General features: G+C 71.1%; 367 protein-coding genes, 13 tRNA genes, 3 rRNA genes, 1 other RNA gene, 5 pseudogenes and 1 riboswitch (2 of these 390 running past the window's edge). Of the genes and pseudogenes, 214 read left to right on the top strand and 175 right to left on the bottom strand.

Going from position 1 to position 461,373, the window contains the following annotated elements; translation table 11 throughout:
• The 3 genes and pseudogenes from B6G06_RS10205 to B6G06_RS10040 form a co-directional block, all read right to left on the bottom strand.
• Window positions 1–653: the 5' portion of a zinc transporter gene (locus tag B6G06_RS10205; protein WP_164505188.1), read on the bottom strand. Its footprint begins 187 nt before the window's first position; the window shows 653 of its 840 coding nt (coding positions 1–653); its start codon is at window positions 651–653; its stop codon lies off the left edge, out of view.
• Window positions 650–1,024 (bottom strand): annotated as a pseudogene (locus tag B6G06_RS10035) (DUF6318 family protein); the annotation flags it as partial. The pseudogene B6G06_RS10035 and the gene B6G06_RS10205, both read right to left, overlap by 4 nt.
• Window positions 1,025–1,036: 12 nt before the next feature.
• A complete protein-coding gene (locus B6G06_RS10040) occupies window positions 1,037–1,381 on the bottom strand; it encodes a hypothetical protein (RefSeq protein WP_125898883.1) in 345 nt (114 codons plus the stop codon).
• Between the two features lie 280 nt (window positions 1,382–1,661).
• On the opposite strand from B6G06_RS10040, the gene B6G06_RS03495 reads away from it, so the two are divergent.
• From B6G06_RS03495 to B6G06_RS03540, 9 genes are all read left to right on the top strand, one after another.
• Window positions 1,662–2,441 carry an SseB family protein gene (locus B6G06_RS03495; protein ID WP_080463519.1) on the top strand — a complete coding sequence of 260 codons (780 nt, stop codon included), beginning with the start codon at window positions 1,662–1,664 and terminating at the stop codon, window positions 2,439–2,441.
• Window positions 2,442–3,647: 1,206 nt separating this feature from the next.
• The gene (gene infC / locus B6G06_RS03505; RefSeq protein WP_268237226.1) at window positions 3,648–4,469 is read left to right on the top strand and encodes a translation initiation factor IF-3; all 822 of its coding nucleotides are present in this window, start codon (window positions 3,648–3,650) and stop codon (window positions 4,467–4,469) included.
• Window positions 4,470–4,559: 90 nt separating this feature from the next.
• A complete protein-coding gene (rpmI, locus tag B6G06_RS03510) occupies window positions 4,560–4,754 on the top strand; it encodes a 50S ribosomal protein L35 (RefSeq protein ID WP_073452087.1) in 195 nt (64 codons plus the stop codon).
• Window positions 4,755–4,781: 27 nt separating this feature from the next.
• The gene (gene rplT, locus B6G06_RS03515) at window positions 4,782–5,162 is read left to right on the top strand and encodes a 50S ribosomal protein L20 (RefSeq protein ID WP_080463514.1); all 381 of its coding nucleotides are present in this window, start codon (window positions 4,782–4,784) and stop codon (window positions 5,160–5,162) included.
• 105 nt (window positions 5,163–5,267) lie between these two features.
• On the top strand, window positions 5,268–6,209 hold the full coding sequence (locus B6G06_RS03520) for a TrmH family RNA methyltransferase (RefSeq protein WP_081170991.1): 942 nt from the start codon (window positions 5,268–5,270) through the stop codon (window positions 6,207–6,209).
• Window positions 6,210–6,359: 150 nt separating this feature from the next.
• Entirely contained in the window at window positions 6,360–7,085 is a 726-nt protein-coding gene (locus B6G06_RS03525) for an amino acid ABC transporter ATP-binding protein (protein ID WP_081172184.1), read from the top strand.
• Window positions 7,086–7,154: 69 nt separating this feature from the next.
• Complete coding sequence (locus tag B6G06_RS03530; RefSeq protein WP_081170993.1) at window positions 7,155–8,150, top strand: glutamate ABC transporter substrate-binding protein; 996 nt, start codon at window positions 7,155–7,157, stop codon at window positions 8,148–8,150.
• 94 nt (window positions 8,151–8,244) lie between these two features.
• Window positions 8,245–8,901, top strand: a complete 657-nt coding sequence (locus B6G06_RS03535; RefSeq protein ID WP_081170995.1) for an amino acid ABC transporter permease — start codon at window positions 8,245–8,247, stop codon at window positions 8,899–8,901.
• Window positions 8,898–9,767: an amino acid ABC transporter permease gene (locus B6G06_RS03540; protein ID WP_080463506.1), complete on the top strand. Its 870-nt coding sequence runs from the start codon at window positions 8,898–8,900 to the stop codon at window positions 9,765–9,767. Before B6G06_RS03535 ends, B6G06_RS03540 begins: the two co-directional genes overlap by 4 nt.
• Before the next feature lie 49 nt (window positions 9,768–9,816).
• Here B6G06_RS03540 and B6G06_RS03545 read toward each other — a convergent pair whose 3' ends face one another.
• Window positions 9,817–10,743: an alpha/beta fold hydrolase gene (locus B6G06_RS03545; RefSeq protein WP_158082843.1), complete on the bottom strand. Its 927-nt coding sequence runs from the start codon at window positions 10,741–10,743 to the stop codon at window positions 9,817–9,819.
• Window positions 10,744–10,957: 214 nt separating this feature from the next.
• On the opposite strand from B6G06_RS03545, the gene pheS reads away from it, so the two are divergent.
• The 28 genes from pheS (at window position 10,958) to B6G06_RS03685 (ending at window position 46,372) form a co-directional block, all read left to right on the top strand.
• On the top strand, window positions 10,958–12,052 hold the full coding sequence (gene pheS / locus B6G06_RS03550) for a phenylalanine--tRNA ligase subunit alpha (protein ID WP_080463505.1): 1,095 nt from the start codon (window positions 10,958–10,960) through the stop codon (window positions 12,050–12,052).
• Between the two features lies 1 nt (window position 12,053).
• Window positions 12,054–14,711, top strand: coding sequence for a phenylalanine--tRNA ligase subunit beta (pheT, locus tag B6G06_RS03555; protein ID WP_081170997.1), 2,658 nt, complete (start codon window positions 12,054–12,056; stop codon window positions 14,709–14,711).
• Between the two features lie 65 nt (window positions 14,712–14,776).
• Entirely contained in the window at window positions 14,777–15,271 is a 495-nt protein-coding gene (locus B6G06_RS03560; protein WP_080463503.1) for a flavodoxin domain-containing protein, read from the top strand.
• Between the two features lie 70 nt (window positions 15,272–15,341).
• Complete coding sequence (argC, locus tag B6G06_RS03565; protein WP_081170999.1) at window positions 15,342–16,451, top strand: N-acetyl-gamma-glutamyl-phosphate reductase; 1,110 nt, start codon at window positions 15,342–15,344, stop codon at window positions 16,449–16,451.
• Window positions 16,448–17,617 (top strand): bifunctional glutamate N-acetyltransferase/amino-acid acetyltransferase ArgJ, encoded by a 1,170-nt coding sequence (gene argJ / locus B6G06_RS03570; RefSeq protein WP_081171001.1) that lies wholly within the window; start codon window positions 16,448–16,450, stop codon window positions 17,615–17,617. The genes argC and argJ overlap by 4 nt, the downstream gene beginning before the upstream one ends.
• A gap of 9 nt (window positions 17,618–17,626) precedes the next feature.
• Complete coding sequence (gene argB / locus B6G06_RS03575) at window positions 17,627–18,559, top strand: acetylglutamate kinase (protein ID WP_081171003.1); 933 nt, start codon at window positions 17,627–17,629, stop codon at window positions 18,557–18,559.
• Window positions 18,556–19,839: an acetylornithine transaminase gene (locus tag B6G06_RS03580; protein WP_080463499.1), complete on the top strand. Its 1,284-nt coding sequence runs from the start codon at window positions 18,556–18,558 to the stop codon at window positions 19,837–19,839. The genes argB and B6G06_RS03580 overlap by 4 nt, the downstream gene beginning before the upstream one ends.
• A 4-nt stretch (window positions 19,840–19,843) precedes the next feature.
• Window positions 19,844–20,437, top strand: a complete 594-nt coding sequence (locus tag B6G06_RS03585) for an arginine repressor (protein WP_080463498.1) — start codon at window positions 19,844–19,846, stop codon at window positions 20,435–20,437.
• A 108-nt stretch (window positions 20,438–20,545) separates the two neighbouring features.
• Window positions 20,546–21,769 carry an argininosuccinate synthase gene (locus B6G06_RS03590; RefSeq protein ID WP_081171005.1) on the top strand — a complete coding sequence of 408 codons (1,224 nt, stop codon included), beginning with the start codon at window positions 20,546–20,548 and terminating at the stop codon, window positions 21,767–21,769.
• 166 nt (window positions 21,770–21,935) lie between these two features.
• Complete coding sequence (locus B6G06_RS03595) at window positions 21,936–23,282, top strand: O-antigen ligase family protein (protein WP_081171007.1); 1,347 nt, start codon at window positions 21,936–21,938, stop codon at window positions 23,280–23,282.
• Entirely contained in the window at window positions 23,283–24,818 is a 1,536-nt protein-coding gene (argH, locus tag B6G06_RS03600) for an argininosuccinate lyase (RefSeq protein ID WP_205635467.1), read from the top strand.
• A 1-nt stretch (window position 24,819) separates the two neighbouring features.
• Window positions 24,820–25,548 carry a DNA-3-methyladenine glycosylase gene (locus B6G06_RS03605; RefSeq protein ID WP_081172190.1) on the top strand — a complete coding sequence of 243 codons (729 nt, stop codon included), beginning with the start codon at window positions 24,820–24,822 and terminating at the stop codon, window positions 25,546–25,548.
• The gene (locus B6G06_RS03610; protein ID WP_081171009.1) at window positions 25,548–25,925 is read left to right on the top strand and encodes a hypothetical protein; all 378 of its coding nucleotides are present in this window, start codon (window positions 25,548–25,550) and stop codon (window positions 25,923–25,925) included. Before B6G06_RS03605 ends, B6G06_RS03610 begins: the two co-directional genes overlap by 1 nt.
• 214 nt (window positions 25,926–26,139) lie before the next feature.
• Entirely contained in the window at window positions 26,140–27,402 is a 1,263-nt protein-coding gene (gene tyrS / locus B6G06_RS03615) for a tyrosine--tRNA ligase (protein WP_080463494.1), read from the top strand.
• A gap of 611 nt (window positions 27,403–28,013) precedes the next feature.
• Window positions 28,014–29,557, top strand: a 16S ribosomal RNA gene (locus B6G06_RS03620).
• A gap of 339 nt (window positions 29,558–29,896) precedes the next feature.
• Window positions 29,897–33,090 (top strand): 23S ribosomal RNA (locus tag B6G06_RS03625).
• A gap of 229 nt (window positions 33,091–33,319) precedes the next feature.
• A 5S ribosomal RNA gene (rrf, locus tag B6G06_RS03630) occupies window positions 33,320–33,438 on the top strand.
• The 16S, 23S and 5S rRNA genes sit together here, the layout of an rRNA operon.
• Window positions 33,439–33,926: 488 nt before the next feature.
• Complete coding sequence (locus B6G06_RS10725) at window positions 33,927–35,252, top strand: tetratricopeptide repeat protein (RefSeq protein WP_420807198.1); 1,326 nt, start codon at window positions 33,927–33,929, stop codon at window positions 35,250–35,252.
• A complete protein-coding gene (locus tag B6G06_RS03640; RefSeq protein ID WP_081171011.1) occupies window positions 35,249–36,310 on the top strand; it encodes an HAD-IIA family hydrolase in 1,062 nt (353 codons plus the stop codon). Before B6G06_RS10725 ends, B6G06_RS03640 begins: the two co-directional genes overlap by 4 nt.
• Window positions 36,311–36,323: 13 nt before the next feature.
• Window positions 36,324–36,554 (top strand): hypothetical protein, encoded by a 231-nt coding sequence (locus tag B6G06_RS03645; protein WP_080463301.1) that lies wholly within the window; start codon window positions 36,324–36,326, stop codon window positions 36,552–36,554.
• Window positions 36,555–36,562: 8 nt separating this feature from the next.
• Window positions 36,563–37,411, top strand: a complete 849-nt coding sequence (locus B6G06_RS03650) for a TlyA family RNA methyltransferase (protein ID WP_080463300.1) — start codon at window positions 36,563–36,565, stop codon at window positions 37,409–37,411.
• A 71-nt stretch (window positions 37,412–37,482) separates the two neighbouring features.
• Window positions 37,483–38,349: an NAD kinase gene (locus B6G06_RS03655; protein WP_080463309.1), complete on the top strand. Its 867-nt coding sequence runs from the start codon at window positions 37,483–37,485 to the stop codon at window positions 38,347–38,349.
• Window positions 38,346–40,175: a DNA repair protein RecN gene (recN, locus tag B6G06_RS03660; protein WP_081171013.1), complete on the top strand. Its 1,830-nt coding sequence runs from the start codon at window positions 38,346–38,348 to the stop codon at window positions 40,173–40,175. Before B6G06_RS03655 ends, recN begins: the two co-directional genes overlap by 4 nt.
• Complete coding sequence (gene steA, locus B6G06_RS03665) at window positions 40,172–41,374, top strand: putative cytokinetic ring protein SteA (RefSeq protein ID WP_080463298.1); 1,203 nt, start codon at window positions 40,172–40,174, stop codon at window positions 41,372–41,374. The genes recN and steA overlap by 4 nt, the downstream gene beginning before the upstream one ends.
• A 45-nt stretch (window positions 41,375–41,419) precedes the next feature.
• Window positions 41,420–42,349, top strand: coding sequence for a copper transporter (locus B6G06_RS03670; RefSeq protein WP_080463297.1), 930 nt, complete (start codon window positions 41,420–41,422; stop codon window positions 42,347–42,349).
• 224 nt (window positions 42,350–42,573) lie between these two features.
• Window positions 42,574–43,533 carry a hypothetical protein gene (locus tag B6G06_RS03675; RefSeq protein ID WP_081171015.1) on the top strand — a complete coding sequence of 320 codons (960 nt, stop codon included), beginning with the start codon at window positions 42,574–42,576 and terminating at the stop codon, window positions 43,531–43,533.
• Window positions 43,530–45,239: a murein biosynthesis integral membrane protein MurJ gene (gene murJ / locus B6G06_RS03680; protein WP_081171017.1), complete on the top strand. Its 1,710-nt coding sequence runs from the start codon at window positions 43,530–43,532 to the stop codon at window positions 45,237–45,239. Before B6G06_RS03675 ends, murJ begins: the two co-directional genes overlap by 4 nt.
• 5 nt (window positions 45,240–45,244) lie before the next feature.
• Window positions 45,245–46,372 carry a glycosyltransferase gene (locus B6G06_RS03685; protein WP_240494097.1) on the top strand — a complete coding sequence of 376 codons (1,128 nt, stop codon included), beginning with the start codon at window positions 45,245–45,247 and terminating at the stop codon, window positions 46,370–46,372.
• Here the strand turns inward: B6G06_RS03685 and B6G06_RS03690 are convergent.
• Window positions 46,369–47,223 (bottom strand): inositol monophosphatase family protein, encoded by an 855-nt coding sequence (locus tag B6G06_RS03690; RefSeq protein WP_081171021.1) that lies wholly within the window; start codon window positions 47,221–47,223, stop codon window positions 46,369–46,371. The two genes, B6G06_RS03685 and B6G06_RS03690, sit on opposite strands and share 4 nt — an antisense overlap.
• A gap of 148 nt (window positions 47,224–47,371) precedes the next feature.
• Here B6G06_RS03690 and B6G06_RS03695 point away from each other — a divergent pair, with 148 nt between their 5' ends.
• The 8 genes from B6G06_RS03695 (at window position 47,372) to B6G06_RS03730 (ending at window position 54,914) form a co-directional block, all read left to right on the top strand.
• On the top strand, window positions 47,372–48,055 hold the full coding sequence (locus B6G06_RS03695; protein WP_125898884.1) for an NUDIX domain-containing protein: 684 nt from the start codon (window positions 47,372–47,374) through the stop codon (window positions 48,053–48,055).
• 235 nt (window positions 48,056–48,290) lie between these two features.
• Window positions 48,291–49,049, top strand: a complete 759-nt coding sequence (locus tag B6G06_RS03700; protein WP_080463292.1) for a helix-turn-helix transcriptional regulator — start codon at window positions 48,291–48,293, stop codon at window positions 49,047–49,049.
• On the top strand, window positions 49,046–50,485 hold the full coding sequence (sufB, locus tag B6G06_RS03705) for a Fe-S cluster assembly protein SufB (RefSeq protein ID WP_073453461.1): 1,440 nt from the start codon (window positions 49,046–49,048) through the stop codon (window positions 50,483–50,485). The genes B6G06_RS03700 and sufB overlap by 4 nt, the downstream gene beginning before the upstream one ends.
• Before the next feature lie 48 nt (window positions 50,486–50,533).
• Complete coding sequence (gene sufD / locus B6G06_RS03710) at window positions 50,534–51,784, top strand: Fe-S cluster assembly protein SufD (protein ID WP_080463291.1); 1,251 nt, start codon at window positions 50,534–50,536, stop codon at window positions 51,782–51,784.
• 70 nt (window positions 51,785–51,854) lie between these two features.
• Entirely contained in the window at window positions 51,855–52,604 is a 750-nt protein-coding gene (sufC, locus tag B6G06_RS03715) for a Fe-S cluster assembly ATPase SufC (RefSeq protein ID WP_080463290.1), read from the top strand.
• Between the two features lie 7 nt (window positions 52,605–52,611).
• The gene (locus B6G06_RS03720; RefSeq protein WP_081171025.1) at window positions 52,612–53,976 is read left to right on the top strand and encodes an aminotransferase class V-fold PLP-dependent enzyme; all 1,365 of its coding nucleotides are present in this window, start codon (window positions 52,612–52,614) and stop codon (window positions 53,974–53,976) included.
• A 5-nt stretch (window positions 53,977–53,981) separates the two neighbouring features.
• Window positions 53,982–54,491 (top strand): Fe-S cluster assembly sulfur transfer protein SufU, encoded by a 510-nt coding sequence (gene sufU / locus B6G06_RS03725; protein ID WP_081171027.1) that lies wholly within the window; start codon window positions 53,982–53,984, stop codon window positions 54,489–54,491.
• Window positions 54,492–54,524: 33 nt separating this feature from the next.
• Window positions 54,525–54,914 carry a metal-sulfur cluster assembly factor gene (locus B6G06_RS03730; RefSeq protein ID WP_080463307.1) on the top strand — a complete coding sequence of 130 codons (390 nt, stop codon included), beginning with the start codon at window positions 54,525–54,527 and terminating at the stop codon, window positions 54,912–54,914.
• A gap of 362 nt (window positions 54,915–55,276) precedes the next feature.
• Here the strand turns inward: B6G06_RS03730 and B6G06_RS03735 are convergent, their stop codons facing one another.
• Complete coding sequence (locus B6G06_RS03735) at window positions 55,277–55,456, bottom strand: DUF488 family protein (RefSeq protein ID WP_240494098.1); 180 nt, start codon at window positions 55,454–55,456, stop codon at window positions 55,277–55,279.
• Window positions 55,457–55,479: 23 nt separating this feature from the next.
• Between B6G06_RS03735 and B6G06_RS10210 the strand changes: the two genes are divergently transcribed.
• A complete protein-coding gene (locus tag B6G06_RS10210) occupies window positions 55,480–55,623 on the top strand; it encodes a hypothetical protein (protein ID WP_164505189.1) in 144 nt (47 codons plus the stop codon).
• 59 nt (window positions 55,624–55,682) lie between these two features.
• Here the strand turns inward: B6G06_RS10210 and ypfJ are convergent, their stop codons facing one another.
• Window positions 55,683–56,591 (bottom strand): KPN_02809 family neutral zinc metallopeptidase, encoded by a 909-nt coding sequence (gene ypfJ, locus B6G06_RS03740; RefSeq protein WP_081171029.1) that lies wholly within the window; start codon window positions 56,589–56,591, stop codon window positions 55,683–55,685.
• Between the two features lie 92 nt (window positions 56,592–56,683).
• On the opposite strand from ypfJ, the gene B6G06_RS03745 reads away from it, so the two are divergent.
• A complete protein-coding gene (locus B6G06_RS03745; protein WP_081171031.1) occupies window positions 56,684–57,739 on the top strand; it encodes a quinone-dependent dihydroorotate dehydrogenase in 1,056 nt (351 codons plus the stop codon).
• Window positions 57,740–57,795: 56 nt separating this feature from the next.
• On the opposite strand, the gene B6G06_RS03750 is transcribed toward B6G06_RS03745, so the two are convergent.
• Both B6G06_RS03750 and B6G06_RS03755 read right to left on the bottom strand, forming a co-directional pair.
• On the bottom strand, window positions 57,796–58,809 hold the full coding sequence (locus B6G06_RS03750) for an aldo/keto reductase family protein (RefSeq protein WP_080463285.1): 1,014 nt from the start codon (window positions 58,807–58,809) through the stop codon (window positions 57,796–57,798).
• A 74-nt stretch (window positions 58,810–58,883) separates the two neighbouring features.
• The gene (locus tag B6G06_RS03755) at window positions 58,884–59,495 is read right to left on the bottom strand and encodes a DUF3043 domain-containing protein (RefSeq protein ID WP_080463284.1); all 612 of its coding nucleotides are present in this window, start codon (window positions 59,493–59,495) and stop codon (window positions 58,884–58,886) included.
• Between the two features lie 19 nt (window positions 59,496–59,514).
• Here B6G06_RS03755 and B6G06_RS03760 point away from each other — a divergent pair, with 19 nt between their 5' ends.
• Both B6G06_RS03760 and B6G06_RS03765 read left to right on the top strand, forming a co-directional pair.
• Window positions 59,515–60,903: a dipeptidase gene (locus B6G06_RS03760; RefSeq protein ID WP_081171033.1), complete on the top strand. Its 1,389-nt coding sequence runs from the start codon at window positions 59,515–59,517 to the stop codon at window positions 60,901–60,903.
• Window positions 60,900–62,111: a glycerate kinase gene (locus tag B6G06_RS03765; protein WP_081171035.1), complete on the top strand. Its 1,212-nt coding sequence runs from the start codon at window positions 60,900–60,902 to the stop codon at window positions 62,109–62,111. Before B6G06_RS03760 ends, B6G06_RS03765 begins: the two co-directional genes overlap by 4 nt.
• Before the next feature lie 29 nt (window positions 62,112–62,140).
• Here the strand turns inward: B6G06_RS03765 and B6G06_RS03770 are convergent, their stop codons facing one another.
• A complete protein-coding gene (locus tag B6G06_RS03770) occupies window positions 62,141–63,166 on the bottom strand; it encodes a LacI family DNA-binding transcriptional regulator (protein ID WP_080463281.1) in 1,026 nt (341 codons plus the stop codon).
• A 213-nt stretch (window positions 63,167–63,379) separates the two neighbouring features.
• Window positions 63,380–64,606: an alpha-amylase family protein gene (locus tag B6G06_RS03775; protein WP_164505190.1), complete on the bottom strand. Its 1,227-nt coding sequence runs from the start codon at window positions 64,604–64,606 to the stop codon at window positions 63,380–63,382.
• A gap of 266 nt (window positions 64,607–64,872) precedes the next feature.
• Here B6G06_RS03775 and B6G06_RS03780 point away from each other — a divergent pair, with 266 nt between their 5' ends.
• The 8 genes from B6G06_RS03780 (at window position 64,873) to B6G06_RS03815 (ending at window position 74,386) form a co-directional block, all read left to right on the top strand.
• Entirely contained in the window at window positions 64,873–66,201 is a 1,329-nt protein-coding gene (locus tag B6G06_RS03780) for a deoxyguanosinetriphosphate triphosphohydrolase (protein WP_229657925.1), read from the top strand.
• 96 nt (window positions 66,202–66,297) lie between these two features.
• Window positions 66,298–68,292 carry a DNA primase gene (gene dnaG / locus B6G06_RS03785; protein WP_081171037.1) on the top strand — a complete coding sequence of 665 codons (1,995 nt, stop codon included), beginning with the start codon at window positions 66,298–66,300 and terminating at the stop codon, window positions 68,290–68,292.
• On the top strand, window positions 68,289–68,903 hold the full coding sequence (locus B6G06_RS03790; RefSeq protein ID WP_081171039.1) for a hypothetical protein: 615 nt from the start codon (window positions 68,289–68,291) through the stop codon (window positions 68,901–68,903). Before dnaG ends, B6G06_RS03790 begins: the two co-directional genes overlap by 4 nt.
• A 91-nt stretch (window positions 68,904–68,994) precedes the next feature.
• A tRNA-Asn gene (locus B6G06_RS03795) sits at window positions 68,995–69,066 on the top strand.
• Window positions 69,067–69,714: 648 nt separating this feature from the next.
• Entirely contained in the window at window positions 69,715–71,727 is a 2,013-nt protein-coding gene (locus tag B6G06_RS03800; protein ID WP_081171041.1) for a DUF1800 family protein, read from the top strand.
• Window positions 71,728–71,744: 17 nt separating this feature from the next.
• Window positions 71,745–73,208, top strand: coding sequence for a DUF1501 domain-containing protein (locus B6G06_RS03805; RefSeq protein WP_081171043.1), 1,464 nt, complete (start codon window positions 71,745–71,747; stop codon window positions 73,206–73,208).
• Window positions 73,209–73,238: 30 nt separating this feature from the next.
• Window positions 73,239–73,730 (top strand): peptide deformylase, encoded by a 492-nt coding sequence (locus tag B6G06_RS03810; protein ID WP_081171045.1) that lies wholly within the window; start codon window positions 73,239–73,241, stop codon window positions 73,728–73,730.
• Between the two features lie 155 nt (window positions 73,731–73,885).
• Window positions 73,886–74,386 (top strand): DUF3145 domain-containing protein, encoded by a 501-nt coding sequence (locus tag B6G06_RS03815; RefSeq protein WP_080463275.1) that lies wholly within the window; start codon window positions 73,886–73,888, stop codon window positions 74,384–74,386.
• 11 nt (window positions 74,387–74,397) lie between these two features.
• On the opposite strand, the gene B6G06_RS03820 is transcribed toward B6G06_RS03815, so the two are convergent.
• The 3 genes from B6G06_RS03820 to B6G06_RS03830 all read right to left on the bottom strand — a co-directional run bounded on the left by B6G06_RS03820 (window position 74,398) and on the right by B6G06_RS03830 (window position 77,262).
• Window positions 74,398–75,681 (bottom strand): beta-ketoacyl-[acyl-carrier-protein] synthase family protein, encoded by a 1,284-nt coding sequence (locus B6G06_RS03820; protein WP_081171047.1) that lies wholly within the window; start codon window positions 75,679–75,681, stop codon window positions 74,398–74,400.
• Window positions 75,682–75,684: 3 nt separating this feature from the next.
• Entirely contained in the window at window positions 75,685–75,942 is a 258-nt protein-coding gene (locus B6G06_RS03825) for an acyl carrier protein (protein ID WP_080463273.1), read from the bottom strand.
• Window positions 75,943–76,044: 102 nt separating this feature from the next.
• Window positions 76,045–77,262: a PucR family transcriptional regulator gene (locus tag B6G06_RS03830; protein ID WP_080463272.1), complete on the bottom strand. Its 1,218-nt coding sequence runs from the start codon at window positions 77,260–77,262 to the stop codon at window positions 76,045–76,047.
• A gap of 122 nt (window positions 77,263–77,384) precedes the next feature.
• Here B6G06_RS03830 and aspA point away from each other — a divergent pair, with 122 nt between their 5' ends.
• A complete protein-coding gene (gene aspA, locus B6G06_RS03835) occupies window positions 77,385–78,881 on the top strand; it encodes an aspartate ammonia-lyase (RefSeq protein ID WP_081172192.1) in 1,497 nt (498 codons plus the stop codon).
• 99 nt (window positions 78,882–78,980) lie between these two features.
• Here the strand turns inward: aspA and aceE are convergent, their stop codons facing one another.
• Window positions 78,981–81,740, bottom strand: a complete 2,760-nt coding sequence (aceE, locus tag B6G06_RS03840) for a pyruvate dehydrogenase (acetyl-transferring), homodimeric type (protein ID WP_081171049.1) — start codon at window positions 81,738–81,740, stop codon at window positions 78,981–78,983.
• Between the two features lie 352 nt (window positions 81,741–82,092).
• On the opposite strand from aceE, the gene B6G06_RS03845 reads away from it, so the two are divergent.
• From B6G06_RS03845 to B6G06_RS03855, 3 genes are all read left to right on the top strand, one after another.
• Window positions 82,093–82,497 (top strand): DUF3052 family protein, encoded by a 405-nt coding sequence (locus B6G06_RS03845; protein ID WP_080463270.1) that lies wholly within the window; start codon window positions 82,093–82,095, stop codon window positions 82,495–82,497.
• Window positions 82,498–82,553: 56 nt separating this feature from the next.
• Window positions 82,554–82,626 (top strand) — tRNA-Val (locus B6G06_RS03850).
• Window positions 82,627–82,805: 179 nt separating this feature from the next.
• Window positions 82,806–83,501: a YdcF family protein gene (locus B6G06_RS03855; protein ID WP_164505191.1), complete on the top strand. Its 696-nt coding sequence runs from the start codon at window positions 82,806–82,808 to the stop codon at window positions 83,499–83,501.
• A gap of 99 nt (window positions 83,502–83,600) precedes the next feature.
• On the opposite strand, the pseudogene B6G06_RS10470 reads toward B6G06_RS03855, so the two are convergent.
• Window positions 83,601–83,781 (bottom strand): annotated as a pseudogene (locus B6G06_RS10470) (aminotransferase class I/II-fold pyridoxal phosphate-dependent enzyme); the annotation flags it as partial.
• A gap of 221 nt (window positions 83,782–84,002) precedes the next feature.
• On the opposite strand from B6G06_RS10470, the gene B6G06_RS03865 reads away from it, so the two are divergent.
• Together B6G06_RS03865 and B6G06_RS03870 are read left to right on the top strand one after the other, a co-directional pair.
• Window positions 84,003–84,093: transfer RNA gene (locus B6G06_RS03865), tRNA-Ile, on the top strand.
• A 42-nt stretch (window positions 84,094–84,135) separates the two neighbouring features.
• Window positions 84,136–84,220, top strand: a tRNA-Leu gene (locus B6G06_RS03870).
• Between the two features lie 435 nt (window positions 84,221–84,655).
• Here the strand turns inward: B6G06_RS03870 and B6G06_RS03875 are convergent.
• Window positions 84,656–85,252, bottom strand: coding sequence for a DM13 domain-containing protein (locus tag B6G06_RS03875; RefSeq protein ID WP_080463266.1), 597 nt, complete (start codon window positions 85,250–85,252; stop codon window positions 84,656–84,658).
• 401 nt (window positions 85,253–85,653) lie between these two features.
• Between B6G06_RS03875 and B6G06_RS03880 the strand changes: the two genes are divergently transcribed.
• Together B6G06_RS03880 and B6G06_RS03885 are read left to right on the top strand one after the other, a co-directional pair.
• Window positions 85,654–86,550, top strand: coding sequence for a Nif3-like dinuclear metal center hexameric protein (locus B6G06_RS03880; protein WP_081171052.1), 897 nt, complete (start codon window positions 85,654–85,656; stop codon window positions 86,548–86,550).
• Window positions 86,551–86,592: 42 nt separating this feature from the next.
• Window positions 86,593–87,327, top strand: coding sequence for a zinc ribbon domain-containing protein (locus B6G06_RS03885; protein WP_080463264.1), 735 nt, complete (start codon window positions 86,593–86,595; stop codon window positions 87,325–87,327).
• An 81-nt stretch (window positions 87,328–87,408) separates the two neighbouring features.
• Here B6G06_RS03885 and B6G06_RS03890 read toward each other — a convergent pair whose 3' ends face one another.
• Entirely contained in the window at window positions 87,409–88,203 is a 795-nt protein-coding gene (locus B6G06_RS03890; RefSeq protein ID WP_081172194.1) for a YaaA family protein, read from the bottom strand.
• A 65-nt stretch (window positions 88,204–88,268) separates the two neighbouring features.
• Between B6G06_RS03890 and rnpB the strand changes: the two genes are divergently transcribed.
• Window positions 88,269–88,661, top strand: an RNA gene (gene rnpB / locus B6G06_RS03895) — RNase P RNA component class A.
• A 144-nt stretch (window positions 88,662–88,805) separates the two neighbouring features.
• Here the strand turns inward: rnpB and B6G06_RS10615 are convergent.
• A complete protein-coding gene (locus tag B6G06_RS10615) occupies window positions 88,806–89,939 on the bottom strand; it encodes a hypothetical protein (RefSeq protein ID WP_081171054.1) in 1,134 nt (377 codons plus the stop codon).
• Between the two features lie 230 nt (window positions 89,940–90,169).
• Window positions 90,170–91,078 (bottom strand): type I methionyl aminopeptidase, encoded by a 909-nt coding sequence (map, locus tag B6G06_RS03905; RefSeq protein WP_080463261.1) that lies wholly within the window; start codon window positions 91,076–91,078, stop codon window positions 90,170–90,172.
• Between the two features lie 121 nt (window positions 91,079–91,199).
• On the opposite strand from map, the gene B6G06_RS03910 reads away from it, so the two are divergent.
• Complete coding sequence (locus tag B6G06_RS03910) at window positions 91,200–91,925, top strand: histidine phosphatase family protein (RefSeq protein ID WP_080463260.1); 726 nt, start codon at window positions 91,200–91,202, stop codon at window positions 91,923–91,925.
• A gap of 58 nt (window positions 91,926–91,983) precedes the next feature.
• Here the strand turns inward: B6G06_RS03910 and panB are convergent, their stop codons facing one another.
• Window positions 91,984–92,832: a 3-methyl-2-oxobutanoate hydroxymethyltransferase gene (gene panB, locus B6G06_RS03915; protein WP_081171056.1), complete on the bottom strand. Its 849-nt coding sequence runs from the start codon at window positions 92,830–92,832 to the stop codon at window positions 91,984–91,986.
• A 157-nt stretch (window positions 92,833–92,989) separates the two neighbouring features.
• Between panB and glnA (B6G06_RS03920) the strand changes: the two genes are divergently transcribed.
• The 3 genes from glnA (B6G06_RS03920) (at window position 92,990) to B6G06_RS03930 (ending at window position 98,609) form a co-directional block, all read left to right on the top strand.
• Complete coding sequence (gene glnA, locus B6G06_RS03920) at window positions 92,990–94,321, top strand: type I glutamate--ammonia ligase (RefSeq protein WP_080463258.1); 1,332 nt, start codon at window positions 92,990–92,992, stop codon at window positions 94,319–94,321.
• 43 nt (window positions 94,322–94,364) lie between these two features.
• Window positions 94,365–97,832, top strand: coding sequence for a bifunctional [glutamine synthetase] adenylyltransferase/[glutamine synthetase]-adenylyl-L-tyrosine phosphorylase (locus B6G06_RS03925; protein ID WP_081171058.1), 3,468 nt, complete (start codon window positions 94,365–94,367; stop codon window positions 97,830–97,832).
• A 90-nt stretch (window positions 97,833–97,922) separates the two neighbouring features.
• Window positions 97,923–98,609, top strand: coding sequence for a histidine phosphatase family protein (locus B6G06_RS03930; protein WP_080463256.1), 687 nt, complete (start codon window positions 97,923–97,925; stop codon window positions 98,607–98,609).
• 196 nt (window positions 98,610–98,805) lie between these two features.
• On the opposite strand, the gene B6G06_RS03935 is transcribed toward B6G06_RS03930, so the two are convergent.
• The 7 genes from B6G06_RS03935 to lipB form a co-directional block, all read right to left on the bottom strand.
• Window positions 98,806–99,618, bottom strand: coding sequence for an amino acid ABC transporter ATP-binding protein (locus B6G06_RS03935; RefSeq protein ID WP_081171060.1), 813 nt, complete (start codon window positions 99,616–99,618; stop codon window positions 98,806–98,808).
• A complete protein-coding gene (locus B6G06_RS03940; RefSeq protein WP_081171062.1) occupies window positions 99,615–100,598 on the bottom strand; it encodes an amino acid ABC transporter permease in 984 nt (327 codons plus the stop codon). Before B6G06_RS03940 ends, B6G06_RS03935 begins: the two co-directional genes overlap by 4 nt.
• Window positions 100,599–100,603: 5 nt before the next feature.
• Window positions 100,604–101,533: an ABC transporter substrate-binding protein gene (locus B6G06_RS03945; protein ID WP_081171064.1), complete on the bottom strand. Its 930-nt coding sequence runs from the start codon at window positions 101,531–101,533 to the stop codon at window positions 100,604–100,606.
• A 127-nt stretch (window positions 101,534–101,660) separates the two neighbouring features.
• On the bottom strand, window positions 101,661–103,085 hold the full coding sequence (gene glnA, locus B6G06_RS03950; RefSeq protein WP_080463252.1) for a type I glutamate--ammonia ligase: 1,425 nt from the start codon (window positions 103,083–103,085) through the stop codon (window positions 101,661–101,663).
• Between the two features lie 160 nt (window positions 103,086–103,245).
• Window positions 103,246–103,968 carry a DUF4191 domain-containing protein gene (locus B6G06_RS03955; RefSeq protein ID WP_081171066.1) on the bottom strand — a complete coding sequence of 241 codons (723 nt, stop codon included), beginning with the start codon at window positions 103,966–103,968 and terminating at the stop codon, window positions 103,246–103,248.
• A 106-nt stretch (window positions 103,969–104,074) separates the two neighbouring features.
• Window positions 104,075–105,142: a lipoyl synthase gene (gene lipA / locus B6G06_RS03960; RefSeq protein ID WP_080463250.1), complete on the bottom strand. Its 1,068-nt coding sequence runs from the start codon at window positions 105,140–105,142 to the stop codon at window positions 104,075–104,077.
• A gap of 105 nt (window positions 105,143–105,247) precedes the next feature.
• On the bottom strand, window positions 105,248–105,946 hold the full coding sequence (lipB, locus tag B6G06_RS03965; RefSeq protein WP_081171068.1) for a lipoyl(octanoyl) transferase LipB: 699 nt from the start codon (window positions 105,944–105,946) through the stop codon (window positions 105,248–105,250).
• A gap of 188 nt (window positions 105,947–106,134) precedes the next feature.
• Between lipB and B6G06_RS03970 the strand changes: the two genes are divergently transcribed.
• Window positions 106,135–107,619, top strand: a complete 1,485-nt coding sequence (locus B6G06_RS03970) for a protein kinase domain-containing protein (RefSeq protein WP_080463248.1) — start codon at window positions 106,135–106,137, stop codon at window positions 107,617–107,619.
• 96 nt (window positions 107,620–107,715) lie between these two features.
• On the opposite strand, the gene sucB is transcribed toward B6G06_RS03970, so the two are convergent.
• The 3 genes from sucB to B6G06_RS03985 form a co-directional block, all read right to left on the bottom strand.
• Entirely contained in the window at window positions 107,716–109,395 is a 1,680-nt protein-coding gene (sucB, locus tag B6G06_RS03975) for a 2-oxoglutarate dehydrogenase, E2 component, dihydrolipoamide succinyltransferase (protein ID WP_081171071.1), read from the bottom strand.
• Window positions 109,396–109,457: 62 nt separating this feature from the next.
• A complete protein-coding gene (gene lpdA, locus B6G06_RS03980) occupies window positions 109,458–110,831 on the bottom strand; it encodes a dihydrolipoyl dehydrogenase (RefSeq protein WP_080463409.1) in 1,374 nt (457 codons plus the stop codon).
• Window positions 110,832–110,983: 152 nt separating this feature from the next.
• Window positions 110,984–112,528 (bottom strand): leucyl aminopeptidase, encoded by a 1,545-nt coding sequence (locus tag B6G06_RS03985; RefSeq protein WP_080463410.1) that lies wholly within the window; start codon window positions 112,526–112,528, stop codon window positions 110,984–110,986.
• A 201-nt stretch (window positions 112,529–112,729) separates the two neighbouring features.
• Here B6G06_RS03985 and B6G06_RS03990 point away from each other — a divergent pair, with 201 nt between their 5' ends.
• Window positions 112,730–113,248, top strand: coding sequence for a hypothetical protein (locus tag B6G06_RS03990; RefSeq protein ID WP_080463411.1), 519 nt, complete (start codon window positions 112,730–112,732; stop codon window positions 113,246–113,248).
• Between the two features lie 229 nt (window positions 113,249–113,477).
• On the opposite strand, the gene B6G06_RS03995 is transcribed toward B6G06_RS03990, so the two are convergent.
• On the bottom strand, window positions 113,478–115,490 hold the full coding sequence (locus tag B6G06_RS03995; protein WP_080463412.1) for an alpha/beta hydrolase family protein: 2,013 nt from the start codon (window positions 115,488–115,490) through the stop codon (window positions 113,478–113,480).
• 256 nt (window positions 115,491–115,746) lie between these two features.
• On the opposite strand from B6G06_RS03995, the gene dxs reads away from it, so the two are divergent.
• From dxs to B6G06_RS04020, 5 genes are all read left to right on the top strand, one after another.
• Window positions 115,747–117,792 carry a 1-deoxy-D-xylulose-5-phosphate synthase gene (gene dxs / locus B6G06_RS04000; protein ID WP_080463413.1) on the top strand — a complete coding sequence of 682 codons (2,046 nt, stop codon included), beginning with the start codon at window positions 115,747–115,749 and terminating at the stop codon, window positions 117,790–117,792.
• Between the two features lie 410 nt (window positions 117,793–118,202).
• Window positions 118,203–120,320 (top strand): pyruvate formate lyase family protein, encoded by a 2,118-nt coding sequence (locus B6G06_RS04005; RefSeq protein ID WP_081171073.1) that lies wholly within the window; start codon window positions 118,203–118,205, stop codon window positions 120,318–120,320.
• A 67-nt stretch (window positions 120,321–120,387) separates the two neighbouring features.
• Window positions 120,388–120,633, top strand: a complete 246-nt coding sequence (gene grcA2, locus B6G06_RS04010; protein ID WP_080463415.1) for an autonomous glycyl radical cofactor GrcA2 — start codon at window positions 120,388–120,390, stop codon at window positions 120,631–120,633.
• Between the two features lie 22 nt (window positions 120,634–120,655).
• Window positions 120,656–121,534 carry a pyruvate formate-lyase-activating protein gene (gene pflA, locus B6G06_RS04015; RefSeq protein WP_080463416.1) on the top strand — a complete coding sequence of 293 codons (879 nt, stop codon included), beginning with the start codon at window positions 120,656–120,658 and terminating at the stop codon, window positions 121,532–121,534.
• Window positions 121,535–121,851: 317 nt separating this feature from the next.
• Entirely contained in the window at window positions 121,852–122,232 is a 381-nt protein-coding gene (locus B6G06_RS04020) for a hypothetical protein (protein ID WP_188640718.1), read from the top strand.
• Here B6G06_RS04020 and B6G06_RS04025 read toward each other — a convergent pair.
• The 5 genes from B6G06_RS04025 to glgX form a co-directional block, all read right to left on the bottom strand.
• Window positions 122,229–123,470, bottom strand: a complete 1,242-nt coding sequence (locus B6G06_RS04025) for an HRDC domain-containing protein (protein WP_240494100.1) — start codon at window positions 123,468–123,470, stop codon at window positions 122,229–122,231. The two genes, B6G06_RS04020 and B6G06_RS04025, sit on opposite strands and share 4 nt — an antisense overlap.
• 44 nt (window positions 123,471–123,514) lie before the next feature.
• The gene (locus B6G06_RS04030) at window positions 123,515–124,120 is read right to left on the bottom strand and encodes a DUF3000 domain-containing protein (protein WP_080463417.1); all 606 of its coding nucleotides are present in this window, start codon (window positions 124,118–124,120) and stop codon (window positions 123,515–123,517) included.
• Window positions 124,121–124,721: 601 nt separating this feature from the next.
• On the bottom strand, window positions 124,722–126,533 hold the full coding sequence (gene treZ, locus B6G06_RS04035) for a malto-oligosyltrehalose trehalohydrolase (protein ID WP_081171075.1): 1,812 nt from the start codon (window positions 126,531–126,533) through the stop codon (window positions 124,722–124,724).
• Window positions 126,530–129,214, bottom strand: coding sequence for a malto-oligosyltrehalose synthase (gene treY / locus B6G06_RS04040; RefSeq protein ID WP_081171077.1), 2,685 nt, complete (start codon window positions 129,212–129,214; stop codon window positions 126,530–126,532). The genes treZ and treY overlap by 4 nt, the downstream gene beginning before the upstream one ends.
• Window positions 129,215–129,287: 73 nt before the next feature.
• Window positions 129,288–131,627, bottom strand: a complete 2,340-nt coding sequence (gene glgX / locus B6G06_RS04045) for a glycogen debranching protein GlgX (RefSeq protein ID WP_164505193.1) — start codon at window positions 131,625–131,627, stop codon at window positions 129,288–129,290.
• Between the two features lie 165 nt (window positions 131,628–131,792).
• Between glgX and B6G06_RS04050 the strand changes: the two genes are divergently transcribed.
• The 21 genes from B6G06_RS04050 (at window position 131,793) to B6G06_RS04150 (ending at window position 152,885) form a co-directional block, all read left to right on the top strand.
• A tRNA-Gly gene (locus tag B6G06_RS04050) sits at window positions 131,793–131,865 on the top strand.
• A 1-nt stretch (window position 131,866) separates the two neighbouring features.
• Window positions 131,867–131,938 (top strand) — tRNA-Val (locus B6G06_RS04055).
• Between the two features lie 271 nt (window positions 131,939–132,209).
• Window positions 132,210–133,448 (top strand): carboxylate--amine ligase, encoded by a 1,239-nt coding sequence (locus B6G06_RS04060; protein ID WP_081171081.1) that lies wholly within the window; start codon window positions 132,210–132,212, stop codon window positions 133,446–133,448.
• A gap of 88 nt (window positions 133,449–133,536) precedes the next feature.
• On the top strand, window positions 133,537–134,601 hold the full coding sequence (locus B6G06_RS04065; protein ID WP_080463422.1) for a lipid II:glycine glycyltransferase FemX: 1,065 nt from the start codon (window positions 133,537–133,539) through the stop codon (window positions 134,599–134,601).
• A 156-nt stretch (window positions 134,602–134,757) separates the two neighbouring features.
• A complete protein-coding gene (gene thrS, locus B6G06_RS04070) occupies window positions 134,758–136,815 on the top strand; it encodes a threonine--tRNA ligase (RefSeq protein ID WP_081171083.1) in 2,058 nt (685 codons plus the stop codon).
• Complete coding sequence (locus B6G06_RS04075; protein ID WP_081171085.1) at window positions 136,808–137,410, top strand: HIT family protein; 603 nt, start codon at window positions 136,808–136,810, stop codon at window positions 137,408–137,410. The genes thrS and B6G06_RS04075 overlap by 8 nt, the downstream gene beginning before the upstream one ends.
• 56 nt (window positions 137,411–137,466) lie before the next feature.
• Window positions 137,467–138,117: a phosphatidylinositol phosphate synthase gene (pgsA, locus tag B6G06_RS04080; RefSeq protein ID WP_081171087.1), complete on the top strand. Its 651-nt coding sequence runs from the start codon at window positions 137,467–137,469 to the stop codon at window positions 138,115–138,117.
• Window positions 138,114–139,115, top strand: a complete 1,002-nt coding sequence (locus tag B6G06_RS04085) for a phosphatidylinositol mannoside acyltransferase (RefSeq protein ID WP_080463426.1) — start codon at window positions 138,114–138,116, stop codon at window positions 139,113–139,115. The genes pgsA and B6G06_RS04085 overlap by 4 nt, the downstream gene beginning before the upstream one ends.
• Window positions 139,112–140,293 (top strand): glycosyltransferase family 4 protein, encoded by a 1,182-nt coding sequence (locus B6G06_RS04090; RefSeq protein WP_081171089.1) that lies wholly within the window; start codon window positions 139,112–139,114, stop codon window positions 140,291–140,293. Before B6G06_RS04085 ends, B6G06_RS04090 begins: the two co-directional genes overlap by 4 nt.
• A 12-nt stretch (window positions 140,294–140,305) precedes the next feature.
• Window positions 140,306–140,947 (top strand): hypothetical protein, encoded by a 642-nt coding sequence (locus tag B6G06_RS04095; RefSeq protein WP_081171091.1) that lies wholly within the window; start codon window positions 140,306–140,308, stop codon window positions 140,945–140,947.
• Window positions 140,944–142,140, top strand: a complete 1,197-nt coding sequence (locus tag B6G06_RS04100; RefSeq protein WP_080463429.1) for a PrsW family intramembrane metalloprotease — start codon at window positions 140,944–140,946, stop codon at window positions 142,138–142,140. Before B6G06_RS04095 ends, B6G06_RS04100 begins: the two co-directional genes overlap by 4 nt.
• 33 nt (window positions 142,141–142,173) lie before the next feature.
• On the top strand, window positions 142,174–142,818 hold the full coding sequence (locus tag B6G06_RS04105; RefSeq protein WP_080463430.1) for an NUDIX hydrolase: 645 nt from the start codon (window positions 142,174–142,176) through the stop codon (window positions 142,816–142,818).
• A 126-nt stretch (window positions 142,819–142,944) separates the two neighbouring features.
• Complete coding sequence (locus B6G06_RS04110; RefSeq protein WP_080463431.1) at window positions 142,945–143,709, top strand: YebC/PmpR family DNA-binding transcriptional regulator; 765 nt, start codon at window positions 142,945–142,947, stop codon at window positions 143,707–143,709.
• A gap of 80 nt (window positions 143,710–143,789) precedes the next feature.
• The gene (locus B6G06_RS04115; RefSeq protein ID WP_080463432.1) at window positions 143,790–144,392 is read left to right on the top strand and encodes a crossover junction endodeoxyribonuclease RuvC; all 603 of its coding nucleotides are present in this window, start codon (window positions 143,790–143,792) and stop codon (window positions 144,390–144,392) included.
• A gap of 67 nt (window positions 144,393–144,459) precedes the next feature.
• Window positions 144,460–145,101, top strand: a complete 642-nt coding sequence (ruvA, locus tag B6G06_RS04120) for a Holliday junction branch migration protein RuvA (RefSeq protein ID WP_081171093.1) — start codon at window positions 144,460–144,462, stop codon at window positions 145,099–145,101.
• A gap of 4 nt (window positions 145,102–145,105) precedes the next feature.
• On the top strand, window positions 145,106–146,125 hold the full coding sequence (gene ruvB, locus B6G06_RS04125; RefSeq protein ID WP_080463448.1) for a Holliday junction branch migration DNA helicase RuvB: 1,020 nt from the start codon (window positions 145,106–145,108) through the stop codon (window positions 146,123–146,125).
• 250 nt (window positions 146,126–146,375) lie between these two features.
• Entirely contained in the window at window positions 146,376–146,732 is a 357-nt protein-coding gene (locus B6G06_RS04130) for a preprotein translocase subunit YajC (protein ID WP_081171095.1), read from the top strand.
• 106 nt (window positions 146,733–146,838) lie between these two features.
• A complete protein-coding gene (secD, locus tag B6G06_RS04135) occupies window positions 146,839–148,779 on the top strand; it encodes a protein translocase subunit SecD (RefSeq protein ID WP_081171097.1) in 1,941 nt (646 codons plus the stop codon).
• On the top strand, window positions 148,776–149,879 hold the full coding sequence (gene secF, locus B6G06_RS04140; protein ID WP_081171099.1) for a protein translocase subunit SecF: 1,104 nt from the start codon (window positions 148,776–148,778) through the stop codon (window positions 149,877–149,879). The genes secD and secF overlap by 4 nt, the downstream gene beginning before the upstream one ends.
• A complete protein-coding gene (locus tag B6G06_RS04145; RefSeq protein ID WP_080463437.1) occupies window positions 149,876–150,421 on the top strand; it encodes an adenine phosphoribosyltransferase in 546 nt (181 codons plus the stop codon). The genes secF and B6G06_RS04145 overlap by 4 nt, the downstream gene beginning before the upstream one ends.
• Before the next feature lie 136 nt (window positions 150,422–150,557).
• Complete coding sequence (locus tag B6G06_RS04150; RefSeq protein ID WP_081171101.1) at window positions 150,558–152,885, top strand: RelA/SpoT family protein; 2,328 nt, start codon at window positions 150,558–150,560, stop codon at window positions 152,883–152,885.
• On the opposite strand, the gene B6G06_RS04155 is transcribed toward B6G06_RS04150, so the two are convergent.
• The gene (locus tag B6G06_RS04155; protein WP_188640716.1) at window positions 152,859–153,530 is read right to left on the bottom strand and encodes a hypothetical protein; all 672 of its coding nucleotides are present in this window, start codon (window positions 153,528–153,530) and stop codon (window positions 152,859–152,861) included. The two genes, B6G06_RS04150 and B6G06_RS04155, sit on opposite strands and share 27 nt — an antisense overlap.
• Window positions 153,531–153,698: 168 nt before the next feature.
• Complete coding sequence (locus B6G06_RS04160) at window positions 153,699–155,306, bottom strand: DUF349 domain-containing protein (protein WP_081171103.1); 1,608 nt, start codon at window positions 155,304–155,306, stop codon at window positions 153,699–153,701.
• 469 nt (window positions 155,307–155,775) lie between these two features.
• Here B6G06_RS04160 and B6G06_RS04165 point away from each other — a divergent pair, with 469 nt between their 5' ends.
• The 6 genes from B6G06_RS04165 to B6G06_RS04190 all read left to right on the top strand — a co-directional run bounded on the left by B6G06_RS04165 (window position 155,776) and on the right by B6G06_RS04190 (window position 162,884).
• Window positions 155,776–156,354, top strand: coding sequence for a hypothetical protein (locus tag B6G06_RS04165; RefSeq protein ID WP_080463440.1), 579 nt, complete (start codon window positions 155,776–155,778; stop codon window positions 156,352–156,354).
• 58 nt (window positions 156,355–156,412) lie between these two features.
• Entirely contained in the window at window positions 156,413–157,039 is a 627-nt protein-coding gene (locus tag B6G06_RS04170) for an RES family NAD+ phosphorylase (RefSeq protein ID WP_205635469.1), read from the top strand.
• Between the two features lie 86 nt (window positions 157,040–157,125).
• Window positions 157,126–157,953, top strand: a complete 828-nt coding sequence (locus B6G06_RS04175) for an MBL fold metallo-hydrolase (protein WP_081171107.1) — start codon at window positions 157,126–157,128, stop codon at window positions 157,951–157,953.
• A gap of 34 nt (window positions 157,954–157,987) precedes the next feature.
• On the top strand, window positions 157,988–159,391 hold the full coding sequence (gene hisS / locus B6G06_RS04180; RefSeq protein ID WP_080463443.1) for a histidine--tRNA ligase: 1,404 nt from the start codon (window positions 157,988–157,990) through the stop codon (window positions 159,389–159,391).
• Window positions 159,392–159,399: 8 nt separating this feature from the next.
• Window positions 159,400–161,208, top strand: a complete 1,809-nt coding sequence (locus B6G06_RS04185) for a dynamin family protein (RefSeq protein WP_081171109.1) — start codon at window positions 159,400–159,402, stop codon at window positions 161,206–161,208.
• Window positions 161,205–162,884: a GTPase gene (locus B6G06_RS04190; protein WP_081171111.1), complete on the top strand. Its 1,680-nt coding sequence runs from the start codon at window positions 161,205–161,207 to the stop codon at window positions 162,882–162,884. Before B6G06_RS04185 ends, B6G06_RS04190 begins: the two co-directional genes overlap by 4 nt.
• A gap of 127 nt (window positions 162,885–163,011) precedes the next feature.
• Here B6G06_RS04190 and B6G06_RS04195 read toward each other — a convergent pair whose 3' ends face one another.
• Entirely contained in the window at window positions 163,012–165,471 is a 2,460-nt protein-coding gene (locus B6G06_RS04195; protein WP_081171113.1) for a DEAD/DEAH box helicase, read from the bottom strand.
• Between the two features lie 672 nt (window positions 165,472–166,143).
• On the opposite strand from B6G06_RS04195, the gene B6G06_RS10485 reads away from it, so the two are divergent.
• From B6G06_RS10485 to aspS, 3 genes are all read left to right on the top strand, one after another.
• The gene (locus B6G06_RS10485; RefSeq protein ID WP_240494101.1) at window positions 166,144–168,033 is read left to right on the top strand and encodes a hypothetical protein; all 1,890 of its coding nucleotides are present in this window, start codon (window positions 166,144–166,146) and stop codon (window positions 168,031–168,033) included.
• 11 nt (window positions 168,034–168,044) lie between these two features.
• On the top strand, window positions 168,045–168,845 hold the full coding sequence (locus B6G06_RS04205) for a DNA-directed RNA polymerase II (RefSeq protein ID WP_205635470.1): 801 nt from the start codon (window positions 168,045–168,047) through the stop codon (window positions 168,843–168,845).
• A gap of 103 nt (window positions 168,846–168,948) precedes the next feature.
• Entirely contained in the window at window positions 168,949–170,724 is a 1,776-nt protein-coding gene (gene aspS / locus B6G06_RS04210; protein ID WP_081171115.1) for an aspartate--tRNA ligase, read from the top strand.
• Between the two features lie 93 nt (window positions 170,725–170,817).
• Here the strand turns inward: aspS and B6G06_RS04215 are convergent, their stop codons facing one another.
• Window positions 170,818–171,141: a hypothetical protein gene (locus B6G06_RS04215; protein ID WP_081171117.1), complete on the bottom strand. Its 324-nt coding sequence runs from the start codon at window positions 171,139–171,141 to the stop codon at window positions 170,818–170,820.
• The gene (locus B6G06_RS04220) at window positions 171,125–171,439 is read right to left on the bottom strand and encodes an ArsR/SmtB family transcription factor (protein WP_080463400.1); all 315 of its coding nucleotides are present in this window, start codon (window positions 171,437–171,439) and stop codon (window positions 171,125–171,127) included. Before B6G06_RS04220 ends, B6G06_RS04215 begins: the two co-directional genes overlap by 17 nt.
• 116 nt (window positions 171,440–171,555) lie before the next feature.
• Between B6G06_RS04220 and B6G06_RS04225 the strand changes: the two genes are divergently transcribed.
• Window positions 171,556–172,173, top strand: a complete 618-nt coding sequence (locus B6G06_RS04225; RefSeq protein ID WP_080463407.1) for an L-threonylcarbamoyladenylate synthase — start codon at window positions 171,556–171,558, stop codon at window positions 172,171–172,173.
• Here the strand turns inward: B6G06_RS04225 and B6G06_RS04230 are convergent.
• Window positions 172,150–174,672 (bottom strand): MMPL family transporter, encoded by a 2,523-nt coding sequence (locus B6G06_RS04230; RefSeq protein WP_081171119.1) that lies wholly within the window; start codon window positions 174,670–174,672, stop codon window positions 172,150–172,152. The genes B6G06_RS04225 and B6G06_RS04230 overlap by 24 nt on opposite strands.
• Before the next feature lie 73 nt (window positions 174,673–174,745).
• Here B6G06_RS04230 and B6G06_RS04235 point away from each other — a divergent pair, with 73 nt between their 5' ends.
• The 31 genes from B6G06_RS04235 (at window position 174,746) to rpe (ending at window position 210,962) form a co-directional block, all read left to right on the top strand.
• The gene (locus B6G06_RS04235) at window positions 174,746–176,131 is read left to right on the top strand and encodes a replication-associated recombination protein A (protein WP_081171121.1); all 1,386 of its coding nucleotides are present in this window, start codon (window positions 174,746–174,748) and stop codon (window positions 176,129–176,131) included.
• A complete protein-coding gene (locus tag B6G06_RS04240) occupies window positions 176,131–176,970 on the top strand; it encodes a sulfite exporter TauE/SafE family protein (protein ID WP_081171123.1) in 840 nt (279 codons plus the stop codon). Before B6G06_RS04235 ends, B6G06_RS04240 begins: the two co-directional genes overlap by 1 nt.
• A 214-nt stretch (window positions 176,971–177,184) precedes the next feature.
• A complete protein-coding gene (gene rpsD, locus B6G06_RS04245) occupies window positions 177,185–177,808 on the top strand; it encodes a 30S ribosomal protein S4 (RefSeq protein WP_080463396.1) in 624 nt (207 codons plus the stop codon).
• Between the two features lie 219 nt (window positions 177,809–178,027).
• Window positions 178,028–180,742 (top strand): alanine--tRNA ligase, encoded by a 2,715-nt coding sequence (alaS, locus tag B6G06_RS04250; protein ID WP_081171125.1) that lies wholly within the window; start codon window positions 178,028–178,030, stop codon window positions 180,740–180,742.
• Window positions 180,743–180,756: 14 nt separating this feature from the next.
• A complete protein-coding gene (gene ruvX, locus B6G06_RS04255; RefSeq protein WP_080463394.1) occupies window positions 180,757–181,233 on the top strand; it encodes a Holliday junction resolvase RuvX in 477 nt (158 codons plus the stop codon).
• The gene (mltG, locus tag B6G06_RS04260) at window positions 181,230–182,450 is read left to right on the top strand and encodes an endolytic transglycosylase MltG (RefSeq protein ID WP_080463393.1); all 1,221 of its coding nucleotides are present in this window, start codon (window positions 181,230–181,232) and stop codon (window positions 182,448–182,450) included. Before ruvX ends, mltG begins: the two co-directional genes overlap by 4 nt.
• Before the next feature lie 52 nt (window positions 182,451–182,502).
• On the top strand, window positions 182,503–183,477 hold the full coding sequence (locus tag B6G06_RS04265; RefSeq protein WP_080463392.1) for a shikimate dehydrogenase: 975 nt from the start codon (window positions 182,503–182,505) through the stop codon (window positions 183,475–183,477).
• A gap of 39 nt (window positions 183,478–183,516) precedes the next feature.
• Entirely contained in the window at window positions 183,517–184,743 is a 1,227-nt protein-coding gene (aroC, locus tag B6G06_RS04270; RefSeq protein WP_080463391.1) for a chorismate synthase, read from the top strand.
• A gap of 64 nt (window positions 184,744–184,807) precedes the next feature.
• Complete coding sequence (gene aroB / locus B6G06_RS04275; RefSeq protein WP_080463390.1) at window positions 184,808–186,682, top strand: 3-dehydroquinate synthase; 1,875 nt, start codon at window positions 184,808–184,810, stop codon at window positions 186,680–186,682.
• Window positions 186,679–187,227 carry a shikimate kinase gene (locus tag B6G06_RS04280; RefSeq protein ID WP_081171127.1) on the top strand — a complete coding sequence of 183 codons (549 nt, stop codon included), beginning with the start codon at window positions 186,679–186,681 and terminating at the stop codon, window positions 187,225–187,227. Before aroB ends, B6G06_RS04280 begins: the two co-directional genes overlap by 4 nt.
• 10 nt (window positions 187,228–187,237) lie before the next feature.
• Window positions 187,238–187,918 (top strand): FMN-binding negative transcriptional regulator, encoded by a 681-nt coding sequence (locus B6G06_RS04285; protein ID WP_080463388.1) that lies wholly within the window; start codon window positions 187,238–187,240, stop codon window positions 187,916–187,918.
• An 81-nt stretch (window positions 187,919–187,999) separates the two neighbouring features.
• Entirely contained in the window at window positions 188,000–188,563 is a 564-nt protein-coding gene (efp, locus tag B6G06_RS04290) for an elongation factor P (protein WP_080463387.1), read from the top strand.
• Between the two features lie 62 nt (window positions 188,564–188,625).
• Entirely contained in the window at window positions 188,626–189,147 is a 522-nt protein-coding gene (nusB, locus tag B6G06_RS04295) for a transcription antitermination factor NusB (protein WP_229657936.1), read from the top strand.
• Between the two features lie 60 nt (window positions 189,148–189,207).
• Window positions 189,208–190,065 (top strand): SDR family oxidoreductase, encoded by an 858-nt coding sequence (locus tag B6G06_RS04300; RefSeq protein ID WP_081171129.1) that lies wholly within the window; start codon window positions 189,208–189,210, stop codon window positions 190,063–190,065.
• Between the two features lie 175 nt (window positions 190,066–190,240).
• A complete protein-coding gene (pyrR, locus tag B6G06_RS04305) occupies window positions 190,241–190,876 on the top strand; it encodes a bifunctional pyr operon transcriptional regulator/uracil phosphoribosyltransferase PyrR (RefSeq protein ID WP_080463385.1) in 636 nt (211 codons plus the stop codon).
• Window positions 190,873–191,877 carry an aspartate carbamoyltransferase catalytic subunit gene (locus B6G06_RS04310; RefSeq protein WP_080463384.1) on the top strand — a complete coding sequence of 335 codons (1,005 nt, stop codon included), beginning with the start codon at window positions 190,873–190,875 and terminating at the stop codon, window positions 191,875–191,877. Before pyrR ends, B6G06_RS04310 begins: the two co-directional genes overlap by 4 nt.
• Entirely contained in the window at window positions 191,874–193,178 is a 1,305-nt protein-coding gene (locus tag B6G06_RS04315) for a dihydroorotase (RefSeq protein ID WP_081171131.1), read from the top strand. Before B6G06_RS04310 ends, B6G06_RS04315 begins: the two co-directional genes overlap by 4 nt.
• Before the next feature lie 144 nt (window positions 193,179–193,322).
• The gene (gene carA, locus B6G06_RS04320) at window positions 193,323–194,648 is read left to right on the top strand and encodes a glutamine-hydrolyzing carbamoyl-phosphate synthase small subunit (protein ID WP_081171133.1); all 1,326 of its coding nucleotides are present in this window, start codon (window positions 193,323–193,325) and stop codon (window positions 194,646–194,648) included.
• Window position 194,649: 1 nt separating this feature from the next.
• Entirely contained in the window at window positions 194,650–197,994 is a 3,345-nt protein-coding gene (gene carB, locus B6G06_RS04325; RefSeq protein WP_081171135.1) for a carbamoyl-phosphate synthase large subunit, read from the top strand.
• 9 nt (window positions 197,995–198,003) lie between these two features.
• On the top strand, window positions 198,004–198,954 hold the full coding sequence (pyrF, locus tag B6G06_RS04330) for an orotidine-5'-phosphate decarboxylase (protein ID WP_268237215.1): 951 nt from the start codon (window positions 198,004–198,006) through the stop codon (window positions 198,952–198,954).
• A 208-nt stretch (window positions 198,955–199,162) separates the two neighbouring features.
• Complete coding sequence (gene mihF, locus B6G06_RS04335) at window positions 199,163–199,474, top strand: integration host factor, actinobacterial type (RefSeq protein WP_080463380.1); 312 nt, start codon at window positions 199,163–199,165, stop codon at window positions 199,472–199,474.
• A 309-nt stretch (window positions 199,475–199,783) separates the two neighbouring features.
• Window positions 199,784–200,386 (top strand): guanylate kinase, encoded by a 603-nt coding sequence (gene gmk / locus B6G06_RS04340; protein WP_240494102.1) that lies wholly within the window; start codon window positions 199,784–199,786, stop codon window positions 200,384–200,386.
• Between the two features lie 286 nt (window positions 200,387–200,672).
• Window positions 200,673–201,074: a DNA-directed RNA polymerase subunit omega gene (gene rpoZ, locus B6G06_RS04345; protein ID WP_080463379.1), complete on the top strand. Its 402-nt coding sequence runs from the start codon at window positions 200,673–200,675 to the stop codon at window positions 201,072–201,074.
• Between the two features lie 12 nt (window positions 201,075–201,086).
• Window positions 201,087–202,478 (top strand): bifunctional phosphopantothenoylcysteine decarboxylase/phosphopantothenate--cysteine ligase CoaBC, encoded by a 1,392-nt coding sequence (gene coaBC / locus B6G06_RS04350; protein ID WP_081171137.1) that lies wholly within the window; start codon window positions 201,087–201,089, stop codon window positions 202,476–202,478.
• Window positions 202,479–202,571: 93 nt separating this feature from the next.
• The gene (metK, locus tag B6G06_RS04355; RefSeq protein ID WP_080463377.1) at window positions 202,572–203,774 is read left to right on the top strand and encodes a methionine adenosyltransferase; all 1,203 of its coding nucleotides are present in this window, start codon (window positions 202,572–202,574) and stop codon (window positions 203,772–203,774) included.
• A gap of 39 nt (window positions 203,775–203,813) precedes the next feature.
• Window positions 203,814–205,871: a primosomal protein N' family DNA-binding protein gene (locus B6G06_RS04360; RefSeq protein ID WP_164505196.1), complete on the top strand. Its 2,058-nt coding sequence runs from the start codon at window positions 203,814–203,816 to the stop codon at window positions 205,869–205,871.
• A 259-nt stretch (window positions 205,872–206,130) separates the two neighbouring features.
• Window positions 206,131–206,643 carry an excalibur calcium-binding domain-containing protein gene (locus tag B6G06_RS10490; RefSeq protein ID WP_164505197.1) on the top strand — a complete coding sequence of 171 codons (513 nt, stop codon included), beginning with the start codon at window positions 206,131–206,133 and terminating at the stop codon, window positions 206,641–206,643.
• A 185-nt stretch (window positions 206,644–206,828) separates the two neighbouring features.
• Entirely contained in the window at window positions 206,829–207,614 is a 786-nt protein-coding gene (locus B6G06_RS04370; RefSeq protein ID WP_081171139.1) for an HAD family hydrolase, read from the top strand.
• 10 nt (window positions 207,615–207,624) lie between these two features.
• Window positions 207,625–208,620: a methionyl-tRNA formyltransferase gene (gene fmt / locus B6G06_RS04375; protein WP_081171141.1), complete on the top strand. Its 996-nt coding sequence runs from the start codon at window positions 207,625–207,627 to the stop codon at window positions 208,618–208,620.
• Window positions 208,620–210,230 (top strand): RsmB/NOP family class I SAM-dependent RNA methyltransferase, encoded by a 1,611-nt coding sequence (locus B6G06_RS04380; protein ID WP_081171143.1) that lies wholly within the window; start codon window positions 208,620–208,622, stop codon window positions 210,228–210,230. Before fmt ends, B6G06_RS04380 begins: the two co-directional genes overlap by 1 nt.
• Before the next feature lie 54 nt (window positions 210,231–210,284).
• Window positions 210,285–210,962 (top strand): ribulose-phosphate 3-epimerase, encoded by a 678-nt coding sequence (gene rpe, locus B6G06_RS04385; RefSeq protein ID WP_081171145.1) that lies wholly within the window; start codon window positions 210,285–210,287, stop codon window positions 210,960–210,962.
• Between the two features lie 139 nt (window positions 210,963–211,101).
• Here the strand turns inward: rpe and B6G06_RS10620 are convergent, their stop codons facing one another.
• Window positions 211,102–211,230 carry a hypothetical protein gene (locus tag B6G06_RS10620; RefSeq protein WP_276205820.1) on the bottom strand — a complete coding sequence of 43 codons (129 nt, stop codon included), beginning with the start codon at window positions 211,228–211,230 and terminating at the stop codon, window positions 211,102–211,104.
• A gap of 395 nt (window positions 211,231–211,625) precedes the next feature.
• Between B6G06_RS10620 and B6G06_RS10055 the strand changes: the two genes are divergently transcribed.
• Both B6G06_RS10055 and B6G06_RS10215 read left to right on the top strand, forming a co-directional pair.
• Window positions 211,626–212,054 carry a hypothetical protein gene (locus tag B6G06_RS10055; protein WP_125898886.1) on the top strand — a complete coding sequence of 143 codons (429 nt, stop codon included), beginning with the start codon at window positions 211,626–211,628 and terminating at the stop codon, window positions 212,052–212,054.
• A gap of 9 nt (window positions 212,055–212,063) precedes the next feature.
• The gene (locus B6G06_RS10215; protein WP_158082839.1) at window positions 212,064–212,207 is read left to right on the top strand and encodes a flavoprotein; all 144 of its coding nucleotides are present in this window, start codon (window positions 212,064–212,066) and stop codon (window positions 212,205–212,207) included.
• Between the two features lie 271 nt (window positions 212,208–212,478).
• On the opposite strand, the gene B6G06_RS04395 is transcribed toward B6G06_RS10215, so the two are convergent.
• Window positions 212,479–212,841 (bottom strand): hypothetical protein, encoded by a 363-nt coding sequence (locus tag B6G06_RS04395; protein ID WP_198939985.1) that lies wholly within the window; start codon window positions 212,839–212,841, stop codon window positions 212,479–212,481.
• Between the two features lie 413 nt (window positions 212,842–213,254).
• Here B6G06_RS04395 and B6G06_RS04400 point away from each other — a divergent pair, with 413 nt between their 5' ends.
• From B6G06_RS04400 to B6G06_RS04425, 6 genes are all read left to right on the top strand, one after another.
• The gene (locus tag B6G06_RS04400) at window positions 213,255–215,135 is read left to right on the top strand and encodes an ATP-binding protein (protein ID WP_080463369.1); all 1,881 of its coding nucleotides are present in this window, start codon (window positions 213,255–213,257) and stop codon (window positions 215,133–215,135) included.
• Between the two features lie 69 nt (window positions 215,136–215,204).
• On the top strand, window positions 215,205–216,773 hold the full coding sequence (locus tag B6G06_RS04405) for an acyl-CoA carboxylase subunit beta (RefSeq protein WP_373284821.1): 1,569 nt from the start codon (window positions 215,205–215,207) through the stop codon (window positions 216,771–216,773).
• Between the two features lie 116 nt (window positions 216,774–216,889).
• On the top strand, window positions 216,890–226,354 hold the full coding sequence (locus B6G06_RS04410) for a type I polyketide synthase (RefSeq protein WP_081171147.1): 9,465 nt from the start codon (window positions 216,890–216,892) through the stop codon (window positions 226,352–226,354).
• A 176-nt stretch (window positions 226,355–226,530) separates the two neighbouring features.
• Window positions 226,531–228,015, top strand: a complete 1,485-nt coding sequence (putP, locus tag B6G06_RS04415; protein WP_081172204.1) for a sodium/proline symporter PutP — start codon at window positions 226,531–226,533, stop codon at window positions 228,013–228,015.
• Complete coding sequence (locus B6G06_RS04420; RefSeq protein ID WP_420807199.1) at window positions 228,008–228,568, top strand: holo-ACP synthase; 561 nt, start codon at window positions 228,008–228,010, stop codon at window positions 228,566–228,568. Before putP ends, B6G06_RS04420 begins: the two co-directional genes overlap by 8 nt.
• A 96-nt stretch (window positions 228,569–228,664) precedes the next feature.
• Window positions 228,665–229,258, top strand: coding sequence for an isochorismatase family protein (locus B6G06_RS04425; protein ID WP_080462615.1), 594 nt, complete (start codon window positions 228,665–228,667; stop codon window positions 229,256–229,258).
• Here the strand turns inward: B6G06_RS04425 and B6G06_RS04430 are convergent.
• On the bottom strand, window positions 229,238–230,179 hold the full coding sequence (locus B6G06_RS04430; RefSeq protein WP_081171149.1) for a DMT family transporter: 942 nt from the start codon (window positions 230,177–230,179) through the stop codon (window positions 229,238–229,240). The genes B6G06_RS04425 and B6G06_RS04430 overlap by 21 nt on opposite strands.
• 192 nt (window positions 230,180–230,371) lie before the next feature.
• Window positions 230,372–230,513, top strand: a riboswitch (FMN riboswitch).
• 128 nt (window positions 230,514–230,641) lie between these two features.
• Here B6G06_RS04430 and B6G06_RS04435 point away from each other — a divergent pair.
• Window positions 230,642–231,481, top strand: a complete 840-nt coding sequence (locus tag B6G06_RS04435; protein ID WP_081171151.1) for an ABC transporter permease — start codon at window positions 230,642–230,644, stop codon at window positions 231,479–231,481.
• A gap of 62 nt (window positions 231,482–231,543) precedes the next feature.
• Window positions 231,544–232,611 carry an ABC transporter substrate-binding protein gene (locus B6G06_RS04440; protein WP_081171153.1) on the top strand — a complete coding sequence of 356 codons (1,068 nt, stop codon included), beginning with the start codon at window positions 231,544–231,546 and terminating at the stop codon, window positions 232,609–232,611.
• A 102-nt stretch (window positions 232,612–232,713) separates the two neighbouring features.
• Here the strand turns inward: B6G06_RS04440 and hisG are convergent, their stop codons facing one another.
• The 4 genes from hisG to B6G06_RS04460 all read right to left on the bottom strand — a co-directional run bounded on the left by hisG (window position 232,714) and on the right by B6G06_RS04460 (window position 236,091).
• The gene (gene hisG, locus B6G06_RS04445) at window positions 232,714–233,559 is read right to left on the bottom strand and encodes an ATP phosphoribosyltransferase (protein WP_080462619.1); all 846 of its coding nucleotides are present in this window, start codon (window positions 233,557–233,559) and stop codon (window positions 232,714–232,716) included.
• 17 nt (window positions 233,560–233,576) lie between these two features.
• Window positions 233,577–233,840: a phosphoribosyl-ATP diphosphatase gene (locus tag B6G06_RS04450; RefSeq protein ID WP_080462620.1), complete on the bottom strand. Its 264-nt coding sequence runs from the start codon at window positions 233,838–233,840 to the stop codon at window positions 233,577–233,579.
• Window positions 233,841–233,956: 116 nt separating this feature from the next.
• A complete protein-coding gene (locus B6G06_RS04455) occupies window positions 233,957–235,138 on the bottom strand; it encodes a DUF3866 family protein (protein ID WP_080462621.1) in 1,182 nt (393 codons plus the stop codon).
• Between the two features lie 104 nt (window positions 235,139–235,242).
• Window positions 235,243–236,091, bottom strand: coding sequence for an alpha/beta fold hydrolase (locus tag B6G06_RS04460; protein ID WP_081171155.1), 849 nt, complete (start codon window positions 236,089–236,091; stop codon window positions 235,243–235,245).
• A 425-nt stretch (window positions 236,092–236,516) separates the two neighbouring features.
• On the opposite strand from B6G06_RS04460, the gene B6G06_RS04465 reads away from it, so the two are divergent.
• The 9 genes from B6G06_RS04465 to B6G06_RS04505 all read left to right on the top strand — a co-directional run bounded on the left by B6G06_RS04465 (window position 236,517) and on the right by B6G06_RS04505 (window position 247,875).
• Window positions 236,517–237,488, top strand: a complete 972-nt coding sequence (locus tag B6G06_RS04465) for a helix-turn-helix transcriptional regulator (RefSeq protein WP_081171157.1) — start codon at window positions 236,517–236,519, stop codon at window positions 237,486–237,488.
• 1 nt (window position 237,489) lies between these two features.
• Window positions 237,490–238,542 (top strand): helix-turn-helix transcriptional regulator, encoded by a 1,053-nt coding sequence (locus tag B6G06_RS04470; RefSeq protein ID WP_081171159.1) that lies wholly within the window; start codon window positions 237,490–237,492, stop codon window positions 238,540–238,542.
• A gap of 86 nt (window positions 238,543–238,628) precedes the next feature.
• A complete protein-coding gene (gene tatA / locus B6G06_RS04475) occupies window positions 238,629–238,892 on the top strand; it encodes a Sec-independent protein translocase subunit TatA (RefSeq protein ID WP_081171161.1) in 264 nt (87 codons plus the stop codon).
• An 89-nt stretch (window positions 238,893–238,981) separates the two neighbouring features.
• On the top strand, window positions 238,982–239,845 hold the full coding sequence (gene tatC, locus B6G06_RS04480) for a twin-arginine translocase subunit TatC (RefSeq protein WP_081171163.1): 864 nt from the start codon (window positions 238,982–238,984) through the stop codon (window positions 239,843–239,845).
• Window positions 239,846–239,863: 18 nt separating this feature from the next.
• Window positions 239,864–242,821, top strand: coding sequence for a DEAD/DEAH box helicase (locus tag B6G06_RS04485; protein WP_081172208.1), 2,958 nt, complete (start codon window positions 239,864–239,866; stop codon window positions 242,819–242,821).
• A gap of 53 nt (window positions 242,822–242,874) precedes the next feature.
• Window positions 242,875–244,524: an apolipoprotein N-acyltransferase gene (gene lnt / locus B6G06_RS04490; protein WP_081171165.1), complete on the top strand. Its 1,650-nt coding sequence runs from the start codon at window positions 242,875–242,877 to the stop codon at window positions 244,522–244,524.
• Window positions 244,521–245,285: a polyprenol monophosphomannose synthase gene (locus B6G06_RS04495; RefSeq protein ID WP_081171167.1), complete on the top strand. Its 765-nt coding sequence runs from the start codon at window positions 244,521–244,523 to the stop codon at window positions 245,283–245,285. Before lnt ends, B6G06_RS04495 begins: the two co-directional genes overlap by 4 nt.
• A 197-nt stretch (window positions 245,286–245,482) precedes the next feature.
• Window positions 245,483–246,301 (top strand): PTS sugar transporter subunit IIAB, encoded by an 819-nt coding sequence (locus B6G06_RS04500; protein WP_081171170.1) that lies wholly within the window; start codon window positions 245,483–245,485, stop codon window positions 246,299–246,301.
• A 14-nt stretch (window positions 246,302–246,315) separates the two neighbouring features.
• Window positions 246,316–247,875 (top strand): PTS ascorbate transporter subunit IIC, encoded by a 1,560-nt coding sequence (locus B6G06_RS04505; RefSeq protein ID WP_080462630.1) that lies wholly within the window; start codon window positions 246,316–246,318, stop codon window positions 247,873–247,875.
• Between the two features lie 213 nt (window positions 247,876–248,088).
• Here B6G06_RS04505 and B6G06_RS04510 read toward each other — a convergent pair whose 3' ends face one another.
• A complete protein-coding gene (locus B6G06_RS04510) occupies window positions 248,089–248,445 on the bottom strand; it encodes an RNA polymerase-binding protein RbpA (protein WP_080462631.1) in 357 nt (118 codons plus the stop codon).
• Window positions 248,446–248,667: 222 nt separating this feature from the next.
• On the opposite strand from B6G06_RS04510, the gene B6G06_RS04515 reads away from it, so the two are divergent.
• Window positions 248,668–249,291, top strand: a complete 624-nt coding sequence (locus tag B6G06_RS04515) for a hypothetical protein (protein ID WP_081171172.1) — start codon at window positions 248,668–248,670, stop codon at window positions 249,289–249,291.
• Here B6G06_RS04515 and B6G06_RS04520 read toward each other — a convergent pair.
• Complete coding sequence (locus tag B6G06_RS04520; protein WP_081171174.1) at window positions 249,288–251,768, bottom strand: ATP-binding cassette domain-containing protein; 2,481 nt, start codon at window positions 251,766–251,768, stop codon at window positions 249,288–249,290. The two genes, B6G06_RS04515 and B6G06_RS04520, sit on opposite strands and share 4 nt — an antisense overlap.
• Before the next feature lie 120 nt (window positions 251,769–251,888).
• Window positions 251,889–252,266, bottom strand: coding sequence for a hypothetical protein (locus B6G06_RS04525; protein WP_081171176.1), 378 nt, complete (start codon window positions 252,264–252,266; stop codon window positions 251,889–251,891).
• Window positions 252,267–252,482: 216 nt separating this feature from the next.
• Between B6G06_RS04525 and B6G06_RS04530 the strand changes: the two genes are divergently transcribed.
• Together B6G06_RS04530 and B6G06_RS04535 are read left to right on the top strand one after the other, a co-directional pair.
• A complete protein-coding gene (locus B6G06_RS04530) occupies window positions 252,483–253,187 on the top strand; it encodes an SGNH/GDSL hydrolase family protein (RefSeq protein ID WP_081171178.1) in 705 nt (234 codons plus the stop codon).
• A gap of 68 nt (window positions 253,188–253,255) precedes the next feature.
• A complete protein-coding gene (locus B6G06_RS04535) occupies window positions 253,256–254,263 on the top strand; it encodes a LacI family DNA-binding transcriptional regulator (protein ID WP_081171180.1) in 1,008 nt (335 codons plus the stop codon).
• Window positions 254,264–254,392: 129 nt separating this feature from the next.
• Here the strand turns inward: B6G06_RS04535 and B6G06_RS04540 are convergent, their stop codons facing one another.
• Window positions 254,393–256,408, bottom strand: coding sequence for a sucrose-specific PTS transporter subunit IIBC (locus tag B6G06_RS04540; protein ID WP_205635479.1), 2,016 nt, complete (start codon window positions 256,406–256,408; stop codon window positions 254,393–254,395).
• Between the two features lie 347 nt (window positions 256,409–256,755).
• Here B6G06_RS04540 and B6G06_RS04545 point away from each other — a divergent pair, with 347 nt between their 5' ends.
• Entirely contained in the window at window positions 256,756–258,384 is a 1,629-nt protein-coding gene (locus B6G06_RS04545) for an Hsp70 family protein (protein WP_080462638.1), read from the top strand.
• Between the two features lie 156 nt (window positions 258,385–258,540).
• On the opposite strand, the gene B6G06_RS04550 is transcribed toward B6G06_RS04545, so the two are convergent.
• The 5 genes from B6G06_RS04550 to gndA all read right to left on the bottom strand — a co-directional run bounded on the left by B6G06_RS04550 (window position 258,541) and on the right by gndA (window position 262,885).
• Complete coding sequence (locus B6G06_RS04550; RefSeq protein ID WP_080462795.1) at window positions 258,541–259,056, bottom strand: MerR family transcriptional regulator; 516 nt, start codon at window positions 259,054–259,056, stop codon at window positions 258,541–258,543.
• 364 nt (window positions 259,057–259,420) lie between these two features.
• Complete coding sequence (locus B6G06_RS04555) at window positions 259,421–259,891, bottom strand: DUF151 domain-containing protein (protein WP_080462639.1); 471 nt, start codon at window positions 259,889–259,891, stop codon at window positions 259,421–259,423.
• 116 nt (window positions 259,892–260,007) lie between these two features.
• On the bottom strand, window positions 260,008–260,658 hold the full coding sequence (gene ftsR, locus B6G06_RS04560) for a transcriptional regulator FtsR (RefSeq protein ID WP_081171184.1): 651 nt from the start codon (window positions 260,656–260,658) through the stop codon (window positions 260,008–260,010).
• 89 nt (window positions 260,659–260,747) lie between these two features.
• On the bottom strand, window positions 260,748–261,191 hold the full coding sequence (locus tag B6G06_RS04565; RefSeq protein WP_080462796.1) for an FHA domain-containing protein: 444 nt from the start codon (window positions 261,189–261,191) through the stop codon (window positions 260,748–260,750).
• 218 nt (window positions 261,192–261,409) lie between these two features.
• Window positions 261,410–262,885 (bottom strand): NADP-dependent phosphogluconate dehydrogenase, encoded by a 1,476-nt coding sequence (gene gndA, locus B6G06_RS04570; protein ID WP_080462641.1) that lies wholly within the window; start codon window positions 262,883–262,885, stop codon window positions 261,410–261,412.
• A 228-nt stretch (window positions 262,886–263,113) separates the two neighbouring features.
• Between gndA and zwf the strand changes: the two genes are divergently transcribed.
• The 7 genes from zwf to B6G06_RS04605 all read left to right on the top strand — a co-directional run bounded on the left by zwf (window position 263,114) and on the right by B6G06_RS04605 (window position 270,184).
• Window positions 263,114–264,685 carry a glucose-6-phosphate dehydrogenase gene (gene zwf, locus B6G06_RS04575; protein WP_080462642.1) on the top strand — a complete coding sequence of 524 codons (1,572 nt, stop codon included), beginning with the start codon at window positions 263,114–263,116 and terminating at the stop codon, window positions 264,683–264,685.
• Window positions 264,682–265,683, top strand: a complete 1,002-nt coding sequence (locus tag B6G06_RS04580) for a glucose-6-phosphate dehydrogenase assembly protein OpcA (RefSeq protein WP_080462643.1) — start codon at window positions 264,682–264,684, stop codon at window positions 265,681–265,683. The genes zwf and B6G06_RS04580 overlap by 4 nt, the downstream gene beginning before the upstream one ends.
• Window positions 265,680–266,477 carry a 6-phosphogluconolactonase gene (pgl, locus tag B6G06_RS04585; protein ID WP_081171186.1) on the top strand — a complete coding sequence of 266 codons (798 nt, stop codon included), beginning with the start codon at window positions 265,680–265,682 and terminating at the stop codon, window positions 266,475–266,477. Before B6G06_RS04580 ends, pgl begins: the two co-directional genes overlap by 4 nt.
• Before the next feature lie 44 nt (window positions 266,478–266,521).
• A complete protein-coding gene (locus tag B6G06_RS04590) occupies window positions 266,522–267,445 on the top strand; it encodes an aldo/keto reductase (RefSeq protein ID WP_081171188.1) in 924 nt (307 codons plus the stop codon).
• A gap of 79 nt (window positions 267,446–267,524) precedes the next feature.
• A complete protein-coding gene (locus B6G06_RS04595) occupies window positions 267,525–268,571 on the top strand; it encodes an HNH endonuclease family protein (protein ID WP_081171190.1) in 1,047 nt (348 codons plus the stop codon).
• A gap of 127 nt (window positions 268,572–268,698) precedes the next feature.
• Entirely contained in the window at window positions 268,699–269,124 is a 426-nt protein-coding gene (locus tag B6G06_RS04600; RefSeq protein ID WP_229657934.1) for an RNA-binding S4 domain-containing protein, read from the top strand.
• A gap of 1 nt (window position 269,125) precedes the next feature.
• A complete protein-coding gene (locus tag B6G06_RS04605; RefSeq protein ID WP_229657918.1) occupies window positions 269,126–270,184 on the top strand; it encodes an alpha/beta hydrolase in 1,059 nt (352 codons plus the stop codon).
• Window positions 270,185–270,226: 42 nt separating this feature from the next.
• Here the strand turns inward: B6G06_RS04605 and B6G06_RS04610 are convergent, their stop codons facing one another.
• The 4 genes from B6G06_RS04610 to B6G06_RS04620 all read right to left on the bottom strand — a co-directional run bounded on the left by B6G06_RS04610 (window position 270,227) and on the right by B6G06_RS04620 (window position 273,850).
• Entirely contained in the window at window positions 270,227–271,099 is an 873-nt protein-coding gene (locus tag B6G06_RS04610) for an HAD-IIB family hydrolase (protein ID WP_081172210.1), read from the bottom strand.
• 8 nt (window positions 271,100–271,107) lie between these two features.
• The gene (locus B6G06_RS10625) at window positions 271,108–271,215 is read right to left on the bottom strand and encodes a type II toxin-antitoxin system VapC family toxin (protein ID WP_164505198.1); all 108 of its coding nucleotides are present in this window, start codon (window positions 271,213–271,215) and stop codon (window positions 271,108–271,110) included.
• A gap of 146 nt (window positions 271,216–271,361) precedes the next feature.
• Window positions 271,362–273,143, bottom strand: coding sequence for an MDR family MFS transporter (locus B6G06_RS04615; RefSeq protein WP_081171192.1), 1,782 nt, complete (start codon window positions 273,141–273,143; stop codon window positions 271,362–271,364).
• Window positions 273,140–273,850, bottom strand: a complete 711-nt coding sequence (locus B6G06_RS04620; RefSeq protein ID WP_158082825.1) for a TetR family transcriptional regulator — start codon at window positions 273,848–273,850, stop codon at window positions 273,140–273,142. The genes B6G06_RS04615 and B6G06_RS04620 overlap by 4 nt, the downstream gene beginning before the upstream one ends.
• A 134-nt stretch (window positions 273,851–273,984) precedes the next feature.
• Here B6G06_RS04620 and B6G06_RS04625 point away from each other — a divergent pair, with 134 nt between their 5' ends.
• Both B6G06_RS04625 and B6G06_RS04630 read left to right on the top strand, forming a co-directional pair.
• Window positions 273,985–274,221: a hypothetical protein gene (locus B6G06_RS04625; RefSeq protein WP_080462650.1), complete on the top strand. Its 237-nt coding sequence runs from the start codon at window positions 273,985–273,987 to the stop codon at window positions 274,219–274,221.
• Between the two features lie 13 nt (window positions 274,222–274,234).
• A complete protein-coding gene (locus B6G06_RS04630; RefSeq protein ID WP_081171194.1) occupies window positions 274,235–276,703 on the top strand; it encodes a glycoside hydrolase family 31 protein in 2,469 nt (822 codons plus the stop codon).
• A gap of 687 nt (window positions 276,704–277,390) precedes the next feature.
• Here the strand turns inward: B6G06_RS04630 and B6G06_RS04635 are convergent.
• Complete coding sequence (locus tag B6G06_RS04635) at window positions 277,391–277,987, bottom strand: ATP-dependent nuclease (RefSeq protein ID WP_081171196.1); 597 nt, start codon at window positions 277,985–277,987, stop codon at window positions 277,391–277,393.
• Between the two features lie 581 nt (window positions 277,988–278,568).
• Between B6G06_RS04635 and B6G06_RS10730 the strand changes: the two are divergent.
• Both B6G06_RS10730 and B6G06_RS04640 read left to right on the top strand, forming a co-directional pair.
• Window positions 278,569–278,733, top strand: a pseudogene (locus B6G06_RS10730) (recombinase family protein); the annotation flags it as partial.
• Window positions 278,734–278,791: 58 nt separating this feature from the next.
• Window positions 278,792–279,763 carry a hypothetical protein gene (locus B6G06_RS04640; protein ID WP_240494103.1) on the top strand — a complete coding sequence of 324 codons (972 nt, stop codon included), beginning with the start codon at window positions 278,792–278,794 and terminating at the stop codon, window positions 279,761–279,763.
• Here B6G06_RS04640 and B6G06_RS04645 read toward each other — a convergent pair.
• From B6G06_RS04645 to rapZ, 17 genes are all read right to left on the bottom strand, one after another.
• Window positions 279,726–279,802: transfer RNA gene (locus tag B6G06_RS04645), tRNA-Pro, on the bottom strand. The genes B6G06_RS04640 and B6G06_RS04645 overlap by 38 nt on opposite strands.
• Window positions 279,803–279,991: 189 nt before the next feature.
• The gene (locus tag B6G06_RS04650; protein ID WP_240494104.1) at window positions 279,992–281,086 is read right to left on the bottom strand and encodes a ThiF family adenylyltransferase; all 1,095 of its coding nucleotides are present in this window, start codon (window positions 281,084–281,086) and stop codon (window positions 279,992–279,994) included.
• 104 nt (window positions 281,087–281,190) lie between these two features.
• Window positions 281,191–282,846 (bottom strand): glucose-6-phosphate isomerase, encoded by a 1,656-nt coding sequence (gene pgi / locus B6G06_RS04655; protein WP_080462655.1) that lies wholly within the window; start codon window positions 282,844–282,846, stop codon window positions 281,191–281,193.
• A gap of 222 nt (window positions 282,847–283,068) precedes the next feature.
• Entirely contained in the window at window positions 283,069–285,252 is a 2,184-nt protein-coding gene (gene der / locus B6G06_RS04660) for a bifunctional cytidylate kinase/GTPase Der (RefSeq protein WP_081171200.1), read from the bottom strand.
• 313 nt (window positions 285,253–285,565) lie between these two features.
• Complete coding sequence (locus tag B6G06_RS04665; RefSeq protein WP_081171202.1) at window positions 285,566–286,801, bottom strand: prephenate dehydrogenase; 1,236 nt, start codon at window positions 286,799–286,801, stop codon at window positions 285,566–285,568.
• On the bottom strand, window positions 286,798–287,835 hold the full coding sequence (locus tag B6G06_RS04670; protein WP_081171204.1) for a pseudouridine synthase: 1,038 nt from the start codon (window positions 287,833–287,835) through the stop codon (window positions 286,798–286,800). Before B6G06_RS04670 ends, B6G06_RS04665 begins: the two co-directional genes overlap by 4 nt.
• The gene (gene scpB, locus B6G06_RS04675) at window positions 287,832–288,482 is read right to left on the bottom strand and encodes an SMC-Scp complex subunit ScpB (protein ID WP_081171206.1); all 651 of its coding nucleotides are present in this window, start codon (window positions 288,480–288,482) and stop codon (window positions 287,832–287,834) included. The genes B6G06_RS04670 and scpB overlap by 4 nt, the downstream gene beginning before the upstream one ends.
• The gene (locus B6G06_RS04680; protein WP_125898949.1) at window positions 288,479–289,342 is read right to left on the bottom strand and encodes a segregation and condensation protein A; all 864 of its coding nucleotides are present in this window, start codon (window positions 289,340–289,342) and stop codon (window positions 288,479–288,481) included. The genes scpB and B6G06_RS04680 overlap by 4 nt, the downstream gene beginning before the upstream one ends.
• A 34-nt stretch (window positions 289,343–289,376) precedes the next feature.
• Window positions 289,377–290,240: a ParA family protein gene (locus B6G06_RS04685; RefSeq protein ID WP_080462800.1), complete on the bottom strand. Its 864-nt coding sequence runs from the start codon at window positions 290,238–290,240 to the stop codon at window positions 289,377–289,379.
• A gap of 44 nt (window positions 290,241–290,284) precedes the next feature.
• Window positions 290,285–291,292, bottom strand: coding sequence for a site-specific tyrosine recombinase XerD (locus B6G06_RS04690; RefSeq protein WP_229657916.1), 1,008 nt, complete (start codon window positions 291,290–291,292; stop codon window positions 290,285–290,287).
• A 17-nt stretch (window positions 291,293–291,309) separates the two neighbouring features.
• Window positions 291,310–291,552 (bottom strand): preprotein translocase subunit SecG, encoded by a 243-nt coding sequence (gene secG / locus B6G06_RS04695; RefSeq protein ID WP_080462799.1) that lies wholly within the window; start codon window positions 291,550–291,552, stop codon window positions 291,310–291,312.
• A 225-nt stretch (window positions 291,553–291,777) separates the two neighbouring features.
• On the bottom strand, window positions 291,778–292,560 hold the full coding sequence (gene tpiA / locus B6G06_RS04700) for a triose-phosphate isomerase (RefSeq protein WP_080462661.1): 783 nt from the start codon (window positions 292,558–292,560) through the stop codon (window positions 291,778–291,780).
• 49 nt (window positions 292,561–292,609) lie between these two features.
• Complete coding sequence (locus B6G06_RS04705) at window positions 292,610–293,803, bottom strand: phosphoglycerate kinase (RefSeq protein WP_080462662.1); 1,194 nt, start codon at window positions 293,801–293,803, stop codon at window positions 292,610–292,612.
• A gap of 161 nt (window positions 293,804–293,964) precedes the next feature.
• Entirely contained in the window at window positions 293,965–294,972 is a 1,008-nt protein-coding gene (gene gap, locus B6G06_RS04710; RefSeq protein WP_081171211.1) for a type I glyceraldehyde-3-phosphate dehydrogenase, read from the bottom strand.
• A 269-nt stretch (window positions 294,973–295,241) separates the two neighbouring features.
• Window positions 295,242–296,222, bottom strand: coding sequence for a DNA-binding protein WhiA (whiA, locus tag B6G06_RS04715; RefSeq protein WP_081171213.1), 981 nt, complete (start codon window positions 296,220–296,222; stop codon window positions 295,242–295,244).
• Window positions 296,223–296,275: 53 nt separating this feature from the next.
• Window positions 296,276–297,283, bottom strand: a complete 1,008-nt coding sequence (locus tag B6G06_RS04720) for a gluconeogenesis factor YvcK family protein (RefSeq protein WP_081171215.1) — start codon at window positions 297,281–297,283, stop codon at window positions 296,276–296,278.
• A gap of 3 nt (window positions 297,284–297,286) precedes the next feature.
• Window positions 297,287–298,291 (bottom strand): RNase adapter RapZ, encoded by a 1,005-nt coding sequence (gene rapZ, locus B6G06_RS04725; protein ID WP_188640712.1) that lies wholly within the window; start codon window positions 298,289–298,291, stop codon window positions 297,287–297,289.
• Between the two features lie 139 nt (window positions 298,292–298,430).
• Between rapZ and purT the strand changes: the two genes are divergently transcribed.
• Entirely contained in the window at window positions 298,431–299,774 is a 1,344-nt protein-coding gene (gene purT, locus B6G06_RS04730; RefSeq protein ID WP_240494105.1) for a formate-dependent phosphoribosylglycinamide formyltransferase, read from the top strand.
• A 28-nt stretch (window positions 299,775–299,802) separates the two neighbouring features.
• Here purT and B6G06_RS04735 read toward each other — a convergent pair whose 3' ends face one another.
• From B6G06_RS04735 to B6G06_RS04745, 3 genes are all read right to left on the bottom strand, one after another.
• Window positions 299,803–300,651, bottom strand: a complete 849-nt coding sequence (locus tag B6G06_RS04735) for a PRD domain-containing protein (protein WP_080462803.1) — start codon at window positions 300,649–300,651, stop codon at window positions 299,803–299,805.
• 162 nt (window positions 300,652–300,813) lie between these two features.
• Window positions 300,814–302,253, bottom strand: coding sequence for a glycoside hydrolase family 1 protein (locus B6G06_RS04740; protein WP_080462666.1), 1,440 nt, complete (start codon window positions 302,251–302,253; stop codon window positions 300,814–300,816).
• 52 nt (window positions 302,254–302,305) lie between these two features.
• Window positions 302,306–304,198, bottom strand: a complete 1,893-nt coding sequence (locus tag B6G06_RS04745; RefSeq protein WP_081171217.1) for a beta-glucoside-specific PTS transporter subunit IIABC — start codon at window positions 304,196–304,198, stop codon at window positions 302,306–302,308.
• Between the two features lie 389 nt (window positions 304,199–304,587).
• Here B6G06_RS04745 and B6G06_RS10495 point away from each other — a divergent pair.
• Window positions 304,588–304,722: pseudogene (locus B6G06_RS10495) on the top strand (Cof-type HAD-IIB family hydrolase); the annotation flags it as partial.
• Between the two features lie 191 nt (window positions 304,723–304,913).
• On the opposite strand, the gene uvrC reads toward B6G06_RS10495, so the two are convergent.
• From uvrC to B6G06_RS04770, 4 genes are all read right to left on the bottom strand, one after another.
• Window positions 304,914–307,091: an excinuclease ABC subunit UvrC gene (gene uvrC / locus B6G06_RS04755; protein ID WP_080462668.1), complete on the bottom strand. Its 2,178-nt coding sequence runs from the start codon at window positions 307,089–307,091 to the stop codon at window positions 304,914–304,916.
• A 77-nt stretch (window positions 307,092–307,168) separates the two neighbouring features.
• Window positions 307,169–307,240, bottom strand: a tRNA-Val gene (locus tag B6G06_RS04760).
• A 1-nt stretch (window position 307,241) separates the two neighbouring features.
• Window positions 307,242–307,312 (bottom strand) — tRNA-Cys (locus tag B6G06_RS04765).
• A 40-nt stretch (window positions 307,313–307,352) separates the two neighbouring features.
• Window positions 307,353–307,425, bottom strand: a tRNA-Gly gene (locus B6G06_RS04770).
• A 158-nt stretch (window positions 307,426–307,583) separates the two neighbouring features.
• Between B6G06_RS04770 and B6G06_RS04775 the strand changes: the two genes are divergently transcribed.
• Window positions 307,584–307,659: transfer RNA gene (locus B6G06_RS04775), tRNA-Val, on the top strand.
• 113 nt (window positions 307,660–307,772) lie between these two features.
• Here the strand turns inward: B6G06_RS04775 and B6G06_RS04780 are convergent.
• The 3 genes from B6G06_RS04780 to pdxS form a co-directional block, all read right to left on the bottom strand.
• A complete protein-coding gene (locus B6G06_RS04780; protein WP_080462669.1) occupies window positions 307,773–309,149 on the bottom strand; it encodes a UTP--glucose-1-phosphate uridylyltransferase in 1,377 nt (458 codons plus the stop codon).
• 103 nt (window positions 309,150–309,252) lie between these two features.
• A complete protein-coding gene (gene pdxT, locus B6G06_RS04785; RefSeq protein WP_240494106.1) occupies window positions 309,253–309,813 on the bottom strand; it encodes a pyridoxal 5'-phosphate synthase glutaminase subunit PdxT in 561 nt (186 codons plus the stop codon).
• Window positions 309,810–310,745 (bottom strand): pyridoxal 5'-phosphate synthase lyase subunit PdxS, encoded by a 936-nt coding sequence (gene pdxS / locus B6G06_RS04790; RefSeq protein ID WP_167370990.1) that lies wholly within the window; start codon window positions 310,743–310,745, stop codon window positions 309,810–309,812. The genes pdxT and pdxS overlap by 4 nt, the downstream gene beginning before the upstream one ends.
• An 81-nt stretch (window positions 310,746–310,826) precedes the next feature.
• On the opposite strand from pdxS, the gene pdxR reads away from it, so the two are divergent.
• Entirely contained in the window at window positions 310,827–312,260 is a 1,434-nt protein-coding gene (gene pdxR, locus B6G06_RS04795; RefSeq protein ID WP_081171221.1) for a MocR-like pyridoxine biosynthesis transcription factor PdxR, read from the top strand.
• Window positions 312,261–312,289: 29 nt separating this feature from the next.
• On the opposite strand, the gene uvrA is transcribed toward pdxR, so the two are convergent.
• Window positions 312,290–315,136, bottom strand: a complete 2,847-nt coding sequence (uvrA, locus tag B6G06_RS04800) for an excinuclease ABC subunit UvrA (RefSeq protein WP_081171223.1) — start codon at window positions 315,134–315,136, stop codon at window positions 312,290–312,292.
• 110 nt (window positions 315,137–315,246) lie between these two features.
• Between uvrA and B6G06_RS04805 the strand changes: the two genes are divergently transcribed.
• Window positions 315,247–315,531, top strand: coding sequence for a YciI family protein (locus B6G06_RS04805; RefSeq protein WP_080462673.1), 285 nt, complete (start codon window positions 315,247–315,249; stop codon window positions 315,529–315,531).
• A 214-nt stretch (window positions 315,532–315,745) separates the two neighbouring features.
• Here B6G06_RS04805 and B6G06_RS04810 read toward each other — a convergent pair whose 3' ends face one another.
• From B6G06_RS04810 to polA, 10 genes are all read right to left on the bottom strand, one after another.
• Window positions 315,746–318,247 carry an HAD-IC family P-type ATPase gene (locus tag B6G06_RS04810; RefSeq protein WP_081171226.1) on the bottom strand — a complete coding sequence of 834 codons (2,502 nt, stop codon included), beginning with the start codon at window positions 318,245–318,247 and terminating at the stop codon, window positions 315,746–315,748.
• Window positions 318,184–319,221, bottom strand: coding sequence for a TerC family protein (locus B6G06_RS04815; RefSeq protein WP_080462675.1), 1,038 nt, complete (start codon window positions 319,219–319,221; stop codon window positions 318,184–318,186). Before B6G06_RS04815 ends, B6G06_RS04810 begins: the two co-directional genes overlap by 64 nt.
• A 551-nt stretch (window positions 319,222–319,772) precedes the next feature.
• A complete protein-coding gene (locus B6G06_RS04820; RefSeq protein WP_081171228.1) occupies window positions 319,773–321,368 on the bottom strand; it encodes a glycosyltransferase family protein in 1,596 nt (531 codons plus the stop codon).
• Window positions 321,365–322,894, bottom strand: a complete 1,530-nt coding sequence (locus B6G06_RS04825) for a glycosyltransferase family 2 protein (RefSeq protein WP_240494018.1) — start codon at window positions 322,892–322,894, stop codon at window positions 321,365–321,367. Before B6G06_RS04825 ends, B6G06_RS04820 begins: the two co-directional genes overlap by 4 nt.
• Window positions 322,882–323,493, bottom strand: a complete 612-nt coding sequence (locus B6G06_RS04830) for a hypothetical protein (RefSeq protein ID WP_229657912.1) — start codon at window positions 323,491–323,493, stop codon at window positions 322,882–322,884. Before B6G06_RS04830 ends, B6G06_RS04825 begins: the two co-directional genes overlap by 13 nt.
• A gap of 218 nt (window positions 323,494–323,711) precedes the next feature.
• Complete coding sequence (uvrB, locus tag B6G06_RS04835; RefSeq protein WP_080462677.1) at window positions 323,712–325,808, bottom strand: excinuclease ABC subunit UvrB; 2,097 nt, start codon at window positions 325,806–325,808, stop codon at window positions 323,712–323,714.
• A 132-nt stretch (window positions 325,809–325,940) separates the two neighbouring features.
• Window positions 325,941–326,819 carry a dephospho-CoA kinase gene (coaE, locus tag B6G06_RS04840; RefSeq protein WP_095532486.1) on the bottom strand — a complete coding sequence of 293 codons (879 nt, stop codon included), beginning with the start codon at window positions 326,817–326,819 and terminating at the stop codon, window positions 325,941–325,943.
• Window positions 326,803–328,545 carry a hypothetical protein gene (locus tag B6G06_RS04845; protein WP_229657911.1) on the bottom strand — a complete coding sequence of 581 codons (1,743 nt, stop codon included), beginning with the start codon at window positions 328,543–328,545 and terminating at the stop codon, window positions 326,803–326,805. The genes coaE and B6G06_RS04845 overlap by 17 nt, the downstream gene beginning before the upstream one ends.
• Before the next feature lie 176 nt (window positions 328,546–328,721).
• Window positions 328,722–330,173, bottom strand: coding sequence for a 30S ribosomal protein S1 (rpsA, locus tag B6G06_RS04850; RefSeq protein ID WP_073451858.1), 1,452 nt, complete (start codon window positions 330,171–330,173; stop codon window positions 328,722–328,724).
• Window positions 330,174–330,410: 237 nt separating this feature from the next.
• Complete coding sequence (gene polA / locus B6G06_RS04855) at window positions 330,411–333,197, bottom strand: DNA polymerase I (protein ID WP_080462680.1); 2,787 nt, start codon at window positions 333,195–333,197, stop codon at window positions 330,411–330,413.
• Between the two features lie 204 nt (window positions 333,198–333,401).
• Between polA and B6G06_RS04860 the strand changes: the two genes are divergently transcribed.
• Window positions 333,402–333,830, top strand: coding sequence for a PaaI family thioesterase (locus B6G06_RS04860; RefSeq protein ID WP_308421829.1), 429 nt, complete (start codon window positions 333,402–333,404; stop codon window positions 333,828–333,830).
• Window positions 333,831–333,948: 118 nt separating this feature from the next.
• Here B6G06_RS04860 and B6G06_RS04865 read toward each other — a convergent pair whose 3' ends face one another.
• A complete protein-coding gene (locus tag B6G06_RS04865; protein ID WP_080462808.1) occupies window positions 333,949–334,593 on the bottom strand; it encodes an ANTAR domain-containing response regulator in 645 nt (214 codons plus the stop codon).
• Between the two features lie 111 nt (window positions 334,594–334,704).
• Between B6G06_RS04865 and B6G06_RS04870 the strand changes: the two genes are divergently transcribed.
• Window positions 334,705–334,778: transfer RNA gene (locus B6G06_RS04870), tRNA-Leu, on the top strand.
• A gap of 147 nt (window positions 334,779–334,925) precedes the next feature.
• On the opposite strand, the gene pyk is transcribed toward B6G06_RS04870, so the two are convergent.
• The 16 genes from pyk to B6G06_RS04950 all read right to left on the bottom strand — a co-directional run bounded on the left by pyk (window position 334,926) and on the right by B6G06_RS04950 (window position 353,168).
• On the bottom strand, window positions 334,926–336,356 hold the full coding sequence (gene pyk / locus B6G06_RS04875) for a pyruvate kinase (protein ID WP_080462681.1): 1,431 nt from the start codon (window positions 336,354–336,356) through the stop codon (window positions 334,926–334,928).
• A 20-nt stretch (window positions 336,357–336,376) separates the two neighbouring features.
• The gene (gene lgt, locus B6G06_RS04880; protein WP_081171230.1) at window positions 336,377–337,318 is read right to left on the bottom strand and encodes a prolipoprotein diacylglyceryl transferase; all 942 of its coding nucleotides are present in this window, start codon (window positions 337,316–337,318) and stop codon (window positions 336,377–336,379) included.
• On the bottom strand, window positions 337,319–338,143 hold the full coding sequence (locus tag B6G06_RS04885; protein WP_080462683.1) for an indole-3-glycerol phosphate synthase TrpC: 825 nt from the start codon (window positions 338,141–338,143) through the stop codon (window positions 337,319–337,321). It lies immediately after the preceding gene.
• 160 nt (window positions 338,144–338,303) lie between these two features.
• A complete protein-coding gene (locus tag B6G06_RS04890; protein WP_081171232.1) occupies window positions 338,304–340,295 on the bottom strand; it encodes an OPT family oligopeptide transporter in 1,992 nt (663 codons plus the stop codon).
• 113 nt (window positions 340,296–340,408) lie between these two features.
• Window positions 340,409–340,804, bottom strand: coding sequence for a phosphoribosyl-AMP cyclohydrolase (hisI, locus tag B6G06_RS04895; RefSeq protein ID WP_095532487.1), 396 nt, complete (start codon window positions 340,802–340,804; stop codon window positions 340,409–340,411).
• Between the two features lie 208 nt (window positions 340,805–341,012).
• Complete coding sequence (locus B6G06_RS04900; RefSeq protein ID WP_080462685.1) at window positions 341,013–341,330, bottom strand: DUF2752 domain-containing protein; 318 nt, start codon at window positions 341,328–341,330, stop codon at window positions 341,013–341,015.
• 139 nt (window positions 341,331–341,469) lie between these two features.
• On the bottom strand, window positions 341,470–341,853 hold the full coding sequence (locus B6G06_RS04905; protein ID WP_229657910.1) for a DUF4190 domain-containing protein: 384 nt from the start codon (window positions 341,851–341,853) through the stop codon (window positions 341,470–341,472).
• Between the two features lie 138 nt (window positions 341,854–341,991).
• Window positions 341,992–342,762, bottom strand: coding sequence for an imidazole glycerol phosphate synthase subunit HisF (gene hisF / locus B6G06_RS04910; RefSeq protein WP_081171234.1), 771 nt, complete (start codon window positions 342,760–342,762; stop codon window positions 341,992–341,994).
• Between the two features lie 40 nt (window positions 342,763–342,802).
• Window positions 342,803–344,254, bottom strand: coding sequence for a hypothetical protein (locus B6G06_RS04915; protein WP_081171236.1), 1,452 nt, complete (start codon window positions 344,252–344,254; stop codon window positions 342,803–342,805).
• Window positions 344,251–345,723 (bottom strand): Pup--protein ligase, encoded by a 1,473-nt coding sequence (gene pafA, locus B6G06_RS04920; protein ID WP_081171238.1) that lies wholly within the window; start codon window positions 345,721–345,723, stop codon window positions 344,251–344,253. Before pafA ends, B6G06_RS04915 begins: the two co-directional genes overlap by 4 nt.
• Window positions 345,724–345,912: a ubiquitin-like protein Pup gene (locus B6G06_RS04925; RefSeq protein WP_080462689.1), complete on the bottom strand. Its 189-nt coding sequence runs from the start codon at window positions 345,910–345,912 to the stop codon at window positions 345,724–345,726.
• A 58-nt stretch (window positions 345,913–345,970) separates the two neighbouring features.
• Entirely contained in the window at window positions 345,971–347,701 is a 1,731-nt protein-coding gene (locus B6G06_RS04930) for a proteasome accessory factor PafA2 family protein (RefSeq protein WP_081171241.1), read from the bottom strand.
• Entirely contained in the window at window positions 347,698–349,422 is a 1,725-nt protein-coding gene (arc, locus tag B6G06_RS04935) for a proteasome ATPase (RefSeq protein ID WP_081171243.1), read from the bottom strand. Before arc ends, B6G06_RS04930 begins: the two co-directional genes overlap by 4 nt.
• Window positions 349,415–350,518 (bottom strand): tRNA (adenine-N1)-methyltransferase, encoded by a 1,104-nt coding sequence (locus tag B6G06_RS04940; protein ID WP_080462692.1) that lies wholly within the window; start codon window positions 350,516–350,518, stop codon window positions 349,415–349,417. Before B6G06_RS04940 ends, arc begins: the two co-directional genes overlap by 8 nt.
• Before the next feature lie 270 nt (window positions 350,519–350,788).
• On the bottom strand, window positions 350,789–352,024 hold the full coding sequence (locus B6G06_RS04945; protein WP_081171245.1) for a multidrug effflux MFS transporter: 1,236 nt from the start codon (window positions 352,022–352,024) through the stop codon (window positions 350,789–350,791).
• Between the two features lie 34 nt (window positions 352,025–352,058).
• Window positions 352,059–353,168: a site-2 protease family protein gene (locus tag B6G06_RS04950; protein WP_164505199.1), complete on the bottom strand. Its 1,110-nt coding sequence runs from the start codon at window positions 353,166–353,168 to the stop codon at window positions 352,059–352,061.
• A 424-nt stretch (window positions 353,169–353,592) separates the two neighbouring features.
• Between B6G06_RS04950 and B6G06_RS04955 the strand changes: the two genes are divergently transcribed.
• The 4 genes from B6G06_RS04955 (at window position 353,593) to B6G06_RS04970 (ending at window position 357,598) form a co-directional block, all read left to right on the top strand.
• Window positions 353,593–354,552: a RecB family exonuclease gene (locus B6G06_RS04955; protein ID WP_081171249.1), complete on the top strand. Its 960-nt coding sequence runs from the start codon at window positions 353,593–353,595 to the stop codon at window positions 354,550–354,552.
• A 476-nt stretch (window positions 354,553–355,028) separates the two neighbouring features.
• Complete coding sequence (locus B6G06_RS04960; protein WP_081171251.1) at window positions 355,029–356,138, top strand: YeeE/YedE family protein; 1,110 nt, start codon at window positions 355,029–355,031, stop codon at window positions 356,136–356,138.
• A 70-nt stretch (window positions 356,139–356,208) separates the two neighbouring features.
• A complete protein-coding gene (locus B6G06_RS04965) occupies window positions 356,209–356,430 on the top strand; it encodes a sulfurtransferase TusA family protein (protein ID WP_073451823.1) in 222 nt (73 codons plus the stop codon).
• A 187-nt stretch (window positions 356,431–356,617) separates the two neighbouring features.
• The gene (locus tag B6G06_RS04970) at window positions 356,618–357,598 is read left to right on the top strand and encodes an aldo/keto reductase (protein ID WP_080462698.1); all 981 of its coding nucleotides are present in this window, start codon (window positions 356,618–356,620) and stop codon (window positions 357,596–357,598) included.
• A 32-nt stretch (window positions 357,599–357,630) separates the two neighbouring features.
• Here B6G06_RS04970 and B6G06_RS04975 read toward each other — a convergent pair whose 3' ends face one another.
• The 4 genes from B6G06_RS04975 to B6G06_RS04990 all read right to left on the bottom strand — a co-directional run bounded on the left by B6G06_RS04975 (window position 357,631) and on the right by B6G06_RS04990 (window position 361,672).
• Window positions 357,631–357,930, bottom strand: a complete 300-nt coding sequence (locus B6G06_RS04975) for a DNA primase (protein WP_080462699.1) — start codon at window positions 357,928–357,930, stop codon at window positions 357,631–357,633.
• A gap of 109 nt (window positions 357,931–358,039) precedes the next feature.
• Entirely contained in the window at window positions 358,040–359,134 is a 1,095-nt protein-coding gene (locus B6G06_RS04980) for an NAD(P)/FAD-dependent oxidoreductase (RefSeq protein WP_080462700.1), read from the bottom strand.
• A gap of 110 nt (window positions 359,135–359,244) precedes the next feature.
• Window positions 359,245–360,381 carry a GNAT family N-acetyltransferase gene (locus B6G06_RS04985; protein WP_081171253.1) on the bottom strand — a complete coding sequence of 379 codons (1,137 nt, stop codon included), beginning with the start codon at window positions 360,379–360,381 and terminating at the stop codon, window positions 359,245–359,247.
• A 13-nt stretch (window positions 360,382–360,394) separates the two neighbouring features.
• Window positions 360,395–361,672 (bottom strand): MFS transporter, encoded by a 1,278-nt coding sequence (locus B6G06_RS04990; protein WP_420807203.1) that lies wholly within the window; start codon window positions 361,670–361,672, stop codon window positions 360,395–360,397.
• A gap of 128 nt (window positions 361,673–361,800) precedes the next feature.
• Between B6G06_RS04990 and B6G06_RS04995 the strand changes: the two genes are divergently transcribed.
• The gene (locus tag B6G06_RS04995) at window positions 361,801–362,352 is read left to right on the top strand and encodes a DUF805 domain-containing protein (protein ID WP_125898890.1); all 552 of its coding nucleotides are present in this window, start codon (window positions 361,801–361,803) and stop codon (window positions 362,350–362,352) included.
• Between the two features lie 197 nt (window positions 362,353–362,549).
• On the opposite strand, the gene B6G06_RS05000 is transcribed toward B6G06_RS04995, so the two are convergent.
• Both B6G06_RS05000 and B6G06_RS05005 read right to left on the bottom strand, forming a co-directional pair.
• Window positions 362,550–362,637 (bottom strand) — tRNA-Leu (locus B6G06_RS05000).
• A 137-nt stretch (window positions 362,638–362,774) separates the two neighbouring features.
• Complete coding sequence (locus B6G06_RS05005; protein ID WP_080462704.1) at window positions 362,775–363,656, bottom strand: D-hexose-6-phosphate mutarotase; 882 nt, start codon at window positions 363,654–363,656, stop codon at window positions 362,775–362,777.
• 56 nt (window positions 363,657–363,712) lie between these two features.
• Between B6G06_RS05005 and B6G06_RS05010 the strand changes: the two genes are divergently transcribed.
• Window positions 363,713–365,086 (top strand): AI-2E family transporter, encoded by a 1,374-nt coding sequence (locus B6G06_RS05010; RefSeq protein WP_081171260.1) that lies wholly within the window; start codon window positions 363,713–363,715, stop codon window positions 365,084–365,086.
• A 53-nt stretch (window positions 365,087–365,139) separates the two neighbouring features.
• On the opposite strand, the gene B6G06_RS05015 is transcribed toward B6G06_RS05010, so the two are convergent.
• On the bottom strand, window positions 365,140–368,463 hold the full coding sequence (locus B6G06_RS05015) for an error-prone DNA polymerase (protein ID WP_205635480.1): 3,324 nt from the start codon (window positions 368,461–368,463) through the stop codon (window positions 365,140–365,142).
• Between the two features lie 196 nt (window positions 368,464–368,659).
• On the opposite strand from B6G06_RS05015, the gene B6G06_RS05020 reads away from it, so the two are divergent.
• On the top strand, window positions 368,660–370,144 hold the full coding sequence (locus B6G06_RS05020; protein WP_081171264.1) for an amino acid permease: 1,485 nt from the start codon (window positions 368,660–368,662) through the stop codon (window positions 370,142–370,144).
• Window positions 370,145–370,249: 105 nt separating this feature from the next.
• Window positions 370,250–370,984 carry a phosphatase PAP2 family protein gene (locus B6G06_RS05025; RefSeq protein WP_125898891.1) on the top strand — a complete coding sequence of 245 codons (735 nt, stop codon included), beginning with the start codon at window positions 370,250–370,252 and terminating at the stop codon, window positions 370,982–370,984.
• A gap of 31 nt (window positions 370,985–371,015) precedes the next feature.
• On the opposite strand, the gene B6G06_RS05030 is transcribed toward B6G06_RS05025, so the two are convergent.
• The 3 genes and pseudogenes from B6G06_RS05030 to B6G06_RS05035 all read right to left on the bottom strand — a co-directional run bounded on the left by B6G06_RS05030 (window position 371,016) and on the right by B6G06_RS05035 (window position 373,157).
• The gene (locus B6G06_RS05030; protein ID WP_338025844.1) at window positions 371,016–372,386 is read right to left on the bottom strand and encodes a DNA polymerase Y family protein; all 1,371 of its coding nucleotides are present in this window, start codon (window positions 372,384–372,386) and stop codon (window positions 371,016–371,018) included.
• A 97-nt stretch (window positions 372,387–372,483) separates the two neighbouring features.
• Window positions 372,484–372,705, bottom strand: a pseudogene (locus B6G06_RS10690) (DNA polymerase Y family protein); the annotation flags it as partial.
• Window positions 372,702–373,157, bottom strand: coding sequence for a hypothetical protein (locus B6G06_RS05035; RefSeq protein WP_081171268.1), 456 nt, complete (start codon window positions 373,155–373,157; stop codon window positions 372,702–372,704). The pseudogene B6G06_RS10690 and the gene B6G06_RS05035, both read right to left, overlap by 4 nt.
• A gap of 530 nt (window positions 373,158–373,687) precedes the next feature.
• Between B6G06_RS05035 and B6G06_RS05040 the strand changes: the two genes are divergently transcribed.
• Window positions 373,688–374,263: a YbhB/YbcL family Raf kinase inhibitor-like protein gene (locus B6G06_RS05040; protein WP_081171270.1), complete on the top strand. Its 576-nt coding sequence runs from the start codon at window positions 373,688–373,690 to the stop codon at window positions 374,261–374,263.
• Complete coding sequence (locus B6G06_RS05045) at window positions 374,260–375,147, top strand: SDR family oxidoreductase (protein WP_240494020.1); 888 nt, start codon at window positions 374,260–374,262, stop codon at window positions 375,145–375,147. Before B6G06_RS05040 ends, B6G06_RS05045 begins: the two co-directional genes overlap by 4 nt.
• A gap of 21 nt (window positions 375,148–375,168) precedes the next feature.
• Here B6G06_RS05045 and B6G06_RS05050 read toward each other — a convergent pair whose 3' ends face one another.
• The 4 genes from B6G06_RS05050 to B6G06_RS05065 all read right to left on the bottom strand — a co-directional run bounded on the left by B6G06_RS05050 (window position 375,169) and on the right by B6G06_RS05065 (window position 382,212).
• Window positions 375,169–375,627: a tRNA (cytidine(34)-2'-O)-methyltransferase gene (locus B6G06_RS05050; RefSeq protein WP_080462712.1), complete on the bottom strand. Its 459-nt coding sequence runs from the start codon at window positions 375,625–375,627 to the stop codon at window positions 375,169–375,171.
• 144 nt (window positions 375,628–375,771) lie between these two features.
• Entirely contained in the window at window positions 375,772–378,456 is a 2,685-nt protein-coding gene (gene acnA / locus B6G06_RS05055) for an aconitate hydratase AcnA (protein WP_081171272.1), read from the bottom strand.
• A gap of 226 nt (window positions 378,457–378,682) precedes the next feature.
• Window positions 378,683–380,110 carry a class I SAM-dependent RNA methyltransferase gene (locus B6G06_RS05060; protein WP_240494122.1) on the bottom strand — a complete coding sequence of 476 codons (1,428 nt, stop codon included), beginning with the start codon at window positions 380,108–380,110 and terminating at the stop codon, window positions 378,683–378,685.
• A 5-nt stretch (window positions 380,111–380,115) separates the two neighbouring features.
• Window positions 380,116–382,212 (bottom strand): APC family permease, encoded by a 2,097-nt coding sequence (locus B6G06_RS05065; RefSeq protein WP_081171276.1) that lies wholly within the window; start codon window positions 382,210–382,212, stop codon window positions 380,116–380,118.
• A 58-nt stretch (window positions 382,213–382,270) separates the two neighbouring features.
• Here B6G06_RS05065 and B6G06_RS05070 point away from each other — a divergent pair, with 58 nt between their 5' ends.
• Together B6G06_RS05070 and B6G06_RS05075 are read left to right on the top strand one after the other, a co-directional pair.
• Entirely contained in the window at window positions 382,271–382,936 is a 666-nt protein-coding gene (locus tag B6G06_RS05070) for a potassium channel family protein (protein ID WP_081171278.1), read from the top strand.
• 3 nt (window positions 382,937–382,939) lie between these two features.
• Window positions 382,940–383,605, top strand: a complete 666-nt coding sequence (locus B6G06_RS05075) for a potassium channel family protein (protein WP_081171280.1) — start codon at window positions 382,940–382,942, stop codon at window positions 383,603–383,605.
• Between the two features lie 35 nt (window positions 383,606–383,640).
• Here B6G06_RS05075 and B6G06_RS05080 read toward each other — a convergent pair whose 3' ends face one another.
• The 4 genes from B6G06_RS05080 to B6G06_RS05095 are packed head-to-tail and all read right to left on the bottom strand — an operon-like array spanning window position 383,641 to window position 385,814.
• The gene (locus tag B6G06_RS05080; RefSeq protein ID WP_081171282.1) at window positions 383,641–384,348 is read right to left on the bottom strand and encodes a DUF3159 domain-containing protein; all 708 of its coding nucleotides are present in this window, start codon (window positions 384,346–384,348) and stop codon (window positions 383,641–383,643) included.
• Window positions 384,345–384,731 (bottom strand): OB-fold nucleic acid binding domain-containing protein, encoded by a 387-nt coding sequence (locus B6G06_RS05085; RefSeq protein ID WP_080462719.1) that lies wholly within the window; start codon window positions 384,729–384,731, stop codon window positions 384,345–384,347. The genes B6G06_RS05080 and B6G06_RS05085 overlap by 4 nt, the downstream gene beginning before the upstream one ends.
• On the bottom strand, window positions 384,728–385,447 hold the full coding sequence (locus B6G06_RS05090) for a DUF3710 domain-containing protein (RefSeq protein WP_080462720.1): 720 nt from the start codon (window positions 385,445–385,447) through the stop codon (window positions 384,728–384,730). Before B6G06_RS05090 ends, B6G06_RS05085 begins: the two co-directional genes overlap by 4 nt.
• A gap of 58 nt (window positions 385,448–385,505) precedes the next feature.
• A complete protein-coding gene (locus B6G06_RS05095) occupies window positions 385,506–385,814 on the bottom strand; it encodes a DUF4193 domain-containing protein (RefSeq protein ID WP_017178468.1) in 309 nt (102 codons plus the stop codon).
• 268 nt (window positions 385,815–386,082) lie between these two features.
• Between B6G06_RS05095 and sepH the strand changes: the two genes are divergently transcribed.
• Entirely contained in the window at window positions 386,083–387,291 is a 1,209-nt protein-coding gene (sepH, locus tag B6G06_RS05100; RefSeq protein WP_080462721.1) for a septation protein SepH, read from the top strand.
• A gap of 28 nt (window positions 387,292–387,319) precedes the next feature.
• On the opposite strand, the gene B6G06_RS05105 is transcribed toward sepH, so the two are convergent.
• Window positions 387,320–388,624, bottom strand: coding sequence for an alkaline phosphatase family protein (locus B6G06_RS05105; protein WP_080462722.1), 1,305 nt, complete (start codon window positions 388,622–388,624; stop codon window positions 387,320–387,322).
• Window positions 388,625–388,694: 70 nt separating this feature from the next.
• Between B6G06_RS05105 and B6G06_RS05110 the strand changes: the two genes are divergently transcribed.
• Genes B6G06_RS05110 through B6G06_RS05125 form a run of 3 tightly spaced genes read left to right on the top strand, consistent with a single transcriptional unit; the run spans window position 388,695 to window position 392,315 of the window.
• Window positions 388,695–391,199 carry a DNA gyrase/topoisomerase IV subunit A gene (locus tag B6G06_RS05110; protein ID WP_081171284.1) on the top strand — a complete coding sequence of 835 codons (2,505 nt, stop codon included), beginning with the start codon at window positions 388,695–388,697 and terminating at the stop codon, window positions 391,197–391,199.
• Between the two features lie 26 nt (window positions 391,200–391,225).
• Window positions 391,226–391,876, top strand: coding sequence for an amidohydrolase family protein (locus B6G06_RS05120; RefSeq protein ID WP_125898892.1), 651 nt, complete (start codon window positions 391,226–391,228; stop codon window positions 391,874–391,876).
• Window positions 391,818–392,315, top strand: a complete 498-nt coding sequence (locus B6G06_RS05125; RefSeq protein WP_081171290.1) for an amidohydrolase family protein — start codon at window positions 391,818–391,820, stop codon at window positions 392,313–392,315. The genes B6G06_RS05120 and B6G06_RS05125 overlap by 59 nt, the downstream gene beginning before the upstream one ends.
• Window positions 392,316–392,330: 15 nt before the next feature.
• Here B6G06_RS05125 and B6G06_RS05130 read toward each other — a convergent pair whose 3' ends face one another.
• Window positions 392,331–393,374, bottom strand: coding sequence for a GNAT family N-acetyltransferase (locus B6G06_RS05130; protein ID WP_081171292.1), 1,044 nt, complete (start codon window positions 393,372–393,374; stop codon window positions 392,331–392,333).
• Window positions 393,375–393,624: 250 nt separating this feature from the next.
• The gene (locus tag B6G06_RS05135; RefSeq protein ID WP_081171295.1) at window positions 393,625–395,877 is read right to left on the bottom strand and encodes a DNA gyrase/topoisomerase IV subunit B; all 2,253 of its coding nucleotides are present in this window, start codon (window positions 395,875–395,877) and stop codon (window positions 393,625–393,627) included.
• A 721-nt stretch (window positions 395,878–396,598) separates the two neighbouring features.
• Here B6G06_RS05135 and B6G06_RS05140 point away from each other — a divergent pair.
• Complete coding sequence (locus tag B6G06_RS05140; RefSeq protein ID WP_080462726.1) at window positions 396,599–396,862, top strand: DUF7455 domain-containing protein; 264 nt, start codon at window positions 396,599–396,601, stop codon at window positions 396,860–396,862.
• Window positions 396,863–397,160: 298 nt separating this feature from the next.
• Here the strand turns inward: B6G06_RS05140 and B6G06_RS05145 are convergent, their stop codons facing one another.
• Both B6G06_RS05145 and B6G06_RS05150 read right to left on the bottom strand, forming a co-directional pair.
• Entirely contained in the window at window positions 397,161–397,664 is a 504-nt protein-coding gene (locus tag B6G06_RS05145; protein ID WP_205635440.1) for a hypothetical protein, read from the bottom strand.
• 93 nt (window positions 397,665–397,757) lie between these two features.
• Window positions 397,758–399,386: an RNA polymerase sigma factor gene (locus B6G06_RS05150; RefSeq protein ID WP_081171297.1), complete on the bottom strand. Its 1,629-nt coding sequence runs from the start codon at window positions 399,384–399,386 to the stop codon at window positions 397,758–397,760.
• Window positions 399,387–399,652: 266 nt separating this feature from the next.
• On the opposite strand from B6G06_RS05150, the gene B6G06_RS05155 reads away from it, so the two are divergent.
• On the top strand, window positions 399,653–400,804 hold the full coding sequence (locus tag B6G06_RS05155) for a polyprenyl synthetase family protein (RefSeq protein ID WP_081171299.1): 1,152 nt from the start codon (window positions 399,653–399,655) through the stop codon (window positions 400,802–400,804).
• 66 nt (window positions 400,805–400,870) lie between these two features.
• Window positions 400,871–403,012, top strand: coding sequence for a Stk1 family PASTA domain-containing Ser/Thr kinase (locus tag B6G06_RS05160; protein WP_080462729.1), 2,142 nt, complete (start codon window positions 400,871–400,873; stop codon window positions 403,010–403,012).
• 82 nt (window positions 403,013–403,094) lie between these two features.
• On the opposite strand, the gene B6G06_RS10630 is transcribed toward B6G06_RS05160, so the two are convergent.
• From B6G06_RS10630 to B6G06_RS05175, 3 genes are all read right to left on the bottom strand, one after another.
• Window positions 403,095–406,379, bottom strand: a complete 3,285-nt coding sequence (locus B6G06_RS10630) for a hypothetical protein (protein ID WP_081171301.1) — start codon at window positions 406,377–406,379, stop codon at window positions 403,095–403,097.
• A 90-nt stretch (window positions 406,380–406,469) separates the two neighbouring features.
• Window positions 406,470–407,834, bottom strand: coding sequence for a class II 3-deoxy-7-phosphoheptulonate synthase (locus B6G06_RS05170; RefSeq protein WP_081171303.1), 1,365 nt, complete (start codon window positions 407,832–407,834; stop codon window positions 406,470–406,472).
• Between the two features lie 447 nt (window positions 407,835–408,281).
• A complete protein-coding gene (locus tag B6G06_RS05175) occupies window positions 408,282–409,511 on the bottom strand; it encodes a pyrophosphate--fructose-6-phosphate 1-phosphotransferase (RefSeq protein WP_081171305.1) in 1,230 nt (409 codons plus the stop codon).
• A gap of 203 nt (window positions 409,512–409,714) precedes the next feature.
• Between B6G06_RS05175 and B6G06_RS05180 the strand changes: the two genes are divergently transcribed.
• Window positions 409,715–409,963, top strand: a complete 249-nt coding sequence (locus B6G06_RS05180) for a hypothetical protein (RefSeq protein WP_081171307.1) — start codon at window positions 409,715–409,717, stop codon at window positions 409,961–409,963.
• An 18-nt stretch (window positions 409,964–409,981) separates the two neighbouring features.
• On the opposite strand, the gene B6G06_RS05185 is transcribed toward B6G06_RS05180, so the two are convergent.
• Window positions 409,982–410,851, bottom strand: a complete 870-nt coding sequence (locus tag B6G06_RS05185) for a lysophospholipid acyltransferase family protein (RefSeq protein WP_081171309.1) — start codon at window positions 410,849–410,851, stop codon at window positions 409,982–409,984.
• Window positions 410,852–411,060: 209 nt separating this feature from the next.
• Between B6G06_RS05185 and B6G06_RS05190 the strand changes: the two genes are divergently transcribed.
• A complete protein-coding gene (locus B6G06_RS05190) occupies window positions 411,061–412,695 on the top strand; it encodes a DEDD exonuclease domain-containing protein (RefSeq protein WP_240494124.1) in 1,635 nt (544 codons plus the stop codon).
• A 63-nt stretch (window positions 412,696–412,758) separates the two neighbouring features.
• On the opposite strand, the gene B6G06_RS05195 is transcribed toward B6G06_RS05190, so the two are convergent.
• On the bottom strand, window positions 412,759–413,211 hold the full coding sequence (locus tag B6G06_RS05195; protein ID WP_081171313.1) for a hypothetical protein: 453 nt from the start codon (window positions 413,209–413,211) through the stop codon (window positions 412,759–412,761).
• Window positions 413,212–413,396: 185 nt separating this feature from the next.
• Here B6G06_RS05195 and B6G06_RS05200 point away from each other — a divergent pair, with 185 nt between their 5' ends.
• Window positions 413,397–414,023: a superoxide dismutase gene (locus tag B6G06_RS05200; protein ID WP_080462737.1), complete on the top strand. Its 627-nt coding sequence runs from the start codon at window positions 413,397–413,399 to the stop codon at window positions 414,021–414,023.
• A 132-nt stretch (window positions 414,024–414,155) separates the two neighbouring features.
• On the opposite strand, the gene B6G06_RS05205 is transcribed toward B6G06_RS05200, so the two are convergent.
• The 3 genes from B6G06_RS05205 to B6G06_RS05215 form a co-directional block, all read right to left on the bottom strand.
• Window positions 414,156–415,178 carry an FKBP-type peptidyl-prolyl cis-trans isomerase gene (locus B6G06_RS05205; protein ID WP_081171315.1) on the bottom strand — a complete coding sequence of 341 codons (1,023 nt, stop codon included), beginning with the start codon at window positions 415,176–415,178 and terminating at the stop codon, window positions 414,156–414,158.
• 70 nt (window positions 415,179–415,248) lie between these two features.
• Window positions 415,249–415,656: a HesB/IscA family protein gene (locus tag B6G06_RS05210; protein ID WP_081171317.1), complete on the bottom strand. Its 408-nt coding sequence runs from the start codon at window positions 415,654–415,656 to the stop codon at window positions 415,249–415,251.
• 143 nt (window positions 415,657–415,799) lie between these two features.
• Complete coding sequence (locus B6G06_RS05215) at window positions 415,800–417,458, bottom strand: ABC-F family ATP-binding cassette domain-containing protein (protein ID WP_205635441.1); 1,659 nt, start codon at window positions 417,456–417,458, stop codon at window positions 415,800–415,802.
• 269 nt (window positions 417,459–417,727) lie between these two features.
• Between B6G06_RS05215 and B6G06_RS05220 the strand changes: the two genes are divergently transcribed.
• Window positions 417,728–419,824, top strand: coding sequence for a glucose PTS transporter subunit IIA (locus B6G06_RS05220; protein ID WP_081171321.1), 2,097 nt, complete (start codon window positions 417,728–417,730; stop codon window positions 419,822–419,824).
• A 137-nt stretch (window positions 419,825–419,961) separates the two neighbouring features.
• Here B6G06_RS05220 and B6G06_RS05225 read toward each other — a convergent pair whose 3' ends face one another.
• The 4 genes from B6G06_RS05225 to B6G06_RS05240 form a co-directional block, all read right to left on the bottom strand.
• Window positions 419,962–420,831 carry a TrmH family RNA methyltransferase gene (locus B6G06_RS05225; protein ID WP_081171323.1) on the bottom strand — a complete coding sequence of 290 codons (870 nt, stop codon included), beginning with the start codon at window positions 420,829–420,831 and terminating at the stop codon, window positions 419,962–419,964.
• Between the two features lie 144 nt (window positions 420,832–420,975).
• The gene (locus B6G06_RS05230; RefSeq protein ID WP_080462743.1) at window positions 420,976–422,136 is read right to left on the bottom strand and encodes an SPFH domain-containing protein; all 1,161 of its coding nucleotides are present in this window, start codon (window positions 422,134–422,136) and stop codon (window positions 420,976–420,978) included.
• A gap of 68 nt (window positions 422,137–422,204) precedes the next feature.
• Window positions 422,205–422,645: an NfeD family protein gene (locus tag B6G06_RS05235; protein ID WP_080462744.1), complete on the bottom strand. Its 441-nt coding sequence runs from the start codon at window positions 422,643–422,645 to the stop codon at window positions 422,205–422,207.
• Window positions 422,646–422,744: 99 nt separating this feature from the next.
• Entirely contained in the window at window positions 422,745–423,563 is an 819-nt protein-coding gene (locus tag B6G06_RS05240; RefSeq protein WP_081171325.1) for an ABC transporter ATP-binding protein, read from the bottom strand.
• A 168-nt stretch (window positions 423,564–423,731) separates the two neighbouring features.
• On the opposite strand from B6G06_RS05240, the gene B6G06_RS05245 reads away from it, so the two are divergent.
• Window positions 423,732–424,481 (top strand): hypothetical protein, encoded by a 750-nt coding sequence (locus B6G06_RS05245; protein WP_080462746.1) that lies wholly within the window; start codon window positions 423,732–423,734, stop codon window positions 424,479–424,481.
• Between the two features lie 65 nt (window positions 424,482–424,546).
• Here the strand turns inward: B6G06_RS05245 and glgA are convergent, their stop codons facing one another.
• Window positions 424,547–425,776: a glycogen synthase gene (gene glgA / locus B6G06_RS05250; protein ID WP_080462813.1), complete on the bottom strand. Its 1,230-nt coding sequence runs from the start codon at window positions 425,774–425,776 to the stop codon at window positions 424,547–424,549.
• A gap of 219 nt (window positions 425,777–425,995) precedes the next feature.
• On the opposite strand from glgA, the gene glgC reads away from it, so the two are divergent.
• Together glgC and serB are read left to right on the top strand one after the other, a co-directional pair.
• Window positions 425,996–427,240, top strand: coding sequence for a glucose-1-phosphate adenylyltransferase (gene glgC / locus B6G06_RS05255; protein ID WP_080462747.1), 1,245 nt, complete (start codon window positions 425,996–425,998; stop codon window positions 427,238–427,240).
• A gap of 91 nt (window positions 427,241–427,331) precedes the next feature.
• On the top strand, window positions 427,332–427,964 hold the full coding sequence (serB, locus tag B6G06_RS05260; RefSeq protein ID WP_080462748.1) for a phosphoserine phosphatase SerB: 633 nt from the start codon (window positions 427,332–427,334) through the stop codon (window positions 427,962–427,964).
• Between the two features lie 713 nt (window positions 427,965–428,677).
• Here the strand turns inward: serB and B6G06_RS05265 are convergent.
• From B6G06_RS05265 to B6G06_RS05275, 3 genes are all read right to left on the bottom strand, one after another.
• Window positions 428,678–430,546, bottom strand: a complete 1,869-nt coding sequence (locus tag B6G06_RS05265; protein ID WP_081171327.1) for an ABC transporter ATP-binding protein — start codon at window positions 430,544–430,546, stop codon at window positions 428,678–428,680.
• Window positions 430,547–431,086: 540 nt separating this feature from the next.
• A complete protein-coding gene (locus tag B6G06_RS05270; RefSeq protein WP_080462750.1) occupies window positions 431,087–431,629 on the bottom strand; it encodes a SixA phosphatase family protein in 543 nt (180 codons plus the stop codon).
• A 66-nt stretch (window positions 431,630–431,695) separates the two neighbouring features.
• Complete coding sequence (locus tag B6G06_RS05275; RefSeq protein WP_081171329.1) at window positions 431,696–432,550, bottom strand: SDR family oxidoreductase; 855 nt, start codon at window positions 432,548–432,550, stop codon at window positions 431,696–431,698.
• A 90-nt stretch (window positions 432,551–432,640) separates the two neighbouring features.
• Between B6G06_RS05275 and dusB the strand changes: the two genes are divergently transcribed.
• The gene (dusB, locus tag B6G06_RS05280; protein WP_080462752.1) at window positions 432,641–433,909 is read left to right on the top strand and encodes a tRNA dihydrouridine synthase DusB; all 1,269 of its coding nucleotides are present in this window, start codon (window positions 432,641–432,643) and stop codon (window positions 433,907–433,909) included.
• Here the strand turns inward: dusB and B6G06_RS05285 are convergent.
• Window positions 433,861–435,186 carry a YibE/F family protein gene (locus B6G06_RS05285; protein WP_081171331.1) on the bottom strand — a complete coding sequence of 442 codons (1,326 nt, stop codon included), beginning with the start codon at window positions 435,184–435,186 and terminating at the stop codon, window positions 433,861–433,863. The genes dusB and B6G06_RS05285 overlap by 49 nt on opposite strands.
• Before the next feature lie 11 nt (window positions 435,187–435,197).
• A complete protein-coding gene (locus B6G06_RS05290) occupies window positions 435,198–436,589 on the bottom strand; it encodes a glycine--tRNA ligase (RefSeq protein WP_081171333.1) in 1,392 nt (463 codons plus the stop codon).
• Window positions 436,590–436,859: 270 nt separating this feature from the next.
• Here B6G06_RS05290 and B6G06_RS05295 point away from each other — a divergent pair, with 270 nt between their 5' ends.
• The 4 genes from B6G06_RS05295 to B6G06_RS05310 all read left to right on the top strand — a co-directional run bounded on the left by B6G06_RS05295 (window position 436,860) and on the right by B6G06_RS05310 (window position 439,617).
• A complete protein-coding gene (locus B6G06_RS05295) occupies window positions 436,860–437,321 on the top strand; it encodes a Fur family transcriptional regulator (protein WP_080462755.1) in 462 nt (153 codons plus the stop codon).
• A gap of 126 nt (window positions 437,322–437,447) precedes the next feature.
• Entirely contained in the window at window positions 437,448–437,669 is a 222-nt protein-coding gene (locus B6G06_RS05300; RefSeq protein ID WP_205635442.1) for a hypothetical protein, read from the top strand.
• Entirely contained in the window at window positions 437,632–438,474 is an 843-nt protein-coding gene (locus B6G06_RS05305; RefSeq protein WP_081171337.1) for a glutamine amidotransferase-related protein, read from the top strand. Before B6G06_RS05300 ends, B6G06_RS05305 begins: the two co-directional genes overlap by 38 nt.
• Before the next feature lie 12 nt (window positions 438,475–438,486).
• Window positions 438,487–439,617 carry a carboxylate-amine ligase gene (locus B6G06_RS05310; RefSeq protein WP_080462757.1) on the top strand — a complete coding sequence of 377 codons (1,131 nt, stop codon included), beginning with the start codon at window positions 438,487–438,489 and terminating at the stop codon, window positions 439,615–439,617.
• Between the two features lie 20 nt (window positions 439,618–439,637).
• Here the strand turns inward: B6G06_RS05310 and uppS are convergent, their stop codons facing one another.
• The 13 genes from uppS to B6G06_RS05375 all read right to left on the bottom strand — a co-directional run bounded on the left by uppS (window position 439,638) and on the right by B6G06_RS05375 (window position 455,621).
• Window positions 439,638–440,456 carry a polyprenyl diphosphate synthase gene (uppS, locus tag B6G06_RS05315; protein WP_081171339.1) on the bottom strand — a complete coding sequence of 273 codons (819 nt, stop codon included), beginning with the start codon at window positions 440,454–440,456 and terminating at the stop codon, window positions 439,638–439,640.
• 1 nt (window position 440,457) lies between these two features.
• Complete coding sequence (gene recO / locus B6G06_RS05320) at window positions 440,458–441,204, bottom strand: DNA repair protein RecO (protein WP_081171341.1); 747 nt, start codon at window positions 441,202–441,204, stop codon at window positions 440,458–440,460.
• Between the two features lie 90 nt (window positions 441,205–441,294).
• Window positions 441,295–443,085: a 2-isopropylmalate synthase gene (gene leuA / locus B6G06_RS05325; protein ID WP_080462760.1), complete on the bottom strand. Its 1,791-nt coding sequence runs from the start codon at window positions 443,083–443,085 to the stop codon at window positions 441,295–441,297.
• A gap of 403 nt (window positions 443,086–443,488) precedes the next feature.
• Window positions 443,489–447,040: a proline dehydrogenase family protein gene (locus B6G06_RS05330; RefSeq protein ID WP_081171343.1), complete on the bottom strand. Its 3,552-nt coding sequence runs from the start codon at window positions 447,038–447,040 to the stop codon at window positions 443,489–443,491.
• 161 nt (window positions 447,041–447,201) lie between these two features.
• Window positions 447,202–448,350: a GTPase Era gene (gene era / locus B6G06_RS05335; RefSeq protein WP_081171345.1), complete on the bottom strand. Its 1,149-nt coding sequence runs from the start codon at window positions 448,348–448,350 to the stop codon at window positions 447,202–447,204.
• On the bottom strand, window positions 448,347–449,639 hold the full coding sequence (locus B6G06_RS05340; RefSeq protein WP_080462763.1) for a hemolysin family protein: 1,293 nt from the start codon (window positions 449,637–449,639) through the stop codon (window positions 448,347–448,349). The genes era and B6G06_RS05340 overlap by 4 nt, the downstream gene beginning before the upstream one ends.
• Window positions 449,636–450,094, bottom strand: a complete 459-nt coding sequence (gene ybeY, locus B6G06_RS05345) for an rRNA maturation RNase YbeY (RefSeq protein WP_080462764.1) — start codon at window positions 450,092–450,094, stop codon at window positions 449,636–449,638. The genes B6G06_RS05340 and ybeY overlap by 4 nt, the downstream gene beginning before the upstream one ends.
• A complete protein-coding gene (locus tag B6G06_RS05350; protein WP_081171347.1) occupies window positions 450,091–451,302 on the bottom strand; it encodes a PhoH family protein in 1,212 nt (403 codons plus the stop codon). Before B6G06_RS05350 ends, ybeY begins: the two co-directional genes overlap by 4 nt.
• A 216-nt stretch (window positions 451,303–451,518) precedes the next feature.
• Window positions 451,519–452,388 carry an EamA family transporter gene (locus tag B6G06_RS05355; RefSeq protein WP_081171349.1) on the bottom strand — a complete coding sequence of 290 codons (870 nt, stop codon included), beginning with the start codon at window positions 452,386–452,388 and terminating at the stop codon, window positions 451,519–451,521.
• A 135-nt stretch (window positions 452,389–452,523) separates the two neighbouring features.
• A complete protein-coding gene (locus B6G06_RS05360; RefSeq protein WP_081171351.1) occupies window positions 452,524–453,270 on the bottom strand; it encodes an ABC transporter permease in 747 nt (248 codons plus the stop codon).
• Window positions 453,267–454,064 (bottom strand): ABC transporter ATP-binding protein, encoded by a 798-nt coding sequence (locus B6G06_RS05365; RefSeq protein WP_198939977.1) that lies wholly within the window; start codon window positions 454,062–454,064, stop codon window positions 453,267–453,269. The genes B6G06_RS05360 and B6G06_RS05365 overlap by 4 nt, the downstream gene beginning before the upstream one ends.
• 67 nt (window positions 454,065–454,131) lie before the next feature.
• Window positions 454,132–454,746, bottom strand: coding sequence for a TetR/AcrR family transcriptional regulator (locus tag B6G06_RS05370; protein ID WP_081171353.1), 615 nt, complete (start codon window positions 454,744–454,746; stop codon window positions 454,132–454,134).
• Between the two features lie 86 nt (window positions 454,747–454,832).
• Window positions 454,833–455,621, bottom strand: coding sequence for a 16S rRNA (uracil(1498)-N(3))-methyltransferase (locus tag B6G06_RS05375; RefSeq protein ID WP_080462770.1), 789 nt, complete (start codon window positions 455,619–455,621; stop codon window positions 454,833–454,835).
• A gap of 50 nt (window positions 455,622–455,671) precedes the next feature.
• Between B6G06_RS05375 and B6G06_RS05380 the strand changes: the two genes are divergently transcribed.
• On the top strand, window positions 455,672–456,439 hold the full coding sequence (locus B6G06_RS05380; RefSeq protein WP_080462771.1) for a YggS family pyridoxal phosphate-dependent enzyme: 768 nt from the start codon (window positions 455,672–455,674) through the stop codon (window positions 456,437–456,439).
• Between the two features lie 39 nt (window positions 456,440–456,478).
• Here the strand turns inward: B6G06_RS05380 and dnaJ are convergent, their stop codons facing one another.
• Both dnaJ and hrcA read right to left on the bottom strand, forming a co-directional pair.
• Entirely contained in the window at window positions 456,479–457,594 is a 1,116-nt protein-coding gene (dnaJ, locus tag B6G06_RS05385) for a molecular chaperone DnaJ (RefSeq protein ID WP_080462772.1), read from the bottom strand.
• Between the two features lie 68 nt (window positions 457,595–457,662).
• A complete protein-coding gene (gene hrcA / locus B6G06_RS05390) occupies window positions 457,663–458,727 on the bottom strand; it encodes a heat-inducible transcriptional repressor HrcA (RefSeq protein WP_081171355.1) in 1,065 nt (354 codons plus the stop codon).
• A 108-nt stretch (window positions 458,728–458,835) separates the two neighbouring features.
• Between hrcA and B6G06_RS05395 the strand changes: the two genes are divergently transcribed.
• Together B6G06_RS05395 and B6G06_RS05400 are read left to right on the top strand one after the other, a co-directional pair.
• On the top strand, window positions 458,836–459,891 hold the full coding sequence (locus B6G06_RS05395) for a DUF3097 domain-containing protein (RefSeq protein WP_080462774.1): 1,056 nt from the start codon (window positions 458,836–458,838) through the stop codon (window positions 459,889–459,891).
• 130 nt (window positions 459,892–460,021) lie between these two features.
• Window positions 460,022–461,373, top strand: partial view of an MFS transporter gene (locus B6G06_RS05400; protein WP_080462775.1) — the 5' portion only. Its footprint extends 43 nt past the window's final position; the window shows 1,352 of its 1,395 coding nt (coding positions 1–1,352); its start codon is at window positions 460,022–460,024; its stop codon lies beyond the right edge, outside the window.

Consider the following 461,373-nt stretch of genomic DNA (forward strand, 5'->3'; position numbering starts at 1 on the left):
GTGTATTGGTGGGTGATGGTGTGGTTGGGGTAGGGGTGTCCGGGGTCGGTGGTGGTTGTGGTGGTGTTGTCTCCCCAGTTCCAGGTGTAGGTGGTGGGGGTGGCTTCGATGTCGATGGTGGTGTTGGCTATGGTGGTGGTTAGTGTGCGGGTGGCGGGGTTGGTGTGGGCGATCAGGGGCATGTGGAGCAAGATGGTGTTCCCGGGTGGTTGTAGGGTGATGCCTGAGCCGTCGACGATGAGGGTGGCTATGTCGTGGGCGGTGATGATCAGTGGTGGCGGTGTCGTGGTGGCCGGGTCGGGTGCGGGTGCTGTGGGGCGTGTGGGGGTTGGTTGGAAGCGGCATGCACCGGTGTCGTTGCCTTGGGGGTCCTGCCCATCGCAGATGAAATCGCCTTCGATGGGCGCGCTCTGGGGTTGGGCGGCCGAGACCACCACCTGCCCCCCACCCCCGCTGCCTGATGGCGAAGAACCACCCCCAACCGGAATTGCTTTAATTACAGATTGCTGGAGAATGATGCTCTCATCACTTGCCCGCCCGGTTATCTCGCCTATTTGCTCGGGAGAGTAGGTGTCACCTGTGTCGCCCGTAACAAAACTTCCAACACCGGCGGAAATGATTGCAAGCGATGTAACGAAGACCGATATAATCATTCCACCGACACCCCTTTAATCACCCATCCGCCGCCCACATATTTCATGGCAACGAACATTGAAATGGTTTCTTGAGATTTCTCGACAACCTCTCCATTTCCTTTGATGACAGTGGACGCCTCGGCATCCACCTTCCCTTTGATCCCCGAGTATTCTTTTCCTTCATCCGGCGGAATGTAACTCAAGTCATGAAGAGTGATAGTCCAGGGGTTGGCCCATCCTCCGTCTTTGTGGAGTTTGGTGGCGTCGTCGATGGTGGATCGGCAGAAGACGCAGCCTTCTTCGCTCATGGCTGCTAGGTCGGTGGTGTCGCCGGTGACGAAGGCATGCCGGTACAGGGTGAAGAAGTATGCCACTGAGCTAGCGGCGCCTTGTTGGGTGTTCTAGGTGGCTTCGGTGGGTTTGACTGGTTTGGGTGCGGCCAGGGCGGTGGCGCGTTGGGCTTGTAGTTCGGGGCTGAGCGAGGCCGGCGCGCTGGTGGTTGGTGCCGCAGTGGTGGTGGTTGGTGCCGTGGTGGTGGTGAGGTGGGTGGGTGGGGTTCCACCGGTCTCAGGCGGGGCGGGGGTCTTGGCGCAGGCCGCCAACAGCCCCGACGCCAGGGCGCCGCACGCCAGCAGGACCAGGGCGATACAGCGGCGGACGTCGCTGGGACGGCGGCGGCGCCATCGAGGCTCTGCGACGCCGGTGGTGCGGATCGGTGAGTGGGAGGATGCGGGTGCGGGGGTCATGGGCTCTGGGACCTTCCGGCCAAGGAGGAACGGACATGGACCAGGGTGGTGGTTCGAGGCCCCAGGTCGGCCCCAACGACAGCAGCATCGCCGTCGAACCCCAACCCTAAAACCCCACCCACCCCCACCACCAGAGCCCACCACCAACCTGTGGAAAACCCCCACCCACCCCACCCAGCAACCAACAACCAACCCCACCCCTCACAACAACCGGTCTCGCGATTAGGATGAGGTGTGAAGGATCTGAATAGCGCGGAAGGACGTGGAAGGAATGACCGGCATGAATACTGAGGATCCCGTTCCGGTCGATCCGCAACTCGCATCGGCGCTGGCCGCGCGCGCCAAAATGGAGCGGCTCCTCGCCGCCCCCACGCCCTTCGCGAATGACGACGGCTCGCCGATCCCCGAGGTGACCGCCGCCATCACGGCCACCGGCCTACCGCGCCACGAGTACATGCACGGAGTTGTCGCCGCCCTGACCGCCACGCGAGTCATCGTTCCCGTTGCCGCTCACGCGCTCACCGACTCTACCGGCGCCGCCACCTCCCATGCTGTCCACGCCAACGACGCCAGCCGCGACGCCGCCACCCTGGCCGTCGACCTGCCCGACGGCCACATCGCCCTGCCCGTCTTCACCTCCGCAGCCGCCATGAGCGCCTGGCGCGATGATGTGCGCCCCGTCCCCGTCGACCCCCATCGTGCCGCCGCCGTCGCCTGCGAGCACACCGATCAGCTCTGGGTCCTCGACCCCGGAACCCTCGATCTGCGCGTGCCCCGGCCCGCCGTCGTCGCGCTCGCCGGGGGAGAGGACTGGATTCCCTCCTGGGCCTCCGACGTCATCCAGTCCGAGGTCCGTGCCCAACTGGAGACAGTCGACGGCGTCACCGGTGTCGCATTCGCGCCCGGCGAGACCTCCGAACTGCGGGTCTTCATCCGTGTGGACGCCAGCCAGGGCATGCCCGCCGTCGCCGCCGCACTCGACGGCTGTCAGCGCATCATGGTCAATCCCGCCTGGGGCGAGCTCATCGACACCATCGAGCTCTGCCCCATCCCCGCCTGACGCCTCATCGGTGGCCCCGCGCCCGTCTCATTCTCTGGGACGAGGCGCGCTCGATCATCGCTTGCTGAGAACACGCCATGATCCCGTTCATCGCGAGGCCGCGCGCGTCTGCCCAGGCGTCGCGGCGCGACGGCACCGAGCCTCTTATCCGGGCCCGCGACCTTCGACCTCGCCCCCGGTGAGGTCCTTGCACTCGTCGGTCTCAACAGCGCCGGCAAATCGACGCCTGGCGCGCACCTGCTGCGGGCTCTTGCGCCCCCTGGGCGGTGAGATCGAGGTCATGGGGCGGCGCCCGGACCCGCGTCGGGCCTCCTTCCACGCGGCTGTGGCCGGAGACCTGGGCGAGGAGTCGTTCTTCCCGACGCTCAGTGCGGCCGAGCGCCTCCATCTCGTCTGCTGCGGGCACGGCGCCGCGGCCCCGGGCAAGCGTGGTCGAGGTGCTCAGCGAGGGCGTCCTATGAGGCGGATGCTCGCCCCCGTCGAGGGAGGGTTCGACGGCGCCTCCTCCCTCGGCCTCGATGATCCCGCTCTCCTCCCCGATGGCGCCGCCCTGCTCGGGGTACCGCCCTGCTCGGCTCGGGCGCGGGCCTGGCCGTCCTCGCCTCCGCCCTCGCGTCGCTACGGCACCGGACGGCATCGGCCGGTGCGTCAGTGCTCCTGGGCTCCATGTGCCGGGCCATCGTCCTCGTGTCCTGGAGCCTGGTACGACGATGCACGCATCCTCGACGCCGTGGCCGTTCCCTAGGTGCGCACGTCTGCTTGCTGTTCCTGGACACGCGCTCCCTGGGCAGGGTCTTCGCTGCGCCGCCGCGCCGGCCATCCCCATTGTCCTGGCGCTGCAGGCCTTCGTGACCGCTTTCGCGGTGGTCTGGGGCATGAGCGTGGAGGAATAGCCCGAGTGAGCAGGACCACGTGGATCTCTTGGTATCGCGCCGCTCCCGGCCTGGGATGTCCGCGTGCGCTCTGGTAGCCTCAGTGGTTGACCGGCCGGGGTCCATCCCCGGCGCGCAAGCGGAGCCATCCCACCTGGGTCCCGTCAAGGGGCCGGGTTCGTACCGAGGGCATGTCCTCGGCGCTGACGCGTGTCCGCGCGTCGGCATGCTTGTACGAGCATATGAGGCCTCCGCTGGCGATGCGCAGCGGGGGCCTTTCCCGTTGCCACGGAATCCGAACAAGGAGTGAGGAATAGCCATCAGCGAGCCCCGTATCAACGAACGGATCCGCGTCCCCGAGGTGCGCTTGGTCGGCCCCAGTGGCGAGCAGGTCGGCGTGGTCCGCGTGGAGGACGCCCTTCGACTGGCCGAGGAAGCCGGTCTCGATCTCGTCGAGGTCGCCCCTGATGCGCGCCCCCCGGTGTGCAAGCTCATGGACTACGGCAAGTTCAAGTACGAGTCGGCCATGAAGGCGCGCGACGCCCGGCGCAACCAGGCGAACACGCAGCTCAAGGAGATCCAGTTCCGGCCCAAGATCGACGAGCACGACTACGCCACCAAGATGGGGCACGTGCGCCGATTCCTCGAGGGCGGGGACAAGGTCAAGTGCATCGTCCGCTTCCGCGGCCGTGAGCAGTCCCGCCCAGAGCTCGGCGTGCGCCTGCTGGCCAAGGTCGCCGAGGAGGTCGGCGAGCTCGCCACCATTGAGTCCCATCCGCGCCAGGATGGCCGCCAGATGGTCATGGTGCTGGCCCCCACCCGCAAGAAGGCGGAGGTCAAGTCCGATCAGCGGCGCCGTCGTGAGGAGGCCCGCGCCTCCCGCCGCGCCGAGAAGCACGCCGCCAAGGCCGCCCAGACCGCCGCTCAGGCGGCCTCGGCCACCCAGGTGACTGAGGTCCCCGCCACGAAGCCGACCGCTGCCAAGGCGCCTGCGGTCAAGCCCTCCGCCAAGGCGGTCGAGCCCACGGCCGCGCCCAAACCGGCCGCTGCCAAGCCTGCGGCTCCCGCCAAAGCCCCCGCGGTCAAACCGGCTGCTCCGGCGAAGCCCAAGGCGCCGGCCAAGCCGAAGGCCCCGGCGAAGCCCACCGAGGCCTGAGGCCTTACCCGACCCACCCCCCCGGCCATAGCCGGTGGGGTCCGCAGCCCGGGACCAGCCGGTCACCGAGCCGACAAGAGGAAACCGACAATGCCGAAGAACAAGACGCACTCCGGTGCCAAGAAGCGCTTCCGGGTCACCGGCAGCGGCAAGCTCATGCGCGAGCAGGCCAACAAGCGCCACCTGCTCGAGGTCAAGTCCTCGCGCCGCAAGCGCAAGCTGTCCACGGACCAGCCGGTCGCCCCCGCCGACCTTCGCCAGGTCAAGAAGCTGCTCGGTCGCTGACCGGCCCAACGTCTGAAGGAGACACACATGGCACGTGTGAAGAGGGCTGTCAACGCCCACAAGAAGCGTCGTTCTGTTCTTGAGAAGGCCTCGGGCTACCGCGGCCAGCGCTCCCGCCTCTACCGCAAGGCGAAGGAGCAGGTCACTCACTCCGGCGTCTACGCCTTCCGTGACCGCCGCGCGCGCAAGGGCGACTTCCGCCGCCTGTGGATCCAGCGCATCAACGCCGGCGCCCGCGCCGAGGGAATGACCTACAACCGCTTCATCCAGGGCCTCGGCCTGGCCGGCGTGGAGGTCGACCGCCGCATGCTCGCCGAGCTGGCCGTCAACGAGCCCGCCGCCTTCAAGGCGCTCGTCGAGACCGCTCGCAAGGCGCTTCCCAAGAACGTCAACGCCCCCAAGGCCTGATCTCTCGCATTCCGCCGACGGCGCCGCCGCCCTCCCCGCGAGGGCGGCGGCGCCGTCGTCCACTCATACGCTGGTCGTGCCCGGGGCTCCCGTAGGCTTGCCGTCATGACGCCCGCGACGCCCATCGACCATGACGACGTCCCGCAGCTCCTCGCCAATCCGACGGCTACGAGGGTCGCTCGCATTGCCGGGCTCGCCCGCAGACAGGCCCGCTCCAAGCACGGGCGATTCCTCGTCGAGGGCCCCCAGGGGGTGCGCGAGGCGGTCCGCTGGGCGCCGGAGCGGGTCCTGGACCTCTACATGACCGAGGCCGCCGCCAGTCGTCACCCCGAGATCTGGGCCGAGGCCAAGGCGGCGGGACTCTATCGGCACCTGACGACCGCAGAGGTCATGGCCGCGATGTCGGCCGATGCCCAGGGAGTACTCGCCGTCGCCGCAATGGGGGAGAGCAACGGTGCCGACGCCCTGACGGGAGCCCTTGAGGGCACGCGCCTCGTCGCGGTGCTCACCGGGGCCCAGGACCCCGGCAACGCGGGCACGATCATCCGCGCCGCCGACGCCGCGGGCGCCGACGCCGTCATCCTCCTGCGCGGCAGTGTGGAGGCCACCTCCCCGAAGGTCGTGCGCTCGACGGCGGGGAGCCTCTTCCACCTACCCGTCATCACCGGCGTCGGCCTGGAGGAGGCCGTGAAGGCCCTGCGCGCGGCGGGCCTGACGATCCTGGTCGCCGACAGCCGTGGGGAGACCGACCTCTTCGAGGCCGAGGCCTCGGCGGCCTGCGGTGGGCTGTTGTCCGCCCCGAGCGCCTGGCTACTCGGCAATGAGGCCCACGGGTTCGCCCCGGAGGTCCTGAACCGCGCGGACGCCGTCATCTCCATCCCGATCCTCGGGAGGGCCGAGTCCCTCAACGTCGCCACCGCGGCAGCCCTCTGCCTCTACGCCTCCGCCCGCGCTCAGCGGGCCTACCCGCCTCCGCCCGCGCTCGACAGCGCCCGCAGCCCTATCGCGCCTGTCCGCTCCGTGGACTGCGGGAGGCCCCGGGAATGATCCGGGGCAGGGTGACGTTGTCCCTGCTCGCGAGCGCGCAGCCCGCAGCCTCCGCACCGCCCCGAGAACGAGGTCAGCGTGACAGCACCCACGGACACCGGCGCCGAGCCCTCCAGCGCGGAGACAGGCTCCGGCCCCGACGCACCCCTCATCCGCATCATCGGCGTCACCAAGCGCTTCGGCGACTTCACCGCGCTTGACGACGTCTCCCTGGACATCCACCGGGGCGAGGTGGTCGCCGTCGTCGGCGCCTCGGGCTCGGGCAAGTCCACCCTGTGCCGCACCATCAACCGCCTCGAGACCATCGATGCCGGCACCATCGAGATCAACGGCGAGCTGCTCCCGCAGGAGGGCAGGGACCTGGCCCGGCTGCGCGCCGAGGTCGGCATGGTCTTCCAGTCCTTCAACCTCTTCGGCCACCGCACCGTCCTGGACAACATCACGCTGGCCCCCATCAAGGTGCGCCGCATGGACCGCGCCGATGCCGAGGCCCGCGCCCACGAGCTCCTGGCGCGAGTGGGCCTGGCCGACCAGGCCAGCAAGCGTCCCTCCCAGCTCTCCGGCGGCCAGGCCCAGCGCGTGGCCATCGCCCGCGCCCTGGCCATGGATCCCGTCGCCATGCTCTTCGATGAGCCCACCTCCGCACTCGATCCAGAGATGATCAACGAGGTCCTCGACGTCATCCGCGATCTGGCCACCTCCGGCATGACGATGCTCGTCGTCACCCATGAGATGGGCTTCGCCCGATCCGTGGCGGACCGTGTCGTCTTCATGGATGCCGGGCGGATCGTCGAGCAGTCCAGCCCGGAGGAGTTCTTCTCCTCCCCGCACACCGACCGCGCCCGCGACTTCCTCGCCAAGATCCTCACCCACTGACCACCGCTGCCGCTGCAGCCCGACCACCGCCCCCGCACCACTGGCACGCCACCGACGAAAGGCCCTCCCATGACCCGACCCACCCCGTCCGCCCCGATCCTCGTGCCCTCGCGCCGCGCCCTCCTCACCTCGGCAGGGGGCCTGGGCATCGCCGTGGCCCTCGCGGCCTGCTCTGACACCGGCGCCGACGGCAAGGCCGTGGCCTCCTCCACCGCCGACGCCGCCTACAACACGCTTATCAACTCCGGTCCGCTCGCCCCCGACGACGCTGTCTCCGCCTCCACCTGGGCCTCCGCCATCAAGAAGGCCGGCAAGCTCCGAATCGGCGGGTCCAAGACAGCTCGGGTTTTCTCCATCGAAGACCCCACCACCCACAGGCTCACCGGATTCGACGCCGCCATCGGCCAGGTGCTTGCCCGCTACATCATCGGCGGCGACGACGCGGCCTCCCTCGTGGAGATCACCCAGGCCACTTCCGACACCCGTGAGACGCTGCTGACCAACAGCACTGTCGATGTCGTCATCGCCACCTACACGATCACCGAGGAGCGCGCCCAGAAGATCGACTTCGCCGGCCCCTACTACTCCTCCGGCCAGTCCGTGGCCGTCCTCAAGGACCGCACCGACATCGCCTCCGTCACCGACCTGGCGGGCAAGACTGTCGCCGTCCAGTCTGGATCGTCCTCCCAGGCCGCCCTCGCCGAGGCGTGCCCCGATGCCAAGCCGACACCCTTCGACGACAACTCCGCCTGCCTGTCGGCCCTGCAGACCAAGCAGGTGGACGCCTACGTCGTCGACGAGTCCCTCCTGCTGGCCGCTGCCGAGAACAGCACCGACATCACGATCGTCGGCCAGCCCTTCACCGAGGACCCCTACGGCCTCGGACTGCCCAAGGACTCCGACGCCGCAGCCTTCGTCAACGGCTTCCTGTCCACGATCGAGTCCGACGGCACCTGGGCCAGGATCTGGCAGGAGACCATCGGCGCCATCATCGGCGGCGACGTCCCCCAGCCCCCGGCCATCGGCTCCGTGCCCGGCGCGCAGGCACCCGCCCCCGCCGCTTGACCCATCCCGGGCGCGCTGCCTGATCCGCCCCGGGCGCGCGCTGTCGCCGCGACGCTCCGGGCGCCGCAGCGGGGCAGGGAAAGGAGAGCAGCCTGTGCGCGTCATCCTCGACAACCTCGGCCTGATCGGCGAGGGGCTGAGGACCACCCTCATCATCGCGCTCCTCGCCTACGCCGGGGCGCTCGTCGTCGGCACGATCGTCGCCGTCTTCCGGGTCGGCCCGATCCCGCCGCTGCGCGCGCTCGGCGCCGCCTGGGTAGCGGTGTCCTGCAACATCCCCACGCTGTGCCTCATGATCCTCGCCGCCTTCGCGGCCCCGCGCGCGGGGGTGCCCATCAACCTCTTCGGGGCGGCGGTGCTCGCCATTGTGTTCTCCGCCTCAGGGTTTGTCTGCGAGGCCGTGCGCAGCGGCATCAACTCCGTCCCGCGCGGCCAGATCGAGGCAGCGCGCGCCCTGGGCATGCGCTTCGGGGGGATCATCGGCCAGGTGGTTCTTCCCCAGGCACTCGCGCGCGTCATTCAGCCGCTGGTCAACATCCTCATCTCCTGCCTCATCGGGTCCTCGCTCACCGCGGCCATCGGGGTCAGGGAGCTCACCAGCGTCACCCAGCAGCTCAACCTGGAGTACGCCGAGGCCGTCGTCTGCTTCCTGGTGTCCGGTCTCATCTACCTGGCCCTGGCCTTCGCGGCCACGCGCGTCGGCCACGCCCTGGAACGCCGCCTCGAGGCCACGAGGGGGGTGAGCGCATGACGGCACTGACGGCCATCACCGGCCGCCTGGCGGACAGGGCACCCGACTCCCGGCGGGGGCGCGCTGCCGGGGACGCCGCCCTCCTCTTCGACGCCCCCGGCCCGCGCGGCCGGGTGCGTATCCTCATCGTCTCACTCGTGGTCGCCGTTCTCCTGATCGCCATCGTCGTGGCGGGGCTCCACCAGCTCTCCAGCGCCGGTCAGCTCGACTACGTCAAATGGCGCTACTTCCTGGGCCAGTCGATCGTGAACTACCTAGGCGAGGCGATCCTTAAGACGCTGCGCGCTGCGGGAATCGCCGCCGTGCTGTCCTTCCCGATCGGCATCGCGCTGGGGTGGGCGCGGATGGCCCGCTCCACGGCGCTGCGCGGCGCCGTCGGCCTGTGGATCGACGCGATGCGCGCCATCCCCATGCTCCTCCTCGTCTACTTCTTCCTCCTGGCCGTGCCCCGCTGGGGTCCCACTCTGCCGTCGATGTGGATGCTCGTGGTCCCCATCGTCATGTGCACATCCGCGACGACGGCGGAGGTCTTCCGCTCTGGCGTGCGCTCCCTGGACGCCGGCCAGTCCGAGGCGGCGGTCGCCCTGGGGCTCAGCTCGGGGCAGACGATGCGCCTCGTCCTCGCCCCCCAGGCGCTGCGACTCATGCTGCCCACCCTGATCACCCAGATGGTCACGATCCTCAAGGACACATCCCTGGGATACGTGGTCGCCTACGGAGAGCTCATGCACGCCACCAAGGTGCTCACCAACGCGGCGGGATTCGACGTCTACCTGCCCGCCTACGTCGTCGTCGCCCTCATCTACGTCGTCATCAACTGGCTGCTGTCCGCCGCCGCGCGCCGCATTGAGGCCCGCAGCCGCTGACCGCTCGGCAGCCGCCCCCCCCGAGCGCGCCGGGAAGGGACCGGCGTTCTCACGCTTCCTGAGCGGTCCCCGACCCGGAGTCGGACCCGTCATTCGCGGACCAGAAGGCTGTGAGCGCCTCCAGCAGCGCGGAGGGATTCTCCAGCTGCGCGGAGTGGGCGGCGTCGGGGATAAGCGTGAAGGACGCGCCGAGCCTCTTGGCCCAGGGCTCGTACCACTGCACCGGCCACATCGTGTCATTCGCGCCGACGACGACGCTCAGCGGCAGCCCGGTGGCGCGCAGTCGCTCGGTCATGTCAGGGAAGCGCGCCACGATCCTCGCGATCCCCCGCAGGCCCGCCAAGGGGGTGGCCAGGGCCCGCAGGCGCAGCACCTCCAGATGCGAGCTCCCCTGGGGCTCCTTGGGCATCCCGGGGTGGATGAGGCGGTGCGCGATCCTCGCGCCGAGAGGGCCGTACAGCAGGCGCATCCCGTGCATCATCCACATGCGGGGCCCGGGCCTGGGGCCTGAGGAGAAGATGGTGAGGGTGCGGAAGAGCGTCGGGTCGGCGATGGCCGTCGCCCGGGCGATGATCCCGCCGAAGCTGTGCCCCACGAGGTGCACCGGGACGTCCTCGGCCCCGAAGGACCTGGCGACGGCGAGGGCGTCCTCCACGTAGTCCTCGATCCGGTACTCGCGGGTGCGCTTGGGAGCCGAAGAGTCCGCCTGGCCGCGCTGGGAGTACGCCAGGGCGGTGTAACCGGCGTCCTGGACCATGGGCAGGAAGGAGGAGAAGTCCTCCTTCGAGCCGGTGAAGCCGGGGATGAAGATCACGCGCACGGGCTCGGCGCCGCCCTCCTCAGCGGGAGCCACCTGGGCGAGGGTCGCGGTGAGCATGCCCGCCGGCGCGGGGATCGCGAGTATCCGCAGGTCCTCGTCGAGGGGCTCCGGTCCGAAGGGGGCGTGCGGGAGCGCACCGGCGATAGGCGTGAGCATGCGCGAGAGCCTACTGGCCGCAGCATGTGGACTCACGCAGGACCGGTCCCAGTGTCCGGCGGGGCTCGGGGGCGGGACGGATTCGTCCCCGTCGAGCCGGGGCACTACCCTGGGCCCAGCACCAGCGGCCACGCCGTCGGGCGCGCTCGCGCGCGATCCCGGTACCCCAGGCGGTGCCGCGCCGCACTGGACCTTTCGAGGAAGGCGCCCGCATATGAATGACGCAGCCGCCGCGACCGGCGCACTGTCCCCACTCGACGCCGACGGCATCAGCGCCGTCGTCGAGCAGGGCCTGGCAGCCATCGCCGCCGCCGACTCCCTGCCGGCGCTCAAGGAGGCGCGACTGGCCTACACCGGTGACGCCTCCGCGCTTGTGGCCGCCAACCGCGGCATCGGCGCCCTGCCCAAAGAGGACAAGCCCACCGCCGGCAAGCTGCTCGGCGCCGCCCGGGGTCGGCTGAGCGCCGCCCTCGCCGCGCGGACCGCGGAGCTCGAGGCCGCCGCCGAGGCGGACATGCTCGCCACCGAGACCGTTGACGTCACCATCCCCACGGACCGCGGCCCGCTCGGCTCACGCCACCCGCTGGACGTCCTCATGGACGAGGTCTCCGACTTTTTCGCCGCCATGGGCTGGACCATCGCCGAGGGGCCGGAGGTCGAGCACGAGTGGTTTGACTTCGACGCCCTCAACTTCGACGCCGACCACCCCGCCCGCCAGATGCAGGACACCTTCTACATCGACGGCGCTTCCGTGGGCGCCGCCGCCGGCGAGCCCTCGAACCTCGTCATGCGCACCCACACCTCCCCGGTGCAGGCCCACGTCATGCTCACCTCCGAGCCCCCCATCTACGTCGCCTGCCCCGGCAAGGTCTTCCGCTCCGACGAGCTCGACGCCACCCACACCCCCGTCTTCCACCAGGTCGAGGGCCTGGCCGTGGACAAGGGCCTGACCATGGCCCACCTCAAGGGCACCCTCGACCACTTCGCCCGCGCCATGTTCGGCCCCGATGCCCGCACACGCCTGCGCCCCTCCTTCTTCCCCTTCACCGAGCCCAGCGCCGAGATGGACCTGTGGTTCCCGCAGAAGAAGGGCGGGCCCGGCTGGATCGAGTGGGGCGGCTGCGGCATGGTCAACCCCAATGTGCTCATCGCCTGCGGCATCGACCCCGAGGTCTACACCGGCTTCGCCTTCGGCATGGGCCTGGAGCGCACCCTCATGCTGCGCCACGGCATCGCCGACATGCATGACATCGTCGAGGGGGACATCCGCTTCTCCCAGCAGTTCGGAACCACCGGAAAGGGCCACTGACATGCCGTACGTCCCCCTGGAGTGGCTGCGCGAGCACGTCGACGTCCCCACCTCCACCACCGCCGAGGAGCTTGCCTCCGCCCTCGTGCGCGTCGGCCTGGAGGAGGAGCGGATCGTCCCTCCCGCCATTACCGGCCCCCTCGTCGTCGGCAAGGTCCTCACCCGCGAGGCCAAGGAGCAGTCCAACGGCAAGGTCATCAACTACTGCCGCGTGGACGTCGGCCCCGAGCACAATGACGCCCCCGGTACCGGCAAGGAGCCCTCGGAACTGCCCAGCCGCGGCATCGTCTGCGGCGCCCATAACTTCGAGGTCGGGGACAGTGTGGTCGTCTCCCTGCCCGGCGCCGTCCTGCCCGGTGACTTCGCCATCGCCGCTCGCAAGACCTATGGCCACGTCTCCGACGGCATGATCTGCTCTGCCCGGGAGCTGGGCATCGGGGAGGACCACGACGGCATCATCGTCCTGGACCAGTGGCTCGCCGCCCACGGGCATGACGGCGAGGAGCCTCCCGCTCCCGGCACCGATGCCCTGCCCCTGCTCGGTCTGGGGGAGGAGGTCCTGGAGATCAACATCACCCCGGACCGCGGCTACTGCTTCTCCATGCGCGGAGTCGCCCGCGAGTACTCCCACGCCACTGGTGCGCGCTTTCGTGACCCCGCCGACGGCGCCGACACGACCCTGTTCCCGCACGGCCTCGCCGAGGCGAGCGAGGACGGCTTCCCCGTCGTCGTCGCCGAGGACACCCACCCGATCCACGGCCGTGCGGGCTGCGACCGCTACGTGGCGCGCCTCGTCACCGGCATCGACCCCGCCGCGCCGTCCCCGAAGTGGATGGTCGACCGCCTCACCGCCGCCGGCATGCGCCCCATCAGTCTGGCCGTCGATGTGACCAACTACGTCATGCTCGACCTGGGCCAACCCCTCCACGCCTTCGACGCCGACAAGCTCGTCGCCCCGATCGTCGTGCGCCGTGCCAGGGCGGGGGAGTCCCTTACCTTCCTCGATGAGGTCACCCGCGCCCTCGACCCCGAGGACCTCGTCATCTCCGACTCCGACGGCGGGCAGGGCGCGCGCCCCCTCGTCCTGGCCGGGGTCTTCGGCGGCGCCGACACCGAGATCGACGCCTCCACACGCAACGTGCTCATCGAGGCCGCCCACTTCGACGCCGTGTCCATCGCCCGTTCCTCGCGGCGCCACAAGCTGCCCACCGAGTCCGCCAAGCGCAACGAGCGCGGCGTGGACACCGCCCTGGCCGCCGTCGCCGCCCAGAGGGCCGTCGACCTGCTCGTCGAGTACGGCGGCGGCAGCGCCGAGCCCGTGGCCACCGATGTGGACCGCACCAGCGCTCCCGAGCCGATCGTCATCCGCGCCGACGCCGCGGAGCGGCTCACGGGCGTTGCCTACGGCACCGCGCGGGTCACCGAGCTGCTCGAGATGATCGGCTGCGCTGTCGCCCCCGCAGGCACCGATGGCGCCGGCCGCGAGCTCCTCGCCGTCACGCGCCCCACCTGGCGCCCCGACCTCGTGGGCGCCGCCCACTTCGCCGAGGAGGTGGCCCGTCTCGACGGCTATGACGCGATCCCCGCGATCGTGCCCACCGCTCCCGCCGGGCTGGGCCTGACTCCCCGGCAGAAGGCGCGGCGCGACGCCGTCGCCGCCCTCGCGCACGCCGGCCTCACCCAGGTCCTCTCCTACCCCTTCATCGGCGATGCCCACGACCGCCTCGGAATCCCGGCGGCCGATCCGCGCCGCCGAGCGGCCCGGCTGGTCAACCCCCTGGCCGAGGATGCCCCCGCGCTGCGCACCTCGATCCTCGACACCCTCGTGGATACCGCCCGGCGCAACATCTCCCGCGGCCTGCCCGATGTCGCCGTCTTCGAGATCGGGGCCGTCACCCGTCCCGCGGGGACCGCGCCCGCACCGATCATCGGCGTGGACCGGCGCCCCACCGACGATGAGCTCGCCGCCCTCGAGGCCGGCATCCCCGACCAGCCGCTCCACATCGGTGCCGTCCTGGCAGGGGACCGCCAGCGCGCCGGCGTGCTCGGCGCCGCCCGCCCCTGGGACTGGGCCGACGCCGTGGAGACCGTGCGCACCGTCGCCCGCGCCGTGGGCCTGGGGCTGGAGGCCGCCGCGCCCGCCGCTCCCATCGCCCCCTGGCACCCCGGGCGCATCGCCGAGCTCCGCCTGCCGCCGATCAGGGCCGGCAGGGAGGTCATCCCCGGTCAGGTCGTCGCGCACGCCGGCGAGCTGCACCCCCGGGTGGCGCGCGCCCTCGGCCTGCCCGAGCGCTCCTGTGCCGTGGAGATCGACCTCGACGCCCTCCTCGACGCCGCCGAGGACCGAGGCGCCCTCCAGGTGAGCGCGATCTCGACCTTCCCTGCCGCCAAGGAGGACATCGCGCTGGTTGTCGACGAATCCGTCACCGCCTCCCAGGTGGAGGCGATCATCCGCGCCACCGCCAAGGACTTGGCTGAGGACGTGCGCCTCTTCGACGTCTTCCGCGGTGAGCAGCTGGGCGAGGAGCGCAAGTCGCTCGCCTTCTCCCTGCGCCTGCGAGCCGCCGACCGCACCTTGACGGCCGAGGACACCGCCAGCATCCGCAAGCGGATCATCAAGCGTGCCGCCAAGGCCCTGGGCGCCGAGCTGCGCGCCTGAGGCCCTGCGAATTCACGGCCTGGAGTCCCAGCGTGATCCCTCTCTTTCGTGCTTGACTTTCCGTCATGACCATCCTCCTGACTTCCTCGTCCCGCCACGGCACCACCGACTCGATCGCCGGCGTCATCGCCCAGCGTTTGCGCGAGGCGGGTCTCGACGTCGATGAGGCGCGTCCGGAGGAGGTGACCAGCGTCGAGGGGTATGACGCCTTCGTGCTGGGCAGCGCGATCTACATGACGCGCTGGACCGAGCAGGCCACCGACTTCACGCGCCGCTTCCGCGAGGAGCTGTCCGCCCATCCTGTGTGGGCTTTCTCCGTGGGCCTGTCCGGGGTGGACAAGGGCGAGGTGAGCGACCCGCTCCGCATCGGGCCGGTGCTCCTGTCCCTCAAGGCGCGCGAGCATGTGACCTTCTCCGGGCGCTTCGACCCGGCTCAGCTCAACCTCCGCGAACGCACCATCGCCAGGATGGGCGGCGCCTCCGAGGGCGACTTCCGCGACTGGGGCGCCGTGTGCGCCTTCGCCGACTCCATCGCCTCGACACTGCGCGGCCGGGCCTGAGGGAGTCCCGTTCCACGAGACCCCGGCCTCGCCATGTGCATTTCTATGCAATGGCGTGTATGGTTCACGTATGACGTGGACAGCAGCGGTCGTGGGCGCAACCGGATACGCCGGTGGCGAGGTCCTCAGGCTCCTCGCCGCGCACCCCGAGATCGAGATCGGCGCCGTGACCGCCAACTCCTCGGCTGGGGCGCATCTTGGGCAGATCCAGTCCCACCTGCCCGAGCTGGCGATAAGGGAGGTCGAGCCCACCGAGGCCGGGCGCCTGGCCGAGCATGACATTGTCATCCTCGCCCTCCCGCACGGGGCCTCCGGGCAGGTCACCGCCGCCATTGAGGATGCCGCCCGGGCCTCGGGTCGCTCCCCGATCCTCCTCGACTGCGGCGCTGACCACCGCCTCACCTCGGCTGCGGCCTGGGAGCACTACTACGGCGGTCCCTTCGCCGAGCCCTGGACCTACGGCATGCCCGAGCTCCTCCACGCCGGTGAGACCAGTCCCGCCGCCCAGCGCGCCGCGCTGAGCGCCGCCACGCGCATCGCCGTTCCCGGATGCAACGTCACTGCCGTCACCCTCGCCGCCCAGCCCGGTGCTGCGGCCGGCCTTATCGACACCTCCTCGCTCACCGCAGTCCTCGCGGTCGGCTACTCCGGGGCGGGAAAGTCCCTCAAGCCCCATCTCACCGCCGCCGAGGCCCTCGGCTCCGCCCAGGCCTACGCCGTGGGCGGCACCCACCGCCACATCCCGGAGATCGTCCAGAACCTCCAGGTAGCCGGCCTTCCCGCGGGAACCACGCGCCTATCCTTCACCCCGGTGCTCGTGCCCATGAGCCGGGGGATCCTCGCCACAGTCATCGCCCCTCTGACCGCGCTCGCCCTCGGCGCCGACGCCCCCCAGGCCCGCCTGCGCGAGACCTGGATCGACGCCTACGGTTTGGGCGGCGACGGCGAGGCCCTCATCCACATCCTGCCCGAGGGCGTGTGGCCCACCACCGGCTCCGTCCTCGGCTCCGGCCTCGCCTACGTGCAGGTCGCCGTCGACGTCGCGGCCGGGGTGGCAACGATGATGTGCGCCATCGATAACCTCGGCAAGGGGACCGCCTCGGCCGCCATCCAGTCCCTCAACCTCGCCCTGGGTCTGCCCGAGACCACGGGCGTCATCATGCGAGGAGTAGCGCCGTGAGCATCACCGCCGCCAAGGGATTCCGTGCCACGGGAGTCAAGGCCGGGCTCAAGGCCTCGGGGAATCCCGACCTCGCCCTCGTCGTCAATGACGGCCCGCTGGCGGTCGCCGCCGGGGTGTTCACCACCAATCGAGTGGTCGCCGCGCCCGTGTCCTGGTCCCGTCAGGCCCTGGCCGCCGGTCCCGCGGCGCGCGCCGTCATCCTCAACTCCGGGTCCGCCAACGCCTGCACCGGTGAGCGCGGGACCGCCGATGCCGCCGCCACCGCCGCCCATGTGGCGGGGCTCCTCGGCTGCGACCCCACGGACGTCCTCGTGTGCTCCACCGGAGTCATCGGCGAGCCCATCGACATGGGCTCCCTGCTCCCCGGCGCGGACACCGCGCTCGCCGCCCTGGCCGCCACGCCCGAGGCCGGCCACGAGGCCGCCGTCGCCATCATGACCACCGACACCGTCCCCAAGGAGGCCGCGGCCGCCCGCGACGGATGGACCATCGGCGGCATGATCAAGGGCGTGGGCATGCTCGCCCCCGGGCTGGCCACCATGCTCTGCGTGCTCACCACCGACGCCGTCGTCGAGCCCGGAACCGCTCAGGCCACCCTGGCCTCGGCCGCCGCGCGCACCGTCAACCGCATCAACTCCGACGGCTGCATGTCGACCAACGACACCGTCCTCCTCCTGGCCTCAGGGGCCTCCGGGATCACCCCGACGGACGCCGAGCTCGCCGACGCCGTCCACGAGGTCCTGGGCGCTCTGGGCCGCAGGCTCGTCGCCGACGCCGAGGGCGCCACTCACGACATCGCCATCACCGTGCTGGGCGCGGCCAGCGAGGAGGCGGCCGAGGCCGCGGCTCGCACAGTCTCGGCCTCCAACCTGCTCAAATGCGCTGTCGCCGGCGAGGACCCCAACTGGGGACGCGTCCTGTCGCAGCTCGGGACCGTTCCCGAGCAGGTATGCCCCTTCAACCCCGACGAGGTGGATGTGACCATCAACGGCGTCACCGTCTTCCGCCATGGCGGCCCGGGCGAGTCCCGGGACTGCGTGGACATGCGCCCCCGGGAGACCCGGATCGATATCGACCTGGGGGCGGGATCGGCCCGGGCGACCGTCTGGACCAATGACCTCACCCACGGCTACGTCACCATCAACGCCGACTACACCACCTGAGCATCCGCGATGAGTATCGAGACATCCCAGATCAGCCCTCAGATCAAGGCCGAGGTTCTCCTCGAGGCCGTGCCATGGCTGCGCAGCTACAAGGGCGTCACCATGGTCATCAAGTACGGCGGCAACGCCATGATCGATGAGGATCTCAAGCGGGCCTTCGCCCAAGACATCCTCTTCCTCCACCAGGTCGGCGTGCGGCCCGTCGTCGTCCACGGCGGCGGTCCCCAGATCAACGAGATGCTGGGCCGCCTCGGCATCGAGTCGGAGTTTCGCGGCGGGTTGCGCGTGACCACTCCGGAGGTCATGGACGTGGTCCGCATGGTGCTCACCGGCTCGGTCCAGCGCGAGCTCGTCTCCCTGCTCAACCTCGACGGGTCCGCCGCCGTGGGTATCTCCGGGGAGGACGGAGGCCTCCTGCGCGCCAGCCAGCGCTCCGCCACCGTCGACGGAGCCAGCGTGGACGTTGGTCTCGTCGGCGACGTCGTCGAGGTCAGCCCCCAGCCGATCATCGACCTGCTCGACCAGGGCCGTATTCCCGTCATCTCGTCCGTGGCGCCGCTGGTGACCGACTCGGCGACCGTCCTCAATGTCAACGCGGATACCGCCGCCGCCGCCATCGCCATCGCGCTGAGGGCCCGCTCACTGGTCATGCTCACCGACGTCGAGGGCCTTTACGCCGCATGGCCGGACCGCTCATCGCTCGTCCCCTTCATCTCCGCCCGCGCCCTGGAGGAGATGCTCCCCAGCCTCGCCAGCGGCATGATCCCCAAGATGGAGGCCTGCCTGCGGGCCGTGCGCGGGGGAGTGGGACAGGCCCATGTCATCGACGGGCGCCAGGCGCACTCCATGCTCCTGGAGATCGTCACCGATGAGGGAGTGGGCACCGTCATTCACCCGGGGGACAGCCCCGTACCACCACTCGACGGAGGGAAGCGGCTATGACCGAGGCGACCACCACCGCGCCGGAGAGCGCCGGCAGCAATGCCGAGTGGCGCGACCGCTACGCCAGTGCCGTCATGAACACCTTCGGCACGCCCTCGCGCGTCCTCGTGCGGGGCAGCGGGATGAGGGTCTGGGACGCCGACGGCGCCGAGTACCTCGACCTGCTTGCCGGCATCGCCGTCAACTGCCTCGGTCACGCCCACCCGGCGGTCGTCGATGCCGTGAGCACCCAGTTGGCCACACTGGGGCACGTCTCCAACTTCTTCACCACCCCCGCCCAGGTCCGCCTGGCCGAGGAGCTCATCACCCTGTCCCTCCCGGGCGCCGAGCCCGGTGCCTCCCGGGTCTTCCTGGCCAACTCCGGCACCGAGGCCAACGAGGGGGCGCTCAAGATCGCCCGCCGCCACGGCTCCTCCTCCCGGCCCCGCGTCCTCGCCCTCGAGCAGGCCTTCCACGGGCGCACCATGGGCGCGCTCGCCATGACCCACAAGGCCGCCTACCGCGAGCCCTTCGAGCCCCTTCCCGGGGGCATCGAGTTCGTGCCCGTCGGGGACGTGAGCGCCCTGAGGGATGCCATGGGGCCCGATGTCGCCGCCCTCATCGTCGAGCCCATCCAGGGCGAGGCCGGCGTGCGCCCCCTGCCCGACGGCTACCTCGAGGCCGCCCGCGCCCTGACCCGCGACGCCGGTGCCCTGCTCATCATCGATGAGGTCCAGACCGGCATGGGCCGCGCGGGCGCCTGGATGGCTCACCACATCCTGGCCCCCGGCATCGTCCCCGACGTCGTCACCCTGGCCAAGGGCCTGGGCGGCGGGATGCCGATCGGCGCGGTGGTGGCCACCGGCCAGGCGGCCGAGCTCCTCGGCCCAGGCCAGCACGGCACCACCTTCGGCGGCAACCCGGTGTCGGCCAGCGCCGCCCTGGCCGTGATCGATACCCTGCGCTCCGAGGGCCTCCTGGCGCGTGCGGCCAGCCTTGGCGAGCGCTGGGCGGCGGAGCTCGCCAAGGTGCCCGGCGTCACCGCCGCGCGCGGACTGGGACTGCTCATCGGCGTCGCCCTCGACCCCGCGGTCGGGCCCGCCTCTGGAATCGCCGAGGACCTCGCTCGGGCCGGGTTCATCGTCAACGCCCCCCGGGACGACACCTTGCGCCTGGCGCCGCCCCTCATCCTGTCCGATGAGGACGCCGACGCCTTCACGACCGAGCTCTCGGCCCTCCTCGCCGCACGCCTGGCGAGCGCCTCCGAGGGCGCCGCGACGACTGCGGGGAGCCATGACTGAGCGCATGAGCGATCCGGGCGCATCCGCGACCAGGGCCGATCCCTCCGCCCAAGCCGTTCCAGCGGCGCCGGCCACGAAGGCCGCCAGACACGCCCTCATCCGTCAGATCCTGGGCCATTCCCGGATCCGATCCCAGGCCGAGCTGCGCGAGGCCCTCGCCGGGCGGAGCGTGAGCACCACCCAGGCCACCCTGTCCCGGGACCTCGTCGAGTTGCGCGCCACGAAGATCCGGACCTGCGACGGCGCGCTCGTCTACGCTGTCCCCGAGGCCGGGGCGCCCGGGCAAATGCGCGCGGCGCAGGCGGTGGCCGAGGGCGCGGATGAGAACGACCTGAGCCCCTACACGACGCCCCGGCTGGCCCGTTGGTGCGCCGACCTGCTGGTGACGGCCGAGTGGTCCGGCGGCCAGCTCGTGCTGCGCACCCCGGCCGCCTCGGCCCAGCTGCTGGCCAGCGCCGTCGACGACTCGATGCTTCCCGGGGTCCTGGGCTGCATCGCCGGAGACGACACCGTCCTGGTCATCACCCGCTCCGAGGAGATCGCGGCCCGCGTGGCCACGCATCTGCTCGCCCTGGCCGACCCAGCGGGAAGACGCTGACGGCCGATCCCCGCCCCGACCACCCAAAGGAGCGCCACGCCCTGCCCGGGCGCTCCCTCCAACCGACAGGCCGGCCCGCCGGCGCAACCCCTCCTATGGAGATCCCTCATGAACAAGAACACTGATCGCGTCGTCCTGGCCTACTCCGGCGGGCTGGACACCTCAGTCGCCATCGGCTGGATCGCAGAGCAGACCGGCCGAGAGGTGGTCACCGTCTCGGTCGACGTCGGGCAGGGCGGCGAGGACCTCGATGTCATCCGTCAGCGCGCGCTCGACTGCGGCGCTGTCGAGGCCTATATCGCCGACGCCCGCGACGAGTTCGCCACCGACTACTGCATGCCGGCGCTCAAGGCCAACGCGCTCTACGAGGGAGCCTACCCGCTCGTATCCGCCCTGTCCCGGCCGGTCATCGCCAAGCACCTCGTGCGCGCCGCCCGCGAGTTCGGCGCCTCGACGGTGGCGCACGGCTGCACCGGGAAGGGCAACGACCAGGTCCGCTTCGAGGTCGCCATCACCTCCATGGCACCGGATATGGACTGCCTGTCCCCGGTGCGCGACCTCGCCCTGACGCGCGATGTCGCCATCGAGTACGCCGAGAAGCACAGCCTCCCCATCGAGACCACCAAGCACAACCCCTTCTCCATCGACCAGAACGTGTGGGGGCGCGCCGTCGAGACCGGCTTCCTGGAGGACCTGTGGAACGCCCCGACGAAGGACGTCTACACCTACACCGATGACCCCACCTACCCGCCGCTGCCCGACGAGGTCATCATCACCTTCAAGGAGGGCCTGCCCGTGGCGATCGACGGCGCGGCCGTCACCCCGCTCCAGGCCATCCAGGAGCTCAACCGCAGGGGAGGGGCCCAGGGGATCGGTCGCATCGACATGGTCGAGGACCGCCTCGTGGGTATCAAGTCCCGGGAGATCTATGAGGCGCCCGGCGCCGTCATCCTCATCGAGGCCCACCGGGCCCTGGAGGCCGTCACCCTCGAGCGCCTCCAGCGCCGCTACAAGCGCCAGATCGAGCAAACCTGGGGCGAGCTCGTCTACGAGGCGCAGTGGTACTCGCCGCTCAAGCGCTCCCTGGACGCCTTCATCGAGGACACCCAGCACTACGTCAGCGGGGATATCCGAATGGTCCTCCATGGCGGGCGCGCCACCGTCAACGGGCGCCGCAGCGAGAGCGGGCTCTACGACTTCAACCTGGCCACCTACGACTCGGGCGATACCTTCGACCAGTCCTCATCCCGGGGCTTCATCGAGATCTACGGCATGCAGCCCAAGCTCGCCGCCGCCAGGGCCGAGCGCCTCGGCGAGGGCGAGGGCTTCTGATCCCGGTGGGCGGCGCGCGGCCAGCGCCTTCGCGCGCCACTGGTCGCGCGCGGCCCATCGGGCCGCGCTGGGGCGCCATGTGGGACTAACATCTGAGGAGCTCCGTCGTCTGGCATCGCCCGCGGGAGCACCGACGGAGCAGGACCGACAGACACGGATGACAAAAATGCAGCGTGAGGAGATCGACGCCCCCGCGGGGCGCGCCCATGGGCGCTCAGTCATCCCCGGCCTCGCCGTGTGGGCCTTCTTCCTGACCTTCTCCGGGCAGGGCATCCGCAACGTCGTGGGCTGGACGCCCTTCGGCATCATTGCGGCGATCAGTGGGATCGCGCTGTACGCGGCCTTCCGCCTCGAGGGGCACCGGATCGTATGGCGCGCGTTGCCCCCCGCGACATGTGCCTACTGCCTATGGTGCGTGGCCAGCATCGCCTGGACCCAGTTCCCCAATGAGACCCTCCTCGCCTCCGCCCTCATGGTGGCGACCACTGCGGCCGGCATCCTCCTGGCCTGCGCGCTCTCGCTGCGCCAGCTCACGGTCGCCCTGGGGCGCTCCCTCGAGGCCACGATCGCACTGAGCCTGGCGCTCGAGACCTACGTGGCGCTCGTCCTCAAGCACCCTCTCATCCCCCTCTACATGCGGGGATGGGAGAGCGTGCCCATCTCCTATTTCTGGAGCGAGAACCGACTGCTCCAGGGAGGCCCGATCCAGGGGATCGTCGGCAACCGCAATCCGCTGGCCTTCATCGCCCTGCTCGCCCTCATCTGCGTGGTCGTGCGATGGAGGGATCAGCAGATCAGCCGCTCCCACCTCATCGTGTGGTCCTCGCTCTCGGTGCTCACGCTGGTCCTGACCCGCTCGGCCACGGTGACGGTCGCGGCGGTGATCTGCGCGATCCTCGCCGTGGTGCTGTGGTGGCTGCGGCACGTGCCCCGGGAGCAGCGCTACCAGGCGATCCTGCGCACCGCCGCGGCCTGCCTGCTGATCGGCCTGATGGCGCTCCTCTTCCGCCACGACCTGGCCATGCTGCTCAACCGCAGCCCGGACATGTCGGGCCGGGCGATCATCTGGGAGCGCGTCATCGACCTGTGGAAGCAGCACTCCATCCTGGGATGGGGATGGGTCATGTACTGGCAGCCCTGGCTCCCGGTGTTCCAGACGCTCGTCGTCCGCCCCGACGGCACCCCGACCATGAGCGCGCACAACGCCTATCTCGAGGCGCTGTTCCAAACGGGTATCGTCGGATTCATCCTCATCGTGGCCGTCGTCCTGCTGCTCCTCGTGCGCACCGGACGGCTGGCCCTGCTCTACCTCGATTCCGCGCCCTCGGTGCTGCTGCCCCTCCTCGTCTCCGCCGCGCTGGCGATCCAGGCCCTGACTGAGTCCCGCCTGCTGTCCGAGGGCAACTGGATGGTCGCCTGCGCCATCGGCACCTGGTTGGGACTGCACCGCCTCACCGTCAAGGAGGCCGGACGGCCCAGCCGGACCAGGATCGGGGAGGACCCCCGCCGGTGAATGCGTCATGATGGGGTCATGACGTCTCCGCTCGACCGCATTCCCGACGCCGCAGATGCCGCCGCCTTCAGGAGCCCCCCGGAGGGCCGGGGCGCTATCAGCCTGTGGGGCGGGCGCTTCACCGGTGGCCCCGCCCAGGCGCTGGCGGCGCTGAGTGTATCCACCCACTTCGACTGGCGACTGGCCCGCTACGACATCGCCGGCTCGCGCGCGCACGCCCGCGCGCTGGCGGGCGCGGGCTTGCTCGACGACGACCAGCTCACCGGCATGCTCGATGCCCTCGACCGCCTGGAGGACGACGTCGTCAGCGGGGCCTTCACCCCGACGCCGGCGGACGAGGACGTCCACACGGCCCTCGAGCGCGGCCTTATGGAGCGCGCCGGTGAGGACCTCGGTGGGCGCCTGAGGGCGGGGCGCTCGCGCAACGACCAGATCGCCACGCTCATCCGCATGTACCTGCGCGACCAGGCCCGCCACGTCGCCGGACTCGTCCTCGATGTCGTCGACGCCCTCGTCGACCAGGCCGCCGCCGCCGGTGAGGCGATCATGCCGGGCCGCACCCACATGCAGCACGCCCAGCCCGTGCTCGTCGCCCACCACCTGCTGGCCCACGCCTGGCCGCTCATGCGCGACGTCGAGCGCCTGGAGGACTGGGACGCCCGTGCCGCGGTGAGCCCTTACGGCTCCGGCGCCCTGGCCGGCAACACGCTGGGGATGGACCCCGACGCCGTCGCCGCCGACCTCGGCTTCGACGCCTCGGTGGAGAACTCCATCGACGGCACGGCGGCCCGCGACGTCGTCGCGGAGATGAGCTTCATCCTGGCGATGACGGCGGTGGATATCTCGCGCCTGAGCGAGGAGATCATCATCTGGAACACCAAGGAGTTCGGATTCGTCACCCTCGACGACTCCTACTCCACGGGATCGTCGATCATGCCGCAGAAGAAGAACCCGGACGTGGCCGAGCTCGCCCGCGGCAAGGCGGGTCGCCTCATCGGAGACCTTGCCGGCCTGCTCGCCACCCTCAAGGCCCTGCCCCTGGCCTACGATCGCGACCTGCAGGAGGACAAGGAGCCGGTCTTCGACGCCCTCGACACCCTCGCGGTGCTCCTGCCGGCCGTGTCCGGGATGGTCGCCACCATGCGCCTGGACACCGCGCGCATGGCCGAGCTCGCCCCCCAGGGCTTCTCCCTGGCCACCGACGTCGCCGAGTGGCTGGTCAAGGAGGGTGTGCCCTTCCGCGAGGCTCACGAGATCTCGGGGGCCTGCGTGCGTGAGTGCGAGACGCGCGGCATGGAGCTGTGGGATCTGAGCGACGAGGACTTCGCGGCTATCGACGCGCGCCTGAATCCGGGCGTGCGCGAGATCCTGACCGCCGCCGGCTCGGTGGCGGCGCGCCGGGGCCACGGCGGGACCGCGCCCGTGCGCGTCGTCGAGCAGCTGGCACGCGCCATTGAGCGCTCGGCCGAGCTGCGGGTCTTCTCCTGGGAGGGCTCCCTGCTCGATGGGCCTGACGGCGCGGGGCCTGAGGACTGACATGCCCTCCGCACCGGACGGGCCCTCCGAGTCCGCGGCCCCCGAGGGCAGCGGACGGGGGATCGGCCTGGCCGAGGAGACGCGGCGCCTGCTGGCCCTTGACTGCCTGGAGGCGGCCCCGCAGCTCCTGGGGGCGGTCATCTCCGCCACCGACTCCGCGGGAACCGTCTCGGTGCGCCTGACTGAGGTCGAGGCCTACCGGGGTGAGCAGGATCCCGGCTCCCACGCCTACCGGGGGCCCACCGCCCGCAACGCCTCGATGTTTTGCGCGGGCGGTGTCATCTACGTCTACTTCACCTACGGCATGCACCACTGCGTCAACGTCGTCACCGGGCCCGAGGGCGTGTCCCGTGCCGTGCTGCTGCGTGGCGGTGAGGTGGTGGAGGGACTTGAGCTCGCCCGATCGCGCCGGCCGGCCGCCCGCAGCGACCGGGACCTGGCCCGTGGGCCCGCGCGCCTGTGCCGGGCGCTGGGACTTTCGCTCGACGACGACGGCGTCGCGCTGGGTGCGCCGGGCTCTCGCGTGAGCCTGGCGCTGGCCGAGCCCGGCACTGCTCCGGCGCCGGACGCTGTCCGCACGGGGGCGCGCACGGGGGTGTCGGGCCCCGGCGGCGACGGCAGGCTCTACCCGTGGCGCTTCTGGATCGACGGCGAGCCCACCGTCTCGCCCTACAGGGCGGCCGCACCCAGGCGAGCCAGGCGAGGGGGAGCCTCGCCGGGAGGGCTGTGATGCCCGGGGACTACTGGAACCACAACACGGTCCTCCACAATGAGCTCGCCGCCCGACGCCGCTGTCGGGGGCTGGAGGCCGGGCTGGAGCGCCTGGCGGGGCTCGTGGCGCCCGGCGGACGGCTCACGGTTGTCGGGCTCGCCGCGAGCGCGAGCGTCTGGGACTGGATCGTCTCGGGGCTGAGCCTCCTGTCGATCCCGATGGCGGGCCGACTCCACGGCGAGACGCGGGACATCGGCGTGCCCGTCGCGAGGCTCCGCGAGTCGCTGGCGGAGGTCCGCCGGGCGGCGGCGCTGATCCTCCCGGGGGCACGGGTGCGGCGCCGCTTCTACGACCGCTACACCCTCACCTGGGACCGGCCCGGAGGGCGCTCGTGACCGTCTCCAGAGCCCGGCCAATGCCGGTCCGACGCGTGCTCGAGCGCCTGCGCTGGGAGAGTACGGGCCCAGGATCGGCCTGGTTCCGGAGCGCTGAGCCGGATGGGGGCCTGAGCGGCTCCGCCAACGTGGCAGACTAGCGCCGCCGAGGCGCGCGCCCGGCGCCGCCGCCCCCATCCGAGGCCGGCTCAGACCCATGGAAGGCAACAGGACCGTGACCGACATCCTGGACGAGTTGCAGTGGCGTGGGCTCATCGCCCAGCACACAGACATCGACGCGCTCCGCGCTGCGCTCACCGAGGGCCGGATCACCTTCTATTGCGGTTTCGATCCCACCGCGCCGTCGCTCCACCACGGGCACCTCGTGGCCGTCAAGGTCATGCGCCACCTCCAGATGGCCGGGCACCACCCCCTCGCGCTCGTCGGCGGTGCCACCGGACTGGTGGGAGATCCCCGCGACAAGGGCGAGCGCGCCCTCAACACCCCAGAGGTCGTGGCCGGGTGGGCGCGCTCCCTGCAATCCCAGCTCGAGAACCTCCTGGACTTCGAGGGTGCCAACCCCGCCCGTATCGTCAACAACCTCGACTGGACCGCCGAGCTGACCGCCATCGGCCTGCTGCGCGACCTCGGCAAGTACTTCCGCATGGGGACCATGCTCTCCAAAGACATCGTCGCGCGCCGCCTGGCCAGCGAGGAGGGCATCTCCTACACCGAGTTCAGCTACCAGATCCTCCAGGCCAACGACTACCTCGAGCTCTTCCGCCGCTACGGTTGCACCCTCGAGGTCGGCGGGAACGACCAGTGGGGCAACCTCGTGGGCGGCATGGACCTCATCCACAAGGTCGAGGGCGCATCCGTCCACGTCATGACCAACCCGCTCATCACCAAGTCCGACGGCACGAAGTTCGGCAAGACCGAGGGCGGCGCCATCTGGCTCAATCCCGAGATGCTCAGCCCCTACGCCTTCTACCAGTTCTGGCTCCACGTGGACGATGACGACGTCGTGCGCTTCCTCAAGGTCTTCACCTTCCTGGACCGCGCGGAGATCGAGTGCCTCGAAGCGACCGTCGCCGATAACCCCAAGGCGCGCGAGGCCCAGCGGGCGCTCGCCCGCGAGGTCACGCGCTGGGTCCATGGCGAGGAGGCGCTCGTGCGGGCCGAGGCGGCCACGGCGGCGCTCTGGGGCCGGGGCGATCTGGCCGGGATCGACGAGGCGACCATGGCGGCGGCCACGGCGGACCTGCCTGGCTCGGATCTGGTCGTGGGAGAGTCGACGATCGTTGATCTCCTCGTCGGCGCCGGGCTGGAGAAGGGGCGCGGCGCGGCACGCCGGACCATCGCCGCAGGCGGCGCCTACCTCAACAACGTCAAGGTCACCGACGAGGATCTCGTGGTGACCGAGGCCGATCTGCTCGCCGGGGGAGTGGTCCTCGTGCGCAAGGGGCGCAGGACGCTCTCAGTGGCGCGGAGCAAGTGACGAGGAGACTCGCGAGCGCCTATCTGAAGCCCTCTGATCTGCGAGAAGTCGGTGGCAGCGCCTATGTGATCACCGTCACCGACTTGTTATTTGACGACGCGGCGAGCGCTACGTAATCTACTCCTCGGCCAAACGCGGCGCCGAGATTTTCTCGGGGTCGAATGGCTGGAACTGAACAGGGGGTGCGAGATCGGGATCACCGGTCCTTGGTTTGATCTGAGGCGCTCCATTCTGTAATGTTTCCTTCGCGCCTTCTTGTGGTGGTGGCCCTTGTTGTGGGGTTGTTGTTGTGGGGTGGGTGTGTTGTTTGAGAACTCGATAGTGTGTCATGCTTGTTTATGTCATTTTTTGGCCTGTCTGGGTGCTTGATTTTTTTGGTTGGGTGTCTTGGGTGGGTTGTGCTGTGGTGGTTGGCTTGTGCTGTTGCCTGTTTTGGGTGGTGGTGTGGGTTGGTTGCTGTGGCTTTTTTTGTTTGGCCTGTGCTGTTGCCTGTTTTTGGGTGGTGGTGTGGGTTGGGCCTGGTTTGTTTTTTCTGGGCTTGGCTTATGGGATGGATGCGCTTGGTCTGCCTTGTGTTTGGGGTGGGTTGGGTGTGTTTGTTTTGTGGGTTTTGTTTGGAGAGTTTGATCCTGGCTCAGGACGAACGCTGGCGGCGTGCTTAACACATGCAAGTCGAACGGTGAAGCCCTGGCTTTTGTTGGGGTGGATGAGTGGCGAACGGGTGAGTAACACGTGAGTAACCTGCCCCCTTCTTCTGGATACCGCCACGAAAGTGGTGTTAATACGGGATATTCTGGCTCTGTCGCATGGTGGGGTTGGGAAAGGTCTTTTGTCTGGTGGGGGATGGGCTCGCGGCCTATCAGCTTGTTGGTGGGGTGATGGCCTACCAAGGCTTTGACGGGTAGCCGGCCTGAGAGGGTGGACGGCCACACTGGGACTGAGACACGGCCCAGACTCCTACGGGAGGCAGCAGTGGGGGATATTGCACAATGGGCGGAAGCCTGATGCAGCGACGCCGCGTGAGGGATGGAGGCCTTCGGGTTGTGAACCTCTTTCGCTAGTGAAGAAGGCCTGCTTTTTTGGGTGGGTTGACGGTAGCTGGATAAGAAGCGCCGGCTAACTACGTGCCAGCAGCCGCGGTAATACGTAGGGCGCGAGCGTTGTCCGGAATTATTGGGCGTAAAGGGCTTGTAGGCGGTTGGTCGCGTCTGCCGTGAAATCCTCTGGCTTAACTGGGGGCGTGCGGTGGGTACGGGCCGGCTTGAGTGCGGTAGGGGAGACTGGAATTCCTGGTGTAGCGGTGGAATGCGCAGATATCAGGAGGAACACCGGTGGCGAAGGCGGGTCTCTGGGCCGTTACTGACGCTGAGGAGCGAAAGCGTGGGGAGCGAACAGGATTAGATACCCTGGTAGTCCATGCTGTAAACGTTGGGCACTAGGTGTGGGGGGCCTTTCCGGGTTTTCCGCGCCGTAGCTAACGCATTAAGTGCCCCGCCTGGGGAGTACGGCCGCAAGGCTAAAACTCAAAGGAATTGACGGGGGCCCGCACAAGCGGCGGAGCATGCGGATTAATTCGATGCAACGCGAAGAACCTTACCAAGGCTTGACATGTCGGTGTTGGTCGCGGAGACGTGGCTTCCCTGCTTTTGTGGGGCGCCGTCACAGGTGGTGCATGGTTGTCGTCAGCTCGTGTCGTGAGATGTTGGGTTAAGTCCCGCAACGAGCGCAACCCCTGTCCCGTGTTGCCAGCGCGTTATGGCGGGGACTCGCGGGAGACTGCCGGGGTCAACTCGGAGGAGGGTGGGGATGACGTCAAATCATCATGCCCCTTATGTCTTGGGCTTCACGCATGCTACAATGGCCGGTACAGAGGGTTGCGATGCCGTGAGGCGGGGCGAATCCCTTAAAGCCGGTCTCAGTTCGGATCGGTGTCTGCAACTCGACACCGTGAAGTTGGAGTCGCTAGTAATCGCGGATCAGCAACGCCGCGGTGAATACGTTCTCGGGCCTTGTACACACCGCCCGTCACGTCATGAAAGTCGGCAACACCCGAAGCCCGTGGCCTTATGGGGAGCGGTCGAAGGTGGGGCTGGTGATTGGGACGAAGTCGTAACAAGGTAGCCGTACCGGAAGGTGCGGCTGGATCACCTCCTTTCTAAGGAGTTTTTGGCCTCTCGTTTGTTATTGCCTGGTCGTGGTTGGCTGGGTTCGGGGGGTTGGGTGATGTGGGTGAGTGTGGCGCGCTATCGGGGTTCTGGGGCGGCATGCCGTTCCCTTTTGTGGGCCTGATGCTGGCTTGTCTCCCTTTGGTTGGGGGGTGGGTTGGTGTGTGGGTGGGTTGGTTGTGAACTGTATAGTGGGCGCGAGCATCTGCATGGTTCCGTGTTTGCTGTTTTCTTGGTGGGTTCTGGCCTGGTTTGGGTTGGGGTTTGCTGAGGGGGTGGTGTGCGGGGCTGTGTGTGATTTCGTTTGTTTTTGCTCTGTGTGTTTTGTGTGTTGTTTGTTTTTATGGGCGTTCGGTGGATGCCTTGGCATCAGGGGCCGATGAAGGACGTGGTGGCCTGCGATAAGCCTCGGGGAGCCGGCTAGCGGGCTGTGATCCGAGGGTTTCCGAATGGGGGGACCCGGCCGGGGTCATGCCCGGTCACCTGCGCTTGAATTTCATAGGGCGTGGGGGGTGACGCGGGGAAGTGAAACATCTCAGTACCCGCAGGAGAGGATATTCCGTGAGTAGTGGCGAGCGAAAGCGGATGATGGTTAAACCGTGGTCGTGTGATTACCCGGCAGGGGTTGCGGTTGCGGGGTTGTGGGGCATCGCCGTTCTCGTTTCTGCCGGAGCGGGGCGCAGTGAGAAAGCTTGTCTGGTAGCCGAACCTCCTGGGAAGGGGGGCCGTAGTGGGTGATAGCCCCGTAGGCGGAACTGGTGGGCCTGTGTGTGTGGTGTTCCCGAGTAGCACGGGGCCCGTGGAATCCTGTGTGAATCTGCCGAGACCACTCGGTTGCCTGAATACTTCCTGATGACCGATAGCGGATGAGTACCGTGAGGGAATGGTGAAAAGTACCCCGGGAGGGGAGTGAAAGAGTACCTGAAACCGGGCGCCTACGAGCCGTCAGGGCCCTTTTTTGGGGTGATGGCGTGCCTATTGAAGAATGAGCCTGCGAGTCAGTGGCGTGTCGCGAGGCTAACCCGTGTGGGGGAGTCGTAGCGAGAGCGAGTCCGAATTGAGGGCGTTTTAGTGGCGCGTCCTGGACCCGAAGCGGGGTGATCTACCCATGGCCAGGTTGAAGCACGTGTAAGAGCGTGTGGAGGACCGAACCCACCTCAGTTGAAAATGGGGGGGATGAGCTGTGGGTAGGGGTGAAAGGCCAATCAAACTCCGTGATAGCTGGTTCTCCCCGAAATGCATTTAGGTGCAGCGTCTCGTGTTGCCCGGCGGAGGTAGAGCTACTGGGTGGCTGATGGGCCCCACAGGGTTACTGACGTCAGCCAAACTCCGAATGCCGTTCGGGTGTGAGCGGGGCAGTGAGACGGCGGGGGATAAGCTCCGTCGTCGAGAGGGAAACAGCCCAGATCGCCGGCTAAGGCCCCTAAGCGCGTGCTAAGTGGGAAAGGATGTGCGGTCGCGCAGACAACCAGGAGGTTGGCTTAGAAGCAGCCATCCTTGAAAGAGTGCGTAATAGCTCACTGGTCAAGTGATCGTGCGCCGACAATGTAGCGGGGCTCAAGCACGCCGCCGAAGCCGCGGACCCGTCGCGTTTGTTCCTTTCCTTCCTTGTCCCTTTTTGGGCGGGTTGGGCAGGGGTGGCGGGTGGTAGGGGAGCGTCCTGCGCCGGGTGAAGCCTCGGGGTGACCCAGGGGTGGATGGCGTGGGAGTGAGAATGCAGGCATGAGTAGCGATACTAGGGTGAGAAGCCCTAGCGCCGAATGACCAAGGGTTCCAGGGCCAGGCTAGTCCGCCCTGGGTGAGTCGGGACCTAAGGCGAGGCCGACAGGCGTAGTCGATGGATGACGGGTTGATATTCCCGTACCGGTGTAGCACCGTCCATGCTGACGTGCGGGTGCTGACCCACGCCGCTGCTCACGTTGACTTGTGCTGGGGGCTTTCGGGTTCCTGGTGTGGGTTGTGGGTGGTGGTCTGGGGACCCTCCGTGCTGGTAGGCAAGCGCATTAACAGGGGTGACGCGCAGTGGTAGCCTCGCGGGCCTGATGGCTTGGCCCGTTCAAGCGTGCGGCCCGGTCCCTAGGTAAATCCGGGGGCTGCCTGCCCTGTGGGGTGGGAGGGTGAGGCGTGATGGTGACCCCGCTTTTTGGTGGGGGATAGTAGGGTGATCCTGTGGCGCCGAGAAAAGCCCCGGCGCGAGGTGCGAGCCGCCCGTACCCTAAACCGACACAGGTGGTCGGGCAGAGTATGCCTAGGCGCACGAGTGAATCATGGTGAAGGAACTCGGCAAAATGCCCCCGTAACTTCGGGAGAAGGGGGGCCTGAACCCTGAGACGGCTTGCCCGTTGGGGGGGAGGGTCGCAGAGACCAGGGGGGAGCGACTGTTTACTAAAAACACAGGTCCGTGCGAAGCCGCAAGGCGATGTATACGGACTGACGCCTGCCCGGTGCTGGAAGGTTAAGAGGATCTGTCAGCCCCTTTTTTTGGGGTGAAGCGGTGAATTCAAGCCCCAGTAAACGGCGGTGGTAACTATAACCATCCTAAGGTAGCGAAATTCCTTGTCGGGTAAGTTCCGACCTGCACGAATGGCGTAACGACTTCCCCGCTGTCTCCACCATGAGCTCGGCGAAATTGCAGTACGAGTAAAGATGCTCGTTTCGCGCAGAAGGACGGAAAGACCCCGGGACCTTTACTATAGCTTGGTATTGGCGTCCGCTATGGCTTGTGCAGGATAGGTGGGAGACTGTGAGGCCGTCACGCTAGTGGTGGTGGAGTCGTTGTTGAAATACCACTCTGGCCATGGCGTGCGCCTGAACCTGGGCCCGTGATCCGGGTCAGGGACAGTGCCTGGTGGGTAGTTTAACTGGGGCGGTTGCCTCCTAAAGTGTAACGGAGGCGCTCAAAGGTTCCCTCAGCCTGGTCGGCAACCAGGTGTTGAGTGCAAGTGCACAAGGGAGCTTGACTGTGAGACCGACGGGTCGAGCAGGTGCGAAAGCAGGAACTAGTGATCCGGCGATCCCGTGTGGGTGGGTCGTCGCTCAACGGATAAAAGGTACCCCGGGGATAACAGGCTGATCCTGCCCAAGAGTCCATATCGACGGCATGGTTTGGCACCTCGATGTCGGCTCGTCGCATCCTGGGGCTGGAGCAGGTCCCAAGGGTTGGGCTGTTCGCCCATTAAAGCGGTACGCGAGCTGGGTTTAGAACGTCGTGAGACAGTTCGGTCCCTATCCTCTGCGCGCGCAGGATACTTGAGAAGGCCTGTCCCTAGTACGAGAGGACCGGGACGGACGAACCTCTGGTGTGCCAGTTGTCCCGCCAGGGGCACGGCTGGTTGGCTACGTTCGGGACGGGTAACCGCTGAAAGCATCTAAGCGGGAAACCATCTTCAAGATGAGGTATCCATGCCCCTTTTTTTGGGGGGTGGGAGGTCCCCAGTGGATTACTGGGTTGATAGGCCAGGGGTGGAAAGCCTGTAAGGGCTATTGAGCTGACTGGTACTAATCGGCCGATACAATCAACATATTTAGCGCGCTGGCTTGTTCTTGCTTGTTTCCTTGTTGTGGGGCGGGTAGGGATGGTTGGTGCGTGTGCGGAGTTGTTTAGAATACGGCGGCGCGCCCACTATGCGGTTCATGACCAGCCCACAGCCCCCTCTTGTGTTTGTCCTCATGTTTTGTGTGGGGGTTGGGGGGTGGGTGATGTGAGCCTGTCTGCCATGGTGACTTGGTGGGTGGGTGGTGTATAGAGACGTCCCGGTGGTCATAGCGGGGGAGCCACGCCCGGTTTTCCTTTCCGAACCCGGAAGCTAAGACCCCCAGCGCCGATGGTACTGTCCTTGTTAAGGGGCGGGAGAGTAGGACACTGCCGGGTACTTGCTTGGAAGAGAGCAGGGAGACCCCCTGCGCGCCCGTAAGGGTGTGTTGGTGGGGTCTCTCTGTTCTCTTTCTTGTTTTTTGTGTTGTTGTTTTGTTCTCCCACACCCACCCACCCACACACGCACACACGCACACACGCACACACGCACACGCGCCCTTCGCGGCATCACCCCACCCGCCCGCCCGGGGGGCGCCTTCCCCCTCGGCGAGCCGTCTGACCCCCCCGGGGCGCCTCGCACCGGAGAAAACACCGCGCCCTCATCCACGCGGCTCACAGGACACACCACCACTGCCCGCGCAGGCCCGCACCGCACACGCGAGCCCAGATCGCCCCCCCCCCACACCCAGCCACCACACCACAGCAAGCACCAACCCGACGAATCTCACCCACCCCCATGCCGTGGTGGTACATGGGGCCTGAGTAGGCTTGAGCCAGAAGGACTGCGTGATTCCCCGAGGCAGTCGGCCACAGGAAGAAGGACCATGGCTCACGACAGGGCGTATGACAGGAACGACGGCGCTCGACGATCCGGTGGCGCGCGCGGCGACCGCCACGGCTTCGGCACTCGAGGTGGCAACCGCTCCGGTGGTGGGAGCCGACAGCACCGCTCTTACCGGCAGGATGACCGTTCCGGTGATTACCGGGGCGGCGGTGGCCGCGATGGCGGCTATCGCGGTCACGACTACGGTGAGCGCTCCGAGCGCCGCCCCTACGGGTCCCGCGATGATCGTCGCGGCGGCTCCGGGGGCTCCCGGGGCGGTCGCCTCGGCGGGGACCGCCGCAATGGCCGCCCCGGTGCGCGCGATGCCCGTCCTCTCCAGCGCAACCGGATTCCCGAGCCCCGCGTGCCCGCCGACGTCGAGCCCGCGCAGCTCGAGGCCTCCGCGAGGCGCGAGCTGCGCGCCCTCGGGCGCTCGAACGCGGAGAACGTCGCCAGGCACCTGGTGATGGTTCAGCGCCTTGTCGAGACCGACCCCGCTGCGGCCTACGAGCACGCCCGCTACGCCGCCTCCCACGCAGGCAGGATCGCCGTCGTCCGCGAGGCCGCGGGGATCGCCGCCTACCTCTCCGAGCACTACTCCGATGCCCTGCGCGACATCCGCGCCGCCCGCCGACTGTCCGGCCTCGACCTCCACCGCGCCATCGAGGCCGACTGCGAGCGGGCCCTCGGTCGCTATAACCAGGCCCTCAAGGCGGCCGCGGAGGCCGACCCCAAGCAGCTCGATGACGTCGAGGAGGCCGAGATCGCCATGGTCGTCTCCGGCATCCGCCACGAGATGGGCCAGGACGAGCTCGGGCTCGTCGTCATCGAGGACGCGATCCGCCTCTTCCGCGGGGACCGGGAGACGCTGCGCCGCCTCCACTCCGTACGAGCCGACCGCCTCGAGGACCTCGGGCGCGCACAGGAGGCCGACGCCATTCGCGAGCGCATCGGGGAGGCCCCCGAGCCTGCCGAGCCGGGCGTCGAGGTCTACGACGTCGAGGAGGAGTCCGAGGAGGAGCGGGCGGCCCAGGCCGCCGGAGCTGACGAGCCCGAGTCGGCCGACTGCCCCGAGCAGGACGAAAGGCTCGCCGAGGCCCTGACCGATGACATCGATGCCTCCGAAGACTCAGATGACTCGGAGCCCGGCGACGTCGCCAAGAGCACCAGCGAGCACGCCTCCGGGGGCCTCAGCTCCCCCCGCGGCGCCGACGTCATCGAGGACGAGCTCATCGAGCACCTCCAGTCCCACGGCATCCCCGCCGACGCGGGTACTGATCCAGCTCAGGACTCCGACGGCGCCCACAGCGAGGAGGCCCGAGCATGAGCTCCGCACCCCTGCCTCCGGGCCTCCTGGGGAGCGCCTCCCCCCTGGCCAGCGCCTACGATGGGGCCCTGCTCGACCTCGACGGCGTCTGCTTCGCCGGCGAGGCCCGCGTTCCGCACGCCGCCGACTCCGTCAACGCGGCGCGGGCCGTGGGCATGCGACTCAGCTTCGTCACCAACAACGCCTCGCGGGCGCCGCGCACCGTCGTCGACAAGCTGCGCGCCAACGGCATCCAGGCGGAGCCCGGCGAGGTCTTCAGCGCCGCCATGGACGCGGCCGTCATGCTCACCGAGCACCTCGCCCGGGGCTCGCTGTGCCTCGTCGTCGGTGGCGACGGCGTGCGCCAGGCGCTCCTCGACGAGGGCTTCACTCTCACCGACACCGCCGCGGACCGTCCGGCCGCCGTCGTCCAGGGCTGGGACTCCGCCGTCGACTGGGCCATGCTCTCCGAGGGCCTCTACGCGATCACGGCCGGGGCCCTGCACGTGGCCACCAACCTCGATGCCACCCTGCCCACCGAACGCGGCTTCGCCCTGGGCAACGGCAGCCTCGTGGCGGCCATCGCCCACGCCTCCGGCAAGGAGCCCTTGGCCGGGGGCAAGCCCTTCCCCGGTATCTACGAGCGCGCCCTGGCCCGCAGCGGCGCCACGAGCCCGATCGCCGTGGGGGACCGGCTCAACACCGACCACGTCGGGGCCCGCACCGCGGGGATCCCCGGTCTCCACGTGCTCACCGGGGTGAGCACTGCCCGCGACGTCATCCTCGCCGACCCCGCCGAGCGCCCCGCCTTCCTCCACACCGACCTGCGCGGTCTCATCGAGGCTCACCCCGAGCCCATGAGCGACGGGGCCTGGTGGAGCGTCGGTCGGGAGCGCGCGCGCGTGAGCGGCGGTCGCCTCGAGCTCGCCGGGGCCGGCCCCCTCGAGCGCCCTGCCACCGTGACCCTCGACGCCTATCGGGCTCTCGCCGCCGCTGCCTGGGCCGGCGCCGACGCCACTGGCGGCTCCCGGGCGGGCGCCCAGGTGCTCGGCCTGCCCGAGATCACCGTCGCGCCGTGAACGGATATCCCCGATGAGCACCGAGCGCCAGCCAGGCCCGGTCCCCGGGCCCAACGAGGCGATCCCCGCCGCGCCATTGCCCGGCCCCGGCCGCGAGCAGCGCCTCGCCGCGGCCTCCCAGGAGGGCGTCGGCGCTGCGGAGCGGCTCGATGCGCTCGCCGATGAGCCGCTGGAGGCGCGGGCCAGGGGCCTGGCGGACCTCGCCGAGGACCTCCGCTCCGCCCTGCGGCTGGCCGAGAGCTGAGGCTGCTCATGGCACGGCTCATCCGCATCGACTCCGAGCTCGTCCGGCGTGGCGTCGCCCGCTCGCGCGCCCATGCCGCCCAGCTCATCACCGACGGCCGCGTCACCCTCGACGGCGCCCTCGTGACCAAGCCCGCCCGTCAGGTCGACCCCGCGCAGGCCATTGAGATCGTGACGCCCAGTGGGGACGACTACGTCTCGAGAGGCGCCCATAAGCTCGCCGGCGCCCTCGACGCCCTTGAGGCCAGGGGTCTCGCCCCGGCGGTGGCGGGGCGCCGCTGCCTGGATGCCGGAGCCTCCACCGGCGGCTTCACAGATGTGCTCCTTCGGCGCGGTGCTGTCAGCGTCGTCGCCGTCGACGTCGGCTACGGCCAGCTCGCCTGGTCCCTCCGATCCGACCCCCGCGTGCGGGTCCTGGATCGTACGAACGTGCGCACCCTCGAGCCCGCCGCCGTCGCCCCAGCGCCCGGGCTCGTGGTGGGCGACCTGTCTTTCATCTCCCTGACTCTCGTCCTGGAACCGCTCCTGCGGGCCTCGGCCGACGACGCCGACCTCCTCCTCATGGTCAAACCCCAGTTCGAGATCGGCAAGGAGAGGCTCGGGCACGGGGGAGTGGTCCGCGACCCCGCGCTGCGCCTCGAGACGATCCTCACCGTCGCCGGGCGCGCCCACTCCCTGGGCCTCGGCATCGACGCCATCACCGCCTCGCCGTTGCCGGGCCCCTCGGGTAATGTCGAGTACTTTCTGTCCATGCATGCGGGTAGTGCCGGGAGTGGCGCCGACCTCACCGGCGATGCCCTGATCGCCGAGGCCGGGCGCGCCGTCGCCGAGGGCCCCGACGGCAGGGGCGCCAGATGAGGGAGGACGAGCAGCTGATGACCGCACCGACAGCGCCGGATCAGCGGCGCGACCACAGGATCACGCGCGTCATGGTGGTCCGGCGCGACGTCAACGACCAGCCCGTCCCGCCCGGGCAGCGGCGCTCCGCCTCCACGGCCACGGCCGGGGCGCGCGCCGAGGCGGCCCTGCGCGACCATGGCGTCGAATGCGTCGACCACCGCTTCCTGGGGGACATCGACCTCGTGCTCGTCCTGGGCGGGGACGGCACGATCCTGCGCGCCAGCCAGATCGCCCGAGACAAGGACGTGCCCCTCGTGGGCATCAACACCGGTCACGTCGGCTTCCTCGCCGAGGCGAACCCCGACGCCGTCGAGCACGTCGTGGCCGAGCTCGTCGCCGGGCGGTACACCGTCGAGGAGCGCATGACCCTGGAGGTGACCGTCGAGAGCCCCGAAGGGGCGATCCAGCACGGCTGGGCCCTCAACGAGGCTGCCTTGGAGAAGCGCGACCGCGCGCGCATGCTCGAGCTCGCCATCGGCGTCGACGGGCAGGCCGTCTCCTCCTTCGGCTGCGACGGCCTGGTCATCTCCACCCCCACCGGCTCGACCGCCTACGCCTTCTCCCTGGGCGGGCCCATCATCTGGCCCGAGGTCGAGGCCCTCCTCCTGGCCCCCATGGCCGCCCATGCGCTGTTCACCCGCCCCCTCGTCGTGGCACCGACATCCTGCCTGGAGGTCATCATCGACTCCACAGGCTTCGACGGTGCCGAGATCTGGTGCGACGGGCGCCGCAGCCTCGATGTCGTCGCGGGCAGTCGCATCCGCGTCACCCGCGGGAAGCGCCCCGTGCGCCTGGCCCGGCTCAACGACGCCCCCTTCTCGCGCAGGCTCGTGCGCAAATTCGATCTGCCCGTGCAGGGATGGCGGGCGGCCAGCGAGAACGGGTTGGGCCATTGATCGAGTCCCTGAGCATCGAGGACCTGGGAATCATCGAATCCGCTGAACTGCGCTTCGGTCCCGGTCTGACCGCGCTGACAGGCGAGACCGGGGCCGGTAAGACCATGGTGCTCACCTCCCTCGGCCTGCTCCTGGGCCAGCGCGCCGGGGCCTCGGTCGTGCGCACCGGCGCCCGGCGGGCCCTCGTCGAGGGCGTCTTCCTCACCGACCCCGACTCGCCGGCCGGACGCCGCGCCGCCGAGGCCGGTGCCGAGCTCGACGACGACCTGCTCATCGCCACGCGCGCCGTGCCCGCCGAGGGCCGCTCACGGGCCCATCTCGGGGGGCGCTCGGTACCCTCATCCGTTCTGGCCGAGGTGGGGTCGCGACTCGTGGCCGTCCACGGACAGGCCGATCAGTTGCGCCTGCGCTCCGCCGCCGCCCAGCGCGCCGCCCTGGACTCCCTCGGCGGGTCCGAGCACGCCGCCCTGTGCCGGCGCTACGCCCACGCCTACCGGCAGCGGGCGCGCGCTGCCGAGGAGCTGGCGCAGTGGCGGGCCGGGGCCCAAGCGCGCGCTGAGGAGGCCGCCCGCCTGCGCGCCTGGCTGGAGGCCATCGAGGCTGCCGCCCCCGCTCCCGGGGAGGACAGCGCCCTGGAGGCCGAGGCCGGCCGCCTGGAGCACGCCGAGGACCTGCGCCTGGCCGCGACCGCCGCGGCCGCGGCTCTGACCGCCGATGCCGATCCGGCCGCGGGCGGTTCGGAGGCCGTCGACGTCGCCTCCCTCATCGCTGCCGCCGGGCGCGCCCTGGCCGGCGTCGACGGCCTCGACCCCGCCTTGACCGAGCTCGCGGCCAGGGTCCGCCAGCTCGGCATCCTCAGCGCCGACATCGGTGCCGACCTCGGCTCCTACCTCTCCGGCCTCGACGCCGACCCCGCGCGCCTGGCCTGGGTCAATCAGCGCCGTGCCGAGCTGACCCGCCTGTGCCGTGAGACCGGTGGTGCCGCGGAGCAGATCGACGGTGTCGACGCTCTCCTGAAGTGGGGGCGGGGCGCCGCCGACCGCCTCGCCCGCATCGACGGGCCCTCCGACGGCGCAGAGGAGCTCCGACAGGCACTCACGGAGGCCCAGGCCGAGCTCGAGGCCACCGCCGCTGAGCTGAGCGCCGCCCGGGCCGGCCTGGCCGAGCGGCTCCAGGAGTCCGTCACCGTCGAGCTCGAGGGCCTGCGGATGAGCGGGGCCAGGCTCGTTGTCGGTCTCGAGGCGCTTGACGAGCCCGGGCCCACCGGCGCTGAGTCGGTCTCCCTGCTGCTGTCACCGCATCCCGGCGCGACCCCCATGCCGCTGGGCAAGGGGGCCTCCGGCGGAGAGCTCTCCCGGATCATGCTGGCCCTGGAGGTCGTCCTCGCCGACGCCACCATGACCGAGCCCGCCCTCGGCGCGCAGGACGGCGGCGCGGCACCGGATCGGGAACACGCCCGCACCTTCGTGTTCGACGAGATCGACGCCGGCGTCGGCGGGAAGGCCGCGCGCGAGATCGGGCGGCGACTGGCCCGACTGGCCCGCGGCCACCAGGTCATCGTCGTCACTCACCTGGCACAGGTGGCCGCCTGGGCCGACACCCACCTCGTCGTCCACAAGGAGACCCCGGCAGGCGGCGGCGCACCGGACGGCGCTGATCACCCCGGCGACGCGAGGATCACGCGCACGCGGGTCACCCGTGTCTCAGGGGGTGAGCGCGAGCGCGAGCTGGCGCGGATGCTGTCCGGCCACGACGATTCCGAGGCGGCCCTGCGGCACGCCGCGGAACTCCTGGCAGAGGCCTCCATGGCAGAATCGAGCGCGTGAGGTTCCCGTTCCACAAGCACTCGCCCCCGGACGACCGGCCAGTCGGCGTCGTCCGCGTCGATGCCCGTACTAAGGACCTGGTCAAGCGCCTCAACCCGGGTGATATCGCCGTCATCAACCACTCGGACCTGGACCGGGTGGCCGCCGAGTCCCTCGTGGAGAAGCGGCCCGCCGCAGTGCTCAACGCCTCGCCGTCCGTCTCCGGCCGATACCCGAACCTCGGTCCCGGGATCCTCGTGGATGCCGGAATCCCCCTCATCGATGGCCTGGGCGCTGACATCATGCGCCTGCGCGAGGGCGATCGGATCATCGTCGCCGACGGCGCCGTGCGTCTCGAGGGCGAGGACGCGATCATCGCTGAGGGGACCGTGCAGACTCCCGGGAGCGTGGAGGCCTCCATGGAGGTGGCCAAGGAGGGCCTGGCCGTCCAGCTCGAGGCCTTCGCCGCCAACACTATGGAGTACATGAAGCGCGAGCGCGACCTGCTGCTCAACGGGATCGGCATGCCCGAGATCCGCACCTCCATGGCGGGCAAGCATGTGCTGGTCGTCGTGCGCGGCTACTCCTACAAGGAGGATCTCAAGGCCCTGCGCTCCTACATCCGCGACTGCAAGCCGGTCATCATCGGCGTCGACGGCGGGGCCGATGCCGTCATCGAGGCCGGGTTCAAACCCACCATGATCGTGGGCGACATGGACTCCGTCTCGGACAGGGCGCTGCGCAGCGGCGCGGAGATCGTCGTCCACGCCTACCGCGACGGGCGCGCCCCCGGCCTTGCCCGAGTGGAGGCCCTCGGCGTCGACCACGTGGTGTTCTCGGCCACGGGCACCAGCGAGGACATCGCCATGCTCATGGCCGATGAGGCCGACGCCGAGCTCATCGTCGCCCTGGGCACTCACGCCACTCTCCTGGAGTTCCTCGACAAGGGCAGGGCCGGCATGTCCTCCACCTTCCTGACCCGTCTCAAGGTCGGGGGACGCCTCATCGACGCCAAAGGCGTCTCGCGGCTCTACCGCACCCGTATCTCCAGCTGGCACCTGTTCTTCCTGGCCGTGGCGGGGCTGTTCGCCCTATGGGCGGCGCTCCAGTCCACCCCCGCCGGTCAGACCTTCTTCGGCCTCTTCGGCGCCACCTGGGATGATTTCATCAACTTCCTGAGGTCGCTCGTGGGCCTGTCCCCGAGAACCCCGTCCCTGTGACGATCCGCCCCCGCGCTATTCGTCGATGCACGCAAGGAACGCAACATGATCGACTTCCGCTACCACCTGGTCTCCCTGATCTCGGTCTTCGTCGCCCTGGCCGTCGGTATCGTCCTGGGCGCGGGCCCCCTGCAGAATTCCTTGGGGAATGCCCTGCACAACCAGGTGGAGTCGCTGCGCGAGGACCGCAATGCCACGCACGCCCAGTTGGAGACCACATCGGCGGCCCTCAACGATCGCGACGCCTACATCACCGCGGCCGCGGCCTCCTACTTGCCCGGCACGCTGAGCGGCCGCAGTGTCGCCATCGTGGCCCTGCCCGACGCCCAGGACGAGGACGTCGAGCTCGTCATCTCCCAGATCGCGGTCGCGGGCGGCACGACCACCGGCCGCGTGACGCTGACCTCGGTGTGGACGGATCCCAGCCGGGAGTCATTCCGCTCAGCCTACTCGGGCCAGTTCGCCGGCAACCTGGATGAGGCCGTATCCAAGGACTCCAGCGGGATCCTGGGCGAGGGCCTGGCCAAGGCCCTGACCGTGGACGACTCCAGCGCCATCGCGCTGCGCGACCTGCTCACCGCCTCGGACACGCCTCTCATGAGCGTCAACTCCCAGCTCACGACCAAGGCCGACGCCGTGGTGGTCGTAGGGCCGCGCTCGGCCCAGGCCGACGCCGCGGGAGCCACCCCGACTCCCGGCGCCGATGCCACCGGCAAGGCCTGGGCGGCGGCGCTCACCGGTGTGGCCGCGGGAGCGCCCGCCGTCATCGTCGGCGGGGCCGACGACGAGCGCGACATCATCGCCGTCATGCGCGAGAACAGGGCCAAGGCGACGACGATCGACTCTGTGGGCCAGGCGAGCGCCGCCGTCTCCGTGCCACTGGCCATCGCCGCCGTCTTGGGCGGGGCCCAAGGCTCCTACGGCTTCGATGACGGTGCCGGCACCATCATGCCCCCCATCCCCGCCAAGGGGTGAACTGCGGAGCGAACGTTCCCGCGATCGACGCGCAGCAACGCCCCGGTCCACCTCAGCCCCGAGCTCATCAGGGGTTCGCTCGACCTGACCATCATCATCGCCCTGTGTGCGGGATGGTCGGCCAGCAGGGCGACAGCTCGCGCGGCGGACACCTGGCCGCCCTGAGCCTCCCGGGACCCGCCAATGCGTCGGCGGCGCGATCTCCGGCCGGTAGCCTGGGACTCATGACCGCCGTACCGCTCCAGAGAGGCAGCCGCCGCCACCCGAGCCGTCCTCGCCGCGCGACCTCACCTGCCCGCCAGGCGCTCATCGCCGCGACGAGCGGCCTTGCCTGGAGCACCGGGGCCTCCGCGCTCCTGCGAGCCCTGCCCAGGTGGAGGCGGCTCGAGCGCTCCAATTTCCACGGGCGCACGGTCTCACTGCGAGGAGGCATCGCCAGCGCCATCGGTGCCACTGCGGTGGCCGGGTGCGCAGGCGCGCTCGCTCGTCCGAACGCGCTCACTGCCCGCCCCGGTGCGGCCGCCGTCATCGCCGCCTCCGCCGGAGGCACCGCCGGACTCATCGACGATCTCGACGCCGGCGCCCACGACGGCGATGCCCCCGCCAAGGGCCTGGCCGGCCACCTCGGAGCCCTCGCCCGCGGCCGCGTCACCACAGGCGCCCTCAAGATCGCCATCATCGGCTCCGGCGCGCTCGTCGGCGGCGTCCTCCTCGCCAGGCACCGGGCCCCGGCCGCCCCCGCCGCCCGGCCGCGCGCGCTCGTCGCCGACGCCGCAGTGAGCGCCATCGTCATCGGCGCCTGGGCCAACGTCCACAACCTCCTCGACCTGCGCCCCGGGCGCGCCCTCAAGGCCAGCGCGCTTATCTCGGCCCCCCTTCTCGCCTGGCCGGGTCAGGCGGCGGCCCCCACCCGCATCCTGGCCGCCGGTGCCCTCGGGGTCGCCGCCGCATCCGCGCCCGAGGACCTCGGCGAGCGCACCATGCTCGGCGACACCGGCGCCAACTCCCTCGGCGCCCTCGTCGGCGCCGCCCTCGCCGCCGCCCCCTCACGAGCCTTCCGCCATGGGGCGGCGGTCGCCGGCGCCGCCCTCATCCTGGCCAGCGAGCGCGTCTCCTTCTCACGCGTCATCGACTCCTCCCCGGCCCTCGCCGCGCTGGACGCCCTGGGACGCCGGGACCAATGACGGACAAGACCGCCGATGCGCGAGCCGAGGGCGGGACCAACGGGGCGCAGCGAGGCCTGGCGACCGTCGTCGGCGGCGTCGCAGGACTCACCCTCATCTCCCGTGCGCTCGGATTCCTGCGCTGGATCGTGCAGGCCGCGACCGTCGGCACAGGTGCCGTCGCCGGGGCCTACGCCACCGCCAACCAGATCCCCAACGTCCTGTACGAGGTCGTCGTCGGCGGGGCCCTGGCCGCCACCATCGTCCCCCTCCTGGCCGGCGCCGTCATGGCGGGTGACCGCGAGACGGTCTCCCGAACCGCCTCCGCGATGCTCAGCACGGTCCTGGTCATCCTCGTGCCCCTGGGTATCCTCCTCGCCGTCCTCGCCGACCCCATCGCCGAGCTCTTCCCCACCTCAGTCGACGCCGACCCCGGCCTCCAAACGCGACTCGTCGCCGACTTCCTGCGCATGTTCGCCCTCCAAGTGCCGCTCTACGGCATCGGCGTCGTCCTGACCGGCATCCTCCAGGCACACCGGCGCTTCGCCTGGCCCGCCCTCACTCCGATCCTGTCCAGCCTCGTCGTCATGACCGCCTACGCCCTCTACGGCGCCATCACCCCCGAGGGAGCGGGCCAGTGGACGAGCAGCGCCGACCCCGCGGGGCTGCTCGTCCTCGGCTGGGGGACCACGCTCGGCGTGGCCGCCCTCAGCCTTCCCCTCCTCATCCCCGCCTCCCGCCTCGATATCGACCTGCGGCTCACGCTCCGCCTCGACGCCGCCACCCGCCGGCGCGCTTGGGGCCTGGCCACCGCCGGCATCACCGCCCTGGTCGCCCAGCAGGCCTTCATGCTCCTCGTGCCCGTCCTCGCCCGCTCCGGGGGAGTCAGCGGCACCATCGCCGTCTACCAGTACACGCAGGCCATCTGGGTACTGCCATACGCCGTGCTCGTCGTTCCCGTGGCCACCGTCCTCTACCCGAGGATCGCGGGCCTGCTCGCAGAGGGCGCCGCCATCCCACCGGCCTCGGCCCCCGCCAGGGCCGGGGCGAGCGCGGTCGTGCCGGGCAGGTGCGAGGGGAGCCCGCGCGAGGAGGCCCTGAGGCTGTGCGGTGACTCCACCGCCCTCGTCACCAGCGTCTCCCTGGCCGGCATGGCGATGCTCCTGGCAGCGAGCGCCGGGGCCGAGGCGTTCTTCGCGCTCCTGACCGACGACGTGCGAGGGATGTCCGCCGCCCTGGTCTCCTTCGCCCCCGGCATTGTTGGCTTCGGCCTCATCCACCAGATCACCCGCATCCTCTTCGCCGCTGGTCGCGCGCGCTGGGCCGCCCACGCCACCGCGCTGGGCTGGGCTGTGGCGGCGGTCCTGTCCACGACCGCCGTGCGGTTGCTCGCCCCGGGCGGCGCAGACGGCCCCGCCACGCTGAAGGCACTCGGCATCGGCACCAGCATCGGCATGACGATCGCGGGCATCGGCCTTCTGGCGGGCCTGGCCCGCTGCCTGGAAGCCTCGGTGCTGCGCCCCATCGCCCGGGTCATCCTGGCCGGGGCCCCGGTCGCGGCCGCCTCCGGGTGGGCCGGGCGGGCACTCAGCCAGATGACCGGCGCGCCCTGGTCCCAGATCCTGCTCTCCGGTATCTGGGCCCTCCTGGCCGCCCTCGCCACTATCACCGCCGCGCACATCGTCTGCCCCCCAGCCCTGGGAGCGCTGCGCTGGGGGAGGAGATGAGCGGGATGACTGGGATTGCTGGGATGCGGCCCATGCGCATCGTCGAGGTCAGTGGGAGCGCCGCCGGGGGAGTGCGTGCCCACCTCGGCCAGTGCTCCCGGGCCCTCAGCGGCGCCGACCACGAGGTGATCGTCGCCGCGCCGATGGAGGTCCTGGAGGGCCTCGATACCGGGGACGCCCGCCGAGCCGTCCTCGAGATCGGGCCCCGGCCCGCGCTCGCCGACCACTTGGCGGTGCGCCGCCTGGCGGCCATTGCTCGGGGCGCCGACGTCGTCCACGCCCACGGCCTGCGCGCGGGCTCGGTGGCTGCCCTCGCCCTCGGTCGGCGCCGGAGCGGGCGGGCGCGCCTGGTCGTCACTCTTCACAACCTCCCCGTCGGCGGGCGCCTCACCCGGCTCGTGGGGGATCGCCTCGAATCGCTCGTGGCCAGGCGGGCCGATGCCGTGCTCGGCGTCAGCCCCGACCTCGTCGGACGGGCCCGCGCCCGCGGGGCGGCCAGTGCCCTGCTCGCCATCATCCCCGCGCCTGAGGAGGCTGTGGGAGACGCTGACAGGAACCCTGGGGCAGGGCACCGAGGCGCGGCCGAGGCGGGAGCGGGCGGCGGCCCCATCATCCTGACTGTGGCCCGCCTGGCCCCTCAGAAGGGCCTCGACCTCCTACTCGATGCCGCCTCGATCCTCGCCCGGCGGGCTGAGGGGGATGGCGCGCCGCTCACCTGGCTCGTCGCGGGGGAGGGGCCCGAACGCCCGGCTCTGCAGACCCGCATCGACGCTGAGCGCCTGCCCGTGACCCTGCTCGGGCGGCGCGAGGATGCCCTTGCGCTCATGTCCTCTGCCGACGCCGTCGTCCAGACCAGCCTGTGGGAGGGACAGCCGTTGACCATCCAGGAGGCGCTGAGGGCGGGCGCCGCCATTATCGCCACCGATGTGGGGGGCACGGGCGTCACGGCGCGCGGGGGCGCCATCCTGGTGGCGCCCGAGGCCCGCGCCATCGCCGACGCCATCGGCCGACTCCTGGATGACCCCGCCGCTCGGCGGGAGTGGAGGGGCCGGGCGCGCGCCGCCGCGGCCGGGCTGCCCACCTCAGCGGACCTGCTCGCGCAGTTGAGCGCCGTCCTGGCCCCGGGCGCCTAGACCCAGGGCGCGGGATCGCCGGTCCCGTTCTCGGCGTCGCGGGCCTGCGCCAGGAGTTCCAGGATGCGGGCGTGCGCCGTCGGTGTCGCCGCGAGCACTGATCCGGCGCGGCGCGCGTCCAGGGCGGAGCCGTCCACCCGGGTGACGAGCGCGCCCGTCTCCTGGGCGAGGAGGACCGCCGCCGCCATGTCCCAGGGCTTGAGGCCGCCGTGCAGGAAGGCCACTGCCCCGCCCCTGGCCACCTCGGCGATCTCCAGGGCGGCCGAGCCGTAGGCGCGAGCCGCCAGCGCGGCGCTCACAACGCCGTCGGCCCCGGGCACGCCTCTGAGCGAGTTGAACGGGACGATCGCCGCGCCCCGCTCCAGCGCCAGGTCCGGTGCCATGGGAATCGGCTCATCGTCACGGCCATCGCCGGCCGCCCGGAGCGGGCCCACCCGAGCCCCCCGCCCCGCGATCGCCGTCATGAGGCGGCCTGCCACGGGATCGGCGAGGGCCGCGATCACCGGGGCGCCGCCGTCGACCAGGGCGAGCGAGACCGCCCAGTCGCGGTGCGTGGCCACGTAGTTCGTCGTGCCGTCGATCGGGTCGACCACCCAGGCCGGGCCCGTGCGCTCCTCGAAGCCCTCGACGCGGTGCTCCTCCTCGCCATGCAGGGGGATGGCGGTAGGCGCGAGGCACTCGGCGATGATCCGCTCCGCGCCGCGATCCACTTGGGTGACCAGGTCCTTGTCATGCTGCTTGGTCTCGACCCGCAGCTCAGCGCCCGGATCGAGGGCGAAGGCGGCCGCGGCGAGGACCGCCTCGCGGGCCGTGCCCAGCAGAAGGTCCAGATCCAGTCCCCTGGTGCTCATCGCTCCTCCTCGTCCCTCCTCGTGCGCATCCGCGGTCCCGATCCTATCCCCAGCGAGACCGGTCTCGATCCTGATAACGACCGGTCTCGCTCGTGGGCGGGGCGGGGGCACAATGGGGGAGCTGACCGTAGTCCCGATGGAGGCTCAGATGACCCGCCAGAACAACGCCGCATGCGGCCCCGCCGACGAGCGCGACACCCGGGAGGTGCTGAGCGCCCAGCGCGTATGGACCGGCCCCATCTGCGCCGTCGACGATGAGATGATCCGCCTGTCCCCGGGCGCCCCCGAGCCCATCCGCCGCCAGACCATCGCCCACCACGACGCCGTCAGCATCATCGCTCTGCGGGAGGGCGAGGAGTCCTCCCAACCCGACGGCGCGGCCGAGATCCTCATGGTCCGCCAGTACCGCCACCCCGTGCGGGCCGCTCTGTGGGAGATCCCCGCCGGCCTGCTCGACCTCCCCGAGGAGGACCCGGTCATCGCCGCCGCCCGCGAGCTCGCCGAGGAGACCGACCACGCCGCTGAGCGCTGGGAGACACTCATCGACTTCTACGCCTCGCCCGGATTCACCACCGAGGGCGTGCGCTGCTTCCTCGCCCGGGGCCTGTTCCCGATCCCCGTCGAGGAGCGCACCGAGCGCGAGGCCGAGGAGGCCGAGTTCGAGCCCACCTGGTTCCGCTTCGACGAGGTGCTCGACGCCGTCATGGGCGGGCGGCTCCACAACCCCTCCACTGTCGCGGGGGTCCTCGCGGCCGAGTGCGCCCGGAAGCGCGGCTACGAGGGACTGCGCCCCGCTGATGCCCCCTGGATGCGCAGCCCCGAGAGCATGTGACGCGCGTAGGACCTCAGGCCCTCGCGCGGCAAGGGATGAAGACTCCTGGTTCAGGTGGCCGGGCGTGCGCCATGCCACGTGGCGCCACGGCGTCATCAAGTTGCGCTGTTCCAATTTAGGCACAAGGATGATGCTTAAAATGGGTGCCAGGCCGACGGCGCCCCCGGGCGCTCCGGTGGCGCCCGCGCGCATTGCGAGGGACGGGAGAGGGGGAAGTGTGAGTCCTATAAGTCCGATGAGCCCGAATCCGACCGGCCCGGGCGCTCCCGCAGATGACGAGTCCACCCGCGTCAAGGTCCTCGATCTCATCATTGAGAAGGGGCCCGTCTCCGCCGCCCAGCTCGCCGCCATTCTCCACCTCACGCCCGCAGCCGTGCGCCGCCACATCACAGCCCTGGAGGACAACGGCCAGATCGCCGTCCACACCCCCACGGGTGTGGGCAAGCGCGGCCGCGGGCGCCCCGCGCGCCACTACGTCGCCACGGCGTCGGCGCGCTCGAATCTCGGCGAGGGCTACTCCGACCTCGCCGCCCGGGCCCTCAGCTACCTGTCGCAGGTCGCGGGGGACAAGGCCGTCGGCTCCTTCGCCGCCTCCCGCGGCCGGGACCTCGAGCGCCGCTACATGCGCATCGTCGAGGCCGCGGGCAAGGACCCGGCCGACCGCGCCATGGCCCTGGCCGATGCCCTCTCCGCGGACGGGTACGCCGCCACCATCCGCGACGTCGGCGACGGCACCTTCGCCGTCCAGCTCTGCCAGGGCCACTGCCCGGTGCGCGATGTCGCCGGGCAGTTCCACGAGCTGTGCGATGCCGAGACCCAGGCCTTCTCCCGCCTGCTCGGCGTGCCCGTCCAGCGCCTGGCCACCCTGGCCGGGGGAGACCACGTGTGCACCACGCACGTGCCCATCGTCATGCCCGCTCTGCGCAAGCGCGCCGCGCGGGCCATTGCTCACACGCGGGGCAGCCGGCCCCAGCGAACGGAAGGAACCCGATGACGTCAACCATGACCGAGCCAGCCACGCGCAGCGACGACGAGATCATCGACTCGATCCCGGCGTCCTACGACTTCGGCTGGCACGACTCCGACGAGGCCGGCGCCAACGCCAAGCGCGGTCTCGACGAGCAAGTGGTCCGGGAGATCTCCGCGATCAAGGGCGAGCCCGAGTGGATGCTCGCCAAGCGCCTCAAGGCCTACGAGACCTTCGAGCGCAAGCCCATGCCCACCTGGGGCGTGGACCTGTCCCAGCTCGACATGGACGCCGTGAAGTACTACGTGCGCTCCACGGATCGGCCCGCCAACTCCTGGGACGACCTGCCCGAGGACATCAGGAACACCTACGATCGCATCGGCATCCCCGAGGCCGAGCGCGAGCGGCTCGTCGCCGGCGTCGCCGCCCAGTACGAGTCCGAGGTCGTCTACCACCAGATCCGCGGCGACCTGGAGGAGCAAGGCGTCATCTTCGTCGACACCGACACCGCCGTGCGCGAGTACCCCGAGCTCGTTCGCGAGTACTTCGGCACCGTCGTGCCCGCCGGCGACAACAAGTTCGCCGCCCTCAACACGGCCGTGTGGTCCGGGGGGTCCTTCATCTACGTTCCCAAGGGCGTGCGCGTGGAGATCCCGCTCCAGGCCTACTTCCGCATCAACACCGAGAACATGGGCCAGTTCGAGCGCACGCTCATCATCGCCGACGAGGACTCCTACGTCCATTACGTCGAGGGCTGCACCGCCCCGATCTACTCCACCGACTCCCTGCACTCGGCGATCGTGGAGATCGTGGTGAAGAAGAACGCCCGCGTGCGCTACACGACCATCCAGAACTGGTCCAACAACGTCTACAACCTCGTCACCCAGCGCGCCACCTGCGCCGAGGGCGCCACCATGGAATGGGTCGACGGCAACATCGGCTCCAAGCGCAACATGAAGTACCCGGCCGTCTTCCTCATGGGCCCCCACGCCCGCGGCGAGGCCCTGTCCATCGCCTTCGCCGGCGAGGGCCAGCACCAGGACACCGGCGCCAAGATGGTCCACATGGCGCCGCACACCTCGAGCCACATCGTCTCGAAGTCCATCGCCCGCCACGGCGGCCGCTCCGCCTACCGGGGCCTGGTGCAGATCATGAAGAACGCGCGCCACTCCAAGTCCAACGTGCTGTGCGACGCCCTGCTGGTCGACGAGATCTCCCGCTCCGACACCTACCCGTACGTGGACGTGCGCACCGACGACGTCGAGATGGGCCACGAGGCGACCGTCTCCAAGGTCAGCGCGGACCAGCTCTTCTACCTCATGCAGCGCGGGCTGACCGAGACCGAGGCGATGGCCACCATCGTGCGCGGCTTCGTCGAGCCCATCGCCCGCGAGCTGCCCATGGAGTACGCCCTCGAGCTCAACCGCCTCATCGAGCTCCAGATGGAGAACTCGGTCGGCTGACGGTTCCGCCGCACCGAGCCCATCACCCACCCCGATCAGGAGCACGACATGACCGACTTGCGCACCGACCACTCGCGCGCCACCACCCAGGGCGCCCACAGCCACGGCGGCGCCCCTCTGCCCCGCTACGTGGCCTCCCGGGCCGACCGCCCCACCTCCTTCGACCCGGCGGACATCCCCGTGCCCCGAGGCCGCGAGGAGGAGTGGCGCTTCACCCCGATCAAGCGCTTCGCCCCCCTGTTCGATCTCGACGCGGTCGCCTCCGGGACCCGAGCCGGGGTCGTGGCCACCGGCGTCGACGCCCCCGATGGCGTCGTCGTCGAGGGGCTCGGCCGGGACGACGCGCGCCTCGGCGGTGTCGGCGAGCCCGTGGATCGCACCGGCGTCGTCGCCTGGGCGGCCTTCTCCACCGCCACCGCCATCACTCTGACGGCGGGCGCCCGCCTCGAGCGCGCCGCGCGAGTGGCGATACGGGGCGATGACGCCGAGCTGGCCAGCCCCAGCGCCCAGCACCTGCTCATCACCGCCGAGCCCGGCTCCACCGGCACCGTCATCCTCGACCACACCGGCACCGCCGCCCTGACCCAGACGGTGGAGATCGTTGTCGCCGACGGCGCGGACCTCACCGTCGTCTCGGTCCAGGGATGGGATGACGCCGCCGTCCACGCCTCCAATCACCGTGCGCGCGTCGAGGGGCGCGGCGCGCTCAAGCACGTCGTCGTCTCGCTGGGCGGGGACACGCGCATCGCCCCCGACCTCGGTTTCAGCGGCGAGGGCGGGCGCATCGACGCCTACGGCGTCTACTTCACCGACGCCGGCCAGCACCAGGAGCACCGCCCCTACGTGGCCCACACCGAGCCGCACTGCTACTCCCGCGTCACCTACAAGGGCGCCCTCCAGGGCGACGGCGCCCACGCCGTGTGGGTGGGGGACTGCCTCATCGGGGCCGGGGCGCACGGCACCGACACCTACGAGCTCAACCGCAACCTCGTGCTCACCCCGGGCGCCAAGGCCGATTCCATCCCCAACCTGGAGATCGAGAACGGCAATATCGAGGGCGCGGGCCATGCCTCGGCCACTGGCCGCTTCGACGACATCCAGCTGTTCTACCTGCGAGCCCGCGGCATCTCCGAGCACGAGGCGCGCCGGCTCGTGGTACTGGGCTTCTTCAACGAGATCGTCTCCGAGATCGGCGTGCCCGAGGTTGAGGAGCGCCTCATGACCGCCATCGAGCACGAGCTCGAGCTCACCGGCCTCATCTCGGCGGGCCCCGGCGCCCCAGCCGACGAGCGGCCGTGAGCGCCCGTCCCCGAACAACCCCGCGCAAGCCGCACGTCCACCAGGCATCAGAAGGCAGCAGAACAAACTCATGAGCACCCTCGAGATCACCAACCTCCACGTCCAGGTCTCCACCAACGACGGCCCCAAGCCCATTCTCAAGGGCGTCGACCTGGCCATCGCCTCCGACGAGATCCACGCGATCATGGGTCCCAACGGCTCGGGCAAGTCCACCCTGGCCTACTCCATCGCGGGCCATCCCGACTACGAGGTCACCGATGGCCAGGTCCTCCTCGACGGCGAGGACCTGCTGTCCCTGAGCGTGGACGAGCGCGCCCGCGCGGGCCTCTTCCTGGCCATGCAGTACCCCGTGGAGGTCCCGGGCGTGTCCGTGGCCAACTTCCTGCGCACCGCCAAGACCGCGATCGACGGCCAGGCCCCCAAGGTGCGCCAGTGGGTCGGCGAGGTCGGCTCCGCCATGGAGCGCCTGCGCATGGACCCCTCCTTCAACCAGCGCGACGTCAACGCCGGCTTCTCCGGGGGTGAGAAGAAGCGCTTCGAGATCCTCCAGATGGAGCTGTTGAGGCCGCGATTCGCCGTCCTGGACGAGACCGACTCCGGCCTCGACGTCGACGCGCTGCGCATCGTCTCCGAGGGCGTCAACCGCCTGCACGACTCCTCCGACGCCGGATTCCTCCTCATCACGCACTACACGCGGATCCTGCGCTACATCAAGCCCGACTTCGTCCACGTGTTCGTCGACGGCCGCGTGGCCGAGCAGGGCGGCCCCGACCTGGCCGACCGGCTCGAGGAAGAGGGCTACGACCGCTACCTCAAGTGAGCCGACTGTGAGCGCCCCCACACCGACCGAGTCCCCCGCCGCCGAGCCGCTGAGTGCGGTGGAGGTGGCCCGCGCCCGCAAGGACTTCCCCTACCTGGAGCGCCTCGCGCGCAATGGGCGCGAGCTCGCCTACCTCGACTGGGCCGCGACAGCGCAGAAGCCGCGGTGCGTGCTGGATGCCGAGTCCGTGTTCTACAGGATGAGCAACGGCGCGGCCGGGCGCTCCACCTACCAGCTCGCCGATGAGGCCACCGCCTCCCTGGAAGACGCCCGCGAGGCGATCGCCGCCTTCGTGGGCGCCCGGGCCGGCCAGCTCGTCTTCACGAAGAACGCCACTGAGGCGATCAACCTCGTGGCCCTGGCCATTGGGCATGCCAGTCTCGCCCGCCCCGCCGCCGGGGGGCCCGGCGCGGCCCCTGAGACCGACCCCGCGCGCCGGCTCGCCCTCGGCCCTGAGGACGAGATCGTCGTCACCCGGGCCGAGCACCACGCCAACCTCGTGCCCTGGCAGGAGCTCGCCGCCCGCACCGGCGCCGCCCTGCGCTGGCTCGATCTCGACGACGCCGGCCGCATCGACCTGGCCACCCTCGACGTCATCACCGGACGCACGCGGGTCCTCGCCCTCGGCCATGCCTCCAATGTCACCGGCGCCATAGCGCCCCTGGACCCCATCCTCGCCGCCGCCCGGGCCGCTGGCCGTGCCGGGGGCCGTGAGCCGGTCGTCGTGCTCGACACCTGCCAGACCGCGCCGCATATGCCCCTCGACTTCGCCGCGCTGGCCGCGGCCGGCGTCGACGCGATGGCGCTGTCCAGCCACAAGATGTGCGGTCCCACCGGCGTGGGCGCGCTCGTGGCCACCGAGGAGCTCCTCGACGCGATGCCACCCGTCCTCACCGGCGGCTCCATGATCGAGGTCGTCACCATGGAGTCCTCCACCTACATGCCGCCTCCGGCGCGCTTCGAGGCCGGCAGCCAGCCCCTCGCCCAGGCTGCGGGCTGGCGCGCCGCCATCGACTACCTCGGGATCCTGGGCATGGACCGCCTGCGCGCCCGTGAGGCCGAGCTCACCGCCCATGCGCTGGACGGCATGAGGCGCGTTCCCGGCCTGCGGATCATCGGGCCCGACGACGACGCCGACCGCTTCGGCGTCATCGCCTTCACCATCGAGGGGGTCCATCCGCACGACGTGGGCCAGGTGCTCGATGCCGCCGGTGTCGCTGTGCGCACCGGCCACCACTGCGCCCAGCCGATCCACGCGCATTTCGGTATTCACGCCTCCTCGCGCCTGTCCTTCGGCCCGACGACCACCATTGAGGAGATCGATCGCTTCCTCGAGGCCGTGGCCGGTGTCCAGTCCTATTTTCTGAGGTGATGGCTATGAATGAACTCGACCAGCTCTACCAGCAGGTCATCCTCGACCACTCCCGCGAGCGGCACGGCGAGGGCCTGCCCGCCGATCCCTCCGCCTTCAGTCACCAGGTGAACCCCACCTGCGGGGACGAGGTGGACCTGGGGCTGAGAGTCGAGGATGGGCGCCTGGTGTCCGTGGGCTGGAAGGGCGAGGGCTGCTCGATCTCCCAGGCCTCGATCTCGATCATGCACGACCTCATCGATGGCGCTGACCTGACGACGGTCGCCAGGCTCTCCCAGGGCTTTGATGAGCTCATGCACTCGCGCGGGCGGGGCGTCGACGGCGCGATCCTCGATGATCTGGAGGACGCCGCCGCCCTGGAGGGCGTCTCGAAGTACCCCAATCGCGTCAAATGCGCGCTCCTGGGCTGGATGGCCCTCAAGGATGCGCTCGCTCAGGCGGGGATCGCCCTGCCCGCCGTCGAGGACCGACTCGCGGCGCCGAGCGGGCCGTGCGAAGAATGCGCCCCGCGCTGACCACCCGACCCCGGATACCTCCCAGGAATGATCATGACCGACCACCCGACCACTGCCGAGTCCACCACCGCTCACCCGATGGCCGCCCAGCACTCGCCCGCCCCCATCCCGTCCGGCGTGGACGTCGCCGCCATCGAGGAGGCGCTGCGCGACGTCATCGATCCCGAGCTCGGGATCAACGTCGTGGACCTGGGCCTCCTCTACGGCGTCTCCTTCGACCCTGACGGGACGGTTGTTCTCGATATGACTCTGACGACCGCGGCCTGCCCGCTCACCGATGTCATCGAGGAGCAGGCCCAGCAGACCCTCGCCCTCATCGCCGACAAGGTGCGCATCCAGTGGGTGTGGCTGCCGCCGTGGGGCCCGGACAAGATCACCCCCGAGGGCCGCGAGCAGCTGCGCGCCCTCGGCTTCAACGTCTGATCCGTAGCCTCGAGACCGGTCGAAAATAGCATCGAGACCGGTTCACTCGGGCACGGCGGTCGTTGATTCACCGGGGCGGTGGTTCCCATCGCGCCCCAGGCCCTGGCGCTCTCGACCCGGCCGCCGACGAGCGTTCCGCTGCTTGCAGCCTCCATGAGGAAACTGCGGATGGCGGCGCTGCGGGCGCGCGACCTCTGCTCCCAAGCCGGCCCGCGCCGGACCAGGACCGATCCCGGGGCCGTCTTAGGGCCGGCGCAGTATCGCGCCTGGCTACGGTAGCCGCGGGTCGGGCGCCCCGATGACCGCCTCGCGCAGGACACGCGCATGCGTCCGCGCGTGGTCATAACCCGCGAAGAGCATCGTCAGCCTTCCCGCAGCGCCAACGCGCGCAGATGCGCCACGGCGCCCCGAGCGGCCGTCTCGTCGGTCAGCTCGGCCCGGTATGCCTCCACGAACTCCGGCCACGGCAGGCCCCCGGAGTGGAAGGCCCGGCGCAGCCCGGTCGACGGCGCCGACTGCTCCTCGGGCGGGTCACCGTCCATGTACCGGGGAGAGGGCGACGCGGATGGTGGCGTCCACCGCTTTCATCGTTATCGCGGAGAAGCCGCTGGGCAACCTCGTGCGCCAGGACTTCGGCCCCTACCTCGTGGCGACGGGAGCGACCTTCGGCGTGATGCTGAGCCGCGTCATCAAGCACTGGGAGCGCTGAGCGCGGTCAGGGCGGCTCGGCCCCGCCGCCCGGGATCCGCCACCTTGCCCTGAGGGCACTCAGAGCTGGGAGGCGTCGACGGCGAAGGTGTTGCAGGCGCTGAGGTCGCCCTGCTCCAGGCCCGTCTTGAACCAGCGCACACGGGACTCGGAGGAGCCGTGCGTCCAGGAGTCCGAGTCGACGCCGGCCCCGGAGCGCTGCTGGATGTGGTCGTCGCCCACGGCGGAGGCGGCGTCGAGGGCGGTCTGGATCTCCTCGTCGCCGGGCTTGTTGAGGAAGGGCTTGCCGGTCTCGGGGTCGATGGTCGTGGAGGCGTAGTGGACCCAGGTGCCGGCGTAGCAGTCCGCCTGGAGCTCGGTGCGCACGGAGTCGGAGTCGGCGCCGGTGCCGGAGCGGTCGGTCTTGCTCATCGTGCCCTGGAGGTTCTGGATGTGGTGACCGAACTCGTGGGCGACGATGTACTCCTCGGCCAGGGGCGTGTCATTGGCGCCGAGCTGGGACTCCATGTCGGAGAAGAAGGACATGTCGAGGTAGACGGTGGAGTCGCCGGGGCAGTAGAAGGGGCCGACGGCGCTGCTGGCGGACCCGCAGGCGGTGGAGACCTGGTTGCCGTTCCACAGGACGAAGTCGGGCTTGGCGTAGGCGCGCCCATCCTGGGCGGGCAACTGCTCGCCCCATACCGCGTCCAGGGACTCGGCGGTGGCCACCATGCGGCACTGCGTATACGTGTTGGCGGCCTCGCCAGTGGTGCACATCGAGGTGTCGATCGATGATGAGCCCGTCTGGGCGGCGCCCCCGCCGCCGTCCTGGCTCACCAGGCCGGTCAGGTCCACGCCGGTGAGCTGGGAGAGCAGCATGACGGCGATGACCGCGACCACGGATCCGCCGCCGATGGCGGCGCCGCGGCGCCCCGTCGATCGTGTCGAGACCCGATCGGGGTCGAGCTCGATGCCAGAGTTGAAGGACACGGTTCCTCCGATGCGGTGCGGGAGCCGGACGACTGGTCCTCCGGCGCGGGACGGCACCAAGAGTACCGGTAGAGCCCGGGTAGGCTGGCCACGTGCTCTACGACCTGCTGTACAAGACCGTGCTGACGCGAATCGATCCTGAGGTCATCCACGACATCTGCATGGATGCGATCGAGGTCACCGGGCGCGTTCCCATCGTGCGGGACGTCGTGCGCCAGATGTGGGGGCGCCGCCCGAGCCTGCCCGTGCCCAGCGCCTCCCAGGGCGGCCCCTTCGCCCGCCCGGTTCCCGGGATCCTGGGCCTGGCCGCGGGCATGGACAAGGAGGGCAGGGCCGTCGAGGGCCTGGACATGCTTGGTTTCGGCTTCGTCGAGGTCGGCACGTTCACCGCCCGCGCCCAGCCCGGCAACGACAAGCCCCGCATGTGGCGCTACCCCGAGATGCGCGCGATCCGCAACCGCATGGGATTCAACAACGACGGCGCCGATGAGGCCGCCCGCCGCCTGCGCGCCCTGCGCTCGACGCCGCGGGGTCGCTCGATCGTCGTGGGCGCCAATATCGGCAAGACCAAGGCCACTGAGCTCGAGGACGCGGTCGAGGACTACCGCTACTCGGCCTCCCGGGTGGCCCGCTGGGCCGACTACCTCGTCGTCAACGTCTCCAGCCCCAACACCCCCGGCCTGCGCAGCCTGCAGAGCGTGGAGTCCCTCAGGCCGATCCTCATCGCCGTGCGCGAGGCCGGGGACGCCGCCGCGCGCAGGCGCGTGCCGCTCCTGGTCAAGATCGCCCCGGACCTGGCCGACGAGGACATCGACGCCGTCGCCGACCTCATCCGCGAACTGGAGCTCGACGGCGTGGTGGCCACCAACACCACCATTGCCCATGACCTGGGCGAGGGGGGCCTGTCCGGCTCGCCGCTGCTGCCCCGGGCCCTGGAGGTGGTGCGCCGTCTGCGCGCGCGACTGGGGGAGGGGCCCACGATCATCGGCGTCGGCGGCATCTCCTCGATCATGGACGCCGAACTCATGCTCGAGGCAGGTGCCGACCTCCTCCAGGCCTACTCGGCCTTCATCTACAACGGCCCGGCCTGGCCCGGCCGCATCAACCGCGCCCTGGCCGTCTCCCACGCCCGCCGCCCCGTGCGCTGAGGCGTCTTCTCCCACCGGAGGGGAGCGGGGGCGGCGCACGGGACTTGTTGGCCCGATCAGGCCGGGCGCGGATTGGGGGAGACGGTGCGGGTCCGGGCCGGATCGCGCATGATGACGTCGCCGAGCGCTGCGTCGATCGCCTTCATGATCGACTCATCCAGGACGACTCCGGAGGCCCTCACCGTGTCCCTCAGCTGCTCGGGGCACGAGGCTCCCACGATGGCCGCCGAGATGGCGGGGTTCTGCAGGACCCAGGCGATGGCGAGCTGGGGCATGGTCAGGCCCGCCTCCTCGGCCACGCCTCGCAGTGCCTGGACAGCGGTGAGGACCTCGGGGCGCATCCACCTCGAGATCATGTCCTTGCCACCCCTGCCATCCGTGGCGCGCGAGCCCGCGGGCGGCTCGGCGCCCGGCAGGTACTTGCCGGACAGGACTCCCTGAGCCATGGGGGAGAAGACGATCTGCCCGAGCCCCAGCTCGGTGGAGGCGGGGATGACCTCGCCCTCGATGACCCGCCACAGCGCGGAGTACTGGGGCTGGTTGGACACCAGGCGGAAGCCCATCTGAGAGGCCAGCCCCTGGCCAGCGCGGATCTGCTCGGCCGTCCACTCCGAGACCCCGATGTAGAGGGCCTTGCCCGCGCGGACCACGTCCGCGAAGGCCTGCATCGTCTCCTCCAGCGGGGTCTCGTAGTCGTAGCGGTGCGCCTGGTAGAGGTCGACGTAGTCCACCCCGAGGCGCCTCAGCGAGCCGTTGATGCCCTCCATGATGTGCTTGCGGGACAGCCCCACGTCATTGGGGCCCTTCGGGCCGATGGGCCAGTAGACCTTCGTGAAGATCTCCAGGGACTCCCGGCGCTGCCCGGACAGGGCGCGCCCGAGGACCTCCTCGGCGGCGGTGTTGGCGTAGACGTCGGCGGTGTCGAAGCTCGTGATCCCCAGGTCCAGCGCGGTATGAACGCAGTCGATCGCAGTGTCGGCCTCGACCTGCGAGCCGTGGGTGAGCCAGTTGCCGTAGGCGATCTCGGTGATCTTCAGTCCAGATGAGCCCAAGTGGCGGTAGGTGACCATGCGTCGACACTAGCCCGGGGGCGCGCCGCGGCGGAAGGACTCTTGCGCCGATGGCGAACTGAGCCGGCGCGTCATCACTCCGGGTACTGGCGGCGGGACACCTGCGGCCTGGGCTGGCGCATGCGGCGCATGGAGACGCAGCGGGACATGACGTACCAGAAGATCCGGCCCTGGGACGACCAGGCCTCGCGGCCGAACTTGGTGTCGAGGCGGCGGCGCAGGATGAGCCAGCAGGCGATGACGTCGAGAATCATGATGAACGTCAGCGCGTACAGGCCGAGCATCAGCCACAGCATGAGCTGCTGCATCGACTGCCCGAAAAGGCTCAGGATGACAACGGCGAAGGCCACGGGGATGAAGAACTCGCCTATGGAAAAGCGGGCGTCGACGTAGTCGCGGACGTAGCGCTTGACCGGTCCCTTGTCCCGTGAGGGGAGGTAGCGCTCATCCCCTGTCTCCATCGCCAGGCGCTGGCGCTGCCACGCCTCGTCCCTTCTCGCCCGGGCCTCGCGCTTGGCGGCCTTCCGGTCCGTGGGCACCACCGGGTGCAGGCGCCTGGCCTGGGCATCCCTGCGCTTGGGGGTGGGGCGGCCCTTGCGCCCGGCCTTGGACGGCGTCGTCTCGGGCTCGGGAGCGGGAGCCTCGTCCTTCTTGAAGAGCTTCACCGGCTCAGGGTAACGGCTCATCCGCGATACCCTGCAAACCATGATCGCAGTCGACTCGATCCGCGCCGCGGTGCGCGATGCTTTCCCCACTATCGTCTCCGACCTGACTGATCTCGTGGCCATCCCCTCGGTCTCGGCGGCCAGCCACGACCAGGCCCAGGTGCTCCGCTCCGCCGAGCACGTGGCCTCCCTCCTGCGCGATGCCGGGCTGGAGGCCGAGGTGACCAGCGTGGACTGCCCCGACGGCACGCCCGGACGCCCCGCGGTCCTCGCCCACGCCGATGGCCCCGCCGGCTCCCCGCGCGTGCTCATCTACTCCCACCACGACGTCCAGCCCGTCGGCGACCCCTCCGCCTGGCAGCAGGCCGACCCCTTCGTCGCCGAGCGGAGGGGGGAGCGCCTCTTCGGGCGAGGGACCTCCGACGACGGTGCGGGCGTCGTCACGCACCCCCACGCCCTGCGGATCCTGCGCGAGCTCGGCGGCGGGCAGCTGCCCTGCTCCGTCACCGTGTACATCGAGGGCGAGGAGGAGGTCGGCTCGCCGTCCTTCGAGGCCTTCCTCGCCGCCCACCGCGACCGGCTCGACGCCGATGTCATCATCGTGGCCGACTCCTCGAACTGGAGGGTCGGGGTCCCGGCGCTCACCACCTCGCTGCGAGGCGTCGTCCAGGTCGATGCCCGCATCGACGTGCTCGACCACGCCCTGCACTCGGGCCAGTACGGCGGTCCCGTCCTCGACGCCGTGACCACCATGTGCCGACTCGTGGCCACGCTCCACGACGACGCGGGCGACGTCGCCGTCCCCGGCCTGGTCAGTGAGTCGGCCGCCGCCCCCGACTTCCCCGAGTACACCGAGGAGGACTTCCGCGCCGACGCCGGCGTGCTGCCCGGCGTCGAGCTCATCGGCACCGGGGACCTCACCGCTCGACTGTGGACCAAGCCGACCATCACCGTCATCGGCATGGACGTCACGCCCCTGGAGCGCTCCGGCAACGTGCTCGCCCCCTCGTGCACCGGTCGGATCTCCATGCGCATCGCCCCCGGGCAGGACCCCGACTCGGCGATCGAGGCGCTCACCTCCCACCTGGCGTCCCACGTGCCCTTCGGCGCTCGCCTGACCGTCACCGGGCGCGAGGCCGGCCCCGCGTTCCACGGCTCCTCGGACACCCCCGCCGGCCGCGCCGCCCATTGGGCCCTGACCACCGGATTCGGAGTTGAGGCCGTCGACATCGGCCAGGGCGGCTCCATCCCCTTCATCGCCACTCTCCAGTCCACGTTCCCGGGCGCTCAGGTCCTGGTCACCGGCGTCGAGGACCCGGACACCCGCGCGCACAGCGAGGACGAGTCGATGCACCTGGGGGACCTGGAGCGCATCGTCGTCTCCGAGGCCCTCCTCCTGGCGCGCCTGGGCGGTGCCATCGAGGCATGAGGGTCCTCCTCGCCCCGGGGCCGATGAGCCCCGAGCCCGGCGGCGCACCCATCACCGAGCTCGGACTGGGCGCCCGCGACGTCGCCGAGGCCCTGGCCCGCGGATGGTCACGCGCCCGCCCGGACGATGCCCTCGCGCTCCTGCCGATCCCCGACGGCGGCCCCGGGCTCACCACCGTGATCCGGCCGAGCGCCGTCGAGAGCCGGACCATCCTCCAAGCCCCGGGACCTCTGGGAGGCACGAGGCAGGCTGATCTCCTCCGTCTCGCTCCCGCGGGCGGCGCGGGCACGGGACCCGCCGCCCCGAGCACCACATGGATCCTCGACGCCGCGAGCATCGCCCCCGTCCCCGCCGATCGCCATGAGGCGGGCCGCGAGGCGGAGCACGGCAGCACACGGGGCTTCGGCGAGGCCCTGCGCCAGGCTCTGGAGCGCGCCCACCAGGGCGACGTGCTCATCGTCGGGCTCGCGCGCACCGCCGCGCACGACGGCGGCGCCGGGTTGCTCGACGCCCTCGGCGGGCCCGAGCGGGCCCGTAGCCGGATGTCCGGGCGCAGCATCATTCTCGCCCTTGCCGACACCCTGCCCCTGGGCGGCATGAGCGGGGCGGGGGAGGGGCTGACCGCCCTCACCGGCATCGCCCCGACTGTGGCGCAGGACCTCGACCGCCGGGCCTGCTCCCATGCCTCGGCGCTCATCTCCGCTCTCGCCAGCGATCATCCCGCCCCCAGGTTGCTGCTCGACCCGACTGCGGGTGGAGGGGCGAGTCCCGGGGGCAGCCATGATGGGCGGCTGCGCCCCTCGGCCTGGGGAACGGGCGCCGGGGGAGGGGCCGCAATGATCCTGCGGGCGCTCGGGGCCCGGGCCCTGCCGGGCGCCCGCGTGGCGGCGGGACTCCTGGGCCTCGGGGCCGCCGCGGAGGAGGCCGACCTGCTCGTCACGGCCGTCGGGGAGGCCTACGGCATCCTGGCCGATTCGGTGGCCGAGGCGGTCGGCGCGGCGGCCTCGCGCCTCGCCCTGCCCGCCATTCTCGTGGCGGGACTCTCGGCCGTTCCCCGCGGTGAGCTCGCTGGGGTGGGCATCGTCTCCCAGTACGCGCTCGCCCCAGCGGGGGCGAGCGGTGAGCGGTGGTTCGACGGTGGCGCCCCCGGGATTGCCCGGGGCCTGGAGGGCATGGGGGAGCGCCTGGCGCGCACGTGGTCCCGCTGAGCCCCGGAGCGCGGGGAGGCGCCGTCGCCTCAGCGCAGCACGGCGATCCCAGGGGCCATGGCGGTCGAGCCCCGCACAATGAGGTCGGGGATGAAGGTCATCTCCGCGTCCACGGGCTTCTCACCGTTGATGGCGGCCAGTAACGTGGACACGGCCGCGCGGCAGATGGCCTCCACCGGCTGGCGGACCGTTGTCAGCGGCGGATGCGTCATCGCCAGGAGGGGGGAGTCGTCGTAGCCGATGACGGAGATGTCCGTGGGGACCTCGCGGCCGGTGGACTGGATCCCCTTGATCGCGCCCAGCGCCATCATGTCCGACCCGCAGATGATGCCGGTGCATCCCTGCTCCGCCAGGGCGGTTCCCGCCGTCGCCCCGCCCTCATAGGTGTACAGGCTTTCCGCGATCCGAAGGTCCTCGCCCGGGCAGCAGGCCCGCATGGCGTCCTCGTAGCCGGCGCGCTTGCGCACGGCGGGGACCATGCGCGCGGGACCGGTGGCGAATCCGATCTTCCGGTGCCCGAGATTGGCCAGGTGCTCCACAGCCATCCTCGCGGCGGCACGATCATCGGTGGTGAACCCGGGCGCCTTGATCATGGGCGCGTTGCCGTTGAGCGTCACCAGGGGCACGCCCCGGGATCGCAGCCTCTGGTACCGGGTGACACTGCCCGTTGTGTCGGCGTGCCGCCCGGAGACGAACACGATGCCGGACACGCCCCGCTCCACGAGCATCTCGATGTACTCGTCCTCGCTGACCCCGCCGGGTGTCTGGGTGCACAGCACCGGGGTGTGCCCGCTGGGGGTGAGCAGCTGCTCGATCTCCTGGGCGAAGCGCGGGAAGATCGGGTTGCTGAGCTCGGGGACGATGAGGCCGACGAGGCCGCGGGAACGGTTGTCCACCGACTCGGGGCGCTCGTAGCCCAGCACGTCGAGCGCAGCGAGCACCTGCCGCCGGGTCTCGTCGGCCACGTTCGACTTGCCGTTGAGGACGCGGGAGACGGTCGCCGTCGAGACACCGGCCTGCTCGGCGATGTCCGTCAGCGTGATGCGCTGCGCCACTGCTACCCCTTCGCGGATGGGTGATCGGCCTGAGCCGATGCTTGGTTTCTGGGATGACTCTACGTCCCGTTGGCCCGGGGATGCTCACGATTCGGCGCCGCCCGCCGAGATGAGGACCGCCCGTGGAACCGGCGGGCGGGGGAGCTGGGGAGGATGACGGACCCGCTCGCCATGCCGTGGGGCGGAAGTCGTGGACTAGGGCGGCGGGCTGGCTCAGGCGACGGTGTCCGCCACGCACCACACCGTGGTCGTGGGGGGCACGATGAGGCGACCATCAGTATGTGCGAGCTCATGCGAGGCGAGCAGCACCTCGGCGTGCTCCGGGAGGCCGATCGAGGTGCTGGTGGTGTTGGTCAGGACGAGCATGTCCCGGACCAGGATCGACAGGGCGTCATCCGGGCACCACTCCATCCCGGAGACGAAGGCCATGGGGGCGTGGGGGAGCTGCCTCTCCCGCCGCAGATGGGAGGCGTGGCGGACGGTTGCCACCGGGGAGCCGAGCAGATCGCCCTGCTCGTCGGCAAGACGAGTGACCTCCTGGAGGAGCGACATCGGGCTGTCGTCCTTGTCATCGTCGAGGATGCCGACCTCGTCCCCCTGGCGGAGGTACACCGCTCCCGGCAGTGCCAGCATGAGCGTCTGGAGCGCGGTTCCACGGCGCAGGCGCGTGGCGCGGTCCGTGACGAACCAGCGGCGGTCGTCACTCGGTTCGAGATCAGGGTGATAGCGGTACGGGGGCATGACGCGCCAGGCGGGCGGGGCGCCGAAGCGCTCGTACTCCTCCAGCGAGGCCTTCAGATGCCGGGCGATTGAGTCGGCGTCCCAGCGCGTGAGGAAGAGCCTGTCATTGCGCAGATGGTGGAACCAGTCCTTCTGCAGGTGGTGGCGCAGGCTGTCCCCGTACTCCGCGGTCACGTCCGCGCCGAGGATGCCATCAGGGGTTGAGGAGCTCACGAGCATGAGCAGTTCCGCGCAGGTCCGGCTCAGTAGGTCGAGATCGGTCTCCTGACTGACCTCCGGTGGGAGGATCGCGCCCAGATCGATGCCGTCGACGCCGGCGTCGATGAAGCCCTCCGCTCGCTCGATGAGCCCGGGGCCCAGGGCCTCATGACCGGCTGTCAGCGGGTTGTCGTCATGCGCGTGCCGACCGGTGACCGGCCCCAGGGCTCCCGAGAGCCTGGCGATGACCCGCAGACCCCTGAGATGGGCGGCCTCGGAGAAGCGGCGGAGGTCCTCCAATCCGGGGTCCTTCAGCCCGAGGAGGCTGGGGCGCACGAGGATGCCGTCGGAGCCGAGCGACTGGGCATGGTCCAGCAGGCCGACGGCCCTGTCATGATCGACCTGGCCGACCACCGGGGCGTTGATCTCGTAGATCTGGGCGCCTCTCCACCAATCGCGATCACCGCTCTGGGGACGATGGACCAGGGTTGTCGTCGTCATGACAGCCGGCTTCCTTCCGCCGAGCGCGAGCGCGGCATCGACCCGGCAGCGCGCCAAGGATAGAATTAGATCGTAAGGAGAGGGCCCGTCGGGGATCGGGATGCCTCGGGTGCACCGACCATACCAATGCCGAGCCCTTGGCGCAGGTCGTCCCGATCTCTCCTGGCAGGAGTCTTGTCACATGCTCATCGGCGCGCTGCCCGCCGCGGGCACACCGCGCCCCGACTGGCTCGAACCCCGCACCGGGGGTGCGCTACCTTGGGTGGATGACCCCGCCAGCACGCAGCGATGACAGCGGCCCCCTGCTACCGGCCCCCGCCGGCGCAGTGGGCTACAGCCATGAGGATGCCGAGCGCTTCTGGCCGGAGCGGGCGAAGAACCCCCAGCGCACCCCCTTCGAGCGCGACCGCGCCCGCGTGCTGCACTCCTCCGCCCTGCGCCGCCTGGGAGCCAAGACGCAGGTGCTCGGCCCCGCCTCGGATGATTTCGTGCGCACCCGTCTCACCCACTCCCTGGAGGTCGCGCAGGTGGGCCGGGCGCTCGGGCAGGAGCTCGGCTGCGATCCCGACGTCGTCGACGCCGCTTGCCTCTCCCATGATCTGGGCCACCCGCCGTACGGGCACAACGGGGAGAGGGCCCTCGACGAGGTGGCCCGCTCCATCGGCGGTTTCGAGGGCAACGCCCAGACCTTCCGCATCCTGACCCGCCTGGAGCCCAAAACCGTCGATGCCACCGGGCGCGGCCTGGGGGTCAACCTCACCCGCGCCAGTCTCGACGCCGTCGCCAAGTACCCCTGGGCCAGGGGGGAGGGGCCTGGTGGGCCGGAGGGGAAGAGCGCTCGGAAGTACTCCGTCTACGACACCGACCGGGAGGTCTTCGAGTGGATGCGCGCGGGCGCCCCGGCCGGGCGGCGCTGTATCGAGGCGCAGATCATGGACCTGGCCGACGACATCGGCTACTCGGTTCATGACGTCGAGGACGCCGTGGCGCTGGGGCGCATGGACCCGGGGTCCCTCGACCGCCCCGGTGAGATCGACGGCATCATTGGTGCCACACGGGCCTGGTATGGCCCCGCCTTCAGTGCCGATGAGCTCGGTGCCGCCTGGGAGCGCTTGGCCGGGGCCCCGTACTGGATCGACTCCTACGACCATGGCATCGCCGACGCCGCGGCCCTCAAGAACCTCACGAGCCAGCTCATCGGCCGCTTCGTCGGCGCCGTGGCCGCGGCCACCAGGCAGGTGGCCGGCGATGGCCCGCTGACCCGCTACGCCGCGGATCTCGTCATCCCCGCCTCCACGGCCGCCGAGATCCTCGTCCTCAAGGGCGCCGCCGTCCGCTACGTCATGGCCCCCCGGGAGCACGAGCGCGTCTACCTCATCCAGCGCACCGAGATCTTCGACCTGGCCGATGCCCTCCTGGAGTCGGGGGACAAGCACCTCGACCCGATCTTCGCCGGACTCTGGCGGGCCGCGGACGACGACGCCGGGCGCGCCCGGGCGGTCATCGACCAAATCGCCTCGCTGACCGACACCTCCGCCCGCGCCTGGCATGCCCGCATCTGCGGGCTGCTCTCCGAGATCCCCGATGGGCTGTGAGCGCGAGGAGCGCGCGGCCCGGGATCCGCCGCGCCTCCATCCCCGCCCCCGCGCGCCCGGTCCGTTGCCGTCAAGGCCCGGACGTAGGATGACGCCATGGCGGGACTGATCAAGCGCGAGGACATCGACGCGGTGCGCGAGCGCGCCCGGATCGATGAGGTCGTCGCCGAACACGTCACCCTCAAACCCGCCGGTGTCGGCTCGCTCAAGGGCCTGTGCCCCTTCCACGACGAGCGCACCCCCTCCTTCCACGTCCGCCCCCAGGTGGGCATGTACCACTGCTTCGGCTGCGGCGAGGGTGGGGATGTCATCTCCTTCGTCCAGAAGATCAACCATCTGCCCTTCACCGAGGCCGTCGAGTACCTCGCGGGGAGGGTCGGCGTCCAACTGCGCTACGAGGAGGGCGGCGGACAGGTGCGCCGGGGCGTCGAGCCCGGCACCCGGCAGCGCCTCCTGGACGCCAACCGTCTCGCCGAGGCCTGGTTCGTCGAGCAGCTCGCCAGCCCCGCCGCCCAGCACGGTCGGGACTTCCTCACCTCGCGGGGCTTCGACCGCCTCGCCGCCGAGCGCTTCGGCGTCGGCTACGCCCCCGCCGGTTGGGACAACCTCGCTCGCCGCCTGCGCGACGCCGGGTACACCGAGGCCGAGCTCGTGGAATCCGGCCTGTGCTCCCAAGGGGGGCAGGACGGCCGCCGCGTCTACGACCGCTTTCGCGACCGCCTCATCTGGCCCATCCGCGACGTCACCGGTGCGACGCTCGGCTTCGGGGCCCGTCGCCTGTCCGACGAGGACAAGGGCCCCAAGTACCTCAACACCCCGGAGACGGCCATCTACCACAAGGCCCAGGTCCTCTACGGCCTCGACCTCGCCAAGCGGGACATCGCCCGCGAGCGCTCGATCGTCGTCGTCGAGGGGTACACGGACGTCATGGCCGCCCACCTGTCCGGCGTGCCCACCGCCGTGGCCACCTGCGGCACCGCCTTCGGCAGTGAGCACGTGCGGATCGTGCGCCGCCTGCTGGGGGATATCGCCGATCCCTCCGCGGGCGTCATCTCCGGCAACCGGGTGCGTGGCGGTGAGATCATCTTCACCTTCGACGGTGACGCCGCGGGTCAGAAGGCTGCCATGCGAGCCTATGCGGAGGACCAGCACTTCGCCGCCCAGACCTTCGTCGCCGTCGACCCCCACGGCTACGATCCCTGCGACCTGCGCATGGCAGAGGGCGACGAGGCCATTCAGCGCCTGCTGTCCCGGCGCATCCCCCTGTTCGAGTTCGTCATCCGCACCTCCCTGGGCAGCGTCAACCTGGACACCGCCGAGGGGCGTGTGACCGGGCTGCGGGCCGCGGCGCCCGTGGTCGCCGGGATCCGCGACCGGGCCCTGCGCCGCGAGTACACGCGGCGCCTAGCCGGCTGGGTCGGCATGCCCGACGATGAGGCCCGCGCCGCCGTGCGCGCCTACGAGGGCCGCGCCCGGCGCATCGAGGATCCGCCCCCAGAGGACGGCGGGCAGCCGGCCACGGCGGCGCGCCCGGGACTTCCCACGGCGGATGACCCCGTGGTCGCTCTGGAGCGCCAGGCCCTGGAGGTCATCCTGCAGATGCCGCTCGTCGCCGAGCGGGCGGGCGCCGACGACATCACCCCGGCCTCCTTCACCCTCCCCATCCACCGCGCAGTTTTCGAGGCCGTGCAGGCCGCGGGCGGCACCATCGCAGTGCCGGGTCTCGTCGAGAGCGCCAGCGTCGCCGGCATGGAGCCGCGCGAGGCCCAGTCCCGTGCGATCCGCCACTGGATCGACCTCGTGCGCGGCGGGGCCATCGCCTCTGTCGACTCCGCCATCACCGAGCTCGTTGTCGCCCCACTGCCGCTGCCCGCGCCGCGCGGCAAATCACCTGAGCTCGACGCCGAGGCGGTGCGCCGCTACGCCGAGGGGGTGCTCGCCGCCCAGGTGCGGCTCGATATCAATCGCCGCCTGGCCGAGCTACGTGCTCGGCACCGGCGCATGAGCCCCGAGGACGAGGGCTACCGGGATCTCTTCGAGGCGATCACCGGCCTGGAGCGCCGCCGCCTGCGGATCGGGCAGCGCGCATGAGCTCAGCGCGCTGGCCCCGATCCCATGGGCGCGATGAGGAGGAGCGGCGGCGCCGGCGGCGCTGGCGCCGCAGGGGACTCACGCCCGCCAGCCTGCCCGCTCCCTGCCGGGCCAATCTGCCGGCGGGCAGGCTCCTGGGGGCCGTGCCGATCGATGAGTCGGGGGAGTCCTGGGCCGTCGCCATGGCAAGCGGGCTGGTCATCGTGTCGACCGACGCCCTGGCCGCCGACCACCCCTGGGAGCGAATCGACAAGGGCTCCTGGGACGCCGAGGCCCGTGCCTTCACCCTCACGCTCTCCGACGCCCCCGAGCGGTGCCTATCCCTCACGGTCCCCGCCCGGATCCAGCAGGGGGGCGCGGCCCGCCCCGTCGCCGTCGACCGCTTCGCCCGAGCGCTGCGCCAGCGCGTGGAGGCCTCTCTCGTCCACCTCGTCACCAGGATCCTGCCCAGCGGCGCCCAGGCGAGGGTCACTATCAGACGGGGCGCGGACGGGGCCCTCTCCGCCGTCGCCTCCCCGGAGCCCGCTAGTGCGGCGACGGCGGAGGACCGCGCCGAGCTCGAGGCTCTTCTACGGGAGGCCTGCGACAGTGTGGGTCTGGACACACGCTGACTTTGCCTTGCTCTGGCGCGCATTCACGGGCGCGGCGCGATTCGACGCCCCGGCTCGGGGTTGCTAGAGTTCAATCCGCGCTCAGCGCCTTTCCCGCGTAGCTCAATGGCAGAGCATCCGACTGTTAATCGGACGGTTGCTGGTTCGAGTCCAGCCGCGGGAGCCCATAGGGCCCCGGTCCCAAGGACCGGGGCCCTTCGCGTCGTCCTCTTCGGCGGGCCGAGGGCCTGCGTGACTGTCGGGACTGGCTGGCGAGTCGTCCACGGGCGCCTGGAGACCGTCTCAGGCTCTGCCAGGGCCGGTGCGCCGTGCCGCCACTGCGCTGCGCGGGCTTCATCCTGGGCGTCGTTTGACCGCTGAGGGCAGTGCTTGGCGCTCTGTGGCATCGGTGGGCCGTTGAGAGCATCGCGGGGAGCGCTGCCCTGGGCGTCCCAGTGCTGCTCACGATGAGTGGCGAGCGGGCGCCGCGACCCGTCCTATCAGCCCGCTGGCCGAACTGCGGGAGCGAAGGATGCGCTTCACACCTCTATGAGTCATCCCCCACCCATGTGATCGTCTCCCCTGCTCGCCGGGATGCGGAAGTGCAGGTGAGAGCGCCAGTGCGCGCGTGAGACCACTGCCTATCTGGTGGTTTGGTCGATGGAACCTGAAAAATAACTGATCAAAGCGCTAGTGAGGGTGGTCTAACATGGGGAGCACGACCCAGTGGTGCTGGACGGCGGTGAGGGAGGAGGCTCTCCGCCACTGACCGGCGTCATGACGACACAGGAGGGAACTCGTGCCTCGAGCCGAAAGCCCGGGCGAGAATCCGATGAGCGATGGCCCCGCTCCAGCCGGCCCCCGTCACGTGGGAGGCAGTACCGCCCGCCTCCTCGGATCGCGGCGCGTTGCGCTGAGCGCGGCGGCGGTCGGCGCGGTTGGCGGGCTCAGCGCCCTGCTGCGGGACGGCGGCCCGGGGGGTGATGCGTTCTCCACGCCCACCGGCGGGCCGGCTCCGGGCGAGGGCGGCCCCCTGGCTCTGCCGGACTGCCTCATGCGGACCGTGGCCGGGGGCAACGAGGGGGACACCGGCGACACCAGTCCGGACTCCTCCGCTGCGGGCAGCGGGGCGAATGGCGGCGATGGCGCCGGCGGGGCGCAGGGCGCGGGCAGCGCCCCCGACGGCCCCGGGGCGTCCGACGGCGGCGCTCAGGCCCCCTCAACGGCCCGGGGCGGCACGGGCGGCGCCGACCGGGGCGCCGCGAGCGGAGCCAACATCGGCGAGGCCCCGGCTTCCTCCGGCAGTGGGAGCGTTCCGGAGATGGCCAAAACCGATGCCCTCGATGTCTACCGCAAGGCTCCGGGAACAGTGGACCTCGTGGCCTGCTCCGAGCTCGCCCCCGGACTCCAGCTGCGCACCTCCTCGGCATGGCACCTCGCCAGACGCGCCTCCATCGCCGCCACCGCCGAGATCGTCTCCGATATCGAGTCGATGGGCGCCACCGCCTGGATCGAGGGGCAGTTGGCCCCCGAGGGCATTGATGACACCTACGCCGAGAGCCTGGTCTCACGTCACTACGGGTGGTCCCAGCTCTCCGCCCTCGAGATCAAGCAGATCACCGGCGACCACTCCGCCAAGGCCTCGCCGTCGGTCATCAACGCCGCCCTGACCCGGATGCGCTTCGGCAACAGGGTCCTGGCCGAGTCCGTCGTCGAGCTGATGGCGGACCACGTCTACGTCCCGATCCACGGCAAGGGAGAGCCCTTCATCACGGAGTTCGACGTCCTGCTGCGCAAGCACGCGCTGGGCCGCTACGCCGATTTCCTCTACGCTGCGGTGACCAGTGCCGCCCTCCTGCGCGAGCTGGACAACACCGCTTCCACTAAGAACAACCCCAACGAGAACCTGGGGCGCGAGCTCCTGGAGCTCTACACCGTGGGGCGCGACTCCTACTCGGAGGACGACGTCAAGGTCTCCACCCGTATCCTGACCGGCAACGGCAATGACTGGTCCACCATGGGCTACGCCTACCGGTCGGAGGACCACGCCGTCGGGAGCGTCGACGTGCTGGGCTTCTCCGACGCCAACACGGACGCCTCCGCCGGTCAGGACATGCTCAAGCGCTATGTCGAGCATCTGTGCCACCTGCGGCCCACCGCGCTCAGGCTCGCCAAGAGGATCGCTCGCCGCTACATCGCCGATGAGCCCTCCGACGCCGCCGTGGAGGCGATCGCAAAGGCCTACTTGGACAATGACACATCCATCGCCTCCGCCGTCAAGGCCGCGCTCACTCATCCCGACTTCGCCGCCTCGGTGGGCAAGAAGTGGCGCCGCCCTACGGAGTTCTACATGACGATCGCCCGAGCCGCGCACGCCCAGGTCGCCGTCGCGCATGGGGACGTCAACGCCGGCGACTACTTCAACCTGGGCTCCTACGGCTGGCTCATCAAGGAGGCCGGCCACGAGCCCCGGATGTACGGGAGCGTGGACGGCTACCCGGATACCGCTGAGTTCTGGATGTCCGCGGGGACCACCATGGCCCTGTGGAACGGCGCCCAGAACGCCGTCGACGGCGATAAGAAGGAGTCGGGCAGGACCGACTGGCCCACGGCGCTGTCCATCACCGCCGGCCAGCCCGCGCTGGAGACGGCGCGGCGCATCAGTTGGCACCTGACGGGCTACGCCTGGACCGACACCGAGCTCTCCGGCGTCGCCGAGGTGCTCGCCGGCCTGCCCGGCACCGGCTCCGCGGACACGTGGACCGTCACTGACAAGAACCTCACTGCCTTCGCCGAGCACGCGGTCCGCCTGTGCTTCTGCAGCCCTTACGCCTTCCTGCGCTGAGAGGAGACGGGACAATCATGGAGCGCTCAGAGCCCGGGACCCGCAAGACCCGCTTCACCCAGGGCGCCTCCCTCATGAGGGAGGACATCGTCACCCCCATGCACCATCACGACGAGGCCCAGGACGCGCTCCTGGTCGACGTCGATGGGCAGACCAAGCACATGACCGGCTGCCAGGCCGACGACTACGTCACCGAGAAGTACGATCTGCCCGAGCTCACCGAGGTCGACCACGTCGACGGCGGCCCCACGAATGTCAAGCGCCGCCATATCCTGGCCGGCGCGGCCGCCGGCTTCGGCGCGCTGCTGACGACCACCTCCGTGCCCCGCTACTCCTTCGCGGCCCCCTCGGGCGACGGCGGAAGCGAGCTGCTCGTCTGCGTGTTCATGCGCGGTGGCTTCGACGGCCTGTCCGCCGTCGTCCCCCTCAACGACCCCGCCTACTACGCGGCCCGGTCCACGATCGCCGTGCGCGCCGAGCAGACGATGCCCCTCGACTCCACCTGGGGCCTCAACAGCCACATGAAGTCCCTCAAGCCGATCTGGGACGCCGGGGAGATGGCCATCATCCAGGGCTCGGGCTCGCCGGACGTCTCCCGCTCGCACTTCACCGACCAGGTCACGGTGGAGCGGGCCGCCCCGGCATCGGTCCGCTCGGGCTGGCTCGGCCGACACCTCCAGACCAAGTCGACGAATACGGGGACCTTCCGGGGCGTCGCCATCGGGACCTCCACGGTCTTCTCCCTGACCACCAACAACCTCGATACCCTGGCGGTGTCCTCCATCGACGAGTTCGACCTGCGGGTCTGGGGCGGAGACGACATGAAGTCCCGAGTCCGGCGGGCCCTGGACGAGATGTACGGGGGCGCCGGGGGAGAGGTCCAGCGCTGTGCGCAGTCGGCCTTCAACGCGGCGAGCACCCTTCAGCAGGTCCGCTCCTCCTACCCCCAGACCTCGAGCGCCGGCTACCCGGACTCCGACTGGGGCAGGGGGCTGGCGGAGATCGCCCGCATGGCCAAGGCCGGGGTGGGCATGGAGGTCGCCTGCATCGACATCGGGGATTGGGACATGCACTCCGGCCTGGGCCAGGCCGCCGACGAGCAGGCATGGTTCTCCCGGCGCGCCCGCGACTTCGCCGACGGCCTGGCGGCCTTCCGCAAGGACCTGGGGGACAAGTGGGAGACGACGACGATCGTCACCATGAGCGAGTTCGGCAGGCGCGTCGCGGAAAACGGCTCAGGCGGACTCGACCACGGTCAGGGCAACACGATGTTCGTCATGGGTGGGGGAGTCAAGGGCGGCCGCGTCCTGGGCACGGTCCCGAGCCTGGTGGAGTCGAACCTCTCCCTGGGGGACGTCCCGATCACCCTGGACTACCGCCAGGCGCTGTCCGAGATCGTGTCGAACAGGCTCGGCAACAAGGCCTCCGTGGGAGAGGTCTTCCCCGGCTTCACCCCTGGGACCCCGCTGGGCATCGTCTGAGGGACTCATCGGCCGTGAGAGGATGGGCGCATGGCATATCGCGACATCCGCATCATCGGCGACCCGGTCCTGCGCACGGAGTGCGCCTGGATCACTGACATCGACGACTCCGTGAAGTCTCTTGTGGAGGACCTCCTTGAGACGGTGGATGAGGATGGTCGCGCGGGCCTGGCCGCCAACCAGATCGGTGTCGGCCTGCGGGCCTTCTCATGGAACATCGACGGCGAGATCGGCTACATCCTCAACCCCCGTCTCGATGAGCTCATCTGGGACGAGTACCAGGATGGCGACGAGGGCTGCCTGTCCGTGCCGGGCCTGTGGTTCCCCACCAAGCGCGCGTGGTACGCGCGTGCCGCGGGCATCGACCTCGATGGCAAGGAGATCGTCGTCGAGGGGGAGGCGCTCATGGGCCGCTGCCTGCAGCACGAGTGCGACCATCTCGAGGGTCACCTCTACCTGGACCGCCTGGACCGCAAGAACCGGGCGCGTGCCATGAAGCAGCTGCGCGAGCAGGGGCTGTGAGCCCGATGCTCCCCGCGGGCGAGGCGCCTTGAGCGCGGGCCCGCATCCTGGCATGATTCAAGAGCACGCCGCGTGCCTCATGATGACCGCCCCTGAATCACTTGGCGAGATCGTTGGGGAAGACGACCCTCGACCAATCCAGGAGGCTGTTGATCGTGAACGGTGGTCACACCCGCGGTGTACTTTTCGTGCACTCCGCCCCCCGGGCGCTGTGCCCGCATATCGTCTGGGCGGCTCAGAACGCCCTGGGCACCGAGCTCCACCTCGACTGGACCGAGCAGCCTGCCGCTCCTGGCATGATGCGCGCTGAGACCAGCTGGGTGGGGCGGGTAGGCATGGGCGCGGTCCTCGCCTCCGCCCTGCGGGGGTGGGCCAATCTGCGCTACGAGGTGACGGAGGAGGCCAGTCCCGGCTCCGACGGCGGGCGCTGGTCGCACACTCCGGACCTCGGGATCTTCCATGCCCAGACCGATGTCCACGGCAATGTCGTCGTCCCCGAGGACCGCATCCGCGCCGCCCTCCAGTACGCCTCCCAGCCCGAGGCCATGAGGCGGCACCTCGACCTTGCCCTGGGGCAGGCCTGGGACGACGAGCTCGAGCCCTTCCGCTACGCCGGTTCCGGCGCCCCCGTGCGCTGGCTTCACCGGGTTGGCTGAGGGGTTCGAGGTCAGGGCCGGCGCAACACGAGGGCGGCGTTGTGCCCGCCGAACCCGAAGGAGGTCGACGCGGCGCTGCCCAGCCCCGGCGCCTCGCGGCCATCCGGGCCGACGACGTCGAGCCCCAGGTCCGCGATCTCAGGGTCGATCCCGCCGGGTAGGAGCGTGGGCGGCAGGAACCCGTCGACGATCGCCATGGCGGCCAGCACCGCCTCCAGGCCACCAGCGCCACCGAGCAGGTGCCCGGTGGCTGATTTCGTGGCGCTGAGCGCCGCTCCGGGGGCGACTCGAGCGATCATCCGCGCCTCGACGAGGTCACCCGCGGGTGTGGAGGTGGCATGGGCGTTGATGTGGCCGAGCTCGTCCGGGATGAGGCCGGCTTGGGCCAGGGCCTGGCGCAGGGCGCGCTCCTGCTGAGCGCCGGTGGGGTCGGGTCGCGCGACATCCATGGCATCAGCGGTGATCGCACTGCCGGCGAGATGGACGAGCGGCTGCGCGCCCCGCGCATGCGCGTGCGCGGCGGACTCCAGGACGACCACGCCGGCCCCCTCGCCCAGGACGAATCCATCGCGGTCCGCCGCCAGGGGGCGCGAGGCTCCGGCGGGGTTGTTGTTGCGAGTGGAAAGGGCCCGCATGGCGGCGAAGGCGGCAACGGTCATGGGGTGCAGCGCGGCGTCTGCGCCCCCGGCCAGCACTATGTCGGCGCGGCCCAGGGCGATGAGGTCGGCGCCGTGGGCAATCGCCTCGGCGCCGGAGGCGCAGGCGGACACGGGGGAGTGGATGCCCGCTCTCGCCCCGAGCTCGATGCCGACGGCGACCGCCGGGGCGTTGGGCATGAGCGCGGGCACCGCCGTGGGCGCCACCCTGCGGGGGCCCCGCTCCCGCAGCGTGTCCCAGGTCTCCATGACGGAGAGCACCGGGCCCATTCCGGGCGAGATGGACACCGCTAGCCGCTCCTGGTCGACCTCGGGGGAGCCCGCCTGGGCCCAGGCCTCGCGCGAGGCGATGAGCGCCAGTTGGCTGGCGCGGTCGAGTCGGCGCAGTTCCCGGGGCCCCAGGACCTCGGCGGGTTCGACGGCCAGGGGAGCGGCGATGCGCACCGGCAGCCCCATCCCCTCCGCCCAGTCCTGGGTGATCGCCCGGACGGCGCACGCGCCCGAGCGCAGCGCGCGCCAGGTGCTCGCCACGTCCCCGCCCAGCGGCGTGGTGGCGCCCAGACCGGTGATGACGACCTCCCGATCCGGGTCCTGCCCCAGCAGTTGGCCGACTGGGCGACGGTGCTCCTCACCGGGCACGGGTCAGGCCTTGCGCGCCATGACGTGCTCGGCGAGGGCGCCCACGGTCGGCAGTGCGGGGATGAGCGAGTCCTCGAGGGTGACCCCGAGGCGCTCCTCGACCCGCGTGGCGATGGTGAGCAGCCCCAGGGAGTCGATGTCGAGGTCCCCGGCGAAACTCGAGTCGCTGGAGACCAGCTCGGGCGCCACGCAGGCCTCCTCGGCGGTGAACTCGATGACGACGCTCAGGATGTCGGTGGCCTGCTCGGTGTTGTTGGTCATGGTGGTCTCCTTGCGTGGGTCGGGGGCGGCATGCGCCGCCGGGTGGGCAACAGTGGTGGGGTGTGGAGCGTCTGGGACCTCGGGCCGTGTGCCGGAGCGGTCTTAGAGGCGCGAGGCGGCGGCGAGCCGACCGACGAGCACCGCCATGTGGAGCATGAGTCCATCGCGAGGATTCGTGGCGTCCCAGCCGACCTGCTCGCTTACCCTCCCCAGCCGGTAGCGGACCGTGTTGGCGTGGACGAACAGGGCGCGGGCCGTCGCCTCCAGGCTCCCGCCGAGCGCCAGGTAGGTGGCGACGGTCTCCTCGAAGGGATCACCCATGGCGTGGAGCGGTTCGTGGACGAGTGCGAGGATCTGCTCATGGGCGAGTTCGTCGCCGGACAGCAGGCGCTCGGGGAGGAGGTCATCGGCGCGCACGGGATTGGGGGCCTCGGCCCAGCCCGGCAGCGCCCGCAGCCCGGCCAACGCCGAGCGCAGGGAGAGCCCCGCGTCATCGACCTCGGCCACCACGGGGCCCACCACGGTCGGGCCATCGAGGGACGCGGCGATCTCCATGGCGATCTCATCGACGCCGCGTTCGGTGCGACCCTCGCGGAGGGGATGGCTGTACTGGCTGTGCTGACCGGCAGGTCCGGTGGGCGCCTCGGGGGAGGCGCCCAGGATGATGATGACCGAGTCCCCGCGCACCGAGACGAGGCAGTCCTCGGCCTGGGTCCGGCAGGTGTGACGCAGGCGGGAGGTGGCGATCGCGTCCAACGCCGTTCTCGACGCGATGGCGACGACGGGGCCGCGATGGGTCCAGCCGGCCGAGCCGGCGCGCGTGGCCGCCTCCGCGGGGGTGCCGTGGAGCATGGAGTCCACGGCGACCGACTCGAGGCGGGCGTCCCATGCGCCGCGGGCCTCGGCGGCGCGGGCGTAGACCTCCGCCGCGGCGAAGCCGACGTCGCGGCCGAAGGTGAGCACGAGGATGCGGACGGTGTCATGGTCCTCGGTGGGAACCGCCTGGGGCGCCTCCTCGACGACGACGTCGAGAACGGTGCGCACGAGGTCGAGGGTCTGCCCCAGGGTGATCGTGCCGGTGAGGGTCGCGGGGGCGACGGAGAAGATCTGGGAGGGCTTCGCCGCGCTCTCGGGCTCCTCGACGGAGTCGACGAACATGGTGACTCCCAGGTGGGAGACATTCTCGATCTGCTTGCGCGATGCCTCGGGAAGCGTGCGGTACCAGGGATGGGCGGCGCTGATGCGGTCGAGGGAGTGCTCGATGATCGTGTTCTGCGCCCGTCGGAGGGCCGCGACAGACGCCTCGCTCAACTCGTCCATGATCAAATGCTACCCAGTGCGAGGCCGCCAGGGATAATGTAGGGCACTCAAATGAGGCGTGATGGGGCGGGGAAAACGGGACCCACGCCGTCGGCCTTGAGATCCTGATGGAGGACATGGACATGCGACCGGCGACTCGTACCGAGGTGGATCTCCTGGGATCGCGAGAGGTGCCCCTCGACGCCTACTGGGGCATCCACACGCTGCGGGCCATGGAGAACTTCCAGATCTCCGGGACCACCATCGGCGATGTCCCCGAGCTCATCCGGGGCATGGTCCAGGTCAAGAAGGCCTCCGCCCTGGCCAACGCCGAGTTGGGAACCCTGGCACCCGAGCTCGCGGAGGCCATCTTGTGGGCATGCGATGAGATTCTCGTGGGCGGCCGGTGCATGGACCAGTTCCCGGTCGATGTCTTCCAGGGCGGCGCGGGAACCAGCCTCAACATGAACACCAACGAGGTCGTGGCGAACCTCGCCCTGGAGCGCCTGGGCTACGCCAAGGGCCGCTACGACGTCGTCAACCCCAACGACCACGTCAACAAGTCCCAGTCGACGAACGACGCCTACCCCACCGGCTTCCGCCTCGGCCTCTACCAGGCGGTGGCCGGGATGGAGGCGGACCTGTGCGACCTCATCGACGCCTTCCTCGATAAGTCCCGCCAGTTCCACGACGTCCTCAAGATGGGGCGCACCCAGCTCCAGGACGCGGTCCCCATGAGCCTGGGGCAGGAGTTCAAGGCCTTCGCTGTCCTGCTCGACGAGGAGATCACGCGCCTCATGCACAACAGCGCCCTCCTCCTGGAGGTCAACCTGGGGGCCACCGCCATCGGCACCGGCCTCAACACGCCCCCCGGCTACCCTGCGACCGCCGTGCGCCACCTCAAAGAGGTCACGGGCCTGCCGGTCTCCGGGGCCCAGAACCTCCTGGAGGCCACGAGTGACACCGGCGCCTATGTGTCCATGCACGCCACGATCAAGCGCCTGGCGGTCAAGCTCTCCAAGATCTGCAACGATCTGCGGCTGCTCTCCTCAGGGCCGCGCGCCGGCCTGGCGGAGATCCGCCTGCCCGAGCGCCAGGCGGGCTCATCCATCATGCCCGCGAAGGTCAACCCCGTCATCCCGGAGGTGGTCAACCAGATCTGCTTCAAGGTGATCGGCAACGACCTCACGGTGACCATGGCCGCCGAGGCCGGCCAGCTCCAGCTCAACGTCATGGAGCCCGTCATCGGGCAGGCGGCCTTCGAGTCCATCCACCTGCTGCGCCGGGCCATGCGCATCCTGCGAGACCTGTGCGTCGTGGGCATCGAGGCCGATGAGGAGGTCTGCCGGCGCAACGTGCTCGATTCGATCGGCATCGTCACCTACCTCAACGAGGTGATCGGTCACCACAACGGGGACCTCGTGGGCCGCGAGTGCGCGCGGTCGGGGCGCTCCGTGCGCGAGGTCGTCCTGGAGATGGGCCTGCTGGAGGAGTCGGTTCTCGACGAGCTCCTCAGCGCGGAGAACCTGCTGCGCCCCAAGTACCGGGATGCCCAGCACTACTCGGGCGCGGATCCCTCTATCGCCGCTGTCGGGGTCTCCGAGGCGGGAGAGGGCGCCAGGGTCCCGCAGGAGGCCTGAGCCCCGCGCGGGCCGGGCCCCCGGACTCCTCGGCTGACGCGAGGGGCCCGGCTGGTGATCGTCACCAGCCGGGCCCCTCGCGTTGGTCGGGCACCGCGCTCAGACGTCGCCGCCGTCCGATCCGGAGGTGCCCGCATTGACATTGGTCAGGTCGTAGCGGGCGATGGCCTGGGCGACCACATCGCGCTCGAGCTTGCCCTCATCGGCCAGTGCCTGCAGCGCCTTGACGACCACGGAGGCCGAGTCGATGAGGAAGAAGCGGCGCGCAGCCGGCCGGGTCTCGGAGAAGCCGAAGCCGTCGGCCCCCAGGGTGTGGTAGCTGCCCGGGACCCACTTGCGGATCTGGTCGGCGACGAGGTGGTCGTAGTCGCTCGTGGCGATGAAGGGGCCCTGCGCCGCCTGGAGGCGGGAGGTCACGAAGGGAACCCGCTGGTCGCCGGTGGGGTTGAGGAAGTTCTCCCTCTCGGCGGCCAGAGCGTCGCGGCGCAGCTCGTTCCAGGACGTCACGGACCAGGTGGAGGCGCGCACGCCCCAATCCTCGGCGAGCACTCGGCGGGCCTCCTCGATCCAGGGCAGTCCCACGCCGGAGGCGAGGAGCTGGACCTCGGGGCCATCGCCGTCGGCGGGGCCGGACAGGCGGTGGATGCCCTTGATGATGCCCTCGACGTCCACGTCCTCGGGCTCCGCCGGTTGGCTGATCGGCTCGTTGTACACGGTGAGGTAGTACATGACGTCGCGGTTGCGCCCGGTCTCGGGCCCGTACCAGCGCTCGAGGGCGTCGCGCACGATGTGCCGGATCTCGTAGGCGTAGCCGGGGTCGTAGGTGACGACGGCCTCGTTCGTGGCCGAGATGAGTGGCGAGTGTCCGTCCATGTGCTGGGTGCCCTCGCCGGCCAGCGTGGTGCGACCGGCGGTGGCTCCCATGATGAAGCCGCGCGTGAGCTGGTCACCGGCGGCCCAGAACTGGTCCGCGGTGCGCTGGAAGCCGAACATCGAGTAGAAGATGTACACCGGGATCATCGGCTCGCCATGGGTGGCGTAGCTGGTGCCCACCACCTGGAACAGCGCGGCGGAGCCCGCTTCGTTGATACCGGTGTGCATGATCTGGCCGTCCGTGGACTCGCGGTAGGACAGCATCATCTCCGCGTCCACGGGCGTGTAGTTCTGGCCCTGGGTGTTGAAGATCTTCTTCGTGGGGAAGAGGGACTCCAGGCCGAAGGTGCGCGACTCGTCAGGGATGATGGGCACGATGCGCCGACCGATGCCGTCCTCCTTGATGAGCTCCTTGAGCAGCTGGACGAAGGCCATGGTGCTGGCCACCTCGCGCTTGCCCGAGCCGCCCTTGAGGACGTCGTAGGGGCGGTCACCGGGCAGCTGGATCTGCCTGGGGGCGTCGCGGCGCTCGGGGAGGAACCCACCGAGCTGGTTCCGGCGGTCCATCATGTAGAGCAGGGCCGGGTCATCCGCAGCGGGCCGGTAGTAGGGGGGCATCTTCGGGTTGGCCTCGAGCTGCTCGTCCGTGATCGGGATGTGCAGACGGTCGCGCAGGCCCTTGAGGTCGTCCAGGGTCAGCTTCTTCATTTGGTGGGTGGCGTTGCGGCCCGCGAAGTGAGAGCCGAGCAGGTAGCCCTTGACCGTGTGCGCCAGGATGACCGTGGGCTGCCCCTTGTGCTCTGTGGCGGCCTTGTAGGCGGCGTACATCTTGCGGTAGTCGTTGCCGCCGCGCTGGAGGGCCCAGATCTCCTCATCCGTCCAGTCCTTGACCAGGGCGGCGGTGCGCGGGTCGCGGCCGAAGAAGTGCTTGCGGACATAGGCGCCGTCGTTGGCCTTGAAGGTCTGGTAGTCGCCGTCGAGCGTCTCCATCATGAGGTGCTCCAGGGCGTGGTCCTTGTCCGCGGCGAGGAGCTGGTCCCAGCCGCGTCCCCACAGGACCTTGATGACGTTCCACCCGGCGCCCTTGAAGGAGGCCTCGAGCTCCTGGACGATCTTCCCGTTGCCGCGCACCGGGCCGTCGAGGCGCTGGAGGTTGCAGTTGATGACGAAGGTGAGGTTGTCGAGCTGCTGGCTGGCGGCGAGCTGCAGCATGCCGCGCGACTCGGGCTCGTCCATCTCACCGTCGCCCAGGAACGCCCAGGTGCGCTGCTGGCTGGTGTCCTTGATGCCGGCTCCCGCGAGGTAGCGGTCGAACCAGGCCTGGTAGATCGCCTCGGCCGGGCCCAGGCCCATGGAGACCGTGGGGTACTCCCAGAAGTCCTCCATGCGGCGCGGGTGCGGGTAGGAGGGCAGGCCGCGGCCCTTGCCGCGCGCCGGGTGGGAGACCTCCTGGCGGAAGCCGTCGAGGTCGTCTTCGCTCAGGCGGCCCTCGATGTAGGCACGGGCGTAGTTGCCGGGGGAGGCGTGGCCCTGGAAGAAGATGTGGTCCCCGCCGCCGGGGTGGTCCTTGCCGCGGAAGAAGTGGTTGAAGCCGACCTCGTAGAGGGTCGCGGTGGAGGCGTAGGAGGAGATGTGCCCGCCGACGCCGACCCCCGGGCGCTGGGCGCGGGTGACCATGACGGCGGCGTTCCAGCGCAGCCAGCGGCGGTAGGTGCGCTCCATCGACTCATCGCCGGGGAAGTAGGGCTCATCCTCCACGGGGATGGTGTTGACGTAGGGAGTGGTGGTCTGCCCCGGGACCGTGACGTTCTTCTTGCGGGCCTCGGCGAGCATCGACAGCAGGATGAAGCGCGCGCGGGGGGCGCCCTTCTCCGCGATGAGGGCGTCGAGGGACTCGCGCCACTCCTGGGTCTCCTCGGGATCGTTGTCGTTGACCTTGGTCAGGAGGCCGTCGATGAGGGGTGTGGCATCGCTGGTGGGGCTCACGGAATCCTCTTCCTTGCGTCGTTCCGATGGATTGGAGGGCGCTGGCGAGCTGGGTGGCCCGGCGTCGCTCCTGCGCGCCCGGTGACCCGGTCCGCCGCGAGCCCAGGGTCGGCCCGCGTCCTGTTGGGCTCTAATCTACGGCGTTCGAAGGCGCATCAGGACGGCCAAGGGGGAAAGAAGTCCCAAGCGACCTGTGAGGTCAGGCACGTGGTGCGGCACCGTCGGGGGCGTCGCGGCGCGCCGAGGAACGGACAGGCGCTTGCGCGGGCGGCCCTCATGCGGTGGGCTATGCACAGGTTCCACAGGGGGACCGTAGCAGGGGCGCTGAGCCCGGAAGGACGGTAGAGGGATAGTGGCGAGCGCAGCGGGCGGGGCTTTCGGCTTCGCCTCCGGTCTCATCATCCAGGAGTTCGGGTATGACGACGATGTCGACCCCGCCCTGAGGCAGGCCGCCGAGGCTCTCACTGGCACGGAGCTGGTGGACGAGGACTACGAGGACGTGGCCGACTCCGCCATCGTGTGGTGGCGCGCCGACGACGGCGACATCGACGATCTGACGGACCTGCTCGTTGACGCGCAGGCCAACCTCGACGGCGATGGGATCATCTGGGTGCTCACGCCCAAGGCGCGCACGGCGGGCGCCGTGGCGGCGGCCGATATCGAGGAGGCGGCGGCGACGGCGGGCATGCACGCCACGTCGACGGCCTCGATGGGTGACGCCTGGAGCGGCACCCGGGTCTCCAGCCGGCGCCGCTGAGGCACTTGCGGCGGCTGACCCCATCTGGGTGCTCTTCGCGCGGGGAGCGCCCCACTGGACCTGTAGCTCAGTTGGTAGAGCAACGCGCTTACACCGCGTCGGTCGTCGGTTCGAGTCCGGCCGGGTCCACAGACGAGCCGGCGCGGGGCCCATCACCTCCTGACCCGCAGCGGCCCGCCCTGACGAGGGGGTGGGCTCCTGGGCGCTCACGCGGTGGTCGGTCAGGTGGTGCCGGCGGCCCGCAGGTCCTGGCGCCAATGTCCTCCACATCGCTTGCGCGTGCGCGCGAGGCTCCGCAGGATGGGGCTGTGGGAGACCAGTGGCGCCGTCATGTGCTGGCCGCCGTGCGCGCGCTGCGCCGGCTCGATGGGCACGGCGCGGGGCACAGGAGGATCGTCGTCGTCCTCGGGCACGCCGATGCCGGGCCGAGCGCGGGTGGCGCCAACAGGCGCCGCGCCAGGGCCGCCGTCGCCGCCCTGCGCCCGGGGGACCTGCTCATCTGCTCCGGAGGCGCCGTCGTCGGCGAGCGCCCCGAGGCGGAGATGCTCGCCGAGCACGCCCGCGGCCTCGGTTGGCGGGGAGCCACCTGGACTGAGACCGCCTCGCGCTCCACCTGGGAGAACATCGGCGCCCTGCCACCTCTGATCGAGGCCGCGGGCGGAGACGGCCCCATCATCCTCGTCTCCGATCCCCTTCACGCCGCCAAGGCCGGGCTCATCGCCAGGCGCCGGTTCCCGGCCCTCGCGCGCCGGCTCGCCCCCATGCCCCCGCGCGTCGCCGCCCTGGCGCGCCCCGGACCGGTGCGCACGGTGCTGGCCGCCGCAGACCTCGCTCTGACCTCCGCCCTCCCCGCCTGGGCGCCGCGCTCGGCCACGGGGGCAGCCGGGATCCGCGCCCTGCCCGGTGCCGTGGCGGGGCAATGGCGGTGCCGGCGCCCCTGCCAGCTCCCACGTAGGCGCGAGAGCGGCGCGGCGATGGAGCGGGGGAGGCAGGGGAGACAATGACCAGCATGACCAGGACCAACACCGGGGAATCCGATGAGGCCGGTGCGGACATGTCCACCGACCCCGGGCCGCCCGCCGATGGGCACGGCATCAGCCCGGGGGCGCGGAGGCGCATAGGAAGAAGGTGATCGCCAGGTTCTCCGCCGCCTGGACGGGACCCTCGGGCAGGACCGTCCAGCAGAGCCGCCAGCCCGTCATGCCGAAGTGCTTCGAGAAGCTGGAGATGATGACGGCCCCGGGCGTGCTCCAGGACGGTGCGCGCGGGCCGACCGTCGGTGTCGTCGGCACGAGGACGCAGTGGTCCCGGCGGCATCCACGGGCTCCCGGTTGCAGGGGTAGGGCGGGTCCGCGATATCGCCTCCCTCAGGGCCTCGATGAGTGCGCCGGTGTGCCTCGCCGCAGCGTGGGACGACGGCCCGGAGCGACTGGCCCGCTCATCCGCATGTGGATACGGCGTCATGACTGGTAGCCTCGCTCAGGTGCGGGCCCCGCCCGCCGCCGGCCCCCATAGCTCAGCGGTTAGAGCAGCGAGCTTATACCTCGTCCGTGCCTGATAAGCACAAGGTCCCGGGTTCGAATCCCGGTGGGGGTACAGCACCGCGTTCAGGGCCCGCGGGCCCTGAACGCGGTGCCCGCCCCCGTGGTGGAACCGGTAGACACAGCGGCCTTAAAAGCCGATGCCGCGAGGCGTGCGGGTTCGAGTCCCGCCGGGGGCACCACGGTGCTCGTATACGAACCCGCATCGTCGTACGGGGCGGGCTGCTCCTCAGGTCGTGCGGCCTCTTGGCCGGAAGCGCTCCAGGCCTTCCAGGGCATCCGCGGACCGCTGATAGAACCGCGGAGCTCGCCACCGGGGTGTCGCCAATGGCTGGGAGGTGCTTGAAGCGGCCCGCGGATGCTCAGGACGGGGCCGGCCCTCCGATGCTGTCGGAGTGGAGAAATCGGCGGGCGCCTCGCCCGTAGTTCCCGGGGCAACGGAAGCGATGTCGATCCCGCTGCCGTGGGCAGGCCGGCGGCCCGGTGGCCCCGGAGCGACCGGTGGAATCCCAACGATCGCCGTCGGCCTCCTCTTCCGGATCCATATCCACGCCAGCAGGATCGATGCTTGGGGGGGCGATGGCCCGGCGCCGAGCAGATCCCCGCCCCGCGCGTTCCTATGCGGCGCTCAGCTTGGCGGCGCCGAAGGAGACATTGAAGTCATCGCACCACAGGACCACGCTCGTCCACGCGCTCGGGTCCGTCCCCGCGGGCAGGTCGTAGACCTGGTTGCCAAGATTTCCCTTGATCGGCCCCACATCCAGGTGCTCGTAGTCCCCGGCCGTGAACCAGCCGTCCATGCCCTCGATCACCGGTCCGGCGCTCAGCCATACCCGCACGTCCGGGCCGTTCGACGTCGCGAGGTTCTCCAGCACCAGCTGGTGCGAGCCATCCGGGTTGCGCAGGATGCGCGCCGTCCCAGTCGTCGAGTGCTCGTGGGAGATGAACGAACCGCTCGCCACCTGAACGGGCCCCTGCGGTGCGGGCGCGTCGGTGGCGCCGCCGGCGCCATCCGCTCCCATCGCCTCACCGGAGGGTGCCTGGGGCGTTGCTGGCGTCGTCGCCGCCGAGAAGGCGGGGATCCTATCGTTCACGGTCTGGTCGATGAACAGCAGCCACGGCTTGAACACGGCCAGGGCGATCCCAGTGGCGGCCAGGAAGACCACGGCCAGGGAGACCACAAGGCGCTTGTGGCCGGACAGGAAGCGGGGCATGTCGATAACTCCTCGGAATGATGAGGCCCAGTGCCGTGTTCTGGGCGTCGATACGGCTCGCCCGAACAACATGTCCGCACTCCGGAATTATTGCCACTGGACGTATGGCTCTCCTCACGCCTCGCGATGACCTGCCGGGTTCCGCCGCTCCCCTGGGGGACCGAGTCGTCGCCCGCGCGGTGCGAGGCGTAAACGCCGCGCCGGTGGTCCAGGCCGGTAGCCACCAGCCCCACGAACAGTGGGCGAGTTCGCGCGGGCCCCGACCGCGCTGCGCGTCCATCGTTGTGATCGCGGGATCGGGCGCGTGCGCGCCATCGTCCATGACGAAGACCTCGTCGTGCCGGAGCGCGCGCCCGTCCCGCAAGACGCCCGCCCCGGCGCCGTGCCGCTAGCCTTGCCGCATGATCGAATCGCCGCTCCACCCGCGACCCTCCGCCGGGGAGGCCTCCTCGGCCGCTGAGGAGCTGACCGTCGCCGACGTCGTCGCCCTCGTCGAGGCCGCCGCCCCGTCCCGCCTGGCCGAGTCCTGGGACTCCAACGGGCTCATCTGCGGGGACCCCGAGGCTCCCGTGGCCTCGATCCTGCTCGCCGTGGACCCCGTCGCCTCTGTCGTCGACGAGGCCATTGAGCGCGGCGCCGACATGATCATCACCCACCACCCCCTCTACCTGCGCGGTACCGACCGCGTGGCCGCGACCGACCCCAAGGGCCGTGTCGTCCACCGCCTCATCCGCAGCGGCATCGCCCTGCTCAACGCCCATACGAGCCTCGATGCCGCCCACGGCGGCATCGCTGCGGCGCTGGCCGCCTCTATCGGCCTGCTGGGCGCGGTCCCGCTGGAGCCCAGCCCCGCCGACCCCGCCCAGGGCATTGGGCGCATCGGCTCCCTGCCGGTGCCCACCCGCCTGCGCGACTTCGCCGACGCCGTCGCCGCCGCCCTGCCCGATTCGCCCCCCGGCATCCTCGTGGGCGGAGACCTGGACGCCACCGTGGAGACCATCGCCGTCTCCGGGGGAGCGGGCGACTCCCTCCTGGCGCGCGCCCGCGAGGCCGGCGCGGACGTCTTCCTCACCGCCGACCTGCGCCACCACCCCGCCAGCGAGCATCTGGAAACCGGGCGCCCCTACCTCATCTGCGGCACCCACTGGGCCACCGAGTGGGTAGGCCTGCCCCCGCTCGCCCAGCGGCTGGCCACTGCCGCCGAGTACGGCGGACGTAGACTCTCCACGCATGTTTCCACGATCTGCACCGACCCCTGGGCCCTGCGCCTGAATACTGGCCCCGCGCCAGTGAGATAACCCCAGCCCCTTTTCACCCCTCGACGACCGGAAGGACATCCCGTGACCAGTGCCCCCCTCGCCGAGCAGCGGCTCCTCATCGATCTGCAGGATATCGACGCCACTCTCGCAAGGCTCGCGCACGAGCGGCGCGCGCTGCCCGTCCTGGCCCGCATCGAGACGACCATCGCCCGTCTCAAGGACAACAAGCGCGCAGCCCTGCTGGCCACCGCAGCCCTTGCGGAGGCCAAGAGGGGAGCCACCCACGCCGAGGACGAGGTCGGGCAGGTCGTCCGACGCGCCGCTGCCCTGCGCGAGCGCCTGGCCGCGGGAGGCGACGCCGCCCGGGACCTGGCCGCCATCCAAGGGGAGATCGATCAGCTCGGCCGGCGCCAGAGCGTTCTCGAGGACGCCCAGATCGCCGCCATGGAGGCCCTCGAAGCGGCCCAGGCCGAATCGGACCGGCTCGCCGATGAGGAGCGGGCCATCCGCGCCGCGGGCCGGGAGCTGACTGCCGAGCGCGACGCCGGGTTCACCCGGATCGATGAGGAGACCGAGCGCCTGTGCGCCCGGCGCGATGAGCTCGCCGGCACCATCTCACCTGCCCTGCTCGCCGACTACGACGCCGTGCGCGCCGCGACCGGGGGCCTCGGCGTCCTCGCCCTCCACGGGCACCGCCTCGAGGGCGGCTCCGTCGAGCTCAGTCCCGCCGAGCTCGCCCGCATCGACGCCGCGCCGGCCGACGCCGTCATCCACGCCGAGGAGAACGACGTCATCCTCGTGCGCATGGATATCTGAGCCGGCCCGGTTCCCGCAGGGCCCATGGCTCCGGGGCCCGGAGCGGATCAGGGTGCCGTCGGCCCGCCCACCAGGCGGGGCTCAGGCCAGGACGAGGGTCAGGTCACGGCGCCCCGAGTGATCCGGGGCGGACAATTCAGCGTCCGCCACGCCCTCCAGGCCGGCGCCCGCCTCGGCCACGCCGTTCGCCGTCGATGGCGAACGGCCGGCGGCGCGCAGGGCGATGAGCTCCCCGGCCAGCAGGCCCCGCATGTGCTTGGCATGGTGGGAGACCACTTGACGCCGGCCCTGACGGATCCGGACCGCCCGGATGCGAAGCAGCTCTCCGCCCCAGGAGCGAGCAGGTTGCCAGGCCCCGGCATAGGCGGAGGAACGGGCATCGATGACGAGCCCCGCCTCCTCGGCGATCGGGCCGAGAACCGCGGCGAGCTCCCGCTTCCAGAAACCGTTGAGCCTCCCGCATCCCGGTAGGGAGGCGCCCATCGCCAGGCGGTGGGCAGGCAGCCGGTCCGTGGCCCGCACGGCGCCCCACAGGCCCGAGAGGATGACCACATGGCGCGACAGCGCCTCGGCCTCGCCCGGCGTGCCCGCCCCGCCGAGGCGCGCGGCCTCGTAGAGGACGCCCGTGTACAGCTCATGGGCGGGCGCGCACGGGGCCTCTTCCAGGACGAGGTTGAGAGCTGCGTCCGCAGCGGAGCGCGGGCCCAGGCCGAGGATAGCTGCGGCATCCGGGGCGGTGCTCATGCGGGACAGCTCATCCATGACCTCGCGGCGTGCGGTGGTGAGTCGGTCGGCCGCGAGCAGGGAGGCGAGGTCGAGGCGGGGCCCGGAGACGGGAGGGGTCTTGCCCTCGCTGGGAGGCAGGAGGATGAGCACACGCACATGCTAGACAATCGAGGTGCTCTGGAGGTTTCCTCCGGCGGCTATGCTGGGCGTGCGGACGAGCCGACCGGGCGGCCGCGGTACCCCAAGGGAGTCTACGCACTCTCTGCGGGATCGAGGAACGTCCGGGCTCCACAGAGCAGGGCGGTTGCCAACAGCAACCCGGGGCGACCCGCGGGACAGTGCCACAGAGAGAAGACCGCCGCCAGGCCACTGGCGGTCAGGGTGAAAGGGTGGGGTAAGAGCCCACCAGCGCGCCGGGTGACCGGCGCGGCTCGGCAAACCCCGCCCGGAGCAAGACCGCGCAGCAGGCGCCCGAGGGCTGCTCGCCCGAGCCTGCGGGTAGGTCGCGTGAGGCCGTCGGCGACGGCGGTCCAAGATGGATGGTCGCCACCGCCCGGTCCGGCAACGGCGGGCGGCAACAGAACCCGGCGTACAGGTCGGCTCGTCCGCGCCTCGTCCTTCCGCCCCGGCAAACGCCGCTGGCGGAGGAGAGAAGAGAGAAACATGGTGGGCCCCTCCCGATCCGGGAGGAGCCCACCACGCTCGTCATGCTCAGATGGTCGTCGATTCTCAGGCCGACCGCGCGCTGGAGGTCACTTCGCCTTGATGTAGCCCTCGTCGACGCCGGTGAACGCGGTGACCGCGAAGACGCCCTGGTTGACGGCGCTCTGGTCGATGAGGAAGGTGACGTAGCCACTGGCCTTGCCGCCATCGCGGGGCATGGCCTGCTGGATCAACTCGCCCTTGTCGCTGTAGTTCTCCGTAGCGGAGGTGGTGGTGCCGTTGTGGACGAAGTCCATCTTGAAGGTGTACTCCTCGTACTGGCCCTTGCCGTGGTACGTGATCTCGACCGGGACCCGGATGTACACCTGGCCGGCGCCGGGCTCCTTGTAGCTGTAGCTGCTCATGGAGCTCTTGGCGGCGTCATTCGCATTCCAGTTCACGTCGCCGACAGTCACATCGAGGCTCGCGTTGGGATCTTTGTAGTCGTTCTTGGAGGCGTGGAAGGTCAACGGGCCCGTCGTCGTGTCCTTGGGGTTGTCCATCGAGGTGCCCTCGGTCCCCGCTGCCGGCTTGGCCGAACCGGAGGGCGCGGAGGACGACGCCTTAGGAGCTGGCGGCTCGGGCTCGTCCTCGGCGGGCTTCGGGTCGGACTTGGCCGCCGTCGAGGTCTGCGTGCCGCCGCCGGCGTCATCGCCGCCGGCGAAGGCCCAGGTGAGGCCGCCGATGAGCGCGATCACCAGAACACCGATGAGCGTGAAGAACCACCACTGCTTGTAGACGGGCTTGGCCGCACCGCCGCCGCCGGGCACGTCCACCGGCTGCCAGCCGGCGGCGGGGGCGGGCTGGCCCTGGCCGTGGAATGGGGTGGGGGCCTGGGCGTAGCTCATCTCCGCGGCATAGGGGCTGCCGGGAGCCGAGGAGCCCATCGGGGCGGGCAGCCCGGTGGAGGCGTAGTCCGCGGATGGCGCGGAGGCCGACTGGCCGGTCGGGTCGGCCACGGGACCCGACCGGCCAGTCTGGACCACCTGGGTCGGGGCCCAGGCGGGGTCCGAGGTGCCGGGGCCGGAGGCCGAGACGGGGGAGGCATCGTCCGAGTCCTCGACCCAGAGCTGCCAACCCTCGGGAGCCGGACCCCATGCGGGGTCAGGCTGCCACCCGGCGGGCGGGACGAAGCCCTCTGGCGGGGCGGGCCAGTTCGGCGGTGGGTTGAAGCGAAGAGCCATTGGAACCTCCGGGAGTGGGTATGTTAGTGAAGGAGCTGGGGCACATCTCCGCGGCGAGAGCTCGCCTTGTCCGTGCCATAACTGATAAATCGAATCTACACCGAAAAGCCGACACGGCGGGTACCGGATCGGCGCCGCGTGCGGGGCACCCTTACCCGGGCACTGCTCCCCGTGCGCGACCCTGCTTGATCCGCGGCCGGACGCGGCGGCGAGGCGCCCGCCAGGGCGGCTCAGGGCAGGGTGAGGATATCCGCGCCATCCTCGGTGACCACGAGCGTGTGCTCGAACTGGGCGGTGCGCGAGCGGTCCCGGGTGACCACCGTCCAGCCGTCCTCCCACTGGTCCCACTCGATGCCACCCAGGGTGAGCATCGGCTCGATGGTGAAGACCATGCCCGGCTCCATGACGGTGTCGTAGCGGGGGGCGGAGTCGTAGTGCGGGATGATGAGCCCCGAGTGGAAGGCCTCGCCGACGCCGTGGCCCGTGTAGTCGCGCACGACGCCGTAGTCGAAGCGCTTGGCGTAGGCCTCGATGACCCGCCCGATGATGTTGACCTCGCGGCCCGGGCGGACGGCCTTGATCCCCCGCTCCATGGAGGTCCGGGTGCGCTCGATGAGCAGGCGCGTCTCCTCATCCACCTCGCCGACGGCGTAGGTGGCGTTCGTGTCGCCGTGGACGCCGTCGACGTAGGCGGTGACGTCCAGGTTGATGAGGTCGCCCTCGTCCAGCGCCGTCGAGTCGGGGATGCCATGGCAGATCACCTCGTTGATCGAGGTGCAGATCGACTTCGGGAAGCCCATGTAACCCAGGCAGGACGGGTAGGCGCCGTGGTCGCACAGATACTCGTGGGCGATACGGTCCAGTTCATCGGTGGTCACGCCCGGCGCGATCGCTGCCGCAGCGGCCTGCATGGCCCGCGCCGCGATCCTGCCCGCCGCCCGGATGCGCTCAACGGTCTCGGGGGACTTGATGTCCGAGGCCGTCACCCTCTCGGGCCCATCGTGGAACATGTACTCGGGGCGGGCGATCGACTCGGGCACGTCGCGCCGGGGCCCGACGATGCCGGGCACGAGGGTTCCGCGCGGCGCCCGATCGGCGCCGGAGCGATGGGGGGATCCAGGGGGCGTCGGAGCAGTCATGCCCACAGCATAGGAGCCGGGCAGTGGGCGCACAGCCCGCTCGTCTCCCCTCCCGGATGCGCGCGATCCGACCCGTCCCAAGCGCCCCCTCCCGGGCGGTGGTGTGACCTACGATGTGACCATGGCAAAGATCCACTTCGTGCGCCACGGCCGCACTGTCCTCAATGAGCAGCACCGCACCCAGGGCTCAGCGGACTCGCCCCTGACCCCTTCGGGGCGCGAGGGCGCCGCGATGGCCCGCGACTTCCTGGCCGGCTACCCCCTCACCCGTGTCTACCTCAGCCCCCTGGGGCGGGTCGTCGAGACCACGGACATCCTCACCGAGGGCCGCGAGCTCCCGCGCACCATCCTCACCGGGCTGCGCGAATACGACTACGGGATCTACGACGGCGGCCCCGACCCCGAGATGATCGCCGCCCTGCCCACGCGCACGCTGCTGCCCGGGGTCCTGTCCGGCCGCTTCGAGGGGGCGCCCGAGGGCATCAGCGCCACCGACTACCTGCGCGACATCGATGGCGCCCTTGCCCGCATCCTGGCCGATCTGCGGGCCGATGCCGATGCCGGCAAGAGCGACGCCGAGGCGCTGGCGGTCTCCCACGGCATGACGATCATGACGATCATGGCCCGCTGGATCGGCCTGGAGGTCTACTCCAAGGCGCCCATGGCCAACTGCGCCATCACCACTGTCGAGGTCGACCCGACGGTCCCCGGCGGCTCCCCCCGCCTCCTGGATTGGGCCCTCGACCCCGGCAATCAGGGCGTGACTTTCCCGACCGAGGACATGAGCGGCGTCTTCGACGGCGTCGACATCGTTCCCATCGACTTCACCCGGCCCGAGGGGCTGTGAGCCGCGGCCGGCGCTCGTCGCGGCGAGCGCCGGCCGTCACTGCGCGCCCCTGGCACGATCAGGAGGCGAAGCTCTCCTCGGCGCTGGGGAAGGATCCGTCGCGCACCGCGGCGTTGAAGTCCTCGGCGGCCTGGCGCAGGGCGGCACCCACCTCGCCGAACGCGCGGGCGAAGCGGGGCTTCCAGTCCGTCATCCCCGCCATATCGGTCCACACGAGCACTTGCGCGTCGCAGCCCGCCCCTGCGCCGATGCCGATCGTGGGAACGTCGAGAGCCCTGGTGACGGCTGCGGCGAGGTCCTGCGGCACCATCTCCAGAACGAGGGCAATCGCCCCAGCGCCCGCCAGGGCGGAGGCGTCCGCCAGCAGCGCCTGGGAGGCGGCCTCGCCGCGCCCCTGGACGCGGAAGCCGCCGAGCATGTTCACCGATTGCGGGGTGAAGCCCAGGTGCCCCACGACCGGGATCCCCGCCTCGCTGAGCGCGCGGACCGTCGCCGCACGCGGCGCGCCGCCCTCCAGCTTGACCGCGTTGGCCCCGGCCTTGACCAGCCGGGTGGCCGACTCCAAGGCCTGAGCGGGCCCCGCCTCATAGGTGCCGAAGGGCAGATCGGCGACGACGAGCGCGCGCGTCGTCGCCGTGGCCACGGCCCGCGTCGCCACGGCCATCTCATCGAGGCTCACCGGCAGCGTGGAGCCGTGGCCGAGCATGACATTGCCGATCGAGTCGCCGACCAGGAGCATGTCCGTGCCCGCTGCATCGAGGATCGACGCAGTCACGGCGTCATAGGCGGTGAGCATGGTCAGGCGCTCGCCCCCGGCCTTCGCGGCCGCGAGGTGGTGGACGCGCACCGGCTTGCCGGCCGGCGGCAGGGCGCTCGGGGGAGCGTAGGAGGAGTCCGTGCTTGCCATGATTCCAGCCTAGCCGCCACCACAGGGCCCTTCACGCCGCCCGCCGGCCCGCCCGCGACCCGCGCGCCGAAACCCGGCCGACTCCCGCTCCCGATAGAGTCGGGGCGTCCCGGTACCGCCGTCGGGATCCGAGCGCTGATCAGAGATGAGGAGCAGCATGGACAAGCAGCAGGAGTACGTGCTCCGCGCGATCGAGGAGCGGGATGTCCGCTTCGTTCGACTGTGGTTCACCGATGTTCTCGGCCAGCTCAAGTCCGTGGCCATCGCGCCGGCCGAGGTCGAGGCCGCCTTCGAGGAGGGCATCGGCTTCGACGGCTCCACCATCGAGGGCCTCACCCGCGTCTACGAGTCCGACATGCTCCTGAGCCCCGACCCCTCCACCTTCCAGATGCTGCCCTGGCGCAATGACCGCGACCGCGTCGCGCGCATGTTCTGCTCCGTGCTTACGCCCGACGGCGAGCCCGCCCGCACTGACCCGCGCGCCGTCCTCGAGCGCCAGCTCGCGCGCGTCGCCGACGCCGGATTCACCTGCTACATCCACCCCGAGATCGAGTTCTACCTCGTCAACCGCGACGAGCGGGGCCGCATCACCCCCACCGACGACGCCGGCTACTTCGACCACGTCCCCGGCGGCACCGCCCATGACTTCCGTCGCCGCGCCATCCTCATGCTCGAGCAGATGGGCATTTCCGTGGAGTTCTCCCATCACGAGGGGGGCCTGGGCCAGAACGAGATCGACCTGCGCTTCGCCGATGCCCTGTCGATGGCTGACAACATCATGACCTTCCGCGCCGTCATCGAGGAGGTCGCCATCCAGGAGGGCTGCATCGCGACCTTCATGCCCAAGCCCTTCGTCGGCCAGCCCGGCAGCGGCATGCACACGCACTTCTCCCTATTCGAGGGCGACCACAACGCCTTCTACGATCCCGCCGGCCAATACCAACTCTCCGCCACCGGTCGCGCCTTCATCGCCGGGATACTGCGTCACGCCAAGGAGATCACCGCGATCACCAACCAGTACGTCAATTCCTACAAGCGCCTGTGGGGCGGGGACGAGGCCCCGAGCTACGTGTGTTGGGGCCACAACAACCGCTCCGCCCTCGTGCGCGTCCCCATGCACAAGCCCGGCAAGGCGCAGGCCGTGCGCGTCGAGTACCGCTCCCTCGACCCCGCCGCCAACCCCTACCTCGCCTTCGCCACCATCCTCGCCGCGGGCATGAAGGGCATTGAGGAGGGATATGACCTGCCCGCCGAGACCGAGGACGACGTGTGGGCCCTGACCGACGGCGAGCGCGACGCCCTGGGCATCGAGGCTCTGCCCACATCCCTCAAGCGGGCGGTATCCGCGATGAGCGGCTCCGACCTCGTGGCGGATACCCTGGGGGAGGACACCTTCGAGTACTTCCAGCGCAACAAGAGGCATGAGTACCAGGCCTACGACGCCCAGGTCACCGACTTCGAGATCGGCCAGTTCTTCCGCCGCGCCTGAGGCGGGCCGACGCCCGGGAGCGAGGCGCAGGAGGGATGAGCTCATGGCCAGCGAGAGTCGGCGCGCCGGCGGCATGACCCCGCTCATGGGACTGCCATCGCCCAGCCCGCGCCGCAGGCTTCTCGGCGCCGGCTTCGCCGAGCCCGACCGCGCCCTGCGGGCCCTGGAGGACCGGGCGCTCGCGGAGCTCATCAGCCGCGCGAGTGGGGAAGCCGCCGAGGCGAGGGGCCGTCTCATCGACGCCCTGGGCGACACCGCTGACCCCGATCTGGCCCTGCTCTCGCTCCTGCGCCTGGCCGCGGTGCTTGCCCAGGAGGACGACCCGACCGCCGCCAACGGCCTCATCGCGGCCCTGCGCGCCGTCGTCGGCGAGCCCGTCCGGGAAGGGGCGGGTGGGGGTTCCCGGGCCCACGCCGATCGGCTGCTCGCGGTCCTCGGGGCGTCCCAGGCGCTCGGCGATTTCCTCGTCTCCCACCCCGATCACCTCGACGCCCTGAGTCCCGAGCGCGCCTGGAACGCGCCCGGCCGTCCCGACGCCTCCCTCCTCCTCGTCGATGCCGCGCGCGAGGCCCTCGCTGCTCACGCGGGAGCCGATCCCCTCGCCTCGGCCGGCCCCGCCGATCCCGCGGCGATCGAAGCGGCCACCGCTGCGATGCGCCGCGCCTACTACGATCGGCTGCTCGCGATCGCCGCCGACGACCTCGTCTCAACCGCCCCCGCCGCCCACGTGGGCGTCGTCGGTGCCGCGATGGCCGACCTGGCCGACGCCGCCCTCGAGGCCGCCCTCCTCATCGCCCGCGCGGGTGTGGGGGCGGATGCGCGCAGGGTCGCCTTCGCCGTCATCGCCATGGGCAAGGCCGGCGGGCGCGAGCTCAACTACATCTCCGACGTCGATGTCATTCATGTCGTCGGACCCGCCGCCGCCGTCGCCGGGACCGCCGAGGAGCCCGGCGAGGCCGAGCTCGTGCGCCTGGGTACCGAGATCGCTGGTCACCTGCACCGTGCCACCTCCGCCTCTGGGAGCGAGCCCTCCTTGTGGCCCCTGGACACAGGGCTGCGCCCCGAGGGGAAGGATGGCGCCCTCGTGCGCACCCTCGCCTCGCACGTGGCCTACTACGAGCGCTGGGCCTCCTCCTGGGAGTTCCAGGCGCTCCTCAAGGCGCGAGCCGCCGCGGGGGACCCGGTGCTCGGCCGCGCCTACGAGGAGGCCATTGCCCCCTTCATCTGGTCGGCGAGCTCGCGGCCCCATTTCGTCGACGACGCCCGTGCCATGCGCCGCCGGGTGGAGTACGAGTCCCAGCGGATGGGGGAGGACAGGCGCATCAAGCTCGGCCCCGGTGGCCTGCGGGACGTTGAGTTCACCGTCCAACTCCTCCAACTCGTCCACGGGCGCGCCGACGCCGAGTTGCGGGTGCGCTCCACGCTCGACGCGCTGGCGGCGCTGTCCGTGGGCGGGTACGTGGGCCGCGATGACGCCCTCGCGCTCGACGAGGGCTACCGGGAGCTGCGACTCCTGGAGCACCGCGCCCAGCTGCACCGGCTGCGCCGCACCCACGACCTGCCCGAGCGCGACGCCGATCTGCGCCGCATCGGCCGGGGGATCGGCATCCCCGAGCCCGGCGACCTCCGCACCGCCTTCCGGGCCCGTCGCCGGCAGGTGCGCGCCCTCCACGAGGAGATCTACTACCGGCCCCTTCTGGGCGCCGCCGCGGCCCTGTCCGCTGACGAGATGCGGCTCAGCCCGCAGGCCGCCCGGGACCGGCTGGCCGCCGTCGGCTACCTCGACCCCGACGGCGCTCTGCGGCACATCCAGGCCCTCACCGAGGGCATCAGCCGCCGCGCCGCTATCCAGCGCCAGCTCCTGCCGGTCATCATCGGGTGGATCGGCGAGGGCCCGGACCCGGACAACGGGCTGCTCGGCTTCCGGCGCCTCTCCGACGACATCGGCACCTCCCACTGGTACCTGGCACTGCTGCGGGACTCGCCCGTGGCCGCCCAGCGCCTGTGCCAGGTGGTCTCCGGGGCCCGATGGACCACGGACCGCCTCGCCGAGCGTCCGGAGGCCGTCGCCTGGCTGGACGACGATGCCGAGCTCGCCCCGCGCAGCGGCGAGCAGTTGCGCGAGGAGATCACCAGGATCCTCGCCCGTCGCGGCCTCGAGGGGGCCACGCCCGCCCAGGCGGAGGCGCGCAGCGCCGAGGCCGTGCGCAGGATCCTGGGCGTGCGCACCCGCGAGCTGCTGCGGGCGGCCCTGGCCGACTCCCTCGACGGCGTCAACCCGGCCCGCACAGCCCGCATCCTGACCAGCACCACGGATGCCGTCATCGATGGCGCCCTGCGGGCCGCGATCAGGCTCGTCGTCGCCCAGCGCGGACAGCAGGGGGGGGACGGCGGGAGTGGCGGCCAGACCGCCTCGCTGGCCCGGCACTCCGTCATCGCCATGGGGCGGCTCGGAGGGGAGGAGACCACCTACGCCTCGGACGCCGATGTCATCTTCCTCCACGCCCCGCGTCCCGGGGCTGATGAGCGCGCTGCCGCCCGCGAGGCCGACGAGGTGGCCCGTGCCACGATGCGCCTGCTCGTCTCAGGCCCGCACCCGCTCGCGATCGACGCGGGCCTGAGGCCCGAGGGGCGCCAGGGCGCGCTCAGCCGGTCGTTGGCCTCAGCCGCCGAGTACTACGGCTCGTGGTCGGCGGTGTGGGAGCGCCAGGCGCTGTTGCGGGCTAGGGCCTGCGCGGGGGATACGGCGCTGGGCGAGGAGTTCCTGGCCCTCGTCGCCCCCCTGCGATGGTCCGTCGATGGTCTGGGGGAGGAGGAGTTGCGCCAGATCCGCAGGCTCAAGGCCCGCATGGAGGCCGAGCGCCTGCCGCGGGGCGCCGACCCCGCCCGGCACCTCAAGCTCGGCCCCGGGGGTCTTTCCGACGTCGAATGGGTGGCGCAGGTCCTCCAGCTCGCCCACGCCCACGAGGTTCGTGCCCTGCGCACAACCTCCACCCTCGAGGCGCTCATGGCGGCCGCCGAGGCCGAGCTGCTACCAGTCGATGACGCCGGCGTTCTCATGAGCGCCTGGATCCTGGCCACCCGCATCCGGGCCGCCACGGTGCTCGGCGTGGGCCGCGACTCCGGCGCGCGGGTGGACATCCTGCCCTCCGACGAGCGGGGCATCCGGCTGGTCGGCAGGCTCCTGGGGCTCGCCAGCGGCAGCGAGCGGGACCTGGAGGACCTCTACCGGCGCAGTGCCCGCCACGCTCGCGCCGTTGTCGAACGCGTGCTGCGCTCGGCCGGAGGGGGACCAGGGCTGCCGGATCAGCTGGAGCAGCAGGGCCAGCCGAGCCGACGGGGATCGGCGCTCGCGCGGCCCACCGCCCCCGGCCCGGCGGGCGCGACGCTGTCGGGTCAGGTCGGCCGAGCAGGTCAGACCGTGACTCCCGAGAGGGCATCGTCGTCCCGCTCGACCTGCCCGCGGTGGCGCATCCCCCGCCGCAATGCCGGGCCGTACCCGTGGTCCTGAGCGGCCCTCGGCACGCCCGGGATGGCCTGAAGGGGCTCAGGATGACTCGGAGGCGGTCTCGGTGAGCACCGGCGCTGGCAGGATAAGGCCGTGAAACTCATCCTCGTGCGCCACGGGCGCACCATCGCCAATGTCATGCAGGCCCTCGATACGGCTTTCCCCGGCCAGCCCCTCGACGAGAACGGGCGCGAGCAGGCCGCCACTATCCCGGGAAGACTGGAGGACGCGGGGCTCCTGGCGGGTCTCTCCTCACTATGGGTCTCCCCGATCCTGCGGGCGCGCCAGACCATGGAACCGGTCGAGCGGGCCACGGGGCTGCGGGCAACGATCCTGCCGGGGCTGCGCGAAGCCCTCGCGGGTGATCTGGAGATGGCCACGGATGAGCGGTCGGTGGCCTGCTATGTGGATACGACACGCGCATGGATGGCGGGCAGGCTGGGCGCGCGCATCCCGGGCTCCCTGGAGGACGGCCTCGACACGATTGCGCGCTTCGACGGCGCTGTGCGTGCCATCGCGGAGCACTCGGCCCATGAGGCCCCCGAGGGCGGGCAGGATGAGCGGGGCGGGGGAGCGGCGCTGCTCGTCTCCCACGGCACGGTGCTGCGCCTGTGGGCCGCGCTGCGCGCAGCGCCGGGAAGCGGCGCCGATCCGCTGTGGGTCGCGGAGCACCCGCTGCGCAACACCGGCATCGCGGTGGCCGAGGGCGATCCCGATGCCGGCTGGTGCCTCCTCGACTGGAATGACGGTGCGTGGAGGGGCGGCACCGGCTCCGCGTGACGCGCGGGTGGGGGACCGGGCGCCATGGGCCCGCTGTTGCGCCCTCGTCCCCGTCTTACCGTCTCGGCCCGGTATTGCGCCCTCGAACTGCGAGAATGAGGGCGCAATACCGGGCCGAGACGGTATTTGGGGGCTGAGACCGTTTCCGCGGTCCGAGGGCGCAACGGCCGGGAGTGCTCCGCGCTCGGGGAGCCCGCTACAACACGGAGGACAGAAATGCCCGGGTGCGCTCGTTGGCGGGGCGGTCGAGGACCTCGGCGGGCACCCCCCGCTCCACGACTACGCCACCGTCCATGAACAGCAGTTGATCGCCGACCTCGCGGGCGAAGCCCATCTCGTGAGTGACGACCACCATCGTCATCCCGTCCCGGGCCAGGTCCTTCATGACGGCCAGGACCTCACCGACGAGCTCGGGGTCGAGCGCGGAGGTGGGCTCGTCGAAGAGCATGAGCTCGGGATCCATGGCGAGCGCCCGGGCTATGGCGACGCGCTGCTGCTGACCGCCGGAGAGCTGTGAGGGGTAGTGATCCATCCGCTCGGCAAGGCCCACGCGCTCAAGCAGCTCGGCGGCCCGCTTGCGGGCCTGCTCCTTGGGAGTCTTCTTGACGTGGACGGGCGCCTCCATGACGTTCTGGATCGCCGTCATATGGGGGAACAGGTTGAACCGTTGGAAAACCATGCCGATCTTGGCGCGCTGTGCCGCCCGCTGCTTGTCCGACAAGGAGTGCAGTACGGGCTTGCCGTCGCGGCCGGGGGCCTCCCGCATGCCGATGAGCTCGCCATCGACCCACACGCGCCCGGCATCGATGGACTCCAACTCGTTGATGCAGCGCAGCAGTGTGGACTTGCCTGAGCCCGAAGGCCCCACGAGCACCGTGACGGTGCCCGCCGGGACGGTGAGGTCGATGCCGCGCAGCACGTGGAGCTCGTCGAAGAACTTGTGGAGACCGGAGACGCGGACCTTGGGCTCCGTCGCCGGGGCGGCCTGCTGGGGAGGTGACTGGCTCACGGGGTGACCTCCATGAAGGGATCGGCCTTGGTGGTGTGGGCGTCGAGGATGGCCTGCTGGCGCGCCGACAGGCGGCGCCGCTTGCCACCGGCCCCCGGGCGCGAGGAATCGAAGCCGCGCCCGTAGTAGCGCTCCAGGTAGTGCTGGCCCACCATGAGGATCGAAGTGATGATGATGTACCACAGCGCTGCCACGATGAGCAGCGGGATCGTCTGGTAGGTGCGCGAGGCGTAGGAGTTCGTTACGAAGGTCAGGTCCAGAGTGAAGGGCACCGCGAGGACCAGGGACGTCGTCTTGAGCATCGAGATCGTCTCATTGCCCGTGGGCGGCACGATCACCCGCATCGCCTGAGGCAGGATGATCCGGCGCAGGATCTGGCCCTTGCTCATCCCCAGGGCGCCGGCGGCCTCGGCCTGGCCCGGGTCCACGCTGCCCAGCCCGGAGCGCACGATCTCAGACAGGTACGCGCCCTCGTTGATGCCCAGGCCCAGCACTGCGGCCACGAAGGGGGTGAACACGGCATTCGTCTGGAAGGTGAGCAACTCGGGGCCGAAGGGGACGCCGAGGCTCAGGTGCTGGTATAGGGCGGACAGAGCACCCCAGAAGACCAGCTGGGTGTAGATCGGCGTGCCGCGGAAGAACCACAGGTAGGCTACGGCGACGCCACGCAGCACCGGGTTGGTGGACTGACGCATGATCGCCGTCGTCACCGCGAGGGTGATGCCGATGAGCATGGCCAGGAACGTCAGGAGGATCGTCCACCCGACGGCGCGGATGACGTGGACCTCCCGGAAGAAGAACCAGACGCGGTCCCAGCGGAAACTCTCGTTGGTGACCAGCGAGTGCGCGAGCATCGAGCCGAGGACCACGACGACCGCGGCGCTGATCCACGTCCCCGGCCGGGGCACCGGGCGCGGGTGGTTGAGGACGACGGCGTCGCTCTCGGAACTGGTCAGGGCGTTGTTCTCTGCGGCCGTCATATGGGTCACTCCGATACGGCTGGGTTGAGGGTGGCACTCGAGAGAGCCGCGTCCTCGACGCCCCAACTCTCGAGGATATCCGCGAGGATGCCCTCATCCATGAGGTACTGGAGCGCGGCCTGGATCGCGGCACAGGTCTGGGAGTTCTTCTGCAGGACCACGCCCTGGGGCGCGGCGTTCTCCACCTCCCCGATGGTCTCGACGGCGCCGTCCGTGGTCTCGACGGCGTAGCCGGCGACCGTGGAGTCCGAGTAGGTGGCGTCCAGGGTGTTGCCGACGAGAGCGGAGGTTGTCTCAGCCTGCTTGTCGTAGGAGCGGATGTCGATGGCGTCCTGGCCCGCGGCCGCGCAGGCCTGGGAGTCGGCCTCCAGGGCATCGGCCTGGGCCGTGCCCGTCTGGACGCCCACGACCTTGCCGCACAGGTTGAGGTGGTCGGAGACGTCGAGGCCCTTGGGGTTGCCCTTGACCACGTTGAACTGGCTGCCGACCTGGACGTACTGGATCATATCCACGTTCTGCATGCGCTCATTGGTGATGGAGAACGAGGAGATGCCCGCGTCGTACTCGGTGCCCACCTTGGCGATGATCGAGTCGAAGGAGGCGGAGTGCATCGTGGCGTCGACGCCGAGGACCTTCCCAAGGGCCTGGGCGAGATCGGCGTCGTATCCGATCGGCTTGCCGTCGGCGTCCAGGAACTCGGCGGGGGCGTAGTCCGTGGCGGCGCCGATATCGAGCCTGCCGTCGGCGCCGAGCGCCCCGGCGGGCAGGAGGGCGGCGATATCGTCCTGCTTGGTGATGCTCGAGACGTCGTAGCCCTGGGTCTTGGCCTTGGCGGACCCGGTGGCGAGGTCGTTGGCGTTCGTGCAGGCAGACAGGCCGGCGGCCAGGCCGATTGCGGCGATGGCTGCGATGGCCCGGGTGGGGGTGGTGCGCATGGGACGGCTCCTCGGGGTAGATGACCGTGGCCCACTCTATCCACTCCGGTGCATATCTATTGCATGGAGTGAGTATTGCGCGTGTCACGGCCGGGGGCGGGCGCCCATACGCCCGCCCCCGCCTGCTTCACATGTCGTAGTACAACTCGAACTCGTAGGGGTTCGGGCGGGCCCGAAGCGGATCGATCTCGTTGGACCGCTTGTAGTCGATCCAGGTCTCGATGAGATCGGGGGTGAAGACATCGCCCTCGGTGAGGTAGTCGTGGTCGGCCTCCAGGGCCTCCAGGGCGGCGTCGAGCGTGCAGGGCAGCTTCTCGATGTCGAAGTACTCCTCGGGGGCGAGCTCGTAGAGGTCCTTGTCGATGGGCTCGCGCGGCTCGATCCGGTTGCGGATGCCATCGATTCCGGCCATGAGGACGGCGGAGAAGCACAGATAGGGGTTCGCCGACGGGTCCGGGACCCGGTACTCCACGCGCTTGGCCTTCGGTGAGGAGCCGGTGACGGGGATGCGGATGCACGCCGAGCGGTTGCGCGCCGAGTAGACCAGGTTGACGGGCGCTTCGAAACCGGGGACGAGCCGGTGGTAGGAGTTGACCGACGGGTTGGTGAACGCCAGCAGGCTCGGGGCGTGGGCGAGGATGCCGCCGATGTACCAGCGGGCGACGTCGGAGAGCTGGCCGTAGCCGCGCTCGTCGAAGAACAGGGGGCGCCCGTCCTTCCACAGGGAGTGGTGGCAGTGCATACCCGATCCCGCCGCGCCGAAGAGCGGCTTGGGCATGAAGGTGGCGGACTTGCCCGCCCCCCAGGCGACGTTCTTGATGACGTACTTGAACTTCATCATGTCGTCGCCGGCGGTCAGCAGTGGGGCGAAGCGGTAGTTGATCTCCTGCTGGCCGCCGGTGCCCACCTCGTGGTGGGCGCGCTCGATGTCCAGGCCCGTCTCCAGGCAGACCCGCACCATCTCATCGCGCAGGTCCGCCATCTGATCGGTGGGGGAGACCGGGAAGTAGCCGCCCTGGAAGGCGACCTTGTAGCCCTGGTTCCCGCCGGGCTCCTCGCGCCCGGAGTTCCAGGAGGCCTCGTCGGAGTCGACGGCGTAGAAGGCGCCCTGGGGAGTGGAGGCGAAGCGCACGGAGTCGAAGAGGTAGAACTCGGCCTCGGCGCCGATGAAGCAGGTGTCGGCGATGCCGGTGGAGCGCAAGTAGTCCTCGGCCTTGGCGGCGATGGAGCGGGGATCGCGTGAGAAGACCTCGTCGGTGAAGGGGTCGACGATCGAGAAGTTGATGATGAGGGTCTTGCGCGCGCGGAAAGGATCGAGGAACGCCGTCGTGACATCGGGGATGAGCTTCATATCCGACTCGTGGATAGCGGTGAAACCGCGGATCGAGGAGCCGTCGAACATGAGGCCGTCAGTGAGGGCGTCAGACTTGAACGCCGCCGCCGGGATCGTGAAGTGCTGCATGATGCCGGGAAGATCGCAGAAGCGCACATCGACGAGCTCGACCCCTTCCCGCTCGATGTACTCCAGTGCCTCGGCGGCGTCCTTGAACATGGGTTTGCTCCTCGACGATCGTTGGTTCCGCTGCGGGTGCGGCAGGTGATGAGCCTAGGCGCGCGGCGATGACGCGGCGGTGCCGCGCGTGTGTCCCTGGTGTTTCGGCCGAGGCGCCCTCGTTGGCCGTCAGCGCTCTGGGGCCGCGGCCGCGCCCGGCTCAGCGGCCGCGCAGGGCCCGGCGGTCCGGGCGGACTTTGGATGGATCGATGCCCTTGGGGATCGGCAGGCCCTTGGTCCCCAGGGAGGATAGGCGCTTGGAGACCTGGGAGATCTCGGAGTCCGTCAGGCGGGTCGGCTTGGTGGGCAGTTTGCGCAGCGCGGCCGACAACTCGCCGAGGCGGACCTGGCCCTCATCGGTGCCGATGTTGATGACGTGGAGGGGGACCGTGGACAGGATGCGGTTGATCTTCTTGCGCTCATCGGTCACCAGTCGCTGCGTGCGGCCCGTGGGGCCCTCCACGACGAGCACGATGCCAGGGCGGCCCACCAGGCGCCAGATGACGTCCTGGGTCTTGGGATTGATGGCGACCGGCTGCTCCTCCAGATACCAGCCCCTGCCGACCTGGTCGAGCACGGCCTTGGCCGCGCCGGGGACGCCCTCGATCTGGGAGTAGGAGGCCCGGCGCACCGTCCACGACAGCAGGATCATGTCGAGGAGGAAGGCGAGCATGATCCCGAGGATCACCCAGTACCAGACCGCCATCCCGGTGCCCAGGGCGATCGCGATCGACAGGAGGATCGAGGCGGCGGCGGTGCCGATCAGCGCCCAACCGATCCACGGGTAGGTGCGCCGCGAGATGGTGTAGGCGTCCTTGAGGTTCTGGGCGTAGGCGGCCAGGCGGCGCTTCTTCTTGGGCTGGGTGCTTCGGGCTGTGCTCACGGTGAACAGGATAGACGACGCCGCAGGCGCGGCCCGGTGGTAAATCGATCCTCGGCCGTGTCTTGCGGCCCCGGGGCCCGGCGCCCGCGCGGGGCGGATGACCGGTTCAGGAGGCGGCGGCCAGAGCGGGGGAGGGGGCGAGGAGCGCGCTGGCCTCCTGGCGCGCGGTCGTCGGCTCGGTGAGGGAGCGCAGGTGCTCGGGCACCTCCCAGCCGCGCTTGACCACGGCCCTGCCCCACAGCATCCCGGCGCGGTAGGAGGAGCGGACCATCGGCCCGCTCATGACAGCGGCGAAGCCCATCTCCTCTGCCAGCGAGGACAGCTCGATGAACTCCTGCGGCTTGACCCAGCGGTCGATGGGGTGGTGGAGCTTGGAGGGGCGCAGGTACTGCGTGATCGTCAAGATGTCGCAGCGCGCCTCGACGAGCGCCGCCATCGCCTCCTCGATCTCCTCGAGGGTCTCGCCCATGCCCAGGATGAGGTTCGACTTGGTCACCAGGCCCGCCTCGGAGGCCGAGCGGATGACGTCCAGGCTGCGCTCGTAGGAGAATGCGGGGCGGATGCGCTTGTGGATACGCGGGACCGTCTCCACGTTGTGGCCCAGGACCTCCGGGCGCGAGGAGTAGACCTCGGCGAGGGCGCCCGGGTCCCCCTTGAAGTCGGGGATGAGCAGCTCGACGCCGGTGGTCGGGGAGAGCTCGTGGATCTGCCGGCAGGTCTCGGCGTAGAGCCAGGCGCCGCCGTCGGGCCGGTCATCGCGGGCCACGCCGGTGACCGTGGCGTAGCGCAGCTCCATCTCCTTGATGGAGGCCGCCACGCGCCGGGGCTCGTCGACGTCGTACTCCGTGGGGCGGCCAGTGGCGATGTCGCAGAAGTCGCAGCGACGGGTGCAGATCTCCCCGCCCACGAGGAAGGTCGCCTCGCGGTCGTTCCAGCACTCGTAGATATTGGGGCAGTTCGCTTCGGCGCACACGGTGTGCAGGTTCTTCTCGCGCACCAGGCCGCGCACATCCTCATATGTTTCGGAGACGACGGCCCTGGTGCGCAGCCACGAGGGTTTGGACTCGATGGGCGTCTCGGCGTTGCGGGCCTCGACGCGCAGCAGCCTGCGGCCCTCGGGGGCGACGGCTGTGCCTGCCCTGGATGTGGCCTTGGGGGCGATCGTGTCTACCACGGGCTCTCCTTCTGAGTGCATTCGCGCGAGCCCTGACAGTGTATTGCCCCACGCGACGTTATGGGACTGAGGGCCTATGTGATTCTCCAGCCAGCGTCTCCGCGCTCAATCTGCTCGCAGCGGGGCGAGATGGTCCTCGAGGGCGGCGACGACGCCGTCGGCGAGCGCGCCCGCCGCGAGCGCGCCCGGCGGCCTGCCGACCTCGGCGGCGATGGAGGTGACCCCGGCGTCGTCGATACCGCAGGGGATGATCCGATCCAGGGCGAAGGCATCGAGATCCGGGCTGACGTTGAGCCCGATCCCGTGCTTCGTGACGCCTCTCGCCACGCGCACGCCGAGAGCGCAGATTTTCCGCTCCGCCCGGAAGAAGGGCCCTCGGGGATCGTCTGGGCGGCCCGGTGCCCATACGCCCGAGCGCCCCTCGATGCGCGTCGAGGGGATCCCGAGCTCTGCGCAGACATCCATGACCGCGGCCTCCAGCGCGCGCACGTACTTGATGACGTCGATGGGCTCGGCCAGGCGCACGATCGGGTAGACGGTCAGTTGCCCCGGCCCGTGCCAGGTCACCTTGCCCCCGCGGTCGACGTTGACCACGGGCACTCGATCCGGGCCCGCGATGTCCCCCTTCGGGCGCTCCCAGGAATGCGTGCGGCGCCCCACCGTGTACACCGGCTCGTGCTCCAGGGCGATGATCGTCGAGCGCCGCCTCCCGGAGACGACGGCGGCGTGGACGGCGTCCTGGAGGCGCGCCCCCTCGCCATAGGGGACGAGGCGCTCGCCCAGATCAATGTCCAGGCGGTCCATGGGGAGCGTCGGGGCGCTGGCTGTCATGTGCTGCACGGGCCCACAGTAGGCCACGGGCAGCGGCGGGGCTGCGTGCGGGCCATGGGCCAGGAGTCGCTGGGACGGCCGTCGGCGTCAACATCCGATGAGTTATCCACAGATTCTCCAGGCTACTTCCGCCGAGCTCCGCAGCCGCTGACCATGGGGCCATGAGGACTGCATCACCCACTACCGCGCCGACACGGCGTCGCGCGTCGCTGCTGGCTCCGCGGCGGCGGGCCCGGAGCGAGGACGGCGGCCCCTCGCGGGGCCCGGGAGGGATCACGGACGCCGAGTCGAGCGCCCTGGCCAAGAGGGGGATCTCCCTCGGCGAGGCGCTGGGGAGGAACGGGCGGGCCGACGGCTGCCCCATCCGGGGCGTGGACGGCGAGGGGCGTGACGTTGTCGTGCGGGTCATCGAGCGGCCGGAGCGGGGCACGCGCGCCATGCGCCGCCTGGCGGCGCTGAGGAGCCTGCGGCACAGCGGCATCGCGAGGATCCGCTCCCTCGTGCCACTGGCCGGAGGGCGACTGGCCGTCGTCACCGATCTCATCGATGGGGCCGACCTCGCCGTCGTCCTCGGGTCACGGGGTCGCCTGGGCAGTGGGGAGAGCGCCGCGCTCCTCGACGCAGTGGGCTCGGCCCTGGCCGCCCTCCACGACGAGGGGCTGGTCCATGGGGATGTGTCCGCGGCGAATGTCATGATCGCCTCCTCAGGGGCTCCAGTGCTCATCGACCTGCTCGGCGGGATCATGGAGATGGGCACGCAGGGCACCGCCGCCCCGGAGCGACTGGCGGGAGGGGCCGCGACACCGTCGTCCGACGTGTACTCCCTGGCCGCCCTCGTCCTGGAGTGCCAGGGGGCCGATTCCGCCTCGCGGGAGGAGGCCGCGTCGCTGCTTGCCGACGCCCTCCGGGAGGATGCGAGGGCGCGACCCACCGCGCGGGACCTGGCCGCCCGTGCCCCGCAGCTCGGATGGCCCGAGGCGATCGACCTGCCCGAGGGCGCCCGCCTGGCCTCGGGGGCGCTGCGCTCGGCGGCGCGCACCCCCACTAGGGTGGTTCCGTCGCGGAGGTCCCTCGGTCCCGGCGAGGTCGGGCGCCTCTCGCGCGGCCGGCTCGCCACAGCTCTGGCCATTGGGGGAGCCGTCCTCGCGCTGGGGGCCGCTGGGATCATGGCCTGGGCGGAGAGAGACGATGATGCCGGCAGTGCCGCCCCGGCCTCCTCCGCCGGCCCGGGGGCCGCGCCTGCGAGCGCGGGGGATGAGTCCCTGGAGGACATCGTCACCGGTCTGGTGAGGGCGCGGGACTTCGCTCTGGTCTCCGGCGATGCCGCAGCGCTCGCCCTGACTTCCGTCGAGGGCTCGCCCGCCGCGCGCGCCGACACCGAGCTGCTGGCCTCCCTTCTGGGCGGCGACGAGCGGGTGGCGGGACTGACGACTTCGGTGACCGGCGTGAGCGAGTTGGCGGGCGCTTCCTGCCCTAACCGGCAGTGGGAGGGAGCCAGGTGCGCCCGGGTGTCCCTGCATCAGGGGCCCACCACCTGGACGGATGACGACGGCGCGCATGAGGCACCCGCCCCGCAGGCTCGCGAAGTGGTCCTCGTCCTCGTTCCTGGTCCGTGGCGCGTTGCCGAGGTTCTGGAGGCCGGGTGACCCGGCGGGATCGCGGCGGAACGCCGGCGGGGGTGGACCCGCGCGGTGGTGCGGGTCCGCCCCCGCCGAAGAGGCGATCAAAGCGGTCTCAGAGCCTCACAGGCCGAGCTCGCCGGCGAAGTCGCCGTCCTCGAGGCGCTTCTTGACGGTCATGAGGTAGCGCGCGGCGTCGGCCCCGTCCACCAGGCGGTGGTCGTAGGACAGGGCCAGGTAGCACACGGAACGGATCGCAATAACCTCGTAGCCATCAGCGTCCTTGATGACGCGCGGCTGTTTGACGATCGCGCCCAGTCCCAGGATCGCGACCTCGGGCTGGTTGATGATCGGGGTGTCGAACAGGGCACCACCGGAGCCGGTATTGGTGATGGTGAAGGTGGAGCCGGAGAGCTCGTCCGGGTTCACCTTGTTGTCACGGGTGCGGGCGGCCAGGTCGTTGATGCGCTTGGCCAGGCCCGGGATATTGAGGTCCCCGGCGTTCTTGACCACGGGGACGAGCAGGCCGCGCGGGGTGTCCACGGCGATGCCGACGTGCTCGGCATCGTGATAGGTGACCTCCTTGCCGTTGATGGATGCGTTCACCTTCGGGTGGGCCTTGAGGGCCTCGGTGGCGGCCTGCACGAAGAAGGGCAGGAAGGTGAGCTTCGTGCCGTTAGCGGCCAGGAACGCGTCCTTCGCCTTGGCGCGCAGCGCGGCGACGCGGGTGACGTCCACCTCGACGACCGTGGTCAGCTGGGCGGAGGTCTGCAGCGAGTCGATCATGCGCTCGGAGATGACCTGGCGCAGGCGGCTCATCTTCTCGGTCTTGCCGCGCAGCGCGGTGTCCGCGGCGGGCTCGGCCGACGGCGCCGCGGCGGGGGCCGGCGCGGCAGTGGAAGCCGACTGGGCGGCGGCCGCCCTGGCCGCGGCCTCCTCGGCCGCCTTGGCAGCGGTCAGCACGTCCTCCTTGCGGATACGGCCTCCCACACCGGTGCCGGTCACCTGGGTCAGGTCGACGCCCTTCTCGCGAGCGAGCTTGCGCACGATCGGGGTGACGTAGCCCGCCGCGGCCACGGCCACGGCCGACGGGGCCGCCGGTGCGGATGCCTCGCCGGTGGGTGCGGCGGTGGGAGCCGGGGTAGCCGGCGCGGGAGCCGCTGGGGCGGCCGCCTGGGGCGCCGGGGTCGCTTCGGGGGCGGGGGCGGAGCCGGCCTCGGAGGGCTCTCCGATGATGGCCAGGACGGTGCCGACCTCGACGGTCTCGTCCTCGGGGACGCGGATCTCGAGCAGGACGCCGGAGGCGGGGGCGGGGACCTCGGTGTCGACCTTGTCGGTGGCGACCTCGACCAGGGGCTCGTCGGCGGTGACGGACTCGCCCACGGCCTTGAGCCAGGAGGAGACTGTGCCCTCGGTGACGGACTCGCCCAGAGCGGGCATGGTCACCTCGGTGCCCTCGCCGGTGGGTGCGGCGGTGGGAGCCGGGGTAGCCGGCGCGGGAGCCGCTGGGGCGGCCGCCTGGGGCGCCGGGGTCGCTTCGGGGGCGGGGGCGGAGCCGGCCTCGGAGGGCTCTCCGATGATGGCCAGGACGGTGCCGACCTCGACGGTCTCGTCCTCGGGGACGCGGATCTCGAGCAGGACGCCGGAGGCGGGGGCGGGGACCTCGGTGTCGACCTTGTCGGTGGCGACCTCGACCAGGGGCTCGTCGGCGGTGACGGACTCGCCCACGGCCTTGAGCCAGGAGGAGACTGTGCCCTCGGTGACGGACTCGCCCAGAGCGGGCATCTTGACGGATTCAGACATGAGTGGACTCTTTCCTTGGGGATTCTCGGCAGGACCTACGTGGGGCGCGGGCCCTCGGTGGATCAGCTGTGGTTGTGCAGCGGCTTCCCGGCCAGGGCCATGGCGGCCTCGCCGAGGGTCTCGTTCTGGGTGGGATGGGCGTGGACGAGCGAGGCGACGTCGTCGGCGTCGGCCTCCCAGGAGACCATGAGCTGGCCCTCGCCGACCTGCTCGCCCATGCGGGCGCCGATGGCGTGGAAGCCGAGGATGGGGCCATCCTTGAGGGACACGAGCTTGACGAAGCCCTGCGTGCCCAGGATCTGGCTCTTGGCGTTGCCGGCGACGTTGAACTCGGCCGTGGTGACCGCCTCCTCGCCGTGGAGCTCCTTGGCCGCGGCCTCGGTGAGGCCCACGGAGGCGATCTCGGGTTCGCAGAAGGTCACCTTGGGGACGAGGACGTCGTCGACCGGGGTGGGGTCGAGGCCGGCAATCTTCTCGGCCACGACGATGCCCTGGGCGAAGCCGCGGTGGGCGAGTTGGACGCCGGGGACGATGTCGCCCACCGCCCACACGCCGGGGACGTTAGTACGGCCGTACTCGTCGGCGAGCACGAATCCGCGGTCCATCGACACCCCGACCTCCTCGTAGCCGAGGTTCGCGGTGGCCGGGCCGCGGCCCACGGCGATGAGCAGGACCTCGGCGTAGTAGGTGGTGCCGTCGGCGGCGCGCACGGTGACGGAGTCCTCATGGCGCTCGACGGACTCGAACATCGTCGAGGTGCGGAAGGCGATCTTGCGCTTGCGGAAGGCGCGCTCCAACTGCTTGGAGATCGCCTCGTCCTCGTTGGGGACCAGGCGGGGCAGTCCCTCGATGATCGTGACCTGGCAGCCGAGCGAGGCCCATGCGGAGGCGAACTCGACGCCGATGACGCCACCGCCCAGGATGACCGCCGAAGCGGGGACGTGGTCGAGCTCGAGGGCCTGCTCGCTGGTCATCACCGGGCCGGAGATCTCCTGGCCGATGTCCTTGGAGTAGGAGCCGGAGGCGAGGATGACGTTCTTGCCGGTGATGCGGCGGCCGTCGACCTCGACGGCGTCAGGGGCCACGAGGCGGCCCCAGCCCTGGATGAGGTCGATTCCCCTGGAGGCGACGAGGCCCTGCAGGCCCTTGTACATGCGCGAGATGATGCCGTCCTTGTAGGTCTTGACGGCGGGCATGTCGATGCCCTCCAGGGCGGCGCGGATGCCGAGGGCGGAGGCCTCCCTGACTGTGTCAGCGGTCTCGGCGGCGTGGAGGATGGCCTTGGTGGGCACGCAGCCGCGGTGGAGACATGTGCCGCCCACCTTGTCGGCCTCGATGAGCGCGACCTTCAATCCGAGCTGGGCCCCGCGAAGCGCGGCCGCGTACCCGCCCGAACCGGCGCCCAGGATGACCATGTCGTAGACGGTGTCTGTCACAGAATCTCTCCTCGATGGTGAGTTGTCCGAGTCGCCCACCGCTCAGGTGGGCGGTTGGTCCCGCACGACATTGTGTCACCCGTGCAGGGGAGGCAGGCATCGAAATGACGTGCCGATCGGGGACGGGAGTCCTATATCGCCTGTGAGTCCACTCACTTGGAGGCCGCTCGGAGGTAGGCCAGGAGGGTGGCCACGCCGTGGCCCGTCCCACCCGTGGGAGTGGCGCCCCACGGGGCGCGCTCGTTGAAGGCGGGGCCGGCGATGTCCAGGTGGGCCCAGGGAGTGGAGCCGACGAACTCGCGCAGGAAGAGCCCGGCCGTGAGCATGCCCCCGGCCCGGCTGCCGACCACGGCATTGCGTAGCGCGGCGTACGGACTGTCGAGGCCCGGGCGCAGCTGCTCTGGCAGCGGCATGGGCCAGAACGACTCGCCGGCGCCGGCCGCAGCGCGGGCGACGGCGTCGCGGACGGTCGGTGTCCCCATGACCCCGGAGACATGATCGCCCAGGGCCACGATCTGCGCGCCGGTGAGCGTGGCGACGTCGAGTACCGCGTCCGGGGAGTCCTCGACCGCCCGGGCCAGGGCATCGGCCATGACGAGCCGGCCCTCGGCGTCGGTGTTGGTCACTTCCACCGTGGTGCCGCCGCGCATGGTGATGATGTCGCTGGGGCGCTGCGCGCAGGGGCCGGGCATGTTCTCCGCCAAGGCGAGCCACGCGGTGACGCGCACCGGCAGCTCGAGCCGAGCGGCGGCCAGCACGGCGCCGAGGACGGTGGCCGCGCCGGCCATGTCGGACTTCATCTCCGGCATCGAGGCGGGGGGCTTGAGTGACAGGCCGCCGGAGTCGAAAGTGATGCCCTTGCCGACCAGGGCCACGTGGGCGCGCGCGCCGCTGGGCGCCCACTCGAGACGCACGAGGCGGGGAGGATTGGCCGCGCCCTGGCCGACAGCGAGGATCCCGCCGAAGCCCTGCTCCGCCAGCTCCCGCTCATCGAGCGCGTCCACCCCGATTCCCGCCGAGCGCGCCGCCGAGGCGGCGCGCTCGGCCAGGGCCTCGGGGACCAGGCGGTTCGGGGGCTCGTTGACGAGGTCGCGCGTCAGGGCGACGGCCTCACCCAGCGTCACGGCCCTGGTCCGGGCCTCCTCGGCCCGCGCCCCGCCCGCCAGCGGCGAGGAGATGGTGATCGCCGCCAAGGGCTCGGTGGGCGCGGGGACCCGGCCCCTCCAGGCGTAGGCGCCCGTCATCGCGCCTTCGGCGACGGCGGTCAGATCGGCGGCCTCGGTGCTTGGCAGCGCGAGGACGGCGCGCTCCACTCCCGCCAGCTCGCGGGCGGCGCGTCCTGCTGCGCGCGACAGCACGCTGGCGCGCGTGAGGCCCAGGGCCGCCGCGTCGTGATCGGCGCTCTCGGCCAGGGCGAGGCCCCGCCCAGTGCCGACCACCAGGATCGTCCGCGCGCTGATCGCCCGGTCGGCGGGCGCGGCGATGGCGGAGGGGATCCTCACCACTGCGTCGAGCGAGCCGGAGAAGCCGAGGGAGGGAAGCGCCGCCTCCACGGCGCTGACATCGATCCCCTCCAGGCAGGCACCAGTGCGCAGGATGCCGGTAGCGCCTCCATCGGAGGGCGGGGCCGCGGCGAGGACGAGGACATCGGCGTCGATCCGCGCCGCGGGGGCCTGGATGATCTCGAGAGTGCTCATGGAGGGAGATGGTATGCCCGGTGGTACCGTCATGATGCCGGAGGAGTCCCGTGCCGCGGCAGCTCCGTGGACGCTGCCCGGCGACGCGCTTCCGGCATTCAGCAATGGGTCGGGCCGGTCGGACGAGATCGGGGCCCGCGCCGCCCGGAGCGGCGCGCGAGCACGCCGCGGGCCCGACGCCGATGAGCCAGAAGGAGCAGCATGGACGATCGCCCCGAGGTCCGATCGACGGAGGACCGTCGTCGGCCCGCGCGAGGCCTGAGCCGTATTCTCGTGGGTGTCACGGCGGTCTTCGGCCTGGTGGTACTCTGCCCCGCTGTCGTCTCCCTCATCCGGCATCCCGCTCAGGCGCCCGTCCTGGACGCGATCGACGCCGTCGCCGGAGCCCTCTACCTCATGCTCGCAGTGTGCATGGCCCACAACGGCCGCCGCATGCGGATGATCGGGTGGGTCTGCCTGGGCGGACTGCTCGCCGGCGCGATGCTGCTGGGACTGCTGACCATCACCGGCACCGCGCCCGAGCTCGAGGCCTCCTTCCTCGCCCACGGGGGGCGCGGGCACGGATACCTCCCCCTCGTCCTGCCGATTACGGCGGCGATCTGGATGTGGATGAGCGATCCCCGCCGCATCGTCGTCCATGCCGAGATGATCACCGATCTGGCCTCGGCCCGCTCCGACAGGTCCGGCAAGGACCGCTCCGGCGGTGAGGCGCGGAAGTAGCCGCGGGTATCCCTGACGGCTCACCGATGGCGGTCCGCCCACGACGCCTGGGCGCGCGATCCCAGCGAGGTCCTCGCCGCAGCTCCTCGGTGTAGATCGTGGTGCGGGTCAGGCACCTGCTGGTGACCGCCGCCAGTGCGACCGACGGCGAGCAGAGGACCGCCAGGGCGAAGAGCCCCGAGCGGTGGTGCGCATGAGGCGCGGAACCGCCCTCCGTGTGCGGGCGGCGTCACTCCCCGCGGGGCGCGAGGTTCTCCACCGCGATGGGCGTGGCCTCGTCGTCCCGGGCGATGCCCCACACCTGGCTGTAGAAGGACAGCTCGTCGGTCAGGGCCTTGCGGATGTTCGCGCCGAGGCGGAAGCCATGGCCCTCGCCCTGGAAGACCTCGAGGGCGACCGGCAGGCCCTTGGCGCGCGCCGCCTCGAACATGGAGGTGGCCTGATCGGCCGGGACGATGGGGTCGTTCGAGCCCTGGAGCAGCAGGAGGGGGGCGTGGATCGTCTCCACGTGGTTGATGGGGGAGCGCTCGGCCAGCAAGGGGTCGTCGACGGAGTTAGCGCCAATGAGCTCCTGGACGTAGTGCGACTCGAACTTATGGGTCTCCTGGATGAGCATCCGCAGGTCAGCGACGCCGTAGAGGGAGGTCGCCGCGGAGAAGACGTCGGAGCGCGTGATCGCCGAGAGCACGGTGAACCCGCCGGCCGACGAGCCGCGCACCGCGACCCTGGAGCCATCGACCCGGCCGGCCTCGATGAGGTGGCGGGCGCCGGCGATGACGTCCTCCACCTCGCCCACGCCCCAGGCGCCGTTGAGGCCTTGGCGGAAGGAGCGCCCGTAGCCGGTCGACCCGCGGTAGTTGACCTCCAGATAGGCGAAGCCCCGGGAGGTCCAGTACTGCACCTTGAGGTCGTAGACCGAGCGGGACATGGCGGACGGGCCGCCGTGCACGTGGACGATGAGCGGGGGGAGCTCGCCCTCGGGACCGGCGTGCCCCACCGAGGCCGGGGGGTAGAAGAAGCCATGGGCGGTCACGCCGTCGGAGGAGGGCCACGAGATCGTCTCGGGCAGGGACACGCCGCGATCGGCGGGCCCGAAATCGCCTGAGCCCCGCAGCACGGTCACCTCGCCGCCGGAGATCTCGACGATCCCCGGCAGCTCGCGCTCATTGCCCGCCAGCATGACGACCCGCCCGTCGGTGGCGGCCACGTTGCCCAGGGGCTGCCAGCCGGTCGCCCACTCCTCGAGCTCGCCGTTGGCCAGCTTGATGGTGCCCAGGTGCCACACCGAGTCCCTCGTCCACGAGGCGATGAGGCGCTCGCCGTCGAGGATGTCGAAGGAGTGGGGCCCGAGCTGCCAGGCCGGCTGGGTGAAGGTCGCGTCCGTGGGGTGCAGCGGCCGGGTCCGCAGCCGCTCGCTCCAGCCGGTCTCCGCGGTGCCGCGCCGGGGGAAGCCCTCCGTGCGGTAGAGGTTCCAGAACCCCGAGGCCTCCGAGACGTGGATGAGCTCGCACTCCTCCGTCCAGCGCGGCTCGGCGGCGCCGTGCCCGTCGCCACCGCTGACGATGACGTGCTCGCCGATGGTCCCGTCGGGCAGCAGGTCGCCCACGTGCAGGGATGCGTTGTCCCACGGCATCCACGGGTGGTCCCAGGCCAGCCAGGCCAGGAGGCGCCCGTCGGGGGAGAGCGTGGGGGAGGAGACGAAATCGGTGCCCGACACGATCGTGCGCACCGGGGCGTCGTCGCGCGCGGCCGAGCCGTCCAGGGGGATGGCGACCAGCGTGTTGACGGCCTCGCCCTCGCCCCGGTGGTCCTCGCGCACGGCGTAGACGAGCCCGCGCTCGGTGTCGATCTCCAGGTCCCCGTGGCGCACATCGCCGTAGATCGTCAGGGGGACCAGGCCGCGCATCCTGTGCGCGACGTCGAAGCGGTAGAGGCGCCCGTCCCCGGCGTGGGAGACCACGATGATCCCGGAGTCGACGGCGTAGGCGCGCCCCCCGTACTCGTGGACCCGGGTGCGCGCGTCGACCAGCTCGTCGCCGGGGGTCAGGGGAAGGACCTCCCCGATGCGGCCCGCGCCGTCGCGGCGCAGGAGCACCTGTCGGCCGGAGTCGGTGGCGCGCCACTCCACCCAGTAGGTGTCGGGGCCGTCGACGCGCACCTGCGAGAGGTTGATCGTTCGGCTGGTGATCGTTCCGGGCGAGATGGGCGAGGGCCAACTGCCGTAGGGCGCGATCGTGGTCATGCTTCCTCCTCGAGGACGGCGATGGTCGGCGTGCGGGCGCGCGCCAGCGCGCTCCGGGAACGCCGCGGGGGCGGGGCACTGGGGGCCTGCCCCGGTCCCGGACCAAGACTACGTGCTCGTCAGCACTGCGCGCGATGACGCGCAGGCGCATCGACGGCGCTTATGCTTGCCACGCCGCCGCGCTGGGCCCCGCCCACCGCCGTACATGGCGCCCATCACCACGTACCCGCCGTCGAGTTCCCGGAGGCCCGCGACAATGACACCTCCATCGTCCCCGCGCGATCAGGCGCGCGAGGCGGGCAGCGGCGGCAAGGCCCTCGCGCCGGAGCCGCTGCTCGCCTCCGTCCACGGGCCCGAGGACCTGCGCAGGCTGACCTCCGACCAGCTCGTCGAGCTCGCCGCCCAGATCCGCGCCTACCTGGTGGCCAGCGTCTCGCGTACGGGCGGGCACCTCGGCCCCAACCTCGGCGTCGTCGAGCTGACGATCGCCCTGCACCGCACCTTCCGCTCCCCAGCGGACTCCCTCGTCTTCGACACCGGCCACCAGGCCTACGTCCACAAGCTGCTCACGGGCCGCCAGGACTTCTCGGAGCTGCGCTCGCGGGGAGGGCTGTCGGGCTACCCGGACCGCGGCGAGTCTGCCCATGACGTCGTGGAGAACTCGCATGCCTCCACGGCGCTGTCCTGGGCGGACGGCATCGCCCGGGCTAACCGACTGCGGGGCCGGGAGGACCGGCACGTCGTCGCCGTCATCGGCGACGGGGCGATGACGGGGGGGATGGCCTGGGAGGCCCTCGACAACATCGCGGACTCGGGGGACAAGCACCTCGTTATCGTCGTCAACGACAACGGCCGCTCCTACGCCCCGACCATCGGCGGGCTCGCCCACCACCTCGACGCCCTGCGCACCAACCGAGGCTACGAGCGCATGCTCTCGGGGATCAAGCGCGGCCTGCTGGCCCAGGGAGCGCCGGGTCGCGCCGCCTTCGACGCCCTCCACGGCCTCAAGGCCGGCATCAAGGACGTCCTGGTCCCCTCGGCGTTCTTCGAGGACCTCGGGATCAAGTACACCGGCCCGGTGGACGGCCACGACATCACCGCCCTGGAGTTCGCGTTGACACGGGCCAGGGAGTACTCCGAGCCCGTCATCGTCCACGTCATCACCGAGAAGGGCCGCGGCTACACCCCCGCCGAGGAGGATGTCGCCGACCGCTTCCACGCGGTGGGGCGCATCCACCCCGAGACCGGCCTGCCCGTCGTGCCCTCCGCCTTCGGCTGGACCGCCGTCTTCGCGGAGGAGATCCTCGCGCTGGCGCGCCGCGACGAGCGGATCGTGGGGGTCACCGCCGCCATGCAGCAGCCGGTCGGCCTCCAGCCGCTGGCCGACGCCATGCCGGAGCGGGTCATGGACGTGGGCATCGCCGAGCAGCACGCGCTCACCGCCAGTGCCGGGATGGCCTTCGCCGGGCTGCACCCCGTGGTCGCGCTGTACGCGACCTTCCTCAACCGCGCTTTCGACCAGATCCTCATGGATGTTGCCCTGCACCGGGCCGGGGTGACGATCATGCTCGACCGCGCGGGCTTGACGGGCAACGATGGGGCCAGCCACAACGGCATGTGGGACATGGCGCTGCTGGGCCACGTGCCGGGCCTGCGCCTGGCCGCGCCCCGCGACGAGGCCACGCTGCGCGCCTGCGTGCGCGAGGCCGTGGGCGTCGATGATGCCCCGACGGTCGTGCGCTACCCCAAGGGCGCGCTGCCCGAGCCTCTGCCCGCCATCCGCACGCTCGGGGGGGACGACGGCGTCTTCGGCCAGGTCGATCTGCTTCTGGAGAACCGCACGGGCGAGAACGACCAGAGCGCCGGTGACGATGGGGGCCGGGCGCTCGGCGCCCCGATCCTCCTCGTCGGCGTCGGCTCCATGGCCCCTGCCGCGCTCGCCGCGGGCCGATCCCTGGCCGCCGAGGGCCGTGACGTGATCGTCGTCTCGCCCCGGTGGGTGGTCCCCACCCCGCGCGCCCTGACCGACCTCGCCCTGGCGGCGGGCCGCGTCGTCGTGGCCGAGGACGGGCTGGTCGACGGCGGCGTCGGCTCGCAGTTGCGCGATGCGATGGACGAGGCCCTCGACGCGCTGGCAGCCGAGGGCGGGGACGGCTCTCGCGCTGCCGCCCCGCTGCCGCCCCCGACCACGCGGATCGGGGTGCCGAGGAGATTCGTGCGGACCTGTGACAGGGCCACCCTCCTGGAGGAGTTCTCCATGACCGCTGAGGGCATCGCCGCCGCCGCCCGCGCGCGGCTCTAGCCGACAGGGTCGGGTCTGCGCGCCTGGCCGCGCCGGCCCTCCGGGAGGGGCCGGGCTCCGAGGGGCTCGGTGCGTCGTCGCCCTGCTCAGAAGACCTCGGCACATGGGACGGGCGTCCTATTGCACTCATGTGCCCGCGCTATCCTCCCCCGTGGGGACGGGTGAAGACCGCAGGCTATCCGATGTCTGACGGTGTGGGCCGGGATAATGCTACTTCAGGACTAAAGGCCTAAAATCCGGTGGTCTAGAACGCTGTGTGAGTCATCGCACCGATGAGCCCCCGATCGTCGTGGTCGCACCGGGGTCGAAGGGCCTACGCTTGGAGGGACGGCGCAACGATGTACCGCCACGCCTCACAAGGGCGATGACTCATCCGGGCGGGACCGCCGCCCACATACAGGAGGACACGGATGACAACTGAGGTCACTTCATCCACCACGGCGGAGGGCACCCCGACCGACGCATGGGAGGGATTCGTCGCCGGCCCGTGGACCGAGGACATCGACGTCCGCGACTTCATCCAGCGCAACTACACCCCCTACGACGGCGACTCCTCATTCCTCGCCGGTGCCACGGACAAGACCCTCCGCCTGTGGAACACCCTGGAGGAGAAGTACCTCAAGGAGGAGCGCAAGGTCCGCATCCTCGACGTCGACACCCACATCCCCTCGGACATCGACGCCTTCGCCCCCGGCTACATCAGCGAGGACGACGATGTCATCGTCGGCCTCCAGACCGACTCCCCGCTCAAGCGCGCCATGATGCCCAACGGCGGCTGGCGCATGGTCGCCCAGGCCATCAAGGAGGCCGGCAAGGAGGTCGACCCGGAGGTCGCCAAGATCTTCACCCGCTACCGCAAGACCCACAACGATGCGGTCTTCGACATCTACACCCCGCGCATCCGCGCTGCGCGCTCCAGCCACATCATCACCGGCCTGCCCGACGCCTACGGCCGCGGGCGCATCATCGGTGACTACCGTCGCGTGGCCCTCTACGGCGTCGACCGCCTCATCGAGCTCAAGGAGATCGCCAAAGACAAGGTGGCGGACCAGCCCTTCTCCGAGCACTGGGCCCGCTACCGCGAGGAGCACTCCGAGCAGATCAAGGCCCTCAAGAAACTCAAGAAGATGGCGGCCGACTACGGCTTCGACATCTCCGGCCCCGCCAAGAACGCCCACGAGGCGGTGCAGTGGACCTACTTCGCCTACCTCGCCTCGGTGAAGTCCCAGGACGGCGCCGCCATGAGCATCGGCCGCCTGTCCGCCTTCCTCGACTGCTTCTTCGAGCGCGACCTCAAGGCCGGCGTCATCGATGAGACCCGCGCCCAGGAGCTCATCGACAACATCGTCATGAAGCTGCGCATCACGCGCTTCCTGCGGACCACCGACTATGACCAGATCTTCTCCGGCGACCCCTACTGGGCGACCTGGTCCGACGCCGGCTTCTCCGACGACAACCGCCACATGGTCACCAAGACCTCCTTCCGCCTCCTCCAGACCCTGGTGAACCTCGGTCCTGCACCGGAGCCCAACATCACCATCTTCTGGGACGAGAAGCTCCCCAAGGGCTACAAGGACTTCTGCGCCTACATCTCCATCACGACCTCCTCCATCCAGTACGAGGCCGATGAGCAGATCCGTGAGCACTGGGGCGACGACGCCGCCATCGCCTGCTGCGTGTCCCCGATGCGGGTGGGCAAGCAGATGCAGTTCTTCGGCGCCCGAGTCAACTCCGCCAAGGCGCTCCTGTACGCCATCAACGGCGGTCGCGACGAGATGACCGGCAAGCAGGTCGTCACCGGCCTGCCCGGCATCGAGGGCGACGGCCCCCTGGACTTCGACGAGGTCTGGGACAAGTACGAGAAGATGCTCGACTGGGTCGTCGCCACCTACGTGGAGGCCCTTAACATCATCCACATGTGCCACGACCGCTACGCCTACGAGGCCATCGAGATGGCGCTGCACGACTCCGACATCGTGCGCACCATGGGCTGCGGCATCGCGGGCCTGTCGATCGTCGCCGACTCGCTGAGCGCCATCAAGTACGCCAAGGTCACCCCGGTGCGCGATGAGACCGGCCTCGTTGTCGACTACGTCACCGAGGGCGACTTCCCGATCTACGGCAACGACGACGACCGCGCCGACGACATCGCCGCCACCGTGGTCCACACGATCATGTCCAAGATCAAGGCGCAGCCCATGTACCGCGACGCGATCCCGACCCAGTCCGTGCTGACGATCACCTCGAACGTCGTCTACGGCAAGGCCACCGGCTCCTTCCCGTCCGGCCACAAGAAGGGCACACCCTTCTCCCCGGGCGCGAACCCGGAGAACGGCATGGATACGCACGGCATGGTCGCCTCTATGCTCTCCGTCGGCAAGCTCGACTACAACGACGCCCTCGACGGCATTTCACTGACCAACACCATCACCCCGCAGGGCCTGGGCCGCACGCTCGATGAGCGCGTGGCCAACCTCGTGGGCATCCTCGACGCCGGCTTCGTCCCGGACGACTGCGCCGAGGTCTGATCGCTCCGCGCGATCCCCAGGACCATCACGGCTCAGAACACAACTCACCACACAGAAAGGGGCAGACATGCCCACTTACGAAGAGCGCCTCGAGTCCATGAAGGCGCAGCGCCAGGGCAACGGCGGCGTCAAGGGCCTCTACCACGCCAACATCAACGTCCTGGACCGCAACACCCTTGAGGACGCGATGGAGCACCCGGAGAACTACCCGAACCTCACGGTTCGTGTCTCCGGCTACGCCGTCAACTTCGTCAAGCTGACGCGCGAGCAGCAGCTGGACGTCCTCAACCGCACCTTCCACGCCGGCGCCTGATCCGGCAGGGGGCAGGGCTCAGATGACTGAGACCATGATCCCCGCGGCGCTGGGCGGCCGGGACCAGGACTTCCTGGCCCCGGCCGCCCGTCTGCGCGGGGCGGGCATCGGCGGGCTCGAGGAGCTCACCGACATTCAGCGCTCAGAGCGACTGGTGCGCATGCGCGAGGGAATCCTGGGTTCCATCCACTCCTGGGAGCTCGTCACAGCGGTGGACGGTCCCGGAACGCGGATGACCATCTTCCTCAACGGCTGCCCGCTGCGCTGCCTCTACTGCCACAACCCGGACACCTTCCTCATGAAGGACGGCGAGCCGGTCGAGGCCAACGAGCTCCTACGCCGCATGAAGCGCTACAGGAACGTCTTCAGGGCCTCGGGCGGCGGCATCACCCTCTCCGGCGGAGAGGTGCTCATGCAGCCGGCCTTCGCGGCGCGGCTCCTGGCCGGCGCCAAGGCGATGGGGGTCCACACCTGCATCGACACCTCCGGCTACCTCGGGCGCAATGCCACCGACGAGATGCTCAACAACATCGACCTCGTGCTCCTGGATGTCAAGAGCGGGGACGAGGAGACCTATAAGCGGGTCACCGGCCGGGAACTTGCCCCTACCATCGCCTTCGGCGATCGCCTGGCCGCCAAGGGCATTGAGATCTGGGCGAGGTTCGTCCTCGTTCCGGGGCTCACGGACAGCCCTGAGAATGTGGAGAATGTCGCACGGATCATCGAGCGCTGGGGCTCGGTGGTCAGCCGCGTCGAGGTGCTGCCATTCCACCAGATGGGCACCGATAAATGGGATGCCCTGGGGCTGGACTACAAGCTGCGCGACGCGCGGCCCCCCGAGCCCGAGCTCGTGGAATCGACCCGTGCGATCTTCCGCTCCCGCGGGTTCACGGTGCACTGAGGATCGCACGCCCATCGGCGCCGGAGGAGCTCACAGCATCGGTCAAGGTATGGCACAGGACGCCATCATGTGATGCTCCTGCCGTATCTTCCGGCAGCCGGTGATCCGCTCGGCGCTCCTCAGCGCCGGACGGCATGCCCGGGCGCGGATCGGCGGCTGCTCCGACTCGTAGAGAACCTGATCCCCCGCCGGGGTGAGAAGAGCCCTCACCGTGCTCTCCGCATCCGTGAATCCGCCTGCCCGCTAGGACTCAGTGGAGCAGATCGGCTGGGAGGCCTTCTGCGATACGGCGAACGAGGCGGGGCGCACGCCCCCCATTGAGCAGGGACGTCCGGGATCGCTTCGACCTCGCACAGGGGAGCCGCCAGTCGTGGGGCCGCAGGGATGTGCGCAAGGCCCTGCGCAACGAGGCGATGCGCTTCGTCGATGAGACGGCCCGCGCCCAAGAGGTGTTCACCGAGCTCTACGAAGTACTCCTTGAGACCGGTGAGCGCGACGGCTTCAGGCCGGCACCCGAGCGGACCTACCGGACGATGCTCGCCGACGTGCGGGAGCTCAAGAGCAAATTCACCCGGAGCGGCCCCGTCGATGCGCCTGGCGCGTGGGATGTCCCGGTCAAGTCCAGCGTGCACAAGACCCTCGCCATGGCCCTGGGCGCCAAGCGGGCGGCCGGGCCTCTGGGCCGAGCGGAGCGCTAGACGGCCCGGCGCAGCGCTCGGGACAGGGGATCGGCGCATTGCTCGATCTGCCAGGGCCTGGCATCGAGGTCCTCCAGCCGGGCCGAGACCGCATCCGGGTCGATTGCGGGGTGCCCGCCCCGGGCCATCTCATGACCGAGGTCCCAGGCGAGCCGGCGCTGAGACTCGGGGGCGAGGAGCAGCTCTTGGGGCACACGGATCCTCTCGCCATGCGCACGCACGCAGGAGCGGACGATGTCGAGGAGCTGCGCGGCCTCGGGGTGGTGACGCGCCCAGGATCGGGGCTGGGGAAGATCGCCGGGTGCGAGTGGGGCGCGCAGCGGCGGAAGCTCGTCGTCGGGAAGGCTGAGGGCCCGCTCCACCGCCCGCCACCACACCTCGGAATGCTGGCGCGCTTGGCGCGAGGAGAAGTCCTTGAGAGCGAAGAGCTTGCGGCGGGAGGTCGGGCAGGCGATCGCCGCGGACACGACGGCGCGGTGGGGAAGGACCCTCGACGGCGTCCGGTCGAGCTCGACGGCGAGATCCTCCCGGGCGGTCCACACCTCCCGCAGCACCGCTAGCGAGCGCTGGGAGCGCACGGCAGTGCCCGCGCGTGGCGTCTTGCGCCAGGGATCGACCTTCGGGGCTCTCGGGCCCCGAGTGCGCACCGCCTCGAACTCCTGCATCGCCCACTCGAGCTTCCCCTCATCGGCGAGCTCCGAGGTCAGGGCGTCCCTCAGCTCGGTGAGGAACTCGACGTCGAGAGCGGCGTAGACGAGCCAGGAATCCGGCAGGGGGCGGGTGGACCAGTCGGCGGCCGCGTGGTCCTTGGCCAGCCGTAGGCCGAGCGTCTCCTCGATGACCGCGCCGAGGCCCACATGCTCGCGGCCGAGCAGACGGGCCGCGAGCTCGGTGTCGAAGACCTCCCGCGGGGCCAGGCCGACATCCGCCAGGCAGGGAAGGTCCTGGTCGGCCGCGTGCAGGATCCACTCGGGCCCGTCCAGCGCTGCGGCGAGGGCATCGAGGGGCCCGGCCGAGACCGGATCGATCAGGATGGTCCCAGCACCGGCGCGCCGGAGCTGGATGAGGTAGGCGTCCTGGCCGTAACGGAAGCCCGATGCCCGCTCGGCGTCGACGGCGACGGGGCCGGTGCCATCTTCGATCGCCGAGGCCGCCCGCGCCAGCGCCGCGGGGGAGTCCGTTAGAGGGGGGATCCCATCGGCCGGCCGTCGGTAGGGGACGACCTCGTTGGCGGGCACCGGCTCGTCGGTCGTTCCGAATCGGCTGACCGGTACGGCCCGCCTCACCTGGCCCATCCCGCGAGAGCGAGCATGGGGAAGGCCATTTCGGGCTCATGACCCGCCGCCGCGTGGAGTGCCTGGTACCAGGCGGCCAGGTGCGGGGCGAGATCGGCGGTCGAGGGCGACCAGGAGGCGCGGATCTCCGCATGCGCGCAGGAGTCGGTGAGCTCCAGGCCGCCGAAGGTCTCGGAGACGACCCTGGTGACGGTGCCCACGAGGGCGCGGTGGCCCGCGCCGGCCTCCTCGAGCGCCTCGGACAGCCACGTCCAGGCGGCATGGCCCAGGAGCGGGTCGGAGCTCACCTCGTCGTCGATCCGGGACCGCACCATGACGACGACTCTCAGATCGCCATCCCAGGCGGTCTGCCCGGTAGGATCGTGCAGGACGATGAAGCGGCCCGAGGCCACGGGCGTGCCGGAGTCGGTCTCCTCCGTCTCGGCGGACAGGGCGGCGGCATAGGGGGCGAGTCGATGGGGAGCGGGGACCTCTTCAAGGATGAGGCCGCGGGGCCGATCCGCCTGCCTCATCGATAAGAGCACCTCTTCGAATCGCTCAGGGATCTGGGCGGCCGCTTCCGGGGACGAGGCAGGGCCGTTCGTGTCGTTCACGGGCCCAGGGTACCGGCGCTCAGGCCGAGCCCGCGCTGCCACGCCGCAAGGAACCGCAGCCGGGGGGATATGTCAGGCGACGGTATCGCGGCCCCGGTGCCACCGTCGAGATCATTCGAGAGCGGCTGCGCGGGCGGCCTATCTGCCGCGCACGATGAAATATGCTGCGGATGTCGGATAGCGCCAAGAAAGGGGCTGGGCTGTTCCGCTTGGAAGAATTATTCATCGGGTCATATGAGGCCATCGGGAGAAGAGTCTTGAAGCGATGTATGGGCCTGGCTCGATTCGCCCTGACTCAGGATCGGTCTTTGGAATGCTGCCCGTGACCGCTGGCATCATTGGCTTCACGGGAAGCTATCATCACATCCTCCACGTGAGTTTCTGCCACCCCGGAACGGATGTTCTTGCGTGGCGGCTGCATCGTGGCGCTCATCGGCATCAATGGTTGAAGAAGGAGTGAGATGTGTGAACTCCTGCGGTGGTTCCATGAGCCTGATGACGGGGGATCCTCATTGTCATCAGGCCTATATATGAGCTCTGAGGAGAATTCCTCCACTCGTGGCCCTCGGTCCTGTTCCAGGATTTCTTGAGGTATGAGCGGTCAGCGTTGGGCGATGAGCGTCTGGCCCGCCGCGAGGACGCCGGGGCGGCATGAGCCGACGCCCGCCTCCCCGGGTTCCCACGAGGCGAGGACCTCACCGTGATCTGGTGCCGGGCGCTCCTGGCCGGACAGGTTGACCACGACGATCACGTCATTGTAGGCCACCGTGATGACGTCGTCGGCGTCCTCGACCCTGGGCCATTGCTGGCGCTGCGACCATCCCAGCTCGCGGCGCAGTGCGATCAGGCGGGTGAACCAGTCCAGCATCCGCGTGTGCTCCAGCGTGCCGGGCTCGTGCCAGTCCAGGCGCGAGGCGGCCACCGTCGATGGTGCCTGCGGGTCCGGGATCTCTTCGGCCGACCAGCCGAAATCGGCGAACTCCCGCTTGCGCCCTTGGCTCACGCCCGCCGCCAGGGCGGGGTCGTCGTGATCGGTGAAGAACTGGAAGGGGCGCCGCGTGCCCCACTCCTCGCCCATGAACAGCATCGGCGTGTAGGGGCTGAGCAGTACGAGTGCCGCCTGCCCCGCTAGCGCGTCATCGTCCAGCGAGGCGGCCGGCCGGTCCCCGACGGCCCTGTTGCCCACCTGGTCGTGGTTGGAGGAGAAGATCACGAAGCGCCGGGGGTCCGTGCCCTTCGGGACGGGCGCGCCCCACGGGCGCCCGCGGAAGCCCGACCACGACCCATCGTGGAGGAAGACGCGGGAGTAGGCCTTCAGCCAGGCTCCCGGGGCGGCGAAGTCGGCGTAGTAGCCCTGCGCCTCGCCGGTCAGGCGGGCGTGCAGGGCATGGTGGACATCGTCGGCCCACTGAGCGGTCATCCCCAGCGAGGGCACGCGCGCGGGCGGCGCCTCATCGGTGGGAGTGATGACGCCGACGTCGTTGAGATCGGACTCGGCGATGAGGCCCAGCGGTCGGCCGAGCTCGCCGGACAGCGCCGCGACGGCGTCGGACAGCTCGGCGAGCACATGGCGGGGGGAGTTGTCGACGATGGCGTGGATCGCGTCGAGGCGCAGGGCATCGACGTGGAAGTCCCTCAGCCAGCGCAGAGCCGCATCGATGACATAGGCGCGCACCTGCTCACTGCCGGCCTGGTCGAAATTGACGGCCTCGCCCCAGGGCGTGTGGTGCGCGGCGGTGAAGTAGGGGCCGAAGGCGCCCAAGTAGTTCCCCGAAGGGCCAAGGTGGTTGTAGACGACGTCGAGGCACACGGCGATCCCCTCGCGGTGCGCCGCATCGACGAAGCGCGCCAGGGCCTCGGGCCCGCCGTAGGGCTCGTGGACCGCCCACAGGCTCACGCCGTCGTAGCCCCAGCCCGAGGCGCCCGGCGACGGCGCCAGCGGCATGAGCTCGACCATGTCCACCCCGAGCCGGGCCAGGTGCCCCAGGCGCTGCGCGGCCGCGTCGAGCGTTCCGTCGGGGCTGAAGGTCCCCACGTGCAGCTCGTAGATGACCGCACCGAGCGCGTCCCTGCCCGCCCATCCGTCATCGGTCCACACTCCGGCCCAGGCCGAGGGGTCCACGAAGCGGGAGGGGCCGTGGACGCCATAGGGCTGGCGGGCGCTGCGCGGATCGGGGCGGTCGGGGGAGCCATCGACCCGGAAGGCGTAGTCCGTGCCGGGGGCGAGCGCGCGGGGGCTCATCCACCAGCCATCGCCGACGCGCTCCATGGGCAGCGCCTCACCGGTGGCCGGCAGGCTGAGCTCCACTCCGGCGGCGCCGGGCGCCCACACGGGGACCCGCTCGCCGATGGGCAGGGCGGGGCTCGTCCAGGGGCGGGGCGCGCCCGCAGCGGAGGTCCCGGGCGGGATCATGACCGGGCCTTCTCCTGCCCGTGAGCCCGCGTGCCCTGGGGCGGATCCGCGGCAACGGGGCAGGCCTGGCGCGCCAGGACGACGACGGGCGCGTCGCCCATGAGATCGGCCAAGGGGAGCGTGCCCCCGCCGGTCTCGGCATCGGTGGTCGCCGAGCGCCAGGTCCCCTCGGGCAAGACGATGGAGTGTTCGCGCCAGCCCCCAAGGGTCGCCAGGCGCCTGCCCAGTCGCCGCACGACGACGATGACGTCCTCCTCGCCGTCGAGCGTGCGAGCGAAGGCGAAGGCGTGCGAAGTGGTCACGGGGATCGCCCGGTAACCAGAGCGCGATCCGACGAAGGTCTCGGGGCGGTTCCGGCGCAGGCGCAGCAGCGCGGCGGTCAGCGCGAGCTTCTCCTCGTCCAGTCCGCGCGCGGGGGTGCCGGAGTCCAGGTGGGAGAGCATCCGCTCGAGGCCGCTCTCGCCGTGGTAGTTCACCGGTCGGCGGTTGTCCGGGTCGACGAGACTGGTGCGGGTGATCTCCGAGCCCTGATAGACATCGGCCACGCCGAGCCAGGTCAGGGCGAGGGCCTTGTTCGCCAGGACGATCGCGCGGGTCTCGCGGGCGGTGAGCGAGGCGAAGGCCTCGATCTGCTCGGCGACGGCGGGATCGGTGAGCAGATGGGCGGCGTAGCCGGTCAGCGCCTCCTCGCGGGCGGTGTCCGGACTGGTCCACGTGGTCCAGGTCTTCTGCTCACGGGAGGCCTTGATGAGGTAGGCCGTCAGCCGCTCGGGGGTCATCGGGTCGGCGCTGCCGGGGGCCCAGGTGCCCCACAGCGCCTGCCACAGGAGGATCTCGCTGCGCCCGTCCAGGTCCATTGGCCGCGCCTCAGCGGTCAGGAGGCGAAGCCGATGGATGAGGTCGGTCCACTCGTCGGCGTAGGAGGCCAGGACGTCGAGGCGCGCGCGCACGTCCTCCCCGCGCTTGGTGTCGTGGGTGGTGGAGGTCACCATGGTGGCGGGCCAGGTGGCTTGGACTCGCTCGGCCCAGGCATGAGCCTCATCGGGGTCCAGGGCGAAGCCGGAGGGGTTCCCGCCGACCTCGGTCAGGCTGGTCAGGTGCATCCAGCGGTAGAAGGCGGTGTCCTCGACGCCCTTGGCGGTCACCGCCCCGCAGACCTGCTGGAAGCGGACGATGGCCTCGGCCCGCAGGGGGGAGTCGGACATGCCCTCGCTACCCACGGGCTCGCCGAGCAGGAGCGCGACGACGAGATCGAGGGTCTCGGCCTGATCCTCCTCCAGGCGCTCACGGGCGCGCTCGGCGGAGGCGCGCAGGACGGCGGCCTGCTCGGGGTCGGCCGGGTGCCCGGGAACGATGTAGGCGCGGTAGCGGTCCGCGGCCACGAGCAGTTCGACGAGGCAGGCGTGCAGGTCGCGCAAGGTGTGGTCGCGCAGGCGCACGTCCAGGGAGGTGAGGCGGTCGAGGATGCCCGCGAGCCGATAGACCTCCGCGGCCAGCGAACCGCCGATGACCTCCCGCTTGGCGGTCTCGACGACGCGCGGGTAGTCGATCGGGCCCTCACCGGCGAGCTCGTGCATGAGCATGCCCAGGCGCGCCGAGCCCGCGGGGTCGACCTGCAGCTGGTCGATGCGCCAGGCGGCGTCGTAGCCGGTGGTGCCGGCCACGGACCATGAGGGGGGAAGGGACTCGTCGGGCGCCAGGATCTTCTCCGCGGCGATCCACGCCCGACCGGTGGCCCCGCTCAGGCGCTCCAAGTACCCGCCCGGGTCGGCCAGGCCGTCGGGGTGGTCCACGCGCAGCGCGTCGATCGTGCCGTTCTCGATGAGCTCGGTGATGAGCGCGTGGGAGCCCTCGAAGACGGCGGGGTCCTCCACGCGGATGGCGGCGAGCGTGCCGACGTCGAAGAAGCGGCGGTAGTTCGTCTCCTCGTCACCGACCTTCCAGTACGCCAGGCGGTAGAACTGCTGCTCGACGAGCACGGCCATGGGCAGGGATTCGGTGCCCTCGGCGACGGGGAAGACATGGTCGAAGTAGCGCAGGACCCACTGCTCGCCCCTGTCGGGCTCGGTGGGAACGACGATCCGCTCCAGGCGCAGCTTGTCGTCGGCCAGAATGCGGCCGATGCGCGCCCCCAGGATCGGCATGAGGATCGGCTCATCGACCGACACATCGAACCAGTGCGCGTAGGGGGATTCGGGGCCGTCGCGCAGCACCGACCACAGGGGCAGGTTGGACCAGCCGGGGGTGGGGACGGCCATGTGGTTGGGGACAATATCGACGACGACGCCCAAGCCCGCCTCGTGGGCGGCGCCGGCCAGGCGCTCCAGGCCCTCCCGCCCCCCCATGGGCTCGGAGACGCGGGTGTGGTCGACGACGTCGTAGCCGTGGGTGGAGCCGGGGGCCGCCTGGAGGATGGGGGAGAGGTAGAGGTCCGTGACCCCGAGGCGGGCCAGGTAGGGCAGGAGGGCCCGGGCCGCGTCGAAGTCGAGGTCGGCGCCCAACTGGAGGCGGTAGGTGCTCACGGGGACACGCCGACCCTCGTCTGGCAGGTGCCCGGACCAGGGCGCGTAAGCGGCTGGGGCCGCCTGTGCGGAGGGGGTGTCGGCTGGCGCGTGGCCCTCGCGGGCGCGGCGCGGCCCGGCGTGCTGCGGGGAGGAGAACGAGGGACGGTGATCGGTCATGCTCTCGGGCCTTCTGGGCAGGGCTGGGTCGCGCGGTGGTCAGGGCGGTTGCCCGGACCGTATCAGGAACGCCTCAGGGCTTGGCGGGAAGGACTGCCCGGTTGCGGTCGCCCGTATCCTCGGCCGAGACGAGGAAAAGAATCGAGTGCGCCTCGACGACGACCTGCTGGCCGGCGCGCAGCGTCCCGATATGGACCTCGTCCGTGGCGGGCGCCGTGTCGAGGGCGATCCGCCAGGCCGGCGCATGGTCGGCATCGGGGATGGTGAAGGTGATGTCCTCCCCGGCGGCGTTGATGAGGATGAGGATGGAGTCGTCGACAATGCGCTGGCCACGATCATCGGGCTCGGCGATGGCGTCGCCGTTGAGGAACACGGCCATGGCCCGGGCGTACCAGGTGGCCCAGTCCTCGTCGGTCATGCGCACGCCGGAGGGGCCGAGCCACTCGATCTCGCCCATGTCGGACTCGCCGCCATGGCCCGCGGCCCCGGAGAAGAAGCGGCGGCGTCGCAGTACGGGGTGCTTCTTGCGCAGCCGGATCATGTCGGAGGTGAAGGCGAGCAGCTCCCTGGACTCGCCGTCGAGGTCCCAGTGGACCCAGGTCAACTCGTTGTCCTGGCAGTAGGCGTTGTTGTTCCCGTTCTGGGTGCGGCCCATCTCGTCGCCATGGCAGATCATGGGCACGCCCTGGCTGAAGAGGATGGTGGCCAGGAAGTTGCGGGCCTGCCGGCTGCGCAGCTCCAGCACGGCGGGATCGTCCGTGGGGCCCTCGGCGCCGCAGTTCCACGAGCGGTTGGCGTTGTCACCATCGGCGCCGCCCTCGCCGTTGGCCTCATTGTGCTTCTCGTTGTAAGACACCAGGTCGCGCAGGGTGAAGCCATCGTGCGCGGTGACGAAGTTGACGCTGGCCACCGGCGTGCGCCCGGAGTTCTGGTAGAGGTCCGAGGAGCCGGTGATCCGGGAGGCGAAGTTGCCCAGAGTGGAGGGCTCGCCCCGCCAGAAGTCCCGGACGGTGTCCCGGTAGCGACCGTTCCACTCGCTCCACAGGGCGGGGAAGCCGCCGACGTTGTAGCCGCCATCGCCCACGTCCCAGGGCTCGGCGATGAGCTTGACCTGGGAGAGCACGGGGTCCTGGTGGATGATGTCGAAGAAGGCGCTGAGCTTGTCGACCTCGTGGAACTGGCGGGCCAGGGTGGAGGCCAGGTCGAAGCGGAAGCCGTCGACGTGCATCTCGGTGACCCAGTAGCGCAGGGAGTCCATGATCATCTGCAGGACCGCCGGGGAGCGCATGAGCAGGGAGTTGCCCGTGCCCGTGGTGTCGAAGTAGTGCTCCTGGTCGCCGTCCACGAGCCGGTAGTAGGCGGCGTTGTCGATGCCCTTGAAGGACAGGGTGGGACCCATGTGGTTGCCCTCGGCCGTGTGGTTGTACACGACGTCGAGGATCACCTCGATATCGGCCTCGTGGAAGGCCTTGACCATGGATTTGAACTCCTGGACCTGCTGGCCGGCCTCGCCGTAGGCTGCGTAGGCGTTGTGCGGGGCGAAGAAGCCGATGGTGTTGTAGCCCCAGTAGTTCGACAGGCCCTTCTCCTGCAGATGCGTGTCGTTGACGAACTGGTGGACGGGCATGAGCTCGATCGCCGTGACGCCCAGCGCCTTGAGATGGTCGATGACCGGGCGCTGCGCGAGGCCGGCGTAGGTGCCGCGCAGCTCGGCGGGGATCTCCGGATGCAGTTTGGTCATGCCCTTGACGTGGGCCTCGTAGATGATCGTCTCGTGGTAGGGGTGGGCCGGCGGACGGTCGTGGCCCCAGTCGAAGAAGGGGGAGATGACGATCGAGCGCATCGTGGCGCCGGCGGAATCGGACTCATTGCGGGTGCCCGGGTCGTCGAAGCTGTAGGAGTACAGGCTGGGGGATGGGGAGACCTGGCCGGAGATCGCCTTGGCATAGGGGTCGAGGAGCAGCTTGGAGGGGTCGCAGCGATGGCCCGCCCCGGGGTCGTAGGGGCCGTGGACTCGGTAGCCGTAGACCTGGCCGGGGTGGACCGAGGGGAGGTAGCCGTGCCAGACGCCCGCGTCCACCTCTGTCAGCGGCACGCGGGTCTCGGTCCCGTCATCGTCGAAGAGGCAGAGGTCGACGCCGGAGGCGACCGAGGAGAACAGCGCGAAGTTGGTTCCCGAGCCGTCGAAGGTGGCGCCCAGGGGGGCGGGCCTTCCCGGCCAGACGACCGGCGTGTCGGCGGGCTCCTCAAGGGGAGCGGCGGACTCCGCGGGCTCGGCGGGGGAGGTGGGGGGATCCGTGGGGATCTCGGGAGCGGGGGTCGTCGCGGGCTCAGGGGTCTCGGGGGATGACGACTCGGCCGCCGTCGGCAGTGGTGCGCGAGTCGGTAGGGGGTTGCCCGTGCTGGTGTCCATGGCTGATACCTTGCCACGACGGGGCGCCCGGGAGCGGGACCTTGTGGCTTGACCGCGCGCATGACACGGCGTGACGGAGGTCATGGGCCGGCGGGCGGGGCGGATTTGGCAAGGCCGCGCACCCCCTGCTACGTTTCTGCCGCGCCGCGATACGGTGCGAGCAATGCGGATGTGGCTCAGTTGGTAGAGCATCACCTTGCCAAGGTGAGGGTCGCGGGTTCGAGTCCCGTCATCCGCTCGGGCGATTGGCGCAGCGGTAGCGCGCTTCCCTGACACGGAAGAGGTCACTGGTTCGAACCCAGTATCGCCCACTGTCCCATCGAGGTCCGGGCCGCTGTCGGCGCCCCGGACCTTCTGCGTCGGTCTGACCAGTGTCTTCGGTGGCGGTGGCGCCGGAATCGGCGCTCGCCACCGCTCGGCGACCCGCGCGTTGTCTCCCTCCTCTCCCTCACGTGCTCATGCGGCTAGGGTGCGGCTAGGCTGGCCCCAGTGGCGACGCGGCGTCCGCCCCGCCGGCCCTGAACCGCGGGGGCGGAGCCCGCTCCAACGGCCCCGCCCACACGATCCCCAGGAGGACCACGGATGACCGCACGGCACGAGCGGATCCTGCCCGTCGTCATCGGCGGCGACATCGGCGTCTATGCCATCGCCCGCCAACTGCACGAGGCCACCGGCCAGCGGGTCACCGTCCTGGCCAACGCGCCCATCGACGCCATCCGCCGCTCCACCTACATCGACATCGAGCCCTTGCCTGCCCACGCCGCCCGGGACGAGATCCGCGACGCCCTGAACGGCCTGGCCGCCGGGCGCGAGCCCCGCAGCGCCGTCGTCATGGCCAACACCGACGCCATGGCGACCATCCTCGCCTCCCTGCGGAGCGACCTCGAGCCGGTCTACGCCGTGCCCTTCCCGGACGTGGACGTCATCGACCGCGTCTCCGACAAGGGCGCTTTCGGCCGTATCTGCGACGGGGCCGGCGTGCGCAGCCCCCGGCAGGTCGTCGTCGACTTCTCGGGCGCCGACGACCCCGATTGGGCCGCCCCCGCCATCGACATCCCCTTCCCGCTCGTGGCCAAGGCGGCCGTGGGCGCCGCTTACGACGCCGTCGAGTTCCCCGGCAAGCGCAAGATCTGGTTCGTGGACAGCGCCGCCGAGCTCGACTCCCTGTGGGCCGGCCTGCGCGAGGCCGGATTCCGCTCCACCTTCGTCGTCCAGGAGCTCATCGCGGGGGACAACACCGCCATGCGCTCCATCACGGCCTACGTCGGCTCCGACGGCGCCGTGAGGCTCATCGGCTCGGCCCGCGTCCTCCTGGAGGACCACGCCCCCACGATGATCGGCAACCCCGTCGCCATGATCACCGAGGCCTTCCCCGAGCTGTGGGCCGGCGCGGAGCGCATCCTCACCGCGGCCGGGTACCGCGGCTTCGCCAACTTCGATGTCAAGATCGACCCCGCCACCGGCGAGCCCGTCTTCTTCGAGATCAACCCGCGCATCGGCCGCAACTCCTTCTACATGACGGCCGCCGGCGCCAATCCCATGGTCCCCATGCTCGCCGACCTCATCGATGGCGAGCCCCTGCCCCGCAAGGAGGTCACCACGGAGATCCTCTACTCCCTGGTGCCCACGCGGCTCCTGCTGCGCTACATCCGCGACGACGCCCTGGCCGCCCGCATCCGCTCGCTCGCCCCAGGCACCGACCCCCTGCGCGACCCCGCGGACCGCTCCCTGGTGCGCGCCGCGCTCGTCGAGGCCCAGCGCCTCAACCACTACCGCAAGTTCAAGCGCTACTACCCCAAGCCCACCGACCTGTCCTACTGACGCGCGCTGCCCGGCATCCCGCCCAGCGGTCGCCGAGCGCCGCGGACCCCACCCGGATCCCTGATAACCCCGCGCGAGGAGCATGATGATGACCAGTAACGATCACTTCGCCACCGGGCGCCCTGAGACCCTCAGGAGGGTCGATGGGCGCGAGATGCGCCTGGCCATCGGCAACACGCCGGTGGGAATCGAGCAGACCGATGCCTGGGAGCGCTATGAGGCCTCCCAGGGCCACGACCTGTGGGGCCGCTACCTCTATGTCGGTGAGGACTCCAAGCCGGTGGCCGCCATCGCCATCTACACCGACACCATCGGCGGCCGCCCCTTCCTGTGGGCCAAGCACGGCCCCACCTGGCTCAAGGAGCAGTCCCCCGAGCGCGAGGCCCATCTGCGCGAGCTGCTGCGCGCCGAGATCCGCCGCCGCGACCGCGCGATCCCCTTCCTGCGCATGCACGCCCGCTACAACGCCCCGGACCTCCGTGAGCTGCTCAACACCATCACCTACGACCGCACCTTCGTCATCGACCTCACGCCGCGCACGCCCGACGCCATCGCCGCCGCTATGCCCAAGGACGGGCGCCGCGCCGTCAGGCGCGCTCAGCGCGTGGCCGAGGAGGCCGGCTGCACCATCAGCGACGAGACGGGCCTGGATCGCGGCGAGTTCGCCGCCGTCTACGAGGTCCTCGCCGAGACCGCCCGCCGTGACGGCTTCCGCCCCCACCCCGCCGATGTCTACTGGTCCATGCTCACCTCGCTCGGCCCCGAGCACGCCCGCCTCTTCGTGCTGCGCCGCGACGGCGTCCCGCACTGCTGGGACCTCATCACCACCTCCGGCAAGGACGCGACCGCCTACTACGGGGCTTCCTCCACCGAGTCCCGCGGCTTCCGCGGCGCCGAGGCCCTCGACTGGTGGGCCGCGCGGACCCTGGCCGAGGAGGGCTACCGCGGCCTGGACCTCATGGGCGCCGACTCGCCCCGCGTGCCCGAGCTCTACCAGGTCGGCATGTACAAGAAGCGCTACGCCAAGCACCCCACCGAGGTGGACGGCGCCTGGGACGTGCCCGTCAACCAGGCTATGCACGCCGCGCTGCGCGCCGCCAAGACCGGCAAGGGGGCCTACAGGGTCCTGCGCGATCGCCTCGGGCGGCATTGAGGGGCGCCGAGTGGTGCTGAGGGCGGGGCCAACCGGGCCGCACTGAGCAGCGCTGAACGGTGCTCAGCGGTGCTCAGCGGCACTGGTTACTCTGAGTAGACTGCACCGCGTGCGCCGATGGCGCGCCCCGCTCTCACCCGACCCTAGGAGACCGCAGTGCCCTCCCAGATCCCGCAGACCATCGACGTGACCATCGACGGCGCCACCCGCGTCATCGGGGCGGGAACGACGGGCACCGAGTTCTTCTCCGAGGAGGTCCGCCGCGGCGTCGTCGCCATGCGCGTGGATGGCGAGCCCTGGGACCTCGGGCGCGAGATCCCCGCGGGCGCCGCCGTCGAGCCCATCCCCCTGGACTCCGAGGACGGCCTGGCCATCCTGCGCCATAGCGCCACCCACGTCATGGCCCAGGCCGTCCAGGAGATCTTCCCCGACGTCAACCTCGGCATCGGCCCCTTCATCACCGACGGCTTCTACTACGACTTCGGGGGGATCGACGCCGTCACTCCCGAGCTCCTCAAGGAGATCGAGAAGCGCATGAAGCGCATCGTCAAGGAGGGGCAGCGCTTCGTGCGCCGCGATATCTCCGAGGACCAGGGCCGCGCCGAGCTCGCCGACCAGCCCTACAAGCTCGAGCTCATCACCACCAAGGGGGCCGGCGCGGAGTCGGCCTCCGTCGAGGTCGGCGCGGGCGGCCTGACCATGTACGACAACGTCCGCCGTGACGGCACCGTCGCCTGGACGGACCTGTGCCGAGGCCCTCATCTTCCCACCACCAAGCTGATCGGCAACGGCTTCGCCCTGACCAAGTCCTCCTCCGCCTACTGGAAGGGCGATCAGTCCGGTGATTCCCTCCAGCGCATCTACGGCACCGCCTGGGCCTCCAAGGAGGATCTGACCGCCTACCAGGAGCGCATCAAGGAGGCCGAGCGGCGCGACCACCGCAAGCTCGGCGCTGAGCTCGACCTCTTCTCCTTCCCCGAGGAGATCGGCCCCGGCCTCGTCGTCTTCCACCCCAAGGGTGCGATGCTGCGCCACGAGATCGAGAGCCATGTCATCGAGCGCCACCGCCAGTACGGCTTCGATTTCGTCCACACCCCCGAGATCTCCAAGAGCGGGCTCTTCCACACCTCAGGCCACCTGCCCTACTACGCGGGCACCATGTTCCCGCCCATGCTCGCCGACGAGGAGCGCGATGAGGCGGGCACCATCACCAAGGCGGGCCAGGAGTACTACCTCAAGGCCATGAACTGCCCTATGCACAACCTCATCTTCCGCTCCCGCGGACGCTCCTACCGCGAGCTCCCGCTGCGCTTCTTCGAGATGGGGCACGACTACCGCTATGAGAAGTCCGGCGTCGTTCACGGTCTGACCCGCATGCGCGGTTTCACTCAGGACGACTCCCACACCTACTGCACCGCCGAGCAGGCGGCCGAGGAGATCAAGGCGCAGATCGCCTTCTTCATCTCCATCCTCGAGGACTTCGGCCTGACCGACTTCCACCTCGAGCTGTCCACCCGCGACGAGGACGGTGCCAAGAAGGACAAGTTCATCGGCTCCGATGAAGACTGGGCCACCGCGACTGAGGCCCTGGCCGCGGCCTGCGAGGCCTCCGGGCTCGAGGTCGTCCCCGACCCCGGCGGCGCCGCCTTCTACGGCCCGAAGGTCTCCGTGCAGGTCAAGGACGCCATCGGCCGCACCTGGCAGATGTCCACCGTCCAGTACGATTTCAATCAGCCCGAGCGCTTCGACCTGGAGTACACCGCCGCCGACGGCGCCCACCAGCGCCCCATCATGCTGCACTCGGCCAAGCTCGGCAGCGTCGAGCGCTTCATCGGCGTGCTCACCGAGCACTACGCCGGCGCCTTCCCCGCCTGGCTGTCCCCAGTCCAGGCGCGCCTCATCCCCGTGGCCGAGGCCTTCGATGAGTATGTCGACGGCGTGGCCGCGACGCTGCGCGCCGCCGGAGTGCGCGTCGAGGTCGATCATTCCAACGACCGCTTCGGCAAGAAGATCCGCAACGCCGCCAAGGACAAGATCCCCTTCACGCTCATCGCGGGAGGCGAGGATGCCGAGGCGGGCGCCGTCTCCTTCCGCTTCCGCGGCGGCGACCAGGTCAACGGCGTGCCCGTGGACGAGGCCGTAGCCCATATCCGCCGCGTCATCGCCGAGCGCCTCAATGACCCCGCTGATGAGAGGCTCATCGTCCATGAGTGACGACGTCGCCCCGATGGCGCCCGTCGGGCGCGCCTCGGTCGAGGCGCCGCCCTATCACGAGGGAGCGCCGGAGTCCTTCCAGCGGCTGTGGACGCCGCACCGCATGGTGTACATCGGCGGGGCTGACAAGCCCAAGGACTCCACGCCCGGCCAGTGCCCCTTCTGCGCCGCCCCCGGGCGGGACGACGAGGACGCACTCATTGTCCACCGCGGCGAGCGCGCCTACGTCATCATGAACCTCTACCCCTACAACACGGGGCACCTCCTCATCTGCCCCTACCGGCACATCTCGGAGTTGACCGAGGCCTCCGACGCCGAGCGCCTGGAGATCATCCACCTCTGCGCCCGCTCCATGGAGGTCCTGCGCGCCGTGTGCCGCCCGCACGGGTTCAACCTCGGCATGAACGCCGGGGAGACCGGGGGAGCGGGCATCGCCGCGCACCTGCACCAGCACGTCGTGCCCCGCTGGACCGGCGACGCGAACTTCATGCCGATCATCGGGCGCACCAAGCCCGTCCCACAGCTCCTGGGGGACCAGCGCGACATGATCGCCGGTGCCTGGGACTCGGCGCCCGCCACGCCCCGCGAGCCCTGATCGGCGCGCGGCGCCGGCGATCCCATACCCGACTGACACGAGACACGAGGCAACCCATGCTCGGAAACCACGGCAGAGGCCTGACCAAGGCCCTGTTCACCAAGCCGGCCCTGCTCCTGGCCAGGGCCGGGATCACCCCCAACATGCTCACCGTGGCGGGGACCATCGCCTCCATCACCGCGGCCGTCCTCACCATCCCCCAGGGCCGCTTCATCCTCGGCCCCATCCTGCTGACCTGCCTACTCGTGGCCGACTCCTTCGATGGCATCCTCGCCCGCGCCACGGGTGCCTCCTCCGCCTTCGGGGCCTTCCTCGACTCCACCATGGACCGCCTCGCCGACGGCGCCGTCTTCGGCTCGCTCGCCATGTGGGCCGCCACGCACCTGGACCCCGGGCCCTTGAGGACGTGGACGATCTCCCTGGCGCTGGCGGCGCTCGTGCTCGGCGCGGCCGTTCCCTACGCCCGCGCCCGGGCCGAGTCCGTGGGCGCGAAGGCCTCCGTGGGCATCGCCGAGCGCACTGACCGCCTCGTCGCCATCGGCCTGGCCGTGCTCGCCGTGGGCCTGGGCGCCCCCCAGTGGGCCATCACCGCGGGGCTCGGGATCGTCGCCACCGCCTCCCTCATCACCGTCATCCAGAGGGTCCTCACCGTTCGGACCCAGCTCGCCGGAGTGCCCGCGGGCGGCAGGACGGGAGCCGCCGAGTGAGGCGGCCCCGCGCCGAGGACGCCTACCGCATCGCCTGGCGGGGTGCCGGGCGCCTGCCCACCGGCCTTGGCTACGCCCTCGCCCACGCTGCCGGCGACGCGCTGTGGGTACGCCAACGCGTGCTGCCCTCCCGAGGCGGGGTGGGCCAGCTCGAGCGCAACCTGGCCAGGATCATGCCCGCCGGCACCCCGCGGCGCCAGATCCGCGCGCTGTCCCGCGCCGGGATGCGCTCCTACATGCGCTACTTCTATGAGGCCTTCGCCCTGCCCGGCGTCGGCCGGGAGCGCATCCGCGCCCGTGTCCGGGCCGACCTTCCCCCCACGCTGCGCGAGGACCTCCAGCGCGGCAGCGTCGTCCTGGCCCTCGCCCACATGGGCAACTGGGACCTGGCCGGAGCCTGGGCCTCGTCCGAGCTCGCCAGCGTGCTCACCGTCGCCGAGCGCCTGGAGCCCGCCGATCTCTTCGACCAGTTCGTCAGTTTCCGCTCCTCTCTCGGCATGCGCGTCATCGGGCAGGGCCGCGGCGAGAGGGTCTTCGAGCCGCTTGCCGCCGCTGCCGGAGAGCAACGCCACCTCATCGCTCTCTTGGCCGACAGAGACCTGTCGTCGGCGGGCATCGAGGCGGACCTCCTCGATCACACGATCCGCGTGGCCGCCGGGCCCGCAGCCCTGGCGCACCGCCTCGGAGCACCCCTGTACGCGACCGCCATCCACTACGAGCGCCTCAGCGGCGAGCGCCGTCGCCGCGCCGGGGCCCGCTGGGGGATCGTCCTCACCCTCGTCAAGGTGCCCGCCCCTCGGGGCCGGGAGGGACTGCGGAGCGACGGCGATGCCCGCGCGCTCATCACCACCTGGACGAGGGCGTGGGTGGCGGCGCTGGCCCCCGCCCTCGCCGCCCATCCCGAGGACTGGCATATGCTCCAACCCGTCTACGACGCCGATCTGGACCACGAGCGGCTGGCCAGGCGCCACGCCCGGGAGCAGGAGGAACCCGCATGAGGATCGGACTCGTCTGCCCCTACTCCATGGACGCCCACGGAGGGGTCCAGATCCATGTCATGGACCTGGCCACCGAGCTCATCAGCCGCGGATACGACGTCGGCGCGCTGGCGCCCGCCTCGGAGGACGTCGAACTGCCCGACTGGATGACCTCCGCCGGGGATTCTGTCGCCATCCCCTACAACGGATCCGTGGCCCGCCTCAGCTTCGGGGCGCGCGTGGCCCGCCGGGTGCGGCGCTGGCTGGCCGACGGCCAGTACGACCTGCTCCACATCCACGAGCCGATCACCCCGAGCATCGGGATGCTCGCCCTCCAGTCGGCCACGTGCCCGGTTGTGGGCACCTTCCACGCGGCCATGGACCGCTCGCTGGCCCGGGGCCTGCTCTCCCCGATGGCCATCCCCCTCATGGAGCGCATCACCGCGCGCATCGCCGTGTCCGAGGAGGCCCGGCGCACCCTCATCCAGTACCACGGCGGGGACGCCGTCGTCATCCCCAACGGCGTCAACGTCGCCCCCTTCGCCCGCGCGCCCAAGGACGACCCGCGCTTCGCCGGCGCTCCCGGGGCCCCGACCATCTCCTTCCTCGGAAGGCTCGATGAGCCCCGCAAGGGGCTGGCCGTGCTCGCCGGCGCCATCCCCACCGTCCTCGATGCCGTCCCGGGCGCGCGCTTCCTCATCGCCGGTCGCGGTCAGGCCGAGGACCAGCGGCGCGAGCTCGCCCGGTTCGGGGGCGCCGTGACCTTCCTCGGCGGGGTGAGCGACGAGGACAAGGCCGCCATGCTCGCCTCGACGACCTGCTACGTCGCCCCGCAGACCGGCGGGGAGTCCTTCGGCATCGTGCTCGTCGAGGCCATGGCCGCCGGTACCCGGGTCGTCGCCTCCGATCTCACAGCCTTCTCCGACGTCCTCCAGGGCGGTCGGCTCGGCTCACTGTTCGCCAACGGAGACAGCGCCGACCTCGCCCGGGCCATCATCGAGACCCTCACCCGGGCGGAGGCCGCGGAGGCCCGCCGCCGCGCCGCCACCGAGGTCGTCGGCCGCTACGACTGGGCGCGGGTGACCGACGCCGTCCTCGACGTCTACGACATGGCGCTGTCCACCGCCCACACACGCGTCACCGTCGCCCCGGGACAGCGCACCGCACTCGGGCGCCTGCGGGATGCCCTCGACGACTGAGAGAGGACCCCTATGAATGGGCTCGACTCGATCCTTCTGGCGATGATCGTCACTCTTCTCCTCCTGCTGGTCCTCGGCTGGAGGCTCTACGCGATCGCCGTGAGGGTCGACCGCCTCCACCGGCAGGTCCTCGGCGCGCGCGCCACCCTCGAGAAGCACCTGGCCTACCGGGCGCAGGCCGCGGTCGACCTCGCCTCGACAGGGCTGCTCGACGCCGCTTCGGCGATGCTCCTCCAGCGCGCCGCCCACGAGGCCCTCGACTGCGAGACTCCGATCGTCCCCGACGGCCTCGACCCCCTCGACACCGCGGGCAGGAGGGCGGCCCCCGCCGGGCCCTCCCGCAGCAGCGCGGGGCGCTCCCGGGCCGGAGTCGAATCCGATCTCTCCCGGGTCATCCGCACCGCCGTCGATGGCGAGGCCAGGGCCGAGCTGCGCGCCACCGAGATGGGCCTGGACGCCGTCGGCCGCCTTGAGCGGGCCAGCGCGCGCGTCGTCCTCGCCCGCCGCTTCCACAACACGCATGTCGCCGAGGCCCGCAGGCTCCGATCCACCCCCGTTGTGCGCCTGCTGCGCCTGGCCGGGCGCGCCCCGATGCCCAGTGCTTTCGACATCGATGACGACGCCGAGCCATCCTCTGATCAGGAGGCATCATGACCGCACCCGGAAGCTCGGGATGGGCGCCGCGCGCAGACTACCGGCGCTCGGCCTGGGCCCCCCGCCCCGCCCGTCACGAGGACATCTTCGCCTCCTCCGCCCCCGACTGGGATGATCCCGTCGCCATGCGCCCCGCGCGCCGGCGCCGCGTCATCGTCGGACTGCTTGTGGCGGCCGGCGTCATCGGCACGGGAATCATGTTCTACGTGCTGGCCTCCAGCGCCTCCAGCGGCTCCAGCCTCGTCCAGATGACCCTCCTGGCGCTCGTCCCCCTGACCATCGTGCTGACCACCGTGTGGTGGATCGATCGCTGGGAGCCCGAGCCGCTCGGAATGCTCCTGCTGGCATTCCTGTGGGGAGTGGGCGTGTCCACGGCGGTCTCCTTGATCGCCAACACGAGCGCCACCGTGCTCCTGGCCGGCGTCACCGACGACTTCCAGTACGTCAGCGCCGTCGTTATCGCGCCCCTCGTGGAGGAGAGTACCAAGGGACTGGGCGTGCTTTTCATCTTCCTGCTCTCGCGGCGCTCCTTCAACGGGGCCGTCGACGGCATCGTCTACGCGGCCGTGGTGGCCGCCGGATTCGCCTTCTCCGAGAACATCCTCTACTTCCTGCAGAACCAGGACGACCTTGCCCGCACCTTCGTGCTCCGCGGCATCATGTCGCCCTTCGCGCACATCATGTTCACCTCCTGCGCCGGTGTGGCGATCGGCGCCTCCGCCCGGATGCGCTCGCGCCTGGCCTGGCTGTGGACCACCCCGATGGGCCTGGCCGGGGCGATCTGCCTCCACGCCTTCTGGAACGGCGCGCTGTCGGGCAACCTCATGCTCTACTTCATCGTCGAGGTCCCCCTGTTCGTCGCCGCCATCGCCCTCGTCCTGGCCCTGCGCTGGCGCGAGCGGCTACGGATACGCGCGAGGCTGCGCGAGTACGGGCAGTCCGGCTGGTACCACGAGGCCGAGATCATCATGCTCACCACCTCCGCCGGGCGCAGGGCCGCCCGCCGGTGGGCCAGGAGGCGCGGCCCGGAGGCTAAGCGCGCCATGCGCGACTTCCAGGCCGCCTCCGTCCAACTGGCCAATCTCCGCCAGGGCGCCATGGAGGGCCACGCGGTGAACGACTTCGCCGCCTCCGAGAAGACTCTGCTCGCCCGCGTCATGGGCTCGCGCGCCGCCTACATGGGGAAGCGCTGACATGGCTGACATTGCCGCCGAGGAGGAACTCGTATGACCCCGTGCCGGAGCGCACCGGGCCTCGCCCCCGATGGGCGCGACCCCGCCCGCGTGCCCGCCGACTGGCGAGAATTGCTCGACGCCGAGGAGTGGCGCCTCGGTCCCGAGGGACTGCCGTCGCGGCGCGCCGCCCGCGTCATCGCCCTGCGAGAGGACCCCGAGCCGGGGATCCTCCTCGTCCTGGGCCACGACTTCGCCGACGCCGCCCACGCGTGGGCCTTCACCCCCGGCGGCGGCATCGCTGACGGCGAGGGGCTCCGCGAGGCGGCGCTGCGCGAGCTGCGGGAGGAGACCGGCATCTCCCTGGCGGCCGACCGGCTTATCGGACCCGTCGTCGAGCGATCCAGTGACTTCGTCTTCAACCTCGTCACCTGCCGCCAGGACGAGGTGATGTACCTCGCCCGCCTGGAGCCGGCCGACACCGCCGCCCTCGAGGGCCAGTGCGGCGAGCTCGATCGCGCCGGGTGGACGGACCTGGAGCGCGACGTCCTGGACTCGCTGCGCTGGTGGGGCCTGGATGAGCTCGACGACGCCATCGCCGCGGGCATGACCGTCTACCCCGAGGCCCTGCCCGTCCTGGCCCGCGAGCTCATGGCCGGATGGGACGGCGCCGTCCGCGCCATCCACGAGAGGTCCTGAGGCGCGCGGGCGCGGGCGGTGGGCCCCGGCGCGCTAGGATATGCGCGGTTCGCCGCGCCCACTCGCGGCACGTCAGAGACATTGATCCTGCACGCCGAGCCAGTCCGCTACTGCCGAGGAGAACACATGTCGGGTCACTCCAAGTGGGCCACCACCAAGCACAAGAAGGCCGCCATCGACGCCAAGCGTGGCAAGCTGTTCGCGCGCCTCATCAAGAACATCGAGGTCGCCGCCCGCACCGGAGGAGGCGACCCCGCCGGCAACCCCACCCTCTTCGATGCCATCCAGAAGGCCAAGAAGAACTCCGTCCCCGCCGACAACATCACCCGAGCCGTCAAGCGCGGCAGCGGCGAGGAGGCCGGCGGCGCCGACTGGCAGACCATCATGTACGAGGGCTACGGACCCGCCGGCGTCGCCTTCCTCGTCGAGTGCCTCACCGACAACCGCAACCGCGCCGCCTCCGACGTGCGTGTCGCCTTCACCCGCACCGGCGGGTCGCTGGCCGATCCCGGCTCGGTGGCCTACAACTTCACCCGCAAGGGCGTCGTTGAGATCGCCAAGGCCGACGGCATCGACGAGGACACGATCCTCATGGCCGTGCTCGACGCCGGGGCGGAGGAGGTCGTCGAGGGCGCTGAGTCCTTCGAGGTCGTCTCCGAGCCGCAGAACCTCATCGCCGTGCGCAACGCGGTCACCGAGGCCGGCATGGACTACGACTCCGCGGAGTCCCAGTTCGTTGCCGGCACGAGGATCGAGGTCGACGCCGACGGCGCCCGCAAGGTCCTGCGCCTTGTCGACGCCCTGGAGGACCTCGACGACGTCCAGAACGTCTACACCTCCGTGGACATCTCCGCCGAGGTCGCTGCCGAGCTCGAGGCGGCCGAGGACTGAGCGCCACGGCGGGCCCCGCCCGGGGCACGAGAGCGCGCACCTCCAGCCGCGCCGTCGTCGCCCAGCAGCGCGTCCTGGGCATCGATCCCGGGCTCACGCGCTGCGGGCTCGGCTGCGTGGACATCGATCCGAGACGCCGCGTCCGACTCGTCGAGGTCGGCGTCGTGCGCACCCCGCCCTCTCAGAGCCCCGAGTTGCGGATCCTGGCCATCGCCGACGCCCTCGACGACTGGATCGCCCGCCTGGGGCCCAGCGCGCTGAGTGTCGAGAGAGTCTTCGCCCGGGACAACCTGCGCTCCGTCATCGGCGTCGCCCAGGTCATGGGCATTGTCATGCTCGCCGGCGCCCGCGCCGGAGTCGAGGTCGCCCAGCACACGCCGAGCGAGGCCAAGGCGGCCGTCACTGGATCGGGAGTGGCCGGCAAGGCCCAGGTTCAGGCCATGGTCGCCCGCATCCTCGGTCTGGCCGAGCCCCCCAGGCCCGCCGATGCCGCCGACGCGCTCGCCCAGGCCATCTGCCATGGTTGGCGCGGCGGGGGCACCGGGGCGGACGGCGCCACCGAGATGGTCTCCGCCGGAGGAGCCGTGCGCGCCAGCGCCCGGACCCCCGCCCAGCGCCGGTGGGCGGCAGCCCAGGCGGCGGCCCGTCGCACCGGCGCCGTCGACCCGCGCCACGCCGGATGAGTGCGCGGGGCCCGCGTCGCGCACCCCTGCTACTATCCGAACAATTGTTCGAAGGGAGTTCCCGCCTATGATCTCCTCGCTGCGCGGCACCGTCACCGCTGTCACGCTGACCTCGGCGGTGATCGAGATCGGGGGAGTGGGCATGACCGTTCTCGCCACCCCCACCACGCTGTCCTCACTGCGCGTGGGCGCCGAGGCCCTCCTGCACACCGAGCTCATCGTGCGCGAGGACTCCCTGACCCTCTACGGCTTCGCCGACGCCGATGAGCGCGACTGCTTCCGCGTCCTGCTCGGGGCCAAGGGCGTGGGCGCCAAGCTCGCCCTGGCGATGCTCGCCGTCCACACGCCCGATGCCCTGCGTCGCGCCATCGCCGCTGAGGACGTCGCCGCCCTCAAGCGCGTCCCCGGCCTGGGGCCCAAGGGCGCGCAGAGGATCATCATCGACGTCGGCGACAAGCTCGGCCCCCCGCTCGGCCAGGATCCTTCCGCGAGCCGTGGCGCGCCCGGGGCCGCCGACGGCGCTGCCGAGGACGGCGAGCCCCACCCCGACGTCGTCGCCGCGCTCATCCAGCTCGGCTGGAACGAGGCGAGCGCCCGCGATGCCGTCCTCGCCGTCGAGCCCGGCCTGACCGCCCCCGGCCAGACCCCGGCCGTCCCCGAAATCCTGCGCGCGGCCCTGAAGTGGTTGGGCGGTGGCCGCCGTGGCTGAGGACATGCCGGGCCGCTTCATGGGCGGCGAGGCCGATGAGACCGAGCGCGCCGCCGAAGCCGCCCTGCGCCCCAAGCGCCTGGAGGACTTCACCGGCCAGGAGGTCGTGCGCGACCAGCTCTCCGTGGTCCTGCGCGCGGCCCTCGCCCGCGGCGCGGCTCCGGACCACGTCCTGCTCTCCGGCCCGCCCGGCCTGGGCAAGACCACGCTCGCCATGATCATCGCCGCCGAGGTCGGAGGGGCGCTGCGGCTCACCTCCGGGCCCGCCATCCAGCACGCGGGGGACCTCGCGGCGATCCTGTCCTCCCTGGAGGAGGGCGATGTCCTCTTCATCGACGAGATCCACCGCCTGGCCCGCACCGCCGAGGAGATGCTCTACCTGGCGATGGAGGATTACCGGGTGGATGTCGTCGTCGGCAAGGGCCCGGGCGCCACCTCCATCCCCCTGGCCCTGCCGCCGTTCACCGTCGTCGGCGCCACCACCCGGGCGGGCCTCCTGCCCGCCCCCCTGCGCGACCGCTTCGGATTCACCGGCCACCTCGACTACTACGCCCCGGAGGAGCTCGCCCGCATCCTCAACCGCTCCGCCGGCCTGCTCGGCGTGGGTCTGGAGCCCGAGGCCGCTTCCGAGCTCGCCAGTCGGTCGCGGGGCACGCCGCGCATCGCCAACCGGCTCCTGCGGCGCGTCCAGGACTGGGCTCAGGTCCACGGAACCCCCGGGCTTCTCGATCTTCAGGCCGCCCGTGCCGCGCTGGAGGTCTTCGAGGTCGACGCCCTGGGCCTGGACCGCCTCGATCGGCAGGTGCTGGAGGCCCTGTGCTCCCGATTCGGCGGCGGCCCGGTGGGCCTGACGACGCTCGCGGTCAGCGTGGGGGAGGAGCCGGAGACGGTGGAGACCGTGGCCGAGCCTTACCTCGTGCGCGAGGGCCTCGTGGTGCGCACGCCTCGGGGCCGCGCCGCGACCCCCGCCGCCTATGCGCATCTCGGCCTGGAGCCCCCCGCCGAGGGCACCCTGTTCGCCTGAGCGTCGTGCCGCCTCCGGCCGTGCCCTGCCGGGCGGTCGGCCCGGGCGGAAGGACACAGTCGGGCCACGGCGCGGTCACGCGCGCGTCTCGGCCTCTGCTGCCCCGCCACAACGGGGCGCGTGTCACAGCCCAGTCCGGGTTTCGGCCTCCCCGTCGCCCCCGGCGGTGACCTAGACTCGGTGCGGTTTGCCCCACGTCGGGGCGTCGTCGCCGCAGGAGCTGCGGATCACTCTCGGAACTGGAGTCCCTATGTCCATCATGATCATGCTCGCCGCGTTCCTCATCATTATGTGGCTGTTCAGCGGCTTCGCCCGCCGCCAGCAGCAGAAGATGCTCGCCGAGCAGGACCGGCGCCGCGAGGAGGCCCTCGTGGCGGGCACCTGGGTGCGCACCACCGGCGGCTTCTACGGCCAGGTTGTCGATGTCGACGGCGACGTTGTCGTGCTCGCCACTCAGCTGGGCGACGAATCCCTGTGGAACAAGAAGTCCATCGTCTGCGCCGAGGAGCCTCCCTTCGCCTCCACGGACGAGGGCAGTGACGCCGATGGCGCCGCCGATGCCGGTGACGCCGTCGACGCCCCCGCCCCCGAGACCGCCGAGTCCTGAGCCCGTCACCGCCTGGCCCCCACCCACTCCCCAGGACCCGCCGGGCGATCTCCCTCACCCCACGCATCCCGCTGCCCCAGGGCGGCGACCTGATGAAAGGGACCCCGTGCCCACCAAGAAGACCAAGCGCCCCGGAACCAGGATCCTCCTCCTGCTGATCATCCTCGCCGTCGGCTTCGGCGCCCTCGCCTTCGGCTCAGCGACCAAACGCACCGCCATGACACCGGGCCTCGCCCTCGACCTCGAGGGCGGCACCCAGCTCATCCTCACCCCGACGACGACCGACGGTTCGGAGATCTCCGACGAGGACGTCAACCAGGCGATCGAGGTCATCCGCCAGCGCGTCGACGCCTCCGGCGTGGCCGAGGCGCAGATCTCCCGCCAGGGCGGGCAGAACATCGTCGTAGCGCTGCCCGGCACTCCGAGCGAGGCGACCCTTGACCTCGTGCGCAAGGCGGCGGTCCTCTACTTCCGACCCGTCATTCGCATCATCCAGGGCAACGCCATGCAGATCGCCGAGCAGCAGAACAAGCTGGCGGCCCAGCGGAATCAGGCCGCCTCGGCGGCGCCGACAGACGCGGCCGCTCCGAGCGCCGCCCCGTCCGCTTCGCCCACCATCCCGATGACGACGCCCGAGCAGGTGGCCACCCGGGCCGCCGACGTCAACGGCGACGGTGTCATCAGCGAGGATCCGCTGCCGGCCACCAGCAATGACAACTCCTCGGATGCGTGGATCACCGAGAAGATGATCTACGACGCCACCATGCGTGACTGCACCGCCCCGGAGAACCTCACCGGCGAGGCGCAGGATCCCGCCAAGGCCGTCATCTCCTGCGACAAGCGGGGCAGCGGCACCGCGTACATCCTCGGCCCCGCCGACATCGCCGGCACCGACATCGAGACCGCCGTCTCCGGCACCGAGACCACCGAGCAGGGGGGGACCACCAACAAATGGGGCGTGTCCGTCGAGTTCAACTCCACGGGCACGGAGAAGTTCGCCGCGGTCTCCGAGCGCCTCCTGGCCTACCGCAATGCCGCCCGGGCCGCGAAGCCCTCCGCAGGTGCCAACAGTGCGCCGACCAGCACCACCGATTCGCAGAAGGCCCAGTTCGCCATCGTCCTGGACGGTCTGACGATCATGTCCTCGGGCTTCCGCGACTCCGTCACCTCGCCGATCACCGATGGGCGCGTGCGCATCGACATCGGCCAGGGCGGGAAGGCCCGCGCCCAGGCCAACACGCTGGCCAATCAGCTCTCCTTCGGCGCCCTGCCCATCAACTTCACCGTCCAGTCAGAGCAGCAGATCTCGGCGACTCTGGGAACCGAGCAGCTGCGCAACGGCCTCATCGCCGGGCTCATCGGATTCCTCCTCATCATCATCTACCTCGCCTGGCAGTACCGGGGCCTCTCGCTCGTCGCCGTGGCCTCCCTCATCATCGCGGCGGCGGGCACCTACCTCGTCATCGCGCTGCTGAGCTGGTTCATCGGCTACCGCCTGTCGCTGGCCGGCGTGGCCGGACTCATCATCTCCATCGGCATCACGATGGACTCCTTCATCATCTACTTCGAGCGGGTCCGCGATGAGGTCCGCAACGGCCGCACCCTCATCGCCGCCGTCGATGAGGGCTGGAAGCACGCGCGCCGGACCATCGCCGTCTCCGACGCAGTCAACCTCGTCGCCTCGGCGGTCCTCTACGCCCTGGCGGTCGGCGGCGTGCAGGGCTTCGCCTTCACCCTCGGCGTGACCACCGTCGTCGACCTCGCCGTCATCTTCGCCTTCACCCATCCGCTCATGGTGTGGATCCTGCGCTTCCGCTTCTTCGGCGAGGGGCACCGGCTCTCCGGCCTCGACCCCGAGCACCTCGGCGCCCGCTCGCTCGCCGCCTACGGCAAGGGCCGCGACGCGCTCATCGAGGGCGCCGTCGGCTCCCTGGCCCGGCGCAAGGCCCTCGCCCGACGCGGTGAGCCCGACGACGGTACCGCGATCCAGGGGGACGACGCCGTCGACTCCCAGGCCCACGATGGGAAGGACGGTGAGTCGAAGTGAAGAACCTTGCCACCCTCGGAAACGAGCTCTACTCCGGCAAAACCTCGATCCCCTTCATCGCCAAGCGGCGCATCTGGTACACGGTCACCGCGATCATCGTCATCGCCTCGGCGGCGCTGCTCGGAACCGTGGGCCTCAACCCCGGCATCGACTTCAAGGGCGGCTCGGAGGTGACCATCACCGGTCTGGCCGCGCCCGCCGAGGGCCCGGCCAACACAGTCCTGTCCGACCAGGGCCGCTCCGCGGGCTCGACGGTCACCAAACTCGGCTCATCCTCGGTGCGCGTCCAGACCACCGCGCTGGACAAGGCTGACCTCGACGCCCTGTCCAGCGGCCTGGCCAGCGCCTACGGGGTCGACGCGGGCAGTGTCTCCTCGACGACCATCGGCCCGACCTGGTCCTCCGACGTCACGAACAAGGCCGCCCGGGGCCTCCTGCTGTTCTTCCTGCTCATCGGCGGCCTCATCTGGATCTACTTCCGCACGTGGAAGATGGCGGTCGCGGCCCTGCTCGCCCTGGCCCACGACATCATCATCACCATCGGCATCTACGCCCTGACGGGATTCGAGGTCACCCCCGCTACGATCATCGGCGTGCTCACGATCCTGGGGTACTCCCTCTACGACACGGTGGTCGTCTTCGACAAGATCCGCGAGAACACCGCCTCCTTCACCGCGCAGACCCGCTCCACCTACGCCGAGCTGGCCAACCTCGCGGTCAACCAGACCTTCATCCGCTCCGTCAACACCTCGATCGTCGGCGTGCTGCCCGTGGCCTCGCTGCTCTTCGTCGGCGCCTTCATCATGGGCGCCGGCACGCTGCGCGACATCGCCCTCACCCTCTTCATCGGCATGATCGCCGGCACACTCTCCTCGATCTTCCTGGCCACACCGCTCCTGGTCGACCTGCGTCGCCGTGAGAAGGGAGTGCGCGAGCAGGCCGAGCGCGTCGAGCAGGCCCGCAGGGCCCGCATCGACGCCGCCGGCGACGACGAGGACGCCGTCGAGGCGATCCTGGCGGCTCCCAAGGCCTCGCCCCTGACCCCCGGCCACCACCTCGGCCACGCCGCCCAGCCCAAGAGGAGGAAGAAGCGCCCATGAGCGTTCCCCCGCCCCTGCCCGCCGCGCTCACCCGGCTCGTGGCCGACAACCTCCGGGAGATCCCCGACTTCCCCGAGCCCGGAGTCCTCTTCCGGGACATCACGCCGCTGCTGGCCAACGGCCCGGCCTTCTCCGAGCTCATTGACGGCCTCGCCGAGCACTACCGGGGCCGGATCGACGCCGTCGCCGGCCTTGAGTCCCGGGGCTTCATTCTCGCCGCGCCGCTGGCAGTGAGGCTGGGCATCGGGATGCTCACCGTCCGCAAGGGCGGCAAGCTCCCCGGACCCGTCATCGGCGTCGACTACGCCCTGGAGTACGGCACGGCCCGCATGGAGCTGCGCCCCGAGACCGTGCGGGCGGGGGACAGGGTCCTCATCATCGACGACGTCCTGGCCACCGGCGGCACGGCCGCGGCCTCCATCGAGCTCGTGGAGCGCGCCGGGGGCAGTGTCGAGGCGATCTGCATGCTCTTGGAGCTCGCCGAGTTGGGCGGCAGGGCCCATCTGGGCGGGCGGGGCGTCGATGCCGTCGTCGTGTACTGACCTCCACTGATCTCGCCCCCGGCCCCGCTACTGCCGGAGGCGGGATTGCCCGAGGTGGGTCCCGCCTCGGGCCCCGGACGGGCCTCGGGGCATCAGATGTCCGATGCGTGGGTCTCCTCGTGGCTATGATGTTGGAATGACCGAGACCAAGGGCGCAGCGGACACGGGGCACGACGCGATCGTGCCCGGCTCGCGCGTCCGCAGCCGCCTCGCCTGGTTCGGCTCCCGGGGGCACTCGACGCCCCCCGCGATCGACCCACTCCTGCGCGCCCTGCGGGCCAACCACCCCAAGGCGGACACCGGGCTCATCGTGCGCGCCTACGAGGTCGCCGAGAAGGCCCACGAGGGACAGACGCGCAAGTCGGGGGAGCCCTATATCACTCATCCCGTCGCGGTGGCGACCATCCTCGCCGAGCTCGGCATGACGCCTCAGACGCTGGCCGCGGCGCTCCTGCACGACACGGTGGAGGACACCGACTACACCCTCGACAAGCTGCGTGCGGACTTCGGCGGTGACATCGCCCTGCTCGTCGACGGCGTCACCAAGCTCGACAAGCTCCAGTACGGGGAGGCCGCGCAGGCCGAGACCGTGCGCAAGATGATCATCGCGATGTCCCATGACATCCGCGTGCTCCTCATCAAACTGGGGGACCGTCTCCACAACGCCCGGACCTGGAAGTACGTCCCCGCCGAGAGCGCCGCCCGCAAGGCCAAGGAGACGCTCGAGATCTATGCTCCCCTGGCCCACCGGCTCGGGATGAACACCATCAAGTGGGAGCTCGAGGACCGCTCCTTCAAGGCCCTCTACCCCGGCGTCTACGACGAGATCGAGCGGATGGTCCACGAGAGGGCGCCGGCTCGCGAGGAGTACCTGCGCCAGGTCCGTCTGCAGATCGAGGAGGACCTGCGGGTCAACAAGATCAAGGGGACCGTCACCGGTCGGCCGAAGCACTTCTACTCGATCTACCAGAAGATGATCGTGCGGGGGAAGGACTTCGACGACATCTACGACCTCGTCGCCGTGCGCGTCATCGTTGACTCGGTGCGGGACTGCTACGCCGTCCTCGGCGCCCTCCACTCCCGCTGGACACCGATGAGCGGGCGCTTCAAGGACTACATCGCCGTCCCCAAGTTCAACCTCTACCAGTCACTGCACACCACGGTGCTCGGGCCCGGGGGCAAGCCCGTCGAGATCCAGATCCGCACCGCGGAGATGCACCGCATGGCGGAGTACGGCGTTGCCGCCCACTGGAAGTACAAGGAGGACCCCAACGCCTCCGCGCCGGCCCCGGGCGGCGCTGGCGTCGAGGACGCCGGCGAGATGGGCTGGCTGCGCCAACTCGTTGACTGGCAGAAGGAGACGCAGGACCCCGCCGAGTTCCTCGACTCCCTGCGCTTCGAGATGGCCGGCTCACAGGTCTACGTCTTCACCCCCAAGGGCGACGTCCTGTCCCTGCCCAGCGGCTCCACAGCCGTCGATTTTGCCTACGCCGTCCACACGGAGGTCGGTCACCGCACTGTCGGCGCCCGCGTCAACGGGCGCCTCGTTCCCCTGGACACCCGCCTGGAGAACGGCGATGCCGTCGAGGTTTTCACCTCCAAGGCGGCTAATGCCGGCCCATCACGGGACTGGCTCAGTTTTGTGGGCTCCACTCGGGCGCGCAACAAGATCCGCGCCTGGTTCTCCAAGGAGCGCCGCGAGGAGGCCATTGAAGAGGGCAAGTCCGCGATCGCGCGGGCGATGCGCAAGAAGGACCTCCCGATCCAGCGCCTCATGAGTCACGATTCCCTCACGGACGTCGCCAAGAGCCTCGACAAGGTCGATATCGACGGGCTCTACGCCGCGGTGGGCGAGGGGCACATCTCCGCCCAGCACGTCGTCGACACCCTCGTGACCGCCATGGGCGGCGAGGCGGGCGCCGAGGAGACCCTCGCCGAGGGCGTTCTTCCCACCCGGGCCTCGGCCTCCTCCAGCCACCGCCGCAGTGGGGACTCAGGAGTCGTCGTCGAGGGCATGGACGCCGACGACGTCTACGTCAAGCTCGCCCGCTGCTGCACGCCCATGCCGGGGGACCCGATCGTCGGATTCATCACCAGGGGATCCGGGCTCTCCGTGCACCGGGCGGACTGTCAGAACGTCGCCCAGCTCCAGCGCGAGCCCGAGCGGATGCTCCCCGTGACCTGGGCCGAGCACGCGCACTCGGTCTACCTCGTCCAGTTGGAGGTCGAGGCGCTCGACCGCGGCGGCCTCCTGGCCGACGTCACCCGGGTCCTGGCCGACAACCACGTCAACATGATTTCGGCGACGATCACCACCTCCAGGGATCGCGTGGTCACAGGGCGGTTCGTCGTCGAGCTCGCCGCAGCGAGCCACCTCGACCACACCCTCGCCTCCCTGCGCAGGATCGATGGCGTCTACGAGGCCCGCCGCACCACTTCAGGCGCTCGGAACCACGGCTCCTGAACCGCGATGCGCGGCAAGCGGCGCGGTCCGTCGGTGCAGGGGCCCCGCGCGCTCGGGGAACGCCCGCTCCACGCTCAGGATGAGCCGCTGAGCGCGGGGGCGGCCGCGCGCCGCCCCGCCGCGGCAGTGCCCCAGGGCCAGGAGCATCCCGCGCCGCGTCGCCCCGGCGGCGTAGGCTGCCAGGATCGCCTCGACCGCCCGGGTCGGCGGCGCGGTCCTCGCCACGTCGACGGCGGCGCGCTCCAGGGTGGAGCACTCCACTCCGGCCAGTACCACTCGGTCCTCGGAGGGCAGCGACATGCGGTGGGAGTCGAGGCCCCGCCACGCGCCGGGCCTCTCCGTGCTCGCCACGGACAGGACCTCGGGCGGCCTGAGCCCCGTGTGGACCCAGAGAGCGCTGGGGCCGCAGACCAGGTTGCCCCGCGGCACATGGGGGCCCAGAGCCCGAGCGCGCAGCGGGGGAGAGGTGAGCAGGTCACTGGGGTAGTGGCCGCCCAGGAGCGGGGTGAGCAACTCGTCATCGAGCCCGTGGCAGCGCAGCACCCGCATGTCCTGTGGCGGGAGGGCGCCGAGCGCCGGCTCGATGGGACGGGGGCGCAGCCATGCGAGAGCCGCGCGTGCGGGGACGTGGGGATGCCTGGCCATAAGGACCATGCTGGGCCCCCGCGCAGCGCCGCGGAAGGGGGTGCGGAGGATCTGTGGATAACCAGGGCGGTGGGCCTCGCACGGACGGCGGCTGGGCGGGACGGGAGATGCCCGGCACCGATCGAGGTGCCGGGCATCAGCCGGTTCCTGAGGCGTCGCGCGCCCGGATCAGGCCTGGGCCGAGCGCAGGACCTGGTCGAGCCAGGCGCGACGGGCGGTGAGCGCCGCCTCGGCCTCCGCGACCTTCTTGGCGTCCCCCGCGGCCTGGGCGGCGGCGAGGTCCTTCTCGAGCTCGGCGATCGAGTCCTGGAGCTGGCCGGCCAGGCCCTCGGCGCGGGCCTTGGTCTCCGGGTCGGTCCGGCGCCACTCGGCGTTCTCCGCCTCGCGGATCGCGTCCTCGACGGCGCGCATGCGTCCCTCGATCCGGCGCACGGCCGAGCGCGGCACGCGCCCCGCCTCCTCCCAGGCGTCCTGGATGGGGCGCAGGGCCTTCTTGGCGGCCTTGATGTCCTTGATCGGCAGCAGGGCCTCAGCCCTGGCCACGAGGGCCTCCTTGGTCTTGAGGTTCTCCGCGAACTCGGCGTCCACGGCCTCGTCCTTCGCCTTGCGGGCGTCGAAGAAGATCTGCTGGGCGGCGCGGAAGCGCGCCCACAGGGCGTCGTCCTCCTTGCGCGAGGCGCGGCCGGCCTTCTTCCACTCGTCCATGAGCTCGCGGTACTTGGCGGAGGTGCCGGCCCAGTCCGTGGAGCCCGAGAGCTCCTCGGCCCGCTTGATGAGGGCCTCCTTGGCGGCCTTGACCTGCGACTGCTTGGCGTCGAGCTCGGAGAAGAACTGGCGACGGCGGCGGTCGAAGGCGGTGCGGGCGTGGCTGAAGCGCTTCCACAGGGCGTCCTCGGTGGGGCGGTCCAGACGCGGCCCGCGACGCTGGGCCTCCTTCCACTTCTCCAGCAGGGCGCGCAGCTCGGCGCCGGAGTTCTTCCACTGGGTGCGCGCCGGGTCCTGCTCACTGATCTCCTCGGCGCGCTCGACGATGGCGGTGCGGTCCTTGAGGGCCTGCTCCTTGGCGGCGGCGCGCTCGGCGGCAACGGCCTCGCGGCGCTCCGCGGCGACTCCGCGCAGGGCGGAGAAACGGGCGCGCAGCCCATCGAGGTCCCCGACGGCGGCCGGTTCGACGAGCGAGGCCTCGATCGAGGCAATCGTCGTGTCGATGTCGTGGATGGAGAGCTGCGGCAGGCGCGTGGCGAAGAGGTCGATCGTCGCCTTGAGGTCGAGGTAGCGGCGCACGTAGAAGGCCATGGCCTCGGCGATCGGGGCATCCGGGAACTGGCCGACCTCGCGCTCGACGCCGCTGTCCTGGACGTAGACCTTGCCCTCGCCGTCGACACGGCCCCACTTGGCGGCGTCCATGGCCTCCTCGGGGTCGATCGGCGCCTCGTTCGTCGCTGCGGGCGAGGGCTGCTCGGCCGAGGCGGGGGCTGCGGCATCCGCAGCGCCGGCGGCCGGCTCGATGCTCGCGGCCTCGCCAGAGTCCTCGACGGCGGCCCCCTCCGAAGAGCTGGGGGTCTCGGAGGGCGCAGCCGGTTCGGCGGCTTCCTCGGTCCCCGTCCCCTCGGGCTCCGAGGCCCGGGCCGCTGTCCGGTCGATGGGTGCCTCGGCGGTCGTCGGCTCCGGCGCGCCCGCGGGGGCGGTGGTGGTCTCGGTGGTGGCGGAGGCGGGCTCCGACTCGGACGTGGCGGTGGGCTCCAGCTCGGCGGCGGGCTGCGTCTGCTCAGTCACGTTGTGCTCCTTCGTGGTTGACGGGGCGAGGGAGGAACCTGATCCCTGTTCCGTTCGCGCCCGGCCTCGCCGGCCGGGTGGTCGTGCGCTGGCCCGGGAGGCGCCAGCACACCGAGCCTACCGGCAACATCACTGAACTCCGAGCGCCGACCGCCCTTGATCACGGATGGGGGCGCCAGGACCGCCGGACCATGACCGCCGTTCCACTCGGGTGAGGCCGAGACCCTCGCCCGCCGCCTCGAACCGGACTCCGATCCGGCCGTCACCGAGCTCCTACCGCCGCTCAGGACCCATGCGAGTCGGGCCCATCGGCCCCGAGTCGACTCGAGCGCACGCGGGAGCCGCTATGGCGCATCTATGCGCAACTATGTAGAATTAGTTGCGTAGTGCGAAGGGGTCCAAGGTAAGGACTACGAGGACTGCGGGAGGCCGCAGAAGCGCGGGCCGGAGAGGAAGCGAGGGCGAGAAGATGACGCTGACCGTCGCGGATGTCTACGCGGAGCAGGGCCTCGACTACGACGAGGAGGCCCACGCCCGCCAACTCCGGGCCATGCTGCGCAAGGCGCCACGGGGAATGGCCGTGGGGGAGACGATGCTCGCCGACCTCGTGGAGCGCGGAGGCCTGGACGAGCCCGCGCGTCTGCGCTCCTGGTCGGGGCGGGACGCCGCGAAGCTAGCCGCAGGCCATGCCGAAATGGTCATCAATCGGACCCTCGAGCTCACGCTCTCGGCCGCGCAGGCCGCGCAGGAGCTGGGCATCAGCCCCTCCCGCCTGTCCCACCGCGCCGCATCCACGCCGCTGGCCTCCACGGTGGTGGGCGGGCGCAAGCGCTACTGGCGCTGGCAGCTCGCCGCTGGGCGGGCACTGCCCCACCTGGGGGAGATCGTCTCGAGGCTGCCGGGGGACCTGGCGGGGATCGACATCGCCACCATCATGACCTCGCCGGATGAATCGCTGGGCGGCCGCAGTCCCGTGGACCACCTCCTGCTCGGAGGCGACGCCGAGCCCGTCGTCGAGCTTCTCGACGCCGCCGCCCGCGCCGCCTGAGCGCCGCCGCACTCCCACCATGCCCCTCGACGCTCCGAAAAACCCCAGTCGCCCGCCGTTGCCGCTCTTGATCGGGCCGGAGGACATCCACCTCCATCAGAGTCTGCTGTGGCGCATCCACCGCACGGCGGGGGAGTACCCGTCGGCCTGGAACGACTTCCGCTCCTACGGCCCCCTGACCACCATGCGCTGGGACCCGCATCCTGGGCCCGTCGGCGATCACCCCGGGCATGGCGTGCTCTACACGGCCACAGACCTGCGCACGGCCGTCGCCGAGGTCTTCCAGGCGCAGCGCCGGGTCGACCCCATGGGGGCGGGCATCGCCGCGACCACCTTCGTCCCTGTCCGCCCGCTGCGGCTCCTGGCGCTCCTCGCCGAGGACTCGCCCTGGCTGCTGCGCAACGGGGCCAGTCATTCCCTCATGGCCGCTCCCCGGGACACCTGCCGAGCCTGGGCCCGGGAGATCGCGCGGGCCGAGCCCGCCGACGGCCGGGGCCCGGTGGACGGGCTCTGGGCGGAATCCACGATGACGGGGCGCCCCATGGTGGTGCTCTTCGAGCGGGCCGCCTCCGCCCTGCCCGAGGAGCCCCGGGCCAGCGCCCTCCTGGCAGCGCCGGTCATGATGACGGCGCTGGCGGATATCAGCGCCTCCCTCGGCTGGGAGCTCGCCTGGCCGACGGCGTGAGTGACCCGCGCTTGGACCTCCTCCGCGCGCTCGGCGAGCGCAGGTGATCACGCGAGCGGCCCGGGGCGAGCGACTACGCTGGCCCCATGATCCTCGAGCGCACGATCGCACCCGTCTTCGCCGCCAACTGCTACGTGCTCGCCCCCGCCCCCGCCGGCCCGGCCCTCGTCGTCGACCCGGGAGCGGGATCCGTGCGGGGCGCGATGGCCCTGCTCCGCTCCAACCGGCTCGCCCTCGGCGCGATCCTTCTCACCCACGGGCACGCCGACCACGTCTGGGACACCGCCGCTCTCATCGAGGCCGCCCGCGCGGAGGACATGCTCGCCATCGCCGACCCGCTCGCCCCCGAGGCCTCCGTCCCCGTCTACGTCCCCCAGCCCGATCTCCACCGCCTCGACGACCCCGATGCCTCCACCGCCATCAGCGCCAACGGCATGGGCTTCGCCGACATGGCCGGCACCGCCTGGAGACGGCCTGCCGACGTCCGCGCCTTCCCCGCCGAGGGATTCGGCGCCGCCTTCGAGATCCTCCCGGGCCTGGGCCTCCAGGCCATCCCCGCTCCCGGCCACACCGAGGGCTCCACGCTCTTCTTCTTCAACTCCCGTCTGGCGGACAACTACCTCCTCACCGAGGCCGAGGTCATCGACGACAACCCCGGCCACGCCGATGAGGAGCACGACTACCTCATGGCGCTGGCGGGCGACGTCATCTTCAAGGGCTCCGTGGGCCGCACCGACCTGCCCGGCGGCGACCAGGTCCAGATGTGGGCGACCCTCCGCCTCCTGGCAAGCGCCGTCTCCCCGGAGACCATTCTCCTGCCCGGCCACGGGGCGGTGACCACCATGGAGCACGAGCACCACGGCAACCCCTACCTCGCCGAGGCCAAGATCCGTGGTGGGGATCGCAACGCCTGATACGCCCACCACCTGGCGAGCGCACCATGACACAATGCCCGCCATGGCATCGAGCGTCCAGGCGCGTCAGGCGCAATCGTCCCTGTCCGGATTCCCCGAGTGGCTGCCCGCGGGCCGCATCGTCGAGCAGTCCTTCCTGGACGCCCTGCGCACCACCTTCGAACTGCACGGCTTCTGCGGCATCGAGACCCGCGCCGTCGAGCCCCTGTCCGAGCTCGCCCGCAAGGGGGAGACCTCCAAGGAGGTCTACCTCCTCAACCGCCTCCAGGCCGAGACCGCCGATTCCGAGGAGGCCGACCCCGCCAAGCGCCTCGGCCTCCACTTCGATCTCACCGTCCCCTTCGCCCGCTACGTCCTCGACAATGCCGGCACCCTCACCTTCCCCTTCAAGCGCTACCAGATCCAGAAGGTCTGGCGCGGCGAGCGCCCCCAGGACGGCCGCTTCCGGGAGTTCATCCAGGCCGATATCGACATCGTCGGCGACGGCGCCCTCCCGCTGCACAACGACGTCGAGGTCCCGCTCATCATGCACGAGGCCCTGGCCGCCCTGCCCATCCCGCCGATCACCATCCACGTGTCCAACAGGAAGGTCGCCCAGGGGTTCTACCAGTCCATCGGAGTGGGCGACGACGAGCTCATCGAGGTCCTGCGCATCGTCGACAAGCTCGACAAGATCGGCCGCGACGCCGTGGCGGCCGAGCTCATCGATGCGGTCGGGCTGAGCGCCGATCAGGCGGAGCGCGCCCTTGACCTCGCCACCATCACCGGGACCAGCCCCAGGGCGATCGACGCCGCTGTGCGCACGGCCCTGGGCGAGGCCGCCCCCTCCGAGATGCTCCTCGAGGGCCTGGCCGAGCTCGCCGGCCTCCTCGACACCGCCAACCTGCGGCGCCCCGGCGCGATCATCGCCGATCTCAAGATCGCCCGCGGCCTCGACTACTACACAGGCACCGTCTACGAGTCGTTCATGGCCGGCCACGAGGACCTCGGCTCGGTGTGCTCCGGCGGGCGCTACGACTCCCTGGCCTCCAACGGCAAGCGCACCTTCCCGGGTGTGGGCATCTCGATCGGCGTGTCCCGCCTTCTCGCCCGCGTCATCGGCGCGGGCCTCATCAAAGTCACCCGCGCCGTGCCCACTGCCGTGCTCGTGGCCGTCACCGACGAGGCCCACCGCGCCGACTCCGACGCCGTCGCCGACCGCCTTCGCCGGCGCGGGATCCCCGCCGACGTCGCCCCCAACGCCGCCAAGTTCGGCAAGCAGATCCGCTTTGCGGACAAGCGCGGCATCCCCTACGTCTGGTTCCCCGGCGCCCCCGGGGAGGGCGACTCCGTCAAGGACATCCGCTCCGGGGACCAGATTCCCGCCGACGCCGCCACCTGGCAGTGCCCCGAGGCTGACCTCGCCCCGCGCCTCGTGGCCCGCAGCGGCCGGGCCTGAGAGGCATCATGGTCGCCCCTGGCACGCCACCTGGAGTCCCGGGCCTCTCCAACGGCATCGGCGCACCGACCGCCACCACCGCCCTGGAAGGGCTGGAAGCACGACTGGGCTCCGTCGATCTGCCCTACGCGCTGCCCGGTGCCGCCGAGGCCGCCACGCGCGCGGCCCTGGTCGCCGACCAGCTCGGCGACTACATCCTTCCCCGCCTCGCCAGCATCGACGCCCCACTGCTCGCCGTGGTCGGCGGCTCGACGGGTGCCGGGAAATCCACCCTCGTGTCCTCCCTCATCCGCAGGCGCGTCGCCGCGGCCTCGGCCATCCGCCCGACCACGCGGCGCCCCCTGCTCCTCCACGCCCCCGCTGACGAGCCCTGGTTCGTCTCCGACCGGGTCCTGGGCTCCCTGGCCCGCGTGCGCGTGCCCGAGGACGCCCCGCCCAGCGCGCCGATCACCACCGCCGACGGCGAGTCCCCCGCCTCCTGGAGGGAGCTGGAGGTCCGCTCCTGCAGCGAGCTGCCCTCGGGGCTCGCGCTCCTGGACGCCCCCGACGTCGACTCCGTCGTCGATGAGAACCGCGAGCTCGCCGCCACCCTCCTGGCCTCCGCCGACCTGTGGGTGTTCGTCACCACGGCGGCCCGCTACGCCGATGCCGTGCCCTGGCGGCACCTGCGGGCCGCCGCCGAGCGGGACATCGTCGTTGCCGTCGTCCTCGACCGCGTTCCCGACGGCGCCGCTGCCGACGTCGAGGCCGACCTGCGTCGCCGCCTCGCCTCCGCCGGGCTCGCCACGTCACCCGTCATCACCATCCCCGAGACTCCCCTGGACGCCGAGGGCCTCCTGCCCGTCCCGCTCATCGCCCCCCTGCAGGACTGGCTCACCACCCTGGCCGCCGACGCCGAGGCCCGCCGCGACGTCGCCCGGCGGACGCTCACCGGGGCCCTGGGCAGCGCCTTGGCGCAGATCGAGCTGCTGGCTGACGAGCTCGACGTCCAGGCCCAGGAGCACCACGAGCTCGCCGAGGCGGCCTTCTCCGCCCATGCCGAGGCTGCGCAGCGGATCAACGCCGCCTGCGCCGACGGATCCATGCTGCGCGGCGAGGTCCTGGCCCGCTGGCAGGAGTACATCGGCGCCTCCGGGATGATCAAGGGACTCGAGACTCAGGTCGGGCGCATCCGCGATCGCCTCAGCGCCGCCCTGCGCGGCCGGCCGGGCCCCGCCCAGCGCGTCGAGGACGCCATCGAGTCCTCCCTGGCCACCCTCATCGTCGCCGAGGCTCAGCGCGCCTCGATCGCCACCGAGCGGGCCTGGCAGCGCGCCGGCACCGCGGCTGCCGCCCTGGAGACCGTTCGCGAGGTCCTTCCCGGCCAGGAGGTCCTCACCGAGCGGGCCACCGCCCTCGTCCACGAGTGGCAGGGAGATCTCCTGGGCCTCGTGCGGGCCGAGGGCGCCGACAAGCGCCTCACCGCCCGGCTCATCTCGCTCGGCGTCAACGGGGTCGGCGTGGCCCTCATGATCGTCGTCTTCGCCCACACCGGGGGCCTGACCGGGGGAGAGATCGGTATCGCCGGGGGCACAGCCCTCGTCGCCCAGCGGCTCCTCGAGGCGATCTTTGGCGACCAGGCCATGCGCGCCATGGCCGAACGCGCGCAGATCGACCTCGACGCCCGCGTCCACGCGCTCGTCAGCGAGCAGGCATCGTTCCTGGCCTCCGCCCTGCGCCGGCCCTCCCCCACGGGCCCCGAGCTGAGGCGGGCCGCGCGCGCTGCCGCCTCCGCTCTCGAGGCCACTAGCGGCGTTATCGGGGAGGGTCGCTCATGAGCGGGACTGTGTCCGAGCCCGCCAGGCGCGCCACGCGCGGCAACCCCGCGGCCCGGAGCCTCGCGGAGGCACTCGGGGCGCTCGGGAGGATCATCGAGCTCGGTGACGGCCTCGGCCTCGGAGAGGAGCTCGACGAGGCTCGCGAGATCGTTGCGCGCGCGGGTGCGCGGGCCTCACTGGCACCGGGGCGCACCGTCATCGCCCTGGCCGGAGCGACCGGTTCGGGCAAGTCCTCCCTCCTCAACGCGCTCGCCGGGGCGCCCATCGCCCGGACCGCCGTCACCAGGCCCACCACCACCCGCCCCCTCGCCCTCCTGCCGGGCGGGCACACCGATGGCGAGGCGTCCGCGCTCCTGGACTGGCTCGGAGTCGATGAGCGCGTAGTCGCGCCGCTGGCAGGGCCGGTCCCCGCCGATGCGATCATCCTCGACCTGCCCGACATCGACTCCGACGTGCCCGAGCACAGGTTCATCGCCGAGCGCATGGCCGCCCAGGTCGACGCCCTCGTGTGGGTGCTCGATCCCGAGAAGTACGCCGACGCTGTCCTCCACAAGGACTTCATCGCGCCCATGGCCGCCCACGCGGAAGTCACCCTCGTGGTCCTCAACCAGGCCGACCGGCTCGATGCCGCCTCACGCGAGCAGGTGAGCGCCGACCTGCGCCGCCTTCTGGCCCGTGAGGGCCTGGCCGGTGCTGTCCCGATACTGGCCTCCGCCCGCACCGGTGAGGGGATCGATTCCCTGAGAGGCGCCCTGGAGCGCATCGCCCGGGCGCGCAACGCCTCAGCCCTCCGGCTGCGGGCCGATACGCGTCGGGCCGCGACCCGGCTGTGCGAGCGCGTCGGGGCCGGCGGGACCGGGGCGCCGATCGACGGCCGGCGCCTCGCCGAGGCGGCCTCCCGCACCGCCGGCGCCGAGGTCGTCGCCAGCGCCGTTCGCGCGGCCACGATCCATCGCGGCGCGCTGAGCGTCGGGTGGCCGCCGGTGCGATGGATCCACCGACTCCGGGCCGATCCGCTCGCCGCACTCCACCTGCGGGACCCCTCTCCTTCGACCCTCAGCAGGGCGGGGGAGGACCCGAGGCCTGTCGATGCCCTCGCGCGCACATCCCTGCCCGAGCCGAGCCCCGTGGCCGTGGGGCTCCTGCGCACCGAGGCGCATCGCCTCGCCGCGGACGCCAGTGCCCACCTGCCAGGGGCGGCCCGGGACGCCATGCTCCAGCGCATGGATGAGCGCGCCGAGGCGATCGGCCCTGAGCTCGACGCGGTCATCGCCCGCGCCGATCTGGGGATGCGCGCTCCTCGCTGGTGGTCGGTCGCCTCAGCTCTCCAATGGCTCGCCCTGACCGCGGCGATCGCCGGAGGCGTCTGGCTGGTCGCGCTGCGGGGCATGCGGGACCTGCTGCTCATCGCTGTCGAGCCGCCCCGCTGGGGCCTCGTGCCCTGGCCAGTCGTCCTGCTCGCAGGCGGCCTGGCCGGCGGCGCCCTGCTGGGGGCCATCGGCGTGGCAGCCGTGCGCGCGGGCGCCGAGCGACGTGCGGCACGGGCCGGGAAGTGCCTGCGGCGGGCGACCGACGCCGTCGTCGACTCACGGCTTCTCGAGCCCCTGCGCGCCGAGCGCGAGCACTGGGACGAACTGGGCGCGATGGCCGCAGACCTCAGTCGGCACGAGCGCTGACTGTTCCCGACCAGGGACGACCCGCGCACGTCGGGACTGTTCAACTCGGGGGAACCGGGATGCGGATCGCCCCCGGCCGGAGCACCGGTCGGGGGCGATCGCGCCTCATCGCTCTGAGCGCGGGCACTCAGGAGTCAGCGCGCCGCGAGCCCCAGGACCCGCGGTTGTCCCGGTTTCCGCGGTAGCCGCCGCGGTTGCCCCCGCGCTCGTCGCGCCCGGAGCGGTAGCCGCGGTCGTCCCGGAAGCCCGAGTCACGACCGCCGCGGTCCTCCCAGCGACGGCCGCCGCGATCGTCCCGGTACCCACCGCGGCGGTCAGGGCGACCGCGGTAGCCGCCGTCGCGGCCCCCGCGCTCATCGCGGTCGCGATAGCCGCGATCGCCACGGTCACCGCGGAAGCCACGGTCACCGCGGAAGCCGCGATCGCCACGGTCACCGCGAAAGCCGCGGTCATCGGGGCCGGACCAGCCGTGGCCCGGGCCCTCATCGGGGCGGATGCGCAGCTCGCGCCCGGAGAAGGTCGCGTGCCGCATGGCCTCGAGTTGGTCCTCGCTCAGCGGCGCGTGAATGGTGACGAGGGAGAAGGACTGCAGGATGTCGATCTTGCCGATGTCCGAGCCGCTGATCCCGCCCTCATTGGCCAGCGCGCCCACGATCGCGCCGGGCATGACCCGGTCGCGATGGCCGACCTCGATCCGGTAAACGGTGCCGGGGCCCTCATGCTCGCGGCGCCCGCCGCGCGAGGCTCCCGGTTTGCCCTCGGGACGCTCGCGACGGCGGCTCTCGCGGCCTCCCTCGAAGCTGGCCGAGACGAAGGCGCCCTCGTCGTCGACGCTCACCTCGCGCCGCTCACGGCCCCGGCGCGGGCGGTCGTCGTCGTGGCGGCGCTGCGGTCCCTCGTCGCCCACCGCGAGGGCGAGCAGGGTGGCAGCGAGCTCCTCGGCGTCGATGTCCAGCTCGGCGATGAGCGGGGTGTACATGCTCAGGCGGCCGCGCTCGTGGCGGGCGGCGGCCTTGGCCAGGAGCTTGTGGGCGCGGTGCGCGGAGACGTCGGCGGGGGAGGGCAGGGTGATCTCCTCCAGGCGCGTGCCGGTCAGGCGCTCGATCTGGCGGAGCTTGCTCTTCTCCTTGGGGGTGAGGAAGGTGACGGCCTCGCCGTGGCGGCCGGCGCGGCCGGTGCGCCCGATGCGGTGGACGTAGGCCTCGGCCTCGCGGGGCACATCAAAGTTGACGACGAGCCCGATGCGGTCCACGTCCAGCCCGCGGGCCGCGACGTCAGTGGCGACGAGGACGTCGAGGGTGCCGGCGCGCAGTCGCTCGACGAGCCGCTCGCGCTCGCGCTGGGGGACGTCGCCGGAGATCGCGGCGGCCTGGATGCCCCGCCCGGCCAGCTCGATGGCGACATCCTCGGCGGTGGACTTGGTGCGCACGAAGACGATGGCGGCCTCCGCCTCGGTGACCGCCAGGACGCGGGAGACCGCGCCGATCTTGTGGCGGAAGGGGACCACCGCGTAGGTCTGGTGAACGGTGTCGACGGTGGAGGACTGGCGGGAGACCTCGATGCGCGCGGGGTCGACGAGGTGCTCGGCGGCCACCCGCTCGATGGCGGGCGGCATGGTGGCGGAGAACAGCGCGGTACGGCGCTCGGAGGGCAGGGAGGCGGCGATGGTCTCCACATCCTCGGCGAAGCCCATGCGCAGCATCTCGTCGGCCTCGTCGAGGACGAAGTACTTCACCGCATCCAGGACGAGCGCGCCCTTGTCGATGAGGTCGATGATGCGGCCCGGCGTGCCGACGACGACCTGCGCGCCGGATTTGAGCGCGCCGATCTGGGGGCCGTAGGGGGCGCCGCCGTAGACGGCGACGACGTCGAGGCCGCGCGAGCGCGACGCCATCTCCGTGATCGCGTCGGCGGACTGGAGGGCGAGCTCGCGGGTGGGGGCGAGCACGAGGGCCTGGACCTCCCCGTCGCGGGCGTCGACGGCGTCGAGGAGGGGGAGCCCGAAGGCGGCGGTCTTGCCGGTGCCGGTCTGGGCCACGCCGACGACGTCGCGCCCGTCCAGGAGGACCGGGATGGCCTCGCGCTGAATGGGGGTGGGGGTCGTATAGCCCATGTCGGTGACGGCCTTGAGCAGGTCGGCGGGCAGACCGAGGTCGGAGAAGGTGACCTCGGCCGGTGCGTCGCCAGCGTCGCGGGCGGAGTCCTCGGGCTCGTCATCGTCGTCGGAGGGATCGAAGGGCGCGTGGCCGTCGACATCCTCCTCATCGATGTCGGCGCCGTCGTCAGCGTTCTCGGCCTCGTCGGGCGCGTCGTCCTCGGGGTCGGACTCGGGCAGGGCGCGATCGACGTCGTCCTCCTCGTCCTCGTGCTCGACGTCCTCGGGATCCTCGGGGGTGTCGGAGGAGGCCGGGGTGTCGAAGGAGGGCGCTGAGGCGGACGAGTCGGCGGACACGGCTGAGATGGCCGTGCCGATGGCACCGGTGCGCGCCGCGGTGGGCGAGGCGATCCCCTCCTCGGAGGTGCTGAAGAGAGCATCGAGGCCGAGAGGCCCGTGCTCGTCGGAGGCGGACGGGTTCTGAGTGGTCATTGAGTTCTTCCCAGGTTCTGGCCATGAGGCCTTCGCGGAGTGTGGGGGAGCGCCGGTCGGCCTCCTCTCTTGCCGCACCTGGCCCACCACACTCGCCCACCGGCGCTCGCCGCGCGAAGGCGCGGATGCGCTGAGGGCTTGACGCACAGACTCACGGGCTCACTCGTCCGCACCCCTTCCCATGCGCTGTCGACCGCCGTGGGGCGGCAGGGGCCCGGGGCTGCCGGGGAGAGCTTGGGGAAGAGTGCGGGAGTCCCGAACGGGGTTCTCAGGACGCGGATCACTCCGGAACCCAGCGTAGATGAGGGTGGGAGGCGGACCGGGACTCGCCGCAACAGGTCACAAGTGATATAGGTCTCAGGGGCGGGTCTTGAGTTCAAGTTGCGCCGATCCCCACCTGCGAGTATGCGGGGAGCCCTCGGCGGGAGAATTGCCTGGTCGCTGACGATTCGCTGACGATCGGCCTTCGTTTGGGACTCGATCCGCCGCAGGATCGCGCGACTGACACGGCTCGGACGGTAGTATATGGCTGTATCCACATGGCCGCAGCCCCGAGCGGCCTTGACGTTCCCGGGCCCGTCGGAGACGGTGGGCCCGCCTGAGACAGGAAGCGCACCCGCCGAGATGTCCCGATCCCTGTGCCGTCCGGGCCTCGAGCCCCCCCGTGCTGCGATGGTCCTACCCGCGGCGCTGGGCATCGTCCTCACCGCGGGCCTTGGCCTCGGTTCCATTGTCGTGAGCCCCACCGCCGGAGCCGATGAGCTCAGTCCAAAGGCCGCTCAGACCTCCGAGGCGGTCCCTGCCGCCGCCCCGGATGGCGCTGAGGCTTCCACCCCTCGGGTCGGCCGCCCTATCGACGAGATCGTCGATCGCCCCGAGCGGGGCGCCGTCAAGAAGCTCGCCGATGCCCCCGCGGGCAATATCGAGCCGGCCCCGAGCCCCATGGGGGCCCCGCAGATCAACATCCTCCCCCGTCAGACTGAGGCGCCGAGCCCGACCCCGGGCGAGTCTCCGACGCCCGCTCCTCCGGCTCCTTCGGCGACTCCCAGCGCGGTGCCCTCCCCGTCGGCCGCGCCGAGCGCGTCCGCCACCGCCTCGCCGTCGCCCTCCGCGTCCGCTGAGCCGAGCGCCTCCCCGTCGGCCGCGCCGAGCGCGTCGGCCACCGCATCGCCCAAGGTGATTACCGGGAAGCCTGAGGCCAAGGTCGGCGGTGACGGCCCGCTCAGCACGACGGCGCTCTCCTTCAAGAGCTCGAACTGGGCCGATGCCAAGGGGCATGCTCTCAACGGGACCGTCAATATGACAGTGAACCTGTACGGCGCGGGTGGCGCGATCGACCGCAAGGCCACGATCCCGGTCATGGTGGAGAACGGCGCGTTCTCCACCATGATCGACGCCGAGACCCTCTTTGATCTGAGTGCGAAGGATCTCGTCGACAACGGGAGATTCCGCCTGCGGATCTCCTCTCCCGACGGCAGACAGGCCGAGACGAGGCTGTTCTCCTTCGTCGCCGGCACCAGGCCCGCCCCGGCGCCGACCGCGGAGCCGAGTGCCCCGGTCCCGTCGGCCGCGCCGACCGCGCCCGCTCCCACGAGCGGGCCCACGGCCCCCGCCCCGAGCGCCGACCCGAAGCCGGCGCCCACCGCGGAGCCGAGTGCCCCGGTCCCGTCGGCGGCGCCGACCGCGCCCGCTCCCACGAGCGGGCCCACGGCCCCCGCCCCGAGCGCCGACCCGAAGCCGGCGCCCACCGCGGAGCCGAGTGCCCAGCCCGCTCCTCCGACCCCGGACGCTCCAGCGCCTCTTCCCGAGGCTCCGGCCCCCATTCCCGAGGGCCCTGCTCCGCAGGAACCGGCTCCGGAAGTCCCGGCCCCCGAGGGTCCGTACGCGGCCGCCAAGCCCACCGCCGGGGCGGAGGGCGCCCCAGGCGTCCTCCCGGAGGCGCCGGCGGCGGATCCGGCGGCCCCGCCCACCATCATCGCCACCCTGCCCGCAACTCCTGAGGGGGAGTCGGCTCCGGCGCAGCCCGAGGCCTCATCCGACGCGGACCCGAGCGCGAGCCCGTCCGCGGCGCCCACCGAGCCCAAGCCCTCGGACCCGCCTCGTAGCCCCGTGGCCGACGGGAGCCAGCTCACCGCTGACAACGCCGGCTCGCTGTCCGGCGGGCGCCAGGGCGACCGCGTCAGTCTCGTCCTGCCGAAGGACAAGGCGAAGGAGGGTGACTGGGTCGCGGTCTTCCTCTACCCGGGAGGCGAGAGCGCCGGCTGGGTCCAGGTTGACCGCTCCAACTCCGTCCAGGTCGACATCTCCAGTATCGATGCCGGATCCCACAAGCTGGCCATCGCGGGCCGCGACTCCCAGCTCCTGGGATGGGTTCAGCTGGAGATCGCCCGCACGGACACGGTCAATACCGACCTCATGGACAAGGCGAACAGCGCGCCGGTCAAGGAGGCCGTCCTCGGCGGCGACGACTGGATGCTCATCAGCGCCGCCGGGATCCTCACCGCGGGCGCGGCCGCATACATGTTCCTGGCCCGTCCGCGCGCGAGGCGCCCGGTCCAGTGAGCACCGGGCGAATGGGAAGGCTTCGCCGGGGGAGCGCCGTCGCACTGGCGGCGATGCTCTCCTTGGGCGCGGCAGCGGGCGTGGGCGCCACCGCCGCCCCGCCGGCGGCCGCCGAGGACTCCGTCAGTGGGGAATCAACCACGGGCACGGCGTCGACCGTCAGCCCCTCGACAATCGCCTCGGGTGGCTCGCTGAGCTACACCCTCTCCGGATTCCCGCCCGGGGCCACCGTGCAGGTCCTCATCGACGACGGCGCCGTCGGGCCCGAGCGGAGCCCTGCCGCGGTCACCGGCTCGCCGTCGGGAGGCTCGGTCGCCCAGTTCACCGTGCAGCCCGACGGCACGTACTCCGGCGCCTTCGAGCTCCCCGGCTACGTCCCGTCGGGCACCCACTGGCTGCGATTCCGTGTCACCGGCGGCCCGGACGTTCCGACCTCCACGGTCCGCACCGCCGACTACACCAACAAGAGCCCGTTCTTCACGGTCGGCGCCGTCACCGTCATCGGCGGCGAAGCGCCTACCGCGCCGGTGGCGACCGCCTCCCCGGGCGCGTCCGACGGCGCCTCAGCGACCAATGGCGCCACGGGTGCCCCGGAGACGACCGGGGCGGCCGTCGCAGAGGCCAGTAGTGATCCTGGTGACTCCGGCGACACCTCGCCGGTCGAGGTCAAGGACGATTCGTTCCCGGTGGTGGGCGCCTGCGTCCTGGGCCTGTCCGTCCTCCTGGTCATCCTCGCCGCCACCGTGGGGACTAACCGCTGGATCCTGGCCAGGCAGCGCCGTCGCAACGAGTCCACCGCCCCTGAGTACTGACGCCCCACCGGCTGGGTAGGCTTGCCCCCGGCGCCCGCTCGTCTCGCGGTGCGCCCCGACGGGCACCGGTCTCAGTGCTCCGAATGGGAAGGAACCCAGTTCCATGCTGCGAACCCACACCGCGGGCTCATTGCGCGCCTCCGACATCGGCGCCACCGTCACCCTCGCCGGATGGGTGGACCGCCGCCGGGACCACGGGGGCGTTGCCTTCATCGACCTGCGCGATGCCTCGGGCATCGCCCAGATCGTCATCCGCGAGGAGATCGCCCACGACCTGCGCGCCGAGTACGTCCTGGCCGTCACTGGCGAGGTGAGCGCTCGCCCCGAGGGCAATGCCAATCCCAACCTCCCCACCGGTGAGATCGAGGTCGTCGTCACCGATGTCGAGGTCCTCAACGCCGCCGCCCCCCTGCCCTTCCAGGTCTCCGACCACGCCGAGGATGCCGGGCAGGTCGGTGAGGAGGCGCGCCTCAAGCACCGTTACCTCGACCTGCGTCGCACGCCCATGCAGCGCGCCATCCGCCTGCGCGCCAAGGTCTCCGCCGCCGCGCGCCGCGTGCTGGACGCCCACGGCTTCGTCGAGATCGAGACTCCCACCCTGACCCGCTCCACGCCCGAGGGCGCCCGCGACTTCCTCGTTCCGGCCCGCCTGGCCCCCGGCTCCTGGTACGCCCTGCCGCAGTCCCCCCAGCTGTTCAAGCAGCTGCTCATGGTGGCCGGCATGGAGCGCTATTACCAGATCGCCCGCTGCTACCGCGACGAGGACTTCCGGGCGGACCGCCAGCCCGAGTTCACCCAGCTCGACGTCGAGATGAGCTTCGTGACCCAGGAGGACGTCATCGCGGTCGCCGAGGACATCCTGCGCGAGGTCTGGGCCCTGATCGGCCACGACCTGGCCACTCCCATCCCGCACATGACCTACGCCGACGCCATGGAGCGCTACGGCACTGATAAGCCCGACCTCCGCTTCGGCTGCGAGCTCGTCGACCTCACCGAGTACTTCAAGGACACCACCTTCCGCGTGTTCCAGAACCCCTACGTGGGAGCCGTCGTCATGCCCGGGGGCGCCTCCCAGTCGCGCCGCACCTTCGACGCATGGCAGGACTGGGCCAAGCAGCGCGGCGCCAAGGGCCTGGCCTACGTCACCGTGGGCGATGACGGCGAGCTCGGCGGGCCCGTCGCCAAGAACATCACCGACGCCGAGCGCGCCGGCCTCGCCCTGGCCGCCGGTGCGACCCCCGGTGACTGCATTTTCTTCGCCGCCGGTCCCGTCGACTCCTCGCGCGCGCTCCTGGGTGCCGCCCGCCTCGAGATCGGTAAGCGCTGCGGGCTCATCGATTCCGACGCCTGGTCCTTCGTGTGGGTCGTCGACGCCCCGCTGTTCAAGCCGAGCGCCGAGGCCCGCGACGAGGGTGATATCGCGCTGGGCGCCTCGGCCTGGACCGCCGTCCACCACGCCTTCACCTCGCCCAAGCCCGAGTGCCTCGACACCTTCGACGCCGACCCGGGCAACGCCCTGGCCTACGCCTATGACATCGTGTGCAACGGCAACGAGATCGGTGGCGGGTCCATCCGCATCCATCGCCCCGACGTCCAGGAGCGGGTCTTCAAGGTCATGGGCATCGGGGAGGCGGAGGCCCACGAGAAGTTCGGCTTCCTGCTCAACGCGTTCAAGTTCGGCGCCCCGCCGCACGGCGGCATCGCCTTCGGCTGGGACCGCATCGTCTCCCTGCTCACCAAGGCTGAGTCCATCCGCGACGTCATCGCCTTCCCCAAGTCCGGGGGCGGCTACGACCCCCTGACCGAGGCCCCCGCACCGATCACCGCCGAGCAGCGCAAGGAGGCCGGTGTCGACGCCGTCCCCGGCGACAAGGACTGACCTGACGCGGATCCCCATGCGGAGAACTGCGGCGGGCGGCGCGAATCCGCGCCGCCCGCCGCAGTTTCGTATGCGATGAGCGAGGAGCCGTCCTCAGGCCGCGTGGGCGCAGGTGGGGCAGGAGCAGTTCGCGCACTCGCACGAGGAGCAGGTATCCGAGCAGTGCTCGCACTGGCAGGTGTTGTGGTTGCAGGTGGGGCAGGAGCAGTCCGCGCACTCGCACACGGCGCAGGCATCCGAGCAGTGCTCGCACTGGCACGTGGAGCACTCGTCGTAGTGGCCGCCGTCCTCGCGGTGGGCGTGGCCGTCGTGGATGTAGTCGACGTGGTCACCGTGGATGACGGCGAGGTGGCCGCAGTCGGGACCGTGGGTGTGGTTGTGGGCCTCAGCGGGGCGGTGCTCAATGGTGGCAGTCATGGTCATGCTCCTTGGTGTGCTTGATGGCGTCGAGAACGATGTGGGCGACGTGCTCATCGATGATCGAGTAACTCTGCCGCCTGCCGTCGCGCCGCGCCTCGACGAGATGCGCCTCGCGAAGGACTCGCAGGTGGTGGGAGACGAGGGGCTGGGAGACACCGGTGAGCTCGACGAGCTCGGTGACATCCGCATTGCCCCGGGTCAGGCGGTGAATGATCGTGGCTCGAACGGGATTCGCCAGAGCCTTGAACAGACGGATGACCGCTGAGTCCTCGTCGAGCACCACAACCTGCAGCATGCGAGGAACTTTATATCAATGAGCGTGCATATGCAATTCGATTCATGTGACGCGCCGTCGACTCCTCCCTCTCGGATCCGTCCCGGATCGGGTGGGGGAGGGGCACAATGGTCACCATGTCGCGCTACATCGAGTTGCACCCGGTCAACCCCCAGGCCCGTCTCATCACGAAGGTCGTCGAGTGGCTCCGCTCCGGCGCCCTCGTCGCCTATCCGACCGACTCCGGCTATGCCCTAGCCTGCGCGCCCGGCAACAAGGAGGGCTTGGATCGGATCCGCGCCATCCGCCAGCTCGACGACAAGCACAACTTCACCTTCGTGTGCGCTGATTTCGCCCAGGTCGGTCCGCTGGCGATCGTCGGCAACAACGCGTTCCGCCTCATCAAGCGACTCACCCCCGGCCCCTGGACCTTCATCCTCAAGGGCACCAAGGAGGTGCCCCGGATGACCCTCAATGCCAAGAAGCACACTCTTGGCGTGCGAATCCCCGAGCACCCCATAGCCCAGGCACTCGTTGCCGAGTTCGGTGCGCCGATCCTCTCCTCCTCCCTCATCCGCCCGGGCAGGACCGTTCCCGAGTCGCATGGCTGGGAGATCGAGGAGGGCCTCGGGCACCTCGTCGACGTCGTCATCGAGGGCGAGGTCGCCTCGGTCGAGCCGACGACGGTCGTGGACCTCACATCGGATGTCCCCGAGGTCGTGCGCCAGGGCTCAGGAGCCCCCGACCTCATCTGACGCGGGCGCCGAATCGCCCTCGGGGCCCGTGCCGGCGGAGGCCTGCCGGGACGGAACTCTCCCGGCGCCGTTCCGCCCCGAGACTCCCGCGCCGTCGTCGTCCTCCTCCGCTGCCCCGGTCTCATCGCCGGCACCGGGCTCCCGGGCATCCTCGGTCGTCTCGGCGTCCTCGGGCTTGCGGGCGTCAGCGGTCTCCTCCGGTGCCCCTGAGTCCCCGTCCGGGCTGATGCCCGCCCAGCGCCGCAGGAACGATGGCGCCCACCAGCCACGCGAGCCCAGCAGGCTCATCGCCGCGGGGAACAGGAGCAGACGCACGATCACCGCGTCGATGACGACCATGAGCGCCAGGATGAGGCTCACCTCCTTGACTGCGATGAGCCTGCCAGTGGTGAAGCCCATGAGGACCACCAGGAGGACCGCTCCCGCTACCGAGAGGATCCTTCCAGTGCCCTGGAGGCCGGCCGCGACGACGGCGTCGCCCCGCTCACCGCGCGCCCTGCGGTCCCTCATGCGAGCCAGGACGATGACCTCCCGGCTCATGGCGAGCCCGACCCCCAGGGCGAGAGCCGTGGACACGGCGTAGCCCTCCACGCCGCCGATCGGCGTCACGCCCAGGGCGCCCGCCAGGTAGCCGTCCTGGAACAGGAGGGTCGCCGCGCCCAGGGAGGCTGCCAGGGACAGGGATGTGGTCAGGAGCGCCAGCAGTGGGATGATGAGCGATCCCGTCATCATGAGCATGAGGACCATGGTCGCGCCCATGCCGATGACGATCATGGGCGGCAGCGCGCCCACGAGAGCGGAGCGGAAGTCCACCTGCGTCGCCGCCTTGCCGGTCACCCATGTGTCCGCCGGCGGGTTGAGCGCGCGAACGGCCGAGACGGCCCTCTCGGCGGACAACGACGATGCCGAGCCCTCTAGACTGAGGTAGGCCACCGTGTACTGGCCCGCCTTCGTCTGCGTCACGCTGGACACTCCGGGCGCATGGGCCACCTGGTCGTCGATGAACGACGTCGCGGAATCCCCAGTGGCCTGCATGATGAGCACGGCATCGGTGGCGGCGAGGCTGGGGTACTGCTCCTCCAGGACGCGCTGGTACACCCGCTGCTCGGCGTCCGGGGGGAGGAGGTCGCGATCGGAGACCAGCAGGTGCAGGTGCCCCAGCGGCCACGCCAGCAGTGCCAGGAGAGCCGCGCAGGCCGCCAGGACCGGCCAGGGGCGCGCCTGCGCCCCGCGCGCGAGCGCAGCGAAGGCGCCTTCCTCCCGAGAAGAGCCGTCGACCGGGTGGACGAGGGCGCGCAGCACCGGCACCCGGCCGAGCAATGAGGGCCTGACCATGAATCCGTGGAGCAGGACGAGCGCGGCCGGGACGAGCGTGATCGCCGACAGCGCGGCGAGCACCACGACGATCACCCCCGCGATCGCCGTCACCCGCAGGGAGGACGTGCCCACTGCCACCAGTGCCGCCAGCGGAAGCGCCACCGCGACGGTGGTCATGAGCACCGTGCGCCCAGCCGTGAGCATCGTGCGCTCCATGGCCTCGGCGATAAGTGGGTCGCGGCGCCCGGTGCGGCGCCGTCGGCCACGGGCGGCGAGGGGCGCCGACGCCCGCGGATCGGTGCGCCCGAGTCCGAGCTCCTCGCGGAAGCGGACGGTCATGAGCAGGGCGTCGTTAATCGACAGGCCCAGGCCGATCATCGCGACGACGGTGACCTCCAGCCCTCCCGGATCCACCATAAGGCTCGTGAGCCAGAGCACGCCCAGGCTCGAGACGATCGATGTGATCCCGCCGAGCAACGGCATCCCCGCCACGAGGAAGCCCCCGAAGACCAGAACCATGATGATGAGCGCCGCGGGCAGGGCGAGGGCCTCCCCGCGCGCGAGATCGGCCCCGGCCTGGTCATTGACCGCCGCCGACACGAGGGCATCCGTCGTGACGATGCCGCTGACCCCCGGCGCGATCTGGCGCAGGTCGTCGGGGACGCGGCGCAGGCGGTCCGTGACGCGCTGGACGTCGCGCTGGAGCTTGCGGGCGTAGGCGGTGTCATCGGGGGAGGCGATGTCACGGCCGTTGGGGTTGACGGTCACGAACATGAGGAAGCCGCTGCGGTCCTGGGCGATGAAGGCCTGGACTCCCTTGTTCCCCAGGGGGTCCGGCACGACGAACGGGTCGGCCACGTTCACCTCGCCGACGAGGTCGTTGAGGTCGGCGTGGACCGGGGCCAGCGCGGCCGTGACCGCGTCGATCTGGGTGTCGAGGTCGAGGCCCGTCACCTGCAGGGTGACCGCCACCCCGTCCCCCTGGAGCGCGGAGTAGATGGCCTGACCCTGAGCGCTCTGGGAATCGTCGATGGAGGTCTTGGCGGGGCCGAGACGGTTGAAGAGCCCGTCGATGCCGGCACCGCCGAGCGCTGGAGTGAGCAGCACGAAGGCGATGACGGCCCAGGTTGCGACGATGAACCAGGCGTCCTTGACGATGCGGTGGGCGAGCCAGGAGAGCATGGCGGCATTGTTCCACTGATAGAACCGCCCCGCGGGCTCGGTGGCGGGGCCCGGATGAGGATAGGGTCACCCTGTGGACCTGTTCGACGCCGCCGGCACCGACGAGGCGGGCTTGCCTGCCGACTCGCACGCGCCGCTCGCCGTGCGCATGAGGCCGCGCGATCTCAGTGAGGTCCTGGGCCAGGGGCACCTGCTCGGCCCCGGCTCCCCGCTGCGCCGGCTCGTCGAGCCGACGGGTGGCGCGGGCGGAGCGGGCGTGTCGAGCGTCATCCTCTGGGGACCCCCGGGAACGGGCAAGACCACGCTCGCCTACCTCGTGGCGCGCGGCTCGGGCCAGCGCTTCGTCGAGCTCTCCGCGCTCACCGCCGGGGTCAAGGACGTGCGCGCCGTCGTCGCCGATGCCAGGAGGCGCCTGGCGGCCTCGGGGGAGGAGACGGTGCTCTTCATCGACGAGGTCCACCGCTTCTCCAAGTCCCAGCAGGACGCCCTGCTGCCCAGTGTGGAGAACCGATGGGTGACCCTTGTGGCGGCCACGACCGAGAACCCCTCCTTCTCCGTGGTCTCACCGCTGCTGTCCCGGTCGCTGCTGCTGACCCTCCACCCGCTCGGTCCCGATGACATCCGCGCCCTGGTGTCCCGAGCGGTCACCGATGAGCGGGGGCTCGCGGGGGCGGTGGCGCTCGACGACGATGCGCAGGAGCAGATCGTGCGCATGGCCGGATCGGATGCGCGCAAGTCGCTCACCGTGCTCGAGGCGGCCGCCGGCGCCATCCTCGCGGCCCGCCCGCAGGATGCCGGCGCTCCCGAGGATGGCGGGCCGCCGGTGGTGGGGCTGGCCGATGTCGAGCGCGCCGCCGATATCGCCGCCGTTCGCTACGACCGCGCCGGCGACCAGCACTACGACGTCACCAGCGCCTTCATCAAGTCCATGCGCGGATCGGATCCTGACGCCGCCCTGCACTACCTGGCCCGCATGATCGCCGCGGGGGAGGACCCGCGCTTCATCGCCCGGCGCATTGTCATCCACGCGGCAGAGGATGTCGGGCTGGCCGATCCCGGGGTCCTGGCCACCGCGGTGGCGGCGCAGCAGGCGGTCGCCATGATCGGGATGCCCGAGGCCCGCATCATCCTCGCCGAGGCGGCGCTCGCCGTGGCCACCGCGCCGAAGTCCAACGCGGTCATCGCCGCCATCGAGTCCGCCATCGAGGACGTGCGCGCGGGCAAGGGCGGCGCCGTGCCCGCCCACTTGCGCGACGCGCACTACGCTGGCGCCTCCGGGCTCGGGCACGGCGAGGGCTACCGCTATCCCCATGACTACCCGCACGGCGTCGTCGCCCAGGACTACCTGCCCGCGGACCTGGCGGGCGCCTCCTACTACCGGCCCACGGGCCACGGCTTCGAGGCCGAGGTCGCCCGGCGCCTGGAGTCGATCCGATCCCTCATGCGCGGGGGTCGGTGATGGGCGATCGTCCGGCCGTCGCCCGGCTGGCACTCGCCGCCTGCGTCGGCCTGGGCGCGGGGGTGCTCTCGGGGATGTTCGGCGTCGGGGGAGGCATCGTCCTCGTGCCCGCCCTCGTGGCGATCCTGGGCATGGACCAGCGCCGCGCGGCGGCGACCTCCCTCGTGGCGATCATCCCGGCGTCCCTGGCCGGAACGACGACGTACGCGCTGCGCGGTGATGTCTCCCTCGCCGCGGCCCTCATCATCGTTCTCGGCTCCCTCGCGGGCGCGCGGATGGGCACGCGCCTGCTCGCGGTCCTCCCGGCACGGGCGCTGCCGTGGATCTTCATCGCCTTCGCCGCCTCCGTGCTCGTCATGGGGCGGGCGCACGAGCCCGTGCGCGAGGCGGCGCTGAGCCTCGATGCCGCCCGTGATCCCGGCGCGGTGGCGGCGCTGGTGTGCATCGGCCTCATCGCGGGGCTTTTGGCCGGGCTCGTCGGCGTGGGCGGGGGAGTGGTCATCGTCCCCGGTCTCGAGATCCTCGCCGGGGCGGGCGACCTCCTGGCCCGGGGGACCTCGCTGGCGGCCATGGCGCCCACCGCCATCGCGGGGACGGTCTCGAACCTGCGCCGGGGTCTGCCCGACGCCCGCATCGGGATGGTGGTCGGACTCGCCTCGGTGATCGGCTCGCCGCTGGGCGCCGTCATCGCCCGGGCGCTCAGCCCGAGGGCCGCCTCATGGCTGTTCTCCGCGTTCATCGTCGTCGCGATCGCCTCCGTGCTGCGACGGGCGCGGCGCCCCGGGGGCGCGGCCGTGTCGGGGCCCGCGGATCCTCCGCCGCGGGAGAGCGGGCGTTGAGGATCTGCTCACACGCCGGCCTCCGGGGCGGTGAGCGCGGGGCGGTCTGCGCTAGAGTACCGGCGCCGCCCAGGCGCGAGTCCGTGGACCGCCCGGTCCTCAGAGCCGTGCCGGGCGCCTGGGGTCCTGGCCCGATCGCCCCGATCAGAGGCTGACCCCGCGCCGCGAGCAACCGCCCGCGGCGTGCGATCACTCCGACAGGAAGAACACAGGTATGAGCTCTTCGCGCTCCCGCCGCCAGGTGCGCCTCTCGCGCGCCCTCGGCATCCCGCTGACCCCCAAGGCCGTTCGCTACTTCGAGAAGCGCCCCTACGGCCCCGGCGAGCACGGCCGCGCCCGTCGCCGCACTGAGTCCGACTACGCCGTCCGCCTCAAGGAGAAGCAGCGCCTGCGCGCCCAGTACGGCATCCGCGAGGCCCAGCTCCAGCGCGTCTTCGAGGAGGCCCGTCGTGAGAAGGGTCTGACCGGTGAGTCGCTCGTCGAGCTGCTCGAGATGCGCCTGGACGCTCTCGTCCTGCGCGCCGGCATCGCCCGTACGATCGCTCAGGCCCGTCAGGCCGTCGTGCACCGCCACATCGTCGTCGACGGCAAGGTCGTCGACCGGCCCTCCTACCGCGTGCGCCCCGGCCAGACCATCCAGGTCCGAAGCCGCTCCCAGGTCATGGTGCCCTTCCAGGCCGCCGCCGCCGGCGTTCACCGTGACGTCCTCCCGGCGGTCCCGGAGTACCTCAAGGTGGACCTCGAGAAGCTCTCCGCCACCCTGGTGCGCCGCCCCAAGCGCGACGAGGTCCCGGTGACCTGCGACGTGCAGATGGTCGTCGAGTACTACTCCCGCTGAGCCGATCGGGCCCGCTGGCCCGCCCAGTGCGGGATGCCCCGTGCCGGACTGCCGGTGTGGGGCATCCCGCGTTCCGGGGGTAGGCTCGCCCCTGGGTAGAACCCGCTCCTCCGACCGCCCTCGGCCGCAGAGTCCGGGGCCCGGTCAGGCCGGAACCAACCACGTCCCCGCTCCACCCGGCCGCGGGGGCACCGATCACCCCCGAGCACGAGGACCCCCATGCGCACCTCCGAGATCCGCTCCCGCTGGCTCGACTTCTTCGCCTCCAAGGACCACGAGATCCGGTCGTCGGTGCCCCTCATCTCGCCAGATCCGTCCATCCTGTTCACCGTGGCGGGCATGGTCCCCTTCATCCCCTACATCCTGGGTACCGAGCCGGCGCCCTGGCCCAGGGCCGCCAGCGTGCAGAAGTGCATCCGCACCAACGACATCGATAATGTCGGCCGCACCACTCGCCACGGCACGTTCTTCCAGATGAACGGCAATTTCTCGTTCGGCGACTACTTCAAGGAGGGGGCGATCCAGTACGCCTGGGAGCTGTTGACCACGCCCACGAGCGCCGGAGGGTACGGTCTGGACGGCGATCGCCTGTGGATGACCATCTGGGAGAAGGACGAGGTCTCCTGGGATTACCTCACCAAGACCATCGGCGTGGCCCCCCTCCATGTACAGAAGCTCCCCTTCGCCGAGATCTCCTGGTCCACCGGCCAGCCGGGCCCCGCCGGCGCCTGCTGCGAGATCCACTACGACCGCGGCCCGGCCTACGGCCCTGACGGCGGCCCGGAGGCGGACACCGCCGGCGACCGCTTCCTGGAGATCTGGAACCTCGTCTTCGACGAGTTCGTCCGCGGGGAGGGCGAGGGCCACGATTTCGAGCTCGTCGGCAAGCTCGACTCCACCGCCATCGACACCGGCGCCGGCCTGGAGCGCATCGCCTTCCTCCTCCAGGACAAGCCCAACATGTACGAGATCGACGAGGTCTACCCCGTCATCGCCGCTGCTGAGGCGATGAGCGGGCGCGCTTACGGCCTGGGAGCCGCTGGCCCGGAGGCCGGGGCGGCCTACATGGACGACGTGCGCATGCGCGTCGTGGCCGACCACGTCCGCAGCGCCCTCATGCTCATCGGCGATGGCGTGCGCCCCGGCAACGACGGCCGTGGCTATGTCCTGCGCCGGCTCATCCGCCGCGCCGTGCGCTCCATGCGCCTGCTCGGCGTCGACGAGGCCTCCCTGCCCACCCTCCTGACGGCCTCCAAGGACGTCATGAAGCTGTCCTACCCCGAGCTCGAGGAGCGCTGGGGGACCATCTCGGAGGTCGCCTACGGCGAGGAGGAGGCCTTCCGCCGCACTCTCAGCGCCGGAACCACCATCCTGGACACCGCCGTCGGGCGGGCCCGCGAGCGGGCGTCCGCGGCCGGCGCGCGCCCCCTGGTCAGCGGGCAGGACGCCTTCGAGCTGCACGACACCTACGGCTTCCCCATCGACCTCACCCTGGAAATGGCCTCCGAGCAGGGCGTCGATGTCGACGAGGCCGCCTTCCGCTCACTCATGGACGAGCAGAAGGAGCGCGCCCGCGCCGACGCCCGCGCCAAGAAGACCGGGCACATCGACGTCCGTCTCTTCCAGGACATCGAGCGCTCCATGGGAGGGGGGTCGGAGTTTCTCGGCTACACCGAGGCCTCCGCAGAGGCCACTGTCGCCGGTCTCCTGCTCGACGGTCGGCCCGAGCCGGTGGCCACCGCCCCCGCGCAGGTCGAGGTCGTCCTGGACCGCACCCCCTTCTACGCCGAGATGGGCGGCCAGCTCGCCGACCACGGCGTCATTCGCCTGGCCGGCGGCGGCATCGTCGAGGTCGGCGACGTCCAGGCCCCCATCCGCGGCCTGTCCGTCCACCGGGGCACCCTCACCGAGGGTGCCATCGCCGTGGGAGAGAGGGCCTACGCCGAGATCGACACCGAGCGCCGCCTGGCCATCGCCCGGGCCCACACCTCCACCCACATGGTCTACGCCGGGCTGCGCCGCACCGTCGCCCCGGACTCCGAGCAGGCCGGGTCGGAGAACTCCCCCTCCCGGCTGCGCTTCGACTTCTCCCACAACACGGCGCTGACCACCGGGCAGGTCAACGACATCGAGGCCCTCGTCAACGAGAAGCTCGCCGAGGACCTCCAGGTCCGCACCGAGACCATGAGCCTCGAGGACGCCAGGGCCTCTGGCGCCATCGCCCTGTTCGGTGAGAAGTACGGCACCGAGGTCCGCGTCGTCACCATCGGCGACGACTTCGACCGGGAGCTGTGCGGTGGCACCCATGTGCCCTCCACCGGGCACATCGGGCGCATCGCCATCCTGGGCGAGTCCTCCATCGGCTCGGGCGTGCGGCGCATCGACGCCCTCGTGGGGGATGCCGCATACGGATTCCAGGCCAAAGAGCACGCCCTCGTCTCCCAGCTGTCCACCATGATCGGTGGGCGCCCCGAGGAGCTGCCCGAGCGCATCGAATCCCTCATGGGCCGCCTCAAGGACGCCGAGAAGCGCCTGGCCGCCGCCGAGCAGGCCGCGATGGCGTCCCGGGTCGTCGAGGTGGTCAACGGCGCGCGGCGCGTGGGCGCCTACCGCCTGGCCGTCGCCGACCTCGGCGCCGTGTCCAACGCGGACCTCCTGCGATCCCTCGTCCTCGATGCCCGCGAGCGCCTCGGCGAGGCGGAGCCGACGGTGATCGTGGCCGCCGGGGTGTCGGGTGAGCGCCCCGTCATCGTCGTGGCCACCAACGCCGCTGCCCGTGACATCGGCGCCAAGGCGGGCGAGCTCGTCAAGGTGGCCGCCAAGGCCCTCGGCGGCGGTGGCGGCGGCAAGCCGGACCTCGCCCAGGGCGGCGGGCAGAACGCCGGCGCCCTCCCCGAGGCGATGGCCGCCATCACCCAGGCCCTGGGCGCCTGAGCCCGGGGGGAGCCATGCGCAGCGGACTCCGCCTGGCGTTCGACGTCGGCAAGGCCAGGATCGGCGTCGCCAGGTGCGACGCCGAGGCGATCCTGGCCATTCCGGTGGCCACGCTTGAGCGGGATCGTTACGGAGGCGACATCGATGAGGCGGCCGAACTGGTCGCCGAGCACGGGGCCATTGAGGCTATTGTGGGGTTGCCCGTCTCCCTGGGGGGCAAGCGGACCCCGTCCACGCGTGATGCGAGGGACTGGGCACGCGCTCTCGCGCAGGCCATCTCCCCTGTGGTGGTCAGGCTCGTCGACGAGCGGCTCTCCACAGTGTCGGCGCATCAGGCGCTCCACGCCAGTGGGCGCCATGAGAAGGACTTCCGGGGCGTCGTCGACCAGGCGGCCGCCGTGGTCATCCTCAACCAGGCCCTGGAGGCCGAGCGTTCCACGGGCTCGCCGATCGGTGAGCCCGTCACCCCGACCAGGAGAGACACGCGATGAGCCAGGACGATCTCTTCGAGCAGATCGGCATCATCTCCGATGACCCGCTGACGGCCGAGCCGCCGTCCAGGCGCGGCAAGGCCCGTCGCGAGAAGGCGCGCAAGAAGCGCCGCTTCCGCCGCCACGTGCTCACCGTGCTCATCCTCAGCGTTGCCGTGGCCGGCGCTGGTGCGGGTGCCTACTGGGGCTACGGGGTGCTGCACGGCGTCCGCGAGCAGCAGTCCACAGTCGCCGATTACTCGGGTGAGGGCGAGGGCTCGGTGATCGTGGAGATCCCCCAGAGCGCCACCGGAGCGATCATCGCCGATCTGCTGTACAAGAACGACGTCGTCGCGTCCCCGAAGGCCTTCATCGACGCGTTCAATGCCAACTCGGAGTCCGCCAACATCCAGCCAGGCACCTACACGCTCAAGCAGAGGATGTCCGGCGCCTCCGCCGTCGCCGCCCTGCTCGATCCGGCCTCCCGAGCCGACCACTCCCTGACCATCCCCGAGGGATTCACCAAGGATCAGGTCAAGGAGAAGATCATGAGCGTCATGCAGGTCAGCGCGGAGGACGTCGACGCCGCCTACAAGGATCTCAAGGGCATCGGCCTGCCCGAGGCCGCGAAGGGGGACGTCGAGGGCTGGCTCGCCCCGGGAACGTACGGCCTCAAGGAGGGCGAGACCGTCACGCAGGTCGTCGCCAGAATGGTCAGCGCCACGATGGCGCGCCTCCAAAAGCTGGGCTTCGATCCCGCGGGATACGAGGACGCCCTCATCAAGGCCTCCATCGTCGAGAGGGAGGCCGGCAGCCAGCAGAACTTCGGGAAGGTCGCCCGCGTCGTCGAGAACCGCCTGACGAAGCAGGAGTCGGGGACCGGCGGCCGCCTCGAGATGGACTCCACCATCCTCTACGGGCTCGGGCGCACCGGCGGAGTGCCCTCCAAGGAAGAGGTCGACGACGCCTCCAACCCGTACAACACCTACCGGAATGCGGGCCTGCCCCCAACACCCATTGGCAGCCCCGGCGAGGCGGCCCTCAAGGCCGTCGCCAGCCCGGAGCCCGGCGACTGGCTCTACTTCGTCACCGTCGACCTCAACACGGGGAAGACGCTCTTCGCGAAGACGAAGGAAGAGCAGGATGAGAACACGAAGAAACTCACCGCCTTCTGCCAGGCCCACCCGGATGTGTGCAACGGCAGCTCCGCCACCGCCACCCCGACGCCGGCCGGCTGAGCCGGGGCCTCGGGCTGGGCACTGGGACAGCATCAGGAGGACCGCTGACCCGATGACACGTATCGACTCCCCTGCCGGCGCGCCGCCCGCGTCCGCTCACCGGGCGGCAGTCATCGGCGATCCCATCGCCCACTCGCTGTCCCCCGTGCTCCACCGCGCGGCCTATGAGGGCCTGGGCCTGGCCGACTGGTCCTATGAGGCGCTCCGGGTCGCGCCCGGTGAACTGGTCGGCCTCGTCGATGCCCTGCGCGCCACCGTGGGCGAGGAGCCCGCCTGGGCGGGGCTGTCGGTGACCATGCCGCACAAGCAGGCCATCATGCCGATGCTCGACGTCATCGACCCACTCGCCCAGGCCGTCGGGGCGGTCAATACCGTCGTCGCCCAGCGCTCCGGCGCGGGCCCAGCACTCCTGGCGGGCTTCAACACCGATGTCGCCGGCATCTCCGGCGCGCTGAGGGAGGCGCGCGACTTGCCCGGCGCCGCCGCGGCCGAAGGCTTGAAGCTCCCGGCGCCCACCGCTCTCGTCCTCGGCTCCGGGGCCACGGCCTGCTCCGCCCTCGCCGCGCTCCCCGAGCTCGGCGCCCACAGCATCACGGTGGCCGCCCGCCGCCACGCCGGCCCGGGCCGCGCGCTCGTCGCGGCCCACCGCATGGGCCTGGAGATCCGGACCCTCACCTGGCGGCCCGGCGAGCCCGCCTCCGACGCCATCGTCGCGGAGGCCGTGGCCAGGGCCGATCTCGTGGTCTCCACCCTGCCCCGGGGCGCGGCCGACACCCTCGCGGCACCGCTCGCCCGGGCGCACCGCGTCCGCGGCGGCGCCCGGCGCGAGGCCGTTCTCCTCGACGTCGTCTACGCGCCCTGGCCCACTGCCCTGGCCCGCGCTTGGAGCGGAGCCGGAGGCGCGATCGCGCCCGGCTGGCTCATGCTCCTGCACCAGGCAGTGGCTCAGGTCCGTCTCATGACCGGCCGCTCACCGGATACCAGCGCCATGCGCGGGGCCCTGCTGAGCGCGCTCGACACTCGGTGACAGCGCGCCGGCGCGCCGGCCCTGTGCGATGATCCACCCATGCTGCGATGGATGACTGCCGGCGAGTCCCACGGCGAGGCGCTGACCGCGCTCATGGAGGGCGCGCCCGCGGGCGTGGCCATCACGAGCGCACGGATCGGCTCCGCCCTGGCCCGGCGTCGGCTCGGTCACGGCCGCGGCGCCCGCCAGCGCTTCGAGCGCGATGAGCTGAGCATCATCGGGGGCATCCGCCACGGTCTGACCATCGGCAGCCCCATCGCCCTGCGGATCGGCAACTCCGAATGGCCCAAGTGGCGCACCGTCATGAGCGCTGACCCCGTCCCCGCCGAGGACCTGCTCATCGACGCCGGTACCGGCGATGAGCGCGAGATCGCCCGCAACCGGCCTCTGACGCGCCCGCGCCCCGGGCACGCCGACCTCCCTGGCGCCCTCAAGTACGACCTCCCCGACGCCCGGCCCGTCCTAGAGCGAGCCTCAGCGCGGGAGACCGCCGCGCGGGTGGCGCTGGGCGCCGTCGCCGAGGCCATCCTCGAGCAGATCGCCGGCATCAGGCTCGTCAGCCACGTGGTGCGCATCGGGGAGGTCCGCCTGCCGGCCGGCGCGCCCACCCCCACGCCCGAGGACGTCGAGCGTCTCGATGCCGACCCTGTGCGCTGCGTCGACCCGGCCACGAGCGCGGCCATGGTCGAGTGCATCGACGCCGCGCGCAAGGACGGCGACACCCTCGGGGGAGTGGTCGAGGTCATCGCCACCGGCGTCCCCATCGGCCTGGGCACGCATACCGTCGCCGCCTCGCGCCTCGACGCCCGGCTCGCCGGTGAGCTCATGAGCATCCAGGCCGTCAAGGGCGTGGAGATCGGGGATGGTTTCGAGACCGCCGGACTGCCCGGCAGCCAGGCTCACGATGAGATCCTCGCCCTCGCCGACGGCGCCGTCACCCGCGCATCCAACCGGGCTGGCGGTATCGAGGGAGGCATGAGCAACGGCTCCCCGATCCGCGTGCGAGCCGCCTACAAGCCGATCTCCACCGTTCCCCGCGCCCTGCGCAGCGTGGACCTGGCCACTGGGGAGCCCGCCACTGGCCTCCACCAGCGATCAGACACCACGGCGGTGGTGCCCGGGGCCGTTATCGCCCAGGCGGCCACCGCCCTCGTCCTCGCCCAGGCCCTCCTGGACAAGACGGGCGGTGACTCGGTCACTGAGTGCGCCGGGAACCTGCGCGCCTACACCGAGCGCATCGCCGAGAGGACCCACTGGACCGCCTGAGCCCTGACCGATCCACTGCGGGCGCCGGGAGGCGCCACCGGATACCACCGACGAGGAGACGCCCATGAAGCACTACCGCACGGACCCCGCCACCACGGCAATCATCAGCCGGGAGCGCCTGCCGCTGGTGCTGGTCGGCCTGCCGGGCGCGGGTAAGACGACGGTCGCCCGCCTCCTCGCCGCCGCCCTGGGCATCCAGGTCACCGATACTGACGCCGAGATCCGGCGCCGGGCGCGCATGACGATCCCGGAGATTTTCTCCGCCGAGGGGGAGGAGGGCTTCCGCGACCGCGAGACCCGCGCGCTGCGGGACGTCCTGGAATCCCTCGGCGCGGCCCACGGGATCATCGCTCTGGGCGGCGGCGGCATCCTGCGCCCGGAGAACCGCGAGATGCTGCGGCATCACACCGTCGTCTACCTCTCCGCCCGCCCCGCCACCGCCGCCCAGCACGTCGGCAGCGGGGAGGGCCGCCCCCTCATCAGCCCTGGATCGGACTCCGACGCGGCCCTCACCGCGGTGCAGGCCTCCCAGGGAGCGCTGACTGGCGTGCTGGCGCGCATGGAGGCGCTCGACGCCGAACGCCGGCCCCTCTACGAGGAGATCGCCACCGCCACCGTGCCCACCGATGGGCTCACTCCGGCCCAGGTGGCCGCTCTCGTGCTCGTCTCCCTCGGGGCGACGCCGGCCGCCACCGCCCGGGGACTCGCCCATGCGGGCATCCGCTCGGACGCGCCCGCCTGCCGGCCGCCGTCGCCCGAGGCGCCCGCCGGCCCCGCGCCCCGGCGGACCGCCCGCCCCCGCGTGACCGAGGACCCTGAGGGCGCCACCACCGTTCACGTCCCCGGAGCACCGGGATACGACGTCGTCATCGGGCGCGGGCTCGCCCCTCAGGTGACGAGGGCGGTCCTCGCCTCGCCGGGCCAGGGCGCGGGCGGCGTCGGGATCATCCACTCCGGCGTCCTCGCCCAGGCCGCCGGGGGACTCGCCGGGGACCTCCATGCGGCCGGCCTGCGGACGGCCCTCATCGAGGTCCCCGATGGGGAGGCCTCCAAGCGCGCCGACGTGCTGTCCTCCATCTGGGAGCGCCTCGGGCGGGCGGGGGTTGGCCGCGACGGCTGCCTTATCGGCGTCGGCGGGGGAGCGACCACAGACCTCGCCGGCTTCGCCGCGGCCACCTGGCTGCGGGGCATCCCCGTCGTCCAGGTGCCCACCACCCTCCTGGCCATGGTCGATGCCGCGGTTGGCGGGAAGACGGGCATCGATACCGCCGCCGGCAAGAACCTCGTGGGGGCCTTCCACACGCCCAGCGCCGTCGTCGCCGACCTCGGCACCCTGGCCGGCCTTCCGCTCGACGAGCTGCGCGCCGGGCTCGGTGAGGTCATCAAGTGCGGGCTCATCCACGACGAGGAGATCCTGCGGCTCGTCGGGGCCGACCCGGCCGCCTGCTTGCGCTCGGACGCGCCCGTCCTGGCCGAGCTCGTGCGCCGGGCGGTCCTCGTCAAGGCCGCCGTCGTGGCCGAGGACCTCACCGAGTCCGGGCTGCGCGAGATCCTCAACTACGGGCACACCTACGGCCACGCCATCGAGCGGATCACCGACTACGCGTGGCGTCACGGCGAGGCCGTGGGAGTCGGATGCGTCTTCGCCGCCGAGATCGCCCACCGGAGGGGACTCCTGAGCGGCAAGGGCCTTGCTCGTCATCGCGAGGCCCTGGCGGCGGTCGGCCTGCCGGTGTCCTTCCCCGACGGCGCTGAGCGCTGGGACGACCTGCGCGCGGCGATGCGCTCGGACAAGAAGAACCGCGCCGGACGGCTGCGCATGGTGCTCATCGAGGACCGCTTCGGACGGGCCCGGCCCGTCCGGGGCGTCGAGCCTACCCCGGGCGAGCTCGAGGCGGCCCACCGCGCCGTCACCGCGAGCCCGGAGGGAGGCGCATGAGCACCGCTCCGGCGATCGTCCTCATCGGTCCGCCCGCCGCCGGCTGTACCACCGTCGCCCGCGCCCTGGCCGACTTGCGGGGCGCGCCCTGCCTGGACCTCGGCGCCCGGACTGCCGCCCGGCTCGGCACCGAGGAGGAGCTCGCGCTCGTGGCCATCCCGGAGGCCGAGTACCGGCGCGTTGAGGAGGCGGTTGCCCTCGGGCTCATCGAGGCCGCCCGCGTCTCCGGCGGCATCCTCGCCTTGGGATCGGGCTGCCTGGGATCGGAGCGCGTCAGGGCCGCCCTGGCCGCCCTGCCCGGGCAGGGCGGCGCCGTCGTCGGCCTGACCGCCTCCGTGCGGAGCCTGACCACCCGCAACGGCCTCGACGCTCCGCGCTCGGTGGCCCTGGGCACCATCCACCACGAGTTCACCCGGATGCTGCGCGAGCGCGAGGCCCTGTGCCGGCGGGCCGCCGGCGTCGTCGTCGACACCTCGGATCGAGAACCGGCGGACTGCGCGGACCGGATCGTGACGCTCCTCGACACCCCTGCGCCCCGTCCCTAGCCTGAGCCGCATGTACGTCGCCCAGCACTTCGAGCTGCCCGAGGACTACACCCGTCGACTCCTCACCGAGCCGCGCCGGGGCAACCTCGTCACCGTCCACGACCACGGCCCTGAGGCCAGTCTCGTCCCCTTCTACTACGACGACGCCGCGGGCGCCCTCGTCACCCACCTGGTGAGGAACAACCCCCAGGCCGCCGAGCCGCTCGCGCATCCCACCGGGCTCGTCATCCTCGACGAGGCCGACGCCTACGTCTCCCCGGGCATGTACGTCACCAACGGCATCATGCCGAATGTCCCCACCTGGGACTACATCACGCTCCACGTCAGCGGGCGGGTCCGCATCGACCCCGGGTCGGACGCGGCCCTGGAGGCCGCCGTGCGGCTCACCGAGGCCATGGGCGATGGCGGTGCCCTGGACGCCGTCGGCCAGGACAAGCTCCAGCGGATGTCGCGGGCGATCGTCGCCGTGAGCGTCGAGGCGACGACGGTGCGTGGCAAGGCGAAGATGAGCCAGAACCGCCACCCCGATGATGTGCGCGGCCTCATCGCCGCCATGGAGGCCCAAGGGGAGGTGCGCCTGGCCCGGTACTTGCGAGAGGTCTCCCTTCCCTACGCCGAGGAGCGCTTCGCGACGATCACCCGCCTGCGCGGCGCGCGCCGGGCTGTCGCAGGCCCTGGCCCGGCACGGTAGACTCGCCGCGTCCTAGACGCGCCGGACCCCGCGGACAGCCCAGGGAGCCCGGTCCCCGACTTGAAGTAGAGGAAACCACTCGTGGCAACGACGAACGACCTGAAGAACGGCCTGGTGCTCAACCTGGAGGGCCAGCTGTGGCAGGTGGTGGAGTTCCAGCACGTCAAGCCCGGCAAGGGCCCGGCCTTCGTGCGCACCAAGCTCAAGAACGTCCTTTCCGGCAAGACCGTGGACAAGACCTTCAACGCCGGCCTCAAGATCGAGACCGCCACCGTCGACCGCCGTGACATGCAGTACCTGTACAAGGACGGTGACGACTACGTCTTCATGGACGTCAAGTCCTACGAGCAGACCAACGTGCCTTCCGACGTCGTCGGCGATGCCGCCACTTTCCTCCTGGAGAACCAGGAGGTCATCGTCGCCTTCCACGAGTCCTCCGTGCTCTTCGTCGAGATGCCCCCCTCCGTGGTGCTCACCATCGCCCACACCGAACCTGGTCTCCAGGGCGACCGCTCCAATGCCGGCACCAAGCCCGCGACCGTGGAGACCGGCGCCGAGATCCAGGTCCCGCTGTTCGTCAACACCGGTGACAGGGTGAAGGTGGACACGCGCTCGGGCTCCTACATCTCCCGCGTCAACGACTGAGGCCCGCCGTGCCAGCCGTGCCCGCTGACGACGCCGCTCGGGCGGCCGACCCGCGCGGGGGGATCCCCGCGCCCAGCGTCGAGTCCCCGTCGGCACCGCGCTCCTCGAGGGCCGCCTCGAAGCACGCCGTCACCGCCCGCACGAAGGCGCGGCGGCGGGCCATCGAGATCCTGTTCGAGGCGGACCAGAAGGGCCTCCTGCGCCCCTCGCGCGAGGGGGACCCCTCGGGGGCTCCCGAGCGTCTGCGCGACCTGGCCGTCGAGCGCGCCGTTCACTCCGCCAACCACACCGAGGCGCCCGCTTACACCCGCGAGATCCTCGCCGGCCTGGCCGATCACCTGGCCGAGGTGGATGACGCCATCGAGGCTTACGCCCAGGGGTGGACGCTCGCCCGCATGCCCGCCGTCGATCGCGCCATCGCCCGCGTGGCCGTGTGGGAGATCGTCCACAACGATGACGTCGACGCCCCGGTCGCCGTCGACGAGGCCATGACACTGGCCCGGATCCTGTCCACCGACGACTCACCGCGCTACCTCGGCGGCCTTCTCGGCCGTGTCGTCGACCTCGCCGACACGCTGCGCTGATCCCTCGGGCAGTAGTCACCGCCCGCGCCCGCGTCGACGCCGCTGGGCTATGCTGGCCGCATGAGCACCCGCATCGCCATCACCGGTGCGACCGGCCACATCGGCGGCATGGCAGCCGGTATCCTCCACTCCGAGGGCGTGGCCGCCCGCCTTCTCGTGAGAGATCCCTCCCGCGCCCCGTCGTGGGCCGACGACGTCGCGGTGGCGCCCTACGGCGACCAGGAGGCCTGTCGGACCGCCCTGGAGGGGGTCGATGCTCTCCTCATGGTCTCGGCGCACGAGGCAGAGGACCGGCTCGAACAGCACCTGTCCCTCATCGGGGCTGCGCGCGAGGCCGGCGTGGGGCACGTCGTCTACACCTCGTTCCTCTCGGCCGCGCCCGACGCCGTCTTCACCTACGCGCGCACCCACTGGGCCACTGAGCGGGCCCTGGCGGCCTCCGGCATGGGATGGACCTTCCTTCAAGACTCCTTCTACACCGACGATCTCCCCGAGTTCGCCGTGAACGGCGTCATCGCGGGACCGGCGGGGGACGGGCGCGTGGGCGCCGTCGCCAGGGCGGACGTCGGCCGCTGCGCCGCCGCGGTCCTCCTCGACCTCGCGGGCGCCGGGCGGCGCCCGGCATCGGCGCACGACGGCGCCGCCTACCGGCTCACCGGCCCGGCCTCCCTCAGCCTGGCCGAGATCGCCCAGGCCCTCACCGAGCACGGCAGCCCCACCATCTACCGCGCCGAGACGATCGAAGAGGCGTACGCCAGCCGTGAGGCTTACGGGGCGCCGGACTGGGAGCTGGATGGCTGGGTGAGCACCTACACCTCGATCGCCTCCGGGGCCCTCGATGTCGTCACCGATGATGTGCGTGCCCTCACCGGCCGGGAGCCGATATCCTTCGCCGACCTGCTCGCCACGCGGGGCTGAGCCGCCCCTCCGCCCCATCCCGGGAGAGGCGAGACCCGCCTGCCACCGCGCGTCACGTGGCTGGTCTCACATGCCCATGATGCGGTCGCGCCCGGCCGGGCGACCCGCCACGCGCTAGCCTCGGGGCGCCAGACATCCTTTAAGTCCGTCCGGAGAGGCGGGGAAGGGGGCCTTCATGGCCATGAATCTGTCAGGCGCCACTGCCGGCGCACCCACGAGCGGGAAGAAGATCCTCGGCGATGCCGAGATCGCGCGAGCCCTCCTGCGCATCGCGCATGAGGTGATCGAGCGCAACCGCGGACTGGAGGACGTGGTCCTCCTGGGCATCCCCAGCGGGGGAGCGCCCCTCGCGCACCGGCTGGCCGAGGCCCTCGCCGTCGCCGCGGCCACCAACACCGCGATCGATCCCGCCGCCAATGGGGACCCCATGATCGAGGTCGGCACCCTCGACATCACGATGTACCGCGACGACCTGGGCCGCCACCCCATCCGCGTACCGCGGCCCACAACCATCCCCGCCGGGGGCATCGACGGGCGCACCGTCATCCTCGTCGATGACGTCCTCTACTCGGGCCGCACCATCCGCGCCGCCCTGGACGCCGTCGGCGCCGTCGGCCGCCCGTCCTCCGTGCAGCTGGCCGTCCTCGTGGACCGGGGTCACCGCGAGCTGCCCATCCGCGCCGACTACGTCGGTAAGAACCTGCCCACATCCCGGTCCGAGAAGGTCGTCGTCGCCCTCACCGAGCTGGGCGCCACCGCGGACGCCGTTACGATCGAGACCATCCCGGCCGGCGAGGAGGCCACCCGATGAAGCACCTGCTGAGCGCCAAGGACCTGGACCACGACGCGATCGTCATGGTCCTCGACACCGCCGAGGCGATGGCCGCCACTCAGAAGCACTCCATCAAGAAGCTGCCCACTCTGCGCGGCAAGACCGTCGTCAACCTCTTCTTCGAGGACTCCACTCGCACGCGGCTCTCCTTCGAGGCGGCCGCCAAGCGGCTGAGCGCCGACGTCATCAACTTCTCCGCCAAGGGCTCCTCCCTGTCCAAGGGAGAGTCCCTCAAGGACACCGCCCAGACGATCATGGCCATGGGCGCCGACGCCGTCGTGGTGCGCCACAGCGCCTCGGGCGCCGCCCACCTCCTGGCCCATGCCGGCTGGATCAACGTCCCCGTGCTCAACGCGGGCGACGGCACCCACCAGCACCCCACCCAGGCACTCCTGGACGCCATGACCCTGCGCCGCTGGTACGCCCCAGGCGGGCCGGCCGGCGGGGCCGGGCGCGCCGCGGACGGATCGCCCGCCCCCCGGGGCCGCGACCTGGACGGGGCCCGGGTCATCATCGTCGGGGACGTCCTCCACTCGCGCGTGGCCCGCTCCAACGTGGACATGCTCACTCACCTGGGAGCCTCCGTCACCCTCGTCGCTCCGCCGACCCTCCTGCCCGTGGGCATGGAGGACTGGCCCTGCGAGGTCTCCTACGACTTCGACGGCGCCATCGCCTCCGTCGAGCCCGACGCCGTCATGATGCTGCGCGTTCAGCGCGAGCGCATGAGCGCCGCGGGCGGCGGCTTCTTCCCCAGCCCCGCCGAGTACTCGCGCGCCTACGGCCTGGATGCCCTGCGCCGGGCCGCCATGCCCGAGCACGCCATCGTCATGCACCCCGGGCCCATGAACCGCGGCCTGGAGATCACCGCCGAGGCCGCGGATGACCCGCGCTCGCGCATTATCGAGCAGGTCGGCAACGGGGTCTCCGTGCGCATGGCCGCCCTCTACCTCCTCCTCGCCGACGAAGGGAACCAGCTGTGACCGCCCACCTCATCACCGGTGCCCGCCCCTACGGCGAGGACACCGCCGACATCCTCATCATCGATGGCGCCATCGCCGTGATCGGCCCCGACGCCGCCGCCCAGGCGCCCGCCGGCGCCACCCGCCACGACGCCACGGGCCTCGTCGCCCTGCCGGGCCTGGTCGACATCCACACCCACCTGCGCGAACCCGGCGGCGAGGACGCCGAGACCGTCTTCACCGGCACCAGGGCCGCCGCTGTCGGCGGGTACACGGCCGTGTTCGCCATGGCCAACACCAATCCCGTTCAGGACAACGCCGGTGTCGTCGAGCAGGTCCTGCGGCTCGGCCGTGAGGCCGGGTGGGTCGATGTCCATCCCGTGGGCGCCGTCTCGGCGGGCCTGGAGGGCGAGCACCTGTCCGAGATGGGTGCGATGGCGGCCTCCGAGGCCCAGGTGCGCGTCTTCTCCGACGACGGCAAGTGCGTCGCCGACCCCGTGCTCATGCGCCGCGCCCTGGAGTACGTCAAGGCCTTCGACGGCGTCATCGCCCAGCACTCCCAGGACCCCCGTCTCACCGAGGGCTCCCAGATGCACGAGGGGGCCCTGTCCGCCGAGCTCGGCCTGCGCGGCTGGCCCGCCGTCGCCGAGGAATCGATCATCGCCCGCGATGCGCTCCTGGCCGAGCATGTGGGCTCGCGCCTGCACGTATGCCACCTGTCCACCGCCGGCAGCGTCGACATCATCCGCTGGGCCAAGGCCCGGGGCATCAACGTCACCGCCGAGGTCACCCCGCACCACCTCCTGCTCACCGATGAGAAGGCGCGCACCTACTCGCCGCTGTACAAGGTCAACCCCCCGCTGCGCACGGCCGAGGATGTCGAGGCCCTCCGCGAGGCCCTCGCCGACGGCACCATCGATGTCGTCGGCACCGACCACGCCCCCCACCCTGTGGAGGACAAGGACTGCGAGTGGGCCGCCGGCGCGTTCGGCATGACGGGCCTGGAGACGGCCCTGCCGATCATCATCGCCACGATGGTCGAGCCCGGCCGCATGACCTGGCGCGACGTCGCCCGCGTCCTGTCCACCGCGCCCGCCCTCATCGGGCGCGCCGAGGACCAGGGCCAGGGGCTCGCCGCCGGGGCGCCCGCGAACCTCTGCCTCGTCGACCCGTCGGTCAGGAGGGTCGTCGACCCGGCCGCCCAGTGGACCCGCTCGGCCAACAGCCCCTACGCGGGCATGGAGCTGCCCGGCCAGGTGATCGCCACCTTCCTCCACGGCCGCCCCACGGTCCTGGACGGCAGGCCCGTCGAGGCCGCCTGATCCAGCGCCCCTCCGGCGGGCGGCGCCCCGGCGCGCCGCCCGCCAGTCCGGCGCGCCCCTGCTCGTCCCTCCCCGCACCCCGGACGCTCCCTGGTCCCAGGGCCCCTCCCACCCGCTCCACCACTCACCCCTCAGGAGCCGCATATGGCAACCAATGGAAGCGCCGGGGCCGCCACGGCCCCCGGCTCGACGGGCACCGCCGCCAGGCCCCCCGCGATCCTCGTCCTGGAGGACGGCTACGTCCTGCGCGGGCGCGCTTACGGCGCTCAGGGCCGCGCGCTCGGCGAGATCGTCTTCAACACCGGCATGACCGGCTACCAGGAGACCCTCACCGACCCGTCCTACCACCGCCAGATCATCACGATGACCGCGCCGCACATCGGCAACACTGGCATCAACGACGAGGACTGCGAGTCCTCGCGCATCTGGGCGGCTGGCTTCATCGTCCGCGACCCGGCCAGGCGGGCCTCGAACTGGCGCTCGCGCGGCGAGCTGGAGGATGCGCTCATCGACTCCGGCGTCGTCGGCCTGTCCCACGTGGACACCCGGGCGCTCACCCGCCACCTGCGCGAGCGCGGCGCCATGCGCGCCGGCATCTTCTCCGGCGACGCCCTGCCCATCGGCGCCGCCCATGAGGGGCCGGGCTCGGCCGCCGCCATCGACATCTGCCTGGACATCGTCCGCAGGACCCCCACCATGGCCGGCCGGGCCCTCGCCGGAGAGGTCACCACGTCGGCGGGCTACGTCGTCGAGCCCAGCGGCGCCTTCGCCGGGCGCGAGCCCGTCGCGGTCGTGGCCGCCATCGACCTGGGGATCAAGAGCCGCACTCCCGCCCAGCTCGCCGAGCGCGGCGCGCGCGTCCACGTCCTGCCGCAGTCCACCACCCTGGCCGAGGTCCTCGCTCTGGACCCTGACGGCGTCTTCTTCTCCAACGGCCCCGGCGACCCCGCCACCGCCACCGCCGAGATCGAGCTCCTGCGCGGCGTCCTGGACGCCGGCATCCCCTTCTTCGGGATCTGCCTGGGCAACCAGCTGCTCGGCCGGGCCCTGGGCTACGGCACCTACAAGCTCGACTACGGGCACCGCGGCATCAACCAGCCCGTCCTCGACCGCGCCACCGGGAGAGTGGAGATCACCTCCCACAACCACGGGTTCGCCGTCGACGCCCCCACGGGCGCCCCCACCACGGCGCCCTTCGACTCCGGGCGCTACGGGCGCGTCGAGGTCAGCCACGTGGGGCTCAACGACGGCGTCGTCGAGGGCCTGCGCGCCCTCGACATCCCCGCCTTCTCCGTCCAGTACCACCCCGAGGCCGCCGCCGGCCCCCACGACGGCGAGCACCTCTTCGACCGGTTCATCGGCCTCATGCGCTCCCGCCGCGGCGCCCCGAGCATCCCAGACGCAGGCGCCGCGGCCCCCGCCCATGTCAGCCACCCCGGCAGCCCCGTCAAGCCCATCAAGGAGGCCTGAGATGCCATTGCGCGACGACATCCGCTCCGTGCTCGTCATCGGCTCCGGCCCCATCGTCATCGGCCAGGCCTGCGAGTTCGACTACTCGGGCACCCAGGCCTGCCGAGTCCTGCGCGCCGAGGGGATCAGGGTCATCCTGGTCAACTCCAACCCGGCCACCATCATGACCGACCCGGGGATGGCCGACGCCACCTACATCGAGCCCATCACCACTGAGGCCCTGACCACTATCATCGCCCGGGAGCGGCCCGACGCACTGCTTCCCACGCTTGGCGGGCAGACCGCCCTCAACGCCGCCATGGCGCTCGTCGAGGCCGGTGTGCTGGAGCGCTACGGCGTCGAGCTCATCGGCGCCAGCGCCGAGGCCATCAACGCCGGCGAGGACCGCGACGCCTTCAAGACCGTCGTCGAGCGTTGCGGCGCCGAGGTCGCCCGCAGCGTCATCGCCCACACGCTCGACGAGTGCCACGCCGGGGTCGAGGCCCTGGGCGGCTACCCCGTCGTCGTGCGTCCCTCCTTCACCATGGGCGGGCTCGGCTCGGGCGTGGCCCGCAGCGCCGAGGACCTCGAGCGCATCGCCGGCGCGGGGCTGGCCGCCTCGCGCACCACCGAGGTGCTCCTGGAGGAATCGATCCTGGGCTGGAAGGAGTACGAGCTCGAGCTCATGCGCGACACCGCGGACAACGTCGTTGTCGTGTGCTCCATCGAGAACGTCGACCCGGTGGGCGTCCACACCGGCGACTCGATCACCGTCGCCCCCGCCCTGACCCTGACCGACCGCGAGCTCCAGCGCCTGCGGGACATCGGCATGGCCGTCATCCGGGAGGTCGGCGTGGACACCGGCGGCTGCAACATCCAGTTCGCCGTCGACCCGGCCACCGGCCGCGTCATCGTCATCGAGATGAACCCCAGGGTCTCGCGATCCTCCGCCCTGGCCTCCAAGGCGACTGGCTTCCCGATCGCCAAGATCGCCGCGCGCCTGGCCGTGGGCTACACACTCGACGAGATCCCCAACGACATCACCGGCTCCACGCCCGCCTCCTTCGAGCCGGCCATCGACTACATCGTCGTCAAGGTGCCGCGCTTCGCCTTCGAGAAGTTCCGGGGCGCCGACCCGACCCTGACGACCACCATGAAGTCCGTCGGCGAGGCCATGGCCATCGGGCGCTGCTTCACCGAGGCCCTGCTCAAGGCCATGCGATCGATCGACAAGCGCGGATCGGTCTTCCACTGGGAGGGCCCCGCCCCCGACGCCGAGGCCACGGCCGCGCTCCTGGAGTCGATCCGCACCCCCACCGAGGGCCGACTCATCGAGGTCCAGCAGGCCATCCGCGGCGGCGCCACCATCGAGGCGCTCCACGAGGCCACCGGCATCGATCCCTGGTTTCTCGACCAGCTCATGCTGCTGGAGGAGATCGCCGCAGCGGTGCGCCAGGCGCCCGCCCTGACCCCCGGGCTCCTGGGCGAGGCCAAGCGCCACGGCCTGTCCGATCAGCAGATCGCCGTCCTGCGGGGCATCGGCGAGGGGACGGTGCGCGAGATCCGCCACGCCTACGGGCTGCGGCCCGTCTACAAGACCGTGGACACCTGCGCCGCCGAGTTCGCCGCTCGCACCCCCTACCTGTACTCCAGTTACGACCTGTCCACGGAGGTGGCTTCCCGCGAGCGCGAGGCCGTCATCATCCTGGGCTCGGGGCCCAATCGCATCGGTCAGGGCATCGAGTTCGACTACTCGTGCGTTCACGCCACTATGGCGCTGGCCGAGCGCTACGAGACCATCATGGTCAACTGCAATCCCGAGACGGTCTCCACTGACTATGACATCTCAGACCGTCTCTACTTCGAGCCCCTTACCTTCGAGGATGTCATGGAGGTCTATGAGGCCGAGCTCGCCGCTGGCCCCGTCGCCGGTGTCATCGTCCAGCTCGGCGGGCAGACGCCCCTGGCGCTGGCCGCCCGCCTCAAGGCCGCGGGCGTCCCGATCCTGGGAACCAGCCCCGAGGCGATCGACGCCGCGGAGGACCGTCAGGTCTTCGGAGGAGTCCTCGAGCGCGCCGGCCTGGTCTCCCCGGCCCACGGCACCGCTCGCTCGGGTGAGCGGGCCCTCGCCGTGGCCGAGGAGATCGGCTACCCAGTGCTCGTGCGCCCCAGCTACGTGCTCGGCGGGCGCGGCATGGAGATCATCTACGAGCGCGCCGGCCTGGTCGACTACCTCGCCCGTGCGGAGCAGGACGCCGGGGGAGCGGAGGCGGTTTACGCCGCCGGCCCACTGCTCGTGGACCGCTTCCTCGACGATGCCATCGAGATCGATGTCGACGCCCTCTACGACGGCGAGGAGCTGTTTCTGGGCGGCGTCATGGAGCACATCGAGGAGGCCGGCATCCACTCCGGGGACTCCTCCTGCGTGCTGCCCCCGATGACCCTGTCCGATGCCGAGATCGCCCGTATCCGGGCCGCCACCGAGGCCATCGCCGCCGGTGTGGGAGTGCGCGGCCTCATCAACATCCAGTTCGCCCTCATGAGCGGCACGCTCTACGTCATCGAGGCCAACCCGCGGGCCTCGCGCACCGTGCCCTTCGTCTCCAAGGCCACCGGCGTCGCCCTGGCCAAGGCGGCCGCCCGGCTCATGGCGGGGGAGTCGATCGCCCAGCTGCGCGATCGCGGGGCGCTGCCCGCCGAGGACGCCTCCACGCCCGGCATCCCCAGCGTCATCGCCGTCAAGGAGGCCGTGCTGCCCTTCAAGCGCTTCCGTACGCGCTCCGGGCGAGTCGTCGACCCGATCCTCGGCCCCGAGATGCGCTCCACCGGTGAGGTCATGGGCTGCGACGCGGATTTCCCCAAGGCCTTCGCCAAGTCCCAGACCGCAGCTTACGGCGGCCTGCCCACCGAGGGCGCGCTGTTCGTCTCCGTGGCCGACCGCGACAAGAGGGCCATAATCCTGCCCGTGGCCAGGCTTGCCGAGCTCGGCTTCCAGGTCTACGCGACGAGCGGCACCGCCCAGGTGCTGCGGCGCAACGGGATCAACGCGACCCCCGTGCGCAAGCTCAGCGAGGGTGTCGGCGAGCACGGGGAGGACACGATCGTCGGCCTCATCGAGTCAGGCGCCATCGACATGGTCGTCAACGTCCCGAAGGGCCAGGGCGCCCGCGCCGACGGCTACGCGATCCGCGAGGCCACCACCAGCGCGGACAAGCCGATCATCACCACCGTCCATCAGCTGCAGGCCGCCGTCCAGGCGCTCGAGGCCCAGCTGCGGGGGGCCTTCTGGGTGCGCAGCCTCCAGGAGATGCGCGCCCCGGCCCCGAGTCCCGCCGGCGCCCCCGCCACCGCGCATCACGACGACTGAGGAGACACGATGAGCCGCGAGCCCAGCACTGGCACCATTGCCAGCGGCGCCCCCGCCCGGCCTGCGGGGTCTCGGGGGGAGGCCGAGGAGACCGGCTTTCCCGGCACCCTCCCCTTCGGCGCCCGGCTGGGAGCAGCCATGGACGACCACGGTCCGCTATGCGTGGGCATCGACCCGCACGCCGCGCTCCTCGCGGCCTGGGGCCTGACCGACGACGCCGCGGGTCTGCGCGAGTTCAGCCTGCGCGTCGTCGAGGCCATCGGCGCCCGGGTGGCCGCCGTCAAGCCGCAGTCCGCCTTCTTCGAGAGGCACGGCAGCGCCGGCATCGCTGTCCTGGAGGAGACCCTGGCGGCGCTGAGGGAAGTGGGAGCCCTGTCGATCCTCGACGTCAAGCGCGGGGACATCGGCTCGACCATGGGCGGCTACGCCCAGGCCTACCTCGTCGACGCCGCACCCCTGGCCGCCGATGCGATCACCGTGTCCCCCTACCTCGGATACGGCTCCCTGACCCCCGCCCTCGAGGCGGCCAGCGCCAGCGGGCGCGGCCTGTTCGTACTGGGACTGACCTCCAACCCGGAGGGCGCCACCGTGCAGCACGCCACGGCCTCCTCGGGCCGGGCCGTCGCCGCGATGATCGCCGACGGCGCCGCCGCCTCCAACGCGGCGGCGCGCGCCGCGGGCACCCTGGGGAGCATCGGCCTCGTCGTCGGCGCCACCATCGGCGATGCGGCGCGCGACCTGGGGATCGACCTCGCGGCGACCAACGCGCCGCTGCTCGCCCCGGGGGTCGGCGCGCAGGGGGCTGGGGAGGCGGAGCTCGCGAGAGTCTTCGGGGCGGCGCGCGCCCAGGTGCTCGCCTCGACATCGAGAGGCGTGCTCGGCGCCGGTCCGGATCCGGAGGCGCTCCGCGGGGCGGCCGGACGCGCGGCGTTGGAGGCTGGAAGGGCTCTGAGGAGGTAAAACGACACGCCATTGACGTGTGTCGCTCATCACTTGCGTGAGGGCGTTGTGCGGCTGTAATGCCCCTGACCTGCGTAGGTAGCCGGAGCGTTACGGTGTCCGGAACGATACCTCGTAACGTCTTCGCAAAACTGCCCGTAAAGGGCGGTTTCGGGTCATAACCTTTCATCACCGCACAAAGTGACCGATATGAAGGAGATTACAGGTCATGGCGCTTCCCACCCTCACCCCCGAGCAGCGGGCCGAGGCCCTCGCTAAGGCAGCCGTCGCGCGCACCCGCCGCGCGGAGGTGAAGATCGCACTCAAGCGTGGTGCGATGAGCCTGTCAGAGCTCTTCGAGCTCGCTGCGACCGACGAGGCGATCGGCAAGATGAAGGTCCTCGACCTTCTCCAGTCGCTCCCTCGTGTCGGTTCGACGACGGCTCGCGCCCTCATCGAGGAGATCGGGATCTCCGAGTCCCGTCGTGTCCGCGGCCTGGGAGCGCAGCAGCGCGCTGCCCTCCTGCGCCGCTTCCACTGAGCTTCCCCGGGTTCCCGCCCTGACGAACTCAGCACCCTGAGGCTCCCCGCGTCGCCACTGGCGACGCGGGGAGCCCTCTTCTTCGCGCTGGTCTCCCAGCGGCATTGTGGTCGTGCCCCGGGGTTGCGGACGTGCTCGGGGGGTACCGACGCGGCCCCGGTGCGCGGCGGCAACTGCGGTGCGCGGTGACAACCGGGAAAGGACGGGCCCGGCCGAGGAGAGCCACCACCAACGGAGAACGTCCTACCGGTCTCTCGAGCCCCCGCAGGGTGTTCCGGAGACGGCACCGGATGGCCCATGATTGGGGCCATGATGCCCGCGATCCCCGCGCCCCCCCCAGTGACGCCGCCGGCCCGGCTCGCCGTGATCGCCGGGCCGACCGCCGTCGGCAAGGGGACGATCGTCGCCGAGCTGCGCAGCCGCCACCCCGAGCTCTTCGTCTCCGTCTCCTGCACCACCCGCGCGCCGCGCCCGGGTGAGGAGGATGGCGTCCACTACCGCTTCGTGGACGACGCCGACTTCGACGCGATGGTCGAGCGGGGAGACATGCTGGAATGGGCGCTCGTCCACGGGGCCCACCGCTACGGCACCCCCCGGGAGCCGGTTGCCGAGGCCCTCGCTCAAGGGCGCCCCGCCCTCCTCGAGATCGACCTCGCCGGGGCCCGGCAGGTGCGCGAGTCCATGCCTGACGCCCTCTTCGTCTTCATCGCCCCACCCAGCTGGGAGGCTCTCGTCGAGAGGCTCGTGGGCCGGGGCACGGAGGGCGCCGCCGAGCGGGAGCGCCGCCTGGCCACCGCCCGCACCGAGATCGCGGCGGCGGAGGAGTTCGATGTCGTCGTGGTGAACGACACGGTGGGGCGTGCCGCCGCCGAGCTCGAGCGTCGCCTCGGATTGGTCCCCGCCGCTCCTTAGGATCAGGTCATGCCTCTCCCCGGGACTCCTGCTCGGACCTCGGCGGCTACCAGCAGGCCTCACTGGCGCTCGGCGTTCCCATCGTCATGGGCTGAGACGGGCACCACGGCGCTCCGGGGCCGAGCGGGTGGTGATTCCCCGCTCCCTGAGGGGCTAGGATGTCCTGGCTCGGCCCATTGGCCAGCACCGGCCAGCACCACGGACATATCCGGGCCCTCACTCCCCGCTCGTCGGAGCGGGGACCCGCCGGGCCCGCTGGTACCCGATCGATCCGAAAGAGGAGCTCATGCTCGGAACCTCCCCCCAGCCCGAGGGCATCACGAATCCGCCGATCGACGATCTCCTGGAGAAGGTCGATTCGAAGTATGGGCTCGTGGTGGAGGCCGCCAAGCGCGCCCGTCAGATCAACACCTACACCCAGCAGTTGGAGTCCAACCAGTTCGAGTACTTCGGCCCGCTCGTCGAGGTGGCCCCGGAGGAGAAGCCCCTGGGTATCGCTCTGCGCGAGATCGCCGAGGATAAGCTCCAGGTGATCAGCGGCGAGGAGGCCCGCGCCCGTCGCGCCGAGGCCGATGCCGCCCGTCGCGCCGCCGAGGATGACATGTTCTCCGATATCTCGCTGGACACCGCTGTCACTTTCGACGAGACCGAGACGACCGGACCCGGCGTCGACAGCATCGAGTTCTGACGCGACCCGCCCGTGCCGCAGCGCAGCGAGGGCGCCCGTCGCGCCGCGACCCCAACGGGGCCGTGGCGCGTCGTCGTCGGCGTCGCTGGCTCCATCGCCGCCTACAAGGCGCCCACCGTCATCCGTCTTCTGCGCGCCCAGGGCCATGAGACGCGCGCCGTGGCGACCCAGGCCGCCCTGCGCTTCATCGGCGCCCCCGCCCTGGCGGCCGTCAGCGGCCGACCGGTGGACACCGACGTCTTCGACGACCCGGCGGCCGTCGAGCACGTGGGGCTGGGGGAGTGGGCCGAGCTCGTCCTCGTCGCTCCCGCCTCGGCCGACCTGCTCGCCCGCATTGCGGCCGGCCGCGCGGACGATCTGCTCACCGCCACGATCCTGACCACCACGGCGCCCGTCGTCCTCGCGCCGGCCATGCACACGCAGATGTGGGCCAACGCCGCGACGGTCGAGAACGTCGCCACCCTGCGCCGCCGCGGACTGACCATCATCGAGCCCGATGTCGGGCCCCTTACAAGCGGGGACTCCGGCGCGGGGCGCCTGCCCGCCCCGGAGCGGATCGTCGCCGAGGCGCTGGCCGTGCCGGCCGGGGCGACTGCCGCCGTGCGCCGCACCGGTGCCGGCGGCCCGGGGACGGCCTGCCCGGAGCAGTTGTCCGGCCGGCGCCTCGTTGTCTCCGCGGGCGGCACCCATGAGCCCATCGACCCCGTGCGCTTCATCGGCAACCGGTCCTCCGGCCGCCAGGGCGTGGCCATCGCGAGCGCCGCCGCCGCGCGGGGCGCCGACGTCGTCCTCATCGCCGCCAACATCTCGCCCGAGGTCCTTGCCCCGCTGGGAGAGTCGACGGCAGCGCCGGGCGCCGGAACCGCCCGGATCGTCGAGGCCCCCACAGCCCTGGACATGGAGGCCGCCGTTCGCTCCGAGGCCTCCAGCGCCGACGCCGTCGTCATGGCGGCCGCAGTCGCTGACTTCCGGCCATCCCATCCCGGGATCTCCAAGATCAAGAAGCACCGTCTGGCCGACGGCGCCGGCCCGGCCACGGGCGGCGCGGACGAGGCCGTCGGGCCCGCGGGGGGACCGGCGCCCATCGAGCTGGTGGCCAATCCCGACATCCTCGCCGGGCTCGTCGCCGATCCTCCCCAGCCGGGGCAGCTCATCGTCGGCTTCGCCGCGGAGACCGGGGATGAGGAGGGCGACGCCCTCGCGCATGGCGCGGCCAAGGCCCGCCGCAAGGGCGCGCACCTGCTCGCCGTCAACGCCGTCGGCGACGGCAGGGGATTCGGGGACGTGCCCAACGCTGTCGTCGTCCTGGATCCCCAGGGTGCTGAGGTGGCACGGGGCGAGGGCACGAAGGCGGAGGTCGCCGAACTGCTTCTGGACCTCATCGCCGAACGGCTCCCCCGCTGAGCAGCGTCCCCGCCGCGGACCCCGGGGATCGGCACGGGGTGTGAGGGGGAACGGGCGGTCATTCCTGTCGGGGGCCGTGGTTAAGATGCGGCCGTGACTTCCCAAGCGCGCCTCTTCACCTCCGAGTCGGTCACCGAGGGCCACCCGGACAAGGTCTGCGACCGCATCTCGGACTCCATCCTCGATGCCATCCTCGCCCAGGATCCCGATGCGCATGTGGCCGTCGAGACCATGGTGACCACGGGACTGGTGCATGTGGCGGGGGAGGTCACCACCTCGGCCTACGTGGAGATCCCGCAGATCGTGCGCGATGAGATCGTGCGCATCGGCTACGACTCCTCGGACGTCTGCTTCGATGGCCGCTCCTGCGGCGTGTCCATCTCCATCGGCCAGCAGTCGCCGGATATCAACGCCGGCGTCGTCAAGGCCCTCGAGGCGCGCGATGACTCCTCCGACCTCGACCCCCTCGATTTCCAGGGCGCGGGGGACCAAGGCCTCATGTTCGGCTACGCCTGCACGGACACCGCCGCCCTCATGCCTCTGCCCATCCACCTCGCTCACCGCCTCGCCGAGCGCCTGGCGGTCGTGCGCAAGCAGGGGATCGTGCCCGGCCTGCGCCCCGATGGCAAGACCCAGGTGACCATCGGCTACGACGGCGATCGCGCCGTGGGCATCGAGAGCATCGTCATCTCCACCCAGCACGATGAGGACCGCAGCCGCGCCTGGCTCACCGACGCCCTGGCGGCCGAGGTCATCGATCCCGTCATCGCGGCGGAGCAGGCGGCGGGGATGGATGTGGCAGTCGGCGGCATCGAATTGCTCATCAACCCTTCCGGCCAATTCGTCATCGGCGGGCCCACCGGGGACGCGGGCCTGACCGGCCGCAAGATCATCGTCGATACCTACGGAGGCATGGCGCGCCATGGGGGCGGCGCCTTCTCCGGCAAGGATCCCTCCAAGGTGGACCGCTCCGCCGCCTATGCCATGCGCTGGGTGGCCAAGAACGTCGTCGCCGCGGGGCTGGCCACCCGCTGCGAGATCCAGGTGGCCTACGCCATCGGCGCCGCCCGCCCCGTGGGCCTCTACGTGGAGACCTTCGGCACCCACACCGTCCCCGTCGATCGCATCCAGGCCGCTATTGACGAGGTCTTCGACCTCCGTCCCGCCGCCATCATCCGCGACCTCGACCTCCTGCGCCCCATCTACGCGGGCACGAGCGCCTACGGCCACTTCGGCCGCCCGGGCTTCAGCTGGGAGAGTACGGATCGCGTCGAGGCGCTGCGCGCCGCGCTCTGAGCCCGGGGGACGCGCGATGGGCGAGCCGATGACGGGCAGATGACAGACACTGCCCAGCAGGGCGAGCTCATCGCCGCCCCCGCACGCCCCGAGCGCACGATCACCCCGCCGGACGGCGTCATCGACCCGGTGGCCAGGGTGCTCCTCGACACCCCCGTGGCCCACCTCGACCGGCTCTTCGACTACCGCGTCCCCGCTGCGATCGACGCCGATGCCCGAGTGGGCACGCGCGTTGCCGTGCGCTTCGGCGGTCAGGAGGCGCACGGGTGGATCTGGGAGCGCGGCTCGACCACCACCCACCCGGGCGCGCTCACACCCGTGCGCAGGGTCGTCTCCGACCTGCCCGTTCTCACGCCGGCCACCATGCGCCTGGCCGAGTCCGTGGCCGAGCGCAGCGCGGGGGCCCGCCCCGATGTGCTGCGCGTGGCCATTCCGCCGCGCCATGCCCGCGCCGAGGCCTCCGCGCGGGAGGGTCCAGCACCCGTCCTGCCCCAGTGGCTCGCCCCCGAGGGCGGCGGCTGGGCGGTGTACGAGGGCGGCGAGAAGATGCTGCGCTCGCTCGCCGACGGCGGCGCTCCCCGGAGCGTGGTCACCGTGCTGCCCGGGAGGCAGGGCATCACCGCGTCCTGGCCCGAGCTCCTGGCTGACGCCGCCCGGGCGGCGCTCAGCGCTGGCAGGGGCGTGCTCGTGCTTGTCGCCACCGCCGAGATGGCCGAGGATCTCGCGAGCGCTCTCACGGCGCTCCTGCCGGGCGAGCCCGTGGTCACCCTCGCGGCGGACCACGGTCCCGCGCGGCGCTATCGGGCTTTCGCCCGCCTGCTCCTGGGGCGAGCCCGCGTCGTCGTGGGCACGCGCGGCGCCGCTTTCGCTCCTGTGGCGGACCTCGGCCTGGCCGTCATCTGGGATGACGGCGATGACCGCCTCGACGAGCGCCACGCCCCCTACGCGCATGCCCGCACCGTGCTCGCCCTGCGCTCCAGCCTGGAGCACTGCGGCCTGCTCATCGCCTCCCACGCGCGCAGCGTCGAGGCCCAGGCCTATGTGGAGCGCGGGTGGGCCGTGAGCCTCGCCGCTCCCAGGAGCGTCGTGCGCGCCGCGGCCCCGCGCGTGGAGGTCCCGGGCGTGGAGCTGGAGGCCGAGGGGGCCTCCGGGGCCGCCCGCTTCCCCTCCTTCGCCCACCGGGCGGTGCGCGCGGCCGTCGAGGCCGGGCCCGTCCTCATCCAGGTGCCGCGCGGGGGCTACGCCCCGCTCGTGGCCTGTGATCGCTGCCGGGCACCGGCGCGCTGCACCACCTGCGGCGGGCCCATGACCATGGAGCGCGGGGGGGCGATGTCCTGCCGGTGGTGCGGGAGATCCCCCCACGGATGGCGCTGCGAGAACTGCGGGTCCGACCGCCTGCGGATGCGCTCCGTCGGCTCGGCGCGCACGGGGGAGGAGCTGGGCCGGGCATTCCCCGGAGTCGGCGTCGTCATCTCCGGGGCGAGGGAGGACCACGGCGTCATCGCCGAGGTCGATGACTCCCCTCGGCTCGTCGTTGCCACCCCGGGGGCCGAGCCCATCGCCCAGGGGGGCTACCGGGCGGTCATCCTCATGGACGCCGGGGCCCTGTCCTCACGGGTGGACATGGGCGCCACCGTGGAGGCGGTACGCCGTTGGACGAACGCGGCCGCGCTGGTGGCTCCCGGCGCGCGGGTCATCGTGCTGGGGGGCCCGGAGCCCGTGGCCGCGCAGCACTTCCTGCGCTGGGACCACGAGGGCTTCGCCCGCAGGGAGCTGGCCGAGCGCGAGGAGCTGCACCTGCCGCCGGCATGGCGGACCGCCCGCCTCGACGGGCCTCGCCGTGCCGTCGAGGATCTGCTCATGGCGGGGCAGGCCGAGGGCTACGAGGCGCTGGGGCCCGTAGAGGCGCCGCGCGCGGGAGCCGGGCGGGCCAAGGACTCTGCGCAGGCCTCCCAGGCGACGCACCGAGGAGTGCTGCGCGTGCCGGTGCCCCGGGGGCGCGAGCTCGCCGGCTGGTTGCGTCATCGTCTGCGGGACCGTTCCGCCCACCGCGAGGACCCCATCCGGGTCGAGCTCGACCCGACCCACCTCTGGTGACGATTCAATGACACTGGCGGATCAGCCGGATTCCGGTGGTACTTTCTCCAATTGATGGGTATCACTCTCTCCCCAGAGTGATGTCCCTGTCCCGAGCGGCGCTCGTGCCGCGAGATTCCCCTCATCCCCGCAGGAGCCAACCGTGCTGCCCTCTCGCCGTTCCCTCGCTATTGCTGCCTGCGCAGCGCTCATCCTTCCTCTGCTCGCCGGATGCGATACCGACGCCGCTTCGTCGACGAAGCCAACCCCAAAAGCTGTTGTGACCTCTGATGCCAGCGCTGTGGAGGCCGAGGCGAGTCGCGCCGCCGCGGAGGCGGAGGCATCCCGCCAGGCAGAGGCGACCAAGCAGGCTGAGGCGGAGGCATCCCGCCAGGCAGAGGCGACCAAGCAGGCTGAGGCGGAGGCATCCCGCCAGGCGGAAGCGACCAAGCAGGCCGAGGCGAAGGCCTCCCGGGACGCCGCTGCGACGAGGCGGGCCGAGGCGAGTCGCGCCGCCGCTGAGGCGGAGGCGAGTCGCGCCGCCGCGGAGGCATCCCGCCAGGCAGAAGCCTTTCAGCAGGTGGAGCAGGACTCGTTCTCCAGCCGAGGCGACCAGCAGATCGCCTCGTTCGCCGGCCGTGGCGGCTCCTCGTCCTCCGACCAGGGCGGCTCCGCCTACTACTCCAACTGCAAGGAGGCCAGGGCGGCTGGCGCTGCGCCGCTCTACCGGGGAGAGCCCGGGTACCGCCCCGGGCTCGATCGGGACGGCGACGGCATAGCCTGCGAGAAGTGACGAGCGCGCCTCACATTCTCTCGTGAACTGTCCAGCCTCACTGTTGCGCCCTCGGCCCGCAGATACCGTCTCACCCCGCTCTTGCGCCCTCATCCTGCGAGAATGAGACGGTATCTGCGGGCCGAGGCCGCAGGACGGGGCCGAGGGGGCAGGACGCACCGGGCGGTGCCCGCTACAGTCTTGGTGTGAGCACTGCGAGCAACTGTGAGCACGTCAGCACCGGTAGTGCCTCTCTAGCGCACCCCGTTGGCCTTACGAGCGCTGATCCCGCGCAGTCGCGGCACCCGTCGGCCCGGCAGTCCGCCGGGCGGGCCCGTGCGAGGATCGCCGGCACCGCGGACGGGGTGGACGCGATCATCCTCGACCTGGGCAATGTGCTCTACGCCTGGGAGGCCGTGGCCGCCGTTGCCGGGCGCGTGAGCCTGCCCGCCTGGGAGGAGTTCTGCGCGGGTGCCGACTTCACCGCCCTCAACCGCCGCTCCGACCTCGGGGAGGACTTCGACGCCATCGTCGCCGACCTCGCCGCCGCCCACCCCGGGAGGCCCGACTGGGTGGACATCCTGCGCACTTATCGGGCTTGCTTCCGCGATTCCCTCACCGGACCCGTGCCGGGGATGGAGGGCCTCGTCGACGAGCTCCTCGCCGCAGGTCTGCCGCTCCACTGCCTGACCAATTACGACGGCCCCACCTTCGACGACACCCGCGATCTCGTTCCGCAGCTCGACCGCTTCGCCGGGATCGTCGTCTCCGGCAAGGAGCATCTCATCAAGCCCGATCCCGCCATCTTCCGCGTCGCCCTGGAGCGCTTCGGCCTCGAGCCCTCCCGCACTCTCTTCATCGACGCTTCCCCGGCGAATACCGCCAGTGCCTCCGGCATGGGCATCCTCACCCACACCTTCACTGGCGCAGGTGCCCTGCGCGCCGAGCTCGTCGAGCGCGGCATCCTGCCGGCCCGCGCGACCCGCCCCTAGACTGGAGCCCATGCGCATACTCTTCGCCGGGACACCCGAGCCGGCGCTCCCCGTGCTGCGGGCACTCATGGACTCTCCCGAGCACGAGATCGTTGGAGTCCTCACCCGGGCGGACGCCCGCTCCGGCCGCGGCCGGGCCCTGCGCCCCTCGCCCGTGGCGGCCGTCGCCCGCGGGGCCGGCATCGACACGCGCACCCCGACCACCCTCAAGGATCCCGGGACCCAGGACTGGGTGCGCTCCCTGGGCGCCGACGCGGCCGTCGTCGTCGCCTACGGCCGCATCGTCCCAACCGCCCTCCTGGATGTTCCCGCCCATGGCTGGCTCAATCTCCACTTCTCCCTCCTGCCCGCCTGGCGCGGTGCCGCCCCCGTCCAGCACGCGATCATCCACGGCGACGACGTCACCGGTGCCTGTGTCTTCCGCCTCGAGGAGGGCCTGGACACCGGGCCCGTCCACGCGCGCCTGGTCGAGCCCATCGGCCCCGCCGACACCGCCGGGGATCTCCTGGCCCGCCTCGCTCAGGCCGGAGCACCCCTCGTCCTCGACGTCCTCTGCCGTCTCGCCGCCGGCACCGCGAGGCCCACCCCCCAGCCCGATGAGGGCGTGAGCCTGGCCCCGATGCTCACCCCCGACGACGGGCGCATCGATTGGGCGCGCCCGGCCGCTGAGATCGACCGCCGGATCCGCGGTGTCACCCCCGCGCCCGGCGCGCACAGCACCTACCGCGGCGCCCGTCTCCGCCTCGGGCCCGCCACTCCCGTTCCCGGGGGCGCCTATGCGGGCGACGACGCCGATACCGGAGCCCTCGCGCCCGGCGAGCTGCGCGTCTCCAAGCGGGAGGTCCTCGTGGGTACGGGCTGTGGAGCGCTGCGCTTGGGCCAAGTGGCGCCAGCCGGAAAGAACTGGATGGACGCGGCGGCCTGGGCCCGCGGCGCGAGGCCCGCTCCCGGCGCCCGCCTCGGCGAGCAGGCCGCCGCGACAGTGATGACGGGAGGCGAGCGCTGATGGCCGGGCGCGCAGGCGGCAGCGGCCAGGATGGCCGGGCAGGCGGCCGTCGCGGCCAGCAGCGGGGCCATGCCGCCTCCCAGCGCCGGGGGCAGGGGCGCGAGCGCGGCCATGGCAATGAGGGCGGCCGCCATCACCCGGCCCGCCCGGGCGCCCAGCGGGGGCGCGGCCCGCGGGACGTCGGTGCCTCCCCGCGCTCGCTCCCCGATCCCGACGCCGCGCGCCTGGCGGCCCTCGAGGCCCTGACGAGGGTCCGCGAGGACGGCGCCTACGCCAACCTCGTGCTCCCGCCGATCCTCTCCGCCGCGCGCCTCGACCGCCGGGATGCCGGTTTCGCCACCGCCCTGACCTATGGGGCCCTGCGCCTGGCGGGCCGCTATGACGCGATCCTCGCCCTCTGCGTCGATCGCCCCCTGGAGCGGCTCGACGGCGTCGTCCTCGACGCGCTGCGCCTGGGCGCCCACCAGCTCCTCGGCATGCGCGTGCCCGCCCACGCCGCCGTGTCGGCCACGGTGGAGCTGGCAGCTCATGCCGCGGGGCGCGGCGCTTCCAGCTTCGTCAACGCCGTCCTGCGGAAGGTCTCCGCCAAGGCCCTCGACGCCTGGCTGGCCGAGTTGCGAGACGCCGCCCCGGACGAGTTGGCCGCCGTGGCGGCCATCGAGTCCCACCCTGTGTGGATCGCCAAGGCCCTGCGCCAGGCCCTCGTGGTGGGCGGGCGCGATCCCAATGAGCTCGAGGATCTCCTCAGGGCGGACAATGCCGATCCCGAGGTGGTTCTCTGCGCCCGTCCCGGCCTTGTCGAGACCGAGCGCCTGGCCGCCGAGGCCCGTCGCGCCGTCGGCGATGAGCCTCGGCCGGGGGACATCAGCCCCTGCGCCGTGGTTCTGACCGGGGGCGACCCCGGCCGTGTCCCCGCGGTGCGCGACAGCCGCGCGGGCGTGGAGGACGAGGGCTCCCAACTCGTCGCCCTCATGGCCAGCGAGCCGGCGATCGCCGGGCGCGACGAGCGCTGGCTCGACATGTGCGCCGGCCCCGGCGGCAAGGCGGCGCTCCTGGGCGCCCGGGCCGCGCAGCGGGGCGCTCGCCTCGTCGCCAACGAGGTCACGCCCCACCGCGCCAGGCTCGTCGAGGCCGCCGTGCGAGCCATCCCCGACGGCGTCGTCGAGATCCGCTGCGGGGACGGGCGCCAGTTCGGGCGGGACGAGCCCGGGCGCTACGACCGCGTCCTCGTCGACGCGCCCTGCACGGGCCTGGGCTCCCTGCGACGCCGCCCCGAGGCCCGCTGGCGCCGCGATCCCAAGGATGTCACCGAGCTCGCCGCCCTCCAGCGCGAGCTGCTCCTGTCCGCCTTGGCCACTGTGCGGCGCGGGGGATTGGTCGCCTACGTCACCTGCTCGCCCCACGCCCTGGAGACCAGCCTCGTCGTCAAGGACGCCCTGAGCCGCGCCATGCGCGGGGGCATGAGCATCGAGACGCTCCACGCCGGCGACGCCGCCACCCGTATCGCGCCGCGACCGCCCGCCGGATCGGACCGCGCCCAGCTCCAGCTCTGGCCCCACCTGGACGGCACCGACGCCATGTTCTGCGCCCTCCTGCGCCGCGACCGCTGATAGCGGGCCGACCGTGCACCACCAGCCTTGATATTTCACGGAGGAGAATCCGCCATGACCGCCGCGCCCGCGATCCACCCCTCGATCCTCAACGCCGACGTCTCGCGCCTGGCCGATGAGATTGCCCGCATCTGCGGGCCCGGGGGCGCCGACGGCGTCCATGTCGATGTCATGGACAATCACTTCGTGCCCAACCTGTCCTGGGGGCTGCCGGTGGTCGAGGCCGTCGTGGGCTGCACGGGCCTGCCGATCGACGCCCATCTCATGATCGAGGACGCCGACCGCTGGGCCCCCGCCTACGCGGAGGCAGGCTGCACCACCGTCACCGCCCATGCCGAGGCCACGACGGCGCCGGTCCGCCTGGCTGCGGAATTGCACCGCCTTGGGGCCCGCGCCGGCATCGCCCTGCGCCCGGCCACCCCGTTGGCGGCGGTGGCCGACGTGCTCGGCGACTTCGAGATGCTCCTCATCATGACCGTCGAGCCCGGTTTTGGCGGTCAGTCCTTCATCGAGTCGATGCTTCCCAAGATCCAGGGCGCCCGGCGCCTGGTGGGCCAGCGCGGCCTGGAGCTGAGCATTCAGATCGACGGCGGGGTCTCCGCCGCCATGATCGAGCGCGCCGCCGAGGCGGGCGCCGATGTCTTCGTCGCCGGGTCAGCCGTCTACGGCGCCGACGACGCGCTGGCCGCCATCGGCGAGCTGCGCGCGCTGGCCGCCGCCCACATGTGCTGAGGCGCGTCGGCCCGAGGCGCTGCCATCAGACGACGCTTAGGGGGCAGTGCTGCGTATCCCCTTGCTCACGCGCCCGGATCGCAGTCCTTCAACCGACCTCTCCGGTCAGTACGCCTAGACTGTCCGCGAAGCAGGGGGGCTAGGTGGCGGCGTTCTTGATGCGGATGGCCTTGCGGATCGCGATGGAGCCGCGCAGCAGCTGGCCAGCCTTCGCGGTGCTCTTGCCGCGCAGCTGGTCCCTGGTCCTGAGCGGCGCGAGTATAGGCATGGTCGTGGGCCCGACAGCCCTTCCAGGGCGCTTGGCCACCGCCCTCAGGCGCCTCCTGGCGTTGCCCCGGTTCCAGCCGGTCACCGCGCACGCCTCGTCCAGCATCCTGCCCTTGCCCCCTGGACGTCTTGGCGCAGGCCCCCGCGCACCTCCTCGTGATCTCCGCCCTGGCCCGTATCGACGACCTATTCCCCATGCCCACAACGATCCGCGACTCTCGTGGGCAGTGCCGGATGAGGCCCGATCCTCTTTGGCGGGCATCCCTCATGAGTCTCGTTGACCCCTTGACTTCAAAGTGGGATGGAATAAAATAAAATAACACTATCATCGGCGCCCGTAGCACGAGTGTACCCATCGACTCATGGCGATGACGCATCGATCAAGGACTTCTGGCAATGGAATTCAACGGCGCGTTCGGCGGTCTCCGACGAGTTGATCAACACAGTGAAGGCCTGAAAGCGCTGTGGCTGCTGCAAGTAATCGGTTTTGTCGCCGCAGGGGTAATGGTTCTTCGTTTCATGATCCCTGAGTTGATTAGCCCCCATGCAGAACGCTTTGCATCAAGTCAGTATATGGGCGTCGTGTTGTTTTCGGCCATTTTGGCGGGCGCGTATATGATCATATTTCTGCTCCCCGGCGACGTGATGAGGCGACGTATAAGGGGTGTTCGCATTGCTGCGGTTGTACAAGCGCTTTGGTTTGGGGGGAGTGATCGTCACGCACAACGGAGTCTCGTCAAGTTTTGTGTACCAGGCTCTTGCGGTGGTGGCTGTCACGGCCAGCCTGCTCACGCTACGGTCCACCTCAATGATTGGACGAGGTGAGGAAGAAAGATGAATATCGTCCTGGTCGTCACCGGCGCCATCGGCGCGTCGTTAATCCCGTCGTGGGTTCTCAGAATGAGGAGAGAGTTCAAGTCTGAACTCCGCTGTATAACGACGCGCTCCGCAGAGAAATATGCCTCCGCCGACTTCTGACCTGGGGCTTGAGGCGACCGGCCACAAGATCGTCGACTCCGGCAGTGCGGGAACGCCGTGGATCCAGTGCCGCCCCGTTCTGGCCGACCTGCACGAGTGCCTGTTCTGCTCCTCCTGGGGGGGCGATGGGGAGGCGGGCCGATCATGTACCACCAGGCCTAATATCCCACTGAGGAGAACCCGCCATGACCGCAGCGCCCGCGATCACCCATCCATCCTCAACTCCGGCATCTCGCGCGGGCCGACGCGGAGCGCGGCGGTGGGGCGCTTGTCAGTCTGTGATGCCGAGCCGTCTCGTGAGCTTCCTGCGCCTTCGGTGGAGGCGCCACCAGCTCGCGGTTTGCTCGGCCTGGATTGTTCCCACCTCATCGAGCGAGGGCAGCCCGAGGCTCTCCAGCTCCGCGGCGATCGCCTCGGTGTCCCCAGGCCCATGGCTCTCGATGATCTCGTGGGCGCGCCTGATCGAGGGATCGGACAGCGGGTGCGCCGCGATCAGCTCATCGACCGAGGCCAACTCGCTTCGAAGGCTCTGCGCGGACTTGCGCCGGAACATGGTCCTCACTTTCCGAAGATGCATGCCACTGCGCCGCGACCGAACGCGGCCAGGATGGACCAGTGCGATCGGGTCGGCCACGACAGGGTATCGCGAGCCGCTCTCGTAGGGAATTCCTCACAGGGGACCGCCCGAGGCGGCGGCCCGACACGCCGCGAGGGGCACCTCGCCCGGCCCGTGAGAGGCGCGCCTCAAGATGACTTTTCCCCGTCCTGGCGCGGAATGTCTCGGGATGATCACGCTGCTTCAAGGTGCCTGAGCGCGTTTGTGAGGATTCCACAATCGGTTCTCGGCGGGCCTGGGACGTAGCGTGGGGCATGGCCGCAGGGGCTGTCTGTTCCGACAGGCCTCCCGCGCGGTCCGCACCCGGCACCCGTCGGGATGCGACGTCGACACCGCCGGCAGCCCGGCCCGAGCCCGCCCCCTCCCGCGCCCACCGCGGGGAGGAGCGGCGGCGATCGGCCCGACCGGGCGACGGCCCCAAGGAGCCATCGGTGACACACGGTCAGTACCCCTCCCGCGTCCTCATCGCCAATCGCGGCGAGATCGCTCTGAGAGTCATCCGCACCGTCAGGGACCTGGGAGGGACCTCGATCCTGCCGTACACGCCCGAGGACCTCATGAGCCCGGCCGCCGAGCTCGCCGATGAGGCCCACGCCCTTCCCGGGGGCTCCGCCTATACCGACGCCGACGCCATCCTCGCCCTGGCCCGCGCCACCGGCGCCGATGCCATCCACCCCGGCTACGGCTTCCTGTCCGAGAACGCCGACTTCGCCCGCGCCGTCGCCGGCGCCGGCATCACCTGGGTCGGCCCCAGCCCCGAGGCCATGGACGCCCTGGGGGACAAGATGAGCGCCCGCGCCACCGCCGAGCGCGCCGGCGTCGCCCCCGTGCCCGGGATCACCGAGCCGGTCACCTCCGCCTCCACCGTCATCGGCTTCGCCGCCGAGCACGGCTACCCGGTCGCCCTCAAGCGCACCGACGGCGGGGGCGGCCGCGGCATCACGGTCCTGTCCAACGACGACGAGGCCCGCTCCACCCCCGCGTTCGAGTCGGCCAGTGCCGGGGGCGGCACCCTCATCCTCGAGCGCTTCGTCACCGCGGCCCGCCACATCGAGACCCAGTGCGCGAGAGACTCCCACGGCGCCTTCGCCGTCGTCTCGACCCGCGACTGCACCCTCCAGCGCCGCAACCAGAAGCTCCTCGAGGAGGCGCCCGCCCCCTTCCTGCCAGAGGGCATCCATGAGACCCTCGTCGACTCCTCCCGGCGCCTCCTGGAGACCGTCGGGTACGTGGGCGTGGCCACCTGCGAATTCCTCCTGACTCCCGACGGCGACCTGTGGTTCCTCGAGGTCAACCCCCGCCTGCAGGTCGAGCACTGCGTGAGCGAGGAGGTCACCGGCGTCGACCTCGTCGCCCTTCAGCTGCGCGTTGCCGCCGGGGGACGCCTCGGCGAGGTCCCGCCGGTGCGCGGGCACTCCATCGAGCTGCGCATCACCTGCGAGGACCCCGCCGCCGGGCTCGCCCCCTCCACCGGCACGATCACCCGCCTGCGCTGGCCCGCTGGCCCCGGCATCCGCATCGAGTCCGGGGTGGTCGAGGGCGACGTCGTCACCCCCATGTTCGACCCCATGCTCGCCAAGATCGTCGTCACCGGCGCCACCCGGGATCAGGCCCTCGCCCGCGCGCGGCGGGCCCTGGCCGAGACGGTCGTCGAGGGCGTCACCGTGTGCGCCGCCCTGCACGAGGCCGTCCTGGGCATGCCCGCCTTCACCCAGCCGGATGCCTCCGGCCTGCTCGGAGTCACCACCCGATGGATCGAGAACGACGTCCTGCCGGGACTCGCCACCGGCGCCCCGGGGGACGGCACCGCGACCGCGGGCCCCGTCGCCGCGGGCGGCCAGGCCTCCGCCCCGGCCGCGGCCTCCACCCGCACCCGCTCCACCTACGTCATCGAGGTCAACGGCCAGCGGGTCTCCCTGACCATCCCCGACGGCATCCTCGGCGGGCACGGCCACCGCGGGGGCATGGCAGGCTCCGACGGTGGCTCGCGCCCCGCCCACCGGGGCCAGCCCCTGCGCGGCCGCGGCGCGCGCGCCGCCCGCGCCGGGGCGGAGAGCGCCGAGAGCGCCGAGGGCGTCATCGCCGCGCCCATGCAGGCGATCATCACCCGCATCTGCGTCGAGCCCGGCGCGCGGGTGGCCGAGGGCGACCTCCTCATCGTCCTGGAGTCCATGAAGATGGAGAACTACGTCCACGCCCCCTACGACGGCGTCGTCGAGCAGATCGCCGTGAGCGCCGGGACGACTGTGAGCGCCGGGGACGTCCTCATCCGCTTCGCCGACGAGACCACCACCGGCCAGAAGGAGGCCTGAGCCATGACAGACACCGCCATCCCGGCGCCGGCCACGGGTGCCGCCCCCGCGGCCGGCGGGGGCTCGACGATGGCCGATTCAGCGGCCACCCAGGCCTTCCGCGAGCGCATCGCCCGCATCGACGCGCAGGCCGAGGAGACCGCCGCGGCCCGCCAGCACGCCAAGGGCAAGCAGACCGCCCGCGAGCGCATCGACGCTCTCCTGGACGAGGGAACCTTCCTCGAGATCGGCCGCTACACAGGCTCCGGCGCCGGTGCCAAGGCCCGCCCCTCCGGCGTCGTCACCGGCTTCGGGCAGGTCGACGGCCGCCAGGTCGCCGTCTACTCCCAGGACTTCTCCGTCTCCGGTGGCGCCCTGGGCTCGGTGGAGGGGGACAAGATCGTCGGCCTGCTCGACGACGCCCTGCGCCTGCGCATCCCCGTGGTCGGGCTCATCGACTCCGGCGGCGCCAAGATCCAGGAGGGCGTGGGCGCCCTGCGCCAGTACGGGCGCATCTTCAACCGCACCTGCGCCGCCTCCGGCCTCGTGCCCCAGATCAGCGTCATCCTCGGCCCCTGCGCCGGCGGGGCCGTCTACAGCCCGGCCCTGACCGACTTCGTCATCGCCACGCGCGAGGCCTCCCACATGTTCGTCACCGGCCCCGACGTCGTGCGCGCCGTCACCGGTGAGTCGATCAGCGCCGAGGACCTGGGCGGGGCCCGCGTCCACGGCAGCGTCTCCGGGGTCGTCCACTACGTCGCCGAGGACGAGGCGGATGCCCTCGACCAGGTGCGCACCCTGCTCGCCTACCTGCCCTCCTCGGCCGAGCTCGAGGCCCCGTTGTACGAGTACACCCCCGCCGACCGCGAGGAGGACGCCGCCTCGGCCGCGCGGGTCGGCACCCTCGTTCCCGCCTCCACTCGCCAGGCCTACGACGTTGTCGATGTGGTCTCGGCGATCGTCGACCACGGCGAGCTCGTCCAGGTCCAGGAGGAGTACGCGCCCAACGTCGTCGTCGGCTTCGCCTGCTTCGAGGGCCACCCCGTGGGCATCGTCGCCAACCAGCCCCTCGTCGACGCCGGTACGCTGGACACCGCCGCCTCCGAGAAGCTCGCCCGCTTCGTGCGCTTCTGCGATGCCTTCGGCCTGCCCGTCGTCACCCTCGTGGACGTCCCCGGTTACCGGCCCGGCGCCGAGCAGGAGCACGCCGGCATCATCCGCCGCGGGGCGAAGGTCATCAACGCCTACGCCACCGCGACCGTCCCCCTGGTGACCGTCATCCTGCGCAAGGCCTACGGCGGGGCCTACATCGTCATGGGCTCCAAGGCCATCGGCGCCGACCTCAACTTCTGCTGGCCCGGCGCTGAGATTGCCGTCCTGGGCGCCGCCGGGGCCGTGGGCATCATCCACCGCCGCGAGCTCGCCGCCGTGCGCGCCGAGTCCGGCGACGAGGCCGCCGCTGCCGAGCAGGAGCGCCTGACCGCCGCCTACACCGACGCCGTCATCAACCCGGACAAGGCCGTGGCCATCGGGGAGATCGATGCCGTCATCGCCCCGGAGGAGACCCGGGGCGTCATCGCCGAGTCCCTGGCGGCCCTGCGCGCGAAGCGCGGGGCCCGCGCCGGGAGCCGCAAGAAGCACGACAACGTCCCCCTATGACGCTCCCGAACCAGGGCGCGGCGCCAGCCAGCGGCTCCGGCCGCCCCGCGCGGCCGCTCGCGCAGCGCGCCGCTCAGACCAGCACGACCACCCATTGCCGCCACTACGAGGAAGATATGAGCCACTCCACCACCCCGATCGCCCGCACCACCGCCGCCCGCCTGAGCGCCGGCGAACCCTACGTCCTGGCCTTCGGCGGCCAGGCCACCCCCTGGCGCGCCGTCCTGAACGAGCTCGCCGGGCTGGACCGCGAGCTCTCGGCCCGCCTGGCCTCCATCGACGCCGCTGTCGCCCAGCGCCTCGCGCCGGTGGCCACCGAGCTGCTCACCATCTCCCCGCGCGGGGCCCGCCTCCTCGACGACGTCGCCGCGCCCGTCACCCCCGCCCCCTCCGGCAGGGGCGCCGCCGCCGCGGACACCGCGGACGTCTCCGTCCCCGGCATCCTCCTGGCTCAGCACGCCGCCCTGGACACCATGCGCTCGTGCGGGCTCGACGCCCTCGGCGAGACCGCCGCGCGCCCCGCAGGCGTCATCGGGCACTCCCAGGGAGTCCTCGGCGTCGCCCTGCTTGACGCCCTTCAGGGCCCCGCTGACCAGCGCGAGGAGCGCGCCGTTGAGATCCATGCCATCGCCCGGCTCATCGGCGCCGCCGCCGCCCGCACCACCCGCCGCCTCGACCTGGGGACTGTGGGCGAGTCCACCCCCATGCTCTCCGTGCGCGGCGTGACCCGCAAGGTCCTCGACGCCGTGCTCGCGCGCGTCCCCGCCGCCGCGGGCATTTCGGTCGGCGTCATCAACGGCCGCCAGGCCCATATCCTCTCCGGGCGCCCCGCCGACCTCGAGCAGGTCGTCACGGCCCTCGAAGCGGCCGCCGCCCGCAGCGCCAAGGCCCGCAAGGAGCGCCGCCTCGGCGGCGCCGTCCTCGCCCCCGTCACCGAGTTCCTGGCCACCTCCGTGCCCTTCCACACCCCGCTGCTGGCCCCCGCCGTCGAGGATGTCGTCCAGTGGGCGGGCCGCTGCGGCCTCGACCGGACCGCGGCCCGCCGGCTCGCCGGGGCCGTCCTCATCGACGTCGTCGATTGGCCCGCCATCGTCACCGGCGCCCTGGAGGCCGCCAGCACCGGGGGCGCCCCGGCGCGCACCGTCGTGGACCTCGGCCCCGGCACCGTGCTCTCCCGCCTCACCGAGGCCGTCCTCGCCGGCACCGGCTCCACCATCGTGGCCGCGGGCACCGCCTCCGCCCTCGATGAGCTCGACCGCGAGGGCGCCGAACCCACCCGCACCGTCGACCGCTCCCGCTTCTCCCCGCGCCTGACCCGCCTGCCCGATGGGCGCCTGACCGTCGACACCGCCTTCACCCGCCTGACCGGCCGCAGCGCCGTCATGCTCGCCGGCATGACCCCCACCACCGTCGACCCGGCCATCGTCGCAGCCGCCGCCAACGCCGGCTACTGGGCCGAGCTCGCCGGCGGCGGGCAGACCACTGGCCCGGTCCTGACCGAGAACATCGCCGAGCTCACCAGGCTCCTCGACCCCGGCCGAACCGCCGCGTTCAACGCCATGTTCATGGACCGCTACCTGTGGAACCTCCATCTGGGCGCCCAGAGGCTCCTGTCCAAGGCCCGCCTCGGCGGCGCCCCCGTCGACGGCATCACGATCTCGGCGGGCATTCCCGAGCTGGAGGAGGCCACGGCCCTGCTCAAGCGCTTCCATGCCGAGGGCTTCCCCTACATCGCCTTCAAGCCCGGCACCGTCGACCAGATCCGCCAGGTTCTGGCCATCGCCCGCGCCAACGAGGACACCCCCGTCATCATGCAGATCGAGGACGGCCACGCCGGCGGCCACCACTCGTGGGAGGACCTGGACACCATGCTCCTGGCCACCTACGACGCCATCCGCGCTGTCGACAACGTCGTCCTGTGCGTCGGCGGGGGCATCGGAACCCCCGAGCGCGCCGCCGACTACCTCACCGGCCGCTGGGCCCTGGCCTACGGCACCGCCGCGGCCCCCGTCGACGGCGTCATGGTCGGTACCGCCGCCATGACCTGCCTGGAGGCCAGGACCAACGACGACGTCAAGCAGTTGCTCGTCGACACCCCCGGCATCGACCCGGCGAACGAGGGCGGATGGGTCGCCTCCGGCGCTTCCATCGGCGGCATGACCTCGGGCCTGTCCCACCTGCGCGCCGACCTCTACGAGATCGACAACTCCTCGGCCCGCGCCTCCCGGCTCATCCAGGAGCTCGCCGGCGACGAGGCGGCCATGGCCGAGCGCCGTGAGGAGATGATCGAGGCCCTCTCGCGCACCGCCAAGCCCTACTTCGGCGACGTCGAGACCATGACCTACCTGGAGTGGGCCACCCGCTACGCCGAGCTGTGCGTCGCGCCTCATGATGGGCGCGCCGCCGTCGAGGCCGATTGGGCCGACGAGGGCTGGTACGACCGCTTCCTCGACCTCCTGCACCGCGTCGAGGCCCGCCTGTCGCCCGCGGACCGCGGCTCCATCGCCACGCTCTTCGCCGACTACGAGGACGTCATCGACTCCGATGCGGCCCTGTCCGCTCTCCGCCGCGCCTACCCGAGCGCCGCGACCACCCGTGTCGAGCCCATCGACGCCGCCTGGTTCGTCGACCTGTGCCGCAAGCACCCCAAGCCGGTGCCCTTCGTGCCCGTCGTCGACGCCGACATCCTGCGCTGGTGGGGCACTGACTCCCTGTGGCAGTCCCAGGACCCGCGATACACCGCCGACCAGGTCCGCATCATCCCAGGCCCCGTGGCGGTGGCCGGCATCACCACCATCAACGAGCCGGTCGGCGAGCTGCTCGGCCGCTTCGAGACCGCCGCCGTCGAGGCCCTGATGGCCGCCGGCGCCCAGCCGGGCGATGCGGCGGGCCGCATCGGCGTCGCTTGGGGGCCCGATTCCGTCCCCGTGGCCGACGCCCTCGCCCTCGTGCGCACCTCCCCGCACGTGCTGTGGAATGGGCACCTGTCCATCAACCCCGCCCGGGTCCTGCCCGACGAGGCATACGTCGTCACCGCCCGCCCCGATGTCGCGGCCGATGCCTACGACCTCGACATCCGCCTCGACACGCACTGGGACTCCACCCCTGGCGGGGACGCCATCCATGCCGTGCGCCGCCTCGTCATCCCCCTGCGCCTGGCCCGCGCCGCCGATGGCGCCGTCCCCCTGGTGGATCCCGGCCGCATCAGCGAGACCATGAACGACCTCCTGCGGGTCACCGCCGGCGTGGGCGCCACCTCCATCACCGGCGACTTCGTCGAGCGGCTCCCCCAGGTGCGCCCCGCCGCCGACGGCGCGACCGACGCCCTGGGCCGCCCGGTCTCCCAGCCCTTCGGCACCGTCCACGCCCAGTTCACGCTGGCAGACACCCTCGGCCACGACCACGCCGCCGTGACCGCCGACGCGCTGCCCACGGACCTGTCCGCCGCGCCGCTGGTGCCCGATGCCCTTCTCGGCCCGGCCTGGCCCGTGGTCTACGCGGCCCTGGGCAGCGTCGTCGAGGACGGCATGCCGCTCATCGAGGGACTTCTCGGCGCCGTCCACCTCGATCACACGATCGACCTGCGCCGCCCCCTCGACGAGCTCGAGGCCTGGGCGGGCGCCGGCGCCCACGTGCAGGTCGACGGCTGGGTCGCCGCCCTGGAGGAGTCAAGCGCCGGCCGCGTCGTCGACGTGCGCCTGCAGATGACCGATTGCTCCGGCGGCGATCACGACGGCGAGCTCATCGCCCTGCTGCGCGAGCGCTTCGCCATCCGCGGCCGCGCCTCCGGGACCGCCGTCCCCTCGGCCCCCGAACCCGCCGGCGGGACCGGCCGCGAGACCGCGCCGGCCGCCCGTCGTCTCCTGCGCCGCGCCACCGTCACCGCGCCCGCCGATATGACGGCCTTCGCGCGTGTCACCGGTGACTTCAACCCCATCCACACCAGCTACCACGCCGCGAAGGTCGCCGGCATGGACGCCCCGCTCGTGCACGGCATGTGGTTGTCCGCCACCGCCCAGCAGGTCGCCGCCGCGGCCGCGGCCGACGGCACCCACCACGAGCTCGCCGGTTGGACCTACGTCATGACCGGCCCCGTCGAGCTGAACGACGCCGTCGAGATCAGTGTCGAGCGCACCGGACTCGTGCGCGGCGGCGGCTACATCCTGGAGGCCGTGTGCCGCGTCAACGGCGAGGTCGTCTCGCGCGGCACCGCCGTCACCCTGCCCGAGCCCACCGCCTACATCTACCCCGGCCAGGGCATCCAGAGCGCCGGCATGGGACTGGACGAGCGCGCCTCGTCCAAGGCCGCCCGCGAGGTCTGGGAGCGGGCCGACGCCCACACCCGCGCCGAGCTCGGCTTCTCCGTCATCGCCCTTGTGCGCGACAACCCCACCGAGATGACCGCCCGGGGCGTCACCTACCGCCACCCCGAGGGCCTGCTCAACCTCACCCAGTTCACGCAGGTCGCCCTCGCCACCGTCGCCATGGCCTCCACGGCGCGCCTGGCCGAGGCCGGGGCGCTCGTCGAGGGCGCCGCCTTCGCCGGGCACTCCCTGGGCGAGTACACGGCCCTGTCCTCCTACGGGCGGGTCATGCCGGTGGAGACCACCATCTCCATCGTCTTCCAGCGCGGCTCCACGATGCACTCCCTCGTCCCGCGCGACGAGACCGGAGCCTCCGACTACCGGATGGGGGCCCTGCGCCCCAACCAGGCCGGCATCCGCGCCGAGGACGTCGAGTCCTACGTCGCCTCCATCTCCGAGGCGACCGGTGAGTTCCTGCAGATCGTCAACTACAACCTGGCCGGTGTCCAGTACGCCATCGCCGGGACCATCAAGGGCCTGGACGCACTGGCCGCAGACGCGCGCGCCAAGGCCAAGGCCCGCGGCGGCAAGAACCCCTTCATGCTCGTGCCCGGCATCGACGTGCCCTTCCACTCCGAGGTCCTGCGCCCCGGCGTGGCCGAGTTCCGCGCCCGCCTCGAGCAGCTCGTCCCGGCCGACCTCGACGTCGACCGCCTCGAGAACCGCTACGTGCCCAACCTCGTGGCGCGCCCCTTCGCGCTGACCCGCGAGTTCGCCGCCTCGATCCTCGAGGTCGTGCCCTCCGAGCAGGTCCGTGCCGCCCTGGATGACTGGGACAGCTGGTCGGCGCGCCGCACCGAGCTCGCCCGCCTCCTGCTCATCGAGCTCCTGGCCTGGCAGTTCGCCTCCCCGGTGCGCTGGATCGAGACGCAGGACGTGCTGTTGCGCTCGCCCGCCGAGGGCGGGCTCGGCATCGAGCACGTCGTCGAGGTGGGCCTGGCGGCCTCCCCGACCCTGGCGAACCTGGCCAGCAACACCCTCAAGCTCCCGGCCCACGCCGGGCGCCACGTGACCGTCCACAACGCCCGCCGCGACGAGGCCCGCGTGCTCGCCACCGACACCGACCCCGCCGTTGAGCTCACCGAGCCGGTCAAGGAGGCCCCCGCCCCGGCTCCCGAGACGGCGCCGGCCGAGGGCGCTCCGGCCCTGGTCGAGGAGGCCCCCGCCCCGGCCGCCGAGTCCGCCGCCGCGGCGCCCGCCGCCACTGGCCCCGTGGACGATCTGCCCTTCGGCGCCACCGACGCTCTGACGGTCCTCCTGGCGCATGCCTCGCGGATCCGCCCCGAGCAGATCGGCGCCACGGACACCACCGAGACCCTCACCAATGGCGTCTCCTCCCGTCGCAACCAGCTCCTCATGGACCTGGGAACGGAGCTCCAGCTCGCCAGTATCGACGGCGCCGCCGACGCCGACATGACGGCTCTGGCCGCCACGGTCGCCAAGGGCGCCCCCGGCTACAAGGCCTTCGGGCCGGTCCTGTCCGACGCGATCCGCACGGGCCTGGGCCGCATCCTCGGTCCCTCGGGCGTGCGCGCCACGCGCGTGGGCGAGCGGGTCAAGGGCACTTGGGGCCTGGGCGACGGATGGGTCTCCCACGTCACCGCAGAGCTCATGCTGGGCACCCGCGAGGGCGCCTCCATGCGCGGCGACGACCTGGCCAGCCTCGGCTCCTCCGCGCCGCTGACCAGCGCCGGCGCCGTCGACGCCCTCATCGACTCCGCCGTCCTGGCGGTCGCCGGCGCCCACGGGGTGAGCGTCGCCAAGCCCTCCACCGCCGGTGGCGCCGGGGGAGCGGTGGTCGACTCCGCCGCCCTGGACGCCTTCGCCGCCACCGTCACCGGCTCCTCCGGCGTGCTGGCCGCCACCGCCCGCACCATCCTCGACGCCCTGGGGCTGTCCGAGAGGGTGACGATCCCCGCGGACGCCGACGACGAGGCCGCCGCCACCCGCGCCGCCCTCGCGGCGATCGATGCCGAGCTCGGCCCCGGCTGGGTCAAGTCCGTCACCCCGGCCTTCGAACCCGCCCGCGCCGTCCTCATCGACGACCGCTGGGCGAGCGCCCGGGAGGACCTGGCCCGCCTGGGCAACGGCGAGCTCGACCTCGCCGAGGCCCACCGCCTCCTGCGCCCCGAGGCCTTCACGGGCCTGGGCCGGGCCGTCGCCGATCAGGCCGACTGGTGGGCGCGGACCCTGCGCGCCGGCGAGCGCGCCGACCGCGAGGAGCGCGCTGCCCTGGCCGCCTCCCTGGCGTCCGCCGCCCGCACCACCGCCACTCGGGGTGACGCGGCCATCCGCTGGGCCGAGGACGTCGCCGTGGTCACCGGCGTGGCCCCAGGCTCCATCGCCGCCGCCGTCACCGGTGAGCTCCTGGCGGGCGGTGCGACGGTCGTGGCCACCTCCTCACGGCTGAGCCACGAGCGCCTGGCCTTCGCCACGCGCCTGTACCGCGAGCACGCCTCCGCCGGCGCCCGACTGTGGATCGTGCCCGCCAACCTCGCCTCCTACCGCGACGTCGACGCCCTGGCCGACTGGATCGGCAACGAGCAGGCCGTCACCGCAGGGGGCACGACCACCGTCGTCAAGGAGGCCCTCGTCCCGACCCTCCTGTTCCCCTTCGCGGCCCCCCGGGTCATGGGGACCCTCGCCGACGCAGGTCCCGCCGCCGAGTCCCAGACCCGTCTCCTGCTGTGGAGCGTCGAGCGGAGCATCGCCGCGCTGAGCGCCATCGGCACCGACACGCATGTGGATCACCGCCTGCACGTCGTCCTGCCCGGCTCCCCGAACCGCGGCATCTTCGGCGGCGACGGCGCCTACGGCGAGGTCAAGGCCGCGCTCGACGCCATCGTCAACCGCTGGTCCTCCGAGTCGGCCTGGTCCGGGCGGGTCACCCTGGCCCACCCGCGCATCGGCTGGGTCCGCGGGACCGGCCTCATGGGCGGCAACGACCCGCTGGTCGCCGCCGTTGAGGCCGCCGGGGTGCGCACCTGGTCGACCGAGGAGATGGCCGCCGAGCTCATGGGCCTGTGCGATCGCGCCACCCGTGCCCGCGCCGCCGAGCGCCCCGTCGAGGCCGACCTGACCGGGGGACTGGGCGATGGCATCGACCTCGTCGCCCTGCGCGAGTCCGCGGCCTCCCTGGCGTCCGCCAAGGCCGCCCCCGCCGAGCAGCGCGCCGAGATCCGCGCCCTGCCCTCGCCGGTGGTGCCCACCCAGCCCACCGCCCCCCAGTGGGGCGACGTGGAGACCGATCTGGACGACATGGTCGTCATCGTCTCCACCGGTGAGATCTCCACCTGGGGCTCGGGGCGCACCCGCCGCGAGGCGGAGCTGGGCATGAGCGGTGGGGAGGACGTTGAGCTCACCGCCGCGGGCGTCCTCGAGCTCGCCTGGGGCATGGGCCTGCTCACCTGGTACGACTCGCCGAAGGCCGGCTGGTACGACACTGACGGCGAGCGCGTCCCCGAGGAGGACATCTGGACCCGCTACCGCGACGAGGTCGTGGCCCGCTGCGGCATCCGCGAGTTCGTCGACGACGGCGTCATCGCCACCATCGCCGACGAGGAGGTCGCCGTCTACCTCGACCACGACATCACGCTGAGCGTGCCCGACGAGGCCGCGGCCCGCGCCATCGAGGCCTCCGACCCCGAGCACACCCTCGTGGCCCCCGACGCCGGGACCGGCGAGTGGACAGTCACCCGCCTGGCCGGGTCGCTGGCCCGCGTCCCGCGCCGCGCGGCCCTGTCGCGCACCGTGGGCGGCCAGTTCCCGGTGGACTTCAACCCCGAGCGCTGGGGCATCCCGGCGGCCATGGTCCAGGGCATGGACACCATCGCCTCCTGGAACCTGGTGACCGCTGTCGAGGCCTTCCTCGCCGCCGGCTTCACCCCGGCCGAGCTGCTCACCGCCGTCCATCCCTCCGACGTGGCCTCCACGCAGGGCACGGGCTTCGGAGGCATGGAGTCCATGCGCAAGATGTTCGTCGGCCGCCTGCTGGGCGAGGAGCGCCCCAGCGACATCCTCCAGGAGGCCCTGCCCAACGTCGTCGCCGCGCATGTCATGCAGTCCTACATCGGCGGCTACGGTTCCATGGTCCAGCCGGTGAGCGCCTGCGCCACCGCGGCCGTGTCCATCGAGGAGGGCTGGGACAAGATCGCCCTGGGCAAGGCCGATGTCGTCATCGCCGGCGCCATCGACGACATCTCGATCGAGTCGGTCGTCGGCTTCGGCAACATGAGCGCCACCGCCGAGGCGGCCGCCATGCGCGCCAAGGGCATCTCCGACCGTCACTTCTCGCGGGCCAACGACCGCCGCCGCGGCGGCTTCGTCGAGGCCGAGGGCGGCGGGACGGTCATCCTGGCCCGCGCCTCCGTGGCAGCGCGCCTGGGCCTGCCCGTGGCCGGCGTGGTCGGCTTCGTCTCCTCCTACGCCGACGGCGCCCACACCTCCATCCCGGCCCCGGGCCTGGGGGCGCTGGGAGCCGGCCGCGGCGGTACCGATTCGCGCCTGGCGCGCGCGCTGCGCTCGCTCGGCGTGGAGGCCGACGACATCGCCCTGGTCTCCAAGCACGACACCTCCACGGGCGCCAACGACCCCAACGAGTCCGAGCTCCACACCCGCCTGGCGCGGGCACTGGGCCGCTCCGAGGGCAACCCGCTCGTGGCGGTCTCCCAGAAGACCATCACCGGCCACGCCAAGGGCGGCGCCGCGGTCTTCCAGGTCGCGGGCCTGACCGAGATCCTGGCCACCGGCATCGCGCCCGGCAACGCCTCCCTCGACGTCGTGGACGCCCCGCTGGCCAAGGACGCCTTCTGGGTGTGGCCGCGCACCCCGATGCGGCTCGCCGGCCGCGGAGGGGAGACGGGCCGCGTGCCCGGCGCCGGTCCCGTGCGCGCGGGCCTGCTGACCTCCCTCGGCTTCGGGCACGTCTCGGGCCTCATCGCCCTGGTTCACCCCGGCGCCTTCGAGGCGGCCCTGCGCAAGGCCGGCGGCCAGGAGGCCGTTGACACCTGGCTCGCCTCGGCCAATGCCCGCCTCGCCGCGGGCACGCGCCGCCGCCGCGCCGGCATGATCGGCCGCGTCGAGCTCTTCGAGCAGATCCAGGGACGCCGCCTCGGCGAGGCCGGTAAGAACCGCGACCCGCATGAGGTCGAGGCCGCCATGCTCCTCGACCCCGAGGCCCGACTGGGCGCCGACGGCGTCTACCACGCGGGGGAGTGACCCCGCTCGGCGCGGGCCCGGCGATCCCCCGGGGGGATCGCCGGGCCCGCGCCCGTGACCATTCCTAGACAGCCAGGGACTTCGGTCCTACTCTTCTCATGTGCCGGGATCCCGCGCCGTCGTCAATGACGCGCGCCCGAGAATCGCCCCGCACCGACCACCCCCTGGAGGCCCCCGTGAGCGAGACCACCTATCAGGCGATCGCCATGATCATCTACTTCGTCGCGATGATCATCATCGGCCTGTGGGCCTACACCCGTACCAACGACATCGATGACTACATGCTCGGCGGGCGCGACCTCAACCCCTTCGTCGCCGCCCTGTCGGCGGGCGCGGCGGACATGTCCGGCTGGCTCCTCATGGGCCTGCCCGGCGCCCTGTACGCCTCGGGCTTCGTGGAGGCCTGGATCGCCGTCGGCCTGACCATCGGCGCCTGGGTCAACTGGAAGGTGACCGCGCCGCGGCTGCGCGCCTACACGGAGGTCGCCGGGGACGCCATCACGATCCCGAGCTTCCTGGACAACCGCCTGCACGACCCCAGGCGCCTGCTGCGCTGGGCCTCCGGGCTCATCATCCTCATCTTCTTCACCCTGTACGTCTCCTCCGGCATGGTGGCCGGAGGCGTCTTCTTCCAGTCCTCCTTCGGAATGGACTACCGGCTCGGCATGACGCTCGTCGCCGCGATCACCGTGCTCTACACGCTCGTGGGAGGCTTCCTCGCGGTGTCCTGGACGGACCTCGTCCAGGGCCTCATGATGGTCGCCGCGCTGCTCGCCGTGCCCATCGCGGGGATCGCGCGCGCCGGAGGCGCCTCCCGATTGGCCGACCGGGTCAGCGAGGTCGATCCCGGCTACTGGGACCTGTGGGGGCCCTCGGTGTCCACCATTGGCATCATCTCAGCGCTGGCCTGGGGCCTGGGCTACTTCGGCCAGCCCCACATCATCGTGCGCTTCATGGCGATCCGCACCCCGCGCGAGGCCATCCAGGGCCGGCGCATCGGGATCGGCTGGATGCTCTTCGCCGTGGCCGGCGCCGCCGGCACCGCCGTGGTCGGCGTGGCCGAGTACGGGCGCGACCCCTCGCGCCTGGCGGACCCGGAGGCCGTCTTCATCGAACTCGGCCAGCTCATGTTCCACCCGCTCGTCGCCGGCTTCATGCTCGCCGCGATCCTGGCGGCCATCATGTCCACGGTCTCCTCCCAACTGCTCGTCACCTCCTCGGCCCTCGTGGAGGACCTCTACCGGGTGCTGCGCAGGACCCCTCCGGCGGGCGGGCACCTCATCATCATGTCGCGCAGCGCGGTGCTCGTCGTCGCCCTCGTCGCGGCGGTGATGGCCTGGGAGCAGAACGACACGATCCTCGCCCTCGTCGCCTTCGCCTGGGCCGGCTTCGGGGCCTCCTTCGGCCCGACCGTCCTGCTGAGCCTCTATTGGCGCGGCCTGACCTCCGTCGGAGCCGTGGCTGGCATGGCCGCGGGCGCCCTCATGGTCATCATCTGGGGCAACGTCGACGGCGGCCCCGGCGGGATCTTCGACCTGTACGAGATCGTCCCCGGCTTCCTGGTGAATCTCGCCGTGGCCTGGGGCATCTCCCGCCTGGGCACCCCGCCCCCCGACGTCGACGAGGAGTTCTCCCGCGCCGTCGCCGCCTCCCGTGGCTGAGGTGCCCCGCCTGCCCGAGGCGTCGGGCGCGCCCGGCTCCGGCGCCAGCGCGCGCAGCGCCGAGGGCCCAGGCACTCTTCCGGGCGTCGTGGGCGCAGTGGGCATGGACCTCGTCCACGTGCCGGGCCTGGCTCACCAGTTGACGATCCCCGGGACCGTTTTCGCCGAGCGGGCCTTCACCGCTCGTGAGCTGCGTGAGGCCCAGCGCCGTGCCGATCGCGCCGGTGCGCTGGTCGCCGAGCCCCTGGCCGCCAGGTGGGCCGCCAAGGAGTCCTTCATCAAGGCCTGGAGCCAGGCGCTCGTCGCCAGGGCCCGGGAGGACCGGGAAAGCGGCGGTGCCGCGCCGGTCATCGCCCCGGAGTCCGTGGACTGGCGCGAGATCGAGCTCGTCTCCGATCGCTGGGGGCGCCCGTCCCTGAACCTGACCGGCGCCATCGCCGATGCCGTCGAGTCGAGCCTCGGGGCCGGGGCGGCGTCCCCGGGGCACTGGCCGGTCTCCCTGACCCATGACGGGGACTGGGCCGCCGCCATCGTCCTGTGGGCCGGAGCCTGATCACCCGATCCGCGCCTGCCGGGACGGTACCGTCTCCGGGCGGAAGCCGATAACTTTTAGGCCGGAGGGCAAGACACTGTCGGAGAGGAGACCACGATGACGAAGCGCGCGCTCATCATCGTTGACGTGCAGAACACCTTCTGCGAGGGCGGCAACCTGGCCGTCGCGGGAGGCACCGCCGTCGCCGGGCGCATCGCTGCCTGGCTCGCCGGCGGGGCCGGGGCCCACTACGCCGTGATCGTCACCACTCAGGACTGGCACATCCAGCCAGGCGACCACTTCTCCGCCTCCCCGGACTTCGTGGGCACCTGGCCCGTTCATGGCGCCGCAGGCACTGATGATGCCGCTCTGCGCCCCGAGATCACCTCCGCCGCCCCTGGCGCCACCGCCTTCTACAAGGGCCAGTACTCGGCGGCCTACTCGGGTTTCGAGGGTCTCGACGCGCCGACGTCCGGGACCTACCTCGACCCGTGGCTGCGCGAGCGCGGCATCGGCGCGGTCGACGTCGTCGGGCTCGCCCTCGACTACTGCGTGCGCGCCACCGCCCTCCAAGCGGCGGCCCTGGGCTACACCACCCGGGTGCTCACCGATCTGACGGCGCCCGTCAGCGAGCGCAGCGCACCGACGGTCCTTGCCGAGCTAGCCGTCGCCGGTGTGGAGGCTCTGGACTCAGGCAGAGCGGATCTCTGAGGCCACCCGCTTGCCCCGCCGGGCCAGGCTCTCGGCGCGGACCACGGGCCAGAGCTCGGAGAGCAGCATCGCCGCCAGCACCAGCCCGCCGCCGGCCAGGAGCCGCCAGGTCATGGGCTCCTGACCGGCGAGGATCGCGAACAGCGAGGCGAAAACCGGCTCGAAGGTCATCACCACCACTGCCCGGGTCGCGCTCATCCGCGCCTGCGCCCAGGTCTGGAGGAGGAGGGCCAGCAGGCCCGAGGCCAGCGCCATCCACAGCAGCGGGCCCCACACGCCCCGCACCATTGGCACGCGAACCCCTCCCGGCAGCGCCGCCGGCCACAGGACGGCGCAGATTCCGAGCATCTGCAGCGCGGTCAGGCTCAGGGGGTCCTGCCCCTGGACGAGGGAGCCCAGGAGCACGATATGCAACGCGTAGAGGAACGCTGAGGCCAGGAGCAGTGGGATGCCCGCGCCCACGGCGAGGCCGTCGAGGCTCAGCGCGCTGACTCCGCCGAGCGCCAGGACGGCCGCCACCCATGTCGCCCGGGACACGCGTGCGCCCAGAAGCACCAGCGCGAGCATCGGCGTGATGACCACGTACAGGGCGGTGACGAATCCCGCCGTCGAGGCCGGCGTGTAGCGCAGCCCCACCGTCTGGGCGATCTGCGCCAGCCCGTAGACCGTGCCCACGCCGATCCCCGTGAGCGCCCGCCCCCGGTTCAGCGCGCGCAGGCGCCGCCAGGACAGCGCGCAGGCCACGCCTCCCGCGATCGCGAAGCGCACCGCCAGGAAGTCCGCCGCCCCCACGAGGCCGAGGGCGTCCTTGAGCATGAAAAAGGTCGATCCCCAGATCGCAGTGACCAGGAGCAGGGAGGCCGTGGGGAGGAGTGCTGGTCCGACCGTGCGGTACGACGGCGTCGCAGCACTGCGCGGCATGACGACCTCCGGGGCGAGATGGGAGAAGGAGCAGCTTACTCCTCCCGATAGTAGATCCGACACCACGCACTCACCGGTCCGGCGGTGTCTCGGCGCGCCCGGCCGACCTCGTCATGGGACCAATGCGCACATGGTGCGCCTCCATCGCGCCGTTGGGCCGCGCGGGCCTCCTCGGGGTAGAGTCGCCTCAGCAACGTGCTCCGGGGTCGGTGGAAATCCGAGCCGGCGGTGAGAGTCCGCGACCCGAGCCCTCCGCTCGCCGGGCGGATCGGCTCGGCTGAGCCGGTGGGATTCCGGCACCGACGGTGAGAGTCCGGATGGGAGGAAGCACGGGGCGGCCGCGTGGGCCGGATCGGCCACGCGCAGGAGCTACCAGCGCCGGCCGCCACGGGCGCCGCTGGCCCGCCACCCCGGAGAGCGCCCCTGGGGCCACCCGGGGGGGGAGCCCGGAGGAGAACCGACGTGCCAGGCGGCAGCAGCCCCAGCGCCACGAGCGCGGAACGACCCTCGTGGCGCGGCAGGCGACGGAGTGACGAGCACCGCGGGCCCCTGCCCGCGCTCCTGGTGGGCGCCGTCGTCCTGCTGCTCTGGCTCGCCTTATCCCGCAGCGGCGCCATCCCGCAGATCCTCCTGCCGGCCCCGCTGCGCGTCCTGGAGCGCCTGTGGATGGCCACCACGAAAGCCGGCTTGCTCGACTACGCCTGGGTGACGCTCCGCGAGGCGGTGCTGGGCTGCGCCGGCGCGGCCGCCTTCGCGATCCCCCTGGCCTGGATGCTGCACCACTGGGAGCTCTTCCGCCGCGCGGTGCTGCCCTACGTGGCGGCCAGCCAGGCGGTTCCCGCGATCGCCATCGCCCCCCTGCTCGTCCTGTGGATCGGCTACGGCACCGTGCCGATCGTCGTCCTGTGCGCCTTCATGGTCTTCTTCCCGATCACCGTCGCCATCCTGCTGGGCCTGCGCGGGCTGGACACCGACGTGCTCGACGCTGCCCGCCTCGACGGCGCGCACGGCTGGACGATGATCATCCATATGGAGGCGCCCATGGTCCTGCCGGCGATCCTCGCCGGCGTGCGCACGGCCTTCACCCTGTCCATCACCGGCGCCGTCATCGGAGAGATGGTCATGGGTGGCGACGGCATGGGACAGCTGCTGTCCATCCAGCGCGACGCCGTCGACACCACCGGCCTGTTCGCCACCATCACCCTGCTGTGCGCCATGGCCACCACCGTCCACTGGCTGCTGCTGGCTGCCGAGCACCGCAGCCGGACCGTCGCCGCCCTGCGCGGGCGGCGCGCCACCTGACCGCCTCTGAGCGCCGACCCGACCGAACCGCCCCGCGACCCGCGCAGCCCAAGGAGAATACCGTGACCAGCCAGCCCTCCCGCCCCCGCCTCACCCGCAGGGGCCTCATCGCCTCAGCCCTGGCCCTGACCGGGGGCGGCGCCCTGGCCGCCTGCTCGTCCGGCACCGCCTCCCAGGTCCTCAGATCCGGCGGCGCGGCGACGGGCGGAGCGCTGACCATCGGCTTGACCTACACGCCGAACATCCAGTTCGCGCCCTTCTACATGGCCCTGGCCAATAAGGATTACGAGTCGTCCGTCGAGCTGCGCCACCACGGCGGCTCCGAGGGGCTCTTCGACGCGCTGCTGGCCGGCACCGAGCAGATGGTCATCGCCGGGGCCGACGAGGCGGTGGTCGCGGCCTCCAACGACTCGCCGCTGGTGGTCATCGGCGGTTACTACCAGCGCTACCCGGGATGCGTCATCGCCCGCGAGGACTCCGCCGTCGCCTCGCTCGCCGACCTCGAGGGCCGGGTCGTGGGTCTGCCCGGGCGCACGGGGGAGAACTGGTACGCCCTCCAGGTGGCGATGCGGAGCGCGGGATTGAGCGAGTCCGACCTGACGATCCTCGAGATCGGCTTCACCCAGCAGGCCGCCCTCGCCCAGCCCAAGCCCGACACGGGGGACGCCTCGAGGCCCGACGCGATCATCGGCTTCTCCAACAACGACGCCGTCGGCCTCAAGGAGTCAGGGGTGGCCGTGCGCACTATCCCCGTCGGTGATGACATCCCCCTCATCGGTGCCTCCCTGGTCACCACGCGGGCAGTCCTGGAAGCGCGCCGCGCCGAGCTCGACGCCGCCGTCATGGCCTCCTCGCGCGGCATGGCCGCCTTCGTGACCGACCCCGACGCCGCAGTGGCCGCGACCCGCCAGTACGTGCCCGACCTGGTGGACGACGCCCAGGCCGCGCGGGCCCGCGCCGTCGCCGTGGCCACGGCCGAGCTCATCGCCCCTCGGGGCTCCGACACCACCATCGGGGCACTCGAGCAGGCCAAGGCGGCCACCATGATCGATTTCCTGGGCGGTCAGGGCATCCTCGGCTCGACGGCGGTCACCGCCGACGTCGTCTGCCAGCCGCTGCTCGCCGCCTGACGGGCGGGCGACGGATCCAGCCCTTGGGCGGACTGGAGATTCAGCGCGCGCCCCGAGGGCCGGGATGGCTCAGAGGGACTCAGAGGGAGCCGGACGCGGCTGTCAGAGGCGGCAGGCCAGGAGCTCGGAGACGAGGATCGCGCGGGCGCCCACCTCGTAGAGCTCATCCATGAGGCGGTTCATATCCGCGCGCGGCACCATGGAGCGCACCGCCACCCAGTCCGGGTTCTGCAGCGGGGACACCGTGGGGGACTGGATGCCCGGTGTGATCTCGGTGGCCAGGTGCAGGCGGTTCATGGGCACGTCGTAGTCCATGAGCACGTAGGAGCGCGCCCGCATGACGCCCTCCAGGCGCCGCACAAGAGTGGCCAGCCCCGGCTCACCGGCAAAAGCCTCGGTGGTGATGAGCACCGCCTCGCTGGCGAGGATCGGCTCGCCGAAGACCTCCAGCCCGGCGGCGCGCAGGGTGGTGCCGGTTTCGACGACATCGGCGATGAGGTCGGCGACGCCGAGCCGCACGGAGGACTCCACGGCGCCGTCGAGGTGGACGGTGGCGGCCTCGATGCCCCGCTCGGCGAGGAATGCGCGCACGAGCACGTCGTAGGAGGTCGCGATGCGTTTGCCCGCGATATCGGTGAGATCGCTCATGGCGCCGACCGGGGCGGCGAACCGGAAGGTGGAGCGGGCGAAGCCGAGGGGCAGGTGCTCAGTGGCCTCGACGCCGGAGTCCAGGAGGAGGTCGCGGCCGGTGATACCGGCATGGACCGTGCCCTGGCCGACGTACACGGCGATGTCGCGGGGGCGCAGGAAGAAGAATTCGACGTCGTTGGCCTCATCGAGGAGGACCAGCTCGCGCCCGGTGCGGCGCGCGCGGTAGCCTGCCTCCCTCAGCAGTGAGATCGCGGGGTCGGACAGGGAGCCCTTGTTGGGGACTGCGATGCGCAGCATGGTGATGGTCCTCCGGCTCACAGGTACTTGTAGACGTCGTCGAGCGTGTAGCCCTTGGCGATCATCATGACCTGGGCATGGTAGAGCAGCTGGGACAGCTCCTCGCAGGCTGCCTCATCGGACTCGTGCTCGCAGGCCATCCAGGCCTCCGCGGCCTCCTCCACAAGCTTCTTGCCGATGAAGTGGACGCCGCGGTCGAGCTCGGCTACGGTGCCCGAGCCCTCGGGCCGCGTGGCGGCCCGTTCCTGCAACTGCGCGAAAAGGTCCTCGAAGCGTGTCATGGCGTCAGGCTAGTCCACGCCGGCGCGCATCCCCGCACCGGTCTCACCGGCGCAAGGGGCCCGCAGACCGGTGGCTGGGGGAGCGGCCCGGGCTCTGCCGTGCCGGGCGGCCCGCCCTAGTGGGTGACGAGGGCCGCCGCGTGCCTGCCCGCTGCGGCCGCGGCGATGAAGGCGGCCTCATCGGCGTCCAGGCGCCGTCCCATGGTGGACAGGCGGATGCCGGTGGCTGCTTCCATGGCCTCCAGCGCCTCGCGCAGTCCCTCGGCTGGCGCCTCGACGAGCCGGTGCCGCTCGCCCTGCTCGCGCTCCGCGCAGGCAGAGGCCGCTTGCTCGCGGGTCCGGGCCCAGAAGCCCTCCATGCCGGCGGGGTCGGGCGCGCCCACCGGCACGACTACGTCGGCGCCAGCCAGGGCGACCCGCCCGTAGGCGGTCATCGAGTGATGGGAGACCCCCAGATGTCGGGGCCGGGCGTCCGCCTGGGACACGCGTAGGCAGGCCACCGGACGCCCGCCGAGGGCGGCGGCCGCGTTGATGGCCTCCCCGCAGGCCACCCCTGAGAAGCCCCAGGGGGTGTCCGTGCCCAGGTTCCCCGGGCCCTGGATGACGACGATGACCTCCGCGCCCAGCACATGGAGGGCCGCGAGCAGGGCGTTGTGAACGGAGACCGCCTCGAGGTCTCCGCCCCAGGCCTGCCCGGCGGTGACCGTGCCGGCCAGCCATCCGGCGTCGACGAGCGCGCAGACCGCCCGCGAGTAGGGCAGGGGCAGCGCCCCGCCGTCGGTCATGACATAGACGACCCGTGGGCCGGGGCCAGGAGCGGTGCCGGGGGAACGCAGGCCCGCGAGGATCGCCGGCAGGCTGGAGTGGAGGTCCGCGACGACGACGGGCGCGCCGTCCAGTCCCAGCTCGCCGATGGGCGCGGCCAGAACGTGGTGGTGCTCCGTGTCCTGCTCGTCGACGCCGGTGACCATGACCTGGTCCGGCATGTAGCGGGCCTTGACGAGGTGCCCACCGGGCGCCGGGTCGGCGGGGAGGGCGTCGAGACGCGCCGTGACCATTGCGTGCCCGCCAGTGCCCAGGCGCCGTGCCAGCGCGGAGACCTCCAGGCGGACGCGCTCTCCGGGCTCCGGCAGGCCACCGAGAGCCTCATAGGCGACCGCCCGGCAGGACTCGCCCGCCACGAGCGCGGCGGCGCCCTCGGGGGCGGCGATGATCCGTGCCTCGAGTTCGGCGCAGCGTCGGCCCGGTGCGCCCCAGGCCTGCCGCAGGGCGGCGATCTCGGCATCGCGCAGCATCATGATGGCAGCGTAGCGGCGACTGGGATTCTTCGAGGCGGGTTGCCGGTCGGCGGCGGTGGGGCCCTCCGCTGGGGGGGAGTGCTGGTTCCGGATTCCCGCGTCCGCTAGTCGCCCGCCACGAAGGAGCGGACACAGGCGGCTGCCTCGTGAGGCGCCTCCGACAGGATCAGGTGCGTGGTGCCGGGGAAGTCGTCGGCCAATGCGAAGCCGCCGGTGACGTGCGCACGTATGTAATCGGTGTTCACCGTCGAGTACAGTGGGATCTCGGGCATCAGGTACAGAAAAGGAACGTCAATCCGCTTCATCGCCGGGCGCTGGTCGGTGCGGAACAGCGAGTACCACAAGCCGGCGAAGGTGAGCGGGTCGAGCGACTCGCGCATCGCCTCGATGGCGGCTTCCTCCTGGTCGGCCGGCAGGTTCCGCAGCTTCGGGTTCATGAGGTTCTTGGCGATGTACCACGAACCGTAGCCGCTGTCGTCGAACAGATGGTCGAGATCGCGGTGGAAGTCCTCGTCGGTCCACTCCCCTCTGCCGATGCCGCCCCTCCAACCGTCATTGCGCAAGTACGGCGACATGTCGGCCGCGACGATGCGCCGTAGACGCCCCGTCCCGTACTGGGCCACGTAACTGAAGATGGCTGCCGCCCCCATGGAATGGCCGATGGCCGTGACGCTGTCCAGGCGGAGCTGCTCAATGACGTCGGCCAGGTCCTGCCCGAGAGTACGCACGTTCAGGTGCATGCGGGCGCGGTCGGAGTCGGCGTGCCCGCGCTGGTCGTAGAAGACCACGCGGTGGTCCTGATTCAGATCGTCGATGAAGTCGGCTAGGTCGTAGTGGGAAGAGCCCAGGCCGTGGATCACCAGGAGCGTCTCCTCCTTCGCCCGCCGTGATTCCTTGGCGGGCAGGTCCTCATAGTAAAGACCGGTGCCGTCCTGCGTGATGATGTGCGCCATGTTCTTCCTCTCGGGTATCGGGATTCAAGGGTGCTATTCACGGGACCGAGGGCACGGCCGTGCCGTTGCTGAGGGAATCAGCCGCCGGACGGGGGATCGGCCTGCTGCTCTAGACCAATCCTGCGGAGGCGACCGATGCGGCATGATTATACGCCTGGGTCACCGGCCCTTCACGGTCCGCGATGCGGTTGGGGCTTGATCTCCTTTGGTCGTGGGGCGGTGCGGTGGGGGTGTTGTGCGGACCCGGTGAGCTGACGCGCGGGTGCTCTTGGTTCCGGTGGGGCCGGCCGCGGTGCGGGGCCGATGCCCCGGCCCCAGATGAACCGGCTGCGGGCTCCGGCGCCAGGTGGCGAAAATACGCCCGGGCCAATCAGCCTCCGGCGCTCAGAGCTCGATCTGGTGGTCGTGGGCCTACGCTTGGAGGCATGCCCACGACCGCCATCCCCGCCGAGGAACGGCAGATCAACCTCCTGCTCGCCCTGCGCGCCACCCGAACGGGCCTGACCGCCGCGCAGATCATCCGGGACGTGTCCGGCTACGACCATGCCGGCGGCGCCACCGCGACCCGCATGTTCGAGCGGGATAAGGACGCCCTGCGCGAGCTCGGCATCGTCATCCTCACCGAGGGCCCCGCCGACGCCGTCCGCTACCGTATCGACGACGCCGACTACGCCCTGCCCGCCATCCACCTCGACTCCGCCCAGGCCGGCGCCATCGCCCTGGCCGCCTCCTCCTGGTCCGACGGCGCTCTGCCCGTTGCCGCCCGCCGGGCGCTCACCAAACTGCGCGCCGTCGCCGAGACGGTCAGCAGCGCCCTGCCGGACCTCACCGTCGACCTCGCCGGCCACGAGATCCCCCTGACGCTGCTGACCGCCATCGAGGAGCGCCGCGCCGTCGCCTTCGACTACGCCTCCTCCTCACCCGGCAGCTCCGGGGCCACGCGGACCCGTCGGGTCGAGCCCCACCGGATCATCCGTCTCGAGGGCGCCTGGTACCTCGACGCCAGGGACCAGGACGCCGACCAGCCCCGCAGATTCCGCCTTGCGCGCATCCTCGGCTCCATCACCCCCATCGGCCCCGCGGGCGCCTTCGAACCACCGCCCCCCACCTCCCCCGAGCCCAGGACTGCGCGGCTCGCCGTCATGCCCGGGAGGGCCCTCGGCCTGCGGGCCCGAGCACAAGATGCTCCGCCTGACGACGCGCCCGGCGAGCAGTGGCGGGGGCGCGATATCATCCGCGTCCCCTACGCCGATCCCTTCAGCTTCGCAGGCGCCCTGGCCGCGCTCGGCGATGCCGTCGTCGTCCTCGGACCCGCCGACCTGCGCGAGGCCGTCCTCGCGCACCTGCGCGGCGCGGCCCGACTCACGGCCGATGCCGTGACCGAGAAGGAGGACTGACATGGCCCGCACACCCGCCGCCGCACGCCTCGTCCGCCTCCTCGCCCTGCCCGCATGGGTCGCGCAGAACGACGGCGCCACCATCGCCGAGGCCGCCGCCCATTTCGAGGTCGACGAGGACACGATCCGCCGCGATGTGGGCACCCTGTGGCTCTCCGGCCTGCCCGGCGGCCTGCACGACGACCTCGTCGACTTCTCCGCGACCGCCTGGGAGGTGGGCCGTCTCAGCCTCAGCCAGGCCCACGGCCTCGACCGCCCCGTGCGCCTCTCCCACGAGGAGGCCGTCTCTCTCCTCCTGTCCCTGAGGGTCCTGCGCGGCGTTCTCGGCGCCGACGCCGGGGCCGCCACCGCTCTGGGCGGCGCCGAGAGGGCGCTGGCCTCCCTGCTCGGCCCAGCGGCGCCCCCGCCCGATGACAACGCCCCCGACACGCCCGAGGCTCCCAACGAGCCGGATTCTCCCGGCGAGCCCGGTCCTGCCGGTCCCGACTCGGAGGCGGACCCCACCACGATCCTCGCCCAGGTGCGTCGCGCCCTCGACGAGGGGCGCAGACTCCACCTCTCCTACGTCTCGGCCACCGACGTCCCCTCCGAGCGCAACGTCGACCCCATCGCCCTGCACTCCGACGGCTCCACGCTCACCCTGACCGCCTGGTGCCTGACCGCCAGGGCCGAGCGGAGCTTCCGCCTCGATCGCATCCTGGCCGCAAGCGCCCTCGACACCCCGGGCGCCACCCACCGGAGGCGCCGCAGCCCTCAGGGACGCGACGCCGGGCATGATCGGGGCGCGATCGAGGCCCCCACGGCGGAGCTCATCCTCGAGCCCTCAGGTCGCTGGCTCATCGAGCAGCTGCCGCGCACCCGCGCCGAGATCCTCGACGATGGGGCCATCCGCGCCGTCGTCGAGGGGCGGGACTGGGACTGGCTGCGCGGCCTTGTCCTGTCCACCGGGCGTCACCTGCGCTCCGTCGCCCCCGCGCACCTGGCCCGGAGTGCGAGCGAGGCCGCCCTCGCCGCGCTCGATGCTTACGCCGACGGTGGAAACCCCTCGGCCTGAGCGAAGCGGTGAGCGGGGCTTCCACCCGGGCCAGCTACACTCGGGGCGATCACATCGCGCATCGTCAAGCGGAAGCAGGAATCATCATGGGAGCCTTCAAGCCCTGGCACTGGATCGTGCTGCTCATCGTCATCCTCCTCGTCTTCGGGGCCGGCAAGCTGCCCGAGATCGCCTCGAGCCTCGGCCAGTCGATGAAGGTGTTCAAGAAGGAGGTCAAGGAGCTCCGCGAGGACGATGCCCCCGCGCAGATCCAGCAGCCCCAGCAGGGCACCTACTACACCCAGCCCACCCAGCCGGGCCAGGCCGCCTCCCAGCCCCAGCAGAACGCCGAGGGCGCCAACCAGCAGTAGAGCCCGACGCCCCGGAGCCCACCCACGGATCCGCCCGGATCAACGCCGCAATAGCGGCCAGACACACCCGCCGTCGCAGGAAGCAGCTCATGGTCACCGTGCCCAAGGCCTCCAAGGCCCGCCGCAAGGACAACCCCGAGGCGCGCATGTCCATCGGGGATCACCTGCGCGAGCTGCGCAACCGCATCGTCATCTCGGCGATCGCGATCGTCGTCGGCTCGATCGTGGGCTACTTCGTCTACGACTCCGCCTTCGCCCTCATCACGCGTCCCATCTCGCAGGCGAACGCCAAGGGCGCCAACCTGTCGCTCAACTTCGGCACGGTGCTGTCCTCCTTCGACATCCGCCTGCGCGTATCCATCTGGCTCGGCCTCATCCTCTCCTCGCCCATGTGGATCTACCAGTTCTGGGCGTTCGTCGGCCCGGGCCTGACGCGCAAGGAGAAGCGCTACGCCTGGCTGTACTGCGGCATCGGCGCCCTACTGTTCCTGGCCGGTATCGCCCTGGGCATCTGGATCCTCCCGCACGCCATCGCCATCCTCACCGGCTTCATCCCGGCCGGAGCGACCACCGGGTTCATCGATGCCAGCCCCTACCTCTCCTTCGTCACACGGATCATCCTGGTCTTCGGCCTCACCTTCCTGCTCCCCGAGGTTCTCGTGGCGATCAATCAGTTGGGACTCGTCAAGGGCCGCACCCTCCTGCGCGGCTGGCGGTGGGCCGTGGTGGGCATTGTGGCGCTCATGGCCGTGGCCAACCCCCTGCCGGACCCCTGGTCCATGATCTTCATGTCCATCCCGATCATCGGCCTGTACTTCGGCGCCTGCGGTATCGCCATCCGCCACGACAAGCGCCTCGCCAAGCGCCGCGCGGCCCTCGATGCCGAGCTCGACGCCGCCCTGGCCCGCCCCTCACGATCCGCGATCGAGGCCGGGCCGGAATCGGCCTCCTGAGCCGCGCGCCCGATGCCGATGACTCGGTCCCGCTGCTCGGACGCCCCCGCCTCGCCCGCGGAGCGATACGCCGCCGACCGCCGCCGCCAGGCCGCCTCTCGCACCGAGCTCGCGGCCTTCGCCTCCGGGCTCGGCTTCGAGCTCGACGACTTCCAGGTCGCCGGCTGCCAGGCGCTCGAGCGCGATGAGGGCGTCCTCATCGCCGCCCCGACCGGCGCCGGCAAAACCGTCGTCGGGGAGTTCGCCGTCCACCTGGGACTGGCCAAGGGCCTCAAGACCTTCTACACCACGCCCATCAAGGCCCTGTCCAACCAGAAGTACCTCGACCTGACGCGCCGCCACGGCGCCGAGCGCGTCGGCCTGCTCACCGGCGACACCTCGATCAACCCCCACGCCGACGTCATCGTCATGACCACCGAGGTCCTGCGCAACATGCTCTACTCGGGCTCACGGGACCTCGACCGCCTCGGCTACGTCGTCATGGACGAGGTCCACTACCTCGCCGACCGCTTCCGCGGCCCCGTATGGGAGGAGGTCATCATCCACCTCGCCCCCGAGGTGCGGGTGGTGTCCCTGTCCGCCACCGTCTCCAACGCGGAGGAGTTCGGGCAGTGGCTCGGCGAGGTGCGGGGGAGCACCACCGTCATCGTCTCCGAGCACCGGCCCGTCCCGCTCACCCAGCACATGATCGTGGGGCGCAGGCTCCTGCCCCTGTACTCCTACAGCGAGGCCGCCCCGGGCGGCGTCCGAGGCGATGACGGCGCCCCATCGTCGGAGCCCGCTCCGCCCCTCAACCCCGATCTCGTCAAGGCGGTGCGCGCCGCCCAGCGGGCCGCTGCGGCCGAGGGCGCCGCCTCGAAGAGCCGCGGCGGGCCCGGCCCCCAGCCCTGGAAGCGCGGCGGCCGGGCCCCTCGGCGCGGCGCGGGGGGCGCCAGGCTGGGGCGCCTCCGCCCGCCCTCGCGCCTGACCGTCATCAGTGCCCTCGAGACGGCCGACCTCCTGCCCGCGATCGTCTTCGTGTTCTCCCGGGCGGGCTGCGAGGCAGCCGTCAGCCAGGCGATGGCCGGGGGAGTGGACCTGACTACTCGGGAGGAGGCCGAGCGCATCCGGGAGGTCATCGACCGCCGCACGGCCGGCATCCCCGCCACGGACCGGGGCGCCCTCGGCTTCCACTCATGGGCCTCGGCGCTGGAGCGAGGCGTGTCCGCGCACCACGCGGGCCTGCTCCCGGTGTTCAAGGAGACCGTTGAAGAGCTCTTCAGCGCCGGCCTCGTCAAGGTCGTCTACGCCACCGAGACCCTGGCACTCGGCATCAACATGCCCGCGCGCACGGTCGTCCTGGAATCGCTGCGCAAGTGGAACGGCTCCGCGCATGTCTCCCTCAGCCCCGGCGAGTACACGCAGCTCACCGGCCGCGCGGGGCGTCGCGGCATCGACACCGAGGGCCACGCGATCGTCCTGGCCGCCGACGACGTCGAGCCCTCCCTCGTCTCCTCACTGGCCTCCCGGCGCACCTACCCGCTCGTCTCCGCCTTCCGACCCACCTACAACATGGCGGTCAACCTGCTGGGCCGCACGAGCCGCGAGCGGGCACGGGAGATCCTGGAATCCTCCTTCGCCCAGTTCCAGGCCGACCGGGGCGTCGTCGAGCTCGCCGCGCAGGCCCGCCGCAAGCGCCACGGCCTGGAGGAGCTCGAGGTCCGGATGACCTGCCATCTCGGGGACTTCCGCGAGTACGCCGCCCTGCGCCAGGAGATCGCCGAGGCGGAAGCGGACCTGTCCTCCGAGCGTCGCTCAGCCCGGCGCGTCGAGGCAGGGCGATCCATGGCCTCGCTGCGGCGCGGCGACGTCGTCGTCTACCGCAAGGGGCGGCGCTCCCGGCACGCGGTGGTGCTCTCCGGCGGGGAGGACCGCTCCGGGGCCCCGGCGCTGACCGTCCTGAGGGAGGACGGGCGCGTGGTCACTCTCAGTCCGGACACCTTGCCCGACGGCGTCATGAGGCTCGGCTTTCTGCGCGTGGCCAGCAGTGCGGATATGCGCCGCCGTGAGCACCGTGACCGGCTCGTCGGGCGCCTCATCGACACCATCCGCTCAGGCACGCTCTCCGAGGCGCCCGCGCGCAAGCGCCGCCGCACCAGCCCCGCCCAGCGGCGCGGAGAGGCGGACGGCCGCGCCCAGGCGACCACCGCCGAGCGCATTGAGGACCTGCGGCGGCGCTTGCACACCCATCCGTGTCACGGCTGCCCGGACCGCGAGGAGCACGCCCGCGTGGGGCGCAAGTGGGCCAAGGCCCGCGCCGAGGCCGCCCGGATCATGTCCCGCATCGAGACCCGCACCGGCACGATCGCCCGGCTCTTCGACGCCGTCTGCGAGGTCCTCCTGCAACTGGGCTACCTCGAGCCCGCCGATGAGAGGTGCCCTGAGGGCGAGGTGCGGGTCACGAGCGCCGGGCGCCTCCTCGCCCGCGTCTACGCCGAGAGGGACCTCCTCATCACCGAGTGCCTGCGCTCCGGGCTCTGGGACGCCCTGGGGCCGGCCGATCTCGCCGGGGCGGTCTCTGCCTGCGTGTACGAGCCGCGCCTGAGCGCGCAGTCCCTGGGCCTACCCGTCTCCCCGGGCAGCAGGCTGGGGCAAGTCCTGCGCGGGGAGCTGCGGGTCTCCCAGTCGATCAACGACCTGGAGGGCCTGGGGCGCATCGCCCACTCACCGGGCGCCGAGCCGGCCCTGGCCGGGGCCGTCGCCGCCTGGGCGCGGGGAGCCGAGCTGGCCGAGGTCCTCGACGCCACCGATATGACCGCCGGGGACTTCGTGCGCTGGGCCAAGCAGCTCCTCGACCTCCTGAGCCAGCTCGCCGGGCTCGTCCCCGAGCCGGGCGCGGACCCGCGCGACGCGGAGGCTCTCACCGCGCTGGCGCTCACCGCCGCCGAGGCGAGCCTCGACGTCGGCAGGGGGGTGGTCGCGTGGTCCGGGGTGTGAGTACCGGCGCCGGCCCGGGCCGGGGAGAGCGCCTCGCCCGCTCGCTGCGGGGGATGATCCTGCCCACTGCCTGGGCGACCGTCTCGGGCCTGGCCCTCGCCTCCGCCTTCGCCCCGCTGGACTGGTGGTGGGCGGCGGCGATGGGCGTGGCCGGGCTCGGCGTCATTGCGCGCGGGCGGACGTGGGGGAGGAGCGCCTGGCTCGGCTTCGTCGTCGGACTGGCCTTCTTCGCCCCCCTTCTCCACTTCACGGTGCCCGCCATGGGCAACGCCCTGGGCTGGGTGGCGCTGACGATCACCGAGGCCTCCTACCTCGCGCTGCTCGGCGCCGCCTGGTCCTGGGTGAGCAGGCTCGGGCCGCTCGACGACGGGCACGGAGAGGACGGCGGGACCATCTGGCGCGGCACCGCCGCCCGGGTGGCCGCCCTCGCAGCACTGTGGGCCGCCGTCGAGGAACTGAGGTCCTCCTGGCCCTGGGGAGGCTTCCCCTTCGGGCGCCTCGCCTTCGCCATGGCCGACTCTCCACTCCTGCCCCTGGCCTCCATCGGAGGCGTCACCGGGCTCGGCCTGCTCGTCGCGCTTATCGGCGCCCTCCTGGCCGAGGCCGCCCGCGCCCTGCGCCACGGCGCCGGCCTGGGGGCGCTGACCGCCCTCATCGCCGCGGGGGCCGCCGCCGTCGCGCCGCTGGCCATCCACATGCCCTCCCAGGCCGAGTCCGGCGCCCTGCGGCTGGCCGCCGTCCAGGGCAGCGTCGCCGACGCGCAGGACTCCTACGCCCGCGCCCTGGAGGTCACCGGCAGGCACGCCGATGAGACCACCCGCCTCGCGGGCGAGATCGCCCCGGAGGCCGTCGACGCCGTCGTCTGGCCGGAGAACGCCGCCGACCTCGACCCGCGCGACCATTACGCGTCCGCGCGGCGCATCGACCGGGCCGCCCGGGCCATCGGCGCCCCGATCCTCGTCGGAGCGGTCAAGTACGAGGACGACGCGCGCTACAACGACCTCCTCCTGTGGTCCCCGATCACGGGAGCGGGCCCGTACTACCGCAAGCACCGTCCCGTGCCCTTCGCCGAGTACGTTCCCCTGCGCTCCTGGATCAGGAGGCTGACCACTCAGGTGGACCGCATCGGCGTCGACATGCTCCCCGGGACCGGCCCGACCACACTCGCCGTGCCATCGGCCTCCCAGGGGCGGGACGTGCCACTGGCCATCGGCATCTGCTTCGAGGTCGCCTACGACGATCTCCTGCGCGACGGCGTGCAGCGGGGAGGCGAGGCGATCATGATCCCCACGAACAACGCCAATTTCATCGGCACCTCGGAGATCGGCCAGCAGATCGCCCAGGGCCGGGTGCAGGCCGTCGCCCACGGCCGCGCCGTCCTCCAGGTCTCCACCACCGGCACCACCGCCGTCATCAGCCCGCGGGGTGTCATCGAGCAGGAGCTCCCCGACAATGAGCAGTCCTCGCTCGTAGCGGAGCTTCCGCTGCGGACTACGCTGACCATCGCCGACCGGCTGGGATACTGGCCCGCGCGTCTGGCGCTGATCGCTGGGGCGCTGCTCGCTATCACCGGTATGGTGTCCGCTGGACGACGGCACTGGGCCGCTCACGCCCCGCGTGGCGGATACCGGAAGCGACATCGCGCGTCAGGCTCGGTGCCCGGCACCGGGCGGTCATCGACCACACGGAGGAAGCGGACATGAAAGCACTCGTCGTCACCCCCACCTACAACGAGATCGAGTCATTGCCCGTGGCCCTGGACCGGGTGCGCGAGCACGCCCCGGCCGTCGACATCCTCGTCGTGGACGACAACTCCCCGGACGGCACCGGCGACCTCGCCGATGGTCGCGCCGCCGCGGACGAGCAGATCCACGTCCTGCACCGTACCGAGAAGAACGGCCTCGGCCCCGCCTACCTCGCCGGGTTCTCCTGGGGACTGGGCGCCGGCTACGAGCTGCTTGTCGAGATGGACGCCGATGGCTCCCACCGCGCCGAGGACCTCGCCCTGCTCATCCAGCGCGCCGAGATGGCCGATGCCCCGGACCTCGTCATCGGCTCGCGCTGGGTGGCCGGGGGAGCCACCGAGGGGTGGGACGCCAAGCGCGTGGCCCTGTCCCGCGCGGGCAACCTCTACATCAACGCCATGCTCGGCCTGCGCGTCAAGGACGCCACCGCCGGCTTCCGGGTCTACCGGGCCGACTTGCTGCGCCGCATGGACCTATCGGCGATCGAAGCCCTCGGCTACGGCTTCCAGGTCAATATGACCAAGCTTGTCGACGAGGCTGGCGGGCGCATCGTCGAGATGCCCATCACCTTCCTGGAGCGCGAGGCCGGCCAATCCAAGCTCAGCGGCGGTATCTTCACCGAGGAGCTCGCCCTCGTGACCCGCTGGGGCGCCGCCAAGCGGGGCGCGCAGCTCACCGGTCTCGTCTCCTCCGCCACCAAGCGCCTGCAGGGAAAGTAACACCAGTTGTGCGAGCGCCGACCGATCATTCCAGGATGGCGCTGGAGCACCAATCCCCGTGATTTAAGAACTGTGGCGAGATGAAGTATAGTTGACGCCTTTAAAATTGCTCAAATTTATAACTTGACCTCTTTCGATCCTCTGGGTATGTTCGATGCGGATGGCAAGGTCGCCTTCCCTTTGGAGGAGATGTTGAAGTGCCCACTCTCAGTGATCTCATCCAACCCGACGCCATTCAGCTCCAGATCCAGGCCAGTGACTGGCGAGCAGCGGTCTCTGCCGCGGGGAGTGCGCTTGTTGGCGCTGGCGCCTGCGGACCCAGTTACGCCCAGGCCATGCTGAAAACCGTGGAGGAGCACGGCCCGTATATCGTTATCGCTCCGGGCTTCGCTCTGCCCCATGCCCGGCCCGACGATTCAGTGACTCGCACAGCGATGTCGGTCGTGCGACTAGCCGAGCCCATTGCCTTCGGCAACGAGGACAATGACCCTGTGCGGCTGGTGATGGGGCTTGTGGCTGTCGATGACGATGCACACCGCGGCGCCCTGGTTGAACTTGCTGGACTGCTGGCCGATCCGCGGCGACGTGACCAGTTGATGGCCGCCGACACCCCGGAGGCGGTCCTTGGCGCGCTCGGGCCTGCAGAGCCTGAAGATCCTGCTCCTGCGCGAGCTCCAACTGTTTCCCCTGCCGCCTCTAGCGCGGTGGTGCCAGCCGACGCCGTGGCCTCTAAAGGCCTGGTCCTCACGGTGTGCGGCAACGGGCTGGGCACCAGCCTGTTTCTCAAGAACACCTTGGAGAAGGTCCTGGAGCAGTGGGGCTGGGCGCCCTACCTAAAGGTGGAGGCCACTGATACTATCTCCGCTAAAGGGCGCACCAAGGAGGCCGATGTTGTCATGACCTCCGCTGCTATTGCTCAGACCTTGGGTGATCTTGGGGTTCCCGTTGAGGTCATTACTGATTTTACGTCCACCTCGGAGATCGACGCGGCGCTGCGTCGAATCTATGCTGTCTAAAATTAAGGGGGGAAATGTCTGTCGTCCTTGCTGTTGCGCAGTTCCTGGTCAACGAGATCCTCAGCGTCCCAGCCTTCCTTATCGGCTTGATCACTGCTTCCGGGTTGATTGCGCTGCGGCGCGGCACTGGGCAGGTGCTCGGCGGCGCGATCAAGGCGGTTCTGGGCTTCCTGCTGGTCAGTGCGGGTGCCGGGCTGGTCGCTACGTCACTTGCGCCGCTGGGAACCATGATCCAGGGTGCGCTAGGCGCCCATGGGGTAGTTCCCACTAATGAGGCGATCGCCGGCATCGCGCAGGAGATGTACGGCGCTCAGGTGTCCTGGGTTATGATCTTAGGTTTTGTTGTCGCCCTGCTGTTGGCCCGCTTCACCCCGCTGCGCTACGTATTCCTCACCGGGCACCACCTGCTATTCATGGCCACACTTATTACTATCGTCATGGCCTCGGCCGGGATGAAGTCCCCCGTGGTGGTGGGTTTAGGGGCGCTGCTTCTAGGGGTCCTCATGGTGTCACTACCTGCGCTGGTACATCCATGGACCCGGCGGGTGACGGGTGACGACTCCATCGCCATCGGGCACTTTGGCACCCTGGGGTATCTGGCCGCCGGCATGACTGGGCGTCTAGTCGACCCTAAGGGTCGTTCTCGCTCCACCGAGGACCTCAAAGTCCCGGAATCACTGCGCTTCCTGCGTGACTCGATGGTGGCGACCGCCCTATCGATGGTGCTGATGTACCTGGTGCTCGCTGTGGTTTACCTGGTGCAGCGGGGATCGGCCACCGCATTCACCGCCTTCTCAGTCGAAGCGACAAATGTCGGAAACTACCTCATGCAGGCCGTCACTCAAGGTCTCCAGTTCGGTATCGCCGTCGCTGTCATCCTGTTCGGAGTCCGCACCATCCTTGGTGAGCTTGTTCCCGCCTTCCAGGGTATCGCCAAGGCCGTTGTGCCCGGGGCTATCCCCGCGCTGGACGCGCCGATCGTCTTCCCTTACGCGCAAAATGCTGTGCTCATCGGCTTCATCGCTTCATTCTTGGGCGGACTGGTCGGCTTGCTGCTGTTGGGAACCTGGCTGGGGCCCGCGTTCGGTTTGCCTCTGGTCTTGCCGGGTTTGGTTCCACATTTTTTCACCGGCGGCGCGGCTGGCGTCTATGGCAATGCCGCCGGTGGTCGCCGCGGCGCTATAGCGGGGGCATTCATCAACGGCCTGATGGTCACCTTCCTGCCGGCATTTCTCCTGGGCGTGCTCGGCAGTCTAGCGTCAGCCAACACCACATTCGGTGACACTGACTTCGGGTGGTTCGGGCTGCTAATTGGCTACGGAGCAAAACTCGGGGACGCTGCGGGGAGTATCGTGCTGCTGGCTATCGGACTGGCTATCTTCCTCGCTGCCATCGTAGTTCAGCGACGTCTGGTTGATCGCGGTTGGGATCCAGCCCCCGCACGGGAGCGCGTCTCTGAGGATCCGGGAGAGCCGGCCCATTCAGCATCGGCCACCTCACCGGGGCGAGGCTATCCGCGCGTGCTGCCACCAGCCGGAGCACCCGCGCCCCCGGCGGCGCTTGAGGCCAGTTGAGGTGACGGGCGTCGTCGCACGCGCCGGGCAGAGGGCTGGGCGATCGCAGTGCGCGGCTAGTGGCGAGACCTGGAGCGGGTGACGGGAATCGAACTCGCGCTGTCAGCTGGGGAATCGGTGATAGGCGCACTTACGACAGGCGCGGCTGGGGCGGCTCCTCATGGGAGCCTCCCGGCCGCGCCTGGTCTCTTCGGGGCCTTGCTTTGAGGGCGCTCAGAAGCGCTCGCGATAGATCTCGCCGGTGCGCAGCATCTCCAGGCGCTCGTCGAGGAGGACCTTCAGCTCGTCCATCTCCCGGCGCTCCAGGAGCATGTCCCAGTGCGTGCGGGGGGCCTTCTTGGGCTCATCGGACTCCGGCTCGTCCTCCTCGCCGCGGCGCACCGCGGGAAGACCGCACTCGGGGCACTCCCAGGTCTGGGGGACCTCCGCCTCCATCGCCATGGGGACCACCGTGACATGCGCCTCGGGGCACTCGTAGGTGATCTCCTGCCGCTGGACGAACTCGACGCCCTCCTCGGACTCCATCGACTTCGCTCCGATGGTCATGCCTCGCAGTGCGCGGTCTGCCATGCCTGTGCCTCCTGGGTGCGGTGAATCGGGGCGCCGTCCCGCCCGATCACCGCGCGGGTGAGGGGCCAAGGGGCGGCCGACGCCGTGAACCTCAACACGGGGAGGGCCGGGAGTGTTCCCGGACCGCGTCGGGCCGCCCACATCATAGCGTTCGCGGGCGCGCGGCCCCTTCACGTGAGATGCTGCGGTCATACCCTGAACGAATGGCTGGAGGAGGCCCTGATGTCCGACGCCATGACAGCCCCGCAGTCCGTGGCGCGCGGATCGCGGGCGCGCCTGAGGCTCTGGCCCGGGCGCCGCGCCGAGCCACTGGGCCTGTGCCTCGTGGTCCCCGGCCTCGGCTACACGGCTTCCATGCCGCTGCTGTTCTGGCCGGCGACCGCCTTGACCGAGGCCGGGTGGGCGGTGGTGGCCCTGGAATGGGACGAGCCGCCGAGCAGCCTGGAGGAGCTGGAGAGCCAGGCCCACTGGACGCGATCCGCGTCCAAGCGCATGACCGGCCGGGAGTCGCCGATGCTGATCGTCGGCAAGTCCTTGGGCACTCGACTGGCACCCTGGGCGGAGCGTGAGGCGATCCCTGCGGCCTGGCTCACCCCCGTGCTCGACGACGAGGCGGTCCTCACCACCCTCGAGCTCGGCAAGGCGCCCGCGCTCGTCGCCGGCGGGACCGCGGATCCGGTGTGGCGCGGTGGTCCCCGCCCCCGGATGGACCTGGAGGTCCTGGAGTTCCCCCAGGCGGATCACTCCCTGCTCATCGCGGGTGACTGGCAGCGCTCCATGCGGATCCAGAACCGCATCACCTCGCGCGTCCTCGACCTGGCCGCCAGGGTCGTCGCGCGGGGCTAGCGGCCATCACCGCAGTAGTCGGCCAGGTGGCGGCCGGTCAGGGTGGCGCGGGAGGCCACGAGATCGGCCGGTGGCCCCTCGAAGACGACACGGCCGCCATCGTGCCCCGCGCCGGGGCCCATATCGATGATCCAGTCGGCATGAGCCATGACGGCCTGGTGATGCTCGATGACGACGACAGTCCGCCCCGCTTCGACGAGCCGGTCGAGCAGCCCCAGCATCGCCTCCACATCGGCCGGGTGCAGACCGACGGTCGGCTCATCCAGCACGATGACGTCCCCCTCCTGGCCCAGGTGGACGGCGAGCTTGAGGCGCTGGCGCTCCCCGCCGGAGAGCGTGCTGAGCGCCTGCCCGAGCCTCACGTAATCCAGGCCGCAATCCGCCAGCCGGTCCAGGATCCGCTGCGCCGCGGGCAGATGAGCCTCGCCGTCGCCGAAGAACTCCCGCGCAGCGCCGACGCTCAGGTCCAGGACATCCGCGATCGACAGGCCGCCGAGGGTGAAGGCCAGGACCTCCTCGTTGAAGCGCCTCCCAGCGCACGCCTCGCAGCGCGACTCGACGGTCTCCATGAATCCCAACTGCGTCTCGATGATCCCCGAGCCGCCGCACACGGGGCAGGCTCCCTCAGAGTTCGCCGAGAAGTGCGCCGGCTTGGCCCCCGCCGCCTTGTTCTCCTTGGCGAAGGCCTTGCGGATGGGATCGAGGAGCCCGGTGAAGGTCGCGGGGTTGGAGCGGCGCGAGCCCCTGATGGGGGACTGGTCGAGGGTGACGACGCCGTCCATGGGGGACAGGTGGCCGTGGACGAGGCTGGACTTGCCCGAGCCGGCCACGCCCGTCACCACGGTGAGCACGCCGCGCGGGATATCCACATCCACGCCGCGCAGGTTGTTCGTTCTGGCACCGCGAATCTCAATAGTGCCGGCGCCCCGGCGCGGGGAGTCCTTGAGCCGCGCCCGGTCGGCCAGGTGGCGGCCGGTGAGGGTGCCGGAGCGCCGCAGTCCGTCAACCGGGCCCTCGAAGCAGACACGCCCGCCGGCATCGCCCGCGCCGGGACCGAGGTCGACGACGTGGTCGGCGATGGCGATCGTCTCGGGCTCGTGCTCGACGACGAGCACCGTGTTGCCCTTGTCCCTCAGGTCCTCCAGCAGAGCGTTCATCCGGTGGATGTCATGTGGGTGGAGCCCGATGCTGGGCTCGTCGAAGACGTAGGTGACGTCGGTGAGGGCCGAGCCGAGGTGGCGCACGAGCTTGGTGCGCTGGGCCTCGCCGCCCGAGAGCGTGGAGGCGGGCCGGTCCAGGGACAAGTATCCCAGGCCGATGCCGACGAAGGCATCCAGGCTCTCGCGCAGCGATGCGAGCAGGGCAGCGGCGCCTGTCAGGCCGTCAATGCGGGGCAGTGGCGCTGGGTTCGAGGCACCGCCGTCGTCGGCTCCCGTGGCGGCGCGCTCGAGGCGGGCGACCCAGTCGGCGAGGTCGGAGATCTGCATGGCGCAGGCGTCGGCGATGGATCGGCCGTCGATGAGGCAGGTCCGGGCGGGCTCGGCCAGGCGCGTTCCGTCGCAATCCGGGCAGATCCCGAACACGACGGCGCGCTCGACGAAGGCCCGAATATGCGGCTGCAGGGCCTCTGGCTCCTTGGAGAGCATGGACTTGCGGATCCTGGGCACCAGGCCCTCGTAGGTGATGTTGACCCGACCGACTTCGATCCTGGTCGGCTCCTTGTAGAGGAAGTCGTCGAGCTGTTTCGGCGTGAAGGTGGAGATCGGCTTGTCGGCGGGGTAGAAACCGGACTCGGCGAAGGCCCGCGCGGACCATCCGCCAGCGGTGTAGCCGGGGACGGTGATGGCGCCGTCGTTCAATGAGCGAGTTCCGTCGTAGAGCTCGGACAACCTTATGTCAGAAATGCGTCCGAGGCCCTCGCAGCGCGGGCACATCCCGCCGATGACGCTGAAGTGCTTGCGCTCGACGACCTTGCGCCCACCGCGCTGGGTCGTAACCGCGCCGCCGCCGGTCACGGAGGGCACGTTGAAGGCGAAGGCCTGGGGGCCACCGATATGGGGAGCGCCGAGGCGCGCGTACAGGACGCGGAGCATCGCGCCGACGTCGCTGGCGGTACCCAGCGTGGAGCGCGGGTTGGAGCCCATGCGCTCCTGGTCGACGATGATCGCGGGGGTCAGTCCCTCTAAGCGGTCGACGTCGGGGCACGCGGCAGATGGCATGAAGCCCTGGATGAAGGCCGGGTAGGTCTCGTTGATGAGCCTGCGCGACTCAGCGGCGATCGTGGACAACACGAGCGAGGACTTGCCCGAGCCCGAGACGCCCGTGAACACCGTCAGGCGCCGCTTGGGGATCGTCAGGCTGATGCCGTCGAGGTTGTTCTCGCGCGCGCCGATGACGACGATCGCGTCGTGGTGGTCCGGCGACTCGTGCGCGGGTACTGGCGCCGCGTGGCCGTCGGGCTGGTTCTCGCTCCGCATTCCACCGATCATGCCAGAAGCCGGGAGTGCACCGGCGCTCGCGAGGCGATGGCCGGCGCGGTCATGAAGGAAGCCGATGGGCGCAGCCCTGTCCATTATCCACCGATAATGGACATTATGTCATTTCGTGTCGACGAGAGGCTCCTCCGCTGTCGTCATGTCGAGCACCAGCCGACGGGCTCGGAAGGTCGCCATCATGATCGTCGTGCCCACGACGACGCCGAAGGCTCCCAGCGGCCACAGCACGAGCGCGGCCGCTCCGCGCCCGAGAATGATCGCGAGCAGCCCGACGCACGCCAGGATGCCTCCCGCGCCTATGCCCGTGCGCCACACGGGCGCCAGGAGGCTGCGACTCCGCGGATGCGGGACGCCTTCGGCGAACGCGCCCGGGCGATCGCCGAACCGGTCGCGAGGCGCCTCGATCGGCGCCCCCGACTCGTCAATGTAGATCGTCCCCGACGTCCCTGTCCCAGTCTCAGCGGACCTGCTTCCGGCCATGATCGGATCCTGGGTCTGCGACCTGCGTCGAAGCCCTGAGCAACCTGTGAGGAGGCTGGTAGCGATCCGCTCCGACGCAGAAATGACATAAGCGCCTCCGAGCCCGTGCTCCGTCCTCGTGACGCCAACGCGCCCACCCGGTCGTGCTTGGTAGCACGCCGTCGTGCACATCCCCATCGACCTGCGCGGCCGCGGCCATCGGCCTACGCTCTAGCCATGACGTCACCAGACCCGCCCGCAGGACCCGACGGCCCAACGGTCCCCCGGCTGACACCTCACCCCACCGCCGTCTTCCTCGGGGACTCCGTCGTTACGGGGTGGAACTCGGTCAGCCACCCCCGCAACCGCTTCTCGTCGCTGGTCTGCGAGCACCTGCGCTGGCGAGAGGCGAGCCTGGCGGCCGATGGCATCGGCTTCTTCTGCCGGCGCGGTGGGAAGCTGCCCGGGGGCGGCCGCTCCCCCTCATGCCGGGACACCACCTGGTTGGAGACGGTCCTGCGCGCTGAGCCCGACGTCGTCACCATCTGCCTCGGGCTCAACGACGCCGCGCTCCTGCCTTCCCAGCGGGACCTCGTGGAGGAGGCCATCGAGCACGACTTCGCCTTCCTGGTTGAGCGCCTTCCGGGCGTCCCCACGATCGTCGCTCCCTACTTCCCCGCCCTCGGCATCGGCCCGCGCTTCGGCATCATCCACCGGCTCGTCCACGACCACGCCACCCGCCTCGGCCTGGCCTCGACCGACGCCATGAGCACCGCGATCGACGGCAACGAGAACAAGCTCGCGATCGACGGGATCCACCCCAACGACGCCGGTCACGCGGCCATTGCCCGTGCCATGATCGCCATCTACCGCGAGATGGTCCCCGACCTGGTCCCCACTCCCCCGCCCTCCGGCGCGCTGTCGAGCGGCGCCCCGCTGTAGCAGTCCGGTGCGCGCGGGCATAGGCTTGCCCGCGGTTTCCGTCCAGACGTCAAGACATAGGAGTTGCTGTGCCTCAGCGCCGAGAGCCGACGCTCGCCGATGTCGCCGAGCTCGCGGGCGTCTCGCTGACCACCGTGTCACGAGTGATCAACAACCGCGGTTACCTCAGCGAGGCGGCCAAGGAGCGGGTCAGCGCCGCCATCGCGGAGCTCAACTACCGGCCGAACCAGGCCGCCCGCGTCCTGCACGGCATGGCCACCCGGAGCATCGGCGTCATCGTCCCGACGGTGGCCCTTCCCTTCTTCGGTGAGCTCGCCGCGCAGCTCGAGATCGCATTGGCGGAGCACGGCTACCGCATCCTGGTGTGCAACTCCCAGGGCCGCGCCGAGCGCGAGCGGGAGTATCTCGACCTGCTCGTCTCGCATCGTGTGGACGGCATCATCTCGTCGGCTCACAACGAGGACCTCGCCGATTACGGCACGGTCCGCATGCCGTTGGTCATGATCGACCGCGACCTCTTCCCTGCCATCCCCAACATCCGCTGCGACAATGTCCGAGGAGGCGCTCTCGCCACCGAACACCTCCTCCAGCGAGGGTCGCGCCACCCGCTGCTGCTCACCTCGCGCACGGGCAGGCGCAACGGCCGTGAGGCCGGCTATCGGTCCACGCTGGCCCTGGCCGACATCGAGGCCCAGATCGTGGCCGTCGACTTCAATACTCCCGAGCCGGAGCGGACCCAGCGCATCAACGATGAGCTGACCAGCCGCCTCGGTGGTTTCGACGCCGTCTTCGCCACTGATGACCTCACCGCGGCCGGCGTTGTGGAGTGGGCCCGATCGGCGGGGCTGGGCGTCCCCGAGGACCTGCGAGTCATCGGATTCGACGGCACGCGGGCGATCCGCCAGGCGATGCCGGGACTGACCACCATCCGGCAGCCCATCGCCGAGCTCTCGCGTCGCGCCGTCGCCGAGTTGCTGGCCCAGATCGCGGCGATCCATGACGGCGTTGAACTGCGCGCGCTGGAGATCGCTCCGATCGAGCTCCCGGTTGAGCTCGTCATTGGCCGGACCACCTGAGCCACGCGTCCTCATCAGCGCTGCGGACCGGTCTCGTCGCTGTTTTCGACCGGTCTCGGTGGAAAAAGGGGTCGGGCCCACCGCGGGAATGCGATGGGCCCGACCCTCTCTGGAGATGCCCTGGGCTTCTCAGTCGTGGTTGACGCTGAACAGCGCGTCGCCGCGCGAGGCGTCGTGGGTCCCGGCCTCGGAGATGCCGGAGAACTTGTCGCCATTGGACACGACGATCGGCGTGACGATCTGGTACCCGGCCGCCTTGACCGCGTCCCAGTCGACCTCCACCAGCGGCGTGCCGCGGCGGATGACGTCGCCCTGGTGGACCTTCGGGCTGAAGTGCTTGCCGTCGAGCTGGACGGTGTCCATGCCGACGTGGATGAGCACCTCCACGCCGCTGGCGGCGCGGATGCCGTAGGCGTGGCCTGACGGGAAGGCCACGATGACCTCACCATCGACCGGGGAGACCACCGGGCCCGCCGACGGGATAACCGCCAGGCCCGGGCCGAGCAGCCCCTGGGAGAAGACGGCGTCGTCCACCTCGGACAGCGGAACCACGCGCCCCTCGATGGGCGAGGTGACGGAGAAGTCCTCAGCGGCCTCAGCGGGGAGCTCGACCTTGACCGCCTCATGGGGCTGGCCCTTGGCGGTGTGCTCGTGGATGGCCTCAGCCTCAGCCTCGGCCTCATCCTCGACGTCGCCATCGGCCAGGGAGGCGGCTCCCTTGGCGGTGCGGGAGTAGAAGTAGGCGCCGCTGAAGGCGATCACCGCGACAAGGACCTCGAGAGCGAGGTAGGCCGGAATGTGCTTGGGGACCATGGACACGAAGCCCACGAATCCCGCGGCGCCGAGCGCCTGGCTGCGCACGTTGAACAAGGACACCAGAGCGGCGCCGATGGCCGCCGATCCCATGCCGATGAAGAACGGCCAGCGCAGGCGCAGGTTGACACCGAAGATCGCGGGCTCGGTGATGCCGAGGAGCGCGGAGACGCCACCGGCGCCAGCCAGGCCCTTCATCTTGGCATCCTTGGTGCGCAGGAAGACTGCGATAGCGACGGCGCCCTGGGCGACGTTGGCCATGGAGGCGATCGGGAAGATGAAGGAGCCGCCGGTGTTGGCGATGTCGGAGATCAGTGGGATCTCCACTGCCGGGAAGGACTGGTGCAGGCCGGTGACGACGATCGGCGAGTAGACGAGACCGAACAGCGCGCCGCCCAGGGGGCCGAGCGTGTTGTACGTCCAGTCCAGGCCGTCGGTGATCCAGATGGAGAGCTGGCGCGTGATCGGGCCGACGACGACGAAGGTGAGGAAGCCGGTGCCGAGCAGCGTGATGAGCGGGGTGAGGAGGAAGTCGGCCGTGCCGGACAGGCGCTTGTGCAACTGCTTCTCGATGACCGACATGAGGTAGGCGACGCAGATGATCGGGATGACCATCGCCTGATAGCCGATCTTCTGGACCTCCAAGCCGAACAGTTGCCAGCTGGGATTCGCCCCCGTGAACTCCCAGAACTTCGCGGCCGCCTCGGGGTTGCTCATGTCATAGGCGCTCAGCAGGGAGCTGGAGACCATGGCGGCGCCCATGGCCCCGCCGAGGTAGATGTTGCCGCCGAAGCGCTTGGCCGCCGAGAATCCCACGAGCACGGGGAGGAATGCGAAGGCCGCTGAGGAGATGAGGTTGATGAGGTCGGCATAGTCGGCCAGCCAGGTCCACCGGTCCTTGAGCGACATCTTGCCGAAGAGGCCCTCGGCCGTCAGGACGTTGTTGATGGCCATCATGAGACCGCCGGCGATGAGGGCGGGCAGGATCGGGACGAAGATGTCCGCGATCATCTTGATGAACCGCGAGGCGAGGTTGCCGGACTGGGCGGCTACCTGCTTGGCCTCATCCTTCGAGACCTCCTTGACCCCGCCGGTCGCGATCATGCGATCGAAGACGTGGTCCACATCGCCGGGGCCGACGATGATCTGGTACATGCCGCCGGCGATGAAGGTCCCCTTGATATCGGGGTCCTTGTCGAGGGCCTTCTGATCGACCTTGCCCAAGTCCGCAAGGACAAGTCGCAGGCGGGTCGCGCAGTGCGCGGCCGCCGTGATGTTCTCCGCGCCGCCGACGTAGGTCAGGACGTCGGTCGCCACCCGGGCGTGATCCATTGCCACCCGGTGCCTCCTCTCAGTGGTCGGCACTGCCAGGCGCCATCCTCCCCGTCACCGGGCGCGGCGAGCCGCGAGATGGGGATCGTGGGGGTGGGATGCGGCGCCACGGGGTCATCGATGATCCCCTGGCAGGGCCTGTGTTAAACGTGAGTCACACTACCGTTACGCGCCCGTCCGGGCAAGGCCGGTCTGAGTGCCGGGCGATGCGACTGCCGACGCGACCGACCCGCGCCGATCCGCCGAGTCCCCGATCGTCGCGTCCGCGCCTGATTCTGCCCGCCACTTTGCCCGTTCCCCGGTGGGGCTTCGGCCCTATTTGCCCGGGTCCCGCTAGGCTCAGCACCATGACAGCCGAGCGCCCGCGCACCTCAGGGACCCTGCCCACCTCCTCCTCACGCGGCCGCTGCCGAGCCAAGGCTCCGGCCCCGGGCGAGAACCGGCCCGGTCCCTCCCTCGGCATCGACCTGGGCACCACGCGCACCGTGGTGGCTCGCGTCGACCGCGGTAACTACCCGGTCGTGCCCTTCCCCGATGAGCACGGTGATCCCCAGGAGTACCTGCCCTCGCTCACGGCCCTGACCCCGGACGGCCTGGTCCACGGCTTCGCCGCGCGCGCCGCCGCCCGCGAGGGCGCCCCGCTGCTTCGCAGCCTCAAGCGGCGCCTATCGAGCCCGCGCATCACCCCGGCCACCGAGCTCGAGCTCGGTGGCCAGCGCTTCACCGTCCTGGAGATCCTCACCGACTACCTGCGCCACCTGCGAGCCCAGCTCAAGGCGGCCCCCGGCATGGACGGCACCGACCCCGGTGCGCGAGGATCGCGCGTCTCGGTCGCCGTCGCCGTGCCGGCCCATGCCTTCGGCGCCCAGCGCCTCCTGACCCTCGAGGCCTTCGGCGATGCCGGCTTCAATGTCATCGCCATGCTCAACGAGCCCAGCGCGGCCGGATTCGAGTACACGCACCGCAAGGCCCGCACCGTCTCCTCCAGGCGCAGCCGGGTGCTGGTCTACGACCTCGGCGGCGGCACCTTCGACACCTCGCTCGTGGATGTGCGAGGCGTTGCCCACGAGGTGCTGGCCTCCCGCGGTCTGGGGGACCTCGGCGGCGATGACGTCGACCTCCTCCTCGCCCAGCTCGCGCTCGAGCGCGCGGGCGTGCGGGAGGAGGACCTCAATGATCGTGAGGTCTCCGATCTGCTCGACCAGTGCCGCGATGCCAAGGAGGCACTCGCCCCCCAGACCCGGCGCATCGCGCTGGACGTACGCGGCAAGGACATCATCATCCAGACGGCCGAGCTCTACGACGTCTGCAAGCCCCTCCTGGAGCGCTCACTGGACGTCATGGAGCCCCTCATCGGCCGTCTCGCCGACGGCGACCCGGATCTCACCGAGGTCGCGGGCGTCCACCTGGTCGGCGGCGGCTCCGCGCTGCCCCTCGTGCCCAGGATGCTGCGCGAGCGCTTCGGCGCGAGGGTCCACCGCTCCCCCTACCCCGGCGCCTCCACCGCGATCGGCCTCGCCATCGCCTCGGACCGGGACTCCGGCTACGACCTCATCGACCGCCTCTCGCGCGGCTTCGGAGTGTTCCGTGAGGCCGACGACGGCCAGCGCACGACCTTCGACGCCATCCTTGGGGAGGACGCGATCCAGGCCGGCGCCACCCGTGAGGGCACGGTCATCACCCGCCAGTACACGGCCGTCCACAACATCGGCTGCTTCCGCTTCGTCGAGTGCGCGGGCGTCGACGCCGACGGCGAGCCCCGCGGCGAGCTCGCCCCGTACCAGGAGATCATCTTCCCCTTCGACCCCGCCTTGCGCGACGAGGACCTCTCCGGACGCCCTGTCGAGCGCACAGGCGCGGGTCGCCGCGTTCAGGAGCGCTACGAGATCGACTCCGCGGGACTCGTCCAGGTGACGATCACCGACCTGGAGGACGGCTTCTCGCGTCGCTACGTCCTGGGCCGCCAGACCGCCTGAGGTCCTGGAGGCCCGGTGACGCCCCGCCCACCCCTGGAACGGGGCGGGCGGGGCGTCTCAATATGCTGTGATGGATGGTGTGGAGCGGGCGTCGTCCGGTGGTATCCCGCCACCATCGCTCCCAGGGGCCGCCGGCGCGTGATCCCCGGGAGCGGATCAGCCGGCCTGGCGCTTGGCGGCCCGGCGCTTGGCGAGCTCATCCTCGACGACGGGGGCCTCGGCGTGGTCCACGGGGAGCTCGGCGAGCGATCCCTCGACCTCATGCCAGACCCGGCCGACGGCGATCCCGAAGACGCCCTGCCCCCCCTGGACGAGGTCGATGACCTCGTCGGCAGAGGTGCACTCGTAGACGGAGGCGCCATCGCTCATGAGGGTCATGGAGGTGAGGTCCTCGACCCCCCGCTCGTGGAGAGCATCCACCGCGGTGCGGATCTGCTGGAGGGAGACACCGGTGTCGAGCAGGCGCTTGACGATCTTGAGCAGGAGGATGTCGCGGAAGGAGTAGAGGCGCTGCGTGCCCGAGCCCTTGGCGCCGCGCACCGTCGGCTCGACCAGCCCGGTGCGGGCCCAGTAGTCGAGCTGGCGGTAAGTGATGCCGGCGGCGCGGCAGGCGACCGGTCCGCGGTACCCCGAGGAGGCGTCGAGGTCCGGAAGAGTGTCGCCGAAGAGCATGCCCTGGGCGAGCTGCGGTGCGGGTGCGTGAAGACTCGCTTCGTTCGCGCTCACAGGACTGCTCCTCACAGATCGGTTACTGGCTTTCGGATCGCGACGGGCTGCCGTCAACGACCGCATGCCCCACGATAGAGGGCGATCCGCTCCCGCTCAACGAAGGGCGCGCCGAGCGGAACTCCTCCGCTGGATCTCAATCTCAACTTCAAGTCAATGACGGACGACGGGAGGCCGGGTTTCACCTGGTATTCGGGGATTTCATCAGTGCGCCTAAAAAGGTGATCATGACCGAGATCACCTCAATAGTCACATCTGTCACACATGTGCCGCGTGTCGCGCTGGGTCCAGGCAGCGCCGGATCCCGCCCTCACCTGGTCGGGGGATCCTCCGGGATGGCGGTGGCCAGGCTCCTCCGCCAGCGCGCCATCCGCTCGTGCATCGTCTGCTCGCCCAGGTCCACCCCGCGCAGCCTCAGCAGCGTCTCGGAGGCGAGGATCGGCCGGTCCAGGGCGCTCGCCAGGACGAGGGCGTCGCCCGGGGCGCAGGGGACCTCCCCCACCTCTCCGCGCTCGTCCCTTCCGGCGATGGCCAGGCCGCAGACGAGGCGGGCATCGGCGTCGACCCCAAGCCGTATCTGGAGGAGGGAGCCGCCCAGCATATGGACGCTGCGCGCCAGCAGGCTCACCCAGCCGGGTCGTGTGGAGGGAATCGGCTCGGAGAGCACGAGTCCCTCGCGCGCGGTGACGGGAACGGCGGTCATGCCAGGGCCACCGGCCTCGACGAGGATCGCGACGAGGCCGGTGGAGGCTGCGGTGGATCGGATGCCCACGAGATGCATGGGGCGCACGCCATAAGGCTACGGGTCAGCCGGGTGCCGCGTCCGGCGAATGGGCGCACCGACTCATCGGCTACTCCGGCCTTCGCCGGCGCCCGGCCGGCTGGGAAGTCTGCGGCTCAGGACAGGGCGCGCACGGCCAGGTGGAGCAACTCCCCGTGCAGCTCGCCGATGAGGCCGGCGAGCCGGGTGGCGGAGTCCTCGGCCGCCGTGGCCGAGCGGCGCCGGGCGGACTGCGTGGCCTGATCGATGGAGTCCGCCGCCCGCTCCGCGCTGGTGCGCACCAAGCGCAGATTGCGCAGGGGCAGTCCCAGGCGCGCGGCCTCCAGGGCCAGGCGCGTGATGCGCAGGCTCTGGGGGGCGAAGCGCCCGCGGGCGTCGGCGGCGATGAGACCCACTGAGATGAGCTCGTTGATATCCGGCTCGGAGGCCCCCGTGAGGGCCCTGAGATCCTCCAGACTCATGTCGGCTCCCTCGACGGCGCGGCCCCGCGAGGCCACCACCCGGGCGATCGGGGCGGGATCCGGCGCCGAGGCGGAGGCGTCCATGTCCTCCAGCCTCTCCCGGATGACGCCCAGCGGCAGGTACTCGTCGCGCTGGGCCGTCAAGGCGAAGCGCAGCCTGGCGACGTCGGCCTGCGAGTAGCGCCGGTAGCCGTTGCCGATCCGGTGCGGTGAGATGAGCCCCTCAGTCTCCAAGTAGCGCAGCTTGGACACCGACAGCGCGGGGAACTCGGCCCTCAGTGCCTCGACGACCTCGCTGATCTTCATCGTGGCCTCGCGGGAGACGCCGCGCGGCCACGGCCCTGGAGCCCCCTTCCCGGCGGCGGGGCTCTGCTCGCGGGATCGACTGGGTCGGTTCACTGGGCGGTCGCGGCAGGGCCGGGGTGGTAGGTCATCCGGAACTTGCCGATCTGGACCTCGTCGCCGGCCCGCAGGGTCGCCTGCTCCACGCGCTCCCTATTGACGTAAGTGCCGTTGAGCGATCCCGAATCGCGCACGGCGTACCCGCCGTCGACGGCGGAGAAGATCGCGTGCTTACGGGACACCGTCACGTCATCGAGGAAGATATCGGCGCGGGGGTGGCGGCCCACGGTCGTCTGCTGCGCGTCCAGGAGGAATCGCGCCCCGGTCACCGGGCCGTGCTGGACGATGAGAAGCGCCGTGCCCGCAGGCAGTGCGGCGATCGCAGCCCGGTCCTGAGCCGAGAGGCCGATGACCTGGACGTCGACATCGGCGGACAGGTCGATCGCGCCGAGGGTCTGGGTCGACGTGGTGTCCGAATCCGATGGAATGCTCGTCATCGTGGCCCCCTCTGGTAGGGCGGCGCTCGTCGCGCCGCGATGGGCCCACCATACCGGTCCCCGCGCGCCGTCGTCGCGCCGTTCAGGCTCTCGCTCCCTCACCGAATGCGGGAATACGGCGCCGGGACAGGTGGCAACCGGCAGGTCCAGGCCATCGCGGGTCAGGCTCAGGAGCTCATCGGCGTCCAGGTACTCGGCATCCTCGTCCCGCTCCGGCCTCAGGCCCACTTCTCCTCGACGCGCTCGGGCGCGGACCAGGTGACGTGGTAGGTGCCCTCCGGGTCGTCCACGCGGTGGTAGGTGTGCGAGCCAAAGAAGTCCCGCTGGCCCTGGATGAGGGCCGCTGGCAGGCGCTCGGCCCTCAGCTGGTCCACGTAGGCCAGCGAGGAGGCGAAGGCGGGTGCCGCGACGCCGGCAAGGGCCGCCGTGGCGACGATGCGGCGCCAGGCGGGCAGGACTGCCTCCAGTGCGGAGGCGAAGACCGGAGCTGTCAGGAGGCTGCCGAGCGCCGGCTCCTCGTCGTATGCGCGGGTGATATCGTCCAGGAGGCGGGCGCGGATGATGCAGCCGCCGCGCCAGATGCGGGCCATGGCGCCCAGGTCGACCTGCCAGCCGTAGAGTCCCGAGGCCGTGGCGATCTCGTCGAAGCCCTGGGCGTAGGCGGCGATCTTCGAGCCGTAGAGCGAGTCCTTGACCGCCGCCACGAACTCCTCGCGCGCCTCGGGCGCGTCGAGCGCCGGCGGCTGGGCGCCAGCGTCGAAGGAGGCGTTGCGCACGGCCAGGCGCGCACCGGCCGAGGAGGAGGCGGCGCGCGCGAACGTGGCCTCCGCGATGGCGGGCACGGCCACGCCGAGCTCCAGGGCTGTCTGAGTGGTCCACACGCCGGTGCCCTTCTGGCCCGCGGCGTCGACGATGGCGTCGACGAAGGGCCCGCCCGTGGCGGGGTCCGTGCGGGAGAGGACCTCGGTGGTGACGTCGATGAGGTAGGAGTCGAGCTCGGAGTCCTTCCAGGCGCGGAAGACCTCGGCGATCTCGGCCACGCTCATGCCCGCCACGCCGCGCAGGAGGTCGTAGGCCTCGGCGATGAGCTGCATGTCGGCGTACTCGATGCCGTTGTGGACCATCTTGACGAAGTGGCCCGCGCCGTCGGGGCCCACATGGGTGCAGCAGGGGACGCCGTCGACCTGGGCGGAGATGGACTCGAGCATCGGGCCGAGGCGGTCGTAGGACTCTGCCGTCCCACCGGGCATGATGGAGGGGCCCAGCAGCGCGCCCTCCTCCCCGCCGGAGACGCCCATGCCCACGAAGTGCAGACCTCGCTCGCGCAGGGCCTCCTCGCGGCGGCGGGTGTCGGTGTAGAGGGTGTTGCCGGCGTCGACGATGATGTCGCCGGGCTCCATGAGCTCGGCGAGCGCGTCGATGACCGCCTCGGTGGCGGCCCCGGCCTGGACCATGATGATGGCCACGCGGGGGCGGCGCAGGGAGGCGACGAAGTCCGCGAGCTCGGCTGCGGGCACGAAGGCGCCCTCGTCCGCGTAGCGGTCCATGAGCTTCTCGGTGCGGACCGGAGTCCGGTTGAAGACGGCCACCTCGTGGCCGTGGCGGGCCAGGTTGCGGGCGAGGTTGGCTCCCATCACCCCCAGGCCGACGACGCCGAGGTCTGCGGTTGAGGGGGCAGGGGTGAAGCTGGTCATCACGTTGCCTTTCGGTGGATCGCGGCCCGGGCAGCCGATGCGGCTGGCTCCTTCGGCCCCGCTGCGCGCGGGGATCCTCGCGTGGGCCGCTGCCAACAGTAGCCCGCGGCGCCACCGGCCCCTGCCCCTTACTCTCCACGTGAAACACGCCAGGGCCCAGCGCGCCGGGCACCTAAAGTAAGGCCGGCCGCAGAGCCCTGCGGCCAAGACCACTCCAGGAAGGCACCCGTGCCAGCATCCACAGCACCGCCCCAGTCCCGTCCCCCCTCGGCGACGGCACTGCTCGATAGTCGTGACCTGCGACTCCCAAGGATCGCCGACCCCTGCGTCCTGGTGATGTTCGGCATCACCGGCGATCTCGCGCGCAACAAACTGCTGCCGGCCATCTACGACTTGGCCAACCGCGGCCTGCTCTTCCCCAGCTTCTCCCTGGTGGGCGTGGGCCGGCGCGACTGGGACGATGGCGCTATGCGCGACTACGTCGAGAAGTGGGCGCGCGCGGGTGCCCGCACCCCGTGGCGCGGCACCACCTGGGAGCAGCTGGCGGCCGGGATGCGCTTCGTCACCTTCTCCTCCTTCGAGGACGATGACGCCTACCAGCGCCTGACCGGCGTGGTCGAGGACCTCGACGCCTCGCGCGGCACGGCCGGCAACCGGGCCTTCTACCTGTCGATCCCCCCGGGCTGGTTCCCCGCCGTCACCGAGCGCATCGCCCGCTCCGGCCTGGTGGAGCGCGACGAGCGATCCTGGAGGCGCGTGGTCGTCGAGAAGCCCTTCGGCCATGACCGGGCCTCCGCGCGCGAGCTCGACGAGCTCATCGGCCGCATCGTACGGCCCGATGACGTCTTCCGGGTCGACCACTACCTGGGCAAGGAGACGGTCCAGAACATCCTGGCACTGCGCTTCGCCAACACGATGTTCGAGCCCCTGTGGAATCAGCGCTATGTGGATCACGTGCAGATCACCATGGCCGAGGACATCGGCATTGGCACGCGGGCCGGCTACTACGACACCATCGGCTCGGCGCGCGACGTCATCCAGAACCATCTCCTCCAACTCCTGGCCCTGGTGGCCATGGAGGAGCCGACCTCGATGGATGCCGCCGCCGTGCGGGCCGAGAAGGAGAAGGTCCTGGCCTCGGTGCGCCTGGAGCGCGACGGCGTCCTCGACCTGGACGCCACGACCTCCCGGGGCCGCTACGCCCCCGGCTACCAGGGCGGCACCGCGGTCAAGGGCTACCTGGAGGAGGACGGCGTGGCGCCGGACTCGCGCACGGAGACCTTCGCGGCGCTGCGCCTGGAGATCGCCAACCGCCGCTGGGCGGGCGTGCCCTTCTACCTGCGCGCGGGCAAGCGCCTGGCCCGCCGGGTCACCGAGGTTGCCATCGTCTTCCGCCAGCCGCCCTTCCTGCCCTTCAACGACGCCGCGACCGCCGGTATCGGCGCCAACACCATCGTGCTGCGCATCCAACCCGACGAGGGCGTGACCCTGCGGGTGGCCTCCAAGGTGCCCGGTACCCAGATGGAGCTGCGCGACGTGACGATGGACTTCGGCTACGGCGCCGCCTTCAACGAGGAGTCCCCCGAGGCCTACGAGCGCCTCATTCTCGATGCCCTCCTCGGGGACGCCCCACTGTTTCCCCACCAGCGGGAGGTGGACCTGTCATGGAGGATCCTCGACCCGGTCATCGAGCACTGGTCGGCCTCCGGGCCGCCGCGGGACTACCGCCCCGGCTCCTGGGGACCCGAGGACGCACACGATCTGCTCGCCCGCGAGGGCCGTGCCTGGAGGCGCTCATGATCACCACGCTCACCGCCACCACCACCGCCAGGATCACCTCGGCGATCCTGGCCAACGAGGGCGCCCACGGGCACTCCCACGTCCTGACTCTGCTCATCACCTGCGACGCCGAGCACCTCGAGGCCTCCCTCGAAGCTGCTCACGGAGCCAGCCGGGATCACCCCAGCCGCATCATCGCGGTGGTCCCCGAGCGAGGGGAAGCCCAGGAGCCCTCGGGGCCCCGCAGCCGGGACGGCCACGTCGCCTCCGACATCGGGGGGCACCTCGACGCCGAGATCCGCACCGGCCATGACGCCGGCGCGGGCGAGACGATCGTCCTGCGCCCCTGGGGCGAGGCCGCCGACCACATCGACACGCTCGTCGTCCCCTTCCTCCTGCCTGACACGCCCGTGGTCGTCTGGTGGCCCCATGAGTGCCCGCGCGTGCCCGCCGACGATCCCCTGGGGCGCCTCGCCACCGCGAGGATCACCAATACCCCGGCCCTCGAGCGGCCCGAGACCGCCCTGCGCGGCCTGGCGCCGAGCTCGCGGCGCGGGGATATCGACCTGGCGTGGACGCGCATCACCCTGTGGCGCGCCATGGTGGCCTCCGCCCTGGCCCCCGCCCTGCGCGGCGCGGGCGTGACCTCGATGGTCATCGAGGGAGAGCACTGCAACGCCTCCGTGGCGCTCATGACCTCCTGGCTGAGGCTCCGCCTGGGCGTGCCTGTGGAGCGCCGCGATGTCGAGGGGTTCAAGGGCATCGCCTCCGTGCAGGCCCGCACCCCGGAGGGCGAGATCACGATCACCCGTATCGACACCGACCGCGTGTGCGTCTGCCGCCCTGATGGGCGCGAACCGCAGATCGCCACCATGACCCGCCGCAGCGACGTGACGACCCTCGACGAGGAGCTGCGCCGGCTGTCCCCCGATCCCCTCTACGGGGAGGTCCTCGCGGCCTTCCTCGCCGAGAGCCCCCGGACCCAGGACCCCCAGCCCTCACAGGAGGCCACGCGATGACCGAGCCCACCTCCGCGCGCCCCGGCGCGCGCCACGACATCGAGTCCCGGACGGCTGGCCTGCCCGCCCCGATGGTCGATATCGCACCCACCCGCGAGGAGGCCGCCGAGCGCGCGAGCGCCGCGATCGCCGCGGCCATCGCCGAGGGCCTCTCCGCCAGGGGCGCCGCTCATCTCGCACTGACCGGCGGCTCCGGTGGCAGGGCCATCGCTCACGCGCTGCCGACCGCTCTCGCCGAGGCCGGGTTCCCATCCCAGGACCTGCGGGGGCTGCACATCTGGTTCGGCGATGAGCGCTTCGTGCCCGCTGGCGACGCCGAGCGCAACGACCTGTTCGCCGCTCCCCTGGCGGAGGCCGGCGTGCCCGAGGAGAACATCCACCGCCTGGCCGGGCCGGAGGCCGCCGCCGACGTCCGCCTCGCCACGGAGGCGCTCGAGCGCGACCTGGCCGTCGCGGGCCCCGTCGGCGGGCGCTTCGACGCGATCCACCTGGGCATGGGCCCCGATGGGCACGTCTGCTCCCTCTTCCCCGGCCATCCCGTGGCGCTGACCACGGGGAGGGACATGGCCGCCGTCGAGGACTCCCCCAAGCCCCCGCCCCAGCGCGCCACCCTCACCTTCCCGGCGCTCCACCGCTCCCGGCTCGTGGTTCTCCTGGCCTTCGGGCAGGACAAGCGCGACGCCGCCCGCGCCGGCCTGGGCTCGCCCGACGCCGCGCTCGCCCCGATCTCCTGCGCCCGGGGCGAGCGGACCCTGTGGTTCCTCGACGACGCGGCCGATCCCCGAGACCGGTAGTCCTTCCTGTGGCGCAGACCTCCTCCCACCCGTAGGCTCGGGACATGAGAACCGTCGCCCTGGGCAGCTCCGACCTGCTCGTCCCCGCCATCGCCCTAGGGTGCATGCGCATCAAGCACCTCGAAGACGCGCGGATCCGCGAGCTCATCTCCACCGCCCTCGACGAGGGCGTGACCATGTTCGACCACGCCGACATCTACGGCGGCGACCACGCCTGCGAGGAGCGCTTCGGGACGGCCCTGGGCTGGTCCGCGTCCGAGCGCGAGCAGGTGATCCTCCAATCGAAGTGCGGGATCCGCGAGGGCTACTACGACGCCTCGGCGGAGCACATCGTGGCCTCGGTGGACGAGTCCTTGAGGGCGCTGCGCACCGACTACCTCGACATCCTCCTCCTGCACCGCCCCGATGCCCTCATGGAGCCCGATGAGGTCGCGGAGGCCTTCGACACCCTGACCGCCTCGGGCAAGGTCCGCGCCTTCGGCGTGTCCAACCACAGCCGCGGGCAGATGGAGCTCCTGCGCGCATCCGTCGCCCAACCACTCGTGGCCAACCAGCTCCAGCTCTCGCTCGCGCACGCCCCCGTCATCGCCGAGGGTGTGGCCCTCAACATGGCCGACGCGCAATCCGTGGACCGCAGCGGTGGGATCCTCGACTACTGCCGGATGACATCCACGACGGTGCAGGCATGGTCCCCGATGCGCGGGCCCGGCTGGGAAGGACCCTTCCTCGGAGACCGGGACCGCTTCCCCGGGCTCAACGACGTCGTGGACCGGCTGGCCGCCGAGTACCAGGTATCCCCTGAGGCGATCGGCACCGCGTGGATCACCCGCCACCCGGCTCGGATCCAGGTGGTGCTGGGCACGACCAGCCCGGAGCGGCTCCGCCGCAGCGCACCGGGCGCCGACCTGGTCCTCACGCGGCCGCAGTGGTACGAGCTGTTCCGGTCCGCCGGGCACATCGTGCCCTGAGCCTGTGGATCCAGGCCTGTGGCGTGCACTGTCCACAGGCCTGCGCTCAAGTGCCGGCCCGGCGACGTACGGTCGGCCCATGCGTCGTCCCATCCACGCCCTGCCCTTCGGCATGGCGGCGTGCGCCCTGGCCCTGGCGGTCGCCCCGATCGGCGCGACCGCCGAGTCGGAGCCGTCGCCTCCCGCCACGCCCGTCGGCGCTCCCGACGCCCAGGCATGGCTCGACGGTGTCGCCTGGGACGATCGGGGGAGCGCCGTCCTCGATCCGGCCGCCGCGATCGCGGCGCTCGACGCGCTCGCCGCTGATCAGCCCGCCGTCGAGTCCTGGAGCGCTGGCGGCAGCCGCACCGGCTGGTTCGGCAAGGCGTGGGAGGACGTCGACGGCGATGGCTGCGACACGCGCAATGAGATCCTCGCCCGTGACCTGTCCCACGCGGACTTCTCCCGCGCGGATGGGCAGCAGGGCCGTGAGGACGGCGGGGGCCAGGGCGCGGCGGTCTGCCCCGACGCCACGGTGTGGAGTGGGGTCCTCCACGACCCGTACACCGGCGCCTCGGTGAGCTTCCAGCGCGGGCAATCGACGTCCGACGCCGTCCAGATCGACCACGTCGTCCCGCTCAACTACCTCTACGCCCATGGCGCCTGGGCGTGGGACGCCCGCACTCGCCTGCTGGTGGCCAACGACCCGCTCAACCTCGTGGCCGTCGAGGGCAAGGCCAACCAGTCCAAGGGGGCCTGCGGCCCGGCCACCTGCCCCATCGGCTCCACGGAGACCGGCACGTGGTCCACCGCTGTCTCCCCCGGCTGGTGGCCCCCCAACGACTCGTTCCGGTGCGCCTACGCTCAGCGCTTCGTGAGCGTTGCCGCCGCCTACCGGCTCGGCCTGCCGGACGCGGATCGCCAGGCCCTGCGCTCCACGCTCGCCGACTGCTCGGACGGCGGGGATGGCGCCCCCAGCATCATCGAGACCACGAGGGACGCCATCACCCGGGCGCCGGGGGCGCTCCTGAGTGATGGCCGCTACCGGGCGCTCCTCATCGCGGGGATGCTGCTGCTGGGCGCCGGGATCGTGGCACGGGCTCGTCGAGCCCTTCGGCGGGCGTCACGCCGCCGGCGTCGAGGCTGAGCCCCGCCGAGGCTAGGATGCCGCTGTGAGAACCGACGATGGCTCCGGGGCGCGGGAATCCCTCGATCAGGCGCGGCAACGGGCGGTCGAGGACGCCGCGGGCACGGACGGGCCCACGGGCGCGCGCGTGGACGTATGGCTGTGGAGCACGCGCCAGATCAAATCCCGGTCGGCGGCGACCGCCGCCTGCAGGGCAGGGCATGTGCGCGTCAACGGGGAGACGGCGAAGCCCGCCCAGCAGGTCAAGGTCGGTGACGAGATCCGCTACCGGGTGGATGGTTTCGATCGCCGACTGCTGGTCACCCGCATCCTCGTCAAGCGGGTCGGCGCGCCTATCGCCCGCACTGCCTACAAGGACTTCTCCGCCCCCAGGCCCTCCCCCCTGGACTCGCCGGCGGCGATCATCCGGGATCGCGGGGCGGGCCGCCCCACGAAACGGGAGCGCCGTCGGCTCGACGCACTCATGGGAGGCGCTGCGGTGGAGCGGGGCGAGCGGGTGATCGCCGATGAATTGGATGCTAAGCTCGCTAGGGCTTTCGATGAGGAGGATTGAGATGCCGGGACTCGGCGGGCGCCCGTCGATGGGTGCTGCGGCATTGGCCGGTATTGCCGCGATCGGCGTCGCTGCGGGGGCGGTGAGCGCCCGGCGCCGGGACCTGGGCCCGGCCTTCCACGACGTCGCCTCGGAGCTGCGCGCTCCCCTGCTGGTCCTCGGCCACGGGCCAACGGGCGAGCCCCGGCCCATCGCACCCGACTCCTCCACCAGGATAATGCGGCTGAACAGCCAGGCCCGGGTCTTCCCCCGTCGCCTGGGCCGCGAGCAGGTCATCGACTCGGGCGGGCGGAGCCTGCGCCTGTGGCTCTACGAGACCTCCGCCCGGCGCGAGGGCGGGCCGAGCGGCGCGCTCATCTGGATCCACGGCGGTGGCCTCGTCGCCGGCACCCCCGCCCAGGACCACGCCCTGTGCTCGCGCATCGCGCGCGAGCTCGGCATCCTCGTGGTCTCGGTGGACTATCGCCTCGCCCCCGAGCACCCCTACCCCGCGGCGATCGACGACGTGCGGAGTGCGCTGCGGTGGCTGCGCATGAGCGCCCCGGCCCTGGCGGTGGACACCTCCCGCGTGGCGGTGGGAGGGGCGAGCGCCGGCGGGGGACTGGCGGCGGCGCTGGCTCAGCGCTGCCGCGATGAGGGGATCGACCTGGCCTTTCAGATGCTCATCTACCCCATGCTCGATGACCGCACCGGCGTCGGCGGCGTCGACATCCCGGGGCGGGGCGACTTCGTATGGACGGCCCGGCAGAACGCGGAGTGCTGGCAGGCCTATCTCTCGCATCCCTCCGGGGAGCCCGAGGATCGCCCCTGGGCGGCGGCGGCTCGCCGCGAGGACCTGACCGGCCTCGCCCCCGCGTGGATCGGTGTGGGAGGCCTCGACCTTTTCGTCGACGAGTGCGTCGACTACGCGGGCCGGCTGGAGGCCAGCGGCGTGCCCGTGCGCTTGCGCGTGGAGCCGGGCATGTACCACGGGGCGGACATCTGCCAGTGGGCCCGCTCGATGCGGGACTTCCGGGCGGAGTCCATCGATGCGCTCGGGCGGGCGCTGCGCGGAGCCTGACGCGAGCCCTCACCGATCCCGCTGACGGGCTCGGGCAGCTGCTCAGTCGCGGCCGGCGGGCAGCCGCGCCATGAGGGCGGCGACGGTGCGCAGCACGCCGTCCTCGGTGTTGGCCGGCGCCGTGTAGGCGGCAGCGGCCAGGATGCCGCGGTGGGCGTTGGCCATGGCGAAGGACAACTCGGAGTAGTCGTAGAGCCCTAGGTCATTGAGGTAGTCGCCGAAGACTGCGGTCTGGGCGGGGGTGATGCCCAGACGGTCCTGGATGGCGCTGACGGCGCGCCCCTTGTCCGCGCCGTGGGACATGAGGTCCACCCAGTGCTTGCCGGAGACGACGGTCTGGACGGTGGGAACGGCCGCGCGCATCGCTTCGGCAGTGCCGCTCTCGACGTCGTCGAAGTCGAACACGGCGACCTTGAGAACGGTGTCCAGCGGGAGGGCCAGGAGGTCCTCAACGCTGCGGTGGGCGGTGTAGTAGTGCCCGATCTGGGCGGAGAAGAGGACATCATCCCTCTCGGTGTAGGCGCGCTCCTTACATGCCACGACCGCCCCGAGATCGTGCCCCTCGGAGACGAGGCGGTGGACGGCGGTGATGGCGGCGCGAGCCTCGTCAGGGCTGATGGTCGCGGAGTGGATCTCGACGCCGTCGTGCACGACGAAGGAGCCGTTCTCCGCGATGAGGGGCGAGTCGTCGACGGCCGTGCCCAGCACGGCGCGGAGGTTGGCCATCTGCCGACCGGAGGCCGGGGCGAAGAGGACTCCGCGCTCGCGCATCTCGGCGACGGCGTCGTCGAGTCCCGCGGGGAGGCGTCCCTCGCCGTCGACGAGCGTGCCGTCCATGTCGGTGACCACGAGCCTGAGGTCGACGGTATCGGGCAGGGCGGCGGACAGACGGGCGTCGAGTGGTTCACGTTTCACGGCGCCCATCATGTCAGAGGCTCCTCACCATGACAGGAGCCGTGCTCGGGGATCTGTGACGGCTGACCGATGAGCCAGAGCAGCACGTGGGTATCGAGGAGGTAGATCACTCCCATAGGAGGAGCTCCTCCTCGGGCATCGGCTCGCCGAAGTGCCGAGGAGAATTGAGCCTTGGCATCCTGGACGCTCATCGTGGTCATGGGACCAGGCAACTCGGCAGTGATGGTTCTGACCAGGCTGAATGGGTCAGACTTGATGCGATTCAGGGCATTGGGGCACTGCGACCAGCCGAGCGCCCGACTCCCGTGCTCTCGGAGGGCAGACTTGACGCCTTCCGGGATGCGGCATCCTCCGGCACTCGGTTCCCGGCGGCGTCGTCGGCATCGCCCGGCTCGCCGTCGTTCCCAGCATTCTCGGCACTGGCGCTCTCGGCCTGGGCGACCTGCTCGAGGGCGGACTGGCGCGAGAGCGGGACGTCCTCGTAGAAGAACCCGATGAGCATGGCCAGGCCGAAGACGGGCACCATGAGCAGGAAGATCGGGGTGAGCGCGTCGGCGTAGGCGTTGGTGATCGCCGTGCGGAGAGCGTCCGGGAGCTGGTTGACGAGTGCCGGCGTGAGCGAGGAGCCGGCATCGCCGTGGAAGCCCTGCAATGCCTCCTGGATCCGCGGGTCCTCGCTCGTGGCCAGGGCCATGAGGTTGGCACCGAGCTGATCGGTCAGGTTGTTGGAGAAGGCCACGCCGATGAGGGAGGAGCCCAGGGAGACGGCGACCTCGCGGAAGAAGTTGTTGCCACTGGTGGCCGTACCGAGGTTGCGCGGCTCGACGTCGTTCTGGACCAATGTGACGAGCAGCTGGAAGAACAGACCGATCCCCGCGCCGAGGACGAAGACGGCGGTGGAGATGATCCACACGGGGGTGGAGGCGCTGAAAGTGCTCATCCACAGCAGTGCCGCGCCGGCAATGACAGGTCCGATGATGAGGTAGATCCGGTAGCGCCCGGTGCGGGTGACGAGGATGCCCGAGCCGATCCCGGCGAGCAGCATCCCCGCCGTCATGGGGACCAGGAGGAGGCCGGAGGCGGTCGCGGAGTAGCCGTAGCTCATCTGGAGGAAGGTCGGCAGGTAGAGGCTGGCGCCGATCATGCCGCCCATGGCCAGCATCCCCTGAATGGTGGAGAGGATGAAGGTGCGGTTCATCAGGACCGTCATGGGCAGGATCGGCTCGGCCGCGCGCTTCTCGACCAGGGGCAGGACGAGCCAGGCCAGTGTGCCGACGACGATCATGGCGATGAGCGCTGGGCTGGTCCAGTCGAGCTGGTTGCCGCCGAAGGTGGCCACGAGGACGATGAGCACGGCCCCGAGATTCATCAGGCACAGCCCGGCCCAGTCGATCGTGGCCCGGAGTTTGTGGACCGGAAGCTTGAGGACCGCCCACACGGCGATCCAGGCGACGACGCCCAGCGGCAGGTTCACCCAGAAGACCCAGTGCCAGGAGACGGAGTCCGTCAGCCAGCCGCCGACGATGGGGCCGAGGATGGAGGCGATGCCGAACATGGCGCCCATGGGGGCCATGTAGGTGCCGCGAACGCGCGGCGGGATGAGGTCCCCGGTGATGGCCTGGGAGGAGATCATGAGGCCGCCTCCGCCCAATCCCTGGAGGGCCCGCCAGGCGATGAGTGCCGTCATGGAGTCGGCGGTGCCGCACAGCGCCGAGCCGACGAGGAACAGGGCGATGGCGATCAAGAAGAGGGTCTTGCGGCCCACGAGGTCGCCGAGCTTGCCGTAGATCGGCATGGCCACAGTGACGGCGAGGGTGTAGGCGGTGATGATCCACGCCATGTGGCTGGCGCCGCCGAGGTCGCCGACGATGGTGGGCAGCGCGGTGCCGACGATCGTCTGGTCGAGGGCGGACAGGAACATGACGACGAGCAGGGAGGCGTAAACGGCCCAGAAGCGGCGGTCGGGTGTGAAGACGTCCGCGGCTCTGACGGTGTGCGATGCCCCGGCCTGCGCGGTGGGTGCGTCGGTGTCGCGCTTGGTCACGCGTGGTCCTTTCTCGTGGCGGCGGTTGGCGCCATGGGGTTGTCGAAGATGCCGCGGAGGCTGGCGGTGACGAGATCGAGCGCCTCGGCGAGGGTCTCGGGCGCGGCCGATGAGCGGGAGGAGGGGGCCGTCCCGTCGCAGGGCGCGCCGGTACCGGGATCGCCGCCGTCGCCGGACCATAGCTCGAAGGCCGCCCTGTACAACGTGATGGCCAGTGCGGCGGCCGCGATGACCTGCGGAGAGCCAAGGTCCGCCCCCAAGCGCCGGGCGAGGGCGGCGCGGACGACCGAATGCACGAGGCGCACGCGCGACTGGAGCTCGGGGACGATGCTCGGGGCATCGCGAAGCACGAGGCGCAGCCGCTGAAACTCCTCGGCGTCGCTGGCCATGGGGGCCACGGCGTGGGTGATCAGCTGAAGGAGATCGGCCAGGAGCTCGCCGTTGGAGGCGACGAAGGCCTCGATCTCGGCCTGGGGCGGGACCTGGGGCGCCCGGAGGATGAGGTCGGCCTTCGTGGGGAAGTAGTTGAAGACGGTGCGTCGGGAGCACCCCGCGTCCGCCGCCACATCCTCCACCGTGGTCGCCTCGTATCCACGCTCCGCGGCGAGTCGCAGGGCGCTGGCCTGGATGGCCTCTCGGGTGCGGCGCGCGCGAGCGGCGCGCAGCCCGGGACCGGAGGAGGCGCCGATTGCGGCTGGCTGATTCACAGCACGATGATTGCACTCAGTGCAGCCTTGCACCAAGCGCAAGACATATGCGCATGAACACATACTGTCAGGTTGTACGCGAGCGGTGGGGCTTCTCTCGCCCCCGTGGGCGATTGGCGGGCGGGCATCTCGCCATGGAGGCCGGGTACCGGGCGAACGCGGGGACCCTCGCGTCGGCGCGCCCCGACGCCGGCGAGCCTCCCACCGTGGATACCGGCTCCGCGCTGCACCCCGCCGCCTACCCGGCGGACTGGGACGCCATCGACGAGCCCCGCCCTATCCGGGCGATCCTGGGACGACTGCCCGGGTGGCGCCTGGTGATGGATGATGAGATCCCACGGGCGCTCCTGCGGGCGCCGCCACCGTCGTAGTCGAAGGCCGATCATGTCCTCTCCCCTGTCCACCGCCTCCAGCGAGCCGCGGATGGCCCCTGCCCGTCCCGACGCCGCCGTGACGGCGGGATCTGCCCGCTTCACCGTGATCACCGATCGGCTCATCCGCATGGAATACTCCCCTGATGGGGCTTTTACCGACGCCGCCACCCAGCTCGTCCTGTCCCGGGACCTGGGCCCCACGCCGACCTTCCGAGTGGTGCGTGGCGATGACCGCCTGGAGATCCTGACCGAGCACCTCCACCTGACCTACCAGCCCTCGCGGGGCTTCTCCCGCTCCGGGCTGAGCGTCAGCCTGCGCACCGCCGTCCTCAACCTCCACGGGGGTACCTGGCATCACGGCGATGCATGGGACCCCCACGAGAGCTACCCGACGAACCTCGGCGGCACCCGCCGCACCCTGGACGAGGCCGACGGCCGGGTGGATCTGGGGACGGGGCTGCTGTCCACCAACGGCATCTCCGTCATCGACGACTCCGGCTCCCTGCTCCTCCAGAAGGATCAGTGGGTGCGGCCGCGCCCGGGGGCTGGCCCCGTGGACGGCGCTCCGGGAGGAGAGGACCTCTACCTCTTCGGCTACGGCCAGGACTACCGCGGCGCCCTGCGCGATTTCTTCGCCTTGACTGGCCCGACGCCGCTGGTACCCCGGGCGCTCCTGGGCAACTGGTGGAGTCGCTACCATCCCTACTCCGAGGAGGAGTACCTCGCGCTCATGGACCGCTTCGCCGCGGAGGAGCTGCCCTTTTCCGTGGCGGTGCTCGACATGGACTGGCACTGGGTGGACATCGACCCGGCCATCGGCAATGGCTGGACCGGCTACTCCTGGAACACCGAGCTCTTCCCCTCCCCCTCGCGCTTCCTCGCCGCGCTCCATGAGCGGGGCATGGAGGTGACCCTCAACCTGCACCCGGCGGCCGGCATCCGGCGCCATGAGGACGCCTATGCCCCGATGATGCGGGATCTGGGCCGCGATCCCGAATCCGGTGAGGAGATCCCCTTCAACATCACGGACAAGGCCTTCGTGGCCGCCTATCTGGAGCGCGCCCACCATGTGCTGGAGGAGGAGGGCGTCGATTTCTGGTGGCTCGACTGGCAGCAGGGCGGAGTCACCGATATCCCGGGGCTCGACCCCCTGTGGATGCTCAACCACATCCACTATCTGGATTCCGGCAGGGAGCGCCCGGGCGGACGGCGCCGCCCCATCACCTTCTCCCGCTTCGCGGACGCCTCCAGCCATCGCACGCCCATCGGCTTCTCCGGCGACACGGTCGCCAGCTGGGACTCTCTGGCCTTTCAGCCGGAGTTCACGGCGAGGGCGGCGAATATCGGCTACTTCTGGTGGTCGAATGACATCGGCGGTCACATGTTCGGCGTCAAGGACTCCGAGATGATGGCGCGCTGGGTGCAGCTGGGCTGCTTCTCCCCCATCAATCGCCTCCATTCCACTGCGTCGGTCTTCAATTCCAAGGAGCCGTGGCGCTACTCCCGTGATGCGCGCGCCACGATGAACGCCTACCTGCGTCTGCGCCACCGGCTGGTGCCGAGCCTGTACACGTGGGCCCGGCGCGCCGCGGCCGACGGCCTCGCCCCGATCCGCCCGCTTTACCACGACCACCCGTGGTGCGCGGGGGCCTACTCCCATCACACGGAGTTCCTGTTCGGCGACCTCCTGGTGGTGCCCATGGTTCACCGCTCCGATGCCGCTACCGGGCTCGCCCAGGAGAGCGCCTGGCTCCCCCAGGGGGCCTGGTTCGACCTGCCGACCGGCCGCCGCTACCCGGTCGGGGTCGAGGACGGCGCTGAGCTCGCGCTCTCGCGGCGCCTGGAGCAGGTGCCGGTGCTGGCGCGTGCGGGCAGCCTCCTCGTGCTCGCCGGCGACCTGGCCGAGGCCGCGGGCGCCAATCCCCGGTGCCTCGACGTCGTGGTGGTGCCGGGGGCCGACGGCGTGTTCGTCCTGGAGGAGGATGATGGCTCTCCCGAGCCCGGCCCGGATGGAGTGGTGCGCACGCGCTTCGCCCTGACCTGGGATGAGAATGCCGGGCGCGCGCGACTGGAGATCGACCAGAGGGGCCCGCGGGGCGTGGTGCCCGAGGCGCGGGAGATCACCGTGCGCCTCCTGTCGGCTGGCGGTGATGTGCGCGCGTCCCTGGATGGGCGGGTGCTGGAGGTGCGCGGTCGGCGCGCCGATGGCCTCACGCTGGGCGCAGGGCTCGACATCGAGCTGGGAGAGGTTCTCCCAGCCGACGGCGTGGTGGTGGAGCTGGAGGGGCTGCGGAGCGCGCCGCCGGTTCTGGCCGATGAGGTGTTCTCGATCCTCGAGCCGGTGGAGATCGACTATGCGGTGAAGGATCGCGCCTGGGCCGTTGTCCGGTCGGGGGCGACCGGCGGGGCGCTGCTCGGCGGCCTGCGCGCCGTGGGAGTCCCCGACGCCGTGCTGGCCGCGGTCGCCGAGGTCGCCTGAGGCCCGCTGGGCGTGGCGGCCCGGCGATGCTTCGTTGGGCCGGGCGGCCGCTTGATCGTTGAAACCGTCTCCCGAACCGTCCAGGGTCGCCCGTAAGCGCTGATGGAGCACTCCGCCACAGGCGCCATCAGCGCTTGCGAGGTGCTTCGGAGGGCCTGCGGTGCTCATGAGGACTCCCGCAACAGCGATTCGGTCCATGAAACCGCGAGAATCCGCGCTACGAACTCGCTGTGCGGGTGAGGGGTATTCGTCTGTCAGCCGCTCTCTCGCCCCACCACTCAAAATATTGGGAGGAGGCGTAGCGGTATGTCATGGCAGTGGTGGTGCGAGCCAGGAGGATGTGGAGGCTGGTGAAGGGACAGGTTCGTGGCAGGATTCCGTGAGCACTGAGCGGGTGGGCTTCCATAAATGACGCTCTTCTGCAGCCCATACCCTGCGAAGACAGGTCTCTTCACTTGTTGACGGCAACACCTGACGCACTGTTGGTCTTCCTCAGTGTTTGGAGTACCTCCAAGAGCATTTCGGTAGATTCCTGCAGTTCATGTTGCTTGTAGGGGGCATTGCAGCTATTCTCAGGATGATGGATAGAATTTCGTATGTAGTACGGAAGCGTTACATCCTCTGGTTCGCAGGCTTGAATATCATCGCGCCGCCATGTTTTACTGGATCGAAGATGGTGAGCATCCTTCAAGAAGGAATCGAATTTTTTTTTGCACTCCCACAACCAGCGAGCCTATACGCTTCTCCCCACAATTCGTCATGGAACTCAGGAGATGGAATTCCGAAAGCGAAATAGGTGATTTCTCCCCAGGAAGGATATCCCCCACTCAATACTCCGAGATCATTGGAGTCATGAATTTTTGGGGCATCACCACCGCGAGAAAATACAAGAAGGCGATGACCTTCGGGCCTGTATGAGCGCAGCATATAGGGCGAGTGCGTGATGAGAAACAATTGTTCATTCTCCGCAATTCTTACCAAAGCCTCACTCAACTGGAGTTGCGCGCGAGGATGAAGCCAGGTTTCAGGCTCATCCAGAAGAAGTGTCAACGGCGCATGCTCTTTTGCCTCATGTTGCAGTTGTGAGTAGACTTTGATCAGCGCCAAGGTCACTGCGCGTTGCATGCCTGTACCCTTGTCGGACAGAGGGGTTTCGTAGCTTCCGTCCTTAACGAGCAGTCGCCCGCCTTTGATGAATGTAGTCGCTTCAGGGAGAGTAAAATCTAGCCGGATCTCAGCTTGGCCGTACTGCTCTTTCACACGAGCCTCGACCTGGCTCGTCATATTCTTGGTCAGTGATGCAAAGGAGTCGTCGTCCGTCGAAAATGCTGCCTCATGGGCTTCCTGAAGTGCTTTCCACTATATCTTGCTCAACTCCGTATTATCTACGCCGCCTGCAACTTACTCTCAGTGATCGCTACGCAACCGCTGAGCTGCTTCTGTGGGATGGGTGCCAGTTGCCGGCGAGCATCGTCGAGGTTGCCGGCATCGACGATCCGGGCTTGCTCGACCAGCCGCAGCTGTTCCTGGCTGTAGTGTAGGCGGCCATGGCGGCAATCTGTCCAGGTGTGAGGTCGGCATCGCCCCATTCGAAGTACCCTGCATGGCACGGCATAGCGTGAGTCTAGGATGGCCAGTGAGAAGTCAGGTGATGTCCAGCAGGCACCGTAGATCACGGTTCGGCCACGAGCCTCAGGCCTACGTCCTCACCGCTCATCAGCCTCAATGCCGATCGCCTCGGCGATGCGCTCAATGTCAGGTTGCGCTCTCCTCACGCCACCCATGTAGGTGCGGTGTACAGCCGAGGACTTCAGCGAAGGCCTGTCTCTTGGCTGCCCCAACGAGCCCCTAACAAGCGCAAGGCGATGAGCCTCGGGGCGATCATCGTCAAGGAGTTCGTCGAAGGCGGCGTGTCCACCACCACCCGACGACCCGCCCTCCAGGACATGCTGCGCTACCTCGACGAAGAGGCGGCCGCCGGGCGGGGCATCGACTACATCATCGTGCACACGCTCGACCGCCTGGTGCGCAACCGCTACGACGACACCGCCCTGGGCCGACGAGCTGGCAGCCCGCGGCCTGACCAGCGTGCCCGCAGCCAAGCGCCCCGCCAAGCCCAAGACCACCGCCTACCCCTACTACGCCTGCCTGGGCCGCCACTCCAAGAAACAACCCGACTGCACCTTCCACGCCACCCTGGTCACCGACATCGAGCAAGCAGCCAGCCGACTCTACGACCGCATCCACCTCGACCCCACCAGACGCCAACAACTCCAAAGCGCCCTGCAACACCAACTGACCAGCCTGACCCAACAAACCACCGAGCAGCTCCAGGACTACACCACCCACCGCCGGCAACTGGGACGCCAACGCCACAAGCTGCTCCAAGCCCACTACGCCGACGCCATCGACCTGGACACCCTCAAAACCGAGCAGACCCGCATCACCCGCGAGCTGACCACCATCCAACGCAGACAAGCCGCCCTGAGCCAAGACCTGACCGACACTCAGCACCTCATCCGCCAAGCCCTCGACCTGGCCCAGCACGCCGCCACCGCCTACCACGGCGCACCCGACCACCTACGCTGCCTGCTCAACCAAACCCTGTTCGACAAGATCTACATCACCACAAACCAAGACGCCAGTCACCTGACCACCACCGCCACCCACCAACCACCCTTCGACAGCATCCTGACCTGGACAGAAAAAGACACCGACACAAACACAGATACAAACGCAGACACAGACACCCTGGACACGCAGGAGGGAGCCGAAGGGCAAGAGGTGCAAGAGGCAGTCGAAGAGCAAATTGAAGAGCAAGCGGGAGCTGAAGAGGTGGGCATTCTGGGACTAGAGGCGGGGCTGCACGAGAACGGCTCAGGCCTGGGAGTCGACCTCATGAACCTCCATCCGACCCGCCAGACCAAGCCCGCAACCACCCAGAAGACCCCTCAAGCAGCCCGAGACAAGCAAAAACCCGCGCCATGGGTCAACCATGACGCGGGTTTGAGTGCGAGGTTAATGGTCGGGCTGGCGGGATTTGAACCCACGACCCCTTGACCCCCAGTCAAGTGCGCTACCAAACTGCGCCACAGCCCGTTGCCCCACGTCCCTGCGACTGGATTCACCTCCGCCGCTCGGGTCCGCTCGGAACGTGTAGAACCTTAGCCCACCGTGGCCCCGCAGGCGAAACCGGCGCGCGGTGACGCCGGTCACGACAGGGATGATGGTGGAGTCAGCCGAAGCCGCCGCGTCACGATCCAGCCGCAACCGGCCCGCGCGAGTGCCTCAGGCGCTCTCATACCAGGCGCGGGCGCCGCCCTCGAGGTTGGTCAGCGCTCCCGCGTATCCGGCGGCCTGGAGGGCCTCGATGGCCTTCTTGGAGCGGGCGCCGCCCTGGCAGGTCACGACCGTCTCCTTACCGGCGTCCAGCTCCCCGGCGCGCTCGGTCACCTCCCCCAGCGGGATGTGGACCGCCCCCTCCAGGGGCATGGCGGCGATCTCATCGGCCTCGCGCACGTCCAGGAGGGTGTAGGCCCCACCGGGCTTCTCCCCCGCCGCGATACGGGTGCGCAGCTCGGATGCGGTGATGGTGCTCATGGTCCCCTCGTCCCCTCCTCCTGGTTCAGGCGCGGCGCAGGTGTCCTCCACCGCTTCAAGGCTCGTGATGGTGGGGCTCGGCCCGCACAGGGGGCAGTCGGGGCGCTTGGCCACGGGCACCTCGCGCACGCCGGCGCCCCAGGCGTCCACGAGCAGGAGGCGGCCGATGAGGGGCTCGCCTCCCCCAATGATGAGTTTGAGCACCTCAGCGGCCTGCATGGTCCCGATGATGCCCGGCAGGACGCCGAGCACACCGGCCTGGGCGCAGGACGGCACGGAGCCCGGTGGCGGTGGCTCGGGGTGGAGGCAGCGGTGGCAGGGGCCCCGGGCGGCGTCGAAGACCCCTACCTGGCCCGCCGAGTGCAGGACCGCGCCGTGGACGAGCGGGATGCCGAGCAGGGCGCAGGCGTCGCCCACGAGGTAGCGGGTGGGGAAGTTGTCGGTGCCGTCCACCACCACGTCCCAGCCCTCCAGGAGGCCCCGGGCATTGACGGCGTCGAGCCGCTCCTCGTGGAGGATGACCTCGACGTCGGGGTTGAGCGCGGTAATGGCCGACGCCGCCGAGCGGGCTTTCGAGGTGCCGACGCCGTCGGTGGTGTGGATGATCTGGCGCTGGAGGTTGGAGGCGTCGACGACGTCGAACTCGACGATCCCGAGCGTCCCCACTCCAGCGGCAGCGAGGTAGAGCGCGGCGGGCGCGCCGAGGCCGCCCGCCCCGATGAGCAGGACGCGGGCGGCCCGGATGCGCTGCTGGCCGGCGACTCCGACTTCGGGGACGAGCATGTTGCGCGAGTATCGGACGCGCTCGGCGTCGGACAGGGCTCGCAGGCGCTCGTCACTGATGACGGGCGCCCACGGGGCTCGATCCTGAGGGGGCGTGGCGGCGTTCAGTGGCGCAGCTCCCGGTAACGGCGGATGAGTGCCTGGGTGGAGGGGTCCTGCGCGGCCAGCGCCTCGGCGTCTCCCTGGACTGCCGGCGCGATCTCCAGGGCGAGCTTCTTACCGAGCTCGACGCCCCACTGGTCGAAGGAGTCAATGCCCCACACGATGCCCTGGGTGAAGGTGATGTGCTCGTAGAGGGCGATGAGCTGGCCCACGACGCTCGGAGTGAGCGCGGGGGCAAGGATCGACGTCGTCGGCTTGTTCCCGGCGAAGACCCGGGCGGGGACGATCGGCTCCGGCGTGCCCTCGGCGCGCACCTCCTCGGCGGTCTTGCCGAAGGCGAGCGCGGCGGTCTGGGCGAGGTAGTTGGACAGGAAGAGCTCGTGGACGTCGACACCGCCGTCGGTGACCGGGTGGGCGGGATTGGCCACGGCGATGAAGTCGGCGGGGACGAGCTGGGTGCCCTGGTGGATGAGCTGGTAGAAGGCGTGCTGCCCATTGGTCCCGGCCTCACCCCAGAAGACCTCGCCGGTCTCGGTGGTGACCGAGGATCCGTCCCAGCGCACGGACTTGCCGTTGGACTCCATGGTGAGCTGCTGGAGGTAGGCGGGAAAGCGGTGCAGGTACTGCGAGTAGGGCAGCACCGCGTGGGAGGCGGCGTGGAAGAAGTTGACGTACCAGACGTTGAGCAGGCCCATGAGCATGGGGGCGTTCTCGGCCGGGTCCTTGGTGGCGAAGTGCTCGTCGACGGCGTGGAAGCCGGCCAGGAAATCCGCGAAGTTCTCCGGGCCGATGGCGACGGCGAGCACGGTGCCGACGGCGGAGTCCACGGAGTAGCGCCCACCAACCCAGTTCCAGAAGCCGAAGGCGTTATCGGGGTCGATGCCGAACTCGGCGACCTTGTCCAGGGCGGTGGAGACGGCCACGAAGTGCTTGGCGATGGCGCCTTCGGCGGCGATGCCGCGCTCGGCCAGGGCGGAGAGGAACCAGTCGCGGGCCATGCGCGCGTTGGTGAGGGTCTCCAGGGTGGTGAAGGTCTTGGAAGCGATGATGAACAGGGTGGTCTCGGGGTTGAGGCCCTTGACCTTCTCCGCGCAGTCGTTGGGGTCGATATTGGAGATGAAGCGGCACTCCAGACCGTCCTGGACGTAGGGCTTGAGGGCCTCATAGACCATGACGGGGCCGAGGTCGGACCCGCCGATGCCGATGTTGACGACCGTCTCGATTCGCTTGCCGGTCACACCGACCCACTGGCCGGAGCGCACGCGGCGCGCGAAGTCGTAGACGCGGTCGAGGACCCTGTGGACGTCGCCGACGACGTCCTGGCCGTCGACCATGAGCGCGTCGTCGGCCGGGCGGCGCAGCGCGGTATGGAGGACGGCGCGGTCCTCGGTGACGTTGATGCGCTCGCCGGCATACATGGCGTCACGGCGCCCGGGCACGTCAACCTGCTCGGCCAGAGCGACGAGGGCGTCACGGACATCGTCGGTCAGCAGGTTCTTGGACAGGTCGATGGTCAGGTCCCCGACCTGGTAGGTGAAGCGCTCGGCGCGCTCGGGGTCCTGGGCGAACCAGGCGCGCAGGTCAGGGCGCATCCCGATGTGCAGCTCGGTGAGGCGGGACCAGGCGGGCGTTGCGGTGGCATCAATAGGCGTCTGCATGCGCACAAGCCTAGCGGTTAGGCACGACTGCGTCGCGGCGCGGGTGGGTCGGATTCAGCCGGGCCCGCAGTGCGGGCGGACTAGACGGTCCCGCTATTGACGGCACAGCCCAACCCTGTTCCTGGTCATCGTCGGCTGGACTCTACTGGCTACTGGCTATCGGACTGGTCTGGTTTGTAGGGCGGCTGCCTCGTCATCGGCCCGGCCGGAGCGCCCCGATGCTCATCGCCGCCGGCGCTTCTCCCTCACGCGCACGCCGATCTGGATCGGGGTGCCCACGAAGCCGAACTCCTCGCGCAGGCGGCGCTCGATGAAGCGCCGGTACCCGGCGTCGAGGAAGCCGGTGGTGAAGATGACGATGCGCGGCGGGCGCACCTGCGCCTGAGTGGCGAAGAGGATGCGGGGCTGCTTGCCGCCTCGCAGCGGGTGCGGGGTGGCGGCCTGGAGCTCGCCGAGGAATGAGTTGAGCCGCCCGGTGGGAACGCGGGTGCCCCACCCCTCCAGGGCGGCATCGAGAGCGCGCACGAGCCTGTTCGTGTGCCAGCCGGTGGCGGCGGCGAGGTTGATGTGCGGGGCCCAGGACACATGCGCGAGGTCGTGCTCGATCTCCCACCGGAGCATTTTCTGGCGGTCCTCGTCCACGAGGTCCCACTTGTTATTGACCAGCACGAGCGCGCGCCCGGCGTCAACCGCCTGCTGGATGACGCGCACATCCTGCTCCGTCAGCGGCTCGGAGGCGTCCAGGAGGACGACGGCGACCTCCGCCTTCTCAATGGCCCCCTGAGTTCGCAGGACGGCGTAGTAGTCGGCGCCCCGCGACTGGCGCACGCGGCGGCGGATGCCCGCAGTGTCGACGAACACCCACTGGCGCCCGTCGAGCTCGATGATCTCGTCGACCGGGTCCCGGGTGGTGCCGGCCATCTCGTTGACGACGACGCGGTCCTGCCCGGCGATGGAGTTCAGCAGCGAGGACTTGCCGACGTTCGGGCGCCCCACGAGGGCGATGCGGTGCATCCGCCCCTCAGGGGCGGCAGGGGCGACGGCCGAGACCTCCGGGAGGACCTCCATGCAGGCATCGAGGACCTCACCGCTGCCGCGCCCGTGGAGGGCCGAGACGGCATAGGGCTCGCCCAGGCCCAGGTTCCACAGGGCCGCGGCGTCGCCCTCCTGGGCCGGGGAGTCCACCTTGTTGGCGGCCAGCACGACCGGCTTGCCACTGCGCCGCAGGAGGCGGACCACCCGGGCGTCGGTCTCGGTGATCCCCACCTGCGCGTCGACGACGAGCAGGACGGCGTCGGAGAGCTCCACGGCCACCTCAGCCTGGGAGGCGACGGAGGCCTCAAGGCCCTCGACGTCGACCTCCCAACCGCCCGTGTCCACGATGGTGAAGCGGCGGCCGGCCCACTCGGCGGGATAGGAGACGCGGTCGCGGGTGACGCCCGGCCTGTCCTGCACCACGGCCTCGCGGCGCCCGAGAACCCGGTTGACGAGCGTGGACTTGCCGACGTTCGGGCGACCCACCACGGCGAGCACCGGTAGCCCCGCCCCGAAGGCGGCGTCGCCGGAGGGGAGGTCCTCCTCGCCGGCGAGGAGGGCGACGTCCTCCTCCTCGAGCTCGTACTCCTCCAGGCCGGCGCGCAGGGCGTCGGCCCGCTGCTCATCATCCTGGTCGCGCTCGGCGGCCTCGGCGCGGGCGGCCTCGATGAGGCCCAGGACGTGCTCGACGGTCTCCTCGAGCGTCATGTCGGAGGAGTCCACGAGGGTGACGCCCTCGGGGGCGGTGAGGAACTGGGAGACGGTGGCGTCATCCCGGTCGCGGCGCACCACCTGGTCGCGCAGGGCCGCGGCGTCCACGCTCTTGCCCGCGGCCTTCAGGTCGCCCGCGCGGCGGGCCAATCGGGCCTCCTCGCTGGCCGTCACCAGGAGGCGGACATCGGCATCGGGGGCGATGACGGTGGTGATATCGCGGCCCTCGGCGACGATCCCCTCCCCCGCGCTGAAGGAGCGGTGAAGACCAACGGCGTCGCGGGACTCGCCCGCAATGATCTCGCGCTGGAGGCGGGCCAGCTCGGCGCGCACATCCAGGTTGGTGGCGACCTTCGAGACGACGGAGGCGATATGCGGGTCGCGGATGACCTCGGCGATGTCGACGCCGTCGCAGGTCACCCCCGGGGACGTGGGATCGAGGCCCATGTCGAGGGGCATGGTGAGGATGGCGCGGGTGACGGCTCCCGCGTCCACCTCGTCGGCGGTCAGGTCGATGCCGGTGCGCTCGCACCACCAGGCGGCGGCGCGGTACATGGCGCCGGTGTCGAGGTAGGCGAGGCCCAGCGCGGCGGCGACCCGCTTGGCGACGGTGGACTTGCCCGACCCGCTCGGCCCATCGATGGCGACGACGATTCCCATATGCTCCCGGCCCTTCCTCACGATGCGCTAGCGCGCCCAACCGGTCAAGCGTCCCACATTCCCCCGCGCCCGCGCCAAAGCCGCCCCGGCCCCTCCCCCCTCACCGAGACCGGTCGAAAACAGCATCGAAACCGGTCCGGCGGGGCAGCGCTCGACTCTGGCTCCCTCTCACACCGAAGATACAGTTTCGGCCCGCAAACACGCCCTCACGCCGGAAATACCGTCTCAGCCCGCTTATGCGCCCTCATTCTCGCATTTCGAGGGCGCAACGCCGGGCTGAGACGGTATCTGCGGGCCGAGGGCCCGCCCTGCCTCAGGCGACGACGACCCGCCACCCCCGCTCATCCAGCGCGGCCTCCAGGGGCTGGGCGGCGCCGGGCAGCACGGAGATCATGGCCAGGCCTGCGCTCTGCCCGGCGGAGTGCTCCATGGCGAAGTCCTCGATATTGACTCCCGCCTCGCCGACGTCGGTGAACAGGCGGCCCAGGTAGCCGGGCTTGTCGGGGACGAGGACCTGCACCACCGCGTAGCGCCTGGGCGCCCCGCCGTGCTTGCCGGGGATACGGGCCTGACCGGCGTTGCCGCGCCTCATGACGTCCGTAATGGCGCTAACGGCGCCGGGCGCGATCTCCTCAGCCCTGCCCGGGGCGGTGTACTCCTCGTCGGCAGTGTCAACGGCGGCCGGCTCGATCCCACTGATGAGTGCGTCGAGATCATCGCGCAGCTCCCGCAGCAGCCCGGTCACGGGACCGGCGTTGCCCACCACGATCGCGGACCACAGTCGGGGATCGGAGGCGGCGATGCGGGTCACATCCCTGATGCCCTGGCCCGCGAGCTCGAGCGCCGCCTCCGGCAGTGTCTCGAGACGGGCAGCGACGAGGGAGGAGACCAGTTGCGGCATATGCGAGACCGCGGCGACAGCGTTGTCGTGCTCGGCGGCGCCCAGGCGCAGTGGCGCCGCCCCGGCGTCCATCGCCAGGTTGCGCACGGCGATCTCGGCAGCCGGCTCGGCGCCGTCAGCGACGATCACCCAGGGGCGACCCGCGAAAAGGTCGGAGTCAGCGGCCCCCGCCCCAGAGCGCTCCCGGCCGGCCATGGGGTGCGAGCCCACGTAGCGGGAGGCCGCCGCACCGGCCCGGGCCCTCACCTCCGCGCCCACGCGCGCCTTGACGGAGGCGACGTCGGTGACCACCGCCCCCGGGTGGGCCTCCAGGGCCCCGACCGCCACTTGCGCGGCCACATCCGGCGGGGTGGCGACGACAACGAGCGCCGGCTCGGGATCCCCCTCTGCCCTCACGGTGCCGGCACCCATGTCCCGGGCCAGGGCGAGCGAGGTGGGCGAGGTGTCCCGGAGTTGGACGGGCACGCCGGCCGCCCGCAGGACGAGCGCGAGCGAGGTGCCGAGCAGTCCGGTACCGATGATGAGCACAGGGCCGCGCGTGGCGGCGGGAGGGCGCGCCGCCGGGCCTCCCCCATGCTCCTCCGCTGCCCCACCCGTCCCTCTACCGGGCGGTCCCACCTGGACGACGCGCGCCTCCAACCGGCTCATAGTCCGACCTCTCTCTGGAGTGCCGCGATCTCCTCACTGGTGAGGGCCCTCATGGCGCCGGGCTTGAGCCCGCCGAGCGCCAATGGGCCGAGCCTGGTGCGGGATAGCCGGATCACGGGGTGCCCGACGGCGTCACACATGCGGCGCACGATCCGGTTGCGCCCGGAGTGCAGGGTGATCTCCAGGATCGAGCCCGCGGGCCCGGAGTCCTTGATGACCACGCGGTCAGCGCTGATGAGGCCGTCTTCGAGCTCGATGCCGCGCTTGAGCTTGCGCGGTACCCAGGGCTCGACCCTCCCCTGGACGATCGCCACGTAGGTCTTGGAGATCTCGTAACTGGGGTGCATGAGCCGGTGGGAGAGCTCGCCGTCGTTGGACAGCAGGAGCAGGCCCTCGGTGTCGGTGTCGAGACGCCCCACGTGAACGAGCCTGATGCGCCCGCTCGCGCCGTCCCCGCGATACGCGCCCGCCCCCTGCGCTCCGCCTGTGCCCCTCCGTGAGAGCTCGTCGGCGCGCTCGGCCACGTACCGCTCCCCCAGCTCGGCGACGGTGGGCCGCCCCTCGGGGTCCTCCATGGTGGTCACGACGCCGGCGGGCTTGTGCAGCATGACGGTGAGCACGTCGGGGTCGGTGAGGATGCGCGAGCCGTCAACCCGGATCTCCTGGCGGGTGGGATCCACGCGCACCCCGGCCTCGGTGACGATGACGCCGTCGACGCTCACGCGGCCCGCGGCGATGATCGCCTCGCAGGCCCGGCGGGAGGCCACGCCCGCGTGGGCGAGGACCTTCTGGAGGCGCTGCCCGGAGTGGACGTGCGGGTCATCCTCACCGCCTCGGGAGGCCCTGCTGCGCTCGTCGACGAGCCTGGCCTCCTCATCCTCGGCCAGGGCGCCGTCGTCGAAGGCGGCGATCTCCTCGGGCGTCAGGTCCGCGTCGCCGAGCTCCTCGATGTCGTCCTCGTCGTAGAACTCCTCTGCCCCGAAGTCGCCCAGGGGGACCTCATCATTGCCGGTGCTGTGACCGCGGGTGCTCATCGCGTCTCCGTCTCGTGCTCGATGTCCTCCAACTGGGAGGCGTCCGGGAGGTGGGGTGCCAGGGGCGGTAGCTCGTCGAGGCCGTCGATCCCCAGGTACTCGAGGAACTCGTTGGTCGTACGGTAGAGGATCGCGCCGGAGGTCTCATTGCCGGCCTCCTCGATGAGCCCGCGGGCATGGAGGGTGCGCACGACGCCGTCGACGTTGACCCCGCGGATGGCGGCGATGCGTCCGCGGGTGACGGGCTGGCGGTAGGCGACGACGGCGAGGGTCTCCAGTGCCGCCTGGGACAGGCGCGCTGAGGCCCCGCCGACGACGAAGCTCTCGACGATCCCGGCGTGCTCGGGCGCGGAGGCGAGGCGCCAACCCCCGGCCACGCGACGCAGGATGAACCCCCGACGGCGCGCGGCCGCCCCATCCGCGGACTCGCCCCGGTACTCGGCGGCCAAGGCCTGAAGCAGCGCCTCGGCCGCCTCGGATCCCAGGCCCAGGGCGGCGCCGAGAGCGGCGGGCGTCACGGGCTCATCGGAGACGACGAGCACCGCCTCGGCCGCGGCCAGCAGCTCATCGCTCACAGCGCCGACCGCGGGCGCCTCCTGGCCGTCGGCCCCCGGGGCGACCTGCGCCGCCGCTCCATCCCCGCTCATGAGAACTCCTCCCCCAGGCCGTCCATGTCCGGGGCCATGATGCCCGCGGGATCGTCCTCCCCGCCGCACCACGTCACCGTGATCTCGCCCATGGCCTCGCCCTGCTCCAGGTCGACGCTGCCCTGCCGGTGGAGGATGAGCAGGCTGAGGAAGCGGGCCACGACGACGGCGACGCGCTCGGCGTCGCCCGTGAGTTCGGAGAAGGTGAGTGTCCCAGCGGCGCGCAGGCGCTGGGCGAGCACGGTGATCTGCTCGCCGACCTGGACCGCCTCGTGGAGGTGGACGGTCTGCACGCCAGGGGCGTCGGGGCGGTTGAACGCGGCCAGAGCGATGCGGGCGAGCTCAGCGGGGCCGACGGTGGCCACGAGCCTGGGCAGCAGGGAGGCGAGCTCGGGGGCGAGGGCGACGACGCGCGGGTGGGCAGTGGCCGCCGAGGCGGCCATGGAGGACAGGGAGGAGGCGGCCCGCTTGTAGGCGCGGTACTGCAGGAGGCGGGCGAAGAGCAGGTCACGGGCCTCCAACAGCTCCAGATCCTCGTCCTCCTCCCCGTCCACCTGGGGCAGGAGGCGGTGGGCCTTGAGAGCCAGGAGCGTGGAGGCCACCACGACGAACTCACTGGCGTGCCCGAGGTCCCAATCGGCTCGCATATGGGCGATGAACTCGTCGGTGACCTCGGCCAGGGCGAGTTCGGTGACATCGAGCCGACGTCTGGCGATGAGGCTGAGAAGGAGGTCGAAGGGACCCTCGAACTGGGGCAGGCTGACGGAGAAGCCGGGGAGCCTGGCGGGCCCCTCCTGCTCGGCGCCCTCGCGCCCGCCGGAGCCGGCGCGCACCCCGGCATCGAGCGCGCCGACGCCCATGGGCTCCCCCGCGCCCTCGGGCGCGGCGGCCTCCTCAGGCGACACAGCCGCGAGCGATGATCTCCCGTGCCAGGCGCCGGTAGGCCTCGGCGCCGGCGTGCGTGGGGGCGTAGGTGTTGATGGGCTCGGCGGCCACGGAGGCGTCGGGGAACTTCACCGTGCGGCGGATCCGCGTGTCGAAGAGACGCTCGCCGAAAGCCTGCTCCAGGCGCTCCAGGACCTCGCGGGAGTGCAGGGTGCGGGAATCCACCATGGTGGCGAGGATGCCGTCGATGTCGAGGCGCGGGTTGAGGCGGTCCTTGATCCGCTCGACGGTCTCCACGAGGAGGGCCACGCCGCGCAGGGCGAAGAACTCGGTCTCCAGCGGGATGATGACGCCATGGGAGGCGGTCAGCGCGTTGACCGTGAGCAGGCCGAGGGAGGGCTGGCAGTCCACGATGATGGCGTCGTAGTCGTCGACGACGGGGCGAAGCACCCGGGCGAGCGCCTGCTCGCGTGCCACCTCGTTGACGAGCTGGACCTCGGCGGCGGACAGGTCGATATTGGCGGGCACGAGGTCCAGGCCCGGCATGGAGGTCTGCTGGATGACGGGCAGGATGTCGGGGCGGGCGGCCACGAGGAGGTCGTAGATGGTGGTGTCGAGCTCATTGGCGTTGACGCCGAGCCCGGCGGAGGCGGCTCCCTGCGGGTCGAAGTCGACGATGAGCACCTTGCGCCCGTACTCCACGAGGGAGGCCCCCAGGCTGATGGTGGTCGTCGTCTTGCCGACGCCGCCCTTCTGATTGCACATGGAGATGATCCGTGCCGGCCCGTGGGACTCCAGGGGCGCGGGGGCGGGGAACTCCTTCTGCTCAGGGGCGGGAAGGTCGATCAGTCCGGGCTGCTTGGAGTCGCTCACGGGGCCAGGGTAGCGGACGGCAGTGGAATCATCAGTAGGCATCATCAGTGAGCCCGGGGGTGGCTCGTGGCGTAGACCTCCCTGAGGTGGTCGACGGTCACCTTCGTGTAGATCTGGGTGGTGGTGACCGAGGCGTGGCCGAGCATCTCCTGGACGATCCGTACGTCGGCCCCGCCGGCGAGCAGGTGGGTGGCGAAGGAGTGGCGCAGCGTGTGGGGCGAGACATGGCGGTCGGCTTGCGCACCGCCGTCCTCCCCGACGACGCCGTCGGGGACGGTGAGGGCCTCCCCGGGGGGCCGGCCGACGAGCCCGGCGCGGGCGGCGGCCTGCTGGAGGACGCTCCACGCGGTCTGGCGGGACAGGGGCCGCCCGAGCGTGTTGAGGAAGACCTCGGGCACTCCCCTGCCCTTGGAGGCCAGGCTCGGCCGCCCGCGGACGAGGTAGGCGTCGAGGGCCGCCCAGGCGTACTGTCCCATGGGGACGATCCTCTCCTTGCGTCCCTTGCCGAAGAGCCGGAGCACGCCCGAGTCGGCGTCGAGGTCGTCGACGACGAGGCCGACCGCCTCGGAGATGCGGGCCCCTGTGGCGTAGAGGATCTCCAGGAGGGCTCGGTCGCGCAGGCTCACGGGCGAGTCGTCGATGGCGGCCGCCTCCAGGAGCGCGCGCACCTCCTCGACGCTGAGGGCCTTGGGCAAGCGGCGCCCCACCTGCGGGGGGCGGACGGCCGCGGAGGGGTTGGTCGGCGTGGTGCCCTCGTCGAGGAGGAATCGGTGCCAGCCGCGCACGGCGGTGACAGTGCGGGCGGCGGAGGAGGCTGCCAGGGGGCGACCCCCGTCCTCGCCGGTGCGGATGGCCTGGGAGAAAGCGGAAACGTCCTCCTCGGCGACGCCGCCGGGCTCGGTGATGCCACGCCCCCGGAGGAACCCCGCGTATCGGGACAGGTCCCGCAGATAGGCGGCCAGGGTGTTCTCACTCAGGCCCCGCTCGACCCGCAGATGCGCGAGATACCCGCGCAGGCATCGCTCGAGGGCGTCCCCACGCGGGTCTGCCACGTGGCTGGATGGGGTGGTCAGGAGAACTTCACCAGGAGTCCGAGGCCGATGATCGTCACGCTCCAGACGAGGCCCACGCCCACGGTGATCCGGTCGAGGTTGCGCTCGGCGACGCCTGAGGAGCCGGCCGAGGAGGAGATACCGCCGCCGAACATGTCGGACAGACCGCCGCCCTTCCCCTTGTGCAGGAGGATCGACATGATGAGGAAGAAGCTCGACAGAACGAGGAGCACCTGGAGGATGATGCGGAGGATGTCCACGCCGTCGTCCTTTCATTGAGGGGGCCCGCGAGGCCCGGAAGGATCAGATACGCCGCTGGCGAGCGATCGCGCGGCATGACCATGGCCGACTCTACCCGAATCGCGCGCCGGGGCCAGGGCACGCCTCCTGTGAGGTGCCCTGGCCCCGATCGCGGTTGCGTCACGGGCACCGCCCTGCCCGAGCACCGCTCAGGCGGCGGCGGATGGTGCGGCGCCCGATCCCGCTCAGGCGGCGTAGAAGCGGCACATGGCCGCGAAGGAGTCCGCCTTGAGGGAGGCGCCGCCGATGAGGGCGCCGTCGATGTCGGCCTGGGCCATGAGCTCGACGATGTTGCCGGGCTTGGCGGAGCCCCCGTAGAGCACGCGGGTGGCCTCGGCGGTCGCCTCGCCGAAGTCCTCGCGCAGGGCCGCGCGGATGGCCCCGCAGACCTCCTGGGCATCGTCGGCGGTGGCGGTCTCACCGGTGCCGATGGCCCAGATGGGCTCGTAGGCGATGACGATCTTGGCGACGTCCTCGGCGCTCCATCCCTTCAGGGCGGCACGGATCTGGCCGAGCACGAACTCGACGTGCGTGCCGGCCTTGCGGATCTCCAAGGCCTCGCCGCAGCACAGGATCGGCGTCATGCCGGCATCGAGGGCCTTGCGGGCCTTGGCGCCAACGAGCTCATCGGACTCGTTGTGGTACTCGCGGCGCTCGGAGTGGCCCATGACCACGTAGGAGCAACCGAGCTTGGTGAGCATGGCGGTGGAGATCTCACCGGTGTAAGCGCCGTTGTCGTGGATGGAGACGTCCTGGGCGCCGTACTTGATCTCCAGGTTGTCAGCGTCGACGACGGTCTGCACGGTGCGCAGGTCGGTGAAGGGCGGGATGACGACGGCCTCGCAGTTGGCGAAGTCGTGTCCGGCGTCCTTGAGCTCCATGGCGATGCCCTGGACGAGGTGGTTGGCCTCGAGATGGTCCAGGTTCATCTTCCAGTTGCCCGCCATGAGGGGGGTGCGGTTCGACATTGCGGTGGTGTCCTTCGTTGTCAGTTGGGGTGTGGGGCGGCTGGCGCGATCAGTCCTCGAGGACGGCGATGCCCGGCAGGGTCTTGCCCTCGAGGAGCTCCAGGGAGGCGCCGCCACCGGTGGAGATGTGGGAGAACGTGGTCTCGTCGAAGCCGAGGGTGCGCACAGCCGCGGCGGAGTCACCGCCGCCGATGACGCTGAAGGCGTCGGAGTCGCTGATGGCCCGGGCCACGGCCTTGGTACCGGCGGCGAAGGCGTCGAACTCGAAGACGCCCATGGGGCCGTTCCACACGACGGTCTTGGACGAGGCGATGGCCTCGCTGAAGATCTCGGCGGTCCTGGGGCCGATGTCCAGGCCCATCTGGTCGGCCGGAATGGCGTCGGAGGCCACGACGGTTGCGGGGGCGTCGGCCTTGAACTCCGGGGCTGCGACGGTGTCGACGGGCAGGAGGAGCTCAACGCCGTTGGCCTTGGCGGTAGCCAGGTAGCCCTTGACGGTCTCGACCTGGTCCTTCTCCAGCAGGGAGGTGCCGACCTCGTGGCCCTGGGCGACGAGGAAGGTGTAGGCCATGCCGCCCCCGATGAGGAGGCGATCCGCCTTGGACAGCAGGTTGGCGATGACGCCGAGCTTGTCGGAGACCTTGGAGCCGCCGAGCACCACGGTGTAGGGGCGCTCGGGGTCGTTGACGGCGCGTCCGAGGGACTCAATCTCCTTGACCACGAGCAGGCCCGCGGCGGCCGGGAGGATCTTGGCGATGTCGTAGACCGAGGCCTGCTTGCGGTGGACCACACCGAAGCCGTCGGAGACGAAGGCATCGGCGAGCTCGGCGAGCTGGGCGGCGAAGGCCTCGCGCTCGGCGTCGTCCTTGGAGGTCTCGGCGGCGTTGAAGCGCACGTTCTCCAGCAGGACGATCTCACCGGCGCTCATGGCCGCGACAGCGGCCTTGGCGGACTCGCCGACAGTGTCCTCGGCCAGGACGACTTTGACGCCGGTGACCTCGGCGAGGCGTTTGGCGACAGGGGCGAGCGAGAAGTCCGGATTGGCCTGGCCCTTGGGACGGCCGAGGTGGGCGGTGATGATGACCTTGGCGCCGGCCTCCAGGAGCCTGCGCAGGGTGGGCAGGGCGGCCTGGATACGGCCGTCATCGGTGATGTTCCTGTCGGCGTCGAGCGGGACGTTGAAGTCGGAGCGGACGAGGACGCGTTTGCCGGCCAGGTCGCCGAGGGAATCGATGGTCTTCATGAAACCTCTCAAGGTGTGATGTGGCGTTCGAGTGAACGGTGGATGGGGGATGGGTGACCGACGCCCGCGCACGCTGAGCGTGCGCGGGCGTCTTCTCATCGGGTGCTCACGGTGCTCATGACGCCGCGCCTCCCGATCGTGGGCTCAGCTCGTGCGCCGACTCAGGCGAGCTTGGAGCCGATGAGAGCGGTGAGCTCGACGAGGCGGTTGGAGTAGCCCCACTCGTTGTCGTACCAGGACAGAACCTTGACGAGGTCACCGATGACCTTGGTCTCGGTGGCGTCGAAGATCGAGGAGTGCGGGTCGCCGACGATGTCGGTGGACACGATCGGGTCCTCGGTGTACTTGAGGATGCCCTTGAGCTCGCCCTCGGCAGCGGCCTTGACGGCGGCCTTGATGGACTCGACCGAGACCTCCTTCTCGGCCTGGAAGGTCAGGTCGGTGAGCGAGCCGGTCGGGGTGGGCACGCGCACGGCGAGGCCGTCGAACTTGCCCTTGAGCTCGGGAAGGACGAGGGCCACGGCCTGGGCGGCACCGGTCTTCGTGGGGATCATGTTGAGGGCGGCGGCGCGGGCGCGGCGCAGGTCGCCGTGCGGGGCGTCGAGGACGCGCTGGTCACCCGTGTAGGAGTGGATCGTCGTCATGATGCCGCGCACGATGCCGAAGTTCTCGTGGAGGACCTTGGCCAGCGGAGCGAGGCAGTTCGTGGTGCAGGAGGCGTTGGAGACGATGTTCATCGTCGCGCCGTCGTAGTCGCCCTCGTTGACGCCCACGACGAAGGTGCCGTCGACGTTCTTCGCGGGTGCGGAGATGACGACCTTCTTGGCGCCGGCGTCGATGTGGGCCTTGGCCTTCTCACCATCGGTGAAGAAGCCGGTCGACTCCACGACGACCTCGACACCGAGGTCGCCCCACGGCAGGTCCTTGGGGTCGCGCTGAGCGAGGACCTTGATGCGCTTGCCGTTGACGGTGATGCCGTCATCGTCGAAGGAGACCTCGCCGTCGAAGCGACCAAGGATGGAGTCGTACTTGAGGAGGTGGGCGAGGGTCTTGTTGTCGGTCAGGTCGTTGACCGCCACGACCTCGATGTCGGCGCCCTGCTCAAGCGCGGCACGGAAGAAGTTGCGGCCGATGCGGCCGAAGCCGTTGATACCAACGCGGGTGGTCACTTTGTGTCCTCCTAATGCGCCGGTGAGGCGCACGGTTACGTAGTTCCAGCGCATCAGCGATGCGCCCCGGCCCGCCGGAAGAGCTCTCAAGGGGTTCCGTGGGCCAGCGCGACGAGTCTACCGTCACAGCGCGGTGAGGCGCGAGTGGTATCCACGCCCTTGGCGAACGCTCTCGGGGCCACCGGCGTGATCTCGTCGTGACAGCCTCGGCATGGGGGACGGACGTCCCAGCCTCCTCCGGGGCGCAGGCGCCGAGCCGATGCCGGCGGCTACAGGTCGAGCATGTCCGGGGTGAGGACGGACTCGGTGTCGGGGATGCCCAGATCGTGGGCGCGCTTGTCCGCCATGGCGAGCAGGCGGCGGATGCGCCCGGCGACGGCGTCCTTGGTGAGCTGGGGGTTGGAGAGCTGCCCGAGCTCCTCGAGGCTGGCCTGCTTGTTGGCGATGCGCAGCCGGCCGGCCTCGACGAGGTGGGCGGGGATGTCATCGCCCAGGATCTCGAAGGCCCGCTCCACCCGCGCCCCGGAGGCGACGGCGGCCCGGGCGGAGCGGCGCAGGTTGGCGTCGTCGAAGTTGGCCAGGCGGTTGGCGGTTCCGCGCGACTCGCGGCGGCTGCGCCTCTCGCCCCAGGTCCTGAAGGCCTCCTTGGCGCCCATCCGGTCCAGTAGGACGCCGATGGCCTCGCCGTCGCGCACGACGACGCGGTCGGTCCCGCGCACCTCGCGGGCCTTGGCGGCCACGTCGAAACGGCGGGCGGCGCCCACGAGCGCCAGGGCCGCCTCGGAGCCCGGGCAGGTGACCTCCAGGGAGGAGGAGCGGCCCGGCTCGGTCAGGGAGCCGCGGGCGAGGAAGGCCCCCCTCCAGGCGGCGGCGGCCGAGGTGCGCACGCCGTGGACGACGGCCACGGGCATCCCGCGCACGGGGCGGCCGCGCCCGTCGACGAGTCCGATGAGGCGCGCGAGCTCCTTGCCGCGCTCACTCACGCGCAGGACGTAGCGGGTACCGCGGTGCAGAGAGCCGCCTTGGACGACCATGACCTCGGGCTCCATGCCGAAGAGCTCCTTGAGGTCGTGGTGGAGGCGGCGCACCGCCCCGCCGTGGTCGAGCTCGGCCTCGACGACGATGCGCCCGGAAACGATGTGGAGCCCACCGCCGAAGCGCAGCATCGACGCCACCTGGGCGCGGCGCTGCGCGGTGCTCTCCGCGCTCACGCGCGCCAACTCGTCCTTGACGGTGACGGTCAGCGACATACCTTCCGCTCTCCTCGCTCGTGTCTGGCTGAGGGGCTGGGCAGCGTCCGGGTTCAGTCCCCCAGGGCTCCGCCGTTGCCGACATCGCCCACCACGCCGTCGAAGGCGTCCCGGAAGGCGGCGGCCAGCCGCAGGGGGTCATGGTTGCACATGGAGTCCCCGGTGCGCACCTGCCGCAGGATCACAGTTGCGCCCATGGCGCCCGCAACCTCCTCGAGATCATCGAGATCCTCGATGGTGGAGGGGTCAGCGAGAACGACGTCGAGGCGCAGCGCGGGGGCGTGCTCGCGCAGGACTCTCAGGAGATCGGCCGCCGTCATGCCATCGGTCTCCCCACTCTGCGCCGTGAGATTGAGGACGACGGCCCGCCTGGCGCGGGTGGTGACGAGGGACTCGCGCAGGGAGGGCAGAATGACGTGGGGCAGGACGGAGGTGTACCAGGAGCCTGGGCCGAGCACCACCCACTCGGCCTCCTCGATGGCGCGGATGGCCTCGGGATGGGCCTGGGCGTCCTCGGGGACGACGGCGACGTTCTCGAGTCGGCCGCGCGTCCTGGCCACGGCGACCTGGCCGCTCACGCGCGCGCGCTCATCGCCGTCGACGACATCGGCCTCGATGACCAGCGGGGAGGCGCTCATCGGGATGACCCGGCCGTGGATCCCCAGCAGGCGGCCCACCCAGCCCAGCCCCTCGACCTCGTCGCCCAGGAGCTGCCACAGGGCCAGGATGAGGAGGTTGCCCAGGGCGTGGTTATCCAGCTCGCCCTCGCCGGAGAAGCGGTGCTGGAGGACATCGCGCCAGGTGAGACCCCAATCGGATTCATCGCACAGGGAGGCCAGGGCCATGCGCAGGTCGCCCGGCGGCAGGCAGTCGAACTCCTGGCGCAGGCGGCCCGAGGATCCGCCGTCGTCGGCGACGGTCACGACCGCCGTGAGCCGGTTGGTCACGTGCCGCAGGGCCCGCAGAGTGGCCGACAGCCCGTGGCCCCCTCCCAGGGCCACGACGGCGGGGCCCTCCTCCCCGCGCCGGGGCCACCCCCCGGAGTCGATGGTGGTGGGCATGGCTCACTCCCGTCCGAGGTCGCGGTGCTGGGTGTTGACGCGGAAGCCGCGCGAGCGCAGGCGCGCCGAGATGCGCTCGGCGGAGGCGACGGAGCGGTGCTTGCCGCCGGTGCAGCCCACCGCGATGGTGACGTTGGGCTTGAGCTCGTCGACGTAATGGGGCAGCGCGGGCGCGAGGAGGTCGGCGTACCCGTCGACGAAGGCCGCGGCGCCGGGCTGGCGGAACACGTAGTCGGCCACGGGATCGTCGCGCCCGGTGAGGTGGCGCAGCTCGGAGACCCAGTACGGGTTGGGGATGAAGCGGATGTCGAGGACGTGGTCGGCGTCGACGGGCAGGCCGTACTTGAAGCCGAAGCTCATGATGTTGACGCGCAGCGCGAGATCGGACTCGGTGGCCACGAGGTCTCGCACGCGGCGGGCGAGGTCGTGGACGGACAGGTCGGTGGTGTCGATGACCATGTCCGCGGCGCCCTTGAGACCGCCCAGCAGTGTGCGCTCGTGCTCGATGCCGTCGAGGATGGAGGAGGTGCCCTGCAACGGATGGGGCCGGCGGGAGGACTCGAAGCGCCGCACCAGAACGGCGTCGGAGGCGTCGAGGAAGAGGACGCGCACATTGGTCCCGCTCTCGCGCAGCTCGGCGAGGTAGCGCATGAAGTGAGCGAAGAACTCCCGGCTGCGCACATCGACGACGGCGGCCAGCCGGTGGACGCCCGCGCCGACGGTGGTCATCATGCCCGCCAGCGCCGGCAGCAGTTGGGGCGGGAGGTTGTCGACGACGTACCAGTCGAGGTCCTCCAGGGCGTTGGCGGCCCGGGAGCGACCGGCCCCGGACATGCCGGTGACGATGATCATCTGGGGGCTCGTGGCGGGGGCCACGGGAGGCGCCTCCTCGTCGATCCGGGGGATCTCGATGGGTACCGTATCCTGGCGGGGCCCAACGGCCCGGTCGCCGTCTGCGTCGTCCTCGCGCCCGGAGGACCGGGGCCGTGGCGTGCGATGGTTCTCCATGGGCCAAGCATGGCATGACGGGCAGGGCTGTAGCCTGCTCCTGCTCACCGGGATCGCACTCCGGTGAGCCCTCGGAGGAACACCCGCCCCGCGTCGCCAGGACGCTCGGGCGCCGACCTCGGATACAGGAGTCACGCGCATGAGCATCAGCGCCGCCCCCACTGCTTCGACCACCGGGCCCGGCGGGCCCGCCCCGCTCGGCACGCCGTGGACACCGCGCGCCACCCGGGTGGCGCTGCTGGGCTCGGGCGAGCTCGGCAAGGAGGTGGCGATCGCGCTGACGCGCCTGGGCGTGGAGGTCATCGCCATCGATCGCTATGACGGCGCTCCCGCCCAGCAGGTCGCGCACAGCGCGTTGACCATCGATATGTCCGACGCGCACGAGCTGGCCGCGGCGATCCGCTCCTGTGGGGCGCGGGTGGTCGTCCCGGAGATCGAGGCACTGGCCACGGACGCCCTCGAGGCCCTGGAGTCCGAGGGCATCCGGGTGGTGCCCTCGGCGCGCGCCGCGCGGCTGACGATGGACCGCGAGGCCATCCGGCGCCTGGCGGCCGAGGAGCTGGGCCTGCCCACGAGCCCCTACGTCTTCGCCTCCTCTGCGGCTGAGCTGCGCGCAGGCGCCGAGGAGGTCGGACTGCCCTGCGTCGTCAAGCCGGTCATGTCCTCCTCGGGGCACGGGCAGTCCGTGGTGGGCTCGGCCGATGAGCTGGATGCGGCCTGGCGGCGCGCCGCTGAGGAGGGCAGGGTGGACCGGGGCCGGGTGATCGTGGAGGGGCTCGTGCGCTTCGACACGGAGATCACGCTGCTCACGGTGCGCTCGCGGGACGCGGCGACGGGCGGCACGGTGACCTCGTTCTGCGAGCCGATCGGCCATCGGCAGGCGGGCGGGGACTACGTGGAGTCGTGGCAGCCGCAGGCCCTGCCGGCACGCGCGCTGATGCGCGCCCGTGAGATGGCCGAGAGGATCACCGCCGCCCTGGGCGGCTGGGGCGTGTTCGGGGTGGAGCTGTTCATCAGCGGCGAGGAGGTCCTGTTCTCGGAGGTCTCGCCGCGCCCGCACGACACCGGCATGGTGACGATGGCGAGCCAGCGCCTGTCCGAGTTCGAGCTGCACGCACGCGCCCTCCTGGGTCTGCCCGTGGACACGGCGCTGCGCTCGCCGGGGGCCTCCGCGGTCATCAAGTCCCCGGGCGCGTCGGCCCCGGGCGAGGGCGCCCGCTTCGACGGCGTCGCCGAGGCGCTGGCCGTGCCGGGAGCCGATCTGCGGATCTTCGGCAAGCCGGAGGCCCATGAGGGCCGCCGCCTCGCGGTGGCGGTGGCCGAAGGCGTGACAGTGGAGGAGGCGCGCGACCGCGCCACGCGCGCCGCCGGCTCCATCCGCGTCCTCCTCCAACCGCCCCTCCCATCGAGACCGGTCGAAAACAGCATCGAAACCGGTCCGCCCTCCGCAGGCCGGGCAGGGGAGATCCCTCCCGCGGGGTAGTGGTTCCAGGCGGCGCAGGTATCGCCCGCTACTCCCCCGCCGGGGTGGAGGAGCCGAGGAGCCGTGCGATATGGATAGCCAGATAACTGATCTCGTCCGGCCTGACCGTGATCCTGATCCGCTCCTGGAGGAGGGAGGCCACCTCCTCGGCGAGCCTGAAGGCGTCGGGATAACGCCCGCGCAGGGACGCGGCGATGATATCGGCGGTTCCATCGTCGATCTGGGCGCCGGTGCGGGCACGGGCGAGGAAGTAGCGCAGGTGGGTGGCGAAGCGGGCGGCGTGGATGGAGCCCTGATCGATACCGTCGGGCGCGGCGCGGTCGATCAGCTCGATGGCCCGGGTCACGATCCGGGACTGCGCCGCGGCTTCCTGGAGGGAGCCGGCCCCGGTGGAGGCGGCGAAGAGGTGGAGCGCGAGGGCGAAGGCCTCGCCGTCGGGCAGGCGCACGGCCTGGGAGGCATTGAGGCCGGCCACCATCCGCTCGGCCAGGCGCAGTTCCTCGGGATGGAGGTGGGCGACCTCGGCCCGCAGGGGGTAGTCCATCCGCTCGCCGCGCCGGGCGCGTTCGAGCGCCTGGTGGACGTGGTCGACGACGGCGATGAGGCCCGCCGAGGTGATCGTGGCGCCGAGGTTCTTGAGCGCCTGGGTGAAGACCTCCTCGATGAGGGCGATGCGAGCGAGCGGGATCTCGGAGAGCATCTGGCCGACGAGGCCGGCGTCCTGCGCAGTGACGTAGCGGCGGGCGATGAGGGACTCGTCGAGGTCCTGGCCCGCCTTGCGCCCGAAGGCGAGTCCCCGGCCCGTGGCGACGACCTCGCGCCCCAGGGCATCACGGGCCAGAACGACATTGTTGTTGAACACCCGCAGGATTCTCACTCCCCGAGTGTGCCACACCATACCCGCCCCTGACCGGGACCGGTCGAGAACGGCGTCGGAACCGATCCTCTCTCCACAGGCCCCAGGGCGGTCGCGCTCCGTGCCCTTCCTGCGCCGGCTGCGGTTCCCGGGCCGGCACTGGGGCCGGCCCGGGCCCGGTCGTCAGCCGCCGGATACCCGGAGCGTCGCCCCGTTGGATGCGATGAGCTCCTTGTACCAGCCGAAGGACTTCTTGCGGTAGCGCGCCAGGCTGCCCGCGCCATCGTCGTCGCGATCGACGTAGATGAAGCCGTAGCGCTTGGACATCTGGGCCGTGGAGGCCGAGACGCAGTCGATGCAGCCCCAGGAGGTGTAGCCCATGACCTCGACGCCGTCGGCGATGGCCTCGGCCACCTGCACGAGGTGGTCGTTCATGTAGGCGATGCGGTAGTCGTCCTCAACGGTCGGGCCGTCGGGCCCCTCGATGAGCTCGTCCTTCGCCCCCAGCCCGTTCTCGACGACGAACAGCGGCTTGCCCCAGCGGTCCCAGAACTGGTTGAGGATGATGCGCAGGCCGATCGGGTCGATCTGCCAGCCCCACTCCGAGGCGGCCAGGGTCGGGTTGGGCACACCGCCCATGATGTTGCCCGCCCCCTGGCCCGCCGCCTGGGCGGCGGTGTCGCACACGGACATGTAGTAGGAGAAGGATACGAAGTCCACCGTGTGCTCCTTGAGGGTGGCCAGGTCGCCCTCGGCGATGTCGAGTTCGACACCCTTCTCGGCCAGGGTCCGCAGGAAGTATCCCGGGTACTCGCCGCGCACGTGGACATCGGAGAAGGCGAGGTTGGCGTGGTCGGCCTTCAGACAGGCGAGCACGTCGCGCGGGTCGGGGGTCAGCGGATAGATCGGCACGCCGATGACCATGCATCCGACCTTGATATCGGGGTTGATCTCGTGGGCGATCCTCGTGGCGCTCGCCGAGGCGACGAGCTCGTGGTGGATCGCCTGGTAGAGGTCCTTGGGCGCGAGACGCTCCTTGGGCGTGTTGATGCCCCCTGACAGGAGGGGCGCGTGCAGCACGGAGTTGATCTCGTTGAAGGTGAGCCAGTACTTGACGCGGTGGCCGTAGCGCTCGATCACCGTGCGGGCGTAGCGCTCGTAGAAGCCGATGAGGCGCCGGTCGGTCCAGCCGTCGTAGGCCTCAGCGAGGTGCAGCGGGGTCTCGTAGTGGCTGAGGGTCACGAGGGGCTCGATGCCGTGCTTCTCGAGCTCATCCAGGACGCGGTCGTAGAAGGCCAGGCCCTCCTCGTTGGGCTCGGTCTCATCACCGAGAGGGAAGATGCGGGACCAGGCGATGGAGAAGCGGTAGATCTTGAAGCCCATCTCGGCGAACAGCGCGATGTCCTCGGCGTAGCGGTGGTAGAAGTCGATCGCCTCGAGTTTGAGATTGTCGGGGGTCGGCCTCTCGGTGCGAGGGGCGACGATGCCCTTGGGCATGACGTCCTGGATGGATAGTCCCTTGCCGTCGACGTCGTAGGCGCCCTCGACCTGGTTGGCTGCGGTGGCGCCTCCCCAGAGGAATCCCTCGGGGAATCGGGGCGTGAACATGGTTGATCCTGTCATTCTGGTCTCCTTGGTCATTCGCGGTTGATGATGGTCTGCTGCTGCCGGGGCGTCAGCGGTCGATCTCGATGATGGTCTCACCTGCGCGCACATCGCCGTCGACGATGGGCACGACGGCGCCCAGGCTGGCGGTGGAGGTGATGACGACGATAGTGGTGGTGTCGTAGCCGGCGGCATTCACGGCCTCGAGGTCGACGTCGACGAGCGGGTCACCGGCGCCCACGCGGTCCCCCACGGCCACGCGCGGCGTGAAGCCGGCGCCCTTGAGGTTGACGGTGTCGATGCCCACGTGGATGAGGATCTCGACGCCGTCGTCGGTCTTGATGCCGAAGGCGTGCCCGGTCTCCATGGCGGTGACGACCGTCCCCGCGGCCGGTGCGGCCAGGCGGCCGGAGGCAGGGACGATGCCGACGCCGTTGCCGAGTGCGCCCGAGGAGAACACCGGGTCCTTGACCCTCTCCAGCGGGACGGCGGAACCGCCGACGGGGGCGACGAGGGCGTTGGTGGGCTCGGCGGCGCGGGAGCCAGTGGTCGCAGCGGACCCGGCGGGGCCGCCCGTCTGCTCCCCCGGCGCGGCATCGGCATCGTCCTTCACACCGAACATGAAGGTGAGGATGAAGGCGATGGCGACACCGACGATGACACCGATGAGCCACAGGATGAAGTGCGGGGTCTCCAGGTAGGCGGGGATCGCGATGAGCGAGGGGAAGACCCCTGCCTGGGAGACCCGGCCCCCGGCGATCGCCCCGATGGCCCCGCCGACGGCGCCGCCGAGGATGCCGAAGTAGAAGGGGAGCTTCCGGGGCAGGTTGATACCGTAGATGATCGGCTCGGTCACACCGGCGAGGAAGCCGGACAGCGAGGCGGGGCCGGCGAGCTCGCGGACCTTGGCGTCGCGGGTTCGGATCATGACGGCCAGGCCGGCGGCGGCCTGCGCGAGGACTGCGGCCCCGATGGGTCCGTAGATGAGGGAGTAGCCGTTGGTGGTGATCTCCTGGGTCATGATGGGCACGAGCCCCCAATGTAGGCCGAACATGACGATCACCTGCCAGAACCCTCCGATGACGATGCCGCCGAGCAGCGGGACGTGGATGAACAGCAGCTGGACGCCCGAGGCGATGCCGTCGGCGATGGTCGTAGTGAGCGGGCCGATCGTGAGCAGGGTGAGCGGCGCCATGACGAGCACGCTGATCCAGGGGGTCATGAAGTTGCGGAAGGCGCTGGGGAAGACCCGGTCGCAGACCCGCTCCACGTAGCTCTGCACCCACACGGCCACGATGATGGGAAGCACTGAGGACGTGTAGCTCATGATGACCAGCGGGATGCCGAGGAAGGTATGGGCGCCGCCGTCGTTCATCGCGACGATCGAGGGGTAGACGAGGGCGCCGGCGATCGCCATCGCGGTGAATTGATTGGCCTTGAAATGGCGCGCCGCCGTCACAGCGAGGACGAGGGGGAGGAAATTCATGAAGGCGTCGGACGCAGCGTAGAGCACTGTGTAGGTGTCCGAGGCCTCATCGATCCAGTTCAAGGTGGCGAACATGGCGAGGAAGGCCTTGAAGAGGCCGGTTCCCGCCAGGGTCCACAGCACCGGGGCGAAGATTGCCGAGACGAGGGCGATGAAGGCGTCCAGCGGGTTGCGCGACGGCGCGCCCCCACCCTCACTGCCGTCGTTCTTCCCTGATCCGAGACCTGGGAGGAGGGCCTGGACCTGGGCGAAGAGCAGTGGGACGTCGGTGCCGATGACCACCTGGTACTGGCCTCCGGCCTGCACCACGGTGACGACGCCGCTCATTGTCTTGATGGCGGTGGTGTCCGCCTTGGACTCATCCTTGAGGACGAATCGCATGCGGGTGGCGCAGTGGGAGAGCGCGGTGACATTCGCCTCTCCCCCGATCCGCTCGAGTAGGTCCGGCGCCATTGCCGCGTAGTCGACTTTTGCCATGAAGAGCCTCCTTGCCTTCCCATGATCCGCGCCGGGGCAACAAAAAAGACCCAAGACGCTATTCTACGGCATGGCGCGGAGCGTCTCAGGTCTTGCCCCGAGTGGGTCACAATCCTGGTGGGCTATTGCCCACGGATGACGATAGGCGGAACGCTCTTGGCACGACAAGAGCATCCTCATATGCTGCACGTCACATCCGAGGAGGGAACCATGGGCATCCCGGCCATGACCGAGGATCCTCCTGATCGACGTTGACGGCGCGCTCGTCACCTACGAGAACACGATCCCGGCCTCGGTCGGCGGCGCGGGCGCTGTGCGACGCGCGCGGGCGGCCGGCCGGCCGGCCACAGGCTCTACTCTACGCCTGCACGGGGCGCTCCCGGGCCGAGATGCCGCCGGCGCTGTGGAACCTGGGCCTGCACGGCATGATCGGAGGAAACGGCGGCTATGTGGAGGACGACGGCGAGGCGGTCCTCCACAGCCATCTGAGCGCCGAGCAGTGCGGGCAGGCGGTCGCCTTCCTGCGCGAGCGGGGCCTCACCTTCTACCTGGAGGCGAACTCGGGGCTCTACGCCCCGTCCGACTTCACCGAGCGCGCTCTGACGGCGCTGCGCGCCTATATGGCGGGCAAGGGGCCCGACGCCGCGCGCCTGACCGTCCCCGACGCGTTCCCGGACATGATCCTCACTGAGGAGCTCGTGCGTGCTTCCCAGCCTCACCCCGCCGACTCGCCTCCGCCGCCCAGGTGCTCGTGGACGGTGGCGGCGAGCGCCGGGCCGATGCCCCTGACGTCGGCGATCTGCTCCACGCTGGCGGCGCGCAGGCGCTTGACCGATCCGAAGGCCCTGAGCAGCGCGGCCTGGCGGGCGGGCCCGAGGCCGGGGACGTCATCGAGCACGGAGCGGGTCATGCCGGCGGAGCGCTTGGCGCGGTGGTGGGTGATGGCGAAGCGGTGGGACTCGTCGCGCAGGTGCTGAAGGAGGTAGAGCGCGGGCGAGGTGCGCGGCAGGATGACGGGGAACTCGTCGCCGGGGATCCAGACCTCCTCCAGGCGTTTGGCCAGGCCGATGATGGGGATGTCGATGCCGAGCTCGTCGAGGACGGCGCGGGCGGCCCCAACCTGCGGCGGCCCGCCGTCGACAACGACGAGGCCGGGCGCGTAGGAGAAGCGTTTGGCCCGCCCCGTCCCGGGATCGATGGGCCCGGAGACGACGGCGACGCCCTCGGCGTCCTCGACCTGCTGGGCGGCCTGAGCCGCGCTCAGCTCCGCCGTGCTCCGGCCCTGCTCGGCGAGGAGCCGCTTGAAGCGCCGGGTGAGCACCTCGCTCATGGCTGCGGTGTCATCGGCCGCGCCGCCGCCGTTCTCACCGCGGATGACGAAGCGGCGGTAGTCGGATTTGCGGGGGGCGCCGTCCTCGAAGACCACCATGGAGCCGACCTGGTGGGTGCCCTGGGTGTGGGAGATGTCGTAGCACTCGATGCGCAGGGGCGCCTCGGGCAGGTCGAGGGCCTCGGCGAGCTCGTCGAGGGCGGCGGAGCGCTGAGTGAGATCGCCGGCGCGCCGGGTCTTGTGGAGGCGAAGAGCCTCCTCGGCGTTCTTGCGAACGGTCTCCATAAGGGCCGCCTTGTCCCCTCGGGCGGGGACGCGCAGGTCGACGGCGGCGCCGCGCAGCCCGGCGAGCCAGGCCCGCACGGCGGGGGCATCATCGGGAAGGACGGGGACGAGCACCTCGCGGGGCACGGCGGTGGTGGAGGCGTGGGCGACATCGTCGACGCTGGTGGCCGCGGCCTCGGCGCGCCTGGGTGCGGGCTCGTCCTCGCGTCGTGCGCGCGGGGCCGGGCAGGCGAGCGCGCGCCCGACGCCGACGGATGTGGTGGGACCGGAGACGGGCCCGCTGGGAGCGGCCCCCGAGCCGGCCGATGATGGCTCGAGGGCGCCGGTGTCCCCGGGGTCGAGAAGGTCGGCGTAGACCTGCTGGATGAGGCGCTCGATGAGCTCTGAGTCGGTCGCGTCATCGGGGGTGTCGATGACCCAGCCGCGCTGGCCGCGGATGCGCCCGCCGCGGACGTGGAAGACCTGGACGGCGGCGGTGAGCTCGTCGCGCACGAGGCCGAAGACGTCGGCGTCGGTGGCGTCGAGCAGGACCACGGCGTTGCGCTCGATGACCTTGCGCAGCGCGGCGGCGTCGTCGCGCAGGCGGGCGGCCTTCTCGAAGTCGAGTGCGCCGGCGGCAGCGCGCATCTGGGACTCGACTTCGCGCAGATAGGGCCCGGTGCGGCCGGCGAGGAAGGAGCAGAGGTCCTCGGCGAGGGCCCGGTGGTCGGGGGCGGAGATGCGGCCGACGCAGGGGGCGGAGCATTTGTCGATGTAGCCCAGGAGGCAGGGGCGACCGGCGGCCTTGGCGCGCCGGAAGACGCCGGCGGAGCAGGAGCGGACGGGGAAGACGCGCAGGAGCTGGTCGAGGGTGTCGCGGATGGACCAGGCCTGGACGTAGGGGCCGAAGTACCGAGCGCCGCGCTTGCGCGCCCCGCGCACCACCTGGGCGCGGGGGAACTCCTCACCCAGGGAGATCATGAGGTAGGGGTAGGACTTGTCGTCCTTGTACATGACGTTGAAGCGCGGGTTGAACTCCTTGATCCAGGAGTACTCCAGGGCGAGGGACTCCACCTCGGTGGCCACGACGGTCCACTCGACGGCGCAGGCGGTGGTGACCATTCTCTGCGTGCGCGGGTGGAGAGCCGCCAGGTCCTGGAAGTAGTTGCTCAGGCGGGCTCGTAGATTCTTGGCCTTGCCGACGTAGATGACGCGACCCTCGGGGTCGAGGAAGCGGTAGACGCCGGGCGACGTGGGGATCTCGCCCGTAGCGGGCCGGTACGTCGAGGGGTCTGCCATGGCCGGTGCCTCACTCCCACAGCCCGGGAACGGACAGAAAAACCCGGACCGTGGGTCCGGGCGGGGTGGGCTGCGAGTGGGCGATACTGGGTTCGAACCAGTGACCTCTTCCGTGTCAGGGAAGCGCGCTACCACTGCGCCAATCGCCCGAGGTGGGTACCGGATTCGAACCGGTGTAAACGGCTTTGCAGGCCGGTGCCTAGCCTCTCGGCCAACCCACCAGTGAGATGCTGGGGGCTGGGTGGCCGCCCGGCTCCTCGGAGCGGATGACGGGACTCGAACCCGCGACCCTCACCTTGGCAAGGTGATGCTCTACCAACTGAGCCACATCCGCATGGCTGCCCGCTCTCCCCGGCTCAACGCCGGATCGCTCGGTGCTGCGCAACCATATCACTCCACCTCCGCGCCCGCGCAAATGACATCGCGGTGACTCACCTCACCGACCACCCGTTTGCCGGACGCGCCCGGTTCTGGCTAATCTGTGCGGACATCGGGCGATTGGCTCAGGGGTTAGAGCGCCTCGTTCACACCGAGGAGGTCACTGGTTCGATTCCAGTATCGCCCACCACCCCGAATGGTGCCGTTCCCGCCGAGCGGAGCGTCCCGCCCGCACCAGCGGTAGCGAAGCGCTCCGGTCAGCGCGAACGGCACTGCCGAGCCGCCGTGGAGCGCCCGGCCTCCTCACAGTTCCGCCCCATCGGCGATGGAGCCGGGTGCGCCCTCCTCCGTCACGAGGGCGTCGCCCGAGGCCACAACGCCCTCGCCGAAGGTCCAGTCGCCGCGCACCGTCAGCGTCCGCGCTCCCCGGATCGAGGGCACCCCGCCGGGGAACCGCGCCTCGAAGTCCTGGATTTTCTTGTAGTAGCGCGGGTCGAGGTCAACGGTGCAGGAGGTCTCGCAGACCATGCGCAGCAGGCCGTCCTCATCCACTTCGTACACGTCCGAGCGCACGAGGAGGAGGTCGTTCGTCGTCTTGACCGGCAGGAAACGGCTGCGCGGCACCTCCACGGCGGTGGCGCCCTCGAAGGCCTCGACCGCCGCGCCCATCGCCGTCTCCAACTGGTAGACCGGCGTTGAAGAGGCGTCCGACGGGTCCACGGTCTTCTCATTGCGGATGAGAGGCAAGCCCAGGATGCCCCTCCTCTCGACGAGAGTGGCGCGCAGGACCTCCAAATCGAACCAGAGGTTGTTCGTGTGGAAGAAGGGGTGGCGGAACTGGTCGGTGAAGTAGTGCATCTCATCGGCCGGCGTCTGCGCGGTGTCCCTCAGGATGATGCGCCCATCGGACTTGCGCACCGCCAGGTGCCCGCCCTTGACGTCCGCCGGTGTGCGACGGCACATCTCCGGAGCGTAGGGGGCGCCGGAGGCCGCGAACCATCCGGCGATGCGGGCCGAGGGCGCCGCGCCCAGGTTGTCCGCGTTCGACGTCATGGCGTACCTGTAGCCGCGCTCGATGAGGGCGTCGAGCACGCCGGAGGCCATGAGCGCGGTGTAGATGTCGCCGTGCCCCGGGGGGCACCACTCCAGGGAGGGGTCGGCCTCCCATTCGACCGGCTCGAGGTCGTCCTGCCGGATCTTCGGGATGCGGTTCTGGAGGAAGTCGAGCGGCAGGCCGTCGACGGCGATCCCCGGGTGACACTCCAACGCGGCCAAGGTGTCCTCGCGGGTGCGGAAGGAATCCATGAAGATGAGCGGCAGGGTGACGCCGTACTTGGCACGGGCGGCCTCCACCTGCCCCACGAGGAGATCGAGGAAGGACTTGCCATCGCGCACCGGCAGAAGGCTCTTGGCGCGGCTCATCCCCATCGAGGTGCCGAGCCCGCCGTTGAGCTTGATGAGGACCGTGCGCGACAGTGCCTCACGCGCGTCCTCATCGCTGACCTCGACATCGCCGATGGAGTCGATGGAGGTCAGCGGCTCGATCGTGCTCTCGGGGATGAGGCCGGTGGCGCCGGCCTCCAGCTCCTTGTAGTAGTGGGTGAAGACGTCGATGGCCTCCGGAGCCACCCCGCCCTGCCGCATCTTCGCTTGCGCTGCTCGCAATCCGCTCTCGCCCATGCGCCAGAGCCTACCCGTGCGACTGCCGGATATGAACGATAACAATCAACATCCTGGAACTCGCCCGCTCGCGTCCGGTTGGACTCCTCGATGACGCGCGCCCTCATGCGAGCAGCTCGCGGTGGATGGTGGTGTCCCCCGTGAGCTCGGGATGGAAGGCGACCCCGATGATCCGCCCGCCCGCGCCGATCCGCTCGACACCGACGACGCTGGGGTCCTCATCCGGCCGCCTCGGATCCGTCCATGTGGACAGCGCCTCCACGCCCTCCCCCACGCGGGTGATGCGCGGTGCCCGGATGAGGGCGGCCCGCACCCGACCGCCGCGCCAGGGCAGGACGGCCTCGGCGGAGTCCACCTGAGGGCCGAAGGCGTTGCGCTCGACTTCGACGTCCAGCGCGCCCAGGCGCGCGAGCAGGATGAGGCCGGCGCAGGTGCCCAGAGTCGGCACTGCCCGAGCGGTGTCGGCGAGGGCCCGTGTGAGGTCGAAGGCGGCGAGCAGGCGCAGGAGGGCGGTGGATTCCCCTCCCGGCAGGATGAGCGCGTCCAGACGGGCCAGGTCGCCGGCGCGGCGCACGGGGACCGCCTCGCTCCTCAGCTCCTCCACCATCCGGGCGTGCTCAACCACCCCGCCCTGGAGGGCGAGGATGCCGACACGCCGACTCACCAGCCGCGCTCCGCCAGACGGTGGGGCGCGGGGATGTCGGCCACATTGATGCCGACCATCGCCTCGCCCAGGCCCCGGGAGACCTCGGCGATGACGGCGGGGTCGTCGTAGGCGGCGGTGGCGCGCACGATGGCGGCGGCGCGGGCGGCCGGGTCCCCGGACTTGAAGATCCCCGAGCCCACGAAGACGCCATCGGCCCCGAGCTGCATCATCATGGCGGCGTCGGCCGGGGTTGCGACCCCCCCGGCGGTGAACAGCACCACGGGGAGAGCGCCGGTGCGCGCCACCTCGGCCACGAGCTCGTAGGGGGCGCGCAGCTCCTTGGCGGCCACGTACAGCTCGTCGGCGGGCAGGCCCCGCAAGCGGGCGATCTCTGCGTTGATCGTGCGGATGTGCCGGGTGGCCTCGGAGACGTCGCCGGTTCCGGCCTCGCCCTTGGATCGGATCATGGCCGCGCCCTCGGCGATGCGGCGCAGAGCCTCCCCGAGGTTGGTGGCGCCGCAGACGAAGGGGACGGTGAAGGACTGCTTGTCGATGTGGTGCGCGTAGTCGGCCGGGGAGAGCACCTCGGACTCATCGATGTAGTCCACGCCGAGGTGCTGGAGGACCTGGGCCTCGACGAAGTGCCCGATGCGGGCCTTGGCCATGACGGGGATGGAGACGGCGTTGATGATGCCCGTGATGAGGTCCGGGTCGGACATGCGGGCCACACCCCCCTGGGCGCGGATGTCCGCCGGCACGCGCTCAAGCGCCATGACGGCAACCGCACCGGCCTCCTCGGCGATGACAGCCTGCTCGGGGGTGACGACGTCCATGATGACACCGCCCTTGAGCATGTCGGCCAAGCCGCGCTTGACGAGTGGGGAGCCGGTCGTGGACGGGGCGGTGGCGGCCGGCGCTGGGGAGATGGGTGCAAGCGGGATGTCAGTCATGGCGCGATCCTCGCTACTTGTGTGGTCCATCGATGAGTCCACATCTGATCGATATTTGTGGACCACCACTATCCTTGCCCCATGATGCCGCATCGCCAGGCGCCCCCGGACCGCGCGGGGCGATCCACGGCGCGGCGCGACCGTTTTGCCGAGCCTGCCGCCGCTCCCCCTGCCGAGCCCGGCAGCGGGCCGCTGCGGGGCCGGGCGTCCGCCGGGCAGTCGCTGCCGCAGAGGATCGTCGCCGATATCCACCAGCGCATCACCTCCGGCGTCCTCGCGCCAGGCGACCGCCTCCCGTCCTCCCGCCGCCTGGCCGCCGAGCTGGGAGTGTCCCGCGGCAGCGTTGTGTCCGCCTACGAGCAGCTCGTCGGCGAGGGCTACCTCATGGCGACACACGGGGGAACGCGCGTCGACCCCGCGCTCCCCCGGCGCGTCCCGCACGCCGCGCCCGGGGCACCGGCCACTGCCCCCGCCCCCGCTCCGGCACCGCTGCGGCCCGGCTCGCCGGACGTCTCGGAGGTGACGTCGGGGCTGTGGCGGGCGACCTGGCGGGCCGCCGCGGCCGATCCTCGCCCCCACCCGCCGCAGGGCTCCGAGGAGCTGCGGGCGCTCCTGGCCGAGCATGTGCGCCTCACCCGGCGCGTCACGATCGATCCGCGCAGGATCCTCGTCACCGCCGGCGCCCGCGATGGCCTGCGACTCGTCCTCTCAGCCATGCGCGCCACGGGAACGATCGGCGTCGAGAACCCCGGCTACCCGTCACTGCGCGCCATTCCCCGCCTACTGGGGTGGCGCATGCGGCCCTTGGCCAGGGACGCCGACGGCGCGCTGCCCGAGTCGCTGGAGGGGGTCGAGGCGGCGCTCCTCACCCCGAACCACCAGTTCCCCGCCGGTGGGCGCATGCCCGCGGTGCGGCGCCACGCGCTCCTGGCCGCAGCGTCGTCAAGTGGAACGCTGCTCATCGAGGACGACTTCGACGCCGATCTTCATGAGGCGCCCGCGCCCCTGCTCGCCTCGGGGACCGACGGGCCCGTGGCGCTGCTGGGATCGTTCTCCGCCAGCCTCACCCCCGCCCTGGGGCTCGGCTGGGTGGTCGTCCCCGAGGGCCTCGTCGACGACGTCGCTCAGCGCTGCGTGCCAGTGTCCGGGATCGTGCAGGACGCGATGACCCGCTACCTCCGCCAGGACGGGCTTCGCCGCCATGCGGCCAGGGCGCGCCGCCTCGATCGGAAACGGCGGGAGGTGTTCCTCTCGGTCTTCCCCGCCGGCACGCCTATGGAGGGCGGGCTGCACGCCGTCGTGCCGCTGACTCCGGGCACCGATGAGGCCGCGGCCGTGGCGAGGGCCAGGACCGCCGGTCTCGGTGTCGAGGGCCTGGCCTCGTACTGGTCGGTCGAGGGGCGGGGCGGTTGGCCGGGGATCGTCCTGGGACTGGGCAGCCGCTCTCCGGAGCGGCTGCGCGAGCTGCTCGACGTCCTCCGGGAGGCGCTGGGGCCCGGGAACATCGTCGGCTGAGCGCCCGGGGCCCAGCCTCCCCCACCGCATCAGCGGCGTCGCCGCTGGAGCACCTCGGCGAGGAACGCGCCCGTGTGGGACTCGGCCACCTTCGCGAGCTGCTCGGGAGTGCCCGTGGCCACGACGGTGCCGCCGCCCTTGCCGCCCTCGGGACCCATGTCGATGACCCAGTCGGCATTGGCGATGACGTCGAGGTTGTGCTCGATGACCACCACGGTGTTGCCCTTGTCCACGAGGCCCTGGAGCACCTCCAGGAGCTTGCGGATGTCCTCGAAGTGCAGGCCGGTCGTCGGCTCGTCCAGGACGTAGATGGTACGGCCGGTCGAGCGGCGCTGCAGCTCGGTGGCGAGCTTGACGCGCTGGGCCTCCCCGCCGGACAGCGTGGTGGCCGCCTGCCCCAGGCGAACATAGCCGAGCCCCACCTCCACGAGGGTGCTGAGGTGCCGGGAGATGATGGGCGTGGAGGAGAAGAACTCGGCGGCGCGCTCGATCGTCATATCGAGCACGTCGGCGACGGTGTGATCCTTGTAGCGGATCTCGAGGGTCTCGCGATTGTAGCGGGCCCCGTGGCACACCTCGCAGGGGACGTAGACGTCCGGGAGGAAGTTCATCTCGATCTTGAGCGTGCCATCGCCCTTGCAGGACTCGCAGCGCCCGCCCTTGACGTTGAAGGAGAAGCGGCCGGGCCCGTAGCCGCGGACCTTCGACTCGGGCACGGCGGCGAAGATCTTGCGGATGTGGTCCCACACGCCGGTGTAGGTGGCGGGATTCGAGCGCGGCGTGCGGCCGATGGGCGACTGGTCGACGTGGACAACCTTGTCGAGCTGGTCGAGGCCGCGCACGGTCTTGTGGCGCCCGGGCACGCCATGGGCGCGGTTGAGGCGATTGGCGAGCACCTGGAAGAGGATGGAGTTGACCAGGGAGGACTTACCGGAGCCTGAGACCCCGGTGACGGCGGTGAGCACGCCCAGGGGGAAGCCGACGGTGACATCCTTCAAGTTGTTCTCCCGGGCGCCGACGACGGTCACCTGCCGCTTCTTGTCAACGGGCCGGCGGGCGGGCGGGATCGGGATACGGCGTCGCCCGGCGAGGTAGTCGCCCGTGCAGGAGTCCTCGGCCTCCAGAAGGCCGGCGAGCTCGCCCGAGTGGATGACCTCACCGCCCTTCTCCCCCGCCCCGGGCCCGATGTCGACGATCCAGTCGGCGGAGCGGATGGTGTCCTCGTCGTGCTCGACGACGATGAGCGTGTTGCCCAGGTCGCGCAGCCGGGAGAGGGTCTCGATGAGGCGGGCGTTGTCCCTCTGGTGCAGGCCGATGCTGGGCTCGTCGAGGACATAGAGGACGCCGACCAGCCCGGAACCGATCTGAGTGGCCAGGCGGATGCGCTGTGCCTCGCCACCGGACAGGGTGGCGGCGCCGCGCGAGAGGCTGAGGTAGTCCAATCCGACATCGACGAGGAAGCCCAAACGGGCATTGATCTCGGTGAGCACCGAGGAGGCGATCCGCTTGGCCTGTCCGGTGAGCTCCAGGCCGGCGAGGAAGTCCCGGCACTCCCCCACGGGAAGGTCGCAGAGCTCAGCGATGGACTTGCCCCCCACGCGCACGGCTAGCACCTCGGGTTTGAGGCGCGTGCCGGAGCAGACCGGGCAGGGCACCTCGCGCATGTAGCCCTGGTAGCGCTCCTTCGACCACTCGGACTCGGTCTCATCGTGCTTGCGCATGACGTAGCTGAGAACGCCCTCGAAGCCGGTGGAGTAGACGCGCTCGCGCCCCCACCGGTTGCGGTAGGTGACCTTGACCTCGTAGTCCTTGCCGCGCAGGATCGCGTCCTTGGCGCGCTCGGGAAGGGCTCGCCAAGGGGTGTTGATGTCGAAGCCGAGCTCGGCGCCGAGCGCGGACAGGGTCCGGTTGAAGTGCTTCTGGTGGATGGTCCAGGGGGCGACGGCACCCTCGGCGAGGGTGAGCTCCTCGTCGGGGACGACGAGGTCGGGATCCACCTCGAGGCGCACGCCGATGCCGGTGCACTCGGGACAGGCGCCGTAGGGGGCGTTGAAGGAGAAGGTCCGGGGCTCCATCTCGTCGAGGGCGAGCTGGTGCTCGTTGGGGCAGGCGCGCTTCTCGGAGTAGCGGTGGAGGCGGGCGGGGTCGTCCTCGTCGCGGTCGACCTCCTCGATGATCACGATGCCGTCGGCGAGGCCGAGGGCCGTCTCCACGGAGTCGGTGAGGCGCCCCCGGATGCCCTCGCGGACGACGAGCCGGTCGATGACGACCTCGATGTCGTGCTTGAGGCGCTTGGACAGCTCGGGCGGGACGTCGAGGCGGTGGACGCCGCCGTCGACCCTCACCCGGTTGAAGCCGCGCGAGCGCAGCTCCTCGAAGAGCTCGGTGTACTCGCCCTTCCGGCCGCGCACCACGGGCGCGAGGACCTGGAAGCGCGTCCCCTCGGGCAGGGAGCGGACGCGATCGACGATCTGCTGGGGGGTCTGGGAGGCGATGACCGCGTCGCAGACGGGGCAGTGCTGGATGCCGGCGCGCGCGTAGAGCAGGCGCAAGTAGTCGTAGACCTCGGTAACGGTGCCGACGGTGGACCGGGGGTTGCGGGAGGTGGACTTCTGGTCGATGGAGACCGCTGGGGACAGTCCCTCGATGAAATCGACGTCGGGCTTGTCCATCTGGCCGAGGAACTGCCGGGCGTAGGAGGACAGGGACTCGACGTACCGCCGCTGGCCCTCGGCGAACACCGTGTCGAAGGCGAGGGAGGACTTGCCGGAGCCGGAGAGCCCGGTGAAGACGATCATCTTGTCGCGGGGCAGGTCGAGGCTGACGCCCTTGAGGTTGTGCTCGCGGGCTCCACGGATGATGAGGGTGTCGTTCACGGGCGCGAGTCTAGGCGCCGGCCGATGTCGTACGTGTGTTCGACTCACCGCGTCACGGCTGGTCTGTGCCACGGCTCACGCGCGCGCCCCCGGGAGGATAGGCTGACGTCATGAGCAAGATCTTCGCCGTCGAGTACACCTACGTCACCGGCCGGGATGAGGAGCTGTCCGCCATCCGCCCGAGCCACCGCGCCTTCAACGGGGCCCTCGCCGATCAGGGCCGCCTCATCGCCGCAGGCCCCTACACGGGCACGAATGAGGCCCTCATCATCGTGCGCGCCGAGGACGCCGACGACGCCCTGGCCCTCCTCGACGAGGATCCCTTCCAGAGGGCCGGGCTCATCGCCGAGCGCGCGCCGCGCGAGTGGAACCCCGTCATCGGTACGATCTCATGACCACCGCTCCCAGGGACTCCTAGTCCGCGCGCCCCGGCGGGGGCCGCGATGACTTCGTCAGTAGGGACGCGGCGGCCTTCCGGGCGGACCGCTCGGGCATGAGCATTCCCGGCGCCGAGGAACTGTCTCCGAGGCCGGCTTCGCCGAGGTGGACTGGGATCGGCATCCCCGCCGCGGTTGGCTGCGGGTGCTGGCGACCGCCTGATCGAGTGGTTCAGCCCCCCGGGCGGGCGCAGCGGCGGCGCGCCACGTGGACCGCCTCCATGCCCGCGACGACGACCGCCGCCATGGCGGCGATGATCAGCCATGTCGTGCTGGTCGGCCAGGCCAGGAGGAAGAAGCGGCGCACGGGCGGGACGACGACGCCGAGCACTGCCAGGGCCCCCATGAGGACCACGAGCCCGAGCCGCCACCCCAGGAGCGGGCGCGCCGTGAGGGTGAGGAGAGCCAGGCCCGCCGCGACGAGCACAAGGGTGGTGCCGGAGGTGATCTGCTCGAGAGGCAGCGCCGCCCCCCACAGCCAGGTGCGCGCGGCCAGCGTCCCCACTCCCGCCACGATCCCCGCGGGCACGGCCAGGGTGAGCACGCGCTTGAGGAATCCCGCGCGGTAGCGCTGGTCGGTCGGCGCGAGTGCCAGGACGAACGCCGGCACGCCAATGGTCAGTGAGGAAACGATGGTGAGCTGCCGGGGCAGGAACGGGTAGGGGATCGCCGTGATCGCGACGGCGATGGCGATGAGGGAGGCGTAGACGGTTTTGGACAGGAACAGCGAGGCGATGCGCTCGGTGTTCGCCATGACGCGCCGCCCCTCGGCGACGATCCCGGGCAGGGCGGAGAACTTGCCGGTGAGCAGGACGAGACGCGCCACGGCCTTGGTGGCCGGCGCGCCGTTGCCCATGGCGATGCCGAGGTCGGCGTGCTTGAGGGCGAGGGCATCATTGACGCCGTCGCCGGTCATGGCCACGGTGCGTCCGCGCGCCTGGAGGGCGGCGACGAGGGCCTTCTTCTGCTCGGGGACGACGCGGCCGAGCACTTGGGCCTCGGCGATGGCGTCGGCGAGGCGCTCCAGGTCGGCGGGGTCGTCGGCGGTGGTGGGCAGCTCGCGGGCGTCGAGGACGGTGAGCTCCTGGCCATCGGAGCGGGTGATGCCGGCGGCCCGTGCGACGGCGGCGACGGTGACCGGGTTGTCCCCGCTGATGACCTTGACATCGACGCCCTGGGCTCGGAAGTAGGAGAGGGTCTCGGGGGCGTCGGGACGGACCTGTTCGGTGAGCATGACGAGGGCGGCCGGGCGCAGGCCGCCGGGGAGCGCGTGGTCTGCGCCGCTCTGGCCGCAGGGCTGCTCGGAGCGGGCGAGGGCGACGACGCGGGCGCCGGTGGCAGCCGCCTCGCGGACCTGCTCGAGGGCGAGGGACCGGTACGGAGCATCGTCGGGGCAGGCACCGAGGACGATCTCGGGAGCGCCCATGATCCAGGTGATCCCGTCGATCACGACGGCGGACCATTTGCGCCGGGAGGAGAAGGGCACGAGCCCCTCGATCACCGGGGCGGTGACGCGGGCGGGCTCGATGCCGGGCAGGCCTTCGCGCAGCGCCAGGGCGGTGGCATTGGCGTCGCCGCCGGCGGCGAGGGCGTCGAGCGCGGCGAGGGCGAGCGGGTCGGCCGGTCCGCCGTCGGGGGTGGTGACATCGCGCAGGGCGATGCGGCCGGTGGTGATCGTGCCGGTCTTGTCCAGGCAGAGCGTGTCGACCCGGGCCAGGACCTCCACGGCGGGGAGCTCTTGGACGAGGACCTTCTGGCGGGCGAGCTTGAGGGAGGCCGTGGCGAAGTTGACGCTGGTGAGCAGGACGAGTCCCTGGGGGACCATGCCGACGACGCCGGCGATGCCGGCGACCATCGCGGTGCGCCATGCGCCTGACTCGATGGCGGCGGAGAGCCCCCCGGCCTGGCGCATCTGCGACCAGATGAGCAGGAGCGCCACGGGCACGATGACCCAGGAGATCCAGGTGAGGACCCGGTTGGTGCCGTCCTGGAGCTCGGAGCGCACGGTGGAGAACTGGCGGGCCTCGCGGGCGAGCCGGTGGGCATAGGCCTGCGCGCCGACGGCAGTGGTGCGCATGAGCGCGGCGCCGGCCGTCACGGTGGTGCCGGACAGGACCCGCCCGCCCTCCTGGGGCCGGACGGGATCGGATTCCCCTGTGAGGATGGACTCGTCGACCTCGAGGCCGTCGGTGGCCAGGATGGTTCCGTCGGCGGGGATCTGCTCTCCCGAGCGCAGACGGAGCACGTCGTCGAGGACGACATCGGCGACGTCGATCTCGCTTTCGGCGCCGTCTCGGATGGCATGGGCGCGAGGGGCCTCCAGGACGGCGAGGCGGTCGAGGGCGCGCTTGGCGCGGATCTCGGCGATGGTGCCGGTGGAGGTGTTGAGGATGAGCACGAAACCGAACAGGGCATCGGCCCAGTGCCCTATGAGGAGGATGAGGACGAGCGCGGCGCCGAGGATCGCGTTGAAGATCGTCAGGACGTTGGCGCGCAGGATATCCAGCGCGGAGCGGGAGGTCGTCTCCTCGTAGGCGTTGGTGAGACCGTCGCGGATGCGGGCGGCGACCTCCTCGCTCGTCAGCCCCTGGACAGCCTCTGTGGCGGTGCTCACTGCTTCACCGCCTCGCGCTCCGCGGGACCCTCGGCAGCGGTCTCCTCGCGGGCCTGACATTTGGAGGCGATGACGGAGGCGATGACGGTGACGAGGATGACGACCACGATGAAGCCGAGTGAGACCGGGATGGAGGGCTCGGGGATGGCTTCCCAATGCTCGCCGCCATTGATGAAGCCGACCTCGTTCTCGTGCAGGGCGTGGTTGATGAGCTTGAAACCGATGAAGCCGAGGATGGCGGCCAGGCCGTAGTGCAGGAAGACGAGGCGGTCGAGGAGGCCGTCGATGAGGAAGTAGAGCTGCCTCAGTCCCAGCAGGGAGAAGGCGTTCGCCGCGAACACCAGGAAGGGCTCGGCGGTCAGGGAGTAGATCGCGGGGATGGAGTCGACGGCGAACATGACGTCGGCGGTGCCGATGGCGATGATGCACAGCATCATGGGGGTGATCATGGTCCTCCCGCCGTGGCGGTGGAGGACCTTGCCGCCGACGAAGCCATCGGTCATGGGGATCACGCGGGCCACGAGTCGTACGAAGCGGGAGGGCTCGTAGTCGTCGGCATCGTGCTCGTCGGGGTCCTCGACGCCCTCGCGCACCTGGGAGATCGCGGTCCAGATGAGCCAGGCCCCGAAGAGGTAGAAGATCGCGGAGAAGCTCTCGATGAGGGCGGCGCCGACCAGGATGAAGATGAGTCGGAGCACGAGCGCGATGACGATGCCCGCCAGCAGCACCTCCTGCTGGTACTTCCTGGGCACTCGGAAGGCGGCGATCATGATGACGAAGACGAAGAGGTTGTCAACGCTCAGTGACTTCTCGACGATGTAGCCGGCGAAGTACTCGCCCCCGTAGCGACCTCCCCAGACGGCCCAGACGATGCCGCCGAAGGCGATGGCCATGGCGATGTAGGCGAGGGACCACCAGGCGGCTTCCCTCATCGTGGGCTCATGCGGGGTGCGCACGTGCCCGACGATGTCGATGATGATCATGGTGAGGATGACGGCGGCGAGCGCCAGCCATCCGAGGGAGTGGACATCCATGTGGTTACCTCCGGTACGGACTCGGGTACCGAAGGTCTCCTCCCGCCAGCATCGCTCCCGGTGCGCGGGACGACTGGCCTGCGGCGCCGGGGGCCGCCGGCCTGGGCCGCTGGTCCGCCGTGATGACGACGCCGCTGTTGGTGGGAGTACTCCCCTCCGACATATGCGGTTGCGCCCCGCAGTCTAGCGGCCCGGCCGCCACAGATCGCGGGTCGGATGCGCCTCAGTCATGTGATCCGCGCCGGGAGTCGTCGCAGAGGTGGCGGATCGCACTCGAGGAGGACACCGGACGATCCCGTCCCGAGCTGATCGCGACTCCCCTCCTGGGCTCATAGGGTGTCTTCTGCTGGTTGTGGTTCTGCTGTCGGGCCTGTTGTCGCCTGGTTGCCGCCGTGCGGTGGGGTTGCGGACGTGCCCGGGAGTTGTGGACGCACCCCGGGGGCGCGTCGGCAGCCCCACCGCACGTCCACAACCCCGGGACGCGTCCACAATGACCCCGGTCCTACGCCTCAGCGGGCGCTCGGTGCGGAGCGGGCCCGCACCGCCGGTTCTCAAGCGTCGTTGAAGCGGTAGAGGCGCCAGGCGAGGCCCCGGCCGTCCTTCCACTCCCTTATCAGGGAGGCGACGCCCGCGCCGTTCTCCCACATGCCCGGATACACCTTATCCACCGCGTCCGCAGGAGCGCTGTCGGGGGCGCTGATGAGCACGTAGTCCGCCGCGGAGGACCGGGGATGAGACAGTCGATCCTCGAAGTCGCGGTCGGTGGTGATCGTGAAGACCGCGGGGTTGCGGGAGGCGAGGACAATCGGGAACGAGTAGGCGACATCGGTGATCACCGCGCCCCTCCCGAGTCCCATGCGCCCAATATCCTGGGCGACCGCCGCCTCGATCTCGTACTGCCGACCCTTGGCGACTTCGCGGGCGAGTGCCTCCTCGCGACCGAACCGGGGGTCGGCCTCCGTGACCCAGGCCAAGGGCAGGGCCAGGACAAGCGCGCCCGCCAGCGCTGGCCCGAGACCCTTGCGAACCCACCGGCTCCGACTCCACTCGCTTGCCGATGCCGCGAGGTATCCGGCGGCGAGTACCGCCAGGGGCACGGCGGCGATCTGGAAGCGGATCCATCCGAATGACATCCCTCGCAGGAATGCGAGGTTCTGGAACAGCAGGATCGATCCGAGCACGAACATGGGCGCGAGGAAGGTCGGCTCCCGGCGCCGCCAGGCGACCAGCAGCGCCAGGATTGTCAATGGGACCGCCAGGGGCGCGGTGCGGATCAGTTGCTCACTGATGTAGACCAGTTGCGCGCCGCTGCCCGTGCCAACGATTCCGTCGATCGACACGCGGAAGGTCCCGACCTGGGCGGAGTTGCCGTATTGTGAGGTGAAAGTCTCCAACCAGGAGCCGACGATGATCTTGCTGGCGAGGGCCCATAGGCCGAATGCCGCAGTGATCGGCGCGGCAACGAGCACCCCGTCGAGCAGAGCCATCCCCGCCGCCCCTTTCCGCCTTCTCTCGCGCCACCACGTGGTCCCCACGACGAGGACTGTCATCGCGGCGCCCGCCGCCAGCGCTTCGTAACGCACGAGGTAGGCGATGCCGGCGCCCATCCCGGCCTGTACAAGATGCCAGGGCATGGGGTCGGTGAGCCACCGAACGAGATGAAGCGCGGTGAACAGGCAGGCCAGGAGGAACATAGCCTCGCTAGCACCCGTCGTCGCGCCCAGCAGCACGAGGGGATGGAGAGCGAAGGCTGCGGTGAGCAGGAGGCGTACCACACCCCGGGCTCCCAGGATCCCCAGTAGACGGTGCGCCAGCCCCGCCGTCACCGCCCCGCACACCGCGGATACGAGGCAGCCCGCCACAGCCTTGGAGGCCAGCGCCGGCCAGATCGGCGTGAGCAGGAGGAGGGGGATGACGGCCAGCGAGGGCAGCGGGTTCCAGACGAAGCCGATGGCGGCCAGGTGCGGATCCCGGCTGTGCATCGTGTAGTAGCCGTTGGCGACGCGGCTCATGGCATCGGGGAAGATGAGGTCGTGAGCGCTGAGCCACCAACCCGCCCCGAGGTAGGCGATCAGCACCGCGACGACGACTCCCCGCTCGATCCTCCGTTGCCTCCTCCGAGCGGAGCCAAGGTACTGCCGGGTCATACCGCCACCCCCGCGGCCTGCTCGGTCCGGGGCCCCTCAGCCTTGTGGAGGCCGTGCGCGGTCTTCTCCCAGTAGGAGGGCGCTGTGATGAGCTGCAGCACCGCCTTGACCGCCGCCAACCACATGAGGATCCAGTACAGCGGCATGAGAAGCGCGGGGATGAGGAGCCCCGGGCGCTCCATCTGCCGAGCGGTGAACAGCCCCATGTAGAGCACGGCGAAGTTGCCGAGGATGAGGCTGACCATGCCCAGGTAGTAGACGGCTGGCGGGAATAGCGCCGCCACCGCCGGGTCGTGGGAGGTGAACCAGGCGACCGTCAGGGCCCAGAAGAACCCGTTGAGTGCTGAGAGCAGCGGCGTGCCCGCGATGAAGATGACGAGGCCGGCGATGCCCCTCGCGCCGAGCTGACGGCTGACGAGTCGGGGGCGGCGCAGGTGGACGAGGAAGCTCTGCAAGTAGCCCTTGTACCAGCGGCTGCGCTGGCGCACCCAGTTGATGGCGTCGGGATTGGCCTCCTCCCCCGTGTCCGAGTCGAAAACTCCCACCTGGTAGCCGGCGCGGGCCAGGCGCAGCCCCAGGTCGGCATCCTCGGTGACGTTCCAGGGATCCCAGGCTCCGACCCGCCGCAGCACGTCGGAGCGGAAGTGGTTGGAGGTGCCGCCCAGCGGGATCGGCGCGCCGAGCGCCACGAGCCCAGGCAGGAGGTTGCCGAACCATGATCCGTAGTCGAGCGCGAAGAAGCGGGTGAGGAGGTTCTGATCGGCGTTGTAGAAGCCGAGCCGGGCCTGCACGCAGGCGTACCGGGGCCCGAGCCTTCTCATCGCGACGACGGCGCGGAGCAGCTGCAGTGAATCGGGGGAGTCCTCGGCGTCGTAGATCGTGCACATGCCGCCCTCGGCGGTGAGGAAGCCGTAATTGCAGGCCTTCGGCTTCGTGCGCGGCTCGTGGGCGGGCACGCGGACGATGGTGATGTGCCGACCGAGGGCAAGCCCGGAGGCGGCCGCGTTGGTCTCCTCGTCGTCGGCCTCCAGGAGGAGGCGGATGTCGAGGAGGTGGCGGGGGTAGTCCAGGCGCTCCAGCCTGCGCACGAGCTCGCCGAGCAGGGGCTCGTGGAAGACCGGGACGAGCACGGTGTACCGGGGCAGTTCGGCATGGGGCACGGCGCGCGCCTCCTCATCGCTCACCGTAACGACATGGCCGCCCTTGGCTCCCAGCTGGAACAGGGCGACCCGGTAGACGAGCGCGATGGCGTAGACGGCCGTGACGATGGCGACGACGGTGATCCCTGTGCACCTCGGGACGAGAACGAGGCCGACGATGAGCAGTGCGACGACGGCGATGAGCACCACTCGCTGCCAGACCACCAGCACTCCCCTGGCGGAGTACTCGGGCGCCGCCTCGGACAGGCCGTAGCAGGCGAGTTCCAGGGCCCGTTCGTCCTGGTCGACGAGCTCGGCGGGATCGGGCAGATCGAAGAGGTGGTGCTGCCGCCCGGGCAGGACGCGGATGTCGCTCAGGCGAACCACCCCCTGGTGACTGCGGCCAGCGCGATGGCGGCGAGCGCGGGGACGACGAGGCGCGCGGGGACGATCCGCTGGAACTGCCCCCGTGGGGCGAGGCCGTTGGCGACGGTGAGGGCCAGGGCCGCCAGCGCACACAGCGCCAAGGCGGTCATCCCGAGCAGCACCGAGTCGAGGCAGGGCACGAGACTGAGACCCAGGGGAAGGATCGCGGGGGCGAGCCAGGAGATCTCCCGGGTCCCCACGACCCACAGCGCCAGGCCCAGGCCCACGGAAATGGCGGCGAATACTGCGGCAACGGGATGTGTCGAGGTCTCCCACTGCGTGATGATCCACACGGCGGTGACGAGGCCGCCGACGGCGAGGATGCGGTCGAGATCCCGGTCGTCGATGCGGGGCTGCTTGCGGCGCGTCATCACGAGGGCGAGTGCGAGGATCACAGCGCCGATCCGCCACATTCGGGCGCCCGTCGTGATGGCGGGCCCGGGAATGAGCAGAATCGCGATCAACGCGATCATGGTGAGGATGAGGAGATGCGGCACGAACCGCGGGATCTTGAAAGCGCGTGAGGGCCGGCGCGCTGCCGCCAGCACGGGACTGCTCATGGGAGGGGTGTGCTCTTCCGTTGAAGGGAGGACGCCGTCAGGGAGCAGCAGAATGAGACGAGAAGGCGGGCAGGGCCCACGCCCATGCGGAGGATACCCGACGTCAACGCATATGGCGAGTATTTCGTTACCGCCCCGTGAATCCTCTGTGATCCCCGTGTTTTCTCGCCTTCCGCTCATGGTCCCCGGATCATGGCGGTCCCATTGGCGCCAGTGGGTCAGCTCGTTTCCCGCATGGCGCGCAGTTCCTTCTTCAAATCCTGAATCTCATCGCGCAATCGCGCCGCGAGCTCGAACTGGAGATCGACCGCCGCCGCGTGCATCTGCTCAGTGAGCTCGGTGATGAGATCGGCGAGATCGCCCTGCGCCGCTCCGGCGAGGCGCTCACGGACCGTGGCCTCGGCGGCCTTCCTGCGCCCCCTTCGCACCGCGGCCTCCTCGTGGCCCCGGTACCCGCCGGCGAGGAGCTCCTCGGTATCGACGTCCTCGCGGGCGAGCATGTCGGTGACATCCGCGATCCTCTTGCGCAGGGGCTGGGGGTCGATGCCGTTGGCCTCGTTGTAGGCGAGCTGGAGAGCGCGGCGTCGCTCGGTCTCCTCGATGGCCTCCGCCATGGCGGGGGTGGTGGTATCGGCGTACATATGGACCTCGCCGGAGACGTTGCGCGCCGCGCGACCGATGGTCTGGATGAGGGACCTCGTGGAGCGCAGGAAGCCCTCCTTGTCAGCATCGAGGATGGACACCAGCGAGACCTCGGGCAGGTCGAGCCCCTCGCGCAGGAGGTTGATGCCGACGAGGACGTCGAAACGGCCCTGCCGAAGCTCGCGCAGCAGCTCGACGCGGCGCAGCGTGTCGACGTCGGAGTGCAGGTACTCCACGCGCACGCCGCGCTCGGCGAGATAGGTGGTCAGATCCTCCGCCATGCGCTTGGTGAGCGTGGTGACCAGGACGCGCTCGTCCTTGTCCACCCGCCGGCGCACCTCCTCCAGGAGGTCGTCGATCTGCCCCTGGGTCGGCTTGACGACGATCTTGGGATCCACGAGCCCGGTGGGGCGGATGATCTGCTCGACGACGCCGTCGGAGCGCTGCCTCTCGTAGTCGCCGGGGGTGGCGGACAGGTAAACCGTCTGGCCGATGCGGTTCTCGAACTCGGTGAAGGTCAGGGGGCGGTTGTCGAGCGCCGAGGGCAGGCGGAAGCCGTGGTCGACGAGGGTGCGCTTGCGGGACGCGTCGCCCTCGTGCATGGCGCCGATCTGGGGGACGGTCACGTGCGACTCGTCGATGACGAGGAGGAAGTCCTCGGGGAAGTAGTCCAGCAGGGTGTTGGGGGGCGTTCCGGGGTCGCGCCCGTCCATGTGCATCGAGTAGTTCTCCACTCCCGAGCAGGTGCCGATCTGCTGGAGCATCTCCAGGTCGTAAGTGGTGCGCATGCGCAGGCGCTGGGCCTCGAGGAGCTTGCCGTCGCGCTCGAAGACGGACAGGCGCTCGGCGAGCTCGCCCTCGATGCCCTCGATCGCCCGGGCCATCCGCTCGGGGCCGGCCACGTAATGAGAGGCGGGGAAGACGTAGACCTGCTCGGCGGAGGCGATGACGTCCCCGGTGACCGGGTGCAGGGTGGAGAGGGACTCGATCTCATCGCCGAAGAACTCGATGCGGATCGCGAGCTCCTCATACATGGGAATGATCTCAACGGTGTCGCCGCGCGCACGGAAGGTGCCGCGGGTGAAGTCGATGTCGTTGCGGGTGTACTGCATGGCGACGAAGCGGCGCAGCAGGTCGTCGCGGTCGATCCGATCACCCACCGTCAGGGGCGTCATGCGGTCGACGTACTCCTGGGGCGTGCCCAGGCCGTAGATGCAGGACACCGAGGAGACCACGACGACGTCGCGGCGCGTGAGCAGGGAGTTCGTGGCACTGTGACGCAGTCGTTCGACCTCGTCGTTGATCGAGGAGTCCTTCTCGATGTAGGTGTCCGTCTGGGGGACGTAGGCCTCGGGCTGGTAGTAGTCGTAGTAGGAGACGAAGTACTCCACCGCGTTGTTCGGCAGGAGCTCGCGGAACTCGGCGGCCATCTGGGCGGCCAGTGTCTTATTCGGCTCCAAGATGAGGGTGGGGCGCTGCACCTTCTCCACGAGCCAGGCGGTGGTGGCGGATTTCCCGGTGCCGGTGGCGCCGAGCAGGACGATATCCTTCTCCCCCGCGTTCAAGCGCTCGGCAAGCTCATTGATGGCGGTGGGCTGGTCGCCACTGGGCGTGTACTGGCTGACGACCTCGAAGGGCTTGTCGGTTCGACGCAGGTCGGTGACGGGGCGCATGGGCTTTAGGCTACTGCTCCGCGCTTCCCCGGATCGTCGGTGGAGGCGGTCATGGCGCCCGCCGTACCGCGCACCGCGGGCCCGGGCGCACCCCCAGCAGGGTGGGCGACCTGCGCCCCAGTGGTGGTCCGGTCAGGGCAGGGCGGGCTCCAGCCGGTCCTCCCACAGCCGGGCGACGGCGTCGGCCAGTTCCCGCTCGTCTCGATCATTGGGCAGCACGATATCCGCCAGGCAGCGGCGCTGCGCGTCACTGGCCTGGGCGGCGATCCGCCGCAGCGAGTCCGCCTCATCCATTCCACGCCGGGCGAGCCGGGCGAGCCGAGTCTCCCGGGACGCCTCGACGACGATGACGCAGTCGAACAGGTCGGCTATGCCGCTCTCGACGAGGAGGGGCACGTCGTAGACGGCGACCCCGCCCGGGGAGACGGCCTCCAGTCGGTAGGCGGCCAGCTCTGCGATGCGAGGCAGGGTGATGGCGTCGAGGCGCGCCCGGGCAGCGGCATCCCCGAAGACGCGGCTCGCCAGCGCGGCCCTGTCGAGTGAGCCGTCCGCGGCGAGGATGCCGTCCCCGAAGGCCGCGGCCGCTTCCGCCAGGCCCTTGCTGCCGGGGGCGAGGACCTCCCGGGCGATCGCGTCGGCGTCGACGACGCCTGCCCCATGCTCGATGAGGAGGCGGGCGACGGTGGACTTGCCAGTGCCGATACCGCCGGTCAGGCCCACGCGCAGGGCGCGCTCACCCCGAGGGGCGGCCAGCCGGCCCACCCCTGCGGCCAAGGCGCGCCTGCGGGCGAGGATCTCTGTCAGCTCCCCGATGAGGGCGAGCAGGGCTCGCTCGCCCGTGCCGGGGGGAAGGGCTGCGGGGGCGGGCAGACCGAGGATGGTGCCCGGTTCGGGGGGCGCTGCGGGATCAGGGAGGGAGAAGGGGTGCCCATGAGCCCTCAGGCGCCCCACCAGAGAGGCCGCGATCTGCCCCTCCCACGGCCTGACCGCCGTATCAGGCCGGTGAGCCATCGGTATCCGCTGATCCGGCGGCGCGGTGCCGGCCTCCCCGGCCGCGGACGTAGGGGGCGATCCGCTCCTCAACCGCGCTCAGGCGGGCTTCGACGCCCTCGGGGGCGCGGCCGACCCTGCCGAGCTCGAAGCGCGCCTTCCGGCAGGTCTCACGGGTGGGGGCGGCCAGGGTGCCGTCCTCCTCAATGTTCCGGCAGGTGCGCTCGGCGAGGTCGGTGAGGAGGAGGACCGAACCGGTGGGGTCCCCGATGGCCTCGACGAGCACGGTCAGGCGCTCGCTCATGCGGCTGGTGCCCCAGTCACTGAGGATTGCCCTGACCTGGTTGGCGTGCTCGCGGGCGGCACGGACCTCGTCGCGCTCGAAGGCTGCTCGTCCGGCTGTCGCATAGGAGGCGCAGGCGATCTCCTGCCAGCCCTGGGCGAGGCACAGCTCCGCCGTGCGCAGCGCCTCGCCCTCCGCGCGCTCGGTGGCTCCCAGGGCGAGGAGGAGGCGGGCGAAGAGGACGCGGAGCTCGATGATGACTTCGAGCTGGGTCTCATCGATGCCCGCAGCGAGGGAATCGCTCACCATCTCCGCAGTGCGCATGGCCCGCTCGCGCACCGCGCCGAGGCCGTAGCCGCGGGCGAGGACGAGCAGTTCCCGGGTCTCCTGGATGAGCGCGGCGCGGTTGGCGACGGTCTCGACCTGCACGCCGAAGCCACCGGTCATCGTGCCGTGGGAGCGGTTGCGCAGACTGGAGGCCTCGGCGGCCATGCGCGTCTCAATGCGCTCCGAGACGCCGTTGCCGCCATTGCGCTCGTCGAAGATGCGGGCCAGGACTCGGGCGAAGGCGGTGGTCATATCCCAGGCGTGGGCGACGGTGTCCCAGCCTGTCAGCGCGAGCTCGGGTCCAAGTTCGCAGCGCAGTTGCACGGCGGCGCCCAGTGCGTCATGGCCGTGGCCGACGCTCACGGCCTCGCGCAGGACGAGCGCCATGCGGGCCGCGGTGTTCATGAGGGTCCAGGCGGTGGACTGCAAGCCGTCCTTGAGGTCGGTGTGCCGTATGACGGCCATGGCCCGCTCCCACTGGCCGGCCAGGGCCATGTACTCCAGGCGGCGACCGAGCACGCGCAACCGCTGCCAGCCCGGGATCTGGAGAGTATCGAGGGCGGCGAGCGCATCCTCGCCCTCGACCCGGCGGTCCTGCGCGAGATACGGCAGAAGACTGAGGGACAGTCCCTCGGCTGCTGCGGAGGGATCTGCGATCTTGCGCAGTGCGGCGCAGGAGGCGGTGCGGATGACACCGGAGAAGTCATCGTTGAAGGCCGCCGCCGCCAGGGTGACTCGCGGGTCGATATCCCCCATGGAGAAGAGCCTGGCCTCGCGGAGCTCGCCGAGTGCCTCGGCGGGCCGGCCGAGCGCCGCGCACATCTCGATGCGGGCGTAGCGCGTGGGGAGCTCGGAGGCGCCCGCCGCGCGCCGGATGCCGATGCAATGGCTGATCGCCGCCTCGATCTCATCCCTGCTGAGCCGCGGGTCCTCGGCGAGTGCCACGAGCGCTGCGCGGTCGACAGCGGCGAGGGCCTCCCCCAGTCCGCAGCGGCGCAGTTCCTCCCGACTGCCGGGATCCGTGGGATCGGGGCCGTCGAATGCCGAGGTCACAGCGGCGAGGAACGCGGACGCCCCGGAGGGGGACCTCGGTTCCTCAATACCGCTCAGGGCCTCGGAGTCGTCGGACCAACTCATCATCCTGCCTCTCAGGGGTCGACTGCGACGGCAGGGCGCCGCGCCCTGGTTCAGCCTCGCATAGAGAGTAGATCATTCGCGATGGGAGCACTGCCGGATATGACGCGCTCGTGGCATGGGAGCGCCCCCGGCCGCTGGGCCGGGGGCGCCGTCGGAGCGCTATGCGCGTTGGCCGCTCAGTTGCCGGTCAGCTTCTCGCGCAGGGCGGCGAGGGCCTCGTCGGAGGCGAGGGTGCCCGTGGCCTCCGCAGGGGCCGAGGAGTAGGAGGTGGAGCCGGCGGGGACGGCCTCGCCGGAATCCTGGTCCTCCTCCTGAGCCTTGGCCACCTGGGCCTTGTGGGCCTCCCAACGGGCGTGAGCGGCGGCGTACTCGGCCTCCCAGGCCTCGCGCTGGGCCTCGAAGCCCTCGAGCCACTCGTTGGTCTCCGGGTCGAAGCCCTCGGGGTACTTGTAGTTGCCGTTCTCGTCGTACTCGGCGGCCATGCCGTAGAGCGAGGGGTCGAAGTCCTCGCCGGCGGGGTCGACGCCCTCGTTGGCCTGCTTGAGGGACAGGGAGATCCGGCGGCGCTCGAGGTCGATGTCGATGACCTTGACGAAGACGTCCTCACCGACCTTGACGACCTGCTCGGGCACCTCGACGTGGCGCTGGGCGAGCTCCGAGATGTGGACGAGGCCCTCGATGCCGTCCTCGACGCGGACGAATGCGCCGAAGGGGACGAGCTTGGTGACCTTGCCGGGGACGACCTGACCGATGGCGTGGGTGCGGGCGAAGGCCTGCCACGGGTCCTCCTGCGTGGACTTCAGCGACAGGGAGACGCGCTCGCGGTCGAAGTCGACGTCGAGGACCTCGACGGTGACCTCCTGACCCACCTCGACGACCTCGGAAGGGTGGTCGATGTGCTTCCAGGACAGCTCGGAGACGTGGACGAGGCCGTCGACGCCGCCCAGGTCCACGAAGGCTCCGAAGTTGACGATGGAGGAGACCACACCGGTGCGGACCTGGCTCTTGCCGAGGGTCTGCAGGAAGTTGGTGCGGACCTCGGACTGGGTCTGCTCGAGGAAGGCCCGACGGGAGAGCACCACGTTGTTGCGGTTCTTGTCCAGCTCGATGATCTTGGCCTCGAGCTCGCGGCCCACGTAGGGCTGGAGGTCGCGGACACGGCGCATCTCGACCAGGGAGGCGGGCAGGAAGCCGCGCAGGCCGATGTCGAGGATGAGGCCGCCCTTGACGACCTCGATGACGGATCCGGTGACGACGCCGTCCTCCTCCTTGACGCGCTCGATGGTGCCCCAGGCCCGCTCGTACTGGGCGCGCTTCTTGCTCAGGAGCAGACGGCCCTCCTTGTCCTCCTTCTGGAGCACAAGGGCCTCGATCTCATCGCCGACGGAGACGATCTCGTCGGGGTCGACGTCATGCTTGATGGACAGCTCACGAGCGAGGATCACGCCCTCGGTCTTGTAGCCGATGTCGAGGAGGACCTCGTCGTGGTCGACCTTGACGACAGTGCCCTCGACGATGTCGCCGTCATCGAAGTACTTGATGGTCTCGTCGACGGCGGCGAGGATGTCCTCGGTCGAGCCGATGTCGTTGACGGCGACCGGGGCAGGGCTGGGCGTGTTGTTGGTCATGTAGGGGTTGCTCCGAAACGGACTTGGGGGTCGGGACGATAGATGCCATGCGTCCCCCGCGCGATGAGGCAGCCCGGACTGGCATCACCACGCGGTCGGGCTGATCATCCCTCATGAGAGGGCGATCCGCCCGAGGGGCGCACGCAGCGAACTCTACCAGGCCGTCGGCGTTTCGGAACCCTGAGGTTCCCACAGCCCTGGCGCGCGCACCATCATGGTTTTCCTCACAGGCGGTGCTCAGTGGGCGGCATCGCGCCAAGTGCCGCCGCGCCCCACGGAGACGTCGAGGGGCACGGACAGCGCGATGGCCCCGCCCATGCACTCTTCCACGAGGGCCTCGACGGCGTCGGCCTCCCCCGGTGCGATCTCCAGGAGGAGCTCGTCATGGATCTGCAAGAGGATGCGGCTGTCCAGGCCCCGTCCCGTCAGCGCCTCCGCGACGTCCACCATGGCGCGCTTGACGATGTCCGCCGCCGAGCCCTGGATGGGGGCGTTGAGGGCCGCCCGCTCGGCCATCTCGCGGCGCTGCCTGTTATCGCTGCTCAGGTCCGGCAGGTAGCGGCGCCGCCCCAGCATGGTCTGGGTGTAGCCGTCGCGGCGCGCCTGGTCGACGACGGCCTCGAGATAGTCGTGGACGCGCCCGAAGCGGGAGAAGTAGGCGTCGCGCAGCGCCATGGCCTCGGTGTTCTCTATGCCCAGCTGCTTGGCCAGGCCGTAGGTGGACAGCCCGTAGGCCAAGCCGTAGCTCATGGCCTTGACGTGGCCGCGCTGCTCAGGGGTGACGTCGTCGACGTCGATGCGGTGCACGAGGGCGGCCACGTAGCGATGCAGGTCCTCCCCGGAGCGGAAGGCCTCGATGAGGGCCTCGTCCCCGGACAGGTGAGCCATGATGCGCATCTCGATCTGGGAGTAGTCCGCCGTCATGAGGCACTCGTAGCCCTCGCCGACGGTGAAGGCCTCGCGGATACGGCGCCCCTCCTCGGTGCGGGCGGGGATGTTCTGCAGGTTGGGGTCGATGGAGGACAGGCGCCCGGTGGCGGCGATCGTCTGCTGGAAGGTGGTGCGGATGCGGCCATCGGGCTGGATCGCCTTGCGCAGTCCCTCGACGGTCTGGCGCAGCTTGATGGCGTCGCGGTGCTCCAGGAGCTGGGCGAGGAAGGGGTGCCCGGTCTTGGCGTAGAGCTCGGCCAGGGCACCGGCGTCCGTGGTGTGGCCGGTCTTGGTCTTGCGGGTCTTGGGCATGCCGAGCTCGTCGAAGAGGACGGTTTGGAGCTGCTTGGGGCTGGAGAGGTTGAGCTCGTGGCCGGCGGCCTCGAAGGCGGCTGCCCGGGCATGGTTGACGCGCCCGTCGAGCTCGGCCTCGCGGGCGGCCAGGACATCGTCATCGACGGCGATGCCCAGGGCCTCCATCCTGCCCAGGCACTGAGAGACGGGCATCTCGAGACCGGTGAAGAGCGCCGACGCCCCGCGCCTGTCCATCTGGGCGTCGAGGGCCCCCTGGAGCGGCAGGAGGGCGGCGGCGCGGCGCGCGGCGCGCAGGGCGTCGGCGGGGATGGCGTCCGCGGCGAGGGCGTCGAGGTCGAAGCCCTGCTGGGCGCCGTCAGCACCGGCGTCGTCCTCCATGGCGGCCAGGTCGATGCCGAGCCAGCGCTGGACGAGGCTGTCGACATCGTAACTGCGCTGCTCGGGGCGGCACAGGTACCCGGCGAGGGAGGGGTCCGCGACCACGCCGCGCAGCTCGAATCCCCGGGCGGCCAAGGCGTGGGTGGCGCCCTTGGCGTCGGTGACGACGAGGCGCCGCGCCGGATCGGCCAGGAGCGCTCCGAGGGCCCGCTCGTCATCGGGCAGGAGCAGGGAGGGGTCGGCGACGACGGCCCTCTCACCGTCGGACAGCGCCACGAGGCGCGGGTCGCCCAGACCCGGGCGCAGATCGCCGACGATGTGGAGGCCGAGAGGTCCCTCGGCCAGCTCCTGGAGGGCCTCGGCGAGGCGGCCGGGCTCGACGCCGCGGCCCAGAACCCGCGGCGCGAGGGCCTCGAGGGCCGCAGTGGGGCCCTGGAGGGCGGCCGTGCCCTGGGGACCGTGGTCCGAGGTATCGGCGAAGGGCAGGGCGCGCTGGGCGCGCTGGAGGATGGTGCGCAGCTCCAGGGCCTCCATGACGCGGGTGAGCGCGGCGCGGTCGGCACCCAGGTACTCCAGGTCCCGAGCGGGGTCGACGCCGAGGTCGAGGTCGGTCAGGAGCCGGTTGAGGCGGCGGTTGCGCAGGACGTCGTCGAGGTGGTCGCGCAGGGACTGGCCCGCCTTGCCCTTGATCCGGTCGGCGCTGGCGATGACGCCGTCGAGACCGTCGTACTGGGCGATCCACTTGGCGGCGGTCTTGGGGCCCACCCCGGGCACGCCGGGCAGGTTGTCGCTCGCCTCGCCCACGAGGGCGGCCAGGTGCGGGTAGCGCTCGGGAGTGACGCCGTAGCGCTCCTCGACCTCGGCGGGAGTCATGCGGCGCAGGGTGGACACGCCCTTGATCGGGTAGAGCACGGTGCATCGCTCGGTGACGGTCTGGAAGGAGTCGCGGTCCCCTGAGCACAGGAGGACCTCCATGCCCTCCTCCTGGCCGGTGGTGGCCAGCGTGGCGAGGATGTCATCGGCCTCGTAGCGGTCCTTGGTCAGCCAGCGTACGCCCATCGCGTCGAGGACCTCCTGGATGAGCTCGACCTGCCCGATGAAGGGCTCGGGCGTGGCGTCCCGGGTGCCCTTGTACTCGGAGTAGTCCTCGGTGCGGAAGGTACCGCCGGCCAGATCGAAGGCGACGGCCACATGCGTGGGAGCCTCCTGCTCGATGAGGGAGAGCAGCATGGAGGCGAAGCCGTGGACGGCGTTGGTGGCCTGGCCGGTGGAGGTCATGAAATTCTCCACTGGCAGGGCGTAGTAGGCCCTGAAGGCCATGGAGTGGCCGTCGATGAGGAGCAGACGGCGGGCCGCTCCAGCCTGCGATGAGGGTGCGGGTCTGGTCGTGGAGGTGCTCACCGTGCCAGCCTACGGGGTATGCGCGACATGAGCCCCAGTGCCCTCCCGACCGACCGCCCGGCCTTCTCAGATGCGGAGACGGCACCCAGCCCGGTCAGCCCAGATGCTGCCGCCGGGCCCAGCGGGGCGGGCGCCAGTGGGGAATCGGCGGAGTCGCCCGAAGTGACGGCGGCATTTCCCCCTCGGCGGACGAGGCGCTTCCCCGTGCCCCTGCCCCCCGGCTCGGCCGTGTCGGCCGCCTCCGCCATGGGAACCGCGATGGATGACCGCGAAGCGGGAACCCTCATGGCGACCCTGGGAATGCAGATCGTCATGCTCGGCGCCCAGCGCACGGTCATGCGGATGCCCGTCGAAGGCGCCCGGCAGGTCTCCGGGGTTCTGCACGGGGGCGCGAGCGCCTCGCTCATCGAGACGGCGGCATCCTTCGCGGCCCGGCGGGCGGCGCCGGAGGGCATGCTCCCGATGGGCGCGGAACTGCAGGTCAGCCACCTCCGCCCGGTGCGGCAGGGATGGGTGACGGCGGTGGCGCAGCCCATTCACGTCGGCAGGAAGACCTGCGTCCACGAAGTGGTCCTCAGCGACGACGAGGGCAGGACCACCGCCCGGGGCACGCTGCGGAGCATGTTCGTCTGACACGGTGCCCCGAATGGCAGCTCGGGCGAGGCCGGCACCCACGGGCAGTGCCCGCATGAGCGCTGAAAGGCCGCGGGACTGAGACGTGAGACGCTGGAGCGCCCTGCCCAAGCCCGGCTCAGGCGTCCGCGCTCTTGGGGGCCTTGGCCGTCTTCCCGCCGCTCTTGGCGGCGGAGCCGACCTGCTCGATGACGGCGTCGGCGACCTCGCGCATGGTCAGGCGCCGGTTCATGGAGGTCTTCTGCATCCAGCGGAAGGCCTCGGGCTCGGACAGGCCCATGCGCTCCATGAGCAGGCCCTTGGCGCGATCCACCCGCTTGCGGGTCTCGAAGCGCTCATTGAGGTCGGCGATCTCGGATTCGAGGGAGGCGATCTCCTCGTGGCGGGAGAACGCGATCTCGAGGGCCGGCAGGAGATCCGCCGGGGTGAAGGGCTTGACGACGTACGCCATGGCGCCGGCGGCACTGGCGCGCTCGACGAGCTCGGTCTGGGAGAAGGCGGTGAGCATGACGACGGCGCAGCCATGCTTCTCGATGATCTGCTCCGCGGCGGTGATGCCGTCCATGACGGGCATCTTGACGTCCATGACGCAGAGGTCTGGCTCGTGCTCGCCCGCGAGGCGGACGGCCTCCTCGCCATCCGCGACCTCGGCGACGACCTCGTAACCGGCCTCGGTGAGGGTCTCGACGATGTCGAGACGGATGAGGGTCTCGTCCTCGGCGACGAGAACCCGACGGGCGCTAGTGCTGGACTCGGTACTCACGGGCATGAGTCTAGTATGATCGTCGTACGTGGTGGGCCAGGCACAGTGGCACAGCGAGACACGAGCCGGTCACTGCCCGGTACCGCCGCGTGGCGGCCCCGGTCGTCACGCGCCTCCGTAGCCCAACTGGCAGAGGCATCCGACTCAAAATCGGAGTGTTGTGGGTTCGAGTCCCACCGGAGGTACCGAGGAGGGCCTCTCGCACCGAGAGGCGCGGAATTCGCCCACTGGTGCGTCCGCCCGCACCAGTGGGTGGATTTCGCTCCAGCGGGTGCGGATGGCACCGGTCGGCGCAACGCAGAACCGCCGCGGCGCCGCATCCATCGGCCGCCTCAGCCGAGGTAGTCGGCCTTCTCCCCCACGGTGTGGACGCGGATGGAGTTCGTGGAGCCCGGGGTGCCCGGGGGCATGCCGGCGACGATCACGACGGAGTCGCCGACCTGCGCGAGGTGCCTGTCCTGGAGGGTCTTATCCACCTGTGCCACCATCTCATCGGTGTGCCTGACCTCGTGGACCTCGAAAGTCTGCACGCCCCAGGAGACCGAGAGCTGGTTGCGCGTCGTCGTCAGCGGCGTGAAGGCCAGCAGCGGGATGGGCGAGCGCAGGCGGGACAGGCGGCGGGCCGTGTCGCCGGACTGGGTGAAGGTGACGAGGTAGTCGGCGCCGAGCTGCTCGCCCATCTCGGCGGCGGCGCGCGTCAGGGCCCCGCCGCGCGTCTGCGGGAAGGAGCCCAGCGGGGCGATGCGCTCGCCGCCGTGCTCCTCCACGTTCTCGATGATGTTGGCCATCGTGCGCACGGCCTCGATCGGGTAGGCGCCCACCGAGGTCTCACCGGAGAGCATGACCGCATCGGCGCCGTCGAGAATGGCGTTGGCGCAGTCCGAGGCCTCGGCGCGCGTCGGGCGCGGATTCTGGATCATCGACTCCAGCACCTGGGTGGCCACGATGACCGGCTTGGCGTTGCGTCGGGCCAGCTCGATGGCGCGCTTCTGCACCAGTGGCACGGCCTCCAGGGGCATCTCCACGCCGAGGTCCCCACGGGCCACCATGATGCCGTCGAAGGCGTCGACGATCTCCAGGAGGTGCTCGACCGCCTGGGGCTTCTCGATCTTGGCGATGACGGGGATGCGCGTACCAACCTCGTCCATGATCTCGTGGACGTCCTTGACATCGTTCGCGTCGCGCACGAAGGACAGGGCGATAACATCCGCGCCGACCTTCAGGGCCCAGCGCAGGTCCTCGCGGTCCTTCTCACTGAGCGCCGGCACGGAGACGGCCACGCCGGGCAGGTTGATGCCCTTGTTGTTCGAGACGTACCCGGGGACCTCGACCCTCGTCACCACATCGGTGTCCGTGACGGCGGTGACGCGCACGGCCACGTTGCCGTCATCGATGAGGAGGCGGTCGCCGGGGCGGCAGTCCCCCGGCAGGCCCTTGAAGGTGGTGGAGGAGCGCTTGACGGTGCCGAGCACGTCATCCGTGGTGATGGTGAACTCGTCGCCCTTGTTGAGCATGACCTTCTGGTCGCCGACGAAGCGGCCGAGGCGGATCTTGGGGCCCTGGAGGTCCACGAGGATGGCGATGGAGCGACCGGAGGCCTCGGCGGCCTGGCGCACGCGCGCGATAACCTTCTCGTGGTCCTCGGCGCTGCCGTGGGAACGGTTGATGCGGGCGACATTCATGCCCGCGTCCACGAGCGCCTGTACCTGCTCGGGAGAATCTGTGGCGGGACCGAGGGTGCAGACGATCTTGGCTCTACGCATGGCCCATATGCTAGCCGAGTTCAGCAGGAGCCACGGTGGGGGCCGCGCGGATCGTCGGCCTTCTCACGGGTCGGCGCGTCAGACCCCTCGGCGGGCCCTGCGCCGTCGGCGGTGACCGCGTCACTGGGACCGCGGCGGGTCACGACGACGAACCCGATGAGCCCGATGACGAAGACCACCAGCGAGGTCCACTCGTTGAGGCGCAGGCCGAGCACTCGCTGGGCCTCGTCGATTCTCAGATGCTCCACCCAGGCGCGGCCGGCGGTGTAGACCATGAAGTAGGCCCACAAGAGGCGGCCACCGCACGCTCCCGCGCCGCGCAGGCGGCGCTCCAGCCAGAGCAGGGCGCACACGCCCATGGCGGACCACAGGGCCTCGTAGAGGAAGGTCGGGTGGAAGAGGGTCCCGGGCGCGTAGCCGGCGGGCAGATGGGCCCGGTCGATCTCGAGACCCCAGGGAAGGGTCGTGGGCCCGCCGAAGAGCTCCTGGTTGAACCAGTTGCCGAAGCGACCGATGGCCTGCGCCGCCAGCAGGGCGGGGGCGACGGCGTCGGCGAAGGGCGCCAGGCGCACTCCCCGGCGGCGCAGGAAGAGGGCCCCGCTGATCAGGCCGCCTGCCACGCCTCCCCAGATCCCGATGCCGCCCTCCCAGGTGCGCCAGATGCGCGCGAGATCGCCATTCGGCCCGAAGTAGGCATCCGGCGAGGTGATGACGTGGTAGAGGCGGGCGCAGACGATGCCGATGGGCACGGTGAGCATCGCCGTGTCGAGGGCGAGCTCGGCCCGGCCGCCACGAGCCCGGTAGCGCCGATCCGTCCACCACACGGCCAGGGCGACCCCGGCGAGGATGCAGATCGAGTAGGCGCGGATCGGGATCGGGCCAAGGTGCCAGACGGACTGCGGGGGGCTGGGGATCGACACGGGAATGAGCGAATCCCCGATGGCTGCGATGGGAAGCGGCACTCAACTGGCCTCTCGGTTCATGGCGTTCTGGAGCGCGGGGTGGTTCCCCGCCGCGACGAGCTCGGCGACGAACTGCTGGGGGTCCTGGGAGCGGATGATGGCCTCCCCCACGAGCACCACGTCCGCGCCCCAGCGGGCATAGGACATGACGTCCCTCGGGCCGGCGACGCCCCCCGTGGCCACGCGCAGCACGGAGGAGGGCAGGACCTCGGCAACCTGCTCGAAGCGGCAGTGGTCCACCAGGCCGGTGAGGGGATCGCGGGCATCGGCGGACACGCACAGCGCTCCGGTCTCCACGGCGGTGATCGCCTCCCTGCGGGAATGGGCCTCGACGACGGCGAGCATCCCCAGGGAATGCGTGCGCTCGATGAGGGCCTCCAGGATAAGCGGCTCGAGCCGGGCGTCGAGGAGGAGGAGGTCGGCCCCGTGGGCCCTCGCCTCGTGGACCTGGTAGGGAGTGACGACGAGGTCGTTGACGAGGATGGGCACGTCGATGCTGGCGCGCACGGCGTCGAGGTCCGCCAGGCGGCCGTGGGAGCGCACGGGCTCGGTGACCACGGAGACGCCAGCAGCGCCGCCGGCGGCGTAGAAACGGGACAGGACGGCCACGTCCCCGACCCCGCTGAGGTCCGCGAAGGTAGCGGTGACGCGCTTGACCTCGGCGATGACGGAGACCGAGCCGCTGCGGGAGCGCAGGGCGTCGAGGGCGTTGGTGGGACTATCCGCCTCGCGGACCCGGTCCCGCATTTCCTCGAGGGGGACCCGGGACTCACGCTCCGCGACAACGGCGCGGGCGGAGGCGACCATCTCCTCGAAGGATGTCATCGCGCACCTCCTAGCGCCTGAGTGGGGCCCGTTGTGCCGGTTCCCATATCGTTATCCGCTCCCATGGTCCCTAAGGCGGCGCCCGGCACGCAAATCCTCAACGCAGGGCCGAGATCCGCGCGCCGGGCGGAACCGTGCGCGACGAGGAGCGAGGGGCCGCTCAGGCCCGGCGGGCCGCCTTGCGGGAGTACCAGTACATGCCAGCGGTCACGAGGGTGAAGACCACCGGGCCGAGCCAGTAGGCGACGGTCTCGAAGCTGTCGGGGACGAGGGCCAGAGGCGCCTGCTCCCCCCAGAAGCCGACGATGCCGGCATAGACGACGCCCCACAGGGATTCACCGACAATGAGGCCCGTCGCGGCCAGGGTGCCCATGCGCTTGGCTCGCTCGGGATCCGCCTGCCTGGCGGCCCAGCGGTCGTGGATGAGGCCGAGCAGCGCGCCGATGGGGATCATGATGGTGATCGCCATGGGCAGGTACATGCCCATGCCGACGGCCAAGCCGGGCAGGGACAGGTTCTTGGTCGTGCGGGTCAAGACCTCGTTGATGATGATGACGACCACGCCGATGATGGCCCCCAGGCCCAGAAGGTTCCAGTTCAGGTCCCCGCCGAAGACGCCCTTGATGAGATCGGAGATGAGGGAGGCCTGCGGGGCCGCGAGGGCCTTGTCGCCCGCGCCGGGGGCGCCCTGGAACCCGAAGGCGGTCTGCATGAGGTTGAGGACCGGTGGGATGATGATCGAGCCGAATCCCACGCCGATGACGAGGGCGACCTGCTGCTTCCAGGGGGTGGCGCCCACGAGTTGGCCCGTCTTGAGGTCCTGGAGGTTGTCGTTGGAGATCGTCGCGATGCCGAAGACGACGGCGGCGGTGAACAGCGTGTAGGCGACGAGCGCGGAAAGCTGGTCGCCCTGGACGCTGCCGTGGACGGCCTTGACGATGAGCGCGGCGGCGATGGCCACGATGATGCCGACGCCGGAGATCGGGGAGTTGGAGGCGCCAATGAGGCCGGCCATGTAGCCGCACACCGAGGCCACGGCCAGGCCGGTGAGCAGGATGAAGATGATCGAGACGATGACGAGCCCGATGACGGAGTGCGCGATGGCAGTGCCCTGGACGAAGAGCCACAGGAGCACGCCGATGGGCAGCATGGAGGCCAGGGTGACGGCGATGACGACCTTGGCCGACAGGTCGCGCTCGGTCAGGTCGACTTCCTGGCCGGAGCCGCGCAGCGACGTGGAGCGGATCGAGTCGCGGATGCCGATGACGATCGGGCCCATGAGCTTGATGAGCGTCCACACGGCGGCCACGGCGATGGTGCCGGCGCCGATGAGGCGCACGTCGCTCTTGAAGACGGCGCCGACGGCATCCGCGAGGTCCTCGACGCCGTCGAGCTCGCCCGAGGTCTGGATGGGCAGGAGCACGCCGTAGGAGATGACCAGGCCGACGATCATGGCGATGCCGACGCCGATGCCGACCAGGTGGCCGACGCCGATGAGGGCCAGGGAGAGGGAGCCGGCCACCGTCGTCCCGCCCGCGCCGATCCTGAAGGCACCGGAGACCTCGGTGGACACGGCCTTGAGGGAGCCGAGGATGGCGAATCCGGCGGAGGACAGCCCACCCCAGATGATGGCCATGAGCCCGCGGCGCGACTCATCGGCGCCCTCGTGGGTGTCGCCGACCTTGAGCACCTCGGCCGCGGCCACGCCCTCGGGATAGGGCAGGCTGGAGTGGGTGACGAGCGCGCGGCGCAACGGGATGGAGTACATGACGCCGAGGATCCCGCCCAGGGCGATGACGAACACGGACTGCCAGTACGGGAATCCCTGCCACCAGCCGACCATGACGAGGCCCGGCAGGACGAAGATGATCGCGGACAGCGTTCCCGCCGCGGACGCGATGGTCTGGACGATGTTGTTCTCCTGGACCGTGTGGTCCTTGAAGTAGCGCAGGATCGCCATGGAGATGACGGCAGCCGGGATCGAGGTGGCGAAGGTCAGTCCCGCCTTGAGGCCGAGGTAAACGTTCGCGGCGGTGAAGATGATCGTGATGATCCCGCCGATGAAGATGCCGCGGAGCGTGAGCTCCTTGATGGGATGGGATGCGGAGGGCCGGGTACCCGCCGCCGCGCCCGTAGTGGACGAGGAGGACATGCGAAACTCTCGTTGCTCGGTAGACGATGGAGCATCCCGGTGCCACGCGGGCGCGCGGAGTCGAGGATACCGTTGCACCGTAGCACTGATGCCTGGAAACGCGCGTTCCCACCTCAGGAAGTCGGGCGGGCGCCGACGATGGCGCCCAAGTCACCACCGGTGGTGAAGCAGGTGCGCTCGCCGGTGTGACAGGCGGCGCCGATCTGGTCCACCTCGACCAGGAGGGCATCGCCGTCGCAGTCCAGGCTGACGGCCTTGACGTACTGGGCGTGCCCGGAGGTGTCCCCCTTTCGCCAGTACTCCTGGCGGGAGCGGGACCAGAAGGTGACGCGCCCCTCGGTGAGGGTGCGCCGCAGGGCCTCATCATCCATCCAGCCGACCATGAGCACCTCGCGAGTGTCCCACTGCTGGATGACAGCGCACACGAGCCCCCGCTCATCCCGCTTGAGGCGGGAGGCGATAGCCTCATCGAGGAGAGGCGGGAGGGCGGTGGGCGCGTCATGGCTCATGGGCGCATCCTCGCACGGCGGGGTACTGCCGGGCGGCATGAGCATCCCTGGTCGGGCGCGTCGGGGCGGTACGGCTCGTAGCCGGCCGCGTTCGGATCGAAGCCCCTGCCGGGGGACAGCATCCTCAGTTTCTGCGAGCAATTCCGTGCGCGAGTCATCGGCCGCAGAGCCGCGCCCTTCGACGACTCGGCCATCCGTGGGTTCCAATTCAGCCAGGGGGCCCGAGGAGGGGACTCACCCGCGCCCACATACCCGGGAGGTTCCGCAGGACGAGGAACCCGACGCAGGCGATGCCGTAGCCGACTGCCTCGGCGGAAGTGAGGAGGGGACCAGGGCGCCCGGCCAGTCGGCGGGCGGTCCAGCGCGCCACGAAGAGGACCGCGACGACCTCGGTGGCCAGGGCGAAGGGGTTGTAGGCCAGGGCAGTGGCCAGGTCCCCGTCGATGAGCGAGGCCGTGGCCCGAGTCCCTCCGCACAGCGGACACCAGAAGCCGGTGAGGCGGTGCAGTACGCACAGGTCAGGCATCCTCGGGAAACGGTCGGGTGCGAGCGCGTTGCCGAGGATGATGAAGACCGCCGGTAATCCCCAGGAGGCAGCGGCCGCGACCGTGGCGATAGCGATTCCCCGACGGGAGGAGGCACGGCCGTCCCAGGGCCCCGGGGGGTCAGTTCGCGTTGTTGATCGAGTCAATGGTCGCCTGAAGGCTGCCCGTAGCGATCGCGAAAATGGTCATCGCCACAGAGATCACGCCCAGGACCACACCCGCAATAGCCATTCCCTTGTTCGTGGCCTCGCCCCTGCCGGCGGCGCGCATGCCCATCGCGCCGAAGATGATCGCCGGGATTCCCGTGAAGATTCCGCACAGGAGGATGAGGCAGCCGCAGACGAGCGCGGTGATGCCCATCCAATTCTTCTCAGTCGGGTTGGGGCCGAAGCCATTCGACATCCCATAGGGGTTGACTCCCTGCTCGGGGAACTGCGGTGCCCCGTTGCCCGGGTACTGGGGCATGCCGTTACCGGGAATCTGGGGGTCGGGATAGTTGCTCAACGTAAGCTTCCTTATCGGTCAATGGCAGCGCTCCTGCCGGGGCGAGGGAGTACCGCGCCATGCGCCGCAGACTCCGTGTCCGCAGCCGACCGTACAGGCTGGAGCACCGGGACACCAAGCCGCGTCCGGGCCCCGGTCTCAGCGAACGGGGTGGCCCGCGGCGCGCAGGGCATCCTTGGCCTGGCCGATGGTCATCGTGCCGTAGTGGAAGACACTGGCGGCCAGCACTGCGTCGGCGCCGTGGTCGGCGGCGGCGGCGAAGTGCTCGGGCTCGCCCGCGCCGCCCGAGGCGATGAGGGGGACACGCACCGCCCGGCGGACATCGTCGAGCATGGCCAGGTCGAAGCCGCCGGTGACGCCGTCGGCGTCCATGGAGTTGAGCAGGATCTCCCCCGCGCCAAGCTCAGCGGCCCGCACCGCCCACTCGATGGCATCGATGCCGGTCGAGCGGGTGCCGCCGTGGGTGGTGACCTCGTAGCCCGAGGGGGTGCTCACGCCGTCGGGGCAGCGTCGGGCGTCCACGGACAGGACGATCACCTGGTTGCCGAAGCGCTCGGCGACCTCGGTCAGGAGCTCGGGGCGGGCGATGGCAGCGGTGTTGATGCCCACCTTGTCCGCGCCGGCGCGCAGGAGCCGGACCACGTCGTCGGCACTGCGCACTCCCCCGCCGACGGTCAGGGGCACGAAGACCTGCTCAGCGGTGGCCGAGACAACCTCCAGCATGGTGGCGCGGCCCTCGGAGGAGGCGGAGACATCCAGGAACGTGATCTCGTCGGCCCCCTGGGCGTCATAGCGGCGGGCGAGCTCGACGGGGTCCCCGGCGTCGCGCAGGCCCTGGAAGTTGACGCCCTTGACGACGCGCCCGTCCTTGACGTCAAGGCAGGGGATGATGCGGACGGCGACGCTCATGGATTCACTGCTCCTGGGTTCAGGTGGTGGATGGGCCGGATCAGTTCCCAGCGGTTGCGGCGGGCGCTGCGGGGCTGGGCGCTCGGCTCGATAGCTCGGGATCGGTGCCGACGGTGGGAGTGGCGCCCGGGCTGGCTCCAGAAGCCTCCGTCTTGGGTTCCTCAATGGCGAGGACATCGACGACGACAGCCACGGGTCTGTCCCCCCGAGCCTGATCGGCGGGCAGGGCCAGGACAACCCTGCTGCCCACGGGCACATCCACGAGGTGGTTGCGCAGCCCGGCATAGGTCTTGGCGCTGCTCAGCTCAACGGCGACGGGCAGGGCCGTGGCGCCGTAGTCATTGGTGATGACGCTCCCGTCGGTCCAGGAGACGGCCTGGACGCGGGCGATAATACGGCTGTTGGAGTGGACCTGCTCGCCCGTGCCCTGGATGAGTATGACGGCGGTGGAGCGGGTGGGAGCGGGGAGACCGGTCACGGAGAGCGTGACCGCCCCGGCGTCGCCGGGGATGACGGTCGGCATGCCTGCGACAGGCGCGACAGCCGTGCCCGAGGCGGTGGTCGGCAGGACATCGATGACGGTGATCTCGGTGGACGGAGTGCCGTCGACGACGACCGGGCCGCGCAGGACGAGCCGGGTGCCCTCGGTGGTTCCGGTGATGATGTCGGTGAGGTCGTTGAGGGAGGCCTGGTCGACGCTCACGCTCACGAGGCGCCGACTGGTGTGCTCCTCACCCGAGGAGCCCGCGCTGAGGGAGGTCGTGTTCCTCCCGTCCGTGCCGGAGAAGGTCGCGATGGACAGCAGCGCGGCGTCCCCGGGCTGGAGGGCGCGACCCTCACCGGTGATGAGGGTGTCGATGATGAGGGAGGACGGCGCGCTCAGTGGCGCCGTCAGCTTGACCACCGGTGTGGCGCCGACTCGCCCGGAGACCGTCATCGCCTGGTCCAGTGGGGTGTCCGCCGGGAGCATGGCGGCACCGGTGGGGCTCGCCACCGCCCTGCTGGCCGGTGACTTGCCGTTCACAGTGGACAGGACCAGCGGGATGATGATGATCGCCGCCACCGCGAGGCAGACGAGGACGAGTGCCGCATGCCCTCTGGGTCGGGAGCGGTTGAGCGCGGCGCCGAGGGCGCGCTGCCCGCCCGTCGTGGAGAGCGGCTCCGGGGTCTCGAGTGCGTCCTCCGCCACCACGCCGTCGGAGGCGGACCGGACTTCCGGGAATCGGGGTTCGGCGGCCCGGCGCTGCGCGGCGAGGCGCTCAGCCGCCATCCTCTCAGCCTCCCGGCGCTCGGCCTCGATCCGGGCGGCCTCGGCGCGCTGGGCCCTGAGGCGGGTCTCCTCTGCCGCGCGTCTGCGCTCGGCCGCCTGACGCTGCGCGGCCTCCCGGCGCTCGGCCTGCACCTCTCCCAGCCGCTCCAGGCCCCTGCGCTCGCGACGGGTCAGCGGACGGGTGCTCTCGAGCCCGTCGTCGTTGTCATCGTGGTTCGTCATAGGGGAGCCTCGCGGAGGACGTCCGCGCTCTGACGCCTCATCGCGTTCAGGGCGGACATGAGCTTATCGACTCTCTCATCCCACGTGGCGAAGGGATCGCGAAGCGCGATGGCCGGCACCTCCTGCCCGCCTGAGCCGGCGTCGAGGCGCAGGTTGACCCAGTCGGCGGCCAGGTCGGCGCGCAGATCCTGGGCCAGGCCGATCGCCGCGCCCCGCAAGGCCGCCCTCGTCGTGGCCGGCGGGGTGCTCATCGCAGCCCGGCAGACGTCGTCGTCGAGGTAGCGGCGCAGCATCCCGGCGGCCTCGAGGCGGGCCCGCAGTCCCTCCTCCGGGGACACGTCATGGTAGGCCAGCGCGAGGCGGGTGACGCGCGGGTCGTCGAGTCCGGTGCCGGCGCGCTCGGCGTAGCGGGTGAGGAGCTGGTGCTTGGCGGCCCAGTCGAGCTCGGTGTCCACGGCTCCGGGGTCCTGCGCGCGCAGGGCCTCCAGGCCGCGCTCCCACAGGTCGAGGACGGCGGACTGGAGGGGGCTGAGGTCGAGCTCGGCGTCGGCGTGGGCGCGCACGCGCGCCAGGTGCTCCCCCTGCAGGTCCAGAGCGGTGATGCTGCGCCCGTCCTTGCGCTCCAGGAGCGCCGTCCCACTGAGATCGTGGCAGGTGTCCCGAATGGCGCGCATGGGCTCGGCGAGCTCGAGGTCCGCCAGGTTGCCCCCGGACTCGAGGTAGTCCAGGAGGAGATCCATGGCCCCCGCCTTCAGGAGCGTGGAGCCCTGGGCGATGTTGGAGTCCCCGACGATGACATGCATGCGCCGGTAGAGCTCGGCGTCGGCGTGGGGCTCGTCGCGGGTGTTGATGAGGGGGCGCGTGCGGGTGGTGGCAGAGGACACGGCGTCGTGCATCTGGTCGGCGCGCTGGGAGAAGACATAGCGGGCGGGGGCGCCGGTGACCGGGTCGGCGGGCAGCACGTGCCCGGCGCCCACGAGGATCTGCCGGGTGACCAGGTGCGGGACGAGGGTACGGGCGTCACTCCAGAAGTCCCCCCGGCGGTGGACGAGGTAGTTCTCATGGCAGCCGAAGCCGCTGCCCTCGGCGTCGAGGTTGTTCTTGAGCAGGTGGATGCGCCCGGGCACGCCGGCCGACTCGAGCCGGGCGTTGGCCCGGGCGGCGAGATCGGCCATGGTGAGCTCGCCGGCGCGGTCCTGGGCGAGGAGGTCGGCGAGACGGTCGCACTCGGCGGTGGCGAACTCCGGGTGGGAGCCGACGTCGAGGTAGAGGCGGGCGCCGCCCCGGGTGAAGACGTTGGAGGAGCGGTGGGCGGCGATGACGGGGGCGAAGAGCTCGCGCGCAGCGTGATCGGCGTCGAGCGGCGCCGCGCCGCCAGTGGTGGAGGCGCAGGTGATGCCGTACTCGGTCTCGATACCGATGATCCGCCGGGAGGGCGGGCGGCACCCGCCGTCAGCCGCGGCGCTCACTCACTGACCGCCCTTCTGAACGAATCCCTGGACGAAGGCCGCCGCGTTGGTCTCCAGGACGGAGTCGATCTCGTCGAGGATGGCGTCGACGCCAGTGGTCTGGACCTGGCAAGCCGCGCTGGTGACCTCGGACTCGGTGCCGCCCTCGCCGCCGGAGGGCCGGATCTGCTGCGCTTCCTGGCTGGTCATGGTCGTTCCTTCGCGTTGGCCCGACGGTTGGAGCGGGTGGGTCGGGAGTGAGGGGCGGTCACTGGACCCAGTCTCCCCCACCTTGGGCCGCGCGCTCAATCGCCGTGAGAAGTCCCTCAGTCTCGGCCTCGGTGACGGCGACGGCGCCTGGCAGGGCGACTCGGATGAGCTGGGGGCGCTGGGGGGCATCGATGACGAGGCTGGTCCAGGAGGCAGAGACGACCTCGGGGATCGTGGCGATCGCGCGGCCCCGCACGGCGGCGCGGGTGCCCGCCGGCGGGGTGTCGGCGGCGGCCTCGATCCGCGAGGGGTCGAGGAGGCGGCGGACGCGGCCGGCGGCGTCGAGGCGATCGACGACGGACCCCTCGCGCAGGTCGCCCCACGTGATGTCGAGAGCGGCCAGGCGCGGATCGCTCCAATCGGTGCCCGAGCGCGCGCGCAGGCCCTCGCAGAGCTGCATCTTGGCGGCCCACTCGATCATGGGTGCGGCGGCCGCCACCGGCTGGAGGTCGCCCGGCGCGGCGGCGATCGCCTCGAGGAGGCCCAGCGCCTCCTCCCACAGGGCCAGGGCGCGGGCGGTCTCCTCACCGAGGTTCTGCGCACCGATGCCCCCGTAGTCGGCCTCGAGCGCGGCGGCGATGACCTCCAGGAGCGAGCGCTGGATGGCAACGGCGCTCATGGGCCCGCCTTGGGTGGTGAGCGCGTAGGCGAGGGTCGCGTCGTGGGAGAGGGCCCACTGCTGCTCGACGGGGTCGCCGAGGATCCGCAGGGGCGCCAGGGCTCCGATCCCCTCGCCGCGCTCATGGGAGCGCTCCAGGAACCACAGGAGAAGGTCGGTGGTGGCGATCTTGAGATAGCCGGGAACGTCGAAGCGGTTGGCGTCGCCATTGATGACGTGGAAGCGGCGCCAGCGGGCTGCGTCGGCATGGGGCTCGTCGCGGGTGTTGACGATGGGCCGGTTGAAGGTGGTCTGCAGGCCGATCGGGCAGCCGATGAAGTCGGCGCGCTGGCTCATCTGGAAGCCGGGGCGCTCACTGCGCTCGCCCAGCCCCACGCGCCCTGCGCCGACGACGACTGGCCGGGTCATGAGGAAGGGCGTCAGGGCCGCGGCGAGGGCGTCGAGGGGCAGGTCGCGACGCACGAGGTAGTTCTCGTGGCTGCCGTAGGCAGCGCCCTTGCCGTCGGTATTGTTCTTGTACAGGACGATCTCGGGACCGCCGGAACGGGCCCGGGCCTCCATGGCGCGCCGGGCGATGACCTCTCCCGCCCGGTCCCAGGCCAGGGCGTCCGTGGGGGTGAGGGCTTCCGGGGCCGAGTACTCGGGGTGGGCGTGGTCCACGTAGAGGCGCGCGCCGTTGGCGAGCACAGCCGTGGTGGCTCGGGGAAGCGCGGCTTCCTCGTCACTCGGCCTGGGGCGAGTCCCCCAGTCGAGGCCCACGGGGCCGCCATCGGCGGGCGCATCGCCGGAGGGGGCGGGGGCGGTGGGGTCGTCGGTGAGCTGGCTGGGGTGGGCGGCGGCACGGTCGATGCGCCCGCCGCGCAGATCCGCCAGAGGATCTTCCCCCTCGTAGTCCCAGGTCACCGAGGCGGCACCGGGCAGGCCCGGGCGGGAGCGGGCTGCGTAGGCGTCGACGATGAGGCTGGAGAGCACGACGGGGTTGGCGCGGGAGTTGCCGGGCTCGGTGACGCCGAACTCGGTCTCGAGGCCGACCGGCCTCGTCGTGGGGCCGAGCGCGGCGGCGACGGGAGCTTGGGCAATAACGGGCATGGATGTGGCTGAGGTGGTCATGCGCCTTCCTGCGTCTCGTGGGGCCGCGCGGCGCTGATGGCGGCGCCCAGGCGCCGAGCACCGCGGATCGGCCCGGACTGGGCGCCGATGAGCCTGGCCCATCCCTCGGGACTGGTGGCACCGGTGATCTCCTCATTCTGCCGTGCCTCCTCGGCCACGGCGGCCAGGAGACGGGCAGTGGAGAGCCCTCCCGCCCCACCGGAGAGCTCGTCCTTGATGGCGGCGGTCTTGGCGCGGGCGACGATCTGGGCGAGCATCGCCCCGCTGACGAGGTCGCCGAGGTGGAGGGTCCGGGTGGTGCCGGAGGTGTAGGAGACCTCGAGGACCGCGGTGGCGGGCGAGCGGGCGTAGAGGGCGTCGACGGCGGCGGCGCGCATGGCGGCGGCCGCACTCTCGCGGTCACCGCCGTGGGCGGCGAGCTCGGCCGGATCGAGGGGGATGTCGGTGGTGAGGTGCCGGGCGAGGATGTCGAGAGCCTGGGCGGCATCGGGGCGGGAGACGCGGATCTTCACGTCGAGGCGACCGGGGCGCAGGATCGCGGGGTCGATCATGTCCTCGCGGTTGGAGGCGCCGATGATGACGACGTTGCGCAGGGACTCCACGCCGTCGATCTCGGCCAAGACTTGCGGGACGATCATAGTCTCAACGTCGCTGGAGAGCCCGGTGCCGCGGGTGCGGAAGAGGGCCTCCATCTCATCGAAGAAGATGACGACGGGCCGGTCCTCGGCGGCGGCCCTGCGGGCCTGTTCGAAGATGGCGCGGATCTGGCGCTCCGTCTCTCCGACGAATTTGCTGAGCAGCTCGGGGCCCTTGATGTTGAGGAAGGCGGCGGTGCGACCCGTGGCGCGCTCGCCGCCGGTCCCGCCGCCGCCGGCGGCGAGCGATGTGGCAACGGCCTTGGCGATGAGGGTCTTGCCGCATCCGGGCGGGCCGTAGAGGAGGAGGCCCTTGGGAGCGCGCAGCCCATAGGCGCGGTAGAGGCCGGGATGGGTGAAAGGCAGTTCGAGCGCGTCTCGGATGGCCTGGATCTGGGGGCCGAGGCCGCCGATGTCCTCCCAGGTGACGTCCGGCGTCTCGGCTACGACGAGCTGCTCGACGCTCGTGCGCTCGATGATCGCGGTGGCCACGTCCGCGCGCAGGTCGGCGGCCAGCGTGGTGCCGGGGGCGAGGGCGCCAGCGTCCAGGGCGCCGCCGAGCCGCAGGACACGGGTTGCGCCGGAGCCGGTGGTGACAAGGGCGCGGGTGTCATCGAGGACCTCGTCGAGGACGACGGCCTCGCCGGTGTCGGGCTCGGGAAGGGCGTCGACGACGAGCATGGCGTCATTGACGGCGACGAGCTGGCCGATGCGCAGGGCCCCGGGATCGAGGCCCGGGCGCAGACCGAGGCTCATGATGCGCCCGCCGAGGAGGACGAGGGCCTCGGGGGCGGAGGCACTCACGGAGGCAGCGGCGACGGAGGCGGACTCCTCGGCACGATCTGGGGCACGGTCTGGGCGCTCTGGGCGGGTGCGGAGGCCGGTGAGGAGGGCGAGGGCGACGGGCGGGTGGGTGACGGCGTCGAGCTGGGCGCCGAGCTCGGCGATCCGCTCTCGGGCGGAGGTGAGGGCCCGGGTGAGGCGCTCGTTCTTCTCGGCCAGGGAGACGGCCTCGGCGCGGGCCTCGCGCAGCTGGTGGCTGGTGAAAGAAGGCGCGGGCATGCCCAGGTCGGCGGTGTCAGTCATCGAGGGGCTCCTGCGGGGCGTCGTCGCCCCCGGCGGTGGGGACGCCGGGGAGGACGGGGGTGGCGTCCTCGGGCTGCTTGGCGAGGCAGTCGCGCAGGACGCGGCGGACCTTCCGGTCGGTGCTCGTGCGCTCGCGCACGTCCTCGGGGATCCAGTGGCCGGCGTCGTCGTAGGCTCCGCGGGCGGGTGGGCGCTTGCGCGTCAGCGGTGCGCTGCCGGGGGCCAGGCGGCGGGCGGTGAGGAGGAATCCGGTGTGGGCGACCATGCGGTGGTCGGGGCGCACGGACAGGCCATCGACGTTCCAGGTGCGCACCATGGACTCCCAGGCCTCGGGCTCGGTGAAGAGCAGGCTGTGGCGCAGGGCCTCGACGGTGCGCGACATCTGGGTGGTGGTGGCGACGTAGGCGAGAAAGAGGCCGCCGGGGGCCAGGACGCGGGCGGAGGCCTCGATGTTCTCCCAGGGAGCGAGCATGTCCAGGATGACGCGGTCGATGGAGGCGTCCTCGACGCGAGCGGCGACGACGTCGTTGAAATCGCCGGTGCGCAGCTCCCAGGCGGGATGATGGCCCCCGAACCAGGAATCGACGTTGGAGGCGGCGATGGCGGCGAAATCCTCGCGCCGCTCGATGGACATGAGGCTCCCGGTCTCCCCGATGGCCGACAGGAGGTTCATCGTCAGGGCGCCGGAGCCGACGCCGGCCTCAAGAACGCGGGCACCGGGGAAGATGTCGCCCAGGGCGATAACCTGGCCTGAGTCCTTGGCGTAGACCACTTGGGCGCCGCGGGGCATCGACAGGACGTAGTCGGCGAGCAGGGGGCGCAGTAGGAGGAGCTCGTGGCCGGAATCGGTGGTCAGGACGGTCCCCTCCTGCCTGCCGACGACATCGCGGTGGCGGAAGGAACCGCGTGCGGACTGGAAGTAGCCTTGGGGATGGAGGTGGAAGGTGTTCTTGGAGCCCTTGACGTCGGTAACCTGGATGCGCTCGCCGTAGCGGAAGGGGCCGCGGCGCCCGGCCTGGCCCAGGACCTCCTGGGTGACGTGGCGCGGGGGGAGTTTCGGGGCGGCCTGCGGGTTCTGAGTGTCCTGCTCGCTCATCGGCCCCAGTCTATGCGCCGCCCCTCCCCCTGCCGTGCTCCTCTCGCAAGACCGGGCGAGCAGCGCACCGAGCACACAACCTCCATGCGTTACTTCGATCACAGGGCTGAACGCCTCACCCCAGCGAAGATGGCGAGGTTTGAGGATTGCTTCTTCCTCAGACCCTCCTAGCAGCCGCCAGGTCCGCAGGATCATGCGGTCCTTGAACGATCAAACACTGCAATTCGGCCGAGCAATCCTCAAATCTCGCCATGTCACCCCGCACACCCCTCACACCCCGGGCAGGCGGCGCTGGGAGGGCGCGCGCCCCACGAGAAGGTAGGCGGCCCAGGCGCCGATGATCCCGGTGAGCATGACGGCGACCATGGGCACGGCGCTGGCACCGCCCCCGGAGCTCGCCAGCGGCGCGGAGATCCCCATGGCGATCGCCTGCACGACGCCCATGAGGGCGCTGGCCGCCCCGGCCACGTGCCGCACCTCGCCGAGGGCGAGCGCGCTGGCGTTGCCGAAGATGAGGCCCTGCGCCGCCATGGTGAGCACGAAGCCCGCGCACAGCGGCACAAGCGCCACGCCCCAGGCCAGCACAGCCAGGGTCACCAGTGCGATCCCGCCCCCGGAGATCCCGAGCCCGACGGCGATGAGCCGCCGGGGCCGGTAGCGCCCCACGAGCCGGGAGTTCGTCAGCGCCATGAGCATGTTGGCCCCGGCGGTACAGCCGAAGAACACGGAGTACTGCATGGCGGTGAGTCCCTTGGTCTCCTGCAACACGAAGGAGGAGGCGGAGATGTAGGCGAACATGGCGAAGCCGGAGAACGCGGAGGTGAGCATGTATCCCATGAATCGCTTGTGGCGCACGAGCTCGGCGAATCCGCCGGCGAATCGGCGCAGACCCCCGTGGCGGCGGTCAGATGCCAGAAGGGTCTCGGGGATGACGATCGCGGCCATGGCCATCATGAGCAGCCCGAATCCGGCCAGGCACCAGAAGATCATCCGCCAGGTCGCCGCGGACAGGACGGCGCTGCCCGCCACGGGGGCGAGCATGGGGGCCAGGCCGCCCACGGCCATGAGGATGGACATGATGCGGGCGAGGCGGTCGCCGTGGGCGACGTCGACGAGGACGGCGCGCCCGACGACGGAGGCGATTCCCCCGCCGAGGCCCTGGAGGATCCGCCCGGCCAGAAGGATTCCGATGCCGGGTGCGAGGGCGCAGACGATGCCGCCGAGGGTGCAGATGAGCCCGCCGGTGATGATGGGGCGGCGTCTGCCGTAGCGGTCGGAGGCGGTTCCGCCCGCGAGCTGACCCGTGCCCATGCCGATGAAGAAGGCGGTCAGGGTCAACCCGACGGCGGTGGCTGAAGTGCCGAGGTCGGTGGCGACTTGCGGGAAGGCGGGCGAGTACATGTCCGTGGCGAAGGGCGGCACGGCGTTCTGGATGGCGAGGGCGATGATGAGGCCGGCAGTGATGGGGACCTCGGGGCTCCGGGATGGGTTCCGGGATGGGTTCATGCGTTCCTTCTACTCGGATGAGTGGTCCTTCGGGTCAGCGGGCGCCGGTGGGGACAGCGCCGATCATGCGTCCGCTGTCGACAACGATGAGCCAGCGGGAGACGGTGCGCGCCGTTTTGAGGGCGTCGGCGGCCTCCTGGCCGGTCAGGGAGGTGGTGATGGCCGCGACGGGCAGGACGGTGCAGGCTTGCTCGGCGGTGGCTCCCTCCCCCCTGACACCGAGCTCGGCCAGGCCGGCGGCGTCGATGGTGCCGAGGATGGTGGGGCCGTCGGTGATGAGGGCGAGGGCGGCGCCGTCGTCGAGGGCGGCGCCGACCTGGACAAGCGGCGCGGCGGCGGGGAGCGTGGCGATGGGACGGGCGAGGGAGCGCAGGTCGAGGCGGGCGGCGGCGCGCTGGGCGCCACCGAGGCCGAGGATGCGCCAGCTGGTGGAGCCGATGGTCCAGCAGACCATGGCGGCGAGGATGAGACTGGTGGGGCTGGGGCGGTGGTGGTCGATGAGGAGGGGCTGGAGGAGGTAGAGCCAGGCGATCCCGGCGACGACGGCGAGCCCGCCCCAGGCGGCCGCCTTGAGACCGGCGGCGCGGTTCCCGGTGGCCTGGGCGACGAGGGAGGCGAGGGCCTGGCCGCCGTCGAGGGGCAGGCCGGGCAGAGCGTTGAAGATGGCGAGGGCGAGGTTGAGCCAGGTGATGGCCCACAGGGCGACGTAGATGGCGGGGGTGGTGAGGGCGCCGAAGTCGAGGACGGTGCGACCGGCGATCCATAGGAGCGCGTTGGTGGCGGGGCCGGCGAGGGAGCAGACTGCGTCGCGCCAGGGGGACCAGGCGCGACGGGGCGGGCCGAAGCTGGTGCGCCCGCCCCACAGGAGGAGCTCGTAGCGGATGGGTGGGCGGCCGAGGGCGGCGCCGACCAGGCCGTGGGCGAGCTCGTGGAGGAGGATGGAGATGGCGACGCCGATGACGGTGGCGGCGACGGTTCCCAGGACGACGACGATGCCGGCATCCCCGAGGGCGCTGGTGACCAGGGGGTACCAGGAGGCGGCGATGATGAGTCCGAGGAACAGGGATGTGGAGGACACGACGACGGGCGCGCCGCCGATCCGCCCCAGGGTCATCTCCCCGTTGCGCGTGGCTGCAGATGGCATGCGCCTGAGACTACCGGGATGGGCGGCCGGTCAGCTGGTGGCGCCCATCAGGATCATTGAGATCGAACTCATTAAAGACCGATACAAGGGCAGGGATGACAGCATCCTCAATCACCCCTATTTCACCGTCACTGCCCGCATCTTCACGAACCATCCTCGACTGGAGACGGTGCGGTGAAACGCTACCCGCACGGATAGCATCATTATCCGTCTTCGAGACGATGCCGCGCCCGCAGAGGGAGAGGCTTATTCATAGGGGTATTCGGGGTGTTTAAGGGGGCGACATCGCGGAGCCGGCCAGCGGCCTGCTTGCCATCGTTGCTCAGCGCGGCCCTGCCGCCCTCGCCGCCTTCCCGCACGGGCGTCCTCCCCTCCCCCTCCCGCCAGCCGGATTCATGTCGGAGCCTCGGGGTACGGTGCCACCATGACAGTAGACGGCACGGCGCCCGCAGCGCACTCATCCCCCGAGCCGCCCGCCGCCCCGGCCACCACCCGTCCGCGCGCCACGGGCCCGGGCGTCGGCCGATCCGCGCGCAGGGGACCTCGCCGGGCGGCGCTCTCCCCGTCGCGTGCCAAGGACTTCCTCCAATGCCCCCTGCTGTTCCGACTGCGCACCGTGGACGGCCTGGCCGAGCCCGGCTCGCTCGCCACCCACAAGGGCACGCTCGTCCACGCGATCCTCGAGCGCCTCTACGACCTGCCCGCGCGCGAGCGCACCCCGGAGGCCGCCCTCGCCATGCTGCCCGAGCAGTGGGAGGCTCACCGCGCCAAGAGCCCGGAGGTCATGGGGCTCTTCGAGGAGCCCGCGCAGATCGAGGCCTGGCTCGGCCAGGCGCGCGACCTCATCGCCTCCTACTTCCACATGGAGAACCCCCAGCGCCTCGCCCCCGCCGAGCGCGAGCTCTTCGTGGAGACCGAGGTCGCCGACGGCCTGCTCATCCGCGGCTTCGTCGACCGCCTCGACATCGCCCCTGACGGCGCCATGCGCGTCGTCGACTACAAGACCGGAAAGTCCCCCTCCCCCAGATTCCAGGAGGAGGCGCTGTTCCAGATGCGCTTCTACGGGCTCGTCCTGTGGCGCCTGCGCGGACGGGCCCCCGCCCGCCTCCAGCTCCTCTATCTCAAGGACGGCCGCACCCTCACCCACGACCCGCACCTGCGCGAGCTCGAGGCCACCGAGACGCGCCTGGCCCGCATCTGGGACGACATCGAGGACTGCGCCCACGCCGGCACTTTCGCCCCCAGGCGCGGCCCCCTGTGCGGCTGGTGCGCCTTCCAGGCCCACTGCCCCCTCTTCGGCGGCAAGACTCCCCCGCTGCCGGACGACGGCGTCGCCCGCCTCCTCACCGCCCGCACCAGCGTCGCCTCGGCAGGCTCCCGCTGAGGCACCCAGCCCGCTCGGTGGGCCGCCTCACGTGGACACCGCTTGCCATGGCGGTATCCGCACCGATAGCGTCCGAGCACGTCGCCGCACCTCGCGGCACCACGACTGAACGGACGATCGCATGAGCACGGACCACGCACGCCGCAACCGCACCGCTCTCGGCGAGGTTGCCATGTGTATGCGCTGCCTGGTCCAGGCGATCTGAGGGCTGCGCTCCGCAACCAGCATCCGACGAAGCACCCCCTCACCGGCCATGGCGCGATGACCACGCCGGCCTCCCCGGACCAGGCGCACCGCTCACCCGACACCCCGGGTGACGGCACCGTGCGCCCCAGCAGCCACCGACCGCGCAACGCGTCGCCGCGGCGCCACTGCCGCTGCCAGCGCCTGCGCACCATGGCGCCGCACGCCCCGTCCACCCGGGCCCTCCCAACAACCGGGCGCCGCACCCGCGCCCCACCCCAGGAAGGACCCCCATGATCATCACCGGACTGATCACCGGAGCCGCCCTCGGCTTCATCCTCCAACGCGGCCGCTTCTGCATCACCGGCGCGTTCCGAGACCTCTGGGTCTCGCGATCCTCCTTCTGGCTCACCGCCTTCCTCATCGCCATCGCCGTCCAGGCCGTCGGCGTCCTCGCGCTCACCCTCACCGGCAGCATCGCCCCGGAGGCGCCCCAGCTCTCCGTGGTCGCCACCGTCGTCGGCTCCCTCCTCTTCGGAGTCGGCATCGTGCTGGCGGGAGGCTGCGCCACCGGCACCTACTACCGCGCCGGCGAGGGCCTCGTCGGGTCCTGGTTCGCCCTCATCGCCTACGCCCTGGCGGCCGCTGCCGCCAAGACCGGCATCCTCGCCGGCCCCAGTCGATGGGTGAAGGGCCTGTGGACCACCGAGCTCACCACCATCCCGGCCACGCTCCACCTGCCCCAGTGGGTCGGAGTGGCCGCCCTCGCCGTCGGAGTCGCCCTCCTGGCCCGCAGGCAGCTGCGCCTCACCGCGGCCCGCGGCCCGCAGTTCAGCCTGCCCGCCCGCCGCACCGGCCTGTCCCACCTGCTCCTGGAGAAGCGCTGGAACCCCATGGCCACCGGTGCGATCGTCGGGATCGTTGCGGCCGCGGCCTGGCCCCTGTCATGGGCGACCGGCCGCGAGGACGGCCTGGGCATCACGACGCCGTCCGCCAACCTCGTCGGCATCATCGTCACCGGGGACACCAGCCGTTTCGACTGGGGTGTCCTGCTCGTGCTGGGCATCCTCATGGGCTCCTTCATCGCCGCGAAGGCCTCCGGCGAGTTCCGCGTGCGCGTCCCCGACGCCACCATCATCATCCGCTCCATCCTGGGCGGCCTCCTCATGGGCATCGGCGCCGCCTGGGCCGGCGGCTGCTCCATCGGCAACGCGCTCGTGCAGACCTCCCTGCTGTCCTGGCAGGGCTGGGTAGCGCTGGTCTTCCAGGTCCTCGGGGTCGGGGCCGCCGCCTGGGTCCTCCTCATCCGCCCCCGCCAGAAGCGGCGCGCGGCCCGAGCCGCCCGTGCTGAGGCGACCGACGCCTCCGCCCCCTCACCCGCACTCGAGGCCGCACCCGCATGACCCGCGGGGCGGCGCAGTTCCCTCCCGCCCTCATCGCACCGCTCCTCCACCACACTGAAAGGACCCCATCATGCGCACGATCCTCGAGACGAACGGCCAGGTCTGCCCCTTCCCCGTCATGGAGGCGGAGGAGGCCATGGAGGACCTCGAAGCCGGCGACGAGCTCGTCATTGCCTTCGACTGCACCCAGGGAACAGAGACTCTGCCCGCCTGGGCCGCCAAGAACGGCTACACCGTCACCGAGTTCGAGACCGTCGGCCCCGCCTCCTGGACCATGACCGTGCGCAAGTAGCGGAGACCCCCGGTAGATGGGGAGGGGTGGTGGCTCCGGTCCGCAGGGCCGTCACCGGGTCTGCGGGAGCACCGGAGGGCGCCCAGCGCCCGATGGTGCGAGGGACCGACCCGCGGACCGGAGCCACCACCCCGACCCAGTACGCACGACACGAGAATTCGACGCCGGGACAGGTACCTTTGGCGCCATGGAGTACAGGAGACTGGGCCGCACCGGCCTGCGCGTGTCCACCGTCGGCCTCGGCACGATGACCTGGGGCAGGGACACCGATGAGGTCGAGGCCAAGGACCAGCTCGGGATCTTCCTCGACGCAGGCGGCACCCTCCTGGACACTGCCGCCACCTACACCGAGGGCCTGGCCGAGCGCACCATCGGCACTCTCCTGCGCGACTACGTCAACCGCCAGGACCTCATCATCGTGTCCAAGGCAGGGGTTCGCACCTGGCGCACGGGCGATGGCCCGGCCACCGCCGACGCCTCACGTGGCACGCTCCTGGACAGCCTCGACGCAACCCTGGAGACCCTGGGCACGGACCACCTCGACCTGTGGCTCGTCCAGGTTCCCGACCCCGCCACCCCCCTGGAGGAGACGGCTGACGCCCTGCGCCGTGCCGTCGCCTCCGGTCGGGCCCGCTACGTGGGGGTCTCCAACCATCCCGCATGGGCGAGCGCGCGCGTCGCCAGCCTGCTCGCCGAGGGCCCTGAAGCGCCCGGGATGGCCGCTGTCGAGGTGGAGCACTCCCTGCTCAACCGAGGCATCGAGAGGGAAGTCATCCCCGCCGCCGAGGCCATGGGCTTCGGCGTCATCGGCTACGCGCCACTGGGCCGGGGGGTCCTCAGCGGCAAGTACCGGGCCACAATCCCCGCGGACTCGCGAGCCGCCTCCCCGCACCTGCGCTCCTACGCCTCGGCCTACCTGGGCAGCGAGCACCGGGGCATCGTGGAATCGGTGGCCACGGCCGCCGCCGGCCTGGACCGCAAGCCCGTCGAGGTGGCACTCGCCTGGGCCCGCGACGCCGAGGGCATCGCCTCCACAATCGTGGGCGCCCGCACCCCGGCGCAACTCCAAGGAGCGCTCTCAGCGCAGGACCTCGAACTGCCCGCGCAGATCCGCCACGCCCTCGGCGAGGTCAGCGCCCCGAGGATCGGATACCCCGAGAGGTTCTGACCGATCAGGCCGCCGCGACGGGGCCCGGGAGATCAATCCTCATCGTCGTAGTCGACGTCATCGTCCTCATCATCGTCGTAGTCGACGTCGTCATCCTCATCGTCGTCATCGATGATGTCGTCGTCATCGTCGTCCCCGTCGTAGGTGTCGAAGGGGAGCTCGATGCCGTAGGCGGTGAAGAGGACGTCGTCGTAGGTGAAGAAGGCATCCTGGAGGGCGTTCTCAGCGGCGACCACTGCCGGCGAGTTCTCGTCACCCGTCGCGGCGGCGTCGAGGTGGGCCTCGAAGGCGGCGATGAGTCGGTTGAGCGCGGACCGCGGGTCGTTCGTCATGGCGCCAGCCTACCGGCATCCCCCGGCGGCGCGCACCACATCAGCACCCTGGCCCCGCGGGAGGGGACCAGGACGCCCGCGGCCGCAAGCGGGCGGAGGGCGATGAGCGTCAACCGACCAGGCCGAGCTGCTCGCGCAGATTCTCCGTGAACAGGTCCTCGCCCTTGATCCGATTGGTGAACTCGGGGCCCTCGACCACCCTCATCCCGTCCTTGAGCACCTGGGAGGCTCCGCCGACCGGGCCCAGCGGGAGCACGACGAGATCGGACTGGGGCGTGTAGGAGGCCGACGGCTCGCGGCCCGCCATGATGTCCTGGATGTTCTGGGCGACGACGGCCGCGTGGTCACGAGCGTGCTGGGCGCGGTTGGACTCGCGGACGTCGGCGATGTCCCCGATGGCCCACACGCCCGGGTGATCGATGACCCGCAGCTTGTCATCCACGCGGATCGTGCCGTCATAGCGGCGGATCTCGTCGTAGTCCTCGCCGAGGAAGCCCGTTGCGGCGCAGGCCCCGTAAGCGCGGAACCAGATATCGGCCTCGATGGTGCGCCCACCGGTGGTGGTCACGCGGAAGGGGGCGAGCCCGCCGACATCGATCGGGGGCAGGTAGGCCAGGGTGTCCCCGGTGATGATCTCGACGCCGCGCTCGGCGAGCTGGGCGGCGATCGAGTCGCGCAGCTCGGCCTTGTAGTCGCCCTGCGGCAGGATGGTGGGACCGGCCTCGACGATGGTCACGCGCAGGTCCGGGAAGGCGGAGGTGAGCTCGCCGGCGAATTCCAGGCCGACGGCGCCCGCGCCCAGGATGAGAGCGCGCTTGGCGGACTCCAGGCAGACTCGCACGCGCTCGATGCGGGCCTTGGCGATCGCCGTGGTGGACTCCAGATGCTTGGCGGGGAACGGGTAGTTGGTGCCCGTGGCGAGCACGAGGTGGTCGGCCTGGATATCGCCCTCGCCGGAGACCTGGACGGTGGTGCCCTTGACCGCCATGGCGGTGCCGCGCACCACGCGGCCGTTGATCAGGAGCTTGTCGTAGGGCAGGAAGATCCTCTCCGACCACTCCTTGTCCACCGCCGCGCGCAGGGAGGCGGCGTGGTGGACGAAGGCGTCCTTCTGCTCGACCAGGGTCACTTCGGCGATGCCGTCGAGCGCCTTGGCCAGGGTGATACCGCCGTAGCCTCCGCCGACGATGGTGACACGTGCCATGGGGATCCTCTCACGGGGGCCGGGCGCGGATCCGTCCTCGGACCGGGCCGACCGATTCTGGTGTGGGCCGGGCCAGGCTATCCCGATCCCGGCGCGCTTCCCAAGACCGGTCATCCCCGCGCGGCGGCCTCGCGCTGCTCGCGCAGCACTCGGGCCACATCCGGCGGGAAGTAGCCCGGGCCCTTGAGGACCTTGCCATCCTCGCGGTAGATCGGGCGCCCGTCCTCCCCCAACTTGGACATGTTGGAGCGCTGCACCTCGGCCAGCACGGCGGCCAGGTCGATGCCGGTCTCCAGGGCCATCCCATAGATGACGTAGACGAGGTCCGCCAGCGCGTCCGCCGTCTCGACGATGTCCCGGGAGCCGTCATCGGCCGCGCGCGCCCGGGCGCAGGCGGCCTCGATCTCCGCCCTGGCGGCTCGGCCATAGACGGCTCCGGTCAGCTCGGCGAATTCCTCGGCGATGAGGCTCATCCGCATGTCCAGGCTCTCACGGTCCAGGCTCGGCCCGTCGGTGCGGATCGGGAGGCCGTAGACGTGGTGGAAGCGCCGCACGAGAGCCTCGGGGTCATCGCCCTCGCGCTCGCCGACGCCGTCGTGCGCAACGAGCGGGGCCTCCGCGGGTACCGCCGGTCCGTCCCAGGGGGCCGCAGGACGCCGGGGCTCGCCGGCCAGGAGCGTGGCCGTCCACTCGTCGAGGCGGCGCCCGCCGCGGACGCGGGCCGCGCGTCGCAGCCCCTCGCGGGTGAAGCCGAGGGACCAGGCGATCCTCCACGACGGCCAGTTGGGCACACCGTCCTCGATCCAGCAGCTCCAGGACACGGCGGGAAGGGCCAGGGCACTGGGATCGAGAGCTGCATCGACGACGGCGCCCGCCGCCCGGGTGGCCACTCCCCTGCCGCGGGCCTCGGGCGCCACCCAGAAGCCGAGCTCGCCCCTGCCGGACGAGTCGATGCGCAGCCCGATCATCCCCACGGGCCTGCCAGCCGCGCCATCCTCGCCCGCGTCGCGCCGTTCGCGGATAGCCCAGGTGAGCTCGCGCCCCGTCTCCCAGCCGGGGGCGACGACATCGGTGAGGTACTGCCTCGCGTCGTCGAGCGAATAGGGCGAGGGGACGAGCGTCCAGCGGTGGATCTCGGGGTCCTGGCAGATCTCGTGTACCCGCTCGGCGTCGTCCATCGTGGGTGCGGACAGGAGGAGGCCCGGGCGGCCAGCCTCGGCTGGGACAGTGATCTCGAAGGGCTGCATGCCCCGATCCTAATCAGGCGGCCCGTGGGCACTGCCAGGCGGCCTGCCGCCCCCGCCCTGGCCGGGAGTCGTGGAGCATCGGCCAGGAGGCGATCATGATGACTCCGCCGAGGATCCCGTACCCCAGGGCCACCCAGGTGCCGTGCGCGTCGGCGAGCATTCCGACGACCGGCGGGGCGATCATCATGATGACCCGGGCGAGCCAGCTGACGATCGTCAGGCCCACGCCGGGCGCCAGGCCCGGGATGCCGTCGGCGGCGGCGAAGGCAACGGGGACGGCGACGGCGCAACCGGCCCCGGCCAGAACCATGCCCACGAGGATCCCCCCGATCGTTCCCGCGACGATTCCGGTGCCCATGCCCAGGACCACGAGCGCGCCGCCCGCGGCGATGACCCGCCGGCCGCCGAGAGCATCGATGATCCGGTCCCCGATGAGACGGCCGACGATCATGGTGGCCTGCATCGTCACCAGTCCCATTCCGACCATCCCCGCCGGGGGCCGAAGCTCGACGAGGAGGAGAGGGGACCAGTTGGCGCTCACATCCTCGGGGAACATGGCGGCGGCGCACATGGCTCCCAGGACCACGATCATGGCGATCACCGCGAGCCGGGAGGCTCGCGCGGGCGGCGCGAGGCGCGCCGGGCCGCCCGGCGCGGGCGCGGTGGGGGCAGCCGTGGGGGACGCGGAGGGCTCCACCGCCGCATCACTGCGGTCATCGGAGTCGGGCCCCGGGATCATCCAGCGCAGAGCTGCCAGTGACAGCGCGGCGAGGATGAGCACGACGCCACTCAGGTGCCAGGCGATCGGCACTCCCGAGGCGGCCATCCACTGGCCCATGAGCGCGCCGCAGACAGCCCCCAGCGACCACGCGGCGTGGAAGGAGGTGATGATCGAGGACCCCCAGCGCCTCTCGACCCTCAGCCCGTGGGCGTTCTGGGCGACGTCGATGATCGCGTCCAGCCCGCCGCCGAGCGCGAGGCAGACGGCGAGTACGTGCCAATTCTCCGCGGTCCCCGCACCGAGGTAGGCCAGTCCTGCGAGCGCCATGCCGGCACTGGCCACGCGCGCCGATGTCCACCGGGTGATGAGCGCGGAGGCGGCGAGCCCGGCGACGAGCGCGCCGATCGACCCGGCCATGACCGCCTGGCCGAAAGCGGCCTTGGTGATGGCGAGGCGCTCGACGATCTCGGGGTAGCGGGGCACGAGGTTGGAGAAGGCCAGCCCATTGCAGAAGAAGGTGAGGCACACGGCGGCGCGGGCACGGAGCACGGCACGGGAGCGACCACCCAGCGATGCGCGGTTCAAAGTCACGGCAGGAAGAGACGATACAAGTCCGTTACGATGAGGGCGGTACTGGCGATGAGCCAACATCGTCGCAGACCGGAAGTTCTTAATATCGTCCACCCACAGGAGTTATCTTGACTCTCCCCCATGGGAACGGCCAGCCTTTTCAGGCCCCCTCTCCCCAGCCCGGCTACCCCATGGGCGCCCCCGCTTATGGAGCGCCCCAGACGACCGTGCTCCCCCCTGAGCTCGCGGCCCTCCCCAGGGCCTCCTTCGGCGAGGCCGTGCGCCGCTTCTTCCGCCACTACGCCCAGTTCCGGGGCACGGCCTCGGTCTCGGAGCTGTTGTGGCCCTGGCTGTTCCACTTTCTGGTCATCAGCGTCCTGATGACGATCGCCGGCATCTCGCTCAGCGCCGGCACGACCCCCGCCAAGACGGTCCACGCCGACCCCGAGGTGGCCGGTTGGGCGACCGCCGTCGCGGCCCTCTGCTGGATCACCACCGGGATCTTCAACTTGGCGCTCGTCGTTCCCGCCATCGCGGTCCAGGTCCGCCGTCTCCATGACGTCGGCAAGTCCGGCGGGTGGTGGTTCATCGGCCTCGTGCCCATCGTCGGGCCGATATGGCTGCTCGTCCTGCTGCTGTCGTCATCGAAGCCGGAGTTGTTCCGCCCCGAGTGGGCCTGAGCCCCGACCCGCACCGCTGGCCGCACGCCGTCCCCTGCGCTTGCCGACGCGCAGCGGGGTTGCGGACGCACCCCGAGGACGCGTCGGTAGCCCCCGAGCACATTCACAATCCCGGGACGCGTCAACAGCGCAAGAGCCCCGGCCGAGAACACAACGAGGGCGGGCCCCAGGATCACTCCTGAGGCCCGCCCTGGTCGTGTCCGAGGGGGGACTTGAACCCCCACGCCCGTTTAATAAGGCACTAGCACCTCAAGCTAGCGCGTCTACCAATTCCGCCACTCGGACCTATTCAGTTGCGCCGCCCGCCCAGGTCTCCCGCGCTGGCAACGCAGAGAAAGTTACCCAGGAGGAGCGCTCGCACGCAAATCACCCCGCGGTGCTTCATCTCACAGCGCCGCGGCGCCCGAACTCATTCCCCCTCCTCACAGGTGCTCGACGGCGATCCTGGCCCCCATGGCCATGGTCTCCCCCATCTCGAGCAGAGCCGCGGAACGGCCCAGCCGGGCGGTCTCGACGCACACCATCGTCGGGAACTCCTCCTCGGCCATATCCGCCAGCGCGGCAGCGCCGCTGCTCCACGGGTTCCAGACGACGGTCTGGGCCGCCCCCGTGGGCGAGACCCGCACGCGGCGGTCGAGCGCCGGGTCGAGGACCGTCGTCGGAGCGCCGGACTCATAGATCCTGTCCACGGGGCCGCGCACGCCCAGTGGACCGGTCTGCACCGAGACGGCGCCCCCGGCCACCTTGTCCGCGTACTCGCACCCCTCCAGCCCGATGATCCGCACGGCGGTCACGTCACCGACCCGCAGGTAGGTGTGCAGCGCCGCCTCCACGCTCCGGGGCGCCGCCCCGCGGTTGCCGATCGACAGGGACAGCTCCAGCTCCTGCCCCACGCCGATCTCGTAGAGGAGGCTCAGCCCATCATGCTCCAGGGCCATGAGGACCCGCACGGCGCCATCGGGCCGGCTCTCGACGCAGCGCAGTTCCCACTCCATGATCCGGGCCCATCCATGGGAGGGCCTCCGCTCGCCGTCGGGCCCGGAGGCGAACCAAGGAAGGCACAGGGGCACGCCGCCCCGGATGGCGGTCTCGCCGTCGAAGACGGCCCTGCGGGAGGTGAACAGGGCCTCATCACCGCCCCGGGGGATCCAGGAGGTCAGGTGCGCTCCGTGGAGGTAGATCTCCGCCGCCCCGGAGGGCGCGTCGATGAGCAGGCGGGGCTGGCCGCCCCTGCCCGGGGTCAGGGCCGCGACGCGCGGCAGGCGGAAGGGCGGGCGGGAACCGGCACGGCGTGAGGGACTCATGGCCCCACGCTAGTAGGCTGACCGGGCCCCGTCAGCGAAAGCGAGACGCAAGGATCATGACGAGTCCCCGAAACCCGACGCCCCACGGCGCACCAGACACACCCGACGACGCCGCGGGCACCCCTGACGTCACCGCCGTCCCCAGCGCAGCGGGCACCACGGCGCCGATGACCAAGGAGCCCCACGACCTCGCCGATCGCGGGCGCGCGCCGACTGGCGGGGCCGCGCAGGCGGAGGGGACCCAGGAGACAGTGGAGGCCGAGAAGACCGCTGCTGCGGGTCCGGCGACCCCGCCCACCGTCGTCGTGGCCTCGAGGCCCACCATCCTGGACGCCCTGCCCCATTGGCTCGTGCGCGGCGGGATCGCGGCCTGGCTGGGGCTGGGGCTCCTCATCATCATCAGCCTCGTCTTCTTCGCGACCTTCAAACTCGTCCCGGTGGTCGTCGGGCTGTTCATCGCCCTCGTGTTCACCACCCTCCTGCAGCCCCTCGTCATCTTCTTCGCCCGCGTCATGCCCCGCTACGCGGCGACCTTCCTCGCGCTCGGGGTGACCGTCGGCGTCGTCGCCAGCCTCATGTTCTACGTCATCACCTCGGTGACGGACCAGTGGAACAGCCTCGCCGACCAGTTCAACACCGGTATCGACACGATCGTCAACTTCCTCGAGCACGGCCCCCTGCCCCTGCACCTGACCGAGGACCAGATCTTCGCCCAGGTGCACAGCCTTGTCGTCAAGGGCCAGGAGTACCTGCGCACCAATGCGCCGACCCTCGTCTCCGAGGCCCTGGCCAACGCGGGCGCCGTCGTCGACGTCTTCGCCGTACTCGCCCTGGCCCTGTTCTGCACGATCTTCTTCCTGGCCTCCGGGGGCCGCATGTGGCGCTGGTTCCTCAACGAACTGCCCGCCCATCTGCGCGAGCCCGTCCACCGCGCGGCCGGCGCGGGCTGGTACACCTTCGCCGGCTACGCCCGGGGCACCGTGCTCGTGGCCGCCACCGACGGCATCATGGCGGGAATCTTCCTGCAGCTCATCGGGATCCCCCTGGCCGCCCCCCTGGGCGTGCTCGTGTTCATCGGCGCCTTCATCCCGCTGCTCGGCGCGCCGGCGGCCATGGCCGTGGCCATGATCGTGGCCCTGGCCTCCAAGGGCTTCCTCACGATGATCATCGTGTGCCTCGGCGTGGCGGGCATCGGCCAGATCGAGGGGCATATCCTCCAGCCCCTCATCATGGGCAAGCAGGTCTCGCTGCACCCGGTGGTCGTCATCATCGGTGTGGCGGTGGGCACCTACTCCGCGGGCCTGCTCGGCGCGGTCATCGCCGTCCCCCTCATCAGCGTCGCCTGGTCGGTCTACTCCGAGCTCCACGTCAAGGACGCGCCGGTCATCGGGGAGCTGCCCGCTTACTCCGAGATCCGCACGAAGCCCTAAGGGCGCCCGGGCCTCCGCTCCCGGCCGTCCCGATCACCCTCGGGTCCTGCGGATCAGGTCCAGTCGCGGCTCGACGGCGCCACGATCCCTCCCAGGGCCTCCAGGCGCTCGCCGATGAGGACCACCGCGCCGTCGCCGACCTCCACCGTCCCGCGCACCACGAGAGCGCCGGCCCGCCGGCCGATCCCCCGGTAGCGGCGCCACATGCCCGCGGAGCACACGACGTTGAGCAAGCCGGTCTCATCCTCCAGATTGAGGAAGATCATCCCCGACGCCGTGTGGGGGCGCTGCCGGTGGGTGATGACCCCGGCCACCCGCACCCGCTGACCCGCCCGGCGCGCCACCTCGGCGATCGTGAGGATGCCGCCGGCCGCCAGGGCGGGGCGCGCGAGAGCCATCGGGGAGCGCGGCGAGGCCACCCCCGTGAGCCGGATATCGGCGACGGCCTCCTCCGCGGGGGTCATCGGAGTCAGCTCCGGCGCGCTCGCGCCGACGGCGGTGCCCGGCAGCGGCGGCTGGGACCAGGCCTCGCCCGGGGCGGGGGCGCGGCGCCGCCCGATCTCCCCGGCGACCACCCCCGCCGCCCAGAGGGCCTCGCGCCGATCCGCCCCGAGTGAGCGCAGCGCCCCGGCAGCGGCCAGGGACTCCAGCCTCGCCGTCGTCAGCCGCACGCGGCGAGTCAGGTCCGCCAGGTCCGTGAAGGGCCCGTTCTCGGCGCGCTCGGCGACGATCCGCTCAGCGGCTCCGCCCAGACCCTTGACACGGCCCAGGCCGAGGCGCACGGCCAGGGCCGGGTGGGCGTCAATGGGCGCCAGGGCGTGCGGGGAGGGCGCGAGGGGCTCCCAGTCGGGACCTGCCGCCGCAGGGCGCTGCTCCACCCCGGCCTCGACCTCCGAGGCATTGACGTCGGCGGGCAGGACGCGCACCCCGTGGCGGCGGGCGTCGGCCACGAGCGTGGAGGGCGACCAGAAGCCCATGGGCTGGGCGCCCAGAACGCCGGCGTAGAAGTCCTCGGGCCGGCGGGTCTTGAGCCAGGCTGAGGCGTAGACGAGGTAGGCGAAGGAGAAGGCGTGGGACTCGGGGAAGCCGAAGTCCGCGAAGCCCCTGAGCTGGGCGAAGACGGATTCGGCGTCGTCCTGGCTCACCCCGCGCCGCGTCATGCCGTCCACGAGCCGGGCGTGCAGGGCCTCCATGCGCTCAGCCGAGCGCTTGGCGCCCATGGCCTGGCGCAGGGCATCGGCCTCGGCGGGGGTGAAGCCGGCGGCGTCGATGGCGATCTGCATGAGCTGCTCCTGGAACAGCGGTACGCCCAGGGTCTTGGCCAGAGCGGGCTTGAGGGAGTCGTGGAGGTAGGTGATGGGCTCGCGGCCGAGTCTGCGCCGGATGTAGGGGCTCACGGCGTTGCCCTGGATGGGGCCGGGGCGGATGAGGGCGACCTCGACGACGATGTCGTAGAAGGTCTCGGGGCGCAGCTTCGGCAGGGCGGCCATCTGGGCGCGCGACTCGACCTGGAAGACGCCCACGGTGTCCGCGGCCCGCAGGAGCCGGTAGACCGCCGGGTCCTCCTCGGGCAGGGTGTGCAGGTCCCAGGGGCGGCCGACCTTCGCCGCGCGCAGCTCTCCCCCGGGCGCGAGCTCGGGCACGGTCTCCCCACGGGCGGCCAGGCTGGTGAAGGCCAGACGCAGCGCGGTGAGCATCCCCAGGCCGAGCAGGTCGAACTTGACCAACCCGGCGTCGGCGCAGTCGTCCTTGTCCCACTGCAGGACGGTGCGCCCCTCCATGGCGGCCCAGCGCACGGGGCAGACCTCGGTGATGGGGCGGTCGGCCAGGACCATGCCGCCGGAGTGGATGCCCAGGTGGCGGGGCAGGCCCAGGAGGGATTCGGCGACGTCGAGGACCTGGTCGGGAATGCCGTCGCCGCCCCCCGGGGCGCCGTTACCCGTGCCTTCTCCGCTGCCCGGCGCGCCCTCGGCCAGGTCCGTGCGCACGGTGGACCGGCGGTCCATGAGGCCCGCCCACCAGTCCTGGAGCCCGCCGGGGTGGCCCAGGGCCCTGGCGGCGTCGCGCACGGCCGAGCGCGGCCGGTAGGAGATGACGTTGGCGACCTGCGCGGCGTACTCGCGCCCGTAGCGGGCGTAGACGTGCTGGATGACCTCCTCGCGGCGGCAGGCCTCGATATCCAGGTCGATATCCGGGTAGCCCTTGCGCCCCGGGGACAGGAAGCGCTCGAAGAGCATCTTGTGGCGCACGGCGTCCACGGCCGTGATGCCCAGGGCGTAGCAGACGGCGGAGTTGGCGGCGCTGCCGCGCCCCTGGCACAGGATGCCGGCCTCAGCGCAGAAGTCGACGATGGAGCGCACGATGAGGAAGTAGCCGGGGAAGCCGAGGGACTCGATGACGTCGAGCTCGTGGGTCAGGGTCCTCCAGGCCTCGGGCTCCTCGCGCGGGGACCCGTAGCGCTCCAGGGCGCCGCGCCGGGTGAGCTCGCGAAGCCAGGTGGCTGGGGTGTGCCCCTCGGGGACGGGTGGGATGGGCAGGTCGGGGACGACGAGGGCGAGGTCGAAGGCCAGCTCCGCCCCGATATCCGCTGCGGCGTCGACAGCGGCCGGATCACGGCGGTGCAGGCGCGCCATCTGATCGGGGCCGCGCAGGTGGCGGCCGACGGCGGGCAGATGGCCGCGCGCGGAGTCCAGGTCGGTGGCCAGGCGGGTGGCGATGAGCACGTCGGCCAGGCGGGAATCGGCCGGGCGGGCGCAGCGCACAGCGCCGGTGGCCACGAGCGGCAGGCGGTGGGCGCGAGCCAGGGAGCCCAGGGCCTCGGTCAGCGGCGCGTCGGTGAAGGACCCGTCGAGCGCGAGCTCCACGGCGACGCCGTCGGGCCCGAGGAGATCGACGAGTCGGCCCAGAGCCGCGTCAGCCGCCGCGAGGCTCCACTCGGCGGGGCGGCGCGGGTCCCCCAGGGCCCGGCGCAGAGGGCCGTTGGCAGTGCCGGTCAGGGCCAGGATCCCCCCGCCCTCCAGGGCCGCGGCGAGATCCTGGAGGCGGTGGACCGGCTCCTCGCGCCGCCCGGCGGCGAGGTTGTGATGGGAGATGGCGGCGGCGAGGCGCCGGTACCCGCGGGGGTCCCGGGCGAGGATCGGCAGGTGGGAGGCGTCATCGAGGGTGAGCTCGGCGCCGTGGATGGTGGGGACGCCGTGGGCGCGGCCGGCCTGGGCGTGCTTGACGATGCCGGGCATGCCGTCGTGATCGGTCAGGGCCAGGGCCTCCAGGCCGAGCTCGACGGCCGCGGCGTGGAGCTCGGCGGGCTCATTGGCGCCGTCGAGGAAGGAGTAGGCCGAGTGGGCGTGGAGCTCGGCGTAGCGGTGCGAGGACGGCAGGGGCGGCCCCTCCCGAGCGATGGATTCGAACAAGTGTACAGAATAACGCGCTCGAGTCGTGACGGCGCTCAGACGCCTCTGAGGCAGCCACGTGAGACAATCCCCGTCGTTCACCCGCGGAGTAGCTACTGTGCCCGCATTCCCAATGTCGGCGACTCATCCCTGAGCGCCGCGCCACCTCGATCCAGGATCCAGCATGACCGATTCCCAGCTTGCGGGCGCCGCCGCAGAGTCCGACGGAGAACAGGAAGAGCCCCAGGAGCTGAGCCGCAGCCTGCTCAGCCGCCACCTCACCATGATCTCGATCGGCGGTGCGATCGGCACCGGCCTGTTCGTCGCCTCCGGCGCCACCATCTCCCAAGCGGGCCCCGGCGGCGCGCTCGTGGCCTACGCCGCCGTCGGCATCATGGTGTGGCTCATCATGCAGTCCCTGGGCGAGATGGCCGCCTACCTACCGGTGGCCGGTTCCTTCGGCGAGTACGGGACGCGCTTCGTCTCCCGCTCCTTCGGCTTCGCGATCGGCTGGAACTACTGGTTCAACTGGGCGATCACCGTGGCCGCCGAGCTCGTGGCGGCGGCGCTGGTGATGAAGTACTGGCTGCCGGACGTCCCCTCCCTGGTCTGGTCAGCCCTCTTCCTCATCATCCTGTTCGCCATCAATGCCCTGAGCGCCCGCGCCTACGGGGAGTCCGAGTTCCTCTTCGCCTCGATCAAGGTGGTCGCCGTCGTCGTCTTCCTCATCCTCGGCACGGCGATGATCGCCGGGATCCTGGGCGGCCCCAGCCCGGGCATGACGAACTGGACCATGGGCGAAGCGCCCTTCGTGGGAGGCGGTGAGGGGATCCTCCTCGTCCTCCTCGTAGCCGGCTACTCCTTCCAGGGCACCGAGCTCATCGGGACGGCTGCAGGCGAGGCGGAGAACCCCGAGCGCACCATCCCCCGCGCCATCCGCACGATCTTCTGGCGCATCCTGCTGTTCTACATCGGGGCGATCGCCATCATCGGCTTCCTCATCCCCTACACCGACCCCAATCTGCTCAACTCCTCGGAGTCCAATATCTCGGTGTCCCCCTTCACGCTCGTCTTCGAGCGAGCGGGCGTCCTGGGGGCCGCCTCGGTCATCAACGCGATCATCCTCACCTCCGTGCTCTCAGCGGGCACCTCCGGCCTGTACTCCTCCACCCGGATGCTCTTCGCGCTGGCCGAGCGCGGGCACGCCCCGCACTTCCTCACGCGCCTGTCCTCCCACCAGGTGCCGATGAACGCGCTCGTGGCCACGACCCTCGTGGGCCTGGCGGGCTTCATCACCTCCCTCATCGGCGACGGCGCCGCCTACGAGTTCCTGCTCACCCTGTCCGCCCTGGCGGGCTTCATCACCTGGGCGGGCATCTCCTGGTGCCACTGGCGCTTCCGCATGGCCCTCGAGGCGCAGGGGCGCCCGCTGACCGACCTGCCCTACCGGGCCCGGTTCTTCCCCGCGGGCGCCATCGTGGCCCTACTGGCCTGTATCGCCATCATCATCGGGCAGGCCTACGGGCCGATCACCAGTGGGGACTCCCTGGGAAAGATCCTCATGCCCTACATCGGCATCCCGGTGTTCCTGGCCCTGTGGTGGGGGCACAAGCTCGTCACCCACGCCCCCACCGTGGACCCCGCGCAGGCGGACCTGGGCAGGGAGTAGCGGGGGGCAGCGGCGACCCGCGCGACGTCGGGCAGTCCGCCGGGACGGGGAGCGCCCCATGGGCTCCCGCAGCGTCGGCACAGCGCGCGCCCCTAGGATGACCTCGTGCGATTCTCATTACCGGTACTCCCCGAGCCATCGTTGCGGTCCCTGCCGTCCAGTCGGGCCATCGCCTGGACGATGGCGGTGGCGCTCGCCGTCTTCACCATCGCGGCGGTCGCCACGCTCACTGTCAACGGCGGCAGGGGCGCCGGTGCGGGCGCCCCCGGCCGGACTCTGGCCGTCGACCTGTGGGCGGCCAGGCGGGCGGCCTCGTTGCGCGCCCCCGCGCTCACGCCCCTCGCCTGGTCCCTCACCCATGCAGGAGGGACGATCGGCCTCACACTCCTCACAGCGGCGATCGCTCCCGCGCTGGCTCTGCGGGGCCTTGGGGCGCAGGCGGTCATCCTGGTGGCCTCCATGAGCGGCGCGTCCATCCTCACCCTCGCGCTCAAGGGAGTCTTCAGCCGCCCGCGCCTGGGCGCCGAGTTCCGCCTGGGCCCACCCCTGCGCACCGCGGCCTTCCCCTCGGGGCACTCCCTCAACACCGCGGTCTTCATGGCTCTTCTGGCGGGATTCGTCCTCATCTCAGCGGCTTCGCGGGCAGCGCGGGCGGGCGCCGTGGCGGCGGCCCTGGTGGTCACGGCCGCCGTGGGCGCCTCCCGCGTCTACCTCGGCTACCACCGCCTCACGGAGATCCTGGCGGGCTGGGCCCTGGGACTCGCATGGGCTTGCGCCACGGCACTCGTGGTCATCGCGCTCAGCCGTCAGCGGCCGCGCCGCGCCATCACCCACCCGTAGTCCCGTCGCAGCCGGTCGCGGTCCCCCACGGTCAGTCGTAGACGGCGTCGAGCCACCACCTCCCGGAGCGCTCCAGGAGCAGGGGAGGGCCGCAGCGGCGGGTCACTTGCAGGTAGGCGCGCCGGTGGGCGCCGGGCCCCCACCAGCCCTCGTCGATGACCCAGGGCCCGGCCCAGGCCAGGACCTCATCGCTCCCATCCCACTCCGAGCGCGGGCTCCCCGGTTCCCCGATGCGGATGGCGGCGGGAGCGCCGTCGAGGATCCCCTGGGCGTCGACGCCGATCTCCTCCCCCATGGCATCGGCGAGGACCGCGGGCACGCGGTGGCAGGGGACGGTGGCGGGGCTCGGTTCCGGGAGCATCCCGGCCCAGGGCGGCGTCCCCTCGCGCGCGGCGCCGCCCGGGCGCCCCACCGGGGAGGGCCCGGCGGGCGACTCGTCCCAGCCGATGAGGCGGGCGCGGGAGCGCGGGTCCCGCCCGGGGACGAGGCGAGGGGACAGCACCCCGCCGACCCCGAGGAGGGACTCGACGCGCTCGGCGGCCCTGCGAGCGAGGCGCTGCCCCCGCTCGCCCGGGGTCCCCCACAGCCCCTCCCGGTGGGCGCCGGCGACGACGGGCTCGAGAGCGGTCAGGCGCAGGAGGGTCAGGGGTGCGGCGGGCGGGCGGCCGGAGCGGCCGGCCAGCCAGCCCTCGATCTGCCAGCGGACGCGGTCCGTGGTCCAGGAGGGGTCGGGGAAAGAGTCGAGCATCCAGGAGCGGGCGAGCTCGGAACCGTCCTCGCAGCCGGCCTCGATGAGGAGCCGCCCCGCGCCGAGGCCCGCGCCCGCCAGGCGGGAGGCCAGACGCTCGGCGAGCCCGCGGGCCACGAAGGCGGCGGCGTCGGCCCGCTCGATGGGCGGATCGAGGCGCTCCTCGACGCCGATGCTCGCCCGAGGGCGCGGGGCCCGGGGGGCGTCGCGCGCCTCGGCGCTGGCCAGGAGGTGGAGACGCTCCCCGGTGATCCCGAATCGCGCGGCGATATCCCGGCGCGGGAGGCGGGCCAGATCCCCCAGGCGGTGGATGCCCAGGCGCGAGAGCGTCTCGATGACGGCCTTGGCCTCCTGCCCCGCCGCGCGGGAGGTCAGAGCGGCCAGGGCGGAGGGCATCGGCCAGGGGGACAGGAAGTCGGCGGTGGCGCCGGAAGAGACGATGATGCCGCGCCGGGCGGCGAGGACGGCTCCGAGGAGGGAGTCGGCGATGCCGACCTGGCACTCGACGCCGATCCCCTGGGCGACGGCCTCGATGACGGCCTCGGCGAGGGGCTTCTCTCCCCCGGCCCACGCGGCGGGGCCGCGAGCGCCGGACAGGGCCAGGCCGGGCCGCACGATCGAGGGGTCGGCAAGGACGGTGGTCAGGGCCTCCATGACGTCCCCGAAGGCGCGGGCCTCCCGCTCGGGACACGGGGGGGATGACGGCCAGGCCGGGGCACAGGGATCGGGCCAGGCGCAGGCGCATCCCGATGCCCACGCCGGCAGCCCTGGCCGCCGGGGAGGCGGCGACGACGCCCCGAGCGCCGATGACGGCGACCGGCCCGGTGGCCGGATCGGGCGGAGACTCTCCGGATCCCCGGCGGGCCCGGGCCTGATCGCGTGTCTGGAGGGTGAGGGCGACGACTGGCCAGTCGGGGACCCATACAGCGAGGAGTCGCGGGACGGTGGGAGTCGGGGGCGGCGAGGGGCTCATGCGCTCCCCCTGCGGGCAGTAAGGGTGCCGGGCTCGGCGGGGGCGGCGGGGCCCTTGGACGCGGCCGCTCCCTGCTCATCGGCCCCTGCGAGATCCTCGAGCTCCATGCCGCCGCCTCCCAGGCGCAGCTCGAGGCGGGAGCCGCGGGCGTCGTCGTGCAGGCGCCAGGACAGGGCGTCGAGATATCCAGCGGACATCTCCTGCGCGCCCTGGGCGGTGGCGCGCAGGGGGACGAGGGTGCCGCGGGACTCGACGCGCAGGACGCGAGCGCCCTCCCAGGGGATGGAGCTGAGGATGAGGGCGCCGCGGTCCCGGGCGCGGGCGGTCAGGGTGGCGCGATCCCGGGATCGGAGGCGCGAGGCGGGGCGAGCGGCGATGAGGAGGGCGTCGACGCCGTCGAGCAGAGCGGCGGTGACGGCGAGGATGCCGGCGGGGGCGAGTTCCTCCCGCACCGCGTGGACCTCCTCGCCGCCCCCCCCGTGCCAATGGGGACGGCGAGCACGCGGTCGAGGGCGAGGCCGAGGTGGTCGGCGGCGCACCAGCCGAGGTCATCGCCGCCGACCACCGCGCACCACCCCTGGGCGCCCTGGCGGTGAGCGAGGAGGGCGAGCAGGGCGCTGGTCGAGCCGGTGAGGACCACGGCCCCACTGGTGGCGGCGCCCACGCCGAGCCAGGGGCCGGGAGGGGGGGTCGCCGATGAGGCCTTCCCGGGCCCGGGGGGCGAGAGGCTCGCGCGCCGAGCGCAGGCCGGTGCGCTCCTCAGCTCTGGCCAGGGCGCTCCTGGCGGCCCGGAGGCGCGAGAGTCCCTCGTCCCCAACCATGGCGCCTCTCCTCCCGTAGCGCATTCGAACGCATGTTCGAGTTCGGTATGAGCGTAGCGCACGGGGGCGACAGGAATGAAGCCCGCTCGTCAGGCGCCTTCAGGAGAGAGAGACCGGCGTCTAGAGTGGCCCCATAGGCTCGACCGAGAACGGAGGCATCCATGACCGACCTGCGACGCCCGCGCCCCCCTTTCCCCTATGACCTGCTTCCCACCGTCCCCGCATTCACCCTGGAGTCGACGGACATCGCCGCTGGCGCGCGCATCGCGGACCGTTTCACCGCCGCTGCGGGCGAGAGCATCTCGCCCGCCCTGTCGTGGTCGGGCTTCCCCGAGAGCACCTCCTCCTTCGCAGTGTCCTGCTTCGATCCCGATGCCCCAACGCCATCGGGCTGGTGGCACTGGACCATCGTGGATCTCGACGCCTCCACGACCTCCCTGCCACAGGGGGCGGGAGCCTCGGACCTGACCCTTGACGGCGCCGCCTTCCACCTGCGGGGAGACTCGGGTGATCACTCCTACTTCGGCCCCTATCCCCCTGCGGGCGACGGCGATCACCGCTATGTCTTCGCCGTGCACGCCCTGGATGTGGAGACCCTGGGACTCGACGATGAGGCGACGCCGACCATGGCGGCCTTCCAGATGGCGCAGCACGCCCTGGCCCGCGCGACGCTGACCGCCGTCTATTCGCTCCCCGGCGAAGCCGGCGCCGAGCCCTTCCTCCAGGAGCCGGCATGAGCCGACGGGCGGCAGGGCCGCCCATCACCGCGCCTCCGGCCGGTCCGCCCTCCCCCACGGGCGCGGCAAGCCCTTCGCAGGGGGCGGGCACGCGCCGCAGCCGCCGGGACGCGGCGCGCGGCGAGCTCGTGGAAGCGGTCACCGGCGCGTTCCCGGCGGCGCCGATCGGGCGCCACCAGCGTCGGCCGATCGCCGTGGTGACGGGGGCGACGTCGGGGATCGGCCTGGCGATCGCCCAGGACCTGTCCCGGGACCACGACCTCATCCTCATGGCCCGCACGCAGTCGGACCTCGATGACCTGGCCGTCGCCCTGCGCCAGCACGCGGGCACCCGGGTGCGCGCCGTGGCGGTGGATCTGACCGACGACGAGGCGCTGGCCCACGAGGTGACGAGCCTGAGGCTGCCGCGCCTCGATGTGCTCGTCCACTCGGCGGGGGTGGAGGCTCCGGGCCGCGTGGAGGAGCTTGAGCCGGCCCAGTGGCGCTCGGCGCTCAACCTGGACCTGGTGGCGGTCGCGCATCTGACCAAGCTGCTGCTGCCGGCCCTGCGGGTGCGCAAGGGCCTGGTGGTCATGATCAACTCCGGCGCGGGGCACCGCTCCTTCGCGGGCCAGGCCCTGTACTGCGCGGCCAAGCACGGGTTGCGCGCCCTGGCCGACTGCCTGCGGGAGGAGGAGCGCGGAGACCTGCGGGTGACCACCATCTACCCGGGCCGCGTAGACACGCCGCTGCTGAGGCGCCTGCAGGAGGACGCCGGCCAGGAGTACCGGCCGGCGGAGTACATGACCCCGGACTCGGTGGCCTCCGCCGTGCGCGTGGCCGTGGACATGCCTCAGGGCGCGGCCGTGGAGGACCTCATGGTGCGCCCTTCCCAGCTCACCTGAGCCGCGCGTCGTCCTTCCCCGCTAGCGCCCGCCGGGGAAACCAAGGACCCGCCAGGCCTCGTAGAGCCCGATGGCCGCGGAGTTGGCGAGATTGAGGGAGCGATTGCCCTCGACCATGGGGATGCGGACGCGGTCGGTCACGCGGGGGTGGGCCATGACCTCCTCGGGCAGACCGGTCGGCTCGGGCCCGAAGAGAAGGGCATCGTCGGCCCGCCAGTCCACCTGGGTGTGCAGGCGCTCGGCCTGGGCGGTGAAGGCGTAGATCCTCCCGGGGACGTGGACGAGGCAGGACTCCAGGTCCTCGTGGACGCGCGTCCGGGCCAGGTCGTGGTAGTCCAGGCCGGCGCGGCGCAACTTGGCGTCATCCATGTCGAACAGGGGGTCGATGAGGTGGAGCATGGCGCCGGTGTTGGCGCTCAGCCTGATGGCGGCGCCGGTGTTCCCGGGGATCCGCGGCTCGAAGAAGACGACGTGCAGCACGCGGACCATCCTGCCACCCGCGGTCCCGCCCCCGCGCTCGGGGGGGGGAGGAGGGGGCGCGGTCGATCCGGCGTCCACTGCGGCGCCGTCGGGGATGAGGCGGACCTCAGCCGCGGTCCCGCGCGCCGGCAGGATCAGGGTTTCTCAGCCGCGGGCGAGCGAGCGCAGGACGTACTGGAGGATGCCGCCGTTGCGGAAGTAGTCGGCCTCGCCGGGGGTGTCGATGCGCACGACCGCCTCGAAGATCGTCGCAGTCCCGTCAGCCCGCTCGGCGCGCACAGCCGCGGTCCGCGGCGTCACGCCGTCGTTGAGGGCGGTCAGGCCCGTGATCGAGAAGGACTCCGTACCATCCAATCCCAACGAGGCGGCCGACTGCCCCGCAGGGAACTGCAGGGGCACCACGCCCATGCCGATGAGGTTGGAGCGGTGGATGCGCTCGAAGGACTCGGCGATGACCGCTCGCACGCCCAGCAGGGCCGTACCCTTGGCCGCCCAGTCGCGCGAGGAGCCCGAGCCGTACTCCTTGCCCCCCAGAACCACCAGAGAGACACCCGCGGCCCGGTAGGCCTGGGAGGCATCGAAGATCGACTCGGTCTCACCGGTGAGGAAGTTGCGGGTGTACCCGCCCTCGACGCCATCGAGGAGCTGGTTGCGCAGGCGGATGTTGGCGAAGGTGCCGCGGATCATCACCTCGTGGTTGCCGCGGCGTGAGCCGTAGGAGTTGAAGTCCGCCCTGGCCACGCCATGCTCGGCGAGGTAGCGCCCGGCCGGGGAGTCGGCCTTGATGGCGCCGGCAGGCGAGATGTGGTCCGTGGTCACCGAGTCCCCGAGGAGTGCGAGCACGCGGGCGCCCTCGATATCCGTCACCGGCGTCAGCTCCATGGTCAGCCCCTCGAAGAAGGGCGCCTTGCGCACATAGGTGGAGTCGGCATCCCACGTGAAGGTCTGGCCCTCAGGGGTGTCCAGGCCGCGCCAGCGCTCGTCACCGGCGAAGACGTCGGCGTAGTCGCGCTCGTACATCTCGCGGTCGATGGTGGCATCGATCGTGGCCTGAACCTCGGCGGGGGTGGGCCAGATATCCGCCAGGAGCACGTCGTTCCCCTCGAGGTCCCGACCGAGCGGCTCAGTGGCGAAGTCGAAGTCCATCGTCCCGGCCAACGCGTAGGCGATGACCATCGGCGGGGAGGCCAGATAGTTCATCTTCACATCGGGGTTGATGCGGCCCTCGAAGTTGCGGTTGCCCGACAGCACCGATACCACCGCCAGGTCCGCCTCATTCACCGCGGCCGAGACCTCCTCGGGCAGGGGCCCGGAGTTGCCGATGCAGGTGGCACAGCCGTAGCCCACCACGTTGAAGCCCAGCGCATCCAGCGCCGGCCATAGCCCGGCCTTGGCGTAGTAGTCCGTGACCACTTGGCTTCCGGGCGCGGTGGAGGTCTTCACCCAGGGCTTGGAGCGCAGTCCGCGCGCCACCGCGTTGCGGGCCAGCAGGCCCGCGGCCACCATGACCGAGGGATTGGAGGTGTTGGTGCACGAGGTGATGGAGGCGATGACGACGCGCCCGTGGTCGAGCTCGGTGGCAGTGCCATCGGCCAGGGTCACGCCGGTGGGCTTGTGGTTCTCGGGCGCGTAGGCGGGCAGGGCCTCACGGAAGGCCTCCTTGGCCCGGGAGAGCTCGATGCGGTCCTGAGGGCGCTTGGGACCGGCGATCGAGGGGACGACGGTGGCCAGGTCGAGCTCCAGGTACTCGGAGTACACGGGATCGCGGGAGGGGTCGTGCCACAGGCCCTGGGCCTTGGCATAGGCCTCCACCAGGGCGATGGACTCCTCGGAACGGCCGGTCAGGCGCAGGTAGTCCAGGGTGATGCCGTCGATGGGGAACATGGCGGCGGTGGAGCCGAACTCCGGGCTCATGTTGCCGATGGTGGCGCGGTTGGCCAGCGGCACCGCGCCCACGCCCTCGCCGTAGAACTCCACGATCTTGCCGACCACTCCGTGCGCGCGCAGCATCTGGGTGATGGTGAGGACCACGTCCGTGGCAGTGGCCGCGGCGGGGATCTGTCCGGTGAGCTTGAAGCCGACGACGCGCGGGATGAGCATGGACACGGGCTGGCCGAGCATGGCGGCCTCGGCCTCGATGCCTCCCACGCCCCAGCCGAGCACGCCCAGCCCGTTGACCATGGTGGTGTGGGAGTCCGTGCCCACACAGGTGTCCGGGTAGGCCACGGTCGCCCGGGCGCCGCCGCGCTCCTCGGTGCGGGTGAAGACCGTGCGGGCGAGGAACTCGATGTTGACCTGGTGGACGATGCCCGTGCCCGGGGGCACGACGCGGAAGTTGTCGAGAGCCCCCTGGCCCCAGCGCAGGAACTGGTAGCGCTCGGCGTTGCGCTCGTACTCGCGCTCCTTGTTGCGCTCCAGGGAGTCGGCCAGGCCGAAGGAGTCAATCTGCACCGAGTGGTCGATGACCATCTCCGCGGGGGCGAGCGGGTTGATGACGGCCGGATCCCCACCGAGCTCGGCGACGGCCTCGCGCATGGTGGCCAGGTCCACGATGCAGGGAACGCCGGTGAAGTCCTGCATGACGACGCGCGCCGGGGTGAACTGGATCTCCGTGTCCGGCTCAGCGGTGGGCTCCCATGAGGCCAGGGCCCGCACATGCTCGGCGGTGACGTTCTCGCCATCCTCGGTGCGCAGCAGGTTCTCCGCCAGCACCTTGAGGGAGTAGGGCAGGCGCTCCAGGCCTGGGACGGCGCTGAGGCGGTAGTACTCGTAAGCGGCGCCGTCGACGTCGAGGATGGCGCGGGATCCGAAGGTGTCGATGCTGGTCAACGTCGCTCCTGTTGCTCGAGGATCACCGGAGGCGGCGCGGCCCGGGTCGTCCGGCGCGGGCCCGCCCGGTGTGGCGCCCACGCTATCCGACGGCGCGTCATCGCCCGTCAACATGCCGATCCGGTGCGGTGCGCCCGTCCTTGGGGAAGGGGAGCGAGCACCGAATATCGCGAGCCGCTCCGCACCTAACCGGCACCGGGCCGCCCCGCGCCGGAGGGCGCCGGGCTCAGGGGCGCTGGAGCACTGCGATCGTCTCGAAGTGGTGGGTGTGGGGGAACATGTCGAGGGCTCGCAGGTCCTCCAGGCGGTAGCCGCCGCGCAGGAGGCAGCCCACGTCCCTGGCCAGGGCCGCGGGGTCGCAGGCCACCAGCACGACCCGCCCGGGGCCCATCTCCACGATCGCCTCGATGACGTCCCTGCCCGCGCCCTGGCGGGGAGGGTCGAGGACGACAACGTCGGCGCGCCCATCCGCACCGGGGCCGAAGGATCGCCCGAGCTCAGCGACCGAGGCGCCCGTCACCCGGCCCGCCATCAGGCGGGCCGGGGGAGCCGGGCGCAGATTGCGGTCGGCATCGCGCACCGCGCGCTCGGAGCCCTCCAGGGAGATGACCTCGCCGGCCAGCAGGGCCAGTGGGAGGGTGAGCAGGCCCGAGCCGGAGTAGAGCTCCAGGACGCGGGGCCCTCCCGGCCGACCGGCGCCGGAGGCGTCCGCCCCGCCCGCCTCATCGCCCAGGGCACTGCGGGTCACGGCCTCCACGAGGACCCGGGGGGCATCCCGGTGGATCTGCCAGAAGGCGTCGGCGCGCACCGTGTAGCGCAGCTGCCCCAGGCCGAGGCCCGAAGCATCGACGGACTCGTCCACCCGCTGCCTGCTCAGGGGGCGCCCGGTGGTCGACAGGACGGTGCCGTCGACGATGACAACGGGAGCGCCCGCGCTGGGGGCGACGGCCTCGACATGCCGTGCCCCGGCCAGGCGCCGGCGCCAGGACCCGCGCATGGTCAGGCCCAGATCCCGGATGGCAGGGACCGCCAGTGGGATGTCGCGCACGGGCAGGATCGTCGCCGAGCGAAAGGCATGCATGCCGGGGGTGCCGTTGTCGTCGATGGCGAGCTCGATGCGGGTGCGCGTACCGGTCCCCGCCAGGGCGCGAACCCGGGGATCCTCGGCGGCCTCGGCGGCCGCCTCATAGGGCATGGGCTCGACGGGCACACCGCCGGGAGGCGTCGAGGAGGGCAGGGCCAGGACGGCCTCGGCAACCTCCGGTCCACCGATGCGGCGCAGGCAGTCGGCCAGGACCCATCGCTTCCAGGTGCGCTGGGCGGGCAAGGCCACATGGGACAGCTCTCCTCCGCCGACCCCGCCGGGGCCGGCCTCGGGCCACACCGGCTCCACCCGGTCCGGGGAGGCGGTGAGTGCCTCGACGGCGTCAGCGCGCCACATCTTGGAGGTCCTGGCGGTGATGCGCGCCCGCACGGTCTCCCCAGGCAGCGCGTGGCGCACGAAGACCACGCGGCCCCCCGGCTCCCCCTGGGGCCGGGCCACGCAATGCCCTCCGTGGGCGGGGGGCCCGACGACGAGGATCATCTCCTCCGGCTCATGGGCAGCGCCCTGGGTCTGCTCCCGGCGGGCCGGACCGCGCCCCCGCCCTCTCATGGCTCTCATGGCCTCTTCCCCGCGTCGGGGCCGGAGGTGCCGACGAGCGCCGCGGCACCACGACGACGGGCCCGCGCGCCCCGGCGCACCGCCTCATCGGCGTCGACGATGCCTGCGGCCGAGGCCAGGCGCCGCTCCTGGCGCGCCCGCCGCATCCCCGGAGCCCCCAACTGCCACGGCACCGAGGCCACCACCACCCCGGGGGTGAACAGGAGCGCCGTCTTGATGCGCAGCGCCATCTGGTTGTGCAGCACCTGCTCCCACCAGTGCCGCACCAGGTACTCGGGGATGAAGACGACGACGAGGTCGCGCGGGGACTCCCGGCGCACCGAGCGCACATAGGCGATGACCGAGCGGGTGATATCGCGGTAGGGCGAGTCGAGGACGGTCAGGGGGACCTGGAGGTCCGCCTCGTCCCAGTCGTCCAGGAGCCGGTCGGCCCGGTCGTCGCCGATATCCACGGTGAGCGCCTCGATCGAGGTCGGGTTCGTGGACAGCGCGTAAGTCAGCGCCCGCAGGGTGGGCTTGTGCAGGCTGGAGGCCAGCACGATGGCGTGGATGTGGGCGGGAAGGACCCGGGAGTCATGCAGATCGGTAATGGCCAGTTCCTCGTGGACCCTGTCGTAGTGGTGGTGGATCCAGTTCATGACCAGGAAGATGATCGCCATGATCGTCAGCGTGATCCACGCGCCTCGGGTGAGCTTGGTGATGAGGACGACGATGAGCACGAGCCCTGTCGCCGCCAGGCCGATGCTGTTGACGATCCGGGAGCGGCTCATCCGGGAGCGCAGCCGGGCATCGGTGGCGGTGGCCAGCTCGCGGGTCCAATGGCGCACCATGCCGATCTGGGACAGGGTGAAGGAGATGAACACGCCCACGATGTAGAGCTGGATGAGGCGGTTGGTGTCGGCCTCGAAGCCGACGATGAAGGCGATCGCCCCGAGCCACAGGGCGATGATCCCGTTGGAGTAGGCCAGGCGGTCGCCGCGCTGGGTGAGCTGGCGCGGCAGGAAGCCGTCGGTGGCCAGGACGCTCGCGAGCGTCGGGAAGCCGTTGAAGGCGGTGTTGGCGGCGAGCACCAGGATGAGGCCCGTCACCGCCGTCACCAGGTAGAACATGGGGCTGAAGCCGGCGAACACGGTGGCGGCGAGCTGGCCGATGACCGGGTCCTGGTGGTAGTCCTCACCCACGGGCAGTCCGTGGGAGGTGAGCTGGGTGGCGGGGTCCTCCACCATGTGGACGCCGGTGGCCCCGGCCAGGTGGATGATGGACATGAGCATCGCCGCGGCGATACCGCCGAGCATAAGCAGCGTCGTCGCCGCGTTCTTCGACTTGGGGCGCTGGAAGCTGGGCACGCCGTTGGAGATCGCCTCCACACCGGTCAGGGCCGCGCAGCCGGAGGAGAAGGCCCGCAGGATGAGGAAGGCGCCGGCCAGGCCCGTCAACCCGGAGTCCCATCCGGGCCCGGCGACGACGTCGAAGGCCGAGGACTCCGCTCTGCCCAGCGTCCCCATGACCTCCTGGACGAAGCCGGTGACGGCCAGGGCGCCGATGGCGATCATGTAGATGTAGGTGGGGATGGCGAAGGCGCCGCCCGCCTCGCGCGTGCCGCGCAGGTTGAGCAGCGCCAGGATGGTGGACACGCCCACGGCGATCTCCACCTTGTAGGGGGCGGCCGCGGGCACGGCGGTCACCAGGTAGGACGATCCCGAGGAGATCGACACGGCGACGGTCAGGACGTAGTCGGCCAGCAGCGCGGAGGCCACGGCGAGGCCGGCGTGGGAGCCCAGGTTGGTGGAGACGACCTCGTAGTCGCCGCCGCCGGAGGGGTAGGCGTGGACGGTCTGGCGGTAGGAGGCCACCACGATGAGCAGCACGCCGACGACGGCCACCGCCACCCAGGGCGACAGAGCGGTGGCGGCCACGCCCGCCAGGGCGAGGGTCACGATCACCTCGTCCGGAGCGTATCCGACGGATGACAGGGCATCCGAGGCGAAGACCGGCAGGGCGATCCGCTTGGGCAGGAGGGTCTCGCCGAGCGCCTCACTGGGCACGGGGCGGCCGACGAGGAGCCGCTTGACGCGGTCGGCGAAGTCACGCACGACCCCGAATGCTATGCCCGCACTCGGCTTCGGCCAAGAATGAGGGTACGGTTCGGTCGTGCACTTCGTCATCATGGGCTGCGGCCGGGTCGGCGCCACCATGGCCTCCCAGCTGGACCGCATGGGCCATTCAGTGGCCGTCATCGATAGGAACTCCGAGGCGTTCCGGCGCCTCCCCAAGGATTTCAACGGCCGCAAGGTCAAGGGCGTGGGTTTCGACCGCGATGCCCTCGAGCAGGCCGGGATCGATGAGGCCTACGCCTTCGCCGCCGTGTCCAACGGGGACAACTCCAATATCGTCTCGGCCCGCGTGGCCCGCGAGACCTTCGGCGTGGAGCACGTGGTCGCCAGGATCTACGACGCCAATCGCGCCGATGTCTACGAGCGGCTGGGCATCCCCACGGTCGCCACCGTGCGCCGCACGGCGGACCAGATGATGCGCTGGATCCTGCCCGGGGGCTCAGCCAGGGAGGCTGAGGACCCCTCCGGCGCGGTCTGCCTCGTCCAGCCCGATGCGTCGTCGGGCTGGGTGGGCGTGTCCGTGGCGACGATCGAGGACCGCGTGGGCGGGCGCGTCGCCTGGATCTCGCGCGGCTCGGGGGCGCTCGTGCCCGAGCCCACCACCCTGCTGCAGGAGCATGACCGCCTCCATCTGGTGGTCGCCACCGAGCGCATCACCGCCGCGCAGCGCGTCCTGTCCCGCCCGCCCGTCCAGGAGGCCTGAGCCATGAAGATCCTCATCGCCGGGGCCGGCAGTGTGGGGCGCTCCATCGCCCGCGAGCTCATCAGCCACGGCCACGAGGTCACGCTCGTGGACCGCTCGGCGGAGGCCATGCGCCTGTCGACCGTCCCCGACGCCGATTGGCAGCTCGCCGACGCTTGCGACGTCGAGGCCCTGGACGACGCCGGGGCCGGGCAGTGCGACGTCGTCGTGGCCTGCACGGGCGACGACAAGGCGAATCTGGTCATCTCCCTGCTGTGCAAGACCGAGTACGGGGTCCCCCGCACGGTGGCGCGCGTCAACAACCCGAAGAACGAGTGGCTCTTCGATGAGACCTGGGGCGTGGACGTGGCCGTCTCGACGCCGCGGATCATGACGGCGCTGGTGGAGGAGGCCGTGAGCGTGGGCTCTCTGGTCGCCCTGTTCACCTTCCACCAGTCCGGGGCCTTCATGCACGAGCTGACCCTGCCGGATGACTCCCCCATGATCGGCGAGCTCGTGTCCTCCGTGGTCCTGCCCCCTCACACGGTGCTCACCGCGATCCTGCGCGAGTACCGGCCGATCACCCCCGATGAGGATGAGCGCTTCGAACGCGGGGACGAGCTCATCTTCCTCACCGCCAAAGAGGGCGAGGCCACGCTGGGGGAGATCCCGGAGATCTTCAACGCCTGACCCCTCATCGCGCGGCCCGGTTCGGCGCGCTCCGGCTAGTCCCGGGGCCGCACCAGGAGCCAGACGATCCACAGGGTCAGCGCGTACAGCGGCAGCCCCAGGATGATTCTGGCCGCCCCGAGCGGCCCGACGGCGCCCGCCAGGTACAGGGGCAGCTCAATGACCAGCCGCAGGGCGAACATGCCCGCCAGCACGGCGGTGCCCCAGGTGTAGCGGCGCCGATCGGCCCGCAGCGCGGGGTCCTTGCGCCAGGAGGCCCAGCCCGCGCCGTCCTCGCCATCGGTGGTGGCGCGCCACAGGCCCATGAGGACTCCCACGAGGGGCCAGCGCAACGCTAGGGAACCCGCGGTGAACGCGAGCCATCCGGCGTTGATGAGCAGGCCCGTGATGTAGAAATCCTCGGCCTTGCCCGTGCGCCAGGCCCAGGCGGCCGAGATGGCGGCCAGGGCTGCCCCACCGATGACCTGGGTGAGGCCCTGGCGGGCGGCCAGGCGCGCCACGAGGCCGACGGCGCTGATGGCCAGGGATGCCACGAGCGCTGGGATGAGGGCGGAGGGGCGCAGCGCGACGATGGTGACGAAGATGAGCGTGGGGGCGACGGATTCGATGATCCCGCGCCAGCCGCCCACGGCGGTCGAGACGTCGAAGGCCTGGGCGCTGATCGCGCCCAGCCCGCCCGAGGGCCTGGCCAGGCCCTCCTCCCGGGCGCCGGGCCCCTGCTCCGGAGCGTGTCCGCGGCTCATCGTCGAGCACCCAGCAGTTCGTAGGCGGGGTTGAAGATCGTGGGCCTCGTGCGGCCGGCGACGACCATGCCCTCCACGGCCAGGCGCGCGCCGGGCTCGATGCCCACGATGCGGCGGCGCCCCATCCACACCAGGTCCACGCTGCCGGTCCCGTCGAAGAGCTGGCCGACGAGCACGGGGCGGGCCTCGGAGGGACGGTAGGTGACGGCGCGCAGCACGCCCGTGACGCGCACGCGGTGGCGGGGGACGATGCCGGCGATCTCCACGGCGCCGAGCTTGGCGAGGCGCTCCCCCGCGACGCGGGCCTCGTCGTCGGCGTCGAGGTCCTCCCGGCTGCGGCCGAGGGAGCGCAGGCGGGCGAGCAGGCCTGGGGCCGGGCTCATCGGACCTCGGCGATGGTGGGGCCCGGGGTGAGCGGGTCCAGGCCGGGCAGGTCCTCGACTTGGGGCATCACCGCAGCGCCCGGGACGCGGAGGGGGAGGATCTCGCGCGGGGGCCGGGCCGCGCCGTCGCGCACGACGACGACGCCGCGGAAGACGTCGCGCAGCTCGCGGGCGGCCGCATCGTCGACGGCGGCCGGACCCTGGAGCACACCGCGCAGGAACCAGCGGGGGCCGTCGACGCCGAGGAAGCGGACTCGCACGGTGCCGGTGGCCCCCTCGGCGTTGCGCACGGGGACCTCGGCGATGATCTCGACGCCGTTCTCGCCGTCGACCTCCTCGGTGCGGGCCTGGGCGCGGCCGAGCTCGTCGAGGATGTCGGCGCGCAGCTCGTCCCAGATCCCAGCGGTGCGGGGGGCGGCGAAGGCGCGCAGCTCCAGCGTGGAGCCGCCCAGGACGAGGGAGACGGCCTGGATGCCGCCGGGGCCGGGGGACTCCATGCGCAGCTGCATGCCATCGATGGCGGGGACCCTCAGGGACCCGAGGTCGATGCGGTTGTCATCGTCGTCCTCGGCGACTTCCTCGGAGTCCCAGGGGCCGTCGGCCGGGCGGGCGGTGGCGGCCGACGAGTCGTCGCCGTCCTCGGGGGAGCCGGCGGAGCCCCCGGCAAGGGCGTCATCATTGCCGCGCTCGCTCTTGCGGCGGGAGAACAGTGCCATATGGGGCTCCTTCGGTGATGGGGGATCCTCGGCCGTAGTCGGCCGACGGGGGCGGCGGTCAGCCGGCGCAGTCGGTGCACACCGGCAGACCGGTGGCGTCGTCGATGTAGGCGAGCTGGCTGCGGTGGTGGACGAGGAAGCACTCCGAGCAGGTGAACTCGTCCTCGAGCTGGGGCACCACGTGGACGCTCAGCTCCTCGCGGGATAGATCGGCGCCGGGGAGCTCGAAGCCCTCGGCGACCTCGTTCTCATCCTCCTCGATCGCCTCGGAGGACTGATCCTTCTGCCGAGCGGCGGTCAGTTCCTCGATGGAATCGGCTTCGGGCTCGTCATCGTGCTTACGCGGGGCGTCGTAGTCGGTCGCCATGGTCCACGTCACTCTCTCTCGTCGACGGCTCGTCACGCGGGGTCCGGCAGCAGGGGCACTACCGGGCAGGCTCGCCTCCACGCAGAGGCGGTCCCGTTCAGAGCAGGGCACGCGCACCATAGCACCGCTGAGGATCAGCGCAAGCCCCTGTGAGACGGGGCGTCCTGCCCTGTCCGGAAGCGGCTCACCGGCGGGCCTCCCCGGCATCCCCGCCCTGTGATGGCAGGCTGTGCCCTGGAACGAGAGATCCTTGAGGAGGCACATCGCCATGATCGAGCTCGAGCTCCTGGGTGCGAACGGCGACACGGTCGTTCTGACGGATGCCGACGGCGAGCGCTACAGCGTTGTGATTGACGACGCCCTGCGCGCCGCGGTGCGCCGTGACCGAATCGCCGCCCTGCCGCAGCCCACGGACGCCGCGCCGACGGACTCCCCCGTGCGCCCCAAGGACCTCCAGTCCCTCATGCGAGCCGGGGCCTCGGCGGAGGAGGTGTCCGTCGCCACTGGTATGGACCTGGAGCACGTGCGCAAGTACGAGGGCCCGGTCATCGCCGAGCGCCGGTGGGCCGTCCAGCAGGCTCAGGCCTGCCGCATCGGCTGGGGCAAGGACTCCCCCGTCCTGGGCGACCTCGTCGTCGACCGCTTGGCCACCCGCGCCGTCACGCCCGCCAGCCTGGAGTGGGATGCCATGCGCGAGGGGCGCGACCCCTGGCGCATCTGCCTCACCTTCGTCCAGGGCGCCCAGGAGAAACAGGCGCGCTGGCTCCTCGACCTCTCCGCGCGCACCGTGACCGCCCTCGACGACGAGGCCCGCTGGCTCACCGAGGCGGCCTCGCCCTCGGCGCGGCGCCCCGACGTCTTCGACCAGGATGACGCCTCACCAGTGCCGAGTGCCCCCCGCTCCTCGCTGCGCACCAGTCGTACGGTCCCCACGGGACTGCCCGTCGTGGAGAAGCCCCTGGAGGGCGCTCCGGGCGGGGCCGCCCCCGCGCTGGACCCCACCGACGCGCTCCTGGCGGACCTGGCCTCCAGCCGAGGGCGGCGCGTGGAGGTCGATATCCCCGATGACGACCCGGCCGGCGCCGAGGCCGCCGCGGATCCCGCCGCCCAGGACCCGTCCCAGGGCGAGGCCCAGGTGCTGTCCATGGAGGGGCGCCGCCGCCGCGCCAAGGGCTCGTCCAACCACCCCGCCGGCAAGCGCAGGGGCGGCGCGGCCGAGAGCCAGGAGCGCGGCTCCGACAGCGCGGAGGACTCGAAGGGGCCCGGCACGAAGGGCTCCCGCTCCCGGCGTGGCAGGGCCGTCGAGCCCGAGGACGTCTCCGACCCCACCACGGAGGTGGCCGCGGTGGCCCGCGTCAGCGGCGTCCTTCAGGAGGCACTGCCAGAGATGCCGCAGGCCCCCGCCAAGCCCAAGCGGCGGGCGCGCCGCTCCGTGCCCTCCTGGGACGAGATCGTCTTCGGCGCCAAGCCCGAGTAGGCGGGCGCGAGGGCGGTGGGTCCCGGCGTCAGGCGCGCGTGATGAGCAGGGGGATGCGCGTCTCGGCGCCGGTGAAGGAGCCGTGGACGCCGGGCATCCCCAGGACGGCGTCGGCGTGGACGCGCGGGTCGAGCACCACCCAAGTGCCGGCGGCCGCCACGAGCACGTCACCGGTGACCCCGCGCGCCCTCTCGCTGAGCGGGCCGAGATGCTCTCCGGCCTCGTCGCGGGTGCCGACCCATAGCGCCCTCTCCCCCAGCTCCGCTCGCCAGCGCTCGGCGAGCGCCGATGCTCGCTCGGAGCGCTCGGCATCGTCCCGGCCGCCGACGTAGAGGTGGGTGAATCGCGGCTCCCCCGCCACGCAGGCGACGTCCCGCATGAGGCGGGGCGAGTCGGTGATGAGGAGGCGGTGCTCGGCGTCGGTATCGACCATACCGTGGTCGGCGGTGAGCATGATCCGCGTGCCGCGCGGGACGCGGCGCTGGAGCTCGGCCATGAGGGCGTCCAGGCGCTCCAACTGGGCCAGCCACTTCTGCGAGCGCCAGCCGTGGGCGTGCCCGGCATGGTCGAGCTCGCCCACGTAGAGGTAGACGAGCGGGATGCCCCGCCTCAGCGCCTCGGCGGCGTGGCCGGCGCGCGATTCCATGGCGTCGGCCCCGATATGGGGGGCGCCGCGCAGGCCCGCCTCGGTCAGGCCCGAGCCGGCGAAGCGGGCGGGCCCGATCGTGACGGCCAGGGGCCGGTCCGCGGCGGGGCGATCGGGGAGACGAAGGCGCTCGAAGATTGTGGGCACGTCCTGCCAGGCGCGCGGGTTCGGGCAGCGCCCCTCCCAGGAGATGAGGCTGAGCAGATCGGAACCGTCGGGGGCGTCCTCGGCGGAGGCCGGGGGCAGCAGGGGGTTGCGCACCGAGTAGCCGACCATGCCGGTCATGCCGGGCAGGGCGCCCGTGCCGAGCGTGGTGAGAGCGGCCGCCGTCGTCGAGGGCCGGCAGGTGACGGCATCGGGGCCCGGCCCCTGGCCAGCGCGGGCGGCGGCCTCGGAGTCGGCCAGCAGGCCCCGCAGGGCCGGGGCGTGGCCCCGACGCTCGCGCAACTGGTCCAAGCCGAGCCCGTCGACGAGCACGACGACGGTCGGCGAGGCCGATGCGGCCCCGCCGACCGGCATCAGCCCCCAGCGCTCAGCGGCATCCTCGGCCTGGGTTTGCGTGAGCGCGCCATCGGGGCCATCGGCCAGGAAGAGCCCGGAGGCGAGGGCGGCGGCGCCCAGGATCTCGCGCAGGTGCGGAACAGGGACGGCCGTGGGCCGATCCCCCGGGTTCTTCGGCGTCGTCATGCGGTCATTGTGCCACCGGGCACGGGTGTCGCTGCCCGGGCGGGAGGAGCCCGGACACGAGAATGCCCCCATGCCGAAGTCCGCCACCCAGACGCCCCCTCCGACCGACGGCGCGATCGTCGAGCAGGATCTCTCCAGCGAGATGCGCTCGAGCTTCCTGGAGTACGCCTACTCCGTCATCTACTCCCGGGCCCTGCCCGACGCCCGTGACGGCCTCAAGCCCGTCCAGCGCCGCATCCTGTTCCAGATGGACCGCATGGGACTGCGGCCGGACCGCCCTCACGTGAAGTCCTCGCGCGTCGTCGGCGATGTCATGGGCAAACTGCACCCCCACGGCGACGTGGCGATCTACGAGGCGCTCGTGCGCCTGGCCCAGCCCTTCACCATGCGCCTGCCGCTCATCGACGGGCACGGCAACTTCGGCTCCCTCGACGACGGCCCCGCCGCCCCTCGCTACACCGAAGCCCGCCTGGCCGCACCGGCGCTGGCGCTTACCGCGGACATCGACGAGGACACGGTCGACTTCTCCCCCAACTACGACTACACGCTCACCGAGCCGGAGGTGCTGCCCGCAGCCTTCCCGAACCTGCTGGTCAACGGCACCTCGGGGATCGCCGTGGGTATGGCGACGAATATGCCGCCGCACAACCTGGGCGAGGTCGTCAGCGCCGCCCGCCACCTCATCGAGCACCCGGATGCCACACTGGAGGACCTCATGGCCTTCGTGCCGGGCCCGGACCTTCCCGCGGGCGGCATGATCGTCGGCCTGGACGGAATCCGGGAGGCCTACCGCACGGGCCGCGGCAAGTTCCTCACCCGCGCCACCGCCCGCGTCGAGAACGTGACGGCCCGCAAGAAGGGCATCGTCGTCACCGAGCTTCCCTACCTCGTGGGGCCGGAGAAGATCATCGCGGCCATCAAGGACAGGGTCGCCTCCAAAAAGCTCCAGGGAATCACCGACGTCGCCGATCTGACCGATAGGAAGAACGGGACCCGCCTGGTCATCGGGGTCAAGAACGGCTACAACCCCGAGGCGGTCCTGGCCCAGCTCTACCGGTACACGCCGCTGGAGGACTCCTTCGGCATCAACAACGTGTGCCTCGTGGACGGCCAGCCCCGCACCCTGGGCCTGCGCGAGCTCCTCGAGGTCTTCGTGGGCCATCGCCTGAGGGTGGTGGAGCGGCGCACCCGCTTCCGCCTGGGCAAGCGGCGCGAGCGCGCGCACCTGGTGGATGGCCTGCTCATCGCCATCCTCGACATCGATGAGGTCATCGCGCTCATCCGCTCCTCGCAGGACGCAGTGACGGCGCGGGAGCGCTTGCAACAGGTCTTCGACCTGTCCGAGGCGCAGGCCTCCTACATCCTGGAGCTGCAGCTGCGGCGCCTGACCAGGTTCTCCGTCATCGAGCTGGAGAAGGAGCGCGACGAGCTCGCCCGGGAGATCGAGGCCCTGGAGGCGATCCTCGCCGACGACGTGCTCCTGCGCCGGGTGGTCTCCCGCGAGCTGTCCTCGGTCTCCGAGGAGTTCGCCACGCCGCGACGCACCGTGCTGTTGGAGGCCTCCGGCGCCGTCCCCAGCTCCGCCGACGGCGCGGGCGACTCGGATGGGGCGGCGGGGCCGGCCCCGGTGGGCCTCATGGCGGGCGCGAAGGATGTGCCCTTGACGATCCCGGACGACCCGTGCCGGATCCTGCTGTCCGCCACGGGCCTCGTGGCGCGCACGGCGGGGTCCGAGCCTGTGCCCCGCTCGGGCGCGAGGCAACCCCATGACGCCCTGGTCTCCCAGGTGGCGACGACGGCGCGCGGCCGCGTGGGCGCGGTGACCGACACCGGCCGCCTCGTGCGCCTCGACGTGGTCTCCGCCCCCGAGGTCCCGCGCCCGGAGGGCGCGCCATCCCTGGCGGGGGGCACCCCGGTGCGCCTCCTGGTGGAGATCGAGCCCGAGGAGCGCGTGGTGGGGCTCGTGCCGGTGGGCGATGCGGGCGCGGCCCCAATCGTCCTGGCCACGGCTGCCGGTGTCATCAAGCGCGTCAAGGTGGGCGATGAGCCCGCCAGGGGCGATTCCTGGGAGGTCATCTCCCTGGCGGACGGCGACTCCGTGGTCTTCGCGGGCACCGCCGCCGACACCGATGTGCTCACCCTCGTGGCCTCGGATGCCCAGTTGCTGCGCTTCGAGGCCTCGAAGGTGCGCCCGCAGGGCCGCGGGGCCGGGGGCATGTCGGGGATCAGCCTGCACGACGGCGCCCGCGTGGTCGCCGCCTCGGCGGTGAGCGCCGATCTGCTGGCCGAGGCGGTGGTGGTCACCGTGGCCGCCAGCGCGGGCGCCCTGCCCGGAACGGGCGGCAGCGTCAAGGTGACGCCCCTGGACCGCTACCCGGCCAAGGGCCGGGCCACCGGGGGCGTGCGCGCGCAGCGGTTCCTGCGCGGCGAGGACGAGTTGGTCCTGGCATGGGTGGGCGTGGGCCCGGCGCGCGCCGTCGGCTCGGGGGGCCAGAGCATCACCCTGCCGGGTCCCGACGAGCGCCGCGATGCCTCCGGCATCCCCACCATCGCGCCGATCACCGCCATCGGCTGATCGCTGCCCGGGACGCGTACAGTTCCATGAGCGGTCTTCTCATCCGTGGCGCGCGCCCTGTCCGCTTCCGAAGCCGCGGCGAGCTGGGCCGCCTGCGCGCCGCTGTCCCCTCCGCGCGCACCGGGCTGAACGGGCCCCCGGCCCCGGGCGGCCCCACGGATCTGAGGATCGAGGCGGGAGCCGTCGTCGAGATGGGACCGGCCCTGGCGCACCGCGACGGCGAGGAGGTCCTTGACGCGGGAGGCGCTTGGCTCATCCCCGGCCTGTGGGACGCTCATGCCCACCTGGACCTGGAGGCCGCTCGCGTGGCGCGCCTCGAGCTGGGGCGCGCCTCCTGCGCGGAGGAGGTTCTGGGAATCGTCGCGGTGCGGGCCCGCGCTCTCCGCGCGGGCGCGGGCGCGGCGGATGGTCCCGCGCTTATCCAGGGCTTCGGGCACCGCCTGTCCAACTGGCCGCGCGTGCCCAGCGTGGCCGAGCTCGACGACATCCCCGGCTCGCGCGAGCTCGTCGAATCGGGCTATCGCAGGGTCTTGGAGGACATGGCCGCCCGCGGCATCACCGGTGTCACCGATATGACCTGGGGGCAGGACTCCCGCCTGGATCGCGCGCCTGGATCGCATGAGCGCGACCGGCCCCCTGCCGGGCCTGCCGCGCATCCGGGTATCGACCTGCCGTGAGGGCCTGGAGGAGCGGATCGACGCCCATCTGCGCACGGGCAGCCCCTTGCCGGGCTCCCCCGCGGGCGGCGACGGCGCGGCGCTGCCGACACAGGGGCCCCTCAAGATCATCTCGGATGGCTCCATGGGCACGGGCACGGCCCGCCTGTGCCGTCCCTACCCCGCTGATCTGGGCCTGGATCATCCCCATGGAGTGATGAGCGTGGGGCTGGACGAGCTCACCCGTCTGCTGGGCCGGGCCCACGAGCATGGGATGACGGCGGCCGCCCACGCCATCGGGGACGCGGCGCTCATCGACGTCGCCGCGCCCGTTCGCGCGGGGTCGCGGGCGGATCTCGTCCCGCTGCCGGATGATCCCCTCATGCTCGGCCCGGAGGATCTGCGGGCAGTGCGCCCCCTGGCCACGGTGGTCGCCGGCGCCCTGACTGCCCACCGCTGAGCATCACCGCCGGGGTCACACGTCCAGGCCGTAGAGGATCGTGCCGCGCGTGGGCTGGTAGCCGAGCCGCTCGTAGAGGCTGCCGGCGCCCGTCGGGCTCGCGGAGTCGACGCCGGCGGCGGCGTACTCCATGCCGTCGGCCGCGTAGGCGCGCATGGCCGCGGCCAGCAGGGCCGCGCCGAGGCCGCGGTCGGCGTACTCGGCGAGCGAGCCGAGCATATCGGTGTAGCCCTCCTTCCAGCCCAGCGCCTCCCAGTCCTGCTCGTACCGGCTGGATAGGAGGTACCCGGCGATCCGAGCGCGGTCACTGGAGCGGTCCAGGGCCACGAAGGACCACTCGGGGGCGAAGAAGGCCCGGCCCGCGGCCCACCGTTCGGGGCTCATCGGCTCCGCGCCGGCGTCGTCGGCCGCCCGGTTGTGGGCCCGCAGGATCGCCTCATCCAAGTCCTTGGACCACGGTTCGATGCTGAGGAAGCGGTCCACGGGGGCCTGCGGGATCGGCTCGCTCAGCGAGCGGCGCACCTCCCGGTACCAGCGCTGGGGCGAGTATCCGAGGTTCGTCAGATGCGTCTGCATCCGCTCATCGTCCTCGAGCACCGTGGTGATGATGTGGGCGGGGATGAGAGAGCCATCGCCCTGCCTCCCCGCGCGCTCAGCGCCGATGAGGTGACGGGCGCGCTCGGACTGCCAGCGCAGGATCGCCCCGCCGATGCCCCGGCCCCGCCAGAGCGGGTCGACGACGCCGAGCACGGAGGCGAAGATCTCCGCGGCCGGGCGCACCCGGGCGAGCCCGAAGGCGCGCATGACGCCATCGGCGTCCCTCCCGGCGACGCCGGAGTACGTTGGGTCGAGGAAGTACTCGGCGGTCTCCTGCTCGGTGGTGCGGTAGGGGGGATCATCGACATCCTCGGCCCGGGCGACGAGCGCGGCCAGCTCGGCGTTGTCGGCGGGGCCCAGGGGCCTCCAGGACAGGGAGCGGGGCAGGGCCGAGCGCGCGCCCGGGCGCATCATCGACCACGCCGCGGCCGCGGTGGCCTTGGGTCGTCCGTAATATGCCATTACCGCCTCCTTACTGCCTGATCCGATGCCCTGCCGACGAAGTGCCAGTGAGCCGCCACTGCCGCCGCCGGTTCCACGGCCGGCCCGCTGCCGGCCTCATCCGGGGGGGCGCCCGTGTCCACAGCGACACCCGCCCCGGCACCGGGACACGTTTCCGGCAAGGCTACCGGAGAGGCGGGGCCGGCCCCTCCTCCTGCAGGTGGAACCGGGAGCGGCCCGGGATGGGCGACGGCGGACCCCTCACCGGCGCTCAGGCGTCGATGCGATCGCGGTCCACGGCGTCGGCCCCCGCGATGATGAAGTCGCGGCGCGGCTCCACGCTGGAGCCCATGAGGAGCTCGAAGACGTCCTCGGCGTGGGTGAGGGCGGCCTCGTCGGCCAGGGTGATGCGCCGCAGGGTGCGGTGCTCGGGCTCCATGGTGGTCTCGGCGAGCTGGTGGGCGTCCATCTCCCCCAGGCCCTTGTAGCGCTGGGGCTCCTTGAAGGAGCGGCCCTGCTTCTCCAGCCTGCGCAGGGTGGTGACGAGCTCGTCGTCGGAGTAGGTGTAGATGATCTCCCTCTTGCGGCGCCCGGAGCCGGAGACCTCGATGCGGTGCAGGGGCGGCACGGCGGCGAAGACTCGGCCCGCCTCGATCATGGGGCGCATGTAGCGGAAGAAGAGGGTGAGCAGGAGGGTGCGGATGTGGGCGCCGTCGACGTCGGCGTCGGTCATGAGGATGACCTTGCCGTAGCGGGCCTGCCCAAGGTCGAAGGTGCGCCCCGAGCCCGCGCCCACCACCTGGATGATCGCCGAGCACTCGGCGTTGCGCAGCATATCCGCCTGGGAGGCCTTCTGGACGTTGAGGATCTTGCCGCGAATGGGCAGCAGCGCCTGGTACTCGGAGTTGCGGGCGTTCTTGGCGGTGCCGAGCGCGGAGTCGCCCTCCACGATGAACAGTTCGGAGTGGGCGACGTCGTTGGAGCGGCAGTCGGCGAGCTTGGCCGGCAGGGTGGAGGTCTCCAGGGCGGTCTTACGACGGGTGATCTCCTTGTGCATGCGCGCGCTCACACGAGCGCGCATCTCCCCGACAACCTTCTCCAGCAACGAGCGGGACTGGGCCTTCAGGTCCCTCTTGGTGGAGGTGAGCAGGGCTGTGAGCTCCTTCTCCACGACGCGGGCGACGATCTGGCGCACGGGGGCGGTGCCCAGGACCTCCTTGGTCTGCCCCTCGAACTGCGGCTCGGGCACGCGCACGGTGACCACGGCGGTCAGGCCCGCCATGATGTCCTCCTTCTCGATGCGGGGGTCCTTGGCCGTCATCTTCAGGGCGCGGGAGTTGGCGTCGATCTGCTTGCGCAGCACCTTGACGAGGGCCTGCTCGAACCCGGTGAGATGGGTGCCCCCCATGGGGGTGGCGATGATGTTGACGAAGGAGCGCTCCAGGGTGTCGTAGCCGATGCCCCAGCGCAGGGCGACGTCGACGGAGCAGGTGCGCTCCACCTCCACGGGGCGCAGGTGGCCGGTGGACTTGTCGAGCTGCTGGACGGTCTCGGTGTAGGAGCCCTCGCCGCTGAGCCGGAAGGTGTCGGTCACTGAGGCGTCGGTGGCGAGGAAGTCGACGAAGTCGGCGGTGCCGCCGCGCGCCCGGAAGACCTCGACGCCGTCCTCGGCACCGGTGTCGAACAGGTCCCCCGAACCCTCGACGGCGTTTTTGGCGCCCGTCCGCAGCGAGGCCTCGGCCACGGCGTCGTCGGTGGCCCCGGCGTCCGCAGCGGGCGTGGTGGATGCGGCGATGGCCTCGGCCTCGGGGCGCTGGTCGTCAAGGGACAGGGTGAGGCCGGGCACGAGGAAACTGGTCTGGCGCAGGCGGGCGCGCAGGGCCCCGGCATCGTACTCGGTGGGCCTGGGGAAGATCTGGGGGTCGGCCCAGTAGCGCACGCGAGTGCCGGTGGTGCCCCGCTTGACCTTGCCGATGACACGCAGCTCGGAGGCGTCGGTGAACTCTGTGAACGGCGAGTCGGGGCCGCGGCCGGCGGAGTCGTCGAAGGAGCCTGGGACACCGCGGTGGAAGCTCATGGCGTAAGTCCTGGAGTCGCGGTCCACCTCGACGTCCATGCGGGAGGCCAGGGCGTTGACGACGGAGGCGCCCACACCGTGCAGGCCCCCGGCGGCGCCGTAGGACCCGCCGCCGAACTTCCCGCCGGCGTGGAGCTTGGTGTAGACGAGCTCGACGCCGGTCAGCCCGCTGGAGGGCTCGATATCGACGGGAACGCCGCGCCCGTTGTCGCGCACCTCGATGGAGCCGTCGTCGTGGACGATCACCGAGATGGCGTCCCCATGTCCCTCGAGGGCCTCGTCGACGGCGTTGTCCACGATCTCCCACACGCAGTGCATGAGGCCGCGCTGGTCGGTCGAGCCGATGTACATGCCGGGGCGCTTGCGCACCGCCTCGAGCCCCTCCAGGACGGAGAGGTGGCGCGCGGAGTAGTCGCCTCGGCTGGTCTTGTTCTCGGATGCGGGCACGCCCGGAATCTAGCCGATACCGGGGCCGCGGTGCTTCTGCCGCGCCGCCGGCACGGCTCGCGGGCGCCGTTGCGGAAGCAGGCTCACAAGGGGAACGCTGACATGCGGGAAGTCGCAGAACCATCACATAATGACTACAAGTCCATAAAATCCCGGACTTAAACGGTTTTCCGGGGGTTGTGAGCTTCGACAGCGCCGGAGCCAGCACCGCTGACCGCTGCCCTGTCGGTGACGGCGCATCCGCCACAGCGGTGCATCGCCGCCTCGACAATGAGGTTCCTTCACTCCCATGCGCGACTCCACCACGCTCGATCAGATCTCCCAGGCCGCCCCGCGCAGGGGTTCATCAACCGCATCGAGGGCCCCTTCTCCGCCATCATGATCACCTCGGCCCTCGCCCTCGTCGGCGGCACCTGGGGCCTGGGGCGCCGCTGGCAAGGACGGTGTACCGAGCGATCGCCCGCAACCGGCACAGCCCCGGCCGCCAGGGCTCGTGCGCCGTCCCGCCGCGAGAGCCCTCCGCCGCCCTCCGGCGCCATAGCTCGTCAGCGCAGTCGCCGTCGCCGTGATGCGTCGGGTCGCGAATCGGGGACGGCTGGGAGGTCCCGCGTGAGCGGGCCTCCCCACGTCCCCGATCGGCCCACGGCGAACTCTCTGCGCCCCCGGCGGAAACCCGGGTCCGCGGACCGGATCGGGAGGGCGGACGTGGTCCAATCGAGTCATGAGCACTACGAGCACCTCCATCATCGAGCGCGCGGCCGCAACCGAGGCCGCCCCTCTCACCGAGGGCGTCGCCGTCGAGGCTCGTCCTCTGACCACGGCGGACCGCTGCGACGCCTGCGGCGCCCAGGCCTGGATGCGCGTGTTCCTCGTCTCGGGAGAGCTGCTCTTCTGCGCCCATCATGGGCGGGAGCACTCCCAGGCGCTCGCCGAGCGGGCGCTGTTCATCCAGGACGAGAGCTCGCGCCTCACCGAGGGCGCCTGACCCCGGGCCCGTTGCCCCGGTGCAGCCGGCATCGTGCGAGCGCGCCCGGCGGTGACGGGCATGGCGATCGTCGTGGCATCGGGGACGACGCCGTCCAGGGGTGTCGAGCTGGAGGCGCGCGAAATCGACCGGCGCCGCCTCATCGTCGTCAGCCATCCCCGGGCCGCAGCCCTTACCCAGCGGGGCGATGATCTCCGAGTCGTTCGCGCGCACCACGGTGGGCCGCAGGGATGAGCCTGTAGGCCGGGGTTTACGGCCCCCGAGCGCGATGGATGGGATACGCGTCCGCGCTCGGGCATCAGCCGGCGTCCGCGGCTTGGGCGCCCTGACCGTGGAAGTTGGACTGGACGACGGCGCGATCGCCCAGGGGCGCGGCGAGGGTGACCCGCACGGTCGCGGTCTCGAGGATCGCCGGGCACTGCGCAGGAGCACCCGGGAAGGAGCCGACGCTCAGGTTGATGTCCACGGCGTCGGGTGACTCCCCGACATCCGCGTGGACTGCCATGCAGGTCGCCGGCCCGCTGGAGAAGCCGAGCTCGATCGTGGTCTCGTCAACGGCGCGCCAGGTGTCCCACGCCTGGGGAAGGGGGTTGATGAGGTCATCGCGCGAGACCCACTCACCCCCCATGGTGGTCTGAACGGCGGTGGGCTCCCCGGTGGCGGACTGCCGCGATGACGAGGACCCGGAGGAATCCTTCGAATCCTTGGACTGGGAACAGGCTGCGGCCAGCAGGGGAAGGCCGACGGCGCCGAGGCCGAGCACCAGTCGCCGGGCGGGGAGGCCGGGGCGTGCGTTTCTCATGGCTCCATCCTCTCCCGGACCGGCGCCCAGCGTCCAGAACCCAGCAGGTCAGTGGCGGCGGGGCCCTGAGCGCGCGCCGACCGGGTCCCGAGATCAGTCGAGGTAGTCTCGCAGGACCTGGCTGCGCGAGGGATGGCGCAGCTTCGACATGGTCTTGGACTCGATCTGCCGGATGCGCTCGCGGGTGACCCCGTAGACCTTGCCGATCTCGTCGAGGGTCTTGGGCTGGCCATCGGTCAGCCCGAAGCGCATGGACACCACGCCGGCCTCCCTCTCGGACAGGGTGTCGAGCACCGCGTGCAACTGCTCCTGCAGAAGGGTGAAGCTCACCGCATCGGCCGGAACCACGGCCTCGGAGTCCTCGATGAGGTCGCCGAACTCGCTGTCCCCGTCCTCGCCCAGCGGCGTGTGCAGGCTGATGGGCTCGCGGCCGTACTTCTGGACCTCGACGACCTTCTCAGGGGTCATGTCCAGCTCGACGGCGAGCTCCTCCGGGGTGGGCTCGCGGCCCAGGTCCTGGAGCATCTGGCGCTGCACGCGGGCGAGCTTGTTGATGACCTCGACCATGTGGACCGGGATGCGGATCGTGCGGGCCTGATCCGCCATAGCACGGGTGATGGCCTGGCGGATCCACCACGTGGCGTAGGTGGAGAACTTGTAGCCCTTGGTGTAATCGAACTTCTCCACGGCTCGGATGAGGCCGAGGTTGCCCTCCTGGATGAGGTCCAGGAAGAGCATGCCACGGCCGGTATAGCGCTTGGCCAGCGAGACCACGAGGCGCAGGTTGGCCTCGAGGAGGTGGTTCTTGGCGCGCTGACCGTCCTGGGCCACCCAGTGCAGCTCGCGGCGGTACTTCGCGGGGAAGTCGTTGCCCTCGGTGGCCAGCAGGTGCTCGGCGTACAGGCCGGCCTCGATGCGCTTGGCGAGCTCCACCTCCTGCAGGGCGTTGAGGAGGGCGACCTTGCCGATCTGCTTGAGGTAGTCCTTGACCGGGTCCGCCGTGGCGCCAGCGGTGACCACCTTCTGGGCGGGCTCATCGGCGTCGTCGGAGTCCGAGACGGTGAAGGAGCCGTCCTTGTCGCGCTCCTTGACGCGCTTGCCGGCCTTCTTGGCGGCGGCGCGCTCGGCCTCCTCCCGGCGCATCCTCTCCAGCTCCCCGGTGAGGGCGGCGATCGAGGGCTCCATCTTGATGCCCTTGATAACCCAGCCGCGGAAGATGTAGCCGTTCTCGGCCAGGAACTCGCGGGCCACCAGGGGCGCGGAGTCGCCGATGATGAAGCGCGGGACGGGACCGTGGCCGTAGGGGGCCAGGGTGATCGGCTCCTCGAGGGTGCCGTTGCCGTCGATCTCCAGGCCCTCGACGATCGTGTGGGAGCGCACGTAGAGGGTGGCGCCGGGGGCGAGCTTGACGCCCTTGAGGGCGGCCGGCGTGTTGAAGGGGTGCTTCTTCGTGCCGTCCCCGTTCTCCTCCAGGTTCACGTCGAGGTAGTAGTCGCGCAGCTCCGGGGCCGGGCCATCGTCCTCCTGGGCGCCATCGGCGCCCAGGGAGCCCTCGTCATCCTCGTCGGAGTCCCCGTCCAAGTCGTCGTCGAGGTCCGCCTCCTGCTCATCGGAGTCATCGGCGTCGTCGGCGTCCGGATCGAGGTCGAAGTCGTCCTCGGGGACCTCATCGGCGTCGTCGATGTTCTGAGCACGCTTGCGCAGGGCAGTGGAGGAAGCCACGGGGCACCTTTCACGTGGGGAGTCTGCTCGGCGGCGGGCCAGCCCCTCGACTCCCCTCATCTCCACGCGGGGAACCGGGCGCAGTCCACCACCATCGCAGCGGGCAACCCAGCGATTGTAGCGTTTATTCCCGCTCTGCTCAGCATCGCCCCAGCGCAGCCGTGCTCGGCGGCCCAGGGGCGGGTGCTCCCGGGATCGGCCGATCGCCGCAACCCCCTGCCGCTGCTCCCACGACCGCCACCGCCTTTTGCCACTACCCTGGCGCCATGACGCAGATCGACCGCACGATGAGCCTCGTGCGCCGGGCAGTGGACGAGCGCATCTCGCAGGCGATCGCCGAGCGGAGGGACGAGTGGTCCGATGCCGGGCCCGCTGCGGCCGAGCTCCTCGACGCCGCCGCGGATCTGCTGGGGGGCGGCAAACGGATGCGGGCCGTGCTGGCCGCCATCGCCCTGTCCGCCACAGCCGATAGCGCGCGCCGCGAGGATGTCCTGTCCGGACGGGCCTGCGCCGGCCTGGGCGCCGCTCTGGAGCTCTACCAGGCCAGTGCCCTCATCCACGATGACGTCATCGACGGCGCGCTGACCCGCCGGGGCCTGCCCGCGGCCCACCGCCGCTTCGCCATCGCCCACCGGGGCTCCCACTGGCTCGGCGATGCGGAGGCGCATGGCCGCAGCGCGGCGATCCTCCTGGGGGACCTGCTCCTGTCCGCCGCGGGCTCCGAGCTCGGGGCGGCCCTCGCCCAGTGCCCGCAGGGGACCCGGGCGGCGGGGCGGGCCGCCTTCGACGCCATGGCGGAGGAGGTGGCGCTCGGCCAGTACCTGGACGTGCGGACGGAGTCCCTGCCCCTGCCCGATGAGGGCGCGGATCACGCCGCCGCCGGCCGGGCGATGGAGGAGGCCGCCCTGGCCGTGGTCCGCCGCAAGTCCGCCCGCTACTCCGTCATGCACCCCCTGCTCATCGGCGCACTCCTGGGGGGACTGCCGCCCCACGGCGAGGGGGCCCGCCGCCTCGCGGAGCTGGGCGAGGCCACCGGGATCGCCTTCCAACTGCGCGACGACGAGCTCGGCGTCTTCGGAGACCCCGCCCGTACGGGCAAGCCCGCCGGGGACGACCTGCGCGAGGGCAAGCGGACGGTGCTGCTGGCGCTGGCCTGGCAGCGCTGCGACGCCGGGGGCAGGGCGATCCTGCGCCGCGTCCTGGCCAACACCCGGGCGGATCCGGCGGAGATCGCCGCGGCTGCGGCGATTATCGAGGAATGCGGGGCCAGGGCCGCGCACGAGGAGAGGATCGACGAGCATGCCGAGCGGGCGCGCCGGGCCCTCGAAGCGCTCATCACCGCGGAGGCGGGGCTCTCCAGGAGCGCCACTGCCGACCTGGCCTCCGTCATCTCGCTGCTGACCGACCGCAGCGCCTGACCCGCGTGGGAGCCCGCCCCGGCGCTGCGGTCCGGCGCGGACTCCCGGGCCCCATACAATGCCGTCGTGTCCCACGACCCCCTGACTGGCCGGATCGTCGACTCTCGCTACGAGGTCGGCCGGCGCGTGGCGCGCGGCGGCATGGCCACGGTCTACAAGGCCTATGACCGCCGTCTCGAGCGTGATGTCGCCCTCAAGCTCATGCACGCCCACCTGGCGGACTCCCCCGACTTCGTCGCCCGCTTCCGCAGGGAGGCCAGGGCCGCGGCGCGGCTGTCCAATCCCGGCGTCGTCGCCGTCTACGACCAGGGCGCGATCGACGGCATCGCCTACATCATCATGGAGTACGTGCCCGGGCCCACCCTGCGGGACCGCATCGCCTCGGGCCCCCTGACGGTCGCCGAGGCCCTGGAGATGACCGGCCACGTGCTCCGGCCGCTGGGCGCCGCCCACCGCGCCGGCCTCATGCACCGCGACATCAAGCCGGAGAACGTCCTGCTGCCGGTGGACGGCTCCGTGCCGAAGGTCGCCGACTTCGGGCTGGCCCGGGCGGTCACGGAGGCCACCCAGACCTCCACGGGCAACATCCTGGGGACGGTCGCCTACCTCGCCCCCGAGCTCATCACCTCCGGGGCCTCCACGCCGCGCGCCGATGTCTACTCGGTGGGGGTCATGCTCTTCGAGCTGCTCACCGGCGAGCAGCCATTCAGCGCCGACACCCCGATCCAGATCGCCTTCCGCAACGTCCACGAGGACATCCCCGCGCCCTCGACGCGCGCCGATGGGATACCGACCGCCGTCGACGGGCTCGTGGCCTCGATGACCGCGCGGGACCCGCAGGAGCGGCTCGCCAATGCCGATGACGCGCTGCGCGCGGTGAGGGAGGTGGCCGCCGAGGTCGTGGATGAGGCCGGGGCCGACGACGCACCGGCGACCAGTGCCGCCGTACTGGGCGCCGCCATGGGCGCGGTCGGTGAGGAGGGCGCTGGCGGAGCCGCCTCCCCATCCGGGGCGGACACCGCCGGCAGTGCGGGCAGCGCTGATGGCGCCGTCGGCTCGGCGAGCGCGCCCGGAGCGGTGAGCCCCGCCGGCGCTCCCGGCCCTACCAGCGCGGGAGTCTCCGCCAGCGCGGTCACGCCCGCCGAGGCCTCATTGACGGCCCGCCTCCCCCAGGGCCCCCCCGATCCGGGCGCTGCCACTCCCAGCGCCGGTATGCGCACGGTCTCCCTGCCGATCGGCTCGATCTCCAACACGAGCGGCGATGATGGAGACAGCAAGGAGGATCCCGACACGCGCGCGGCCGGGCTCCTCGGTCGCCGCCTCCTCATCGCGGGTGGCGCGCTCGCCGTCCTCGGCGCGGTGGGCGGCACCGGCGCCTGGTACTTCGTCGCCGGCCCGGGACGCCGGGTCAGCGTCCCCAGGATCGAGGGCATGACCACGGAGGAGGCCAGTGCCGCCGTTTCCGGAGCGGGACTGATCTGGGTCGAGCCGACAACGGTCCACTCCGACTCCGTCCCGGTCGGCACGATCATCTCGGCCATGCCCGCGGGCGGCACCTCGGTGACCGTCGGAGCGCGCATCCAGACCGTCGTCTCGCTCGGCATTGAGCAGAAGACCGTTCCGGACGTCGTCGGCAAGACCGAGCACGATGCCCAGACCGCCATCATCGACGCTGGCCTGACAGTGGGTCAGACCTCGAAGGAGTACTCCGCCTCCGTGGCCACCGGCATGGTGATCTCCACCGATCCAGCGGCGGGCCAATCCCTGGACAAGGGCTCGACCGTCAGCATCACGGTCTCCAGGGGGCGCGCCTCGGCCACGGTGCCCGACGTCGTCGGCAGGACCGAGAGGGAGGCGCGCAAGGCGATCGAGGCTGCCGGCCTGGAGATGAGCATTCCCACCAGGGCCAATGACAAATCGGTCAAGGAGGGTCGTGTCATCTCGCAGTCGCCGAAGAAGGGCGCCAGTGGCGTCTACAAGGGCGACACCGTCGCGCTCGTGATCTCGCAGGGCCCGAAGATGGTCACCGTCCCCGATGTGACGGAGAAGTCCGAGAGCGAGGCGAAGAAGGCCCTCAAGGACGCCGGCTTCGAGGTGCAGGTGGACAAGGCCTGGACGGGCCACGTCTTCGGCGAGGTCGACTACACCAAGCCCGCCAAGGGCGAGCAGGCCGCTGAGGGCTCCACGGTGGTCGTGCGCATCAAGTGACGCCGCCACGGTGATCGACCGACGCAGCGGGACGCGCCGGCGAGTCCCGCCGACCGGGCGGGCGCCGGGAGGCCCGGACGGCTCACTCGGCGGCCGTGCGCGCCCGGCGCGCCAGGAGGGCGATGATCCCCGTGCCGTTGCCGCGCAGTTCGCGCAGTCGGTTGCGCCATGGCTCCGGCCAGCCGAGGGCCTGGCCCTGGGTGGTGACGATGGCCAGGGCGAGAGCAGCGCCGGCGGCGTCCTGACGGCGCATGAGGGCATCGGCGGTGCTGACGGGCAGACCGGACTCGGGCAGGAGGCGCAGCCGGCGGGCGCGCTCGAGTGCCGCGGCGGCTGTGGCGGCGAGCTCCCCGGCGAGGCTCGCGTCGCCGACGGTTCCGGCCAGGCGCTCCAGAGAGGCCAGGCAGGCGGCCTCGTCCTCCCAGTCGGTGGCGGCCAGACGGCCGGCCCAAGGAGCGCAGAGCGGGCGGGAGTCGCGCTCGATGTCCTCGAGCAGGGCGCTCATGGCCTCCAGGTGGTCACGGTGCCAGCGCAGGGAGGCGCCATTGTCAGGGATCATGGCGGCAGCGAGGCTCTCCATGCGGCGCAGGCGAGGCAGATCGGCCTCGGCCTGGGCGTTGGGCTCGGCGCCGCGCGCGAGTCGGCGCAGGACGGCCAGGTGCTCGCTCCAGTCGGCCGAGAGCGCGCTGTGCCCAGCGATCGCGCTGATCGCGGCGGCCGACTCGGCTCGGGCGCCGTCGCGGACGATGCCCTCCAGGAGGCTGGGCAGGTCTGGCAGGACATCGCTCCACTCCCCCAGGGCCGCGATGAGCTCGGGCTCGCGGGCGGCGGCGAGGAGGAGGCGGGCGTAGCGCAGGCGATGGCGGTCGGCGATGTGCCGAGGCGATGTGGCCGCCAGGGCGAGAGCGGCGTCGCGGCCCTCGGTGGCCACGTGGGCGAGGATCGTCCAGGCCTCGGGGGCGTCGAGCCAGGCGATCATGGCGCGGGCGGCGGCCAGGCGCACATCGGGGCGGGTGTCACGCGCCATGGCGGCACCGGTGAGGGTGGGCAGGTCCGCGGGGCGGTGGAGGCGGGCGAGGATGCGCAGGGCCTCCTTGCGCGCGCTCATGCGGATGGGGCCGGACATCGCGCCGGTGAGGATCTTGGAGGCCATGGCCGGGTCGAGGCGCGCTGCGCAGGCCATGGCGCCGTCGAAGGCGGTGCGGGCCCAGTCCTGCCCGGCGTGGTGGACGATCTCGCGCAGGGCGGCCTCGGGGTCGGACAGGTGGGCGAGGGCCTCCAGGGCGGAGGCGCGGGTGTCGGGGGCGCCGTCGTCGAGCCAGGGCCGCAGGTCCTCGACAGTGGTGGACGGGATGCGCGCCAGGGCGGTCAGGGCGCGATGGCGCTCGGGGCGGGTGGTGGCGCGCGCGTCGATGCGGCGGCGCAGGGCGGAGGCGTAGGAGGCGAGGTGCTCGGGGGCCCAGCCGTGGGAGCCCTCGGGAAGGAGCGCCAGGTAGGTGTGCTCGCGGTGCCAGAAGCGGCCCCGCAGGGGGCGGTCGAGGAAGAGGATCTCGACGAGGTCCTGCCGCATGGTGGCGATGGCGTCGGTGACGGGGCGCAGGGCGGCGAAGGACTCGTCGCGGCGCACGAGCTCGGCCACGCGCTCGCCGCGGGTGGCGGGGTCGGCCAGCCAGGCGACGGCGGCCCCCTGGCGGTCCGCGGCAACGGGGGAGTCGAGCGCCTGCACGAGGAGGGAGTCGAGCAGCCGCTCGCCGTTCGCCCGGCGGCCGAGGGCGGAGTGGAGGTCGAGGAGGAGGCCGCACTCCCCCGCGAGGGACTCCTCGCGAAGCCGCTTGGCGAGGGCCTCGACGGCGGTGGAGGCCAGGGCGCGCCCAGGGGTGAGCGGCGGGTGCCACAGGTGCGGTTCGTCCCCGACGGCGGCCTGGAGGAGACGCGCGGGGGCGGTGGGAGAGCCCCCAGTGGCGATCGCGTGGTCGATCAGGGCCCAGGCGAGGCCCTGGAGGGTCCACTGAGTGGCGCTGGAGGCGTCCTGGGCGCGCAGGGCCGAGCGGGTGAAGCCCTCCAGGGGCGTGAGGGGGCAACTGGCCAGGACGGACAGTGGGATGGAGGCCAGGGTCCTGGCGACGACGAGGCGAACGGCGTCCTGCTCGTGATCGAGGGCGCCGAGTCGCAGGAGGACATCGGTGAGCGCGTCGGCGTCGCGGCTGCGCCCGGCGGAGCCGATGAGGGCGGCCCAGGCCTGGGAGCGTTCCTCGGCGCCCAGGGCGTGGAGGCGGGGCGCGGCCTGGAGGATGGCCTGTTCGGGCGGCAGGAATCCGGCGAGCGAGAGCTGGTCGAGGGCGCTGGCGGCCTCTGGCAGGGCCGCCATGCGCTGGGCCTCGCGCTGGCGCCGGGCGCGGGGCAGGACCTCCAGGAGCGCCTCGGAGTAGTGGCGATGGGCGGTGTCGACGCCGTCGAGGGCGCCGTCGAGGACCTCCTCGCGATCCCGGGGAGGCAGGGCCGCGAGGATGGCGGCGAGGCGGCCGTCGTCATCACGGCCGGCGCGGGCCAGGGCGATGCGCTCGGGGACGGCGAGCAGGTGGAGGGCGCGGTGGAGGCTCTTGACCAGGCGGGCGCTGGCGGTGGTGAGATGGCGCTGGCCGACGTCGTGGGGGGCGCGGGCCAGCAGGGAGCCGACGGCGGTGGGATCGTGACGCAGGAGGCGCCCGAGATGGGGGTCGAGGCCGTCGGGGATGACGCGGGTGGGCCCGGCGGTCAGGAGCAGGGCGATGATCCCGCCGGGCAGGCTGGCGGCGAGCGGAGCGTAGGCGGTGCGGGCCCAGGCCCAGGCGCGGTCGCGCTGGACGGGGGCGGCACCCTCGAGACGGCGGGCGAGCTCGTCGAGGACGACTCCGGGGTGGCGCCGGGCCAGGGGGGCGAGGCTGGGCAGGAGGTCGCCGAGGTCGGCGATGAGGGAGCGGGCGGTGGGCTCGTCGGCGGAGGCGAGGAGACGGGCGCGGTCGGCGTCGGCCAGGGGAAGGCCGAGGAGGATGGCGGCCATGTCGGTGCGGCGCGTGGCGCGGATGCGGTGCTCCAGGGCTCGGCGCTGATTCAGGGGCAGGCAGAGGTAGCGGGTGGCGAGGTCGTCGGTGCCGGGGACGGCACTGCGGCTGAGGGCGCGCACGCGCTCGACGTCGCCGATCGCCCTGGCGGCGGCCAGGACGAGGCGGGCGTGGTAGTCGGAGACGGCGGCGAGGCCGTCGAGGAGGGAGCCGAGGGTGGGATCGGCGGCGTGGTCGCGGGCGAGGCGCACGAGGGCGCGCACGCGCTCGACATGCGGGAGGGAGGGCAACTGCCGAGCCAGGGATTCGGCGTCGGGAAGGGTCATGGGGCGAGGCTACCGGGCGTCCTGCCGCTTCTTCGCCCTGACGGCGAAGCCTTGTCCCCTTCGAGACCTTCCCGGACACCGGGGCCCGGCTCAGCCGTGGTGGGTTTGGAGCATCTCGGCGACCTCGAAGGCCATCTCGAGGGACTGCTGGTGGTTGAGCCGGGGATCGACGAGGGTCTCGTAGCGCTTGGCCAGGCCGGCCTCGTCGATGCGCTCGCCACCGCCGAGGACCTCGGTGACATCCCCGCCGGTGAGCTCGACGTGGATGCCCCCGGGCACGGTGCCCAGTGCCCTGTGGACCTCGAAGAAGCCGCGGACCTCGTCCATGATCGCCTCGAAGCGGCGGGTCTTGTAACCGTTGTCGGAGATGATGGTGTTGCCGTGCATGGGGTCGGTGATCCAGGTGACGGGGCGCCCGTCGGCGCGGACCGCCTCGACCAGGGGCGGCAGCGCGTCGCGGACACGGCCCGATCCCATACGGGTGATGACGCTCAGACGGCCGGGCTCGCCATCGGGATTGAGCCGGTCGACGAGGGCTAACAGCTCCTCCGGCGCGGCGGTGGGGCCGAGCTTGACACCGACGGGGTTGCGCACGCCCGCCAGGAGGGCGACGTGAGCATCGTCGGCGCCGCGGGTGCGCTCACCGACCCACAGCAGGTGGGCGCTGGTGCCGTAGAGGTCACCGGTGCGCGAGTCGCGCCGGGTCATGGCATCCTCGTACTCCAGCAGGAGGGCCTCGTGGGCGGCGTAGAAGTCGACCTGCTTGAGAGCATCGAAATCGACCCCGGCGGCCTCCATGAAGCGCATGGCCCGGTCGATCTCCTCGGCGAAGGCCTCGAAGCGCTTGTAAGCGGGGTTATCGGTGAAGCCGCGGTTCCAGGAGTGGACCTCGCGCAGATCGGCGTAGCCGCCCATCGTGAAGGCGCGGATGAGGTTGAGGGCGGTGCCGCTGCGCAGGTAGGCCTCGAGCATCCGGGCGGGGTCCGGTGTGCGGGCCTGAAGGCTGAAGTCGTGACCGTTGACCGAGTCGCCGCGGTAGGCGGGCAGGGTCAGGCCATCACGGGTCTCGGTGTCGGCGCTGCGGGGCTTGGCGTACTGACCCGCCATGCGCCCGATCTTGACGATCGGCATCGAGGCGCCGTAGGTGAGCACTGCCGCCATCTGCAGGATGGTCTGGACCTTGAGACGGATGTCCGTGGCGGTATTGCCGTCGAAGGACTCGGCGCAGTCCCCGCCCATGAGGACGAAGGCCCGGCCCCGCGCGGCCTGGGCCATGCGGGAGCGCAAGGAGTCGACCTCGCCGGCGAACACGAGCGGGGGGCGCGAGCGCAGATCCTCCCCAACGGCCGCCAGAGCCCCGGGATCCGGATAGGCGGGCTGCTGCGCGGCAGGACGATCTCGCCAGGTGCCGGGACTGGCGGTGGCCTCAAGCTCGTTCATCACGCCGGTCAGCATAGGTCAGGGCGGGGCGGGCCCGACTCCCCCACCGCATGCCGGGATCAGGGCCCGCCCGGGCCGGACAGCCGCGACCCGCCTTTGGAGCACCACGGCAGCGTCAGCCGATTACCGGCAGCGCGCTGAGACGCGGAGTCGCACGCTCGGAGGACACCTCAGGATTCAGAACGTTGGAATCACGCGAAGCGATCTCGGGCCGTGGAGTCTCCCGTGCGCATTCGAGGCCCGAATGCGCACGCGGGATCTCGGGCGCGTGCAGCGCCTACGCCATTCCGACGAGAAGTCGGAGCGCTCCCGCTGCAAGCGTGCGATTCCCACTCCGCTCACCTGAGATGTCACGCCCATGGGCGCCGAGAACGCGCCTGGGGGCCGGCGGCGCCGCAGCACGGCGCCGCCGGCCCCGAGTGGCGGTCCTGGCCGGTCCGGTCGGCCGGGCCGTCCCTGGCCTCAGTGCTCCGGGGCCGTGTCGGCCGGGGCGACGGTCTGGCCGAGTTCGCTCATGAGCTCGGTGAACCAGGGCTGGGTGATGTCGAAGGGCTTGCCGCCGGCGATGCGCGGGAACGGGATGGCGCCCAGGGCGTCACCGTTCTCCTCGTCCTGGCCGATGACGCCCGACTCGCCGCGCAGGGCGCAGTCGACGGCGAGGTCGCACATCTGCTTGATGAGGGCGAGGTCCTCGGCGTTGGCGGCGGCGGCGCGCGAGTAGTAGCCGGACTTCTGGACCATGACCTTCTCAGCACCGATCAGCTCGGCGAACTGCCTCGCGAACCACTGGCCGGGGTTGATGGTGTCGAGCTTGACGTGGCCGAAGGGGTCGCGCTGGACCTCCTCGCCCTTGGCCTCCATCTCAGCGATGATCTCGGGCACGCCGGCGCCCTCGGACAGGAAGACGTTGACGTTGCCCTGCTCGTCCATGATCGCCTTGAGGCGCTCGGCCTCAGCGGCGATGTCGAGCTTGACCTCGGGCAGGAAGACGGCGTGGACGTCCCAGCGCTCCTTGGTCAGGCCCAGCGAGGGGGCCCACTGCTTGGTGTCGAGCAGCTTGTGGTAGCGGCGGGCGGTCTCCGCGGTGAGGTAGCCGCAGTTGCGGCCCATGCACTCGTGGATGATGAGCATGCGCGGGTTGGAGCGGTGCTCGCCGATGACATTGAAGGCGAATCCGGCGCCCTCCTCGGCGGCGGTCCAGGCGCCGAGGGATTGGCGGATCGGAACGACGTCGTTGTCGATGGTCTTGGGCAGGCCGACGACGGTGAGCTCGTAGTCGTTGTCGTGGAGGTAGGCGGCCAGGTCCGCGGCGGTGGTGTTGGTGTCGTCGCCGCCAATGGTGTGCAGGACGTCGACGCCGTCCTTGCGCAGTTGCTCGGCCGCGAACTCGAGGGGGTTCACGCCCTCCTCCACCAGGCCGCGCTCGACGAGGTTCTTGGCGTTGGTGAGCTTGACGCGGGAGTTACCGATCGGGGAGCCGCCGAACTCGCGCAGGAGGCCGGCGTTCTTGCGACCTTCGGCGTCGACGACGATGTAGTTTCCGGTGAGCAGACCGTGGTAGCCGTACTGGTAGGCGATGATCTCGACGTCGGGAGCGACCTCGGTGTAGCGCTCGATGAGGTCGCCGACGGCGGCGGAGAGGCAAGGGGCGAAGCCGCCCGCAGTGAGCAGGGCGACGCGACGGATCGTCATCGTGGGCCTTTCGGTGAAGGTTGAGAAGTGACAGCCCTCATCCTAGCCGTGCGCGCTCGGAAGGCGCTGGCGCCGCTGGTCGCCGCTTCCCCGATCCCAGTCTCCCCCAGAGCGAAACCGTTGGCTCCAGCCACGGCGAGTAGAATAAAGTTACACTATGGCGGCCTGAATTGCCATAATCTCCACTTCTGAAAGTAGGTCCTATGCACGCCCGGCGCTCCCAGATCGCGCTCCTCCCCTCTACCCCGCCCTCCCTGAGCCGACGCACGGCACTGACGGGGGCGGCCGCCCTTCCGGTGGCCGCGCTCCTCGCCGCCTGCTCGCCCGGTCAAGCGCCATCATCGGCCGGCGGCGCAACGGCCGCTGACGCCATCCTGCCCACCTCAGCCGATGAGACCAGGACCTTCGCCGTCCTGGCGGCCTGGGGAGCATCCCTGGCACTGGCCGCCTGAGACCGATCGGCCCCGTCGTCAGCGGTCTCGGGACTCCGGGGTGGGCTCCTCGTCCGACTCGTCGCCATCGTCGGCCTCATCGGCGGGAGGCTCGGGGACGCTCACCTCGGGGGCGGGGCGGCCGCCGGGGGCCGCCACGGGACCGGCGGGGCGCGAACCGGCCTGCTGGGTCAGCAGGCGGTCCGTGGCCTCCAGGGCCGTGATCTTCTCGGCGTCCATCAGCTTCTTCACATCCGCCGCATAGACGTCCACGTACTCCTGCCCCGACAGGGACATGAGCGCGTACATGACCTCGTCGGTGATGGAGCGCAGCACGAAGCGGTCGTTCTCCAGGCCCCGGTAGCGCGAGAAGTCCAGCGGCTCGCCCACCACGATGCCCACGCGGTGGCGCGTCGATGGGATGACCTGACCGATCGGCTGGGCGATATTCGAGCCGATCATCGCCACCGGGATGATCGGCGCGCCCGTGGCCAGCGCGATGCGCGCCACGCCCGTCTTGCCCCGGTACATGCGGCCATCGGGGCTGCGCGTGCCCTCCGGGTAGATGCCGAACAGCTCCCCCGCCCGCAACCGGTCGATCCCCGCCTGGAGGGCCGCCTGCGAGGCCTTGCCGCCCGAGCGGTCCACCGGGATCGTGCCCACGGCCGTCATGAAGCGCTTGACCGCCCAGCCCTTGACCCCCTTGCCGGTGAAGTAGTCGGACTTGCCGATGAACGCCACCTCGCGGTCAATGAGCAGCGGCAGGAAGAACGAGTCGATGACCGCCAGGTGGTTCGAGGCGAGGATCGCCGCGCCCTCGGCGGGAATGTGCTCCTCGCCCCTGATCCAGGGCTGGTAGAGCATCTCCAGGGCGGGGCCGGCGGCGGCCTTCATGCCTCGGTATCCCACGGGGGCCTCCTGCGCTCTCGTCTCCTACTGCTGGCGCTCGCATCCCCCACGCGCCCGGCGGGGCGCCCTTGGAGCGGCTGCACCACGAAGTCTAGCCTCGCACCGTGCCCCCACCCACACGTTCCGCCGACGGCGCCCGCGATCCACGCGGCGCCGCCGTGACCGCCCGCCCGTGGGTCACCACCGGGACGCAGGGCTCCTTCGAGGATATGGGCACACCCCTGCGCGAGGCGACCTTCGTCGTCGTCGACCTGGAGACCACCGGAGCGGGCCCCGGAGCCCACGCCATCACCGAGATCGGGGCCGTCCGCGTGCGCGGCGGCATCGTCGACGACGAGTTCTCCACCCTGGCGAACCCCGGCGCGCCCATCCCCGCCCAGATCACGCTGCTCACCGGGATCACCAACGCCATGGTCGCCACCGCGCCGGCCCTTGAAGAGGCGCTCACCGCCTTCCTGGCCTGGTTCCGCCGGGCCCGCCCGGCCGGCTCCGGGGCCGCCGGCCCGATCCTCGTGGCGCACAACGCCCGATTCGACGTCGGCCACCTGCGCGGCGCCGCCCGCGCGCTGGACCTGCCCTGGGACGAGCCCCGCGTCGTCGACACCCTCGCCCTGGCGCGCAAGGCCTGGTCTCGCTCCAACGTCCCCAACCACAGGCTCGGCACCCTCGCCTCCTTCGTCGGCTCCCCCACCCGACCCACGCACCGCGCCCTCGACGACGCCCGCGCCACTGCCGACGTCCTCCACGCCGCCCTGGAGGCCCTCGCGCCGCTGGGCATCACCCACGTGGAGGACCTGGCCACCGCCGCGGACCCCGTTCCCGCCAAGCGCCGCGCCAAGGCCCGTCTGGCCGACCCGCTCCCCCACGCACCCGGCGTCTACCAGTTCCACTCCCCCTCCGGGCAAGCGCTCTACATCGGCAGCGCCTCCGACCTCCACCGCCGCGTGCGATCCTATTTCACCGCCGCGGAGAAGCGCGGTCGCATCGCCCGCATGCTCGACACCGCCGTGAGCGTGCGCCACATCGAGACCCCCACCGAGATCGAGGCCCGCGTTCGCGAGTTGCGCCTCATCGCCGAGCTCGACCCGCCCCTCAACCGCCGCTCCCGCGCGCCCCAGCGCCAGCCCTGGCTGCGCGTAGCCCAGGGGAGCGGTGGCCTCGGCCCACGCCTGGCACTGACAACAGCGCTGCCCACCGACGACGTATCCGAGGCCGTGGGTCCCTTCCCGTCCCGCGCGACCGGATTGGAGGCGCAGCGGGCCGCCGAGTCGGTCCTGCGGCTGAGCGCCTGGGACGGCACGGGCCCGCGCCGAGTCTCGGGCGATGACTCGCCCGCCGACGCCGCTACCGCGCGCCGGGCCCTGGCCGGACACATCGACCTCGTGGCCGCGCCCATCCTGGAGCGCGTGGCCGACCTGGCCGAGCGCGAGCGTTACGAGGAGGCGGGCGCGTGGACCTCCCGCCTGCGCTCGCTCCTGCTCGGTGCGCGCCGCGCGGAGGCCGCCAGGCCCCTGCTCGCCTGCCCGCACCTCATCGCGGCCAGGCGCCGCGAAACGGGCGGCTGGGAGCTCGTGGCCGTGCGCTGGGGACGGCTTGCGGGCTCGCTCGTCAGCCCGCCCGGCGCGGACCCGCGCCCCTACGTCGACGACCTGCGCGCCACGGCCCAGGTCGTCGCCCGCCCCGAGCGCGTCGGGCAGGCAACTAGCGTGGAGGAGACGCTACTGCTGGCCTCCTGGGTTCTCGACGACGGCGCCCGCCTCGTCGAGGTCGACGCAGATCCCTCCGTCCTGGCCTGGCCCATCGGCGCCGCCGCCCGCCACCGACGAGTCATCGACTCGGGTTGATGCGAGAAACTTCGGATGATTTCGGCTGAGGAGTGGGGGATCCGGTCCGCCTCAGTCCTCCTGTCAGCCCGCCGCGACGACGCTGCCCCGGCGGGCGCGGAGCGCCGCGACGATGCCCTCCTGGAGGGCCAGTGGCTCCAGGGGCCGGGGAACGACGGCCTCCGCCTTGGACCAGGCGGCCAGCCAATCATCCTGGGGGCGGGCGGTCAGGAGCAGCACCGGTGGGCGGCGGTCCATCTCGGTGAAGAGCTCGTGGGCCAGGCCCATGCCACCGTACTTCTTGACCTCGCCGTCGAGCACGAGCGCGTCGAAGGGCCTCCGGCCGGCCTCGGCCCGGTCCTTCATCGACAGGCGCACGCCCTCGGCGGTAGCCGCCTCGAACCAGGTCACGAGCGGCATTCCCTTGGCGGGGCGGCGGCCGATGCCCTCGATGACCTCGCGGCGGACGTTGGCGTCGTCGGAGAAGACGAGGAGCTCGAGGCGGTCGGCGGCGCCAGGGGAGTCGATGGCGGTCATGAGGTCCTCCGAAGGACGGTCTGGGCGGCAAGGCGTTCAGCGGTCAGTGTAATCACAGCCGGGCAGGGGTGCTCGACTACCCGCACCCGGCTCGGCGACCTACGATGGGAGCACATCCGGGACTTCAGTCCTAGCGCTTCGTCGCGCCGGGCTGGGTCCGCCCACCGACCTGAAAGGCACGCCGCATGGCCGTCTACACCCTGCCCGAGCTCCCCTACGACTACGCCGCCCTCGAGCCCCACATCTCCGGGCGCATCATGGAGCTCCACCACGACAAGCACCACGCCGCCTACGTCTCGGGCGCGAACGCCGCGCTCGATGCCCTGGCCGCCGCCCGGGACGCGGACAACTTCGCCGCCATCAACCAGTGGGAGAAGGATCTCGCCTTCAACCTGGCCGGCCACACCAACCACACGCTCTTCTGGAAGAACCTCGCCCCGAACGCCGGCGGCGAGCCCGAGGGCGAGCTGGCCGAGGCCATCAAGGACTCCTTCGGCTCCTTCAAGCAGTTCCAGGCCCATTTCACCGCCGCCGCCCTGGGCATCCAGGGCTCGGGCTGGGCGATGCTGGCCTTCGATGTGCTGTCCGGCAAGCTGGTCATCTTCCAGCTCTTCGACCACCAGTCGAACCTGCCCGCGGGCACCCTCCCCCTCTTCCTGGTGGACATGTGGGAGCACGCCTTCTACCTCGACTACCTCAACGTCAAGGCCGACTACGTCAAGGCCATCTGGAACATCGCCAACTGGCAGAACGTCTCCGAGAGCCTGGCCCTGGCCACCGCCACGCGCTCCGAGATCCTCAAGGCATCCTGAGCCGCGCTGCGGGGCCCGACTGCGGACCCGGGCCCGGGATGAGAAGGGCCCCGCGACCGATCGTCCGGTCGCGGGGCCCTTCTCACCCTCCCCTGAGCGGCGCTGCCACTCCCGGGTGAGTGGTGAAGCCGGTCAGAGGGCCTCGCCCAGGTCCATCACGTAGGCGAGCGATGGCGCCGAGCCGTCCGGGGCGGGCGGGGTCAGCACGATGACGCGTGATCCGGTGGGCACCCCTTCCAGGCCCTTGAGCTGGGCCGTCTGCACAGTCTGGAGGACGCCCTCCTTCCAGGTGGAGCCGGTCCGGGAGCCGTCCCATGTGGAGAAGGCGACGTTCGCCGCAGCGGTGGCACCCGCGGGCAGGGGCTGCCCCGTACCTCGGGCCAGCACGATGACCTCGGGCGCGGTGGGCTCCGCCGTACCCGGGGCCACGCTGATCGTCGCCTCGGAGCCGAGCGCTCCGGTCACCGTGATCCCGCGGGCGGTCGCCGTCTCCTCGCCCTCCATGGTGGCCGTGGAGACGGCGGATTCGACATCTTGGGATGAGGCCTTCGAGACGATCTCGACGACGAACACCAGCGGGCCCTGGGGAGGCTTCCGCGCGGCGGCCTGCGTCTGGCCGCCGGTCATGCCCTGCCCGTAACCGAGCTCCGGCGGGATCGACATGAGCACGCGCTCGCCAACCCTGTGTCCGGCCAGCCCGCAGGTCCAGCCCGGGACCACCTGCTGGAGGCTGAAGGGGGTCGGGGCCCCGCGATCGTAGGAGGCATCGAAAGTGGCGTCGCTGCCCCACTCCCAGCCGGCGTACGAGGCATTGACGATGTCGGAGCCCGAGACCGCCTCTCCCGTCCCCTCGTCGAGGGTCTTGACGGTCAGATTCGCCGGCGCGGCCTGGCCGCTCCAGGCAAGGGTCGGCTTGGCGCCCGCATCGCCGCTGACGGTCGGCAGTGCGGCCGAGTCGGAGTCGATGGTCAGCGTCGAGCAGTCGACCCTGGCCAGGGGCGAGACCGTGGCCGCCGGCGCATCTGCCGCGTCTGCCTGCTTGGAACTACCGCCGCAACCGGCGAGGGTCAGGCCCGCGGTCAGCGCGATCGCGCCGAGGGCGAGGCCGCGGCGCTTCGCGCGGCCGACGGTGGGAAGGGGGAGGAAGGAAGGCACTACTCGCCTCTCGGGTCGGTGAGAAGTCCTGCCGCCGCTGATGGCGGCGGCAGGACCCGCTCAGTGAGGATCAGTGGAAGGACTCGCCGCAGGCGCAGGTGCCGACCGCGTTCGGGTTCTCGATGGTGAAGCCCTGCTTCTCGATCGTGTCCGCGAAGTCGATCGTCGCACCGGACAGGTAGGGCACGCTCATGCGGTCCACGACCACCTCGACGCTCTCCATGGCGCCGCCACCGGTCGGGAAGGCGCGCACGGCGTCGCCGTCGAGGGAGCGCTCGTCGAAGTAGAGCTGGTAGACGAGGCCGGAGCAGCCACCGGGCTGCACGGCGACGCGCAGCCGCAGGTCGTCCCGGCCCTCCTGCTCCAGGAGGGAGGCGACCTTGGCGGCGGCCGCCTGGGTGAGGAGGACCTCGTGCTCGGGCGACTCGGTGGTCCCCATGGCCGTCTCGGTGCTCGTGGTCTCAAGAGTCTGGGTCATGACTGTCTCCGTACTGTCTGCGAATCGTCCCCGTCGATCGACGTGGTTATTCACGACTACCTTACGTCCGCGCCCCTCGGATCACCGAGTGACGGCACTCACCGGAGCGCACGAGCCTCTCTCGGCCTCCTGCCAAGCTCCGATCAGGCCATGGACACGAGATCGAGGTAGTCGTCGCCCCACAGGTCCTCGTCTCCGTCGGGCAGCAGGAGCACCCGGTCGGGATTGAGAGCGCTCACCGCGCCCTCGTCGTGGGTGACGAGCACGACGGCTCCGGTGAAGGTGGACAGCGCCCGCAGGATCTCCTGGCGGCTGGCCGGGTCGAGGTTGTTCGTGGGCTCATCGAGCAGCAGGACGTTGGCGCTGGAGACCACGAGGATCGCCAGGGCCAGGCGCGTCTTCTCCCCGCCGGACAGGACTCGGGCGGGCTTATCCGCGTCCGCTCCCGAGAACAGGAAGGAGCCGAGCACGCCGCGCACCTGGGTGTCGTCCATCTCCGGGGCGGCTGAGCGCAGGTTCTCCACCACGGTGCGGTCGTTGTCGATGGTCTCGTGCTCCTGGGCGTAGTAGCCGATCTTGAGGCCGTACCCGGGCAGGATCTCGCCGGAATCCGGGGTCTCAACACCGGCCAGGAGGCGCAGGAGTGTCGTCTTGCCGGCGCCGTTGAGGCCGAGGACCACCACGCGAGAGCCCCGGTCGATCGCCAGGTCCACCCCGGCGAAGACCTCCAGAGAGCCGTAGGCCTTGGACAGCCCGGTGGCCTTGAGCGGCGTCTTGCCGCAGGGGGCTGGGTCCGGGAAGCGCAGGCGGGCGACCTTGTCCGCCTGCTGCTCGGCCTCAAGGCCGGCCATGAGCCTCTCGGCGCGCTTGAGCATCTGCTGGGCGGCGACGGCCTTGGTGGCCTTGGCGCGCATCTTCTCGCCCTGGGCGCGCAGGGTGGCCGCCTTCTTCTCCGCATTGGCGCGCTCGCGGCGGCGCCGGTGCTCGTCGTCGGCCCGTTGCTTGAGGTAGGCGTCCCAGCCGAGATGGTAGACGTCGAGCGCGCCGCGGTTGGCGTCCAGGTGCATGACCTGGTTGACGGTGTCGCGCAGGAGCTCGACGTCGTGGCTGATAACGATGAAGCCGCCGGAGTAGGCGCGCAGGTGGTCGCGCAACCAGACGATGGAATCGTGGTCGAGGTGGTTCGTGGGCTCGTCGAGGAGCAGCGTGTCGGGGTGGGCGAACAGGACGCGGGCGAGCTCGACGCGGCGCCGCTGGCCACCGGAGAGCGTGCCGATGGGCTGATCGAGGATGCGGTCGGGCAGGGAGAGCGCCGCGGCGATGCGGGCGGCCTCGGAGGCCGCGGCGTAGCCGCCGGCCATGGTGAACTCGTGGTCGAGGCGGGTGTAGCGGTCCAGGGCCTTGGCCATGGCGTCGCCCTCGGTGGTGGCGATGCGCTCCTCCGCCTTGCGGATGCGGGCCAGGAGGGAGTCGATGCCGCGGGCCGACAGGATGCGGTCGCGGGCGATCTCGCCCAGGTCCCCGACCTTCGTGTCCTGCGGCAGGTAGCCGACGGTCCCGTTGCAGGAGATCGTGCCCTCGTGCTCGACGGCGTCCAGGCCGTGGCGCTCATCGCCGTCGGCCACGGCCTGGCCGGTGCCCTGGGCCACCGAGGCGGCGGCGAGGAGCTTGGTCATCGTCGTCTTCCCGGCGCCGTTGCGGCCGACGAGGCCGATGCGCATGCCCTTGTCGACGCGGAAACTGGCACCGGCCACGAGCCGGCGGGCGCCGATGCGCAGGGTGAGGTCCTGGACGTTGATCACGGCGGACATGCTACGGGGCGCGGCGGCGCGCTCCCGACGGAGCCGCGCGGACGAGGGCCGGGTTCCCGCTCCGGTACGACGGGTCACGCTCCCGGTACGACGCCGAGACCCGCGCAGGATTGAGGCAGCCCTCACAGGGCTGTAACATCTCAGCAATGCGGCATCCCCGTGCCCGTCCGCCCGCGCGGCCGATCCCTGGGCCCGGAGAATCGCTATGCCGACGGCACTGCCCGCCGTCGGGCCATACGTCAGAAAGGCACCCCCACGCCATGACCACCACCACGAGCACGCCCGAGGCTATCCTCGACGCGGTCGGCGGGGCGGACAACATCGTCCACCTCACGCACTGCGCCACCCGCCTCCGGTTCGAACTCCACGACGCCTCGGTCATCGACAAGGCCGCCGTCGAGGCCATCCCCGGAGTCCTCGGCGCGGTTCCCCAGTCCGGCGACCGCTACCAGATCGTCATCGGCGGCGCCGTCCAGGGCGTGTACACCGAGATCATGAACCTGCCAGCGATGAAGAAGAGCGCCGGGGCCGTGTCCGACGCCGACGTCAAAGCGGCCGCCCGCTCCAAGGCCCGCGGGAAGAACGCGATCATCGACGCCTTCTTCGAGTACCTCTCCGACTCCTTCCGCCCGCTGCTTCCCGTGCTGCTCGGCGCCTCGCTCATCATCGCCTTCGAGGCGATGCTCGACGCGCTGGGCGTCGTCGACTTCCGGGACGACGCGGCCAAGGGCGCCACCTGGGTCTTCGTGGACTCCATGTGGCGCTCGGTGTTCTACTTCCTGCCGATCATGGTGGCCTACAACGCCGCCAAGAAGCTCAACATCGACCCCTGGGTCGGCACGGCCATCATGGCCGCGCTGCTGACCCCGAACTTCATGAGCCTGAGCTCCAAGGCCTACACCGAGACCGCCGAGGGCTCGGGCATGTTCGCCGAGGCCCTGAAATTCTCCGACCAGGTCACCTGCACGATGAACCCCACGCTGGGCACCGAGTCCTGCGTCGCGCACATCTTCGGCCTGCCCATGCAGCTCAATGACTACGGCGGCCAGGTGTTCGTCCCCCTCATCATGGTCGCGGTTCTCGCGCCGCTGTACAAGGGTCTGCAGAAGCTCATCCCGGTCAATCTCCAGATGGTCTTCGTCCCCTTCCTCTCCTTCGTCATCATGATGCCGGTCACCGCCTTCCTCCTGGGCCCCATCGGAGTGTGGGCCGGCAGCGCCATCGGCGCCGGCCTGGCATGGCTCAACAGCAGCGCTCCGATTGTCTTCGCGATCGTCATCCCGCTGCTCTACCCCTTCCTGGTGCCGCTGGGCCTGCACTGGCCGCTCAACGCGCTCATGCTCATCAACATCGACACCCTGGGCTACGACTTCATCCAGGGCCCCATGGGAGCCTGGAACTTCGCCTGCTTCGGCGCCACCGCCGGTGTGCTCGTCCTGGCCATCCGCGACAAGGACCGCGTCATGCGCCAGACCGCCTCGGGCGCTCTCGCCGCAGGCCTCCTCGGTGGTATCTCCGAGCCCTCTCTCTACGGTATCCACCTGCGTTTCAAGCGGATCTACCCGCGCATGCTCGTCGGCTGCGCCGTCGGCGGTCTCATCGTCGGCATCGGCGGTGGCCTGAAGGCCTCGACCTTCGTGTTCACCTCCCTGCTGACCATCCCGGTCTTCTCCCCGATGTTCCTCTACGTCGTGGGCATCGCGGCGGCCTTCACCACCGCGATGGTGCTCATCATCCTCACCGACTACCGCACGAAGGAGGAGCGCGCCGCCATGGCCGCTGCCGCCGGCGGCACCGCCGAGGCCTCCGCCGAGGACACCGCTGCGGATCTGGCGCTCGAGGCCAGAGCCGCTAGCGCTGCCGGTGCCACTGCTGAGGCGCTCAAGCCCGGCACGGTGACCGAGATCGCCTCTCCGCTCGTCGGTGATGTCACGGCCCTGGCCGATGTGCCAGACCCGGTGTTCTCCACCGGGGCCGTCGGTGCCGGCGCCGGCGTGACGCCCTCGGGCGAGATCGTCGTGACGGCCCCCGCTGCCGGGACGGTCGTCGCCGCCCCCGCCTCTGGCCACGCCTACGGCATCAACCTGGACAACGGCGTCGAACTGCTCATCCACGTGGGCATCGACACCGTCAACCTGGAGGGCAAGGGCTTCGACGTCAAGGTCAAGCAGGGCGATCGGGTCGAGGCCGGCCAGGAGCTCGTGCGCGTCGACCGCGCCGTCGTCGAGGAGGCCGGCTACTCGCTGACCACCCCGGTGCTCGTCACCAACACCGCGAAGTTCGCCTCCGTCGAGCTGGTGGCCTCCGGCAGCATCGAGCGGGGCGCCACGCTCCTGCGCATCACCGCCAAGGATTGATCCTGGACTGATCCTCTGGCGAGGACTGACCGGACGGTTCCGGTTCTGAGGGTCGGCGCCCGCTGGGGCGTCGGCCCTCAGTTTCACCGCCGCGCTGGGAAGAGCGGGCAGGAGCCCGGGATCGAGAGCCGGGCCCCTCAGCCCTCCCCCGGGACTCGCAGCGCCCAGAAGGCGACGGCGGCCGCGGCGGCCACGTTGAGGGAGTCCACTCCTCCGGCCATGGGAATGCGCACGACGGCGTCGCAGGCGCTCACGGTGCGCCGTCGCAGCCCGTCGCCCTCGGTGCCCAGTACAAGGGCGACTCGGGATCGCGGGGAGGCGCAGGCGGGTGAGGCGGCGAAGGCGTCGAGGCTCATCGAGTCCTCGGACAGGGCCATGGCCGCCACGGTGAAGCCCGCTGCGTGGAGGTCATCGAGGGCCGGCCAGGGATCGATGCGCGTCCACGGCACCTGGAAGACGGTACCCATGGAGACGCGCACGCTGCGCCGGTAGAGCGGGTCGGCGCAGCGCGGTGTGACGAGCACGGCGTCCATCCCCAGGGCGGCCGCGGAGCGGAAGGCCGCGCCCACGTTCGTGTGGTCGACGAGGTCCTCGAGAACCACCACCCGGCGGGCGCCCGTTCCCCCGCGGGCCGCCGCGAGCAACTGGGGGACCGGGGCGAGAACAGGGCGGTTCATGGCTGCAAGCGCTCCCCGATGGAGGTGGAATCCGGTGATGGACTCCAGCACAGCCTCCTCGGCGACGTAGACGGGCACGGGGCCGCCCTCGGGATCGCCCTGGCAGCCGAAGGCCGCTGCGATGAGCGGCGCCATCTCGTCCAGGTAGCGGGGGGCCATGAGGAAGGAGCGGGGAGCGTGCCCCGCCTCCACGGCCCTGGCGATCACCTTGGTGGATTCGGCCATGTACAGTCCGCGCACGGTCTCGAGGCGGCGGCGCAAGGCGACGTCGGTCAGGCGCGTGTAGTCGGCGAGGCGGTCGTCATTGCCGTGCTCGACGGGGACGATCATCGCACGGCTCCCTGGTGGAGGGGACGACAGGGGACGGGAACGAGCGGGGAGCGTGAGGGGACGGGCAGCACAACGGGGAGACTAGGACGGCCGGTCGGCCGATTCCATGTCTCCCCGTTGCGCCATCGGGTTTTGGGACGCGCCTCACCCCTGCTGCGGGGGCTCGGGCTCCTGGCGGTGCGCGCCGCCCCGCGACGGCGGGAGGGAGGAGGTCACCGGGTTGGCCCCACCGGCGGACTGCGGCGCCTCGGCCGCCTCCTGCGAGGCGGAGGCCGCCTCGCCGCGGGCCTGCGCCAGGGCCTCCTCGGGGGTCTGTAGGTTCGTGGCGGCCAGGTCGGAGGCGATGTCGAGACCCGTCTCCATGCCGGCCAGATTCACCTGGGCCTCACCGGAGTCACCAGCGTCGGCGAAGGCGGCCGACGGGCCGTCGACGCCCTTTCCGCCCAGCGCACCGGCGATGCCGTTGAGAGCCGCGGTGAACTCCGTAGGCACCACCCACATCTTGGAGGACTGCCCGTCGGCGATCTTGGGCAGCGTTTGCAGGTACTGGTAGGCCAGCAGCTTGGGGTCGGGATTGCCGCGGTGGATGGCGTCGAAGACCTGGAGGATGGCGCGGGACTCGCCCTGGGCCTTGAGGATCGCGGACTGGGCCTGGCCCTCGGCCCGCAGAATCGCGGACTGCTTATCGCCCTCGGCCGTGAGGATCTGGGACTGCTTGACGCCCTCGGCCGTGAGGATGGCGGCACGGCGGTCGCGCTCAGCGCGCATCTGCTGCTCCATGGCGCCCTGGATGGAGGCGGGCGGGTCGATGGACTTCAGCTCCACATTGCCCACGCGGATGCCCCAGCGGCCGGTGGCCTGGTCGAGGACGCCGCGCAGTTGACCGTTGATCTGGTCGCGGCTGGTCAGCGTCTGCTCCAGGTCCATGGCACCGATGACGTTGCGCAGCGTGGTGACGGTGAGCTGCTCGATCGCCTGAAGGTAGTTGGAAATCTCGTAGGTGGCGCGCTTGGGGTCGTTGATCTGGTAGTAGATGACCGAGTCGATGGACACCACGAGGTTGTCGGAGGTGATGACCGGCTGCGGCGGGAAGGACACAACCTGCTCGCGCAGGTCCACGGTGGTGCGCACGCGGTCCAAGAAGGGCACCAGGAGGTGCATGCCCGCACCGTACTCGGCCTGGAACTTGCCCAGGCGCTCAACGATGATCGCGTATGACTGGGGCACGATCCTCACGGCGCGCACGATCGCCACGAGGACGAGCAGGAGGAATAGGCCGAGGATGACGAGGATGGCGTTCTCCATATCAGCTCCTTGATCCGTAGATATGGGGCCGCCGCGCGAGGGCGGGCAGGCCCCGGGTCAGATTCTGGTCAGTCGGTGGGGGCGACGACGGCGGTGGCGCCGTCGATCGACAGGACGGTGATGGGGGTGCCGGGCTCGAGGCGCACGCCGCTCCCCTGGCCCTCGGTCAGGCGGGCGCTCCACTCCGCGCCGCCCAGGCGGACGCGCCCGCCCAGAGTGTCCACGGCGGTCAGGGTGCGCCCGGCTGAGCCGATGATGGCGTCCGCGTTGGTGCGCATCCCCGGCGCCGAGGAGGATATGCGGCGCTTGAGGACCGGGCGGACGGCGAGGAGCAGCAGGCCGGCGATCCCGGCGGCCACGATGACCTGCAGCCACAGCGGCGCCCCCAGGAGGGAGGCGCTCATGCCGCCGAGCGCGCCCCCTGCGAGCATCAGGAAGGTGAGATCGGCCGAGAGGGTCTCGACGATGGCCAGGATGAGGGCGGCGCCAAGCCACCAGGCCCATTCCATAGGGCTCTCGCTTTCTGCCCGATGACTGGGCTGTGGTTGACGAGTGGGACGGGGATGGGGCCTGCAGGGCCGATCGCCCAGACCGGATCCGGGCCCGGCTCAGGACTGGTGATCACCGGAACGAACGGCGGGGCCGCTGAGTCCGCGGGCGGTGAAGCGCCCGCGATCCCTCGCGATCTCCAGGGGCAGGCCGAAGGCGGCCGACATGGTCGAGCTGGTGAGAACCTCGTCGAGCGCTCCAGCGCCCACGGCCCGCCCGTCGCGCAGGGCGAGGGCGTGGGTGAAGCCCACCGGGATCTCCTCCAAGTGGTGGGTGACCATGATCATCGTCGGGGAGGAGGGCGTGGCCACGATCTGGCTGAGCGCTCCCAGCAGCTGCTCGCGCCCGGCGACGTCGAGCCCCGAGGCGGGCTCGTCGAGGATGAGGAGCTCGGGGTCGGGCATGAGGGCGCGGGCGATCTCCACGCGCTTGCGCTCGCCGGAGGACAGGCTCGCCCAGGGGCGCTCGATGAGCGCGCCCGAGCCGAGCGCCGTGAGCAGCGCGGTAGCGCGCTCGGTGTCCTTGTCCTCGTACTCCTCCCGCCAGACGCCGATGCGGCCGTAGGAGGCCGACAGGACGATGTCGAGGATGCGGTCGCCCGCCTGGAAAGTGGAGGCCATGGCCGATGAGCTCAGCCCGATGCGGGGGTGGAGCTCGGAGATGTCCACCCTGCCCAGCCGCCGCCCCAGGACCTCCACGGCCCCGGAGGAGGGGAAGAGCCGGGCCCCCGCGATGCGGGCGGCCGTGGTCTTGCCAGCGCCGTTGGGCCCGAGGACCACCCAGTGCTGCCCCTCGTCGACCCTCCAGGAGAGGTGGTCGAGGATCTGCGTGCTCCCGCGGTGGAGGGAGACGTCGTCGAGGAGAAGAACACGGGTCACGGGATCACCCTATCCCACCCGCGTGACCTGAGCCGCAAGCACTCGCGAGGAACTCTCCCCTCCTCGATCGAGACCGGTCCAGCGGGGACGGGGTACCGGCATTTTACGTCCCCGCAGCGCGGTGCGGCCTCGCAATCGCAGCGCTCCCAACGGTTTAGGGTGCGCAGCGTGACTGACCTCGACCTGCGCCCCTCGATCCTGCTCGCCCTGTGGCTGCCCGTGCCTTCCTCGCGTGGCGCCGCTGCCGTCGAGGGCGCCGACGGCGCCCACACGGTCGCCGCTCCGGAGCTCGGCGGCGAGGTGCCCCTGCTGGAGTGGATGACCCTGGTGGGACGGCCCGAGCGGGTGGCGGCGGTTTTCCCCAGCCCCTCCGATCCCCTGCCGGGACTGGGCTCGGCGCTCGACGCCGGTGAGGCGGTGCTGCTGCGGACCGCAGCAGCACGAGGCGGCCCGCATGAGGCCCGGACGCGCCTGCTCATCCCCGAGCCGTCGGGAACGAGCGCGGTGTGGCGCCTCGTCGATCTGGGCACTGGGCCCACGGGCCCCGCTCCGGCAATCCCTCCCTTCGATGCCGCGCACGCGCGCACCCAGGTTCATGCGGCGACGGAGGAGGCCATCGAGGCGCTCACCGAGCTGGACCTGGCCCGGGAGCGTCCCGAGCTGGCCGACGATCTGACGGATCTCATCACCGCTGTCGCCGACCCGCGCCTCCTGCCACCGGGGATGGACCAGCGGCGCCGCGAGCTCCTGGAGCGCTCACTTCGCCTCCTGGGCATCTGCGAGATCGCGCTGGACGACGACGGCGCCGCGGCGACGGCACTCCAGGCCGAGCGGAGGGCGCGGGTGCTGCGACCTCTGCGGGACACCGCGCGCCGCGGCGTGGCCGCGGCGACGGACTGGTGGGCCGGGGCGCGCTGAGGACGCCCCGGTCCCGGCCCGCCCCGGAGCCTGTGCGAGACCGAGGCGGGACCGCGATCGAGAGATCAGCCGCGATCGAGCACCCAGCGGTAGACCTCCATCGTGCGCTGGGCGATCGCCTCCCAGGAGAAGTGCTGCTCAACGCGAGTGCGAGCCGCCCGGCCCATGCGCCGGGCCAGGGCCTCATCCATGACGAGCGAGGTGAGGCGCTCGGCGAGGTCCTGGATGAAGGTCTCGGGCTCCACGGGGGTCCCGGTGCCGTCGGTGACCTGCTCGATGGGCACGAGGAGGCCGGTCTCACCGTCGACGATGACATCCGGGATGCCACCCGTGGCCGAGCCGACGACGGGCAGCCCGCAGGCCATGGCCTCGAGGTTGACGATGCCCAGGGGCTCGTAGACGCTCGGGCACACGAAGACGTCGGAGGCGGACAGGACGGCGATGAGCTCGGGCCGCGGCAGCATCTCCTCGATCCACACCACGCCGGTGCGCTTCTCACGCAGCCCCGCCACGAGGCCCTCGACCTCCGCTTTGATCTCTGCGGTGTCCGGTGCGCCGGCGCACAGGATCACCTGGACCTCGGCGGGCAGGAGCTCGCAGGCGCGCAGCAGGTAGGGCAGGCCCTTCTGGCGGGTGATGCGTCCGACGAACACGATCGTGGGGCGCGAGGGGTCGATGCCCAGTCGTTCCAGGACGGCGGTGGATGCAGCGTCGGCCTCTGGGCCGGTGGGGCGCTGCCAGGCGTCGAGGTCGATGCCATTGTGGACCACCTTGACCCGCTCGGGGTCGATGGCCGGGTAGGAGCGCAGGATGTCGGCGCGCATGCCGTTGGAGACGGCGATGACGCCGGCGGCGGCCTCGTATGCGGTGCGCTCGGCCCAGGAGGACAGGGCGTAGCCCCCGCCGAGCTGCTCGGCCTTCCACGGGCGCAGGGGCTCCAGGGAGTGGGCGGAGATGATGTGCGGGGCGCCGTGGAGGAGGGAGGCGAGGTGACCGGCGAGGTTGGCGTACCAGGTGTGGGAGTGGACGATGTCGGCGCCCTCGCAGCCAGCGGCGATCTCCAGGTCGACGCCGAAGGTGCGCAGCGCCGCGTTCGCGCCATCCAGCTCCGCGATCTCCGGGTAGCCTGTGACGCCGTCGTCGGCCCCCTCACTGCCCGGGTCGCGGGGCCCCCCGAAGGCGTGGACGCGCACATCGGCCAGGGGCCGCAGCACGCGCGCGAGCTCGTTGACGTGGACGCCAGCGCCTCCATAGATGAACGGCGGGTACTCCTTGGTAAGCAGATCGACTCTCAGTGACGCCATGTGCCTATGCCTCCTCGGCTGCGCGTTCGGGGCCGCCCTGCGGGCCAGGGCGCCGTCGGCCGTGATGCGGGCCTCAGTGCAACCGTAGCGGGATCGGGCGGTGCGCCGCCGGGGTTTCAGCCCTTCTCCGACGCCTCGCCATGAGGTCAGATGTCAACCCGCATCCCAAACCGGTCACATGAGTGGCCCCGATCACCGTAAGGTGGTCCCATGGCTTCCCCTCGTGTCCTCGCAATCATCCTCGCCGGCGGTGAAGGCAAGCGCCTCATGCCCCTGACCGTCGATCGGGCCAAGCCCGCCGTGCCCTTCGGCGGGATCTACCGGCTCATCGATTTCTCCCTGTCCAACATGATCAACAGCGGCTTCCTCAAGGTCGTCGTGCTGACCCAGTACAAGTCGCACTCGCTGGACCGCCACATCGCCAAGACCTGGCGCCTGTCGAACATGCTGGGCAACTACATCGCGCCCGTGCCCGCGCAGCAGCGCGTGGGCAAGCACTGGTTCCTCGGCTCGGCGGACGCGATCTACCAGTCCCTCAACCTGCTCGACGACGAGCGGCCGGACTACGTGGTGATCACCGGCGCGGACAACATCTACCGCATGGACTTCTCCCAGATGCTGGACCACCACATCGCCTCCGGACTGCCCTGCACCGTCGCGGGCATCCGCCAGCCGCGGTCCCTGGCGGACCAGTTCGGCGTCATCGAGTCCGACCCGGCCAACCGGGGCGTCATCAAGGCCTTCGTGGAGAAGCCGAAGAACACCCCCGGGCTGCCCGACTCCCCCGACGAGATCCTCGCCTCGATGGGGAACTACATCATGAACGCCGACGCCCTCCTGGAGGCCGTGACCGCGGACGCCGCCGACGAGTCCTCCAAGCACGACATGGGCGGCAACATCGTGCCGTGGTTCGTCTCCCGGGGCGAAGCCGGCGTCTACGACTTCAAGGACAACGACGTCCCCGGGGCAAGCGAGCGCGACCGCAGCTACTGGCGCGACGTCGGGACGGTGGACGCCTTCTACGAGGCCCACCAGGACCTCATCAGCGTCAGCCCCGTGTTCAACCTGTACAACGACCGCTGGCCGCTGTTCGCCGGATATGACGCCTCGATGCCCCCGGCGAAGTTCATCTACGCGCACCACGAGCGCCTGGGGCACGCCGTTGACTCGATCGTCTCGCCCGGCGTCATCGTCTCCGGTGGCGAGGTGATCTCCTCGGTGCTCTCGCCGTCGGTGCGAGTGAACTCGTGGTCCTCGGTGCGCTCGTCGGTGGTCATGGACGGCGCGCAGATCGGCCGGAACACAGTGGTTAACCGCGCGATCCTCGACAAGCACGTGGTGATCGAGGAGGGCGCGATGGTCGGCATTGATCGCGAGCACGACCTCGAGCGCGGCTTTACCGTCACCGAGTCCGGCATCACCGTGGTCCCCAAGGGCAAGGTTGTCACGCGCTGAGGCACTCCCCGGGGCCGGCCGATCCCAGGCCGGCCCCGGGGACGCGCTCGGCGAGGGGCCGGGCGGCACGGGCGACGTCGTTGGGAGCAATATGAGCACGGGACCGGGCCTGCTGGTGATGGACGTGGACTCCACGCTCATCGAGCAGGAGGTCATCGAGCTCATCGCCGAGCGGGCGGGGACTCGAGAGGAGGTCGCCGCCGTCACTGAGCGGGCGATGCGCGGCGAGTTGGACTTCGCGGCCTCGCTGCGCGAGCGGGTGGCGACGCTGGTGGGCGTGCCGGAGACAGTATTCGCCGAAGTCCTGGCCGAGATACGCCTGACGCGCGGGGCGGCGGGCCTCATCACGGGTCTGCATGAGCGGGGCTGCGCCGTGGGCGTGGTCTCAGGGGGCTTCGAGGAGGTCGTCCTGCCCCTGGCCGAGCGCCTGGGGATCGATCATGTGGCCGCCAACCGGCTGGAGGTCGCCGATGGGCACCTCACCGGGCGGGTCCTGGGGAGGATCGTGGATCGAGGCGTGAAGGAGGCCTGCCTGCGCCAGTGGGCGGCTGAGCGCTCGGTGCCGATGGAGCGCACGGTGGCGGTGGGCGACGGCGCGAATGATCTCGATATGATCCACGCGGCGGGCCTCGGGATCGCGTTCTGCGCCAAACCGGTGGTCCGCGAGCAGGCCCCGGCGCGGATCGACGCGCGCGACCTGCGCCTCGTGCTCGACCTCCTCTAGCCGCACCGCCCCCTTTCGCGAGACCGGTCGAAAACATGGGCGAGACCGGTTGGCCGTCCACAGGACAGTGCTGGTGGTGAGGGTTTTCCACAGGTTGGTGGTGGGGCCTGGCGCTAGGGGTGGGCGGGGCCCTTGCCCTGGCGGCCTACCGCGCCCTAGACCCAGCACCGCTGACGGCCCGTGCCAAGGACCCCGCCCCGCCCGAGGCCAGCGGGGCCCCTCCCACCCAACTGGCGGCCGCCGGCCCGAGCGAGGCCACCGCCCCGGCGCCGACCACCGACGCGCTCGACGGTGGTACCGGAGTGGGCACAGGTGCCAGGCGACACGGTGGGGTTCCCATCGACGCATGAGCCGCAGGACAGCAATTCGTCGAGGCCGGACGACGCCTACCCTCAGGCGTCAGGAGTGCGTTAGCGCGGGCCATGAAGGCCCCTGAAGGGCCGTGAGCGCGGTGACCCGCGTCCTACCGGAGGCTTCCGCCTGCCCACGAACCCGTTCGCGGCCTTCCGAGGACGCGGGACAGGGCGCGAGAGCACTCCCCCCATCCCTCTGCGAGATCAAATCCTTCACCATATCCGAGATGATCCACCCCCTTCGTTGCGTCCGACAGATTCCATGGGCCTCCCCGTGGCCCTCAAGGACAATTCCAAGATAGGCAGCGACATCATAGGCGCCCCCCGGGACGCTGTGTGCGCTGTTTCCGGCAGGACCGATCAACGGCCCTGCAGGGCCTGGGCGTCATACATATTGCGATAATGCGCGCAGCCTTCCATTAAGTCCGCGTGCCTGCCAACGCCAACGACCGCACCATCATCGACGACGATGATCCTGTCCGCATGAGCCACTGTGGCGAATCTATGCGAGACGAGCACGACTGTCGTCTCGCCCCCAAGCGCGGCCATGGCCTCGAAAAGTATCTTCTCCGAGACCGCGTCCACAGAAGCGGTCGGCTCGTCAAGGACCAACAGGCGAGGCTTCTTCACCAAGGCCCTCGCAGCCGCGATCCGCTGCCACTGCCCAATAGACGGTTGATGACCTCCCTCAAAATGCCGCCCCAGCATCGTGTCCAACCGCTCAGGCAGGGACATGGCCCAATCCCTCAGTCCGACCGCTTCAAGAGAATCCCAGAGCCGTTCATCATCAGCGGTGCCGCGATCTCGCGGATAGCCGTATTCAATATTGTCTCGCAACGATCTCTCATATTTAACGAAATCTTGGAAAAGAGCGGAGGACCATGAGTATAAATATTCTCGCGACAGCTCTCCGATGGGGCGGCCATCAACGAAAATTTCCCCTTCATCCGGCTCATAGAACCTTAGCAGCAATTTACATATCGTTGATTTGCCGCAACCGTTGACTCCGACAAAAGCGGTGATGCTGCCACTGTCGATCGAAAAGGAAACATCATTCAACGCGAGAACATCAGTCCCAGGATATCGGAAGCTCACATTACGGAACTCCACTGAGCCGCCGCACCCACCGGAAGGCCCTCGGAACGCGCCTTCAGCGATACGGGCGGGTTTCGTATCGACCAGTGCCGCCCAATTTGACACATAAAGAAGATGCTGATAAATGCCTGTGAAGCCGATGAACGCCGCGAGCACTAATGGGCCGACCTGAGTAGTGGCCGAAATAAATCCCGCAAGCTCGCCCACCCTATTATGCGCCCCGGCAACAATTGCCGCGTAAACCACTGCGCCGAAGCTGGCGAGCACAGAGACCATCCCAAGGCCTCCGGCCTGGAGGAGAGTGAAGCGCGCCAGGCCGATGTCTTGGCGCAAGAAATTTTTCTTGATCAACGAATACGAGTCCGTGAACAGTTCATCCAGGCGGAATAGGCGAGTTTCCTTCTTGGCGCTATCCGACATGAGCAAGCCGCGGAAGTATCCCGCCAGCCTAGCCTTCGTGGCACGCTCGTACTCTATATCATAAGCCCTCGTTTGAACGCGAAAAGTAGCAACGCATCCAGGGATAGGGGCGACAAGGAGTATCGATGCTATAACAGGGCTCCATTGCCAGAGCACTGCGCATATGCTCAGCAGCGACAGCAGCGATTGGATCGCAGATCTCAGCGTATCGAACAAACCGTAGACGTGCTCACCCGTCGATTCGTTCACACGTTGGATGATGTCATACGTCTTTGAGGATTCAAAATTTTGCACCTCCATGCCCCCCAGTCGTTGAGCCACATCGATCTCTATGTCATACGATAGCCTTAAAGTTAAGGTATCTCCAAGGAATTTGATCATGTTCTCGAGAATGTATTTCACGAAAACAATCAGTCCGAACACGATGGCCCAAACGAGGTACCCTCTATGACCAGCACTGTCCACGACTGACGATACGAGAACTCCGACCGCATATACTTGCGCCCCAGGGAGAATACCGGCCACTATCGACAATATTCCGATCACGGCGAAGCGGCGACGCGCGCTTCTGTCGATTCGACTCCAAGCAATGCTCATTGTCCGGGACAGAGGAGCCGCCCCGCGCATCAATTGCCGTGACTCAAACTCAGTTTCCGCAGCAATCATCCCCTTTCTAGATAGGTGTATCGATGGATTATCTTCCTCAACATCCATAGAATATCGGTTTCAAATTCCCTGTTCGCTGAATTCAGTCGGTTGCAATGCATGCGCATAAGAGAGTCGATAATCGAATTATACTGGCCAGAACCGAGGTCGCGATGATTAGCAATCGTTGTCACCGGATCAGAATTGAGCATCGCCATACTATCTCTTTTTTGTGGATCATTAAATATATCTCGAAAGAACACTAGTAAGGAATCTCTCTGCTTTGAATGCGCATTCATAGAAATTTTAGTAGCATGGATATCCCTCGGAATGCGATCAAGTAGATGATGAGGCTCGATACCTAGCGCATCAATATATTCAATCAACGACTTGACGCCATCAATTGGTAAAATTGGATCACTCCGTCTGTCGGTCTTGTACCTCTTGACTAAGGCCTGGAGCGCCACAGACTAAGCATCCAACTCATCACCACACCTTCTTGATCACGCCCTTGGAACGAGCAGGCTCCCATCGCGCTTCCACAGGCGCGCTGCCGGTCCCCTCCACGCCTCTTTGCGGGCCACTTCCGCAGAGCGCTCATGACGGCGACTAATGGGCGGGGGTGAGAAGATCGATGACCTCGGCGGTGCCGCCGGTGAGGGCGTTCCACGGCGAGCCCACCCGCAGGACGGCGGCGTTGGCGGTCGACATGCCGTAGGAGACCCGCCGCCCGAGGTCGCTCACTCCCCCATCGAGATAGGCGGCGAGCTCGGAGGTCGTCGGCTCGTGCCCCACCACGATCACCGTGCGCGCGCCCGGCCCCGCCTGACGCACCAGCTCGAGGACGGCCCGGCCTCCCCCGAAGTACACGTCCTCCTCCACGAGGGCTCGCCCCGGGGACAGCCTCTCGGCGATCGGCTGGGAGGTCTGCCGCGCGCGCTCCGCGGGCGAGACGATGAGCAGGTCGGCGCTCCCCACCCGGGTGGCGAGGACCGCCGCCAGGGCCCGGGCCTGCGCCGCGCCGGCGTCGGACAGTGGGCGCTCGATATCCGTGGGCGCCGCGGCGGCACGGGCGTGGCGGATGAGGACGAGCGTGCGGGCCTCAGCGGCATCGGCGGCGCCAACAGCGGCGTCGGGGGCGGTCTCAGTCATGGGTCCTCCTCGCGGGTTGAGGGCGTGCGGATCGGTGGCCGGGGCGGTGCCGGACGACGCCCGCGATCACAGGGTCGCCCCACCGTCGGCGTGGATAACGGCCCCGGTGGTCGCGGGCATCCAGTCGGACAGGAGGGCGACGGCGGTGCGCGCCACCGGCGAGGCGTCGTTGGGGTCCCAGCCGAGCGGGGCGACCGCCCCCCAGCCGCCCACGAGATCATCGAAACCGGGGATCGCGGAGGCCGCCGTCGTGCGCAGCGGCCCGGCGGACAGGGCGTTGACCCGCACTCCCCTGGGCCCGAGCTCGACGGCGAGGGCCCGCACCGAGGCCTCGAGGGCGGCCTTGAGCGGTCCCATCCAGCCGTATCCGGGGTAAACGCGGGAGGTGTCGAAGGTGAGGGCGAGCACAGAGCTCCCCCGCCCCAGCAGCGGCGCCGTCGCCTCGGCGAGCGCGGCCAGGGACGCGGCGGAGACGATGAAGGCGTCGCGGAGCGCCGCCATGCGCGCCTCCCCCGCCTCCTCCAGGCGCGCCCTCGCCCGCTCGCCGTCGTCATCCTCCCCCGAGCCGGCGGGCAGCACCGTCCCGAGGAGGTCGCGGCTGGCACGGGCGATCGAGTGGACGAGGCCGTCGAGCCGCACCACGCCAAGGCGCTCCAACTCGCCCGGCAGCGCGGCCAGGAACGCGGGATCGGCCGCATCGAGCCCCACCACGGGCTCGGCCAGGCCCTGCAGCGCGGCGACGGACTCCGTCAGGGCCCGGGCGCGCGGGTGCGCGGTGAGGATGACGCGGGCGCCCTGCTCAGCGGCGGCGCGGGCCACGGAGGCGGCGATCGAGGAGGGGCGCATGACCCCGGTGATGAGGATCGTGCGCCCCCGCAGCAGCCCGGGAGATGCGCCCGGGCTCGGATCCCTCGGATTCATGGCCCCTCCCGGGCCCGTCACAGCCGTCACAGGCACAGCCTACGGGGTGGCGCCGTCCCCGGGGAGGCGACTCCGTGCCAGCATGAGCGCGTGATCGCCCCTTCGCACTCCCCCGCCCCGCTGCGCCTGGGCCCCATCGAGGTGCCCATGCCCGTGGTCCTCGCTCCGATGGCGGGCGTCACGAACGCCTCCTTCCGCCGGCTGTGCCGCCAGGCCGCCGAATCCGCGCTCCCCGACGCCCTGCGCCCCTCCTCCCCGGGCCCGGTCCCCACCGACGGCGGCGGCCTGCGGGCGCCCGCAGGCCTGTACGTCACGGAGATGGTCACCACCCGGGCCCTCGTGGAGCGCAATGAGAAGACCCTCGCCATGGTGCGCACCGACCCCGCCGAGCGGGTCCGCTCAATCCAGCTCTACGGCGTCGACCCCGTCATCGCGGGCAGAGCCGTGCGCATCCTCGTCGAGGAGGACCTCGCCGACCACATCGACCTCAACTTCGGCTGCCCCGTGCCCAAGGTGACCCGCAAGGGCGGGGGCGCGGCCCTGCCGTGGAAGCGGGACCTGCTCGCCGCGATCCTGCGCGAGTGCGTGGGCGCCGCGGAGAACGCCGTCCGGGCCGCCCGCCGCTCACGGGAGGTACCGGTGACGATGAAGATGCGTGTGGGGATCGACGAGTCCCACGAGACCTTCCTCGATGCCGCCCGGGCGGCGGAGAATGCCGGCATCGCCGCCGTCGCGCTGCATGCGCGCACCGCCCGGCAGCACTACTCGGGCCAGGCCGACTGGGCCCGCATCGCCGAGCTCAAGGAGTCCACGCGCCTGCCGGTGCTGGGCAACGGGGACATCTGGGTGGGGGATGACGCCGTACGCATGATGGCCGCCACCGGCTGCGACGGCGTGGTCGTGGGGCGCGGCTGCCAAGGGCGCCCATGGCTCTTCGCCGACATCGTCGCCGCCATGCGCGGCGAGGCCTCCCGCACCCGCCCGGATCTCGACGCCGTCATCGCCGTCATCCGCGAGCACGCCCGGCTGCTGGCCGATGAGATGGGTGAGGACCGGGGCGTGCGCGACCTGCGCAAGCACGTGGGCTGGTACCTCAAGGGCTACCCGGTGGGCGGGGCTGCCCGCAACGCGCTCATGCGGGTGGGCTCGTTGGCCGAGCTCGACGCCGCCCTGGGGACCATGCGCTCGCACCTGCCCGCCCAGGTGCCCTACCCCGGCGAGACCGTCGAGGGGCCCCGTGGCCGCGCGGGCCATCCGAAGCGCCCTCACCTGCCCGATGGCTGGCTGGACTCCCCCGTGCTCGACGCCGATCAGGCCGAACTGCTGGGCGAGGCGGAGTCGGACGTCTCGGGGGGCTGAGCCGGGCCCTCAGGGGCGGCCGCCCCCGGGCCGGCCAAGCCCTTCGTGCCATCGGCGCTCTGCCCCGCCCCACCGGTGCGGCACAGGATGGTGGCGATGGCCGTGGTCGCGGGGATCGCCAGGACGAGCCCGATCGAGGACACGAGCGTGCGCACGATCTCCTCCCCGATCTCCCCGCTGAGCAGGGTGTCGATCACGGAGCGGTCGATGAGCGCGGCGGAGAGGATGAGCGGGAGCGCGGTGCCCGCGTAGGCGAAGGCGAGGGTGTAGACGGTGGATGCGATGTGGTCGCGCCCGATCCTCATGCCACCGGTAAACAGGCGGCCCCGGGGCATGGCGGGGTTGGCGGCGTGCAGCTCCCAGACGGCCGAGGCCTGCGTGATGGTGACGTCGTTGAGGACGCCGAGCCCCGCCACCACCATCCCGCAGGTGAGCAGGGCCCGCAGGTCGAGCTGAACGCCGGCCTCGCCCACGAGCCCGTTGAGGGTGAGGGCGGTGTCCTCGACGGCGCCGGTCAGGTTGGATGAGCTCGTCCCCCACAGCGCGAGCAGCACGGTGATGATGACGCCGGCGAAGGTGCCCAGCAGCGCGGTGGTGGTGCGCACGGATACCCCGTGCGCCACGTAGACCGCCATGAGCATCATCGCCAGCGAGCCGGTGAGGGTGACGGCCAGCGCGTTCTCCCCGGCGAGCAGCGCGGGGATCATGAAGCCCATGAGCACGGCGGTGGCCATGAGCAGGCCCAGGACGCTGAGCGCGCCGCGCTTGCCGGCCACCGCGAGCACGAGCACGAGGTAGACGGCCGCCAACAGCCCGATCGGCAGGCTCCGCTGGTAGTCGACGAAGACGTAGGGGGTGCCGCCGGCGAGCGCCTGGGGCGTGTAGAGCACCTTCATGGAGTCACCGGGATGGGCGACGCGCGCCGACTCGGGCGGGATATGGACCGGCACGACGAGGCCCTTGCCCTCACCACTGGTGATCTCGGCGCACAGGGCGTCGGTGAGCAGTGAGCCGTTGGAGATCCCGCTGAGGACCTTGGCGGAGTCCTCGCAGTCGGATACGGAGGTGGAGGTGACCGTGGCGGTCTCCATGGAGGACCCCCCGACGGCGAAGGGCCGCGAGCCCACGAGGGAGCCCTTCCCCGGCCACAGCAGCGCCAGCCCCACGAGGGTGGCCAGGACGATCGGCACGATGATCGCCGCCAGCACGATCCTCACGCGGCGCGCCTCGCCCACCGTGACGGGCGAGGCGCCGTGGTGGTGGGAGTGCCCCGACATGCCGGGCGCCGTCAGCAGCCGGCGAGCCGCTCGGCCAGGTAGCGCTCGATGCCCTCCAAGGGCACGCGCTCCTGGACCATGGTGTCGCGCTCGCGCACCGTGACGGCCCCGTCCTCCGGGGAGTCGAAGTCGTAGGTGAGGCACAGCGGCGTGCCGATCTCGTCCTGGCGGCGGTAGCGGCGGCCCACCGCCCCCGCGTCGTCGTACTCGACGTTCCACAGGCGGCGCAGGCGCGAGGCGACGGCCTTGGCGGGGCCGGTGAGCTCCTCCTTGCGGCTCAGCGGCAGGACGGCGGCCTTGACCGGGGCCAGGCGCGCGTCGAGCTTGAGGACCACGCGGGTGTCGAGCCCGCCCTTGGTGTTGGGGGCCTGGTCCTCGTGGTAGGCCTCGACGAGGAAGGCCATCATGGAGCGGGTCAGGCCGGCGGCGGGCTCGATGACGTAGGGAACCCAGCGCTCGTTGGTGGTCTGGTCGAAGTAGGACAGGTCCTTGCCGGAGTGCTCGGCGTGGGTGGACAGGTCGAAGTCCGTGCGGTTGGCGATGCCCTCGAGCTCGCCCCACTCCGAGCCGGCGAAGCCGAAGCGGTACTCCAGGTCGACCGTGCGCTTGGAGTAATGGGAGAGCTTCTCCTTGGGGTGCTCGTAGAGACGCAGGTTGTCGGGGTCGATGCCCAGGTCGATGTACCAGTCGCGCCGGTAGTCGATCCAGTACTGGTGCCACTCCTCGTCGGTTCCCGGCTTGCAGAAGAACTCCATCTCCATCTGCTCGAACTCGCGGGTGCGGAAGATGAAGTTGCCCGGGGTGATCTCGTTGCGGAAGGACTTGCCGACCTGGCCGATGCCGAAGGGAGGCTTCTTGCGGGCGGCGCTCATGACGTTGGCGAAGTTGATGAAGATCCCCTGGGCGGTCTCGGGGCGCAGGTAGTGCAGGCCCGCCTCGTCATCGACAGGCCCGAGGTAGGTCTTGAGCAGACCGGAGAATTCGCGGGGCTCGGTCCAGCTCCCGCTCTGGCCGGTCTCGGGGTCGGGGACCTGGTCGAGCGTGACGGCGTCGGGGTCGAGGCCCTTGCGCTCGGCGTACTCCTCGATGAGCTGGTCGGCGCGGTAGCGCTTGTGGGTGTGCAGGGACTCAACGAGCGGGTCGGTGAAAGCACCCACGTGGCCGGAGGCGACCCAGGTCTCGCGGGGCAGGATGACCGAGGAGTCCAGGCCCACAACGTCGTCGCGGGAGCGGACCATCGCCAGCCACCACTGCTTCTTGATGTTCTCCTTGAGCTCGACGCCGAGCGGGCCGTAATCCCAGGCGGAACGCGTGCCGCCGTAGATCTCGCCGCAGGGGAACACGAAGCCGCGGCGCTTGGCCAGGTTGATGACGCGATCGAGTGTGGAGGAGTTCTGTGCCACCGGGTGTCTCCTGAATCATTCCGTCGTTGTCCGCACCTGGATGGTGGGAACGAGTGCCGACAGTCTAAGCGCAGCACCGCGCCTCCCCGACGACACCCCGCCCGGCCTGCCGAGAGGCGGTCCTCGCCTGTGACGAGCATTGCCACACCGAGGCACCCGTCGGTGAGATGATGAGGGCGGGCCGACGCTGGGCGCGCTCTCGTGCCGGGCTCCCCAGTACCCCTTGAGCACTGGCGCGATCGCGCCGACGATGAGAATCGAGGCCATATTGTGAGCAGGACGGCGGGCGACACCCCCTCCAAGTCCACCGCGGGCTCGACGGCGGCCAGGCCCCGCGCCACGCGCCAGCGCGCCGCCGTGGCGGGGATCCTTCAGCGCACCGCAGAGTTCCGCTCCGCCCAGCAGATCTACGCCGCCCTGGAGGCGGAGGGCACGAAGGTGGGGCTGGCCACGGTCTACCGCAATCTCACGGCCCTGGCGGACAGCGGGCAGGTGGACCAGGTCCGCAGCGCCGACGGCGAGATCCTCTACCGCTCCTGCGAGCGGGTGGGTCATCACCACCACATCGTGTGCCGCAACTGCGGACGCACCGAGGAGGTCGCCGGAGAGGAGCTCGAGGCCTGGATCGAGAGGGTGGGCACGGCCGCCGGGTTCACCCAGATGGAGCACGTGGCGGAGTTCTTCGGGCTGTGCCGGGACTGCTCGGCGCGCGCCGAGGGCGACGACGCCTGACAGACGCGGCGCCGCGGCGGGGCGACATCGCCCCGTCCATTCTCTTCCACCGCATCATCGCCGGGGGCGTCATGATCGTCCCAGTGGCGATCTCTCCACATCCTCACCCACTCCCCCGGCCGCGCCATGGCGCTGGCCATGGGCGTCGGCGTGGCATCCTGCGCGGCCGGAGTCGTCATCACCCGCATCATCCCGGTCTCGCCAGGAGCGATGATCGTCATCCTCCTCGTGGGCGGATACGCCCCCGCGGCGCTCATCGATGCGATGATCTCTGCTGTTCGCTCCGCACCCCGCCGTCAGGAGGCAGTTGATGATCGACGAGCGCCCGGGCCGATCCCCCCGCGCTGACAGCCCCGTCCCCGCGCGCCCCCTGCTCGTGGCCGTGTGCCGCGAGCCCGGGCCCATCGCCGACGACGAGCTCGCCACCCTCATCGAGTGGGGCGGTCTCGACCCCGAGCACGGCATCGAGACCATCCACCTCCTGGAGGCAGGCGCCCCCGAGCCCGAGGAGATCGACCTGGATCGCTACTGGGCGGTGACGATCACGGGTTCCCCCTTCGGCATCCGCCCCGATCCGGCCCACGATGCCGCCCGCCCTCCCGCCGGGGGGCTGGCGGCGCTGGAGCGGATGCGCCGCCGCGCAGTGGCGCTGGCCGGGAGGCTCGTGGCCGAGGACCGGCCCACCCTGGCCCTATGCTTCGGCCTCCAGGCGATCGCGCTCGCCCTGGGCGGAGGCCTCACGAGCGCTCAAAGCGAGGACTTGAGCGCGCCGCACCTGGCGCCCACTGAGGCCGGGCTCGCCGACCCGGTCACGGGCAGGCTCCCCGCAGCGCTACGGGGCTATGTGGGGCACGCCGACTCCCTCGCCGTCGGACCCGATGGCGCTCTTCCCGGTGGCGGGACGATCCTGCTGACCGGCGCCACCTGCCAGGTGCAGATGGCCCGCTGGGGCGAGCACGTGTACGGCACCCAGTTCCACCCGGAGATCACCACCGAGGGCATGCGCATCCGCATCGCCCAGTACGGGGGCGCCTACTACCCGCCCGAGGAGCGAGCCGCCGTCATCGAGCGCTGCGACAGCGCCGACGTCACCGGCGCCAACGCGCTCATCACCGCCTTCGCCAGCCGCTACGCGCACAGCCCTACCACGTAGGAGGGACCCGCCATGTCCCTGAGATTCGCCGCCTCGGCCCGCTCCACCATCGGGGTGGAGTGGGAGTTGCAGATCATCGATCCCGCGACACTGCGCCCCGTGCCCTGCGCCCCGGAGATCCTCGCCGAGTTCGCGCACGCCCACCCCGCCCATGGGCGGATCCATGCCGAGATGCTGCGTAACACCCTCGAGCTGGTGAGCAGGCCCCGGAGGACGGTCGCCGGATGCGCCGAGGATATGGGCATCGCCCTGGACATGCTCGCGCCCTTCGTCGAGGCGCATGAGGCTGTGCTGGTGGGATCGGGCACGCATCCCTTCGTCTCACCGGCCAGTCAGGGCGTGTCCGAGTCCGAGCGCTACGGCGCACTGGTGGACCGCACCCGGTACTGGGGCCGTCAGATGCTCATCTTCGGCACCCATGTGCATGTGGGGGTGGAGGATCGGGCCAAGGTCCTTCCCATCGGCGAGCACCTGCTCGCCCACCTGCCCCACTTGCAATCGCTGGCGGCGGCCTCGCCGTTCTGGGATGGGGAGGACACCGGCTACGCGGACAACCGCGCCTGGATCTTCCGCCAGCTGCCCCACGCGGGCCTGCCGGAGTGGCCGGGGGATTGGGCCGGGCTGGAGGCTCTCACGGAGTCGATGTTGCGGGCGGGAGCGATCAAGAGCTTCAACGAGCTGCGCTGGGACGTGCGCCCCTCCCCCGGCTTCGGAACGATCGAGGCGAGGATCTGTGACGCCTCCTCCAACCTCCTGGAGGTGCGGGCGATCGCAGCGCTCACGCAGTGTCTCGTGGAGTCCGCCTCGCAACGGCTCGATGAGGGGCTCCCCCTGGCCCGTCTGCCCCGCTGGTTCCTGGCGGAGAACAAGTGGCGCTCGGCCCGTTACGGGCTGGACGCGACCATCGTGACGAGTCCCGACGGCGAGCAGGCGCCCCTGCGCCAGTCCCTGAGCGCCCTCGCAACCGAACTTGAGCCGGTGGCGCAACGACTGGGCTGCGCGGATGACCTGGCGCTCGTTCAGGGGATCCTCACCAGCGGCGCCGGGTACGAGCGCCAGCGTTGGGCCCACGACGACTCCGGTCTGGAAGGCGTCGTCGAGCAGCTCATCGGTGAGATGAGGGCGGGGCGCCCGCTGCCCTGAGTCGGCGGGCGGCGCGGGCGCTACTGCCCGTCCTCCGCCTTCCCCGCGACGGCGTCGATCGCTCCCCCGAAACGGCGGTTCCTGGAAGCGTAGGCGACGCAGGCCCGCCACAGCTCGGCCCGATTGAACTCGGGCCAGGGCAGATCGGTGAAGTAGAGCTCGGCGTAGGCCGAGGACCACATGAGGAAGTTGGAGGTGCGCTGCTCGCCGGATGTGCGGATGAAGAGGTCGACGTCGCGCATGGCCGGGGAGTAGAGGTAGCGCTGGATCGTCTTCTCCGTGATGGAAGCTGGCTTGAGGCGGCCGGCGGCGATCTCCTGCCCGATGGCCCGGGCGGCGTCGGCGATCTCGGCGCGGCCCCCGTAGTTGAGGCACATGTTGAGCACCATGGTGGAGTTGCCCGCGGTGATACGCTCGGCGCGGCGCACCTCCTTGAGGACGGACTTCCACAGCTTGGGCTCGCGTCCGACCCACCGGACCTGCACGCCCCAGTCATTGAGATCGTCAGTCTGAGCGCGCAGGACAGTGCGGGCGAAGCCCATGAGGAAGCGGACCTCTGCCGGGCTGCGGCGCCAGTTCTCCGTGGAGAAGGCATAGACGCTCATCTCCTTGATGCCGAGCTCGACGCCACCGGCGATGACATCCATCATGGTGGCCTCACCGATTCGATGCCCCTCGGTGCGGGCCAGGCCCCGGCTGTTGGCCCAACGCCCATTGCCGTCCATGACGAGGGCGACGTGCTCGGGGAGCGCAGTCGCGGCAATGAGCGGAGGAGTGAGCCCATCGCGGTGCAGCGGAACGGATTCGGGCGCGGTAGTGGGATCGGGGGCGGTAGGCATATCAGGCTCTTTCGACGAGGGCGAGGGACCGCAGGCGGCGCTCCAGGTGCCAGGTGGTGTAGGCGGAGACGAGCCCGGAGGCCTGGGCCCGGTCCCGGGTGGTCGAGGCGTCGGCGAGCCGCCAGTCGCCGGATAGGAGGGCCCCCATGAGCGCCATGGCTCCGGGGTCGACGGTGACACTCCCGGCGGGTCGACAGCTCTCGCAGACAGCACCGCCGGCCTGGACGTGGAAGGCCGTGTGAGGTCCGGGGGCACCGCAGATGGCGCAATCGAAGCACGATGGAGCCCAGCCGGCCAGGGCGAGAGCGCGCAGGAGGTAGGAGTCGAGGACAAGGCCAGGGGCATGGCGCCTGCGGGCGAGGGCGGCGAGGGCCCCGTAGAGGAGGAGGAACTGCTGGGGGGAGTCGCCGGTGCCGAGGTCGCCGTCGTCCTCGGTGAGGCGCTCGGCGGTCTCGGCCATGGTCTGCGCGCAGGTGAACATGGCGTAGTCGGTGGCAATCGGGCGGCTGAAAGGGTCGATGGTCTCGACCTGGGTGACGACGTCGAGGCTGCGCCCGGCATGGAGCTGGACGTCGATCATGGAGAAGGGCTCGAGGCGCGCGCCGAAACGAGAGGTGGTGCGCCGCACGCCCTTGGCGACGGCCCGGGCCTGCCCGTGGTGCCGGGTGAGCATGACGATGATGCGGTCGGCCTCACCCAGCTTGTGGGTGCGCAGGACGAGGGCCTCGTCGCGGTAGAGCCTCTGCACGGGCCAGATCCTCTCACGCGCCGCGCCCTCCGGGGGCGAGGCGGGGCGCCGCGCCATGCCCCGCCCCCGGGGACCGCCCGGTGGGCGGCCTCAGCGCAGAGCGCGGTTGACGGCGGAGATGATCGCCTTGAAGGAGGCGGTCGTGATGGAGGGGTCGAGGCCGACGCCCCACAGGACCTGGCCGTCCACCTCGCATTCGACGTAGGAGGCAGCGGTGGCATCGCGCCCCTCGGACAGGGCGTGCTCGGCGTAGTCGAGGATGCGGATGGACACGCCGGTCTGCTCCAGGGCAGAGGTGAAGGCGTCCACGGGTCCGTTGCCGGAGGCGGTGAGCAGGCGCTTCTCCCCCTCGTCGGTGAGCGTGACGGTGAGGATCGAGTCCTCATCATGGGTGGAGGTGAGCGTGGCGCCCTTGAACTCGAAGCGCCCCCAGGCCGCCAGGTCCTCCAGTCCGTCGCGGTGGATGACGGCATCGATGGGCAGGTACTCGTCGGCGAAGATGCGCCAGAGCAACGTCGCGTCGACCTCGCCGCCGTAGGTGTCGGTATGGCGCTGGATGATGCGGGAGAACTCGATCTGGAGACGGCGCGGCAGGTCCAGGTTGTGGCTGTTCTTGAGCAGGTAGGCGACCCCGCCCTTGCCCGACTGGGAGTTGACGCGCACGACGGCCTCGTAAGAGCGGCCCACGTCGTGGGGGTCGATCGGCAGGTAGGGCATGGACCAGGGCACGGCGATCTCGGCGGCGTCATCCTCGAGTCCCTCGGCGCGCCTGGCCTCGACGGCCTTGGCGCGCGCGGCGAAGCCCTTCTTGATGGCGTCCTGGTGGGAACCGGAGAAGGAGGTGTAGACGAGGTCCCCGGAATAGGGCGTGCGCGGGGGGACGTCCATCTGGGTGGAGCGCTCGACGACGCGGCGCACCTCATCGATGTCGGACAGGTCGAGCATGGGGTCGATGCCCTGGCTGAAGAGGTTGAGGGCCAGGGTGACGAGGTCCACGTTGCCGGTGCGCTCGCCGTGCCCGAAGAGGCAGCCCTCGACCCGCTGACCGCCCGCGAGCAGGCCGAGCTCGGCGGCGGCCACGCCCGAACCGCGGTCATTGTGGTTGTGCAGGGAGAGGCACACGTGCTCGCGATGCGACAGGTGGCGGCTCACCCACTCGATCTGGTCGGCGTAAACGTTGGGGGTGGCGCGCTCGACGGTGGCGGGCAGGTTGAGGATGATCTCGCGGTCCTCGCCCGGCTCCCAGGCACCCATGACGGCCTCACAGACCTCCAGGGTGTAGTCGCGCTCGGTGTCGACGAAGATCTCCGGGGAGTACTCGTAGCCGAAGATCGTGTCCTCGCTGAGGATCTTCTCGGCGCGGGCCATGACCATGCGGGTGCCGTCGACGGCGAGCTCGCGGATGTCGTCCTTGCCCATGCGGAAGACGACATCCCGGAAGAGGGGGGAAAGAGCGTTGTAGAGATGGACGGTGGCGCGCGGGATGCCGACGCAGGCGTCCAGGGTGCGGTCGATGAGATCCTCGCGGGACTGGGTGAGCACGGAGATGGTGACGTCCTCGGGGATGGCGCCGTCGTCGACGAGACTGCGCACGAAGTCGAAGTCGGTCTGGGAGGCGGCGGGGAAGCCGACTTCGATCTCCTTGAAGCCGATGCGCACGAGGAGGTCGAAGATGGCGCGCTTGGCCTCGGGCCCCATGGGCTCGATGAGGCTCTGGTTGCCATCGCGCAGGTCGGTGGACAGCCAGCGGGGGGCGGCGGTGAGGCGCTTGGCGGGCCAGGTCCGGTCCGGCAGGTCGGTGACGACGGTGTCCTGGAAGGGGCGGTACTTGGCGAAGGGCATGCCGGAGGGCTGCTGGGGGGCGGGCAGTGCGGTGCGCATGGTGGGGCTCCTGAGGTCAGTGGCGGCGGTCGGGCGCGCTGGGCGCCCGGCGGCCGGCAACGCGGATCGCCGCGGTCGGGGTGCCGGCCTGTCAGGCCCCGCCGCGGCGGCTAAGCAGGAGGTCGCCGCCCGGGCGCAGGGCCCGGCTCCGCGCTGGGATCACCGCTGGCATCGCTCGCTTCACTGGCATGGCCCCGACCGTACTCCAAAGGCGACGCCCCGTCAGGACGAACCACACTCCGGACCCGCATCCCCTTGCCGAGACCGGTCGAAAGCGGCACCGAAACCGGTCGACATGAGGGTCGGGAGCGGTTCGCCGCGCCTGCGCGCCCAGGAACCGCCCCGACCCGGCCTTGCGCCCTCGATCGGCGAGGATGAGGGCGCAGGGCCGGGCCGGGGGCGCTCAGACGAGGCCGGCGGCGAGGTCAAGGGGCGTGCCGAAGCGGTGGTTGGTGATCGCGACGGACTGCTCGCGCAGGAAGGGGAGCAACTCGGTATGCGGGCAGGGGGTGACCGCCCCCGTGTAGAGGGCGACGTCGGGACTGCCGATGGTCAACGACGTCGCCTCCTCCCAGACGGAGGCCTCAGGGAGGCCGCGCGGGGCGAGGATGCGCACGCGCGCGCCCAGAGCATTGGAAGTGCCCAGATCCGCCAGGCGGGCGGACCACACGCCCCCGGGCTCCAGCTCCACGCGCACGCCCGCCGCCTGAGCTGCGGCGATCAGGCTCGCCTGCAGCGGCGCCTCCACGGAGAGCTCCACGTCGGCACCCGCGAGCACGCCCGCGGCGAGGACGCGCACGAGGTCCGCCGTCTCGACGCCGAGCACGGAGCGCACGATGACGGGGGTGGGCCGGTAGCGCAGGATGTTGCGCTCGCAGACCAGCCCCGTGACATCGAGCGCCCGGCCGTAGCGCTCCTGCCAGGCGGCGGCATCGGCCGCGAGGGCGCGGCGCAGCCAGGCGGCGTCGGCGCGGACGAGCTCGTGGCGCACAGCCTCGAAGAGCCCCGCGACGCGCTCATCGACGTCGGACAGTGAACCGCTCTCGACCTCGACCTCGGCGCCCTCCTCCGGGGAGACCTCCCCCAGGCCGAGCAGGTAGGAGGGACCGCCGGCCTTCGTGGTGGCGCCGATGGCGGAGCGCTTCCAGCCGCCGAAGGGCTGGCGCCGCACGATGGCGCCGGTGATGCCACGGTTGACGTAGAGATTGCCGGCCTCGATCCCGTCGAGCCACTGGGCGAGCTCGGCGGGGTCGAGGGTCTGCAGCCCGGAGGTCAGCCCGTAGTCGACGGCGTTGACCGCCTCGATCGCCTCGGCGAGCGTATCCACCCGCATGATGCCGATAACCGGCGCGAAGTACTCGGTGAGGTGGTACTCGCTGCCGGGGGCCACACCGGCGCGGACGCCGGGACGCCACAGGCCCCCACCCAGATGCTTGGGGGCGAGCACCCAGTGCTCCCCGCGCCCCAGGGCCGTCAGCCCCCGATGCGCCTTGGGGTCATCCGGGACTGCGACGGGCCCCACCTGGGAGTCCAAGTGCTCCGGCCCCTTGACCCGCAGGGAGGCGGTGGCGTCCACGAGCTGACGGGCGATGCGCTCGGACCGGCCCGCCGAGCCGACGAGCACGAGGAGGGAGGCGGCCGAGCACTTCTGGCCGGCGTGTCCGAAGGCCGAGGCGACGGCGTCGCGCACGGCGAGGTCGGGATCGGCCGAGGGGGTGATGATGATGGCGTTCTTGCCGCTGGTCTCCCCCAGGAGGCGCATGGAGGGCCTCCAGGAGCGGAAGAGGCGGGCGGTGTCGTAGGAACCGGTGAGGATGACGCGCTCGACGCCCTCATGGGTGACGAGGCGCTGGGAGACATCACCATCCTCGACGGGGGCGAGCATGAGGACCTCCCGCGGCACCCCGGCGGCGTGGAGGGCGCGCACGATCTCGGCGCCGCAGCGGCGGGCGGGCGGGGCGGGCTTGAGGACGACGGCGCTGCCCACGGCCAGGGCGGCCACGACTCCCCCGGTGGGGATGGCCAGTGGGAAGTTCCAGGGCGAGGCGACGACGGTCACCCGAGCGGGGGTGAAGCGGGCGCCGGTGAGGTAGTCGGGATCGGCCAGCTCCAGGGCCATCCGCGCGTAGTGGCGGCAGAAGTCGATGGCCTCGCCGACCTCCGGGTCGGACTGGTCGATGGTCTTGCCGGTCTCGGCGGCGGCCACTTCGATGAGTTCGGCCCGGCGGGAGGCGAGGACGTCCCCGGCATGGTCGATGATGGCGGCGCGCTCTGCGACGGGTCGGGCCGCCCACGCCTTCTGCGCGCTCGTGAGCCCGGCGATGGCGCTGTCCACATCCTCGATGGTGGCCAGGAAGGCCTCGCCGGAGCGCACGTCGTCGATGCCGCGCTTCGAGCCGGGGATGGCGGCCGCGATGCGGCGCGCCCATTCGCGGTTGGCGGGCAGGGCGGGGTCGGAGTCGGGGGTGGGGGCGTACTCGGGCAGGGGGCCCGGGGCGGGCGGCCCGGGAACGGGGGCTTCTTGCTCGGCGAGGCGGTCCTGGGTGCGGCGAGGCGCGGGCACGGGGGCGCCGGGGTCGAGGTCGGCAAGGGCGTCGAGGAAGCGCTGCTGCTCACGAGCGAAGACTGCGGGGTCGGAGGCGAGGTCGAAGACGCCCGACATGAAGTTCTCGGGGGCGGCGTTCTCCTCGAGGCGGCGCACGAGGTAGGAGATGGCGACGTCGAACTCGCCGGGGTCCACCACGGGCACGTACAGGAGGAGCTGGCCGACGTCGCGGCGCACGACCTCGGCGATGCCGGTGGCCATGCCGGAGAGCATCTCGAACTCGACGTCGTCCTGGGCGCCGCGGGCCTCGCGCAGTTCGTAGGCGAAGGCGATGTCGAAGAGGTTCTGGCCGGCCACGCCCAGGCGGATGTTGGCCAGGCGCTCAGGGGTCATGGCCCACTGAAGCATCCGCTTGTAGTGGGTGTCGGTGGCCTGCTTGCTGGGCCAGGTCACCAGCTCCCAGCCGTGGATCTCGGCATCGACGCGCTCCATGGACAGGTTGGCGCCCTTGACGATGCGGACCTTGACCCGGCTTCCGCCGGAGGCGACGCGGGCGGCGGCCCAGTCCTGGAGGCGCTCCATGGCGGCCAGGGAGTCGGGCAGGTAGGCCTGCAGGACGATGCCCGCCTCGTAGTCGCGCAGGTCGGGTTGACCGAGGATGGCGGTGAAGACCTCGATGGTCAGATCGAGGTCCTTGTAGTCCTCCATGTCGAGGTTGAGGAAGGTACCGTGGTCGCGGGCGACGCGGTACAGGGGCGTGAGGGCCTTGACGCCGTGGGCGACGGTCTCCTCGTGCCCCCAGGGGTTGTGGGGGCCGGTGACGGCGGAGACCTTGATGGAGACGTAGTCGACGTCGTCGCGCGTGACGAGGCCCATGACCGCGGCGAGGCGGCGCTCGGCCTCCTTCTCCCCCAGGACGGCCTCGCCCAGGAGGTTGACGTTGAGGCGGTTGCCGCCCTCGCGCAGGCGGGCGAGCGCGGGTCCGAGATTGGCCTCGGTGGCGTCGACGACGAGGTCGCCGACGAGCTCGCGGAAGGTGCGGCGGGCGATCTTGGCGGCGGTGCGCGGGGCGAGGCGCGCGACGCGCCCACCGACGCCTGTGGCTGCGCCGAGCAGCTTCGGCAGGAAGCTCGTGCGCTTGGCGGCCAGGCGGGCGAGCGCGGCCCCGGCGACGTCGAGGTCGGTGGGGCGCACGACGTCGTCGGTGAAGCGGGTGGTGAACTCGAGGCCATCGGGGTCGGCGAGGATGCCGGCCAGGAGGGAGGCGCTGCGCGGGACGGGCTCGTGGGCGGAGGCGTCGGCCCAACGGCGGGCTCGGGCGGTGGCGCGCTGCCCAACGGCCCACAGGTCGTCGGGGCAGGCGCGGTTGCGGGCGGGGCCCGTCGGGGCTGGGCTGTCCTGGGTCGCCATATGCGGCTCGCTCTCACTCGATGATCAGGGACTGATCCAAGTGTGCGACACGGCGCCGAGACGTGCAGGACTTTCGGCCCTGAGCGTCGCGGGTGCTTGCCCGAGCAGCCCGCGGACGCCCCCTCGGCGGCCCGCCGGCGCCAGCGCTCCTGGGCGCGCGGCTAGAAGCCGAGCTTGGCCAGGGCCTTGGGATCGGACTGCCAGTCCTTGGCGGTGCGCACGTGGAGGTCGAGATAGACCTTGCGGCGCAGGTAGTCCTCGATGCCGCGGCGGGCGCGCACGCCGATCTCCTTGAGGCGGGCCCCGCCCTTGCCGATGACGATGGCCTTCTGGGAGTCGCGCTCGACGACGAGGCTGACGCGCACCTGCATGCGGTTGCCCGCGCCCTTGACGGGCCCCAGGCTGCCGGGCGTGGTGCCGCGCGGGTCCATGACCTCGTCGACGATCACGGCGAGGGAATGCGGGAGCTCGTCGCGCACGCCCTCCAGGGCGGCCTCGCGGACGAGCTCGGCGATCATGATGTCGCGGGGCTCGTCGGTGATCTCACCGGTGGGGTAGAGCGGCGGCGAGGGGGGCAGGTGACCGGCGAGGACGTCGGCGAGGACGTCGATCTGTTCGCCGCGCGCGGCGGAGACGGGCACGATGTCCGCCCAGTCGCCGAGTTGGTCGACGGCGAGGAGCTGGGAGGCCAGGGCCTCCCTGCCCACGGTATCCGCCTTCGTGACGACGGCGACGACGGGGGCGCGCAACTCGGCGATGTCGCGGGCGATGAAGCGGTCGCCGGGCCCGATCCTCTCGTTGGCGGGGATGCAGAAGGCGATGACGTCGACGTCGGTGAGGGTCTCGCGGACGAGGTCGTTGAGGCGCTTGCCCAGGAGGGTCCTGGGGCGGTGCATGCCGGGGGTGTCGACGAGGACGATCTGGGCGTCCCCGCGATGGACGACGCCGCGCACGTTGTGGCGGGTGGTCTGGGGGCGGTCGGACATGATGGCGACCTTCGTGCCGACCAGCGCGTTGGTGAGTGTGGACTTGCCGGCGTTGGGGCGCCCGATGAGGCAGGCGAAGCCGGCGCGGAAGCTCTCGGGGCAGGCGGGCAGGGAAAGCCCTGCGGCGTCGCCAGTGGTCTCGGGAGCCGGGCCCTCCCCGTCGGTCCCCTCGGCTCCGACGTCGGTGGGGCGGATGCCCGTCAAGGCGTTCTCACCGGCCATGAGCTCGGCATCGGAGGGGAAGCGGATGGGCTCAGCGGGCCCAGTGGACTCAGCGGAGTCAGCGGGCTCGGCGTTGTCGTTCTCGGTGCTCTGGCCGGTCATGGGCGATGATCGCTCTCGTCGTCGTGGGTGTCGGGGGTGCGGGTGGCCAGGAGGGTGGCGACCTGGCGGCGCCTGCCGGAGGCCTCTCCGGCGGTGAGGCGGATGCCCTGCCAGTCGCCGACGGCACCGGGCAGGGGCACTCGGCCGATGGCTTTGGTCAGCAGGCCGATGGCGGTGTCGACATCGTCGTCGTCGATCTCGAGGCCGAAGAGCTCCCCGAGTTCGTCGAGGCCGAGGCGCGCGGGGACGCGGTAGGCGCCGTCGCCGAGGCCCTCGACCTCGGGCTCGGCGTGGTCGTGCTCGTCGGTGAGCTCCCCGACGACCTCCTCCAGCAGGTCCTCCATGGTGACCAGGCCGGCGATGCCGCCGTACTCATCGACGGCGAGGGCCATGTGGAAGCGGCCGGACTGCATGTCGCGCAGGAGGTCGTCGGCGGCCTTGGTCTCTGGAACGTAGACGGCCTCACGGGTGAAGTCGACGACGGCACGGGTCTCGTGCTCGGGATGCTCTCCGAGGCGGCGCAGGACATCCTTGAGGTAGAGGATGCCGCGCACGTCGTCGGCATCGTCGCCGATGATGGGGACGCGGGAGTACCCCGAACGGATGAACAGGCGCATGGCGGCGGCCATGGGCTCGTCCTCCTCCATGGTGATCATGTCGGGGCGGGGCACCATAACTTCGCGCACGAGGGTCTGGCCCAGCTCGACGACGCTGCGCATCATCTCGCGATCCTCGTCCTCGATGGACTCCGATTCGCCGATCTCGTCGATCATTTCGCGAAGGTCCTGGGTGACGGCCTCACGGGCCTCGGCCTCGGTGAGGGTGGAGGCGCGCCCGAAGCGGGACTCCAGCCAGCGCCAGGGGGCGCCGAGGGCATCGACGCGGCGCAGGAGGCCGGCGAGAATGAGAAGGGTCCCCTCGGGGTTGCGGCGCCCGAGACGGCGCGGGGAGATGCCCACGACGAGACCGAGGAGGACGGCGTTGACCCCGGCGGCGGCGAGGAGGACCTGCCACCAGGAGGTGAGCAGGCCGGCAACGGCGAGGGTGACGAGGACGGCGGCGAGCATGTCGACGCCGATGCGCGCGGCGCCGATGGTGCCCAGGACCTCGCCGCGGCGCTCGGCGAGGGCCAGGACTCCGGCGGCGCCCCGACGCCCGTCCTCGAGAAGGTCCTCGGCGGCGGCGCGAGTGATACGGACCAGGGCGGCCTCCCCGGCGGAGAGGGTGGCGCCAAGGGCGAGGATGAGGACCGAGGCGGTGATGAGCAGGGCGACGGGGGTGCCGGTCATGCGCCCCTGCTCGCGAGGAAGGTGAGGAGGAGGGTGCGCTGGAGATCGAACATCTCCTTCTTCTCCTCGGGCTCGGCGTGGTCGTAGCCGAGCAGGTGGAGGATGCCGTGGGTGGCCAGCAGCAGCATCTCCTCCACGGCGGAGTGCCCTGCGGCGATGGCCTGCTTGGCGGCGACCTGGGGGCAGATGACGATGTCGCCGAGAGTCCCGGCGGGGGCGGGGTCGTCCTCGTCACCGGGGCGCAGCTCGTCCATGGGGAAGCTCATGACGTCTGTGGGGCCGGGCAGATCGAGCCAGCGGACGTGGAGCTCCTCCATGGGCCCGGGGTCGATGAAGAGGATGTTGAGCTCGGCCAGCGGGTTGACGTGCATGGCAGTGAGCACGTGGTCGGCCAGCGCGGCGAATTCGGCGCCGTCGATGGCTACCTCTGTCTCGTTGTTGATCTCGGTGGTCATGCGCGGCTCCTGGCGGGGGCGTGATGGGCGGGGCGGGCGGTGCGGTGCCCGCGAGAGCGGTGGGCGGCGGCCCCGGCGCTGGCGGTGGGGCCATCGCGGTTGGCCCGCAGGGCCTGGGCGGCAGCGGTCTCGGCGTCATGGGCGGCGTAGGCGTCGATGATGCGCCCGACGAGGCGGTGACGCACGACATCGGCGGCGCCGAGCTCGCAGAAGGAGATGCCGTCGACGCCGTCGAGGATCCGGCGCACGACGACGAGACCCGAGCAGTGGGAGCCGGGCAGGTCGATCTGGGAGATATCCCCGGTGACCACCATCTTGGAGCCAAATCCGAGGCGGGTGAGGAACATCTTCATCTGCTCGGGGGTGGTGTTCTGGGCCTCGTCGAGGATGACGAAGGCGTCGTTGAGGGTGCGCCCGCGCATGTAGGCCAGTGGCGCGACCTCGATGGTGCCGGCGGCCATGAGCTTGGGCAGGGTCTCGGGCTCGAGCATGTCGTGGAGGGCGTCGTACAGGGGCCGCAGGTAGGGGTCGATCTTGTCGGTGAGGGTGCCCGGGAGGAAGCCGAGGCTCTCGCCCGCCTCGACGGCGGGGCGGGTGAGGATGATGCGGGAGACCTGATGGCGGGCGAGTGCGTCGACGGCCTTGGCCATGGCGAGGTAGGTCTTGCCGGTGCCGGCGGGGCCGATGCCGAAGGTGATGGTGGCGTCCTCGATGGCGTTGACGTACTTCTTCTGCCCCAGCGACTTGGCGCGGATGGTGCGGCCCCGGGCCGTGAGGACGCCCTCGGCGAGGATGTCGGCGGGGCGCGCAGCGGCCGCGAGGAGGCCGATGGCGCGCTCGACCGCGTCGGCGGTCAGCGGTGTGCCGGCGCGGGCGACGTCGATGAGCTCGGAGAGCAGGAGGACGACGGTGTCGACGACAGATGAATCGCCGGTCACGCGGATCTCGGTCTCGCGCACGAGGATGTCCGCGTCGGGGAATCCCTTCTCGACGGCGCGCAGGACCTCGTCGCGCACGCCGAGGAGGGCGACGAGGGCGAGATCGGGGGGCAGGACGAGGGTGCGGGTGACCTCTGCGGCGGAGGCCGTGGGCGAGGCGGCACCGGGCGAACCGGGGCGAGCGAGACGCGCGGCATCGCCGGGGGCGGCTGGCGAGGTGGTCTGCGGCGCGTGGGCTGCCACTACTGGGTCGATGGGCACGTTGGTCATCGCGGCCGATCCTACCGGGGCGGGCAAGGCCGAGAGGACGGGGCGGATAGGGAGGTCTGGACGGGCTGGTCCGCGCGGAGATCTGCGCCGAGAAGCAGAACCGGCTGGTCAGCAATGATCCAACTCCGCCGACGGCAGTCGGCTGACTCCCCGCTGCTGCGCCCCGGTCACGAGAGGTACGTCCACAGCGGATCAGCAACCTGGGATCGCTGCGGTCTACAGAGCCATCGCGAGCGTGCCGATCGTCAGCAGGACCAGGCCGGCCAGGTAGCGCCCGCTCAGGCGCTCGCGCAGGATGAGGACGGAGAAGACGACGGTCACGAGGATGCTCAGCTTGTCGATCGGCACGATGACACTCGCAGGGCCGTCCTGCAGCGCCCGGTAGAAGCAGAGCCATGATGCCCCGGTCGTCAGCCCTGAGACCAGCACCAGCGCCAGCTCCTGCCGGGGCAGAGAGCGCAGGGGGCGGCGTCGCCCGCTCACGGCGACCATCGCCCATGCCATCACCAGGACCACGGCCGTGCGGATCGCCGTGCCCAGGTTCGACTCCACGCCGACGATCCCGAGCTTGCCCAGGATCGCCGTCAGCGCGGCGAACACCGCCGAGCCCAGCGCGTAGACCAACCACCCCCGGGAGCCGGGTCGCCCGGCGCAGAGAGTCAGGGCATCGGCGCGCTCCAGCATGAGCAGCGTGCCCACGACCATAAGGACCACGCCCGCTCCCCCGAGCGCCGTCAACGGCTCGCCCAGGAGGACGACGGCGAGCAGCACCGTGAGCACGGTGCTCAGCTTGTCGATCGGGGCGACCCTCGAGGCCTCCCCGAGCTGGAGGGCCTTGAAGTAGCACAGCCACGAGGCTCCTGTGGCCAGCCCGGAGGCGACGAGCCAACCGAGGGCGGCGGCGTCGATGCTCGCGATCTGGGCCTGCGAGCCCCGGAGGAGCACCATGGCGACGGCGGCGGCCAGTACCGCGGGCGTGCGCAGGGCGGTGGCCAGGGTGGAGTCGATCTGCCGGGTGCCCGCCTTGGCGAGCACCGCCGTCAGCCCGGCGAACAGGGCCGAACCACAGGCGAAAACGATCCACATAAGCCCAGGCTAGCCTCCCCGCCCCCCCAGCGGCCTCGTCGAGTTCGTACTTTCGGTGACGAGTTCGGTGGGTGGTCGGTGGGTGGAGGGACTAACTCGACGAGACGCACGCGTGCCGGCAGTGCCACCCAGCCTTCAGCGAGTCCTGCGGGGCATCGTCAGCGGGGCGGCGGTGAGCAGCACGAGGCCGATCATCACCAGGACCGCGGCATCCATGACGAGGCCCTGCGTCACCCCCGGCCCCGCCTGGACCTCGCCGACGGCGTTGACCGCCCAGCTCATCGGCATCACCAGGCTGACCGGCTCCAGGGCCGACGGCAGCTGGCCGCGGGGGACGAGCATCCCGCACAGGAAGACCTGCACGCCGATGAGCAGTGGCATGAACTGCACCGCCTGGAACTCCGTGCGTGACAACGCCGACACCAGCAGCCCCATCGCCACACCGACGAAGGCGTCCAGCAGCGCGGTCAGGATGATCCACGCCCAGTTCCCGGCGATCGTCACCCCCAGCGCCCAGGCGCACACGGCGGAGAGCACGAGGGCCTGCCCCACCGCAATCACCATGAACGCCGTGGCGTAGCCCATGAGGAGGTCGGCGCGCCTCATCGGCGTGGTCCACAGGCGCTCCAGGGTCCCACTCACGCGCTCCTTGAGCATGGAGATGCTCGTGACCAGGAACATGACGGACATCGGCAGGATCGCGATCATCTGCACGGCCACCCGGTCGAACAGCGCATCCCCGCCCGGGTAGTCCCTGTAGATGAAGTACAGGAGCGTCACCAGCAGCGCCGGGACCGCCAGGATGAGGGCGATCGTGCGCCTGTCATTGAGCAGTTGGAGCAGGACTCGTCTGACAGTGGCGGCGTAGGTTCGCATTCTCATCGGCTCATCTCCTCACTCGTGGCGCTGGGGCCGCCGGATCGCCCGGCGCTCTCGGCCGACTCGGCCTGATGGATGATGGCGAGGAAGGCGTCGTCGAGCGTCTCGGCACCGGTGCCGGCCAAGAGCGCCGGCGCGGTCGTCTCTGCCAGGATGCGGCCCTCTCGCATGAGCAGGACGCCGTCGCACCGGAAGGCCTCGTCCATGACATGGCTGGAGACGAGGATCGTGGTACCGCCCTCGGCGATGCGGCGGAAGGCCGTCCACAGATCTTCCCTGGTCACCGGGTCCAGGCCGACCGTCGGCTCGTCGAGCACCAGCAGCTCCGGGGCCGCGACGAGCGCGCAGGCCAGCGAGACCCGGTTGCGCTGCCCGCCGGAGAAGGTGCCCACCCGCCTTTCGGCGATGCCCGAGAGGCCCACCTCCGCCAGGACCTCGTCGACGCCCCTGGCGCGCGGCCCGGCCAAGCGGGCGAAGTAAGCCACGTTCTGGCGGGCGCTCAGGTCCGGGTAGATCGAGGCCTCCTGGGTGAGGTAGCCGATGCGGCCGCGCAGTGGCGCGCTGCCCGGCACGGCCCCCAGGACCTCCAGTTCCCCCGAGTAGCGCTGCACGCCGACGATCGAGCGCATGAGCGTCGTCTTCCCACAGCCCGACGGCCCCAGCAGGCCGGTCATGGAGCCCGGGGCCAGAGCCAGGTCGAGTCCGTGGAGGATCTCGTTGCCGCCGCGGCTCACCACGAGGCCGGTGGCGCGCACGGCGGGTGCGAGCGCCTCCGATGGGGCATTCTCATTTTTCATCATGTGATGAATATATGGGCGCGGGCCCGCATCGTCAAGAGTCATCACTGGATCCCGCCGCCTCCCGTCAGGCGGCCGACGAGGGCAGCTCCCCCGTCGCATAGCGCTGAATGGTGGGGGCGATGAGCGCCACCGCCTCCTCGATATCGAGCGAGGCGACCTCATCGAGACGGGCCAGCCAGCGCACCACGCCGAATCCGATGAGCTGGCCGGCGATGAGCTGGCCGCGCAGCTCGGGCCGGTCAGGGGCGAGCTTGTCCATGATGTTGCCCAGGATGCCGGTCACGATGAAGTCGCGGAAGGGCGCCAGGCTCTCGTCATTGCTCATAGCGGCTCGGATGACGGCGGAGAAGCGATCACCGCCGAGCCCATCCCACAGTCCCACGAAGGAGCGGACGATCCCTTCTCCCAGCTCCTCGGGTGCGAGGCGGGAGATCGCCTGGGCCCGCTCGGAGATATCGACGGCGCCGGTCCCGGCCGCCGACGCGACGACGGCCTCGGCGAAGAGCTCGGCGCGATCCCTGAAGTAGTGGTGGACGAGGGCGGGATCAACGCCGGCATCCCGTGCGACGCCGCGCAGCGAAGTGCGGTAGCCGTCTCTGGCGAACGCCGTGCGGGCGGCGGCGAGGATCGCCTCTCGCGCATCCGGGCTCCCGGCGGGCCTGCGACCGCGCGGGCTCATCGCCGCCTCCTCACAGGTGATACCAGCATCGACAGCATGGCCGCAGTATGCCCCATGGGCGCCGGTCGACGCCGCGGCCCCGCGGCTCACCCCCAGAGACCGGCCCGTTGGGCGAGGATGGCCAGGGCGACGGGGCCGGCGGAGGCCGTGCGCATGACATGCGGGCCGAGCCGCACCGTCACCGCGCCGGCGCCCTCCAGGGCGGCCAGCTCCGCAGCGCTGATCCCGCCCTCAGGACCGACGACGACGCCCACTGCACCGGCGCTGGGGAGCTCCACACCGCTGATGGGCGCCACCGCCTCCTCATGAAGGACGAGCACTGCTCCCCCGTCGGCGACGACACCTCTCACCCAAGCGGCGAGATCCGCGGTTCTCCTGGGCTCGGCCACCTCTGGCACACGGGCGCGGCGCGCCTGCTTCGCCGCCTCACGGGCGGTGACCTCCCAGCGCGCCCGCCCTTTGGCGACCTTCGGCCCCAACCACACGGAGATCGAGCGCTCCGCCTGCCAGGGCAGCACGAGGTCCACGCCGACCTCGGTGGCGGTCTCCACGGCCTGCTCATCGCGGCCGCCCTTGGCCAGGGCCTGGACGAGGGCGAGCCGCACAGGCGGCGCCTCCTCCGCTGCGCGCTCGATCACCCTCACGGCCAAGCGGTCCTTCGCGCCGCCCTCACCGGCGGCGGTCACCTCGCAGACCAGGCGCAGGCCCGTTCCATCCACGAGATCAACGCGCTCACCGGCGCGCAGCCGCCGCACCGCGACGGCATGACGGGCCTCCGGGCCAGTGAGGACGAGGGCGTCCCCCGGCCCGGCCGCAGCGGCTGCACCATCGGGCTCAAGGGTCTCGGGGCTCATGAGGAACACGGGCGCGGTCACCCCCCAAGCCTACGGCCCGCTCCGGCAGCTCCGGTGCTAGCGTCCGGGCCATGATCCCCAGCCCGCACGACGCCCCGGCCGCTCCGATCACGCCGGAGGACTTCGCCCGCAACCTCGCCGCGGTCCGCTCCCGCCTGGAGGCCGCCGCCGAGCGCGCGGGTCGGGAGGCCCGTGAGATCAGGCTCCTGCCGGTCTCGAAGACCGTCCCAGAGGACCGGCTGCGCGCCGCCGTCGCCGCGGGCATCACCCAGATGGGCGAGAACAAGGTCCAGGAGGCCAGGCGCAAGAGCGAGAATCTGGCGGATCTTCCCATCCACTGGGCGCTCATCGGCCATCTCCAGACCAACAAGGCCAGGGATGCGGCGGCCTTCGCCCACGAGTTCCAGGCACTGGACTCCCTGCGCGTGGCCGAGGCCCTCGACCGCCGTCTCCAGGCGCTCGGTCGGCCCCTGGACGTCTACGTGCAGGTCAACTCCTCGGGCGAGGCCAGCAAGTTCGGCCTGGAGCCCGCGGATGTTCCCGCGTTCCTTGCGGCACTGCCCGTCTATTCCTCCCTGCGGGTGCGCGGGCTCATGACCCTGGCCGCCCGCACCGACGACGCCGCCCGCATCCGCGCCTGCTTCACCACCATGCGCGAGCTGCGCGACGCCGGGCTCCAGGCGGGCGCTGTGGGCGACGGCCAGCTGTCCATGGGCATGAGCGGTGACTTCGAGATCGCCATCGAGGAGGGATCCACCTGCGTGCGGGTGGGTCAGGCGATCTTCGGGGCGCGCCCCGCTACCGGCGCCCAGTACTGGCCGGAGCCGCGCCGGGCCTGAGGGCACGGGCGGCCAGGGCCCTGACGCCGCCCGCTCAGCTCAGCGCCCGGAAAACTTCTCCTTCAGGCGCCCCATGACGGACTCGTCGCGGTGGGACAACTCGCCCTCCTCCCCGCGCAGCTCGGCGAGCTGGCGCAGCAGGTCGCGCTGCCGCTCGTCCAGGCGTGTGGGCGTCTCGACCACGATCTCGACGTTGAGGTCACCGCGCCCGGCTCGGCGCAGGCGCCCCACGCCGAGCCCTTTGAGGGGCAGGACCTCGCCGGGCTGCGTGCCCGGCCTGACGACGATGTGCTGGCCGCCGTCGAGGGTGGAGATGTCGAACTCGGCGCCGAGCGCGGCCGCGGTCATGGGGATGCGCAGCTCGGTCCACAGATCGTCGCCATCGCGGCGCAGGTTCTCGTGCTCGACCTCGTGGAACTCCACGTAGAGATCGCCGGCGGGACCGCCCGCGGGCCCGGCCTCGCCGCGCCCGGACATGCGCATGCGCGTGCCGGTGGACACGCCGGCGGGAATGCGGATCTCGATGTCCTGGTGGGTGCGCTTGCGGCCCTCGCCGGAGCAGTCGGGGCAGGGGGTCACGATGACGGTGCCGTAGCCGTGGCAGGCGGTGCACGGCGAGGTGGTCATGACGTTACCGAGGAAGGAGCGCGCCATGTGCTGCACGGAGCCCGAGCCGTTGCAGGACGAGCAGTTCACCGGCGAGGTACCGGGCGCGCAGCAGGAGCCCTCGCAGGCGGGGCAGGTGATGTAGACGTCGAGGGGGACGGTGCGGGTGGCGCCGAAGGCGACCTCCTCCAGCTCGACATCGACGCTCAGGAGGGCGTCCTGGCCCCGGCGCGCGCGGGACGCGGGCCCGCGAGAACCGGCCGCGGCCCCGAAGAAGGAGCTGAAGATGTCGGCGAAGCCCCCGAAGTCCCCTCCGCCGAACCCGGCACCGCCCCCGCGCACGGCATCCTCCCCGCCGAGATCGTAGAGCTCGCGCTTCTCGGGGTCGGAAAGGGTCTCGTAGGCGGTGGAGACGAGCTTGAACTCGTCCTCGTGCCCGGGGCCGGCGACGTCGGGGTGCAGGGCGCGGGCCTTCTTGCGGTAGGCCTTCTTGATCTCGTCGGCGCTGGCCCCACGGGTCACGCCGAGCACCTCGTAGTAGTCGCTCACAGTCGGGTCTTCCTTCAATCGTCAGTCGATGGTGGTCAGTGGTGCGGTGCAGCTGGCGCGGCGGCCGCTCAGTCCTGCGGTCCGGCGAGGAACCGGGACAGGTAGCGGGCAACGGCGCGCACAGCAGCCATGGTGGCCGGGTAGTCCATTCGGGTGGGGCCGATGATCCCCAGGTGGGCGACGGCGTCGCCGACGCCCGGGCCGTACCCGGCGGTGACGACGCTGGCCTCGGCCAGGGCATCCTCGTGGTTCTCCGAACCGATGCTCACGCGCATCCCGGAGGCGTCGGCAGGGTCCCCTGAGAGCAGGCGCAGCAGGACGACCTGCTCCTCGATGGCGTCCAGGAGCGGTCCCATGGTGGTGAAATCTGGGGTGGCGCGGGCCAGGTTCGCGGTGCCGGCCACGGCGATGCGCTCCTCGGCGTCGGGGCGCAGGGCGGCGATGAGCTCGCCGGTGACGGCGGCCAGCAGCGCGCGCTCGTCGGAGGGGGCCTGCTCCGCCAGACCTGCCAGTGCGGGGGCGACGTCGTCGGCCCGCCGCCCCACGAGTGAGGCGTTGAGGCGGATCTTGAGGCGCTCCAGGACGACGGGGTCGATGACGCCGTGCGCGCCGTCGTCCCCCGGGTTGGGACGGTCGCCCATGAGGGTGATGGTGCGCTGCTCGACGCGCCCGGTGTCCGTGATGATGACCATGAGCAGGCGCGCGGGCGCCAGGGCCACGAGTTCGAGGTGTCGCAGCGAGGTCAGCCGCAGGCTCGGGTATTCGACGACCGCCAGCTGCCCGGTGAGCTGGGCCAGGACCCGCACGGTGCGGAGCACCACCTGCTCCAGGTCCACCGCGCCGGTCAGCAGCGCGGATATCGCCGCGCGCTCGGGGGCGGACAGAGGCCTGATGCGGGCGACCTCGTCGACGAAGAGGCGGTAGCCCTTCTCGGTGGGGACGCGGCCCGCGCTCGTGTGGGGCTGATGGATGTAGCCCTCGTCCTCCAGGGCGGCCATGTCGTTGCGGATGGTGGCCGGGGACACGCCGAGGTGGTAGCGCTCAACGAGGGCGCGCGAGCCGACGGGCTCACGAGTGCGCACATAGTCCGTGACGATGGCGGACAGGACTTCGAGACGGCGGTCATCAGCCATGGCGCTGTCCTCCTCCCGGCTCCCATGCGTTAGCACTCTCGGTCGACGAGTGCCATCCTACGCCCGGCCCGGCGGGTCTCCCGTTCGCCCAGCGTGAGCCTCGCTACCGTGCCCGGCGTGACTCCAGTCCCCCTTCACCGCCCCCAGGCCGTCCCCGGCGCGACGGCGGCCCGCCGCAAGGCCCTGCGCGAGCAGGGCGCCACCCGCGCGCAGCAGCACGCGGCGGGGCCGACGAGGACCGCCGCGCCCGGATCGGCCCGCGCGCCCTCGCTGTCCGACCGCTACGGGGGCGACGTGCTCGCCGCCGACCCGCATCGAGTGGGCCCGCGCGCCATCCGCCTGGAGTCGGTCCATGTGGCCGTTGAGCGAGGCATGGTGCTGGAGGACCGCGAGACCGGCTTCGTAGGGGCGGCGGTTGCCGTGGAGAAGTCCGGGGGGCGACAGATCGTCGTCCTGGAGGACCGCCACGGCGCACGGCGCGGCTTCACGCTGGGCCCGGGCTTCTGGCTGGAGGGCCGTCCTGTCATCCTCGATCCCCCGGCGCCGGCGCGCCGCTCCCCGAGCGGCCCGGTGAGCGCCGGCGGCAGGCGCCTGACAGCGTCGGGCTCCTACGCGGTGGAGGGCGGGCGCGCCCGCACGGCCCGCGCCTCGAGGATCTGGGTGGAGGGCAGGCACGACGCCGAGCTCGTGGAGAAGGTCTGGGGCGATGACCTGCGCCATGAGGGCGTCGTCATCCTCATGCTCGACGGCGTGGACAACCTGGAGGAGGTTATGGCCGAGTTCGCCCCGGGGCCGACCAGGCGGGCGGGCGTCCTCGTGGATCACCTCGTCACCGGCTCGAAGGAATCGCGCATCGCCGAGCGCGTCCGCTCCATGCCGGGCGGGGACGACGTGCTCGTGCTGGGCCACCCGTATGTGGATGTGTGGCAGGCAGTGCGCCCCGAGAGGCTGGGTCTGCGCGCCTGGCCGGATATCCCGCGCGGCACGGATATCAAGCGCGGGACGCTCGAGGCGCTCGGCTGGCCGCACGCCACCCAGGCGGATGTTGCCCGGGGCTGGAAGCGGATCCTGGCGAGGGTGCGCTCTTACAAGGATCTGGAGCCGAGCCTGCTGGGCCGCATGGAGGAGCTCATCGACTTCGTCACTGCCCCCGGCACTGCCTGAGGGGCCCGCCGGCCGGCTCGCCAAGGCGGGCCGCGTCCCATCGCAGCGCGCCACCATCGCCACGGGGGCTATCGGAGGGGCAGAATTGATGGGTCGTCTATCCGGATGGCACCGATGAAGGAGCACAACGATGTCCTCTGCCGATCAGCGCCCCCTGGGTCTCCTCTCCGCGCCCCCCGCGCTCCCCCGCCTGCCCGATCATGAGATCGCGCCCACGTACAGGAGGTGGAGGGCCAGCGCCTTCATGGGGATCTTCATCGGCTACGCCGGGTTCTACCTGATCCGCAACAACGTGTCGCTCGTAGCCTCGATCCTCAAGGATCACGGAATCATGAGCGCCTCGGATATCGGCCTGGTGGCCAATGCGGTGCTCTTCGCCTACGGGCTGTCGAAGTTCTTCATGGCGATGCTCTCCGACCGCGCCAATGCCCGCTACTTCATGCCCCTGGGACTGGCGCTGTCCGCCATCATGAATCTGTTCATCGCCCTCGTGCCGGCCCTGACGGCATCGGTGGGCCTGTTCGCGGTCCTCATGTTCATCAATGGCTGGTTCCAGGGCATGGGATGGCCCCCATCCGGGCGCGTCCTCGTCCACTGGTTCTCCACGCGCGAGCGCGGCTGGAGAACCTCGATCTGGAACTGCGCTCACAACGTCGGAGGCGCCGGAATCGGCCTCATCTCCGCCTGGGCGCTGGACTCCTTCGCCTCCGACGACGCCGACTGGACCCCCGCGTTCTGGGCGCCCGCGCTCGTCGCGCTCGTGGTCGCCGCCGTCGCCCTCCTGCTCATCCGCGACCGCCCCGAGGCCATGGGCCTGCCACCGATCGAGGAGTACGCCGACGATCCCGCCAAGGTCGAGGCCGACAACGACGAGGAGGACTGGCGCTCCCTGCTTTTCGACCATGTGCTGAGGAGTCGCGTCATCCTGCTCCTCGCGGTGACCAACGTGTTCGTCTACACGCTGCGCTACGGGGTGCTCAACTGGATCCCGGTCTACCTGACCGACTACATCCATGGCGCGAACGTGAAGGACGGCATCCTCGGATTCGCGATCTACGAGGGCGCTGGCATCGCCGGCACGCTCCTGTGCGGGTGGGTGTCCGACCGCGTCTTCCACGGCTGGCGCTCGGGCGCCGGCATCCTGTTCCTCGGCGGCGTGGGCGTGGCCCTCGTCATCTACTGGCAACTGCCGCCGACAGCCCCCATGGGCCTGTTCTACCTGCTCATCGCGATCATCGGCGGGCTCATCTACGGGCCGGTGATGCTCATCGGGCTGCAGGCGATCGACCTGTCCCCGCGCAATGTGGCCGGCACGGCCGCGGGCTTCACCGGCCTGTTCGGCTACCTGCTGGGCGCGACGCTCGCCTCCAGCGGCGTCGGCCACCTCATCGACCAGGCGGGCTGGAATATCACCTACATGTGCCTCGTGGGAGTGGTTGTGGTCGCCGTCATCCTCATGACTGTCGTCGGCCGCGATGAGCG

Source organism: Actinomyces gaoshouyii, from assembly GCF_002076915.1.
Lineage (GTDB): Bacteria > Actinomycetota > Actinomycetes > Actinomycetales > Actinomycetaceae > Actinomyces > Actinomyces gaoshouyii.

Coding starts and splice junctions, on each gene's coding strand:
- B6G06_RS10040 (WP_125898883.1), bottom strand. CDS start 1,381: ATGACCCCCGCACCCGCATCCTCCCACTCACCGATCCGCACCACCGGC.
- B6G06_RS03495 (WP_080463519.1), top strand. CDS start 1,662: ATGAATACTGAGGATCCCGTTCCGGTCGATCCGCAACTCGCATCGGCG.
- rpmI (WP_073452087.1), top strand. CDS start 4,560: ATGCCGAAGAACAAGACGCACTCCGGTGCCAAGAAGCGCTTCCGGGTC.
- rplT (WP_080463514.1), top strand. CDS start 4,782: ATGGCACGTGTGAAGAGGGCTGTCAACGCCCACAAGAAGCGTCGTTCT.
- B6G06_RS03520 (WP_081170991.1), top strand. CDS start 5,268: ATGACGCCCGCGACGCCCATCGACCATGACGACGTCCCGCAGCTCCTC.
- B6G06_RS03530 (WP_081170993.1), top strand. CDS start 7,155: ATGACCCGACCCACCCCGTCCGCCCCGATCCTCGTGCCCTCGCGCCGC.
- B6G06_RS03540 (WP_080463506.1), top strand. CDS start 8,898: ATGACGGCACTGACGGCCATCACCGGCCGCCTGGCGGACAGGGCACCC.
- B6G06_RS03545 (WP_158082843.1), bottom strand. CDS start 10,743: ATGCTCACGCCTATCGCCGGTGCGCTCCCGCACGCCCCCTTCGGACCG.
- pheS (WP_080463505.1), top strand. CDS start 10,958: ATGAATGACGCAGCCGCCGCGACCGGCGCACTGTCCCCACTCGACGCC.
- pheT (WP_081170997.1), top strand. CDS start 12,054: ATGCCGTACGTCCCCCTGGAGTGGCTGCGCGAGCACGTCGACGTCCCC.
- B6G06_RS03560 (WP_080463503.1), top strand. CDS start 14,777: ATGACCATCCTCCTGACTTCCTCGTCCCGCCACGGCACCACCGACTCG.
- argC (WP_081170999.1), top strand. CDS start 15,342: ATGACGTGGACAGCAGCGGTCGTGGGCGCAACCGGATACGCCGGTGGC.
- argB (WP_081171003.1), top strand. CDS start 17,627: ATGAGTATCGAGACATCCCAGATCAGCCCTCAGATCAAGGCCGAGGTT.
- B6G06_RS03580 (WP_080463499.1), top strand. CDS start 18,556: ATGACCGAGGCGACCACCACCGCGCCGGAGAGCGCCGGCAGCAATGCC.
- B6G06_RS03585 (WP_080463498.1), top strand. CDS start 19,844: ATGAGCGATCCGGGCGCATCCGCGACCAGGGCCGATCCCTCCGCCCAA.
- B6G06_RS03590 (WP_081171005.1), top strand. CDS start 20,546: ATGAACAAGAACACTGATCGCGTCGTCCTGGCCTACTCCGGCGGGCTG.
- B6G06_RS03595 (WP_081171007.1), top strand. CDS start 21,936: ATGCAGCGTGAGGAGATCGACGCCCCCGCGGGGCGCGCCCATGGGCGC.
- argH (WP_205635467.1), top strand. CDS start 23,283: ATGCGTCATGATGGGGTCATGACGTCTCCGCTCGACCGCATTCCCGAC.
- B6G06_RS03605 (WP_081172190.1), top strand. CDS start 24,820: ATGCCCTCCGCACCGGACGGGCCCTCCGAGTCCGCGGCCCCCGAGGGC.
- B6G06_RS03610 (WP_081171009.1), top strand. CDS start 25,548: ATGCCCGGGGACTACTGGAACCACAACACGGTCCTCCACAATGAGCTC.
- B6G06_RS10725 (WP_420807198.1), top strand. CDS start 33,927: ATGGCTCACGACAGGGCGTATGACAGGAACGACGGCGCTCGACGATCC.
- B6G06_RS03640 (WP_081171011.1), top strand. CDS start 35,249: ATGAGCTCCGCACCCCTGCCTCCGGGCCTCCTGGGGAGCGCCTCCCCC.
- B6G06_RS03645 (WP_080463301.1), top strand. CDS start 36,324: ATGAGCACCGAGCGCCAGCCAGGCCCGGTCCCCGGGCCCAACGAGGCG.
- B6G06_RS03650 (WP_080463300.1), top strand. CDS start 36,563: ATGGCACGGCTCATCCGCATCGACTCCGAGCTCGTCCGGCGTGGCGTC.
- B6G06_RS03655 (WP_080463309.1), top strand. CDS start 37,483: ATGGTGGTCCGGCGCGACGTCAACGACCAGCCCGTCCCGCCCGGGCAG.
- B6G06_RS03670 (WP_080463297.1), top strand. CDS start 41,420: ATGATCGACTTCCGCTACCACCTGGTCTCCCTGATCTCGGTCTTCGTC.
- B6G06_RS03675 (WP_081171015.1), top strand. CDS start 42,574: ATGACCGCCGTACCGCTCCAGAGAGGCAGCCGCCGCCACCCGAGCCGT.
- murJ (WP_081171017.1), top strand. CDS start 43,530: ATGACGGACAAGACCGCCGATGCGCGAGCCGAGGGCGGGACCAACGGG.
- B6G06_RS03685 (WP_240494097.1), top strand. CDS start 45,245: ATGACTGGGATTGCTGGGATGCGGCCCATGCGCATCGTCGAGGTCAGT.
- B6G06_RS03690 (WP_081171021.1), bottom strand. CDS start 47,223: ATGAGCACCAGGGGACTGGATCTGGACCTTCTGCTGGGCACGGCCCGC.
- B6G06_RS03695 (WP_125898884.1), top strand. CDS start 47,372: ATGACCCGCCAGAACAACGCCGCATGCGGCCCCGCCGACGAGCGCGAC.
- B6G06_RS03700 (WP_080463292.1), top strand. CDS start 48,291: ATGAGCCCGAATCCGACCGGCCCGGGCGCTCCCGCAGATGACGAGTCC.
- sufB (WP_073453461.1), top strand. CDS start 49,046: ATGACGTCAACCATGACCGAGCCAGCCACGCGCAGCGACGACGAGATC.
- sufD (WP_080463291.1), top strand. CDS start 50,534: ATGACCGACTTGCGCACCGACCACTCGCGCGCCACCACCCAGGGCGCC.
- sufC (WP_080463290.1), top strand. CDS start 51,855: ATGAGCACCCTCGAGATCACCAACCTCCACGTCCAGGTCTCCACCAAC.
- sufU (WP_081171027.1), top strand. CDS start 53,982: ATGAATGAACTCGACCAGCTCTACCAGCAGGTCATCCTCGACCACTCC.
- B6G06_RS03730 (WP_080463307.1), top strand. CDS start 54,525: ATGACCGACCACCCGACCACTGCCGAGTCCACCACCGCTCACCCGATG.
- B6G06_RS03735 (WP_240494098.1), bottom strand. CDS start 55,456: ATGGACGGTGACCCGCCCGAGGAGCAGTCGGCGCCGTCGACCGGGCTG.
- B6G06_RS10210 (WP_164505189.1), top strand. CDS start 55,480: ATGGTGGCGTCCACCGCTTTCATCGTTATCGCGGAGAAGCCGCTGGGC.
- B6G06_RS03750 (WP_080463285.1), bottom strand. CDS start 58,809: ATGGTCACCTACCGCCACTTGGGCTCATCTGGACTGAAGATCACCGAG.
- B6G06_RS03755 (WP_080463284.1), bottom strand. CDS start 59,495: ATGAGCCGTTACCCTGAGCCGGTGAAGCTCTTCAAGAAGGACGAGGCT.
- B6G06_RS03760 (WP_081171033.1), top strand. CDS start 59,515: ATGATCGCAGTCGACTCGATCCGCGCCGCGGTGCGCGATGCTTTCCCC.
- B6G06_RS03765 (WP_081171035.1), top strand. CDS start 60,900: ATGAGGGTCCTCCTCGCCCCGGGGCCGATGAGCCCCGAGCCCGGCGGC.
- B6G06_RS03775 (WP_164505190.1), bottom strand. CDS start 64,606: ATGACGACGACAACCCTGGTCCATCGTCCCCAGAGCGGTGATCGCGAT.
- B6G06_RS03780 (WP_229657925.1), top strand. CDS start 64,873: ATGACCCCGCCAGCACGCAGCGATGACAGCGGCCCCCTGCTACCGGCC.
- dnaG (WP_081171037.1), top strand. CDS start 66,298: ATGGCGGGACTGATCAAGCGCGAGGACATCGACGCGGTGCGCGAGCGC.
- B6G06_RS03790 (WP_081171039.1), top strand. CDS start 68,289: ATGAGCTCAGCGCGCTGGCCCCGATCCCATGGGCGCGATGAGGAGGAG.
- B6G06_RS03800 (WP_081171041.1), top strand. CDS start 69,715: ATGAGCGATGGCCCCGCTCCAGCCGGCCCCCGTCACGTGGGAGGCAGT.
- B6G06_RS03805 (WP_081171043.1), top strand. CDS start 71,745: ATGGAGCGCTCAGAGCCCGGGACCCGCAAGACCCGCTTCACCCAGGGC.
- B6G06_RS03810 (WP_081171045.1), top strand. CDS start 73,239: ATGGCATATCGCGACATCCGCATCATCGGCGACCCGGTCCTGCGCACG.
- B6G06_RS03825 (WP_080463273.1), bottom strand. CDS start 75,942: ATGACCAACAACACCGAGCAGGCCACCGACATCCTGAGCGTCGTCATC.
- B6G06_RS03830 (WP_080463272.1), bottom strand. CDS start 77,262: ATGGACGAGTTGAGCGAGGCGTCTGTCGCGGCCCTCCGACGGGCGCAG.
- aspA (WP_081172192.1), top strand. CDS start 77,385: ATGCGACCGGCGACTCGTACCGAGGTGGATCTCCTGGGATCGCGAGAG.
- B6G06_RS03875 (WP_080463266.1), bottom strand. CDS start 85,252: ATGCCCCGCTTCCTGTCCGGCCACAAGCGCCTTGTGGTCTCCCTGGCC.
- B6G06_RS03880 (WP_081171052.1), top strand. CDS start 85,654: ATGATCGAATCGCCGCTCCACCCGCGACCCTCCGCCGGGGAGGCCTCC.
- B6G06_RS10615 (WP_081171054.1), bottom strand. CDS start 89,939: ATGGCTCTTCGCTTCAACCCACCGCCGAACTGGCCCGCCCCGCCAGAG.
- map (WP_080463261.1), bottom strand. CDS start 91,078: ATGACTGCTCCGACGCCCCCTGGATCCCCCCATCGCTCCGGCGCCGAT.
- B6G06_RS03910 (WP_080463260.1), top strand. CDS start 91,200: ATGGCAAAGATCCACTTCGTGCGCCACGGCCGCACTGTCCTCAATGAG.
- panB (WP_081171056.1), bottom strand. CDS start 92,832: ATGGCAAGCACGGACTCCTCCTACGCTCCCCCGAGCGCCCTGCCGCCG.
- glnA (WP_080463258.1), top strand. CDS start 92,990: ATGGACAAGCAGCAGGAGTACGTGCTCCGCGCGATCGAGGAGCGGGAT.
- B6G06_RS03925 (WP_081171058.1), top strand. CDS start 94,365: ATGGCCAGCGAGAGTCGGCGCGCCGGCGGCATGACCCCGCTCATGGGA.
- B6G06_RS03940 (WP_081171062.1), bottom strand. CDS start 100,598: ATGACGGCCGCAGAGAACAACGCCCTGACCAGTTCCGAGAGCGACGCC.
- B6G06_RS03945 (WP_081171064.1), bottom strand. CDS start 101,533: ATGCGCACCACCCCCACCCGGGCCATCGCAGCCATCGCCGCAATCGGC.
- glnA (WP_080463252.1), bottom strand. CDS start 103,085: ATGTTCAAGGACGCCGCCGAGGCACTGGAGTACATCGAGCGGGAAGGG.
- lipB (WP_081171068.1), bottom strand. CDS start 105,946: ATGGACCGCCTGGACATTGATCTGGGCGAGCGCCTCGTCCCCTATGGC.
- B6G06_RS03970 (WP_080463248.1), top strand. CDS start 106,135: ATGAGGACTGCATCACCCACTACCGCGCCGACACGGCGTCGCGCGTCG.
- sucB (WP_081171071.1), bottom strand. CDS start 109,395: ATGTCTGAATCCGTCAAGATGCCCGCTCTGGGCGAGTCCGTCACCGAG.
- B6G06_RS03985 (WP_080463410.1), bottom strand. CDS start 112,528: ATGAGCACTCTCGAGATCATCCAGGCCCCCGCGGCGCGGATCGACGCC.
- B6G06_RS03990 (WP_080463411.1), top strand. CDS start 112,730: ATGGACGATCGCCCCGAGGTCCGATCGACGGAGGACCGTCGTCGGCCC.
- B6G06_RS03995 (WP_080463412.1), bottom strand. CDS start 115,490: ATGACCACGATCGCGCCCTACGGCAGTTGGCCCTCGCCCATCTCGCCC.
- dxs (WP_080463413.1), top strand. CDS start 115,747: ATGACACCTCCATCGTCCCCGCGCGATCAGGCGCGCGAGGCGGGCAGC.
- B6G06_RS04005 (WP_081171073.1), top strand. CDS start 118,203: ATGACAACTGAGGTCACTTCATCCACCACGGCGGAGGGCACCCCGACC.
- grcA2 (WP_080463415.1), top strand. CDS start 120,388: ATGCCCACTTACGAAGAGCGCCTCGAGTCCATGAAGGCGCAGCGCCAG.
- pflA (WP_080463416.1), top strand. CDS start 120,656: ATGACTGAGACCATGATCCCCGCGGCGCTGGGCGGCCGGGACCAGGAC.
- treZ (WP_081171075.1), bottom strand. CDS start 126,533: ATGATCCCGCCCGGGACCTCCGCTGCGGGCGCGCCCCGCCCCTGGACG.
- treY (WP_081171077.1), bottom strand. CDS start 129,214: ATGACCGATCACCGTCCCTCGTTCTCCTCCCCGCAGCACGCCGGGCCG.
- glgX (WP_164505193.1), bottom strand. CDS start 131,627: ATGGACACCAGCACGGGCAACCCCCTACCGACTCGCGCACCACTGCCG.
- B6G06_RS04060 (WP_081171081.1), top strand. CDS start 132,210: ATGACCGCACGGCACGAGCGGATCCTGCCCGTCGTCATCGGCGGCGAC.
- B6G06_RS04065 (WP_080463422.1), top strand. CDS start 133,537: ATGACCAGTAACGATCACTTCGCCACCGGGCGCCCTGAGACCCTCAGG.
- B6G06_RS04075 (WP_081171085.1), top strand. CDS start 136,808: ATGAGTGACGACGTCGCCCCGATGGCGCCCGTCGGGCGCGCCTCGGTC.
- pgsA (WP_081171087.1), top strand. CDS start 137,467: ATGCTCGGAAACCACGGCAGAGGCCTGACCAAGGCCCTGTTCACCAAG.
- B6G06_RS04090 (WP_081171089.1), top strand. CDS start 139,112: ATGAGGATCGGACTCGTCTGCCCCTACTCCATGGACGCCCACGGAGGG.
- B6G06_RS04095 (WP_081171091.1), top strand. CDS start 140,306: ATGAATGGGCTCGACTCGATCCTTCTGGCGATGATCGTCACTCTTCTC.
- B6G06_RS04100 (WP_080463429.1), top strand. CDS start 140,944: ATGACCGCACCCGGAAGCTCGGGATGGGCGCCGCGCGCAGACTACCGG.
- B6G06_RS04105 (WP_080463430.1), top strand. CDS start 142,174: ATGACCCCGTGCCGGAGCGCACCGGGCCTCGCCCCCGATGGGCGCGAC.
- B6G06_RS04110 (WP_080463431.1), top strand. CDS start 142,945: ATGTCGGGTCACTCCAAGTGGGCCACCACCAAGCACAAGAAGGCCGCC.
- ruvA (WP_081171093.1), top strand. CDS start 144,460: ATGATCTCCTCGCTGCGCGGCACCGTCACCGCTGTCACGCTGACCTCG.
- ruvB (WP_080463448.1), top strand. CDS start 145,106: ATGCCGGGCCGCTTCATGGGCGGCGAGGCCGATGAGACCGAGCGCGCC.
- B6G06_RS04130 (WP_081171095.1), top strand. CDS start 146,376: ATGTCCATCATGATCATGCTCGCCGCGTTCCTCATCATTATGTGGCTG.
- B6G06_RS04145 (WP_080463437.1), top strand. CDS start 149,876: ATGAGCGTTCCCCCGCCCCTGCCCGCCGCGCTCACCCGGCTCGTGGCC.
- B6G06_RS04150 (WP_081171101.1), top strand. CDS start 150,558: ATGACCGAGACCAAGGGCGCAGCGGACACGGGGCACGACGCGATCGTG.
- B6G06_RS04155 (WP_188640716.1), bottom strand. CDS start 153,530: ATGGCCAGGCATCCCCACGTCCCCGCACGCGCGGCTCTCGCATGGCTG.
- B6G06_RS04165 (WP_080463440.1), top strand. CDS start 155,776: ATGACGCTGACCGTCGCGGATGTCTACGCGGAGCAGGGCCTCGACTAC.
- B6G06_RS04175 (WP_081171107.1), top strand. CDS start 157,126: ATGATCCTCGAGCGCACGATCGCACCCGTCTTCGCCGCCAACTGCTAC.
- hisS (WP_080463443.1), top strand. CDS start 157,988: ATGCCCGCCATGGCATCGAGCGTCCAGGCGCGTCAGGCGCAATCGTCC.
- B6G06_RS04185 (WP_081171109.1), top strand. CDS start 159,400: ATGGTCGCCCCTGGCACGCCACCTGGAGTCCCGGGCCTCTCCAACGGC.
- B6G06_RS04190 (WP_081171111.1), top strand. CDS start 161,205: ATGAGCGGGACTGTGTCCGAGCCCGCCAGGCGCGCCACGCGCGGCAAC.
- B6G06_RS04195 (WP_081171113.1), bottom strand. CDS start 165,471: ATGACCACTCAGAACCCGTCCGCCTCCGACGAGCACGGGCCTCTCGGC.
- B6G06_RS10485 (WP_240494101.1), top strand. CDS start 166,144: ATGGTCCTACCCGCGGCGCTGGGCATCGTCCTCACCGCGGGCCTTGGC.
- B6G06_RS04205 (WP_205635470.1), top strand. CDS start 168,045: ATGGGAAGGCTTCGCCGGGGGAGCGCCGTCGCACTGGCGGCGATGCTC.
- aspS (WP_081171115.1), top strand. CDS start 168,949: ATGCTGCGAACCCACACCGCGGGCTCATTGCGCGCCTCCGACATCGGC.
- B6G06_RS04215 (WP_081171117.1), bottom strand. CDS start 171,141: ATGACTGCCACCATTGAGCACCGCCCCGCTGAGGCCCACAACCACACC.
- B6G06_RS04220 (WP_080463400.1), bottom strand. CDS start 171,439: ATGCTGCAGGTTGTGGTGCTCGACGAGGACTCAGCGGTCATCCGTCTG.
- B6G06_RS04225 (WP_080463407.1), top strand. CDS start 171,556: ATGTCGCGCTACATCGAGTTGCACCCGGTCAACCCCCAGGCCCGTCTC.
- B6G06_RS04230 (WP_081171119.1), bottom strand. CDS start 174,672: ATGCTCTCCTGGCTCGCCCACCGCATCGTCAAGGACGCCTGGTTCATC.
- B6G06_RS04240 (WP_081171123.1), top strand. CDS start 176,131: ATGGGCGATCGTCCGGCCGTCGCCCGGCTGGCACTCGCCGCCTGCGTC.
- rpsD (WP_080463396.1), top strand. CDS start 177,185: ATGAGCTCTTCGCGCTCCCGCCGCCAGGTGCGCCTCTCGCGCGCCCTC.
- alaS (WP_081171125.1), top strand. CDS start 178,028: ATGCGCACCTCCGAGATCCGCTCCCGCTGGCTCGACTTCTTCGCCTCC.
- ruvX (WP_080463394.1), top strand. CDS start 180,757: ATGCGCAGCGGACTCCGCCTGGCGTTCGACGTCGGCAAGGCCAGGATC.
- mltG (WP_080463393.1), top strand. CDS start 181,230: ATGAGCCAGGACGATCTCTTCGAGCAGATCGGCATCATCTCCGATGAC.
- B6G06_RS04265 (WP_080463392.1), top strand. CDS start 182,503: ATGACACGTATCGACTCCCCTGCCGGCGCGCCGCCCGCGTCCGCTCAC.
- aroC (WP_080463391.1), top strand. CDS start 183,517: ATGCTGCGATGGATGACTGCCGGCGAGTCCCACGGCGAGGCGCTGACC.
- aroB (WP_080463390.1), top strand. CDS start 184,808: ATGAAGCACTACCGCACGGACCCCGCCACCACGGCAATCATCAGCCGG.
- B6G06_RS04280 (WP_081171127.1), top strand. CDS start 186,679: ATGAGCACCGCTCCGGCGATCGTCCTCATCGGTCCGCCCGCCGCCGGC.
- B6G06_RS04285 (WP_080463388.1), top strand. CDS start 187,238: ATGTACGTCGCCCAGCACTTCGAGCTGCCCGAGGACTACACCCGTCGA.
- B6G06_RS04300 (WP_081171129.1), top strand. CDS start 189,208: ATGAGCACCCGCATCGCCATCACCGGTGCGACCGGCCACATCGGCGGC.
- pyrR (WP_080463385.1), top strand. CDS start 190,241: ATGGCCATGAATCTGTCAGGCGCCACTGCCGGCGCACCCACGAGCGGG.
- B6G06_RS04310 (WP_080463384.1), top strand. CDS start 190,873: ATGAAGCACCTGCTGAGCGCCAAGGACCTGGACCACGACGCGATCGTC.
- carA (WP_081171133.1), top strand. CDS start 193,323: ATGGCAACCAATGGAAGCGCCGGGGCCGCCACGGCCCCCGGCTCGACG.
- carB (WP_081171135.1), top strand. CDS start 194,650: ATGCCATTGCGCGACGACATCCGCTCCGTGCTCGTCATCGGCTCCGGC.
- pyrF (WP_268237215.1), top strand. CDS start 198,004: ATGAGCCGCGAGCCCAGCACTGGCACCATTGCCAGCGGCGCCCCCGCC.
- mihF (WP_080463380.1), top strand. CDS start 199,163: ATGGCGCTTCCCACCCTCACCCCCGAGCAGCGGGCCGAGGCCCTCGCT.
- gmk (WP_240494102.1), top strand. CDS start 199,784: ATGATGCCCGCGATCCCCGCGCCCCCCCCAGTGACGCCGCCGGCCCGG.
- rpoZ (WP_080463379.1), top strand. CDS start 200,673: ATGCTCGGAACCTCCCCCCAGCCCGAGGGCATCACGAATCCGCCGATC.
- B6G06_RS04360 (WP_164505196.1), top strand. CDS start 203,814: ATGACAGACACTGCCCAGCAGGGCGAGCTCATCGCCGCCCCCGCACGC.
- fmt (WP_081171141.1), top strand. CDS start 207,625: ATGCGCATACTCTTCGCCGGGACACCCGAGCCGGCGCTCCCCGTGCTG.
- B6G06_RS04380 (WP_081171143.1), top strand. CDS start 208,620: ATGGCCGGGCGCGCAGGCGGCAGCGGCCAGGATGGCCGGGCAGGCGGC.
- rpe (WP_081171145.1), top strand. CDS start 210,285: ATGACCGCCGCGCCCGCGATCCACCCCTCGATCCTCAACGCCGACGTC.
- B6G06_RS10620 (WP_276205820.1), bottom strand. CDS start 211,230: ATGCCTATACTCGCGCCGCTCAGGACCAGGGACCAGCTGCGCGGCAAG.
- B6G06_RS10055 (WP_125898886.1), top strand. CDS start 211,626: ATGGAATTCAACGGCGCGTTCGGCGGTCTCCGACGAGTTGATCAACAC.
- B6G06_RS10215 (WP_158082839.1), top strand. CDS start 212,064: ATGAATATCGTCCTGGTCGTCACCGGCGCCATCGGCGCGTCGTTAATC.
- B6G06_RS04405 (WP_373284821.1), top strand. CDS start 215,205: ATGGCCGATTCAGCGGCCACCCAGGCCTTCCGCGAGCGCATCGCCCGC.
- B6G06_RS04410 (WP_081171147.1), top strand. CDS start 216,890: ATGAGCCACTCCACCACCCCGATCGCCCGCACCACCGCCGCCCGCCTG.
- B6G06_RS04425 (WP_080462615.1), top strand. CDS start 228,665: ATGACGAAGCGCGCGCTCATCATCGTTGACGTGCAGAACACCTTCTGC.
- B6G06_RS04430 (WP_081171149.1), bottom strand. CDS start 230,179: ATGCCGCGCAGTGCTGCGACGCCGTCGTACCGCACGGTCGGACCAGCA.
- hisG (WP_080462619.1), bottom strand. CDS start 233,559: ATGCTGCGCATCGCAGTCCCCAACAAGGGCTCCCTGTCCGACCCCGCG.
- B6G06_RS04450 (WP_080462620.1), bottom strand. CDS start 233,840: ATGACACGCTTCGAGGACCTTTTCGCGCAGTTGCAGGAACGGGCCGCC.
- B6G06_RS04455 (WP_080462621.1), bottom strand. CDS start 235,138: ATGATGCTGCGCGATGCCGAGATCGCCGCCCTGCGGCAGGCCTGGGGC.
- B6G06_RS04460 (WP_081171155.1), bottom strand. CDS start 236,091: ATGGCGCACATCATCACGCAGGACGGCACCGGTCTTTACTATGAGGAC.
- B6G06_RS04465 (WP_081171157.1), top strand. CDS start 236,517: ATGCCCACGACCGCCATCCCCGCCGAGGAACGGCAGATCAACCTCCTG.
- B6G06_RS04470 (WP_081171159.1), top strand. CDS start 237,490: ATGGCCCGCACACCCGCCGCCGCACGCCTCGTCCGCCTCCTCGCCCTG.
- tatA (WP_081171161.1), top strand. CDS start 238,629: ATGGGAGCCTTCAAGCCCTGGCACTGGATCGTGCTGCTCATCGTCATC.
- tatC (WP_081171163.1), top strand. CDS start 238,982: ATGGTCACCGTGCCCAAGGCCTCCAAGGCCCGCCGCAAGGACAACCCC.
- B6G06_RS04485 (WP_081172208.1), top strand. CDS start 239,864: ATGACTCGGTCCCGCTGCTCGGACGCCCCCGCCTCGCCCGCGGAGCGA.
- lnt (WP_081171165.1), top strand. CDS start 242,875: ATGATCCTGCCCACTGCCTGGGCGACCGTCTCGGGCCTGGCCCTCGCC.
- B6G06_RS04495 (WP_081171167.1), top strand. CDS start 244,521: ATGAAAGCACTCGTCGTCACCCCCACCTACAACGAGATCGAGTCATTG.
- B6G06_RS04505 (WP_080462630.1), top strand. CDS start 246,316: ATGTCTGTCGTCCTTGCTGTTGCGCAGTTCCTGGTCAACGAGATCCTC.
- B6G06_RS04510 (WP_080462631.1), bottom strand. CDS start 248,445: ATGGCAGACCGCGCACTGCGAGGCATGACCATCGGAGCGAAGTCGATG.
- B6G06_RS04515 (WP_081171172.1), top strand. CDS start 248,668: ATGTCCGACGCCATGACAGCCCCGCAGTCCGTGGCGCGCGGATCGCGG.
- B6G06_RS04520 (WP_081171174.1), bottom strand. CDS start 251,768: ATGCGGAGCGAGAACCAGCCCGACGGCCACGCGGCGCCAGTACCCGCG.
- B6G06_RS04525 (WP_081171176.1), bottom strand. CDS start 252,266: ATGGCCGGAAGCAGGTCCGCTGAGACTGGGACAGGGACGTCGGGGACG.
- B6G06_RS04530 (WP_081171178.1), top strand. CDS start 252,483: ATGACGTCACCAGACCCGCCCGCAGGACCCGACGGCCCAACGGTCCCC.
- B6G06_RS04540 (WP_205635479.1), bottom strand. CDS start 256,408: ATGGATCACGCCCGGGTGGCGACCGACGTCCTGACCTACGTCGGCGGC.
- B6G06_RS04545 (WP_080462638.1), top strand. CDS start 256,756: ATGACAGCCGAGCGCCCGCGCACCTCAGGGACCCTGCCCACCTCCTCC.
- B6G06_RS04550 (WP_080462795.1), bottom strand. CDS start 259,056: ATGCTCTTCGGCGACACTCTTCCGGACCTCGACGCCTCCTCGGGGTAC.
- B6G06_RS04555 (WP_080462639.1), bottom strand. CDS start 259,891: ATGCATCTCGTGGGCATCCGATCCACCGCAGCCTCCACCGGCCTCGTC.
- ftsR (WP_081171184.1), bottom strand. CDS start 260,658: ATGAAGATCAGCGAGGTCGTCGAGGCACTGAGGGCCGAGTTCCCCGCG.
- B6G06_RS04565 (WP_080462796.1), bottom strand. CDS start 261,191: ATGACGAGCATTCCATCGGATTCGGACACCACGTCGACCCAGACCCTC.
- gndA (WP_080462641.1), bottom strand. CDS start 262,885: ATGACCAGCTTCACCCCTGCCCCCTCAACCGCAGACCTCGGCGTCGTC.
- B6G06_RS04580 (WP_080462643.1), top strand. CDS start 264,682: ATGATCACCACGCTCACCGCCACCACCACCGCCAGGATCACCTCGGCG.
- pgl (WP_081171186.1), top strand. CDS start 265,680: ATGACCGAGCCCACCTCCGCGCGCCCCGGCGCGCGCCACGACATCGAG.
- B6G06_RS04590 (WP_081171188.1), top strand. CDS start 266,522: ATGAGAACCGTCGCCCTGGGCAGCTCCGACCTGCTCGTCCCCGCCATC.
- B6G06_RS04595 (WP_081171190.1), top strand. CDS start 267,525: ATGCGTCGTCCCATCCACGCCCTGCCCTTCGGCATGGCGGCGTGCGCC.
- B6G06_RS04605 (WP_229657918.1), top strand. CDS start 269,126: ATGCCGGGACTCGGCGGGCGCCCGTCGATGGGTGCTGCGGCATTGGCC.
- B6G06_RS10625 (WP_164505198.1), bottom strand. CDS start 271,215: ATGGGAGTGATCTACCTCCTCGATACCCACGTGCTGCTCTGGCTCATC.
- B6G06_RS04625 (WP_080462650.1), top strand. CDS start 273,985: ATGGAGGCCGGGTACCGGGCGAACGCGGGGACCCTCGCGTCGGCGCGC.
- B6G06_RS04630 (WP_081171194.1), top strand. CDS start 274,235: ATGTCCTCTCCCCTGTCCACCGCCTCCAGCGAGCCGCGGATGGCCCCT.
- B6G06_RS04635 (WP_081171196.1), bottom strand. CDS start 277,987: ATGACGAGCCAGGTCGAGGCTCGTGTGAAAGAGCAGTACGGCCAAGCT.
- B6G06_RS04650 (WP_240494104.1), bottom strand. CDS start 281,086: ATGCTCGTCCCCGAAGTCGGAGTCGCCGGCCAGCAGCGCATCCGGGCC.
- pgi (WP_080462655.1), bottom strand. CDS start 282,846: ATGCAGACGCCTATTGATGCCACCGCAACGCCCGCCTGGTCCCGCCTC.
- der (WP_081171200.1), bottom strand. CDS start 285,252: ATGGGAATCGTCGTCGCCATCGATGGGCCGAGCGGGTCGGGCAAGTCC.
- B6G06_RS04665 (WP_081171202.1), bottom strand. CDS start 286,801: ATGAGCCGGTTGGAGGCGCGCGTCGTCCAGGTGGGACCGCCCGGTAGA.
- B6G06_RS04670 (WP_081171204.1), bottom strand. CDS start 287,835: ATGAGCACCCGCGGTCACAGCACCGGCAATGATGAGGTCCCCCTGGGC.
- scpB (WP_081171206.1), bottom strand. CDS start 288,482: ATGAGCGGGGATGGAGCGGCGGCGCAGGTCGCCCCGGGGGCCGACGGC.
- B6G06_RS04680 (WP_125898949.1), bottom strand. CDS start 289,342: ATGGGCGTCGGCGCGCTCGATGCCGGGGTGCGCGCCGGCTCCGGCGGG.
- tpiA (WP_080462661.1), bottom strand. CDS start 292,560: ATGTCGAACCGCACCCCCCTCATGGCGGGCAACTGGAAGATGAACCTG.
- B6G06_RS04705 (WP_080462662.1), bottom strand. CDS start 293,803: ATGAAGACCATCGATTCCCTCGGCGACCTGGCCGGCAAACGCGTCCTC.
- whiA (WP_081171213.1), bottom strand. CDS start 296,222: ATGTCGCTGACCGTCACCGTCAAGGACGAGTTGGCGCGCGTGAGCGCG.
- B6G06_RS04720 (WP_081171215.1), bottom strand. CDS start 297,283: ATGCCCACCACCATCGACTCCGGGGGGTGGCCCCGGCGCGGGGAGGAG.
- rapZ (WP_188640712.1), bottom strand. CDS start 298,291: ATGGAGAACCATCGCACGCCACGGCCCCGGTCCTCCGGGCGCGAGGAC.
- purT (WP_240494105.1), top strand. CDS start 298,431: ATGAGCATCAGCGCCGCCCCCACTGCTTCGACCACCGGGCCCGGCGGG.
- B6G06_RS04740 (WP_080462666.1), bottom strand. CDS start 302,253: ATGACAGGATCAACCATGTTCACGCCCCGATTCCCCGAGGGATTCCTC.
- B6G06_RS04745 (WP_081171217.1), bottom strand. CDS start 304,198: ATGGCAAAAGTCGACTACGCGGCAATGGCGCCGGACCTACTCGAGCGG.
- uvrC (WP_080462668.1), bottom strand. CDS start 307,091: ATGGCAGACCCCTCGACGTACCGGCCCGCTACGGGCGAGATCCCCACG.
- B6G06_RS04780 (WP_080462669.1), bottom strand. CDS start 309,149: ATGGGCGAGAGCGGATTGCGAGCAGCGCAAGCGAAGATGCGGCAGGGC.
- pdxS (WP_167370990.1), bottom strand. CDS start 310,745: ATGACTGACATCCCGCTTGCACCCATCTCCCCAGCGCCGGCCGCCACC.
- pdxR (WP_081171221.1), top strand. CDS start 310,827: ATGATGCCGCATCGCCAGGCGCCCCCGGACCGCGCGGGGCGATCCACG.
- B6G06_RS04805 (WP_080462673.1), top strand. CDS start 315,247: ATGAGCAAGATCTTCGCCGTCGAGTACACCTACGTCACCGGCCGGGAT.
- B6G06_RS04810 (WP_081171226.1), bottom strand. CDS start 318,247: ATGTCAGGCCCGCGAGGAGACCGCTGCCGAGGGTCCCGCGGAGCGCGA.
- B6G06_RS04815 (WP_080462675.1), bottom strand. CDS start 319,221: ATGGATGTCCACTCCCTCGGATGGCTGGCGCTCGCCGCCGTCATCCTC.
- B6G06_RS04820 (WP_081171228.1), bottom strand. CDS start 321,368: ATGACCCGGCAGTACCTTGGCTCCGCTCGGAGGAGGCAACGGAGGATC.
- B6G06_RS04830 (WP_229657912.1), bottom strand. CDS start 323,493: ATGAGCAGTCCCGTGCTGGCGGCAGCGCGCCGGCCCTCACGCGCTTTC.
- uvrB (WP_080462677.1), bottom strand. CDS start 325,808: ATGCGCCCCGTCACCGACCTGCGTCGAACCGACAAGCCCTTCGAGGTC.
- coaE (WP_095532486.1), bottom strand. CDS start 326,819: ATGGCTCACCGGCCTGATACGGCGGTCAGGCCGTGGGAGGGGCAGATC.
- B6G06_RS04845 (WP_229657911.1), bottom strand. CDS start 328,545: ATGAGTTGGTCCGACGACTCCGAGGCCCTGAGCGGTATTGAGGAACCG.
- rpsA (WP_073451858.1), bottom strand. CDS start 330,173: ATGACCAACAACACGCCCAGCCCTGCCCCGGTCGCCGTCAACGACATC.
- pyk (WP_080462681.1), bottom strand. CDS start 336,356: ATGCGTAGAGCCAAGATCGTCTGCACCCTCGGTCCCGCCACAGATTCT.
- B6G06_RS04885 (WP_080462683.1), bottom strand. CDS start 338,143: ATGACATCCTTCGAGGAGATGGTCGCCTCCGCCCGCGCCGTTGTCGCG.
- B6G06_RS04890 (WP_081171232.1), bottom strand. CDS start 340,295: ATGTCCTCCTCGTCCACTACGGGCGCGGCGGCGGGTACCCGGCCCTCC.
- hisI (WP_095532487.1), bottom strand. CDS start 340,804: ATGAGCCATGACGCGCCCACCGCCCTCCCGCCTCTCCTCGATGAGGCT.
- B6G06_RS04900 (WP_080462685.1), bottom strand. CDS start 341,330: ATGCCTGACCTGTGCGTACTGCACCGCCTCACCGGCTTCTGGTGTCCG.
- hisF (WP_081171234.1), bottom strand. CDS start 342,762: ATGAGCGTCGCCGTCCGCATCATCCCCTGCCTTGACGTCAAGGACGGG.
- B6G06_RS04915 (WP_081171236.1), bottom strand. CDS start 344,254: ATGACGAACCACGATGACAACGACGACGGGCTCGAGAGCACCCGTCCG.
- B6G06_RS04925 (WP_080462689.1), bottom strand. CDS start 345,912: ATGACCAGCCAGGAAGCGCAGCAGATCCGGCCCTCCGGCGGCGAGGGC.
- B6G06_RS04930 (WP_081171241.1), bottom strand. CDS start 347,701: ATGACCACCTCAGCCACATCCATGCCCGTTATTGCCCAAGCTCCCGTC.
- arc (WP_081171243.1), bottom strand. CDS start 349,422: ATGACTGACACCGCCGACCTGGGCATGCCCGCGCCTTCTTTCACCAGC.
- B6G06_RS04940 (WP_080462692.1), bottom strand. CDS start 350,518: ATGAGCGAGCAGGACACTCAGAACCCGCAGGCCGCCCCGAAACTCCCC.
- B6G06_RS04945 (WP_081171245.1), bottom strand. CDS start 352,024: ATGAACCCATCCCGGAACCCATCCCGGAGCCCCGAGGTCCCCATCACT.
- B6G06_RS04950 (WP_164505199.1), bottom strand. CDS start 353,168: ATGCCATCTGCAGCCACGCGCAACGGGGAGATGACCCTGGGGCGGATC.
- B6G06_RS04955 (WP_081171249.1), top strand. CDS start 353,593: ATGACAGTAGACGGCACGGCGCCCGCAGCGCACTCATCCCCCGAGCCG.
- B6G06_RS04960 (WP_081171251.1), top strand. CDS start 355,029: ATGATCATCACCGGACTGATCACCGGAGCCGCCCTCGGCTTCATCCTC.
- B6G06_RS04965 (WP_073451823.1), top strand. CDS start 356,209: ATGCGCACGATCCTCGAGACGAACGGCCAGGTCTGCCCCTTCCCCGTC.
- B6G06_RS04970 (WP_080462698.1), top strand. CDS start 356,618: ATGGAGTACAGGAGACTGGGCCGCACCGGCCTGCGCGTGTCCACCGTC.
- B6G06_RS04975 (WP_080462699.1), bottom strand. CDS start 357,930: ATGACGAACGACCCGCGGTCCGCGCTCAACCGACTCATCGCCGCCTTC.
- B6G06_RS04980 (WP_080462700.1), bottom strand. CDS start 359,134: ATGGCACGTGTCACCATCGTCGGCGGAGGCTACGGCGGTATCACCCTG.
- B6G06_RS04985 (WP_081171253.1), bottom strand. CDS start 360,381: ATGCAGCCCTTCGAGATCACTGTCCCAGCCGAGGCTGGCCGCCCGGGC.
- B6G06_RS05005 (WP_080462704.1), bottom strand. CDS start 363,656: ATGAGTCCCTCACGCCGTGCCGGTTCCCGCCCGCCCTTCCGCCTGCCG.
- B6G06_RS05010 (WP_081171260.1), top strand. CDS start 363,713: ATGACGAGTCCCCGAAACCCGACGCCCCACGGCGCACCAGACACACCC.
- B6G06_RS05020 (WP_081171264.1), top strand. CDS start 368,660: ATGACCGATTCCCAGCTTGCGGGCGCCGCCGCAGAGTCCGACGGAGAA.
- B6G06_RS05030 (WP_338025844.1), bottom strand. CDS start 372,386: ATGGAGGCCCTGACCACCGTCCTTGCCGACCCCTCGATCGTGCGGCCC.
- B6G06_RS05040 (WP_081171270.1), top strand. CDS start 373,688: ATGACCGACCTGCGACGCCCGCGCCCCCCTTTCCCCTATGACCTGCTT.
- B6G06_RS05045 (WP_240494020.1), top strand. CDS start 374,260: ATGAGCCGACGGGCGGCAGGGCCGCCCATCACCGCGCCTCCGGCCGGT.
- B6G06_RS05060 (WP_240494122.1), bottom strand. CDS start 380,110: ATGAGAGGGCGGGGGCGCGGTCCGGCCCGCCGGGAGCAGACCCAGGGC.
- B6G06_RS05075 (WP_081171280.1), top strand. CDS start 382,940: ATGAAGATCCTCATCGCCGGGGCCGGCAGTGTGGGGCGCTCCATCGCC.
- B6G06_RS05080 (WP_081171282.1), bottom strand. CDS start 384,348: ATGAGCCGCGGACACGCTCCGGAGCAGGGGCCCGGCGCCCGGGAGGAG.
- B6G06_RS05085 (WP_080462719.1), bottom strand. CDS start 384,731: ATGAGCCCGGCCCCAGGCCTGCTCGCCCGCCTGCGCTCCCTCGGCCGC.
- B6G06_RS05090 (WP_080462720.1), bottom strand. CDS start 385,447: ATGGCACTGTTCTCCCGCCGCAAGAGCGAGCGCGGCAATGATGACGCC.
- B6G06_RS05095 (WP_017178468.1), bottom strand. CDS start 385,814: ATGGCGACCGACTACGACGCCCCGCGTAAGCACGATGACGAGCCCGAA.
- sepH (WP_080462721.1), top strand. CDS start 386,083: ATGATCGAGCTCGAGCTCCTGGGTGCGAACGGCGACACGGTCGTTCTG.
- B6G06_RS05105 (WP_080462722.1), bottom strand. CDS start 388,624: ATGACGACGCCGAAGAACCCGGGGGATCGGCCCACGGCCGTCCCTGTT.
- B6G06_RS05110 (WP_081171284.1), top strand. CDS start 388,695: ATGCCGAAGTCCGCCACCCAGACGCCCCCTCCGACCGACGGCGCGATC.
- B6G06_RS05120 (WP_125898892.1), top strand. CDS start 391,226: ATGAGCGGTCTTCTCATCCGTGGCGCGCGCCCTGTCCGCTTCCGAAGC.
- B6G06_RS05125 (WP_081171290.1), top strand. CDS start 391,818: ATGAGCGCGACCGGCCCCCTGCCGGGCCTGCCGCGCATCCGGGTATCG.
- B6G06_RS05130 (WP_081171292.1), bottom strand. CDS start 393,374: ATGGCATATTACGGACGACCCAAGGCCACCGCGGCCGCGGCGTGGTCG.
- B6G06_RS05140 (WP_080462726.1), top strand. CDS start 396,599: ATGAGCACTACGAGCACCTCCATCATCGAGCGCGCGGCCGCAACCGAG.
- B6G06_RS05145 (WP_205635440.1), bottom strand. CDS start 397,664: ATGAGAAACGCACGCCCCGGCCTCCCCGCCCGGCGACTGGTGCTCGGC.
- B6G06_RS05155 (WP_081171299.1), top strand. CDS start 399,653: ATGACGCAGATCGACCGCACGATGAGCCTCGTGCGCCGGGCAGTGGAC.
- B6G06_RS10630 (WP_081171301.1), bottom strand. CDS start 406,379: ATGACCCTTCCCGACGCCGAATCCCTGGCTCGGCAGTTGCCCTCCCTC.
- B6G06_RS05170 (WP_081171303.1), bottom strand. CDS start 407,834: ATGCTGACCGGCGTGATGAACGAGCTTGAGGCCACCGCCAGTCCCGGC.
- B6G06_RS05175 (WP_081171305.1), bottom strand. CDS start 409,511: ATGACGATCCGTCGCGTCGCCCTGCTCACTGCGGGCGGCTTCGCCCCT.
- B6G06_RS05180 (WP_081171307.1), top strand. CDS start 409,715: ATGCACGCCCGGCGCTCCCAGATCGCGCTCCTCCCCTCTACCCCGCCC.
- B6G06_RS05190 (WP_240494124.1), top strand. CDS start 411,061: ATGGGCACACCCCTGCGCGAGGCGACCTTCGTCGTCGTCGACCTGGAG.
- B6G06_RS05195 (WP_081171313.1), bottom strand. CDS start 413,211: ATGACCGCCATCGACTCCCCTGGCGCCGCCGACCGCCTCGAGCTCCTC.
- B6G06_RS05200 (WP_080462737.1), top strand. CDS start 413,397: ATGGCCGTCTACACCCTGCCCGAGCTCCCCTACGACTACGCCGCCCTC.
- B6G06_RS05210 (WP_081171317.1), bottom strand. CDS start 415,656: ATGACCCAGACTCTTGAGACCACGAGCACCGAGACGGCCATGGGGACC.
- B6G06_RS05220 (WP_081171321.1), top strand. CDS start 417,728: ATGACCACCACCACGAGCACGCCCGAGGCTATCCTCGACGCGGTCGGC.
- B6G06_RS05225 (WP_081171323.1), bottom strand. CDS start 420,831: ATGATCGTCCCCGTCGAGCACGGCAATGACGACCGCCTCGCCGACTAC.
- B6G06_RS05230 (WP_080462743.1), bottom strand. CDS start 422,136: ATGGAGAACGCCATCCTCGTCATCCTCGGCCTATTCCTCCTGCTCGTC.
- B6G06_RS05235 (WP_080462744.1), bottom strand. CDS start 422,645: ATGGAATGGGCCTGGTGGCTTGGCGCCGCCCTCATCCTGGCCATCGTC.
- glgC (WP_080462747.1), top strand. CDS start 425,996: ATGGCTTCCCCTCGTGTCCTCGCAATCATCCTCGCCGGCGGTGAAGGC.
- serB (WP_080462748.1), top strand. CDS start 427,332: ATGAGCACGGGACCGGGCCTGCTGGTGATGGACGTGGACTCCACGCTC.
- B6G06_RS05265 (WP_081171327.1), bottom strand. CDS start 430,546: ATGGATGTTGAGGAAGATAATCCATCGATACACCTATCTAGAAAGGGG.
- B6G06_RS05270 (WP_080462750.1), bottom strand. CDS start 431,629: ATGACTGAGACCGCCCCCGACGCCGCTGTTGGCGCCGCCGATGCCGCT.
- B6G06_RS05275 (WP_081171329.1), bottom strand. CDS start 432,550: ATGAATCCGAGGGATCCGAGCCCGGGCGCATCTCCCGGGCTGCTGCGG.
- B6G06_RS05285 (WP_081171331.1), bottom strand. CDS start 435,186: ATGTCGGGGCACTCCCACCACCACGGCGCCTCGCCCGTCACGGTGGGC.
- B6G06_RS05300 (WP_205635442.1), top strand. CDS start 437,448: ATGGCGCTGGCCATGGGCGTCGGCGTGGCATCCTGCGCGGCCGGAGTC.
- B6G06_RS05305 (WP_081171337.1), top strand. CDS start 437,632: ATGATCGACGAGCGCCCGGGCCGATCCCCCCGCGCTGACAGCCCCGTC.
- B6G06_RS05310 (WP_080462757.1), top strand. CDS start 438,487: ATGTCCCTGAGATTCGCCGCCTCGGCCCGCTCCACCATCGGGGTGGAG.
- uppS (WP_081171339.1), bottom strand. CDS start 440,456: ATGCCTACCGCCCCCGATCCCACTACCGCGCCCGAATCCGTTCCGCTG.
- leuA (WP_080462760.1), bottom strand. CDS start 443,085: ATGCGCACCGCACTGCCCGCCCCCCAGCAGCCCTCCGGCATGCCCTTC.
- B6G06_RS05330 (WP_081171343.1), bottom strand. CDS start 447,040: ATGGCGACCCAGGACAGCCCAGCCCCGACGGGCCCCGCCCGCAACCGC.
- era (WP_081171345.1), bottom strand. CDS start 448,350: ATGACCGGCCAGAGCACCGAGAACGACAACGCCGAGCCCGCTGACTCC.
- B6G06_RS05340 (WP_080462763.1), bottom strand. CDS start 449,639: ATGACCGGCACCCCCGTCGCCCTGCTCATCACCGCCTCGGTCCTCATC.
- ybeY (WP_080462764.1), bottom strand. CDS start 450,094: ATGACCACCGAGATCAACAACGAGACAGAGGTAGCCATCGACGGCGCC.
- B6G06_RS05350 (WP_081171347.1), bottom strand. CDS start 451,302: ATGACCAACGTGCCCATCGACCCAGTAGTGGCAGCCCACGCGCCGCAG.
- B6G06_RS05355 (WP_081171349.1), bottom strand. CDS start 452,388: ATGTGGATCGTTTTCGCCTGTGGTTCGGCCCTGTTCGCCGGGCTGACG.
- B6G06_RS05360 (WP_081171351.1), bottom strand. CDS start 453,270: ATGAGAATGCGAACCTACGCCGCCACTGTCAGACGAGTCCTGCTCCAA.
- B6G06_RS05365 (WP_198939977.1), bottom strand. CDS start 454,064: ATGAAAAATGAGAATGCCCCATCGGAGGCGCTCGCACCCGCCGTGCGC.
- B6G06_RS05370 (WP_081171353.1), bottom strand. CDS start 454,746: ATGAGCCCGCGCGGTCGCAGGCCCGCCGGGAGCCCGGATGCGCGAGAG.
- B6G06_RS05380 (WP_080462771.1), top strand. CDS start 455,672: ATGATCCCCAGCCCGCACGACGCCCCGGCCGCTCCGATCACGCCGGAG.
- hrcA (WP_081171355.1), bottom strand. CDS start 458,727: ATGGCTGATGACCGCCGTCTCGAAGTCCTGTCCGCCATCGTCACGGAC.